Genomic DNA, 461,373 nt, shown 5'->3' with positions numbered 1-461,373 from the left:
TCGTAGGTTCGAATCCTACATGCCCCATCCAAAAAGGATCCGTGCAAATTCGCCGGATTCTTTTTGCATTTAAGAAATACGACTAAATCCAAAATGACTTCATAATTATATAAAAATGTAAACTTCTATTAATCTGTACGTAATAATGTAATTATATAATCAGTTTATAATAGTTTTTTAGAAGGATAGATGATAATGGACATTAAAGAGCCAGCACAAAAACCGAAGCAGATAACAATCCCTCCGGTTATTAAAGACTTTATCGGAAATCAAGCAACATTGGAAGATTTAGAACAACTAAAGCACTTAGTTGCCAAACGATACGCAGAACTCAAAGTACCCCGTCTCAATCATTGAGAGGGGTTTTTTAATATCCATATCTTATACATTACAATGACTGACCTAATCCCCAATCATATATCATTTATCCTCTTCTTCTTGCATAAAAAACAAATACCCCTATATTACCAAACCTGCCAAGCAACCTAGTAATATTAAATAACATCAGAATGATATTTGGATCACATTTATTATTCAAATGCGAGCATATACACCGTACTACTCTTCCCTTTTAATAACCCCTAAGAACTCGATTATCCTTTTGGCTCGGTATATGTCATGGCCAGTTTGCTGTCTGCTATTCCTTTTGTGGTTGGATCCACAACTCCACCGATACCCAAGAAAGTTAAAGCAAAAAAGTTCACAATACCCATAATTCCTTTAACTGCATCATCTGTAATGGTGTAGCCTGTCGGTGTGATAAATTCATTAATGAAAGCTAAAATCATTTGGGCCAAGAAAATCATTCCAGGAATAGCAGTAGTTATAATAAATGTCGGGTTTTTAAAACGAATTTTCCAGTTCAAATTGGTTCATCCTCTGATTACAATAATTTAGTATGTTTAATTTCAAAAATATTCGATAAACTAAAAACAAAGAATAGAAAGAAAATATCAGTTCCCAAATTTAACGGAATGGCTCTCATGGCATAAGTTATAGTTATCATTATATAAATACCAGTGCAAAAAAAGTCTCATTCCCTGATTTTTTAAGAACTCTTAAATCATTGATATCCCTTTCCTACATCGTATGTAAACATAATCTTTATTGTGACATAATGTGTTCAGATATTATTCTATGGTCCTTTAGTGAACTACAGAACGATTAGGACATGGTTCCATGCAAATCACTGAAGTATGTATTCGACGTTTTCATGAAGATAGAAAAAGATATAATGGAGAAATTAGAGGATTTTATCCAGTGGATTAATGCAGCCATGATCTCAAATTAGTCCTAAGCCGCCCAGATAGAAATTACCTTCCCAACTCTACCCTGTTCAATGCTGTAATACGAATTTTAAAGAGAGCCAACATTCCGTATGTGTCTATTCACGCTCTTCTCCACACTCACACTGTTCTATTATTAGAGTCAGGCACTTCCATGAAATATGTACAAGAACGTTTACGACATGGTTCTATGCAGATTACCACCGATGTATATTCGCACGTATCCAAAAAAATTGAAGCAGATAGCATGAATAAATTTGAGGATTACAAGAAGAATATATTAAATTAGTTGAAAATTCGTGGGCAGATTGTGGGCAGTTTTTCAAAACAACTTAGAATTACGTATTTACCCACAAAAAGAAAAAACCCTCAATACCGCAGTATCAAGGGTTTTACACTATTAATACATTTGAATGTATTGTTCTCTTTCCCATGGATGAACTTGGGTTCTAAACATATCCCATTCAATCTCTTTCGCTTCAACAAAGTGTTCAAGGATATGATCACCGAGACCTTGCATGATGATAGGGTTTTTTTGTAATTCGACTAAGGCTTGATACAATGTAGACGGCAAATCTTTAATGCCTTCTTCTTCTCGTTCTTGTGCAGACATTACATAGATATTGCGGTCGATTGGAGCCGGAGCTTTTTTCTGATTCCGAATACCATCGAGACCGGCACTAAGTAATACAGCCATTGCAAGGTATGGATTTGCAGTTGGGTCAACGGAACGAACCTCAACACGTGTGCTTAATCCGCGGGAAGCCGGAATACGGATTAAAGGACTGCGGTTACGAGCAGACCAAGCAACATAACAAGGTGCTTCGTATCCAGGAACTAAACGTTTGTATGAGTTAACGGTTGGATTTGTTACTGCTGTAAACGCAGGTGCATGCTCAATGATACCAGCGATAAATTGACGAGCCGTATCACTCAATTCAATATCTCCCTTTGTATCATAGAATGCATTTTTCCCATCAGAGAATAATGATAAGTTCATATGCATTCCGGATCCATTCACACCGAATAATGGTTTTGCCATGAAGGTTGCGTGCAAGCCATGTTTACGAGCGATAGTTTTTACTACCAATTTGAATGTTTGGATTTGATCACATGCTGTAATGGCATCAGCATATTTAAAATCTATCTCATGTTGTCCAGGAGCTACCTCATGGTGGGACGCTTCAATTTCAAATCCCATTTCTTCTAGCTCAAGAACGATATCGCGACGGCAGTTTTCACCTAAATCTGTAGGAGCAAGGTCAAAGTATCCGCCTTTATCATTTAACTCCAAAGTTGGTTCCCCAGCTTGATCCAATTTGAATAAGAAGAATTCTGGTTCAGGCCCAAGATTGAAATCTGTGAAACCTAGCTCTTTCATTTCCTCTAATACACGTTTTAAATTAGCACGTGGGTCACCCGAGAATGGTGTTCCATCTGGATTGTAAATATCACATATTAGGCGAGCCACTTTTCCTTTTTCAGCAGTCCAAGGGAAAATCACCCATGTATCAAGATCCGGATATAATAGCATATCTGATTCTTCAATACGTACGAATCCTTCAATTGATGAACCGTCAAACATCATTTTATTATCTAATGCTTTATCCAGCTGACTTACAGGAATTTCAACATTTTTAATTGTTCCTAAAATATCAGTGAATTGTAGTCGAATGAACTTAACGTTTCCTTCTTTTGCTAACTTTCTAATGTCATCAGCAGTGTATTTCCCCATCTTCCTCGTCCTCCTTGAATAATAAAGCTTTTTATATTTTAATTTTTAATGAAAAAAACGATGCATATCACCAGATTGGTTGCTGCCTCTTGTCGTAAAACGGCCAGCCTGTAAAATTTCGTCACGCAGTAATTTTCTTAATTGTGCATTAGTCAATTCTGGTTTACTTTGTTCTTTTGAATGTTTCTCTTTATCTAGTGTTTCAGTTGGCTCCAATTCAGATAATCCAAGAATTTTTTTGATCCCTGCCATATTTATGCCTTGATCAAGTAATTCTTTAATTTCCAGCAGACGATCGATATCATTTAATGAAAACATCCTTCGATTGCCATCTGTTCTTGCAGGATGAACCAATTGGTGCTCTTCATAATAGCGAATTTGCCGTGCAGTTAAATCGGTCAGCTGCATGACAATACTCATTGGAAAAAGTGGCATTGTCCTCCTGATGTTACCGCTCACCACTACATCCTCCTTCAATACCAATCTCTTAATGATAATGTAAGTTTATGCTATGTAAACTTCTTTGTCAATCTGATGTGAGGTTTTCTAACATGAAATTTCATGATTATTCGCTTATTCTTACTCCACCTCCTCCCTTTTCCCTCATTTGAATGCAAATAACCTAATAATCTATTTGTAAAATAAATGTAACCTTTGATTAACATTCATAGAGGCTAAATAAAAGTTAGTGGTTGAGTTAGAAAAAATAACACGTCCAATTAGAATGAGCGCCAATGCTTTTTTTCCTCGACTAGTTTTAGCAGTTCTAAGGATGGGCAGGTTAAGTCATATGTTGGATTTATATGGTAAAACAAACACTAGAAAGGGGATTTTCATGTGAAGAGGATCATTTTTTGGGGCGTTCTAATCGTAGCAGTAATAATTTGTGGTGTTTCTTTCTTTTTGAAATTTAAGCCACCATTGGAGATTGGTACACTTGCTTTAAGTACAGACAATAAATCAGTTGTTGTCGAAGTCGGTAATAATGGCTTTTACGAAGTCAAAATAGTAGATGTTTGGGTGAATAACCATGAAAAACCTACAACAACAAGGTTACAAATTAGTAATGCGTTACAAGGTTTCATCATAATGGATGACTATAATAGTATAGAAGCAAAAAAACATGGATTTACCAATATTGATGAGGTTGCTATAAAAACAAGAACTTCACCATCTTTAAGTTACGAAAAATTAGATGATAGCACAGCTTCTAATAAAGATGAAATTTATGGGGTTAGTGTTATTCATAACGAAGAAATATATAAGGTTCAAATAAAATATAAATATCTGGGAATTTCATTTAACGATACTGTGATACTAAATTAACAAGGTTGTTAGTTCGATAGCAAGTACAGTCTCCTTACTAACTATTAATCAAAAGCAACAATCTTTATAAAAACAGCTTTAAAAAAATGGATATTTATATTACGAAAACAGGTAAACTAAGTTTATAACAAACCTCCATATATTGTATTAAAATCCATGAATCATCCATCAAAAAATTTTATTGCTAATAGTAGAAATACTGTTTTTCACAAATTAAAAACTCCCTCATTAAAAAATAAGGGAGTTTTTTCGAAATTCTATATTAAACCTTTTTCAATCATTTGATCGATGGCTTTGCAGATAGCTATTTTGACATGAGAGTACGTTAAGCCGCCCTGTACAAAAGCTGTGTATGGCGGTCTCAGGGGCCCATCAGCCGTTAATTCGATACTTGCACCCTGTATGAAGGTTCCCGCTGCCATGATTACATCGTCCTCATATCCTGGCATATATGCTGGATATGGTGTCACATGGGAGTTGACAGGAGATGCGAATTGAATTTGCTGACAGAACAGAACCATTTTCTCTCTGTCATGGAATTGGACGGATTGAATCAAATCTGTCCTTGGTTCATTCCAGGTTGGTGAAGGATTGAATCCCCACTTCTCCAGCATAGCCGCTGTAAAGATCGCCCCTTTTAAGGATTGTCCCACAACATGAGGTGCCAAAAAGAATCCCTGGTACATCTCCAATAAACTATACAGCGATGCACCTGCTTCAGCACCAATTCCCGGTGTTGTTAAACGATACGCACAACGTTCAACTAAATCAGCTCTGCCGGCGATATATCCACCGGTTTTTGCTAAACCGCCACCAGGATTCTTAATTAGGGAACCTGCCATTAAATCAGCGCCAACTTCTGTAGGCTCCATTTTCTCAACAAACTCTCCATAACAATTATCAACAAAGACAATGACATCAGGTTTGATGGCTTTTACAAATCGAATCATTTCTTGTATTTCAGAAATTGTGAACGAAGGACGGTTATCGTAGCCTTTTGAGCGCTGAATTCCAATCATTTTCGTATTCGGTTTGATTGCTTTTGCTACTTCTTCCATATCAACATACCCATCTTCTTTTAAAGCTACAGATTGATAGGAAATTTGATATTCCTTTAATGAACCTATACCACTGCCGCGTATGCCGACAATTTCCTCAAGAGTATCATAAGGCTTACCCGTAATATATAATAGTTCATCTCCGGGCCGCAACACACCGAATAAGGAGGTTGAAATGGCGTGGGTTCCTGATATGATTTGCGGACGGACAAGCGCTGCTTCCGCACCAAATACATGGGCATACACCTTTTCCAACGTATCCCTTCCCATATCATCATACCCATATCCAGTTGATGGATTAAAATGAGCATCACTTACCTGATTTTCCTGGAAAGCTTTTAAAACCTTCGCTGTATTAAAGTCTACATTTTCATCAATCTCTGAAAATCTTTCAGCAATCATTGTCTCAGTTTCCTGAACAGTTTCTTTTATTCTCTCACCGTTCTTCAGTTGTTCAAACATGCTGTATTCCTACTCCTACTCATAATTTTTAATAATTCCCATGATCGCATGGTCTGCTAAAGCCAATCCTTTTAAATGATAGGTCTCATTGCTTTCGTGGAACTCATTTGATTTAACAATTGTCTCATCCTTTAAGCGGGCTATGAGCTTCCCTTCACTTGCAGGAATCTTAACAGAATATGGTTCCATAAAGCTTTCAATCAACTTTTCCATTTCCTGAAGAAGCTGTTGAATATCTTCATCCTGACGTGCAGATATATGAATGGATTTCTCCTTAGATGTTGGCACAAATTCTGGATGGGCAGCATCTTTTTTGTTATAAACTATTAATTGAGGAATATCCTCTGCTTCCAAATCTTTTATTATTTTTTGTACCGTCTTCTCATGATTATAGGCATCAGGATGAGAAGAATCTACTACATGTAAAATAGCATCAGATTCCGTCACTTCTTCAAGCGTTGACCTGAAAGCCGCAACTAACGATGTTGGTAAATCTTGAATAAATCCAACGGTATCACTGATAAGAATTTTATATCCTGATGGCAGAAGACATTCTCTCGTCATCGGATCAAGGGTTGCAAACAGTTGATTTTCTTCATAAGAGTCTGCTTCAGCCAGACGGTTAAATAACGTCGACTTACCGGCATTCGTATAACCTGCCAGCGCAATCTGGAAACGGTTGTTTCTTTTTCTGCGAGCTCTGTAACGTTCACGGTGTTTAACGACTGAGTCCAATTGCCTTTTTATCTCATCTAGCCTACGGCGAATATGGCGTCGATCAGATTCCAATTTTGTTTCCCCAGGTCCCCTCGTACCGATCCCACCACCGAGTCTTGATAATTCAGTACCTTGTCCAGCTAATCTTGGCAGCATATATTGTAATTGTGCCAACTCTACTTGCATTTGACCTTCACGAGAACGCGCACGTTGAGCAAAGATATCTAATATAAGCTGTGTGCGGTCAACGATTCGTGTTCCCAGTTCTTTGCCCAGATTTCGTATTTGACTCGGAGACAGTTCATCATTAAAGATGACGACATCCGGTTCAAGCTCCTCTACTAATGCAACGAGCTCCTCTACTTTCCCTTTTCCGATATATGTAGCCGGGTGAGGCTTCACTCTCTTTTGAGAGATTCGTACAAGACCCTGTCCTCCTGCAGTTTCCGTTAAAGATTCAAGCTCCTCCATAGAGGATTCAAATCTGTTATCGTCAATATTTTCACGCTGACAACCGACGAGTATAGCTTTTTCATATGTCTCTTCCATTATGTCACTTCCTTCAATTCTTCACTCTTTATCTTATCATACCAAAAAAAATACCCGTTCCAAACATTGTACTCAAATGATATGATAAATCAGCCGGATTTTAAAGGATTATTTGAATTTTTATGTTAGGAGAAAGTAAAAAAGTATGACATGGGATGTTTTAAGTATTATCGGAACAGTAGCATTTGCAATAAGCGGTGCTATAGTAGCAATGGAAGAGGAGTATGACTTATTTGGCCTTTATTTACTTGGGTTTGTAACAGCATTTGGAGGCGGAGCCATTCGCAACCTCCTGCTCGGCATTCCGATTATTAATATTTGGGAACAAAATGGACTTTTTTTAATCGCTTTTATTTCTATAACTGTCGTTTGTCTATTTCATCAATGTCTTTTAAAGCATTGGAACCCATGGGGTGATTTTTTTGATGCTATCGGTCTTAGTGCATTCGCCGTGCAGGGTGCTTTAGTGGCAACAGATATGACTCTTCCACTTATCGCGGTCGTATTTGCCGCTATCCTCACAGGAAGCGGGGGCGGGATTGTTCGTGATGTGCTGGCTGCCAGGAAGCCTATTGTACTCAAATCTGAAATTTATGCAATCTGGGCGGGTATAGCAGGTCTCTTAATCGGCCTCGGCGTGATGACATCCAGCCTTGAATTATACCTTTTATTTGTCATTATTACGTTTTTAAGAATGCTATCTTATCAGTATCAGTGGCAATTACCTATTGTTCAGAAAAAATGCTGAATAGACTGTTAGACGATAGATTTACATACGGTCATTTTCAGCCTTATTAAAGGGGCATATAGATTTCTACTAAAGAAAGGGAACTCTATCATCGCATAGAGTCCCCTTTCTTTAACGATTCCTATCATGCTTAATTTTACTCCATCCAATAACTGTATAATCGGAATAGCTATTCATTTATTCGCTTAATTTCTTCATTTGACTTAACAAATCGTTATAAACAGCTATTTCCTCCAATAAACCCGTTTCCGAAAGTAATTCCGAGTTTAAAGTGCCTGCCTCTATCTTTTCTAAATACAACTCAATTTTACTTGCCAGTTCACTATTATGCTCTACCACTTGATTGTGGATATCCTCTAACATAGCCGGTGCTTCAAGGGTATTGAATTTTTCTATTTCATTTTGCATTTCTGTTAATAATTCTTCTAATTGCTCTTTTGAATTTAAATCAGTAATTGCTGCTTCTGCTACAGCTGGTAATTCGTTTGCAAATTGATTTACATCATCAATGTAGCCCGTAGCTTCAGTAACATAATCTAAAGAATTCGACACTTCCTCTATTGTCGAACAACCCGTAGCAAAAATAGTCATGGCTACAATAATCATGGCTAATAATTTTTTCATCCTTTACCCCTCCATTCATTCCTCAGTATACAAATTATATTTCGTAAACACTCACATGCTGGCCAACTATATTTCGTAACATTATCATTCTCCTGAATCCTTCATTTAAAAATGATAGTATCATCATTCTAATCAATTTAATAATAAATTGATCTTTAACAAAACCTTTTTTATATAAACCATTTCTTTGTTTCATCAGATCAAACTATGAGATAGGTGAAACTCTTACTACCTTCTAGTTTAACACATTTACCAATTACACCATTTGTTCTTAAACTAATCTGACTTGAATGTTGTATAAGTAATTCATTTATAAAAACGAAATTTGGGTATTCTTTTAAATACATTCTTCAAAAAATAAGAGTGCCCATTAAGTTGATTGACAACTTATGAGACACTCTTATCTGTTATTTCCATTATTACTCAAACGTATCAAAGACCAAATCATCACTTCTGATGGTCATTAAATCCTGTCTGTCATATTGATTAGACATCAAAAGACGCATCGCCTGGGCTCTGATTGATTTTTCAATCACATTCCTCACATATCTTCCATTTGAAAATGACTTTAAATTTAAAACGTTTGTTAAATAATATAAGTGATCACGGAGTTTTCTCTCCGCATTTAAACTATAAGCATATTGCCGTGCATTTAGCATCCTTTTACTGATATCCATTAACTGATCAACTGTGTAATCCGGAAAATCGATTACAATGGGAAATCGGGAATGTAACCCGGGATTCAACGTTAAAAAATACTCCATTTCCCGTGAATACCCTGCAAGGATAAGGATGAAATCGTGTTGGCGATCCTCCATATGCTTTACTAATGTATCGATCGCTTCCTTGCCAAAATCCTTTTCTCCCCCTCGCCCAAGCGAATAGGCTTCATCCACAAACAAGATACCTCCAATTGCCTTTTTAATCAAATCACGTGTTTTTTGAGCTGTGTGGCCAATGTATTCTCCAACAAGATCAGCGCGTTCAGCTTCAATCAAGTGACCCTTACTCAAGACATTCATCTTTACAAATAGTTCTCCAATTAAACGTGCAACTGTCGTTTTCCCTGTACCCGGATTGCCTTTAAACATCATATGCAGTGCCTGTTTTTCGGCCTTGAGGCCAGCAACTTCGCGTTGTTTATTTACATATATCCATGCATATATTTCCTTTATAACTCTTTTCATTTCTTCCATACCTACAAGACTATTCAGTTCTGTCTCAATTTCTTTAAGCGCTATATGATGAGAAGGTATTTCCCTGGGTAGTGGAGAAACATTTGAAAGTGGCTTATCTTGAGCATTTGTTTGCTCATTCTTCAACACAATGTTAATTTGCCCATTATTTCTTACCCGCAATGGTTGCCGCTCCACCTGATCACCTCTTTACATGAACCCTTCTTCCCTTTTTTATCAAATACATTCGACAAAGTGAAGGCAAAAGAGACAAGAGCCCTCCTAAAACTACAAAATAAATATAAATTATTTCATTGAAGGCACGCTTGATTGTCATATACTGCGATTGCCCGGAAAATAATTATATTTCCTCTCTTCATTTATATTCCCGACCATCCTTTTACAGAATGAAAAAATATCATTAAATTAAAAAACAGACTCCCTTTTTTGGGAGTCTGCCGTACTTATCCTTAACCTTCAAGGTCAACTTGTACATTTTTTTGAGGAGCAAAAGTCGATATCGCATGTTTATAGACCAATTGATGTTTGCCCTCTGTTTCAATTAAGACCGTAAAATTGTCAAAACCTTTTATCAGTCCGCGTAACTGAAAACCATTAAGTAAAAAAATCGTTACATAAACATTTTCCTTGCGTAATTGATTTAAAATTTGATCTTGAATATTAATTCCTTGTTTCATTATTTTGGCCTCCTCTTTTCTCTCTATGTTTATCTATTCGCTTTTAAATCGAGCATTCCTGCCACTTCGATTGATATTTCTTCAGAAATTTTATCAAAGTTGGCTAAATCGGTTACATCAAACCAATGAACATCCATCTTATTTCGGAACCATGTAAATTGTCTTTTTGCAAAGCGGCGTGAATTTCGCTGAATTTCCGATATGACATTTTCACGTGTCTCACTTCCCTCGAAAAGACCGGAAAATTCTTTATAACCTATTGCCTGCATCGATTGAGCATCTTTTAACCCTTGATCATAAAGATCTCTGACTTCTTTTTCAAGACCCATTTGCATCATGGTTTCAACACGTTCATTTATCCTTTTGTATAAAAGGTCACGGTCCATTGTTAATCCAATCAGGGCAACATCATATAATAACGTTCTTTCTTCAGATAGTTCCTGTTCACTGAAACGCTTGCCGGAATCATAAAATACTTCTAAAGCACGGATTACCCTTTTTGTATTATTGGGATGTATTTTTTCCGCTGCTACAGGGTCTATTTCCACAAGTGTTTGATAAACAGCATCAGGGCCTTCTCTATCAATTCGTTCTTCAAGTTCTTTTCGAATATTAGGGTTTGCTGTGGTTTCAGGGAACTGATAATCATAGAGAACGGATTGAATATACAAACCTGTGCCGCCTACCAATATGGGCAGTTTACCCCTATTCGTTATATCTGTAATCATCCTGTTCACTTCATTTTTAAAATCATAAACATTATAGGATTCAGAAGGTTCCCTGCAATCAATTAAATGATGAGGAATCCCTTCCATTTCGTCTGCGGTTATTTTAGCCGTCCCAATATCCATTCCTTTAAAGACCTGCGCTGAGTCTCCACTAATAATTTCTCCATTGAACTTTTTGGCCAAATCGATTGATAGCTTTGTCTTTCCCACTGCTGTTGGTCCAATAATCACGACCAATTTTTGCATTTCCATTTTCCTTCACACTGCCCTATTCATTTTTTCTTATCTTAACACAAATCGGTATTATCTGAACATGAGCAAGTAACATCTAATAAGTATAGACAGATCAATTACACTCTATTCATCTTTTTCTCATTCTTTTGTTATTTTGGAATAACTATTTCCTTGTTCATCATACAAACACTTATTAAAAACATACAGACTAACGTCGAAATAATGAACTTCACACTAAACTTCTTCTAATAATCACTCACTATTAAATATCACAGCAAACTACAATTTAAAAATGCAGTAATTTCGATGAAAAATTCTACCTTTAAAACAACTATAAATAGAGAGAGAATATTACTATTAGAATATCCTAACAATTGAGGGCGTAAACTTAAATGGGAGAAAGAAAACGGGAAGCATATATGATGGGAAACTATAGAGTAATGAGGAGACTGATTTGTGATACAAATCTTACAATGGTTAACTGGATTACTCGCTTTTTTCTTAATAGGGTATATATTTTTGTTCAGAGTATTTATCTTGATGGAATTGCTTTCTCTCTGTTTATCCCTTTTATTTCTGATAACAGGAATTAGAGAATTTCTTGCCAATAAACTATTTATTGCATGTATGTATATTGTCGTTTCACTCCTTTTATTCTTATTTCTTATGCAGAGATGATACTAAAAAAGATCCCATCATCCTCTTTAAGATGCTGAAATCTCTTTTTATGTTTAACCTGATTTATTTGTTCCTTTTTGGTTTTCGTCATCCTTGTACTCAAATCGATCGGATATAGCCCCCCACGAAGAGTTTCAGGATTTCTCTTTCCTTCCCTTTGTAATTTTAACCGGTGTTTTTTAGCTCGACTTTCACTCATTCTCTTTCCTCCTCTATTTTTCACAGGATAGGATTATTATACACAGTTTTAGGGAAAATGACCTAAAAGCATTGATTTTACATTTGGAGACAGTAATTAACTTAATACTGGAGTACGCAGGAATGTTGTGAGTTAATACTATTTGCCTTAAAATGTATAGAAGTGAGTATGAAGGAGGAATTAGTTATGGACGACCAAAATAAAGGTAAGTTTAAATATAAAAAATACCTGGATACTGCCAAAACGTATCTCAACAATAAAACAAAATCAAACGAGTTATTAGATGAGGCAACAACAAAATCGAACACAAACAAAAATGCATTGGAAGAAGGATGGGATAACCTCCAATCACTCATTGCTATGTTTCGTTCCTGGGTAAAAGGCGAATATAAGGAGATCTCGACAAAAACGATTATATCCATTATCGCAGCCATTATTTACTTTGTGTCACCTCTGGATTTTCTACCTGATTTCATATTAGGTCTTGGCTTTGCTGATGATGCTGCTATCATTGCATTTACTGTTAAACAAATAACGGAAGAGCTGGATAAATTCAAATTATGGCAGGCAAAGCAAGAAAAAACGATTGATATGGAGTAAATACTGGGGTGTCTAATCAGTCTTATAAGATGATAGGCACCTCTTTTTTTCGACAATCCATTTGATTAAAATCAGTAAAATCCATAAATGAAGGTTTCTTAGTAAAGGACTTACGTAAACTTATACTATACTCACTTGTTACATTCATTAGGTGAGTTACGATTAGGAACGTCTCAGAATATACTTCTATAATATTCACCATGTGACAGATCTATATTTTTACAACTACCAAATAATGATTATAGAAACATAAAAGGCGACGAAAAACAACTCGTTTTCCGCCACCTTTCATTCTGTCTTATTCTTCATGACTCATTCGATTACATAACCCGTTTAAACATCTTTTCCAGTTCATAAATTGAATAATGGACAATAATCGGACGGCCATGCGGGCATGTAAATGGATCGTTAGTACGCCGCAATTCATCCAGCAGTGCGCTTATTTCATCATTCCGCAAATGCCTGTTTGCTTTTATAGACCCTTTACAGCTCATCATGATAGCCGCTTCCTCACGCAATTTCTTTATATCTACCTTTTTCATGGTTAATACTTGGTGGACCATCTCATCAATGATTGTTTCTTCCATACCATTTGGGAACCACGTAGGATGCGCACGGACAATATAGCTATTTAATCCAAATGGCTCTAAAAATACGCCAACTGCTTCCAATTCGTCTTTATGCTCTTCCAACTTTACAAATTCATCCGTCGAATACTCCAATGTCATTGGAACCAGCATCTCTTGCAGTTCTTTATTGACTTCACCCACTCTATGCTTGAAGTACTCGTACTTAATCCGTTCCTGGGCAGCATGCTGATCAATCATATAGAGCCCTTGGTCATTTTGAGCCAAAATATACGTACCATGCAATTGTCCAATTGGATATAAAGGTGGAATCCGGCTTTCTTGATTATCGTGATTTGCCTGATCCGGCTGTAATTCCTCTTTCTTTCTATCCACTGTCGGCTCTATATTTTGTGGCACAGATCGAGTACTAGCCATAATTCCTTCCTCATCCAGTACTTGATTGGATTCTAGATCATCCTCATCCTGCACCGGAACAGGATGAGAAGCATTGAACTCCGGCTTTGGTTGTTCAAACTCGGGTGGATCATAAATCACTGAAAACCCTTCATTTGCCTTTAAAATTGGGGGAGCCTGCTTCGGCGGTTCAGGCTGCTTGGTACTTTCCTCCCTAAATGTAAATTGAGTTTGTTCCGCTTTGGTTTTTTCATCACGTTTAACAGGAGCACCCGTTGGAATTAACGTCTCTTTTTTAAATGTGTTCCGGATTGCCTCACTGATTACCTCCATCAGCTCTTGCTCTTTACTGAAACGGACTTCCATTTTCGACGGATGCACATTGACATCCACCAATAATGGGTCCATTTCGATATTGAGCATAGCTATTGGATAACGTCCAATCGGTAATAATGTGTGGTATCCTTCCATAATAGCTTTGGCGATTAAATAATTTTTAATGAAACGTCCATTGACGAGTATTGTCATATAGTTCCGTGATGCTCTCGTCATTTCCGGATGACCTGCATAGCCTTTTATTGAAAAATCAAGTGTAGATGCTTCAAAGGGCAGCATTTTTTGAGCAGTTTGGATTCCATAAATCCCTGCAAGTACTTGAAGCGAATTGCCATTACCTGACGTTTGCAATAAAGTCCTGTCATTGTGAACAAGCTTAAATGATACATCGGGATGAGACAGAGCCAGCCTATTCACAACATCCGTTATATTGCCGAGTTCAGTATGAACGCTCTTAACATATTTCAAACGAGCAGGTGTATTAAAAAACAGTTCACTTACCGTCATATCGGTTCCTTTACGACTCGAAAAGGACTCATGCGTCAGAACTTTGCCGCCTTCCAGTAAAAGGCGGGTTCCAGGTCCTTCACCTGTAGATGTCTTCAATTCAAATCTGGATACAGAGGCAATGGAAGGCAGGGCCTCACCGCGGAAACCTAATGTTCGAATTCTGAATAAATCATTTTCATCTTTGATCTTACTGGTCGCATGCCTATGAAAAGCATTCAGGGCATCGTCATCTTCCATACCATCTCCATTATCAATGATACGAATGGATTCCAAACCGGCTTCCGTCACATAAATCTCAATAACCGTACTGTTAGCATCTATAGAGTTTTCTACTAACTCTTTTACAACAGATGCAGGTCTCTCGACTACTTCTCCAGCAGCGATTTTATTGGATAATAGATCATCTAACAGTACAATTTTCCCCATTCTGATTTCTCCTCCCTATTTTAATTTTTTTTGTAATTCATACAATGTATTTAACGCCTCTAAAGGATTCATTTCTAAAATGGATAAGGATTTGAGTTCTTCTGCTACCTTCCATTCTTTCGAGTGTCGGGATGGTTGCGGTGTTTTTTCCTTTCTTTCTTCTGTAAAGAAAGATAATTGCGCCTGTTCACTGACCTTTTCAGCCCGTGAGTTAATTTCTGCAGAAGGTGTTATTTTAGGATGCTTATCACCTTGCTCCAGCACATTTAATATCTCCTCAGCCCGCCTGATAACGGTATCTGGCATTTCTGCAAGCTTAGCAACATGAATACCGTAACTTCGATCGGCAGGGCCATCAACAACCTTATGAAGGAAAATAACATTTCCATTTTGTTCAATCGCGCGCACATGTACGTTTTTCAGCTTGTCCAATTGTTCAGAGAGAGCTGTCAATTCATGATAATGCGTGGAGAATAAGGTAGCAGCTCCAATATGATGATGAATATATTCAATAATGGACTGTGCCAATGCCATCCCATCATAGGTCGATGTCCCTCTTCCAATCTCATCAAATAACAGCAGACTATTTTCAGTTGCATTCGTAATGGCATGGTTTGCCTCAAGCATTTCTACCATGAACGTACTTTGTCCTGATATCAAATCATCTGCAGCACCGATTCTCGTAAAGACCTGATCAAAAATAGGCAGAATAGCTTCATCTGCAGGTACAAAGCAACCGATTTGAGCCATAATGGCTGTAAGGGCAACCTGGCGCATATACGTACTCTTACCAGACATATTCGGACCGGTGATTAATAATATTTCTTTCTTTTTGTCCAAAAAGCAATCGTTTGGTACATATTCAATAGCTTTCAAGACTTTTTCTACGACTGGATGCCTGCCATTTTTAATACTCATTTGGCGAGTTTTAGAAAATTGGGGCTTCACATAGTGATAACGTTCACTGATGGTAGAGAAGCATTGTAAAACATCCAATTCACTGATTTCCATCGCCAATTTTTGCAAACGAGGGATATAATCTTTAATTTGATCACGCAATTCACAGAATAAATCATATTCGAGGCCCGTACTTTTCTCTTCTGCTTCAAGAATGATGGTTTCTTTTTCCTTCAATTCTGGTGTTATATAGCGCTCTGCATTGGCTAGAGTTTGTTTTCTGTCATATCGATCATCTTTTAAAAGATGAACATTTGCTTTCGTCACTTCTAAATAGTACCCGAATACACGATTATAGCCGATTTTAAGTGAACGTATGCCTGTTTTCTCTCTTTCTATTTGTTCCAACTGGGCAATCCATGTTTTGCCGTTTTTGGATGCATCGCGATAACGATCTAAATCCTCATTATACCCTTCGCGAATAATGCCTCCCTCTTTAATCGAAATCGGCGGATTTTCATGAAGCGCCAGTTCAAGTAAATCAGTCACTTCTTCACACGGATCCATACGAGAAGCTATTTCTTTTGCCGTATCATTCGGAAGTCTTCCTATCACATCTATAATAGCCGGCACTTGCTGCAGGGAACGCTTTAGCTGCAATAGATCCCGGGCATTTACATTGCCATAGGATACACGGCCAGTCAAACGTTCCAGATCATAAACTTCATGCAATAGCTCACGAAGCTCTTCCCGTTCAAAAAATTGGTTCATAAATGTATCGACCATCGATAAACGAGCTTCTATTTCTGCTTCATTGATTAACGGGCGCTCAATCCATTGCTTTAATCTGCGGCCTCCCATGGCTGTCTTTGTTTCATCAAGAAGCCATAAAAGAGATCCTTTTTTTCCTTTCGAACGGATTGTCTCGGTTAGCTCTAGATTTCTTTTTGAATAATAATCGATTTTTAAATACTGTTCTGTTTCATATAATTCAACAGGTTGGATATGTTCAATATTTCTCTTTTGAGTACGTTGTATATAGTTAAGTAAACGGGCTACTGTTTGTTTTAAATTTTTTTTCGGAAGTTCTTTTACCAGATGGCTAAACTCAGCTTTAGGTTCAGAATCCACTTCGTGAGAGACGGTGACAACCCCTCTCTCTTTTAATAACACTTCTTTTTCATCCCCAAAATCGGACGGAACCACAACTTCCTTAGACCCAATCACCGACACCTCGTTTAACACATCTTTAAAATCAGCGAAATGAGTTACACGGTTTTCACCGGTTGTTAAATCGATATAGGCGACTCCAAATGCAGCGTTATCCATCAATGAAATAGAAGTCAGGTAATTATTTTCTTTTTCTGCCAGGCTCTTGCCTTCCATAACAGTCCCCGGAGTAATCAATTGTACAACTTCACGTTTAACGACCCCTTTTGCTGCTTTCGGGTCCTCCGTTTGCTCGCAGATTGCTACTTTATAGCCTCGATCTACTAAAGTTTCTATATAGGATTGCGCGGAATGATAAGGGACCCCGCACATCGGAATTTTTTGATCTCCTCCGCCGTTTTTTGCTGTTAACGTTATCTCTAGTTCTTTTGATGCCTTAATCGCATCCTCAAAGAACATTTCATAAAAATCACCAAGGCGGAAAAACAAGAACGCATCTTGATAATCTGCCTTTATACTCAAGTATTGTTGAATCATAGGGGTATAGGTTGCTACTGCCATTTTCCCAAAACCTTTCTTTCAGTCAGATAATTAATAGAAGTATTATATCATAGGAGCCAGCTGTTCTAACTCAAAAAAACTAGAGAGTTTTCTCTCTAGTTCCTTAAACCCGATTGCCTTTGCCTTGTTTCCTACTCGGTTCATAAGTGCTGGACTCTTCACTATGATCTAGGAAATCAGGGATAATTTCCGCCAATTCTTCATCATCTACATCAAGTTCCCAGCTTTCCTCATCATTGCACCCATTTTCCCTTACTGAAACACATACTTTCGTTTCACCAATGATTTCCACTAAAAATTCACGTTCAACATGAACAGAGATTTTTTCGCCATCTGGAGTGATTAGACATTCTATACAATTTGGCTGCTGAACTACTTTTGCAATGACTTCATTATCATCGTATACCGTTTGATCCCGATATTTTAACTTTATAATATCTTTATACGGAACCTTTTCTGTTCTAACCTCTGTTTTTGTATTATTGCTGAAAGAATACCATACATTGATATCATAGTACCCTGCAATTTCTACCTTTTTACCTTGTTTCCTGGCTTCATACGTATGATTAATAATCCAGCAGCCCAGTATACTGGTAGGATCATGATCCGGACAAACCGTATGATTCGCTTTGGTAAACTTCCGTCCTTTTGCCACTACTGCTTTCGTGATGATTTCTCTATATTGTGACATACAAGGTTACCCTCCTCAACCATTTTCATTTCATCCTATGCGTGATAAATATCTAGTGTGAAAGTTAATTATCAGTTCAACAAGGATTGAATGCTACAGTTTATGCCCATGGGAAAAAAAGGTGACCTTGATTTGAAAATAGGAACAAGTTGTGCGTGATTCTTCTATATAAAAGAAAAAAGAGAATCTTCTTTAATCAAAGATTCTCATCCTATTTTAAACTGTTTTATTTGCTGATTTTTTGTACATATATTGCTGCCACTGAAAACGGATAAAACAACCAATACAGAATCCAAGTATAGCAACAAATGAAGCAATCGCTACTAAAGCAGTAAAGGTATATGCCGCAATATCCCAATCAAGTAAATAACTGATCAGTCCTCCAGCAAGGCAAATCACCGCAATTAGTTGATTGAATTGTTGCTGAGCCCATTCTTCCGGGATATAGTCAGAAGGTTTTTTTCTTAAAAATAATTTACCTGCTTGCATGATTGGATTAAATCCGAATATTAATCCCATTATTCCTGCAATTAAAGGCAGAGCTAAAATCCATTCATTGCCTGTACTCCATACTGCGACTACACTGAGAAAAATCACCCATTGATTCAAACGAACCAATGGCCTCGGGACCGTACGAATAGCCTCTGTCATTATATCATACCTTTCATATATGTTTTATGAGTTATAAATCATCTTACTTGGAATCATCCTCATTTGAAAGGAAAATGATTTCTCAACCTGTAAATTTTATATAATATGGCCTATTTTTGAAGTTACTCAATCTATAAGAGAGGGTCAAAAATAACTTGCATTCTTTATCAGACATAATAAACGTTTCTGACTGCTATATATCTTTAGTAAGCCATAAAAGCTATAAGGACCTCTTCTTAATATAGTTTTGCAGATTTCAAAAATTGTATGAAAAGAAATGCAGTTTCTAATTGAGAATGACTTAAATAACTCCCGAAACTTTAAACAAACTCGTACCAACTACGAATTCGCCCGTTATCTCCAAAAGAGAATTCTGTCATAATATCGACTTTTATTTATAATAATTTTAAATAAATAAAGGTTTTTATTTGATAAAGATAAAAAAAGTCACTATAATAGGTTTATCTTACGAAAAAGGGTGGTATACATATTGTCCAAAAAATTAACGACTAGTTGGGGAGCTCCTGTTGGAGACAACCAGAATTCCATTACAGCTGGAAAACGCGGACCAACTTTAATTCAAGATGTTCATTTATTAGAAAAATTAGCTCACTTTAACAGAGAACGTGTGCCTGAGCGTGTCGTGCATGCAAAAGGTGGCGGAGCGCACGGTTATTTTGAAGTTACAAATGACCTAACTGAATATACTAAAGCGGCTTTCCTATCTGAAGTTGGGAAAAAAACTCCACTGTTCACTCGTTTCTCAACAGTCGCAGGTGAACTTGGTTCTGCTGATACTTTACGTGACCCACGTGGATTCGCAGTTAAAATTTATACGGAAGAAGGCAACTATGACATCGTTGGTAACAACACTCCTGTCTTCTTTATCCGTGATGCGATTAAATTCCCTGATTTTATACATACACAAAAAAGGAACCCGCAAACACATTTGAAAAACCCGGATGCAGTTTGGGATTTCTGGTCTCTTTCACCTGAATCATTACACCAAATTACCATCCTAATGTCTGACCGCGGAATTCCCGCTACTTGGCGTCATATGCACGGATTTGGAAGCCACACATTCAAATGGACGAATGCTGAAGGCAAATCCGTATGGGTTAAATACCACTGGAAAACAGAACAAGGAATTAAAAACCTAGCTACTGATTTAGCTGCTGAACTTGCTGGTACAAACCCAGACTATCATATTGAAGATTTATTCAATGCGATTGATGCTGGAGATTACCCTGCTTGGAAATTATGCGTACAAATCATGCCGCTTGAAGATGCCAATACGTATCGTTTCGATCCATTCGATGTAACGAAAGTTTGGTCTCAAAAAGATTATCCTTTAATCGAAGTTGGCCGTATGGTATTAGATAGAAACCCAGAAAACTATTTTGCTGAAGTAGAACAAGCTACGTTCTCTCCTGGTAATTTCGTTCCTGGTATTGATGTATCACCAGATAAATTATTACAAGGCCGTTTATTCGCCTATGCAGACGCTCACCGTTACCGCGTAGGAGCAAACCATAATCACTTGCCAGTTAACCGTCCTAAAACAGAAGTGAATAACTACCAACGTGACGGACAAATGAACCCAAGTATTAATGGCGGATCATCTGTATATTACGAGCCAAACAGCTTTGGAGGACCGAAAGAATCTCCTGAAGATCAACAAGCTACTTTTGAAGTAGAAGGTTATGCTGCAAGCACCGCTTATGATAGAGATGATTTCTACACACAAGCTGGTGACCTATATAGATTGTTAAGCAGCGAAGAACGCGCTAACTTAGTTAACAACATCGTTGGTGCTATGCAAGGTGTATCTATACCTGAAATTATCGAACGTCAAATTCAGCACTTCTACAAAGCTGATCCTGAATATGGAACACTTGTAGCTGCAGGATTAGGCTTAACAGTAACTGAAGAAGTTTAATAGATATATAATTTTATTTTCCAAAAAATTTAATCCTATTTCTCATTCTCAATTATATTCTTTTATTCTCAATTAATTTAGAGGTACTGCAATATGCAGTACCTCTTTTCTATAAGCTTTTTTCATAAGGATTAGGACTACCGTTTATCATTAATTTGAAATGCGGCGTATTCTCCCGTAAGAAAGCGGCCATACTTGTTATTCAACTAACGATACGAAAAGGAATACTAATTCAAAAAGCACTCCCTTTTCATGAATAAACCCAGCCCCTCTAGTAGCTTGTATGTTTTTTAACAACCTTTACCATCTGCTTGATTGCTCCTAAATGATACGCAGCATGGGCTAACGCCCCTAAGAGGTTAGTAGACATTGAAGAATTAAAATTATGCTCCTCAGTAATGTATTTAGTTATCTTCATGTACTCATGATGAAGCCCTTTCTTTATTTCCTCCCATTCATCTTTTGTCACCACTCCAATTTTCCAACTCTCATCCCAATCAAGATCTTCCGTCTTACCCTTTAATGATTGGTTAATGGCCCATAAGTGGTAACGTGTATGATCCGTATGGGCAGCAATTGTCACACCTTCGACTAGTACGGAAGCTTCCTCCGAGCTTAAAGAATCAATAGTACCGAACAATCCGCTCCCAGGCTTTGATTCAGTGAACCAACTCCCATTTCCTTTGGGTCCTTCAAATGTTTCACTTAATAAGATCTTAATTCCTTCATTATTCATGTCATCACCCTTCCTATTCATCATTTCATTTTAGTCACTATCCCTATCCTTCAGAATTAAATTAAGAAGTAAATCATTCATGTTCTTATATTTGTCCCTTTGATAGCTATGCTATATTTTTTAGCCAGATTAAGACGCGAATGAAATGAAATGGTTCAAACCAGCTAATCAAAAAGAGCGCGATAAAAAATGAACTAAGTGAAACAAATTTTAAAATTCCTTTTTCTTGTTTAAAAAACGCCACAACACTAAAGACAATCCCAATTAAACAAGAAAAAACCCCCAAAAGAAAGGTCATTTCAATATGATTCTCTAATCTCCCCGCTAAACCGATTAATATTAGTCCCACGATCACGAAGACTATTGACCATAAACTGAATTTTCTCACCATCACACCTCCAATATACCTTTAACATTAATTGGAATAATCCAACAATTAGTTCTAGGCCTATCTTGATATATAAATGGACCGATTCCTTAACCAAAAGTAAACACGTAAAGGAATCTTATAATGGATAATAACGCAATTGAATGCTAAATAAATAGTTCTAAATAACTATTTATCTGAAAATTACCTCAATTATCCTAAAAACTAATTATAATCAGATATAAGGCCAATATCTTGGCCACATCAAACAAAAAGGGGAGCGATTTATGAAGTTGCGATTGAAGTTTTGTCGTATGTTTACCGTTATCACAATGGCTGCCACGCTTGCTGGAACATTGGTTGTTCCGATGGTGGATGCAAAGACAGCTAACCGGCAGAGTGAAGCTCGTTTTATTCAGGAACTGGGTGTTTCTCCTCAAACCGCTAAGAAACAGGAATCCTTAACCCGAATTGATGCAGCGGATCTGATAGCGCGTGCATTAAAGCTCGATTACCAAAAAGCACCAAAGACAAGTTTTACAGATGTGCCAAAATCGTCCCAAAAAGCTGTAAGCTCATTAATCCATGCTGGTATCCTTGAAGCGAAAAGCAAGAATAAGTTCGGCAGCAATGAGACTTTAACTCGAGGAGAGCTTACAGTATGGATTGCCAATGCTTTCGATTTGAAAGGAAGCACAGAAACAGCCTTCACTGATGTACCTAAGAAACACCGAGAAAGAATTGGTTCTATCGTTCTTTATGGTATTGCTGAAGGCATTTCCGATACTGAATTTGGCTATAGCCACAAGGTTAGCCTATCTGAATTTATTACCATGCTGCAACTAGCATTAAAAGCCCCTGATTATCAATTACGTGTCCTTCATGTCAACGATACGCACGCCAACATTGAAAATACACCTCGGCAACTAACCGCAATCGATGAACATCGCAATGGAAATACAAATAATCTTCTTCTCCATGCCGGTGATGTGTTCTCTGGCACCCTTTATTTCAATGAATTTAAGGGGCTAGCCGATTTAGAATTGATGAACCTCGCCGAATTCGATGCGTTTACATTCGGCAACCATGAATTTGATCTTGGGACTGAGACATTGCTACCATTTGTACAAAATGCCGAATTCCCATTTGTAAGCGCAAATGTTAATTTCAGCAAGGATACCCTCATGAAGAACCTTCAAAATAACAACACATATTCCGCAAAACCCCATGATGGAAAAATCTATGACGGCATCATCAAGAATATAAATGGTGAGAAAGTCGGCATTTTCGGCTTAACGACAGCTGAGACTACCAGTATCTCAAGTCCTGGAGATGTTAGATTCGAAGAGTATATCGCTTCAGCAAAAGCTTCTGTGAAAGCATTCAAGAAACAAGGCGTTGATAAAATCGTTGCCCTTACCCATATTGGTTACAATGATGGCGGCGGTGACAATGACCTCGAGCTGGCCAATCAAGTCGATGGTATCGACATCATTGTCGGCGGCCATTCTCATTCACAGCTGGATCAGCCAGTCGTTGTGGATAAATTCAAAGAACCAACGATCATCGTCCAAGCTAACGAGTATTCCAAATATCTAGGGGAGCTTGATGTAAGCTTTGATAAAAAAGGAAAAGTCATCGCCTATGAAGGGGAGCTGATAAGCATTGACGCCAAGAATGAGCATGGTTCTTATATCTTTACCGAAAACCCGGCAGCAGCTCAAATTCTAGCGAAGTACAAGCCGGTTGTTGATGCAAAGAAAAAACAAGTTGTCGGCACAACAACAGTTGACTTAATTGGGGGCAATCCTGCTGCAAGGACTGGCGAAACAAATCTTGGCAACTTGATTGCTGATGGGATGCTCGACAAGGCAAAAACCATCAACTCAAATACAGTAATTGCACTCCAAAATGGCGGCGGTGTCCGGACAACCTTAAAGGCTGGACCAATCACATTAGCGGACGTGATGACAGTCCTTCCATTCAGTAACGCACTCGCAATCATAGAAATCAGCGGTACTGAACTAAAAACAGCTCTTGAACATAGCGTTAGTGCAGCTCCAAGTGCTAGCGGCGGTTACCTGCAGGTTGCAGGCATGCACTTTACCTATGACAGCTCTAAACCAGTAGGAGCACGCGTCCAATCAGTAGAAATACTCCAGGATGGGGAATATACCCCACTCTCTGATACAGAGACCTACTTCGCTGCCACGAACATCTTCACCGCTAAAGGCGGAGATGGCTATTCCGTCTTTGCAGATATTTACGCAGATGGCCGTGTAAGCGAACCAGGATTCGTAGATTGGGAGATTTTCTCCGATTACATCCAATCCTTCCCTGATCAAACTGTATCACCGTATGTTGAAGACAGGATTATTGATATTTCCAGATAAACAGACTGAAGGCATCAGTGTTTGACTGATGCCTTTTTCCATAACTATTAAAAAAATCCGTTAACCTGAATCTCAAACTCTAACAAAATGGAAGATATGAATTTTTCGAAAGAACAGGCCTACTTCCTCCCCCTTCTTCTGTTCTGCACCCCCTAATTTAAATCCCAACTCTACCTTTTGGAGGTCACTTTATTCCTACTTCTTAATGAATTTCATTCCCATGTTAGTGTTCAATCGAAATGAAAAACTATAAATTAGGTAATTGCTGGTCGAATGTACTGACATGCCACCATCCCTTGAATTGATATCCAAGATCAAATAGACGGTTTCCCTTATTAAACTTGTTATCTTTCTTCCTCGTAGTTTTCTTACTATATCCTCAAATTTATTCTCTCCTGGTTCTTTTTCCAGCTATTTTACTCACCCCGCAAGAAAACAAGGGTTAATTTACCTTTTATGGTATTATATACAAAAGCATATTCTACTGAGAGTTGATCGCTGTATGAAAGTACTCAAATACCTAAAAATTACGAGGAGGAATTTATGGAATTCAGGGGACCTAGCGTTTATGAAGAGGAAGAGTTTTTTTCAAACTATATGACAAGAAGAGCTAGGAAAGATAGTCCTAATAATGCTATTGAAACTCCGATTATTTTTGATCTAATGGATGACTTTAAAAATAAAGATCTATTAGACTTGGGTTGTGGTGACGCTTCTTTTGGCAAGGATTTATTAGAACGGGGTGCAGCAACTTACACTGGGATTGAGGGTTCTGAACAAATGGTGAAAGCTGCTAGAAGGAATCTATCAGGGGTTAATGGAAGCGTGTATCATCATACAATGGAATCATATCCTTACTTAAAAGAAAAGTTTGATATTGTAACGTCAAGATTTGCTATACATTATGTATCTGATATTCACTCTCTCTTTAAAAACATACATTTGTCATTAAAAGACGAAGGTAAGTTTGTTTTCAGCGTTCAACATCCAATTACTACAGCTTCTTTTCAAAGTAAAGCAACTGGAGATAAACGTGAAAATTGGATTGTAGATGATTATTTCCTTGATGGGGAAAGAAAAGAACCTTGGATTGAACAAATAGTGGTAAAATATCACCGAACAGTCGAACAATACTTTAGAGCTCTTGTCTGTTCTGGATTTTCAGTGACTGATTTACGAGAAGGTCAACCTGTACGTAAAAACTTCAATGATGAAAAGAATATAATAGAAGACTCAGAATTCCAGTTGTATTAGCGTTTTCTTGTACAAAAATATAATGAATCATTAAACGGGATACCAACATATAGACTTCACTCTGGAGTTTTTTTACTCACACTATTATAGCTATTCTACATTTAATGCGAAATGACTTTTTAAAAAGACTTACATAAAAAAGATGCTTCCACTCTATTTTCTAGTGGAAGCTTCTTTTCTAATTCTTGTTCTATTACCTTTTAATTATTCAATTTCAGAAGAATCCCAGTTTAGGAATGTCTTTTGGATAATGGATTGTACCTCTTTGCCTCCGCCATTATTTTGCACATCTTCAATTAATAATGACATAACGGCTTTTGGATTTTTTTGATCATAGGCTACGAATAGTCCATTTTCCACGCCTTCTTCATCCTGTGTTTTTTTCAATTCGGCTGTTCCTGTCTTACCAGCTAACTCTAATTTAGGTGTGTTGGCCGCTTTACCTGTACCACTTGTTACAACTTTTCTCAAATCAGTTTTCAAGGTCTTTGCCTGTTCCTTCGTTAAAAAAGAATCATGCCACACAGCTGATTCAGTATCAAGATAAAGACGAGGCTTCATTAATTTCCCATCATTTACAATTGTTCCGTAAATGCTGGACAAATGCACCGAACTCATCAATACTTCTCCTTGTCCATAACCTGTATCTGCTAATAGCTTACTACTTTCTAACTTATCGCTATTTGAATATTGTGAAGCTCGAATTGGATATTCGAGCGGAAATTGATCTTCACCAATTCCCAATTCCTTAAATCCATTAATTAAATCCTTCTCACCAATTGAAAGGGCTGTTTGGGCAAAGTAAATATTATCTGATATTTGCAATGCGGTCTGCAAATTAACAGGATGTCCTGGATCGCTTACCCTTGTAATGGAGGCATCTCCCCATTCTTTTCCTTTGGACCATTTTAACCCTTTAATATCCATTTGTTTCTCTGGGTCAAGTTTACCGGAACTTAAACCAATCGCTGCAATAATTGGCTTAATGGTTGAGCCTGGCGAATAGGTTGCTGCAAATCGATTCAGCAGCGGTTGTTTCTTATCTTTTTCCAGTTGACTATACTTCTCTGAGCTAATCCCAAGCACAAAATCATTTGGATTAAATGATGGAGAACTTACAAGCGCCAACACATCACCCGTTTTGGGCTGAACAGCTGAAAAGGTACCCGCAGCTCCCTTCATATTTTGAAAGGCCAACTTTTGCAATTCAGCATCTATTACTAATCTAAAGTTTTCCCCATCCTGAGCTTCTGTTTCCGCAATCACCACAGGATCTTCTTCACGATCAATATAAATGGTATACCCATCTTTCGGACGAAGCTTGTCCTCTAATAATTGCTCTAGCCCTCTTTTACCAATGACACTGTCATTCGTATACCCTTTATCTTTATTTTTCTCCAACTCTTCAGCAGTAATGGTTCCAACATAACCTGTTAAATGAGCGGCACTTTCTTTATAAGGATATTCCCGAATTTCTTTTTCTTGGAAACTGACACCATTGATTACTTTTATCTTTTCAATTAGCTCTTTTTGATTATTTTGAATCGTTTTGATCGGTACAAAATAACTCGGTTGCACCCAGCTCTGATTTAGCTGCTTGTCAATATAATCATCGCTGAGATTCAATAATTTGGTTAACTCAGCTTTTTTAGATTCATCAAAATTCTCCGGAACAATTCCTACTGTTTGTGCAACTCCATTTATAGCAAGGCCATTTCCGTTTCGGTCCAGGATTTCTCCCCTTTTACCAGTAGTATGATTAATACCTATCTTATCGTCCGGTTTTAGTTCCGGGAAAATATAAGTTGTATCCCAATCAACATACCAATTCTCTTCCTCATCTTTTGTTTCAAGCTTCATGGTTACTTCTTTTTCGAATTCAATTGGACCTGCAAGCGAATTCATTTTCACTTGAATCGGAAGGGTTATGCTTTTCTGATCCTTCAACTCTTTCTCTTCCTTGAATGCACTTTTTACTGATAAATCCGAAATTTCCAAATCCTCATATACCTTTTCATACCGATCGACATATTGTTCTTTCTTAACCTTATCTTTTGCTGAAATTGCTACATAATCCGAATACATTTTTTCAAATTTTTGTTCGTTCCAAAGGTTTATGTATTCATTTAATCGCTCTTCCGGACTGGCAATATTATTACAACCACCTAAGAGAAGAATCAATAAGAAAATTCCTATACTTCCCCATATCGTTTTTTTACTCTTCAATGAATTGCCCCCTTTCACATACACTCTTATTATACTAAACTAAGGAATTGTTTTCACAATGATTTATCCTAGAATTACCTTATTGGAAATAAAAAAAACCTTTTCATTTAACAAGAGATGTTAAATAAAAAGATTACACTAGTAGATTCGTCATTTTTACAGCTTATTAACAGGGACATGTTTATATTTTTTTATTAATTTAGTAAAATCAGGCAATGTTTTACATATATGTGATGGTTTTGTTTCATATGTTGTGGATTGAACCGTGCTAAACCATTGAGCTGCAATCGTTGTCACTTTTGCCGAGGCTCCTGCAGCCATATCAACTTGACTATCCCCAACGAATAATGCTTCAGAGGGCGCATTATGAAGTAACTTTAATGCTTTCTGGATACCTTCAGGACTTGGTTTGTTTTCCTTCACTTCATCTCCGGAGATGGTCACATCAAAATAATCATATAGATTCAAAGTTTCTAATGATAATGTTAAAGATCTTCTGCTTTTTCTTGTAATAATCCCGAGATTAACATCCATATCCTTCAAAACATCCAACATTTCCTGAATTTCTGTTAAGTATTCAAACTCTCGATTATGCCCTTTTTCGTATTGATCATAAAAATCTTCTATGGCATACTCAACTTTTTCCTTATTTTGCAAATGTTTTCTAATAATAAGATCCTCAATAGGACCAAATAAATGAATGATTTCTTCATTAGTTAAATTTCTTTGATCATATTTATTAAATACATACCTAAATGCCTCGAAACATACAGGTAAAGTATCGGCAATGGTTCCATCGTAATCAAAAAGAACAGTTTGGAGACTCATAGTGCCACTTCCTCTCTGCATTAACCCTCTATAGAATATTACCCATTTATTATAATTGTTAATACAATATTAATTATAGTATTAAAAGTAATATTTGAAAGCGCTTTATTTTAAGTGGTCACAAATAAATCATCTCACTTTATTAATGCGTAAACATTTATTCATTATATTCGTAAGCTGTGTAAATCTCTGTGACTTCATTAACGGAGAGTTGAAAAGAATCGCTTGCCATCTTCATAAATCGGTCTTCAAAAACTGCTGAATTATAATTTGGAGCTGTACTGAGATGTGCTTTTGCTTTCTTAATATACGTATATACTGTTTTCTGGTCAACAGAACTTTCAACCTCCGCCTTTTGATTGTCCTTGATGTAATTTTCAGGAACATGGCAGCCTGTTAATAATAATGCAACACTCACTCCTATTACCATTTTTTTCATTATTTAGAACCCCTTTCCACCTATCTGTTTCTAGTATAAAAGACTTATAGCCGGAAAGGATAGTAAGTTTTTAAATTTGTCACATTTCAATATATCCATATTTTAAATCATATATTTATACCGCTTTAAATAATGTCCCTTTCATCGGTTAACGAAAGGCTCTGCGGTCCGGAAGTTAATCCCCTCCTATATAATTTCCGGTATATTTTAACAATGTCTTCCCCCTAAAACCATTAATCACCAGCTTCCTCTCTCCATACTCTAAATACCGAAACCATAAACTACCATTTTCGTATAAAACAGTTTCTATTAAGGATCCATTATGGATATTATAGATTTCCTATTATTTACAACCCTTTTCTCTTCTATCCTTTTATATAATGAAACTTCTATTAAAAATTCATAAGGAGAGGAAAGATGAAGAGAAAAATTATATCTATTACACTCACAACCACTTTATTGCTACCTACAGCATCAGTTTTTGCAGACTATCAATATAGCGTTGTCTCTGGAGATACTTTATGGAAAATTGCCGTCAAAACTGAGACAGGGATCAGTGAACTAATTGCTGCAAATACACAAATCTCAAATATAAACCTCATTTATCCAGGACAAAAGATTAATATTCCTACCCAGGATGATATAAAAGCATATGAGCAAGAAGTTATCAGACTCGTTAATGCAGAAAGAACCAAACAAGGTCTAAAAGAATTACAATATGATTGGGAGCTTGCCAGAGTTGCAAGATACAAGTCAGAGGACATGAGAGATTACAAATACTTTAGCCATACTAGTCCTGTGTATGGTTCCCCATTTGAGATGATTAAGAACTTCGGCATCACCTATAAAGCTGCTGCTGAAAATATCGCAAAAGGACAAACTACTCCGGAACAAGCCGTAAAATCATGGATGAATAGCTCAGGACACAGAGCGAATATATTGAGTACAAAATATACTCATATTGGCGTTGGTTATGCTAAAGACGGTCATATTTGGACTCAACAATTTATATCTAAGTAAAAAGAAAGCCTTCTCGGCTTTCTTTTTTTGACCAAATAAGTAATTATAGAACTTATTGATTAAATCTAAATCATAAAACATACAAGATTATCATGATGGCTGGTTATAGACTGATTTCTTCATTATAATGATCTCTGTAAATACCCTATCTTATTCTTATAAAGCTGCTATTTCCTCCGCAACCGTGGTACACACAATATCTGCCTCTTCCTTGCTGATGGATAAAGGCGGCGCAATGGTTAGAATATTATTAAACCCGGCGACAGTTGCACCGTTTTTGCCAATCAGCACACCTTTTTCTTTACAACCGGCTATAACTTGATTGACTGCATTTATATCAGTCGGAGCTTTTGTCTCCTTATCCCTAACAAGCTCAATTCCAATTAACAACCCCTTTCCGCGGATATTGCCGACCAAGGAGTGATTGCCAATCGACTTTTCTAGACGCTCCTTCATATATTTTCCAAGTATTTTGGAATTTTCATATAAGCCCTCTTGTTCCATAAGTTCAAGATTTTTCAAAGCAAGTGCACAAGCTGCAGGATTTCCGCCAAAAGTATTAACATGGCGGAAATAATCGTACTCCTCTGTTCCCTGGAAGGATTCATAGATTTCTCTTTTTACCGCTGTCGCTGACAATGGAAGATACCCACTTGTAATTCCTTTTGCCATCGTGACAATATCTGGCTTCACGCCGTAGTTCATAAATCCGAACGGCTCACCTGTCCTTCCAAATCCGCAGATCACCTCATCGGCAATTAATAAGGCTCCGTGTTTGTCACAGAGTTCGCGGACACCGGACATATAGCCTTCTGGCGGCATGAGCACTCCTCCACCCGTAATGATTGGCTCCATAATAACCCCGGCGATTGTCTCACCTAACTCCCACGTCATTACCTGATCCATATCCTTTACCGATTGCAGTTCTAGCGGATTACTGTCATCCGCTTCCGGGCATCGGTACGAGTCTGGCGGAGCTACGTGAATAAATCCCGGTGCGAGCGGTTCATACTTATATTTGCGCTGGGCCTGTCCCGTTGCGGCAAGTGCCCCCATTGAATTGCCGTGGTAAGAGCGATAACGGGAGATAAATTTATAGCGAGAATGCTCCCCCTTTTGTGCATGATATTGCCTTGCTATTTTAAAAGCAGCTTCATTCGCTTCCGATCCACTGTTAGAAAAGAAAACAACATAGTCGCCTCCAAGCATATTATTAAGCTTTTCCGCAAGCTCAATAGCAGGCTGATGGCTTTGGCTCAATGGAAAATAAGCCAATTTCTTTAATTGTTCATAAGCCGCCTCGGCCAGTTCTTCCCGGCCATATCCGATATTGACACACCAGAGGCCTGCCATCGCATCAATCAATCGATTGCCATTTGCGTCTGTGACCCAGCATCCTTGCGCCTGCTCGGCTATCATGGTTGCATTCGGGTTATACGGCTTCATTGAATGCCATACATAGTTCCGATCCTTTGTCAGCCAATCTGTCTCTTCCTTAATCTCACCCATCACCATCTGTCTCCTCCTTTCATTAAAAATCAAATCTGGAAGTAATCATTTTCTTGCGTGTATAGAAATTAACGCCGTCTTTTCCGTTCACATGAAGGTCTCCATAAAAGGAATCCTTCCAACCGGAGAATGGAAAAAAGGCCATCGTAGCCGGTACCCCAACATTAATCCCGAGCATTCCCGCATCCGCTTCTTCCCGGAACTGCCTAATTGCACGGGCATCTTTCGTATAAATCGTTGCCCCATTTCCATATTTAGACTTTTTGATAAACTCTAAAGCTTCATCTAATGAATCAGCTCGGAGCAGGCTAAGGATAGGACCGAACATTTCTTCCTTAGCAAGCATCATTTCAGGCTTCACATGATCAAATATAGTTGCTCCAAGAAAATAGCCTTCCTTTTGCAAATCCGCTTCGCTTCTTCCATCTCGAATTAAATCTGCCCATTCCTTCAAACCGTTTTCAATATAGCCTAAAAGTTTCTCCCGCTGCCCTTCTCTAATAACAGGGGTCAATAATACATCTTCGTCCATTCCATTTCCAATTGTGAGCTGATCCGCCTGCCTTTTCAGCTCCTCAGTAAATGCCTCTCCCTCACCAACAATGACAACCGCGCTGCAAGCCATGCAACGCTGACCAGCACTCCCGAATGAAGAGCTGATGATATTCCTAGCTGCCTTTTTCACATCTGCATCAGGCATTACAATATGATGATTTTTTGCACCGGAGAGAGCCTGTACTCTTTTCCCGTTCGCAGCAGCACGGCTATACACATATTTCGCGACCGGCTGTGAGCCGACAAAGGAAATGGCTTTTACATCTGGATGATCAAGCAGCCCATTCACAACGTCATGGGCGCCATGCACAACATTCAGCACACCTCTTGGGGCTCCCGCTTTCGTAAATAGCTCTGCCAGCTTATTCGCAAGCATCGGTGTCCGCTCAGATGGCTTGAGAATAAATGTGTTGCCACAAGCAATCGCAAGTGGGAACATCCAGAGAGGAACCATCATCGGAAAATTAAAGGGGGCAATGCCGCCGACGACCCCATGCGGATAACGGAACATTTCTGAATCAATATCCTCTGCAATATTAGACAAGGTCTCACCCATCATTAAAGTCGGAGCCCCAGCCGCGAATTCGACACACTCAATCCCTCGCTGAACTTCCCCATACGCCTCCTTGTAAGCCTTGCCATTTTCTTTTACAACAAGCTTTGCTAGCTCTTCATGATGTTCCGTTAAGAGATAGTGATATTTATAGAGAATACGGGCACGTTTTGGAACAGGCACATGCCTCCATTCCTTAAAAGCAGCACTCGCTACTTGCACCGCTTTGTCTACATCTTCAAGAGAAGATAGGGGAACTCGCGCGAGCACCTCTCCCGTTGCTGGGTTCGGAACATCTAATGTTTCCGTGCCGTGAGCATCCACCCACTCACCATTTATGTAATTCTTCAATACTAGAGTTTCCTCTTTGATCATCGACATCTTTGCTTCCTCCTATAGTTCGTATTTAAACAATAGACCTTCACTTGATAAAAGATTATTGGCATGTGTACGTATTCATCAAACAGATTGCATATCAAGAATTGTTTCGAGAAGAACGTTTACCCCTTTCTCACAATCCTCCCAAGAGGTCAGCTCCACTTCAGTATGACTTTTTCCATTCACGCTCGGGACGAACACCATGGCAGTGGGAATATAGGAAGCTATGAATTGAGCGTCATGTCCTGCTCCGCTTACCATTTCCTTATACGAATAGCCTAGTGTCTCTGCTGCTTTTGTAAGCTGTCTGCAAAGATCCTCATTAAAGAGCACCGTTTCCCTTCCCCAAAGTTTCCTAATCTCCACCTGGCAATCTTCTAGTTGATAAGAGTCCTTAATCTTCCGAATCATTTCCTCAACCTGTTTAATTACTTTTGAATCTTGATGTCTCGCCTCTAAGGAAAAGACTGCCTTCTCTGGTATGACAGTATGAATATTTGGCCAGACATTCATGCGGCCAACTGTATAGACTAGCTCAGTGTCCAATTCACTCAATTGGCTGCGTATTTCGCTGATAATATCATTAGCAGTGAATAAGGCATCCTTTCTCATCGACATCGGGGTTGTTCCTGCATGATCTGATTCTCCACTAATCTCCCACTCATAACAAACCATCCCAACTACACACTCGACGATACCAATGGACATAGATTCCTGTTCCAAAATCGGTCCTTGTTCAATATGAAGTTCTAAAAAGGCTGTTCCTTCTTTCAGTCTGTTTTTCTCATCTCCTGCATAGCCAATTGATTTCAAAGCTTCTTTAAAAGTGATTCCATCTTCATCCTTTTTTTGGAACATGGTATCTTTGGCAAATTTTCCCGACAGTATACCAGATGACATCATGGACGGTTCAAAGCGGGCTCCCTCTTCATTCGTATAGTTAACAATTGTAATTGGAATGCGGGGCGTTATTTCATTTTCGATGAGTGTTCTGACCACCTCAAGCCCGGCCGCCACCCCTAAAACCCCGTCAAATCTACCTCCCTTTTTTACAGAATCAAGATGTGAGCCAATCAGGATAGGCGGTCTATCTTCTCTGCCATTTAAGGTAGCGTACATATTGCCTAGGTCATCATGCTTGATTTCAAGCCCTAGCTCATCACAGCAATCCCTTAAATAATTTCTGGCAGCTCGGTCCTCCTCTGTTAAGGCCAGTCTGGTCACTCCGTTATTATCCGTTTTGCCATATTGCGCAAATGCTTCTAGCGACTCCTTTAAGCGTTCACCATTAATTAATAGTTTTTGCCCTTCCATTAAACTAACCACTCTCCTTTTCATAAATGGCTACATTTTATTCTTCAGTGAAGCCTGTTGTTCAATCAGCTTAACGGAGAAATATTTCCTTGCATCCGGCGAAGTGATATGTAGAATATGCTTTTCATATGGATCTTGCATGAGCTCCTTGCTACTGAACTCTACATAGGCTCCATTCAAATTTTCCATGATGGACTTGATAATAAAGCCCTGTTCGAGGAAAGAATCAATTCGCTTCTTCTCATCTAGATACTGCGTGTAATCTGACATAAGAGAAAGCCTCCTTCTTCTAAATTTGCTTAGAGATGGTTTTTGTCTCCGGTACTCGGCCTGTTTCTTTCCCGTCAATCTCCCAGTCTCTCCCGGCTGTAAGACCTAAATATTTTTCATCACTCGGATCAATCAGTTCTGCCTGAGGATACATCACAAACCACCAGTACCTGGCCAGAACATAATAGAGTGCACCTCCAACAATGAAGCCGACAAGAGAAGAATAAGCTGACAGCAGATTTGCCGCTGTTCCTCCTACAACCCAGGCAATAAATCCAGCCATATTAATTCCTTTCCAATAATGAAACTGACCGTTTAATTCATAAAGATCCTTAACATGAACCCTTCGTTTCCGAAGTAAATAATAATCTGCGAATAGGATACCGACAATGGAGCTCAAAATCCCACCAATAATCAATAGAACTGAATTCAAAACATCAAAAAGACTCCAAGGCTGCGCGATGATCCCGATTATACCCGCAATCACGACACCGACCCAAAATGGTACTTTTGGACCTCCTACATTCGAGAAGATGGTCGCTGCCGGAATGACATTCGCGGACGTATTAGTCGACCATTGCGCCAATACGATCATTAACAATAGGATGCCAAGCACAATGCCGCTTGCCGATTCTTGAAGTGCAACAATCGGATCAGATGTGCCGACAGCTATATACGAGACAGCCCCGATGACAATCATGAGGGTATTGAAAATCGGCATCACAATAAGGCTTCCGAATAGTTGGGTCTTATTACGTTTAAACCAACTTCTCTCATTCTTAGGCGCTTTAAAAAATCTGGAGAGAGTCGGCATATCAGCTGCAAGTGTCGCCCAAAATCCCATATTGGCCATCACGACAATCATGAAAGCCGTAAAAGCAGAACCTCCTGCTGCCGGACTCTCCACCCATGACCAAATATCCCGTCCCGCTGATTCTGCCTTGTCAGCAAGGGTAATGTACATCCAGCAAGAGATCAGGATGATAATGGGTGCAGCCAAATCAGCAAACCGTTCAATGGACTTGATGCCCATCGCCGTGTTTACCAGCTGAAAGGCCGTGAATAAAAGAAAACAGAAGATCCAATTATCAAAATCGAACAAGAGATTTAATACTGAATTTATGGCTGTTGAGCCAAAATACGTATTGATTCCAAACCAGCAGGAGGCGGTAATCCCCCGTACAATGGATGGGATATGCGTTCCAATTGTCCCAAAAGGTGCTCTCATATAAACTGGAAAAGATAGACCATGTTCCACGCCGATGTCTCCAATTATTGTCATTAATATCCCAATAGCAACAGAACCGATTACCGTGGCCAGAATAACCAATCCTAAAGGCAGGTTAACGATACCGCCTCCGCCTATGGCAAAGGCAGCAAGTACGATGGCCATCCCTACCCAAATGACGGCAAAACCGAATGGTCCTATCTTTCGATTTTCATATTTAATAGGAAGTAAATCGGGAGACTTCAAATAATTAGTGTTCTTTTCCATTCCGGCACACATCCTTATTTTTATTTAGACAATATAGCTGTCTCCCTTGCCGTCAATGTTTCTTGATACTTAGCCCGCTTAATGTATTGGCCGGCTCCCGGTTTCCCGACAAACTGTTTATCCTTAATGACGAATTCTCCTCTTGATAACACAGAGACAGGCTCACCCTTCACCTTCATTCCTTCAAACGGATTGTAATCTACAGCCATGTGATGAGTTTCAGCGGATATTACCCTCTCTACATTCGGGTCAAAGAGGACCACATCAGCGTCTGCCCCGATGGCGATTGTCCCTTTTTTCGGAAATAATCCAAACAGCTTGGCTGCACGTGTAGAAACTAAATCAACAAATTGATTCAAGGTAATACGTCCTTTATCAACACCTTCTGAGTAAAGAATACTGACCCTATCTTCAATAAGCGGCCCGCCATTTGGTATTTTAGAAAAATCATTCTTGCCAATATTTTTTTGGCCATTAAAATCAAAGGAACACTGGTCTGATCCAATCGTCTGTAATTGTCCTGTTTTCAGGGCATTCCAGAGCACATCCTGATTCCATTTCTCCCTGAGTGGAGGCGACCATACATATTTGGCCCCTTCAAAATCAGCTTTCTCCAAATAGCTTTGGTCAAGCACTAAATATTGCGGGCATGTTTCACCCCATATATTGATTCCATTCGCTCTCGCCTCGGCAATCTTTTTCGCTGCTTCCGCACAGGAGACATGGACGACGTATAATTGTGAATCCGCTAATCCAGTCAGAGTAGCGGCCCTTCCTGTTGCTTCTCCCTCCACTTCCGGCGGCCTTGTGAGCGCATGGAAAATCGGATCTGTATTCCCTTCAGCGAGAGCCTTTTTCACGAGATAATCAATCACATCCCCATTTTCAGCGTGAACCATGACGAGTGCGCCAAGCTCTTTGCCGGCTATCAGCGTTTTAAAAAGCGTTTCATCATCTGCCTGGAATTGATTTTTATATGCCATAAATACCTTAAAGGAGGTAATCCCTTCTTCCTTTGAAATCACCGGCAGCTCAGTCAGAACACTATCTGTCATTTCAACTATTTGAAGATGGAATCCATAATCAATAACTGCTTTATCTTCTGATTTTTCGTGCCATGTTTTTACGGCATCCTTTAATGGTACTCCTTTAGAAGTTAGACAGAAATCGATGATTGTCGTCGTCCCTCCGAAAGCCGCCGCCTTCGTTCCACTCTCAAAATCATCCTTTGTGACCGTGCCTCCAAATGGCATGTCTAAGTGGGTGTGTGGGTCAATACCTCCGGGGAAAATATAAGAACCCTTTGCATCAATAATCTCTGCATCTTTCTCACCCAAATTCTTGCCAATTTGGGTGATGATACCTTCATTGATTTCTATATCAGCTTCATACGTATCCGTCGCCGTTACAATAACACCATTTTTAATAATCTTTTTCATCCTTATTTCCCCCTTAAATGTATGATCTTACCTACTTATTATTTCCCCATTACGCTTCCCTGGAGAGCCGCCTGCCGTTCATTCCAGGTCATCGGTGGCAAAGTGTTTGGCAACTCCAACATATCAATTGCCCCTTCAGCAGGGCATACGATGGAGCAAAGATTGCACCCTACACAGTCTTCCTCCCTTACCTGGACATAGCTTGCACCACTCGCATCCTTTAATAGATCAATGCACTGGTGAGAAGTGTCTTCACAGGCAATATGGCATTTATTGCAATGTATACAATTTTCCTGATTAATACGGGCAACAACCTTATAATTAAGGTCAAGATTTCCCCAATCGGAATACTTGTTAACAGACTTCCCGACTAACTCCATAACTGATCCAATCCCTTTGTCATCGAGATAGTTAGATAAGCCTTCAATCATGTCCTCAACAATACTGAAACCGTGATGCATCGCAGCTGTACATACTTGTACCCCAGTCGCTCCCATCAACATGAATTCAACAGCATCCTGCCATGTCGAGATTCCGCCAATCCCGGAGATAGGGACCAATATACGTGGGTTACGGGCGCATTCACCTACCATATTCAGAGCGATCGGTTTAACAGCCGGCCCGCAATAACCACCATGAGCACCCTTTCCAGCCACATGAGGAATCGTATCCCACGTATCAATGTCGACCCCCGCCAGACTATTAATGGTATTAATCATACTGATGGAATCTGCTCCTCCATTGACAGCCGCTTCTGCTGTCGCGGTGATATCCGTAATATTAGGAGTCAATTTTACAATGACAGGTGTCTTTGCTACTTCCTTTGCCCAATAAGTTTGACGCTCGACTAGCTCCGGCACCTGTCCTGAGGCAGCTCCCATCCCCCTTTCAGCCATGCCGTGAGGACATCCGAAATTCAATTCGAGGCCATCTACGCCAACATCTTCGACACGCTTAACGATTTCATGCCACTTCTCCTGCTTTGGTTCCACCATGAGTGATGCAATAATGGCATGATTCGGAAAACGCTTCTTCGTTTCGTAAATTTCCTTTAAGTTCACTTCAAGCGGACGGTCTGTAATGAGCTCAATATTATTAAATCCTGCTACACGCTGTCCGTTAAAATGAACAGCGGCAAACCGTGATGATACATTTAGAATCGGGTCACCAAGCGTTTTCCAAACAGCTCCTCCCCATCCAGCTTCAAATGCCCTTTGCACCTGGTAGCCGGAATTTGTCGGCGGCGCAGATGCCAGCCAAAATGGATTTGGTGATTTAATGCCCCCAAGATTTATCTTTAAATCTGCCATATCAAAAACCTCCCCTGTCTTTGCATGCTTTTCATACTTACAAAATCTGTGCTTCTCCCTCCATTGATGGCGACAATAAATGATGAATCTGATAGGCCGCTTCCTTTCCCTGCTGGGTAGCCGATACAACCATCGCTTCCCCTTGACCTTGACCAAAAATACAATCCCCACAAGCAGAAACTTTTTCATTTGAGGTTTGATAAGTCTCAGGATCAACGATGGCCACACCACCTATGTGCTTAATGCCGAACTGCTCAATTAAGCTCGTATGTCTTGTTTGGCCAATGGCTTTAATGACAGCATCAGTTTCAAGAATAAATTCAGTCCCTGGGACTGGAACTGGTCGTGAACGCCCATCCCCTTCCGATTTTTCGAGCTTCATCTTGATGCATTTTATACCGATCACTTTTCCCTCTTCATTGCCAATAATCTCAATTGGGGCAGTCAACCATCTGAATTCAACACCATCCTGTTTGGCAAACTCATACTCAAACTCATAGGCTGTCATTTCTTCCTCTGTGCGTCTGTATAAAATTTTGACATTTTCTGCTCCAAGTCGAACAGAGCAAGTAGCAGCATCAATCGCTGTGTTCCCAGCCCCAATCACAACGGCTTTTTTTCCCGCTAGATGAGTTTCGCCCGGATGAACTTTCGTTTCTTTTACAAACTCGATTGCGTCAAATACCCCTTCTAGTCCTTCACCGTTAATACCAAGATTCGGAACATGCGACATTCCAGCAGCCAAAAGCGTATAATCATAGGTTGCAAGAATCTCTTCAGCTTGAATATCAATGCCTACTCGCTGCCCTGTACGAATTTCAACTCCTAGGCCGCTTACCTGTTCGACTTCCCAAAACGATACTGCTTGCGGGAGCCTGAACGATACGATCCCATACGTATTTAAACCACCTGCTTTATCTTCAGCTTCAAATACAACTACTTTATATCCAAGCAAGGCCAGCTCCCTTGCAGCCGATAATCCGGCCGGCCCTCCCCCAATGATTGCTACCGATTTTCCATTGGATTTGCCTGCCTTGAACAATAACTGTTCATTTTTTATCGCCCAATCTGTCGCATATCGCTGGAGGTTGCCAATCATAATTGGTTTTGTCGAGTGATTAAGAACGCATGCCCCCTCACATAATTCTTCTGTTGGGCAAACCCGCGCACAGCTTGCACCCATTGGATTGGCTTTCATAATGGCCTTAGCCGAACCTTTCAAATTATTTGTAGCGATTTTCTTGATGAATGATGGAATATTAATTCCTGTCGGGCATGCCTGAATACAAGGCGCGTCATAACAGTACAGACAGCGGTTTGACTCCTCTACCGCTTCCTGTTTAGTCAGACCCTTGAAAACTTCTTGAAAATTTTTCCGAATATCAACTTCTGTCAAGCTCATGAAAAAACCTCCTTCTTAAAATGGCTTCGTTAGCATATTTTGCGGCAGCTCACTTATATCGCCTCTAGATTGTGGCTAGACTTAATCAACGATACTGCGGATGCACCTCATCCACCTGACTACAAGATAAATATTGCATACTACTAAAAATGAGAATGTGAAATAAACCTTTCATATTGCCAAATGCACAAAAAAGGTTCTTACGTATGTCCTACGATTAAACGAAAGTACAAGGATTGATTCTGAATTAACAGGTAGCTGAAATGCGTCATGATTCAGCTATCATTTGCGAGTGGTTGCCATAATGCGAGAGTGATTTGAATCAGTCTGCTTTGCAGAGATGATTTCGTGAAGTATCTTCGAAGGAAAAAGAGAGAATATTCAATCATTTTTGAGTAAACGTCGTTTAAATCGTAAAAGATTTGACGCATACTCTTGTATATAATTCATAATTATAGCGCAAAAAAAAGAAAACAGGAAACTTCTTCCTGCAAATTAAGTCTAATTGCCTATAACTTTTACAAAGTTCTGACTTTTTAGACAAAAAAGCCAGGAAAGTTTACATATATAATAAGAAGGAGTACAAAAAATGAAAGTATACTTAAAAATAATAGTAGCAAGCAAGGCCAAACAACCTTTCTAAAATAATGAAAGGCTGGTTGACCTGATGACTTACTTATTTAGTAACTCGCTTCTCTTAGTATCCCCCTTTCTTTCCTCCTTTAAGTACAAATGTACTCAATGGAGGAACAATTACCTTATCCCCTTTTAGTTTATATAAGGGTTTTGAGGAAGCCTGATTCTCGTTTACAAGAACATTCCAAACAGTATTTTCAGGTAGTGTAAGTTGAATATCATAGGTATTTGCATTATGCACGACAAAATACTTTTCTCCTTGCTTACCTTTCGCTGAGCTATCCATTTTATAGGCAATCGCATTAGCAGGCGCATGCAAAAAAGTTATCCTTTCTTTAATAGTATGAGCATCCGTCATCCTGAATACAGGATGATTCTTTCGAAGCTCAATCAAACCTGACATGTACTTTACTTCATTCGCAAATTCCGCATTCCGTTTCCAATCTAATTGATTAATTTCATCTGGGGATTTATAGCTATTATGGTCTCCATACTTCGTTCGCATAAATTCTTGTCCGGCGTGAATAAATGGAATCCCCTGTGAGGTTAAAATCATAGACGAGGCTAGTTTATGCCTTTGTTTTTTCTCTTCGTAACTTGCATTGGGATTCGTCAATTCCAACTTATCCCAAAGAGTAAGATTATCATGTGCTTCGACATAAGTGATCACCTGTTCCGGATCACGGTATGTTGCCAAGGTTTCATCATAATCAAGACCGGCCATAATGCCTTTTTTGATACGATCTTCCATATTTAATTTTCCATTTACGAAACCATTATCCTGCTCTTCAAATACGCTGCCCTTCAGTCCGTCCCGAATATCATCATTGAAATGAGCAATGCCGGGCATTTTTTCAGCATTTTTCTGATTTGCTTTTACATCTGCCGGAAGCGGGGTATTTAAATCCCAGCCTTCCCCATGTATGATAAATGATGAGTCAATACGCTTCAAAGCCTTCCTTACTTCATTCATTGTTTCAACATCATGGATTCCCATTAAATCAAATCGAAATCCATCCAGTTTATATTCCTTCACCCAATAGGTTGAGGAATCGATTATGAATTTACGCATCATTCTTCGCTCGGAGGCAGTATCATTGCCGACACCGGTACCATTGGCCGATGTACCGTCCTCATTGTAGCGGTAGTAATAGCCGGGAACCAACTTTTGAAAGTTTGACTCCGCAGCATCAAACATATGGTTATAGACGACATCCATCACTACACGCAGCTCTTCCTCATGGAGCGTTTGGATCATTTGCTTCAATTCTTTTATTCTTACATTAGGCTCATAGGGATTGGTTGAATAAGAGCCTTCGGGTACATTGTAGTTTTGCGGGTCATACCCCCAGTTATATTGCGGCTCTTCAAGCTTTGTTTCATCTACTGTTTTATAATCATAGATTGGCAAAAATTGAACATGAGTCACTCCTAATGATTTTATATGGTCAAGACCAGTCGACAGCTCTTTCGGCCCCTTTGTACCACTCTCGGTAACTCCTAGATATTTCCCCTTTTGCTTAATTCCACTTTCTGGCTGAATGGAAAGGTCGCGCACATGCAATTCATAAATAACTGAATCCTCTGGGTTCGCCAACTTGGGTTTCTTTTGTTTATACCAGCCCTTAGGATTCGTTTTCGCCAAGTCAATCACGGCTCCTTTTTGCCCATTGACTGACGCTGCTCTTGTATATGGGTCAACAGCCTCTGTCCATTTTCCACCTATATTTACTTTATACGTATAAAATAGACCGTCTTTATTTCCTATTAAATTCGCCGTCCATGTTCCCTTCTTACTCGGTCTCATCTTTATTTCCTTACCCTTTGAATCATTCCAATTGTTATAGAGAACGAGCTTTGCCTCTTGAGCAGTTGGAGCCCACAAACGAAATTTTGTTGAGAAACGAGAGTAGGTGTTCCCTAGATCGTTACCGCTATAATAATACTGGCGGTCAAACTCTTCAGTCCGTACCACTCGGCCTATCTCTACACCCTGCTTCCCATAGCCCTCAATTTTCACGGCATAGCTGCCGCGTACATCGAGCTTCTTTTTTGTTTTAATCCTCAACTTATTTGTTACTGAGTTATTCCCATCAACAGGGACAATTGCTTGAATTTGTGCACCTTCAAGCTCAATTCCTGTCCCCTTTACATCAAGTGGCTTATTTGTCGTGACAGTGATTTCTGTAAAGCTGTCCATCTCTGCCTTTTTGATGTTTGGCTCACTGCTAGGTTCTGAATAGTACACTTCATCATCTCCTGAAATGACCCACACCTCCGCCTTTCCATCCTTTATTCCATCAATCCAATGGTCTCCGCCATCTTTTTCCCATGAATCTGTACGAATTATAAAACCAACCCGTTCATGAAGCCCTTCCAGTGTAAATCTTGCAACTTTTCCAAAAGCATCCTCTTCGTTAAACTGCTCAACATGACCTTCTTCATTTTCAGCCCATACCCATAGGTTCCAATCCTTCGTATACTCACCTCCCTGATAATGGATGACAATCTCCGTGTTTCCAGGTTCTGCATTTGCACTTGCCTGAGGGAGCATTGCCAATAACATGAAAATTACACCTAGCAGTGCAAAAATCCGCTTCTTCGGCAAAGTCATTTTTCAATCCTCCTTGATTTTTCTTTTAATAGGCAAACAATTGCTTAACCACTTAATTGAAATCGCTTTCGTAATTTCGCACTTCCATTCTAGTAAATTAGCTGCCATTAAAACAGTTTAGGTTTTCCTATTAATTAAAAGAATTTTACTCTTGAATTCAAACTTTATTCCTATGCAGGGCAAATAGAATGAGGAGTACTGAATTATCTGTTGAATCAGCTTTGACTCCTGTTCATTTTTATCATAAAGATAGGAAACTTAGAACTCATTTTTATGTCCCCCTTTTATGAGAAGGCGGTTTAACCATCAATAAATTGTAATGTGATTAACTATATGTATCCGCTACCATTTTGCTGAATTCCCTCAAATAATGACGGTAATCTACTCCACTATAGTTGTATCGCTTATTATACATTTTTACCCGCAACGAGATTCTGTTTAGGAATAACTAACAAGGTTGGCCCGGTTATTCCTAAGATTTGATAGGAGCCTTTAGATACTCTCTCTTCAATCTCGCTGTTAAAAGAAGGTCAATCTTGCACATACCAAAACAAACCATTTAGTGGTGTGATTTTATCATTATAATATCGGCTTTGGACATTTGCAGTTTACTAGAAGTGATTTTGAAAAAGATCGATGGGATTTTTATATTTTAGATCGCAAAAAAAGATTTCCGCACTAGTACGGAAATCCTGACTTACAATTATAAAGATAATGATAACTTTATTGTACCCTCTTCCATCTCATATGATTTAATTCTTCCAACAGGGATTTTTTTTACGATATCCCAGGAATTGAAATCCATGTTAACCGTTTGATTTGAGTATCCAGAAAAAGGTGGACTGTTAAAAATCTTAATGTCAACCATTTTCATGTTAACTGGGTTCACACTCTCGACTTCAAAAATAATCACTCTTTTTTCCATATGGACAGGTTTTAGTGTTACCATATATGAAATATTTGTATCTGTTGTACCACGAATGATCAGAAGGCCTGTTGTTATTTCTACTTTTATATTTTTTTGACCAGACTGCCTTTTTATAAGCTGTTCTAACATCATCGGCTTAATAGGTACAGTCACTCCTTTTTTACTCATTTCGTTAAATTTCGTTTTTAATTTATCCAGCATAGTTGCAACGCTCCTAATATGTATAGTTTCCAGTCAGACTGATACTTTATGTTTCTTCGTATTTAACTAGATAGTAACATGGATAGAAGGCTTATCCTACTAATGCTCCTCCTTATAAACAAATAAATGCTATTCTTTCACCTATTTCAGTCAAAGAATAGCACTTATTTCCCCATACTTCTTCTAAAATTTGTTCTCTCGTTTGTACCATACGTGCATTCCGGATGAAGTGGACAAGTAAATCAAATTCACGCGGGGTTAGCTCTATGTCGTCTTTGACTGACCACCATTCAACCAATGAGCCAAGCCATATTCCATGAGTTTACTCAAACTAGTTTAAATTTATCCTAAATAAGGATTTCCCTTTTGGCCAACCCAAATATCCGATTGCTCCATTAATGCTCCAATCTGAAGCAACCAATCCTCTCTTCCCTTTGGTGCCATTATTTGTACCCCTAGCGGCAACCCTTGAGCTGTTATATGAACAGGCAAGCTGATGGCTGGCTGGCCAATAATGTTCGCAAGCTGTGTGAATGGAGTATAGGTTAAACTTGGCTTAAACATCTCATAGACCAATGCTAACTGCTCAGAAGTATTTAATTCATTCACTTTTAATAACTCTGCGCTCTGTTCAGGAGTATGAGTCAATTCTCCAACCTTTGGTGCCGGGAAAGCCGTTGCCGGCGTGAGATATAAATCGTATACTTCATTAAACTTTGCCATTTGCGCAGCAGCTGTATCCCATTCTGCTATACTGCGAGTAAATTGAACGGCTGATACATTTTGTCCAGCAGTTTTGAGAACCCAAGTGACGATTTCTATATCATTAACTGTAATTGGACGTCCAATCGCTTCTTCAATCGAAAGAAGATCAGCTGCCATCTCCCCGCTGTTCATAATATAGTAATTTTCCATCAGACGGATTCCATCTACGCCGTTTTCACGTTCTTCTACACTAAATCCTGACTGCTCGAGCCATTCTACTGTCTTATGTACTGCTATTACTGCCTCTTCACTGACCGGTGTACCTACAGGAGATTTAGTAGAGAAAGCTATTTTAAGAGTTTTTTTCAGCGGTTTCGAGAGATACTCTAAATAACTTCCATTGAATAATGGCACCTGAAAAGCTGTATCCGGCTGAATGATTTGCAATGCATCCAACATAGCTGCACTGTCACGAATGGTTTTTGTTAAGGCAAAATCACCCGCCGCTCCATGCCATTGACGCCCTATCCCCGGACCAACCGGAGTCCTGCCCCTTGTTGGCTTTAATCCAACTAAACCAGTAAAGGATGCTGGAATGCGAATGGAGCCCCCTCCATCACTGGCTCCGCTGATCGGCACCATGCCTGAGGCGGTACTGGCTGAAGCCCCGCCGCTTGACCCTCCGGATGAATAATCCAAATTCCACGGATTACGGGTTGGACCATAAACAACGGGCTCCGTAATATTTTTCAGTCCGAATTCCGGTGTACTCGTTTGTCCAATAATCACAAACCCAGCCTCGCGAATTTTTCTCACATAATTAGAATCACGGTTCGCAATTCGATTTAACAGCAGTTTTGTACCAGCCGTAATCGGTTCATCTTTAATAGCTTGAGACAAATCCTTTAATAAAATAGGGACCCCTGCATATGGGCCTTGAATGGATTCTGATTTTTCTGCTTCTATCAATGCTTTTCCCATTCTTGTTCTGACAACCGCATTTAATTTAGGGTTAAGTTCATTAACTTGCTCGAATGCATCCTCAATTATTTCTTTTGAGGTAAGTTGCTTTTCTTTTATGAGCTTTGCCAATCCAAGACCATCATAGTTAGCGTAGTTTCTTAAATTCATGATTGCGACACTCCCATTTTTTGAACTACTAGTTAATTTTCTACTCTTTTCCGTTTAGACCAATAAATGAATTTGTATTTTTATTTAGCTTATTCCAATTGTTTATTCTACGGATGAAGAACTATTAGTGCCAGTCCCCCCTACTCTGCATCTGAGTCGGTAAATGAAATCATATAATATAGGAAGATATTGGTCCTTTATCTATTCTTTAATACCACACAGAACATTTTATTCGTTCCTTCATCAGCCCACCCGTAAATACAATTTTGTATTTCATTTTTTAATCTCCTATAGATCTGTATCCATGGAATTTTTTACAGTACCCGACACATGAAGGAAACCAACCCTTTACCTATCATCTTATACTTCCTCTAGTGTGAAATTATTGGTTAACTTTCCATACTCTCTGTATATCGATGTACTTTTCATCTATAATTAAATGGTAAACATCTGGATTTGTAAGTTTCATCCAAGCATGATATCCATATGAATTATCCATATTGTTCAAAATCAAAGTCAATAAATTCCCGTGAGTGACGATTAATGTGTTGGCACATTGGCTGGCCAATATTTCTTTTATCACGGCCATTCCTCTTTTTCCAGCCTCATTACTTGATTCTCCGCCTGCTAATTTTACATCAGGTTCCATAAAAGATTGATACAATTTTTCTCTCCAATCAGGCAAATCATGCTCACATAATACTCGTTCCTTTAAACGGTCATCATATTCAATATGTATACTCTTTGTTTCTGCAATTGCTTTACATGATTCAACAGTTCTTTTGTATGGACTGGATATAATCCGTTCTAAGGGAATCTCGTTAAAAAAATCTGTCAGCTCTAAAGCTTGCATGATTCCTTTATCTGTTAATGAACAATCGGATGCCTGACCGGTAGCCTCACAATGCCTGACTAAATAAATACTCTTCATGTTATCCCCCCACAAAATTTCCATTATTTGGTTTATATTATTCTATCATACCAGGTATTCTAGCGTTTACTTCCATGATATATTTCATCCTATTTGTTGATTGTCACAATAAAAATACGTACCATTTAATTAAGAAGTTATTCTTTTTAAGCAGTTCACTTGGTTACAGATAAAAACTGTCCAGATTAAAAAGAAATCATGTCATTTTACATTCAATAAAATTAAACAGTTACTGAAATATGTAAATAACAGATTAGGAGGATCAATGATGAAGCAATTTCACATAGTGGTCACGGGGCTGGTCCAGGGTGTAGGGTTTCGCTATTTTACTCTTTATACAGCAAGAAATCATGATATAAAGGGATGGGTTCGAAATCGATCAAATGGTGATGTAGAGATTATGGCGCAGGGTACTGAAGAGGCATTGGGTCACTTCATTGGTAAAATTAGAATCGGGCCGAAATACAGTGAAGTAAACCATGTCGAGATCAGTACACAGATAGCGGATGATTATAAAGCATTTACAATTAAATAAATCTTACCAATAAACAGAAAACTCACTTTTATTACATTAAACTTTCTTTTTTGTTACATTTAGGGAACAACTATAGTATTATCTTGTCGAATCTACTACACTAAGCTAGTACTTAAGAAATATACTAAGTTTAGTGGGGGTCAACATGAAAAATAAAGTTCTATCAATTACTGCTACCGCTGTCCTGGCTTCTTCTATTTTTGCCGGTGCTGCATCTGCCGCTACTGTTAAAGTTGCTAAAGGTGATACTTTATCGGAATTAGCAGTTAAATATAATACTACTGTGTCTGCAATTAAAAATGAAAACAATCTAAAGTCCGATACAATTTACATAGGACAATCTCTTAATATAGGTGAAAAAGCATCTACAAGTTCTTCTACTTCGACAAGTAAATATACGGTAAAATCCGGAGATTCCTTGTGGAAAATTGCAAATAAATATAACACTACAATTGCGAATTTAAAATCATGGAATAATTTAAAAAGCGATACGATTTATGTAGGACAAGTATTGGTTGTTAGCAAATCATCTACTTCAGCTGGTACTACATCAGGTTCTACAGTTACTAAATCAGAAGCTGAACGTATGGTTGCTACTGCAAAAAGCTTAATCGGTACTCCTTATGTATGGGGTGGAACGACTCCAGCAGGATTCGATTGCAGCGGATTCATTTACTATATTGTTAAAAAAGAACGCTCAAGCTTTACACGCACAAACACAGCTGGCTACTATTCTTCTATGAAGAAAGTAAGCACACCATCTGTAGGGGACTTTGTCTTCTTTGAAACCTATACTTCCGGAGCTTCTCATATGGGTATCTATGTTGGAAACAATAAATTTATCCATGCAGGCTCAAGCGGTGTTGTACAAGCTGATATGACATCCTCTTATTGGAAACCAAAATACTTAGGTGCAAGAAGCCTCTAAGTTTATATTGTAAAAACGGTAAGCGAACCTTAGCTTACCGTTTTTTATGTTTGACTTTATTTTTAATATGACTTCCTTTAACTAAATTTATGCAATTCGTGAACTATCGTATAGTGACCTTTCATTCGGACATCATATTCTTAAATCTGTTATGTAAGGAGATTGTCGGATGGCTAATGGATTTCGAAATAACCCATTACATATACTTTTTGCTACAATTCCCGGCCACACTGAGCAAGAGTACTGGGAACATCAAAATAATGGCTTATCCTGTCAGAAGGGAATAACCTGCTTGGAGGATGGCAGCTTTCTAATTATTGAACAAAGACAGTGGATTGAACAAGAAAGCATCGGCTATGCCATCTCAAAAGAAGAAGCCTTAAAAGAAATTCTCTTGTCAGATAACCTTGATTTGTTAAACCATCCAAAATTTTTCGAATTAAAGATTCTTTATGAAAAAACAAGGAATACTCAATAAGCTATGAGTATTCCAATATAAGTATTATTTTTCTACCCATTTACCATCGTCATTTTTTTCATACTTGTTCTTCACTGCACTCCAAGCTACTTTAAAAGCAGTTTCCTCTTCATTATATTCATCTTTTGCGGAATTAAACGCTTCTTTAAATATTTCCTGTGCATGATTTGGTAATGAATCCTTCACTGAATCAGGCAAATCTTTAACAGATTTATAGGGCATAAGATAACCTCCAATACTTAAGTTTATCTCTTACTTTTACCTCCATTCTCCTTCTTTAAACTAAAAACGTCTCCCCATGGGACATTCCCCCCGGAGAGACGTTAACATGGATAATGATTTATTCACCAAGGTCCACATTATGATAAACTTGCTGAACATCTTCCAAATCTTCAATTGCGTCAATCATTTTCTCAAATTGTACTTGAGCATCTGCGTCCAATGTTACATCATTTTGCGCAAGCATTGTCAGTTCAGCAACTGTGAATTCTGTTATACCTACATTTTTAAAGGCTTCCTGAACAGCATGGAATTGATGTGGTTCTGCATAGATAATAACTGCCTCATCTTCTTCCAGGATATCACGGACATCAATGTCTGCTTCCATTAGCAATTCAAGCACTTCATCAGATGTCTTTCCTTCAATACCAAAAACGGCTGTAGCATCGAACATGTACGCAACCGATCCGCTGACACCCATATTCCCGCCATTCTTACCAAACGCTGCACGGACTTCTGATGCTGTACGGTTCACATTATTTGTTAACGCATCAACAATCACCATAGATCCGTTTGGTCCAAAACCTTCATAACGAAGTTCGTCATAGTTTTCTTCAGATCCGCCTTTAGCTTTCTCAATTGCACGATCAATGATAGCCTTTGGCACACTGTATGTTTTTGCACGTTCGAGTACCATTTTTAATGCTTGGTTGGATTCGGGATTTGGCTCACCCTGTTTAGCTGCTACGTATATTTCACGTCCAAATTTGGCATAAATACGACTGGTATTGGCATCTTTAGAAGCTTTTTTTTCTTTAATGTTATTCCATTTACGTCCCATTATGAACACTCTCTTTCCACTATATCTACTTAAAAATAGTAATATGAATAAGCTGTCACTTCAATACTTTTTGATACATTTCATATTTTAACTAAAAGATTCTATGTATAAAAGAACAACTTAACTACTTTACCTCATTTATTATACATTTAATGGGCATTATAAAGAAAGAAGTAAGATTTTAAACCAGTTTTCAAATTAAAATTTATTTATTCCCCCCATATTATGAAGCCAACTTGCACCTTTCTTACTTTGCATAGTAATAAACCGCCCTATGATTGAATGGGCGGCTCTTACACAATTATCAAAGGATTTAAATCACCAAATCAATGTACGTAACACTTAAGAGAAAAGAGCAGAAGAATGAATTTTAATTACGGAAGCTACTTATCCAGTACTAGCTTAAGATGTTAAACATGTTCCTTCCTAACCTATTCAAAAGCTACTATCCCTAATAATTAATTCAGTGGGGAGCACTACCTTTTTTGGTACAATCCTGTTTGTCATTTGCTCCATTAATAAACTTACTGCTGTTTCTCCCATTAATTCTGTATGTATCTTAATTGTACTTAAAGATGGATAAACAAACTTGACTAAACTTGAATCATTTAACCCCACAATATTAACCCGATCAGGAACAGAGATTTTTTCTTCGTGCAATGCCTTCAAACAACCAATCGCAATGGAATCATTACCGGCAAAAAAAGCCGTTGGCAAGTTATCTCCCTCTTCTCTTATGGCTTTCTTCATTAACTTATAGCCATCATTGATTGTAAAAGAACCCGTGTAAATGGATGCTTTATCTAAAAGACCCTTCCCCCTTAAATAACTACAAAAGGCATCTATTCGTACATCTTCAATATCCATACCTTCATCCATATAGGATTCATGTCCCCCTATATAGCCAATATGCTGATGACCTAATTTTATAAAATATTTTAGTATTTTCTCAGTAGCCTTTCTTAAATCAATTATGACTGAATCAAAACGGTCTTCATCAGGGTTAAAGTCCACAAAGACTATATTGGGAGAAATTCGACTAATGCGCTCAACTTGTTTTTCCCTGAATTTACCTATAGCGATAACACCGGCAATCTCATCAGGATTGATTTCTTCCAGATTCTTATACGTGTATTTCATAGCCTGAACTTGACAGGCTTGGCAACCATTTTCTGCACCTATCCTAATGGACATATAGTAAAGATCGTCAAGCTCTTCTTTGTCTGTATACCAATTAATAATGGCCACTTTTGGTAAAGTAATCTTTCGTGTAGGTGTTTTGTTATAGGAGAGTTCTTCGGCTGCTTCAAATATTTTTCTTTTGGTCTCATCACTGACAGACAGGGTATTATCATAGTTTAGAACCCTCGAAACGGTCGCATTGGAGACACCAGCCTTTTGTGCTATATCTTTTATGGTCGCCATAAGTCCTCTTCCCTCCCATGTTATGTACTTTCAATTCCCTTATACTCATGAATAGAACCATTTTGATCCACTTTGCAAATTACACACCCAAATGGTTGCACATCAATTTCAGCAAAGCACCCTTTTGTTTCTGAATGATTGATAACCATTAAATATTTTTCCCCATTAACAATACGTTCCATCACTTCAATTCCTTCATCAGAGTGATAAACGGTTAACTCTGCTTCTAATGCAATCCTCTTACAAAGTGGTTCCATTACAGAATGATCTACATCTGCTCCAATATAATAAGCGTTGCCTTTCCCAAAGTGATTCATTGTAATGCAGGCATAATTAGAATAGTAAGAATCATGATAATGGCTGAGCGGCTTTGCTGTCGTTGGATGTACCATATCTCTCCAAATCGAGCATATTGAAAAACCTCCGTTTAAGTCGACTATTTCAGCAGTTCTTCCTCCAAGTAAGGATTCAGATTCATCTATCTCTATTCCCAATAAATTGGACAAAGGTCCTGGAACCATTTCACCAAAACGGATATTATTATCCTTGTTCTTCACACCTGCCCGATATGACATAACGACTGTTCCTCCGGCAGCTGTAAAGGCCTCCAGCCTTTTTGCCAATTCTTCATCAACCATTTTCATAATCGGGATGAGTAAGATCTTATAATCCGAAAATTCATGATCGTACCGTATCACATCTATCGCTACATTCTGCTTATAAAACGGCTCATATAAACGAATAACCTCCTGTGAAAAATTAATTCCGGGGTTCTCCCTTTGTGTGCGCCAAGACCAAATATTATCAAAGTCATATAATACCGCTATTTCAGCCTTAATTGGGCTATCCACTATATGTTGGTACTTTTTAATATCTCTAAAAAAGTTCTGTACCTCAAGATATTTTCTGGAAGGTCGATTATTGGCATCAAGTATTCCTAAGCAATATTGTTCAGCTCCGCGGTTCATACCGCGCCAACGGAAATAGAGCATATTGTTACAGCCGTGGGCAAAAGCATGATAAGACCAGGCTATCGCTTGCTTTGGACGAGGAAGATAACCAATAATATCATGACCTTGAGCCCCCATTAACTGTTCGGCAATCCAGAAATTCTGTCTTTTCAACCCTCTAATAAAATCAAGGGACATGGACAACTCAGCCGGTGTAACAGGTTCGGCCAGACCGCCCCAAACCGGGTAATTATCATATGATACAAAATCTAATTCTCTGGAAAACTCATTATGATCAAACCACTTATCAAAGAAACCTCCCGGCAGATTTGTGGTAACCGTTTGATGATCTCCTTTTAAGCTCTTCACTAAGTTCACGTGCTTCAATGCAAATCGGCTAAGTGAATAAGAACGAAATCTAGCCCAATCCTGGAGTAGTGAAGGGTTATGGACGGTAATAGTTTTAACTGGTAACGGAATCTCACTGAAATCGTTATACGTTTGTCCCCAAAAAACGGTACCCCAACGATCATTCAATTGACTTACTGTTCCATACTTTTCTTTCAAATATAGATGGAATTCCTTATGGCAGTGATCACAATAACACATGTCACTTCCTTCGTGGCCCAGTTCATTATCGATTTGCCATGAAATGATTTGCTCCTCCTGACGATAATGCTGAACAAGACGTCCGGCTATACGTAAAGATAACTCCGTATATTTCTCTGAATTATAGCAGTATTGCCGTCTGCCGCCGTAACCCATCTGCTGCCCATTTTCATCCTTTAGAAAAACTGAAGCATAGTTCTTTCCCAGCCATGCCGGAAAAGTAGCAGTAGGCGTTCCAAACATAATCTTAATTCCATATTCTTTTGCTTTAGCTACAACTCCGTCAAAAAATGAAAAATCAAACTGACCTTCTTCTTTCTCCATCAAGTGCCAAGCAAATTCACCAATACGAATAAGATTTACGTCCATTCCTTTCATTCTCTCTAAATCTGAATCTATTGAAACAAAATCCCAATGTTCCGGATAGTAATCGACTCCTAAATACATCGTAAAGCCTCCCTATTATTCGCTCTGTCTAATATAAAACACGTGAGATTGGTAATCTCCACCACGTTGGGCAACTTGTCTATTTACCCCATTGAATTCTATTGGCAAAGGAATCCCGATAGCCATTAATTCATCTCCATAATGGGCTTGGCTATCCAATTTGTAGGTTGCGTCTTCAATCAACCCAACAAGGCGAAGATATTGCTGACGTTTTGGATTTGGTATAGCCAGTACTTGATAATACCCGATTAACGCTTCGTTTTTATCCTTACTTACAATCATCCAAGCTGTCTCATTGCCTGCAAACGGATTCTTCAAACGATAGAAATCACCATCACGGATTAATTTTCGGTGTTCTTTATAAAACTGAACTTGCTGTACAATCTCCTTTTGCTCACTATCCGTTAATTGATTTGGATTAAGTTCATATCCAAATGTACCAAAATACGCAACATCAGCCCGAACAGAAATCGGCGTATTTCGAAGAGTCTGATGATTCGGAACAGCCGATACATGCGAACCCATACTATATATTGGATAAACTAAAGAGGTTCCATACTGTATTTTTAAGCGTTCTACTGCATCTGTATTATCACTAATCCAAATTTGAGGGGCATAATACAATAATCCAGGATCTACTCTTCCCCCTCCTCCAGCACAAGATTCAAATAGGACTTCTGGAAAATCCGATGTTAAGCGGTCATATAGCTTATAGACACCTAATATATAGCGGTGGAAAAACTCTCCCTGACAATGTGCTTCTAATCCTTCCGAATAGGCCTCTGTGATATAACGGTTCATATCCCACTTAATATAAGTTAGGTTGGTTTCTTTGATAATTTTTGCCATCATCGTATAAATAGTGTCCACCACTTCGTCCCTTGTGAAATCCAAAACCAGTTGGTTGCGGCTTAGGGTCTGCGTATCTTTCGGGCTGCTAATCGCCCATTCCGGATGGTTTTTAGATAGGTTACTGTTCGGGCTGATCATCTCAGGTTCAAACCAAAGTCCAAACTTTAGTCCACGCTTCTTTATTTCATCGGACAAGAATTTTAATCCGTTCGGCAATTTCTCATTGTCCACAATCCAATCACCAAGAGAGCTTTTGTCATTGTCTCGTTTGCCAAACCATCCATCATCTAGAACAAATAATTCAATACCGAGTTTCTTTGCCTTTTCTGCAATGGTCAGAAGCTTTTCTTCATTAAAATCAAAATACGTTGCTTCCCAATTATTAATCAGGATTGGCCTTAATTCATTTTTCCATCTGCTTGGGAGCAGGTGATTACGGTAAAGATTATGGAATGCTTGGCTCATTCCGTTCATGCCCATTTCTGAATATACCATGACAGCTTCGGGTGAATGAAACTGTGTACCTGGTTCAAGACACCATTCGAAACGATATGGATGGATACCAATCATGATTCTAGTATTTTCATAGTGATCAACCTCTGCCTGTGCAAGAAAATTACTGCTATACACCAGATTAAAGCCATACACTTCCCCTGTATGCTCAGTTGCATCAAGGCTGGTTAATGCTAAGAATGGATTATGATGATGTGAGCTAGCTCCTCTAATACTGCCAATCGATTGAATACCCGATTCAATTCGTCGTGTTTTTATGTGCCGCTCTCTTGACCAAGCTCCTGCCAAGTGAACCATCCTATAATCCATATTTGGATAATCAATGGATAAACTCATGAATTTTTCAATGGATATCCGCTCATGGCTATTATTTTTTAATGATGCCGAGCGGGTAATGACTGGCAAATGGTGATAAATAGTGTAATGTAAAGTTAATTCCGCATTAAGCCGCTTATCAATCAGTATTATTTGCAAAGATGTAGCATCTTGACTATCTGCATATGTGGCCGGCAGTCCAGGGATTTCTTTTTTCCCTTTTAGTATCTTGTGAGTTTTATATATAAAATTCACGACATGGCTGCCATCATTCTTACGCAGGCTTATTGCTGGGTCACGAAAATCACCTTTTCCATATACAGGGTATTCTTGCCTGAAAGATTCAATTGAAAAGGCAGGATCATCTTCAAGATGTGTACTATTACCTGTTGGATTTCCATATGCCTGAAGGCGCGAAAAGTCTTCGCGCCCCTGAATGGCTTTGCCATAATATAAATGACCTAGTTGCCCATTTTTCATAATATGGAATATATAGCTGATTTGCCCGTTTGTCAGATGAAATTGAGTATTATTATTTGAAATATGAATGTACATCCATAAAAACCCCCTATCCCAAGTCTGCCTTTTCCAAAAAAGTTATAATATGATCTGTATTTCCTTCGAGCTCTACTATCAAAATCTCATTCTCGCCGTTTTTTAGCAATGGGCCAGGGATATAAAGAGTTGTTTGTGGACCTTCTTCCCAATAGCGACCCAAGTTGAATCCGTTAACAAAAACATACCCTTTTTTCCAGCCTTTCATGGAGACAAAGGTGTCACATGATTCGTCAATATAGAGTGATCCATCGAAGAATTTTGGATACCTTTCATCTTTTGGTACGATGCCATTTAAACAAACATCTCCTAATTCAATTGGATAAATATCCCAACCAAACTGAAATTGATTATTTACCCACAATGGCTCAATAATCCCCTTGGAATCTTTAAGATTCTTTCCATAGTTCACTCGACCCATATTTTCTACTAGTATTTCAATGATATTTTCCTCATTTGTTCCAGTTAATTGAATATTCTTCACCTTATCATTTCGATAGATAATCCTCTCTAGTACACCATTGATATATACAAACGCCCTATCTCGAATAGGTGTAATATCCATTTCGAAATTACCGCAGTAAGGTACAATTGTCCGATATAACGTCAATCCATAATTTTGCCCTAACTGCTCCATTGATAATGGATGAGAACATGTCTTTTTTTCACTGATTACTGGAAGGGCATCAAACAAGCTGCATACTTCCTTAACTTCCAGTTTTCCATAATGTTTGGATTTTGGCTGCTCTTTCCTAACCTCAGATGGGAGCTGTTTAAACTCACTTATAATTTTTTGAACAAGTAAGTATTTCTCGGTAATTTCTCCAGATTCCGATAACAACGCATCGTAATCATAGCTTGTTACGGTTGGAGTATATTCATCATAACAATTAGCCCCATTCATATATCCAAAATTAGTACCGCCATGGAACATATAGAAATTAATCGAGGCACCACTTTCCAACATAACTCTCAGTGTTTCGGCTACATCAGCACCCGACCTGATATGATGCTCCCCGCCCCAATGATCAAACCAACCAATCCAAAATTCCATACACATTTTAGGATGGTTTGCCTTAAGCTCTTCCACTTTTGCAAAACCCTCTAATGGACGAGAACCAAAGTTTACAGTTGTTAATACATCAGTGAGTGAACCTGCTTCTACCATTTCAGGACCATCAGATGTGAACAGTAAACTAGTGATACCCCTATTCACTAAAGCATTTTTGAGAAACGTCAAGTATTGTTTGTCATTTCCATATGCCCCATATTCATTCTCGATTTGAAAGGCCAATACAGGACCGCCTTTTTCATATTGGTATTTCTCAATCCTTGGAATTAACTCGTCATAGTAATCACTTACATGTTGTAAAAACTGCTCATTTGAACAGCGTAGCTCGATATTTTTATCCGCTAATAGCCATGCCGGCAACCCACCAAACTCCCATTCTGCACAAATATAGGGGGATGGCCTTAAAATAACGTAAAGATCTAACTCTTGAGCCAACTCGATAAAAGCTTCCACATCTGCCAGGTAGCTAAAATTAAATTCACCTTTCTTCGGTTCATGAAGATTCCAGGGTAAGTATGTTTCAACCGTATTAAGCCCGCATTCTTTCAATTTTAACAGGCGATCCCGCCAATGCTCAGGCACAACCCTGAAGTAATGAATAGCCCCGGATAGAATTTGAAATGGTCTTCCGTCTAATAGAAATTGTTCCCTATCAACTGTCAGCATAATAACCGCTCCTTTTTTACTTAACCGCACTGCCTAACATGCCAGAAATGAAGTGTTTTTGTAATGCCAAAAAGAATATAATAATAGGTACAGTAGCCAACGAAACTCCAGTCATAATCTGACCATAATCTATAATCGATAAACCTATTAAACTTGATAATGCTACAGGGAATGTATACATATCACTCGATGTTGTTGCCACAAGCGGCCACATGAAGTTATTCCATTGAGCCATAAAAAGAAAGATTGCAGTAGCAGCTAATGCAGGCTTCATTGATGGCAGTACGATTTTAAAGAATATTCTCGATTCTCCTGCTCCATCGATCCTTGCAGCCTCTATTAATTCTGTAGGGAATGACAAGAAATTCTGCCTCATTAAGAAAATGGCGAATGGGTAACATACTGTAGGTAAAATTAGTGCCGCGTATGTATTTAATAAATTCAGATTTGTCATCATTTGAAATAATGGAATTAAGGTAGCCTGATATGGGATCATCATAGACAGTAAGAATAAGGTGAAAAGTAAGTTACGTCCTTTAAATTGATATTTTGCAATCACATAGGCGGCTGTTGAACAAACAAACAGTGCAGCTACCACATAAATACCTGAAACAATCAATGAGTTCATCAGTACCCGTACAATATCAATTGATTCATTTAAGTTAGTAAAATTTGTAACAAATTCTTTACCAGGTAAAAGTGTCGGTGTTTTAGCAAACATCTTACTGGAATGGTTAGTTGCACCAATTATCATCCAATAAAAAGGGAAAATAGAGACAATAGTAAATATCCCTAATACCACATACATGCCTATCTTCGAAGCTAACGCTGAACGGTTTTTTTTAGTTTTCACAGGCTCTACTCTACTAGATTTTTGACTTTGTAATTTTTCCATATTAATCATCTCCTGTAACCTTAAACTGGATAAAGGTTAGTACTCCTACAAGTATTACAACGGTATAAGCAATGGCAGATGCATAACCAAAATCGAAATAGTTAAAGCCGTTTTGATAAATATATAGACCTAAGGACATTGTTGCGTCTGCTGGTCCACCTTTAGTCAAGTTATACGGTTCGTCGAATAATTGTAATGTACCGATGGTTGATAAAATGGCAGCGAATAAAATGACAGGTTTAAGAGAAGGAATCGTGATAGAAAAGAATTTACGAATCTTTCCTGCACCATCAATCGAAGCTGCTTCATAGATTTCACCGGGTACATTTTGAAGTGCGGCCAAAAAAATAACCATATTATAACCGGTCCAACGCCATGTCATCGCTAATATAATCGATACTTTTGCCCAAAAAGGTGTAGAGAGCCAACCAACATCTCCAATTCCTAAGTAACCTAGTAAAGTATTAAAAATTCCGTCTTCCTGCAGCATAATTGAAAACAAAATAGAATAGGCAACCAAGGAAGTAACTGCTGGAAGGAAAAACGAAACTCTAAAAAATCCTTTTAATTTCAATAATTGATTATTTAGTAATGTTGCAAGAATCAAAGCTAAAATGAGCATAATGGGAACCTGAACTATAAAAATGATAAAGGTATTACCTAACGCCTTCCAGAAAATCGCATCATCCAATAGACGTCTATAGTTATCAAGACCCACAAATAAATATTGTCCTCTTTCCGAAGTTTGGAAGCTTAAAATAAAGGAAGATATGATCGGATATATTGTAAATATGGAAAATAGGATAACTGCTGGAGCTATAAATAAATATGGAAAAAGCTTTTGTCTATTCATCGAAATCATCCCCTTTTTTAAAAAGAGGAGCTGAATGATATCCATTCACCCCCCTAAATGTATTTCTATTTATTGATTCTGTTCTCTAAACGGCTCATTGCATCTTTAAGTGCTTTTTCGACGCTGGTGCCATTAGATATTTCTGATTGGGCTTTTTCAGCCTCATCTTGCGCAAGGGTATAATTGTTTGTATAGTTTACAGATGGAATATCTTTCATTTCATCAGCGAACAATTTCCAGATTGATTGATTAGCGAAGAATTTATCTTCAGCAGTAAACACTTCATTATCGTAAACTGTGTTCAAGGAAGGGAATAATCCTCCTGCCATTGCATCTAACTGAGCATCTTCAGAAGTAGAGAAGTATTCCATGAAGTCATATGCTTCATCTTTTTTCTCACTGCTGTCAAGTATGACATAGTTACTTCCTCCCAGATTAGCCGCACGGTTTCCACCTTCTTCAAAAGCTGGCAATTGGAATACTCCCCATTTACCAGAAGTATCAATAGCCTGCTGAGTCAATGAACCAGAAAGCCATGCACCTGATGGAGCTATTGCTACATCGCCATTAGCCATAGCGCTAATCCATGCATCCCATCCTACTGTGTTTTTGATCAAATCAGCATCATTCATTTTCTTTATTACACTCATCGCATTCTTAGAAGCCTCAGAAAGGAAATCAATTTCACCCTTTTCATTAAAATACAAGGTTCCTTGCTGGTTCATAATCATACGATAAAGACCGTCATCACCATTTAAATCTAGTCCAAGCAGGTTAACACCAACTTTTTCTTTTATCACTGTACCCGCTTTAATTAAATCATCCCAAGTCTTAATCTCATCCGGGTTTACACCTGCTTTTTCAAAATAATCCGTTCTATAGAACACACCTGTCGGACCTGCATCAAATGGAAAACCATAAACATTGCCATCTTCCTGCGTTAGTAAATCAATTTTATATGTAGCGAATTGCCTTGCATGGTCGTCAAATCCTTTTTCAGAAACATTCATAAATGCTTCGGGGAATGACTCAAAATATCCTTGAACCCGGTCATCTTCCATGAGAACAATATCCGGAAGACCTTTCCCGCCAGCCTGAAGACCTGTAGTTAATTTCGAATAAACATCTTCACGTCCAAGTTCTACTACCTTCAGTTTGAAACCAGGATGATCCTTTTCAAACTCCTTTGCCGCTTTCTCTAAAACTGGTATATTAATATTCCAAGCCCAAGCAGTAACCTCTTTATTACCTTCCTTGGAATTAGAAGAACTACTACTGCTGCATCCACTTAATACCAAGCTTAAAATCAAAATAAAAATCAAAAACTTAAATTTTTTCATTATTATCTCCCTCCCCTAATATTGGTAGCGTTTACATTATTATTCTATTATTACCAAAATATCTTGTCAACAAAATTTAGTAAATTTTTAGTAAATTTAATTTTATTTGTAAATGAATGAACAAATTGTCTCTTTCAATACCAAAAAAAGGGAAACCTGATTAATAAGGTTTCCCAATACTTTTATAAATAATTTTTGTGACTAGTGAATTTTTATGACTAATTAACTCATTTTTGCTATGAATTCATCGATATATCAATATTTGAAGGAACGATTAGTTGATTATTGTCTTGTTCGGATTCTGTGTGATCATTCCTATTATATTTCCTGGCGTTTTAGCATCCTATTTCCAAGTACGAACAGGATTATGATAATCAATGTAGTTCCTGTGATAGAGGCTGTCAGGTTCTCTTGCTTTCCAACCATCATATCATTTGCATCTTCAATCAGTTTAGAAGGTGTATAATTCTCCAGACTAGATGGCAAAAAGGCGCCTACTTTTGTAATGGCTAAGTAAGTGGCATAAGAAAGAAGTCCTGCTAGCAATGTACTTTTACAGAAAGCTGAATAGAATAACGTGATCGTTACACATAAAAGCAAGATGAGCAGGAGAATACTATTTCCTTTCATTATAGATGACCAGTCCATTGTACCTTCAAATAAAATACGGGTGTAATATAACGATAATACCAATCCAATAATATAGGAAACGACACTCAATAGATTAAAAATCGTCCATTTTGCCGAAAAATAAGTAAAACGAGTAATTGGTTTGGACAATACCATGGCAGCAACGCCTTTTTCTCTTTCAGAAGAAATTGCACCCATTACAAAGAGAATCAGAGCTATAATTCCCATTTGCTCAAAATTACTGAACATCCCATTTAGGATATCTGTGGAGGTACTTTCAGGAATTTCTATAATCGTCCCTTCAGGTAAATCCTGCTCGATTAAATCAGGTAGCAATTTCATCACAATTGGTAAACTTAACATGATAATGGCATAAGCAATAGGCATAATAAACAATTTATAAGATCGCATAAGTTCTAACCATTCTTTTTTTAACATCGTCAGGAACGTGTGCATCTTTAGTTCACCACCTTCATAAAGATATCCTCTAAGGATGGCGATTCAACCTTATACTCTGTGATGATTCCACCAGCCGTATGTATGATCTGAGGAATCTGTTCTTTTGCCCGCTTAAAATCGTTCACATACACTTTATAGGATAATAATGTTTCATCAACATTCGTAACCCATGTTTGGTTGTTTAGTTTTTCTTTTAAGTCTGGCACCTGATTCATAATCGTAAATCGTATAATTAAATCAGCGTATCGATTCATTAGTTCTTCTTTAGATGAGGAATGAACAACTTGTCCCTGATTCAATATGATGATATGATCTGCAATCTTTTCAACATCATCAAGAATATGACTGGACATAAAAATGGTATGATTCTTTTTTAATTCCTCTAGGATGTGCAGAACCTGATAACGTCCAACAGGGTCAAGTGCAGATACGGGCTCATCTAAAAGTAAAATTCTTGGGTTGTTCAGCAATGCCTGGGCCAACCCCAACCTTTGTTTCATCCCACCACTGTACCCGCTGATTTTCCTTTTCCTAGCTTCCCATAAACCACATGTCTGCAACAATTCATCTGTACGAGACTTCCGTTCTTTAGCAGTAAATCCAAAGAGGTCTGCTGTGAAATGTAACCATTCCTCCCCCGTCATATAATCATAAAAAGCAGGTTGCTGAGGTAAATAACCCGTGATTTTAAGAATTTCTCTGGTTTCAGTTTTCACATTATATCCGGCAATATGGACATCTCCGGAAGTTGCCTTGGCCAAGCCTGCAAGGATCCGAATCGTTGTCGTTTTGCCGGATCCGTTTCTTCCGATAAAACCATAACAACCAGGACCTTCCACATCAAAACTTACTCCCTTTAACGCATCCGTTGTCTTATACTTTTTGGTCACATTTTTGCATGAAATCAATCCATCTACCTTCCTTCCTCTATATGAGCTTTCTTTCCAAAAACTAAATATAGGACTGGACCAATGGTTGAGAACAACAGAATAACGAATACCCAGATAATTCGTTTCTCACCCTTTACCTCTTCCGCATTCTTTTTACTTAAATCATATAAAGCAATAATTTTTAACAATAATTCTAAGACGATGATTGGCAAGACTAACTTCAGTTCCACTTCTCATACTCCTCCTTGTCAGAAATATTTAAATAATTAAGTAAACACTTAAATAATCTACATTTATAGTATATGATAAATACCAAAAAATTTTAAGTATTTTTTGTTCACAAAACGTACACAATCTGTTACGATAATTGTAACAATTTAAACGGTTTTACAATTCCTACAAAGGATGGGGTTATTATGAAATTTAAAACATACGGTTTATTTATTCTTTCAATTATTTTTGCAGTTATAGGACATTTTAAAGTATCTGGCAGTGTTAAGCCTAATGGAGTTGAAGTGTATTCCAACACTCCTGTTATGGAGAGCATCTCAAATGGGGTTTTATTAGGTGGCTTTGTATTCTTTATCGGAATCGGTATGTTAGCTTATTCTGTCTATAATTTTGTAAAAGAACAATCATAATGTTAAACCCTCTGGGAAACCACGAGGGTTTTTATATGCTTTCGTTCCGAAAACTCCTCCCCCCCCATTTTCTAATGATTTAATTTAACTACAGACTTCGCCCTATTCCTTCATTCAACCACCTTAGACCTCATACAGTTCACCCTTTTATCGTGCATTTAATTGTCATGACCTTTATTCCTTCCCAGCATTCACTGTTTTTAGATAGGTAAAACTCACGAAAGTAACAGAAAAACAAGGACTCTGAAGAAATTCAACTTGTTTTGATAGCTTTTGTCATGTAGCAGGAAAAGTATATTACCAGTGAAGAATACATGTAATACAGAGATACAAACATACCCAAATGATAAAGGGAAGGGATTGTTAAATATGAAAGAAAATCAAATTTTACGAGCATATTCCATTAAAGAGGTTTCACGGAGAATTAATGTACCAGCCGGAACAATCCGCCAATGGGAGAAGGATTTAAATGGTGTATTAATCATTCCGCGATCTAAACAGGGTGCCCGTTTTTATACTGAAGTCGAAATTGCTATTTTAAAAAGAATTAAAGAAATGCGCGATAAGAATCTCAGTAAGGAGATTATTAAAGACATGCTTGAAAAACATTTAAATCAGGAAAAACAATCTATTTCAGACCCCCCCTCCGAAACAATCGAAACATCTCCGGCGGTCGCAGAAAAACCTGCTGAACCAAGGATGGAAGATTTCCTTGTAGCCATGGATGAATATAAAGATCGATTAATGAAAGAGATGTTTTCTGAAATGCGTAATAATCGGCATCTCATGATTGAAGAGGTAAAAAAAGAGATTTCACAAGGATCAATTGATACCATTAAAGGTCTTTCCAAAACCATTCAGCGGTCTAACTTGAAAACAAATGGGGAGTTACGGAAGCTATCTCTGAATGTTTCAAAAGCATCGGAACGTACTTCAGAAACTTTCGGAGCACTGACTACCAGTATTGCGAGATCTTCGGAAGGAGCCTTTGAATCGTTCTCCAAGAGGATATCTGAAGCCGCTGCAGACGGCTATCGAGATTTACTCGCAGACCTCTCTGACTCCGTAACCGAAGCACAGCAAGAAATCAAAAGTGTGACCGAGGCAATTTATCAGGATCGCGAGCAATACTTCGAAACGATGAATAATGAATTGGAAAAATATCGAAATGACATTCGCCAACGAGAAGAAGCTTTTCAACAATTGGTTACGAGCTTCCGTGATGCTGCTCCAACGAAAGAACTAGAAAAACCTAAAACCGTAAAATTCAAAGCTCCTAAAAAGAAAACAACTAAGGACCAAACAAAAGTAAAAGCCACAAAAAATAAACAAGATAAACCGACATTGAAGGAAAAAGAAGTAGTTCCAACAGAAAAAAAATGGTGGAGTTTCCGACGCAAGAAATAAAACTAAATGGGGTGGCAAGATGAACACGAACGAAGTAGCTAAATCCTTAGGCGTATCATCCAGTACCATTAAAAGATGGGTTAAACAGCTTTCTATTGATCCAGCCAGAAATTCTAAAGGACATTTTATATTTACGAAAGAAGAATTCGGCCAATTGGAACACTATCATAACCAAGACCAATTGTATTCTCTTGATACAATCCCGCATCCTAATAATGAAGAATTTGAACAGCTGAAATTAAAAGTGATTGAGCTCGAATTGAACTTGTATAAAAAAGCGGATGGTGTTGCATCTGTTCAGTTGCTGCAACATCGAAATGAACTTGAAGATTTACTGACGCTTGTTAATGAACTGACAACACGAATCGATCATCTTGAAACTCAATTGAGCAAAACAAAAAAACCGCCTGCAGTGACCAAACCGCTCGCGTTGGAAACCCTTCAAACAACGCGTAAAAGAAAGCGAAAAATAACTAAGATGATGTTTGGATTTTAACGTAAATCCTTTCATTTAAAAAATAACGGGACTAGGTTCATGAAGTTCCGTTATTTTCATTTATTCTTCTCTTTGCATAGTCAGATTAGCTTCTTCTAATGAAGAATGTGCATAGCTCCTTGCACTTTACAACTTTATCATTTTGAACAAAAACACATAAATTGATATCATTGCGTTTGTCTATTCCACTTGGATCTTTAAAATCAATACCTACCTGTTAATCATTCATTCTCAGTGTTGTTTAAGGAGTGAACATAAAAAAAATCAATATCCCCTGCAAAGTCAGTAGGAGAGCTAAATGAAATAGTATCAGTTATCTCATCTTTCAAACAATTATACTGAGTCTTCCAACTCTTTATTCAGTAAGGGAGAAATTGAATGAAAACCAGCCATATACACTAACATTACCGTCATTTTTTCTCCTTCTCTTTTGATTAAGTTTGCAGAAAAGAACCTATAAGGAATGGACATATGTTAGATAAGTCCTTCAAGGAGATGGAAACTTTAAGCTTCCCATTCCGGGCGAGTCACTGAAAATATATAGGCATCATGAGATTGATTTCTCTGGTATAAATATCCTCGCAACGTTCCTTCTAACGTAAAACCTATTTTTAACAACAGTTGATTGGAAGCTGTATTTGCGGGAAAAGTAATCGCTCCTAAACGGTATAGCCCAAGTTGACGAAAGGAAAAATCCAATACTGTTGAAACAGCTTCTCTTGCATACCCTGCCCTCCAATAATCTGGATGAAGCTCATAGCCGACCTCAGCACGTTTGCTTTTTAAACTTAGATTGTTCAAACCAACCGTACCGATTAATCGACCGGAATCTTTTAAAGTAATGCCCCACCTTATGGATTGTCCCAGCGACCATCCTTTTTCCAAAGAGTCCATAATCAGGGCAGCATCTTTCTTTTTGGTTAAAGGCTCCATGCCATAATACTCCATAACTTCTTGTTTAGACATAATCGAATAATACTCATTTAAATGTGATTTATTTAATTTTACCAATTCCAACCGATTAGTCTCTAATTCTACAAAATCCACTTTACTCCCCCCATTTCCTAATCCCTTCAAATCTCCAATTGAAGGACCATTTGTTCCCCTTTTTTCCCCATTCTCCTATTACCCAGATCCTTAAAACCACTGGCTTTATATAAAGATTGAGCGGAGATATTTCTCATATTCACAGCCAGAATTACTTCATCCATTTCATTAAATTGATCTTTTATAAAGTCGGCTAAATTAGCTAATGCTTGTTTGGCATATCCCTTTTTTTGAAACTTATAATTGATTGAAAAACTGGTTAATAACAGTGATTTATTATTAGTTGTTATTTCAGCTACTCTTTTGCCCTTATTTAAACAGAAAAATCCGACTGCCTGACCCTCATACAGAATTAAAACTGGAAACTGATCTTGGTCATGAGGATATCGATTTAATATTTCCATAGGAAAAGATGTAAATTGATATTGTTCAGGTGGAAGCTTATAGTCCATCAAGCTATCTATATATTTATCTGAGTACATTGACAGTTCGATTTCAGATGTTCCCATACCTCATCCCCCATATTTTTAATATATGATAAATAATCGGAATAATATTTAATAATAACCATATTATGATAGAAAACACAATTATTAACTTACCTAATATTCTTTTGACGAATATATTTATTAGAGTATATGATTATGAAATAGATAGTTATAATTTTGATTTTTCTTTATATAAAGGTACACTATGGTTAAGTTATTACGAATTAGAGAGGTTTTCACATATGGATCAAAGTGTTTTATTTGCCTTTTCATTAACACTCCTGGCTGGATTAGCAACAGGAATCGGGAGTTTAATTGCTCTATTAACATCCCGTACCAATAAGATGTTTTTATCCGTCTCACTGGGCTTTTCTGCTGGAGTCATGATTTATGTTTCAATGGTTGAAATTTTTGTAAAAGCAAAAGATTCTCTTGTAAGTGCTATGGGTTATGAAAAAGGCTATACAATGACTGTGGTTGGTTTTTTTGGCGGTATCTTACTTATCGCATTAATTGACCGTTTCATCCCAAAGCAGGGAAATCCCCACGAACCCAAAAAAGTGGAAGATATGAATAAGCCACTTAATGAAATACACAGTGATGAGCTTATGAAGATGGGTACATTTACAGCTTTGGCGATTGGTATTCACAACTTTCCAGAGGGTATTGCTACGTTCACATCAGCGATACAGGACCCTGGCTTGGGTATTGCCATTGCAGTAGCTATTGCCATTCATAATATTCCGGAAGGCATCGCTGTAGCCGTACCTGTATATTTTGCGACAGGAAATAAACGAAAAGCCTTTAAACTATCCTTTTTATCCGGCTTGGCAGAACCAGTTGGTGCTTTGGTAGCATATTTACTATTGATGCCATTTTTAAATGATCTGGTTTTTGGAATTATCTTTTCAGCAGTAGCTGGGATTATGGTGTTCATTTCATTGGATGAATTATTGCCTGCTGCTAAAAAGTATGATGAAGGTCATCATGCCATATATGGCTTAATTGCCGGAATGGCATTAATGGCAATCAGTTTATTATTATTTATTTAACCTAGTATAATATAATAAGGGCTCTTCTATTTAAAGAGAGCCTGTCAGACTGTAGACAAAGTCCTTATTTTAGAAGGCCTTGTCTACAGTTTTTTGATTTCGCTGTTCTCTCCTATCCGGTTACGCTATTTTCTGCCGAATGGGCTTGCTTTCCGCGGACAAGTATCAAGCCTCCTCGTACTTTGCGCTGCGGGGTTTCGGGTACGCTTGTTCTTCCCGCAGGAGACTCTTCCATTCTGCAGTAAATTGAATCCGGCGTTTTAGGGGCGTTTCCTCAGTTTAAGGAAGAAATTCTCCGTGTTTTTTCGTATACATAGGTAGCTGTTATTTACCAAGGTGATGAGGATGTTAACCAAACATATGCAAATGAATCGTGAACAGCTAGAGATGATTACATTAGATGTGTGGGAAGAATATATGGAAGAAGCTGAACATCTTCGTCAAACCGATTAGAATAAGAGCCAATTGGACTTGGGAAAGTTCAAAAATGGACTAAATAAAGATAAGGATAAGTCGATTCTCCTGAAAAGGCAAAATACAAAGAAGGAATTCAGTAACAGGACCACTACTGGGCCAATCTGAATTCCTTTTGTCTACAGTCTGTCAATCTCTTCTATTTTTTTATCTATTAAAAATATTTTTTGATAGCCTGTTGGAGACTGCCAATTGTAGTAGCTTTATTCTCAAAATTAATACCCAAATGGATTATTTGCTGTACAATTTCAGGTCGAAGTCCTGTGATTACTGATTCACACCCCATCATAGCTGTCCCTTCGATTAATTTCATTAATTGTTCTATAACATAAGGGTCCATTTCGGCTATAGCTGATAAATCAATGATTAATGTTTGGATATGATTTTCCCCAACTGCCTGTAAAGCTTTCTTTTCTATAATTTCTGACCTATTATCATCCCATACACCAATCATAGGTAAGATACAAATTGTCGGTGTAATCGGAATAATCGGAACCGATAAATTTTCAACAATTTTAGTCTGTTTCTCAATCAATAAATCTTTAAAATTGGAATAGCTGATGAAAAAGGTATTTAAAAAGCTATCAATTTGATTATTGATCCGTTTTTCCAAAATAAAAAAATCTTCCAGACCAAAAGATTCATTAGATTCGTGAACAAACTGATAGATAATTTTCCATAATGTTCTTCTTATTGCCTGTACCCATTCTAATTTAAAATTTAACGTAATAGCATGAGTAGCCCACGCAATACCTTCTTGTTTAGCAAAATCAATGACTTCTTTCTTCTGATCGTCAATGACATATATAACTAGTTTCTGGGCATTATTCAACAAATCAATATTGCCAACCAGTAAAATTTCCTCAATTTTGCTCCTGACGTTTACCGCTTCAGATAATAGCATATCGCTGAAGGATTGACGATTTTCCTCAATGTAACCCCTAATCAAAGCAGCTTTGTCTATGGTTTTATCCATTCTATTCCTCCTATATATCATAAGTCCTGCTAAATAAATTTTAACAAACACTTTAACAACCGTAAAATTTAAAACCCCTCTTTTAGCCTAATGTGTTCAATATTTCGTATAAAGGCAATTACCGATCAATTATCATTAGATGTGAATATTCTATAAGAATAAATATATGGCATATAATCCCATCTTGACAAAAATATAAAAAACCAGAATGAACCCCTATATTACTCCCAGGGTTCATTCCAGTCTCAGAATGTTTGTGTAATGATTTTTGTATGCCATAAAAGTGTCCTGATGATTCGAATAAAATACAACTACTTTTTTTAAAAATACCTAATATACTATTAAGGATTAGAACAAATTAACGGAGGTTCCTAATGGTAAGTATGAAGACCTTATATGGAATCACCGCCCTTAATTTATTTATCCTGTTGCCCCTCTTAACAGAGTCGACACTTCAGGATTGGTCATTTTCTTTTTCAAACTCGCATGCTTCCTCTGCCCTCTTATAACGATGATGCTTCTTGTAAAAATCATTCAATTAGATTTATTGAAAACCTATCATGGTCTTGTTAACTTTATTAGCCAACTGCTTATTGGAGGTATTTCAATTATTATTTCATTCGATCAATTTTGGTAATGAGCCACTTTTATGCCATTAGAATGACGATTCCATTTTTGCTGTAATGATTAAATGTATATTATTCATCTACACTGTACTTTTCGCTGCAGAATGACTTCTTTTTTTGATAGCATTTACACCCATTACGACAGCGATCATTTCAACTATTTTAATATCTTCGGATACTTGGGATAATTCATAAGCAGGATGGGATAAGATGGCACTCACTTTTTGAAATCTGCCTACTTGCTTTCTGTTTTCATTGAGGATTTCATATCTTTGGGAGAAGGTTTCAGAATCTATGCGGAATATCCCTCTATTATGAGCTGTATATTCGTATTTTTTAGCAAAAAAACTAAATCTGGCACGTACAAAACCAAGTTCATCTCCTTCTTGGTTTGTAATAATCCACCTATTACTAAAAAGAGGAAATTTACCACTTATCAAAATATTGCCCTTCAAATCTAATACATCAATTGTTGAAGTGAAAGCACTTTTCAAATCTAATTTACCAACAATGTGTTCATCTTCTGTATAAATATTTTTTTGACCCGATGAAAAAAAACCGTCTGAAAAATAAAGATTCTTATAATCCATTTTGCCACTCCCTTGACATTCATAATTCCCCTCTTCATAACATTTCTACATTCAGATGCGTATTCCTGCCTATAAATATTTATTGCCTTTGCAGTTCGTCTGCCATTATAATAAATATATCATTATCCATTTATTGGATAATGATATATTTTAAATCTTACGGACATTCATTAAAGGAAGACTTATCTTTTTTTCTCCTTAAACATTATTCAGTAGAGAAGAACCTACATAAAAGGAGTGGATATAATGGATTGGAATTTATTTGGCGGATTAGCAATTGCTATTTTTCTTATTCGCTGGGACCAGGATCAAATTAAGCTAATTCATTTAATGAAAGAGATATTAATAATTGGTTTCTTTGTGTTAATCCTGTCCTTTATCCTGGATGTGGAAAACTTTACATTTTCAGTTTTTAACTTTCTTCCTGATAAATTTGAAATCTGGACTGGTGCTCTGCTTTTTATTTCCTTTATTGGGGCGTTGACTCACCGAGGTTGGCGTACAATACATACAGACCATGTAAATCGCCATTATTGAACCGTGACCATAATTAAATATACAATTACAAGGACTGTCACACTGGCTAACCCCAACAGTGTAACAGTCCTTTTCAACTAATTGTATTCTTATATATATATCAAGATACTACTTACCCTTGATTCAACCAGGAATACCTTTCCCAATCTATCGCTATACTTTCAATAATATCTTTTTGATAAATTATCTTATAAAAACATGGTAATCGTCTAACTACATATCAATTGCATCACGTAGTGACAGTTTATTAATTAACTCTGTTAAGTAATCGGGGGCAGTCAAATATAATAAACCATTCCCCTCTAATTTCGGAGAGTTTCCTAGCGGAATTGTCCTTTTTATTAATTGTGCATATAACTCCGGCTCACTTAACTTCCGTTCGAAGCTGGTATTAGCCATAATCTTAATAAGGGCTAACGCTCCTGCAACATGGGGCGTGGCCATGGATGTACCACTCAAGCTTGCATATTTTCCATCCAAATAAGTAGAAAGAATTTTTTCACCCGGCGCTACTAAATCGATTTCTTTATTGGAATTAGAGAACTGGGATGAACGATGATTAAGATCAATCGCTCCAACACTGATGACTTCATTATATGCAGCTGGATAGCCATACTCATCTGTTTGATCATTTCCATCCCCCTCATTGCCGGCGGCACAAACAACTAAAATATCATTCTTTACTGCGTTCTTAATGGCTTCATGCAACTCTGGTACATCTTCAGGTCCTCCAAGAGACATAGATATGACATCTACCTTTTGCTCTATGGCATAAAGAATTCCATTAACAATCCATTCATATTGCCCGGAACCTTCCTTATCCAGCACTTTCAAAATAAGCAGCTTGGCAGCTGGTGCAACTCCTACTACGCCAATATTATTTTGCGTTGCTGCAATTGTTCCTGCGACATGTGTACCGTGACCGTTATAATCCTGAAACTGGTTTTGATCACTGGCATCATCTGTCGTAAAATTCCGACCGCCAATAATTTGGTCCTTCAGATCAGGGTGGTTTAAGTCACAACCCGTATCCAATATCGCAACAGTCACTCCTTCACCCTTCGTTATACTCCAAATTTCCGGAGCATCAATTATTTCAATCCCCTTTGGCACCTCATTTACCGCATCAATTTTTTCATCAATATGATATGGTATAACTTGCACTTCTCTCTTCATCTTATCTCCTCCATTGGGATTAATTTGAAGCCGGTACCAGGTGTTACCCATATATTAACAATATATAAAGGATTAATATAGGTACATTTGCACTGATTTTTTTTGTTTGCTGTAATGATTCAATTGAGTACATGTTTTAATCATTATTCGTCTGCTTAAAAAACACGTAATAAGCCTCCTGATCTAATAAATAGGTTGTGTTACGATGCAGCGCTTTCTTTTGTGTATGTATGTGTATATTCTCTTTTAATGTTTTCCGAATCAACTGGGCTTTGTGTAAACCATTTGCTAACACAATAACTTCTTTGGCCCCTAATATATGTTTATGCCCTACTAAATAAGCAGCAGGAAACTCCTTAAAAGCAGGCTGTCGATAATAGTCCTTACTGCCTATACGACGAACATGCGAATAACAAGAATAAGAACTCCTAGGTACATTAAACTCTATTTTAGAATCTGCACCTATTCCCAGTAGGACTAAATCCAATCCACCATAACTAATGATATCATTATCGATTCTCTTGCATTCCTTATAAGGCTTCTTAGATTTCCCATCAAAAAAAACCAACTGAGTCTGTTTGACATTGACTTTGGAAAAAAACTTATTATTTAGAAACTGGCTGCAACTGCCTTCTTCATAAGAACTTCTTCCCAACCATTCATACATAACGGCAAACCGGCACTTTGAGAAATCAACCATGCCTAGCTGGTATTGATCTGTCAATATTTCCAATACTCGTTTAAGACTGTTTTCGGCTGGGAGACCTATAAAAAGACGTGGATTATCATTGACTTCCTGTATGATGATTTCTGCAGCTGACGTTGACATTTCCTCATAGTCTTTAAAAATCGCGTAGTTCATGTTATCACAATACTCCTTCCAATATATACATTCATAAATACGTAAAGAAATCTTTCTATTCGGTCATTCAACGACGAATCTTATATGTGAAATTCAAGAGAAAATTCAGATGCGGAGTAAACGATAATATATGTGTTAAACCGAGGAGAGGATATAGTATAGTTGTCAGATGAGTAGGTATAAAGATATATGTGTAATCAAACTATCTTTCCCATAATACAATGCATCCTAAGTGCGAAGCAAGAGATTTATCAGAATTTTTTGTTAAAACACCAAGAAGAAAGTCTTACTAAGCTGATAAAGAAGAAAAAATGTCATTTCAAGCGGAATCAACATTTTAAGAATGAATAATAATCAGTCTTGTAAAGCTATATTATTCTTTTTCAAAAATAACTTTATTTTTCTTCTTAACAGGGTTAAAGCTATGTAAAGTCATTTCAATCATGATAATTATTAAACCATTTCAGGCTGGGTTGGAAGCAGAAGCTATGGATAAGAGCATCATTAATCCTGCCCATGCAAACAGAATACCTCTGGATTGCGTCGCCTCCACAGCTTCCAGCTTTTTCATATCACCATTCTTAAAATCGATGGTTTAAAAAATAGACTTAATTAGTAAAAATTGTATTAAAGACAGTGTTTCGCTGTCATCGTTATTGAACTAAACCAGCTAATAGGATGTCAATATCTCTCTGTAAAATTTATTTTTTTATATGCTATACTGTTTTTAGGCATACCAAATAACCCTCCAGATAACTTGTGGAAGGTTTTTCTTTATGTGGTTAAAATGTCTTTCTAAGCTATATCTAGGAAATGTTCTTTCCTTTTTAATAAAGCATAAATCCAGTGAAGAAGTTTATTGATACAAGCGATCATTGCCACTTTCGACGGCTTTCCTTCTAAGCGTTTCTTGTCATAGAACTCCTTGAGCTTTTTATTTCTGGATCTTCTTATTCCACATAAAACTGCTAGATACAAGCTGTGCCTTAGCCTGCTGGAACCTCGTTTGGTAATCCGATTCGTCGTCGCTATAAACTTGCCAGATGAATGGACACTTGGATCGATGCCAGCGAAGGCAACCAATTTCTTAGGGTGATTAAACCGATCAATCTCACCAATTTCGGAGATAATCGTGGCAGCGATTTTTTCTCCGATTCCAGGGATAGATTGGATAATCTTATATTCTTCTATTTCATTGGCCAGGGATACCATTTGACTCTCCAATTCCGAAAGGTGTCCTTGGTAATGAAATAGGATGTCTATATACATATTAAGATTGATGAGATGGCTTTGATACATCACCTTTTGAAAAGGATTTTGAGAAGCTGAATAGATTAATTTCCTTGCTTTTTCTCTTGCCCACTGAAGAGAACGAGTTGGACAATACCCTTTTATTCGTTCTGTTAATTCCTCTTCATCCGTCTTTAAAATCTTCTCCGACGTTGGATATTCTCTTAATATCGATAAAGATACTTTCGAAAATAGATCTCCAAATACCTTTCGGTAATCAGGAAAAACCTGATCCAAAATCGTATGAAACTGCAATTTTGCTTCTACATACATATTCGTCACGATTTCCTGTTGTCTAGATAGGTTACGAAGGTTCAACAGCTGAATTCCCCTCATTTTATAAGGTTCAAAGTCCTCCTTGTAATAAAGGACACATAACTGATACGCATCAAAGGCATCTGTTTTTACTTTTCTTAAACTTGATTTCTTTGCTTGATGAGAAATGAGTGGATTTAACAGAATATAAGGCAACGCGTTTTCTTCTAAGCATTGAATAATAGGAGTATGATAATGTCCCGTTGATTCTAATATGACTACTGGCATCTTACCTGTCATTGTTTTAATTTCGCTCAAGAAACTTACAAGCCGATCCAATTCATCACGATTATGCTTAATTGAAAAGTTCTTTCCATATGGCTTTCCTTTATCTAAAAAAGCCTGAATTTCACTCTCTCCTTTAGCTACATCTATACCCACAACTGGGTTCATTCTTTTTCCTCCTCTTACGTATTCACCAGTAACCCCTATTACCTCCAAGTAGTATTATAGCTTCGCTTGTTATACGAGATCTCAGTCCCAACCAGCCGCAAACATATTTCTACTAGTAGGGGGTGAACAGTTTAGCCGACGGGATCAAGGTCCCACGCCCCCGTACGTTCTACCCTGGCTACTGATAGAATAAATCCATATAAAAAAAGTTCAACCAGAAAGTTCTGGCTGAACTCTATAATACGAATGCCCCCGTTAGTTTAAGTGTAAAGGCACTTAAACTTGGATACTCATCACAGGAATACTGTCCCTATATTAAGCTAAGGGGTTCTTATTGTTGGCAATAGAATTTACTTGATATAATATTCTTTAATGTTCTTCATTTCGCTTCAATTTAAAGGTAGTTAAAATGAATTTATCGGAATTTCTGGAAGTATAAACTATAATTTATATTACAATATAAATATTTTAAAATGGAGATGATTAAATGCAATCAATAATTTTAAAAATAATAATTGGATCTATTCTTGGTCTAAGTAGCTCGGCATATGTGATGTTGGTTCCTTACCCTAACTATATAACAGTTGTCTTCCCTTGCTTGATTGGTGCTATTTTAGTTGGATGGGCAGTTGCTGATATTATCCAGAATAAAACTGTTTTGACAAAGAGTTAAATGGAACAATCTAAAATAAACGATTAAATAGTGAATTTCTATTCAATATCAGAAAATATAGAAGGTTAATTAGTCATCTATTCGCATACATACTTACACATTTATCTTCGCTGTGCTTTGTTTGTTCTGTATTTATTGTTGTTACTCCATCCACTAAATCATCCTTTTCACAAAATTGCTTTATCAATTTACCTTTTTTCTTAATATCATAATAATATGTCAAATTAGGCTCATCTTTAAAAGTCACCATATAACGGGCGTGATAAAAATCCTTGTTAATAATGTCCTTCGGTTCAACCGCAAGTTGCTCAATAATATCTTCATCACTGTGCCCTCTTTGTTCCAGATAAGGTGGCAAACTTTTATTCAGAATATAGTGTGTATAAGGATTGCCATTATTCATAATATAAATGACCCCGAAAGGAATAAGAAATACAGACACTACAAATAATGTAAAAAGAATTTTGGTTACCACTATCAAGCGATCTACATTCTTTTTCATATGTAAACTTCCTTAGAATAAGATTACGATTCATTTAATTCTACTTATCTTTAGTTCAATGCCCCGTAGAATTGGCTCAGTTACTTTCTGGTTAATTTTACAAAAATTATAAAAGTTCGAGGGAGAATTTTAATCCATAATCACAACCAATGTTGAATAATCTCTAAAGACTAGGAGAGATAATATGTGATAATAACCTTTCTTTGCTTCTTCCGCTAAACTGCCCCGTTACTTCAATAAGAAATTCAACATAAATAGGCTTTAATCCTCCTCAGATCAAAGCCTTCATTGATACATAAAGTTATTTAACACTTTATTTAGGATATACTTTTTTAAACCGTTCACATACTACTAACATATTTGGCGTAAATTCTATATTAAATTCTTTTAATGCTTGGGTAAAAAATCTTTCGTGGGCGTCCCACCAAAAACAATAATCTCCTTCACCTTCAGCTAAAGCGAATTCCTCTGTAACCTCATTCAACGGTACTACTTCAACAGATTGAGTTTGAATGACTGCGACTGGCTTATCCTGCCCATCTAAAACAATAGAGTATTCACTAGCCTGCGGTATATGTTCCTTTTCTAACTCATAAAATATAAAACCCGATGTTGTCGCTGTCTTCTTTCCTTCAACAACTAAGTCAGCTAGCCAATCAGCGGAAACACCAAATTGAAAAGCATCTTTATATTCGATCCCTTCCATATGATTTGCTACACAAAAGTCATTCCATAATTGCTGTATCTTGTTCATAAGTTATCGTCCTTAAATTTTGTATTTTTTCTTTATAACTATGAACCTTACTATAAGAAGTTCGATAGAAAGGGACAAATTCCTTTTTGATATAAAACCCAATTCTTCAACTAAACTGCCCCTTTAGTTAAAAAGCGACTACTCTTATTTTGCAATCGCACCCGTAGCTTTTATAATAACAAGCTAAATATTGAGCTTGTTATTAGTTAGCAGTTTATGTAATAGCAATGCCACATATCAACTACACAATTAATTTAGTAAACCAAGCAATATATTCTGCTCCAGGAATAAAGAATAATTGTGCTAAGATAGTTCCTAATAATCGAGAAGTAATCATCATAAGTGATACACTTTTTAATTTAAGATAACTCCCTTTTTGATTTATTACATCATCTGCGAGAATAGAAACCTTTGGATCAATAAAAATAATTAGTAAGATTGTAGCTATCCCATTAACTAGACCCGAAGCCATTACAGCTGTTGTTGCTCTTTCAGGTACAATTAAAGCAGCATATAAAGCAGATAATACGCCAATTGTATAGATTGCTGTTATTATCGTATTGATTAAGAATAACTTTATTGGAATGTCTCGCCAGTTAATTTCCTGCAAATAAGACCATCTTGGTAAATGAATGTGTTTTACTCCACGCTTTATATATTCGAAAGTTAATCCTTTTTTAATTAAAGAAGGTATAGAACCTCTTTCTTCAGATAACTGAATGATTGCCCTTGAAAATAAAGCAATAAAAGTTGGAAGTAAAACCATTCCTACTATTGTTCCAATAGTAGCAGAACCAATGATTACCCTGTATTGACTTTCTACAAACTCCAAAGTATTTTCATTAGGTGCATTGTCAATTAGACTCCCAGTAAAGGGTTGTTGCATCATATTCGCTAATCTGGAAACCATAACCATTATATTAAATAAAGATAAGGCTGAAGCTAATAACCTTACTCTGGCACCAGATAGCCTGACTGCATATGCAAGTGTTTCTATAGAATGAATGATAAGTATAAATAATGATATTAGTAGTAATTGTTCTGTGAAAAGATCCATAACTAACCTGCCCCTTTACTTCCATAAGAAGTCCAACATAAAAGTAGATTTCTTCAATAACTTGATTAATCTTCAAATTACTATTCTTTGTGGGACTACTGTTGTCTATCAGTATCAAATAATGAGGATTACTTAGAATATGACTCTTATCTATTCATTTCAATCGGCAATACTAAAGCCCATTATATGGTCCGTATAAAGTGCATAGGATTCTAGTTCAATGACTTTATCTGGTGATGCAAATGGTATAATTTTAACATTTCTGAGTAAGATCATTCCATATAGATTAGTTGTATTGCCTTCATTAATGATGGTGAATAAACTATCTTCTGATTCTAGTATCGCTTGTTCCAATAAAGTCAACTCATCCTTAATAGGTTCTTTAGTATTGATCTTATCAGCAATAATTAAGCAATGAGAAGTGGTTATCTGGATTTTTTTATCCCCTTCTTTATGCAGCTCATCTAGGGTAGCCTGGGTTAATACTAAGGTTAATTTTTTTGCATCATAACCAGTATTCAACTCGTGACCTGAAACAGTATGCATTATATTTCCCCCTTAATTCGACTTAACGTTTTTCATTAATAATATCTTTCAATCAGATATTCTATACTAATTTCAAGAATTCCTTCTTCCGCTACCCTGCCCCTTTAGCCGCATAAGTAATGACCCTCAATTTGACAGCCGTGAACTTCCGCTTATGTCTTCGTTTGTTAAAAATCAAGATAATTTATTGCTGGCTCTACGTTATACATACCACTTTCTTCGAGAAATTGGGAAACTAAATGTATGTGGGCTGCTCCTATTATTAAAATGATTCTGTCTGAAGAAGAATGTGTTATCTTTGTCAAGTTAGAGTAAATTATTAAATTTCTTTGGTACCACCATCTTAGCCAGTCAATTCCTACATAGTCATCTCCTTTCCCGATACGTGCTACTGCCATATACATTTCGTGCTCTTTTTTTACTCCAACTTCTTCATTTAGTTCTCTCATCAACTCAACTAGGCTTTTATCGCCAATATTATAGTCTTTTTCTGAATGATACTTTTCGTGTATGTGCTTATATAGGTCTGGCTGTTCACTTTTTGCCCAATCATATACCTGACCAATTCCTCGGTTCCCGACGGTTTTCATCCAATCAACTGCATATACCTTTTTATGACCTGATTCAGAAGCAATTCTAAAACCATATTGATGAACTTCATCAATGGTTAACTCAAACTCATTTTTTAAATATAGACTATAATCTTGATTTAATTCTTCTTCCTTTTCTTTAACTACTTCAAATGCTAATTTGGTTGGATTAAACCTTTTTATTTTATCTACAACTTCTCTTATTTCCTTTTGCCTTCTATCATTTAGCAAATGATCAACTTCATATTTATATAAATCTGGTGTATACCGCATATGAAATGTGCCTACTACCATTATTTTAGGCTTTTGCTTTTCCAAAGTTGCTCCCCCCCAAAAATCATCTAACTTACTTTATTCGTCATAGTTTTCATATTATCCTTCTTCCGCTAACCTCTTAGCTGCATAAAAAAAGAGCTGATCGCAGCCCTTGATATTGGAGTAATGACCCGTTTGTTTAAGTGAAAAACGTCACAACCAGAGTATTATTTCGTTTAACCATACTCTCATTTTATTATTTGAAGCAAAGTCAATGAGTTTAAATCTATCCAATTTACCACAATTAATCCAATAACAATTATATTTTTAAGAATATTCACCAACAACCTGTTAAATTTGATATTTACATCTTTATCTTCACTTAAAAATATAGGTAAATTAATGTTTTCATCAAACTTTTCTATGAATGTAAATCCACCCCAAACTATAACTCCTATTAGAGGTAACGCCATAAATTTCTTTACGTCATCGCCTCCTAAAACACTCCATTTATAGAACACTTGTATGAAACCCAGAGCAAGAATTAATAGTGATAAATTATTCATAATAATTTCTAAAGGCATTTTCTTTGAAGGTGACATTTTTATCCCCCTTACAATTCCCAGCATTTGCTGTTCTTTAATCCTTCTTAAAACTACAACAGATGATTAAAAGATATTAATGAATTCTTGAATTCGAAACTCATTTATTCCATTTTATGAAGTTGTCGGATAGATTAATCACATTAAGAATGGCAATGGGATAACCAAAAATCCAGCCACTAGTATGATAGTACCAAAAATCCGAGATAGTAATTTTTCGTCTCCTGAAACCCCATTCCACAAAACAATATTCACTAAGAAGAGAGCTTTTTCTTGAGTACCAAAAACCCTATAAATATTAAAAAAAGCCCATTTAAGATATGATTATGGTTTCTATTATCCATCACCTCCAAGATTGTGATCATCCTAAAAACCTTACTATAAACTTTAACATAATTATCCAATTAATACCGGAATTCACATAGAGTATATTGCTTAACCTTTCATTTTTCACCTGCTGTTCTTATGCCGTTAACCTGCCCCTTTTCTTCAATAAGGAATTCAACACAAAAAGGCATTAAACCTTCTAAGGGTCAATGCCTCTGTTTGTTGAAGTGTAATCTTTTTCAATCTCTTCTACCTTAATATAGCTCCAATCCCTAGCTGTAATGACGATTGTGTTATCTTTGTAAAGTCATATCGACGTGAGGAATGTTATCTTCTAAATATGTTTCGGATATAGGTTGAAAACCAAAGGATGTATAGAAATTTCTTAAATAATCTTGGGCTTGAATTTTAACCTTTGTTTCTTTTAATTCATTTTGGATAAAATCTAGACCTTTCTTTAAAAGTTCCCCTGCTATTCCTTGTCCTCTGTATTCTTTCTTTACAAAGACTCTACCTATAGAAGTTTCTTGATAAGTAACACCTGCGGGTACAATTCTTAAATATGCAACGATTTCTCCATTGTCTTCTTTAAAAAGATGATATGAAAAAGGATCTTTACCATCAACTTCAAGATAAGGACAATTTTGTTCCACTACAAAAACTAAAGTTCTTTCTTTTAAAAGATTATAAAGTTCAATATTTGTTAACTCATCAAATTTTTTGAGTTTCCAACTCATAAAATTTCACCTCTTATTTTTTGTTTCAAATGCATTGAAATACATATATTAAACTTAATGTAACTTTGCCGTAGTTGCAACAAAACACCTATCTCTCTATAAAATCATCTCAATCCATTTTAGATCCTTACTCCGGTAAATGTTCCCATTATAGAACACAAGTTAAATACCACTCTTCCGCCAACCTACCGCTTTACTTCATCTAAGAAGTTAAAAAAAGGCTTTAATCATTCATGGATCAAAGTCCCTGCTAGATTTTTTTATTGTGGGACTGCTTCCTCATTAGCCTCCAATATTGTGGACTACTCGGACTAATACCTCACCTATACATTTTAATTATCGATACTAAAGCCCATTATATGGTCAGTATAAAGTCCATAGGATTCTAGTAAATGACTTTATCTCGTGATGCAAAGGGTATTATCTTTACATATCTCTTAACCGCCCATGGGAAAGAAGATTGGTCCACCAGACAAAAAACAAGAATCTATTCATATTCTTAAAAGACTAAAAGCCTCTAACCCTAATGGATAAAGAGGCTTTTATGATTAATAAATCGGAGTACTCCTTATTGAATACGATCCCAGTGGCGATGCTTGCCAACTGCTTCAATAAATTGTTCTACCCCCGTCTTGATTGGCTCATCTGATGCAGATGTGATGATGCCTGCAGCTCCATTGGATGTTCGAATAAATGGAGCAACTAAATCGGCCGCTTCTTTAGGAGCACCAATAGCTTTAAAATGGTTGAACGTATCCATGATAAATTCATTCACTTTGGTTACTTTTTTAAGTGCATCAACACTTTGTTGGCCTGATGCAAGATAAATAGCATCATATAGAACTGAATCTGTTGTTAAAAATGTCTGGTCTACCTTTAGCTCAGCTCCATTTGCACTTTTAATCTTCCCTTGGTGCTCAGAAACAATTTCTACTGTTAAGCCAGCTTCGTCCAAGGCTAATAATGCCTGTTTAAGATCTTGCCCATCAAATCCATTATGAACAAGTACAGCAATTTTTCTTGTCGCGACTCCCATTGTTGTGTTCAATTGACTGATTGCCGGTGATGAATCGGTTACTCTCGATTCTTCAACTTCACTTGAGGCCGGAACTTGAAGACCTAAGCCAATGGCAATTTGTTCAGCCAGATCATGATCCACATTGGCGAACATATTCACGACCTGTTGTTGAATATTCTCATTTAGGCATTTACCAAGCTCAAATCGGAATGCATCAATGATATGTTGTTTTTCTACAGTAGACATACTGTTCCAAAACAATTTAGCCTGGCTGTAGTGATCTTTGAAACTATCACTTCTCTTTCGGACCTTGTATCCATCTACTTTTTCCTGATAATGTTCAAATCCGCCTTCTTCAGGTGAGGCAGGTGATGGAGAATTATTGGCTAACCCATTTTTATGGTAGCTTACTTGTCCCTGATCAATTCGCATTTGATGGAATCCATCACGCTGGTGATTATTTACGGGTGAAATTGGACGATTAATCGGAATTTGCTGGAAGTTCGGGCCACCCAATCTAAGTAGTTGTGTATCTGTATAAGAGAATAAACGTCCCTGTAATAACGGATCATTGGTAAAATCAATTCCGGGAACAACATGGCCAATATGAAATGCTGCCTGTTCTGTCTCAGCAAATACATTATCCACATTTTTATTCAGCGTCATTTTACCTATTTTTTGGACTGGTATCAGTTCTTCTGGCCATAACTTAGTAGGATCCAGAATATCGAAATCAAACTCAAATTCATCTTCTTCCTTAATTACCTGAATACCGAATTCATATTCAGGATAATTCCCCATCTCAATTGCTTCATATAAATCACGGCGATGAAAATCAGGGTCTTTACCCGCAATTTTTTGAGCTTCATCCCAGACAAGAGAATGAACTCCAAGCACTGGTTTCCAGTGGAATTTAACAAAGTGCGACTCTCCTTGTTCATTTACAAGTCTAAAAGTATGCACACCAAATCCTTCCATCATTCGGTAACTTCGAGGTATTCCTCTATCAGAATTTGTCCACATCACCATATGTGCTGATTCGGGATTATTTACGACAAAATCATAAAACGTATCATGAGCTGTTGCTGCCTGTGGCATCTCATTATGCGGCTCAGGTTTAAATGAATGTACTAAATCCGGAAACTTAATCGCATCCTGGATGAAAAATACCGGTATATTATTCCCTACAAGATCAAAGTTCCCTTCATCTGTATAAAATTTTGTTGCAAACCCACGCGCATCCCTAACTGTATCAGCAGAACCCTTTGAGCCTGCTACAGTAGAAAAACGGACAAAAACAGGTGTCTTTTTAGTTGGATCCTGTAGAAAGCCTGCTTTAGTCAGCTTTGTCATTGGTTCATACACCTGGAAATAACCATGTACGCCAAATCCACGCGCATGAACAATTCTTTCTGGAATTCTCTCATGGTCAAAGTGGGTCATTTTTTCCCTAAAATGAAAATCTTCCATTAAAGTCGGACCGCGGTCACCCGCTTTTAAAGAATGCTCATCTTCTGATATACGCACCCCATGATTAGTCGTTAATTTTTTATTGCTATTATCCACTCTAAAATCTTCTAATTGTTTATCTTTCTCATTTTGATTATTGGTATTAGCCACCTATTCTACCTCATCTCTTAATCATTTGATTTGATTATTAAATATTTATCAAAATCTACCTATCTATACTCTTATAAAAATTACCACTTACGTACTCTTTTCAAACCACAACTAATAGGCAATATTCTTTAAATGTTGATTTCACGTCAAACCATAGATAATCACTTTTATAAAAAAGCATTTGGGTTGAAAAGATTTTCGTCTATTTTTAAACAAATACTGCGAAGATTGTTAATGTATATAGTGGAAATCGATTTGATGAGAAAAAGGTAATTGATTCATTTGCATGGGCCGAAGCGGAGATAAAGCGTTATTATGAAAATTCGATGAGGATAGGAGAGCTATTATACCAATTAATAAGGCTTGTCATCTTATACAACGACAAGCCTTTAAAATTATTTTTTTATTAGTTCACTAAGCATAAATGGTAATGATTGGATAGAATTGTTCAGCATTTCGAGCTTGCCTTCAATTCGATATAAAAGATATACGGTAACCACAACTGGAAAACCTACATCTTTAATTAACAAAATTAAATCCTCCACGAAATAACCCCCTCACTCTATTCTTTTTAAAAAGGCTAATCCAACTTATTTGGATTAGCCCCCTGCTTATTATACAAATGTGTAGTCTGTTTTAGCTGTTTCCACTAACTGTGCTTCTTTTTTGCTATTGTAGAAACCAGTTTTAGTTAAAAATACTTTCGATTCAATGATACGATCCATAGCCTGACTAACCGCTTCTTGATCAACTGGCATAATTGGATTACTGATTGATAGTTTGGCTGTCTTACCTTCTTCTGTCAGAAAATAAAGTTCAAGTACGTTTTCCATCTGTAAATCCTCCCTTCTATTAAATTTTCCCTGTTATTGATACTAGATTTCCCACGTGTCCAAACGCTTAACTCCAGCTACATTATGTTTTTGAAGGGATATAATCGCATCTGCACATTTTTTTAGTGCTGCACCATCCACACCATTATTAATATTGGACAGTGTTCTTTTTTGGATAATGTCTTCTCCTTTTGCATCCGTTCCAACGATAAATTCTATTTGTAGCTTTGTTAACTCTAAAAATTGATTTTCCATGTTCTCACCTCCTTTTCACCTCTTATATATAAATCCAGAGGGCAAAAAGGAGCATCTAAAAATAACTTTTTCAATAATAGTTTTGATGATGTTAACACTCATGTTTACTAACTATCTTTTTCCATGGCTCCTTATCAATAATCCCGTAGCTGATACTACGTGACCAATTCTCTGTCATAATCTACTTTCCAAAGCGTTGTGTATGCATAACCTTCTTAATAATGAGAACAGGTGTTTTTACATGATTCTCTCACTATCGTAACTTCAAACTTTTTATTTATTCCATTAAATCGACATAAAAACATATATTACCAACCCTTTTTACCCGCGATAATTCTGAATAATGATAAAATTAAGGTATAAACATGTAATTTCCATACTAATTTGCAAGATAACAAAGAGTGTTATTTCGGAGGTTACATTGCACTATTCCCATCGATTTGTTTCCCATAACTGCAGGAGTTGCAGACGAATCGTACAGTCACGTCATCCGAAGAAACCTGAATAAGAATTCAATGAAGGAGGACAGAGAAGAGATGAACAATGTAATTGAAATAAATCAATTGTGTAAATACTTCGGTAAGGTTAAAGCAGTACAGAATTTGAGCTTTCGTGTAAGAGAAGGGGAATTGTTCGCCTTTTTAGGACTCAATGGCGCTGGCAAAAGTACAACCATTTCTATTATATGCGGACAGCTTGAAAAAGACGCAGGCAAAGTGATAATCGATGGGGCTGATTTGGATCGAAATGTTGACAAAATTAAAAAAGATATAGGTGTAGTCTTCCAAAATTCCGTATTAGATAAGGACTTGTCGGTTAAAGATAACCTAGAAAGCCGTGCGGCACTATACGGTATTACCGGCAATACATTTAAAACTCGACTTTCTGAGCTGTCCAACCTTCTTGACTTTAGCGAACTTCTAAAACGTCCCGTCGGCAAACTCTCCGGCGGACAGCGGCGACGAATTGACATTGCTCGTGCACTGCTCCATAAACCTAAGATTCTCATTCTTGACGAACCAACCACTGGCCTTGATCCCCAGACGAGAAAGATCCTTTGGAATGTCATGACCAAACTGCGACAAGAACAGAATATGACGATTTTTCTTACTACACATTATATGGAAGAAGCAGCAGATGCCGATTATGTTATTATTCTCGACAATGGGGTGATTACCGCTGAAGGGACACCACATCAACTTAAAAATACATATACTCGAGATTATATTACCCTCTATGGGTTGAACGAGCAGCAGATAAAAATTTTAAATAAACCCTATGAGTCTATAAAAGATGCTTTTCGCATCGACATACCTAATACAACTGTCGCAACTGAACTTATCCTTAAACACCCTGAAATATTCACTGATTATGAGATTACCAAAGGCAAGATGGATGATGTTTTCCTTGCCGTAACAGGCAAAACATTACTTGGAGGTGGAGAAAAATGACTGCCTTGAACGCTCTTGTAAAACGTAATAGCAAAATATTTTTCAAGGATAAAGGGATGTTCTTTACGTCACTCATCACACCAATAATCCTGTTAGTGCTTTATATGACCTTCCTTGCAAATGTCTATCATGACAGTTTCCTATCGGCAATCCCTAAAGGTTTTAAAGTGTCTGATGATTTACTAAACGGATTGGTGGGCGGTCAGCTTTTTTCTTCCCTCTTAGCAGTATCCTGCGTAACCGTAGCTTTCTGTTCGAATATGTTGATGGTGCAGGATAAAGTGACAGGGGCAAGAAATGATTTAACCATTACACCGGTAAAACCGTCCAAATTAGCAATAGGGTACTATATTTCCACCGCACTAACTACACTTTTAATATCTCTTGTTGCTATGTGTGCCTGCTTTCTCTATCTATCCTGGGTAGGATGGTATTTATCGGTATCAGATGTCCTATTTATTTTTCTGGATATCTTTCTGCTTGTGATATTTGGTACTGCCCTTTCTTCCATTATCAATTTCTTTTTGTCCTCTCAAGGACAAATGTCTGCGGTTGGAACCATCATTAGTGCAGGTTACGGCTTCATCTGTGGAGCATATATGCCTATTTCTCAGTTCAGCGACGGTCTGCAAAAGGTCATTTCCTTTTTGCCAGGCACATATGGCACCTCACTTCTACGTAACCATTCCCTCGATGGTGTGTTTCGGGAGATGGAATCTCAAGGCTTCCCTGCGGAAGTCGTGGAGGCATTCAAAGATACGGTTGACTGTAATTTATACTTCTTCGGAGATAAAGTGGAGCTTTTAACTATGTACTTCATTCTTATCGGAAGTACTGCTGTGCTGATTGTCATTTATATCCTGATGAATATGCGAATAAGACGAAAAAGAAAATAGCTGACAAAAAAGGAGAGCAACAGCAATGAAATCCGTTGCTCTCCTTTTAAATTGTATTTAAGTCGTGAATTGGCTCTCATATAGCCCGTAATAAAAACCTTTATTACGAATAAGCTCTTGATGATTCCCGTGTTCAACTATTAATCCATCATTTATCACATATATACAATCAGCATTCTCTATTGTTTTCAATCGGTGGGCAATCACAAATGTAGTCCGGCCTTTAGTTAAGTTTTTCAACCCATTTTGGATGGCTATTTCTGTCCGTGTATCTATACTTGAAGTAGCTTCATCCAATATTAAAATATCTGAATCTGCTAAAACTACCCTCGCAATTGAGATTAGCTGTCTTTGTCCCTGACTTAAATTGATTCCACCCGAAGTAATAACTGTCTGGTATTGATTTGGTAAATGTTTAATAAACTGATGGGCAGCTGCGATCTTTGCAGCTCGAATAACTTCTTCATCCGTAGCATCCAGCTTCCCATAACGGATATTCTCCATGATTGTCCCAGAAAACAAATACGTCTCCTGAAGGACAATTCCTATCCTTTTTCTTAAATCTTCTATTAAATAATCTTCTATTAGTCTCCCGTCAATTCGAATTTCACCGCTTAATCGATCATAGAACCTGGATAATAGATTAATAATAGTCGTTTTTCCTGAACCGGTTGGACCTACCAAAGCAATTGTTTGCCCTCTTTTTGCTTCCATCGATATGCCCTTAATGATTTCCTTCTCTTTTTCATATCCAAATCGAACATCTTTAAATTGGATGTATCCTTTAATAGAAGTGGCAGGCAAAGCCCCGTGATTATTCTGTAAATCAGGTATTTCATCCATAATTTCAAATACACGTTCTGCCCCAGCAATAGCAGATTGTATCGTATTCATTAAATTGGATAATTGATTAATCGGCCTGAAAAACAATCTTGAATATGTGACAAAAGCAGCGATTACACCGATTGTTGTTAGTTCATGAACTGATAATATGGCCCCGGTTCCAATAATCAAACTGAGACCCAGATTATTGATAAAATTATTGACCGGACCCAGGAATCCACCATATGTATCAGCAAGTATGGCTGATTCACGCAACTCTTCATTGATCTTTTTAAACTCTTTGATGGTCTCCTGTTCCTGTCCGAAGAGAGTAACGACTTCTTTACCACCAATTACTTCTTCCACATAACCATTCAGATTACCTAAGTTTCTCTGCCTCTTGGCGTAATTACTACTGCTTACCTGGATGATTTTTTTAGATGTCAGGATCATAATCGGAATCACAAGAAATGAGACAATTGCCAGCATCCAGTTTAAGGTAAACATAGCAATAGAAACCCCAATTATAGTCAGTAACGAAGATAAAATCTGGACTACACTTTGGCTTAATGCACTATTTAAATTGTCAATATCATTTGTTACCCTGCTCATTAAATCACCTGACGACCGTTTATCAAAGAATCGCAGGCTAAGTGTATGTAATGTAGAGAATAACTCCTCGCGAATGGTACGAATTGTTTTTAAGGAAATATGAATCATCAAGTTTTGCTGCAGCCAAGTGATGACAGCACCTGCTATATAGATACCCGCTAACAGCACAGCCATTCGAATGGAACCATCAACATCTTTAACAAGTACATATTCATCAATTGTGATACCGATATAATAGGGACCCAGTAAACTGAGTACTGTCGAAAAGAGTACGCAAACGATGGTTGCAAGCAGGCTGAATTTTCTCCTTTTTAGGTAGGACCATATTCTAAGGATCGTTTCGTTTTGATGTGTTGCTTTGCTTTTAGGTCCAAAAGAATGTATGTGACCTGGTCTCATATTCAGTTGTTTCTGATTTTTAGTATGCTGGCTCATCAATAGCTCACCTCCTGCTCACCCTGTATGCCACATAATTCACGATAAAGTTCGTTGGTATGGTACAGCTCATTATGGCTGCCAAGCCCCGTCACTTTTCCATCTTCCAAAACCAAAATTTGATCTGCGTATTTTATAGACGAAAGCTTAGAAGAAATAATGATTTTTGTTGAATCAGGATACTCATTCAGTAGTACTTTTCGTATACGGCTTTCCGATATCGCATCCACCGCTGAAGTAGAATCATCCAATATCATGATTGATGGCTTTCGAATGAATGCACGTGCCAGTGAAAGTCTCTGCCTTTGACCTCCCGATAAATTAGTTGCTCCTTGCATGAGCTCATATGCAAATTCTGGATCCAACTGATTTACAAACTGAAGAGCCTCAGCATTTCTTAAAGCTTCTATCATGTCTTCCATCGTTGCATCCGGTTTACCATGGCTTAAATTACGTTTAATCGTACCGGAAAATAACAATGCTTTTTGAGGAACAAATCCGATCGATTGACGTAACTTCTCTATATCCATCTGTTTTATATTTATTCCATTCATTAGGATTTCGCCTTCATCTACGTCATAAAGTCTTGGCAATAATTTAACTAACGTAGTCTTTCCGCTTCCCGTGCCTCCAATTATTCCAAGAGTTTGCCCGCTTGACACATGAAAGGATACATTAGAAAGTACCCTCTCCCCATTTTTACTGTAACTAAAGCTCACATTTTTAAACTCCAGAGTTCCTTTTTCCAGTATGGGAACAAGCGGATGTTCAGATTGTTTAATGTCTTGTTCTGTATTTAATACATCTACAATTCGCCCAGCCGATGGAAATGCTCGTGTAATTTGCATGAGAACATTACTGCTGGTCATTAGGGAGTTCATAATGATCGTTAAATAATTAATAAACGCTACGATTACTCCCACATTCAAGCTCCCATTATCGACCTTAATGGCACCCATCCAGATGGCAGCTACAATTCCCATATTAACGATAAACAACAAAATCGGCATTAAACCCATAATGAGTTGGTCAGCGCGGATATTCACTGCCGTTAACTCTTTATTTACTTTTTGAAATTGCTTCATTTCATGATCCTGTGTTCCGAATGCTTTGATCACGCGAATTCCTGCTAGGTTTTCCTGCAATTTAGTATTGACTCGGTCTATTGCTTTCTGTACGAAATGGAAGAGTTTCCCTGCCTTTACTGTAAATAAAACGATCAAAATGGTCAGTAGAGGCACAACCAACAATAGAATGGGAAATAACTCTCTTGCTGTGAAAAATACAATAATAATACTGCCAAAAAACATGATAGGGCCACGTACAAAGATTCGTAATGTCATCATAACCGCTTGTTGTACAGCGGTAATATCGTTTGTCATAATCGTGATCAGTTTACCAGTACCGAATTTATCCGTGTTTTCACCGGAAAAGTAATTAATTTGTTCAAAGACATCCCTGCGGAGATCAGTTGAAAAATGAATAGCTGACCGTGTACTGAAAATCGTACTGCCCATTCCCCCAAACAGGCCTATAATCGCAGAAAGCAGCATAAGTATGCTCATGCTTACTACATATCGGCTATCACTGGTAGCTATTCCTTTATCAATAATGGTTTGCATGATGGTCGGCTGAAGCAAATCCATGGTTACTTCCACAACCATACATAGGGGGCCAAGCCATACAATTAATTTGTATGGTTTCAAGTAATTCACTAATGCTAAAAATGAATTCATTCAAATACCTACCTTCACTTTTGCTGTCAAACATTCGGTATCTTTCTATATCGTGCAATAGATAGAATGTTTAATAGGATATCTTTGGTTTATGCTTTCTTAATTCTTTCTAATTTTGCAAGATTCAATCTATTGATTTTGAAGTTTAACCTTATTTAAAAATCACCCTTCTTACCTCACGCTATTTAGCCATAAATAAACACCCCAAAAGTCAGAATTTAAATCCGACATTTGGAGTGCATAAACCGCAGATGGTGGCAGTCCTTTTAAAACATTAGTCTGAAAGCTGGCCACTTTTTACTTTAATACGAAACAGATGTCCATTTTATCATCTAACCAGCTAAAAACACTTGGGATCCTGCAAATGAAAATCCAAATGTACAAACGATAGCAGTTTTGAATTGCGATCCTTATTTTTTCAATTTCTTAATTTTCTTTTTTCTAACTCGAATCGTTCTTGTTTTTTTGATGCGAAATTTAGGTGTTTTCCCTTTAATATATCTCGCAACGATAAAGAAAATATAAATAGCAATAGCTACATAGAAAAATTCAGGAACACTCTTAAATCCTGATTTCGCAATAAGGTAAAACATATACAATAGGAATAAAGTTATAATGACCGTATAATAGTTAAGTTTCACTTTTTTGAAGCTCGGAATTTTAATCGTACTGACCATCAAGATCGCCAAACCAAAGAAAATAATAATAAAAATGCTGACATGAATCCAGTTCTCCAATAACACTAAAAATGCAACAAGTCCCCCGGCAAATGTAATAGGGATTCCTTTAAAATGCTTTAATGATTCCTCAGCAGGCGTAATATTAAATCTCGCAAGTCGATAGCATCCAAAAAGAGGGAATAATCCAGCAATCAATAGTCCATATGGATCAAAATCGATTAAATATGTATAAGAAGCCAAAAAGGCTGGAGCCACCCCAAAGGATACAATATCAGCCAATGAATCGAGCTGCTTGCCCATATCATCAGCTACCCCTAAAATTCTTGCCATTCTCCCATCCAGCGCATCAAGCATCAACGCAATAAAAATGAGTATCGTCGCATTTCGTACATCGCCGCTGATTATATAAGAAATGGAAAGATAACCACAATATAAGTTTCCTAAAGTCATGAGATTTGGTATTTGTTTCTTCATTCTTCACATCCTCAATTTGTATATGTACTTTATTTAAATCTTTTCCTTTTAGAACAATGGTTACTTTATCTTAAACTATTATTTAAATTTTATCAAAAGCATCCAGTAAATGTGAACTCTTCTTCTAAAATCCACAAAATTATTCTACCTATTCTTGTTCTTCATCTTATTTATGTGTAGGTGTAGTCTCACTTTAAAGAGTAAGGCAGGATTCACCCAACTTTTTCAGTATGCAGAATTACTTACACATATGGCGCAAAATCGGATTTTTCAACTATTTGTTTAATTATTAGGACTGGGTTACCACCTACCGCTGCATGATCAGGGAAATCTTTCGTAACTACAGCCCCAGAAGCAAAATGTTATTACTAATTGTCACACCTGGATTAATAAAACCGCTCGTCCACCAATACATACAATGTCACCTATTGTAACCGGTTGCCCATATTCTATGCCAGGTATCCATTCACTGTGCATTGAGTGGATGCGTGGCAGTATAAATATACACACCTGGCCAAGCATACAATTTTGACACCAGACTTTACAAATATTTGAAATAATACAATCAAAATGAGCATAATATTTTCACCCACATGAATATTGTAACCATAATCACATCGAATAGTCGGTTCTATCTACCATTTTCACCTGTGGAACCAAGCTTTTTTTTAATAAAGCGTTTCGCTCAGCATAATCCATTTCTATTGTCTGGCTATATAATCTTGTAAGCTTTCTTGCTCGAAGACGGTCATTTAGAAGCTCCTCGTCTTCCTAGTCTATATAATTCTCCATTAATCATTTTTTCTTTTCAGTTGCCATTATTCATTCCACTCATATGGAAATATTTGTTTTATATTTTCCTCAACTTTACCGAGGAAATAGAGTGATCAGAATCCTTCTCCAGAATAATATTCGCTCTATTTTTTGTCGGAGCTATATTTAAATCTAGATTGATTTTATTTATTGTATTCCAAATATTTGTTGCAATATGGTCTGCTTCTTCATCCGTTAAATCAGTATAGCGGTGAAAATATGATTCTGGTTTGGCAAATGCTGTTTTACGCAACGTTTTAAAACGTTCAACATACCAATTAAAAATATCATTTTCCTTGGCATCGACATAAATCGAAATGTCAAAAAAATCAGATACGTAAACACTCGGATTGTGATCGTCTTGTTTAGGCGTCTGCAGGACGTTAATTCCTTCTACAATCACAATATCGGGCTGCTTAATAACTGTGTATTGGTTTGGCAAGATATCATAGTACAAATGAGAATAAATTGGTGCTTTCACTTTTGGATGGCCCGCTTTAATTCTGGATAAAACCTTAATGAGCTCCTTCGTATTATAACTTTCAGGAAATCCTTTTTTATCCATTATCCCTTTTTCCTCGAGCACAGCATTGGGATAAAGAAAGCCATCTGTTGTAATGAGCTCCACCTGTGGAGTATTAGGCCAACGGGACAGTAGAGCCTGAATAATTCGGGCAGTTGTACTTTTCCCTACAGCTACACTGCCTGCCACTCCGATTACATAAGGCACTTTTCTTGTCGTATTTCCAAAGAAAGTGTCTGTGACAGTGTGCAGCATTTGTGATGAATTAACATATAAATTCAATAAACGGGTTAACGGTAAATAAATCGTTGTAATTTCCTCGACAGAAAGTTTTTCATTAACACCCTGTAGTTCTTCTATTTCTGACTGAGTTAATGTCATTGGTGTATTAAATCGCAAGTTAGACCAGTCTTTTTTTGAAAAATATCTGTATGGCGAAAAATTTGGCATGTTATCTCCCTTTTAAATTCTTTCTCACTCAACAGTATAAACTTTGCCAAAACGTTTTTCCACTGCAACAATTATTTTTCTGAATTTCAAGAATTGACCATTTTCCAAGCGGAATGGTATGATTTACATAAAATAACGAAAATCAGAAGGTGATTCTATAATGGCGCACATACATATAATTCACGAAAATGATGATTGGACAAATCATTTAATCAACAGATTGGAAGAGTTAAATCTCCCATATAAAAATTGGCATTTAGCAGAAGGCATTGTCAATTTGACAGAAACACCTCCTGAAGGAATTTTTTACAATCGTATGAGCGCTTCTTCTCATACAAGAGGTCACCGTTACGCTCCAGAACTGGCAAGTGGCGTAATCAACTGGCTGGAACGTCATCCTCGAAAAGTATTTAATGGCTCAAAAGCGTTAGGAATGGAAGTCAGCAAAATTAATCAATATACGTCCCTTCAAGCGGCCGGTATTAAAACACCTGCCACGATTGCAGCTGTCGGTCGGGAACATATCATTGAGGCCGCTAAAAAATTAGGAAAAACACCTTTTATTACTAAACATAACCGAGCTGGCAAAGGTCTTGGTGTACAGTTATTCCAATCTGTAGAGGCTCTCGAGGAATATGTAAACAGCCCTATTTTTGAAGAGCCTGTCGACGGGATTACCCTCATACAGGAATATATCCTATCCCCGGATTCTTCTATAACAAGATGCGAGTTTATCGGAGGGAAATTTCTATACGCTGTCCGTGTAGATACATCAAAAGGTTTCGAATTGTGTCCGGCCGATGCATGTCAAATAGAGGACTTATTTTGCCCAGTCGGAGAACAAGCAGAGACTAGGCCACAATTTGAAATTATCAAAGAATTTAATGAACCGATCATTTCAGAATACGAAAAATTTCTGGCATCAGTAAGTATTGACATCGCCGGAATTGAATTTATCCGTGATCAAGATGGAACAATTTATACGTATGATATCAATACAAATACCAATTACAATTCCGATGCGGAAATAGAAGCTAACCAATATGGGATGCTGGAGCTGGCCAAATTTTTGGGGGCGGAATTAAGAAAAGAGTTCGGTTCTTAAACAACTATTAATATAGGATAAATATAGGGATTCCCTAATGGTCTCCTGACAAAAAAGAGCTGCACCTGCAATTATTCACTATTTCAAGGTGCAGTCTCAGTTTATGGAATCTTCACATTTTCTTCCTCAATACGCATTAGGCTTTTATCATATTCCGCACAACCTGTTAAAATAAATTCTATGTATCCTACCTCATCTTCCTTCTCAATTATTTCCGTGCATACATCTTTCTCTATCCCTTTATTGTTATCTCCTGCGTAATCATCATGCGTATTATCATGCGTATATTGAATAACCTTTCCATCATATTTTAAATCTACGAATATAGGGTCACCTTCGTGAGTATAGCCAGTTATTCTTATTGTGTCCCCTTTATTTTTGGATAGATTCTGTAAAAAATCATCGAATCTTTCGAAATTCTCCACCTCTGATTGGATAACAATATCCCCTCTAGTCATTGCTTCATCAGATGAATAGCTTTCATTTGAACAACCAATAATCACCATAATAAATGAAACACTCATGACTGCCAAAAGATAGTTATTCACTCTTTTCCCTCCCAGCAAAATTAAAATATTTATGGTGAAATTTCATCATTACACTAGCCAAAACAGGAGAACCATTCCTCAGGGATCACAACTACCCGTAGAATTTGTTTATTCTTCGAACACCCCTTATAATAATTTGATAATCTAAGAAGGAGTCTGAATCATGATTGAATTTTACAGCTGGCCCTTATTAAGTAATCACTTAATACAGGAATACAATTTCCAGGAACACGGACTTGAAGAAGCATTCAGCACGTTTGAACGTAAAGTAATCCTAAAACACGGGCTGACAAATAGGGCCAATCCTACTATCCATCCCTTTAATTGGTTAACAGAAGATGGAATCGATATGACACTTAACTTTGCTTTTATATTTGATGAAGAAGAAGAGGAAAAAAAGTATGCCATTGTTATGTCTTAATAAAAAGAAAGATAGCAAGCTCATTAGTTAATGTTATTGAAATTATATCCTCCTGATTTCAATACCGGCATTCGTCACCGGTTATGAATAAGAATTCGACTCACTTGTTACCTGTTCAACAGAATTTAGAGGAGATCTTGGTGATTTAGAAGACAATATAACGGTAGATAAAATATAAAAAGAACAAAAAGATAGGAGGTGTCAATAAAAAGAGCAGCATATCTGTTTTATGGTCTGATAGGAATGCTACTCTATTAAGATTCTCCTATTGTATGTGTATACATGAATATCTAATCCACTACCTCTTCAAACGAGGGTCTCTCCTCTTTTTCTGCTAATTGAATCATAAATACTTTGACCTTCATCATCCCCCGCTATCAAATCTTTTCTATCACAGAAAACTGTTGCAATGATGAATGACGTCCTTTTGTGTATCATTTAGAAATAGAATACCTTACTCTTTATTTTTATCAATAGTCTCAAGCCTCTTTAACCAATTTACAATAAAACCATCCTCAAAGAAGCGTAGCAATGTGCCTTCATAGAAACGATCTGCTCGTATGGTACCCATAATTAGTGCAAGGATACATTGGGAATCTAGAGAAGCCAGGTCAGCATTACGCATAGAATCACCATCCCATGCGAGACCATTTTTCTCCAAAATAGACCTGTACTCAGTTAATTCGTATTCAGGATGGCTTTCGGAGAACTGATAGAACTCCTGAATAAATGAATGTACGAGCTCATTGAACAGAACATATGGCATATAAAATGTGTTTTCCTGTGTGCCATCGTTCTCCTTATTAATAAACCATTCACCAAACGAATCAGCATCACATAATTTCCCGATGTATTTCGTCAGCACTTTAAACTTACCAGGAGCGTATGCACTTTTTATAAAAGTGGACCATTCATCATAAATGGCCAGCAGTTCACTATCTAAATAAGATAACGCCTTTTCTCTAAGAGCTTCAGGAACTCCATAATACGCTTCTGCAATAGAACCAGTAATGGCTGCAATTGTATCACTATCACCCCCGATTGAGATGGCGGTACGAATAGCATCTTCAAAAGAAGAAGATTCTAAAAAGGCTGCTATAGCTTGCGGTACAGTACCTTGGCATGTCTCATTAAAGTGGTATGTACCTTTAATTTCATCGATTGTGAAATCTATTGGATAGTAATATTCGTTAATCTTGTTTTGTATATCATTTTTGGTAAATCCACGTCTCGCCATAAATATAGCAACAGCGGTAGCCTCTGCCCCTTTTATTCCCTCTACATGATTATGTGTTGTCCCGGTAATAATTTCAGATAGCTCCCTTGCTTCGCTCTCCGTCCTTGCTAAAAAACCTACAGGACTTATTCGCATCGCTGCCCCGTTTCCAAAACTGTTATAAGGTTCGGGATTCTCCTTGAATATCCATTTAAAAAACATCCCGCCAAATCCACAATTTGGATATTTACGTCCCATGTCTTGCATATAGGTAGTGGACAATCTCTCCAGCAAATCTTTACAATCATACATACTTCCATGAACAGAAGGTTGAATGACCTTCTCTGTCTCCATAAGGGCCTTAGCAATCGCAAGGGTCATAATACTGTCGTCCGTAACTCGGCAATCTTCAGTAAAGAACTCAAATTCCTTACTATGATGATTATTAAATTCAAAACGAGATCCAACAATGTCACCTATAACGGCACCAATCATTAGTCATCCCTCTTTCTGCATTATTCGATACATCCACTATTTCAAGGTAAAATAGGAAAGGAAATTAGGTCAAATAAACAGATTAGCTACTCTATTATAAAACTACTTTTATCCATCCAAATAAGGCTTTATTAGGTTCATGAGTATAGTAAATAAGCTGATCCAATTTCTTTGAAAGTATCGATACAGCAGTACTTACTCTCCCTATAGAATTGATTATACTTACGTCTTTATCACCATTTTAATATAATGCTTAATTAATTATATAAACCAAAAAAATTAGTTTATTCTTTTACTTTGTTTGTCACCTGAATTTTTTATCGGTATACAAAAATGCCCAAATCTCTGTTCTAGATTAGGGCACTTTTATTCAAACTATACCTTTTTAAAACTGTACCACGCACTACACATGTGTGGAGTGGATATAATAACGCACGTAATGCTGGCGGGTTTAATTATCTTAGATTGTTTTATCTTAATGAAACAGATTCCGTTTTTTTAGTCTTTAACTAAACTTGGACTACTATCTAAGTACGCATTATTGCGCCATTAGGCTTTGGTAACTCTTGTTCTGTTATCTTATTCATTTTACAAAAATATTCAAAAAATTGTTGTGCCAGCTCTCGTTCATTTGGGTCTGTTTTTAAAGAAATGATATCAAGCAAAATTTGAGCCATCCATGCATTGTCAAAATAACGGTATTTACCTGTATTCCATGTCACTTTTTCCGGGGATTTTTCATTCACATAATATTCCCAGAAAAGCAATTGATCTGATTCCTGTTCTGTTAGTTGAAGTCGGTATTTTGAATGAGCAGGAATATATCCATCTTCACAAAGCTTACCGATAAATTTTTCATGTACCATATAGACACCTATGATACGTCTGTCTTTTTCAGACATGCTGGAATCTCTTGCTGTTAAAAGGACAGCACTATTTCGTTGCAAGCGAATCGGCTTGTTTGGCTTCCCCTTGTTTGTACCACTTTTTATAACGCCTGAAAACACCTTCCACTCTGATAAGGCACTGCTCTGTTCTTCTGTATCACACCAAAATACCATTTGTGATTCAGGATGTAGTTTATGATGTTTCATAAGTTTTTCATGTTCTAAGTTAAGTTCCTGTTTTTTACGTTGCAGTTTTTTTTCTTCTTCTTTTGTCGATTCTTCCTCTAATCGTTCATTTTCCTTAATTTGCAATATTTCTTCAAGTGAATTAGCATCACTCTCATCATGTAGTTTTAAGTGCTTTCCAAAACCATCAGGGAAAACAAACATTTTGTTTTCTGATTCGAAATGTATTTCAACAGTAGATTCATTATGCTTAACTATCGTACCTTCACCAAAACGTTCGTGTGTAACTTTCTTATTGATTAAATCCATTATTCAAGTCCTCCTTGTAATAAAAACTCGGTTACTAATAAATAGGATACTGATCATTTTATTCAACTAACTTACTTTAAAGCTTACAAAACTGTTTGAGTCAAAAAAGGATAAAAAATGTATCTAACTTCCATTTCCCATAAAGTCCGGTATAAATTTAAATACGAATTAAAAAAGCAATTAATAATATAATTATAACATTTTTCTCATAAATTCACAAATTTATTATTGACAAAATATTTTACACTGATGTAGAATGAAGTTTTATTCTTCCACCCTACTCATCATAACTATGAAATAAAGACATCCCAGAAGTAACGAAACTTTTGGAATGCTTCTAAAAATAATCACTTGACTCCCGGTTACAGACATAGGATTGCTTCCAATATCACTTATAAATCAAACATGAAAATTGATAAATTCATAGAACAGATTAAATGATAGTATCTTAAATATAATAACCTTCTGATCAGCTTCTTTTGAGTAAAGAAAGCTGTTTTGTTTATCCTTTTCTAAAACGAATAGTTTTTGCTACACATTCAACTATTTCCGGGAATATAGGACGATTTAAATTTTATTAATCGTGTCCCTAAATCAGAATATTCCCACTATAATTAAGCTTAAACCCCTCAATCTCCACTTAATCTGTCCTTTCATTAAAAAAACAGGACTTAATTCATGTACAGTGATTGTCTCGCTTTCTATTATATTAGGGATCCTACCAAGACTAGTGAGTTGATTATATGAAATAATATGTAGACCAAGCTCCTCTTTAAATTCCCTGACTCCATCAGGAACCGACTCATAAGAAATAAATATGCCCTGCGGCTGTGACGCCGTACAAATAAACAATGTGATTTTCAAATGACTTCTGAGCTGGATATAGATATATTTATGGTTCTCTACCCACCTTCATAACATTGAAATAGTAATGAGTACCCCTTTTTATGAACTGCCTCGAGCGTAGCTACCTCAACCGATTAACCTGACTCATCTTAAAATAGTTAGTATTTATGTCTCCATGTCCACACTCACTGTTCCCCATATAATCCACACTTATTTTTATTTCTATAATAGAGATAATAGGGAATGCCTATATATTTTTTAATCATGTTTTCTTTCACCGCTGTTTAATAAAACAGAAACAGGGAAAAGTGCTATATATCATTTAATAAGGAGTGGATAGGATGGAACCATTATATACAGCAGCAGTCACAGCTACCGGCGGCCGCGAAGGACATGTAAAATCCGAAGAAGGAATTATTAATTTAGATGTGAGACAACCAAAAGCAATGGGAGGAAGCGGAGAACAGGCTGCAAACCCGGAATTACTATTTGCAGCAGGCTATGCAGCTTGCTTTGACGGTGCATTAAACCTTGTATTGCGTAAAGATCGAAAAAAAGTGGACACAACCGTGACATCAAATGTAACGATTGGCAAGGATGAAGAAGACGGCGGATTTAAACTGGCTGTTCGTTTAGATGTCTCTATCCCTGAATTAGATAAGGAAGAGGCTAAACAATATGCAGAAAAGGCGCACCAAGTTTGCCCTTACTCAAAGGCAACACGTGGGAATATAGATGTAACGATTATTATCGTCTGATCTGACTGTACCTGATTACTTTTAAAGCATATTGCTACTGAGTACAGTTTTAAAAATAATAACGCTCTAAATGAGGAGCAAAATAATATAGACAAAAAAAGAAACTCGTCCATGCTGACGAGTTTCTTTTTTGGTTACAAACATAATTATTCAGGTACTGCTGACAAAGTTAATTGGATTTAGAGAGAAATGATTTAGTCCTGATCAGCAGGATTATTGCACCTATACCAAATTATGCAAGGACAGGTTAATTTAAATGACCTATCAGAAATTCAAACTGATCATTCTCTAAAGAAAAGCTAACCGTTAGTTAAATGACTCCATAAAAATCAGATACTACTCTGACTTTCACGGGGCTTTTTGACCAGAAAAAGTCAAAGAAACAGTGTGGTTACCATCCTAACCACACTGCCCAAACTCAAAGTCTATTACACTCACTCATCCTTAGTCCATATTAATCCAGACACTCTTCACTTCTGTGTAATTTTCTAAAGCATAGCTCCCCATTTCACGACCGATACCGGATTGTTTATATCCTCCGAATGGGGAAGCCGCATCGAATGTGTTATACGTATTCACCCATACAGTCCCTGCTTGTAATTTATGAGCAATCTCGTGGGCTTTTTTCAAATCCTGCGTCCAAACTCCGGCAGCCAATCCATAGTGGCTGTCATTTGCTTTTTGGACGAGATCATCGATATCATCAAATGGCATGGCCGCTACAACAGGCCCAAATATTTCTTCCTTCGCGATGGTCATACTATGATTTACATCAGCAAATATAGTCGGCGATATAAAATATCCTTTATCGAAAGGAATATCGCCCCCAAATAATACTTCTGCCCCCTCTTCAACACCTTTGTCGATATATCCTTTAACTCGGGATTGCTGTTGAGAGGAAATAAGCGGTCCCATCGTTGTATCTTCTTCTAAGCCATTCCCCTGTTTAATATCCTTGGCACAGGATATTAAATCAGCGACGACATTATCATACATTTTCTTTTGAACATATAAACGGCTTCCTGCACAACAAACTTGTCCTTGATTGAACATGATTCCCATTAGCGCACCTGGAACTGCCTTCGATAAATCTGCATCTGGAAGGATGATATTCGGTGATTTGCCACCAAGTTCCAATGTTACGCGTTTTAGTGTGTCAGCAGCTGATTTCATAATTTGCTTCCCTACTTTTGTAGATCCTGTAAAAGCGATTTTATCGACCATTGGATGATCAACCAATGGTTGTCCGGCCGTTTGACCATAGCCTGGTACAATATTGACAACTCCATCCGGAAATCCGGCTTCACTAATGAGTTCTGCCAAATATAAGGCAGAAAGTGGCGTATTTTCTGCTGGTTTTAATACAACTGTACATCCGGTAGCCAGTGCTGCTCCAAGTTTCCAGGCAGCCATTAATAATGGGAAATTCCATGGGATAATCTGCCCTACCACTCCCACTGGTTCATGTTTAGTATAGTTAAAAAAGTTACCGGCAACAGGAATGGTTTGTCCTGTAATTTTAGTCGACCAACCTGCAAAATAACGGAAATGTTCAATAGCTAACGGAATATCTGCATTGGATGTTTCACGGAATGGCTTCCCGTTATCCAATGTTTCCAGCTGAGCCAATTCCAGCTTGTTTTCCTCCATTAAGTCTGCCAATTTATATATTAAACGACTGCGTTCTGCAGCATTCATCGTTCTCCATGGGCCAAGATCAAATGCTTTTCGTGCCCCTTTGACTGCTAAATCAATGTCTTCAGTCTGAGCTTCTGAAATCACAGCCAAAACTTCGCCTGTAGCTGGATTCATCGTTTCAAACGTTTTGCCGGAAACTGAATCTACAAATTGACCATTTACATATAACTGTTTTGTGCCTTTTAAAAAATTTGCTAGTTTCGGACTAACATTGGGACTTAAGGTAGTAGTCATTAAATTTCCTCCATTTATATTTTCATTTTGTGAACGCTTTCAGTATATTCCATTTATTTACCATTTTCAATTAATTGTCAGTGATAGTACGAATGAATCGTTCGTTCCTTTTTGACATTAATTAAATCTACACACCACTATTTGTTGAATAATAGCAAAGCTTGTCCTATATTATTTTTAAACTACTTTGCCTTCTAAATGGTCTTATTTCTATCCATCGTTTTCCGGTTTCCTTTTATTTGGATATTTGTTACTATTTTTATGAAAAAGTACTGTTATGCCTATTAATTAAAAAGCAATATTTGTTTTTCAGTAGACTAGCTCAGAGAATATTTTTATATTTTTTTCAAATATTTATATACTCGTATATTTTTTGACATGTTTACTCCTTTTTAGGGGAATACAACTTTAGAGGAATGAGGAGTGTGGCGATGTTATTCTATAGAGAGTATAAAAATGAATCCTCCACTAAGTGGGTAGTATGTATTCACGGCATAGGAGGAAGTTCTACTATATTTGCGAACCAGATTAAAGTATTAAAAAAGCACTTTAATCTGCTGTTAATTGATTTAAGAGGACATGGGAAGACAAGAATAAGTAAAACAGATAAGAAATATAACTTTGAATTACTTTGCGATGATATTATCAAGGTTCTTGACTATAATAATATAAAAAAGGCAACGTTTATAGGCGTATCAATGGGTACTTTATTGATTAAAAAAATGTATAAAATAGCACCGGAGAGGATAGAAAAAGCAATCCTGGCCGGAGCTATAACCACATACAACAAACGAATAAAGTTCTGGTTAAAAATTGGTTTACTCATTAAAAATTTCGTTCCATATATGTGGTTATATTCTTTTTTCGCTTGGGTGCTAATGCCGAATAAAAATCATAAGTATTCCAGAAGCATGTTTATCAGGGAAGCAAAGAAAATGAATCAAAAGGAATTCCTCAGATGGTTTGACTTAGTCGATCAGATAGAAGAAATACATGTTGATATAGTAAAAGAACCTGTAAATATACCAACTCTATATGTAATGGGTAAAGAAGATTATATGTTTCTAGATACAGTCAAAAATGACATTAAAAATGAAAATCATTCGAAATTAAAGGTAATCGAAAATTGCGGCCATGTATGTAATGTGGATCAGCACGCAAAATTCAATCAAATAGCATTAGATTTTCTAAGATGAATGAAAAGAACTATTCGACATAAAGAATAGTTCTTTTTTATTCACTAGGTTAGTTATGAGGTTAGCAACAAATACTTTATCTGGTACCATATTTGGTTTAATACCAATTAAGACAACGGCCGTAACTGAAACGAATGATTAATGCATAATCATATTACAAAATAGTTTCTTCATCAATAAAAAGGGAAATATATCCAATGTATAGAATAACTTTATCAAGGAATATATACTTACCTTAATCAAAGGAGGAAGCAAATTGAATCAATTATTAATGGAAGATTTTAACTCATTCTTTCGTGAATTTCAGTCAATATGGAATAGCTGTAACACTGAATTGATGATTTCAAAGCTTTCACCTGACCTAGCTGTTCGATGGGCAAATGCAGATGGTATCGTTTCAGATTGGGGATATAAAGAAGCTTGCATAGGGTGGGGAGAGGCTTTCGATCAATATTGCGGACATAATCCTCAATGGAATTTCACTACCATGCACATTACACCCGCTTCCAAAGATGAAATGATTATTATATTTTCGGTTACGTTTGAAATGGATGGAGAAAAGAAAGATGTTGCTAAGCTATTTGTGCAACGCTTTAAAAAATATGAGGATGGGTGGAAATTGCTGCATGAGTATTGTGAAAGTTTACGACCGGAGGCGCTAGTGTCTATAAACTGACCCCAATAAAAATGGACTGTTCATGTAAAAACAGCCCGTTATCTTTGTTATTGATCTTTCACTATCGTTCAATTTCGATAAATTGCTCAATTTTATTAATCAAAATTAATAATGCTGCACGCGTTTCAAACTCTTCCCTTGTTTTCGGTAAGTCCATTTGTTCGAACTCACCTCTTAGTTCCTGTAATTTTAATAACAGACGATTTCGATCTTCCATATTTGTTCCTAAATCATCGACAAATTCAGCAACCATTTCATTTTGTTCAAATGTTGTCGGCAATTGAATGATTAAGGGGACCATTCGCTCTACGATTTGAAATTGCTGATGGACTTTTGTGAAATATTGTAAATAATAGGAGTCTCTTTTGAAAAAATTATTCTCCTCACTTCTCTTGGCTAAACCCATTCCTTCATCGATTAACTTCTTTGTTTTAATGATATACTCATCATTCCATACACGTTCTTTTTTTCGAATGAACCGACCGAACTGGAGAAAAATCACTTTAAAATTCCCCTCAAGTTCTTTTGAAATTTTCTTAATTTCGCCTTCTACACTTGGCATATATAAATTGAATAAAAGAGCTACCAGAATACCAATCGCAACGATACAGATTTGGTTTAAAATAAGCTCATACGTAATATTCTGTGATATGTACAATTGCATAATGATGACAAAACCAGGTACAATACCGTCCTGGAGACCGAGCTTGGCCATAACCGGTATGTAAATAAACAACAGCACTCCAACCCCTACAGCTGTATAAGCACACCCTTCAAATATTAAGACAGCCAATAAAATCCCAAGGATACAAGCAGCAAATCGCTGCCAAGCAATTTGTATACTTCTGCGCTGTGTACTTTGAACACTTAATAAGGTGATAACTGCAGCAGTGGCCGTGTTTTCCAATGATAGAACTTGAGCAATAACCAAGGCTATCATAGCACCTATCGCTGTTTTAACTGTGCGGCTTCCTATCGTAAACATGGTTAATATCTTCCCTTCTTTCTTACCATCCCATTATATAAGAATGCGCAAAATAAATAAATCCACTCCAAAATGAAATTAGTAACCGAGAGAAAATTTGAATAACTTTTTGTTGATTAATCGAACTTTCGCTATAATAAGAAGACAGAAGGAGATGAATTTGATGAAAAAAGAATTAGTTGAACGATTTCTTACATATGTTAAAATTGATACCCAATCTGATGAAAACAGTCCAACATGCCCCTCTACTGAAAAGCAATTTGACCTCTTAAATCTTTTAAAAGATGAATTGCAGGAAATTGGGATGGAAGATATAACCCTTGACGAAAATGGTTATTTATTCGCCACCCTTCCTGCAAATACAGATAAAGAGGTCCCAACTATTGGTTTCCTTGCCCATGTGGATACGGCTACTGATTTTACCGGGAAAAATGTAAAGCCTCAAATCGTCGAGAATTATGATGGCGGTGATATCACACTTAATAAAAATCAAAATATTGTTCTATCACCGAAAGACTTCCCTGAGCTAAAAGAGTATATAGGTAAAACGCTTATCACTACGGATGGGACAACGCTCCTTGGTGCTGATGATAAAGCTGGGATTGCGGAAATCGTTACCGCGATGAATTACCTAATCAAGCATCCGGAAATTAAGCACGGCAAACTTCGTGTCGCTTTTACACCGGATGAAGAAATTGGCAGAGGCCCTCATAAATTTGATGTGGAGCGCTTTAATGCGGATTTCGCTTATACATTGGATGGCGGCCCCCTCGGTGAACTTGAATTCGAAAGCTTTAACGCGGCCAGTGCCAAATTAACATTTAAAGGCAGCAATGTCCACCCTGGTTCCGCCAAAAATAAAATGGTTAACTCCTTAAAGATTGCCATGAATTTCAATGCGGAGCTTCCAAAAGAAGAAGCACCCGAATTTACAGAGGGTTACGAGGGCTTCTATCATCTCTTATCATTAACCGGTGATGTAGAACGTACTCATGCAGCTTATATTATCCGTGATCATGACCGTGAAAAATTTGAAGCAAAAAAAGCAACTATGAAAGAACTTGTTGCAAAATACAAAGCCAAATATGGCGAAGAAAATATAATATTGGATATGAATGATCAATATTATAATATGGGAGAAAAGATTGAGCCTGTAAAGGAAATTGTAGATGTAGCACATCAAGCCATGGAAAACTTGGGTGTGCAACCAATCGTGAAACCAATTCGCGGCGGTACAGATGGTTCCCAGCTTTCTTATATGGGTTTACCGACTCCGAACATCTTTGCCGGAGGAGAAAACTTCCACGGCAAATTCGAGTATATAGCTGTAGAAAGCATGGAAAAAGCTACCGAAGTCATCGTAGAACTGGTGCAATTATTTGAAAAAAAAGCATAACCCCCAAAAAGGTGCCAATCAAAATCGGCACCTTTTTATCCTTATTCTACTTGGAGTTTAATTTTTTCCCTATAGTCATTATCCATTCCCTTGGCAGTTAACCATGCTTCTAAAGTATATTCACCTGGATTAAGATTTTTCAAATGGATATCATGAGTTAATTGAGCACCTTTAACTAATTCTTTTTCAATAATTGCCTGTGTAAAGGATTTTCCTTTAGAATAATGGATGACTGTTTTTCCAGAATGATCCTTTAAAATGTAATCGAATGTTTGTCCGCTGTTAAAGGTTAACTGAATGGGTTGGTCTGCTTCGTTTTCAACCGTATAGACAAACAAAAAATCATGGCCATCATTATTCTTTTGAACTAAGCTCGAAGTTAATATTCCATCATTGATTCGATTTGAGTTTTTATCTGTATTCACTGGTTTGTCATCACTTCCTTTATTTTCATTAGCTTCTTGCCCACATGCTGCTAAGAGGAGGATACATATAATAAAGCATAACCATCTTTTCAACCTCCTACCTCCTTTACTATTTTGTTTATTTGTTAGTTTCTACAATAACCTGCTATTCCCCTGCTCAATCACCTCTTGATTTTATCTTTTCCTTTAACCATTTATACACGGTTACAAACCCCAGTACTCCTCCAAACGTAATGCCCGTTAATGCCACAAATAAAGCAATATATTCAAAGATGGAATAGGAACTGGCCGCTGACCAATTAATACTGCCTTTCCAATCCTGTTCTATAACCAGATTCATTCCATAGATTCCCGATATGACTGTATATATCGTTAAAAATGTAAGCAAATATTCATGTCGTTTTCTCGTTAACTTTTCATGATTCTTATAAAGATTTCCAAGCGTTTGATTAACGTGGTTGTATAGCTCATCCATATGAAAAATTTCTTTCATTTTTAAATAAATTTCTTTTCCAAATATCCTGCTATGTACTTCCGGTTGATAAAATTGTGCAGAAAAGTTCGTTATTCGAATGATGAGTTTTTCTATTGATCCTTTCTTATCATCCACTCTTAGCCGGGAATTTTCATAGGATAATTGCAATAACAGGAGCCTGTTAAAGAAGAATAAAATATTCGTATAAAAATTTTCACCATACATACGCTCAGCAATCATTCTGCTTCTTTCTCCAGATTCATTAGATAGACAAACGAATGCATAATTGCTAATGATATAATAGGATTCATCACCCCATCGATCGTATACATGTTGTTTGCAGAAACGATTGATATATGCCTCTGATATGGCGCCGGCATAAGCCTTTCCTTCCATATCATATCCTTTGATTGAAGCCGCTCGGAATAAGGAAATTTCATCAAGACTTGTATTCTCTTCAAAAGCTAAATAATAATAAACTTGCATACGTTCTTCTATGAAAAATGGTAAACTCCCAAAATAAGTTGTATGTTCTTTTTTCGAAAGATGGTCCTCAAGCCACGGACAATATTCATGAAAAATAATACCTTTTGTTTCGGAATATTCCTTTTCGTTTATCGTGATTGCTATGTCATCAGGTTTATCCAATTTTCTGAACAGGTCGATAAAGTGAAGAACATGATTATAGTCCATATAATCAGGTAAGTTTACTCGCATATTCATAATACCAATATTATATGGACACACAAAGATATCAAAAGATGTGAGAAAGAAATCTGTATCCAAATATTTTGAATACAAGTGACCCTTTTGATTAATAATCTTGCTAAAGCGACGAAAGGCATTTTTATCAGTTGTTTTAGCGGGAAATAAAATTGGCTCCATATTAGGCAGAAAAAATTGCTCCATACGCTCGTGAGATATACGTATATCTCCATAAAATTTATATTCTTGTTGTGTATCTTTTAAGTTAAAAAACTCCCATTGTTCTTTCTCTAATTTTTTGATTAATTCTTCGCTTCGTGATTCCTTTATTTGAAACGGAAAAATAAATTGAAGGTACGATCTCTCTACTTGAAGTTCTGGTATTTTGAGTTTTGACATTTTTCATGACCCCCACATCTCTATCTACTCTTTAATTCCCTCATTTAAGGTAAAAAAACTTACCCATATACCCAAAAATAGTAAAAGTCTCATAGAGGAATCTATGAGACTAAGAATTAGTATTTATTGTTATTTTTAAATATCCAACGTTCCATTTTTAGGGCTTCGCCATTTTTCCAATGCAGTCTGTAATACAGAAGCTAAAAACAGCGTTTCTCCGATACTGATTAAGATTCGATTCATTGGATTATGCATATTAATAGAATCTCGATCCAGCTGTCCATTCTGTTCCCTTTTTAGTTGAATAATGGCTTCCTCAGCTTGCCCTTTCGAGAATATCAAAAGCTTATTTCCCCACTCTTGATCATCCTTCGTAAATAATACAGAGTCTTCTTCAATGATTGCAGCAAACCTTACACCGTTGTTATTTTTGTACAGATATGGAGCTTTTTCAAAGAAATCCACAGGCGTATCCTCTAACATTTCATGTTCAGCTTGTATAGCCTTAATCTCTTCTTCCACTTCTATTCTAGTGCTTGTAACCATCGATACCAACTCCTTTGCTAAGTAATTAAAAGTATAAACTGTTTACCAAATGTTGTCTCCAAATATATAGAAGAAGACAAAAAGTAAATCAATTTAGAATTTTCTTATAAAATAAACAAAAATATCGAGATAATTATTACATTTCGTAAATTATAAGCCTAACTCATACAGAATATCATTAAACAAACAATTTAATCATCATTTAATACCGAATCCTATTATGTTATTACCTAAACTGTTGGCTTCTCAATTCAAATAAGCAAGCTTTTATCACAAGGTTATCATTGTACTAGAATAATATGTATCCAATATCTAAAGAATAGCCATTTATCATTTATTTACATTTGTTTCCACCCTTGATATCATCTAAATATGATAATAAGAAGAGGTGATTTTATTGAAATACCGAACAAATCCACCTTTCTCACCTGCCTACGAATCACTCTTGCAAGATACTGTCCAATTACTGTTAGGTTTATTTTATAAGAATCCTTCTGCATCACTAATAAAAGAAACTCTTAATTTATGCTATGAATCTTTTATTCTTGAATCTCCCTTAACTGATAACCGTCATTTTCAGGATCACTCATCGCAAAGTATAGAGTTTCAGAAAAAAACAGCCATGATGGAAGAAGTTTATTATGATGAAAAAGAGGATCAAAGCCTAATCGATTTGTATTATAAAAATTTACCATTTAATCAATTTCCTGCTAATGAATTGTTTCCATGGCTAAATGAGTTGCTGACACGCACTCATACGAATCAGCTCTCTTATTCATATAGCCGAAAAGCGCTCCATTCCTGGGTCGATTTACGTGAAAACGGCCAAATACAAAGCATTTATTCAGGTCAAATCCTAAATTCAAATGATTTATTAGAAGAGGATACCCTGTTAGTAAACGAGGCAATTCAAAAAATGACACAAATATTAAATCTAAATCAGGATTCTGGAATACTTAATGAACACAAACATTTCTTGATTGAATCCGTGCTGCGCTCTCTTCAATTTAATATCGAGCATGTGATCCCACAATCCTGGTTCGAGAAAAGGCATCCAATGGTTGGGGATCTTCATCATTTATTTACATGTGAGGCAAACTGTAATTCATTCAGAAGTAACATCCCCTATTATGATTTTGAAGACTACAAGCCTGAAGCTTATAAAGAGGTCATTAAAAACTCTTGTGGAAAAAAAGATGGCAATGAGAGATTTGAACCTGAAAACGGTAAGGGCAAAATAGCTCGAGCTTCTTTGTATTTCTTAATGAGATACCCGAATGAAATGATTCAAGAAAAAAAGATATTGCTTGATATCAACCTATTAAAAAAATGGCATCATGACCACCCTGTCACACTGCATGAGAAACATCGGAACTGGACGATTTACAAACTTCAGGGTAATCGGAATCCCTATATCGATTTTCCTGATTTGGAATTTACGTAAGATTCCGCATACTCTATAGGTTTATACGTTGACCTGTAGCTGTATCTTTCTGCATTCTCCACAAAAGAATTCTCAGTCTATATCTATACAGGTTCCCCTAAAGTTTCGAGGGTTGGGGTACTAATAAAAAGAAGGGTTACTAGGGAAGTTAGAACCAGTGTTCACCTTTCTGTTTCATTGTTATTCTTATTTATGTCAACGTTGGCCGATGTGATACGTACTTATTATTTTTCAAGCTTATCCTGTGTGACGGCTGCCGAATGTTTGATGATCTATCTGATCATGTTGAGGGTGTCAGCTAATTCTTCTAATGTAAAAAGACATCCTCTGCAGTAGCAGCAGGTATATAGCTACTTATGGTAGCGTCAGACTGGAGAAGACAAATAGAATCCAATAATGATTGCTAACCTGGCATTCTAACCATCCCGTACTTCCATTTGATCCATAAACATCGAAACAAAAATTGCCACTAGATGAATGACTGCCAACAATGTGTAATGATAACCATCTACAAATTTAATAAAATGAAAAAACAGAGGGAACATGATGGTTTCAATACCAAATAATATGACAATCCAACTTATCCTCTCAGCTAATTTTTCTTCATTCTTGGGGATAAAAATTTCATTATTCCCAGCTAAAAAAGAAGTATTTCCATCCTTTCGAATGGAATGCCCCACCATTATGATTAAAATACCAATCACTGCTAGTACAATAGAAGCGATTAACATAACTGCCCTCCTTTAAACTTATGAAGCTGTTAATTAATCTTTTCAATTAGTTCCTTTAGAAAGACGATCACATAAATTTAATGAAATGTATGTATTACTGTGTGATTAGGTTTCGATATTGGCAAAAAATCCAGTTCATATTGCTATGATAAATATAATTTAAGGTAATTTAGGTATACCTTCGCCCTCCACCCTATAGTATAAGTTAGTCTAGAAATCCCTTCTTTATGTAAAAAGCATCTTCATCCATGAGTTTCTTAACCTCTATATCCAAACCCTATTATTTCAATGGAGTATTTAAATAACAGATTAATGCATCAGGACATTCTATAATAATATCTTGCAGGAAGTGTTCCCATTCCTAATGTTTGAATAGACTATAAGGGAAAGGAGCGGGTTTTATTGAACAGAGATAAATATGACGGATTCCATTTCTTAGCGATTATATGCCTTGCTTTATTGCAATTAAACTTTGGTTTTACTGATTGGATTTTTGGCATACTCATTATCTTATATGCATTATTTGCCATTTTAGTTATAGAAGGATTTTCAAAATACTCTGTCATCAAATTTATTATATTATTGCCGATGGTTTTCTTATTAAGAGTATTTATCACTTTATATTCCTAATTTATTGATATTCGAGTAAATGAACCAAACAAATACTTAATATTCGGCTTAACTTTTTAAATGGTGTGCAGGTGAATTTCATTTCTTCCTAATTGCTTGCCAGGATTACAGCCAAGTGATCTTCAATATCCTTTAGCTTACTCTCACTCTTTGAATTATTTATAATAATGGAGAATATGTATTTATTCCCTTTTTCACCTTGTACATAACCTGTTAAACTACTGCACGTTGAAATAGTTCCTGTTTTAGCTATCACTTTCCCTTGCGCTTTTGTACCTTTCATTCTATTTTGCAGTGTACCCCCTATCATTCGATCACTCATTCCGGCTACGGGCAATGCATTCTTATACGTTTCATACCATGATTTTGATTGAGCTTTATAAAGTAAATTTGTTAAAGCATTAGTTGAAATCATACTAACATGTGATATACCTGAACCATCTCTCATAAGAATGGCATTATGTCCAATCCCCAAATCGGCAAACTGCCCCTCTATAACAGATAAACCCTTATCCCAACTTCCCACTTCTCCTTTTACCTTGCCTATTTCTTTAACTAAAACTTCAGATATTGTATTATTGCTTAGTTTCATATAAGGTACCAGAATTGTACGCAATTTAGGTGAATAGTCAGTGAAAAGTTTGGTTTGATTGGCAGAAATTTTTCCATATGTAGCTTTTCCAGAGATTTTTATTCTTTGCTTTTCCAGAGATTTTTTAAATAAATCAAGAGTATAAAAAGTTGGTTCCCATACAGAAATACAAGTGTTTGTTATGTCAGATTTTAAAGGGATATTTCCGGCGAGATTTATGACATTACTGCCATGACGTTTAGTTATTTTTAACGTATTTTCACTATTAACCTTTCCAACTTTGGTTTTGTTGGCTATTTTCACATAACCAGTAGGTGGGGTAAGAATAACAGAGGCTGCTTTACCTATTTTATTGCCGGGGCTTACTTGAACAATTACAGTACCTGCATCATAATCCGAATTCGGAGAAACTGTTAATCCGGAAATTTGAGCACCATAATACTCTTGCTCATCACTCCAAGGCAGGTCCAATGATAAACGGACATGATCATACCAAGTATCATCCGCAATAAGGTTTCCTTTAATCTTTTTAATCCCTCTCTTTTTTAATGCAGAAGCAATAGTTATAAGATCTATCTCTCCCAGAGTGGGATCACCTTTCCCCCTAATATACAGATTTCCCTTTAATGTGCTTCCTTTTTGTTTACCATCCGTATAGACTTCTGTGGAAAATCGGTAGTTCTCACCAAGTATCTGAAGAGCAGCTGCACTGGTAACTAATTTCATACTCGAGGCAGGCCGTAATCTGGTATCCCCGTTATGCATGTAAATCACTTTACCGGTTGATGCATTTCTCACGCTGACCCCAATACTGGCACCTTTTAAGTCAGGATGGCTTAAAACTTTTGAAATCTGGGAACCTAATTCGCTGCCTCCAATCGCATAAGCCGGTTGTTCTTTTTTAAAGGTACTAAAAGAACTGACACTGAGAGCTATAATGATTATGGAAAGAATTGAGCTTATTACCGATCCTTTCATTCCTCTCCCCCTTATTATTTTCACGATAATGACTGTATGATCAAAGCCATTAAACAATGTAATAATTGCTTATGGATAAACATTATAATTATTCAGTAATATGACATACTAATTTGTACTTAACGTACTCTTTGAAAGGAGAACATTTTTATGAAAAAATACATCTTCCTGCTCTGTTGTATTATCTTATCCTTAAGTTTCAATATTAGTAATTCATTAGCTATAATAAAACCAAGGGAAGAGTATGAAAAAACCGGTCATGTTATTTGGGAAGTTAATACAGATAAACGCTTAGTTGCGATCACGTTCGACGATGGGCCACACCCGATTTTCACGTCACAGATTCTTGATTTATTAAAGAAATATAATGCGAAAGCGACATTTTTTGTTAGTGGAAATAAAGCCGAAGTGTATCCTGAATTAATTAGGAGGCAATTACAAGAAGGTCATGAAGTAGGCAATCATACGTACCATCATTTTCCTAATAGAATAAACTCTGCTCAGCTAACCTTAGAACTGGAGAAAACCAATAAAGTATTTGAAGAAATCACGGGGCGTAAAATGAGTTTATACCGACCTGTACAGGGTGTTTACAATGATGAAATTATTAATACCGCAATAAAAAATGGTTATGATGTCATTATGTGGTCCTGGCATCAAGATCCACAGGATTGGAGAAATCCAGGTACTGCCCGGATTGTAACTCATGTTACAAAAAGAGTTACTCCAGGTGATATTATCTTATTACATGATTGGGGAAACCTTAGTAAATCTCAAACCGTACAAGCATTAGAACCTGTATTAAAATATTTAAAGGAAAATAATTACCGGAGTGTGACGATTTCGGAGTTAATGTATCAATCTGTACATCCATTGCCAGAACCAATTAATCCCGTGCCATAATTAAACGGACTATTAAAATTAAGACCTGGAGTCAAATTTAGAGCTCCATTATCGTTTTTTGCACTTTACGGAGGAGAAATGATATGACACTATATTAGGCCCTTTACCATTTCATTTACTTAAGACCCATTTAACTTTATTCTCCCCCCTGCTAATAGATACTTAAAATTAACAGATTATCCTATTTAAAGCAGGGTATTATAGAATCCACTGATTTAGTATAGAGTCAATCTATATGTATACATTCATGCATACTAGTAAAAAATCAGAAAATCCAAGCAATCAATTCTTCCAATAACATAAATACATAAATCACTAACGCTACGCCCGCTGTAGCAATGAACCCAACAAATAATACAGAACATAGCGTCTTTACAAATGAAATCATAGTATTTATTAAATTTTTATTAAATAAAATAATGTTAACCATCTATTCTCAGCCTTTCCAAAAGTATACTATTTCAAATATACCGCATTCTGTTTCCAAATGTTAACCCGCAATATCTGATATTTTATAAAGATATTTTATTAGTCAATATAATGGTTACTACCACTAAGTTGGAATGATATATATTTTATAGTCCATTTTAGTATCATGTGAAAATAACCATTCAAACTGAACTGATTTAATTATGGTTCAGCTTCATATATTTCATGACGTTTGATGAAATCAAAATATTTTGTTTTTCTCTCAAATTGCTCTATCATAAATTATTAAAAAGGGAAAGTTAGGGCGCATATGAAAAAAACAACATACCATGCAATTATATTCGAACTTAATCAAACAGGCCAAGTTTCTCAGAAATTATTGCATTCTCTATCCACACCTATTGTTATCAAAATGTTTTATAATTTATTCGGCCCCTCTGGAACTCATAAGCTAAGCGAAAAGACTTATTATAAATTTTTAACTGAATTAAAAGATTACGAAGAATGGCTGCCAGACACACCGGTACCATATGCAAGTTCGACTCTGATACATTTATTTTATGAAAAGATTGGCCGGCATTTAACTTCGGAAACCGTTTTTGAGGATGATACCGAAAATATTGAAGAGGAAACGAATTATTTAACAGTAGATGACTTACTTGATTTGCTGAATTTTGCAAAGGAAGATCATGATGAAGGGTATGCCGAGCACATAAAAAAGCGCCTTTCAGAAATCTGTTCAGTATCGCGATAAAAATGAACGGGATACCCATGATAAAGTTCCCTTTTATTACTCTTAAGAACGAAAATACTTGAAATTATTTGTTTATATTTTGTTTCATATAGTGTTTTTATTTAAATATATCGATGATTTTTGAAGAATATCAAGCATAATATGCTGCTAATTATAAGATATTCCTTCTATTTAAGGATACTTTCTTCCTATATTGTGACAATTGCAATTTTTCAGTCCTTTACAGTGTAATTCTTATTATAGTCATGTTATCATTAGTTTGAAAAGAGAGAGCAGTGTGATTATTCTATCCTAGGAGGGTTTTAATGAAATCAAAAACAAAAAAAGCCATGATCTCTGAAATCAGACAGACCAAAACTGTATACGATAAGTTATTGGTATCATTAACAACACCGACCTTACTTACTATTTTCAACCAATTATTTGGTAATGACGGTGAATTCTCCTTATCCGATAAAGGTTTCGATATGGTTGTTGAAGAGCTTGAGTTTCATGATCAATTACCTGAATCGACAGACAAAAAGATTACAGATGCTTCTCTTGTTGAAATGTTTACAGATTTTTATGCCACCCAGGTAACTGAAGACACTGACGTAAGAATAATACCTGCTGAGGATGAACAATCAACATCCCATTTAATACTTGATGATTTATTAGATTTATTGAATATAGCAATGAAACACAATGACATACAGTACGCTAACGAATTAAAAAGACGCTTATTGATCCTTAACAGGGATAGCAAAAATAGCATAGAAGCCTCTTAAGTTCCCTACTGACCAAGCGGATGAAGCAATCTTTTCATTCGCTTTTTATTTTCTTCTAAATACATGATTCACCTTATCATCTCTATGATGAAAGTTTCTCTGGCTAGATCCACTTATTTTTCACCCTCAACTAGATCTCCATTGACGAAAGACATGGCTTTTGGGATACTGAAGTGGCTGACTCTATAGAAAAAAGGTGTATAACATGGAATTTGAAATCAAGTTTTTATCTTTCTTTGTTGTGGAAACTGAAGATAAGGAACTACCTACAGCCAAGCATTATCAAACACTTGATACAGCTGAATATGAAGAAAGTGCTCTAATGGATTTTCTGGATGGAGAGTTCAAAAAGATCGTTAAACGTAAAGTGGAACGCCATCCAAATTCAGAACAAGTCCCTACAAAGCTGGGGCATTTTATTATCGAACCAGGTCATGAATTAGATTCAAATCCAAACTATAATGCATTTAACCGTACTCGCTTTGCTGATAATAAAGAAGATTTTAAAGCCTTCAGTGAGGAATTTGTTCATGCATATCTTGATACAAGCGCAGTGCGGGGCGGTGTATTTTTATTAGCTTCGGCCGTTCCTCGTAAATTTTTCGAGCATCGATTTTTATTTTTAATGAAATGTGATTTTGAACCAAAAGTTGCTTCCATTTCTGATGAAAATACATTGATCCGCAATGTCGAAATGGCGATCACCACCAAAAATATGAAATCCATCCAATATCCTCATATGCCTGAAGAAGGCATGATTGAAGAGAGTGAATTAAAAATCCATCAATCCTCCCATGCCCGCTATTTTGAAGACTTTCTAAAATTTATTGAGTATGGCGAGTCTAAACAGGAACTGATGAAAAATCATGTCATAGACATGGTACAGGAGCATATTGGTGAAGTGTATGAGCCTGAAAGTGAGGAACGACGCCAGTTTGAAGAAGCTATTGAAATATGGGCTGACAGTCCTAAGCGAGAGCTTCAGGAACGCCTGACAACTGAACAAGTCGTAGAAGCTGCCGCTCAACTTGTTGAACAAGAACCGGATGTGGAATTAAAAATGAAGCTGGATAACACCAGTATTAAAGGGTTGCTTGCTGATTTTGGTGAAACCCTTCATTTAGCCAAAATTAATAATCGATATGTTTTAGTGATAGAGGCAGACCAAATTTTATTTGAAAAGGGCTTCTCCCCTATTGAATTTCACAAGCCGGATGACCTGCATCAGGTAATCGATAAAATTAATAAGAAGACCTATGAAAATAACACTTATTAAATAAGATTTATCGATTCTATCTTTAATGTAGAGATTTATAATAAAGGTCACTGATACCTGACAAAAATCACCATTATTTGGTGGTTTTTGTTGTTTTAAAAGGTCGTTCTTAATTCTGTGTATCCTGCGAAGCTACCTGAGTTATTGCCTTTTTCTCTTCCTCATATATATTTGTTTACAAATGGATAGGGAACTTCTCCTTTGTTTTTTACTTCTTCAAGGGACTTCTCTGCCCAAGGTGGAACTTTGCAATCAATAGGTATTTAAGTATCTTATTGTTCAGTTCTAACTCTGAAATACGCGTTTCCAATTGATTAATTTTCTTATTAATAAATTAAACCAAGTAACAGATAAATGTGTTAGCTGTAATCCATTAACTAGACAATCAAAGATAAATTAAAAACATAACATGCGAGTATAGCTTTATTTTCCTTTAGATGAATTTCAGCTACACTTAGAGGATATTGTATATCAGTTTATAACGCCGGATTCTATTTTCTGCAGATTGGGAGAGACTTCTGCGGGAAGAACAAGCGTATCCGAGATCCAGCAGCACAGAGCGTGAGGAGGCTTGATGCTTGCCCGCGGAAAGAGAGCCCACTCTGTAGAAAATAGCGCGTGAACCGATAGGTGAGAACACCGAAAACGGAAAAGACTGCAGACAAGCTCCCCTAAGATCAGGACTTTGTCTACAGTCAGCTTTTGTTTTTATCAGACCATTTCTTTATTCACATACCCACGAGATCCCAATAGTTCCCACTCCTGTATGAACTCCGGCAACAGGAACCAATATCATTCGTTCTGTAGGTATAGATTTAATTTCTTCATTTATTCTATTTTCTAGTTTACGGGCATTATCTTCATCGTCAGCATGGATAACTACTATTTTACTAACTTTGGATGTTTCCATATCTTCTCTTAATATATCAAGAATATATTGAATAGCTCTTTTTTCCGTTCTTACCTTATCTCTAATTTTAGCACCTTCTGTTTCTATGGAAAGGATCGGCTTTATATTCAATAAGTTAGCAATAAGCCGCTGGCTCCCTGAAACTCGGCCACTTTTATGGAGTTGGTTAAGATTGGACGGGATAAGGAACAGTCTTGAATTCGATTTCATTTCTTCGATTCGCTTAACAATTTCTTCAGCATCATAGCCCTGATTGAATAACTCCAGCCCTTTATTTAACAAGTAAGAAAGTGGATAAGATCCGGTACGTGAATCAATTGCATACAATTTAAAACCAACTTGTTCTGCAGCCATTACTGAAGTAGAATATGTACCCGATAGTTTACCGGAGCAATGTAATGCTATACCGCAATCATACTTTTCTTTCAATTTTTCATATAATTCGATGAACTCACCTATTGAAGGTTGTGAGGATTGGAAAGCGGCATTTTCATTTGCCATTCTTTCATAAAATTGTTTATCTGTAATATCGATGGCTTCTTTGTATGATACTCCGTCAATAACAACTTGTAACGGGATAATATTCAATTCATTTTTTTCGATAAAATCCTTACTTAATGTACATGTTGTGTCTGTAATCCAGGCTATTCTTGGTGGTTCTTGATTCATTTCTTACTCCCCTTTTTAATGTAAAAATTATTCTGTATCCCAGTAAACTGGTATGACCAATTTCATATTAAAAATAGTATGTAGTAATCATTACTACATACTTAAATATAATTTAACTAATTTATATAGTCAAACTTTTTCCTCGTAAATTCCTCTTTAATCTGTAAGATTCGACAAATTATATAAGATTAAAGCTTAAATGACTTTAGCTGTTTCTCCCTCTTTCATAAGATATGTTATTGTTTCCCTGTCGGAATTAGTCGGTAAAAGATACGTATCTTTATACACTTCATCGCCTTTTCCCGTAATAAAGATCCAGTCACCTTCTTTTGCAATTTTCCAGGCATATTCGATAGCAGATGTACGATCCGGTATGACCTTCCCTTTGGCTGACGGTTTTAAATCATGTAGTGTGTCTATCATTCCTTCAAAAGATTCTGTCCCTAAATCATCCAGCGTTAAAATACATAGGTCACTATGCTGTTCCGATATTTCGACCATACCGCGTCGCTTTGTCACATCGCGATTTCCCCTAAACCCAAATATATGAATGATGCGCTTTGCCCCCATTTCTCTTCCTGATTTGAGACATTGTGCAAAAGCGTCACTTGTATGTGCATAATCTAGAATTAATTGTGCACCGGTCGGATGATTCAATACTTCAAATCTCCCTGGCACGCCGGGGAATGTATGTAGTGCGTCAATTATGACTTCACCCGGTATATCCATATTTCTTGCTGTCAAAAAGGCAAGAGCCGCATTTTGGATATTATGTTTTCCCTTAATAGAAAGCCTTATAGGATAGATTTCTTTATTTTTATATACAAAGTGTATATCCCCCGTTTTATTTTGTTGGATATATAAATCAGATTCTTTATTCCCTACACAAGAAATTTGGTCATTAGTACCGCATAACCGCTTTTCAAGTTTATTGCCCCATTTATTATTTGAATTAATAACGGCTGTTCCATCGGGTTTTATTTGATAAAAAAGTTGTGCTTTTACGGAGAAATAATCATCCATATCTTTATGATAATCTAAATGATCATGGTCTAAATTCGTAAATAGAGCATAATCATAGCTAATCCCTTTCACCCTGTATTGTGACAGGGCGTGTGAAGACACTTCCATAATGACAACTTCATCTTGACTTCTTGATAATTCTTTTTGTAATTGCAATGCATCCATGGTTGTATTTACAGATGGTGTGGATTTTTCACCATTTATATAGTTATAGACTGATCCAAACAAAGAACATGATTTACCATAGACCTCCATAATATGTTTCAACATAAAGGAAGTTGTGGTTTTTCCGTTTGTTCCTGTCACCCCAATCAAGGTTTTATTTCCTTGTACAGGGTAAAAATGTTTAGCCACATCAGCCAATATAGCCCTGCTATTATCCACCCTGAAATATGGGACTGAAATATCATGGATTTCTTGTTCACCGATTATTGCTCTTGCACCCGCCTTAATGGCTTGGTCAATATATGCATGTCCATCCGCTTGATATCCTTTTATAGCTACAAATAGGTATCCATCTTTAACTTCCATTGAATTATTGGCAATCCCAGTTATATTTATTTCTCTATCCTGAATGGATACATTAGTAATAATATCGCGCAGTAAATATTCTAGCTTCAAATCCTAGCAACCCCTTTTGTTCTTCTGTCTCTTTTCAATTACTATTCCATTGTGCCATCCAGTTTACATATACCTTTTCATGACATAAAAGGTACTTAATTATATGATTTGTATAGGCTTAAAAAATATACAAGCGGTCTCTCAACTATATCTATTTTCCTCTTTTTATATGCTCATAAACCAATTTACACTATTTGAGTATTTTTTCATAATTATATACAAGACTCACATATCTATAAAGAAAACTCCTGCTATATAGAAGGAGTTTTCTTTAAACTTTAACCCTTTTCAAAAATAATGAAGCGATTAAACCAATAACTGAAGCTGCCATTATGAGAATATATCCTTTTTTTACACCATAAACAAGAGCAGCAGTAAGGATTTCAGAATCAGGGTTTTTTCCCGCACCACTTAAAAAAGAAGTTTGTCCCATAGTCATCAAGCTAACTGCCAAGGCTGTTCCAATTGCTCCGGAAATTTGCTGAAGCGTGCTCATTATCGCTGTTCCGTCTGGATATAACTTCCGAGGTAATTGATTCAATCCATTGGTTTGTGTTGGCATCATGATAAATGAGATGCCAACAGATAAGCAAATATGCATCATGATAATAGTCGCTAACGGGGTGTCTAATGTAATTCTTAAAAAAAGAAAACCGGCAATGGTTGTCAATATAAATCCAATCAAAACCAACCACCTCGGCCCATATTTATCCATTAGTTTTCCGTTAATCGGGGACATAATTCCATTCATCACTCCCCCAGGCAAAAGAGTTAAGCCCGCTGTAAAGGCTGAGAATAACAATCCTCTCTTTAAATACATGGGCAATAAGATGGCATTTGATAAAATCATTAACATAGCTAAAAAAACCACAAATACGCCGAGGGAAAACATAGGGTAGGTAAAAACACGTAAATTAATCATCGGATTTTCTGTGTAAATTTGACGGAACGAGAACAATGTTAAGAAAAAGATTCCAATCCCTAATGGCAGCAATACTTGGGCTTCACCCCAGCCGCCGCCACCTTCCCCTGCCGCACTAAACCCATATACAATGCCACCGAATCCTATAGTAGATAGGATTATTGATCTAACATCTATCTTTGGCTTCGTTATCTTTGTTACATTTTTAATAAAAAATATACCTATAATCATTGAGAGTAACAATATTGGCAGACAAATCCAAAAAATCCAATGCCAACTTAATTTATCTACAATTATTCCTGAAAAAGTTGGACCAAATGCAGGTGCTGACATAATAACGAGACCCATTAAACCCATTACCAGCCCACGTTTATGTGGAGGGAAAATGACGAGAAGACAATTATTCATCAAAGGTAATAAAATGGCCGTTCCAATTGCCTGAATGACTCGGGCTATCACTAAAATGGCAAATGAAGGCGCAAGACCGCCAATCAAGGTACCGAGAATACTAAAGGACAAAGATACGAAAAACAGCCGCCTGGTTGAAAATGACTGAATCAAGATTGCCGATACAGGCACCAAAATACCAAGTGTTAATAAATATCCGGTTGTCAGCCATTGTGCTGTTGAAGCTTCTATATGAAAGTCATTCATTATATTGCTTAGTGCTAAATTTAATGCCGTTTCACTGAATAAACCGATGAATGCTGCTACTGCCAGGACGGCCATCATCGGCACAGCTTTTAACTCATTGTTCTCTTTTAACCTTATTTTGCTATCTTCCAATGATATCTCTCCTGTCAGCTATAAGCCCTCTGTAAAAATTCTTCGAAAACAATTAGTAAATTTATATAGATAGCTAATTGTTTAATTTAATCCCTTAATTTCTATACTTATATAATTTGTACTTCTTATCACAGCTTATGAATGGTATATTTTTCTTTTACACGTCAGGATTAAAAAATGGACTATTTCACAAAAAAAAGATAACCAGACACACCGGTTATCTAAAATGGATATCGAATTTATTTTCTAATTTTCACTGAGATATACCTATACAGCCAGATTTTCCCCGTCATTCCAAATGCTCTTACAATAATTGTACCTACTTCAGGTTCCACTTAAGTACCCATTCAATCACCTATCGCCAGTCCTCTTCATAGGTATGAATACTATAGACCATCCATAAAATTACTTCATTTATAATCCTATTGATAAAAGGAGACAGGGACATGAATAATCCATATGATATGAATAGTAATAATATCCCCCCCGGCTATCCGAATACCTTCCAAAATTATGAGCGTCAGCTACCACCAGTGCAACCATTAATATTTATTAATTCAGCTGGCGTTGCCAAAGAGTTGATCAATGATGCCTACACGATAACCAACCATATCCAGAACAATCCTCAGTTTTCAAGACAATTAATGACATATGCTCAGCTTGGTCAAAAGAATGAAGTCTTGAGGATGGTGAACAGTTTACCATTGAAACATCGTCCCGAGGTTGTTTTCACACCAGGGGCTTTATTAATCAGATTATTTCCAGGTAACCCGAATGACAGCAGCAGCGCCTTAACGATAACCATGCTTTGGAAAGAAGCATTTTAAGTTTAAGAATAAAAAACATCCCAAACGAACCACATAAAAATAAACATAGGAGAAATGATGAGTTCAACACATTTCCCTATGTTTTTCGCATTTTTCAAAGTAGACAGCCCCTTTAAATTACCACCATTTAACATATATGATAAAATCAGTTAATACGACTGGTAAAGGAGAGGACTGATTATGTTTGCATTCTTTAATAAGTGTGCATTTTGCAAAAAGAAAGAACGAGATTTGCGAAAATACCGAGATGATAAAGGCAAAAAAATTCATATATGTATAGCCTGTACTATTTACGCTGAAAGAAGAGCGTTTCACAAGTTATCTTGATTTTTTCATTTACAATTTTTTACGGAATGAGTAACACCATTTATCATAATCTAACTTTTCTTCATAAAATCGATGAGCATCCGTCCGCTTAACAGCAGATTCCAACGCAACATATTGTGCGCCGTTTTGCTTTGCCCATTCATGAATAAACACTAGCAGCTTTTCTCCATAACCCATCGAACGTTTATTTTCAGTCGTTACCAAATCATGAACGATTATGTGACGTTTATTATAGAAGTTTACACGAGAGCTAACTCCGATTACAGCTACTATTTCTTCACCTGAAAACATCGCAAAAAGTCTGTATCCTTCTTTTCGCATTTGATCCATTAACTCTAAATACGTATGCTTATCCAAATCAGTACGTAATTGTTTCATAATGGAATAGGCATCATCCCACTGGTCCACCGTAATCAATTCCATAATATTTTCTGTGATTATCGTCATGTTTATCCTCCTGAGGTTATGAAAGAAACCCATCATAACCATTAAAAATTTTTAGAAGTCAGCTCCGCTTCCATTATACACCAATCATTCTATTTCGCTATATTTTTTACGACATTTTTACCGATTTCCTTATGGTTAATTAGTTCTTGTTTGCGTTTTTAAAAATAGGTCAAAATCACGATAACCTATGTCGGTTACTCTTCATTAATAATTTTAAAATAAGCAATACAAACAATCCAACAAGTATATACTAGTTTAACTTTTGAGATATACCAGAATCATTTGTTAATACATATCCCCCTAAAAAAATACCCATATATCAGTTTGTTTGCCTGATATATGGGTGACCGATACAACAACACTCTTCTACCATCCACGGGTTAGATAGTTAACGGTATATTAAATTATTGCCTTAGAGCGATGACCTCTTCGATAGCAAATGCAACACCATGCTCGAGATTCGTTTTCGTATGATAGTGACAAAGTGCCTTTACCTCATTTGATGCATTGCCCATAGCTACTCCACGCCCCGCCATCTGCAGCATGGATAAATCATTTAAATGATCACCAAGTGCCATTACATCCTTCATCTCTACACTGAATTGATCAGCCATCTTTTTTAGTGACTTTCCTTTCTGCGCATCAGGATGATTAAATTCTATATTTCCGCGTTCAGATGAGGTGATGGTAAATTCTGATTGGCTACCTAATTGGCTTTCTATTCGTGTCAACTTATCTATATCTGCTGATAATACTAAAATTTTATAGATAATTAATTGTTCATCCAGATATACTTCTTCAAAATCATCTACAAAATGGCAGTGTTCGAATTTAAATCGTTCCTCTGCTCTTTTCCGAACATCCTCCAACATAAGAGCCTTATCTACATTCGGGAATTGTTCCATCTTTAATTGCATTCTAATATCAATATAGTGTTCCATGCTTTTTGAAAATACACCGATATTCGTAAAGAACTCAATATATACATTTTCCTTTTCCAATACTTTTTGAATAGAACGACACCATTCTTTTTGTAGCGGAAGTTTATTTAGAATCCTTCCCTGCTCGTCTCTTATTTCAGCTCCATTAAGCGCAATAATAGGACAGCATAATCCTGCTTCTTCTAACGGCATTAAAGCATAACTATACGGTCTGCCTGTAACGACAACTACCTGAATCCCATCCGCTTGCGCCTCTTTAATAGCATTTTTGTTTTCCATACTGATTCGGCCTTTTTCATTCAATAAAGTACCGTCCATATCTGTAGCAATCAATTTCAATATCTATCATTCCTTTTACGATAACTTACATCATTACTGCATATACTAGTATACTATCAAATCTATTGATTTAAATAGGTGATATACGATTTAAAAATATAGAAAAAGTAATTAAGTTTCTTATAAATATTTTATCAACCTTGAAATTATCATCGATTAGCGCTCTGGTTCAATTTAATTCCTTATTAGCGGGATAAAATGCTGCTAGGCTCGAATAAAATTAATCCATAGTTATCTATACTTGGTGATAATGACGTAAATATCATTTCATGTACGAATGATTTTCTTATATTTATAAAATCTATATTCTATCTTGTTTACTGATTGTGAAGTCTCTGCACAGCGGATCTATCATCCTAAATATACCGTGATACAAAAAACAAAGTAACCTTTTGATATGTAGTTTTAGATACTATATATCAAAAGGTTAACACCGCAACACAGAGCTATTGTATTTACAACTTGATAATAGTACAGTACAATAAAGTTAATGATTCATATTGTACTAGATAAAATGGGGTTTTAGAAAGAAGGAGAAATAATGAAAGACCATGTTCATGTTTATAGTAAAGGTGAAGAAATCGCAAACGCAATAACTCATGGTTTAGGCGTTTTATTAAGTATAGCTGCCCTGGTTCTGCTAATTGTCTACTCTTCTGCATATGGTACGGAGTGGCACATCATTAGTTTTACTATTTTTGGTGTAACCATGCTTCTTATGTATCTCTGTTCTACACTTTTACACAGCTTACCTCAGGGCAAAGCTAAAGATTTATTTGAAATATTCGATCATTCAGCAATCTATTTTTTCATAGCAGGTACATATACACCATTTTGTTTTATTGTATTAGACGGTTCGATGCGCTGGGCTCTATTCGGTATTGTCTGGGGTCTGGCAATCGGAGGGACGGTCTTCAAATCTTTCTTTGTCAAAAAATACATGCTTGTATCCACCCTTCTTTATATTGTAATGGGATGGATGATTGTATTCGCTTGGAATCCCCTAAAGAACTTTTTGGAACCGAATGGAATGATCCTTCTTGTTGTTGGAGGTGTTCTATATACGATCGGATCTATTTTTTATGTTTGGAGAGGATTTAAATTTCACCATGCGATATGGCATCTGTTCGTTATGGCCGGAAGCATTATGCTCTTCTTTTGTATCCTTTTCTACTTATTACCACAGGGATGAGCAAGGATATATTTCAATTAAAGGTTTTATACGCATTAGAATGATGGATATAAATTGAGGCTTGCAAACATAAAAAACCCTACATACTCCAGAGTAATCTAAGCTATAAGCCATCCAAGACAGTTCCATATATGGAGCTGTCTTTTTTTGTACATTTTTCTCACTTATTATAAATCCAAATATGGAAAGAAGGCACACATTCCCTGCCACTCACTAGCACTTCCATTACCCCAATTTTCCTCGAAGCCTCCTTAGGAACCTGATTGCTTTTTGATTCCTTTTACTAACCCTCGATTCTTGATTGCCTAAAATCGTGAACTTTGATTTTACTCCTGATTGTTGTGTTTCCTTCTTAGATGTCATTTCTTATACTCCCATCATGCAATTTGTTATAGGTTATGTTACAAACTGCAAAACCAATACAAAAAAAATAACAAAGTTCTATTGACTTTGTTATTTTACTGAATGGATATAAGCTAATGCTTTTTTATTCATTTCTTTTACTTTTTTAGTCTGCTTGCTGACTGATTTATCAGAGAGATGGGTGATTTTTGGACCTGTTTGAGAGCTTTTTGCCATAGTATCACAGGTTTCATCGGGATGAATTCTGTTTCTCCTTCGCCATATAGCCATCTTAATCCCCTCTTTCTTATTCTTTATATCCTTATTATACCAAACATTCACATAAACGAATCATAAATATGAACTAAATTGGCAATATGAACCCCATCCACTTCTATCGGAATGCCTTTGTCTTTCTTGACAACAATGATAAAGTTATACATTCGTAAATGGACAGGTATGAACAAAGCATCGTAATTTTCAAGTGTGATTACCTCTGAATTAAAAATGGATTCTGTAAACGCGAGTAAATTACTCTGATTAAAACCGAAATTATGTATATGATCAATTCTTATAAGCTTTTGTTTTATTGTTTCTTTTATGGATATCTCCAAATCACTTAAATCGTCTGCTTCGTATTCATTGATATCCACCGACAAACCAAATTCATCGGAATACAGAGCAAGATATATCTTTAATTCCCTCACATATTCCTCCCTGCTCTCAGGAACAGCCTTTTGTTCAAAATAATATATGGCATCCTGAACTAAGATGGACATATGCTCCACCTTCGTTACCATCGCTCTTTGAATTTTTTCATTTTCCTTGATGGTAGCTTCCAAAAATTCCGAGCCTGTCAAAAACTCTGCTTGCCATATTTTTAAAATGCTGGGTGTTAAAAGGATGGATAAATCAATAAATACCACAATTGCGGTTAAACTCAATATATATGTCCAGTTTGATATATTTATACCGTCTGCAATAACCCCGATACCAAGAGCCATCACAAATAGCATGTAGAGACTTCGGCGGAAATTTTTTAAATGCAAATCAAAAATCGCTGGTTTGGCGATAGCCATGATACAAGAAAAAAGAGAAAAACAAACTAAAATGGCAATATAAATTTTTCCGAACATATCATCCTCCATCAATCTTACTGGCGTTTTAATCCATTATACCATTTAATCCCATATTTTATATTCCCTAATTAAAGCGACTGACGAATAATTGTTCAGTAAATTATTTCACCTTCAGTTTATATCGAAAAGCTACTTCTTTCCCCTGATAAAATAGAACCTTATGATTATGTGTATTTAGGGTAACCATCACATCATATATGCCTGGTTCCAGTGTACCCAAATCATGATAATGACCATAGATTCTGTTCTTTTTATCTCCATTTATATACAAATGAGCGTGCCCTTCATTGATTTGTTGTTCCTCTAAACCCAGCTTCTCCGGTTTGAAGGCGAAATTTTTTGTTATAATCTTCAACATCCAACTCCCTGTTTGATCCTGTTTAATCCACCCATCAATCTCTGGAATTTTGGCATCTTTCATCTTACTAATTTCCAATCCCTCGTGATGCTCCATATGACCTGCTTGAGTTTTATTCTCAAAATGACTGTTTTGTTGATGAAAATAAAGCATGATGGATACAAAACTTGCGATGACAATAAAGCTAAGGATTCTATACATATACACTCTCTCCATCTGTATCTTTATCCGCTCTTTTTTTTAAATATAACCCAATCATAAATAATATAGCTCCCAGTACTAAAAAGGCGATATCATAAAATAAAGCATTGGGATCGCCTGGTTTTACCCGGTGAATCTGTAGGATATGGTGGTTAATAATTCCTTCAATTATGTTAAATAATCCAGCACCCATTAAGAACCAACCAATTACCTGTTTAATACCTTGTTTTTGATTTAATGGGTTACCAGCTAGCCATAAAATAAATCCCCCTGTCACCAGAGCAATGGTCACCGCAAAATGGAAGAGGCCATCACTTATAATTTGACCTGAGCGAGTAGTGTCCATCACGACACTATGCCATTGCAAAAGTTGATGAAAAATAATCCCATCCATTGAACCCATAAATCCAAATCCCAATAAGAAGCTCCCTGATATTAACAATTTCTTCTTGGTATAATCTCTCAATTAAACCCTCTCCTTTTATCCCATTTTTTTACTTAATATCCAATTGGTCTTTGCAATAAACAATAAGATTATCATGCTAGCCTGATTTTTTTTACAAAACATGGGTATCTATATACTATATTGGTAAAACGGAGGAGTTAAAATGAGTCAATTACCTAATCAATCGAGTTCTTATTGGACACAATTCAGAAAGAATCAAGATGCACTTAAATTTGATGAATTGCAAAATGATTTGAATACAGATGTTGTTATTGTTGGAGCCGGTATAGTCGGTATCTTAACAGCTTATGAATTGGTCAATAAAGGAGTTAAAGTTGCATTAGTAGAGGCAAGCGAAGTTATAAATGGGACAACTGGACATACAACAGCTAAAATAACCGCTCAACACGGACTTATCTACGACAAACTGATTAAAACGGTTGGAGAAGAAAAAGCAAAATTATATTATCAGGCAAATACAGAGGGGCTCGAATATATACAATCTCTGTATAAAGAAAAAGGAATTAATTGTGATTTTGAAGAGCAGGATGCCATTCTTTACGCCGAAACCGATGCATTTGAAAAGAAAATCATGTCCGAGTTTGAGGCTTATCAAAAACTTGGTATACCAGGCAAACTTGTTGCAGAACTTCCCTTGCCTTTCCCAATCAAAAAGGCAATTATCATGCCTAACCAAGCACAATTCCATCCAGTTAAATTTTTAGGCCATATTTTAAACCTGATTGTAAAAAAAGGCGGACAAGTATTTGAACAAACGCCAGTAGAAACTATTGAAGATAACGATAAAGGACCTGTTCAGGTTAAAGTGAAGAATGGACATACCATTTATTGCAATAAAGTTGTTATTGCTTCCCACTATCCATTCTATGATATGCAGGGGCTGTACTTCTCTCGCCTGAGCCCAAAACGTTCTTACATTGTTGCAGCTGAAATCAAGGAAGACTTACCCGATGGAATGTACATTAGCGCGGACCAGCCTACCCGTTCCATCCGCCATACAAAAGATGGGGATAAAACCCTCGTGTTATTTGGCGGTGAAAGCCATAAAACTGGCCAAAGCGAAAATCCACTCGACCATTATGAAGCATTAAAAGATTTTGCCGAACGATATTACACAGTTGATGATCTGCCTTATAGATGGTCGGCCCAGGATTTAGAAACATTGGATCATGTTCCTTATATAGGTCCTTATTCCTCGATGAAGAATCAAATCTATGTGGCAACCGGTTTTGCTAAATGGGGGATGTCAAATGGTGCAATCGCTGCTTTAATCTTAAGTGAATTAGTACGCGGTAAAGAAAATCCGTATTTCGATTTATTTACCCCTACTCGCTCAGAGACTCATATTCAAACAGCAGGTAAGTTCATTAAGGAAAATGTAAATGTTGCGAAAGAGTTAATTAAAGGAAAAATCACCGATACAGACATCAGTCTTGATGAACTTAAACCAGATGAAGGCAGTATGGTTACCTTTAACGGAAAACGAGCAGGTGCCTATCGAGATCCCAATGGGAATATTTGTGTAGTTGATACTACCTGTACTCATATGGGATGTGAAGTAAAATGGAATAATGGTGAACGCTCCTGGGATTGTCCATGTCACGGATCCCGCTTTGCAGCTGACGGAGAAGTCATAGAAGGCCCAGCCGTGAAACCTTTGGAACGATTGAACTAATAAGCTTTCATCAACCCATTAATTGGTCTGTACTCCCCTGGACCTGTTAAAATGAAATGACACTTTTTATGCCATGTAAGTTAATCTAAATGACATAAGGAGTGTCTTTTTTATATTTTGGTAAGTCCACACTTTCAGAGCAGACAGGAATTTAGAATGTTTGTTTATGAATGAACCCGGGATTTTATTTCAGACCTCTTTTCTTTATGAGAGACCATTTTCAGCTTTCAACCAATTCAGTAAATTTCTCTTGCAGCTTATGATTGAATAAGCATAACTTTTAAAAGAAGATTGAGGTATATTTATATATGAAACCATCGGGTACATATATAAGTTAAAGACATGAATAAGCGAGGATTAAGATGAGTATACTGTTAGCTTTATTTTCTGCCTTATTTGCGGCATTAACATCCATACTAGCGAAAATCGGTATTAATAATGTGAATTCCAATTTAGCCACTGCGGTGCGAACATTCGTTGTCCTTATTATGGCCTATGCCGTTGTCAGAATGACTGGTCAATGGGATGAATTATATATGATTCCAATAAAGGCATGGATTTTTATTGTTTTATCAGGACTAACAACTGGTCTATCCTGGCTATGCTTTTTTAAAGCAATCCAAATTGGGGATGTTTCCAAAGTAGTGCCTATTGATAAAACAAGCGTGGTGATTACAATTCTATTGTCATTTATCATTCTTCAGGAGCCGATGACTCCTTTAGTGATCACTGGCGGAACGATTATTACGATTGGTACCTTTATCCTTATAGGGAAAAGGGAGAAAAAGAGCCAAGAAAATTATTTTCAATCTTATATTTTTCTGGCTATCCTATCAGCCATTTTTGCAGCACTAACCAGTATCTTGGCCAAAATTGGGATTGAGGATGTTGATTCAAACGTCGCCACCTTCATTCGAACTGTAGTCATCTTAATTTTTGCCTGGAGTATCGTATTCTTCCAAAAGACACAAAAAGAACTTAAAACGATTACTAATAAGTCGTATCTCTTCTTAATCTTATCCGGTATTGCAACAGGTCTATCCTGGTTATGTTACTTTGCCGCCATTCAAATCGGACAGGTTTCCATCGTCGCTCCTATTGATAAATTCAGCGTAGTCATCACCATGATATTAAGCTTTATCATTTTAAAAGAAAGACCTGATAAAAATACAATTTTGGGTGGGATTGCGATTACGATTGGTACCATTCTGCTGATTTTATAAAAGGAGATAAAAACGTCGCTTGAGTTTAATGGATAAGTTCGATATATAGTCCGCCACTTTACTATTTATGTGAGTGTGCTAAGCAACTAGTAGTTACTAAATCCGAATAACCGTAAACATCCCATTCATTCACAAAGGTCTTATTCCATAGGATACAAAAAATCCTTAAAGAACCCTAGTCCTAAATGACGACCGCTTCATACCATTTTAGTTACAAATAATTTCACATAAATTCCTATATATACAAATAAAAAACTCCAAACCTTTTGGTATTGGAGTTTTTACTGTATTAGAAACGACTCGCAAGTTTCGCTGTTTCTTCAAGACCATTTGCAACAATTTCAATTGTACGGTCTGGGTATTGATTATGACCTTCAATAACCTCAACTTCTGGATTTGTAATTCCCCATAGGCTGATAGCCGCTTTAACTAAATTGACTGCCATTTCAGCGCCTGGAATAGCTGAGTAATCAGATCCTCTTGCAGAAAGAAGTGCCACTTTTTTGTCAGCTGCATATCCCACTGGACCTTCAGCTGTATATTTAAACATTTTTCCTGCTTGAGCCAAATACGAAATATACGTAATCAATGGTGCAGGCACAGTTGAATTCCAAAGAGGGAATGCAATTACGATTTTATCCATGGATAGGAATTGATCAATATATTGATTCGCTAAGTTAACATATTTAACTTCTTCCTCTGTTAATTCCATTCCTTGATTGTTTTTGTAGATGGCTGTAATGGCCGCATTTCCATAGTAAGGAAGTTCTGCTTGGAATAGATCCAATTCTGTAATTTCATCCGTAGGATTTGCTTCCTTATACGTATTTAAAAACGTATTATACATTTGTACTGAAACAGCTTGGTCAGCTGGACGGTCATTTACTTTAATAAATAAAATTCTAGACATATGTAAACCTCCCTGTTTGTATTATTGTCATCTTTATCTTAATATAGTTTGAATTCAAAGGAAAATAATATGCTTAATCACATTACAACTTTTCAATTAATAGAAGAAAAAATACTGGACATATTCGATTGCTCTCTGGCATACTAGAATAATTGAAAATAGTTACCTAAAGTAACTATTAGAGTTGGGAGGTCGCAATGGAAAGACATCAACAGCTATTTCACCAGTTGTCTATGTTACATAAGCCTTATATTGATCGGTTAAACAAGATACTTGGAAGATACAATCTGAACAGCCCTCAATGGACTATTTTATATATCCTTTTTAATTACGGGCCTCATACCCTTGTTGAGATTTCTAAATATCAAAGTATAGAAAAACCGTCCATTACTCGAACCGTCAGTAGTCTGGAGAAGCAGGGATATTTAATAGCTTTCCCAAGTTTGGATAAACGAAAGAAAAATATTCAACTGACTGATAAGGGTTCAAGTCTATACAAAGTAGTCCGTAAAGAAATAGACGATTTTCAGCTTGGAAAATTGACAGGTATAACGGCAGATGAACAAGAACAATGCTTAAACATCTTAGAAAGGATTAAACAAAATTTTCATGAGTAAGGAGTCTAGTATGCAAATAGAGCAAACAAAACTGTGGACAAAGAATTTTGTTATAGTATCCACAATAAATTTTTTATTAACGCTAGTTTTTTATTTATTAATGGTGAGCATTTCAGTATATGCCGTGGAACAATTCAATGCTTCGCCCAGTGAAGCAGGGCTGGTTACTGGAATATTTATTATTGGAGCATTAATTGGAAGGCTGCTTACAGGCAGAATTATCGATAAGTATGGTAGAAAGAAAATACTATTTATTGGTCTTATCTTATTTACGTTAACAACTATTTTATATTTCGAGATTAATAGTTTACCCTTTTTACTGGTTAACCGCTTATTACATGGGATTGGATTAGGGATTGCTAGTACGGCTACCGGTACCATTGTAGCGCAAATCATACCGCCTGAACGCCGTGGCGAGGGGGTTGGTTATTTCAGCTTAAGCGCTACATTGGCTACAGCAATTGGGCCTTTTTTCGGTATTTATTTGAAACAACATACATCCTTTGAAGTGATATTCAGTTTTTGTTTGGCACTTAGTTTCGTGAGCTTTTTAACTGCTTTTCTATTAAAAATACAATCAGACCAACAACCTGCAGCAGTCGAATCAGAAAGTAAAGGTTTTAAAATCTCTAGCTTCATTGAACCAAAAGCATTACCTATTGCCATTGTTACGATGCTAGCAGCATTATGCTACTCGAGCGTTTTATCTTTTATTACCTTCTATTCTGAAGAGATTCATTTAGTCGAAGCAGCAAGCTTCTTTTTTGTCGTTTACGCAGCAGCCATCTTAATCTCAAGACCTTTTACCGGCCGCTTGCTTGACTTAAAAGGTTCCAATATCATTATGTACCCTTGCTTACTTCTCTTTGCCCTTGGTATGCTTTTATTAAGCATTGCAGAGAATGGATTTACTTTACTTTTAGCTGGCGCTATTATCGGATTCGGTTTTGGAAATATCCAATCGACAACACAGGCCATTGCTGTAAAAGTGACTCCTCCCCACCGAATTGGTTTAGCTACGGCAACCTTTTTTATCTTTTTAGATGCAGGTTTTGGTATTGGACCTTATGTCCTCGGGATAATCATTCCATTAACAGGCTATCGATTCCTATACTTAATGATATCAATCCTGGTATTTGCATTAATCATTCTTTATTATTTTATGCACGGGAAGAATGAATCCTTAAGTAAAAAGCAAGGATTATTGAAGCTAAAAGAAACAAAATTAAATTAAAAACCATAAAAAGACAAAGTGGAATATCCAAAAGGACATTCCGCTTTGTCTTTTTATTCGATTTCTTATCCAGGATAATCATCTCCTTTAAATCTTTTTATCCTATATCAAGCCACAAAAAACAATATGATAATTGATCCCATTGCCATTAAATCAACAAGACATATACATCATTCAGTAAAATAAAAAAAGAGTGAGGCATGCAACTGTTACCCCACTCTTTATTCTTCTGTATCTTCCTGTTTAATATGCTTGAACTTCAGCGAAAAGGTTGCTGATTGGTCTGTACTACTTACATCAATACTCATATCATAAATTTCAGCGACCCTTTTAACAATCCATAATCCAATACCTGAACCCGACGTGATCTGCTTCGCTTTGCTTAGACGCACATACTTATCAAAAATCTTATTAATATTAGAATAATGTATATTTGATCCGGTGTTGGTTACATCAATATTTAGGGTATTATCAAGCTTATTCTCTCTAATCCCCACAAAAATGGTTGAACCTTTTGTAGAATATTTAACTGCATTACTTAATAAATTCTGCATGACTAATTCAAATGAATACTCATCAATCCAGATTTTAGTGGTTTGGCTCACATTATCATTTAAGATAAATGTATAGGAGGGGTAGTTCCTCATATAGGCAGCCATTAATGGTTCAATGAAATCTTTTGGTTCTATCCAGCTATCAGGAGGATTTCCCCCCAAATAATAAAGTTCATGAGATAGTTTAATACCCTCTAATAAGGAATCTATATTACTGGATTCATTTTTAATATGAAATAATCCCTCTTTTATTTCCGGGTGAACATCCGTTTCAATCAGATCTTCCAAATATTCAATGGTATTCTTAATGTTATGCGCGGGATTACGAACTTCGTGGACAATTTCCTCCAGGAAAGCATGTGTTTCATTTGTTACCGCCAGCATTTTTTCTACACTTTTATTGGTAACATCGTTTAACTCTTCCATCTCTCTTAACATAAATTCATTTATAAGATGAGGTGTCATATTAAACTTATTTTTCAACTTATAATGATTGGTCATTCTCGATAAAGGTTTAAATATAAATTCATATAACACCACTTGAAATAGTAGAAAGAAGATGAACATAATTGCATATAAATAACTATTTTTTACAAGAATCTCTTTAAAATCTTCAATAAGTACTGCCGAGAGATTGATTTTTGAATATAAATGCCCATTGAATGCTTCCGTATGTATGGCATGGCCAAATTCAGCCATTACGCAACTATTATTCTGGTAAATATCTACTTTTATTTTATCATTACTCAATCCATCTTTTACAAAAATATCTTCACGATTTTGATTCAAAAACCAAGAAATAACCGGAATATAGTGTTTATCCTCTCCATCATAATGGATATTCTTAGTTGATTTGTTATAAGCAATATTTTGATAACTTGAGTCCTTATCCATGATAACTATATACTCATAAGGCTCAGGCAGCTTACCAAATTTATCGTTTAGAAATTCTTCTTGTATACCATTTTCAGCTAAATAAGTCTCTGTAAGATAGAAATCCGGCAATAATTCATTAATCCGCAGCCTTGCACTCTCCGTAACCCGATTAATATTTTGCAGTACTACGATGCTAGTAAATATTGAGAATAATAGAATATTTGATACTATGGTAAAACGTTTTATGGTCAGCCAATTATTAGTCATTGATTTCATATCCAACATTTTTAATCGTATTAATACTATTCTTACCTATCTTTCGTCTAATACGATTTATCGTCGTATTAATAATGTCGTCACTCATCTCGCCATGCTCAGTCCATATTTTTTCCCACAATTCCTGTTTGCTGACAACCTGATTTTTATGCTCCAGTAAATATGTATATACCTGCATGGGAATTTTCGACAATGTTTCTACACTTCCATCTTCCTTCGTAATGGTTCCGCGAAGTGGTTCGACTTTTAATCCCCTGTGGATATAGAACGAATTATTTTTTACAGCGGCATTTTCCATTATATTTTTAATGTTAAGCACTAGCTCTTTATAGCTAAAAGGCTTTGTAAAATACAATAGGGCCCCTTCCTGGAGCCCACGTAATCTTGCATCGGATGAATCTGCCCCGGTCACTAAAACAAACGGAATATTATGTTTTTTTCGTATAATGGAAGCAGCTTCTAATCCATCAATAATCGCTCCATGAATCGTTATATCAAATATTAATAAATCGTACTTCGTCTTGTTACAAGCCTGAATTGCCTCTTCAGGGTCATCAAAATCATCAACCATATATCCCTGTAATTCCAGTCTTTTCTTTAATACATTTCTTGCCACAGGCTCATCTTCTAAAATTAACATTCTAATAGGAATCACCCTCTAAAAAAACAATATATGAAATTATATCACCATTATAATTACAGGTAAATACCCTCTTGTTTCTTATGCATTTCTAAATCTATCCATACATAAAACAAAGAGTGATTTCAGTGTATATGAAATCACTCTTTCATTATTTCCATATAAAAGTATTTAACAAGAAACGGATTTTTTTACCACCCGCATTTGTTTTCTGCCACAGTTTATTCATCATCCGTTTTCTACTACTTTAATAAATGATAAGGAACAGTTGTAATCACTACATTTCGTTTATAAAGTAAAAAGGAACGGATCAATAAACTAGACTGGTTATGGAGGATATTATGCCATCCTTTTTTCGGTATAAATTGCGGAATCATCACAGTAACCTGATAATTTGATTCACTCGCTTTATGCTCTACGATATCCACAAATTTGGTAAGCGGCTGGATAAGGCTTCGATATTGTGAATGTAAACTAACCAATCGAATATCTGGCTGCCACTCTTTCCACTTTTGTACAAATTTCTTTTCTTCATCTCGATCAAATGATACATAGACAGCAATGACTTGTTGTGCTGATAGGGTTTTTGCATAATTAATTGTATTTTCAACTACTCTCGTAACTCCCGCTACGGGAACAATAATCACATTTCCTTCTATTGGAATACTCTTAACATCCGAAGTAATACGCAATTGCTCTCCTACGCCTTCATAATGTTTATGAATTTTATGAAATACGATAATAATGACAGGTAAAAATATTAATATGGACCATATTTGTGTAAATTTTGTGAAAAAGAATATCATGGTCACAGTGAAGCTTATGATAGCCCCACTAGCATTAATAGCAAGTTTTTGCATCCATCCTACCGGTCTTTCACGAAACCACTTAAGCGTCATTCCTGTTTGTGAGAGCGTAAACGGGATAAAGACACCTACTGCATACAAGGGGATGAGTTGCTCCGTTTGCCCTTTAAATACAAGAATCAATATAACTGATAATAATCCTAAAATCATAATGCCATTTGAATAACCCAAACGGTCCCCACGAACCGTAAACATTCTCGGAATATATTTATCTTTAGCCAGATTAACTGCCAGTAAAGGAAAAGCTGTATAGCCTGTATTAGCAGCCAAAACCAAAATAAGCGCCGTGGCTCCCTGTAAGAAATAATAGAAAATGTTCCTTCCAAACACAGCTTCGCCAATTTGAGAAACGACAGTCACTTCACTCATTGGTGATATTCCATAATAGAAGGCAAGGAATACAATGCCAGAAAATAATATACCCAGCAAGCAGCCCATTATAACCAATGTTTTTGAAGCATTCAGTGGTGCCGGTTCTTTAAAATTCGGAATAGCATTTGATATAGCTTCCACACCAGTCAGCGCCGAACTACCGGATGTGAATGCTTTTAATAATAGAAACAAACTTATCCCAGCAACTGGTGTCCCAATTGATGTATGTAAATCAGCAGGTACTTGTCCTGTCATGATTTTAAAGATTCCAGTTCCGATTAAAAGAAATAAGGCAAATACAAAAAAATAAACTGGATAAGCTAAGATACTGGCAGATTCAGTAATTCCCCTTAAATTTAAAATCGTTATTAATACAACAAATATCACGGCAATTTCAACTTTATAAGAATGTAAAACAGGTATAGCAGATGTAATCGCATCTGAACCAGCAGAGACACTTACTGCTACTGTTAAAATATAGTCCACAAGCAGGGACCCTCCGGCTACTAAACCAAAATTAATCCCTAGATTATTCTTAGAGACAAGATAAGCTCCTCCTCCATTGGGATAAGCAAAAATAATTTGCTTATAGGAAGAGATCAAGATGGTTAAAAGAATCAATACTCCAATTGCGATCGGTACAGAATACCAAAATGCTGCTGCTCCAACAGAAAGTAATACAATCAAGATTTGTTCTGGACCGTACGCTACTGAAGATAAAGCGTCCGATGACAAGATAGCCAATGCTTTTCTTTTAAGCAGTTTCTGCTCTCCAGCTTCTGTTGACTTTAATGGACGACCAATTAATAAACGTTTTAATGACGAAACCACTCTTGCTCACCTGCTCTGATAAGATTTGGATAGATTATTTATAGCTTAATAGTCTTAATCAACAAAAAAACGCCTGCATGTCGTCAGTAAATAGACCTGCAGACGTTATAGTAGTTTCGTCTCACAAGTTTCACCTTCCTTCTCAAATAAAACGCTGACGAGGTTAGCTGTCGGATTCGGGCCTTCTGAGTAGCCCTACCATAAATGGATTCACCCCATACGATGGGTCCCCCGCGCTTTGATAGCTTAAGCGATTTAGAAATATGAAACTGTGATAATCGTACTCCTGAAATCAGGAAAAGTAAATCTATTTATTTCCAATTCTAAAGATACTTCAAGTTTTGTTATCTTTCGATGAAGAATTGATTGTTCTCTTAAAGTCCGGATAGTTTTTTTATAAATCGATGCTCTATTGGACGAATGCTAAAAACTAATCCCCTTCATTTCCCCATCTATCCAAACAACTTCAATCTAATAATCCTCATATTATGGAGGTTAATGGCAAATAATTAATATAAATATTATTTTATGGTTGAAAAATACTCGGAAAACGAATATTATAATAAATGTTGTTAAAAACGTTCGTCTTTTTCAGACGAATAGATGGAGGTATTATTTTGTTAGACAAATTTTTTTCAATAAACCAAAGTGGCTCTACTGTTAAAACTGAAGTTTTAGCTGGTATAACTACTTTCTTTACGATGGTTTACATTGTAATTGTTAACCCGGCTATCCTTTCCGCTTCAGGAATCCCCTTTAATCAAGTATTTATTGCAACTATTATCTCGGCAGTCGTTGGTACGTTAATAATGGGTTTATATGCCAAATATCCAATCGCTGTCGCACCAGGCATGGGAATTAATGCTTATTTTACAACTGTTGTCACTACACAGGGGCTTAGCTATCAAGTAGTACTAGGCGCAGTTTTTGTCGCTGGACTCTTATTCATGTTATTAAGTTTTAGTAATTTACGGGAAAAGATTATTAACTCAATCCCTCTTTCTATTAAGTATGGAATTACTTCAGGTATTGGTCTATTCATTGCTTTTCTTGGATTTAAGCAAGCACAAATCTTTGTAGCTAACGAAAGCAATCTAGTTGGTTTGGGAGATTTAACAGCCCCTATTCCACTATTAACTATTGCAGGACTGTTCATCACTCTTATTCTTATGGTTAGAAAAGTTCCAGGTGCTTTATTTATTGGAATGATTATTACAGCGATTATTGGCTATTTTACCGGTATGCTGGACCTTACAGCCAAGCAATTACTCCCTTCACTTCCAGAGGGAATAGCATTTTTTGATTTAGATCTCAGTGGTGTATTCACTAATGGATTATACGCCGTTGTATTTTCTTTCCTACTTGTAACTATTTTTGATACAACAGGTACTATGGTGGCTGTATCAGAACAGGCCGGATTATTAAAAGACGGTAAGTTCCCTAGAGCAAAGCAAGCTTTTCTTGGTGATTCCATCGCCACTACTGTTGGTGCTGCTTTTGGTACAAGTCCTTCAACTGCTTATGTAGAATCAAGCACAGGTGTTGCCGCTGGTGGCCGTACAGGTTTAACAGCAGTTGTTGTCGCAATATTGTTCAGTTTAGCGTTGTTCTTCTCACCGTTTATTGCAGCTATCTCAAACTTAGCTTCTATTACAGCCCCGGTTTTAATCATTGTTGGGTGCTTTATGATGGAAGGTATATCAAAGATTAGATGGGCTGAATTTGATGAAGCATTTACTGCATTTGCTATTATTCTTGCGATGCCTTTAACTTCAAGTATCTCTACTGGAATTGCATTTGGATTTATTATCTATCCAATCTTGAAATTAGTTGGTGGCAAAGCGAAAGAAGTTCCACCACTCGTTTACATCTTTGGAATACTATTCCTTATTCAATTAGTCTTCCTGGGAGGACATTAATGTAGAGAACATATAGAGCTGGATTGCTTGTAAATCCAGCTCTATATTTATACCCTTTTTAATATTTAGTATTTTCTGATATTCACATGATATACTTTTATAGTATTTATCATTTATGGGGAGGGTCTATTCATGAATACCTTTGAAGAAAAATTAGATCGTTATGCTGAATTGACTGTTAAGAAAGCGGCCAATGTGCAAAAAGATCAAATTGTGTTCATCATATCAACTATTGAAACTGCACCGTTTACACGTAAACTTGTCAGAAAAGCCTATGAAGCAGGGGCAAAGCATGTTTATGTGGAATGGAGTGACGAAGAAGTAAACCGTACTAAATATTTGCTGGCACCTGAAGAAGCATTTACGGAATTCCCATCCTGGATATCTGCCTGCAGAGATGAAATGGTTGAGAAAGGTGCAACCTTTATAACAATCGTTTCCCAAAATCCGGATTTACTGCATGGAATCGATTCAAAACGGATCGCCAATTTTCAAAAGGTAGCCGGTAAGGCTCTGAATAATTTACGTGAGGCTATGCAATCCAATAAAATCAGCTGGACAGTTGTCGCTGCTGCAGGTACAGGATGGGCAGACAAAATATTTCCAGGACAAGAAAACAGTATAGACTTATTATGGGATGCCATCTTCTCTTCTGTCCGTGTTGATCAAGCAAATGTCCTTCAAGCATGGGAAGAGCACCTTGAAACATTAATAAGTAAAGCTGATTATTTAAATAACAAAAAATATAAATACATACACTATCAAGCACCTGGTACAGATTTAAAAATTGAACTTTCCACAAAACATAAATGGTGTGCGGCAGGAGCGAAAGACTCTACCGGCAAGGAATTCATTGCGAACATGCCTACAGAAGAAGTATTTACGATTCCTTTAAAAACGGGTGTGAATGGCACTGTATCGAGCACAAAGCCATTAGCTTATGGCGGCAATGTTATTGATGAATTCACCTTGACATTTGAAAATGGAAAAATCGTGCATGCGGAGGCGAAAAAAGGTGGGGAATTTTTAAATCATCTTATTAATGTTGACGAAGGCGCCAGATACCTGGGTGAAATCGCACTGGTCCCTCATCATTCACCAATATCTGAATCAAATATCTTATTCTATAATACGTTATATGATGAAAATGCATCAAACCACCTCGCTATTGGCGCTGGATATCCATTTTGCCTTGAAGGTGGAGAGGCAATGAATGCTGAACAATTGCATGAATATGGTGTTAATATCAGCCAAGTACATGAAGACTTCATGATTGGTTCTGCTGAAATGGATATTGACGGAGAATTGCCGGACGGAACCCGTGAACCAATATTCCGTAATGGGAATTGGGCGTTCTGATTATTGTAAAGTACTTCTAAATCACCCCCACTTCTTTACATAAACAAAATAAAACGCTTAGAGAACCATCCTCTAAGCGTTTTTTTGCTCTTCTGTTACTATTATATTGTATTCATTAAGATTTAAACAAAATCAATATAACCACACTCTTATTACGCCTTCTCTTTTAAATCCTCATTTATTTTTAATTGCTGTGTCGCAAATTTTTGATAGAGCTTGTGAGTTTGCATTAATTCTTCATGTGTACCCCTACCTGTAATTGCACCTTTTTCTATAAATAGCAATTGATCAGCATCGACAACGGTTGATAAACGATGGGCAATAACGATTGTCGTCCTTCCCACCATTAGTTTATTTAAGGCAGCCTGCACAGTTTGTTCGGACTCGCTGTCTAAACTTGATGTAGCTTCATCCAGCATTAAAATACTCGGATTCCTCAATAACGCTCTTGCAATCGCAATTCGTTGACGCTGTCCTCCTGACAGCTTTAACCCGCGCTCACCTACTTCTGTTTGAAATCCTTCTGGCAATTGGTGTATAAATTCAAGTGCATGAGCCATTTTCGCTGCATTTTCCAGTTCAAGATCGGTCACTTCCCGTTCCAATCCGTAGCATATATTATCCCGTATAGTACCGGCCAATAGCGGACTCTCCTGAGAGACATACCCGATATGGTTTCTCCAAGATTGCAAAGTGTATTGATTGATTGGTATTCCACCAATCAGGATGATCCCCTCGCTTGGTTCATAGAAGCGTTCCAATAATTTGAATAAAGTGGTTTTGCCTCCGCCGCTTGGCCCAACAATTGCTGTTACCTTTCCCGCTTCGATTGTTGCATTTAAATGATGAAGGATTAAAGAATCTCCCGAATATCCAAATGATAAATCTTTCAAAATAATGTCATCATTTGCTTTTACTAATTCTTTTCCACTAAATAATTCTTCTTCTTTTTCACTTAAAATTTCAATTATCCTCATGGTTGCTCCCATCGAACGCTGCAGCTGAGTAAAAAAAGTAGTAATTTGCCCCATTGGCATAATTATTTGAAAAATATACAGAATAAAAGCCACAAGTGAACCAGCGGTTATTATCCCGCTCGCCACCTGCATTCCTCCATATCCAATAATCCCGACTAGAGCAGCCATTAGAACCAATGTAATAACCGGAGAAACAAGAGATTGAGTTTTTGCTTCTTTTAACCCCAATTGGAATAGCCTATTCACACCTGCCAATCCTCTATTGTATTCAATTTCTTCTGCATTAGAAGCCTTTACCAGACGAATTTCAGGTAATACCTGATTTAATATGCCGGTAAATTTCCCAGTCTCCGCTTGTGTCTCCCTCGATATATTGAGCATAATTCGGCCAATTGGAATCAAGATCATAGCCGCAATAGGGAATACAATAAAAATTAACAGGGTTAATTTCCAGTTCATGATAAACAATATGGTTATGGATCCAATGACTGAAATCATTCCAGTAATTGCCCCTACTAAATGAGTGGTGATTAATTCCTTCACAACCATTGTGTCATTCGTCAATCTGCTGATCATTTCCCCTGAACCATACCTATCTGAATAAGATACAGGGAGCTTAATCAGCTTTTTCCATAATAAATCACGAAGACCTGCAATGATTTTCTGGCCATTATAACCAAGGGCATAAGTAGCGTAAGCACTTAATGCTGCCTGAGTGATAAAAACGAATACAATGATAAATATTTGATTTTTGGATAGTGAGGACATGCTGAAACCATCTACTAATTCCTTTGTTAACAAAGGAATTAACAATCCTATCAGGGTAGTCACTATACTAAGACCTAGCGCAAAACCCAGTCTTCCATACGAAGGGTTAGTAGCATGCAATAACCGAAAAAAACGTTTATAACTCCCCTTCTGTTTTCTTTCTTTCATAAGCTTGCTTCCTCCTAAGCTTGACTTTCATATTTAACGTTACCGAAGAATCTCTATAAAGACAAATTATTCTTAGGTGGAAATTTCAAATTTATAATAAGTCCAAAATCGCTTCTGATTCATTATACATTTACAGATACATAAATTTCCATTATTGTTCCGATTTTCTTCCTAGTCAAGCTAATATAGGCAGTACCCTTCTATCGTTGTCATATTTTACACATTTTGAATCTGAATAGGTATATTGACTTGCATATATTATATAAATATAATTTATTTGCTTTTATTGGGTTTCTTAACTAGTAGGCACACTTTCGTTTTAGAGGTAAGGGTAAGACATCAAACAAAGATCACCCGCAGAATCGATGTGCATGGTCATCGCGATAAAAAAAGGCAGGCGAATCTATAGCGAGTTCAACACTTGTTCCTCTATATCAAACTTTTACTCAGCTCGAGGGATACATAGGATTGGTTGATAGCCAGAAACTTACTTTCATGAAAATCAGAATTAAGGAGATGTAAAATCTTTGAGGAAATTACTTCGCTATTTAGCACCGTATAAAATACTGATTATTTTTATATTCGCATTAGTATTTATACAGGCATTATCAGAATTATTTTTACCAACATTGATGTCTGACATCATCGATAAAGGTGTTATTAATCAGAACATACCATACATATGGAAAATTGGCGGATTTATGCTTTTGGTTGCCGCTATAGGTACTCTTTGCTCTGTGACAGCAAGTTACTTCAGTGCAAAAGTATCCATGTCTTTCGGCAAAAATCTCCGTTCCAAAGTATTCTCCCATGTAGAGAATTTTTCATTACATGAATTTGGACAAGTCGGTACTGCTTCGTTAATTACAAGAACAACCAATGATATAACACAGGTTCAGGTAGTACTGAATATGATTCTGAGAATGATGATTATGGCCCCCTTAATGGCTATCGGTGGCATTATAATGGCCTTTTCGAAGGATCCCGAACTATCCTGGGTTATCATTCTTGCGATTCCCATTCTTGTCGGAGTTATTCTATTTGTCATCTGGAAAGGGGTTCCTCTTTTTAAGCAGGTTCAGATCCGATTGGATGGAGTAAATCGTGTTCTTCGTGAGAATCTAACAGGTGTCCGAGTTATTCGTTCATTTAATCGCATAAATTTTGAAAAGAACCGATTTAAAAAGGCTAATTCCTCATTAAGAGATACTACTATAAAGGTTAATAAATTAATGGCTACTCTTATGCCGTTTATGATGCTGATTATGAACTATACGACTATTGCGATTGTTTGGTTCGGTGCAATCCGTATCGATCATGGAGATATGCAAGTTGGAGACTTAATGGCTTTTATGCAATATGCCATGCAGATTATGTTTTCAATGGTTATGCTTTCTATGATGTTTGTCATGATTCCTCGTGCTTCCGCTTCTGCCGCACGTATTAATGAAGTTTTGTCTATAAAGCCAACAATTAAGGATCGACCAACTAAAGATACAGTAAACCTAAACAAAACAGGTTACCTTGAATTTAAAGATGTTACATTCAGCTATCCCGGTGCAGAAGAACCTGCTCTTAAAGATCTTTCATTCAGCGCAGGTCCAGGAGAAGTCACAGCTATTATTGGTGGAACAGGTTCCGGTAAATCCTCATTACTAAAACTAATTCCGCGTTTTTATGAGCCGACTGAAGGAAGTATATCCCTGAATGGAGTCAATGTTAAAGAGTACAAATTAGATGAGCTTCGTAACCGAATTGGACTTGTGCCTCAAAAAGCCGTTTTATTCACCGGTACTGTAAAAGAAAACATTCTTTATGGGAATGAAAATGCCAATGATGAAGAAATTATCCATGCTGCAAAAATCGCCCAGGCCTATGATTTTGTATCCAATATGAAGGAAGGATTTGACTCTCCTATCGCCCAGGGCGGTACCAATATTTCAGGAGGACAAAAACAACGCCTATCGATTGCAAGAGCTTTGGTTCGAAAACCAGAAATCTATATGTTTGATGACAGTTTTTCTGCACTTGATTTCAAAACGGACGCTAAGCTGCGTAAAGCGCTGAAAAGCGAAACTGCAGAAGGGACAGTTTTATTGGTTGCCCAGCGCGTATCAACGGTTATGGATGCCGATCGCATTATTGTTTTAGATGAAGGGCAAGTTATGGGAATTGGAACACATGAAGATTTATTAAAAACGTGTGAAACCTATCAAGAAATAGTTAAGTCACAGCTTTCTGAGGAGGAGATTGCATGAGCAAAATGACAAGAAGACAATCGAATCCAGGATTTGGTCCTCCTGGCGGCCCTGGAGCACCAATCCAAAAAGCAAAAGACTTTAAGGGAACGTTAAAACGTTTAATTCGTTATGTAGCACCTTATAAATATCGACTTTTAACTGTCTTACTGGCCGCTATACTCAGTACAGTTTTCACTATTTTCGGTCCAAAAGTACTAGGAAAAGCAACTACCAAAATATTCGAAGGTATTATGGCAAAGATGTCAGGTATTCCAGGTGCCGGGATAGACTTTGAATATATTGTACGAATTCTTTTTATACTTGGAGGCCTATATTTATTCAGCTCACTCTTTGCCTTTATTCAGCAATTCATTATGGCAAGCGTTGCTCAGAATACAGTATTTACATTAAGGGAAGAAGCGGAAACAAAGGTATCCAGGCTCCCTTTAAAGTATTTTGATGGTACAACAACAGGAGAAACATTAAGTCGAATTGTAAATGATATTGACAATATAAGTACTACCTTACAGCAAAGCTTAACACAGATTATTACAAGTGTAGTGACAATTATTGGTGTCATCATTATGATGCTTTCAATCAGTCCAATTATGACGGGTATTCTCTTATTAACATTACCTTTAAGTGGATTCATCGCTGTATTTGTAGCCAAAAAATCTCAAACCTATTTTGCAGGGCAACAAAAATCACTTGGACATTTAAGCGGGCATGTAGAAGAAATTTATACTGGTCATGAAGTGGTAAAAGCCTTTGGTCAAGAGGAAAAGGCTAAAGAGGAATTTGAAGCAATTAATGAAACGCTGTACGAATCTTCCTGGAAAGCACAGTTCATATCAGGTGTTATCATGCCACTTATGCAGTTTGTCGGCAATATTGGCTATGTGCTCATATGCGTAGTTGGCGGTATTTTCGTTGCAAATGGCAGAATAACAGTTGGTGATATACAAGCATTTATACAATATGCACGCCAATTTACACAACCGATTACACAAACAGCGAATATAGCAAACATCATTCAATCCACCATTGCTTCGGCAGAACGTGTTTTTGAATTGCTCGATGAAGAAGAAGAAGTAGCAGAAATTGAGAATCCAAAAGTGATTTCCTCCCCAGAAGGTCATGTCGTTTTCGATCATGTTGCATTTGGGTATAAGCAGGATCAGCTATTGATCAAAGACATGAATCTTGATGTCAAACCAGGTCAAAAAGTAGCCATTGTTGGGCCAACCGGTGCTGGGAAAACGACATTAATAAACCTATTGATGCGTTTTTATGAATTGAATGGCGGGAGCATCTTAATTGATGGCATCGATATTAAAGAAATGAAACGAGGAGATTTGCACAGTTTATTCGGTATGGTTCTTCAGGATACATGGCTCTTTAATGGTACGATAGCCGATAATATTGGCTATGGACGAGAAAATGCCTCCCGTGAAGAAATAATTGAAGCAGCCATAGCAGCTCATGCCGATCATTTTATCCGAACATTACCTGAAGGATATGAAACTGAGTTAAACGAAGAGGCTTCCAATATTTCACAAGGTCAAAAGCAATTACTAACGATTGCCCGTGCCATTTTAGCAAACCCATCTATTTTAATATTGGATGAAGCAACAAGCAGTGTCGATACACGTACCGAAATCTATATTCAGAAAGCGATGAATCGTTTAATGGAAAACCGTACGAGCTTCGTAATTGCACATCGCCTTTCCACTATTAAAGATGCAGATTTAATTTTGGTTATGAATAAAGGTACCGTTATTGAACAAGGTACCCATGACGAGTTACTGAAACAAAATGGTTTCTACGCGGACCTTTATAACAGCCAATTTTCAGATCAAGAAGCTATATAAACAGAAGCTGCCGAGAAGATTAGATATTTCCTCGGCAGCTTTGTTAAAAAATTCCCAATAACTAGGAGTTTTCGTATCTGTGGAATCTATTGTATAAGTCAAATATGTCTGCATAGCTTTTAACAGCATAAAGGCGATGAAGAAATATGTGAACTCTAGTAGCCTGACCATTTAAGACTCCCTTCTCTGATAAATAGATCCAGATATTCTCTTATAGTTACTATACTAATTCCGTATAAAATCCTCGTCTATGTATGACCTCTAGAAATGTTATAATGTATAATTTGGTTCAAAATAATCAGTCCGTAGTTCATTTTTGTTTAAGTAATAAAGTGATAAACAAAAAATTCCTTTATACCCATAATCCATCCCTATTGCTTCCATCTCTATCTCAAGTATACTAAATCTTTGTAATAAAGGTGTTCTTAGTTACATAAGCATATTTACACATGAGTTTAGTCTATATCTGATGTTTTAAAAGGACAACTTAAGGATAAATGATAAGAAAGTCGTAAATTCCGAGGTGTATGATTTGGAGAAAACAATTACCGAGAAAGATATTAGCAGTTATATAGGACGTGTACTAAGAGAAACCTTCGGACGAGGTCCCAGCCACGTCATTTGTACGATTTCCTCGCCTTATCTGGCCGTGCATCTTGCCAATTTCCTTTCCCCAATGGAGAAATCCTTATTAGCCAATCAGGATGGTGCAGTTTACGTTCAGAAGAACCGAGATCTTCTAATGGAAACCATAATCAAAGACATTACCTCTTACATCGAAGCAACATTAGGAACTGAAGTAGATGAATTCTTTTATGATTGGAATTTGCCTTCTTCGACAGGCATGTTTATTATTACCCTGTCAAGAACAGCAACCAGTTTCAGTGACTATGGAAATAGAGAGATAGTCGAGCAGGAATTAGCCAAAGTAAGCAAGCTCGCTCAAAAGGTACCAGAAGATACCTATTCAACAATGTTGAATAAGCGGCAGCTGATGCTTGTTCGAGAAGGTATATTGGTACCAATTGAAAAGGAACTCATTAAGTTTGGCTTTAAAGAGCAGTTGATGATTGCTAAGCGAGACTTGGAGAAAAGCCTAATAAAAGAGCATAAAAGCACATTCGAGAAATATTTAAACTGTAAAATATATGAAGAATTCACCTTTTGGAATTTCGAAAAAGATAAGAGCTATATTATTTTTATCTTGCTAAATTAATTTTTTGATTGACAATACATACTATATATGATAAAATATTATTCAAATTTAAAATTAATTTTAACCTGATAGCAATGAGTGGGCATGGTACCATACATAAGTCAGAAAAGGAATGATACACTTGTCCTTTTCTGACTTTTTTTATGGGAAAATCATCAAAGGGAGATGGATACTTATAGATATGGAAGATTACATACAAATAAAAAATAAACTGCTAGACAAGATTGATTCATTTAAGAAACAAAACTTAGCGAGCAACAAGGTCCTAATTAAACGGATGGAAATTGAGCCTTATATCGAAAATGTTGCAAACTCTTTGTCAATTGATTATAAAAAAGATTTTTATCCAACAAATACGATTTATCATTTTAGTTTTAATGAGCAACAATTACAAATGAAAATTTTGTTTCGCTACGGGACATATTATACACGGCACCAAATTATAGACCGATATGAATAGCTGATTGGCTGCTATTTGTATTGAGACAAATTCTTTTGATTTATAGATTGTCTATCTAACCATATAAGCAGCCGCCTCTTGAAATTCTTTAGCTATACCTTTCCTCTCTTTGTAAAACCCTACCCTACACCCCTCTCATATTCCTTTGCAACAATCATTCCAGGCTAAATAGGTCCGCTGTCGTCTTTAAACATTAAAAATGACTTGTCTGGAAAAAGTTAAGTCGACTCTTACAGGAATTGAAACACAGTCAATTTAAGGAGTATATGCCGGGAAACACCATCCAGCATATACTCCCTCCCTATTCAATTGATCCTTAACTCTGTCTGTCCTATAAATAAATACGGGAATGCCACAATCAAACAGAAGATTAAAGGGCAGCGCGTGACTTCATGCCGCCCCTCTTCATAATTATTAGGCAACTATTCTTAATGTCCATACCGCTATTATCTATATATTATGCTTATATCCCCAAGTTCAATGATAACTCTTATCAAATTCCGTTTATAGTCGCTCTTTTTAAATTAACAAACTATTTTGAATATGGAAAAATTTAAGGAATGAATTTACTGAATCTTTTTGCTATTATAGGAATATAACATCACGAGTGAAGAAGGTGCTATAGTGTGTGCTCAGGAAAAATATAATGACTTATTGAATGAGTTAAGAAAAAATTACCAAATGTACTATGATAATAAGACCATATCACACAAAGATTTTTATAGACGCCGCGTAAATTTAATTATGAAACTTCGGACATTGGATATCAATCAAGAAAAACCCTCAATAAAAAACCTATCGACTTATTCATATCCTTATGATAATTAAAATTAATTTCAATCAAACCTGACCTAATAAGAGATTGGACAGTTAGTTACTTTATCAATCTCTTATTTTTTATTCCTTATTTATACCTAAAAACCTCATTTTTGAATTTTTAAGTCTTCAACTTTTACTACCAAACTACAGCTCGGTATTTTTTTAAATACTTAATATTGAGATGATGATTTCATTTCTGATTTCCTGGTTATGAGGAACCTGCAATTAGTAAAAAGATACTAAAGCGAAAACAATCAATAAGCATAATTATCAATGAATTTTTTTCAAATCAATGACTTCCTGTGCTAAAGCTAGAATTCTATTGCTCTCCTCTTTATTTACAATTTTATTGCCGGGGCCAAAGCAACTCGTATGTAGAAATACATTATTAAATGGGATAATCGCTTTGAAGTAGGATAAGATGGGCTTTAATTGATATTCTGTTACCAAAAAGTGTTTATCTGAGCCTCCATTTGTCACGACTCCAACCACTTTTCCTTTAAAACAATCAGGAGCTAAATGATCAAATAGATTTTTTAATACACCTGGTATCGAAGCCTGATATATAGGTGTACCAATGATAATAATATCCGCATATTTCAGTTTATTCACTACAGTTTGCGTATCTTGATTATAGGATGTTAAAGGAATCCCTCTTACGAACTCTACATTATATTTTCTTAAATCTATTAATTCTATATTTAATTGTTTATCGATATTCTTAATGGCAGCCAAAACCTCTTCCACAGATTTCGGTGTTTTTTCACCAATTATGGAACCAGAAAGTCCAATTATTTTCATTATCTATTCACCCCCCACTATTTGTATAACCATTTTCTGCTCACCATACTTTTAAAATTCTTTTTCTTAAATTGACTATCGATTGTTTCTTTTTTCTTAGGAGGATTTCTACATGAAGATAGTTGCTAACAATAAAATGATGGAAAAAGGTAAAATAGCTTTATCTGGGAAAATTTCATCCAATACTATTATTAAGTCCATTTATTAACGCTATGGCAAATGGAATATATTCTAGGAAATGATGATTGGTGACATAGATACTTTTGTTTTTATTATTCTATATCAAAACTAACTCGTTTTATCCGTTAGAATGGCCAGTTCATCAATTTTCCAGTAAACAAAAAAAGACCTTACTATTTCAAATAAGGCGAAAAAAAGATTCTCGAAAGTGTATGAAACTATTTTAAAACATCCTGGTATTCCTCCCCATTTTCAAGAATCTTTTTAGCAAAGGGGCATATAGGCCTTATATATTTATTTTCTTTTCTCGCATGCCCAACAACCCGGTTTACTAACGCCTTTCCATATCCTTTGCCCCGACAGCAATCTGCAACTAATGTATGGTTAATGATAATGACATCTTGTGCAGTTTCCTCTTTTTCCTTGGCAACAAATTCAATTTGAGCAACAATATTTCCGCCAACTGCAATATAAAAATCATCTATAAAGTTGGACATGCTACAATCGCCCTCCCATCTATCATTATTTCGAATCCGGAAAAAACAATAAATATAGCTGTTTGACTGTTGATAAATAACCATATTCAGGAAGGAACCAAAATAGTGTTAACAGAAGTTCAGTAAAAGATTACATAAGAGATTTTTAATCACCAATCATAACCAATCAATTATCGCCTTGTATTCATTCATCGACAATCACCCTGATTTCTGATTAAGTTTTCTGACTCACTATTAGTATATGAACATTACTAATCTTTTATTTCTAAAGAAATTATTATTTTAATATATTTACTTTTTATAAGTGACAATGGATAGTCGGTATAACCAGGTCTTTGACATACTAATTAGTACAATAATAAATAGTATAATCAGTCATTTGAATAGTGGGTCCTATCTCTTTTAATCACTTCCCCTATTCTGCTAACCTGCTAGATTATGTGCATTAATCTACCCAATAAGAAACAGTCCAATTCTAAGCGAATTGGACTGACACGTACTGTACGATTTCAATTTCTGGACCTTTGATGGTTGAATTCAAAAAATTCGATCTAAAATCAAGAATAAAAAACCTTCTTCAATTCATCACTTATTAATTGCCACGCCTCTTCAGCTTGTTCCAAATCACCTGAATGTGTAAAGGCATGAGCTGCTTCTAAAAATTTCTTTTTTACAACCGGAACCCCTGCTTCTTCTAGCTGACTTGCATAATAATCTGCTTCATCTGCAAGTGAATCGAATTCAGCCGTAATAATCAAGGCGGGTGGCAAATCTTCCATATCCTCCGCATAGATAGGAGAGACTAATGGATTCTCGGCGTCCTTCATTGATTTTAAATAGGATTCATTAAATAACTTAGCCAGTCTTGGTGGTATAGCCTTTTGGTGCTTTAATTTCAAATCTGGGTCAGTGGCAAGGTCAAGCGGGGGATAATCCAGAATTTGTTTTACCAGAGGAATTTGCTCCCGCTCTTTATTCAACAAACATAGAGCAGCAGCCAAATTACCACCTGCACTATGACCACCAACTGCAATTCGCTTATTATCTATCTGAAGCACATTAGGATTTTCATAAAGCCATTTCACAATATCATAGCATTCATATAAAGCAGTCGGAAATTTGTGTTCTGGTGCCAGACGATAATCGATATTTACGACGATACATCTAGCTCGCTCTGCAAGCACAGGACACCAAGCATCATCCAATTCAGCACTTCCCATAACAAAACCACCGCCGTGCATATTCACAAAGACTGGTAATGGCTCCCACCCCTGATTTTTTGGCCGATACGTAAGGACGCGAGTATTGCCAAAACTCGTTTCAATTAACCGCTCCTCCCTTTCAACTTCAGGTTTGATCCTAGGTTTCAAAGAGGAGGCCTGTATCATTTTACGTTCCATCATACGGATGGTTTTTACGAGGATTTTTTGATTAAAAACAAGCAATGTACACACCCCTTTATTCAAAAGACTGCAAACCAATTATAAAATAATTAAACTGTTCCTGATTGTACATAAAGTTTTTGTACAATAAAGTATATATATATTAAAATAATTATGACAATAACATATTAGGACAGGAGAATAGTTATGGAAAAGACGGCGATTCTTTTAGTTAACTTAGGTACACCAGATCAACCAACAACGACTTCTGTACGCTCCTATTTAAAAGAATTCTTGAGCGACAAAAGGGTAATTGATATACCTAAATGGAAATGGATGCCCGTCCTGCATGGAATCATCCTTAGAACTCGTCCACCAAAAACTGCAACACTCTATCAATCCATATGGACAGAAGAGGGTTCACCTTTATTAACGATTTCAATTAAACAAAAAAAAGAATTGGAAAAATATTTTTCTCATTCTAATATTAGAGTGTCACTCGCTATGAATTATGGGCAACCATCTTTAGACGATGAATTAGAAAAGCTGCATAATTGGGGTATGCGACGATTAATAGTATTACCTTTATTTCCGCAATACTCATCCACTACTACAGCTTCTATTTGGGATCATTTGAACCATATATTATCCACTTGGAGAGATATCCCGGAAGTTATTTTCGTACGTGACTTTCCAGATCATCCATTATGGATCCAATTATTAAAAAGACGAATTGAGCAATGCACAAATGAGCATGGACATCCTGATGCAGTCGTTCTTTCCTACCACGGAATACCTAAAAGGTATGTATCAGAAGGTGACGATTATCCGTATCAGTGTTTAAAAACAACTCATGCATTAAAAACCGCACTACCAAATTATAACTTTATCACGAGCTATCAGTCCAAATTTGGCAAGGAACCTTGGTTAGAACCATCAACCAGTGATACATTGCGCCATCTTGCAGAAAGTGGTTACAGAAATATACAGATCCTAGCTCCAAGTTTCATAGCTGATTGTCTAGAAACATTGGAAGAACTTCAAGTTGAGAACCGTACCATTTTTATGGAAAATGGCGGTGAAAAATATCATTACATAGAAGCAGCAAATGACGACCCCTTGTTTATTAAATGCCTACTCGATATCATTAAGCCTTATCTTGATGATTATATAGATGATCAACAATCTCTAATTCTTTGAAATAAGTACCATTTATATCATATTATAAACCAATACAAATAGAATAAAACAGATTATTGCTAAAAATAACGAACCATCCTTTAACACGGTTGGTTCGTATATTTGTAAAATTGCTTAAATCAGAGAATTTTCACTCCACTTCCATATCCAGGCATAGACCATTTCCAATCTTCGCCACGGTCCGATGCCGTTTCATCTAATAAACTCTATTACCAACAACATCTTCACTTCTGCAAAAGATTGAATCATAACCGCTTCAAGTCATTTCCACTGAATCCATCTCTATTTAAATCGCATGACATCTTATTTCAATAAAATAAATAAGTTACCCTATAAAAAACAGCGCGATCATAATCGCGCTGCCACACTGTAGTTATTTAGATACTACTTTTATACTTTTTATAACATACAAACTGCTCTTAAACAGAATATCAGATATGACAAGTCCAATCGCAATGCCGACAGCACTATAGCCAACATTCAAAAATCCGATTAATGCACCATCATAGTCCTGTAAAATTAACAGGCGAAACGACTGGAAAGCTGTAATACCCGGAACAATGGGTACCAAGCCAGGAACATAAAAGACTGTTAACGGCATTTTAAAGATTCGTGCTGAAATCTGCCCTGCAAAGGCCAGTAACAATGAGCAAACCACACTGGATAGAAAAATCCCATAACCTTCCGTACTTAAAACCCAATATCCCATCCAACCGCACATTCCTACAAGCCCACCAACAGGAATAGATTTACGTGGGACATTGCAAATGACAGCGAAGGATATCGATGATAAAAAACTAAAAACCATATGAAAAAGGATTTGATTCAATTTACCCTACTCCTAATTGATAAATAAATAATAGACAGTAGCAACTCCCGTGCCAATCGCCCCGGCAATGAATACTGCCTCCACTAAACGGATCGTACCGGAAAGATAGTGTTTTGCCATCATATCACGAATGGCATTAGTCATAGCAATCCCGGGTACTAACGGCGCAACGGTACCAATCATTACTGAATTTAAATGGCTCCCCACTATACTATTAATATAATAGGCAACGATACCTCCTAATAATGCTGCAAGATATTCTACTATGAATGGTGTTTTCATTAATTTAAAGCAAAATAAATACGTAATATAGCATAAAAGACCACCAATCATACTTGCAGGTAAATCAATAAATTCCCCGTTCATAATCAACATAACGCTTCCGCTCAGTACAGCTGTGCAAATAAGCTTAATCCATAAAGGGTAATCAAGTGGATCTTGATCAATAGCTTTTAGTTCCGAAAGTACTTCTTCGGTTGTCAAACGTCCCTCAGAATACATCCTGGAAATTTGATTGACCATCGTTACTTTTTTAAGATTATGATCCCGGTTATCAACTCTTACAAAGTTTGTATTATCTAATCCAATATTCACAAAAATTCCATTAACCGTTACATATGTAAATGGTGTTGTACCATGCTTTATTCCCAGTGAAGTACTAATCATTCTTTCCATCGTTTCCTCTACCCGACCGGTTTCCGCTCCATTTTCAAGCATAATACGGCCCGCCAGAAGACTGGCATCAATAATAATTTTATTCTTGTCTACTGCCACTTTACTTTATTCACTCCACCCATAATATCAATCAATGCTTATATATTGTACAATAATTATTTCAAAATAGAAAATAAGATGTTTTTTATACACATGGGTAGCACAAAGTTATTTTTATAGTACTGAAAAAGCCTAACTAAAGAGGATGGGACATAACTTATAAACGATCCTGAAAAAATAAACGATATCTAATTTATCGGCTTTGTTACTTATTAAAGAGTTAAGATGGAAGAAAAGTTTGTTCCATTGCGCGCTTACTCCTTTCGCTTTCCGCGGGGAGGAAGGCTTTAGCCTCCTCGGCTACGCCTCGCTCAGTTCTCAGCCATTCCTCTAGTTCCCGCAGGAGTCGGTGGCTTCCGTTCCATTCCACTAAGTTTAATAATGGTATACAGTAGTAACCAATCTATTGAAAATAAATAAAAATCCAAACTATTAGGCGAAATATTTATTAAAATATCACCTAATAGTTCGAATTTATCATCGACTGAAATACTTATGTCCCAGCCTCGTTATAGAAATGTCGGTTAAAGAGTGTTTAAAAACTCCCTGACTTGATCCGGTGTTTTAGCATTGGCACTATGTAAATGAGCTATTTTTTCTCCTTTTTTATAAACCAACAAAGAAGGAATCCCCATAACATTTTCTTTTTCAGCCAATTCCGGAAATTCATCTTTATCAATTTTAAACCATTGTTTATCTTGATTTTCCGAGATTATTTCATCAATAAATAGATCTAGGCGCTTACAATCTGGACACCAAGTTGTTGTAAATATTTCTATTGTTAACGTATCACTCTTTATGTGTTCATTAAATTCCTTCACGGATGTAACGTGTTGCATATATTAAATCTCCTTCCATATCTCTATTAACATAATAAACAATTTTAACATTTTATACATTTTAAATGCTTATTTATATGTTGTTAAGAACAATATTTTTATCAACCTATACCTTTTTTCACATAAATTGGTACAATAGACTTATGGCTTTTTAAAAAGGAGGGATTTTATGCGGTTGCTACATTTAATGTCAAAAGAAGAAACCGAAGAGGCTATTGAGCTATTAAGATACAAGCTGAAAGTATCATTGGAGAATCATGGATTATACGATAACCGTACGACTGAACTAAATAATCAACTTACCTTGTATATCGCTCATTATCTAAAACTAACATCTACGAAAACTTAGGTTTAATTAGAATCGGCGGCTTAACTTACTGTTTCAAAAAAACAGATAAACCCTGTTTACCACCAAAGCTCATCCCCAAATCTTCATTCAACTGTGCCAACCTCTGCCAACGACGAACCTGTTGTTCTTTCCATTTCATTTAGGACTGTTATCATCTCATCTGACAATCCATTGGACCTTTTTCTTATTTCAACTCTGCCCTTTTCAGCTGGGTTGCCAAAATAAACTTTAAGTGGTGTTCCCTTGTACTCCACCGTACGGTCATGTAATTCACTGACTTGTTCCTCACTTCAGCTCCAAAGATACTAAATTAGCATAAACCCAACATCAAAATAGAAAGCAAGCCAATTTCCAGCTTCCTAATTTTACCCACTCACACATTATTATTATTAATTATTCTTTATCTTTCTTTAGATTCCTATTTTCACCATATAAAATACCTTGAACGCATAAAATATAGAGTAAATGTTCATTGTCTTTACTAATTTTCTTTTGTAGAAAACAAAAAGATATACCTGTAATAATCATCAGACCTGATTTTTTGACTGTTTCAACTACACAAACTGACGTTCTCTGTGACATTTACACTATGGCAGCATGAACTGTTATCACTCTTAACGATGAGAATGTTGACATACTATGGAAGTGATGACCATAATATGGGATATGAATTTTTATGAGGAGAAATAGGATGATCACGAAAAACACAAAAACACACCCACCAATAAGCCCGGAATATGACCCATGGGAAACCTATATGGATGTAGAGCAATATGGAAAGCTAACCCTTTCTAATATTGAGTTCACTACTACAACCCTTTGTAATATGCGTTGCGAGCATTGTGCCGTCGGCTACACCCTTCAACCGAAGGATCCGCAGGCTCTGCCTTTGGAACTATTAATTCAACGTCTGGATGAAATCCCTCATTTACGTTCCATCAGCATAACCGGTGGTGAACCTATGCTCTCCAAAAAGAGTGTCGAATATTATGTTGAACCATTATTAAAATATGCACACTCACGCGGTGTACGTACTCAAATCAATTCTAATTTAACTCTTCCTCTTGAAAGGTATGAATTAATTATTCCCTATTTGGACGTATTGCATATTTCGCATAATTGGGGAACCATCGATGATTTTATTGATGGCGGATTTGCCATGATGGAAAGAAAACCAACTCGACCACAACGCCAAGCTCTATTTGATAGAATCATTACGAATTCTCAAGCATTGACAAAAGCCGGTGTACTTGTCTCTGCTGAAACCATGTTAAATAAACGAACACTGCCCCATTTAGGAAGCATACACAAACAAATAGCGGAAGAAATGGGATGTCAAAGACACGAGATTCACCCTATGTATCCAAGTTCATTTGCATCCGCTTTAGAAACACTTTCATTAGATGAAATGAGGCAAGCAATCCACCATTTACTTGATATCCGTAATCAAGATATATGGATGCTCTTCGGAACACTGCCATTTTACCCATGCAGTCAAAATAAGGATGATCTAGAACTGTTACAAAGATTGTATTCAAGTAAGAGCGTCACTGTACGTAACGACCCTGATGGCCGATCTCGTCTAAATGTAAACATATTCAGCGGTGATGTTATCGTAACAGATTTTGACAATATCCCACCACTCGGAAATATTAAGGAACAACCATTACAAGAAGCCTATAATGCTTGGATGGAAACAAGTCTGGCTGATTCATTAAACTGTCATTGCCCATCTGTAAAATGTTTAGGTCCAAATGTATTGGTTAAAAACGCTTATTATCCAATAATGAATTTTAAATTGAATAAAACCAATTTATAAGATACATTGATTGAGGCTGTCTGGTGAGAGATGAATAGACTTACCAACCGCCTCTATTGTGTACTATTAATCTCGATTTAATTCTTCTTCCCCCTTGCAAGGTAGGATTGTTTCGTAACTCATCCAATGATACCTAGTCTTCTATAAAGTTTATGTTACTCAATCCGAAAGTTTGCCGTAGCAACATCAGCTTCCGCGTCACTACGGACCCCCTGGAATCAAGCTAACCAAACTTTCATCTTCGGGGATTGGAACTTTTACCTTAGATATTACACCCATGTCGGGCCCATAAAAAAACAGCATTCGCTAGGCGAACGCTGTTAATAATTAAAACCATTTATTTACTTTAGAAAGACATTGATTATGCTTTTTAATATAAGCTTTGGCTTTGCCGTATTTCTTAAAACCACCTTCGCCTTTATTATAGGCACTCAAGGTAGCTTCTTTCAATGCCGTACCTTTATAACCTTTTTTCTTATATTTCTTTTGTAAATCGGATAGCATATATGTACCCCAATTAATATTTACATATGGATCATAAGGTAGGTTCTTTGTTTTTGTAATTTTAGCTAAATTTTTATGGTTAACTTTATTAATTTGGAAATATCCATAATTACTTCCGCCTTTTGCTTTTACTTTCATATTGCTTTCATGCAGCATTACTGCCAGAGTTTCTCTATAATTCAAACCTCTTTGTTTAGTCATTTTATACAGATATTGTTGTTGAGCTTTTGGTAAAGGAACTTTTTTTGAATACTTAAATCCAGCTAAACTGCTACTTGCTGCTTCAGCTTTTTGACCCGGTATTGTCGTACTAGCGATTAAAGCAAAAATGAATATAAAACTGATAGCAATTTTCCCAAATAGTTTAGGTTGTAATTTAATCATATAAACTCCTTTTCATTAGCAACTTTTTGTATTAATTTTTGGTACTCTTGTACTATATCAAAACTATTAAACATAAATATATGAATTCATCAGATTATAATGCTAATGTAAACCTCTTGTATCTAAAGTAATGTTTTTGTAACAAAAGTATGCCATTCTAAATGAAAAACCCTATTAGATTGAAATTGCATGTAAAATATTCGAATAAAATTAATCATTACGCTCTTATTTACCTAGTTTAAAAGTCTTGCCTTTCAAGTGTTTGAATAACCTTCAGATATCTTAATTGAAAGAAGAGGCTATCAAATAAAAGGACATTTTATCGTAATTTTTATAGGCTGTTTAAACACGTAAAATAACTCATCATACCGTTCGGGCTATAATTGTTTACAGCAAAGCACAACAATAAAATGTATAACGAGAATAAAAATAAAAAAAAGTTGAGTGGATTCATTTCCATTCAACTTTTTTTCTATTTTTCCATTATCAAATTATTCACATTACAGGTATTATTCTGATAGACAAAAAAACAGCAAAGGGAAAGAAGTAGAGGTGATATTTTAATGAGGAAAACAAAGAATTACAGAAGAATGACTTTATTCATATCTTTTTATGTAATTAAAATGGGGTATCATTCAGCTTTCTTTTACTTGTCTTCCTTAAGGATTAAATAATTTAACTTAATACCTCTTGAATTGTAACAAGCTTTTTTAATGTAATGATATTCCCAAGATGGATACCTTCATGAAAAATAGTTCGTACAAGGACTTGTTCTACCGTATACATTCCTGCTTCCGTAACAGCAAATTCTTCTTCCAGTCTTTCACCATATAAATCTCGGATCATAAAAGGCTGTACAGCGAGCAGACGTTTTACATAATCTAAAGATGGGATTGGGATTCCTTCTGCCCAATCTTCAGGACTAGTACCATATCCAAACCATTCTTTGAAATGTTCGGGTATCATAATGGGCTCTTTCGTTAATTGTTGGATCCATTGATATTGTTCCAAATATATATGACCTAGATTCCACCGTATATTATTCCTAAATCCCTCAGGTATAATATCCGCTTCCTCTTCGTTAATGGTTTCTACTTCTACCAACAATTCATGTCTAAAATCAGTCAATTGATTGAGTAGTACTTCATGCCTTTTTAACATCCTTATCCCTCCTTAATATGGTCTAATCATTTAATTCGGGTATTTCAAGTAATTTTCCTTCCTACTTTGTGACCATTTGTGAGGCTTACTTTTACTTGATCCTTTTAATTTATAGTCATCGACTATATATGTACTTCTTTTTCTGTTAAAAAAGGAAACTCATTAAATTAAAAAAACATCCAATTAGGGAATGGATGTCTCAAATCAGGATGATTTTAGGGCCTTGAGTATAGTAAGCTGCAGGGATTCTTCATTTGTTACTTTCTTACGTTCTTCTATCTTATACTTCATTCCATCAATTAAAAAAAGACCATTGCCAGAATATAAAACCTCTTTCCCCTGTTTCTCCAGCTCATATTTAATAGCCATTACATATTCATTTGCATTTGAATATCTTTCATTCATTCTAAGGATAATTGTAGAGTTCTGACCCTGCTTAAATTTTACAAAAAATAAAAAACCAAAACTCACAAAAAATAGAGCTAATATAAACACCACACAAATCACCACTATTTCCATATATTAACTATATTTTATATCAAAAAAACCAAATATTCTACAGGTTTTAATGATTTTCTTCTATCATATCTCTTCTCTTTATTTGATCTGGCAACTACTATTCATTCTTGATTGTGAATAGTAGGTTCTATTGATATCCCTTCCTTCTATACGGTAAAAATAAGAATGTCTAACTAATATGTGTTTAAAAACGGGTTTTCTCCACTCATGAATTCCATTTTTTCAAATTTTGATCAAGTATCACTAATTCATCAACACCTTTTAAATACAGGGGAATTTTTAATATTCAAGTACATCTTTATCATTCTTCCATATTTAGAGCCAGCTACTTTAATACTCATTGAATAAAACATAGCGAGTCTTATCTTCATATAAGGACTACAAATTCTCTCCTTTTTTATACAAATACCTATTCACAAAATCGTGTTTCTTCTATATAAATGTATTTATTCAAAATTATAAGCAAAGTTTTTGCCGAATTAAGTCTAATCCTATAACTTTTTAAAAAAACCTTAGAACTATGTCATAATTTAGGTTATAATAAAATAAGTAAAACCAGTACAAAGTAAATAGTCTTGAACTTTAACTACTTTAATATTTAAAATACGATCATATAATACTGGAAACCTATAAAAATTGAATATATGGATTATACCTTTTAAATCTTTTATTCATCCTGACTTTAAAATGCATGTTTATTTCTTTCTTATAGTAATTCCACCTACTTTTTTACCTATGTTTTCCAAATATAAGTTCTTTTACTATTAATACTTAGTTTTTTTAAAAGATTTATATTTTCATTATATTCCATTTTTTCAAATATATGGATTTTTTTATGACAATTATGACAAAATCCATATTTTATAATTTACTAGGAAAGTATATGAATACCACGCTTTGTTTAGTTTTTTTGCCTTTAATTATCTGAATTTTCAATTAATTAGACATGTTTTTGAAATAATTACGTTATATCAGTAATGAATTTATCATCTCCCCGTTATTACTTCTTTCATGTAAACCTGATAAGATTGTCACTGTTAGCTCAAAACAAACAATTTTAGGAGGAATAAACTACATGAAGAAAACTTTGTTATCATTCGTAGCGGTAGCTTCCATCACCGTTGCTATAGGCGGAGCCAAAACTTCTGCTCAAGAAATCACTGTCCAAAAAGGTGATACACTATGGGGACTCTCAAATAAATACGACACTACTGTTGATCATATTAAAGAACTTAATAAATTAAAATCAGATGTCATTATTGAGAATACAAGATTGACCGTGAAGGAAGAAGCTATTACAAAATCTTATACGGTTAAACAAGGTGATAGTCTATGGAAGATATCTTTTAAAAATAAAATTTCTATTAATCAACTGAAAAGTTGGAATAACTTAACATCTTCTATTATCCAACCAGGGCAAGTACTTAAATTGTCTGGCGAAGGACAACCAGCTCAAAATCATAATAAAGTTGTTAATCAAAGCACAAAGACATCAACCGAGTCAACTACCACTACTAAAACAACAACTAAAACTGAAACAACTACTAACACTGCAGAGTCCACTGGACAACAAGCAGGAAAAACAATTTCAGTTTCAGCTACAGCTTATACAGCTGATTGTAATGGTTGTTCCGGCGTAACAGCCACTGGAGTCGATTTAAATGCGAATCCAAATGCTAAAGTTATCGCTGTTGACCCAAATGTTATTCCATTAGGTACAAAAGTTTATGTTGAAGGTTATGGATATGCTACTGCTTCTGATACAGGTGGTGCAATTAAAGGGAACAAAATTGATGTTTTCATCCCTTCTCAAGATGCTGCTCTTAATTGGGGACGTAAACAAGTTAACGTTCAAATATTAAACTAACAAAATCTTAAACTAACAACATTTAGCTTAAACGACACCTTCCGAGTTTACATCCAGTTCTCGAAGGTGTTTTTTATATATTCTGTTTTATAACCTGATATTTCTCCTGCTTTTTCAATACCATCCAGTTAAACATTCATTTCTAATTCACCCAGATACCTGATGAACATATAAAAATTAAATACCTTGAGTTTATATATACCACCTGATCCTCATATTGCTTTAAGTGTTATATGTTTGGGGATTTTTATATAGATGATTCTCCCAAATCAGCATCATTTTCAGCTTTCATATTACTTTTATGATTAAAATTATTTTGTTATCCTCATTTTGACTAATCATTTTATGATCTGAAGGTTGCTTTAGTAATAGTTAATTCTTTATAATTCGCATGTCTAATGGCTTGTAATCTTTGAACTTGGATAGCTCAATATGTTTATTTGTGAAGGGATATTACACAACAATCTTCTGTTTTTACTATTCGATCATCTTCAAATTTCCATAAAGTGAATCACGGGCGATAGCATATCCAGTTCAGCGTGTCTTCTGAGTAGGTAAATGTATGTTGAGGATGAATAAATCATTAAGGTATTTATTCCTACACACCTGCCTTCTGTTCTGTAAATAAATTTCCTTCCACATGCTGGTTTTTGCTATGGTGAGGAAAGCATTGCATAGTAAATCATAGCCAAAGCTAATAGAGAAAAATTACCCCAATAAAATTCAACAAGTGAAATTACCTTAAAAAAGTTAGTCTAATAAAATAGGAATAAACAATTATATTGAGGACAAACACCCGATATTTATGTAATTACCCTTAAGACTCCGTTAAATAACCAAGGCCACTGACTAAAAACCTTCCATACAGATACTGGTTATATAGTCCAGTAAACTAATAGATTAGGCAGACAGCTATATTTATCATAAGTATTCACTTGGGATGTAAATTCTGCCGTAATGGTGGTGATTCCTCCTATCAGAGACTAAATTATTGGATAGCTGATTTGGAACGCGATTCTTTACAGAAATAAGGACTATGCACCAGTTTAGCAAGCAAACACGTGTAACCATGTAAGGTTATGATAGTTGATTATTTAAGCATACCATGGGCATTCTCCTCGTAAATTAAGTGAATATCTTTAGCAGCATTATCAAGGTTTATACTAAATAGTTATGCTAATTGATCCTGATCCTGTGGGAACACTTATTAATTCTCTGTAAAATGACTATTTAATACCTCCTTCTCGTGCCATTGAGCAATTTGCTGATATATAGGTTTAAGACCAATATTCATTTTCATCCACTTCACACACCAACTACCTATAAAATTTTTACACTATTATTATTAAAGAATACTTCACTGTAGTGAACTGATTGCTATATATTTTTTGATAATGACTATAAATTCATCATTTCTCTTCCATTTTGGTCGCAGGGTAGCATAGTCCCGATAGGTGAAGATACATTCACTGAAATTACTTTTGTTGATTTTCAAGACAAAACAAAAAAGCATGCTTAAATTTTGAGCATGCCAACCATTTTATGATTCCGTAAACATTAACCTTTATTCACTTTTTTCTACCTTATGACCGCCAAATTCATTTCTTAAAGCTGCTACAACCTTACCATTAAAAGTGTCATTATCTTGGGAACGATAACGCATTATTAGAGAAAGTGCCATAACTGGTGTCACAGCTTGCAGATCCAACGCCGTTTCCAAGGCCCATTTCCCTTCTCCCGATGAATGCATAATTCCCTTAATATCATCTAATCTTGCATCTTTAGCAAAAGCTTGCTCCGATAATTCCATTAACCAAGAGCGTATAACCGATCCATTATTCCAAACTCTCGCTACCTGTTCATAATTGAAGTTAAATTCACTCTTTTCAAGGATTTCAAAACCTTCTCCAATCGCTGCCATCATACCATACTCAATTCCGTTATGAACCATTTTCAAAAAATGCCCGCTTCCCGAATTACCTGCATATAAATACCCATTCGGTACTGAAGTTGCAGCAATTAATGGCTCAATTATTTTCCAGGCTTTCTCTTCACCACCAACCATATAACAGGCTCCATTTCTTGCTCCATCCATACCTCCAGACGTGCCTACATCCATAAAGCAAATTCCAGATTCTTTTAAATCATAGTTTCGCCGTACTGACTCCTTATAATTTGAATTCCCACCATCAACCAAAATATCCCCAGCACTTAAATGAGGATAGAGATTTTCAATGATAGGATCCACCATATTATGTGGAACCATGAGCCATATCACTCTCGGCTGTTCTAAACTATTCACTAATTCCACCATATCTTTGCTGCCAATCGCACCATATTTTTGTATACTCTCTACTGCAGTTGAATTCACATCATATGCATGAACAGTAATTTGATGATCTATTAAATTTTTTGCTATATTCATCCCCATCTTACCAAGACCGATTAACCCTACCTTCATCAAATCATCCCCTTACCAAATTTCTTTCTTATTTACATCCCTTTCTTAGAAAGAAATAAACATGAAATCTCGAACTTCTTTCCAAATAGATGGAGACATGATCTTACAAAAGGTTAATGGAGGCTAAACAAATTAATTGAATCTTTGCCTTATAGACAGAAATTAGTTAAAATTTTTAATATACAGATCATATTGAGGGAGAGATTTAAGTGAAAATTTGTACAGAGTGCTTTGATGGAAAAATAATAGATGAACAACATGAACAATATGAACATTTGGATCGAGAATTGATTCGCCTTATTGAAGTTAGCCATTTTTCCTATGACGAGGCTTTTAAACGTGCAATCAGATTATATCCCGCTATAAAAAGCTGTCCGGATTGCAATGGTTCCGGAAAAGTTTAAAAAGAGTACATCAATTGCTATTCTAATTGGATATAGATGTATCATCCGATTCTTATAATAAAAAACGAGGTAACTTATGCGTAATTCAATTAATTCTCACCATAACAATCAGGATTTAAAAATATATATTGGTGAGAATTATCAATCCTTTTTAACTAAAAATCATAGAATCAGAACATGGAATATTTCAGGATTAGTCTTTGGGATGTTTTGGCTGGCATACCGAAAAAGATATGTGTCTGTCAGTATTTTTATTCTTATCGATATTTTGGTTTCTGTTCTGTTTCGAAATCATTTGTTTTATTGGCTTGTATTTGCACTATTAATGCACCTGTTTATAGGTAAAAGCGGCAATCTTTTGTATATGGCTGGGACAAAAAAACATATTAAACAACTAAGGCTGAAATATTCGCATCTGGATGATAAGGAAATGGAACCCTTACTAATCAGAAAAGGCAGGACCAGTTGGAAGCTTATTATCCCTTTACTCATTTATTTTGTACTTATTCATACTTACATTTTTATCGATGATATAAACTCTATTTTAGAATATCTCTTAAACAAAAATAAAGATAACAACTAAGGCACAAAATCCTTAGTTGTTATCCACAAAAAAATGATAGATGAAGCAATGAAAAAAGAATATATATTTCTCTTACTGAAAAAGGATGAATCTTGAGCTCGCTATGAGGAAAAAGATAATCGACATTACGGCATTTAATATAGCCAATCCCTTATTTTTTAACAGGATATGATTTATACACGTGACCAAAAACATAGCTCCAATGGAGATATGTAAGTAAGGATATAGCCAAACACTATCTTTTATAATAATAAAATAGGCAAATACAATGACAAATGAAGAACTGATAAATTTAAAAAGTTTCATACAATCTCCTTCTATGCTTCTTTCTATTATTAAATTAAAAATGTTACCATAAATTCTTGCAACGGCATGGGTTTATAATTTAAAATCTCAGTATGAATATACATTCCACTTTTCGACTAATACGAATATAGCATAATATACAATAAAAACGATTATCTGAAAGCCGCTAACTACTGCTCAGACAACCCTTTATTATTACACATTAGCATTCTGCAATTTTCTATGGTCGGTAATAGGAGAATTCCCATTTAGATAGCGAGCTAGCATAGATATACTAGGGTTATATCCATATAAAAGGGAGCTTAATGCAGTAATTTTATCGTATTCACCATTCAGTTGTACTTGACTATTTATAAATATTATAAAATTACACTTTCATATTCTTACCTAAATTACGCAAAATTAGGTGAACGTTTTGAAGCTATCTACTGAGAAAAAAGTAATTATCCATATATTACGCAAACCTGCCTATGGTGAAAATTCAGATAAAATTATATAATTGAATCTTATAGAACATCCAACGCAGATGTTTCTTATAAAAAAGCTCATGCTAAGAGTAGAAAGAATAAATTAGGAGGGAACTAGTTTGAAGGTCATTGTGTATAAAAAAGATATCGATCAATTCCTGGCTGATTTTAAATCTATCTCTTCTTATGATGAAGTTGGTAATAAGTTTTACTTTATCTTTGAAGATCATAAAAGGGGTGGCCACTGGACCTTAATGTTTTATGATAAAGAGAATAGATGGACTGCTCATGGGAAAGGCGAGTTATATAGCGATATAGATGAGTTGCCGCTACTAGGGGATCAATTGAAGCTATTTATCTATAAAAATAGAAAATACATTAATAACGTGATTAGACAATTGAGAGTATCTGTACCGTCTTAATCGTTTTTTTGAGGATTAACAGACATATAACAATCCATTACATAAAAAATAAAGAAGCCAGTGTTTTCATTTTAAACACTGGCTTCTTTATTTAGTTCTCAAGGACCTTAATAAATTCACGCATATAAGGCGGTAAATCAGGCGGGCGTCGACTTGAAATAATATGTCCATCAACGATGACTGGTTCATCATACCAAGTAGCCCCTGCATTTACCATATCATCTCGTATTCCAGGCGTGCTTGTTACCTTGCGTCCCTTTAAAATATTCGCGGATATTAATACCCAGCCTGCATGGCATATTTGTCCAATCGGTTTTTGCTGTTCATCCATCTTTTGAATAAACGCTAAAACCTCCGGAAAACGACGAAGTTTATCTGGAGCCCAGCCACCAGGTACTAAAACAGCATCATAATCCTCCGCGCTAACTTCATCAAAACTATAATCACTTTCTGCGGGTACTCCATATTTTCCTTTATAGCTGACTCCTGCCTGTTCACCTGCCAGATGAACAACTGCACCTTCTTCACGCAGCCGATGAATTGGGTACCACAATTCGAGGTCCTCAAATTCATGATGTACAAAACTAAGAATCTTCTTATCTTTTAATCTCATTATGTCACTTCCTCTCTCGCTTTTATATTATTCCCTATCTTTATAAAACTATGCTTTAAGCTTAAAAGCTTTTAGAATAATACTGTTTATTTTCAATATTTTATAGCTAGATTTTATAAATAATAGTATCAGTATAGCAGAATATTCTAAATTATCCCTATACGTACTGCTTATTTATTTGTAAAATTATATTAAAATATCATTAAAAGGAGTTTGTTATGAGGAGATTAAATAAAAAGAAAATAGTGTATGTATTTATTTTAGTTTGTATGTTTGGCTCATGGATTTCTTTTCAATATATTTCTGAGAATTCTAAAGCTGCTACAGAACTCGAACAATTAAATAATGAAATTAAATTGGCTAAAGAAAACAATAAACAATTAGAAAGAGAAATTATAACTTTGCATAAAGAAATTGAACAATATAACATGAAGGAATCTTCCTCAATTGATGGGGTTGCGGATATAAATACCACAGATAAAACAAACAACCCCTCTGATGCAACGAATATGGCCGAGGGGAATACAACCCAGCTTACGTCCGATGAAGTATACGAAGAGCATCAGGAACCTTCTGATATCTCATCTCCTCAAGATACGGCTATTAATCTGGTAAAAAATTATATTGGCTATTCCAATGAAGTAAATGTTCATTTTGAAGTAATAGGAAACGTGTCTGATCATGAAAACTTGACTATACAGGTTTATGAAGTAGTGGTTGATGAGGAAGAAAGCCAGCATTCTGCTACCTGGGGATGGTATAGAGTTAATTTAAAAACAGGTAAAGTTTATGAAGTAAATAACTAAACTATGTTGTTGTAATTCTTCACTTTGTATTCTTAAATAAAAAATACTATCATTATAAAATAGAATCTAATTGATTTTGTACATATTATAGCTGAATTTCTTTTCAAAAAATTCAAATTATAAGCGTTTAATATAAAATGTGTTATAATGAGTTATTTTACACCTTTTTACTCGCTCATTCGAAACTTTTGTCCTATAATATATATATACAATACGTTTCGTAAAAGGTGGGAGCAACCATGAAATCTTCTTTTGGAGGCAGGTTAAAAGAGTTGCGTAAAGAGAAGCGTTTATCACAGGAAGAACTAGGAGCTATTATAGGGGTTGCACAATCAACATTGGGATCATATGAACGCGAAACACGTGAACCCAGTATTGACGGAATATTGGAACTTGCCCATTACTTTGATGTTTCTGTCGATTATTTATTGGGTAATTCTGATGAGCGAAAATTTCATGAATTAACACAGTTACAAGGGTCCTATGACTTACATCAATTCATGCATGAAAATGAGATCATCTTATATGGCAGAACCTTAACTGAGGATGAAAAACAACGTCTTCTGGATATCTCGTTAGGTCTTTTTTATCGATAGTCACTTATACAGGCAGCTAAAAAGCTGCCTGTATTTTTATATATTAATATAAAGAAAAGATAACTTTCCCCTTCAATACTTCATGACCATATTGATTAATGGCAGAAACGCTAAAATCCAGTTCACTCTCTACCTTTGTATCAAGTTTCGCAGTTAACCTTATTATATCTCCTAAAAATACCATATCTCGAAAACGAATCGTAAAGTCTCTTATAAATCCTTCTTCATAAAAGGGTGTAAATAGTTTGGACAGATTTCCCATTGTCCACATTCCGTGCGCTATAATACCAGGAAGACCTAGTCTTTTTGCCTGCTCTTCATCTTGATGAATGGGATTCTGATCACCTGAGGCATTTGCATAAGCAACCAGCATCTCCTTGGAAACTGGATCTAATACAACTTCCTTCAAGTCATCACCCGTCTGTAAATCAAGCAAACAAGTCATCTTTTCAACTCCTTTTGTACTGCTTCGTTAATAATGATGACGATTGTCGAAGTGAATATCGTATGACCCTCTTTATCCTCACCATTATTTTCTATACGCATGATACCCATTTTACCGTTACTTCCTGTTCGCTCCTTGTAGTCTTTTACTTTTGTATAACAATAAACTTCCTCACCAATTAATAAGGGTCTCTCATAATGATAGATTTGTTCTCCATGAATCAATCCTTTTGTTGGTAATTCCAGATCATCTACTTTTCCATAATCGAAAACTCTTGGATATGTCGGTGGCGCTATATTCTCTCCATATCGGGATTTTTTGCCTGTCTCACTATCAATATATATGGGATGCTCATCGTCAATCGCATTGGCAAATTGTTTGACGCGTTCTCGGTCAACGATATTTAATACTCGATTAGAGCTTTTTCCAATCGCTTGGATAAACAAATCTTTCACCTCACTTAATTTTTTGGACCTCCTGCCACATATAAAACCTGCCCGTTTATAAACGAGGATTGTTCATCTGCAAAAAATGCTACAGCATTCGCGATATCTTCCGGCTTTCCACTTCTGCCCGCAGGGATCATTGAGACACTTGCCTCAATTAATTGTTCAAAGGATATACCAATCCGTGCGGCCGTTTCCCTTGTCATATCCGTTTCTATAAAACCGGGAGCAACTGAATTAGCTGTTATTCCATAACGGCCCAGCTCAATGGCCAATGTTTTAGTGAACCCCTGCAATCCAGCTTTTGCTGCTGCGTAATTAACTTGCCCTCTGTTGCCTAGAGCTGATGTAGATGAGATATTTACAATACGTCCATACTTTTGCTGAACCATATACTTCTGAACAGCTCTTGTCATATTAAAGGAGCCTTTTAGGTGAACATCTATAACCATTTGCCAGTCCGAATCAGTCATTTTGAAAATCAGGTTATCTCTGATGACTCCTGCATTATTGACTAAAATATCAATTGCACCATAATGTACGAACACTTCATTGACCGCATGTTCTACTTCTTCCGACGAAGTCACATCTGTAACCCCAGTCAACACATTATAGTCTTTCTTTTTAAATTCATCCTCAGTTACTCTTAAAGCCTCTTTATTCACATCCAAAATAGCCACTTTTGCACCCTGAGATGCCAAATACTCAGCTATTCCTTTCCCAATTCCCCTGCTTCCTCCCGTAATAATGGCAACCCTATTCTCAAATCTTCCATTCATCTTATCCCCTCCAGCTTTTACGTTTCAATATGGTTAAATTAAACATTTACTTATTCTGCAAAAATACTCTTATAGGGATCATTTCAGCTATAATCTCCTATTTTCACATGCCCTTTTATCAGATTGCGTGCGATAATCATTCGCTGAATTTCGTCGGTACCATCATATATTCTCCATAGCCTTGCTTCGCGGTACCAGCGTTCAATCGGCAATTCTTTCGTATAGCCCATCCCTCCAAAGATTTGTAAAACACGATCGACTACTCTGTTTCCCATATTAGATCCATACAATTTAGCAATCGACGCAACATGCCGGTTATCTTCCCCTTGATCCAAGGTAAATGCTGCGTTTAATGTAAGCCATCTTGCCGCTTCAATCTCTACTGCTGAATCCGCTATCTGCCACTGAATGGCTTGCCTCTCAGCAATCGGTTTACCAAATGTAATACGCTCCTTCGCATAATCAATTGCCATTTGCAATAATCTCTCAGCCGCTCCAACAGCACGTGCTCCAACAATCCATCTGGCAAAACCAATCCATTCAAGTCCAAGATTATATCCTTTGTGCAATTCACCTAAAATATTTTCTTCAGGGACCCGAACATTTTCAAATACGAGGCCGGCTGGCCCCCCTTCTCCCATCGTAGCGATAAACTCAGAACGCCATCCCATAGTACGATCCACGATAAAACAGGTTACCCCTTCCCGCCCTCTCGATTCAATGTGCCTATTTTTATCTGTGATGGCCATCGCCATTACAAAATCAGCTTCATTTCCACCTGTAATAAATGTTTTTTCACCATTAAGAACCCATTCCGATCCATCCTTAACAGCTGTCATTTTTATGTTTTGAGTATCTGATCCAGCACCTGGTTCCGTCATTGCGAAACATGACTTTTTTTGTCCATTAATCGTAGGAATCAAGTATTTTTCCTTTTGATTTTCATTGGCATAGTACAAAATATTATCTGCAGAACCGCCAAAGGTAAAGGGGACGAACGTCTTGGCTACTTCCATGGCGACAATAGCCATCATCATTTGCCCTAAATCAGCACCTCCGTACTCTTCCGGTGTGTTAATCCCCCAAAATCCTGCTTCTTTAGCTTTTACTTGCAGTTCCTTTAGCTTACCCGGAGGAAGACTTGGTTTACCCTCTCTTTCGTTTCGCAACACTTCCTGTTCCAATGGCATTAATTCTTTTTCGACAAATCTTCGGATTGTTTTTTGAACCATTTTTTGTTCATCCGTTAAACGTAAATACACAGTACCCCTCCTCAATGAGTAAATACTAACCAGTCGGTATGTTCACTTTGCAGGTGCGGCTCATTGCACCTGCTTCATACTAATAGAACGACAGATTCTAGATTCTTGTCTGGCAACCATGAGTCAAGGCGTTCATTAAACCATGCCAACTTCGCTTTCTGATGTTTTATAGATGTCTTCCAATTTCTTTCCTCTCGCTCGGGATAAAATATCCATTCTGATTTGAAGCTGCTTCATAGCAAAATTAACTACCTCTTCAGGGTTTGTACCAAATGCCTCTATATCTGCATCTGTCAACCCCTCCTCGACAATAGTTATTGCCAAGGGTGTTAATTCTTCCATCCGTTTCATGACCACATCCTCATAGATATGCGGATGTTCACAAATCAATCGCTGAAGCAAGTATGTTCCGTAACCGATATGGCGTGATTCATCCCTCTTTAGATTCCCAATACCTTCTAGTAATCCTGGCATTAAATTTGATTTCTCCAAAGATTGATAAAAAGAAAAATACCCCGTTTCAGCAAGTACTCCTTCTACAAACATGTTATACACTGTAGAAGCGTCTGCTATCGCCTCCGGTGATTGATCTGTAAGCAATCGATCCATAGCATTTGGCAAAATAACATGGAAAACCTGCCTGTACGTATCTGTTAATAATGGATTTAACTCTCCTTTTTCACCAATGGCATCTAACACAGTTCTAAAAAATTCTGTATGTTTTGCTTCTTCAAACAGAAAGGTAGTCAAGAACATTTCTTCTTCTATCCTTCCATCCTTCGCAATCGCCATCATAAGGGGCAATAAATCGAGTGTGACGGCCTCTTCTCCAGCTTGGAATTGTGATAGAAGACGAAGAATGCTATGTCTCTGTTCTGGTGTAGTCTGTTTCCAATCTACTGCATCTTTAGTAAAATCTATATCTGCAGGGTTCCATGTGCCAACCTTTTTTGCTTTTTGATATAAGCGATATGGAAACGAATCTACCAAGAGTCCCCTCGAAGTTGCCGTAATGGTTTCTCTCATAATTTATAATCTCCTTTCTTCATATATAATGAGTTTAAATCCTGCACTAACATATTACTGTTACCTCTGGAGTCTTTAATATTCACTCCTCATCAATCCATGAGGATGGCCTTAACACCTATCCATCCATTTTGTATCTGCTATAGAAACGCCAACATATATCATAAAGTTTTACAGTAAACTACAGACGCTGAACAAAAACCAAAAAATTACCTATTCTTGCTGTTTCAATAAAGAGAGATAACCTTCTAATTCAACTTGATTCTTCACATAAAACTTGGTTGAGATTTTGAAATCCAGCAAACTGTTTGCAAATCCTTGATTATCTTTATTTGAAAACGTTTTCATAATTCGGTATATAAAATCATACCTGTTGGATAGACGAAACTTACGATATTTTTAGACTTTATACCTTTATTTATATTGCTTTCTTACGGCCTCTTTAAGTATGTTCTTTACATAACCTTTAAATTCCTACCTAAAATCCGAAAAATATTTATAATAGGTCTTTAGTTACAGCCTTTTAAACGGAAATTTCAGTATGTGAGTGCCGGCAGTTCTACAGAGTATGGTTAGCAAGGGAATAAACAAATAAAAGCACCCATTCTTGAGTGCCGTCGTGTATTCTACAGTAAATTCATGTTATTTATTGAAAAATTCTAATATATTAAATTATACTAATTGGATACTGCCGCCGGCTTTATGGACGATCGTATCACTTTATAATTTTCATGGCGGACAACCGTTCTAGGTGTTTCATAACAAAAATGATTGGCAACTTCCTCGTCTATATCCACAATGCATGATAACTCTCGCACAATTGTCACTTTACCTAAAACAGACAGGCCTCGTCGCTCAAATTCAACGATATCCCCTACTTTTCCCTTTTCTTCTATAGTAACTTCATTGGGTAATATATTATTCATTTCTTTTCCTCCTTAAGAGAATGATAGATACATAATGTAAGACTTCAAAAAGTTTATTCCGTATGTATTTTGACATATCAGTGTAATTTGTGACCATTTACATAGAATTTAACACAAAAAGTATTAGGAATCAATTAAGTTTTCAAAAAAAAGAGACAAATGAGTTAATTATTTCTTTAAAAAACTAAATATTCATTCTTATATAACTAAATCATGACGACCAGAAAAATATTTAATAGATAGTAGTGGAATTTTGCTCGTAAAGTAGCGACATCAAAATGAGTTCAGGGTTACTGAACTCATTTAATTGTTCTCAATGATATAACTTACCTGCAATTTTAAATTATTATAATAGATTAACGATGTATCAAGAATAGTTCATTGGTACTGAATAACATGATTCTCTATTGATTATTAAAAGTGAATTTTTCTATTTTATCTTTTAATTTTAATGCATTATTATAACGTTTCATTAATAAGGAAGCTTTGCAATCGATAATAATAGTTATTTGATTGGAAAGATGCAGATAGCATTGTTTATGATCAATTGGATCACATCCCTTATAATGGTTAAGTGCGATCCAGGCACATTCCGGATCACTGCAAGAACGGGTAGGAAACATATAAATACTATGCTGACCACTAATTTGCAAAGGTAAAGTATAACTGCCGCCCAAATAGGATTTAGAGCTTTTCTTTGCTCCCTGATAATCTGCGCCATAGCCGATGATACTGTCTTTTAAAATATTCAGCGGTGATTTCTCCACTACGTAATACGTATTTTGGTAATATAATTTGGTATACAGATAACCCTCCTTGTAAAATGGGATTAACATTTTTGTACCCTTCCCAATAAATGGTTTGTTTCTCACTTTCATATAGCCCACCCTTTTTAAATATATTTGCTTTATATTTAATAATGGGTATACTACTAATATGTTGGTATACCCAGCAAAAGACTATTGGGCCCGGTCCCCCCAGACTGTCGGCCCAATTTCTGATATCCTAGTAATCTCCTTTCCGGAATCTAGATAGGATTTTTATCCTATCCTTAAATAATTATATGATAATGAACATTCATCTCCAAATCTTTCCTTTAGCAATTTCCTCAACTATCTTACCACGGAAATTTCCGTTTATTTACATCCTTTTGAATTTATATTATAATAATATATTCCGAAACGATAATTAGATAAAAACTCTTAATATTCATTGCTTTTTTTCAATTTCTCCTTAGTAAAACAGTTAAATTCAACTTAATCCTGCCTGTAAAATTAAATTTTAAATCTTTCACAATAAATTCAAACAATTGTTTTGCATAGCCTATTATAATATCAAAAGGAGGATGACAGTTCTGTCATCCTCCTACTCAAGTTCTATCAACCTGTATTGCGTAAACCGGCTGATATACCGTTTATGGTATGCAATATTTGAATAATTAATTGGCTATCTGGCTCCTTCAAAGTCCTCAACTCTTTAATTAAATGGACTTGAATAAAGTTCAGTGGGTCAACATAGGGATTTCTTAGACGTACTGAATCTTTAATATTTGGAGTATGGTCAAGTAATTCTTCATCACCAGTTATCTCTAGTAAGATTCCTTTTGTTTTGTTGTATTCTTCAACGATATTCTCAAATATTCTCTCGCCAATCAATGGATTATCTACCAAATCTGCATATTCTTTCGCTGTTTTAAGATCTGCTTTCATTAGTGCCATTTGCAAATTATCGACTGTAGATCTAAAGAATGGCCAGTCCTGATACATGTCTTTTAATAACTCCAAATCACCTTTTTCTTTAGTTGAAAATGCTTGAAGGCCTGTGCCGGTAGCATACCATGCAGGAAATAATAGCCTGCTTTGTGTCCAGGCAAATACCCACGGAATAGCCCTTAAATTTTCGAATTTATCACTATTTTTTCGAGCCATTGGTCTCGATCCTATATTTAGTTTACCAATTTCTTTTAAAGGAGTAGCTTGATTAAAATACGTTAAAAAACTATCATCCTTAAATACCAGGGACTGATACTTATCATAAGAGATATCCGATATTTCTTCCATGGCTTTAACCCATCTTTCATCTCTTAAATGTCCCTGTTCTGATGATTTAGATACATTTGCAGCTGTCTCAAGCAGTGTAGAAGTTGCTTGTTCCAATGAGCGGTAAGCGATATCCTCAATTAAATAACGGGATGATAACACTTCACCTTGCTCTGTTATTTTCACACCATCGCCAAGTGTTTCAAGCGGTTGAGAGAGAAGACTTCTGCTTAAAGGTCCACCACCACGGCCAAGTGAACCACCACGTCCATGAAAGAATTTTGTTGAAATATTATATTCTTTTGCAAGTTCATGCAGTTCAATTTGCGCTTTATACAGCTTCCAATTTGCAGTCAGCGTTCCCCCGTCCTTACTTCCATCTGAATATCCAAGCATAATTTCCTGCTGGTTATTCAGCTTTCTGAGGTGTTGTCGATAAACTGGCAAATCAAATAAGGATTTTAAAATATCTGGACCATTTGATAAATCCTCAATAGTTTCAAGGAGTGGAGCTACATTCAAATCACTTTCGACTGTTCCATCTGCATGAAGTTTATATAGTCCCGCTTCTTTGGCCAGTAATAGGACTTCCAGTAAATCACTTGGAGACTGTGTCATACTGACAATATAGACACGAATTGATCCTTTACCAAATTCCTTATGAGCTTTTTTAATTAATCGAAATACTTTAATGATTTCCTGTGTTTCCTTTGTATACTCGTCATTCTCTAGCAACAAAGGTCTGGGATCCATTAGTAACTTCTCCAGAAGCCTTTCTTTTTCTGACTCAGGCAAATCTTTATAACACTCCGTAATTTTTATTTTCTGTAGTATCTCGTTAATGGCTCCTGCATGTTCATCACTATGATTTCGGATATCCAATGTTCCAAGATGGAATCCAAACAGTTGTACTTGCCTAATTAATTTTTTTAGAAGCTTAAACTGGTGCCCTCCTGGATGATGCGTATCTATACTTTTCTTAATCATCAGTAAATCCTCCAGCAATTCTTCTGATGTTTGGTATCCTCTCCGGTCATTGGCCACCATGCGTACACGTTCAACCATAATGGCCAATACTCGGCGATACGCTTCATTTTTAACCTGCCATTTTTTATCATCTGTAATGTATGCTGATTCTCCAAATTCTATTGTTTCCATTATTTCATCACTGACTTTAATCCGTGCTGTTGAATGAGATAACTGTTTCATTAAATCTACTAAAGCTTTTTCATATTTTCTAAGAACTAACGCTCTGTGACGGGTTAGTGTTTCCCATGTGACATCAGGCGTCACAAAAGGATTCCCATCCCGATCGCCTCCGATCCAGGAACCGAATCGCAGAAAGTTAGGTATTTCCCAAGTTTCATTGTTATAATGTTCAGTTAATTTATCTTCAACTTCCTGATGTATATCTGGTAGAACATCAAAGAAAATTTTATCAAAATAATACAGACCATTTCTAACCTCATCAATAACTGTCGGCTTTCTGTCTCTTAATTCATCGGAATGCCATAAGGTGGTGATTTCATTATAAAGATCTTCTTCTATATTCTTATATTCATTTTTTGTTAACGTTGGATTATTCAGTTTTTTCAGAAGAACTAATAGTCTCTTTTGAATCTCCAAAATGGATCGTTTAGCTGCCTCAGTTGGATGGGCTGTAATGATCAATTCAAGAGATATGCGTTCAAGGACATCTTGAATAATTTCTCCACTAATATTATTTTCTTTCATTGATTGGATGGCATTCTCAATAGAACCGGGTTGTTCATCAGAATTGTTTAATTGATAATCTCGTTTTCTTCGAATTCGATGATTTTGTTCGGCTGCATTTATTAAATGGAAATAAACAGAAAATGCCTTGATTACTTGCATCCTCATTTCTGGATCAAGCATCTCTATTTCCTTTTTTAATGTATAATATGTCTCATCTTCCACATGTAATCGAAGAGATTTACACATGGTACGAATTCTTTCGACCGTATTAAAAAGCTCTGGACCGCCTTGATAAATAAGAATCTCACCCAGTATATTGCCCAATAGTTTTACTTCCTTGCGCAATGGCTGATTCATATCCTGTTTTGTCTCCATTTAAATCCCCTCACTCCCTTACCAATAAATACTAAAAATATTTTGAGTATTTCTATTAATTATATATAACTATCTAAATAAATGACATAATTTCACTTAATTTTATTAAAATATGGTAATAGAGGGGATAAAGGTTTGTTTTCTTATCTGTTTTCAACAAGATTCTCATCCAAATCGGCTAAATCTAGGTATTTGAGTGTAATGAAAAGGCAGATAAAAGAGACAAACAAAAAAGTATTGTTGCAGCCCTACTAGTTTAATTATTTACGGTATTCCATTAACCAACAATCCTGATATTCACCTTCATGTAACTCATGCTTAGGAAGTATTTTAACTTTCTTAAATCCACATTTTTCATAGCATCTGATAGCCCTTGTATTACTTAAACGAGGATCCATCACTACTCTTTTTGCTTTCTTTTCTTCAATTAAATAATCAACTATCGATGATACAAGCAATTTTCCAATCCCTTTATTCCAATACTCTACTTCGCCAATAAATTGGTCTGTACCATAAACATTCTCTTCCGAATATCCATAGTCTTTTTTGCTTTCTTCATCTAATGGATAAAATTGAATATACCCAATATCCTTATCCTCGAACTTCACAATACATCTAACCTCATTATCATTAGGGGTATAAAAAGATTTTTCGACCTTTTCTAAATTATGTGGATTGTCCCTACCCTCATAAAATTCTAGAATCAATGGGTTTGATAGCCATTTTACTAACAGAAACTTGTCCTTTTTCTCTAATTTTCGAACCTTTAAATTCCTATATTCAAGCAGCATAAATATTCCTCACTTTTTGGTAATAATAGGTAGATAATTCACTTCTGATAGGTAATTTCCTTCAATTAGTCTGTATTTAACCCGCTCCCATTCATAATATAAGGAATATTATATTTTTAAATAACTTTATCGTCATTACACAATATGTACTTTAGTATAAATACAGAGCAATCCTATGGATGAACATAATATAGCTAAATTTGCTGACAAGCAGGTAAATTGTCAACAAGTAGATGGAAATGTATACTTTGAGCATACAACAAGAATGACCAGGGAGGCTGGATTATGGAAATTGATATATGGTTTGATTATGCTTGTCCTTTCTGTTATTTAGGAAAACGACGATTAGAAGCGGCTATAGCTAATTTTACACATAAAGACCAGATTGGAGTGCATTTTCACAGCTATCAACTTGAACCTAATGCACCCAGGAATCAAAATTCAAATATTCATGATCTTATTGCTGCTAAATACGGCACTACAGTTGATCACGCAAAAAAAATGAATGAACATATAACAGAACAGGCTCGTGAAGTTGGGCTTATGTTCCGCTTTGACACGATGATTCTCACCAATACAAAAGATGCACACCGTCTCACCCATTATGCTGAAGAACATGGCAAAGGTCCTGAGATGGCAGAACGTTTATTTAGAGCCTATTTTTCAGAATCGCTGAATATAGGAGACCACATAGTCCTACTGAAATTAGCTACGGAAATAGGACTCCCCGAAAATGAGATTCTGGATGTGCTAAAAACAGAAAACTATACGGAGCAAATGAATCAGGATATCCAAACAGGAGTAGAAATTGGAATTCAAGGAGTACCTTTCTTCGTCTTTAATAATAAATATGCAATCTCGGGAGCCCAAAGCATAGCTACGTTTAAAGAAGCCTTGCAAGAAGTATGGGACGAGGAACAGAATATAACCAGACTGCCTGATAAAAAATTTCGGAGCAAAAGCGAATTTTGTACAGATGATGAATGCTACGGTTCATAGTATTTTTATAAAGACGCGGGAAGGCATATTTAATCAGCCTCCTCGCGTTTTATTATAAGGAAGATGATTTTAAACTCTATTTAAAAAACAATACTATTATAATAATTAGTCAAAAAGGATCATCTACTAAATCATGTATTATTAATCATCATGAGGGATCATGGCATTTTCCCCCTACGTGGTTATATTTTCAGTTGTTACGGTGTAGACTTCATCATGCTGACTGGATGTTTTTCTACTATGAAGATTTTGCACATTGTTCAAATAGATAATCACTAGGCAACCTCCGTCATATTCTTTAAGTGAAAACAGGTTAGTCGTTTTGGTATAACTTTAGCCGAACAACCCATTAATTCTCCGATTTCCATTTGAGCCAATCCTTGTGAATGACCCTTCCGATTTCCTATTTCTTTCAAACTTCAAGCATAAACATACCAGTCTACCTTTTATTAAGATTGCATTTATAAATTTACGGGTATGATAATTAATGAAACTTTTTTCGCTGACTAACGTTATACAGTAAAAAGGAGTGTTGCAATTTTGAAAAAAGGAACCATCATATTAATCGCAGGAGTTGTCGTCGTAGGCATCATTATTGCTATGTTTGCTTCAAGCTATAATGGTTTTGTCAACGCAGAAGAAAATGTCGATCAAGCTTATTCCCAAATCGATAATCAATTACAAAGAAGAATGGACTTAATACCTAATTTAGTTAATACCGTTAAAGGGTATGCTGAGCATGAAGAATCGGTTATCAATGATGTTTCAACTGCCCGCTCAAAACTTGCTGGTGCCAATACACCACAGGAACAAGCAACAGCCAATGATGAACTGACAGGTGCATTAAATCGGCTATTGGTTGTAGTTGAAAACTACCCAGATCTAAAGGCTAACCAAAATTTCCAACAATTAATGGATGAGCTTGCCGGTACAGAGAATCGGATTTCCGTAGCAAGACAGGATTATAATACAGAGGTATCAGCTTACAATAAAAAGGTAAAGCAATTCCCTGGAGCCTTGATTGCCGGCATGTTTAATTTTGACAGCAAGGAATATTTTAAAGCTGCTGATGGCGCAGAACAGGCACCAACAGTAGATTTTAATGGTACAGAATGATGTTTAAAAAGATTCTCCTCTCACTGGCGATATTCATATGCTTTGTGGTCAGCCTGATTGGAGGCCCGGTTTCTGCAGCTGTTCCCACTCCTCAAGGAGATATTTACGTTCAGGATTTTGCCAATCTATTGAATGAACAAGAGAAACAAGAATTAATCCGCTTAGGTCGTACGCTAGAGGATCAAACAAAAGCTCAGATTGCTGTATTGACTGTACAGTCTTTGGGAAATCAAACACCTGAAGAATACGCACTGGAAGCCTTCCGTACCTATGAACTTGGTGATAAAGAGCTTAATAACGGAGTCCTTTTACTACTATCTACAGAAGATCGTAAGGCTCGTATTGAAGTGGGATATGGTCTTGAAGGTGCCCTGCCTGATGGGAAGGTTGGAAGAATACTCGATACCTATACAATTCCTTATATGAAATCTAACCAACCGGGCGATGCTGTTATGAATACGTATAAAGAATTATTTAACGTCGTCTCGGAGGAATATCAGTTGAATGAATCAACTGATTCAAAAGCTTTTGTATCTGAAGAAAATAACGAAGGCGGTATGGCAACCTGGAAAAAGATATTAATAGGTGCTGTAATTTTAATTTTTATCATTATTGACATGACTTTCTTCGGCGGCACGTTTACTTATATGCTACTGCACATCCTGTCTGCATTTACCAGGAACGGTGGAGGCCGTGGAGGTGGAAACCGCGGCGGCGGTGGCGGTTCAGCCGGCGGCGGAGGGGCATCTAGAGGCTGGTAGTCAATAAGAGGCTTTAGACAAATAATTTCCAGCAATGAAAACAACCGAACTATTTTTCAAAACTCTCATGAACTGCACCACCCCAATTGTTAAACACATCATATCTAACAATTGAGGTGCAGTTCATTCATAAGTTTCGGAATAGTTCGGTTTTTATTATTCTCCATCTATTGATTGTCTGCTAAACATTAAACTTTAGAAGGGGATATTTCAGTTCTGTCACAGCCCCTATGATTACAATTTAATCATACTCTGTGTTTTCATCGATTCGTAACAGGCTTCAATCACCTTCATATTTTGTACCGTGTCCCAGGGGGTATAAGATGGTTCTTGATTGTTAAGTATACATTCTGCAAAATGATCCACTTGCATCATATATTGATCACATATAATCACTTCTTTTCGCGTCTCTCCCCCGCTTTTAACCAGCAATGTACCTTGATGTCCAACAAGATCCGGACGGTAAGCATTTCTACATATAATTTCTCCTAAAGTGCCAACCACACGATATTCATTACGATTGGTCATTTCAAAACTGCAATCAAACATCGCGCGCACACCATTATCCATATTCAAATGTGCTGTTGTCGTTAAGTCGACACCATAAGGGTTATTCATCTCAGCAAAACTCATGATATCTACAGGTTCAGCTCCCAAAATATGTCTGATGGCATGGATGTTATAGCAGCCAACATCATATAGAGCTCCTCCCCCTTTTTCGAAAGATAACCGGATATTATCCTCATCATCACTCAATAAAAATGAATGACTGGCATACATATACTTTACTTCACCAATCTCCCCAGTTTTAATGATATCTTTTACACGTTTATGCTGGGCGTGAAATTGATACATAAAGGCTTCCATGAATTTCACACCATAACGCTCACAGGCATTTACCATTTCGATCGTCTCCGCAGCTGTCAAAGCAGCCGGCTTTTCCACCAATACATGCTTACCTGCTTTTGCTGCTTCAATTGCCCATTTAGCATGCAAATGGTTCGGTAGTGGAATATATACGGCGTTAATTTCAGGATCTGCTATTAATTCTTCGTATGAATCATATGCTTTTTGAATCTCCAAGTTTGCAGCCACATCCTTTGCCTTTTGGCTTTGGCTGGCAATGGCTGTAACCTCTCCATGGAAAGAACGTTTAATGGCGGGAATTACTTGAGTTTGTCCAATATCTGCCGTACTTAAAATACCCCATTTTATTTTTGGCATTCTTCTATCTCCTCTCCAAAGTCCTAAAAAAAACGAATCATGATCATGATCCGTTTCTTAGAAGTTATTCCTATTATAGATAATAATGTACATATTTGGCAATTTTCATCAATATTTTATCTTTCATTTTCAGATTATCAAAATAATCCAATTTAATTTCTTTTGAATCCTTCAGATCAACCTCTAATTGTTTTTGAACTGTTTGACTGAATGGTGAGGATTTCATAAACAGATTCATTTCATCATTCAATCTAAAAGAACGCGAATCAATATTAACGGTTCCAATCATTAATCTTGTTTGATCAATCAACACAACCTTCCCGTGGAAAATTCCTTTTTCATATTGGTATACTCTCATACCGTTTTCAAGTGCTTCCCTCACAAATGGATAAGCAGCTTGGGTTAACATTAAACCGTCCGAATGTTTAGGCCACATAATGGTAACCTCTACACCCCTTTTTCTCGCCTGTTTTAAGGCATCCATAAAATGACGATTATCCGGAATAAAGTAAGGTGTTGCAATAATGATTTGCTTTTTGGCACTATCGAATTCTTTAATAAAATCTTCAACCAATCCGAACCCGCTTGAATAAACTTTTAAATAATGATTGGTGTCTCCTTTTTCCAAGGAAATCTTATGTATGGGTGGAGAGTTACCTGTATTTACCTTCCAATCCTCGCAAAATTGTTTTTCGAAATCCTGAACTCCCTCACCAGTCATGCGAATTTGATAATCATGCCACGTATCTTTTGTATATTTTTGTGCTACATTTAGTCCGCCTGTGTAGCCAATTTTCCCATCTATCACAGCTATTCGGCGATGGTTCCGATGCTGGATGGAGTACCAAATATGAGGAAAATGGGGATCATTGCTATAGGTTATATGAACCCCTGCTTTCTTAAGTTCATCAAACCACTCATTCTTACCCTTTAGAGATCCGGCTCGGTCAACCGAATAATAAACATCGACTCCTTCATCCGCTTTTTTCTTCAATAAATCGAAGAATTTTTTGCTTGCTTCACCATTTCCGATTGAAAAATAATGAATATATACATATTTCTTAGCCTCTACAATATCTTTTGAAAACTGAGGATAAAAGGTTTTCCAATCCGTATACAATCCAAAATTGCTATTGCGAATCGGATAGGTATGAGGTTGGCTATCTGCTTCCGCCGCTTCTCTTCCTGCTTTAATATCAAAATGAACATAGACTAAAAGCGACCCTATAAAGGCGATCATAAGCAAGAGAGCATTAATGATGTATACAATTATCTTTTTTAACATACTGACTGTCCTTTGATTGAAGATAAGGGTTCCATCTCCATTTTTGCTTAGTATATGTTATAAGCATCCGTTTTATTTTATGTTTTAGCAGTGATAGAGCTGCCCTTATTGACTATCAGATCCCCTATAAATTTTTCCTTGATATAAGATTATTCCATCATCATTCAACATAAAAAAAACCCCACATTGCACCTTCCAAATAAGGAGGCAATGTGAGGCTGTATTCAATTAGCAGCTATGGCTGTGGGAATTATTTTTTACCTTTGAGCCGGTTTCTCCACGTAACAAATCACCTTCAGTTGCTTTTATAATTTCATCCGTTACTGTATTGGAGATCACCGTAGCCACCATTTGCAGAAGATCATTCACTTCTAATTGTGACTGTTTAAATTCCTGAACGATTGGAAGTTCATCCAGTTCACGTTCTACCTTAGCTAATTTTTCTTCTGTTTTTTTCAATGCTTCTATTTTTCCATAATGTTGGAAGTTGACCGCCTGTTTTTGTAACCCCTTGATTACTGACATTAACTCAGCTATATTTTTATTTTCGTTAATTTGCGCTTCCGCTCGTTTAAAGAAATCAACTTCATTTGTAGTTGAAATCATTTTAGCCAAGTCTTTTGCTCTGTCAATAATTTGTTCTTTCGTGTAATTCCCCATTCTTAAACCCCCACCTCTATCTCATTAGTTTCTTCTACATACTCACCATCGAGTGACCATGTTTTAGCATTTGTAATTTTTACTTTTACAATTTTCCCGATAACAGATTTAGGAGCTCTAAAGTTAACCAATTTATTTTTAGTCGTATAACCTGCCAGTACATCCGGATTGTTTTTGCTTTCCCCTTCAACTAAAACATCGAGAATCTGATTCATGTAAATTTGATTCTTTTTATTGGCAGTTTCGTTTACCAAAGCATTCAGGCGTTGGAGACGTTCCTTTTTCACTTCCATTGGAACATTATCTTTCATTTTTGCTGCCGGCGTACCTTCACGCGGAGAATAGATAAATGTATAAGCTAAGTCATATCCCACTTCTTTATAAAGGGACATCGTTTCTTCAAACTGTTCGTCCGTTTCATTCGGATAGCCAACTATAATATCAGTCGTCAGTGTGACATTAGGAATCGCTTCCTTGATTTTACGTACCAGTTCCAAGTATTGTTCACGTGTATATTTACGAGCCATGATTTTTAAGACATCATTATTACCAGATTGAACAGGCAAATGGATATGATCCATCATGTTGCCGCCCTTAGCCAGAACTTCGATCAAATGATCATCAAAATCACGGGGATGGCTTGTCGTGAAGCGCACACGCGGAATATTTATTTTACGGATCTCATCCATTAAGTCACCCAAGCGATAGTTTATATCCTCGAAGTCCTTACCATATGCATTTACGTTTTGCCCAAGCAAGGTAATCTCCTGATACCCTTGTGCTGCAAGCTGGCGAACTTCCTGAATAATATCTTCCGGTCTGCGGCTCCGTTCTTTTCCGCGTGTAAATGGAACAATACAGTACGTACAGAACTTATCACAACCATACATAATATTAACCCAAGCCTTGATGTTTCCTTTTCTAACTTTTGGAAGGTTCTCAATAATGTCCCCTTCCTTGGACCATACTTCAATAACCATTTCTTTGGACATATAAGCTTCCATCAAAATTTCAGGCAAACGATGGATATTATGTGTTCCAAAAATCATATCAACAAATGCATGCTTTTGCAAAATTTTATTCACGACAGATTCTTCTTGAGACATACAACCGCAGACACCCAACAATAAATCAGGTCTATTTTTTCTCAACGCTTTTAAATGACCAAGCTCTCCAAATACTTTATTTTCCGCATTTTCACGAATAGCACATGTATTCAATAATATGACATTGGCATCGTCTACACTGTCAGTTGGCTCATAGCCAAGAGCTAAAAAGATGCCAGACATAACTTCAGTATCATGCTCATTCATTTGGCAGCCGTATGTACGGATATAAAACTTGCGTCCTTCACCCATACCACGGAATTGTTCATTAATATTGAAATCCTTATGATAATTAATCGCTTCTTTACCGCGTTTCTTAGCATCTTTTAAGGATGGTGGCATATAAACCGTTTCAAAATACTTACTATAATCCTTCTCTTGCTTTTTGTCAGTTTTAACAGCGGTCGTTGTATCCAATCGTTGCTGTTCGTTCATATAAATCCCCTTCCATATATCTGCACTTAAATTATAAAATCTAAATATTGTATTTCAATAAAACAAACCCACACATAACACAATCTTAATAACATTAAAATCAAAAATTACAACTACAAAAAGTAGTGGAATTGTATTTTAAATAACGTTGTCACATTCATTTAGTATAATGGACTTGGGCAAATTTCTCAATATGAAGTAGAAAATAGCCTGTTTTGGCCTAAACAAGACATTTAAAACGGATACCTTTTATTGTTAACCATATATAGGTCATTTTTTGGAAATCGTCCATTTACCCAGTCTATATATTCATCAATCTAATAAATCTTGAAAATTATAAATAAATCCTTTTTTCAGGTAACCTACCCGTTTCTTAACCTCTACACATTACATAAAAAAAATGTTTGTCTGTCTTATACCAATTGCATTCCTTGATATAAAACAGACAAACATCATCTCACAACATAATCTATTCATTTTACTTTGCAAATCCAATATCATTGATAGGCCAAATACGCAGTTTCACTTCTCCGATTATTCTTTCCATCGGCACAAACCCAAAAATTCTGCTGTCCTTACTGTTTAAACGATTATCCCCAAGAACAAACATCTGTCCTTTTGGCACTTTATGTTCACCAGTCAAATTGTTTAATGTAAAATCTTCTGTCAATCGTTCCATTGCTTGCAAATCCATCTTAAATTCTTCTAAATAAGGTTCATCATAGGCTTGGCCATTGATATAAAGGATATCCTTTTTCATTTCAATCGTATCTCCAGGAAGGCCAATGACACGCTTTACATAATTATCAGATGAATCAGTTGCATGAAATACGACCTCATCAAAACGATCAATCGCTGTCATTTTAGTTAATATAACCCGATTGCCATCCCGAAGAGAAGGAAGCATAGATTCTCCCCTCACTGTAGTAGGTGTAAAAACAAACTGACGCATTAAAGTAACAAGAATAATCGCTAATATGACAGATTTAAAAACCGATATAACTTCTTTTCCAAAACTCGCTTTTTCATTCATACACATACTCCTTTAAACTCAATCATGTACTCCCGCTCAATATTCTTCTTCATTCATTCCCTTACGAAGAATAATACAAACGCGGGAGTGAAGATAAAAGAGATGATAGTCCTTGATAGGTTTTTATAAGCTAGCATTTCTTATTAATTGAATCCCTTGGCGTTATAGATAGGTTATTATAAAAAAACAGTTGGATAGAAAAGAGTACAGATCAAATAAAGTATTAAGCAAACAGGTGAAAAATAAGATACTAAGCTCTATGTAAATTAAATAAATAATCCTTAAATATGAAATGTTAATTTTCAAATAATTGGTATTAAGATATAGTTAAAGTATCAATTAAAAGGAGTTGTGAATATGTTAGCGAAAATTGCAGTAGAGGTTTTGTTTACCCAACAAAAAATCTAAGGGAGTGTATCTCCAACTGCACCCCTTATTAAAGGGAGAAAAAAATGAAACAATTTTTTGATGATTATTTAGCTGGTCAAACTATCTTATTGAAACAAATGGAACAAGATCACTTTGAACGCTTTGCTAAAATCGAGAATGAAACTAGTACACTATTACTTGCAAATGATGATATTCCATTTCCATTAACCTTTGAAGATCACACAAATTTTTTCAAAACGATTAGTGGGAAAAAAGAAGAGTTTATGTTTGGGATTTTTGAGAAGGAATCGAATGAACTCATTGGTTCATGCGGTGTATTCGTAATTAATTGGAAAAACAGCACATGTTTTGTTGGGATCTCCATTGGGGACAAGTGGCAAAATAAAGGCTTTGGCACAGATGCTATGAATACATTAACTTCATTTGTTTTTAATTATATCCACATCCAAAAAATTAAATTGCATGTGTTTAGTTTTAATGCTAATGCCATTCGTTCATACGAAAAATGTCATTTTAGTAGAGAAGGTACATTGCGCAATGAAATTTTCAGATTTGGCTCCTTCCATGATGTACATGTATATGGTTTACTCAGAGATGACTGGAATAAACAGAAAGCCAACTAGACAAATAAGCATTCATTCAAGTTGATCTTGAATGAATGCTTATTCTCTTAATTCTTATATTCTTTTAAACAACGTTTATTTTATCTACTATCTTCTCTACTTAATAATCCCAAGCTCTTTACCCGCCTTCTCAAATGCGTTCAATGCCTTGGCCAGCTCTTCTTTAGAGTGCGCTGCTGTCACGATGGTCCTGACCCGTGCAAGCCCCTTTGCAACAGTCGGGAAGGCAATCCCTTGAGCAAATACCCCGTATTCCAGTAATTTATCAGACAGTTGATGTGTCAGAGCCTCATCTCCCACAATAACCGGAGTGATTGGCGTTTCGCTTTTGCCCGTGTTAAACCCCATATATTCGAGCCCTTTTTTAAAGAATTTCGTATTCTCCCATAACCGATCTATTAATTCTGGTTCTTCCAATAGTACATCGATAGCTTCTATATTAGCCATTGTCACTGCCGGCGGATGTGAAGTACTGAATAAGAATGGTCTGCCTTTATGAATTAAATAGTCAATCATGGTACGGCTGCTTGCCACATATCCTCCAAGAACACCAATGGCCTTACTTAACGTACCTACTTGAATATGAACACGTCCATCGAGACCGAAGTGATTGACAGTACCACGCCCATTCTTGCCTAAGACTCCTGAGGCATGCGCATCATCAACCATAACAAGTGCATCATATTTCTCTGCTAATTCTACAATCGCAGGTAAAGGAGCAATATTTCCATCCATTGAAAATACCCCATCTGTAACAACTAAGCGTTTACGGTAGGATTGTGTTTCTTTTAGAGCATCTTCAAGGCTTTCCATATCGACATGCTTATATACTCGTCGAGCAGCTTTTGTTAATCTGATTCCATCGATTATGGAAGCATGGTTTAATTCATCTGAAATGACCACATCTTCCTGCGTAAGGATGGCGGATAAAACTCCCTGGTTTGTAGTAAATCCAGATTGAAATACCAACGCCGCTTCCGTATGTTTAAATTTCGCCAATTTTTCTTCTAATTCCATATGCATGTCAAAGGTACCCGCTATTGTGCGGACTGAACCAGTCCCTACACCATATTCTTCAGTCGCATCAAGCGCGGCATCCTTCAAGCGTGGATGTGAAGTTAAACCAAGATAATTATTAGATGACAATTGAATTACTTTTTTTCCATTAATCACGACCTTAGAACCTTGCTCTGATTCCAAAGGTATCAATGTACGGAACATTCCTGCTCCTTTCATTTCATCTAACTCTGTTTGCAAATATTCAAACCCCTTCAAATTGCTTCCTCCTTATCATACTATTTTTATACCTCTTCTATTCCCTATATTCTTTCATTATATCAATAGTACTGAATTTAATTATCAATCTTCTTCTATAAATACTCTACTATGGGAGTAATACTACTTTTCCACACTCACCTTTAATCATAAGGTCAAAGCCCTTCTCAAATTCCTCTAAAGAGAAGTGGTGGGTGATCAATGGCTTAACATCAACCTGCCCTGATTCCAGCAACCTGGAAACCTGCTGCCATGTTTTAAACATTTGTCTTCCTGTGATCCCTTGCACAGTTACACCTTTAAAAACGATATCCTCGGTGATATTAAGTGATACAGGCTTAGGGGGTAAACTTAATATAGAAAACCTGCCTCCATTTGTAATCATTTTAAACCCTTGATCAATGGCAATAGGATGACCGCTCATTTCACAAACAACATCAACCCCATTTCCATTCGTTAAATCATAAACTGCCTGAACAGGATTTGTCTTGGCTGAATTTATCATTACAGTAGCTCCGAGCTTCCCAGCCAATCCTAAACGGTATTCATTAATATCAAGTGCAATAACCTTTGAGGCACCTGCTGCTTTTGCCACTCCAACTGCCATTATTCCAATTGGACCACAACCGATAATCGCAACTGTTTTTCCAACCACATCACCTGATAATACAGTGTGAACCGCATTCCCCATCGGTTCCTGAATGGATGCTACATCAATCGGCATATCATTCGGGTTTTTCCATAGATTGGATGTCGGTAAAGCTATATATTCAGCAAAACACCCTTGGGTATCAACTCCAATTATTTTGGTGTTTTTACATATATGATATTGCCCATTCATACATTGGGGACAACTTCCGCACACTAGATGTGTCTCTGCAGAAACATAATCACCTACATAATAATCCTGTACTTTACCTCCTACTTCCACAATCTCGCCTGAAAATTCATGTCCGAATGCGTAAGGCGGGTTAACACGGTTTTGTGACCATTCATCCCATGTATATATATGGACATCTGTGCCGCATATAGATGTCGCCTTCACCTTGATCAACACTTCATTCTCTTTAATAGAAGGAATATCGATGAATTGAAGTTCCGCTCCATAACCCCTTTTGTGTTTTACAATCGCTCTCATTTTTCCATCCACCGTATACACTCTCCTTATCAAATACATCTTAATACCAAAATTGTAAATTTTTATCACAATCATGTAAATAGATCATTCCATGTATGACGGACAGTTGAATTTTACGGGAATATTTTTTTGAAAACGTTTTACTATTATTATAAAAGTTATACAGAAATGAACATTGGCCATTGATTACATGTATAACTTATTGTCCTAAAGCACAAAAAAAACCTCTGGGATTCCAGAGACTTTACGAACGTTTAAATACGTTTAGCATATATAACAAATAATTTCTCACCATCTCTTGTTGTAGTGACAAGTATGATTTCCTCTTCCTCATCATTTTTCGTAAACGTACATTCATTATAGGGTATTGTTTCTGTTTGATAAATTTCATAATCATATGTATTTCTATAATCCGTTATTTGAATCATTTCTCCCTTATCCACTGAATAAAGTTCGTATAAAGGTTTATTATCCTGGAATGCGACAAGGCCAACTGTCCCCAATTCATTTGGGTATTCGGTTTGCTCCAAATGACCGATTCCATGATTTAAATATTTTTGGTTTCTCCCCTCTATTAGCGGCAATTCGATTTTTATAGAATGAATTTTTATGTAACCAATAGTATCCCCCTCACAATAGGGAGGTTGAACAATCGTTAATTTATCATCCTTTGTATTGCTCTCTGTTTCCTTACTGCTTTTCTCTATACCAGGTTGTTCTACAATTTGCTCTGCTACAGAGATTTCCTTAACCAAATCAAAGATTGGCGAGATTAATAAATACAGACCTACTAAGGTTAATACTTTACTAAAATTTTTCCGTAACATTTTGATTCAGTCCTTATTCGAATCATTTAGATACCAGGCAAAGAGTAAACATATAGCCCCGGTGATCTGTTTAATATATGGCAGCTTGCTACCTTTAGCAGCCATTACACTTAGATAGCTGATACCATTTCCAAGAGAATCATCCTGATAATTTTTGGTTGTGTACTCTAGTTTATGACAAACCCCACCATTGCAGCCTGCATATCCGGCATCATTTGATTTTGCTTCTGTTTCATTGAAACAGAATGATAGTAGGATCAAACAAGCAAGTACAGCTGTTAATTTTTTCATCAGGCATTCTCCCTTACCTTGTTTATGTACTATTTATCCATATTTATTCCCTGCAAACTATAAAATACTTTCCTTGCGTGGAATAAAAAGTAAACACCGACCAATAATAAGGCCGGTGTTTATAAACTCATATAAATTCTGCTGTTAATTTATCAAAATGCTCCTGGGTCAGTTCCAAATTAGCAGCCGATAAAGGTTTTTCAGCATATCCCTGAATTAATTCCTGATAGGAAGGTTGTTCTGTATTTTGATAGATTAAGCCAGTCACTAAACCTTGATGCTTCATTAACGTCTGCATCGCATTCTCTTTATTCGAGGGATCGTACCCTTCAATCGTAGCAAGCTTTGTCAAATTTTCCTTGAACCAGTCATACGTATTCACTTTATTATAAGTAACACAAGGACTAAAAACATTAATTAAGGAGAACCCTTTATGGCGAATTCCTGCCTCAATCAGTGCTGTCAAATCTTTCAAATCGGTAGAGAAGCTCTGCGCTACAAATGTAGCTCCAACAGACAACGCCATTTCCATTGGTGATATCGCCTGTTCAATCGAACCTCCAGGTGTTGATTTAGTCTTAAAACCGACAGAAGAACGTGGAGATGTCTGCCCTTTTGTTAAACCATAAATTTGATTGTCCATTACAATATAGGTGATATCTATATTTCTCCTAATTGCATGCACAGTGTGACCCATTCCTATTGCGAATCCATCACCATCTCCACCTGAGGCAAGAACCGTCAAATCACGATTGGCCATTTTCACACCCTGTGCTATAGGTAAAGATCGACCGTGTATGCTGTGAAATCCATAGGATTGGATATAACCTGATATACGGCCGGAACAGCCAATCCCCGAAATAACAGCGAGTTGATCTGGCTCCAGCCCCACATTAGCTGCTGCCCTCTGAATTGCCGCCTGGACAGAGAAATCTCCACAACCCGGACACCAGTTTGGTTTTACATTATTCCTGAAATCTTTAAATGTAGCCATTTAAACCAACTCCCTGCAATTTGAATACACTTCATGCGGCAAAAATGGATTGCCATCATATTTTAAAAGCTTCATAATCTTATCAGCATGACCAATATTCATTTTTAGGATGTTGGCCAGTTGTCCTGTTGCGTTATTCTCTATGACAACTACCCTGTTTGCCATCTGAACATATGGAAGGATCTCCTTGGCTGGAAATGGGTGCAAAAGTCTGACATGGACATGGTTTACCTTAATTCCATCACTCTCTAGCCTAGTCATTGTCTCTTCGATGACACCTCTTGTAGAATTAAACCCAATTAATAACAAATCTGGATTATCATGGACTGCATTTATATGAATAGGGTCTTTAAAGTTCACAGAATGTATTTTCCGCATCCGTTTGTCCATTTGAGCTACACGATTGGAAGCCACTTCTGATGGTTTACCTGTCTCATCATGTTCTACGCCCGTAACATGATGAATTCCATTTTTCATACCAGGGAGGGGCCTTGGAGAAATCCCATCCTCCGTTACCAGATAACGTTTAAAATATCTTTTATCTGTGCTTTCAGGTAATTCATCCGTTATTAATTTGCCTCTGCGAATCTCAACCTTACTAAAATCCAATGGCTCGACAGTTTGTTTACCCAGAGATAATTGTAAATCTGATAGGATAATAACAGGAACCTGGTATTCTTCGGCTAAATTAAATGCTTCGACCGTATCGTAGAACGCTTCTTCAACAGTACTTGGAGCCATAACGATTTTAGGTATTTCACCATGTGTTCCATAAATCATTGCCATTAAATCTGATTGTTCTTGTTTTGTAGGCATACCTGTTGATGGCCCTCCACGTTGTGTATCCACAATTACAAGAGGCGTTTCGGTAATGCCCGATAATCCGATGGCCTCCATCATTAAAGATAGACCAGGGCCCGCTGAGGCTGTTAGGCTGCGTACACCGGCATAATTTGCGCCAATGGCCATCGTACAAGCGGCTATTTCATCTTCTGTTTGAATCACCGTACCACCAAACTTAGGCAGATGCTTAATTAAATACTCCATAATTTCAGAAGCGGGGGTGATTGGATAAGCTGCCATAAAGCGTGAACCACCAGCCAGAGCCCCCATTGCGATAGCATCATTTCCAATCATAAATAAACGCTTTTTCCCATCCGCTTCAGCAAGCTGCAATGCTCCTGGCTTACTCCCTAACTTTTCTTTCATGAAATTATAGCCTGCCTGAATAGCCTCCAAATTCCTTTCAACAACCGAGGCGCCTTTTCTTCCAAAAATTTCGTCCACCACTTCTGAAAACACCTGAATATTTAAGCCAAACACAGCACTTGAAGCTCCAATGGCCACCATATTTTTCATGAGTGATGTCCCCAGCTGAGTAGCTATTTCTGTAAACGGAACGGAATAAAGTATGGATTCGGAATCTAAAGGAGCTTGCGGGTCAAACTTGGTGTCAGCCATAATGATTCCTTCATTATGTAATTCTTTATAATTTACATCAATGGTTTCTTGGTCAAATGCCACTAATACATCCAGATCGTCAGCGATAGACCGAACCTGTGTCGTACTAACCCGAATTTTATTATTTGTATGCCCTCCTTTAATTCTTGAAGAAAAATGGCGATAACCATACAAATAATATCCCAGACGATTTAACGCGATAGAAAAGATTTCCCCTGTACTTTCTATGCCTTCGCCTTGCTGCCCTCCAACTTTCCATGAAAGTTGTTTAATCATTTCCTTTACACCCCTTTGATTCCTACTAAAATGGAATATTGGCTTTCCACGCTTGCCATTAACCTATTACCATTAAATTTATAATTTTCTAAATTATACCTAAATATCTACCATATTAAGCTTTAGAATAAAAAAAAGCAACCGCTTCCAGAATAATTTATTAAAAATTCAAAATATTTATTAAAGCAACTTCATAGGTCATGTCTGATACACAATGATCAAATAAGAAGCTACTTATACCCACTTCCAGGTAATACTGTTACAATTCGTCATCAAGGATTGAATACTGTCCACTCTCCCCAAAGAATAAACATTGGATGGAGTAACGTCAAAATCTATCCACATCCAACAGGTATTGGATTTCCCTGCAACTCCAAGCTCTCACTGATAAATATGACACATCACACCAGCTATTATTCTGAATTTCCCTCTCTTTAAGGTAAGATATATCCTCATACAGACGATTGTATGTTAGTTTTCTTTTGTGAATAATCAGGTCATAAAAAATATCCACCTCGGCAAGTGATGCATCAAAGCGGATAGATAGAAGTATATTTATGTTCAAAATCCAAATACGGATTACTAAACAAATTTATTAAATTTATTAATACAGCACATTGCCAATCAAATATCATCCATTACCCTGTTCGCCCGAATTAAACTCTCTTTAAAATTTAACAAAAAGGAGCATCCTCCTAATCGGACACTATCATCCGATCTTTCTTTAGAGTCAGCTCCAATTTCATACTACCGTGGTTCTATGATTAGTTTTATGGCAGTGCGTTCCTCACCATCAATTAAGATATCTGTAAAAGCCGGAATGCAAATAAGATCTACCCCACTTGGTGCAACGAACCCTCTGGCAATTGCCACAGCTTTTACCGCCTGGTTTAATGCTCCTGCACCAATTGCCTGGATTTCTGCTGCTCCTCTTTCTCTCAATACACCAGCCAGCGCTCCAGCCACAGAGTTGGGATTAGATTTTGCTGAAACCTTTAATATATCCATTTATGGTCCTCCTCATCTTATTCCAGGACATGTCCCCTAGTGTGTATGTTTTTTCTGTTAACTATATTCATTATGGAGAAAAGATATACCATACAAAAAAGCCAACCCCTGGAGGTTGGCTCTTTCCTATCTTCCTAATTAAAAAATGGATGGTCTTCATTGATTAATATTCTTTCGGTTTTTAACGCTTTTCCTGTTTTAGGATCCAAATCTATTATTAAACCACTCAAAACCGCTCTTCCTTCTTTCGGTACTTCAAAACGTACAGGTAAGCTCGTTAAGAATTTTTTGATAACCGCATCTCTTTCCATTCCGAGAATACCATCATATGGACCTGTCATTCCCACATCCGACATGTAAGCTGTCCCTTTAGGAAGAATCCGATTATCAGCTGTTTGAACATGTGTATGTGTTCCAACTACCGCAGATACTCTTCCATCTAAATACCATCCCATCGCTTGTTTTTCACTCGTAGCTTCAGCATGCATATCAACAAATATGAATGGAGTTCGCTTGCTTGCCTGTTCTACCAGTTTATCCGCACATAAAAATGGATCGTCAAGCGCAGGCATAAAGGTTCTGCCTTGTAGGTTAATAACAGCCAGTTCAAATTGATTCATCTTAACAAATGAAAGGCCGTTACCTGGCGTGCCTTCCGGAAAATTACCAGGACGCACCAAATACTTCGCATCCTCAATAAATTCAAAAATATCACGATTATCCCAGGAATGATTGCCAAGTGTAATAATATTTGCCCCGTACTCAAGTAATTCTTTATATATTTTTTGAGTAATTCCTCTTCCAGCTGCTGCATTTTCTCCATTAATGATAACAAATTGCGGTCTATATTTTTCTTTTAGCTTACCTAAATATTCTTTCACCATTGCTCTTCCCGGCGATCCAACAATATCCCCGATAAATAATAACCTCATTTATGTTTTCCTTTCTAACAATCCAAGATTTTTATGTCCAATTAATCTTCTATAATCGGAATAATGGCAGGCTCCAAAAAAATAAAGCGGTGAAGAAAACACCGCTTTATTTTGCATATTCAACTGCTCTGGTCTCACGAATAACCGTCACTTTAATATGTCCTGGATAGTCCAGTTCATCTTCAATACGCTTTCTGATATCTCTGGCCAGTCGGTGCGCCTCTAAATCATCAATACTTTCAGGCTTAACAATAATACGGACTTCACGTCCAGCCTGGATAGCAAATGATTTTTCAACACCCTCATAGGATTCAGATATATCTTCAAGTTTTTCAAGGCGACGTATATAGTTTTCAAGCGTTTCACTTCTGGCACCAGGTCGCGCTGCCGAAAGAGCATCTGCCGCAGCTACCAATATGGCAATTATCGATTTCGCCTCAGTGTCACCATGATGGGAAGCAATACTATTAATAACAACTGGATGTTCCTTGTACTTAGTAGCAAGTTCCACTCCTATTTCAACATGGCTTCCTTCTACTTCATGATCGATTGCTTTACCGATATCATGTAATAGTCCGGCCCGCTTCGCCAGCGTAATATCTTGACCAAGCTCGGCTGCCATCAGACCAGATAAATAGGCTACCTCCATGGAATGCTTAAGCACATTTTGTCCATAGCTTGTTCTGTATTTTAAGCGACCAAGGATTTTTATCAAATCTGGGTGTAAGCCATGAACCCCAACTTCAAATGTTGTCTGTTCTCCGATTTCCCGGATATGCTCATCGACTTCCCTTCTTGCCTTGTCAACCATTTCTTCAATACGTGCCGGATGAATACGGCCATCTTGTACAAGTTTTTCAAGGGCAAGTCTTGCAGTTTCACGTCTTATTGGATCAAATCCTGATAAAATTACCGCTTCCGGAGTATCGTCGATGATTAAATCGATTCCTGTCAACGTCTCAAGTGTTCGAATATTACGTCCTTCACGACCGATAATTCGACCTTTCATTTCATCATTAGGAAGATTGACGACAGAAACGGTCGTTTCGGCTACATGATCTGCTGCACAACGTTGAATCGCAAGTGACAAGATTTCACGTGCCTTTTTGTCCGCTTCTTCCTTTGCTCGGTTATCGCTCTCTTTTATCATGATGGCAATATCATGTGACAGTTCATTCTCAACACGGTCAAGGATAATAGCTTTTGCCTCTTCTCTGGTTAGGCTGGAAATACGTTCAAGTTCAGAACTTTGAGCTTGAATTATCTCATCCACTTTGCTTTCCATCTGTTCAATATGCTGTTGTCTTTGGTTTAGAGAATCTTCTTTCTTTTCCAGTAAAGCCTCACGTTTATCCTGTGAATCTGCTTTACGGTCCAAATTCTCTTCTTTTTGTAAAATTCGATTTTCCTGTCTCTGCAATTCAGTTCGTCGATCACGAACTTCCTTTTCAGCATCAGTACGAAGCTTATGAATCTCATCCTTTGCTTCTAAAAGGGATTCCTTTTTCAAGGCGTCCGCTTCCCGCTTTGCGTCTTCAATGATCTTTTCAGCCGCATTCGTTGCGCCGGATATTTTAGATTCCGCTATAGATCTTCTTAACAAATAGCCAACAACTGCACCAACAATTAGGCCAAGCAAAATGGAGATGATAGTGATTGGATCCATCATTACACCTCCTCTTGCTATTAAATTTTTTAATCTCTTTTACTACATTGTTTTCAATTCTGGCATGTACATCATCTAAAAATATACAGCACAATCGCTTTTAGGCATGTCATAAAAAAAGATATTAATACATATCTATTGTAAAGTTATGAAAATTTGTTGTCAAGAGCTAGTCCTGACGCTCTTTTATCGGTTTTTCGAAAATACAGACAGATAAGCGAATATCCTCAATTGTAAAAATGGTTCTTTGTCATTATCCGCTGTCATACCTGAAGAAAAAAAGCAAACCCTTAAATGCAGGTTTGCCCAGTACAATTATACTTATTCTGGTAAATCGAAGCCGTCTGTTTCTTCTACTGGAGCAATATCTTGAGCTTCTCCATTTAATCCATATGCGGAGCGAATTTTCAAAGATATCTCATCACGAACATTTGGATTTTCTCTTAAGAAAAGTTTAGCATTCTCTCGACCTTGACCTAAACGTTCCCCATTATAAGAATACCAGGAACCACTCTTTTCGATGACATCCAATTCAGAACCAATGTCGATGATTTCACCTTCTTTAGAAATACCTTCACCGTACATAATATCCACTTCTGCCACTTTAAATGGCGGAGCCACTTTATTTTTAACAACTTTAATTTTAGTTCTATTTCCTACAATATCATTTCCTTGCTTCAGTTGTTCTGCACGTCTTACTTCAAGTCGAATCGTAGAATAGAACTTAAGCGCACGGCCCCCTGGAGTTGTTTCTGGATTACCAAACATAACTCCAATCTTTTCACGGATCTGGTTGATGAAAATTGCTATGGTGTTAGATTTATTAATGGATCCTGAAAGTTTACGAAGAGCCTGAGACATTAAACGGGCTTGTAAACCCATATGAGAATCTCCCATTTCACCTTCAATCTCAGCCTTTGGTACTAATGCAGCCACTGAGTCGACAACAATAATATCAATCGCGCCGCTACGCACAAGTGCTTCAGCAATCTCTAATGCCTGTTCACCTGTATCTGGTTGGGAAAGCAATAATTCATCTATATTTACGCCAAGCTTTTGTGCATATGCTGGATCTAAAGAATGCTCTGCATCAATAAAAGCTGCTTGTCCACCCTTTGCCTGGACTTCAGCAACTGCATGTAAAGCTACTGTTGTTTTACCGGAACTCTCCGGTCCATAAATCTCAATTATTCTTCCTCTTGGATATCCACCCACACCTAGTGCTGAATCTAGCATAAGAGAACCACTTGGAATTGTGGAAACCCTTCTGTCCGCTCTTTCACCGAGCTTCATTACTGAACCTTTACCAAATTGCTTTTCAATTTGTTTTAGCGCCATATCCAGCGCAGCCTGACGTTCACTCACAGTTTATTTCCTCCCCACATCTATATAAAAACATACTTTGTATAATTTAGATCTTATCTATACTATACCTTATTCTTTTGAATTTGCCAAGCAAAAAGGCGAACATTTATTCGTATTATTTTTTGCCATTTTTGCATCCAATTCAATTGAATTCCTCTAGCAAATTGATTATTTCAACCAATATACAGTGCAAAACTTAAATTTTTGCAGTTTAATAAAATATAACCCCCAACTATAAATAGTTGGGGGGGAATTCATTTTGCATATAATTCTCTCAGCTTGTGTATAAGAAAATGGCACCCATACTTCATACTTCGAATCCGGTTCACCTCACGCATACCGCCTAAATCTAATTTCTTTGCGTAAGTTTGTTCACCGGCTATTGCTATACCAATATAGACCGTTCCTACCGGATGACCTTCTAATTCATCCGGTCCTGCTACACCGGTAAAGCTAATCCCAATATCAGATTGCAGCATAGCTTTAATATTGTCAGCCATTTCCATCGCACATTGCTCACTGACAACTCCATATTTATCTATGGTCGATTGTTCAACTTTCAGAAGCTTTTTCTTGGCTTCATTGGTATAAACAACAATGCCGCCTTTGAGAATCAAACCTGCTCCCTGTATATCTGTCATTTTTTCCTGAAACATTCCGCCCGTTAAACTCTCAGCAGCAGAGATGGTAAGTTCATTTTCTTTTAAAAGATTAATGAGTTCATTCATGATTGTTGTATCATCATATCCATAAAAATATTGACCCACACGTGAAAGGATTTTCTCTTCCGTCTGTTTTAATAGTTTATCAGCTTCAGCTGTTGATTCATGTTTAGCCGTAATCCGGAGAGTCACTTCTCCGTCTAAGGCAAGAGGGGCTATTGTTGGATTGCTCTGCTGATCTAGTAAATCCTCTATATCTGTTTCAAGCTGCGATTCTCCTATACCATAAAAACGCAATACTCTTGAATCAATCCGTTCAACCCGATCCATTGATCTTAATAGATAGGGAACCGTATAATCCTGATGCATTGGCCTCATTTCACTTGGTGGTCCGGGCATAAGAATATGAAGAATATCTCCATGAGTCACAGCCATTCCGGGAGCCATCCCATTATGGTTATGGAATACTTCTGATCCCGCAATAACCAATGCCTGCTTCCGATTATTTTCTGTCATGACCCGTTTTATTTTTTTGAAATAATCCTCAATGTTTCCCATTGCTTTTTGATCTGTTATTAATGTTTTACCAATATATGACGCTACAACATCTTTTGTTATATCATCCTTCGTAGGTCCCAAACCACCGGTATAAATAATAAGATTTGCCCGGGATTCGGCAATTTCAATCGCCTTTTTCAATCGTTTGGGATTATCCCCTACTACCGTATGGTAATATACATTAACACCTATCTCTGCCAAGCTTTTGGAAATAAACTGAGCATTTGTATTGGCAATCTGTCCAAGCAACAACTCTGAACCGACTGCTATTATTTCTGCATTCATTCAATCACCCGCCAATTTAACAAGTTATATACGAATGATACCCTTATTTAGAATTTAAAAACGCTTGTTTATTCTTAGCAAAGTAATCCCATCCAGACCATAAAGTAAAGAAAAGGGCTACATATAAAGCTAGTTCAGCAAATGGGAAATTGATCCATTCAAATGGGAGATTATGCAATAACAGTGCAGATATAGCAATAATTTGCGTCCAGGTCTTAATTTTTCCCAATTGATTTGCGGCTACAACTTCACCCCCGCCGGCTAAAACAAGACGAAGACCTGTTACAGCAAATTCACGGCTGATTATTAAAATAACAATCCAGGCCGAAGCAAGATTCAGTTCCACCAGAATAATTAATGCTGCTGAAACAAGCAGTTTATCCGCCAGCGGATCAAGAAATTTCCCTAGAGTTGTGACCAGATTATACTTTCTTGCGTAATAACCATCAACCCAATCTGTTGTGGAGGCAATGATAAAAAGTACGGCTCCAACAAAATGAGAAATTGGCAGTTCCTCGCCATTTATTATCCATGTTCCCCAATCAATAGACGGAAGCATGATAATCACAAACAAAGGGATCATACATATTCTGGAAATCGTTATCTTATTCGGTAAATTCACAAGATGTTCCTCACTTTACTATAAATTTTATTTTTATTATGTAGAAGAAATACGAGGGAAGGTCACCCTTTGATGACCTTCCACCCTTATTCCTTCGTGTAATTAATCGTTATGTTTTGGACAATGGAATCACTTTCGTACTCCAGCTTTTCATCATTAACAAACAATTCTGTGTCTGTTGTTCTTCCGATATTAAGTACAATTTGATTATCGTCAGTTAGGTCAAAGTCTTGGCTTTCTCCTTCTTTAAGCATTCCATTAAAGAGATTTTCTCCTTTGGAATTTTTAATGGATACCCAAGTCTCGCCCTTAGATTTTACAGAAACTTTGAATTCATCTGCATTATTTAATTCGTATATTGTATTTTTTCCATTAGCAGAGGTAACTTTCAGATCGGCAGGAGCTTTTTCTTCTGTTTCTTCCTCAGCATTGTCAGTAGTATTTTCTTTTTCTGTCTCTTCTTTTTCTTGTGCGGTTTCATCTTCTTTTGGGGTTGTTGGCTCGCCCTGTTCTAATTGTACAGGGTTGTTTCCTTGATCAGCCGTCCCGGAATCATCATTATTACCAACCGCTTTTGCTACAAAATAATAGATAATAGCGACAACCGCGACTAGAAATACAATAATTAAAATTTTCGGGAGCAATTCCAACCACTTGGAATTCTGCACAGGCATTGTTTTTTTGGTTTGTACCCTGGATAATTTTCGAGGGATCTCTTCCTGCTGTACAGCAGCCGCAGGGATATCCGTTTGATGCAGTGCAAATAGCTCTTCTGCATCCAAGCCAACCGCCTCAGCATATTGTTTAATAAATGCTCTGACATAGAATTTACCGGGCATCATTTCATAATTACCCTCTTCTATGCCTACAAGGTAACGTTTTTGTATCTTTGTTAATTGTTGAAGATCATCTAAAGTTAATCCTTTAGATTCTCTGGCTTCCTTTAATACTTTTCCTAATTCCGTCATTTAAACACCTTCTAATCACTAAAAATCAAACGATCCAAATTCGGAACCCCCAAATAAAGAGGATTGCTGGTCTACTGCTTCATATGTGATTTCTTCGTTCGGGTCATTACGTAGTTCAATAATATAATCAAAGTCGTCCATTGTATACTCTGAATTTTGTACAAATATATCAGGATGTTCTACCACTTTTATTGAATCAAGTCTCATAATTTCCCGGACCAGCTGCCAATGTTTTTCACTGGCTCTGCGCGTTGATACAATCCCATCAAGAATAAACAAGTTATTTTCATTGTATTCATCTTCAATTAATTGATTTCGAACAGTTTGTTTTAAAAGGGTCGAGGAAACAAATAACCAACGCTTATTCGCACATACACTTGCTGCAACGATTGATTCCGTTTTACCTACCCTTGGCATGCCTCTGATTCCTATTAATTTATGACCTTCCTGCTTAAAAAGCTCAGCCATAAAATCAACAAGAAGCCCAAGATCTTCCCGTACAAATCGAAAGGTTTTTCGTTCATCTGCATCTCGTTGTATGTAACGCCCATGTCTAACTGCTAACCGATCTCTTAATTTTGGTTCTCTGAGTTTCGTTACTTTTATCGTATCCATTGTTTGCAGAATTGATTCGAGGCGTTCAATCTGGCGACTATCCTTAGCTAATAGTAGCATGCCACGTCTTCCTTCATCTACACCATTTATGGTTACGATATTGATGGAGAGCATTCCTAACAAAGAAGAAATATCCCCCAATAAACCGGGACGGTTACTTTTAATTTCATATTCAAAATAATATTCCTTCTTGTCCATTACATACCCTCCTAAGAAAAATATTTGACAATTTCCTTCAATATTTTCCCTATGTCCTATCATATATGATTTCCAGACAGGTGAAAAGTAAAATACATAACGTATTACCAAATACTTATGTGTTCCAACCACCATTCACGCTAATAATCTGACCAGTTATATAACTGGAGTCTTCTGAAAGGATAAATGAGACAACTCCCGAGATTTCTTTTGGTAATCCTAAACGTCCCATTGGTATTTCTTCTTCCAATTCTTTTAGCTCTTCAGATTCAAATCTTTCAAGCATGGCGGTAGCAATTGCCCCTGGCGATATCGCATTCACTCTGATTCCCGAAGGTGCAAGTTCTTTTGCGAGTGCTTTGACAAAAGAATTTTGTCCACCCTTTACCATTGAATACAGAACTTCGCATGAAGCCCCTACTTCTCCCCAAATAGACGTTATGGCAATGATATTTCCTTCTTTTTTATTTATTAGCTTCTGAACAAGCCCCTTTGTTATTAGAAAGGGGGATGTACTATGCAAAGTAACCATCTGTTTGGCACGTTCATCGCTTATATCTGTAATTAAGCCAAAGTGACTGTCTCCACTGTTTAAAATAATGGCATCAATTTCATCAATTTCGTTAATAATATCTTGATGGCCGCCGTCTTTACTTAAATCAGCTTGAATCACTTTTGTATGGATTGGAAATAGCTTTAATTCTTCCAGCAGTGAAGTGATACCCTTATCATTACGGTAATAATGGAGATATAAGTTCCAACCCTCTGATGCCAAACGCAATGCAATTGCCCGGCCGATTCCACCACTCGCTCCTGTAATCAGTGCATATTTTCCATTCATGATTAAAAACCCCTTGCTCAAAATAACACTTACAATACTTTTCATTATAAAGGTTGTTCTTCAAAAGGAAAACCATCAAATAAAAATAGTTATTTGTTTCATAGAGATGTTATCATCTTAAAAATCAATTCATATAAAAGTCAACTCTAGTAAAAATACAATTCCACCTCCTCTGTCCGTTTGTGTTTTTTCAGGAGATTTGACTAAACAGAAAGAAGAAAAGAGCCAACACCATTAAGGTTCGGCTCTCGTCAATCAAGATGGAAGAATTTGAAACACTGACATCCTGTCTTCATTTATTAATTCTTGTACCGTTTTATTTACTTCCTCAAATGTCAAAGATTCTAAAACGGTAACGACATCAAATAACTTCATATCATTAAACGCATAGCGAGTAAATTGATTAGCAATTGATTCTGGTGAATTTAAAGATCTCAGAAATGCACCAATCTTTTTTTTGCGAACAGAATTCAGCTTATCCTCAGTTACAAACTCTCCATCACGGGCGGCAAAAAGAATATTTTTTAATTCCTCCTCTAATAGATCCGGCTCATCCGTATCACTGCCAACCATTCCAAATCCAAATCCATATTCCTGCGTATAATCATAGAAGAATGAATGGTCAATTAACCCTTTCGTATAAAGCTTCTCGTAGTAATCGGAGCTTTTTCCAAAGGTCATATCAAGAAAAAGATTGATGGACAACTCTTGTTTTAGTAAATCAAGGCCTTGCAGAGTTGGATTACAAGCTTTTAATCCAACCACACACTTAGGCGTCTGGACATGCATATTAATTGTACGTTTTTTTATTGCTACTCCAATAGGTTCCTCTTCAAATTTACGGCTTATATCTCCACGGTTATCGAAATCTTTCATAGCTTGATTATCACGTACCTGCTTCATAATTAATTCTGGATCCTCAGGTCCTGTAATAAATAAGAGCATGTTGCTTGGATGATAAAATGCATTGTAGCATTGGTAAAGCAGTTCTTTTGTTATCCCTGCGATAGACTCCACCGTACCTGCAATATCAATTTTCACAGGATGATTATGATATAAATTTTCGATGATACCAAAATATAATCTCCAATCAGCATTATCATCATACATGGTGATTTCCTGCCCAATGATTCCCTTTTCCTTCTCGACACTCTTATCCGAGAAATAGGGTTCCTGTACAAAATCAATCAGTGTTTCTAAATTTTTCTGTACATCAGTTGTACTGGAAAAAAGGTACGCTGTACGTGTAAAAGAAGTAAAAGCATTAGCCGCTGCTCCTTGCTTACTGAATTGTTGAAATACATCGCCATCTTCTTTTTCGAACAATTTATGTTCGAGGAAATGGGCAATCCCATCCGGAACTCTTGAATATACTTCCGCCCCAGGTTCTTTAAAATAATTATCAATTGATCCATACTTTGTTGTAAATGTAGCATACGTCTTATTGAATCCTTTTTTTGGAAGGATATAAACAGACAGCCCATTATCCATTTTTTCAAAATATAATTCTTCCTGAAGTTGATCAAATAGTAGTTTCTCCATTATTCTGTCACCTCATTTCCGCTTAAAAAGTAAATGGTATCCATTTGAACTTTGCCTCCGCAAGCTATGATTTCTTCCTTTGTCACCTTATCTATCTCTGACAACCATTCATCCAAAGTCGTCTGAATATCGGCAACCACATTATGATAAAGAACTTCTGTTAAACCGCGGGAGGTATCAATGGTTTCTAGCAATTGATTTTTAATAATCGCTTTTGTTTGGTCTATTTCCTGATCCGTAAATTCTCCCTTTTTCATAGCTTCCATTTGTTCTTTTATGATTGTTATCGCCTGGTCATAATTTTTATTATCTATACCGGACATAACCATTAAAAGACCCTTATGGCTTTCAAGTCGTGAAGCTGCATAATAAGCCAGGCTTGCTTTTTCACGAACATTTATGAAAAGCTTGGAGTGTGAGAATCCACCAAAAATCCCATTAAACATTTGCAGAGCAAAATAATCGGGGTCACCGTACGTAATATTTGTTCGAAAGCCAATATTTAACTTCCCCTGTTTGATATCCTGTATTTCTTTTAATTCTTTCACTTCATGGATATTATGCTTACTATGCACAACACGTTCCGGCCTTCTCTCTGCAAACTGAAAATATTGGGCAGATAGTTGAGCAACTCTTTCTTCATCCAAATCGCCAATCACATAGAGATCAAGTTCATCTTCTTCAAATACGTTAATATAATATTGGTATAAACTTTCAGGAGTAATTTCATCTACTGCATCTAATATCCCGTTCGCTTCTAAACGATAATTTTCTTCGAGACACATTTCCTGAGTTAAGCGTAAAGAAGAATAACGCATCTTATCATCATATACAGCTTGAAGTCTTTGTTTCAATGCACGCTTTTCCTTTGTAACTGTGTCCGAATCAAAAGCATTCCCCAGTACGTTGGGGTTAATCAAAACATCATGTAAGAGCTTAAATGATTGCTCCAATAGGGGCTCGGGTTTAGATAAAAAACGTTCATTTACCATTTCCATTTGGAAACTCATGATATGATATTCACCTTTTTTACTAACATCCGTAAAAAGACTCGCTCCATACAATTGATCAAGATGGGACCTGAAAGCTGTCGATGTGGGATAAGCGGCCGTGTTACTTTGGAGCACATTAGGTAATAAAGCTCTATATGTAACAGTTTCTTCTTTTAAAGGTGCTTTCATCTTCCAAACAAGCGTGGTGGTTTTAAATTTCTTCGTTGGTATAAAATGAATGGTTACACCTGCTTGTTTAATTTTAATCTCATCAATAACTGCCATAAATGTTGACCTCCCTTTACTCAATGTTATGCAGATTCATATCCATATTGTTCGTCTCAAGGATTTATTTTAAACCTTTAGTTTGAATATACAGGTTAAATGGAAGATAAATCAAGGAACTGCCCCTGACCCTAATCCCATCTTTTTTTAATTTATATGAGAAACATATACACAGTACAGAGACCATTTTTCTTTTCCGATAAAAAAGACAAGAGCCGCTCAAACCAGCCCTTGTCTTTTATTAATAACTCGATAAATTTGTCTTTTAGCGTTTTCCTTTGATATATGGTGTTCCGGATGCTTTTGGTGCATCGGCACGTCCAATAAATCCTGTTAAGGCCAATATTGTCAATACATATGGCAAAATCAACATATAGACATTTGGTATGTCACTAAAGAATGGAAGCATTGAGCTTACAATACTTAAACACTGTGCAAATCCAAAGAATAATGCCGCGCCCATTGCGCCGATTGGATGCCATTTTCCAAAAATCATAGCAGCTAGTGCCATGAATCCTTGTCCTGATATTGTCGCATGAGTAAAATCTAAAGCAATGGTCGAAGCATAAATAGCTCCACCTAAGGCTCCCAATATACCACTTAAAATAACCCCAATATAGCGCATTCTATTTACATTAATACCCATTGTGTCAGCGGCCATTGGATGTTCACCAACTGATCGCAGACGCAGACCAAATGGTGTTTTAAAGATTACATACCAGCATATCACCGCAATGATGATAGCCAGGATAGATGTATAATGTAAATCTGAGAATAGAATCTTACCAAGCACAGGTATATCACTTAATACTGGAATTTCTACACTGTAAAATGGTTCAGAAATTTTTTCTGTTTGTCCCTTACCATAAACTAATTTTACAATAAACATACAAGCCCCAAGCGCCAGCATGTTAATGGCTACACCACTGACTGTTTGGTCAGCCCGGAAGGTTATTGATGCTACTGCGTGCAATAGTGAAAAGATTCCGCCAACTACCATAGCCACAACTAATGAAATCCAAGGAGTCCATCCACCAAACGTATCCGCAAATGATAAGTTGAACACGATGCTTGTAAAGGCACCAACTACCATTAAACCTTCCAATCCAATATTTACTACACCAGAACGCTCAGAAAACACACCACCGAGGGCAGTCAAAATAAGTGGAGAGGCGTATACAAGTGTAGATGGAACAAGTATAGCTAGTATCTCTAAGAAACTCACTTATTCCACCCCCTTTTTCTTGCTAAACTTTCTCAGCATGAGTCGAATAACATAACTGGACGCTACAAAAAATATAATTAGTGCGATAACTACATCAATAATTTCAGTCGGTATTCCAGTTTCCATTGGCATATTCAATGAACCATATTTCAATCCACCGAATAAGAAAGCAGCAAGCACAACACCGATTGCTGTATTGGCACCGAGTAATGCAACCGCAATTCCGTCAAAACCTACCCCAGTATGTGCACCTTTTACACCAATATACTCGAAGGTTCCAAGCCCCTCCATGGCTCCGGCAAGTCCAGCAAAAGCCCCGGAAATCAACATGGCATATACAATATTTCGATCAACACTGATACCTGCATATTTAGAGGCATGCTGGTTGAAACCAACAGCTTTTAATTCGTAACCTCTTGTTGTTCTCTCCAATAAAAACCACATGATGATTGCTCCTGCTATCGCAACCGCAAAGCCCCAGTGCAATCTGGAGTTAAACGTCAATTCTGCTAAAATGTCAGAACGGAAAGATGCAGATGGCGCAATCTTTTCTGTTTTGTCCATATTATCTGTTAAAACGTAAGAGATGATATAATTGACAACATGTAAGGAAATATAGTTCATCATAATCGTTGTAATAACTTCATGGACTCTGAATTTAGCTTTTAATAGACCAGGAATGAATGCCCACAAAGCTCCTGCTATCGCAGCAACAAGTACAGCAAGCGGCAAATGGATCATTTTAGGTAAATCAGTGAAAAGTGTACCAATCCAAACAGCACCTAACCATCCCATTAGAAACTGGCCTTCAACACCTATATTAAAAAGTCCTGTCCTAAACGCAAAGGCAACCGCTAAACCTGCCAATATATAAGGAGTAACCTGCCGGATCGTCTCACCTATTGCATAGGAATCCATAAAAATACCATTCCATAAAGCTCCATAACCGGCTATCGGATCATAACCACTGGCCCACATCACGATAGCACCCGCGATTAAACCAAGCAAGACAGCTATAACAGGGATTAATAAATTCGATAATTTTTTATACATTAGCCTCATTCCCCGCTTCCTTAACCTTACTTCCTGCCATTAATAATCCCAGTTCCTGTTCTGTCGTTTTCTTAGGATCAACAATTGCAACAATAGAACCCTCATATATAACGGCAATACGGTCACTTACATTTAAAATTTCATCCAGCTCAAATGATATGAGCAATACAGCTTTCCCCTGATCTCGTTGCTCAATCAAACGCCTGTGAATGAACTCAATAGCCCCTACATCAAGGCCCCTAGTTGGCTGGGCAGCAATTAGTAAATCAGGATTACGATCTATTTCACGGGCAATAATGGCTTTCTGCTGGTTCCCTCCAGATAAAGCTCTGGCAGGAGTATACTCACTTGGAGTTCGTACATCGAACTCTTCAATTAGTTTACGAGCTTTATTAAAGATATTCTTATAATTTAAGACTCCCCATTTTGAAAACGGTTGCTGATAATAGGTTTGCAAAACCATATTTTCACCAATTGAATAATCCAGTACAAGGCCATATTTATGGCGATCCTGAGGGATATGGCCAATTCCGGTTTCCGTGATTTTCCTAGGGCTTTTTCTTTGTATTTCAGCACCATTTATGGATATTATTCCGGATTCTGGTTTTTTTAGGCCGGTAATTGCTTCAATTAACTCGGTTTGTCCATTTCCATCTACACCGGCAATTCCTAAAATTTCACCCGCACGAACTGATAGGTTAAGATTACGGATTGCTTCAACACCACGTGAGTCTTTAACAACCAAATCATGTATATTTAATACATCTTTACCTGGCTCTGCATCCTGTTTCACAGTTGTAAAAATGACTTCACGGCCTACCATCAGACTGGCCAATTCATTTGGATTTGTTTCACTGACATTTACGGTACCAATTCCTTTTCCTTTACGTATAACTGTACAACGGTCACAAACTTCCATAATTTCTTTCAATTTGTGTGTAATCAGAATGATGGATTTACCTTCCGTAATCAGGTTCTGCATGATTTGTATTAACTCCTTAATTTCCTGTGGTGTTAATACGGCAGTTGGTTCATCAAAAATAAGAATATCAGCTCCACGGTAGAGAGTTTTAAGTATTTCAACCCTCTGTTGCATACCAACTGAAATATCTGAAATCTTAGCGTCAGGATCAATACTCAGACCATACCTCTCTGATAACTGTCTAACTTCCTGCTCAGCCTCTTTTAAATCAATTGTTCCACCTTTGGTAGGCTCTTTACCAAGGATAATGTTTTCGGTTACTGTGAACGTATCAACAAGCATGAAATGCTGGTGCACCATTCCTATACCCAAGTCATTTGCAATATTTGGGCTTGTAATTTTTACTTCCTTACCATTTACACGGATTTCTCCTTGTTCTGGCTGGTAAAGACCGAACAAAACATTCATTAACGTGGATTTCCCTGCACCATTTTCCCCCAACAACGCATGAATCTCACCTTTTTTTAATTGTAAGGTGATATCATCATTCGCTACGATGCCCGGGAACTCTTTACGGATGTGCAACATCTCAATAACGTAGTCCACAGTTTTCACTCCTTTTCCAGAGAAAATTCATATCATAAGTAAGATGACAAAAGAAAAGTTGCCAATCTTATTGTGCAACCTTTCCTTTACCATATTGCTTAGAGGTCTGATGTCAGACTGACATAGGCCTAGGTAAATTGTAAGGGATAAGAAATGTTATTCTCATCCCTTACATAAGAGTTGCTTATTTTTTTAAGAATATTTTTAGATCTTCACGAGTAGATGGTACTGCAATCTCTCCACTCTTGATTTTTTCTTTGTATTCTGCAACTTTTGTTAGAATTTCTTCTGACAAGTTTTCTTTTGAAGGTGCAATATCTACCGCATCATTTTCTAAACCAAATTCAACATTTTCGCCACCAGGGAATTTTCCGTCTTTTGCAAGAGTGGATACTTCCTGAACAGCCAAATCAACTCGTTTAATCATGGAAGTTAACGTAATGTTTTTATCTGTACCCGGTACATCACCTAAGGCAGCTTGGTCAGAGTCAACCCCAATAACCCAAATTTCTTTGCTTGGATCATTTTTCGTAATGTTAACTGCTTCAGTAAATACACCTTTACCTGTACCGCCGGCAGCATGATAAATAATATCTATGCCTGATTTATACATTGCTTGTGCAGTTGCTTTACCAATATCAGCTTTATTAAAATCACCAGCATATTTAACCTGAACATCTGCATCAGGTTTTACTGATTTAACACCGGCAATAAATCCGGTCTCAAACTTTTTAATAAGTTCACTTTCGACTCCGCCAATAAATCCTATTTTATTGGATTTAGTTTGCATCGCGGCCACTACACCTACCAAGAATGATCCTTCATGCTCTTTAAATGTGATACTTGCGACATTATCACCTTCTACAACAGCGTCAATTAACGCGAATTTACTCTTAGGATTTTGCTCGGCAACTTCTGTAATAGAATCAGATAGTAAGAAACCTACCCCATAAATAAGGTCAAATTTTTGTCGTGCCAGTTGATTTAAGTTAGTCGTGTAATCAGCATCAGATTTGGACTGAAGGTAATCGTAACCATTTTTACCTTTTTCAAGGTTGTTATCTTTGCCAAATTGTTGTATACCTACCCAAGCGGATTGGTTAAAGGATTTGTCATCAACCCCGCCTGTATCCGTTACCATAGCAATTGTGAAATTGTCCTTGTTACCTTCACCGCCGCTTTTCGTCTCTTCTTTGTTTCCGCAAGCCCCCATGATTGTGCCCGCAGCCATAACAAGTGACAATGCCAAACCTAATTTGCGTTTCTTCAAGGCCTTAACCCCCTATAGTTTTTTGGCAGTAGGTTTCTTTTTTGCGCATGAATTATATTCTTTTACGCAAAATATGAAAGCGGAATGTATCCGCTTTAAAGAAGTTGGCCGAGTAAAGATATGGTTTGTCTTTACTATCATAGTGAGTTTGTTTAAGTAAAAGCAGAGCAGTGTCTGATTTGCAATTTAAAATAGGAGAAATCTTCTCGTGATATCCATGTGGTTCAATATCTGCCACAGCGTATGTAATTTGTATACCCGCATTTTTTTCCAAGACATGAAGTAATGATTCTTCTTGGTAAAGAGACGGATCCGGTAACACACGAACGGGTATCTTGTCCAGACAATATACGACAGGTTCTCCATTAGCAGTTCTGACTCGCTCGATTACTGAAAACTGATCCTCAACTTGACAGTCAAACCTTCGCATATCTTCTTCCGTTGCATGCTCTATGAATGAGTTTAAAAAAATTGTTCCCGGTTTCATGTTAGCCTCGCGGATCATGTCTGTTACACTCTTTAATTGTTCAATTCCTGAAGAGAATACAGGAGTGGAATTCACAAAAGTACCTACCCCATGCCTGCGTGTAATCAAATTATCTTCTTCCAGAATTCTGAGTGCTTCTCTTAATGTCGCTCTGCTCACACCGAGTAATTTGGCCCATACAGACTCAGAGGGCAATTTTTCATGCTCTTTATAGACACCGTTTCTTATGTCCTGTCTAATCTTGTCGATTACTTGCAGATATAATTGCCGGTTGTCTTGTCTGATAGACATACTCTTTTCCCCCAAAGAACTTCTAATTCTCATTCTATTGTTGTTATCTACTAACCACTCATAATTTATCATGTATTCACAAAGAAATAAATAGCTATTCACAAAATTATCATTTTTTGTAAGCGGTCTTTTATCCGATTTTTTCCATAACGATATGCTAAATCCCGCGTCAAATCTGGTTTTTTCAACAAATAAGTCTTTTTTCCTACAATTAATGTTTATATATTATAAATATTCTGTTAAAGTGTAAATTTAAGGTGATTTGCATTTAGCGTGTTTTGGAAAATAAAATAATGATATACACATATAGTCATTCTCTATTTGCTCATCCCGGTACTTTCCAAAGAATATTCCAGACTAGAATCGCCATATGTTATTACATACTGAGGTACATAATCTTTTGACATTTTGGATCTTACCATAAAAAGATTTTCTTCTTCAAAAGATAAAGGGATAAGGATCTAGGTCCTTATCCCTTTATCTTATTTAAAGAATACATCTAGTTCTTTTTGAGTAGACGGTACTTTTATTTCACCATTCTTAATTTTCACTTTGTAGTCATTGACAGTCTTGATGATATCGTCAGATAAGTTATCGGTAGTCGGTGCGATATCTACTCCGTTAGCTTCAAGTCCAAATTCAACGGTTTCACCTTTAGGGAAGTCACCATCCATTGCACGTTTTGAAATTTCCTGAACAGCCAAGTCAACACGCTTAATCATTGAAGTTAGTGTGACATTCATGTCTGTTCCGCTAATTTCACCTTCAGCTGCTTGATCTTTATCTACACCAATCACCCATATCTCTTTATCTGGATTGTTTTTCTTGATGTTTTTCGCTTCGGTAAAGACTCCTTTACCACCATTTCCTGCTGCATGGTAAATGACATCAATGCCCGATTTATACATTGCTGCTGCAGTTGCTTTGCCAAGTGACGCATCACTGAAACTTCCTGTGTATTTTACTTGTACTTCAGCATCTGGATTTACTGTTTTAACACCGGCAATAAAACCTTTTTCAAATTTTTGAATTAGCGGGTTCTCCACTCCACCTACAAAACCAATTTTGTTGGACTTTGTTTGCATCCCGGCAATAACACCTACCAAGAATGAACCTTCATGCTCTTTAAATGTAATACTTGCGACGTTATCAGCATCAACTACTGCGTCAACGATAGCAAATTGTGAATCAGGATTTTGCTCTGCTGCCTCTTTGATTGCTTCCTCCATCGTAAAACCAATACCATATATTAAGTTAAAGTTTTGGCGTACTAATTGGTTCAAGTTTGTTGTATAATCTGCATCAGATTCAGATTGCAAGTAGTTATAACCGTCTTTTCCTTTTTCCAAACCGTTCTTTTTACCGAAAGCTTGCAATCCTTCCCATGCAGATTGATTGAATGATTTGTCATCTATCCCACCTGTATCACTAACCATCGCCACGGTGAAATTATCCTTGTTCGAACCACCATCATTGCTTTCCTCTTTGTTTCCACAGGCACCAAGAATTGTTCCTGCAGCTAATAAAAGAGACAAAGCTAATCCAAATTTACTTTTTTTCAACATAATGCCTCCTAAAAAATATTTAGTCAGTGCTCCATATAGTATGAGCTTCTTTACTTCCTTTTACGCAGAATAATCTGCTTGAATAAGATCTCATTAGTTATATCAACCCTTGTTATCATAAAATTTACACATTGCCAATTCGCAGGGTAACGAGTATAAATCATGACCTCATATCAACATGAAATCCGTTGCTGCATATGTATTTCAATATTTCAGTAATATAAGTACCTTGGCAACTGTAATTGTATGATCTGACCTTGTACAAGTATTTGCTCTGATATCTAAGCGAACTATTCAAAAGCAATTCTACATACGATTCCCTGACCAATCATAATTTAACATGGATTTGTGTAAAAATAAATAGATATTCCAATATAATTAATCGCATCATTTCCCATAAGAATTAAACTTTAAAAAAATATATAAACCATCATATATCAGAAATAACAGACTTTTTTTCAGGTAAATATTATTATTATTTTAATATATATTATATTAAAATAATATATACCTTTATTACCTATAATTATTTAGTTCTTCCTTATCCTTGGTTGAGATAACCGCCTACTTATTATTTTACAATTCAGCTTAAATACCAATTACATCCGTATGCTTACCAAATACACGAAAAATTGATTACAGTGCTAATAGTTTGGATCCTTTACAACTAAATTAAGTAAAAAAATGGAGCAGCATTAAGCTGCTCCATTTACGAATTCATAGCCTGATCATAATCTTTAGGGACTAATACATTCCTTGGTTTACTTCCTTCGTACGGCCCGACAACGCCCTGAGCTTCCATCTCATCAATCAAACGGGCAGCCCTTGTATATCCAATTCTGAACCGTCTTTGCAGCATCGAAACAGAAGCTGTTTGCATTTCCGCAATTAATCTGACGGCTTCATCATATAATTCATCCGTTGATACACTCACAGTTTCTAATACTTCATCCGGTATCATATTTTCTTGATATTGGGCTTTTTGTTGAGTTATCACAAAGTTTACTACATCTTCAACCTCCTGATCTGATAAAAAGGCACCTTGGACCCGTACAGGTTTTGATGCACCTACAGGAAGGAACAACATATCTCCGCGACCAAGAAGCTTTTCTGCCCCACCCATATCCAATATGGTTCTTGAATCAATTTGGGAGGAGACACTAAAAGCAATCCGGGAAGGAATATTAGCTTTTATAACTCCTGTAATAACGTCTACAGATGGCCGCTGAGTTGCAATAATTAAATGTATACCTGCAGCCCTTGCCATTTGCGCAAGTCTTGTAATGGCATCTTCCACTTCACTGGAAGCTACCATCATTAAGTCAGCCAGTTCATCCACAATCACTATAATGTATGGCAATAATGGATTTTTCTCGCCTTCTTCTAAATTTTGTCTCGTTACTAAGTCATTGTAACCCTCAATATTCCTGGTTCCAGAATGAGAAAATAACTCATAACGTCTTTCCATTTCCATAACGACTTTCTTTAATGCCTGAGCAGCTTTTTTCGGATCGGTAACGACAGGTGCCAATAAATGAGGGATTCCATTATAAACATTTAACTCCACCATTTTTGGATCAATCATCATCATTTTCACTTCATGCGGCTTTGCTCTCATCAATACACTTGTTATAATTCCGTTAATGCAAACACTTTTCCCACTTCCTGTTGCTCCTGCTACGAGTAAATGAGGCATTTTGTTTAGTTCAGCTGAAACAGCTTCACCAGATATATCTCGTCCTAAAGCAATTAATAATTTTGAACCGCTTTTTTCGGATGGCTGTACTTCAAGCACTTCTCTTAAAGAAACTATGGCCACCTCTGAATTTGGAACTTCTATCCCAATCGCTGATTTACCTGGAATTGGGGCCTCAATCCGTATATCTTTGGCAGCTAATGCAAGTGCCAAATCATCTGATAACGAAACAATTTTACTAACCTTTACACCTACATCAGGGTGTACCTCATACTTAGTTACAGCAGGTCCCAAATGAACTTGAGTCACCCTAGCTTTAACTCCGAAACTTTTAAAAGTACTCTCTAATTTCTCTGCATTAGTATGTATTAGTTCATATTCTCCACTTTGATCTGTCTTTTTAGGTGAACGCAGCAATGAGATTTTAGGAAGTTTATAGTCCACATTTTCAACTTCTGTAAAATTCATATACGGTACAGGATCAGGGATTACTTCCGTACGATTGCCTGGTTTCAATACCTGGTCATCACTTTTCTTTTCATCGGTTTCCTGGTCAGAATATGCCCGATCTGCAAAATTCGAAATAATTCGTTCTTCAAGTGTATCTTCATTTTCAATAATTTTTCCCGATACATCTAGATTAGCGGAGGTTTGTACAGATTCTCCATCGCTCTTTTCCTTTTGCTTTTTATTCTTCACTGACTTAGGCTCGCGGATATCTTTCAAAAATCCTTTCCACTGACCCGCCATAAACTTTCCGCTTGAACCCATTATCTTACCGATTGGTTCGCTAAATCCTTTACCAGTAATTAGAATTAAACCTGCAACGATCGATAAAAATGAAATAAATTTACTACCTGCATCTGCAAATAAAAAATGAAAGACTGCATAAAGGATTGCACCTATCATCCCACCACCAAGGTCTGTTGTACTGGCTGTTCCCTCTAGTTCCATCCAAAAGATTTCCCAGGTATTTAGTATTACACTTGGTTGCATAAATCCATTATTAGAGGACAAATGTTCAAATAAGATAGTATGTGAAGAGAGTAATATCGCTAAAATAATAAGATATAATCCGACGAGCTGTCTTTTAAAAAAGAAAGGAATCTCTCTTTTCCACATTAAGAACACACCGAAGGCCATTAAGCCAAGAAGAAGCAAAATGTACCATTCACCCATAAAAAACCTTGAAAGAAACACGAATGAAGTGCCTACAGCACCAAGCTTTGCCATCGCAATCGCAGAAAATCCGAATATCGCCAATCCTGTTATTTCATATTTCAATGTCGACTTTATTTGGTCACCTTTTCTGGAACGAGATTTCTTTTTTTTCTTACTCATTCGATCACCCGTATTTCATATAGAATTAAAAACGAAAAGAAAGCAGCCGACTTGGCTGCCTTTACACCGTTCACCCTATTATAGCATATATAAGGACTACTGACTGCTATTCAAGGTTGATAATTACCGCACCAGGCGCAAGGTTCTCAGATAAGTAATCATTGGGATCTGTGCTGATAATCCGATTAACCTTTACTGCCCCATTAGGTAATCTTTCCCCAATAAATGGAACACCGTCTTTCTTAAACATCTCCAGACTATTTTGATTTAAATCTTCATTAACAAGAGTTTCAAGAGGCATGATTGTATAATAAGTCATCTTAGTTTTCCTTTCATTGCTCTTTGATCATCTCATTTAGCTTAGCAATAGCGGCACCAATTCCGCCCACCTCATTAATCAACCCTGTTTTAACAGCATCATCTCCCACTACATTTGTCCCTATATCCCTTGCCAGGTTCCCTCTCGCAAACATTAAATCCTTAAAAGTTTCTTCACTAATATCTGAGTGCTTTACCACAAAATTTACAACTCGATCCTGCATTTTATCTAAGTATTCAAATGATTGCGGAACTCCTATAACCAAACCCGTTAAACGGATAGGATGGATTGTCATTGTAGCTGTTTCCGCAATAAAAGAATAATCACAGCTTGTGGCAATAGGTACCCCAATACTATGACCTCCCCCTAAAACTATGGATACAGTTGGTTTAGATAATGATGCTATCATCTCAGACATTGCAAGACCAGCCTCAACATCACCACCAACCGTGTTTAAGATAACTAATAAACCTTTAATATCAGGGTTTTGTTCAATCGCGACTAGTTGCGGGATAATATGTTCATACTTTGTTGTCTTATTTTGAGGCGGCAATTGCACATGTCCCTCAATTTGCCCAATAATCGTTAAACAATGGATCGTAGAATCCTTTGGCATCTGCGGTACAATTGTTTGTCCTAAAGATTGTATTTTATCAACAAGCGCACTGGCGGCCCCTGTTTTGTCACCAACAGACTTTTCCTCAGACGGCATCTCTACCTTTTTATCCAATTTGTAATCCCCCTCTTAAAAACACTCATCCTTTTAATAGTATGTACAGAGGGAGAATTTCCATTCAGGAGTATAATCATAGATAAATCTTATTTGAACAAATAAAAGAATCCCCCTTTATGAAGGATTCTTAGGAAACCGTTTAGTTTAACACCTTAGGAGACTCAACCATGCATCAGCTGATTTAACATTTATTTTTTCCGGTACTATTCGTGCTTACTATATCAGCTGAAATGTGTTTGTTCCGTCTTTATAAAGGTTTCTTTACACCTTTACTATTACACTTTGAAAACACACTGCCTATATTCGGTTATGGGTTACTCAAACCTGTTTATCGATTTCTAAAGATTATGTGGAGTGAACTAGCCAATTCCTCTCTCATCTAAATGTGATCATCACCTTGCCTTTTTGATTATCATTAGCTAAAAACGAACAATTAACTCCACCCTTCTTATAAATATCCGACGAAAGGATTTTGGTTAAGCATATTCAGACTTTTATCCTGACAACATTCACAATACAGTATAATCAGTCTTTCAATTCATTCCCGTTTGAGTTACTTTCAATTCATTCCTAATGCATAAACACACTATCACATTTTGTTGAAGATTCCCATAATCTTTGTAGAAATAGCTTTCCAGGAATAAATCATACATCGTTCTTGCTTAATACGTAAACCAAATTCTTATTTCTTAAGCTTTCCTTTTTACGGAACGAACACTATATGATTGAGTCACCTGAAGTGTTAAACTTTATTGTTTCCTCCTTTCTTATTTATATAATACCCATTTCCAAAAGAATAAACCGCTTTCAATTATTTTTTTTGATATTTTTTTAACCTGCATTTCCGTCCATTAATACCCAATTATTTAACTGATTGAAATAGATAAAAGCGGCCCTGTTTAAAGCCGCCTTATCACTATACCAATTGCTTTTCATAATACGTTATTTCTTTTCCCTTACTCATTCTTTCCTTAAAGGATGAAAATCCGCTTCTCTCCCAAAAATGTCTGATTCTCTCATCTGTGCTCCAGACATTCAAGCAGATTTTCTTGAATCCGCTATTTTTAAATGCCTCTTCCAACTCATAATAAGCTGCGGTTCCATAACCAAATCCTTGATAATCAGCATGGATTATGAACAAATTGATTGATACGAGCATCTCCTCTGGTTCTTCCTGATAGCAGGTTAGTCCAATATAGGTATCCTCAACTTTGATTAAAAAAGAACGATTATTTGAAGACAAGTATTCTAATACATACTCTTCTATAGGCATTTTGCCATTTTCTAAACAAGATGAATTGGAATGTATCATTTCTCTCGCAATATATAGATTCTCTTCAACTACTTCTTCAAATGTAATCATTCTATACCACTCTCCTATTCTTGGTTTAGCTTATGTTCACTTCTAACTGGCTACTGAGTATTACGAATGAACAGATTATCAGAAATCCAATTTTCTTTTACCATTTCAAGTATTTATTATTTGTACGCATTGAGTATCTGAATATGAAAAATGACTATCCAGCGGATAGCCATTTTCATTCTACTTTATACTTCCATAATAATTGGTAAAATCATTGGACGACGTTTTGTTTTTTCAAACAAATAATGATTCAAATTATCACGGACCTCCTGTTTCACTCCAGCCCAGTCAAAATGATCTTTTGCCGTGTTTTTCACAACAATTTCACGTACTATATTTGTTGATTGTTCCATCAATGATTCTGACTCACGGACATAAACAAATCCGCGAGAAATGATTTCAGGACCGGCAACGATACTTTTATCCGAGCGGCTCAATGTCACAACGACAATGAGGATCCCATCCTGGGATAATAAACGTCGGTCACGCAATACAATATTCCCTACATCACCTACGCCGCTTCCATCAATTAATACATTGCCTGCTATCACTTTTCCTGCACTTTCCATTGCCTCATCTGTAATTTCAATGACTTCCCCATTTTCAGGTATATGGATACGGTTTTGTTCAAAGCCAATCGATTTAGCTATGCGCATGTGCGCAATAAGCATCTTATAATCTCCCTGAATTGGTATAAAGTATTTAGGCTTCATAAGGTTCAACATCATTTTCAGCTCTTCCTGGCTCCCATGGCCAGAAACATGAATTTGATTTTTACCAGCTACTACTTTTGCGCCCGCTCTATATAACAAATCAATGGTCCGGGACATAAGTAGTTCACCGCCGTGAACAGGGTTAGCGGCCAATAATACGGTATCACCTTGTTTAATATTCACTTGTTTATGAGCGTGCTTAGCCATTTTTTGTAGTGCATCAAATGGTTCACCCTGCGACCCGGTTGCAAGGATGATAATTTCCTTATCCTCATGCTGATCTATTTGAGTTATTGGGATTAAGACATCCTCATGTACATCTAAATAGTTAAATTCTAAGGCAATCTCCAATACTTTTTCCATAGATTTACCAACTATTGCAACTTTTTTGCGATTATCGTAGGCAGCATTTAACACTTGCTGAAGACCATTAATATTAGACGCATAACAAGCTACAATGATTCTGCCCTTGGCATTGTAAAATTCATCTGACATATGTCTTGCAACCAATGATTCAGATGGAGTAAAACCAATGCGTTCAGCTCCTGAACTATCTGATAAAAGACATAGCACTCCCGATTCACCGATTGCTGCCATTTTGCCAATTTCCGCCTTATAGAGTCCTTGTGCAGCCTGATCGAATTTAAAATCACCCGTATAAACAATAGCACCATCTTTTGTTTCAATACAGATTCCAACAGAATCAGGAATGCTGTGGTTTGTTTTAAAAAATGTGATGCGTGCAGAGGAAAAACGCAGAGAAGTGTTTGAATCTATTACTTCAAAATCAACATTTAATTGATCGTTTATCTCCGCAATTTTCGATTTCGTTAATTCTATACTTAATCTTGTACCGTATACAGGCGCATCCAATTCTTCAATAATATAAGGCAATGCACCAATATGATCCTCATGGCCATGTGAAAGGAAGATTCCCTGTATTCTTTCTTTATTTTCGATAAGGTAAGAAATGTCCGGAATAACAACATCTATACCCAGCATTTCAGTCTCTGGGAACATCAAACCGGCATCAAGAACAAATATATCTTCGTCCACTTCAACGAGATACATATTCTTGCCGATTTCTCCTGCTCCTCCCAATGCAATTACTTTGATTTTCTGTCTAATTTGTTTTACCAATTTATTGTTCCTCCTGTTATTAACTGCTCGTCCATTTTCCAGTTGAATCCATTATAACTGATAGTGTAGTGGCATGCCACTGCCACACCCTTTTCGAATATATCTATTTATTCTAACTTGTAACATTATTTACAATAAAACCATTTTAATGTCCAGTATGTGCCTAAACTTCATGCTTTATATTTCACTGCTTTATATCACAAAAGTTCCAATGTCCTTCTGGTTAGATAATATGAAATAAATAAACCCAAATATGTATAATATAATCCAATAGATAGATAAGCCAATTGCAAAGAATTGGCTTACCCCATCAGACTTGAAAAATAGATAAACTTAATTAAGCATGTTTAATAGATTTATTAATGTACTACGTTCAGCTTCATTAAGAGGCACAAGCGGCAATCGGACAGATCCCACGCTCATCCCCTTGATTTGTAAAGCTGTCTTGACAGGAGCAGGACTTGGCGCCATGAATAATCCCTCAATGACAGGAAGCAACTTCTGATGCATTTTGGCCGCTTCAGCAATTTCACCATCAAAGAAATACCCAATCATTTGTTGTATGTCACGTCCAACGATATGAGAAGCCACCGAAACAACACCTGCCCCTCCGATAGAAAGTACCGGAAGTGTTAATACGTCATCGCCACAATATAATTCAAAATCAGCCGGTGTATTGGCAATGATTTTAGTCATTGCATTTAAATCACCGCTTGCCTCTTTCACTGCGACAATATTTGGAATCTTTGCCAGGCGAATAACCGTTTCCGGTTGAATATTTGTTACCGATCTTCCTGGTATATTATATACCATTACAGGCAGTGATGTAGCTTCAGCTACAGTCTTGAAGTGCTGATACAGCCCTTCCTGGTTTGGTTTATTATAATAAGGAGCTACAAGCATAATCGCATCCACACCGGCAGCTTCTGCCTTTTTCGTCAAATGTATGGATGCATACGTGTTATTTGAGCCTGTTCCGGCTATAACAGGGATCCGTTTATTAACAATTTTCACAACATATTCAAATAGAGCTATTTTTTCTTCTGTTGATAATGTAGGAGATTCTCCGGTAGTTCCTGATATCACCAATGAATCTGTTCCTGTCTCAATTAAATAATCAATTAATTTTGCTGTCTTAACAAAATCTATATTCCCTTTATTATCAAAAGGGGTTACCATTGCGGTGGACACACGTCCAAAAAGACCCATTCTACCACTTCCAATCCCTAAATTTTATTATTCAGCCATTTCTCGCCATTCAGTTAGATGTTCATCCAGTAAATGGAGATTAAACGCATCATGTAAAGCATTTACTGCTTCAACTAAATCTTTTTCTTTAACCAATACCCAAATTGTAGTGTGACTATCTGCCGATTGCAGAATCTGTATTCCACGTTCGGACAGCGGAGTGACAATTTTTGCCGTGACTCCAGGCACTCCAGTTATTCCGGCCCCAACGACAGATACTTTGGCACAGTTTGGTTGCACGCGAGGCTCATAGCCTAATTCATGTAATACTGCTATCGCTTTATCTGCGTCCTTATTAGAGACTGTATATACAGTACCATTCGGGTAAATATTGATAAAGTCTACGCTTATTGCCGAATTTGCCATAGCTGTAAAGACTTCAGTCTGCAAATTATACTGGTTTTCTTTGGCTTTTACTTTAATCTGAGTAATATTATTCACATGTGCAATACCTGTAACAAGACGTTCCTGAATATCGCTGCCGCGCCGGTGTTTCGGGTGACCTGTCACCAACGTCCCTTCACCTTCAGAATAGGTTGAACGGATTCGCAAAGGAACTTTAGCCTGCATCGCTATTTCAACCGCTCGCGGATGAATAACTTTAGCGCCTTGATATGCCATATTACATACCTCTGTATAGGTTACTACAGACAAAGGTCTGGCTTGCTCGGCGATACGGGGATCTGCTGTCATGATGCCTTCCACATCAGTGAATATATCAACATAGTCAGCCTTTAATGCGGCGCCAAGGGCTGCAGCAGATGTATCACTGCCTCCACGGCCTATTGTTGTTATATCCCCATTTTCAGCTATCCCCTGAAAACCGGTTACAACGACAACGTCTGATTTAGCTAATTCATCAATCAGTCTATCGGTCTTCATTTCCATGATTTTCGCATTTGTATAATCAGTATTCGTTCTGAAACCGGCCTGTCCTCCAGTTAAAGCAGTTGCCTGTATACCTTCTTCAAGGAGCATATTGGTAAATACAACCGCTGAAATAATTTCCCCGCATGATAATAGCAAGTCCTGCTCGCGCTCTCCCAGGTGCATTCCGTTTTCATTCACAAGTGAGAGCAATGAATCTGTTGCATATGGATCGCCTTTTCTTCCCATTGCCGATACAACTACTACTATTTTATATCCTTTATCTAAACCTCTTCTAATATGTTGAAACGCATACTTTCTGCTTTCTGCATCCTTAACAGATGTACCGCCAAACTTTTGAACGATGATTTTCACTATTCCACCCCAAAATTGGCCTTCATATTTAAAGAATAATAGGAAGGCCAGAATATCTTATATATATCCTTGATTATACAAGACCTAATCGGACTAGGCTCTCGGCGATCTGGACAGAATTCCATGCAGCCCCTTTTAAAAGGTTATCTGATACCACCCACATATGGAACCCGCTCTCTTCGTCCAAATCTTTCCTAACTCTTCCAACAAACACTTCATTTTTTCCAACGCAATCTGCTGGCATGGGATAAACCTGATTGGCAGGATCATCCTGCAGGACAACTCCTGGAGCATCCATTAACAATCCTTTTATTTCCTCAGCACTGACACCGTTACTTTCAATTTCAAAGTACACAGATTCAGAATGACCCACTGCAATAGGAAGGCGAACACAAGTAGCAGCAACCTGCAGGGAAGGCATATGCATAATTTTTTTCGTCTCATTTATCATTTTCATTTCTTCATACGTATACCCATTATCCTCAAAGATATCTATCTGAGGAATAGCATTAAAAGCGATCTGATGATGTTTGTCTGCACCTTTAACAGGTAATATAGATGGGTTAACGGCCCTGCCGGCTAAAATGTCGCCTGTTTGCCTATTTAATTCCTCAACAGCTGCTGCACCTGCACCGGAAACAGCCTGGTAGGTGGAAACAATAACTTTTTTAAGTCCGTAAGATTTTCTAATTGGTTCAAGTGCTGCAACCATTTGGATAGTCGAACAGTTCGGATTCGCAATAATTCCCTGATGCTTATGAAGATCTTCCTCATTTACTTCAGGAACTACAAGCGGGACATTCTCTTCCATACGAAATGCACTTGTATTATCCACAACGATGGCACCTCTTTTAACCGCCTCTGGAGCTAGTGCTTTTGATATACTTCCACCCGCACTGAACAGAGCTATATCGACCCCTTCGAAGCTCTCTGGCTTAGCTTCCTGTATCGTTACGGTCTCACTGTTAAATTCAACTTGTTTACCAGCAGATCGAGAAGAGGATAACAGACTTATTTTTCCGATAGGGAATTTTCTTTTTTGTAGTGTTTCAATCATTTGCTGTCCGACGGCCCCAGTGGCCCCCACTACAGCTACATGCAATTTTTTTTCATTCATGGATGTTTCCCCTTCCTATAATTTCTGTATTTGTCTAACTGTAAACTGCAACAGTAAAAGTAGAAATGTTGTCAAGATTATTTTTATATTTATTTATAAAAGGGCAACATTCTTTTCAGAACAATGAATATATTCTTCTTTAAAATATATCATAACATGTCATTTTTTTAAATCATCCACATTAATCTCTGTATCTTTCAATTATAATAGGCTGGACTTGTTTAGCTTCTAGAGCATATTCCACCGTCTCTAATAGACTCTCCATTCTGGCCACCATTGAATTTGGTTTTTTTAAGGGGTCATCCTGGCCAAATGGAATAAAGTATATATCTTTAGTACTTAGCAATCTCATTAAATTCACACCATTTAAACCAAGTGCATCATTTGTTGAGATCCCGAGTACAACCGGACGATGATTCCTAATAGTTGCTTTGGCAGCCATTAGTACTGGTGAATCATTTTGTGCATTTGCAAATTTACTCATCGAAACACCAGTCATTGGCGCGATTACCATACAATCCAATGGAAATTTGGGACCTAAGGGCTCTGCATCGACAATGGTATCGATCACTTTTTTGTTTGTCAGTTTTTCAATTTTCGCTATCCAATCTTCACCTTTGCCAAATCTCGTATCCGTATTTTTAACCGTATAACTAACAACCGGAACAACCTCTGCCCCAGCGTGAACCAGTTTTTCAATTTGTGGATAGACTTCATCATACGTACAGTGGGATCCTGTTAATCCGAATCCTATTCTCAATCCCTTGACATCCATTATTATATCTCCCTTCCATTTCCTAAATCATCCAGAAGTAATTGGCCCAGTACATTAGCCATAATTTGGCCAGCCGTTTTAGGTGCCACTATTCCAGGCAATCCAGGTGCTAAAATAGCCTTTATTCCACGTTTTTCTGCATATCTGAAGTCTGTCCCGCCCGGTTTCGATGCTAAATCAATAATCAATGTTCTTGTTGGCATTTTTGAGATGATTACGGCTGTAATAATCTTATGAGGCACAGTATTTATACAAATATCAACATTTTCAACAATAGATTCCAATTCTGTTAATAGAAAAGGAGTCAAACCCATTTCCGTTATTCTGGCTATATGTTCTGATTTACGGGCACCCACACGAACTTTGGCTCCAAGTCCATGAAAAGCTCGGGCCACACTCATCCCGACTCTCCCCAATCCAAGGACTAGCACATTAGACCCATGAATCGTAAAATCTGTATGCTGAATAGCCATCATTATTGTCCCTTCAACGGTGGGAATGGAATTGTATATAGCTATATCATCCCGTTCAAATAATTGGACTAATTTACGATTTGTCTGTTTCGTTATATTGTTTAAGTAATCATTGCTAATACCCGAATAGATTGTACAATGTTCCGGTGTTTCTTTTAAAAAAGCTTCCGTGAGGATGATTTGTCTGTTTGAAAAAATAGTATCCAGCTTCCCATCCATATTTGTACCTGGAACAGGCAAAATAATGGCATCCAGCTCTTTAACAGGCAAATCTTCCAGACTTTCCTTAACTGCTCCCGTGTAAGCATGTGCTAATTGTTCAAAACCTGTTAAATACACCTTTGCATCCAACTCGGTTAATTTGCGAATCACTTCAAGCTGCCTGGCATCTCCACCGAGGACGGCAATATTCATTCCTGTGAGCATGGAAGATTTTCACCTTCTTTATTTTATAAAGATCAATTCATTCAATCTCATAATATGAAAAGTAGAAGGCATCGGTGATAAAAACCGGGACCAACAAAAAAAAACGCACCTTGGCGTTTTTTAAGAATCCGTTATTGTATTTTCATTAGGAATATCTATGATGATCATATCCGTACCTATTGTTTGTATATGACTCCAGCGGACGCGTACTTCATTTCCATTTTTTCTGAATCCAAACCATTTACCCGATGGGATTAAAAGAGCAGTAATTTGACCGGATAATTCATCTATCTCAAGGTCTGTTTGGCCAAGTACCCCTAATCGTTCTGCTTTTTTAACATCCACAATCTCTTTGCCGCTTAATTCACTCAGCTTCATTTAGGCCACTCCTCTTTCATTTGCTTACTCTAAACTATATGAAGGGGTGGCATACTTTTAGAAGAGAAAGTTAATCCGGGTACTGCCTAATAATAAATAAAAAAGCAAGCCTGCTAATAATCCAATGGATTAAAAGAAGGCTTGCTTTTTTATTATTTATAAGTTCCACTTATCTTGCGGCCCAACTAAAGCCGCTGCATAGGAGTCAGTAAATATATCTTTGATGCAATCATTTACACTGTTAACAGAAACAGCATCAATCAATTCTACAATATCATCGAGGGAACGGTGTTTTCCCAGTAAGAGCTCATTTTTACCATTACGGCTCATTCGGCTGTTTGTGCTTTCTAAACTTAACATCAGACTGCCTTTCAGTTGCTCTTTGCAATTATCAAGTTCTTTGCCGGTAATCCCTTCATTGCGCAATTCATTAAGAGTGTCCTGAATCGTATTGAATAGCTCCTGGACCTGATTGGCACCAGTTCCGCCATAAATAACAACCACACCATTATCCTGATAGGAAGTATGGTAGGAATAGACACTGTAAGCAAGCCCCTTTTCTTCACGCACATTCTGGAATAAACGGCTGCTCATCGATCCGCCTAATACATTGTTAAGCGTTATTAAGCTGTAAATTTTTTCATTTCCTATATCATAACCGTTAAAACCAAGACATAGATGGGCTTGTTCGGTATCCTTTTTTCTAACAATCTTATTCGTATGGAAGGTTGGAATTTCCAATTCAGGCCGCGCTGTCCCGCCCTCATAACTTCCAAATAACTTTTCAACCTGTTTGATAAAACTCTCATCAACATTGCCTGCAACGGAGATAACGACCTTATCTGGAGTATAGTGATTATAAACATACTGTTTCAATGTCTCCGGGTTGATTGTATCCAGAATTTTTTCTGTGCCTAAGATTGGGTAACCAAGTGGATGTTTTTCAAAAACAGCCTGGCTCAGAATATCATGAACAATATCATCAGGTGTATCTTCATACATTTTGATTTCTTCACCAACAACATTTTTTTCTTTTTTTAGTTCCTCTTCGGCAAATGTGGAATTGAAGAACATATCCCCCAGAACATCCAAAGCATATGGCGCATGATCATCCAACACTTTGGCATAGTAGCACGTATATTCTTTAGATGTAAAAGCATTCACCTGACCGCCAATCCGATCAAATGATTCCGCTATTTCTTTCGCAGTTCGGGTAGTTGTCCCTTTAAAAAACATGTGCTCCAGAAAATGAGAAATGCCATTGTTTACTTGATCTTCATTTCTTGAACCAGTTTTGATCCAAACCCCGATTGCCACTGAACGAACAGTAGGGATGGTTTCCAAAACTATACGGACACCGTTTTGACATGTATATTTTTTTATCAACAAACGTTCCTCCTATTCATGATGTCCCCTTTTTCAAATATACCTAATATGTATACACTTTTAACAGCATAGAGAAATCTTTCCGGCCCTTATGGGTACAGGAAAGTCTTCAGGGGCTTACACGTTCTTCTTTGAATGCCTCACTTACAGGCACGATTTTATATTCCTTCTCAATCTTCTTAATTAATATATCCAAAGATTTTGATGTTGATTCTGTTGGGTGCATAAGAATAAGAGCACCTTTATGTATATGGTCTAGAACCCGTTTTGTCAGTACTTCTGGTGTTGGTTTTTTCCAATCCACTGTATCAACTGTCCAGAGAATAGTTTCCATACCAAGGCCGGCTGCCACTTGAACTGTCCGATCGTTATAACTCCCGCTCGGAGGTCCAAATAATGTCGGCGTATGACCCGTCACTTTTTGAATCACTCGGTTCGTTTCCTGGATTTCCTTTTCGGCAGCTGCAGCTGATAAATGTTGCATATTTGGATGAGTATATGAATGATTCCCCAACTCATGCCCGGATGCTGCTATTTTTTTGGCAAGTTCAGGGTTGTTTTTTACCCATCGTCCTTCCATTACAAATGTAGCATGGATTTTAGACTTTTTCAAAGTGTCCAGCATTCCTGCAATATATTCATTGCCCCAAGCAACATTAATGATAAACGATACGACAGGTTTATTTGGGTTTGCACGATAGATGGGTGAGGGTGACAAGTCTTTCAAATGGACTATCGGGCTGACTTCTTTGTAGACGAGTTGATTTTCCTGGAATTTCCCTTTAGGTTTCATCTTCTTATACGACTTCTCTATGTCTACCTGAATTCCATTGTACCCCGGAGTTTTCTTCCAGACCCGATCAATCACTGCATCAACAGGCTCCTGTTTGTATCTTTCAGCGGCCTGTTCAATTTGTTGGTAAAGTTCATCATTTGCATTTGTGACATAAGCAACCATTCCATTCGGAATGCTTGTCACATATTGGTTCATAAAAGGACTTTGCACCAACATCCATGATATAACGCAAATGGCACATAATGCAAGGAATTGGAACATTTTTTTATCCATAGCTTCTCCTCCTCACACAAAATGTATGAGTGGATAGGACAGGTTAGAACTATAGGGATTTATTAACAAAAATGAACATTGTTAAAAGACTAGGAAACCAATGTCTCCTAGCCGACTCGTCATGCTTATTTTTGTTCTGCTTTTTCTTTTTCTTCTTTTATAACTGCTTTACGTGATAGGTTAACTCTTCCTTGTCGGTCAATTTCAGTAACCTTAACAAGAATTTCATCACCAATTTTCACGACGTCCTCTACTTTGCCAACACGTTCTTCTGCCAGTTCAGAAATATGGACAAGACCGTCTTTTCCTTTAAAGATCTCAACAAAGCATCCAAATTTCTCAATACGTTTCACCGTACCAAGGTAGATTTGGCCAACTTCAACTTCGCGAACTAAATCCTCAATAATCGCTTTTGCTTTTTCATTCATTGACTGATCAGTGGATGCGATATAGACCGTACCGTCTTGTTCGATATCGATTTTCACGCCGGTTTCTTCAATAATTTTATTGATTTGTTTTCCGCTTGGTCCAATAACATCTCTGATTTTATCAGGTTTAATAGCCATTGTTAAAATCTTAGGCGCATATTGAGAAAGTTCTTCACGAGGTTGGTTCAATGTGCTCGTTAGGTGATTCAAAATATGGTTTCTTCCTTTTTGAGCTTGCATTAATGCTTCCTCTAGGATTTCACGAGTCAGACCAGCAATTTTTATATCCATTTGTAGTGCAGTTACACCTTTTGCGGTACCTGCCACTTTAAAGTCCATATCACCCAGATGATCTTCCATTCCTTGGATGTCTGAAAGAACGGTATAATGTTCTCCTTGCTTAATGAGACCCATTGCAATACCTGCTACCGGGGCTTTGATTGGAACTCCGGCATCCATCAATGCTAACGTACTGGCACAAATACTTGCCTGAGAGGTAGATCCATTTGATTCCAGCACTTCGGATACAAGGCGGATTGTATATGGAAAATCATTTTCATTAGGAATAACCGGTTCAAGTGCTCTTTCACCAAGTGCTCCGTGTCCGATTTCACGTCTGCCTGGTCCTCTGATTGGTCCTGTTTCTCCAACACTGAAATGCGGGAAATTATAATGGTGCATGAAGCGCTTAGACTCTTCAAGGCCAAGCCCGTCCAATATCTGAACATCTCCTAATGCACCCAGTGTAGCAATAGAAAGGGCTTGAGTTTGTCCACGAGTAAATAATCCGGAACCATGAGTACGAGGTAATAAGCCAACTTCAGAGGACAAAGGACGAATTTCTTCAGGATTTCTTCCATCAGGACGTACTTTTTCTTCTGTAATTAAACGGCGGACCTCATCTTTTACCAATTTACTCAAGATTTCATTTACTTGTTTGAGCGTCTCTTCATCCGCTTCTTTTTCTTCGTAAACAGCCTTGACTTTTTCTTTTACTACTTTAATCGCATCTTCACGAGCGTGTTTTTCTTGTACTTGCACAGCCGTGTGCAATTCTTCTAAACACATTGCTTTAATTTCTTCCATCAACTCAGCATTTAATTCATATAGAGTGATTTCACGTTTTTCTTTACCGACAGCTGCTACAATTTCATTTTGGAATGCAATCAATTTTTTGATTTCATCATGTCCAAACATAATTGCTTCCAGCATTGTTTCTTCAGGCACTTCCTGCGCTCCTGCTTCAACCATGTTAATGGCATCCATTGTCCCGGCAACTGTCAAATGAATGTCACTATTTTCAAGCTGTTCAATCGTTGGGTTAATAACAAATTTGCCATCAACTCGGCCAACAATTACACCGGCAATTGGTCCTTCAAATGGAATATCAGAAACACAAAGGGCCAGTGAAGATCCAAACATAGCTGCCATTTCCGTAGGACAGTTTTGGTCTACACTAAGAACCATGCTCACTACCTGTACATCATTACGGAATCCATCAGCAAATAATGGACGGATTGGACGGTCAATTAGACGGCTTGTCAGAACTGCCTTCTCACTTGGTCTTCCCTCACGTTTAATAAATCCACCAGGGATTTTTCCTACTGCGTATAATTTTTCCTCATAGCTTACTGTTAATGGGAAAAAATCTAAATTCTTTGGTTCCTTTGAAGCTACTGCTGTACTTAGAACGGCTGAATCGCCATAACGAATTAACGCAGCACCATTAGCCTGTTTCGCTAATTGGCCGATTTCTACCGTTAATGGACGTCCTGCCCAATCAAAAGAAAATGTGCGTTTTGTTTGCTCCATTTCTTCATTGCTCCTCTCTGCTTACAATAATCTTACAAAATTTATCCTGTTTCTCATCATTTTGACAAGATCTGTTGGATTTCAATCAAATTAATATTAGTATACTCCATAGTTGTCGAGTTAAAAAGCGACAATACCTTCTAACTTTTATGATCTCCTCTATGTATAACAAAAAAGCGGGAAAAATCCCGCTTTTTCTGAGTAGTTTATCGACGTAAACCAAGCTTGTTGATTAGTTCGCGATAACGTGTAACGTCTTTATTACGCAAATAAGTAAGTAAGTTACGACGTTTACCTACCATTTTTAAAAGACCGCGACGTGAGTGGTGGTCTTTCTTATGAGTGCGTAAGTGTTCGTTAAGTGTGTTGATTTGTTCAGTAAGGACAGCGATCTGAACTTCTGGAGAACCAGTATCGCTCTCATGAGTTTTGTACTCATTAATGATCTCATTTTTACGCTCTTGCGTTAATGCCATCCTAATTCACCTCCTAATTTTCAAATCCCCTCGTCCTGAGCGAGCGTTGGTGATGCGCTTAGCCAAGGAAAGGTTCTATTCATACGATAATTAGAATACTACGTTCCTGTAAAAAAAGCAAGTGCTTAGTTTTAACCAAAATATTCTATTGCGAATTTTTTATCATTTTTAAGCTGAGCAACCAGGCCGTCCACGGAACTAAATTTTTGTTCACTCCGAATACGTTTATGCCACTCGACAATGACTCTTTCTTTATAGATATCAGCTTCAAAATCTAACAAATGTACTTCTATAGTCGGTATTTCTTCTTTTTCCAAATGGAAAGTAGGTTTATAGCCTACATTACATATACCATTATACCAATTACCACGCACCTTCATACGTACGCAATAGACACCGGTCCCTGGAAGATAATAATCCGGATCAATCTTTATATTAGCAGTGGGAAAACCTAATAATCTTCCGCGTTTTTCCCCATCCACAACACTTCCTTTAACCGAGAAATGTCTGTTTAGTAATTGATTGATAGTTTCGGTATGACCGTTAATCAATTCTTCGCGAATTCGGGTTGAGCTAATTTTCTCTTCTCCAAGATCCTGTTTTGATACCGTTGTGACATCAAACTTATCTTTTGAATGAAGCGGCAGTGTTTGCATGGTACCTTTTCCATATTGCCCATAAGAATAATCGAAACCGGCAACCACATGTTTAATATTGAGTGATATTAAGTAATCATCGACAAATTGTTGTGGTGAAAGACGTGAAAAATCAGGCGTGAATTGGACAATAAAGAGATAATCCAATCCCATATTCTCCATTAAATCTATTTTATCCTGCAAAGGTGTTAAGAGCCTTACATGCTTGATATGTTTATTCAAAATGACAGATGGGTGGGGATCAAATGTCATCACTGCTGTCGCCAACCCTTTTTTTTCTCCAATTCGTTTAACCGTTTCAATCACCTTTTGATGGCCGATATGAACGCCATCAAAATAACCAAGAGCTGCTGCTATTGGCGGAAAGTCTCCCCAATGATAGTTATGGGGATGAGTAATATTGATTATTTTCATCTTTATTCCCCTCTGAATTCAATCTCCATAATCATTATCATACTATATAAATGGAATAACTTTAACCGGTTTACACATACCTTTTTTCTCAGGATGGTGCTGATAAACAGCCAATAGTTCATGTCGGTCATTAAATACGGCAAACGGACTTTCCATATTCCCTGCAGATAAATAGTCGGCTGTCATGACAGCACCGTTACAAACCTTTTCCGCAGCCTCTTTTGAGACTTCAATATATGGCAGATTGACAACACCATCTTCAACAGGTTTCAGTACTTCGTTAACGGTTCCCTCCTCCGCATGAACTGCCAGCTCCTCAAGTGTAATAGCATCGGTCAAGGTGAAAGATGCTGAACGCGATCTGACGAGCTTAGACATATGCGCAGGATAGCCTAATTGATCTCCTATCATACAGGAGAGGGTTCGGATATACGTTCCTTTACCACAGGCAACCCGAAAAGAAAAGGTAATGGAATCACCTTCAAATAGCTCTCTGTCGTCTAAGAGCTCAATTTCATAGATATTTACCTTACGTGACGGGATCTCCACTTCCTGTCCCTTTAAAGCATACTCATACAGTCTCTTTCCATTCACTTTGACAGCCGAGTAAATAGGCGGAGTCTGAACAATTGTTCCTGTAAGTGAGTTTAAAATACGGATAATTTCAGCACGTTTAATTATCCGCTCAATTTTTTTCTGATTTACTATATCACCAGAAGCATCTTCAGTGGTTGTTGACCAGCCAATAGTCACTTCACCTATGTATTCTTTACCAGCATCCGTTATGTACTCAGCTACCCTGGTTGCCTTTCCTAGACATATAGGTAATACTCCGGTCACATCCGGATCCAATGTTCCCGTATGTCCAACTTTTTTCATTCTCAGTATTTTCCTTACTTTGATAATACAGTCATGTGACGTATATCCTGCTGGTTTATTGAGAATCAGGATTCCATTTAACTGACTCATCGCTATCACCCTAGTTCTCCTAAAATTTTTAATATAAAAAGGGGATAGACATTACGTCTATCCTTACCTCTATTCTTCGTGTTTATCTTTATTTTCCTCATGAATTTGATGTAACAGATTATCGATTCTATTTCCATATTCAATGGACTCGTCAAATTCAAAAGAGATTTCCGGTGTTTTTCGCAGGCGAATACGTTGGCCCAGCTCAGAACGGATAAATCCTTTTGCTTTAGCAAGGCCTTTAAGGGTATCCTCTCTTTTCTCAGCATCACCGAGAACAGAAATATAAACTTTGGCCTGCTGAAGGTCACCAGTCACTTCAACGTCTGTTACAGTCACAAATCCTACTCGTGGATCTTTAATTTTCCTGCCAAGTATCTCACTTAGCTCTTTTTTCATTTGCTCTCCCACACGTGTAGATCTAAGGCTCATGTTTTTCACCTCTTTTTAAAGCCATTCTAGATTGGTTGAATTCCTTTCCAATTCTGGAAAGGAATCAAGAAATGCCAATGCCTTCTGCAGCTCCTTTTCAGCTGCAATTTTGGAAGAGGAGACAACCACAATGGCAATGACCGTATGTTGCCACCTATCCTGATAATCAACTTCAGCGACAGAGACATTAAATTTTTGTTTTAAACGCGTCATGACACGTTGCAGAACTGCCCTTTTTTCCTTTAGGGAGTGAGTATTTGGAATCAAACATTCACATTCTGCTGCTGCAATCATGCTCGTTTAATTTCCTCCATTACATATGCTTCGACAACATCGCCTTCTTTAATATCATTAAAGTTTTTGATAGTTATTCCGCACTCGTAACCCTGCGCTACTTCTTTCACATCATCCTTGAAGCGTTTAAGTGTATCCAGTTCACCTTCAAAGATTACAATGCCTTCACGAATCAGACGGATTCCACTGTTACGCGTAATCTTACCATCTGTTACATAACTTCCTGCAATGGTTCCTACTTTGGAAATTTTAATTGTTTGACGAACTTCAGCTTGACCGATTACTTTTTCCTCATATTCAGGATCTAGCATACCTTTCATCGCTGCTTCGATTTCTTCAATTGCTTTATAAATAATTCTGTGCAGACGTACATCTACTTTTTCAGCTTCAGCAGCACGTTTAGCATTGACATCCGGACGTACGTTGAATCCAATTACAATTGCATTGGAAGCAGTCGCTAAAATAATATCAGACTCAGTAATTGCACCAACGCCTGCGTGAATGATTTTAACTTTTACGCCTTCAACTTCAATTTTTTGCAATGAAGCTGCTACCGCTTCAACAGAACCTTGAACATCACCTTTTACAATGATATTAATTTCTTTTACTTCACCTTGTTTTAATTGATCAAACAAGTTTTCAAGAGTTACACGTGAACTCTCATTACGTGAAGCTAAAATATGTTTTTGAGCACGCGCTTCCCCAACTTGACGGGCTGTTTTCTCATCTTCAAATACAACGAAGCGATCTCCTGCCTGAGGGACGTCGTTTAATCCAGTAATTTCGATTGGAGTGGAAGGACCCGCTTCTTTTATACGACGGCCTAAATCATTCACCATCGCACGTACTTTACCAAAAGTGTCCCCAACAACAATTGGATCTCCTATGCGCAGTGTTCCATTTTGTACAAGCAAAGTAGCTACAGATCCACGGCCTTTATCTAATTCCGCTTCAATAACTGTACCAATTGCTTTACGGGCAGGATTTGCCTTATATTCATTTACTTCGCTTACAAGTAAAATCATTTCAAGCAATGTTTCGATTCCTTCCCCTTTTTTCGCAGACATTGGTACAAAGATAGTATCCCCGCCCCACTCTTCAGGTACCAGGCCATTTTCAACCAATTCCTGTTTCACACGTTCAGGGTTAGCTCCTTCTTTATCCATCTTGTTAACTGCAACAATGATGGGTACTTCTGCTGCTTTAGCATGGTTAATTGCTTCTATTGTTTGTGGCATTACTCCATCATCAGCAGCTACCACGATAATTGTAATATCCGTTACTTGCGCACCACGTGCACGCATAGTTGTGAAAGCAGCATGTCCCGGGGTATCCAGGAATGTGATTTTCTTACCATCAACATCTACTTGATAAGCACCAATATGCTGCGTAATTCCGCCCGCTTCGCCTTCAGTAACTTTTGTATGTCGGATTGCATCCAGCAAAGTTGTTTTACCATGGTCGACGTGACCCATAATTGTAACTACAGCTGGTCTTTCTACTGTATTTTCATCTGGATTTTCATCATCCGCAATGACAGCTTCAAGATCTGTCACATCTATCTTAATGATTTCTTCTACTTCTACGCCATAATCAGCACAAATCAGTTCGATTGCATCTTTTTCCAATATTTGGTTAATAGTTGCCATGACTCCAAGCATGAATAATTTCTTAATGATTTCACTTGGTTCACGGTGAAGTTTTTTACTTAACTCCTGTACAGACAGAGATTCAGTGAAAGTAATTTTCTCCGGTAATTCTCTTTCTTTTCTAGGTATCGGCTGATATGTTGATTTACTTTGATGACGTTGGTTATTTTTTCTATTTCGGTTATTTTTGAAGTTACCTCTTTTTTGATTATCTTGCACGCTTTTTTTCCCTTCATTTCCCTTAGTTGCCGGTTTATTCTTTGTATTTTGTTTTGTAACCTGATTGTCCTTTGTTCCAGTAACACCAGGTTTTGGTCTATCAGCGTTTTGAGCTGGCCTTGAAGTTTGCTGGCCACCTCTTTGCTGATTATTAGTTGCTTGATTTTTTTGTTGCCCGCTTATATTTCCTCGGTTTTGGTTCTGGTTCTGATTTTGACTAGTTCCAGCTTGATTGGTATTTGCAACTTTAGCGGTATCTGCTTTCTCTGATTTTGGATTAAACAGCTTTTCTAGTTTTTCTACTGCCTGTTCCTCAAGAGCCGTCATATGATTACTGACTTCGATACCCATGTCCTTAAGTTTATTAATTACCACTTTACTAGAAACATTGTTCTTCTTCGCATATTCATATACACGTACTTTACCCATTCCTTCACCCCCGAATTAGTTAATCGAGCAAGGAGATTAATTTCTTTGCAAACCCATCATCTTGTACAGCAACTACCACTCTTGATTCCTTTCCTATTGCTTCTCCAAGCATAGTACGGTTTTCAACCCTGATAATTGGTACATGGTAAAAATGACATTTGTCGGTGATTTTCTTTTCCGTATTTATAGAAGCATCTTTTGATAATAAAACTATTTTCGCTCGACGAGAGCGTATTTCTTTTATAACCAATTCTTCCCCGGAAATAACTTTTCTCGCTCGATATGCGAGTCCCAATAGGGACATCCATTTTTTTTGCATCATGGTTGTGATTTGTTCTCCTTAGTAGCCAGCATTAAAAGTTCTTCATATATGGAAGAATCTATATCTGCCTCCAGATGATTAGATAGGCTATTCTTCTTTTTGGCAGCTTTAATGGCTTCCTCAGAAAGGCTTAAGTAGGCTCCCCGGCCTGCTTTCTTACCGGTTGGATCTATGGAAACCTCGCCTTCCTTGGAGCGAACAATCCGGATCATTTCCTTTTTTGGTTTCATTTCACCGGTGCCGATACATTTTCTCAGCGGTACTTTCTTTCGGTTGTTCACCATCATCACCTCACCAATGGAATCATTCTTCTTTTTCATCATCGAGTCCAAATGTGAATCCTGTAAACTCGAGTTCTTCATCATCTTCATTATCAGCTAGGCGATTAACAGGATAGATCCCTGCTTCACGTGCATCTGTTTCACTCTTAATATCAATCTTCCACCCAGTAAGTTTAGCAGCCAGGCGAGCGTTTTGTCCACGTTTACCAATAGCTAAGGAAAGTTGATAATCAGGTACAATAACAGTGGTTGCTTTTTCTTCTTCTTTCACAATGACTTCAAGTACTTTTGAAGGACTTAAAGCATTGGCTACGAAAACAACCGGATCTTCTGACCATTTCACGATATCAATTTTCTCGCCTTTCAGTTCATTGACAATGGCTTGTACGCGTTGACCTTTAGGACCCACGCACGCACCTACCGGATCCACTTCAGAATTATCGGAGTGGACGGATATTTTAGAGCGGTCACCTGCTTCACGAGCCACAGATTTTATTTCTACTGTACCGTCAAAAATCTCAGGTACTTCCAGTTCAAACAATCTCTTTAGAAGGCCCGGATGAGTACGGGACAAAAAAATTTGAGGTCCTTTTGATGTCTTTTCCACTTTTGTAAGGAACACTTTGTAGCGTTCATGTGGTTGATAAGACTCATTCGGCATTTGTTCATTGGCCGGAAGCAGTGCTTCTGTTTTGCCGAGAGCCACATAAATATATTTTGAATCACGACGTTGGACAATACCTGTCATAATATCTTCTTCGCGATCAATGAACTCATTGTACACAATGCCTCTTTCAGCTTCACGAACACGTTGTGTCACAACTTGTTTAGCTGTTTGTGCTGCGATACGGCCAAAGTTTTTTGGTGTAACTTCAAGTTCAAGGACATCTTCAACTTCATAGTTCGGATTGATACTTTTTGCTTCTTCCAATGAAATTTCAAGGCGGGAATCAAAAACTTCATCAACTATTTCTTTACGCGCAAATACTCGCATGGAACCATTTTCTAAATTAAAATCCACTCGTACATTTTGGGCTTGGTTGAAATTTCTCTTATAGGCTGATACAAGTGCTGCTTCAATAGCCTCTATAAGTACATCCCTGGAGATTCCCTTTTCCTTTTCTAAAATGGTCAGTGCATCGAGTAATTCATTACTCATTTTACTAATCCCCTCCTACAAACTTTAACCCTTATGAAAAACTAATAGCTAGTCTTGCCTTGGCAATCTTGTCATAAGGGATGGTTATTTCCTTTATGCGTGTTTTAATTTTAATTTCAATACTGACGGTGTCGCCATTGAAATCTTTTAAGATACCTTCAAACTCTTTTTCATTATCAATCGGTTCATATGTTTTAATATGTACATTTTTACCGACTGCTTTCGTAAAATCGCTGTCTTTTTTTAGTGGACGTTCTGCACCCGGAGATGAGACCTCCAGGAAGTAGTTGTTGGAGATAGGATCTTTTTCATCAAGCTTCTCGCTCAACCTTTCAGAAACAATGCCACATTCTTCAATATCCACACCGTCTTCCTTATCGATATACACTCTAAGGAACCAGTTTCTGCCCTCTTTTACATACTCTACTTCAACGAGCTCGAGGTTTAATTCTTCAAGGATAGGGGCAGCCATTTCCTCGACAATATCAGTGACTTTCTTGCTCATGCTTTCACTCCTTTACGTCTATGTAAACGACTGAATATCATCCTAATACAAACGAAAGAGTGGGTTTCCCCACTCTTTAGCACATACGTATCAGCAGTAATTCTTACTTGAATATAACATAAAGAGTTGGTTTTTGCAAATTAGCGATTCTGAATCAGAATAAAGAGAGTTGGTTTTGATCAGGCATATCGCCCAATGAACCATGATTATCCAGATATTCTAATATAGTTTTGGAAACTTTGCCTCTTTGCTGCAAATCTTCTTTAGATAAAAATTCGCCGTTCTCTCTAGCTTTTACAATATTGAAAGCCGCATTCGTTCCAAGTCCTGGGATTGAATTGAATGGCGGAATTAAGGTATTGCCATCAATAATAAAATCAGTTGCACTGGATCGGTATAAATCAACTCTCTGGAAGCTATAACCACGCTCACACATTTCCAGGGCTAACTCTAGAACAGTCATTAAGTTTTTCTCTTTTGTAGAAGCATCAAGGCCTTTTTGATTGATTTCATCAATTCTAGAACGAATCATTTCGGATCCTTTCACCATGGCATCAAGATCAAAGTCCTCTGCACGCACCGTAAAATAAGCAGCGTAATACAGAAGTGCATGATGTACTTTAAAATAAGCGATCCTCACGGCCATTAATACATATGCCGCAGCATGGGCTTTCGGGAACATATATTTAATCTTTTTACAAGATTCAATATACCATCCCGGCACATTGTTTTTCAGCATTTCTGCTTCCATATCTTCACTAAGGCCTTTCCCCTTACGTACAGACTCCATTATCTTGAAGGCAAGTGATGGTTCGAGGCCCTGATAAATTAAATACACCATAATATCATCCCGGCAGCCAATAACCTGGCTCAGGTTACAAATATTGTCTTGAATTAATTCCTGCGCATTTCCAAGCCAAACATCCGTACCGTGTGAAAGACCGGATATTTGAACAAGCTCCGCAAATGTTGTCGGTTTCGTATCTTCAAGCATTTGTCTTACAAAACGCGTACCAAATTCAGGGACACCCAGAGTACCTGTTTTACAGTTAATTTGTTCAGAGCTTACGCCAAGTACTTCCGGCGTACTGAAAATCTTCATTACTTCGGGATCGTCTGTAGGAATTGTTTTCGGATCTATTCCACTTAAATCCTGCAGCATCCTGATAACGGTTGGATCATCATGACCAAGAATATCAAGTTTCAAAATATTATCATGGATGGAATGGAAATCGAAGTGTGTTGTTTTCCATTCTGAATCACTCGCATCAGCCGGGAACTGGATAGGAGTAAAATCATAAATATCCATATAATCAGGGACTACAATGATTCCCCCTGGATGCTGCCCTGTTGTACGCTTAACACCCGTACATCCGCTTACTAAACGATCTGTTTCCGCCGAACGGAAATGCAGGTTATTTTCCTGCGCATACCCTCTGACATATCCATAGGCTGTTTTTTCAGCTACCGTACCAATCGTTCCTGCACGGTACACATAATCTTCACCAAAAAGGACCTTTGTATAATTATGGGCTTGCGGTTGGTATTCACCTGAGAAGTTCAAGTCAATATCCGGAACTTTATCTCCCTTGAAGCCAAGGAATGTTTCAAACGGAATATCATGTCCGTCTTTCACATAGCTGACAGCGCAGTCCGGACAATCCTTATCAGGCAGGTCAAAGCCTGACCCGACAGACCCATCATTAAAGAATTCGGATTTCTTGCACTTCGGACATACATAATGAGGCGGCAATGGATTAACTTCCGTAATCTCGGTCATCGTAGCCACAAAGGAAGAACCGACGGAACCACGGGAACCAACCAAATATCCATCATCGAGCGACTTTTTAACCAATTTATGAGAGATTAGATAAATAACCGCAAATCCATGGCCTATGATACTCTTCAGTTCTTTTTCAAGACGCGCTTCCACTATTTCTGGCAGGTTTTCTCCATAAATCATTCGGGCTCTTGAATAACTCATTTCACGTATATCTTCTTCAGCACCCTCGATTTTTGGTGTATACAAGTCATCCTTAATCGGCTTAATTTCATCAATCATATCTGCAATTTTGTTTGTATTAGTCACAACAATTTCTTTTGCTTTTTCTTGACCAAGAAACGCAAAGCAATTCATCATCTCATCCGTCGTACGGAAGTGTACATCAGGCAAGCTGTGACGGTTCAGAGGGTTTGCTCCCCCTTGTGAGTTAATTAATATTTTCCGATAGATTTTATCATTAGGATTCAGGTAATGAACATTGCCTGTCGCCACAACTGGCTTGTTTAATTTTTCTCCAAGCTTAATAATATTGGCAATGATTGATTCGAGCGCCTTATCACTTTGGACAAGCTCCATCTCGATAAGAGGAGCGTATACTTCTTTTGGATGCACTTCAAGATAATCATAGAATTCAGCTACTCCCTCTGCTTCTTCAAATGATTTTTGCATCATATTCTCAAACACTTCGCCGCGATCACAACCGGAACCAACTAAGATCCCTTCACGATATTGCATAAGGACGGATCTTGGAATTCTTGGGACACGGTAAAAATAATTGATATGGGCGATTGAAACAAGTTTAAATAAATTCTTTAAACCCTCCTGAGTCTGCGCCAGTAATGTGCAGTGATACGGTCGGGCTCGCTGAAATGCCTTGCCTTTGCCCATATTGTCATTTAGTTGATTATGATTGGTAATTCCTTTTTCATTAGCATCCTTTAACATTTTCATTAATAGATGGCCGGTGGTTTCAGCATCATAGATAGCCCTGTGGTGCTGAACAAGTTCCACATCAAATTTTTTCGCCAAATTATTAAGGCGGTGATTTTTCAAATCAGGATAGAGGAAACGGGCCAGTTCAAGTGTATCAATAACCGGATTCGTGGCTTTACCAACTCCGAGTTTTTTATAACCCATATTTAAAAATCCCATATCAAAACTTGCATTATGTGCAACAAAAATTGAATCTCCTGACCAATCCCTGAACTTCGTCAATACTTCACTAACTTCAGGAGCATTTTCTACAAGGTCATCGGTTATTCCTGTTAAATTAATGGTTGTGGAAGATAATTTATGGTGTGGATTTGCAAATGACTCAAACCGATCAATAATCTCGCCATTTTTCATTTTAACTGCCGCAAGCTCTATAATGGTATCATATATGGCAGAAAGCCCCGTTGTTTCAACGTCAAAGACTACATATGTGCTTTCTTCTAAATCTAAATCCGCTGTATTATAGGCAATCGGCACGCCGTCATCTACTAAATTAGCTTCTACTCCATATAATATTTTTATATTATTTTTTTTGCCGGCAGAGTATGCCTCAGGGAATGATTGAGCTACGGCATGATCTGTAATCGCGATGGCTTTATGGCCCCATTTTGCTGCCTGGGTAACCAATGCGGAGACTGATGTAACAGCATCCATTTGACTCATCGGAGAATGCAAATGCAGCTCAACGCGCTTTTCATCTTCATGAGCTGTATCCCTGCGATCTTTACCGGCTATTTCATTGATATCATTTGCAATCATGACTAAATCACGTACAAATGTATCATTTTGAACACTTCCCTGAACACGTACCCACATACCTTTTTTAACACGTGCTAATTGGCTTGAATCCTCTCTGTCACGTGAAAACATTTTGACGAGAATACTGTTGCTATAATCCGTAATTTTAAAGGTTAATAATGTACGACCACTCTTCAGCTCTCTCGTCTCAGCATCAAATACATATCCTTCAACCGCAACTCTGCGTTCTTCTTCAACGATTTCATCCAATGTTTTAAAGTCCGCATCCGGTTTAATTTTATAGCCGATTACTAGTGGACCATCAGAGACTGCACCATCATCCTTAGCTTCAGCAGCTTTCTTCATATCCTGGACTGCCTGCAGAGCCTTTTCTTCATCTTCTTTTTGCTTTTCCTTTTTAAATGACTCCATTGCATCACTGTACGCATCCCTATCAACAATTGCATCCAGCTGCAAGGGCGGGAAACCAAAACGCTGATAAACTTCAGAAATTAAACCTGTATATTTTCGTTTAAGCTGTCCTGCTTCCGCCTCATTGCGGGCAGTTATAATCAGCTTATTTCCTTCAACCTTTGGAACCTGGCCATGTAATAACTCTAATATCGCCGGAGAAATCCCATCAATTTCACTTATACAACTTTTCCAGTAGTCTGTAATCAATTCACTCGAAGAAAGTGAATTCCTTACTTCAATAGAATAGCCGACAGTTGCAATCGGAGAAAAAACCTGCATTAATTGCATCGTGAATCTAGTCCATACACTGCATGGAATTATATGTTCAAAGCTGAAATAGAAGTGCCATTTACGAGCCACTTTTTCTATCACTACTTTATCGATTTCTGCATTGGAAAAATGCATGACTACTGCATCTTCCGTAAGCTGAAGTTGCTGGAGCAACGTTCTGAATTTATCTTGTTTAATACGAGAATTCTCTTCCATTTCTATCTCTCCCAAACGTCATTCTCCTTTTTGTGTCTAGTAATTATAACACAACTCTTTTTTAATCAAATCCCTTCTTGCAAAGATTAATGCTTTTATCAATTCAGATAAATGCTATATGGTAACCCATAATTTTCCACATAAAATGCCTACAGTCTCTTTATTGAAGTATGACAGATCATACATTTGCATTTATAAAATAATTTCTCTTATGATGCACGACCGTATATTTCAGCATAAATAAAAACAAGCTCTCCTGAAAGCGGGAGAGCTTGCTTGTTTCATTTATTTACAGGAGTTCTTTTAGTCGTCCAGCCAAATCAGCAACGGACACTTCAAAGCTTTCACCTGTCTGTCTTACTTTCACTTCAACGATACCTTCAGCTGCTTTTTTACCGACCGTTACTCGAACTGGAAGCCCGATTAAGTCGGAATCAGCAAATTTTACACCTGCACGTTCCTTACGATCATCCATTAAGACATCTAAGCCTGCTTGTTGAAGCTGGTCGTATAATTCTTCACCAAGTCTTCTTTGCTCATCGTCCTTCATATTAACAGGAATTAGGTGCACTTGATATGGTGCAATATTGACAGGCCACATCAACCCTTTTTCATCATTAAATTGCTCAGCAATAGCCGCTACGGTTCTGGATACGCCAATTCCATAACAACCCATGATCATTGGCTGGCTGCGTCCATTTTCATCCAAATAGGTACCATTCATGGCCTCACTGTAACGAGTACCCAATTTGAATACATGACCTACTTCTATTCCTTTAGCAAACTGAATAGTACCTTTTCCATCTGGAGAAACATCTCCAGCCTTGATAAATCGAAGATCTTCATATTTTACATTTTTAAAATCACGCTCAGGATTTACATTTATAAAATGTAAGTCTTCGTCATTGGCTCCGCAGACCGCATTTTCTAGAACTTCAACCGCATAATCCCCAATGATTGTCACGCGATCTCTGTCCACACCAATTGGACCGAGAGAACCAACACCGCAATTCATGATTTCTTTTGTTTCTTCCGGGCTTGCTGGTTCAACAATTGTTGCATTAAAAATATTTTTTAATTTTATATCATTTAATTCATGATCACCCCTGATCAATACAAGGACAAATTGATCGTCCACTTTCCAAAGAAGAGATTTAATGCACTTGTCCGCACCTATATTTAAATAAGCCGATACTTCTTCAATTGTTTTTTGCTCAGGTGTTGATACCTTGGTTAGTTCTTTAAGCTCTTCACCCGCTTTAGCTGTTGCATTAATAACCGGTGCCATTTCAATATTGGCCGCAAAATCAGAGGAATCGGAGTATGCAATTGTGTCTTCCCCTATTTCGGAAAGGACCATAAATTCATGTGTATCTTTTCCACCCATTGCCCCTGAATCCGCTATTACTGCTCTGAAATTAAGTCCGCAACGACTGAAAATATTGGAATAGGCTGAAAAGATTCGATCATATACCTCATCCAGGCTTTCTTGGCTGGAATGGAATGAATAGGCATCTTTCATGATAAATTCACGACCGCGAAGCAATCCAAAACGAGGACGTTTCTCATCACGGAATTTTGTTTGGATTTGATAAAGGGTTAATGGCAAACGCTTGTATGATTTCACTTCATCACGAAGTAAGCTTGTAATGACTTCTTCATGGGTTGGTCCCATAGCGAACTCACGATTATGGCGGTCGCTCATTCTCATCAATTCAGGACCATAAGAATACCATCTGCCGGATTCCTGCCATAACTCTGCCTGTTGCAGCGTTGGCATTAATAATTCTACCGCTCCCGCACGTTCCATTTCTTCTCGAATAATTTTTTCGACATTTTGGATTACTTTTAAACCAAGAGGAAGATAACTGTATATTCCACTCGCATTTTGGCGCATAAATCCGGCACGAAGTAATAATTGGTGACTTTTTACTTCAGCGTCAGATGGCACCTCTCTCAATGTTGGAATTATGGTCATACTTTGTTTCATATCTATTCACCTTTCTATCCCTATTCGCTTTACTTTATGTATAACAGGGGCTTTAAATTTTATAGCCCCCGTTACTTTTGAATCCTATTTTAAAAGAAAAACCTCTGTATATCATTCCAAGTGACAACAATCATTAAGAGCATCAATAAAGCAAATCCGATAAAATGGACCATACCTTCCTTTTGCTTATCGATTGGTTTCCCTCTGACCGCTTCAATCGCAAAGAATAACAGTCTTCCTCCATCCAAAGCAGGCAAAGGCAAGAGATTCATTATACCGAGGTTGATGCTTAAAACTCCTGCCCATTTTAACAAGTAAAAAATACCTGATTTTGCCACTTCTTCAGTAGAAACATAAATACCTACAGGACCAGATAATTGATCAACGGAGAATCCTCCAGTGATTAAATCTCCAAGCACAATGAAAATTTGTTTAGTCCATACATACGTTTCAGTAAAACCATACCCAATCGCTTTTAGAAAAGATTTTTCTGTTGGTGCATAGACACCAATAATGCCTCGCTTACCAGCTGAATCCTCTACTAATTTAGGCGTGACTGTGATTTCCTGTTCCTGTCCGTCACGCTCGACCTTAAAGGCCAGATCATTATTGGCATTTTCCTGTATCGTGGATTGAATATCACTCCATGAATCCACCTTTTCACCATTAATAGATTGGACAGTATCTCCTTCTCTGAGCCCAGAGCTAATGGCAGGTCCGTCTTCTGTCAATTTACCAAGCTTAGGCTCATCGACCACGACTCCTTGGGCAATCCCAATAATCATAAATAAAACTGCTGCTAAAACGAAATTCATCATCGGACCGGCAAAAATGGCCATCGCTCTTTGCGGTAATGTTTTCGATGAAAATTGACGGTCATATGGAGCAATTTGCAATTCAAGACCATCTTCTATCATGACTGCTTTTGGGTGAACCTTATAAGTTTGGATTATTTCATCATTTCCATCCTCATATCCCCTAATGATTAACTGATGATCCAAATCTGCTTCTTCTACTTCAATAATTCTGGCTTCAGGAAATTTATCCTTGTTGGTAACAATAATTTTGTTGATTTCCTGATTTTCATTAAACATAACACCAATACGGAAACCTGGTTTCAATTCTACTGATTCTACATCTTCACCTGCCATTCGAACAAAACCGCCAAGCGGGAGTAAACGAATGGTATAAACTGTTTCATTCTTTTTTACTGTAAAGATTTTTGGCCCAAAACCTATTGCAAACTCGCGGCAGAGTATACCGGCTCTTTTTGCAAAAATTAAGTGGCCTAATTCATGAAAAAACACCAAACCGCCAAAAATTAGTATAAACGCTAATATAGTTTGCACTTAATCGACCATCCTTTTAATATAGTGACTCGATATATTTTCTTGTATCCTGATCGACTTCTTGTATAGTTTCGAGTTCAGGATTTATAATTGGCTGATGACGGTTCATTGCCTTCTCCACCAGTTCCTCAATTGCCAAGAATGAAATCTTGCCCTGTAAGAATAATCCGACCGCCACCTCATTGGCTGCATTTAAAACAGTCGGCATTGATCCGCCTATTCTTCCGGCGTTATAAGCGTATTGTAAACAAGGATAACGGTCAAAGTCCATCTTTTTAAAATGTAATGTTGCCGCATCTGCTAAATTAAGCCTTTTCGAAGAGATAAGCGGTAATCTGTCCGGGTAAGAAAGTGCATATTGGATTGGAACACGCATATCCGGGGTACCAAGCTGTGCGATTACACTTGAATCATGAAATTCAACCATGGAATGTATAATGCTTTCCTGATGCAGGAGAACGTCAATTTGTTCATATGGTAAATTAAATAGCCAATGAGCTTCAATGACTTCAAGTCCTTTATTCATCATTGTGGCAGAATCTATCGTTATTTTTGCACCCATGGACCAGTTTGGATGATTGAGCGCATCTTCAACCGTAACATTTTTTAGTTCATCCCTTGTCCGGTCTCTGAAGCTTCCTCCTGACGCTGTAATAATCAGGCGCTCAATATTTTTAGCCTGCTCTCCCTGTAATGCCTGGAATATAGCTGAATGTTCGCTGTCAACCGGCAAAATAGGCGTGTTATACTTTTCAGCAGCCTCCATAACAAGATGTCCGGCTGTCACCAATGTTTCTTTATTGGCCAGAGCAATTTGCTTGCCCGCTTCCATCGCTTGCATAGTCGGAATTAAACCAATGCTACCCATCACAGCATTTACAACGATGTCTCCATTCACATAAGTAGCTGCCTCTATTAATCCATCATGCCCGTATACAATCTTTCTATTTGGATATTCTGTTTTTAATCGTTCGGCATCATCTTTTAACTGTACACAAATCAATTCCGGCTGGAATTCTTCTGCAATACTACGAATCCCATCCAAATTTCTTCCGCCTGCAACGGCAGTTAACCTAAATTCCTCTGGGTGATTGCGAACAATATCAATTGTTTGCATCCCGATTGAACCTGTAGCCCCTAATAAATTAATCCTTTTCAAATTAAAGCTCCTCCCCAGCAATTGTAGTGTTATTAATTAGAAAATGAAGAAATGCAAAATGGGAAGAATAAAAATCAAACTATCAAACCTATCCAAAATTCCTCCGTGTCCCGGTAAGATATTACCCGAATCTTTAACACCATAATGCCTTTTATATGCGGATTGCACAAGATCTCCCAATTGCCCAAAGATAGATATTAAAAGAGCTATTACAATCAGCTTACTTATATTGTAGTCTAAATTAGAGAGGAAATAGAACAATATTGCAACAATGATTGCACTTCCAATCCCGCCAATAAAACCTTCCACGGTTTTATTTGGGCTGATTTCAGGCCAAAGCTTTCTTTTTCCTAAAGAGCGTCCTACAAAATAGGCGCCCGAATCTGTAACCCATATAGTAATTAATACAAATAGTATCGTTACCAGACCGTTACCGGTATCTCTTGTGGCAAAAAAGTAATAAAACGCAACACCTATGTAAAGAGATGATAACAGGAGAAAGGCTGCATCATCAAAGGTAAAAGCATTTTTCGAAATAACAGTAATCACCAATAATAAGAATGCAACAATAATGACTATATCCATTTTTTCATAATGAATCATATCAAAAACACCGTTATACCTGTCAGGAATCAGTAAAACCCATACTAATATGAACGATAGCAGTGAGGATATCGTCATTAATGGTATCTTCTTCATCTTAATTAATTCATATAATCCAATAGTCGCCATAGCATATATTAAAATAAGAAATGGAATATTTCCATATATCAAAATCGGTAAAAATAACGCCATAGCTATAACTGCTGTAATGATTCTTTGTTTCATCCAAAAATCCTCGCCTTCCTAATTATACGCCGCCATATCTTCTTGAACGTCCCTGGAATTCTTCAATCGCATTCAACAACTCTGCATCATTAAAATCCGGCCATAAAACATCAGTAAAATAAAATTCTGTATAAGCTAATTGCCATAACATAAAATTACTCAAACGAATTTCGCCACTGGTTCTAATTAATAAATCCGGATCCAACAACTGATTGGTCATTAAATAGTCGGAAAAACGCTCTTCTGTCAACTCATTTTCATCTAAACGACCGTCTTTCAAATCTGCCGCGGCTTTTCTTACACCTTCCAGGATTTCTGCGCGACTGCCGTAATTAAGGGCAAAGTTTAAAATCAGGCCATCATTATCTTTTGTTTTTTCCAATGCGGTTGTTACTGCACTTACAGTATGTAGAGGCAGTCTTTTCTGGTCCCCCATAATTTGAACCTTCACATTCTCTTCCATTAACTCCGGCAAAAAAGTACCTAAAAATTCCTCAGGTAATTTTAATAAATAGTCAACTTCATCTTTTGGACGTTTCCAATTTTCAGTCGAAAAGGCATATACAGTCAACACCTTCACTCCTAATTCACTCGCCAATTTAGTCGTTTTACGAACGACCTTCATCCCTTCATGATGCCCAGCGACTCTTGGCAGCGCCCTTTTTCGTGCCCAACGACCATTCCCATCCATTATAATGGCGATGTGATTGGGTATTTTATTTTGTTTTACCTTTTCTATTCTTTCTGATATAGATAGCTGTTTACCTTTTTTCTCGACTTTCTTCCATCCAAACATTTTATTTCCTCCAAAAGGAATTGATCATCCCTGCTTATGTATATATCTCATCCATATTCTTTGGTACAAATTCCATAACCTATCATACCACATTTATATGTCACAAACATTCCTGTATATTAGTTTGTTTCACTTTGGAGCATGAAAACTTTACAGGTTAGTCTTTTCAATCTTGCTGTGAAAAAAGATTCTTTTATAATTTGACCTACGATGTATTCCATACAATATGTAACAAAAAAACCCCTTTTGGCAAAAGGGGTTTTATGATATAAAATCAAACTTCCATGATTTCCTTTTCTTTATCTTTAGCAAGCTGATCAATTTTAGTGATGTGTTCATCTGTCATTTTTTGAACGTCATCAGAATATCCACGAAGTGCGTCTTCTGTAATTTCCCCGTTTTTCTCTAACTTCTTAAGATCATCATTACCATCACGGCGCACATTACGAATGGCTACTTTCGCTTCTTCAGCTTCTTTCTTCACTTGTTTAACAAGGTCACGACGACGTTCTTCCGTAAGTGCAGGAATACTTAAACGAATAATATTTCCATCGTTCACCGGGTTAAGACCAAGATCAGATTTCAGGATGGCTTTCTCAATATCACCAAGAATAGTTTTATCATAAGGTGTAATAACCAACATACGTGGTTCCGGTACACTGATTGAACCAAGTTGATTAACAGGGGTCGGTGCACCGTAATAGATAACAGTCAGTCTGTCCAACAAGGAAGCACTTGCACGTCCTGCACGGATAGAAGCTAATTCTCTTGAGAATGCCTGAATCCCTTTATTCATTTTTTCCTTAGTATTTGCTATAACTTGTTTTGCCATTATTCTTTCCCCCTAACGATAGTACCTATAGTTTCGCCCATAACGGCACGTTTAATATTTCCTTCTTCCATTATTGAGAAGACAATTAGTGGAATATCATTATCCATACATAAGGATGATGCTGTGGAGTCCATTACAGATAAACCATCTTTAATTAGATCTAGATAAGAAAGTTTATCATATTTGACAGCGCTGCTATCCTTAACAGGATCTGCACTATAAACACCATCCACATTATTCTTACCCATCAGAATAACATCTGCTTCTATTTCGGCAGCCCGTAAAGCTGCTGTCGTATCTGTAGAGAAATAAGGATTTCCGGTACCTGCAGCAAAGATAACTACACGTGTTTTTTCTAAATGCCGAATTGCCCTTCTGCGGATATATGGCTCAGCGACTTGCCTCATTTCAATAGAAGTTTGCACACGTGTCTCAACTCCCTGCTGCTCTAAACTATCTTGAAGCGCAAGCGAATTCATGACTGTAGCAAGCATCCCCATATAATCAGCCGTCGCACGGTCCATACCTAGTTCACTGCCTGTTTTACCGCGCCAAATATTGCCTCCTCCAACTACTACTGCGACTTCTACACCAAGCTCAGCAACTTCTTTCACTTGTTTAGCAACCGAAGAAATAATTTTTGGGTCAATTCCAAATCCTTGAGCACCGGCAAGTGCTTCCCCACTTAACTTTAATACAACTCTTTTATACTTTACGCCGCTCATAGTAACCTCCACCATTGTTAGTCATCGATTTATTTAAAGCTTATAATCGATATCTACATCTCAATCTCTGCACATGATTAAAAAGAAAAATATTATCTTGAAAAATAGGGAACACAGCGTGTCCCCTATTTTCATGCTATACACAATTGTCATTAAGATTAGTCTTTTTTAATTTGGTTCATTACTTCTTCAGCGAAGTTATCTTGTTTCTTCTCGATTCCTTCTCCTACTTCGTAACGAATGAATTCAACGATAGAAGCACCATTTGCTTGTACGAATTGACCAACTTTTTGATCTGGATTCTTAACGAAAGTTTGATCCAGTACACATACTTCTTCAAAGTATTTACCAAGACGGCCTTCAACCATTTTAGCAACGATTTTCTCAGGTTTACCTTCATTAAGGGCTTGTTGAGTTAATACTTGACGCTCATGCTCAACTTCTTCTGCAGAAACTTGATCACGAGACACATATTTAGGGTTAAGAGCAGCAATATGCATAGATACATCTTTAGCAACTGCTTCGTCAGTTGAACCTTCAACGATAGTTAGAACACTGATACGTCCGCCTTGGTGGATGTAAGCGCCGAATGCACCATTTTCAGGTTTTGTTTTGATTTCAAAACGACGTAGAGACAAACGCTCACCAATTTTAGCGATAGCGGCATTAATGTGATCTTGAACAGTTGCACCGTTATCCATAGTTTGAGCATGAGCTTCTTCAACAGTTGCTGGAGTGTTTGCCAAAATATGAGCAGCCAATTCTTTAACAAGAGTTTGGAAACCTTCATTTTTAGCAACGAAATCTGTTTCAGCATTCACTTCAAGGATAACCGCTTTATCTCCTTCTACAACGATAGAAGTAAGACCTTCTGCAGCGATACGATCGCCTTTTTTAGCAGCTTTTGCGATTCCTTTTTCACGAAGGTAATCAATTGCTTTATCCATATCTCCGTTTGTTTCTTGAAGTGCTTTTTTGCAGTCCATCATACCTGCACCAGTTTTTTCACGTAATTCTTTAACCATTTGAGCAGTAATAGCCATTTGGTCTTCCTCCTTTATATCATCCGATAAAATCAGTATGTAGCAGTGTTCGTATCCGTATACACCACTCTATTTTATTTCAAAAAAAGGTGATAAAAGGCACTGTCCTCTTATCACCTTTAAAAAATCAATTAAGCATTTTCAACTGTAGTTGCTTCTTCTGCTTCTACAGTTTCTTCAACTACTGCTTCTTCTGCAACTGGAGCTGTTTCTTCACCTTGTTTACCTTCAAGAATAGCATCAGCCATTTTACCAGTAAGCAATTTAACAGCACGGATTGCATCATCGTTTGCAGGGATTACATAATCGATTTCATCCGGATCACAGTTTGTATCAACGATACCTACGATTGGAATGTTCAATTTGTGAGCTTCTGCAACAGCAATACGCTCTTTGCGTGGGTCAATGATGAACAATGCATCAGGGATTTGTTTCATATCCTTGATACCGCCCAAGAATTTTTCAAGACGTTCTTGTTGTTTTTTTAATTGAATAACTTCTTTTTTAGGAAGAACTTCGAATGTTCCGTTCTCTTCCATTTTCTCGATTTCTTTAAGACGTGTGATACGTTTTTGAATAGTTACGAAGTTTGTTAATGTACCACCTAACCAACGTTGGTTAACATAGTACATACCAGCACGGCCAGCTTCTTCTTTAACAGAATCTTGTGCTTGCTTTTTAGTACCAACGAATAACATAGTACCGCCATCAGCAGCTAAGTCTCTTACGAAGTTGTAAGCTTCTTCTACTTTTTTAACCGTTTTTTGAAGGTCGATAATGTAGATGCCATTACGCTCCGTGAAAATATATTTTTTCATTTTTGGGTTCCAACGACGAGTTTGGTGCCCAAAGTGTACACCTGCTTCAAGCAGTTGTTTCATTGAAATTACTGACATGATTGTTCCTCCTATGTTTTGTTTTTGCCTCCGCTTAAATCATTTTCAGACTGAAACTGTAATTTACAGCACGGTCAGCCTAAATCCTTAAGCGTGTGTATTAACACCATGTCATAATATAGCACAATTTAAGGATACAATCAAGTCATTTTCCTTTACTTTTTGTTTAATTTAAATAAAAGGTCAATTTCTGTTTTGCCACGTTCCATTTTTTTGGCTATTTCTTCGATTGTTTTACCTTGGTTTTTCATAGCCAGTGCCTCAGCCAGTATATGATTTTGATCCATTTCTCGGCTCTTTTGGACTGATTCCTTCTTTTCAATTATGCTATTTGTCACACCCGATTGCCCATTTGAATTTATGTAAGCATGCAATGCTGCCTGCTGTCTATACCCTTGCGGTAACCCAAGAAGCTCCTGTTCTACAAAATCAGGCTCCACTTCAGTAGGGTGTTTATCTTCAGCTGGATCTGCGCTTCTGTTCCTAAATAACTGTTTAATCTCATCATTTTCTTCTTTCATCTCAAAAATAAACGTATTGATCAGCTCTTCCATCTCTTCTATAGATGCTTTATAATTCTTCTCAAACTGTATCAGGCGATTCTGCCTTGAGTAAAGGATCATGACTATTAATATAGCTACCATATTAACCATAATGCTTAAAATAAGGATAACTGCCATTTGGTCCCCTCCCTTCCAAACCTATATACTTCGATGGATTGCAGTTTCGCAAAAAGGCAGAACGATTTTTACTAGCTTCGTCATTCTGCTGCCATTTTTGCTCTTACATACTTTTTCTCTATTCTGGTCCCTGTTCAACCAGTTTTTGATTTACGCTCATGCAGAAAATAGCACGCGTTCACCTGCATTCCAGAACATTATAAATTTAGAAGTCTCTTTTTATAGCGGATACATAGATATTTCGTTTCCCCTATTAGTGAATTTGACTGACTGGTACATTTGATTCAGCGGCCTAGAATACTTGCCCATCTTTATATATAGATTGGGATAACAAGAACCATTCACAATGAGTTCCTCATCGACTTGCAAGTAATAATCTAAATTTACTCTTTCCTGCTTTAGCTTTTTCATTTCCTCAACTAAATGGTTTTTTGTTTTACTATGTTTTTCTAACAAGAGGACATCCTTTTTACTCATACTAGAAAGTCTCGATTTTTCTTCCAATTTCAAAGCAATATATGTTAGTTTTGATAGTGTTTTTTCGATTTTCTGACAGTGAAAATCTAAATCCTTCTTTTTACAATCAATTGCTTCTTTATTTCCAATATGTATTTCAGTACGCGCGTAATGCACATTTCCTGCATCCTGAAGTTCCACTCGTTTTCCAGCTTTCAAAACACCGCCTATTAAATGCCCGTTTTCACAGATAATAGATTTCATGGAAGTAACATAGCTATGAAGAATGGCATTTCGAATAACAATATCGCCACTCGAAATAATAGTTACATAGTTCATATACAAAGCATATAAATCCCCGCCTGTACGAATGTGACAATCTTTTTCACCGGTAATTCCGCCCTTTACATAGATTGAACCGCCAACATCAATCTCAGATCCTTCAATCATACCGTATACTTTCAAATCACCGCCGCAACGTATGAAATATCCAGCAGGTACGTTACCCTCAATGCTCACATTGCCAATGAAATCTATATTTCCTATCTCCAGACTAAGGTCGCCTTCTACTCGAAAAACTGGATTAACTTGGATCGTTTGGTCCACCATACTGATTTGCCCGTCAATCGTTGCATATACAATTGATGCATGTTCAATAACATTGGGGCCTAATTTAAAGACAGCCTTTTTGCCAGGTTTCGGCTTCACTGCATCCCCAAATACATCCATTCCAAAATGGCCAATCGTCGGTTGAGATACAGTCGCAATTTTATCCCCTGTGCAAACGGAAGGGATCTCCATTATATTCTTGAAGTTAAATGGCTGTTTCTGTTTATTCAAAACCTTCATGCAATCGAGTATTAATTCTCCATTACACCCATTTTCAGCAGATTGACCTTCAGCAAACAATAATGGAAACAGAACCTGTTCCGTATTCAACAATAGAGATTTGACTTCTTTTTTTATACCAAAGGTTATCGGTAAGGATGCCAGCCATTCTTCTACTTCTCTTTCAGACACTATCTGTGTCAGATTTTCCTCAGATTTAATCCAGGCCTTCATTTTGTCTGGGGAAATCTCTAGTTTATATGGAAAGTTCATCTTACCCCCTCCCAAGTTAAAGATTTAGCGATAAATCGTCTTTGCCAATAATTCTTTTAATTTAAATAAAGCGCGCGAATGTATTTGAGAAATTCTTGAGGTGGAAAGCTTCAAAATATATCCAATCTCTGTAAGAGTTAATTCCTGCCGGTAAAATAAATCCAGAACTAATTGTTCTTTTTCACCAAGCTTATGAATGAGGTCTTCCATCTCTTTAAGCAATTCTTTTTTTACAAGTGCATCTTCAGGAGATAGCATGCGCTCATCTTTCACCGTGTACGATTGCACTTCCTGTTCTGAATGTGCATCATGAGGTTGTTCATCCATTGACAGTACATTGGAAAAGAAGTTCTCATTCGTAATTTTGATCACCTCATCTTCAGGTATCCCCAATTCTTTGGAAATCTCATCCGGTGTAATATTACGCATGTTCTTCTGTTCCAATGCTTCGATAGTAGAATCTATCAATTTTGCTTTTTCTCTCGTGCTTCTTGGCAGCCAATCCTCTTTACGAAGTCCATCTATAATAGCTCCTCTAATTCGAAAGGAGGCATATGTTTCAAATTTTAAATCACGGGAAGGATCAAATTTTTCTAAAGCATCAAATAACCCCATATTTCCCAAACTCCGTATTTCATCCCTATTTACATTTTTAGGCAGGTTTACAGAGATCCGTTGGACATGATAACTGACCAATGGCAAGTATTTTTTTGCCAATATGTCTCCAGCCTGCGCGTCCCGGCCTTCTAGCCATTTATGCCAATATGTTTGTTCTTCACCGGTATTCACTTGAGACATTTTGACCCTCCTTAATTTGGTTTTTAATGGTAATACAATTATAACAAAAAGTCACAGATTCACATCCGACAAATTTCCCTTAATTTCGCTCCATAACCAGTTAGTATCTTAAATATACTGATTCCCCTGATTCACCGTGCGAATATACAATAGACCTGTTATTGGATTAAATTCGATTGTTCTTCCGCTATTCCCGCCAACATCTTCAGCCATAACTTGGATATGGTTATCTTTTAGTTGTGTTTTTAACGCATCGACATTTCGCGGTCCAATCCTCATCAGATTACTTCCAGAATTGTATTGAAACATCTGGGCTCCACCAGCAAGCTTCGCCTTCAGCATCTGTCTTTTTACACCTTTGCTTTCTAACTGAGCGATCAGCTCAGGAATCGCAGTATCAGCATATTTGGCTTTATTAAATGTTCTCCCTCTCGCTAGCGAAGAATCCGGAAGCATCACATGAGCCATACCTGCGACTTTTTGAGTAGTGCTGTATAAAACAACACCAACACAAGAGCCAAGTCCGGCCGTTTTAATAATCGAATCCCTGCAAGCAATTTTCATATCTGCAATCCCAACACGGATAATTTCATAATCATGAGAAGGATTCATTCCATTTTCACTCCCAATGTGGTGAAGAGAGTATCAAACGATTCAGGATCAGGCAGTAAAAAGAAATGTCCATTCACATCCTCCTCATCCTTACTATCAAATTCAGTTAAGTCCGTATCAATGATAATTGCATAATCCCCCAGTTGAGAAAATTCCAGTAATCCATACCCAAGCAGGGCTCCAACCATGTCAATTCCCAATATGGGAACAGAAGGATAGATCTTCATGCCGGTAAAATCTGACAAGGCAGTTAAATAGGAGCCGGACAAAATATTACCCATTTCTGCTAAAGCAGATAAGGCCATTTCATCGTCTGGCGACTGGTCAAAAGAAAATTGATCAGAACCTGTCATTTGATTGATAAACCTAACTGCTTGGGATAGGGATAGGATAAAAAACATATTGCCAGTGATGTCTCCTTCAATCCGCAAGTAAATACTCACGACTACATTATCCGCTCCTCCTGCCAGTTCCATCGTTTCATCAAATGTAGCAATTCTTACGGATGGGACACTCATCATGATCGGTTTGTTCAGTAATTGTGATAAAGCAGTCGCTGCATTGCCTGCTCCGATATTCCCTATTTCCTTTAATGTATCGAGTTGGAGAGTCGTAATGGAATCCAAATATGACATGTGATCCTTCCTCTTCCTATATAGAGTGTGCGGTGCCCAATACTTGTAAAATCCGCTCAAGCTTAATTAAGATGAGTAGCCGTTTGTCTATTTTTGCAACTCCATTTATATAATCGATTTCCTGTAGACCTACAACTTTGGGTTGCGGTTCCATTAAATCAGTCGGAAATTCTACTACGTCCTTTGCTGAGTCCACAATTAAACCCACTTCAAAATGGTTATAAGAAACAATGATAATCCTGGTAGATTCATCCTGTTCTTTGCGTTCAAGTCCGAAGCGTATTCGTAGATCAATGATTGGTGTAATAGTACCTTTAAGATTTATGACCCCCATCACAAAGGGTTCTACCCTTGGGACTCTCGTAATATAAGGTACTTTTTCGATGGACATTACATGCTCAACCGGAATGGCATACTCTTTGTCCATCAACTCAAAGACAATCACTTTTAACATACTCTCATTGGTATTTACAGTCATATAAATTCCTCCTTTCTTTTGCTGCACCGCTTACTTAACAAAAGAATTGCAATCTAGAATTAATGCTACTTGTCCATCCCCGAGAATCGTTGCACCCGACAGCGCAAAAACAGAGTTTAAATAGTTACCCAATGATTTTAAAACGATCTCCTGCTGCCCGATGAAAGAATTAACGACTAACCCAGCCATTTTATCTCCATTGCGAACAATAACTAATGATAAAAATTCTTCTTCCTCCCGGCTAACAGGGACGGATAATATAGAATGCAAATAAATCAGTGGAATAATTTTGCCTCTAAAATCAATGACATCTTGGTTATGAGACTTTAATATATCCGCTTTTTTCACAATATAGGTTTCAATAATGGATGATAACGGAATCGCGTACTTTTCATGTTGAACTTCAACAAGCATGACAGAAATGATGGACAAAGTAAGAGGCAATTCCACAGAAAATTTTGACCCATACCCATACCGTGAGTGAATGGATACATTCCCGCCTAGAGATTCAATTGTATTTTTAACAACATCCAGTCCGACACCCCGACCCGAAATATCAGATATTTCCTTTGCAGTTGAAAAACCGGAAGCAAAAATAAGATCGTTTTTTTGACGTTCTGTCATTGCTTCTGCTTGTTCTTCTGTGATAATTCCTTTATCCAATGCTTTCATCACAACTATATCTGTATTGATTCCAGCACCATCATCCTCTATTTCAATAAAAACGTGGTTTCCACTATGGTAAGCCTTCAGGATTACAACACCTTCTTCAGGCTTGCCCTTTTCACTTCTTGCTTCTGGTGTTTCAATGCCATGGTCCATGGCATTACGAAGCAGGTGCAAGAGTGGGTCACCAATTTCATCAATAACGGTCCGATCCAATTCTGTATCCGCACCAATAATTTCAAGGCGGATTTTTTTATTTAAGTCTCGGGCAAGCTGCCTGACCATACGCGGAAACCGATTAAAGACGTTCTCTACCGGTACCATTCTCATATTTAAGATAATGGTTTGCATATCACCTGAGATCCTTGTCATACGTTCAACCGTTTCAAATAATTCCTGATTATTAAGATCTTTTGAAATTTGTTCAAGTCTGCCCCTATCAATCACTAACTCTTCAAAAAGGTTCATTAATATATCAAGGCGCTCAATATTTACACGAATTGTCTTGTTATGAGCTATAGGCGCCTTAACGGGCGCTGCCTTTTGTTCTTCTTTATCCTCTGTCCGATTCGTTTTATCTTTCTCTGCCAGTTTCTCATTTACCAGTTTTCCTGGTTCTTTATGGCTGATTGTTTTAGGTGATTTAACTGTTAGCTGCAACACTTGTACAGATTCAATTTCGGATACTTTTAATATTCTCTGCTCAATATCCCTCGCTGATTGTTTCGTTAGCAACGTAGCAGTAAATTCTTGCTCAAATTTTTCCTCCTCGAGAGAATCTACGGTAGGAACAGACTTAATAACCTCTCCCAGTTCAGCAAAAATTTCATACACCATAAAAACTCTGACTGCTTTTAAGATACAATCATTCTTTAAGATCACCTTTACAGCGAAGGCATTGTACCCTTGTTCGATTGATTGTTCCAATACCGCCCATTCATATTCATCATAAGTAGCCATATCAGACTCAGAGTTTGGCATGGTATTTGAAGAAGATTTCTCAGTAAGCGTAGTTGTAGTTGTTAACGTCGTTCGTTCACCAGTCGCAATCTTTTCTAATTTTTCGATTGTTAAAGAGACATCTCGTTTACCATCTCCTCCATCTGCAATCGATAAAACCATGGCTTCAAGATCATCAACAGCTAAAAATACAACATCTAAAATGCCTGAATTCACTTTTATACGCTGATTTCTGATTTCATCTAATACATTTTCCATCTGATGAGTTAAACGTGCCAAATCATCAAAACCCATAGTCGCAGACATCCCTTTTAATGTGTGGGCTGCTCGGAAAATTTCATTAACAACCGTTAAATCATTATCATTTTTTTCTAACTCCAATAATTGCTCATTACATATTTGCAAGTGTTCCTTGCTTTCTTCTATGAAAACCTCTAAATATTGATTTAAATCCATGCCAACTCACCTCTCACTCTTACAATGTTTATTTAATGCTCCTGCTATATCATGCAAAGGCATTACTTCATCTACCATTCCAGTTGCGACAGCAGATTTTGGCATCCCGAAGACCACACATGTTTTTTCAGATTCGGCTATCACTATGGACTGAGTGCATTTTTTTAAATCCAAAATCCCCTTCGTCCCGTCAGTTCCCATGCCGGTCATAATAACAGCTATTCGCTCATATAACCGGGGCAATTTAGAAACAGAATTAAAGAGGTTGTCCACTGAAGGACGATGACCATTAATTGATGGGGTATTATCCAATCTGGCAACTAATTCGCCGCGATGTAGCAAAGCTGTCAAATGAAATCCACCCGGAGCAATATAAGCAGTACCATTACGCAAGGTTTCTCCGTCTTCAGCTTCTTTCACCGTTATTTTTGATAACTCATTTAACCTGCTAGCTAGGGATTTTGTAAATCCTTTAGGCATATGTTGAACTATCAGAAGGGGGGCCTTGATCTCTCTGCTCAATAATGGTAAAACGCTATACAACGCTCGCGGCCCTCCAGTAGATGTTCCAATGCAAACAATTTTTTGGCGGGAACCCTTAGTAGCTATCGTTTCAGTCATATCGGTATCTTTTTTCTGTACCCCTTCCTCGGAATTATCAGGAATAGAGGTTACATTCATCAAGCTATCATCTTGCCTTAAAACATCCATATTTACTTTGACAGCTTCTTTCACTTTTTGAATCATTTCCTGCTTAATTCTGTGTAGGTCCTGCGAAAATGAACCGGAAGGCTTTTCGATAAAATTAACTGCACCAAACTTCATACACTCCATAACCATGTCTACCCCTGACCTATTTGTTCCAGAAAGCATAACTACAGGGGTAGGATTTTTTATCATAATTTCCTGTAAGGTCGTAATTCCGTCCATAACCGGCATTTCAATATCAAGCGTGATCACATCTGGTTTAAGCTTTTCTATTTTTAAAAGTCCCTCTGCTCCATTTCGGGCAATAGCCACCACTTCAATATGTTCATCTTCCTGAAGAATTTCTGTAATCAGCTTCCTCATAAAAGGTGAGTCTTCTACTATTAGCACTCTAATTGTATCCAATTCGTAAGACCTACCTTTCAAACAGATAATTCTTCATCTTTTGCATAAACGAAATAGGCTGACTTTCCCCTTTTACAAATGTCCCCATGTAATGACGAATGATTTTTTTTAGGGCTTCACTTGCAGGGGAAGATGGATTTAATAAGATAAATGGAATTTGCCTTATGACTGCTTTTTGTACAGCTTTATCATCAGGCAAAACACCAAGTGCCAAAATCTCTTTATGTAAAAATTGTTGGGCAGCCCTCGTTAAGCGCATAATGACTTCATCGCCTTCCCTTCGGCTTGAAGCGCGGTTACATAATAGATAGAAAGGTACATCTGTCCTGCTGGCGAGATATTTCATCATCGAATAGACATCTGTTATGGCTGTTGGCTCAGGATTTGTGATATAGATCAATTCCTGAGCTGAAACGATAAATTGCAAGGTTTGCTCTGATATTCCTGCACCCATATCCAAAATAATAAAATCATAGTCTTCCAAAATACTTTGAAATTGATAACTAAAGGTATCAAATTGTTTTTGGTCCATCTTAAATAACTCTGACAATCCTGTTCCACCAGGAATATAATGAATCCCTTCAGGTCCAGTAGAAATAGCCATTCTTAAGGGAACACCCTCATTAAAGTGATCGGCTACTGTATATCTGCCCGATTGGCCAATTAAGATATTGATGTTCCCCATTCCTACATCAATATCCATGATTAATACTTTTTTATTTTGCTTAGCCAGTCCAATTGAAAAATTCAACGAGAAATTTGATTTGCCGACTCCGCCTTTCCCGCTGACAACGGCTATCACTTTAGCAGAATGTCCCTCTTTTTCGTTAAGAACCCTTTGCCTTAGCAGTTCAGCTTGGTCGTGCATATAAATGACCTCCACAAACTGTCTTAACTATTTTCTCAGGGGTAGCGGCAACAATATCATCAGGAACGTTCTGTCCATTTGTCATATAACTGACAGAAACTTGATGTTTAAAGATAAAATTCAGAATAGAACCATGAAAAGCTGTTTCATCTATTTTGGTAAAAATGATACCTTGTATCGGAATAATGGAAAACTGGTTATAAATCGTATCCATATCCATCTCTTTAGATGTTGCAGAAAGAACAAGATACGTCTCCATATCCATCTCGAAATCTATCAGACCTTTAAGATCCGCAACAAATTCCTGATTACGAAAATTCCTGCCTGCTGTATCAATGAATACATGATCGTAATGAGCAAAACGTTTAGCTGCCTGTTTAAAATCCTCCATATTATAGGCCACTTCAACCGGAACTCTCAATATCTCTGCATATGTTTTCAATTGTTCAATAGCACCTATTCGGTAAGTATCTGTCGTGATAAACGCAATCTGCTTTTGATGTTTCATCACATATTCGGCCGCAATTTTTGCGATTGTCGTAGTCTTTCCAACTCCGGTAGGACCCAGAATATTTACATATTTTCTTTTAAATAATCGGTCATCATTTACTGCATAATCCATTAATTGATCTACTAAATAGTAATAAACCAAATCTAATAGTTCACTTTCTGATAGTTCATCTGCGTTTCTGCTGTTTCTCCATTTTTCCAATAAATAATCCATTAACTTATCGGTTAAATGTTTATCTAATTCTATTTTGACAAGCCTCTTGTGTATTTCTCTTAATTGATCCGGATATAGACTATACTTAGATTCGAATGAAAGCATTTGTTTCATCTCTTTCAGTTCATTAAGTATGTATTTTGACGGCACTTCACTGTTTCTATTTAGAGATTCGGCAGATTCTATCGGTTTTATAATGGAATCACTTTTGAATGGCGGCTTCGGATTCTTGCTTACCTTTGTATATGTCGTTTTTTTACTGTCCACTGAATCAGTATCAATTGTGGCAATCACTTCAAATGTTTTCTTTCTAAACAGACCCAGTATGCCGTTGCTATTCACCACTTTTGAATTTAAAATCACGGCATCATTACCAAATTCTGTCCGTATTCGGCTCATGACATCTTGCATGGATACACCAGTAAATTTTTTCACCTTCATTCAGCATTCACCACCCCTACGCTTTGTATCTCCACATTGGCTTCCAACTCGTTGTATGATAAAACTGGGAGCTGCGGAAAATATCTCTCTGTCAGTTGGCGTACATACATCCTTACCGCTGGTGAACATAGCAATACAGGTGATTGATCTAAGAGAGCATGCTCCTCCAGCTTCCCGGCTACTGATTCAAGGACTTTCTGTGAATCAATCGGATCAAGCGATAGATAATTTCCTTGTTCAGTTTGTTGAACACTATCCGCTATTATCTTTTCTACTCTTCCAGATAGAGTTAATACTTTCAAATTATCTCCTACGACATATTGGTTGGTGATTTGACGTGCAAGTGCCTGTCTGACATATTCCGCTAAAATATCTGTATCATTTGTCACCCTGCCAAAATCAGCCAGTGTTTCAAAAATAATCGGCAAATTTCTAATTGAAACCTTTTCTCTTAATAATTTAGCCAGCACCTTTTGTATATCACCGACTGACAATGGGTTTGGTGTAACTTCCTCTATTAAAATAGGCGAAGACTCTCTGAGATGTTCAATTAATTGTTTCGTTTCCTGGCGTCCAATTAAATCAGATGCATTTGTTTTAATGACCTCTGTTATATGCGTAGAAACAACCGATGGCGGATCCACGACTGTATAGCCGAGCATTTCAGCATATTCCTTCGTCTCTTCAGTAATCCACTTGGCTGGCAATCCAAAGGAGGGTTCTATCGTATCAATGCCTTCTATAGAATCATCATCCATTCCCGGAGCCATCGCTAAGTAGTGATCTAATAAAAGCTCACCCCTTGCCATTTCCGAACCTTTAATTTTCAATCGATACTCATTGGGCTTGAGCTGAATGTTATCTCTGATTCTCACTACAGGTATAACGAGCCCCAATTCAATTGCAAGCTGTCTGCGGATCATAACCACTCTGTCCAATAGGTCTCCGCCCTGATTGGCGTCTGCTAACGGAATCAGACCATAACCGAATTCAAATTCAATCGGGTCAATACTGAGTAGACTAATGACGCTTTCTGGACTTTTCATTTCTTCCATCTCACCAGCTTCATCGGTTTCCGGTGCAGAAATGGTACTTTCATTCTGTTGAAGGGATGTAGCTTTATACGCACCCCAAGCTAATAAACCAGAAATAATCAGTGTTAATATATTATTAATAGGTGTAAATAACCCCAATAACATAATCGTTGCAGCTGCTATATAAAGCATTTTGGGATAAGCAAACAGTTGGGATGTAATATCAGATGCAAGGTTTCCATCCGACGCTGCTCTCGTTACAATAATCCCTGTTGCAGTTGAGATGAGCAGGGCAGGCACCTGGCTGACAATACCATCCCCTACAGATAAAAGTGAAAATTTCACAGCTGCTTCACCAAATGGTAAATCCATTTGCATAACACCGATGACCATTCCAAATATTAAATTAATCAGGACGATAATAATACTCGCTATGGCGTCACCTTTAACAAACTTACTGGCACCATCCATCGAACCAAAAAAGTCCGCTTCTCTTGATACCTTATCACGCCTGATTCTTGCCTCTTGTTCAGATATCATGCCGGCATTTAAATCGGCATCAATACTCATTTGTTTACCTGGCATTGCGTCAAGCGTAAAACGGGCTGCCACTTCCGCAACACGTTCAGCACCTTTTGTAATAACAATGAATTGGATGATAATCAAAATTAAGAATACAACCAATCCAACAATAACCTGGCCGCCAACTACAAAGTCTCCAAACACATGAACGACTCCTCCCGCATCCCCATGTGTCAGTATGGCTCTTGTCGTAGAAATATTAAGGCCGAGCCTAAACAAAGTAAGGAGCAAAAGTAAGGAAGGGAAAATCGAAAATTGTAATGGTTCCTGCGTATTCATTGAAGTCAATAATACTAATAAAGCAAGAGAAATATTGACCATGATTAAAAAGCTAATTAACCATGTCGGTAAAGGTATAATCAACATGGCTACGATCATTATGACGGCTATAGTAACGGATAAATCTCTTGCTCGCATACTTGTTCTCTCCTAACGGGTATTAAAGTAAAACATAATCTATAAAAATCGAAGTTTATTTTTCTTCTATTATCCAGTGTCTTGATGAACGTTTTGCTTTGGACTATCCTAAGACTTGCTATTCAATTTATAAACGTATGCAAGAATTTCAGCCACCCCTTTATAAAATTCCTCCGGTATAGCCTGTCCAATTTCTGCCTGGTCGTACAACGCCCGTGCCAATGGTCTGTTTTCCATCATTGGAATATCATTTTCTTTGGCAACAAGCTTAATTTTTTGGGCAACGAAATCCAAACCTTTCCCGAGGACATATGGGGCATCCAGATGATCTTCGTCATACTTCAGTGCGATGGCATAATGTGTGGGGTTTGTAATCACAACATCTGCCTTCGGTATTTCCTGCATCATTCTCGACATAGCCATTTCTCTCTGTTTTTGCTTGATTCGAGACTTTATAATAGGATCGCCCTCAATTGTTTTATACTCTTGTTTAATTTCCTGCTTAGACATTCGTATACTTTTTTCAAAATCAAAGCGTTGATAAAGATAATCGAGCATGGCTAGAAATAATAAAGCTCCCGAAGCAAACAAACCGGTTCTCACTGTAATGTCTGCCAGTGTAATTAAGGATGCTCCCAGGTCCTTAGTAGAAAGCATCATAATTTCGTCCAACCGTGACCATATGCTATAGAATGTTACAATTCCAATGATCGCAATTTTTAAAATTGATTTAAGCATTTCTACGATGGCCCTCATCGAGAAAATCCGTTTAAACCCTTTAATTGGATCGATTTTTTCCAACTTAAATTGAATGGTTTCAGTTGAAAACAAAGCCCCCACTTGGGCAAAATTTGCCAGAATACCCGCCAAAAATGCAGCCAGCATGACAGGTCCTAAAATAATAGCCATCTGCTTCAGAATATCGATGAACATTAAATACAAGTCACCTTCTGAAAATGTGATTGTTGATGAAAGACTGATAGGATATTTAAAAAGTGTGAATAACCTTTCTTTCAAGAATCCGCCTGCGATATATAAAAAGAAAAACACTCCCAATAAAACAACTGCTGTATTAATATCCTGACTTTTTGCAACCTGCCCTTTTTTCCTCGCATCCTGTCGTTTTTTAGGAGTAGCTTTCTCAGTCTTTTCTCCTGAGAAAAATTGTAAATCCAGTTTCAACAGAGTCATTCTAACTCCCTCCCAACAGATGCATTAGTGAGCGCATACCTTCCAAAGTTGTATTCAATAGCCCTTTAACTAATAGTAAAGTAGTGCCCATTGTGATGATAATCAAAATGAAGCTAACAAATATTTTAATTGGAAAGCCAATAACGAATATATTCATTTGCGGAACTGTTCTGGCCACTATTCCAAGGGCTACATCCACTAAAAACAAACTTCCGACAATTGGAATCGACATTTGAAAGGCAATAATAAAGGACTGCGTAAAAAAATGTACCATCAGTGGCAACATTTGCTCATTCCCAAAAGGCAGAAAATCTGTAGACAGCGGAATAAATTCATAACTGAAAAAAATACCATCCAGTAATAGGTGATGGCCATCAATTGCTAATAGAAAAAGCAAGGCAAACGTATATAAATATTGACCCATAATCGGGCTTTGAGCACCTGTTTGAGGATCTATAACATTTGCCATTGAAAAGCCCATTTGAAAATCAATGAAACCGCCGGCTGCTTGAACAGCCGAAAACATCATATAAGCAAAGAACCCTATTAATAATCCAACTAAGGATTCTTTTAATACTAATAATAGATATAAACCGTCAATCTCAAAACCAGGTGATGAGACCGTATAATACATAATCCACGCAAGCAACGCGCTAATTCCAATGCGATGCTGAGCAGGTATCAATCTGTGTGAGAAAATAGGCATGGTAATAAAAAACGATGCAATGCGAACAAAAATCAATAAATAAACACTAAACTTTGGTATGATTTCTTCCATACGCTATCCTACAAACTTCGTTAAATTATTAAAGATATCAGCTGTATAAGAAAGCATTTTACTCAGCATCCACGGACCAAAAAATACAACTCCTAACAACACAGCGACTATTTTCGGAATAAATGCCAGTGTTTGCTCCTGGATTTGTGTGGTCGCCTGAAAAATACTAACAATTAAACCAACGCCTAAGGCCAATATTAATAATGGGGCACTTATGATCAATACGGTATATATCCCCTTCTCCGCTAAAGAAATGACCATTTCTGATGTCATCTTTCTCTCACCTGCCTAAAAACTTTGTAATAAAGATTTAACTACCAAATACCAGCCATCAACCATCACAAATAACAATATTTTAAAAGGTAACGAGATCATTACCGGCGGCAGCATCATCATCCCCATAGACATCAGAACACTTGCTACTATCATGTCTATTACCAGAAAAGGAATAAAAATCATAAATCCAATCTGAAAAGCTGTTTTCATTTCACTGATTGCAAAGGCCGGTATAAGGGTTGTCAGCGGAATGTCTTCAATTGTTTTGGGAGCATCTGCTTTTGAATACTCCAAAAACAGTTGCAAATCCTTTTGTCTCGTATGTTTACTCATGAATTCTTTAAAGGGTCCTGCCGCTTTTTCATAGGCCTCTTCCAATTTTATCTCGTCCTTAAAAAGTGGTTGAAGCGCTTCGTCGTTCACCTCAGAAAAAACCGGAGCCATCACAAAAAAAGTAATGAACAATGACAACCCGATTAATACTTGTGTAGGCGGTATCTGCTGGGTCGATAAGGCTGTTCTCACAAAACCCAAAACGATGACGATTCTTGTAAAACAGGTCATCAAAATTAAAATACTGGGTGCAAGAGAAAGTACAGTTAATACCAGGAGCAATTTAACTGATGTTGATACACTTTCAGCATCCCCACTGCTAAATAGATTCATTAAGTCATTCATCCCGGTGTGTTCCTTTCTTGCTTATGTCTTCTTTGACCTTTTGACGATCTTTCTTTAACTCTTCCAGTTGTTCCTGAAAGTGTATGGAAAATGATTGTGGCTTTTGTTTGGGAGACCTTGATTTCCATTTATTCATAAGTATCGTGACAAAATCCTTTGGTACCAGCTGTTGATCTACTTTCTCATTATGTTCTTCCATCAATCGGTTGTACTCTTCCCTATCATCAATAACATTGAGTAACTGAACTGTGTCGCCAACCCCTACGATGTAAATCGCTTCTCCAATTCTAACCATTTGGATGGAGCGATTTCCGCCTAAAGGAGTACCCCCCATGTTTTCGATGATCTGACCATGTTGATACCCGCGGTTTTTCTTATTAATGACACGTAAAAGTACAAACAACAGGCCTGCGACAAATAGTAAGGCAAAAATCATTCTAAAGATATCACCAAAGGAAATTCCTACAACACTTGACTTTGTCTCATCTGTCTCAGCAGTGTCTTTGGTTTTAATAGTACCGGTGTTCCCTGACTCCGTATTACTATCTTTATGATTAAAGTAGCTGTCTACACTTTCATTATTATTATCTGACGCTGCACTTACAATAATTTCCATATCAAGTGGAGCAACTGCCAAACTTAAAATGATGATTAGTATAATTTTTATATAACCTAGCATTCGTAGCACGTTTATTTCCCCTTTTTAGGATAAAGCTTTGCTTATTGCCTCTAATACTCGGTCAGCAGCAAAAGGTTTCACAATAAAATCTTTTGCACCTGCCTGTATGGCATCGATAACCATAGCCTGCTGGCCCATTGCAGAACACATAATAATCTTGGCATTGGGATTTATTTTACGTATTTCTTTTAAGGCGGTAATTCCGTCCATCTCTGGCATCGTAATATCCATGGTTACCAAATCAGGCTTTGTCTCTTTATAAAGCTCGATTGCCTGGCGACCGTCTGCGGCTTCCCCTACCACTTCATAGCCATTTTTAACCAGGATATCCTTAATCATCATTCTCATAAATGCCGCATCATCCACTACTAAAATTTTATGTGCCATTCCCTATTCCCCCAGCTTACTTTAATTTTTTCAGGCGATCAGTTTTGCTGATGATATCAGTTACCCGAACGCCAAAGTTTTCATCAATTACAACTACTTCCCCTTTAGCAATCAATCGGTTATTTACCAATATATCGACCGGCTCTCCTGCTAATTTATCCAATTCAATTATGGAACCTGAAGACAGTTCAAGAATTTCTTTGACAGATCGATTAGTTCTGCCTAGTTCAACGGTTACCTGCAATGGAATATCCAGTAACATATTGAGATTATTAGCTTCTTTCTCATCCAGGCGATGGACCGGTTCGAATTCCGAAAATGTAACAGGCTGTACTTGGACAGGCTGGCTATTAGCTACCGCCGAGTTCATTCCAAGATGCTGATTGCTTTGCATGTATTTCTGAGATTGCCCTTTTATCAGGTCATCCTCATAGATGCGCTCCTCTTGAAAAGATCTATCAGATGTTGTACCTGCCATTACCATATCCCCTGCTATATTGGTAGTTTCCGCTCCATTCATGGTATAGGTAGCCGGATACTTCTCTTTTGTAGGTTCATCCACATGTACAGAAGTTTGATCTAACAACTCATCTACTAAACTTCTGGCAAAATGGGCAGGCAATAATTGCATAATATATGAATCAATTAAATGACCAATTTTCAATCTAAATGATACTTTAACAAGCAGGTCATCCTTAGGAATGACTTCATGTCCTGCTCCTTCCGGTAAATCTATGATTTCTATTGAAGGTGGTGAGATATCTACACGTTTATTAAAAACCGTTGACATAGAGGTTGCAGCAGACCCCATCATTTGATTCATTGCTTCCTGTACAGCACTGAGATGGATCTCTGATAAGTCATTGGCCGGTGACAGTCCATCTCCACCAAGCATCAAATCAGCGATAATAGCAGCATCTAAATGCTTTATGACTAATAAATTGGATCCGATAAAACCTTCCGTATATTCCACCTTAATGGCTACATAAGGCTGTGGAAATTCTTCCACCAGTTTTTCACTGGCTATTAAGGAAACTAAAGGCGTCGTGATAGCCACTTTTTGATTTAAAAGCATGGATAGCGCCGTCGCTGAACTACCGAACGAAATATTACCAATTTCACCAAGAGTATCCTCTTCTATTGTAGAAAAAAAATCTCCTATCACTGGAGAAGTACTGAAGCTATCCTGTCCAGAACTATCTAATAAAGCATCAATCTCTTCCTGAGTAAGTCTTTCATTATTCATCAATCTAAGTCTCCCCCTTTCAAGTTCTCCAATATTTGAATACCAATCTTCTTATTTACCTTACCTGCCTGTCCAAGAAATTTAGGTACATCACCGACAGATATCACAACTGGGCGATTAATTGGCTGACTGAGTTCAATGACATCCCCCGCAGTTAGGTTTAAGAAATCCTGGATTGAAATATCAGCAGTGCCCAATTGAGCAACCAGAGGTAACTCTGCTGTGCGGACACGTTGTTCCAACATGTGCAATTCATTCGGCTCTCTTTCCTTTTTGGTCGTATGCATCCAATAGTGTACGGATAGTTTAGGTATGATCGGCTCCAATACAATGTGCGGTATACATATATTAATCATTCCGCTAACCTCACCAATTGCAATATTTAATGAAATAACAACCACCGTATCATTAGGGGAAACCATTTGTAAAAATTGTGGATTTACTTCAAATTCTGATAATTCCGGATTGATATCTGCAATAGTGGACCATGCTTCTTTTATATTTTCAAAAGCATGTTCAAACAGGTTGGACATGATTTTTGTTTCAATTTCTGTAAGGCTTTCTACTTTATTGAAACTTGACCCTCTACCGCCCAATACTCTGTCCAGCATCGTATAGGCAATATTAGGATTAACTTCCATTAGGATTCGCCCATCTAAAGGAGGAACCTCAAAAACATTCAATATTGTCATTTTAGGCACAGAGCGTATAAATTCCTCATATGGAAGCTGATCAGCTGTCGCTACATTAATATTGACGTATGTACGAAGCTGCGCTGAAAAATAGGTGGTCAGTAAACGCGCAAAATTCTCATGTATTCTCGTTAAATTCCTAATTTGATCTTTGGAAAACCGTAAAGCTCTTTTAAAATCGTAAACTCTTACTTTTCTTTCATTTTCTTCCTTCTTTAATTCATCAGCATCCATTTCACCTGTTGATAAAGCTGATAATAATGCATCAATTTCATTTTGAGATAAAACCTCGCCAGACAATCAAATCACCTCCGTTGTTTCAGATACTTTTATGTTCTTCGCTTTTTTATTGGAGAATGGACGAGGTTGTATAAATCTCGATAACCTTACCTTCTTGCATTAACCCATTTACTTGTGACTTAAGTTTATTTTCGAACTCCTGTTTGCCTTTTTTATCATTCAGTTGATCAGCTTTCATTTCCGTTAATTCCTTGATCACAATATCATTTACTTGAAAGATTCTTTTTTCCAATTCTTCTTTAGCTTTTTTATTGTCTGTTTCCATCATGTACGTTACACGGATTAACGTATTATCGGATAGGTTAGTCGTAATTTCGGGTATTTCAACAGAATACTCAATAACCTCATCAATACTCGGTACTTTATCTGAAGAGTCGTTTGAATCATTCATCAAGATAACTACTCCGACAACCCCCAGCAAAGAAACAGTTGCCAGAAAAACAAGTATGATTGTCATCCATTTATTCTTCATCATTATCCTCCCGATCATGCTGATGCCCTAAAACATTTATGCTGCGATAAAAATGATTAATCGAATGTATAATTTCTCTCTCCGCTGTTGCAACCACCAGTTTTTTTCCATTCGTCATCGTAATGGTCGTATCCGGATTAGCTTCTACAGATTCAATATATAAAGCATTTAAATAATAGTTCTTACCATTTAATTTGGTTACCAATATCATAATTGGGAGGGCTAAAGAATAGCTTTAGCCCCTGCCTCCTTTACTCATTACCTTTTCAGATTTACTAATTCCTGTAATATTTCATCGGAAGTTGTAATGATTCTAGTGTTCGCCTGAAAACCACGCTGTGCCACAATCATTTCAGTAAACTCCTCTGACAAATCTACATTTGACATTTCAAGTCGTCCTGATGAAAGTTTCCCTCTGCCACCTGTGTCTGCGGTTCCTTCCAGAGGGCCGCCAGAGTTAACAGATTCCTGGAAAGTATTATTGCCAGTCTTTGTTAAACCGGCTGGATTATTGAATTTGGTAACAGCAATCGTTCCAAGATCCACATTAGCTCCATTGGCATTAACACCCGTAATTTTGCCGCCCTGTCCGATACTGAAGCTCGCCACATCAGTGATCGTAATATCGCCGGCAGTCCCCTGAACCTTATATCCTTCACTCGTAACCAGCGCGCCATCTTCATCTAAATAAAAATTCCCTGCACGTGTGTAATATTCTGCATTACCGTTTTTAACTTTAAAATATCCGTCACCTTCAATAGAAAGATCCAGTGTCCGATTCGTTGTTTGTGCACTTCCCTGGGTATCGATATTATCAATAGATGCCAGCGAGCTCCCAAGCCCGACTTGAATAGCATTTGTTCCGCCCTTTTCAGCTGTGGCAGCACTTGCCCCTGAAACAGTTTGGCTCATTGTATCTTTGAAAGTTACCCTGCCTTTTTTATAACCATATGTGTTCACATTTGCGATATTATTTCCGATTACATCCAATTTTGTTTGGAAGTTTTTTAATCCGCTAATACCAGAGTACATAGAACGTAGCATAGTATTTTCCCCTTTCAACTTGGCTGTATCAGTCATTCAACAGCCCCGGCTTCCTCGACAAGAGGTCCAGCCATTTCCTACTTTAATTTAAAATAATTGCCCCATTAATATTGGTAAAAATTTGCGCGCCTGCTTCTGCTCTATCCATCGCTGTAATCACTGTATTATTTTTGGCGTTTACAATAAGCGCTGCATTTTCCATCAGAACCAGTGAGTCGCTTAAACCCTTCCGTCTTGCTTCTGCAAGCTTTTCCTCGAGTTGGCCCCACTGTTGTTCATTAATCTGTAAATTCCGCTGTTGAATTCGCTGTTCGGCATGCTTACTAATTGTAATGCCTTTATTACTACGATCTATTGCGGGCCTAAGGAAGCTTTCAAATGATTCATTTCCACTTTTCAGTTGTACTTTTTGCTGTTTTTTTAGTGGATTAGCAACCGGTACAGGCGGCTTGTATATAATTCTCTGGTCCATTGACTTCTCCTCTTATCTTTATCCTACTTTAATCAACTGATTGAGAAGCAGGGCTGTATTTGCTTCATCATTCACCTCAAAGGTAACCTGTCCATCCTTTTGAAAGACTGAGGATACAAGCGCTGTACGCTCTGTTCCTTCTGCATCAAGCCAAGATACTTGTTTCCCTATTAAACGGCTAGCTTCGGCAAGGTTGTTGCCTGCTGAAATCTCGTTTACAGAAGAAATGTTTGCTGGCTCTAAAACAGTTCCGTCTTCAAGGATAAATTTCACACTGTCTTCAACGAATTGAACAGATTTTACTACGCCAGTGCCTTCTTTAACTTCAGTTTGATCACTATCATTGTTTGTATCTTCCATTTTATGAAAAGTTACTTCCTGCCCAACTAACTGAGAATACGTAATCAATAGATTTTGATTTTGAGATTTCATAAAGCTTTCTAATGTCGTATTCATATTTGTCATTTGCTCAAGACTCGAGAAAGTTGCCATTTGCGCGATGAATTCCGTATTTTCCATTGGGCTGGTTGGATCCTGATTCTGTAATTGAGTCAGTAATAACTTCAGGAAATCATCCTTGTCCAAGTTATTCTTCACTTCCCTTGGTTGAGATTGCAGGGAACTATATAAGAGACTTGTATCAATCGTTGTCAATTTAACTCCTCCTATATCTCTTGATTAATCATCGTGTCTTCGAGAACACTTAAAAAGCCTGAGTATGATTCTTCTTCCTTGTCGTCAAGGTCATTCTCAGCCAGACTTTCATTCTGATCTTTTCTCTTTTCAGAAGGTGATTCTTCCTGAAACTGTGTTTCTGCTGTTTGTTCAAACTCTATTTTGTCGAAATTAATGCCTTGTGCAGCAAGGGACACTCTTAATCCGAGAAGTTGGGATTCTAATAGTTCTCTTCCTTTTTGAGTGTTCGCAATAATTTTTACCACCATTTGGCCATCTTTTTGCATGAGTTCAATTTGTAATGTCCCAAGATTTTCAGGTGTTAATCGAACAAACAATCTCTGAACTCCATTTTGGTTCGTATAATTTGCTCTCGAAAAAATAGACTCAAATGATTTTATAAACTCTTCTGCCCCTATTGGCTGTCCATTTTTTTCAAGGACCAAAGCCGGACTCTGCTGTTGCGTTTGCAATTGAAGTTCGCCAATCAGCACAGGTTGATTTAGCGGTATTTCTGCACTTTTACTCGTTATCAAATTGGATGGTATAAGAGTCCCGCTATTTTGGTTGTTTAGTGAAAATTTCCCGGGTTGTTGATTGTACACTTTTAATCCTATATCTCTTATGGAGACAGTATAGTTCTTGGTTTCAGTAGGAGTTTCCTGTACTTTTTCATGAATGCTTGATAATTTTTCATTCCATTTAGATAAAAGGACAGTCAGTTGACCTACATTTTCTGTAACTTTTTGATTGGGTAATACATAATCATTGCTCATTACAATCAATTTTCCTACATTCAACAGAGTAAGGAACGCCTGTTGTTTTTCACTTGTTAAACTTTCATACGAGTTCGAGAGCCCCTTATCCAGAATGCCAGTCAGTGTTTCAATTTCCTCTTTTGAAGGAGGGAATTTAGTGAAATCGATTTGTTTAAATGTGCTTTGAAGTTCTATTAGCTGACTCAACGCCTCTTTAATGGTTTCAGAAGGATTACTGCCTAATAGTTGCTGAATAAATTCCAGGTTATTGATGTCACCCTGATTATTGGTAATCAGTAGAGTTAGTAACTCAAATGCCTCATCAATTTCTTCAAGCCCCTCTTTCTCGAGGAAACTTAAAGTATCATCCAATTCCACACTTTCTTTCTGATTATCTTCCAGCTGAATTTCTGGTTTTTCTTCTTTAGCCAATCCCTTTTCAGTTTGGAGCATTTTTTGAAAAGGCTTATCCTGAGAATTTTTACTGATTAATATAGGGTCATTTTTAGGTACAGCCGTTGTTTTTACCAATGGATTGTTAAGCAATACACCAGTCTGATTCATTCATTCACCTCCTTTCTATTTTTTAGGCTGACTCTATTCCGAATTCTCTGTATCGCTTCCTTTTTCAACTGTGATTTTTTCCATTAACACAGCTGCTTTTTTAGCATCCATTTTTTCCATAATGGCAGCCAGGCTTTCTGTTGTTACTGAAGAAAGGACTTTCACAGCTTCTTTCTCATTCATTTCTGCCACAATTAAAGCAGCTTGCTTAGGTGCCATTTTTTCGTAAGTGTCCACTATATCTTTATAAGACTTAGAGCTCTCTTCCTTTTTATAGTCCAGTTCTGAGATTGTCTGCTCCAATTGCTCTACGGTTAGCTGACTTCGTTTCAGTTCCTGCTCTTTGTTATCCAACATTTTTTCCAGGCTGGCTGCCTCTTCCTCTTTATCTTTTAGCTGGGTCTTTATCTTCGTTATCTCTTTCACATAAAGCTCTTGATTGTTTTCTTTTATTTGATGTTCTGTTTCTGCCGTTTCTTCTTTTTCACCTATAAAGGGTATACTCTTAGTTAGTTTATCGGCTTGTTTAGTTATATTTTTACCTGAAATGGTTGCTGTAATTAACACAGCACCAGCAATAAATATAAAAACAATCAATATAATAAGAAACATTTGCAATTTGCCTAATCCTTTATATTCCTGTTCTTCCTTACGATCCAACTACTACGCCTCCATTATGAACGGCTCATATATTGTTGAATAGATATTTCATCCATCTGCCGATTTTCTTCATATTTCATCCTATTAAAATATCTTTGAAAATCTTTTTCTTTTATTTTCTCGTATTTTTTTACTTCTACATTTTTTTCTATTAGAAGCTGATGATAGAATTGCATTTTTGATCGCGTCTCCATCACACGCTTCTGATAATGCGCTATCATTTTTTCGTGATTCTCTAAAAAACGCTGATTATGCCTCACCTGTTGCACAGATAAGCCATTCTTCAATTGTTCCGATTGTAAATCCAATAACTCTTCTTTCTTTTTCAGCATTTGAAAAAGATGCTCAGCTTCTGATTCAAACTCTTTTACAGCGCTTGTATATTTGGACTCGGAATCAGTTTTTTCTTTTTCTTTTATCGTTAATATCTTTTCAAATTTATATTGGTAGTGCATGAATTCATCCACCCATTCCCATTAATAAACGCAATTGTTCAATACTCTGTTGTTTCGTTACTTTATCATTTACACCCTGTTTTAAATATTCAATGATTTCCGGATATCTTTTAATTGCTTCATCAATGATTTGATTGGAGCCATTTTTATATGCACCAATATTAATTAAATCTTCTGCTTCGAGATAAGCTGCCATGGACTGCCTTACCTTTTCAGCTGCTTTTGCGTGAGCAGGGTCTATAATATGTGCCATAACCCTGCTGATACTTTTTAAAATATTAATTGCCGGGAATTGCCCTTTATTAGCAAGATCTCTGTCTAAAACAAAGTGTCCGTCCAATATTCCCCTAACCGCATCCGCAATAGGTTCATTCATATCATCACCGTCTACTAATACCGTATAAAAGGCGGTTATCGTGCCTTTCTTATTTGTACCGGTTCGCTCCAGTAATCTTGGAAGAATACTAAACACAGACGGAGTATATCCTTTTGTTGTTGGCGGTTCCCCAACAGCCAATCCCAATTCCCTCTGCGCCATAGCTACCCTCGTAACCGAATCCATCATCAACATGACATTTAATCCTCGGTCTCGGAAAAACTCCGCAATTGCCGTAGCCGTGTAGGCCGCCTTTATTCTCATTAATGGCGGCTGGTCTGATGTAGCTACTACCACAATGGATCTTTTCAATCCAACAGGACCCAGGTCTCTCTCAATAAATTCCCGAACCTCTCTCCCCCGCTCACCGACAAGAGCGATCACGTTTAAATCAGCTGTGGTATTTCTGGCAACCATTCCAAGCAGTGTGCTTTTTCCAACTCCGCTTCCAGCAAATATACCAACCCTCTGACCTTTTCCTACCGTCAATAAGCTATCAATCATACGGACACCAGTCTCAATTCCTTCATCAATAGGCGGACGGGACATTGGATTTGGAGGATCTTGTTCTGTAACCACACTGGATAACCCATATGGAAGCGTTCCTCCATCAAGGGGATTCCCAATTGCATCCAGTGTTTTTCCTATTAAACCGGTGCCTACTTTAATCTCAAGCGGCTTCCCGGTCGCTTCCACAAGGGAACCGGGAGCTATCTCACTAACAGCACTATAGGGCATTAAAATAACAATCTCTTCTCGAAAGCCCACCACTTCTGCCTTTATCTTTTGATTTTTTCCGGTATGGATCAAACACATATCGCCAATTGAACTGGCTGGCCCCTGAGACTCGATCATAAGCCCTACCACTCTTTTAATTCTTCCATACCTTTTAAAAGTATCGAGATAATCAATTTGATCTATTAATAGAGAGACATTCATGAGAGACCCTCCTCAAGAATTTCCAGAAGCTTAATCCTGATTTGTTCCAGCTGTTCATCTACACTCGCTACCAATCGGCCATTAGAAGACTCTATCACACACCCATTCTCATCTAATTCATCATTCGGATAGATATAGAATTCTGTTTCTCTCGGAAATAGTGCCATTAATTCTTTTTTATTTGTAAGGACAAACGAATAATGAGCCGGATGGACATGTAATTCAATATTTCTGTATTCTCTTGCTTCCTTAATCGCCTTCTTTACAATAAATAAGTAATCTTCTTTATTTTCATGTAAGTGTTGATTTATGATTTTTTCAGCTATTTTTATCCCAAGATTCAATAATGTGAACTCAGACTTTTCCACTGCAGTCTGATAATCTTTTTTTGCATTTACTACAGTCTCTTTCGCAAGATCCAGCAGTTGTTTATATTCTTTCTGTGCATCCATTAGCCCTTGATTCTTGCCTGTCAGATACCCTTCCTGTCTGGCATCTTCAATGAAAGTTTGCTTTTCTATATTCCAGCGTTCCACTTCTTCATGAATCTTTAATTGGATTTGGTCGGCTTGTTTCTGAGCTTCCAATATAATGGCTTTTGCCTCTTCAGTCGCTTCCATTAAGGTAAGATCTCTATCCTGGGTTATCGGATTTTCATTACGAATGGAATCATTTTGTTCATTCATAATTTTCTTGATTTGGATCAGCTTTTTATTTTGTGCATGTGTATCCGTCATATGGGATTTTATTATTCTAGACAATAATGTCATCTCCCCCACCACGGGCTAAAACAATTTCACCGGCATCCTCGAGGCGTCGTATGATAGCAACAATCCTAGACTGTGCTTCTTCCACATCCCGTAGACGAACCGGTCCCATAAATTCCATCTCTTCCGTAAATGTTTCAACCATTCGTTTGGACATGTTTTTATAAACAATTTCTTTCACTTCTTCACTAGCCACTTTAAGCGACAGCATTAAATCATCATTCTCTACATCTTTAATCACACGTTGGATAGCTCTGTTATCCAAGGTGACGATATCCTCAAATACAAACATCCGTTTCTTAATTTCTTCAGCTAATTCTGGATCCTGAATTTCTAAAGCTTCCAAAATTGTTCTCTCTGTTGAGCGGTCCACTCCATTTAGAACTTCAACGACTGCTTCAATTCCTCCGGTTTGTGTATAATCTTGCGTTACAGTCGCGGAGAGTTTTCTTTCAAGAATCTGTTCTACTTCATTAATTATTTCAGGAGAAGTACTATCCATTAAGGCGATCCGTTTGGCTACGTCAGCCTGCATATCATGTGGAAGCTCGGATAATATTTGCCCTGCCTGTCCCGCTTCCAAATAAGATAAAATTAGGGCAATCGTTTGAGGATGCTCATTTTGTATGAAATTTAATATTTGACCCGGGTCTGCTTTTCTAACAAAATCAAAGGGCCTCACCTGCAGGGAAGAAGTTAATCTATTAATAATCGCTTGCGCTTGGTCATTGCCTAATGCTTTTTCTAAAACGGTCTTGGCGTACCCAATCCCACCCTGAGAAATGTAATCCTGAGCAAGGGCGATTGTATGAAACTCATCGACGATATCCTCTTTTTCTTTCGAGCCCACCTTACGTACGCCTGAAATTTCCAGGGTCAGTTTTTCAATCTCCTCTTCCGACAAATGCTTATAAACATTTGCCGAAACATCAGGTCCCATTGAAATAAGCAAAATCGCAGCTTTCTGTTTACCCGTTAACCCGTTTTTTATATCTCTACTAGACATATTGTTCTGACCCCCTACTCTTCCGCTATCCATGATCTTAAGAGTTTCGCAAATTCATCCGGCTTTTCTTTCGCCAGTTTTTCAAGTTGCTTTCTTTTAACAGTCGCTTCTGACTCTGCTTCATCCTCAATATTGGATACCAAAACAGGAGGTACTGGTTCTTCATATTCATTTATCTCATATTCTTTTTTCTTACGTGATTTTATAATGAAAATAAGAAGCACAATGATTGCTAGAAGTAAAACACCGCCAATTACATAAACCCACCATGGAATACTGCCTTTCGATTGTTCATCAAATGTAACTTTTCCATTAAACGGCTGGACCGATATGGCGATTTTTTCCTCTAATTGTTCATCTGTAAGCGGATCATTATTTTCGGACTTATCTATACTTGTTCGAACAATTGTCCCTAAAATATCTCTAATATCTGTAATCCGTTCTTCAGGAAGAGAATTAGTATCATCTGCTTTAGGAGGTTCCACCATTACCTGAATCCCCAAGTCTCTCACCTTGTATGGTGATTCACTAATCTCTTTACGTATTCTGTTTACCTCTTTATTAACTGTTTCTTCAGTCTTTTCATAGTCCCCGTTCCCGTTTGATCCTTCCAAATATTGCGAACCAAGCGAGTCTGAAGGATCTTCAGTGATAGGTGTACCACCATCTGCTCCTGCATTCCCTGTATAGGTTTCAGATAAGTTTTGAGCGCTGATCGTCAACCCTTCCATATTCTCTTCATCCACAGGTTCCACAAGATTTTCTTCTCTATTCTCTTGGGTAAAATCCACATCTGCTGTTACAGAAACAATAACTTTATCGGTACCCATAATCGTTCCAAGCATTCCTTGGACACGTCGTTGTATATCTTTCTCAATCTCTTTTTTTATTTCATTTTGAGAGGCAAAGCTATCCGAACTGCTGCTCCCATTATTTTTTAGATCAAAATACTCAAAATATTGGTTCATAATGACGATATTATCTGTAGGGAGATTCGGGACACTTTTAGAGACTAAATGGTATAAAGCTTTTATTTGATTTTCTTCAAATTCCTGGCCAGGTTTGGTATTTAATACAATAGAGGCTGAAGCCTCTTCTTTCGTATCACTAACGAACACCCCTTTGTCAGGGAGTGTAAGAATAACCTCCGCCTCTTGAACTCCTTCAATCCCTTTAATAAGACCCGCAATTTCATTTTGCATGGCATCCTGTTTAATAACATTAAATTCATTATCTGTCATACCAAAACTTGCATTTTCGCTAAAATATGAATAATCTATGCTGCCAGATTTCGGAATTCCCTCTGCAGCCAGTTCCACTAACAGTGTATCTGCCATTTCACTTGGAACCAGTATTGTACTTCCACCATCAGCTATTTCCGACTCAATTCCTCTGCCATCCAGATTCTCTTTAATAGATCCTGTTTCTGTTGGTGCAAGATTACTATATAACGGTACGAGCGTAGTTCTTGAAGTAAGAAAAACAGTAGCAACAGATATTAGGATCAGTGCTGCTGCTATGCCAATGTAGGCCGTTTTCTGTTTACCTGTACGGCTCTTCCAATAATCCTTTATTTGGTTTCCCATTTTATAAATCGATTCTTTCATCATGATCCCCCGAACTTAAGCTGGCTTGCATCAATATTATCGTCCACAGAGACTTCCCTGTCGTATGTTGGGAAATATTAATTTCGTTGGGACTATGTGCAAATTCATTATTATGTTTACATATTCATTCTCATAATTTCCTGATAAGCTTCGACAGCTTTATTACGGACTTCCATAGTAGCTTGCAGTGTTACACTCGCTTTCTGTGATGCAATCATTACATTATGTAAATCAACATCTTCTCCAAGTACTAGTTTCTGTGTCATAGCTCCTGATTCTTGCTGAGTTGCATTTATTTCTTCAATTGTTTTTTTTAAGACAGATGCAAAAGAATTTTGAGCCTCGTATGGTGTATTAGTATTTGTTAATTTAGGTTCCTTCTGAGTTAATACTGAAGAAACAGCGTTATTTAATTGAATAGGTTCCAAATTTTAAATCCTCCTAATTATTTGCCTATTTCCAGTGCTTTCATCATCATGCCTTTGGAAGCATTAAATACTGTAACGTTTGCTTCATAGGAGCGGGTTGCGCTTATTAAATCAACTGTTTCACGCAAAGGGTCAACATTGGGCATTTTAACATAACCCGTTTCAGGATCAGCATCTGCGTGGGTGGGATCATAAACTAAATTGTAATCTGGTTCCTCGATATATCCGGCCTCATTGGCTTCTGGATTGCCTGGATCGTAAACCATATTGACGTCTTCTTTAATTGCAGTCACCTTTACCCCATTACCGACAGCAGATTGGTCCGTATTATTCATAGCTGAATGCAGATAATTAGAAAACCCGTTATTTCTGGTTTCCAATACAACTGTTTTCCGTTGATACGGTTGCCATTGTCCATCAACATATTTACCTCTAGTGGTTTCAGCATTGGCCATATTAGATGAAATCACGTCCATACGCAGGCGCTGGGCGTTTAATGCACTCGATGTAATATCCATGCCAGAAAACAATCCCATACTTATTTACCTCCCCGTATAACACTCTGTAATGTTTGAAAATTGCCGTTAAGTCGCTCAACCAATGCGTTGTAATAGATTTGGTTAGTAGCCAGATCACTCATTTCACTGTCCATATCCACACTGTTCCCCGCACTATTGTAATTCGCGTTTTTACTGGTGACTTGTAAATCTATATTTTCTTTCTCTTTAAATTCAAAATGTTTGCTGTCAGTTTTAAATGATTGATCATTGATCTCTGTTGCTTGATTTAATACAGACTTAAAACTTACACTCTTCGCTTTATAATTAGGCGTGTCCACATTCGCAATATTCTGGGAGATTGCTTTCGATTTTAATGAAGAATAATTAAGCCCCTGTTCAAGTAAGCTGACAGTATTGGAAAATAACTTCATTATCTCACCCTTTCCATCATAAAAAGTCTTCTATGTTACTCATTTTAACGGCTGTACATTCTATATAATGGATAATTTTTCTATATACTACTCTATTCACTTATTTTCACCAGTATAATATTACATTTTTTTATTTTTATAGTACAAATATTACATTTTAGTCACATTTTTAAAATATATGTCATATTTTATATTAAAGAAAATATGTTAAAAATGATAAGTACAATAGTCCTATTTTGTTGAATAATTTTGGATTTTACGGTTTTTTGTCGATATTTCTTCTTTATATTTAGAAATTATTAGTATTTCTTATAAATAAAAAAACCAAAGTCTTTAAATTGACTTCGGTTTTACTAAAGAATTTTTTCTATATTTATGTTAGGTTCTTAGTACATTAATCAAATTTCAGCAGGAATAAATTCTTTTCCTCTTACTTAATATTTCGGGAGACAAAATAAGTTAATTCACATTATTACATAAGACTACGAAAGATATGCTCAGCTATACATGACTTCTCTAAAGGAATCCCATTAACAAATGCTTTGGACGTTAAGGGCTCTGGCCTGACAAATAATTGTGCAACCAGGTAAGACGGAACTCAGTCCATCTTATTAGTTCTCATAATAAAAAAACGAAGTCTAAGATTTGACTTCGTTTTTTATATTTTAAGTTTTAGCGTTTTAATGCTTCGAGCTCATTCAAAAATTTAGCATTCAGAACTTTAATATACGTACCTTTCATACCTAAAGATCGGGACTCGATAACACCGGCACTTTCTAATTTTCTTAATGCGTTAACAATAACTGAACGGGTAATTCCTACACGATCAGCAATCTTGGAAGCAACCAACAAACCTTCATTTCCTTTTAATTCCTCAAAAATATGCTCGATTGCTTCTAATTCACTGTAGGATAAAGAACTGATAGCCATTTGTACAACAGCTTTACTTCTTGCTTCTTCTTCAATTTCTTCTGCTTTTTCACGCAAAATTTCCATTCCAACCACTGTAGCGCCATATTCGCCAAGAATCAAATCATCGTCAGCAAATTTTTGTTCTACACGGGAAAGGATTAATGTACCCAGACGCTCGCCTCCGCCTACGATCGGTATAATAGTCGTCCAACCAGCCTTAAACAATTCTTTGTTTTCCACAGGGAACGCTGTATATTCGCTCTCAACATCAATATTGGAAGAGGTTTCTTTAATATTGAAAAGATTATTCGTATACTCTTCTGGAAATTGACGATCTTCAAGCATTTTCTTCATACGCTCATTTTCGATTTGCTGGTTTATTTGGAAACCAAGTAATTTCCCTCTACGGCTGACCACGAAGATATTCGCTTCAATGACTTCACTTAAGCTTTCAGCCATTTCTTTAAAGCTCACTTGCTTTCCACCTGTTTTTTGCAACATCGAGTTTATTTTTCTAGTCTTATTCAGTAAATCCATTTTTTTCTTCCTCCTATAATGTCTTCTTTTATGGGATATTTAATTAGTGTATTTGAGTGAACAGGATAAGGGAAAAGAGTAAAATGTAACTAATTAATTGTACCCTCGAGCAATAATCTGAAACATTTAACTATTTATAATATATACTCACTTAAGTTTTTATTTTTAGATATTGCACCCAGTTTTTCATCCACATACTGAGGAGTAATCGTAATTTTCCCCATCGTAATATCAGGCGCTTCAAATGATAAGTCTTCTAACAGCTTTTCCATAATAGTATGTAATCTTCTCGCTCCAATATTATCCGTGTTTTGGTTCACTTCAAAAGCAACCTCAGCTATCCTACGAATAGCTTCGTCTGAAAATTCAATTTGTATACCTTCTGTTTCTAATAATGCAATATATTGTTTAATTAACGCATTATCAGGTTCTATTAATACTTTATAAAAATCATCCACAGATAATTTTTTTAGCTCTACTCTGATTGGGAAACGGCCTTGCAGTTCAGGTATAAGGTCAGAAGGCTTCGCAATATGAAAAGCTCCTGCAGCAATAAATAATACATGATCGGTTTTAACAGTTCCATATTTCGTTACAACTGTTGAACCTTCTACAACAGGAAGTATGTCTCTTTGAACTCCTTCTCTCGATACATCAGCTGAAGAAGTCCCGCCGCTTTTACTTGCTACTTTATCGATTTCATCAATAAAGATAATACCAGTCTGCTCAGCTCTCTCAATAGCTACCTGAGTTACCTCATCCATATCGATTAATTTTTGCGCTTCTTCATTTGCCAAAACTTTACGCGCATCTTTAATAGCCATTTTTCTTTTTTTCTGTTTTTTAGGCAGCAGATTACTGAAAGCATCTTGCATATTCATACCCATTTGTTCCATACCAGATCCTTGAAGCATGTCGAACATAGAAGGGGGCTGTTCTTCTACCTCAATCGTAATCATATCTTCTTCCAACTCACCATTTAATAAACGTTCTTTTATTAATCTGCGTCTTTCGTAGATATTTCTTTCATCTTCCTGATTATCTTGATCAGTCGCATTGGAAGTATCCCCTGACGTACCAAAAATCATTTCAAGAGGGTTTTTAAAGGAAGAAGACTTTTTACCTGAAGGTACTAGCAATTCGACAATTCGAGTATTGGCATTTTCTAATGCTTTATCTTTCACTTCAAGCATTCTTTCTTCTTTTACAAGCCTTATGGACGTTTCAGCTAAATCACGCACCATGCTTTCCACATCACGCCCCACATAACCGACTTCTGTGAATTTAGTTGCTTCCACTTTAATAAAAGGCGCTTTTACTATCTTGGCTATTCTGCGAGCTATCTCTGTTTTACCAACACCAGTTGGTCCAATCATGAGAATGTTTTTAGGTACAACTTCATCACGCAGGGTTTCTTTTAAGAGACCGCGTCTATATCTGTTTCTCAACGCAATAGCCACCGCTTTTTTAGCATCCGCTTGCCCAATTATGTATTGGTCCAATTTCTCTACGATTTGTCTTGGTGTTAGATTTTTATTGTCCTGTTTCATTAGGATCCTCCTTTGTTTATAGCTCTTCCAAAATAATATTAGAATTCGTATATACACAAATTTCAGATGCAATTGTTAATGAAGCATGAGCAATTTCTCTCGCTGTCATACTTTCACCAGAAAATCGTTTTAAGGCACGGCCGGAGGAAAGCGCATAATTCCCGCCGGAACCAATTGCCAATATACCATCATCAGGCTCAATCACCTCTCCGGTACCGGAAATCAAAAGCATATTATCCCTGTCCATTACGATTAGCATAGCTTCAAGCTTACGTAAAACTTTATCACTTCTCCAGGATTTGGCGAGTTCAACCGCCGCACGTTGTAAGTTACCATTATATTCATGCAATTTGCTTTCGAACATTTCAAATAATGAAAAGGCATCTGCAACCGAACCTGCAAAACCGGCCAAAACTTTTCCATTGAATAATCTTCTTACTTTTTTTGCAGTGTGTTTCATTACAACAGAATTCCCCATTGTTACCTGGCCATCTCCGGCCATAGCGCATTCCCCATTATGTTGTACTGCAAAAATTGTAGTAGCATGAAATTGTTCCATAATACAACTCCCTCATTAAGATTAAGGCTACGAATATTTCTTTAAGCTCTTGGATGGCTGTTTCTATAAACTTCTCTTAGTCTTTCCTTACTGACATGCGTATAAACCTGTGTGGCTTGTATGCTTGAGTGTCCAAGCAATTCCTGCACAGAGCGTATATCCGCACCGCTATTCAAAAGATGTGTCGCAAAACTATGCCGTAACATATGTGGGTAAAGATGCTTGTTAACAGAAGCTTTATCAATGATATTGGACAAAATATACCGAACACCCCTTGGCGTTAAAGGGTTGCCTCTTTGATTAACAAACAGATACCCGTGAGATTGTGCTGCTTTTTTTAACAATTCATTTCTCGGACCATTAATATATTCCCATAATGCTTTTTTAGCATACTCACCAAAAGGAATATAACGGTCCTTCTTCCCCTTACCATGGGCAAGGACAGTCATGAGAGTAAAATCTAAATCACCCAGTTCTACGCTGCAGCATTCACTTACCCTCATGCCTGTTGCATATAAGAGTTCTAATAAAGCCAGATCTCGCTTACCTGAATCGGTAGTATGATCAATAGTTGAAAAAATAGCTTCCATCTCTTCTTCATACATAAACCGAGGCAGCCTCTGTTCTTTTTTTGGTAACGAAAGCATAGCAAATGGATTTTCGTCCACAATATTTTCCCTCATCAGAAACTTATAAAATGATCGTAAGCAAGAAATCTTCCTGCTGATGCTTCTTTTAGATAAATTACGTTCAGTGAGATTCGTAACATATAATCGAGCATCAGGATACGTGACTGCTTTTATATTTGAAATAACTTGCTCATTCATGAACAAAAAAAATTCCTCTATATCCTTTTGATAATATGCAATAGTATATTTTGAATAGTTTTTTTCGATTTGTAAATACTTTATATAAAATTCTAAAGAAGTTTCAATATTCAAAATAGCCACCCCTCACAGGTTACTAAATATTAACACACTATAGTAACCCTTGCAAATACTTTACAAACTATTCAAAAAGTTCCGAATTGTTTGTAATGCTCTTTCAGCATGTGCTTCCGCTCGCTCTTGCTTCGATCTAATCTTTCTGCCCAAGTCAGGGAATAAGCCAAAATTGGCATTCATCGGCTGAAAATTTTTGGCGTTTGTAGACGTGATATAGTGGGCCATGCTTCCCATTGCTGTTTCCTGAGGGAAGATTACTGGTTCCTGTCCTGAAGCGAGCCGTGCTGCATTGACTCCTGCAATCAGACCAGAAGCTGCCGATTCTACATATCCCTCAACACCGGTCATTTGTCCCGCAAAGAATAAATTAGGTTTAGCTTTTAATTGATAGGTAGCTGTCAAAACTTTAGGTGAATTGATAAAGGTATTTCTGTGCATAACACCATATCTCACAATTTCAGCATTTTCGAGTCCAGGGATCAATCTGATTACTTCTTTTTGCGGACCCCATTTCAAATGAGTTTGAAATCCAACAATATTATATAATGTTCCTGCTGCATCATCTTGACGAAGCTGAACAACCGCATATGGACGTTTACCCGTTTTCGGATCTTCCAGTCCAACCGGTTTCATCGGACCGAACAGCATTGTTTTCTTCCCACGTTTTGCCATTACTTCAATCGGCATGCATCCTTCAAAGAAAATTTCCTTTTCAAATTCTTTCAATGGAACAGTCTCCGCTTCAATTAGCGCTTCATAAAAAGTATTGAATTCTTCTTCTGTCATCGGGCAATTTAAATAAGCTGCTTCCCCTTTATCATATCTTGATTTCAAATACACTTTGTTTAAATCAATGCTATCTTTTTCTATAATTGGAGCCGCCGCATCATAAAAATAGAAGTAATCCTCACCGGTTAATTGACTGATTTCTTTTGATAACAGTTCACTAGTTAGGGGACCTGTTGCAATAATGGTTATTTCATCATTGGGTATTTCAGTTAATTCCTCATTGTGAATGGTCACATTCGGATGATTTTTTAATGTATCAGTTACTTTGCCCGCAAATTCATGTCGGTCAACGGCAAGGGCCCCTCCAGCTGGTACAGAACAATAATCAGCGGAATTTATAATGATTGAGTTTAATTGGCGCATCTCTTCTTTTAATACTCCAACCGCATTTGTTAAAGTATTAGCACGCAAAGAGTTACTGCAAACCAATTCAGCAAACTTGTCCGTATGGTGTGCCGGAGTTTGTTTCACGGGTCTCATCTCATATAAATCAACCTTTATACCTCTCTCAGCCAATTGCCAGGCTGCTTCACTTCCTGCTAATCCGGCACCAACTACTATTACTCTTTTCATTTATGTATACCCTCCAGCTATGTTTATTACTTAACTCTTAAATTCATGTAACAGATTTATGGAAATCTGTGATATTTGTTATACGTTTTTGTTACGAAAAAGTTTCAGGAATCCCTTTACCTCTTACTTAAGGATAAGAAGGAAGAGCCTTTATTAGCCCTTCCCTCTTTAACTCTGTGGTTCTTCCTTATATTCGCAATTAATACATTGAACCTGTACGCCTTTTTTTAGTTTTTTCTCAACCAGCGGTCCCTCACAATTAGGACAAGATCTTTGAAGCGGCTTATCCCATGAAACGAAATCACAGGCAGGATATTGATCACAGCCATAAAAGATACGTCGTTTTTTGCTTTTTCGTTCGACAATATTACCTGCATCGCATTTCGGACATTTTACACCGATGTCTTTGACGATTGGCTTCGTATTCCGGCAATCAGGGAAATTACTACACGCCGCAAACTTGCCGTATCTACCCATTTTGTACACCATGGGTGATCCACATTCTTCACATGTTTCGCCAGTTGGTTCATCCTTTATTTCGATTTCTTTCATTTCTTCCTCAGCTTTGGCTAAATCTTTCTCGAATTCTTTATAGAAATGATCGATAATATTGACCCATTCAACTTCCCCATCTTCTACACTATCGAGTTCATTTTCCATTTTAGCCGTGAATTCCACATCCAGGATGTCTGGGAAAAATTCACTCATGACCTCGACTATTATCTCGCCAAGCTCTGTCGGAATAAAACGTTTATTATCTAAAGCTACATAGCCTCTTTTTTGTATAGTGTCAAGGGTTGGTGCATAAGTTGATGGCCTGCCGATTCCTAATTCCTCAAGTGTTTTAACCAGCCTTGCTTCTGTATAACGAGGAGGCGGCTGAGTGAAATGCTGATTTGACTGGATATCTTTCGAGTATACAGTATCCCCTTCTTTCAAATCAGGCAGTAAATTTTCTTTTTCTTCATTATTATCATCATTGCCTTCAATATATACTTTCATAAAACCGGCAAATTTTACTTTTGACCCATTTGCTCTGAATACGACATCACCATTTTTTAAATCTACAGCCATAGTATCCATAATAGCAATCGCCATCTGGCTGGCAACAAACCGTTCCCATATTAGTTTATATAAACGGAATTGATCCTTAGAAAGATATTGCTTCATCACGGAAGGTTCTCTGACCACACCGGTCGGCCGCACTGCCTCATGGGCATCCTGCGCTCCAGTTGTCTGCTTATCCTTCCTCTGGGTACTTGGAAGATAATCTTCACCGAACTTAGACTTAATCCATTCTTTCGCCTCATTTTGTGCAGTCTCAGAAACCCTTGTAGAGTCAGTTCTCATATACGTGATTAAACCGACAGTTCCTTCTTTACCAACCTCAATACCTTCATACAGTTGCTGAGCGATCATCATCGTTTTCTTTGCTCTGAAATTAAGTTTACGAGCTGCTTCCTGTTGCAGGGACGAAGTTGTAAACGGAGGTGCGGGATTACGTTTTCGCTCCTTCTTAGTTACCGATTGCACTAAGTATTCGTTTCCATTAACTTTTGAAAGTACATTCTGAACATCTTCTTTTGACTGCAATGGAACTTTCTTTCCATTGATTGAATGAAAGTTAGCTTCAAAATCCTTTTTTCCTTTCAGAAACGATCCATTGATGGACCAGTATTCTTCCGGTTTAAAGGCCTCAATTTCTTTTTCACGATCCATAATTAGACGTACAGCAACGGATTGCACACGGCCGGCACTTAAGCCTTTCTTTATTTTTTTCCAAAGAATTGGGCTAATGCTGTACCCCACAATACGGTCTAATACTCTTCTCGCTTGCTGAGCATCAACCAAATTCATTTTAATTGGTCTTGGATGTTTAAATGACTCTTTAATTGCGTCTTTCGTTATTTCATTGAATACAACACGACAATCAGAGCTTACATCCACGCCGAGGCTGTGAGCCAAATGCCATGCGATTGCTTCCCCTTCTCTGTCGGGGTCAGCTGCGAGATAGACTTTCTTAGCTTTTTTTGCGGCTGTCTTTAATTCTTTTAGTACATCACCTTTACCGCGGATAGTGATATATTTTAATTGATAATTTTTTTCAAAATCTACACCCATCTGGCTCTTCGGTAAATCACGTACATGACCCATGGATGCTTTAACTTTATATTTTTTTCCTAAATATTTTTCAATGGTTTTCGCTTTAGCAGGCGATTCCACTATAACTAAATAATCCGCCATTTCTTTCCTCCTTAAGAGGGTATCATTCTCTATATTTATGCATGTATGATTATGAAGGTATTGATTTACATCTGTCAATGGTATGTTTATAAGGATTTTAAACTATTGACAACAATCAATATAATCTGAATACTCCTCGTGACTCAAAAAACCTTGTCTGATGCACAATGTATAACAGAAATCATAAATTTGCAACTTAAATAGTTTTTTATGAGATAGCTAAAAATGATTATCTTCATTCATACATGTCATCAGAGACCTCAAGGCCATCACCACTCGTAGAGAATATCATTAGCATGATTGATTAATTTGGCGCCTTCTTTTATCAATTCATGCGGGCCGGCAGACAGTTCAGAAAACACACTTCCAGGAACTGCATAAATATCTTTTCCCTGTTCCAAACCATGTTGAATTGTGATGAATGTCCCGCTTCTTTGTTTCCCCTCTACCACTAATATAGCCCTTGATAATCCGCTGATAATTCGGTTTCTCATTGGAAAATGCCAGGGTTCCGGTTTCATGATGGGTGGATATTCAGATAGTACGATCCCATTTTTCACAATTGAATTGGCAAGTGCTGTATTTTCTTTTGGGTATATATTGAAAAGCCCTCCACCAATAACAGCAATAACCTTTCCGCCACTTTGCAGTGCCTTAAACTGTGCAAGAGAATCGATCCCTCTTGCCAACCCACTTACAATACATACATCAGCCTTAACTAAATCCGGAATCAGATAGTTCACCATCTTTTTTCCATAATCCGTAGGGGCACGGCTACCTATTATGGCTAATATTCTGGAATTATGCAAGAGCTGAGGATTTCCCTTACAGTATAAAACCCACGGCTGCTGATAAATAACGGAAAGTTGACGGGGATATAAATGGTCCAGAAATGTAATACAGTGAATGTGGTTTTTTTCATAAATAGAAGGCATTTTTTGAAGGTCTTTATTTTGGAGGTCTTTTATAAATAAAGATGTTTTCGAAGAGGGTAACTCCAGTGTTTCCTTCCAATATCTGAACGGCTGGTCATACATTTTTCGGAGATTTGGATCATTTTTTAATATACGATATTTGGCCTTCCAACTTACACCCCGACAATGGTCAAGATGTACAAGTCTGTTCTTCCATTCATCCATAACAGTTTCACCTCATATTTTTTTGAAATATATAGACGCTCCCCTTAATTAGGATAAGGGGAGGCTGTCTTGATAAATTAATGAGTTTTACACTGATCGTAAAGCCCTTTTTCTTTTAGTTCACGCAACATAGTTTCGCCCATTACAGCCGGAGTTTCTGCCACTTTTATGCCGCATTCATTCATCACACGGATTTTTTCATCGGCAGTCCCTTTTCCACCCGAAATAATGGCACCCGCATGGCCCATTCGTTTTCCTGGAGGAGCAGTGCGACCCCCGATAAACCCTGTAACAGGTTTTGTCATATTTTCTTTGACCCATTGCGCTGCTTCTTCTTCAGCTGTACCACCTATTTCACCAATCATAATAACCGCATACGTTTCTGGATCTTCATTAAAAGCTTTTAAAACATCAATGAAATCTGTTCCATTGACAGGGTCTCCGCCAATACCGACCGCTGAAGACTGTCCAAAGCCTGCCTGAGTTAATTGGTGCACGGCTTCATAAGTTAATGTACCAGAGCGGGAAACGACGCCTATATGCCCTTTTTTGTGAATATAACCAGGCATGATTCCTACCTTGCATTCCTCCGGAGTAATTACTCCCGGACAGTTTGGCCCAATCAGACGTGTTTTCTTACCTTCCATATACCGTTTTACCTTCACCATATCCAACACAGGAATATGTTCGGTAATACAGATGACAAGATCTAATTCCGCATCAACTGCTTCAAGAATGGAGTCAGCTGCAAAAGGGGCCGGAACATAGATAACGGAAACATTGGCACCTGTTGCTTTTTTTGCTTCAATTACAGTATTAAATACAGGAACACCTTCAGCTTCCGTACCACCTTTACCAGGTGTTACACCGCCTACAATTTTAGTACCATATTCAAGCATTTGCTGTGTATGAAAACGGGCCGTAGAGCCAGTAATACCTTGTACAATTACTTTTGAATCTTTATTAACAAATACACTCATTTCATTTATCCTCCAGTCTTAGCCTATTAACGAAACGATTTTTTGTGCACCATCAGCCATTGATTCTGCCGCTGTGACATTAATACCAGATTCCTCTAATATCTTTTTGCCAAGTTCCACATTCGTTCCTTCCAAACGTACTACCAGCGGAACCTGCAAGCCAATTTGCTTGGCTGCTTCGACAACACCCTCTGCAATAACGTCACATTTCATTATGCCGCCAAATATATTTACAAAAATCCCTTTAACATGGCTGTCTGAAAGGATAATTTTAAATGCTTCTGTAACTTTTTCAGCCGTAGCACTGCCTCCAACATCCAGGAAGTTTGCAGGAGTCCCGCCATAGTGATTTATAATATCCATTGTGGACATAGCAAGCCCTGCACCGTTAACCATACAGCCAATATTCCCATCAAGAGAAATATAGCTTAAATCATATTTCGAAGCTTCAATTTCTTTTGGATCCTCTTCTTCAATATCACGGTATGCGACAATATCCTTATGGCGATAAAGAGCATTCTCGTCGAAATTCAGCTTAGCATCCAAAGCCATTACTTCACCGTCACCTGTGATAACCAAAGGATTGATTTCAGCTATGGAACAATCTTTTTCGATGAACGCAGTATAAAGACCATCCATAAATTTAACTGCTTTATTGATTAATTCTTTTGGTATATTAATATTAAAAGCTATTCTTCTAGCTTGGAATGGAGTCAATCCGATTAAAGGATCAATAACTTCCTTGAAGATTTTTTCCGGTGTCTTTTCAGCAACTTCCTCAATTTCAGTTCCACCTTCTTCAGAAGCCATTAACACGACTCTTGAAGTGGTTCTGTCAAGAACAAGACCAATATAGTATTCTTTCTTAATATCGCACCCTTCTTCAATAAGTAAGCGTTTTACTTCTTTGCCGTCAGGACCTGTTTGATGTGTCACCAATACTTTGCCGAGTATTTCACCAGCATATGTACGAACCTCATCCAGCGATTTGGCAACCTTGACGCCACCAGCTTTCCCTCTTCCTCCCGCATGGATTTGCGCTTTTACAACAGTAACTGCAGTTCCCAGTTCACTTGCCGCATTTACCGCTTCCTCTACTGAAAAAGCAACTTTTCCATTAGGAACCTTTACCCCGTATTGTCTGAGGATCTCTTTACCTTGATACTCATGGATATTCATTTCTTATCCTCCCATCAAAACTTTCAGACTATAAAAACTATATTGCGTTTTCATTGTATTAAAACTAGTATTCAAAGTCCAATAATTTAAAGCGTTTTCTCCAAATATCGGTAATTTTTTTACCTACTATTACATCAATTAAATTAAAAAGCATACTAAATAAAGGCTGCAATTCCTCTTCATCAGCCCTTATTTAGCATGCCTCACTGAAATTTCCATAAATCTCTTCAACCTTCTAACAGATTTATATTTTGATAAAATTCCATTATTTGATATCTACTTTTTGATCTATTTTGTAAACAAAGGCAAAAACCTCAGCTACGGCCTGATATAACTCCTCAGGTATGGATTGATTAATCTCAAGTTGTGACAGTAACTCTGTAAGACTGGGATCCTTCCGAATTGGAATTTGATATTTTTCAGCTTCCTTTACAATCTGATCCGCTATAATCCCTTTTCCCTTAGCTATTAATTTTGGAGATACATCCTGATTTTCCTCATACTTTAAAACAGAGGCAGTTCTTCTGCTTGTCGTCATATTTTATAATCCACTCCGATATATCCTGATGCAGGATACTTTGGTTTGTCCATATCCAAATTTGTGGTCTTTCTTTGTGTGAAATCGTCTATTTTTACCGTCGATAACAAATAGCCCTTCTCCGCCAGATTTTCCTTTAATATGGGCAAAAGGGAATTCAAAGCTCCATTAGCTTCTTCTTGCTTAACAGTCCATATCTTCAAACTAATGACCCTGTTCTGGATGTTCATATCGATAACGGTATCTTTTAAGTGTAGCAGCTCCAAATAAAATACAATTTTGCAATAAGCAGGATCAATCGTCCCATCTTCACGCTTTCGTCCAGTCCATTGTAAAGTTACATCATTTTCAACTGCAGGAAATGGTACAGGAATCTGCATAAATACATTCTGTAATGGCCCAGTTTCCTGTGATACTAATTGAAATGCGGCTAATCTTGTGAGAATATTCTCAGCCTGATTTTTTAGCTGTATGGGTGTATTTTCAGTCATTAATTGCAGTAATATGTCTTTTAACATACCTGTCCCTTGCTGTTCCGATTGATTCTTTACTCCACCTATTCCCAGTGATTGCATGATAGAATTCAACACTTTGTATAATGTATTGTCTTTATCGAGACTGAGATGACTGAACATATCATTGTTTAAAATTTTCCCCTGGACCTTTACCCATTCTTCAGCTGTTAATTCAGGCGGTCGATTGCTAACCCCCTTATTAACTCTTTCAATCCATTCCTGCAATCTATTAGGGCCTTCATTTGATGCAAATGCTTGTCCTTCTTTAAAATATACTCCTGCTTTTTGAATCAGTTCCACATCTTCATCCGAAAAGCTCAAGGCTATTTTTTGAAAGACTTCACTTTTACCTGTTTGAAGAATATCGTCTACCATTTTTGCCATGTGAGTGAATTTGCCAGATTCAGAATTAACCTTAAGTTGTTCATACAATGATTCAAGCATACTAGTTAGCGGTTTTCCTGTTTGCAGGGATAGAAGTGCATCTAATGCGGTTTTATGAACCGGCAGCTGATTCATAAATGCCAATTTAGCTACCGGTAATCCACTGGATGGATTCTCTAATGTATTCAACCAATTTAGTGCAGTCGTAAAACTTTCCTTCGTAACAGCCATCTGATTGGAAGCCACCATTTCAGCCAGTTCTGAACCAAGCTTTGAATTTTTTACTTGGAATAAATTTAATAGTTGATTCGGCAAATCATTTTTGGATCCTCCACTCCCTGATGGCACAACCTTGAGTTGAACCAATCCGTTTTCAAGAAGACTGGCCTGAAACAAATAGCGTACATGGGCTTCAACCGGCACTTCCATTTTTGCCATTAACTTGGTCCCATTCACCACCACTTCCGCCATTTGGTGAGGATAAAATTTTGTTATCTTACCGGCGAATATTTGACCATCGCGAAAACCCGATGATACTTTGCTATACTCGAGTTTGTTCATCCATGACTCTATGTTCATGACAGGCTGCAAAACATCACACCTCTCTCAGTTCTGTTTATCTTTTAAAGGAGCAAATGTCATCCTGTGCCAATCAACCGGTCCATACTTTTCTATTGCTTCCAGATGACTGCTCGTGCCATATCCCATATGCTTTTCAAAACCATACTGCGGGTAAATCTGCGCATATTCTTTCATGAGCCTATCTCTCGTTTCTTTGGCAATTACTGAAGCCGCTGCAATGGAGATGGATTTAGCATCTCCTTTAATTAACGATATTTGCGGGATTGGCAATTCCAATTCCATCGCATCAATCAAGGCATAATCGGGGAATACTCTTAACTGATTTACTGCGGAAAGCATCGCCTTTTTTGCTGCCTGATATATATTTATTTCATCTATTTCTTGACTGTGGATAATACCAACTCCGACTGCAAGCGCCTTTTCCTGTATGTACTCAAAGTACTGCTCCCTTTTTGCTACAGAGAGTTGTTTGGAATCGTTGAGTCCAGGTAAATAGAACTTTTCAGGCAAGATAACAGCTCCTGCTACTACAGGACCCGCAAGCGGCCCACGCCCAGCCTCATCTATACCTACGATATATTTATATCCTTCTTCTCTTAATTGGCTCTCATAGACGGATATAGACTCGAAATGACGTCTTTCTGCTTCCTTTCTTGCTATCGACTTTTCAAAGACTGACAGAGCTGCCTGAACACCTTTACGATTATCCTGGCGGCATTCCTCAATGAAGGGATCCTCCATAGTTTGTATCTCCATCAATCTATTTTTTATTTCTGATATCGTAAGTAAATTCTTCATTACCCCAGTTTCCTTCCTAGTTATTATCGGTTTATCCAAGCAAATGTAAAGACCCCCATTTCAGGGGGTCTACAATTTATTTATTATACATCAGTTTCCAGATCAGATGGAGATTCAAACGTTAATCTTCCAAATTTTTGTGTACGGATGTCTCTTATAATCAATTCAGCTGTTTTGTCATAATCGACCAAACCGCCCCCTGCTAAACATCCACGGAATTTTCCAATATGGTCAAAGGCCTCCACAATTTCTTCCGGGATTGCATCAAGCTTATACCCTTCCTGCAAACGCGCAGGATAATCCCGTTCCAGGAATTTCAATCCATAGATGGCAATATCATGGAGATTCAGGATTGTATCCTTAATAGCACCCGTTATAGCCAGTTTATAACCTACTTGCTGATCCTCAAACTTTGGCCATAAGATTCCCGGCGTGTCCAATAGTTCAAGTTCCTTACCAACTTTGATCCATTGCTGCGCTTTTGTGACACCTGGCATATTTCCTGTTTTAGCAATATTTTTTCCTGCAAGCCTATTGATTAAAGTAGACTTACCTACATTCGGAATTCCGACAATCATCGCTCGGATTGCACGTGGTTTTATACCTCTTGATTTCATTTTTTCTATTTTTTCTCTCAGCACTTCTTGAGTTCCAGCCATAATGCTTTTCAAGCCGGTTCCCTGATGTGCATTTACCGCCACTGCTTTAATTCCTTTAGCTTCAAAATAGGCCAACCATTGATTTGTTTTACTTTGATCTGCCATATCAGCTTTATTTAAAATAACCAGCCGCGGTTTGTGCTGGATGATTTCATCAATCATCGGATTTCTTGATGATTGAGGTAGCCTTGCATCCACCAACTCAAATATAATATCAACAAGCTTTAATTTTTCTGTTACTTGACGTCGGGCTTTCGCCATATGCCCGGGAAACCATTGTATAGTCATACCTTCACCTTTTCAGTCTTTAGTCAGCAATTCTAAATTCATTTAACGGCCAGTACACAAGACTGGTTTTGCCTAGAATTTCACTTTGCTTTATCGTTCCAATATGGCGGCTATCTTTAGAATATCTGCGATTATCCCCCATTACAAACACTTCACCTTCAGGGACGGTCTCACGGCCAATAATTTCTTCCAGTGTAAACGGTTCAGTTAAAGGTCCGTCAATAACTTGTTCCTTTGCCTCATTCAAATAAGGCTCCTCATAAGCCTTTCCATTAATATAAAGCGTATCATCTTTATATTCTATTTTATCACCAGGTAAACCAATTACTCTTTTAATGTAATCTTTTTCTTCTGTGGCATGAAAAACGACTATATCAAATCGCTCAGGTTCACCGATTTTATAGGATAATTTATTGACTACCATTCTATTTTCATTATGCAGCGTTGGCATCATCGATAAACCATCAACCAATATAGGTGCAAATAGGAAGTATCGGATAACTGCTGCCAATACAACAGCTATAACTAAAGCTTTAATCCACTCAAAGATCTCATTTTTCCCTTTAGATTTACCCATTTTCGAAACACCGCCTATATCTTTCCTTTATGTATAAATATATACATTTCACATCAAAAATCAATAATTTTATATATATAATGTGAAAAAGGAGCTTGTGCAAGCACAAGCTCCCTGTATCCACTCACGTTACACACGTAATTATCGGATTTCTTTAATACGCGCTGCTTTACCGCGTAGGTTACGCAAGTAATAAAGCTTAGCACGACGTACTTTACCGCGACGGATAACTTCCAATTTAGCGATACGTGGTGTGTGCATTGGGAATGCACGTTCAACACCTACACCATAGGAAATTTTGCGGACTGTGAAAGTTTCACTGATTCCGCCTCCGCGACGCTTAATTACTACGCCTTCGTATACCTGAATACGTTCACGAGTTCCCTCAACAACCTTAACGTGTACTCTTACAGTATCACCGGCACGGAAAGAAGGAAGATCCGTTCTTAATTGATCCTTCGTGATTTCTTCGATTAATTTATGCATCGTATTCAACTCCTTCCACCCAATGCTCTTATCAGCCCTTTAAGATCATGACAGCGGAACATTGTTATAAAGAGAAAAGGCTTTATACCCTAACTCACAAACAGTATCTTATCACATAAAACACCTGATTTGCAACTATCTATCTTCACTTTTTATTTCTTCCAGCCATTTTTTTTCTACTTCAGATAACTCATAATGCTCCAATAGATCAGGACGTCTTTGCCAAGTTCTGCGCAGAGATTCTTTTTTTCTCCATTCATCAATATATTTATGATTACCCGATACAAGAACATCTGGTACCTTCATTCCGCGAAAATCAGCTGGGCGGGTATAATGGGGATGCTCAAGAAGACCTGAACTAAATGAGTCCAGTACCGGTGAATCCTCATTGCCCAGAACTCCAGGCAAGAGACGAACAACACTATCAATGATCACCATGGCTCCAAGCTCTCCGCCGGTTAATACGAAATCACCGATTGATATTTCATCAGTCACGGCATATTCTCTAATCCGCTCGTCATACCCTTCATAATGTCCGCATACAAAAATAAGCTGATCTTCCTTCGCCAGCTCTTCCGCCTTGGCTTGGGTGTAGCGTTCCCCTTGTGGACATAGAAGGATAACCCGTGGCTTCTTCTCCTGCTCTTCCGGGGTGATTTTTTCTAAGCAATCGAAAATCGGCTGAGGCTTCAAAACCATCCCAGCTCCGCCGCCATATGGATAATCATCTACAGATTGATGCTTGTTATCAGAGTAGTCCCGAAAATTATGTGTATGATATTCCACTGCTTTTTTTTCAGCAGCCTTCTTAAGGATGGAAGATCCAAAGACACCACTGAACATTTCCGGGAATAATGTAAGGATATCAATTCTCATTACTCCAGCAGTCCTTCCATGGGATCAATCGTAATCATTTTAGTATCTACATCAATTTCTTTTACGACATCATCGATATAAGGAATTAAAACTTCTTTACCGCTTTTTCCTTGGATGACCCATACATCATTCGCGCCCGGTGAAAGAATTTCTTTTACCACACCGATTTCGGTACCATCTGCAGTACACACCGTACATCCAATGATTTCATGGTAATAATACTCTCCTTCATCAAGGCTGCTCATTTGTTCCTCGGTAATTTTTAGAACTCCCTCTTTATAAGCTTCTACCGCTTCTATCGTGTCATGACCGGCAAACGTCAACAAATAAAAGTTCTTGTGTTGCCTTGAAGATTGCACAGTAACTTCAATCGGTTGATCAGAATTCTTTTTGAAGATATATAATGTGCTTCCCTTCTTATATCGTTCTTCCGGAAAATCTGTACTTGAAACAATTCTTACCTCACCTTTAATTCCGTGAGTATTGACAATCTTCCCAACTTTAAACCACTTTTGCATTTCTTTCTGTTCACCTCTATTTAAATTCATCAATGATGCCATCTTTTATGATGATTGTTTTAGTTTGTACAACTTCTTCCCAATTTTGCCCTACTTCAATATCAATTATCGACTGAACTTCACGTTCCTTCAATTCACTTCCATAAGGAAGAATATCAAGCTGTTGTATTTGAAAGTCGAGCAACTTCACCTTTTCTTTGCGTATATCAATTTCTTTCTCAAAATGAGTTATTAAACTAGCTGGCTGGAATTTCTTTGTTTTTTCCAATTTTTTTAATTCAAAACGCAACTGATCACATTCTTTATTCAGCACGTTTTTTTTAGATTCAAATTGCTCCAGCAGCTGCTGCTTGCTCTTTTCTGTCAATACCTGTTTCACTATAACATTTTGAAGTATTTTCATTACGGCACCTCTTTCCTACATACCAATCAACCTATTTTAGTACGGCACTAAAGGAATCGTAAAAACTGTCCATTATAAGCATCATTATAGTTACTTTCTTTTGCGGTAATATGTATGGATGTCTCCACTTAAAAATCAAACAAATCCCCATCAGCATTCCTAAGTTAATACTATCCCGAAACCACCTAAAAAGACAACAAAAAGCTGAAAGAGCTCGTTCAGGAGTGAGGAGCATAAGACAGAGGCTCGAAAGGGGGATTTTCCCTGTAGAGGCTATGCTTATGTCCCGAACTCCTAGCTCTTGAAGCTAGATTGAACAAAAAGCTGAAGGGCCTCGCCCAGAAGCGAGGAGCATAAGACAAAGGCTCGGAGGGGACGGTCTCCCCCGTAGAGGTTTTGCTTATGTCCTGAGCTTCTAGGAGGCCCTGAAGCTGGATTGAACAAAAAGCTGAAAGAGCTCGTCTTAAGGAACGAAGACTAAGATCGCCACTTCCTGTGGCAACGTCTTCGTGACCTACATCCTGTTGGCCTCCGAAAAGCATAAGACGAATACTCGAAGGGTGGTCTTCTCCCGTAGAGTATTTGCTTATGACTCGAGGGCCTAGGAGTTGAAGCTAGATTAGACAAAAAGCTGAAGGGCCTCGTTTTAAGGAACGAAGACCAAAGATTCATGAGTATATAAGAAAAAGGAGGGATTGCTCCCTCCTTTTTTTCAATCGCGTATTTCCAGATAGACTTTTTTGTCATTCTTGGATGCAGCGGTATACACTACTGTTCGAATAGCTTTAGCTACGCGCCCCTGCTTGCCAATTATTTTACCCATGTCATTTTGATTGACTGAAAGGGCATAAACAATCTTACTGGCTTGTTCATCCATTGATACGGTCACGTCATCCGGATGATCGACAAGAGGCTTTACGATTGTTTCAATCAGTTCTATCATAACGGACCTTTATATTACTTGCTTTGCTTCGCGTTGTGGAATTTTTCCATGATGCCTTCTTTAGACAACAAGTTACGAACTGTGTCAGATGGTTTAGCACCATTTTGAAGCCATTGTAGAGTAAGTTCCTCGTCAATTTTCACTTCAGCTGGGTTTACAACCGGGTTGTAAGTTCCAACAGTTTCAATGAAACGACCGTCACGAGGAGAACGAGAATCTGCTACTACAATACGATAGAAAGGGGACTTTTTAGCACCCATACGTTTTAAACGAATTTTTACTGCCATTTTATACTTGCACCTCCGAATAGTATCACACAAGATAGTATATTACCAAATCTATATACCCTTGTAAAGTGTTTTTTCTTAACACCTATATTTTTTTACATGAAAGGTAGCTTAAAGCCGCCTTTTTTCTTGCCTTTTTGCTGCATGCCAGTCATTTGCTTCATCATTTTCTTCATGTCTTCGAATTGTTTCAGAAGGCGGTTGACTTCCTGGATCGGTCTTCCGCTTCCTTTGGCAATCCGTTTACGTCTGCTGGCATTAATAATTTCAGGCTGTTCCTTCTCTTTCTTAGTCATTGATTGAATAATAGCTTCAACGTGAGCAATTTGTTTATCATCAATGGAAAGATTGTTCATTCCTTTAATTTTATTTGCACCTGGAAGCATTTTTAATATATCATCCAACGGTCCCATTTTTTTGACCTGTGCAAGTTGTTCCAGGAAATCATCAAATGTGAAGGAAGCTGTACGCATCTTCTTCTCAAGCTCACGCGCTTTATCTTCATCCACATCCGTTTGAGCCTTCTCGATCAGTGTGAGAACATCGCCCATTCCAAGAATCCTGGAAGCCATTCGTTCAGGGTGGAATGGTTCAAGAGCATCCAGCTTCTCACCCATACCGACAAATTTAATCGGTTTTTCAGCTACTGAACGAATAGATAATGCTGCACCACCGCGTGTATCTCCATCCAGTTTGGTTAAAATAACACCGGTGATTTCGAGTTGGTCGTTAAAGCTTTTAGCTACATTGACTGCATCCTGTCCGGTCATTGCATCTACAACTAAGAAAATTTCATCAGGTTTCACAGCTTCTTTAATTTCAGCCAATTCACCCATCAAATTCTCATCAATATGCAAACGCCCTGCCGTATCAACTAACACATAATCACAATGCTCTTCTTTAGCTTTGGCAACCCCCTGCTTGGCAATTTCTACTGGACTAACTTGATCTCCCAGAGAAAATACCGGCATACTAAGTTGACTACCTAATGTTTCAAGCTGCTTAATCGCTGCGGGACGATAAATATCGGCAGCAACAAGCATTGGTTTACGATTATATTTTTTACGGAGCAGATTAGCCAGTTTACCGGTAGTTGTTGTTTTACCGGCCCCCTGTAAACCAACCATAAGGATAACAGTTGGCGGACGGTTTGAAACAGCAATCTTACTTTGTTCCCCACCCATTAATTCCGTCAATTCTTCCTTAACAACCTTGATTACCTGCTGACCAGGTGTCAAGCTCTTTAAAACTTCTTGACCAATAGCCCTTTCATTGACACGTTTGATAAAATCCTTAACTACTTTAAAGTTAACATCCGCTTCAAGAAGTGCAAGTTTTACTTCTCTCATCATTTCTTTTACATCTGCTTCCGTAACTTTACCCTTGCCTCGAATTCTTTGCAATGTGCCCTGCAGTCGGTCGGCTAAACCTTCAAATGCCATTATGCCGCCTCCTAATCTAACTTTTCAAGAGATGCTATAATCTCAATCAGTTGTTCTTTAACATATTTTTCATTAATCTGTTCTGTTAAACTTCCTAACTTATTGAGCAAAAGGCTGCGTTCCTGTGATTTATGAAACAGTAAAAGCTTAGCCTCGTATTCTTCAAGCATCGCTTCTGTTCGCTTAATATTATCATAAACGGCCTGGCGGCTCACCTCATATTCATCGGCAATCTCACCCAGGGAATAATCGTCCAGATAATACAGAGACATATAACTTTTTTGCTTCGGTGTCAGCAATGATTGATAGAAGTCATATAGGTAATTGATCCGCATTGTTTTCTCAAGCATTACTGACCCTCCAACTCTGTTAAGTGAAATACCTTTACAATATACAAGTTTAATCGGTAAATCAAAGAATGTCAAGAACCCATTCCTAAAGAGATAAAGCTAGTTTTACCAAGGTTTTTAAGGCAATTGTCAGATTCAGAATAGAAGGCAGAACCTAACTCATTTGTTTCGTAAAATAACAGATTATTTCAATGATTAGCGCTGTCCCGCTCTCTTAAACATCTCCTACCTATATTGATTGTTACAAGGAACAATCAAGCATCATAAGAATTCGCAAGTCTACTATATATAATATTTCTGTTACACCTTTATTACATAACGAAAGAGCCTGAGATTGATCCCAGACTCTCCCTATCGTACAGGTTTATTCTTCTGCTTTATCTACTAATTCAGCAAACAGGCCATACACAAATTGTTCAGCATCAAATACTTGCAAATCATCTATTTGCTCTCCCAAACCTGCAAATTTAACAGGTATGCCGAGCTCATTGCGAATCGCAATGACGATTCCGCCTTTCGCTGTGCCGTCCAGCTTTGTCAGAACAATCCCGGAAACATCCGTTGCTTCCTTAAACGTTTTTGTTTGGATTAGTGCATTCTGTCCTGTTGTGGCATCGAGAACTAACAGCACTTCATGTGGAGCACCTGGGATTTCCCGCTCAATAACTTTTTTAACCTTTTCAAGCTCTTTCATAAGGTTAACCTTATTTTGCAATCTCCCCGCAGTGTCGCACAGAAGAATATCCGCTTTACGTGATTTGGCAGCCTGTACGGCATCGTACATAACCGCAGCAGGATCGGAACCGGCACCTTGCTTAATGACGTCTACGCCAACCCGGTCTCCCCATACTTCCAATTGTTCGATGGCACCGGCACGGAATGTATCACCTGCTGCCAAAAGCACCTTTTTACCCTCACTCTTATATTTATGAGCAAGCTTCCCAATCGTTGTCGTTTTACCAACACCATTTACTCCAACAAACAGGATGACGGTCAGCTGTCCGTCCTGAATATTAACCGCATTAGTTTGCTCCTCGCCAGCCTGATAAATTTCTACAAGCTTTTCGGAAATAACACTTTGTACGTCTTTTGTATCTTTAATATTGCGGCGTTTAACTTCGAATTTCAATTTATCAATCAGTTCCATAACGGTCTCGACACCGATATCTGCCTGAATCATAACGTCTTCAAGCTCTTCAAAGAAGTCTTCATCCACTTCTCTGTAGCGAGCAACCAAATCATTGACCTTTTCGGAGAATGAGTCCCTTGTTTTGGTCAATCCCTGTTTAAACTTTTCAGATGTAGTACTTGTCTGTTCAGTAAATTTTTCTTTTAGCTTCTTAAAAAAACTCATGTATTTACCACCTTTATGTTGATTCAATCAATTCCCTGGATTCCTCCAGACGGACAGATACCAGCTTTGAAACTCCTGATTCCTGCATCGTAACACCGTACAGAACATCAGCTTCTTCCATTGTTCCCTTACGATGTGTTATCACGATAAATTGGGTCTCTTTACTGTATTGCTTTAAATACTGGCTAAAACGGTATACATTCGCTTCATCAAGCGCTGCTTCCACTTCATCCAGTATACAGAACGGTACCGGTCTTACCCGCAAAATCGCGAATAAAAGTGCGATTGCCGTTAATGCACGTTCTCCGCCTGATAATAAGCTGAGATTCTGCAACTTTTTACCCGGCGGCTGCGCAATAATTTCCACACCGGTATTCAGTATATCATTCGGATCCGTTAATTTAAGTTCTGCTCGTCCTCCACCAAACAACGATGGAAACACCACATTGAATTCCTTTTTTATCGCATTGAAGGTAATCTCAAAACGGCGCTTCATTTCTTCGTCCATTTCCTCAATAACATCAAACAATGTATCTTTTGCTTCCTGCAGATCATCTCTTTGGGCAGATAAAAATTCATATCGCTCAGAAACACGGTCATACTCTTCAATTGCACCGATATTGACTGTTCCCAGCTCTTCAATGGAAAGCTTGATTAATTTGACTTTCCGTTTGGCTTCTTCAGGTTCCACCGTAAGTTGATATTGCTTTTTAGCCGCTTCAAATGTGAGCATGTATTCTTCTCTCAGCGTATCTAGTCGGGCATCCATTTCTACATCTAATCGATTCAGCTTAATTTCTTCATCTTTTAATGTTTCAGTTAAACCTCTATATTGACGTTTCCACTCTTTTAGTTCAACTTCACTTTCTTCAACAAGCTTTAATAATTCTTCTCGCTTTGTACGCAATGCCTTTATATCACGTACCGCTTGTTCTTTCTGTTCAAGCTTCTCTGCCGCAGTTTGTTCCAAATTGGTTTCACCTGTGGAACTCGATGACATTTCGCCATTTAACAGGGAAAGATCTTCTTCACTATCACGTATGTTTTGTTTTACTTCATTCAATTCAGACGTCAAACGCTCCACTTCATTTTGTTGATGCTGGAGCTGTTCTGTTTTTGAGGCTAATTGAATCTTTAGTTCATTCAATTCCTCAACCAGGACATCCTTACTCGATTGATCCATCAGCTTTTGCTCGGTATACCTGCTAATATCAGCATCCATTTGTTTTATGGATAAATCGTAAGCGGAAAGGTTGTTTATCAATTCTTTCTTACGATTTTCTTTCATATGACGCTCTTCATCGAGCGAAGATTTTTCCATATCATAAATGGTCAAGCGTTCATTAACATTGCGTTCTTCAATTTTCAATTCCCGTATTTGTCCTTTAATGGACTCTTCATTCAGACGAAGGGTCTCCCCGGCTTCACGAAGGCGGGTGACTTGTTTTTCAGACTCAGCTAAATCCGCTTTTATTTTCTTAACATGCGCTTCCAGTTTAGCTGTTTGTTCTTCCATTTGAGAGATTTTATCGACCAGCTCTTCTTTTTCACCCTTACGCGAAAGAATTGAAGAACCAGATTGCCTGTTTGCTCCGCCCGTCATCGCTCCTCCAGGACTGACAATATCTCCTTCAAGAGTGACAATTCTATATCTATATCCGGCAAGTTTTGCAATTTCATTGGCCCCAACCAAATCTTTTACAATGAAAACATTACCCAAAAGACTCGCTATGACGTCTTTATATTTCTCATCAAACTGCACAAGATCAGCAGCAAGCCCAATAAAGGCCTGATGGGACGCGGCAGTCTGCAATATCTGTAATGGAACATGCTTGCCTTTGATAGTTGATAAAGGCAAAAACGTAGCTCTCCCCAACCGGTTTCGTTTTAAGAAGGCGATTGCTGAACGGGCATGTTGTTCTTCTTCTACAACGATATTTTGTAAAGCTCCGCCTAATGCAGTCTCAATCGCAATAGCATAATCCTTTGGCACGTGAAGCAATTCAGCAATAGCTCCCTCAATTCCATGTAAATTTTTATTCTTTTCTTTCAGAATCTCCTTTACACCTTGGAAAAATCCGGAGTAGTCCTCTTCCATCTCTTCAAGCATTTCTTTTCTTGATTTTGCTTTTTGTAAGTATTGATAAGCCTGATAAAGAGTTTTTTCTTGTTTTTCATATTGAGTCTTTAAATTTTCATGTGAGCGCTGCAAGTCGCGATAACGGTGAATTTGATTTTCCAAATCATGCTGGATGGCATGAAGGCGAATTTCCGTTTCCTTCAAACGAGCTGTAACCTGTTCCCTGGAAGACAATAATTTTTCATTATCCCGATCCAGCTTTGCATGTTTATTTTGCTGCTGGCTTAATTGCTGTTCCAGATAGGTTAGCTCATGTTTTGCCGCTGCCTGCTGATTTAACTGTTCAATGTACTCACTTTTTAACGCATCAATCTTAGCTTCCAAATCTCCATCAAAGTTACTGAGCAAACTTTGTTTCTCTTGCAATTTCTGTTTCGATTTTTTCGTTTCAGCCTGTAGATGATGTAACCTACCCATTTTTTCATCTCGGATAGTTGTTACCTGAATTAATTTATCTCTCCAAATTTGCAAACTTTTTTCGAGATGCTGCTTATTTTGGCTCGCATTCTTCATTCTTTCAATTAGGACTTGCTTACGCCCCTCTACCTTCTCCAGTTCTTCACTGACAGATAACAAGGTAGACTGCAGTGATTGAACTCGATTATCAAGCTCTGTTAATTGTAAGCGAATCGCCTCTACTTCAGATTCTTTATCCTGAATTAATAAACTGAATTCGGAATCCTTTGTTTGATGCTCTTTTAGCTGTTTTGACAAAGCTGTCCATTTTTCATGAAGGACCTCTATCTCGTATACAAGCAAGGCAGCTTCAAACTCCTCAAGCTCCTCTTTTTGCTGAAGATAATCACGGGCGATAGATGCCTGGATTTGAAGCGGCTCCACCTGCCCCTCCAATTCATGCAGAATATCATGAACACGGTTTAGGTTAGCTCTTGTTTCCTCCAGCTTAACTTCCGCTTTCTTTTTCCTCGTTTTATATTTTAATACACCAGCTGCTTCTTCAAATATCGTGCGTCGTTCTTCAGCTTTACTACTTAAAATTTCTTCTACTTTTCCCTGGCTTATGATTGAAAAAGCTTCCTTCCCAAGGCCTGAATCCATGAATAAGTCAACGATGTCTTTAAGTCGACATGGTTTTTTATTAATGAAAAAGTCACTGTCACCAGAACGGGTTACCCTTCTTGTGACACTAACTTCATGGAAATCAATCGGAAGGAACTGACTCTCATTATTTAATGTTAGCGTAACTTCCGCAAAGTTAAGAGCTTTTCTGGAGTCACTTCCAGCAAAGATAATGTCCTCCATTTTGGTTCCTCTTAACGATTTTGCAGATTGTTCACCCAACACCCAACGAATTGAATCTGTTATATTGCTTTTGCCACTCCCATTCGGACCTACCACAGCAGTTACACCTGAGACAAATTCAACGGAGATACGTTCAGCAAAAGATTTAAATCCTACTATATCCAACTGTTTCAAAAACAATTGTTTATCTTCTGACATGGTACCCAACTGCCTTTTAATTATTTATTTACTGCTTTTCTGCAAGTGAATAAGTGCTTGCTGTGCAGCATGCTGTTCTGCTTCTTTTTTTGACTTGCCTTTACCTGCCCCAAACTCCTGTCCATTCAGGGATACTCTCGCTATAAATTCTCTGTTATGAGCAGGGCCTTTTTCATTCAGTATTTTGTACTCCAGTATACCAATTCCGTCTTTTTGAACCAATTCCTGCAGCTGGCTCTTAAAATCCATCACATGAGAAAAAGCACCGTCATTAATTTTTGGATAGACTGATTTATTTAAAAATTCAATCACAACATCTAATCCCTGATCTAAATATAAGGCGCCGATAAACGCTTCGAAGACATCTGCCAGAAGAGCCGGTCGTTCTCTTCCACCTGTCATTTCCTCCCCTTTACCCAATAAAATTAAAGGTCCAAAAGAAAATTCAAGGGCAAATTTAACAAGGGAAGGTTCACAAACAATTGCCGCCCTAAGTTTTGTTAACTCTCCTTCACTCATCGTATTGAACTTTTTGTATAAGAATTGCGATACAGTTAATTCCAGCACCGCATCCCCTAAAAATTCCAATCTTTCATTATCTTCATATGGTTTTCGACGATGCTCATTCACATAGGATGAATGTGTAAATGCTTGTTTTAATAGGTTGATGTTGTTAAATGATACACCAAGCCTTTCCTGAAATGCTATGAAATCCGCATCAGTATTTGTCTTTCGTTTACTTTTCTGCATATTGACCCCCTGCTAAATCTGACTAAAAAGTTTCTCACATTTTAGTATATATAAATCCATAGAAATGGAAAAGGTACAAAAAGAAACGTCTTCCTTTAATCTAAGTGTTTTTCATATATACAGACATCTTATATAATAGCATGAAAAGCCCCGTATTTATACGGAGCTTTTCAAAGGAAACTAATTAGTTTTGGCTTTTTATGTAGTTCACAGCATCGCCAACTGTTGCAATTTTTTCAGCATCATCATCTGAAATTTCCATACCGAATTCATCTTCAAGTTCCATAACTAATTCAACTACATCAAGTGAATCAGCACCAAGATCATCTTTAAAAGAAGCTTCAAGTGTAACTTCGGATTCGTCTACACCAAGGCGATCCACGATTATTTTAGATACTTTTTCTAGTACGTCTGACACAACTTCACCTCCCTTCAAGCATCATACCCTAGTCTATTGTACAAGGGTTATTAAACATATTCAATCACTTAGTCACTACATGACCATTCCGCCATCGACCTGAATCGTTTGACCTGTTATATATCCAGAATCTTCGGAAGCCAGGAAAACGGCAGTTTTAGCCACGTCCTCAGGTAATCCAAAACGGCCCAGTGGAATTTGCTTCCGCATTTGCTCTCCAACTTCTTCAGTTAATACATTGGTCATATCTGTTTCAATAAACCCGGGGGCAATAGCATTTACCGTTATTCCTCGAGCCGCCAATTCTTTAGCAGTTGTCTTGGTTAATCCTATGACACCTGATTTTGCAGCTACATAATTAGCCTGCCCGGCGTTTCCACTCACACCGACCACAGAAGAAATATTGATAATCCGCCCCTGCCTTTGTTTCATCATTTGCCTGGATACGGCTTTCGTACAAAGGAATACTCCTTTTAAATTGGTATTAATTACAGAATCCCAATCTTCTTCTTTCATACGAACTAACAAATTATCACGTGTGATTCCAGCGTTATTTATTAAAATATCAAGTTTCCCAAATTGTTCAGTAACGCTCTTTACCATGGCAGTAACGGAATCAGCATTCGTTACATCTCCCTGGATAGCTACTGCTTCTCTGCCCATTTCTTTTATTTCACTGACCACCTGGCCTGCTTTTTCACTGTTTCCCGCATAATTAACCGCCACGGAGGCGCCTTCTTTTGCCAAAGCTATGGCAATGGCACGACCGATTCCTCTGGATGCACCCGTTACCAGTGCAACTTTTCCATCCAATTTACCCATTTGCCTTAACCTCCGCATCAAGTGAATTGACCACATTTTTACATGATTCAATATCTTTTACTGAATATGTTTTTACGCTGCGGTTGATTTTTTTAACCAACCCTGAGAGAACAGTCCCTTGGCCAAACTCGATAAAAGTTGTAACACCCATATTGATCATATATTCAACTGATTGCTGCCATTTCACCGGAGAATACAACTGCTTGATCAGACTTTCCTTCATTTCACTCCCAGTTCCAGCTTCAGTGCCTGAATAGTTCGAGATAATTGGGTAATCAGGAATCTGAATTTCTATGTCATTGAGTGTTTCCGCAAGCTTACTTGCTGCAGGTTTCATCAATGAAGAGTGAAAAGGACCGCTGACTTCCAAAGGCAGTATTCTTTTAGCTCCTTTTTCTTTCGCAAGCTCTCCTGCCAACCTTACCCCTTCAGTTGTACCGGAGATAATAATCTGCCCGGGTGAATTTAAATTCGCTAATTGTACCGGTTCTCCTTGATTCGTTATCGTTCTTGTTACATCTTCTAAATGTGACGCATCCATACCAAGAACAGCACTCATCGTTCCCATCCCGGAAGGAACTGCCTGCTCCATATACAAGCCTCGATTGCGCACTAATTTAACCGCATCCTGAAACTGGATTGATCCAGCAGCTGTATAAGCCGTATATTCACCAAGACTGTGACCTGCCATATAATCAGGCTTTAGATCAGACATTTCTCGAAAAACGCTAAGTAGTGCCAAACTAGTAATCAAAAGACTAGGCTGTGCATTATATGTATATGTTAATTTTTCCTGCGGACCTTCGAAAATCACCTTACTAAATTCTTCACCCAAACATTCATCTGCTCTCAAAAAGAGGGTTTTTGCATTCGGATAATTATCGTAAATATCTTTACCCATCCCCACTGTTTGTGATCCTTGACCCGGAAAAATAAAAGCAAATTTAGTCATCTTATCCCCCTTATTGTTCATTCCCCTTACTGTTCGTTTATCGCATCATGAATCGTTTCAGCAACATGATGTTCAACCATAATTTTTGCTTGGCGTATAGCATTATAGAATGCATTCGCATCTGAAGAACCATGCGCTTTAATGACAGGAGCCTTTAATCCAAATAGTCCAGCCCCACCGTATTCAGAGTAATCCAGCTTGTTTTTCAACTCTTTAAATCCAGGCTTTAAAACAGCCGCCGCCAATTTGCTCTTTAAATCAACCATCATAGCTTCTTTTAACATTTTAAATAAAGCAGAAGCAGTTCCTTCTGTTGTTTTGAGAACCATGTTTCCGGTAAACCCATCTGTAACCACAACATCAGCCACACCATTTAACAAGTCCCGGGCTTCTACATTACCAATAAAATTAAAGTCAGCATCCTTTAATAAAGCAAATGCCTGTTTGGTCAGCTCATTCCCCTTTTTTTCTTCTGTTCCAATATTCAACAATCCAACCCGAGGATTTTTAATATTACGAACCTTTTCAGCATATACAGATCCCATCAATCCATACTGGTATAAATGTTCAGGCTTTGCATCGGCATTTGCTCCTACATCTAATAATACAAATCCATTCCCATCGATTGTCGGTAATGTCGGGCTAAGCGCAGGTCGGTCAATCCCATCAATTCTTCCAACCACAAAGAGCCCCGCGGCCATTAGAGCACCCGTATTTCCAGCCGAGATGCATGCATCGGCTTGTCCATCCTTAACATACTGAGCAGCAAGAACCATTGATGCATTTTTCTTTCTTCGTACTGCTCTCACCGGTTCATCTTCACCGGTTATCACTTCATCCGTATGGATGATCGTAATCCGTTCTGTAGAAGTTAGATGATTTTTAATCTCAGTCTCATTGCCCATAAGCACGATTTCCAAATCCGGAAAAGCTTTAATAGCTTTTTCTGCGCCTTTTACAGATTCCTTTGGACCATGATCTCCACCCATAGCATCTAATGCAATTTTCATTTTTGTTCATCCTTTTTCTCAGTAGTTGTTCTGTACATGGAAAACTCCCCTTTAAAGACCAGCTCTTTACCTACAAAGCTGTGTACCGTAATCAGGGATCTACCTTTATCCCTATCCACTTCTATAACCTTAGCTTTCGCAATCACACGATCGCCTTCATACACAGATTTTGTGAAGTGAATGGCAGCTTTTGCTGTTAAGGCCAGTTCCTCATTCGTTACCGCCACAGCCAGTGAATTAGCCTGGGCAAATAAATAATGACCTCTGGCAATTTTATTTCGTTTAAACACATGTTCAGGTTTTATATCTAATAAAGAAATAGCACTATTGTCCAAGTCAAGATCAATAATATCTCCTATAATTTCATCAACAGGCAGAGATTTGATCTCATCTGTCATTCTCTTCTCAGCAACAGACTTTATTCTTTCTCTCAATTCCGGGATGGATAATTCCAAACGATCCAAGCGAATCGTTTGTATGCTAACCAGTAATTGTTCAGCCAATTCCTCATCGGTAATAAAAGGATTATCTTGTATCATATCCTTTAATATAGCTTGTCTATCCTTCTTGTTTCGTTTCAAAAGCCTTCACCTTCCGAAGTGTTATGACTAGGTACTAATAGTAGTATATAATTATAAAAAAAAGATTGCAAGAATTTTTCGGACTCCAACAAGCAATCTGTCAATCAATCTAATTTCTCACCTTCGAGAACTCCTGAATTTGACAGGTAATCTCTAAGGTACTTATACTTTTCATCCGTCCAGAATTCAGATCCCGCAATTAATTCTTCCGCATCTTTCCTGGCCGTTTCAAGCGCACGGTAGTCATGGACCATATCAGCTATTTTAAATTCAGGTACCCCACTTTGCTTTCTTCCAAAGAAATCTCCCGGACCTCTTAATTCCAGATCTTTCTCACTTAACGCAAATCCATCTGTTGTATCACACATCGCATTTAATCGTTCAATTCCCACTTCTGTCTTCGGATCTGCTATTAAGATACAGTAAGATTGGTCAGCACCCCGGCCTACACGGCCTCTTAATTGATGAAGCTGCGACAATCCAAATCGCTCAGCATCATAGATCATCATCACTGTGGCATTTGGTACATTTACACCCACTTCTACAACGGTTGTTGACACAAGTACTTGAATATTATTATTCCCAAAACCGCGCATAATTTCATCTTTTTCATCGGCAGGAAGCTTACCATGCATAAGCCCAACAGAGTACTTTGGACTGAAATACTGCGTCATAGCCGTATGAACATCCAGTACATTTTGCAAATCAAGCTTTTCAGACTCCTCAATTAGAGGACAAATCACATAAGCCTGCCGCCCTTGTTCTAATTCTTTACTCATAAAAGCCAGAATCCTGTCCAGCATATTATGCTTAGCCCAATACGTTTCTATTTTCTTTCTTCCTGACGGCATTTGATCAATGATAGATACATCCATTTCGCCAAAGACCGTTATGGCAAGCGTCCTCGGGATAGGTGTAGCTGTCATGAATAGCACATCGGGACTTTCACCTTTTTCTCGCAAGATCCGGCGCTGCTCTACACCGAATCGATGCTGCTCATCCGTAATCACAAGTCCAAGCTTTTTAAAATTCACATCTTTTTGAATTAAAGCATGTGTCCCTATCAAAATATCAATTTCTCCTCGCTCAAGCATTTCCATCATTTCACGTCGGCGCTTACCCTTCACGCTTGATGTAAGGAGAGCTACATTTACAGCAAATGGCTGCAGTAGTTCAAATAGGGAATTGGCATGTTGTTCTGCCAAAATTTCTGTAGGTACCATTAAAGCTCCCTGATATCCTGCTGTCACAACAGCGTATAGCAGGATAGCCGCCACCACCGTTTTTCCTGAACCAACGTCACCCTGGAGCAATCTGTTCATGCGGTATGGAGACCTGATATCCAGTGCAATTTCATTAATGACCTTTTTTTGCGCATCGGTCAGTTCAAATGGTAAAGACGAAATAAACTTCTTCAATTTTTGATTATCATATGCATGCACTTGGCCATTCGAATTTTCTCGCTTCACTTTTCTGAGAGCTTGCATTTTAATTTGGAACAAGAGAAATTCTTCATAGACAAATCTTCTGTGGGCTTGCTTTACTTCAGCCGCATTTTGGGGGAAATGCAAGTAACGTAAGGCCAGTCCTCTTTCCGGCAACTTATATTGCACAAGATAATCTTCAGGCAATATTTCCACGATTCTCTCATGATAGGTAAGGTAGGCTGATTTAATCCATTTACGAAGTGATTTGACAGAGAGATCACCTTTAACATGATACACTGGCTCAAATTCCTGTTCCCTTGCCTGAGAGCTAAGTTTATATTCAGATGCCGTCAGGGTTAAACGGTTTTTATCCCATTTCCCCGTTACGGTTATCGTTTCATTCAGTGTTAACTTATTTTTAATATATGGCTGATTAAAAAAAGTTACAGTAATGATATGACGGCCTGTTAACAGCTTAACATTCAAACGAGATTTCTTCCGTCCAAAATAGGTTAAATTAGGGGCTGATTGAATGACCCCTTCGACAGTTATCCGTTCATCATGGGCTGCTTCCACGATGTCTTTTATTCTATAATCTTCATAACGATAAGGAAAATACTCAAGCAAGTCCGCAACTGTATAGATGCCAATATTATTTAGCTGCATAGCGGATTCTGGCCCTATCCCTTTTACTGTATCTACTGATAAATCATTTAATCTATCCATTTTTAAGTAAAACCCCAAATATTCTTGATTCCAACTCTCGGTCCGTTGGTGTAACATAAATCGTTCCCATTACAGCGTTCAGCTCTTTTACGGCTTCAGCCTTGTATACTGCATCCCGCAGATTCATAATGTCAGATATCTTCTCAACTTTACTTTCAACAAGTTCAACCAATCCGGCAACATTGCGAAACATATAGCAACCTCCTCATAAAGGATTATCTGCACTTTAATCCGAAACTTTTGTAACTTGTTTTACATGGTCCAATAATGAAATTTCCTCTAAAATATCCTGACCGATATTTTGATCGACCTCTATTGTCATGAGCGCCATCTTTCCTACATCTTGCCGTGAAACTTCCATATGTCCAATATTAATTTCATGCTTGGCAAGAATATTGGATACACTTGCAATCGCACCGAATCGATCATCATGGACAACTAAAATGGCCGGATGATGGCCTGATAAGCGCAGTTCAAACCCATTCAGTTCAAGTATTTCAATTGCACCTCCGCCAATCGAAATACCGACTAATTCCAACTCACCTTCATCATCACCCATTCTGATTCTGACCGTATTCGGATGGTCTGTTATGGCATCTTCTTCCACAAAAGTTATCTGCATGCCTTTCTCTTTGGCAATATCAAGAGAATGGATAAGACGCGGGTCCGATGTATCATAATCCAGTAATCCTGCCACAATAGCCACATCTGTACCATGCCCTTTGTACGTTTTAGCAAAAGATTCGTAAAAAGAAACAATCGCCCATTTAGGCTGTCTGTTAAACAGGCTTCTCGCCACCCGTCCTATCCTTACCGCCCCCGCCGTATGGGAACTGGATGGACCAACCATAATCGGACCGATAATATCAAATACACTTTTATATTTCATTACATACCCTCTCCAGTACAAAAATGTGAAAAAACCTATACATACTGAAATAGAAGGGGTTTCCCCCTTCTATTATTGTAATGATTGATATGTGTTTTTATTCAGCAGCAAATATATAGGAATACAATGGCTGTTTCCCATTATGCACTTCAACTTCTACATCTGGATAAGTATCCGCACAATATTGAACAAGACGATCCACTTCATCCTGGGAACTTTCTTCCCCATACAAAATAGTTAGGATTTCTGCATCATCGAGAATGTTTTCCAGCACTTGTTTAGCAGCTTCCACTCTATCCTTGTTTTTCACTTTAATTTTACCATCAATCAGACCCATATAATCGTTTTTCTCAATTTCAAGTCCTTCTATGCTTGTATCACGTACCGCAAACGTAACTTGTCCCGTAATAACATTCTCTAAGGCATCCTTCATCATTTCCTCATTATCACTTGCTGGAGAAGCAGGATTAAAGGACAACAAGGCAGTCAACCCTTGAGGAATCGTTTTACTAGGGATTACCGTAACGGGCTTTTCTATTACATCAGAAGCCTGTTCAGCTGCCATAATAATATTTTTATTATTTGGCAGGATGTAAACATGATCAGCATTAATGGATTCAATTGCTTTTACGATATCTTCTGTGGATGGGTTCATCGTTTGCCCACCTTCAATGACTACGTCCGCACCAATGCTTCTGAACAAGTCAGCAATCCCTTCGCCCATAGCAATTGCCACTACACCAAAATCTTTCTTTTCAGTTTTGGTAGGTACAGCATTTTCCCGCAGTTCATTCGCTGTTTCATTTAAAATAGCAGAATGTTGTTCACGCATATTATCCACTTTAATTTTAATTAAAGTGCCATATTTTTGCCCGTAGTTTAAACAATTACCCGGATTTTCTGCATGAATATGAACTTTTACGATATCCTCATCAGCAATAACAAGCAGTGAATCTCCATATTGGCTTAAATCATTTCTAAAATTTTCTTCATTAAACGGATTTTCCGCCAATTTTTCAGGTTCAAAACGTACCATGAATTCAGTGCAATAGCCGAATTCAATATCTTCTGTTTTGATATGCCCCGAAACATTTATATGATGTTCCGCTTTCACAAGCTCATCCATTTTAGGTGTGAATTCAGGCGTTTCAGCAAGCTTTTCACCTTTTAGCTCAGCTAGGAATCCTTCATAAACGAACACCAATCCCTGGCCACCACTATCTACTACGCCAACTTCTTTAAGCACTGGCAGTAAATCAGGAGTACGTTTTAGGGAAGCTTTAGCTTCTTTTACAATAGCCTCCATTACTGCGATTACGCTTGTTTCTGATTCAGCTGCTGTTAGCCCTGCCTTAGAAGCTTCCCTTGCAACAGTCAAAATTGTACCTTCAACAGGTTTCATAACTGCTTTATAAGCAGTTTGCACACCAGCTTCAAATGCCAATGCAAATTCCTTACTGTCAATAGTTGCTTTTGGTTCTATATTTTTGGCAAATCCCCTGAATAATTGGGATAAAATAACGCCTGAGTTTCCACGCGCACCCATCAGCAATCCTTTTGCTAAAGATGAACCAACCTTCCCGATATGATCCTGTACATTGTTTTTTACCTCTTTAGCTCCTGATGTCATGGATAAATTCATGTTCGTTCCTGTATCACCATCCGGAACAGGAAATACATTTAACGAATCAACTAATTTAGCGTTGGCAGACAGCCTGTTCGCACCCTGTATGACCATTTCGGCGAATCTTTTGCCGTCAATAGATGTTATAGCCACTCAATTTTCCTCCTTAAATTACGGATTCGTAACCCGAACCCCTTGAACAAAAATATTAACGGATTCTACCGATAATCCAACAGTTTGGTTTAATGTATATTTAACTTTAGATTGTACATTATGAGCGATTTCGGAAATTTTTGTTCCGTAGCTTACAATGATATACATATCAATATGTAACTCATCTTCATTCTGTCTGACTACTACTCCTTTGGAGAAGTTCTCTTTACGTAAGATTTCACTAATTCCATCTTTAATTTGATGTTTGGATGCCATACCGACGATTCCATAACAATCTACGGCTGCACCACCTGCAATGATTGCTAATACATCATTCGAAATATCTATTTGTCCGTATTTCGTACTCATTTCAATGGACATATTTGTTCCCCCTTTATGGTCACCATAGCTAGAATCTATTTTACTATAATCACTTTTGAATGGAAAGCCCTTATCCTATACCAATTAATCAAAGTTAAAATCGTATGTCAAGGTTTTTTTCTTGAAAGACCTTTTCAATTGTATTGCATTATAGTGATAGGTATGTTAAATTATTAAAGTATCTTTTGAAGAGACCGACTAAAAAAGAAATGATTAATATAGGCAGTAAGGAGGGAATTGGGCTATGTCACGCAAATGTTTTATTACCGGCAGAAAAACAACTTCCGGAAACAATCGTTCTCATGCCATGAACGCTAACAAACGTACATGGAAAGCTAACGTTCAAAAAGTTCGTATTCTTGTTAACGGTAAACCGAAAAGAGTATACGTATCTACAAGAGCGTTAAAATCTGGTAAAGTTGAACGCGTATAATAAACGATAACAAGCATCCTTTAAAAGGATGCTTGTTCATTTTTCCCCTATTTATCCCTGTTTAGTCTTATGTTTTTACTATTTTATTTAGTATTGATCCAAAGGATTCGCTCCAAGTTAGAGTATGGGTCGGGATTTTTTGTGCGAATCATATAGTGAAAAAACGCTTAATCCTACAAGAAAAACACCCCATAGCAGGGTGCCATATTATATTAAATTTAACCCTTTTTAAAAGCTCCCAACATAGCCTTAACGATTCCTCCCAAAAATCGGGGCAACTTAATCGTATAAAATTTCATTGTGTCCCTCCTTAGCTCTGCCCAGTTCTCATTAATCACTTTACATTCATATAATAGTAAAAAGTCCAACAGTTCATTCAATCTCTGCTTCTTACCACCAATAATATGCCATTCGAAAACGAAAAAGTACCAGTTTTGAAATTTAATTCATTACTGACTGACAATGTCCTGCCTCGGTATAGGGTACGATTTGCTAAAGGATATTTAAAATTCAAAAGCGTCAATCCCTCTACCTCATCGGTAATCGGTATAAAAGATATGTATTTGAAATCCGTATCTTCGACTACATAAGATCCTGGTTCAAAAAGCGTGATAATATTATTCTGATCCACTATACTTGTTGGAATATTTTTTTTTAGATTGTCTTTATTAAGCAGCATCATGATATTAGCGAGGGTATGGTCCATCCTGCCGCCTGTTGCTCCATAAACCGTGATTCTTTCCGGACTTTGGGTATAAGCCCATTCAAGAGCCAATTCCAGATCTGTAGCATCCTTTTCTGGAGGAAACTCAAAAAAGAGGTCGCAATTATCCTGCACCTGTTTCAATTCCTCTTTAGATATAGAATCAAAATCTCCAAAAACACTATTAAGATGAATACCTGCCTCCAAAATCCGTAATGAGCCTCGATCCACACCAATCCAGATTGTTTCACTTCCTTCACTACGTAACTTTCTTAAATCAGGAATGTACATAGCAGGACCACCGGCAACAATATTAATTTCCATAAGGTATGCTCCTTTACTCATTTGTCATACAAAAAAGGGTTATCCTCTTGTAACTTAATGGACAACCCTTTCCTTATTACTTTTTGCAGAATTCTTTCACTATTCAGGCATAAACGCGATTGACGTTCGAAAAACACTTTTTCCCTACACAACCTGTATATAATGCCCATTCATATGAAGAATCCTCATTGCTTTATAGATCCTTCTTTTATCAGCGCAAAACACTCAATAGATTACTCGCCGCGAATGGCTGCGATCGCTTTCTTCCTGTCTTCTTTATTATAAATAGCAGATCCTGCCACAAGCACAGTAGCACCTTTATCAATGCATAGTCTGGCGGTTTCTTCATTTACACCGCCATCAATCTCGATTTCAATGGATAAGCCTTTTTCCTTAATCATTTTATCCACCTGTTCTATTTTTTCCAGAACACTTGGTATAAAGACTTGCCCGCCAAAGCCTGGGTTTACAGACATTAAAAGAACCATGTCGATATCTTCCAGAATATAATCTAAAACATCAGGAGATGTGGCAGGATTTAATACTACACCTGCTTTAACCCCAAAAGATTTTATCAACTGGATCGTACGATGCAAGTGCGTACAAGCTTCTGCATGGACCGTTATATAATCGGCACCAGCTTTTGCAAAGGCTTCTATATATTGATCCGGATTTTCAATCATGAGATGAACATCAAGCGTTAATTTGGTAATAGGACGCACGGAATCAACAATAAGTGGGCCAATCGTTATATTGGGAACAAAATGACCATCCATCACATCAATATGAATCCAATCTGCTCCGCCTCTTTCAACATCACGGATTTCCTCTCCCAATTTTGAAAAATCGGCTGATAATATGGATGGAGCAATTTTAACCATAGTTAATACCTCGGCTTTCTATCTTTAATTTCCTCAAGGAATTGCAAATAATGATTATATCTGTATTCCTCTATCTCGCCCGTTTCAACACCTTGTTTAACAGCGCATTTGGGCTCCTTAACATGAAGACAGCCCCTAAATTTACATTCCGAGCTTTTTTCTCTTAATTCTGGAAAACAACCAGTTAACTCCTCGGCTTCGATCTCGTTAAATTCAAGAGAACTGAATCCCGGTGTATCTGCCAATAAGCCATCCCCAAGATCAATAAGCTCTACATGCCTTGTTGTATGCTTTCCTCTGCCTAAATGAGAGGAAATTATATTGGTTTTTATATTTAGAGATGGATCCAGTACATTTAGCAGAGATGATTTACCAACTCCGGATTGTCCGGCAAATACTGAGATTTTCCCTTTCAGGTAAGGCTGTAACTCAGATATCCCTGATTCCTCCAAAGAAGACGTTAAAATGACCTCATATCCAATTTCTCTGTACTGTTCTGCATAATCTTGTATCTTCTTCTCACCTTCAGAATCCAGTAAATCCATTTTACTGATACAAATGATTGGTTCAATATTCTTAGATTCAACCAATACTAAAAATCGATCCAATAAGTTCGTACTGAATTCGGGCTCTGCAGCTGAAAACACAAGAATGGCCTGATCTACATTGGCAATGGGCGGACGTACTAATTCATTCCTGCGTTCTTTAATTTCCATGATATATCCATCCGTTGGATTTTCCGCTTGATAAATAACCGTATCTCCGACAAGAGGCGTAACCTTTTGTTTTCTAAAAATACCCCGGCCTCTGCATTGAACGATTTTACCCTCATCAGCTACATAATAAAAGCCACTCAACGCTTTAATGATTTTGCCTTCAGGCATATAGGCCCTCCTTTTTGTTAACTGTCCGAATAACTAATTACACCTTCATCATAAACACTATTATCCTTTATGATCTTATACCCTGCTTTACCATTATGAGGTATGGTAAATTGTAATGTTTTTTTGACAGTTTTTGTTATTTCAAATGTATCTACTGGTTCTGTCATATTATTGTTCAGGTCCTCAATCAGTATTGTCACCATTTGAGGCACACCGGCTAATTCTTCATCATACGTTATGGTCACTTCTTTACTCGTTTCTTTAGGTGGAATTTCTTCTTCCCCTTTGGAAATAGTTACTTTTACTTCTGAACCAACCTCAACAGCCGTTCCTGCTGCAGGCTCCTGAGAAATGACTTGACCCTCTTTAATCGTTGAACTGTATTCCTCTCTTGCTATGGTGATTTGTAGTCCCGTATCAGCCTCGTAATCATCCAGTGCCTTCTGATTATAATCAGTTAAATCTTTGAGAGTAAGTTTGGAAGGTCCACTGCTTAGTGTTAATATTAATATTGTCTCTGAAGGGATGACTTCTTCTCCCTGCCTAGGCTCTTGTTCAAGTACAGTCCCAGCTTCTGAATCATCATTTACCCTATTAATTTCAATATCTCTAAAACCAAATTCTTCTATTAGCGGCTTAATATCCTCATAATGACGATCCTCATAATCGGGGACCTCCACTTGCTCTTTTCCACTGCTGAAATAGACATTAATAACCGCACCCTCTTTAACGGTATCTCCTGCTTCAGGGTCTGTTTTAATCACATTTCCAGCTGCAATTTCTTCATCGGGTTTTTCAATTGTGTCTCCGATTTCGAAGCCTTGCTTAATTAGAGTGGACATGGCTTTCTCCAATTGTGTGTCACTAATATCAGGTACCTCAACATCCTTTGCGGCAAACATTCCCGGCAGAATCAAGAGCGCCAGAATCGCAAGCAGAATGAGTGATGTTAAAATAATTCCTGTTATCTTAAGCCATTCTCTCTTTTTCTTAGACTGCTGTTTTTTCTTTTTTGTTTTATCTTTCTTTTTCTTTTGCTTTTGCTTTTTCACAGAGGCATTTTTTCCTGCTGATCCGTTAACCTGCTCCATTAATACAGTATCTTCATCAATCGGTACGACTTTCGTCTCATCATAATTCTTAAACAAATCATCATTCGTTATAATCGGAATCGCTTTTGTTACATCATCATCATTTGGTATGGAAAACTTACTTTCGTTTAATCTTTCCGGATTTAGAGCCGTTTCTATATCTTCTTTCATTTCATCCACACTTGCATACCGGTGAAATGAATCTTTAGCCGTTGCTTTTAAGATGATATTTTCCACACTTTGAGGAATCGATGGATTCCACCTGCTTGGAGCCGGGGTCTCTGATTGGAGATGTTTCAGTGCTATTGAAACGGCAGACTCACCAGAAAATGGCAATCTCCCGGTGATTAATTCAAACATAACAATTCCAAGAGAATAAATATCCGACTTTTTATTCGCCATTCCGCCTCTTGCTTGTTCAGGAGACAAATAATGAACAGACCCGAGGACAGAGTTCGTCTGCGTTATGGAAGTTGCACTAAGAGCCATCGCGATCCCAAAGTCAGTGATTTTCACATTACCGTCGTGATCAATTAATATATTGTGTGGCTTAATATCTCTATGTACAATATGGTTCTGATGGGCATGCGATACAGCCGATGTGATTTGTTTCATAATATCCAATGCTTTTTCAACTGGAATCGATGAATAGGTCTGAATATATTGTTTTAATGTCATTCCATCGACATATTCCATCACAATATAATAAATATCTCCCTCTTCCCCAACGTCAAAGATACTCACAATATTTGGATGCGTCAAACTTGTGGCGGATTGGGCTTCCCGATGAAATCGCCTAATAAATTCCTCATCATCGGAAAAATCCATACGAAGAATTTTCAATGCAACGTCCCGGTCAAGTATCATATCTCTTGCCAGGTATACATTTGCCATGCCTCCTCCACCAATCATGCGGATAATCTTATATCTGTCACTAATGCGTTTGCCGGCCAACATATAACTCACCCACCTTCACTTTCAAAGCTGTGCAGAAGGATTACTAGAGTTATATTATCTTCTCCTCCGTTTTCATTAGCTTTTTGAATATATGTACCTGCAATATGGTCTAATGATTCACTGCTCGTAATAATGGTTTCTATTTCTGATTCAGAAAGTTTATCAGAGAGACCGTCTGAACATAATAACAGACGATCCCCCTCTTCAATATTAATTGTTTTTATATCGACATCCACACTTTTTTCTGTTCCTAGTGCACGAAGGATGACATTTTTTCTGGGATGGTGTGCGGCATCTTCTTTAGATATTTGACCGGAACGTACAAGCTCATTAACCAGGGAATGATCTTCAGTCACTTGTTTAAAGCCACTTTCATTCAAAAGGTAACATCTGGAGTCTCCAACATTTACAATTGTGGCTGTTTTATCCGTACAAATCACGCCAACAATAGTTGTCCCCATTCCTTCACATTCCTCATGTGTCATAGAATGCTCGTAAATTTCACGGTTAACACGCTTAATTTGCTCTTCTAAAAACAATTCGATAGAACTTGGTGAATCTGTCAGCAACTCTGTCTCCCATGCTTCTTTTAGTTTGGAAACAGCCATTTCACTTGCTACATCACCTGCTTTATGACCGCCCATTCCGTCTGCAATGACAGCAAAGATCATAGAAGGATTACCCTTATAAAATATACCGCCCTGATCTTCATTATGGATTCTCACCTTGCCCCGGTCTGTTCTAAAAACTGCCTTCATCCCTTCACCTCGTCTCTTCTTTCCTTTCTTTTGCTCTCAGTTGCCCGCAAGCTGCATCAATATCATGACCTTGCTCTCTTCTCGTTGTCACATTTATACCTTGATCTTTCAATGTTTTTTCGAACAGATCAATTTGTTCTCTTGGTGTTCTTACATACTCCCGTTCAGGAACATAGTTGACCGGGATTAAGTTCACATGGCATTTAATATCTTTTATTAAAGCCGCCAGTTCAAGGGCATGCTCAACCTGGTCATTTTCACCACCGAAAAGTCCATATTCAAATGTAATCCTTCTGCCTGTTTTATCAACATAATACTTAACGGCCTCCATTAATTGAGGAAGCTTGTATGCTCTGTTAATAGGCATAAGCTTACTGCGCAGCTCAGTATTTGGAGCGTGCAATGAAATAGCAAAATTGATTTGTAATTTTTCATCTGCAAATTTATATATTTTAGGGATGATTCCACTCGTCGAAACCGTTATATGACGTGCTCCGATATTCAGCCCTTTATCATGGTTGATAATTCGCAGGAACGACATCATATTGTCATAGTTATCGAATGGTTCTCCAATACCCATAATAACAACAGAACTTACTCGTTCATTCATTTCATCCAGTGCCTGCTGGACCTTTACAACCTGTGCAACAATTTCCCCGGCTTCTAGATTTCGCTTTAATCCGCCAAGAGTAGAAGCACAGAATGTACAGCCGATACGGCAGCCAACCTGTGTAGTCACACAAACAGAGTTTCCATAGTCATGACGCATTAATACGGTCTCAATGGAATACCCATCCTGTAATTCAAATAAGAATTTAATGGTGCCATCTTTTGATGTTTGCTGAACAAGTGTTTTTAATGTCGTTAGTGTAAATGCTTCATTTAGTTTTGCACGTAAATCTTTGGATAGGTTGGTCATATCTTCATAAGAGGAAACCCTTTTTTCATATAACCATTCAAAAATCTGTGTTGCACGGAATGCTTTTTCTCCGTTTTCTTCGAGCCATTCTTTCAGTTGATCTAATTGCAAGGAATAAATAGATGGGGGGCTATCCTGCTTCTTTACTTCCTTAGTTGTTGTTTGTCTCATTCCTTACGCCTTCTTTCGAATAGAAGCAATAAAAAATCCATCGCTTCCAAAATATTGAGGTAGTACTTGTAAACTATTATCTATAATATAAGGTCTCACCTTTTCAGGCATTCTGTCTTTAAGTGTAAGATCCTTCTCAAACTCAGGATGTGCCTGAAGAAATGCGTCAATAACTGCATTATTTTCATCATTGCCAACAGTACATGTACTATAAACGATTGTACCGCCTTTTTTTACTAATTGGGATACTTGATGTAAAATATCGAATTGAATTTTCGCGAGTGAGTTCAAATCTTGCTCACTTTTAGTATACTTGGCATCCGGTTTTCGTTTTAACACGCCCAAGCCAGAACAAGGAGCATCCACAAGGATTTTATCAAACATTTCCGTATCAAAAAATTCCGGTGTTTTCCTTGCATCCATTTGCTTAGTTTCAATATTCGTTAAACCAAGTCGTTTTGCCTGCGTATCAATTAATTTTGTTTTATGTGCATGAAGATCCAGTGCGTATATTTGCCCGGTCTTATTCATTTTTTCAGCAATATGCATCGTTTTACCGCCTGGTGCTGCACAGCTATCCAAAATGATTTCGTTTTCTTTCGGGGCTAAAGCATAGGCCACGAGCATAGAACTCTCATCCTGTATGCTAAATAGTCCTTCCTTAAAGCTCTCTGACATAGCCATATTTCCTTTAAGGCAGCGGATCCCTTCCTCTATTAAGAGACTCGGTTCAACAATATACCCTTCACTTTTCAGCTTTTCTATCAATTCTTCTCTGCTGATTTTCGTAACATTTACTCTGCCAGTTTGCACAGGAGCATGCAGGTTTTCTTCACACATTTTTTCTGTTTGCTCAATACCGAATTCATTTGCCCACTTTCTTACAAGCCATAATGGATGACTTGTTGAGATCGCGATTTTTTCAAGGGGATCCGTTAAACTATCCACTGACGGAACTCCTTCACGCTGAATAGATCGAAGTACACCATTAACCAAAGAGGCAATTCCACGATGTCCGCGTTTTTTAGCAATTTCCACTGCTTCATGAATCGCAGCCCGATCAGGTACACGGTCCAGAAAATGCATTTGAAAAACGGTCATTTCAATAAGCGATAACACCCAAGATTCTAGCTTCTTAGGATTTTTAACAAAAGGTCTCACATAGTATTCCAGTGTCATTTTCCGCTGGATAGTCCCATATGTCAACTCGGTCAATAACCCTACATCCTGTGGAGAGAGGCTATTTTCTTTGATAGCATGGTTTAATGACAGATTGCTGTATGCCTGGCTTTTTTCGACAGAAACCAGGATATCTAGCGCTATTTCTCTAACATTCTTTTTTTGTGGCATTCTTTAATCTCCCAATTTCATTCCTGTTGATATAATGGCTGTACCTCGGAGCATTTGCTCAGCAGTCATTCTTTTCTTGCCGGCCAATTGCAAATCGGTAATTTTGATTGCTGTATCATTGCCTGTTTTCACAATAAATCCATCTTCCTCAATCTCAAGTACATCACCGGCATTCCCTTTTTTATCGCTCTTCACTTTTTCGCCCCACCATACTTTTAAAACCGTTCCATTTAGTAAAGTATAGGCTACCGGCCACGGATGCAATCCGCGGATATGATTATAAATCTCCTCACCAGTCAGTGTCCAATCGATTAATTCCTGTTCTCTTTTAATATTGTAAGCGAAAGTTGCTTCTTCTTCATTTTGTTTGATTGGAGTGATTTCTCCATTCAACAATTTCGGAATGGTTTGTGAAACTAATTCAGCGCCAGCTTTGCTTAATTTATCATGTAAACTGCCGGTATGATCTGTTTCTTCAATCGGAACTTCCACTTTAGCCAGCATATCGCCGGCATCCAGCTTCTCTACCATGTACATAATGGTGACACCGGTCTTCTCTTTTCCCTGCATTATCGCATAGTGGATAGGTGCTCCGCCACGTAATTCAGGCAGTAAGGATGCGTGTACATTTATACAGCCTAACTCCGGTGCCTCTAATAAACGATTCGGCAAAATTTGCCCAAATGCTGCTGTGACAATTAAATCCGGATTTAAGGCAAGTACCTTGTCCACTTCAGAATCCACTCGGATTTTCTCGGGTTGCAGAACAGGTATGCCGTATTTTTCAGCGGTCACCTTAACAGGAGGCGGTGTCAAAATGCGTTTACGTCCAACCGGACGATCAGGTTGTGTTACTACACCTACGATTTCGTATCCATCTTTTATTAAGCGTTCCAAAACACCGACAGAGAAATCCGGTGTTCCCATAAATACTATTTTAGTCATTCAACTTCATACCCTTCCAACTCTTCTTCACTAATATAACGGACGACTTTAGAAGTAAATAAGATTCCTTCCAAGTGATCCATTTCATGCTGAATTGCTCTCGCCAAATAATCTTCAGCTTCTAAAATATATGTTTGTCCATTACGGTCCTGTGCCTGTATCTTAACATATGTTGGGCGCTCAACCTCCCCATATAGGTTCGGAAAGCTTAAACAACCCTCCACATCCTGGTCCATACCTTTAGCAGAAAGCATAATTGGATTAATCAGTTCAAATGTACCTGATTCATCATCTACATCAACGATTGCCACTCGTATATTTTGGCCAATTTGCGGAGCAGCCAATCCTACACCATCTGCGTTAATCATTGTGTCATACATATCATCCAGTAATTTTGCTAATTTATGATCAAATACTTCAACCTTTTTACAGGGAGTTTCAAGAATTTTATCTGGGTGTTTTACAATCGGTAGTACCGCCACTTATACATTTCCGCCTTTCTATTTACATCATAATGAACGGATTGACATCAATCGATAATTGTAATCCAGATTGGGTGGCATTACGTCCATATGTTTCGTTCAATTTTTTTAAAATAGAGGTTAAATTAGGTTCCCGCTTGTATTTTATCAGACATTGATACCTATATCTATTATTGATTCTGGACATAGGAGAAGCCGATGGACCAAATACGACCGTTTCCGGTCCTACCTGCCGTTTAACAAATGCTGTTATTTTATCTGCCGCCTCAACGGTTTTTAAAACATCCTCATGGGAAATAGTTAAAAGAGCAATATAAAAATAAGGAGGATAGTCACTTTGTTTCCTTAGGAACATCTCTCTCATGAAAAAACCATCATAATCCTGCTCTGATGCCAGCTGAATACTGTAATGTTCGGGAGTATAGGTTTGGATGACAACTTCGCCCGGCAATTCATGTCTTCCGGCACGTCCGCTGACCTGCGTTAATAGTTGAAAGGTTCGTTCCGATGATCTGAAGTCAGGTAAGTGAAGCATCGTATCAGCAGTAAGGACACCAACCAAGGTTACTTTTGGAAAATCAAGTCCTTTAGCAATCATCTGTGTTCCGAGAAGGATATCAGCCTGTCCTTCTTCAAATTTTTTCAGTAACGCTTCATGTGCCCCTTTTCGCCGTGTCGTATCCACATCCATTCTGATAACCCTTGCGTGTGGCAACAATTTACCCAACTCTTCTTCTACTTTTTGAGTACCAGTTCCAAAATAACGAATATGATCGCTGCCGCAATCTGGACATACCTCTGGAACTCTTTCTTCCAGGCCGCAATAATGACACTTCATCAGTGATTGGGCACGATGAAAAGTCATTGAAATATCACAGTTTGAGCATGTCACGACCAAACCGCAATTTCTGCACATGACAAAGGAGGAATGGCCTCTTTTATTTAACAACAGAACGGTCTGTTCGCCTTTATCTACACGGTCCTTCAATTTTTCAAATAATAAATGGGAGAACATGGAGCGGTTTCCCCCTCTCATTTCATCCCTCATATCTATGACGGAAACAGTTGGCATGGCCTGCTGGTTCACTCTGGTTTTTAACGTTAAGAGTGTATAAACACCCTTTTTCGCTCTAGCAAAACTCTCAAGCGAAGGTGTTGCGCTGCCGAGCACAACCGGACAATGATGATAAGCAGCCCGTTTTAGCGCTACATCACGTGCATGATAACGTGGTGTTTCCTCCTGCTTATAGCTGCCTTCATGCTCTTCATCAATAATAATCAAGCCTAAATTCGTAAATGGAGCAAAGACAGCTGAACGGGCACCGACCACTACTTTAACTTCTCCGCGCTGGATTTTGCGCCATTCATCATATTTTTCACCATGTGAAAGGCCGCTATGTAAGACAGCCACCAAATCTCCAAACCGCCTTTTGAATCTGTTTACCATCATCGGTGTTAAAGAGATTTCAGGTACTAGAACAATAGCCTCCTTACCTCTATCTACAATTTGCTTGATTGATTGTAAATAAATTTCTGTTTTGCCGCTCCCCGTTACTCCATACAGCAGGAAATTTTCATTTCGATTTTCCTTTATGGCTATGGTAATTGGATCCATCGCCGCCTGTTGCGTAGCGGTTAACTCCAGGCAATGATCTGGTTTAAATTGCCCTGCGGCAAATGGACTGCGATATTCTTCCTTCTCAATAATCTTTACCATGCCCTTTGAGACAAGAGGTTTAATTGCAGTCGAACTATTTATTCCTGTTTCTTCCAACACTTTTGAAAGTATTTGCTCCCCTGGGTGCTTAATCAAATAAGCTACTAATTTTTTCTGATTGCTGGCATTGGCATTTAACTGCTCTAATTGTTCAAGTAGTTCTTCCTTGGTCAATAAAGAAGTAATATATTTTTGTTTCTTAATGTTTGTTTTATTGGAAACCTGAACAGTAATCTCCAGATTGCCTTTATCAATCTCATCCTTTATAAAGGATAGTAATTCATCATTTTGCATCTTAATCCAGCTAACAGCTTCCGATTTACCGAACAAATACTGAATCTGTTCCGGAAGGTCATTTATCTGTTTTCCGGGAGCAAGCCGAATTTGTTTTTCATACTTGGCTTTTAATGCTGCCGGCAGCATCGCCTGGAATGCCGATATTTTAAAGCACATCGTCTCATCTGCCAGCCAATGCCCCAAATCAAGCAATTCATTATTAATCGCTGGTTCAATATCCAATAAACTGCTGATAGTTTTTAATCCTTTAACTTCTGTATGATCCTTTAGCCTAACGACAAAGCCAAGTAATTTTCTTGGGCCAAATGGAACGGTCACTCGCATGCCCTCACGGATAATTCCTGTCCATTTCGCTGGTACTTTATAATCGAATGGACGATCCGTTTGTTGAGCTGGTACATCCACGATCACTTCTGCAATCATAATAAAGGTGCCTCTTTTATTTGTAAGGATTCTATCTCTTTAAATATTTCTGCAGCCACTTCTGCTTTACTTAATAAAGGGAGTTTTCTAAAGCTGCCATCCTTTTTATACAGGGTAACAATATTAGTGTCAGTTCCGAAGCCTGCACCTTCATGCGTTACATTATTGGCCACTATCATATCCGCATTTTTCTTAACCAGCTTTTTCTTTGCATATTCTTCCAAGTGATTGGTCTCAGCTGCAAAGCCAATTATAAGTTGATTCGTTTTTCTTCTACCGACCTCTCGGAGAATATCCCTTGTGCGACTTAGTTCAAGCGTACTGTCTCCTTCTTGTTTCTTGATTTTCTGATTTTCATAAACAGCCGGTTTATAATCAGCGACAGCCGCTGTACCAATGATAATATCCTGATGGTCCATGACGTCCATAACGGCTTCAAACATCTCAGAAGCACTTTCAACATCAATCACTTTGACACCTACTGGAGGATTTAGTGATACAGGACCTGATACCAACGTAACATCTGCTCCCAATCTGCTCGCTACCTCTGCCAAAGCATATCCCATTTTTCCGCTTGAAAAATTAGAAATATAACGAACAGGGTCAATCCGTTCTCGAGTTGGCCCTGCTGTAATCAGAACTTTTTTTCCGACCAGTGGTTTGTTCTCACCAGAAAAATAAGTCCCCAAATTAGCAACAATTGTTTCCGGTTCTTCCAGCCTGCCCTTTCCAACATACCCGCAAGCTAAATAACCTTCAGATGGTTCCATAAATAAATAGCCATCTTCATGAAGACGCTCCATATTTCGTTGCACAGCTTTATGGTGATACATATGGACATTCATCGCCGGGGCAATAAAAACAGGCGCCGTAGTTGCCAGCAATGTGGTAGAAATAATATCGTCAGCAATCCCATTTGCCAACTTCGCTATGATATTTGCTGTAGCTGGCGCAATCAAAATGGCATCCGCCCAATCTGCGAGCTCGATATGTGCGATTTTACCAGGGATTTTCTCGTCGAACGTATCTATATAAACATCGTTTTTGGATAAAGCCTGAAAGGTTAGCGGCGCCACAAATTTCGTCGCTGATTCACTCATTAAAACTTTAACTTGCGCACCGGCCTGAACAAGTTTACTTGTTAATGCGGCCGATTTGTATACAGCAATTCCTCCTGTTACACAAACAAGTATCTTCTTATTATCAAGCATCTAATCACTCCATCACTGGTATTCTTAAGAATTCCTTTAGATACATCTTTTATATCATATATTATCTATTAAATTTGCACTAATATGTTTTACTATATAATTCGAAAACATATCATCATCAAAAAAAAACAACCTTATTATAATTTCTAAGGTTGTTTTTTGCACCACTGTCTCTATTAATAGTCAAGACGACCTTCAGTTTCCACACGATATGTTAAATCACCAGAATGGATTTCCTCAAGAGCCTTTCCAACATGTTTATGAGATACGGGCTTTGCAATTCTTGTGCCTTCTCCGGACTCTTGCATATAGCGTGCACGTTTAGCTGCAACAGACACCAAAGAATACTTAGAATCAATTTTTGTTAATAATGAGTCAATAGATGGATACAACATATTATTTATCATCCTCCAATAATTTTTTATATCTTTTTTCCACTCGTTCACGACGAAGATGTTCAGCTACCACGATTGAATTAATACGTTCGCATGCATGTTCCACACGATCATTTTCAACTACATAATCATACAGGTTCATCATTTCGATTTCTTCACGTGCCGCTTTCATTCTGTTTCGAATTAACTCATCTGTCTCCGTACCTCTTGTTACGATACGATTTTCGAGTTCCTTTAAGCTCGGTGGTGCAAGGAAAATAAATAGTCCGTCAGGAAACTTTTCACGAACCTGACGCGCTCCCTGTACTTCTATTTCAAGAAATACATCCTTACCTTCATCCAACGTTTTGCGGACGTATTCAATCGGTGTACCATAATAGTTTCCTACATATTCGGCATGCTCCAAAAGTTCATCATTGGCGATCATTTCTTCAAATTGTTTCTTGGATTTAAAGAAATAATCCACACCATCAACTTCTCCCTCACGAGGATTTCTAGAAGTTGCTGATATCGAATACTGAAAATCAACATCCGGCTGAGAAAAAATCGCTTTTCTGACCGTTCCTTTTCCTACGCCAGATGGACCTGATAAAACAATTAATAATCCTTTTTCTTCCAAAACTTTCACCTATCCTTCCAACACGCTCTCATCACGGTCATGTAACCTAGCAGCAACTGTCTCCGGCTGTACCGCAGATAAGACAACATGATCACTATCCGTTATAATGACGGCGCGCGTCCTTCTTCCATATGTAGCATCTATGAGTGAACCTTTGTCGCGGGCATCCTGAATAATCCTTTTAATGGGCGCTGATTCAGGACTTACAATGGTGACAATACGATTAGCAGAAACAATATTCCCAAATCCAATATTTATCAACTTTATGGACATTGAAGCAGCCTCCATCCCTCTCACCTAGTGTGTGCTTGTATGTACGGTCATAAACTGCATTATTCTACATTTTGAACCTGTTCCTTCATTTTCTCAAGAATTGTTTTCATTTCGACCACTTTTCTTGCGATTATTGCATCATTGGCTTTAGATCCAATTGTATTTGTTTCCCGATTCATCTCCTGTATCAGAAAATCCAGTTTCCTGCCAATTGTCCCACTTGCCTCTAATGATTCTAAAAATTGAGCAATATGGCTTTTTAGCCTTAAGATCTCTTCATGGATATCTGCCTTATCTGTAAATAAGACTATTTCTGTTAATATCCTGTTTTGATCAAGATCAATGGTATCGCCAACCGCTTCATCAAGCTTTTGTTTAAGTCGGTTTCTATACAGCTTTACAACTTCTGGTGCCCGTTCCCTGACAGCCTCAACTTCCGCTTCAAGCATTAGAACATGCGTGATTAAATCACTTTTCAAGAAGTTACCTTCTCTTTCCCGCATATGACATAATCGGGAAGCTGCTTCTTCTACCGTATCCATCAGCATATGTTCGATGTCAGCATTTACTTCTTCCTTCTCATCGATATGAATAATGTGTTCGAGATGCAGCAAATCTGTCATCTCCGGTTCTGTATACGCACTGTACTTATCATTGAATTCAGTAGTTATATTCATAAATTGATCAATTAAATCCCAATTAGGTGTCATGGTTCTCTTAACATTACCATCGCCCTGCAGGCTGATAAACACTTCAATTCTGCCTCTATGCAACTTTTGCTGAATAATCTTTTTAATTCTGTCTTCATACATAAGCAGTTGTCGAGGTGATCGGATACTGCATTCAAAAAACCGATGATTTACACTTTTCATTTCTATGGTTATGGATAATGCGTCGTTTTCTGTTCTTGCTCTTCCATACCCTGTCATGCTTAAAATCATCCATACCCAGCTCCAATCAGTAACATTATACACTCTATTATAAAAATAAAAAGGTAATAGAGCTCACTCTACTACCTTAAAAATTATATCACAATTTATTTGGATTTACTTACATAAAATGTACCTGCCAATAAAAAAGTTGGAATGGAAGCCATACCGATAATCAATAACCAGTCACGTGGAGCTATCGGCACTGTATGGAATACGGACTGTAAAGGCGGGTAGTACAGAGCAATGACCATAAGAAGTAAGGAAGATATGACTGCCCCGACCAGGTACTTATTGCCAAATGGGTTCCTTGAAAAGATTGATTTTTCACTTCTGCAATCAAATACATGTATTAACTGTGCAAGCACCAAGGTCACAAAGGCCACGGTCTGTGCATATTGTAAACGATCAGGATTTGACTGATAGACAGTAATAAACGCGAGTAAGGTGGCTATTCCAATCAAAAAGCCCCTCGAGACAATTTTCCAGCCCAACCCCCTTGCAAATACCCCCTCTTTTGGATGGCGAGGTCCACGCTTCATTACATTCTCTTCTGGCTGGTCAAGGCCAAGTGCCATAGCCGGCAATCCATCAGTGACCAGGTTTACCCATAGAATTTGGATTGGTAATAAAGGTAATGGCAGTCCCATAATCATCGCAAACAGCATGACCAAAATTTCCCCAACATTAGAAGCCAATAAATATCGTATGAATTTACGAATGTTTTCATATATATTTCTGCCTTCTTTAATCGCTGACTTTATGGTGGCAAAATTATCATCCATTAAAATTAAAGAGGATGTTTCTTTAGCTACGTCCGTTCCTGATATCCCCATTGCTATTCCAATATCCGCAGCCTTTATTGCCGGTGCATCATTCACACCGTCCCCGGTCATGGCAACGATATGACCTATTCGCTGAAAAGCACTGACAATTTTCAATTTATGCTCTGGCGAAACACGGGCAAAAACGGTTGTTTCATCTACAATATTTTCTAAATCTTCAACGGACATGGCGTCAAGTTCTTTCCCGGTCAGCAACCGATCTCCTTCTCGAAAAATATCTAGCTGCTTCCCAATAGCCTTTGCGGTAACCATATGATCACCCGTTATCATGACCGTTTTAATGCCTGCATCCCTGCATTCTGCAACCGCCTTCTTCACTTCAGAACGAGGCGGGTCCATCATGCCTTCCAACCCCAGGAATATCAATTCATTTTCTGCATCCGACTGATCCAGGATTGCTTGATTGGCCGGTACACTTTTATAAGCAACCGCTATTGTCCTTAAGGCTTGTTCACCCATTTGTTCAGTTGTATTCACTATAGAATTCAGGATTGGCTGGTCCATATATTGCACCCTGCCGTTGCTCATAAATGATGTACATTTCCCAAGTAAAACATCCGGTGCACCCTTTGTCACAACAAACTGCCTTCCGTTTTTATCTTTTACCAGCACACTCATTAATTTACGTTCTGACTCAAAAGGAAATTCCTTTATAATCGTATATTTCTCGAATAAAAGCTGACGGTCGATGCCCTTTTTCATAGCTGCAACCAACATAGCCCCTTCCGTGGGATCTCCATCTATATAGTACTTTTTCTTTTTTAATTTAAGCTCGGCGTTATTACAGAGGATCCCATAGGTGAGCAATTGCTTTAGCTCCGTATCATCGCTATGTCCGCTCAAACTTTCAAAAGTACCTGTTGGATCGAACCCTTTTCCGGATACTGACCAATGTTGCCCGGAACACCAGACCTTAGTAACCATCATCTTATTCTCCGTCATCGTCCCTGTTTTATCTGAACAAATAACGGATGCACATCCCAGCGTTTCCACAGCAGGGAGCTTACGCACAATCGCATTTTGCCGAATCATTCTCTGAACTCCGAGGGATAATGCAACCGTAACAATTGCAGGCAATCCTTCCGGAATAGCAGCTACAGCCAAAGATACTCCTGCAAGAACCATAGTATATAGATTATTACCTTGTAAAACTCCTATACCAACAACCAACACCGTTAGGAATAAGGCAGCAATAATCAGTACTTTCCCCAATTGTTCCAGCCGAAGCTGCAATGGGGTTTGTTGAGTATTGGCTTTTTGCAATAAATCTGCAATTTGACCCATGGCAGTCTTCATTCCTGTTGCAACAATTATTCCCTCACCTGACCCTCGCGTTACCATTGTTCCCATAAACGCCATATTAACCTGATCACCGATGCCTTCAGGTACATAACTCGTTGGTTCATCTGTTTTAGTGACAGGGAGAGATTCGCCCGTTAACGCAGATTCTTCTATTTCAAGATTATATTGTTTGACAATCCTCATATCTGCACCAATTCGATCTCCACTGGAAAACTTCACTATATCTCCCGGCACACAATCATTTGCAGGAATTCTCGACCATAAACCATCCCGCAAAACATTCATTTGCGGTGCGGCCATTTCCTTTAAAGCTTGCATGGATTTTTCTGCTTTCCTTTCCTGAAAAAAACCCAATAAACCATTTATTAATACAATCATGATAATGGCAATCGCATCAATATACTCCCCCAGTAAGCCTGAAACGAGAGTAGCTGCAAGTAAGACGAGTACCATAAAATCTTTAAACTGCTGAAAAAACAAAATTAGAGCAGATTGCTTTTCTCCTTCAGCCAATTCATTCTTACCATATTGATTCTGCCTCTTTTTTGCTTCCTGGTGACTTAAACCTTTGTTTGTATGTACTCCAAAAGCGGATTGCAACTTATCTTTGTCCATTTCTACCAGCTTCATGTGACGTTTACAACCTCCTTGACAATCCGGATAACTTTCTTTAGTACATGTTTATTCAGAGTTGTCCTAAAAAATGCTATACTTGTTAGACTGGAATTTATAACTCAAAAAAACTACTTACTTAATAGAAGAAGGTGTCACGCATATGTCCTTTGATGGATTTTTCACAAGAGCAATGACCGAGGAGCTATCCCAAACGTTAACTGGTGGCCGAATAACTAAAATTCATCAGCCTTATAAAAATGAATTAATCTTAGTCGTTCGCGCAGGCAGGACCAATCAAAAACTTCTGTTATCCGCACATCCAAGTTACGCACGCGTACAACTAACGGAAGAAAATACGGATAACCCTTCAGAAGCCCCTATGTTTTGCATGCTTCTTCGCAAACATCTGGAAGGGTATTTCATAGAGAAGATCGAACAACCTGAACTGGAAAGAATTATCACATTCGAAATTAGAGGACGCAACGAAATTGGAGACATTACTCAAAAATTATTAATCATCGAAATTATGGGTAAGCACAGCAATATCATCCTCGTAGATAAAGAGAGAAATATGATTATCGACTGTATCAAGCATGTACCACCTGCTTTAAACAGCTACAGAACATTGCTGCCGGGTCACCCCTATGTTTTGCCTCCAAATCAGAACAAGGTCAATCCGCTCCATGATATCGAGAAAGGCCTTCAATATATTGACTATATGGCTGGGAAGATTGATAAACAATTAGTCACACAATTTGCCGGCGTATCTCCTTTGCTAGCAAAAGAAGTAACCTATCGGGCCGGCCTAGTAAATAGAGAGACTGTTCCAGCAAGCTTTACTAAAATAATTGAACAGTTAAAGTCCCATCAATACACACCGACATTGGTATCAGGTAATAAAGATGCTTTCTACCTTATACCTCTTGAACACCTGAAAGGAAGTACGAAAGAATTCCCTTCTCTAAGTTCACTGCTGGACCGCTTTTATTATCAAAAAGCGGACCGCGATCGTGTCAAACAACAGGCATATGACTTGGAACGGATTCTCTCAAACGAAAAAGAAAAAAATGAAAAGAAACTGATTAAATTGAAAGAGACACTGCAGGATTCGGAGAAAGCAGATATTTTCAAAAAATACGGGGAACTGATAACCGGCCATATTTATGCTTTAGATAAAGGTATGAACAATGCCGAAGTGATTGATTATTATGATGAAACTCAACCTACAATTACAATAGAGCTTGATGTCAGAAAGACCCCTTCCGAAAATGCGCAATGGTATTTTTCAAAGTATCAAAAAGCCAAGAATGCTAAATCATTTGTAATGGAACAAATCGAAAAAACAAATGAAGAAATTCAATATCTCGATAATCTCATCCATCAAATGAATACAGCATCACCAAGAGATTTGCAGGAAATCCGTGAAGAGCTTGAAGAAGGCGGATATGTGAAAAAAAGATATACCAAAAAACAAGGAAAGAAAAAAGATTTGAAGCCGGTCCTTGATACCTATATGTCCAGCGACGGCATTGAAATTTTGGTTGGGAAAAATAATAAGCAAAACGAATATTTAACCAATCGCTTAGCCGCCAAAAACCAACTTTGGTTTCATACAAAGGATATCCCAGGTTCTCATGTCGTTATCCGTGATGCAAATCCTTCCGAGCAAACGATAACAGAAGCCGCTATGCTGGCAGCCTATTTTAGCAAGGCTCGGCAATCTAGCCGCGTACCGGTTGACTCCACTTTAATCAGACACGTAAAAAAACCGGCGGGGTCTAAACCAGGCTTTGTAACTTATGATAATCAAACAACCTACTATGTTACACCGGATGAAGAATTGGTTCGATCCTTAAAAGCATGAACTAAAACGCATCGGTCCTAATTTAACTGGTTGGGTTTAAGAGTACAAAAATTAAATTAGAGTAATAAAAAGAGGTTCAAATCGCATATTGATTTGGACCTTTTATTTTTGTTGATGTATAAAGGTTTATATTTAAAAAATATGAAAATTAGTAACGTAATTGACATACTAATTAACAGGATGACATTGCACATTGTCACTGATTTAAATTAGATGCTAAAATGGTTGCTCTCGCATATGCGATCTTTAAACTTTTAACACCATTCTTACTGTTTTTAGGATTTGACCATCAAAATCATCATCAAACTCTTTGACAACCTCAAAACCTTTGGCTTCATAAAAGGTCTTTCCGATTTTATTATCCTTTTCGACATTTATATAAATCTCATTTACACCGTCTAAATCTTTAATCCCCTTTTCCAACAATGCTGAACCTATGCCCTTACCTTGTTGTTCTGGATAAAGATAAATAGCCCCTAACTCAACTTTTCCATTTTCTCTTACTGGAGAAAAGTTAGCAAAACCCACGACTTCACCATCTACTTCAACTACAAAAAGAGTAGAACGTTCTAACCGTTGCTTCATCCTTTCATCATTGTAAGCCGTTTTCAAGAAACTTTCTTGTACCTCTGAAGGAATTATTCCTTCGTACGTAACATTCCATGTTGTTTTTGCCACTTTTTGAACTTGTTTTATATCTTCTTGTTGCATTTTACGAATTACATATGCCATTCTAATCAGCCTTCCATTTGTTATTTAATTCCAATAATTTAAAAAATATAACATTTGTTATGATAAAAATGGACATGTTCTATTAACGTTTTTGAAAAAAGATGAAAAAGAGCATTATGGTGAACAATGCTCTTCATCTACTAAATATCATGTTATTTACTCTGTGAGATTTCCTTTAATTTGATTGCTGTATGTAATGCTGTTTGATGTTTTTGTACTTCAAATCCGAACCCGTTAGTCCCAATCCGCTGCGTTTACGTTTTGTTTTATGATTCTTTTGTAAGAGACTTAAATACAAAATAAGAATAGGCCGTCGGTACAATTACGATAATAGCAACTACACCCGTGATTATATAAAACTCCCATTCCATTGGCATAAAGTACGTCAGGAAAATGAGCAGACCCCCACCCATAAATAATTTACCGCCTAACCTATGCGTTTTTCTCCAAACTTCATCATTGCTAAGTGTCCATGGCGTGCGAATTCCAATGAAATAATTGGTCCTTGCTTGCTGAAGATAATTGCCAATAATCATAAATAAAACACCAACAAACGGACCAGCCAAACGTTCCATTGGGATATTAATCCCCAAACAAATAAGCAGTATAATCATATTGATGACAAAAAACAATGTAATCATGGCATAGTTTATTATCAGATAACCCCTTGAAAAATAATTATAATTTTTCTTTTTCGGATCAATTTTGGGTAAAATCATCATTAAAAGATAAGTAAAAACCATAATGGCATGCAGGGTAAAAAAAGCCGTTCCTTTTGATTGGTATCCATCCGCTCCATCCTTCCCCCAGTGAATCGGCACCACTTCAGGTAACGATGAAAAATTAATCAGCCAGCTAATCACCGAAATAGCCATTAAAATAATCGGAAACAAATGTTTTTTCATAATCATTCCCTCTTCCTTTTTTAATCTTTTTGGGGCTTCGTAATCCCGTAGACCCAACCGATCAGGTCCTGCAGTACAGTTGTGTTTAAAGAATAATACACATATTGTCCCTTTTTAATATGATGAACCAAGCCCGCTCCTTTTAAGATTTTTAAATGCTGAGAAATGCTTGGCTTGGACATATCAAAATGCTCATGTATCTCCCCTGCTGTTAAATCACCATCTTTTAATAAATCAAGAATTTTTCTGCGTGTGGGGTCCGATAAAGCTTTAAAAGTCTCATTCATTTCAATTCCCCCATAATATATTGGTATTAAATAAGTATTTAAGTAATTACTTAAATTGTAAATGAACTCAGCAAACTTGTAAATAAGCGGATTTATTGGTTGCTAAAACTAAATATACTGGAAAAGAAGAGGTATTTTATCTCTAGTTTTAAATACCTGTATGGCAGATTATTATAAGCAGCAAAAAGATTAGTTTATGATGGGTTTATCTCCTGTTCATTTATAAAACTATGAATTAAAAAAGGATAAAATCCTGATGATTCAGACTTTATCCATATTAAACCGTTATGCACTTAATAAATCCAGCTTTCATCATAAGGATTCTGCTTCCATTTGCGCAGTTTATTCAGCTCATCCTTCGTCACATACTGATGTTCTTCCGCTACTTCGATAAGTGTTGAATAATCGCTTAAGGAGTAAGATGGAACTTCAATATTAGCAAATGCCATACTTGCTTTATCCATTTCGTATGTAAAGATTGATACAACCCCGAGTACATCGCAGTCTGCTTCACGCAAGACCTGAACACATGCAATTGAACTGCCGCCAGTTGAAATCAAATCCTCTACAATTACTACCTTATCGCCTTTTTCAACTTTCCCCTCAATTTGATTTCCTTTACCATGTCCTTTTGCACTGGAACGAATATAAATCATTGGTAAGTGGAGTTGTTCACTTACCCAGGCAGCGTGCGGTATACCTGCTGTAGCTGTTCCTGCAATAATTTCTGCTTCAGGGAATTTTTCATTTATTAATTGAGCCAGGCCTTTTGCTATATCCTTCCTCACTGCCGGATAAGACATCGTTAAACGATTATCACAATATATCGGGGATTTGAGGCCGGATGACCAGATAAAAGGGTTGCTTGGCTGCAAGGCTACAGCCTGAATAGATAATAATTGTTCTGCTATTTTTCTTTTCATATTTTTCTCTCCCATTCGGTAACTATCTCATGATAAGCCCCTACTGGATCCTCTGCCGTTGTAATACTTCTTCCCACGACGATAAAATCACTGCCCTGTTCACTAGCCATAAATGGTGTAGCTACCCTTGTTTGGTCCCCTGCTGTATCACTGCCAAGACGAATTCCAGGAGTGACTGTACAGAAGTTCGTCCCAACCTGATTTTTAATTTGCTGAACCTCATGTACGGAGCAAACGACTCCATCAAGACCTGAATCTTTAGCTAATTGACTGTAATGAATCACACTTTCAGCCAGGGTCGTCTGAATGAGTTGCTCTCGTCTCATCTGTTCTTCACTTGTACTTGTCAATTGCGTAACAGCTATACAAATCGGTCTTTTTCCTCCAGCCTGAGTACCCTTTTCAAGACCTTCAAGTGCATATTCCATCATCTTTCTTCCGCCTGCTGCATGAACATTAACCATATCGACTCCCAGTCTTGCCACTATCTCCATTGCTTTCCCAACCGTACTCGGGATATCATGCAATTTCAAGTCCAAAAAAATGTCATGTCCCAATTCTTTAATTGCCGTAATGATAGAAGGACCTTCTCCGTAATAAAGCTCCATACCTACTTTAACAGCCAATTTTTCATCCTTAAATTCCCTCAAAAAATGAAGAGTAAGCTCTCTATTCGGAAAATCAAGCGCGATGACCGATGTATTGCGCATTCTTTTTCCAGCTCCTTCCTATACATTCTGATATATGATCAATCCCAAGCGATGTAAGAAGTTCCGGCAGAGCATCAATAATCTCAGGCATGACAAACGGATTGATAAAGTTTGCTGTTCCCACCGCAACTGCATTCGCACCCGCATAAAGAAATTCAATCACATCCTCAGCCGTTTCTATGCCTCCCATGCCAATGATAGGAATGGAAACTTGCGAGCTCACATCGTGAATCATACGAATGGCAACCGGTTTAATGGCAGGTCCTGATAAACCACCTGTCCGATTGGCTAAAACAGGCTTGGCTGTTTTGAGATCAAGTCTCATTCCTATTAGTGTATTAATCATCGTCAGTCCATCGGCGCCACCTTCTTCTACTGCCTTTGCAATGGAAACAATATCGCTGACATTTGGAGATAATTTAACGTAGATGGGTACCGACGACACGTCTTTAACCGCTTTTGTTAATTCTTTAGCGACAGTCGGGTCAGTACCAAATTGAATACCTCCGCATTTAACATTCGGACAAGAAATATTCAGTTCAAGTGCATGTACATTTGGAGCTTTACTGATCTGTCTAGCTGTCTCCACATAATCATCCATGGTGGTCCCAGCCACATTTGCAATAATTGGTACGTCGAAACTTTCAAGCCAGGGAAGCTCCTCACTCATAACCTTATCCAAGCCGGGATTTTGAAGACCAATGGCATTCAGCATCCCTGCATTCGTTTCCGCAACCCTTGGGGTCGGATTTCCGTAACGCGGTTCAAGTGTGGTTGATTTTATGATGACGGCACCCAGTTTACCGAGATCATAGAACTGGCTGTACTCTCTGCCAAAACCGAAACAACCCGAGGCTGGCATAATCGGATTTTTTAACGTTAATCCGGGCATCTGCATGCTTAAAGAATTATTCATATAATTACCTCCTCTGAACGAAACACCGGTCCATCCGTACATATCTTCCGGTACCCTTTTTCCGGTGTACGGCATACACAGGCAAAGCAGGCTCCAATCCCGCACCCCATTCTCTCTTCAAGTGAGATAAACACCTTTTTTTCTTTATACTTCTCCATAACCGCCTTCAGCATGGGCGTTGGTCCGCATGTATACACCCCATCACTATCCTGGAAGGCAGAGACACTCGTTACATATCCTTTATCCCCGCACGAGCCATCTTCCGTAGTGATAATGGTCTCCCCCAGTTCAGCAAATTCTTTTTCATAAAAAATATCTGTTGCCGTACGCAGACCTAGAATGTGCTGTACAGATACACCTTTTGCCGTAAAATCTCTTGAAAGCTGCAATAAAGGCGGTATCCCAATCCCTCCGCCAATCAAAAGTGCCTTGCCTCCCGGTCTCACTTCTTCAACCGGAAAGCCATTCCCAAGCGGTCCCATTACATCGACTTTTTCCCTCGTTTTTTTCTCTGATAGAATACTGGTTCCTTTTCCTTCCACTCTGTAAACGATTGTAAAACGAGATTGCTCGGGATCAATCTGGCATATACTGATTGGCCTGCGCAGCAAAGGATCTATCCTGTTAGATACTCTGATATACACAAATTGCCCCGGCATTTTCATGGAGGAGACAAGTGTCCCCTCCAAAGTCATTTCAAATATTTTCGGCGCAATCATTCGATGGCTGACAACAGTCATCATCTCTTTTTGAATCATAAGCTGATTGCCTCCCTGGCCGTTTCCATATGGTTCATTTTAGTTGTCGAAAAGGTTAAAGACTCCAACACGGTTAAAATGGCATTGGCCGTATCCAATGATGTCAAGCAAGGAATCCCATTTTCAACCGATTCACGGCGAATCCGGAAGCCGTCGCGTTCCGGCTGTTTGCCCTTGGTTAAGGTATTGATTACCAACTGTGCTTTGCCATTATGAATCATATCCAATAAATCCGGATTATCACTGCCGATTTTCCCAACAATTCGGCATGGGATATTTGCTTGATCCAACACCTGCGCTGTCCCCTCGGTAGCTATGATTTGATAGCCAATTTCATTAAAACGTTCCGCAAGTTGTGCAGCTTCTTTTTTATCTTTGTCTGCTATAGTCAAGAGAACAGACCCATGTTGTTTAATATGAATACCTGAAGCAATTAAGCCTTTATACAGCGCCTTTTGTAAAGTTTCATCTTTCCCCATCACTTCCCCAGTTGACTTCATCTCTGGTCCGAGCGTTATTTCAACCTGGCGAAGCTTCGCGAATGAAAATACAGGTACTTTCACGTAAACTCCTGCCTTTTCAGGTACAAGTCCATTTTCGAAACCATAATCTTTAAGCTTTTGTCCCAAAATGACCTTAGTAGCCAATTTCGCCATCGGAACATTGGTGATTTTACTCAAAAAAGGAACAGTTCTGCTTGAACGTGGATTGACTTCAATCACATATACTTCATTGTTGGAAACAACATACTGGATATTAAATAACCCAATGATATTTAAGCCCTTTGCCAGTTTAATCGTATAGTCCACGATTTTCCCTTTAATTTCCCCTGATAGATTTTGTGGAGGGTAGACCGCAATAGAATCACCGGAATGGACTCCAGCCCGTTCAATATGCTCCATGATTCCCGGAATAACGACTGTTTCACCATCAGTTATCGCATCTACTTCAATTTCTGTCCCTGTCAAATAACGATCAATTAATACGGGATGCTTCGGATTTACCTTAACAGCATTTTTCATATAGTGAAGCAAATCCTCCTGATCATCCACAATCTCCATTGCTCTTCCACCAAGAACATAGGAAGGTCTTACCAAAATAGGATAACCTATCTCATCAGCGACTTTTACTGCTTCCTCCACTGATAATGCTGTTTTTCCTTTGGGCTGCGGGATGTTCAATTCTGATAAGGAACGCTCAAACATATCACGATTCTCAGATCGATCCACATCTTCAAGGGAAGTACCCAGTATCTTAACCCCTCTTTCGACAAGGGCTGAGGCAAGATTAATGGCAGTCTGACCGCCAAATTGTACAATGACACCTTCTGGTTTCTCTAAGTCTATTACATTCATGACATCTTCAATCGTTAATGGCTCGAAATAAAGTTTGTCGGAAATACTGAAGTCCGTTGAGACCGTTTCCGGATTACTGTTAATAATAATCGCTTCATAGCCTGCTTCTTTAATCGCCCAGACAGAATGAACCGTTGCATAATCAAATTCAACTCCCTGCCCGATTCGGATCGGCCCTGACCCCAGTACGACCACACTTCTGCGAGATGTTACAATAGACTCATTTTCATCCTCGTAACTGGAATAAAAATAAGGTGTCTCAGATTCAAACTCTGCCGCACAAGTATCCACCATTTTAAAGACAGGTTTAATTTGATTTTCTATCCGCCATTTATACACTTCCAATTCCGAGCTGTTCCAAAGACTAGCTAAGCTATAATCAGAGAATCCTAGTTTTTTGGCAGTTAATGTATATTCTGGATGAAAAGGTGTCTCTATAAGGTTACTTTCCATCTCAATGATTTTTGAGAACTTATGCAGGAAGAATAAATCGATTCCAGACCATTCGTGAATCACCTGAATCGTCAATCCTCGCTTCAGCCCTTCGGCGATATAAAATAGTCGCTCATCCGTTGCCGTTCTAATTTGGTTTTCTATATCTTCATTTGTGAACATCTCAGCATTTGGCAGTTCAAAGTGCAAGATTCCAACCTCAAGGGAGCGAATTGCTTTTAAAAGAGATTCCTCGAACGTTCTGCCAATTGCCATGACCTCTCCGGTTGCTTTCATTTGTGTTCCTAAGATTCTGTTTCCTTCCTCAAATTTATCAAAAGGCCAGCGCGGTATTTTGGTTACGACATAATCCAGGGCTGGTTCAAAGCTGGCATATGTTTTACCGGTAACAGGATTAAGCATCTCATCAAGTGTCAATCCAACGGCAATCTTAGCCGCAAGCTTAGCAATTGGATAACCAGTTGCTTTAGAGGCAAGAGCAGACGAACGGCTTACCCTTGGGTTGACCTCAATAATGTAGTAATGGAAGCTATCCGGATCGAGAGCAAGCTGTACATTACAACCTCCTTCAATCTTTAAAGCACGGATGATTTTCAACGAAACATTTCGCAATAATTGGTATTCCCGATCGCTCAGTGTTTGGCTCGGTGCCACGACAATCGAATCCCCAGTATGTATCCCGACAGGATCAATATTTTCCATATTACAAACTACAATCGCACTATCATTTGAATCTCTCATGACCTCATATTCAATTTCCTTGAACCCTGCAATGCTTTTTTCCAGCAAGCATTGGCTAACAGGACTGCTCATTAGGCCGCCAGCTACGATTTCACGTAATTCCCCTTCGTTTGAACAGATTCCGCCGCCTGTTCCTCCAAGTGTATAAGCCGGTCGTACAATCACAGGGTATCCTACATCCTGAACAAAAGCCTCGGCTTCTTCCAGCGTATATATTATTTCGCTGTCCGGAACCGGTTCGCCTAACTTCATCATTAAGTTTCGGAATAACTCACGGTCCTCAGCCTGCTCAATTGCAGATAACTTTGTTCCCAGAATTTCTACACCGCATTCTTCTAGAACTCCAGACTTGGACAGCTCTATAGCCAGATTCAATCCAGTTTGCCCTCCAAGTGTCGGCAATAAAGCATCGGGACGTTCTTTACGAATGATTTTACTGACAAACTCTAACGTTAAAGGCTCAATGTATACGGCATCTGCAATTTCCGTGTCTGTCATAATCGTAGCAGGATTGGAGTTTACTAAAACAACACGATATCCTTCCTCTTTTAAAGCCAGACAGGCTTGTGTACCTGCATAATCAAATTCTGCCGCCTGACCAATTACAATTGGTCCGGATCCAATAACCAAAATCGATTTAATATCTGTGCGTTTACTCATTTTACCGCCTCTTTCAGCTTGGATTTCTCAATCATTGTGATAAATCGATCGAATAAATAGTTTGTATCTTCTGGTCCCGGGGATGCTTCCGGATGATACTGGACTGTAAACGCATCGTGATATTTATGTTTCAAACCTTCAATTGTGCCATCATTTAAAGCAATATGTGTAACTTCCAGGTCCGTTTTCTCAATAGACTTATATTTTACTGTGTATCCATGGTTTTGTGATGTCAGTGCTACTTTACCTGTTGTTAAATCCTTAACTGGATGATTAGAGCCGCGATGCCCAAATTTTAATTTTTCGGTTTCAGCGTTACACGCTAAAGCAAATAGCTGATGTCCAAGACAAATACCGAAAAGTGGAACTTTTCCGATTATTTTTCTTATCATTTCAATCGCATCCGGAACATTTTCAGGGTCTCCCGGTCCATTGGTCAGCATGATGCCATCCGGACGCAGTGTCATAATTTCTTCAAAGGTTGTGTTATAAGGAACAACAATTACATCACAGTCTCGGTTATTCAATTCCCTTAATATTCCGTGTTTCATTCCGAAATCTACAATGACCACTCGATAACCGCGTCCTGGACTTGGATAAGCTTTTTTGGCAGAAACCTTTTGAACCTGATTACGCGGCAGTACAGTTGCTTTTACTTGATGAAGCATCGTTTCAGTGTCTTTTGTTACTGAACAAATAACGCCTTTTACTGTCCCTTTTTCACGTATCATTCTTGTTAGTTTTCTTGTATCAATCCCTGAGATACCGGGAATGTTCTTGATTTTCAGATACTCATCCAGTGAAAAATCACTTCTCCAATTGGATGGAAAATCAGCCACTTCTTTTACAATTAAGCCACTTAGGCTGGGGGTTATAGATTCAAAGTCATCACGATTAATCCCGTAATTACCGATTAGTGGGTAGGTCATCGTAATAATCTGGCCGCAATAAGAAGGATCCGATAAAATTTCCTGATAGCCAGTCATTCCTGTATTAAAAACAACTTCTCCAATCTTATCGCATTCTCCCCCGAATGCTTCTCCGATAAAAATGGTCCCATCTTCTAATATTAATTTTCTTTTCATTCAGAAAAACTTCCTTTCTGCCAAACTATATTTCCTTCTACTATCGTCAATACAGGCCACCCTTGACAGCTCACGTCGGCAAATGGTGTATTCTTACCCTTGGAAAGAAAGTTCTCCGGATTGATGACTTGCTCCTCTTCTAAATCAAGCAAGACGAGATCTCCATGTCGACCAATCTCTATTTTTCCGTAATCAAGATTGAATGCCTGCGCTGGTTTGATTGTTAAGAAATCAATTAATTGTTTAAGGGTCATCACTCCCTTTTTCACCAAATATGTATACAGCAGCGGAAATGCTGTCTCCAGGCCAACAATACCAAACGGTGCAAGCCTGATATTCTGTGATTTCTCCTCTGCTGAATGAGGCGCATGATCAGTTGCGATAAAATCAATCGTCCCATCTAACAGACCTTCAATCAATGCCATTTTGTCATCCTCACCTCTTAAAGGCGGATTCATTTTAAAATTGGTATTGAGTCCCTTTATATTCTCTTCGGATAATAGCAAATGATGGGGAGTTACTTCTGCTGTTACATGAATGCCCGCCTTCTTTGCCTCACGGACCGTTCTGACCGACTCCTTTGTACTGATATGACAGACGTGATAATGACATGCCGACGCCTCAGCCAGTAAAACATCCCTAGCAATATGGACCGCCTCACAAACTGAAGGGATACCAGGTAATTGATGTTCCCTCGAATAGATTCCTTCATGTACACAGCCATTCTGGATTAACGTATTCTCCTCACAATGGGCAACTATGGTCATATCAAGTGCTGCAGCTTTTTTCATAGCTTCAAGCATCATTCCGGCCGACTGGACACCGACACCATCATCGGTAAAAGCGAATGCTCCCGAATTCTTTAAAGCTGCAAAGTCAGTTAATTCCTTTCCAAGTTCGCGTACAGTGATCGAGGCATAGGGCAGTACCCTTACGCTTGCCGTTTCTCTTATTCTAGTATTCAACCAAAGCATTTGTTCGGCTGAATCCGGAACCGGACGTGTATTCGGCATAGAAGCAACTGTTGTAAAACCACCCTTTGCAGCAGCTTTTGTACCCGTTTCAATTGTTTCCTTGTGCTCTCCGCCGGGCTCTCTTAAGTGGACATGTAAATCAATAAACCCTGGAGCCAACAAATATCCCTCCGCGATGATGATGTTTGCCTGTTGATCAAGCAACTCATCTTGGATATCGATGATGAATCCATCTTCAATTAAAATATCCTTGGTGACTTGTCTTCCTTCTTCAGAAAAAAAACGCGCGCTTTTGATAAGTGTATTCATGATTTACCGCTCCTTCCCTATGCTCGATACTTTTTTTAAAGCAGCCATCCTCACGTATACTCCATTTGCCATTTGTTTGAATATTCGCGAACGCTCACATTCAACTAAAGAATCATCAATTTCAACGCCTCTGTTTACTGGAGCAGGATGCATAATTATACATTCCTTCTTCAAACGATTTTCTCTTTCAATTGTCAAACCATATCTGTACAGATACTCCATTTTTCTACTAATCGGCATTCCCTCTGTATGACGTTCATGCTGGATGCGGAGCAGCATAACTACATCAGAATTTTTGATAGCATCGTCAATTGATTCATAAGAAATTATACTGCCAGGAAGGCTGGCCCAATCCTGCGGTCCTGTGAATACTACCTTCGCACCGAGCCTGGTTAGTGTTTCTGCATTTGAGCGAGCCACACGACTATGTCTTATATCACCTACAATTGCTACTTTTAATCCTTGGAATGTATCGAATTCTTGCTTAATGGTCATTAAATCGAGTAAACATTGCGTAGGATGGTGACCACATCCATCACCAGCATTTATTATGGATAAATATACACCACTTTGTATTAAATTTGCAAAATAATTAACTTCCGAATGACGAATGACTACCGTTTCCACTCCAATTGCCTCTAAAGCTTTCACTGTATCGGTCAGGCTTTCACCTTTTAGTACACTCGATGTTTGCACTTCAAATGGGATCACATCGAGACCCAATTTCCGCTCTGCCATTTCAAAGCTGACTTTTGTCCGTGTACTTGGTTCAAAAAATAGATTGGCTACAAAGTGCCTTCTCACCGGCGTCCAAATCTCCCCACTCGCAAATGCCTCCGCATCCGATAGCAAATTTAAAATTTCCTCATTCGATAAATCCGTCATCGTAAGCAAGTGTTTCATAGTCAACCAGCCTCCTATATTCTAAAAAAAAACCCTAATTCGCTTTAACGAATCAGGGTTTTAGTTTAATTATCGAATGATTCCATAAGATATTGGAATTATTCAACTTAACCTAATCCCTGTCTATTAATTGGATGATCTATTATCAACCTTGACTTTCGTTGGTTTCTTTACCTGGAAGCACAAGATTTAAGATGACACCTACAATGGCGGCCAATGCCATACCAGAAATGGAGGCATGTTCGGTGATTTTGAGCATTGCTCCACCAACACCAATGATTAAAATGACAGAGGATATGACTAAGTTTCTATTTTTAGATAAATCAATTTTATTATCAATTAACATCCGCAAACCACTAGATGCAATGATACCGAAAAGAAGAATGGAGACTCCTCCCATGACAGCCGACGGGATCGATTGAATCAGAGCCGAAATTTTACCAACAAATCCAAATAGGATTGCGAATACTGCTGCTCCACCTATTACATATACACTGAATACTCTCGTTAGTCCCATAACACCAATATTTTCTCCATAGGTTGTATTTGGAGGACCACCCAGACAGGATGCAATCATGATGGAAACTCCATCTCCAAATAATGAGCGATGCAAACCGGGCTTCTCTACAAAATTACGTCCTGCAATTTTACCTAGAACCAATTGATCCCCGATATGTTCTGCAATTGGGACGATGGCAACTGGAATCATGATCAGAACGATCTCCCATGTTAAAGCTGGTGTATAGTCTACAAATGGTATTGTAAAGTTTGGAATTTGGAACCAAGCTGCTTCTTTTACCGGCGTAAAATCTACGATTCCAAAGAAGCAGGCTGTAATATATCCACCAATAATACCGATTAATACTGGAATAAGTGATAAAAAGTTTTTAAAGAGAACAGAGCATGCGATTGTGATTGCAAGAGTAATTAAAGCTACTGTAATATGTTTTGTACTATAAACAAGAACTGCAGCAGATGAATCTTCATACATGGCCATATTTACTGCTGTAGATGCAAGACCAAGACCAATTACCATAATGACAGGACCAACAACTACTGGCGGTAAAAATTTCAATAGTGTTTCAGGACCCAGTTTTTTAACTAATAACGCAACGAGGGCATAGATAAGTCCTATTAAAAATCCGCCTACTAAAGCCGAACCAACTCCGCTGTTTTGATTTAATATAGTAATAGGAGCGATAAAGGCAAAGGAAGAACCAAGATAAGCAGGTATTTGTCCTTTGGTAATCAGGATGTAAACCAGTGTACCAATACCGCTTGTCAATAAGGCGATTCCCGGATCAAGGCCTGTTAAAATCGGTACGAGAATGGTTGAACCAAACATCGCAAATAAATGCTGCAGACTTAATATAAACCATTGCTTCGGAGTTGGTTTTTCATTGACATCGTACCTAATTTGAGGATTGTTTGCTGTTTCTGTAGAAGTCATAATTATTGCCTCCCTGATGAAAATAATTAGTTTCGAAGGGAGATGATATTTTGCATAAGCAAATATCAGTTACTCCCCCTTTTCAGCCTCACAGGACTGAATTTAAAAAGGAATTATTTATTCAAAAATGGAGACTTGTTCACCGTCATCCATTTCTTTTAATTTGACGACAATTTTTTCGTTTTTGGCAGTAGGGATATTTTTGCCTACATAATCAGCACGGATTGGAAGCTCCCTATGTCCTCTGTCGATCAGGACAGCCAATTGTATTTGAGCCGGCCTGCCGATGTCTACAAGAGCATCCAAGGCTGATCTTACTGTTCTGCCCGTGTACAAAACATCATCGACGAGAATGACCTTTTTATCCTTTAAGCTAAAAGGAACATCTGATCCATTTACAAGCGGCTCCCCATTTTTTGTCTTTGTACTTAAATCGTCCCGGTATAGGGTAATATCCAGTTCTCCAACCGGAATATCCGCGCCTTCAATTTCATGAATTCTTTGTTGAAGGCGCTTTGCAAGAAAAATACCGCGGGTGCGTATGCCGATGATTACACAGTCACCAACACCCTTATTTTTCTCGATAATTTCATGCGCAATTCTCGTTAATGCTCGTGAGATTGCCTTTTCATCAAGTAAGATTGCTTTCTCTAACATTTGATCAATCCTTTCTGTGGGAAATAAAAAATCCTTTTGCCGCATGGGCAAAAGGATATAATGAACCATAGAAAAAGACATACTTCTTCCAATTGTTTATCACGTACCTTCTCAGCCTCACGGGACTGTATTAAAGGACCTTATTAAGTTGTTTCTATATTACTTTAGGATGGATGCCCTTGTCAACAGTCAATTCTTAAAGTTTCCAAAAAATCGACAAAATATGTTGGTAAAGGTGCCTCAAATTCCAAATATTCTTCTGTTCGTGGATGAACAAATCCAAGTACGGCTGCATGCAAAGCCTGTCCATTTAAATCCGGTGTTTTTCTTGGTCCGTATTTTGGGTCCCCTGCAAGCGGATATCCAATATATTTCATATGGACACGGATTTGATGTGTACGTCCTGTTTCAAGCTGGCATTCTATAAAGGAGAAATCCTTAAATCTTTCCAGCACATGAAAATGTGTAACAGCATGACGTGAATTTTCATCGGTTACTGTCATGCTTTGGCGATCACGTTTATCACGGCCAATAGGTGCATCAATCGTACCTGCATCATGTGGAATGATGCCATGAACAAGCGCCTTGTATTTACGTGTAACTGTTTTTTCCGTTAATTGTTTGACCAATTTCTCATGAGCCATATCGTTTTTTGCTACCATTAGCAATCCTGAAGTATCCTTATCAATGCGATGGACAATTCCCGGTCGCATAATTCCATTGATTCCAGACAAATCTTTACAATGATACATTAAGGCATTCACCAATGTTCCTGACCCATGTCCCACTGCAGGATGTACAACCATTCCTTTTGGTTTATTCACAACGATGACATCAGCATCTTCATAGTAAATATCAAGAGGAATATTCTCAGCAACAACATCAAGTTCCTCTGGTTCTGATGGTGTGATTTCAATAGAGTCACCTGGCTGGCATTTATAGTTTGCTTTTATTTGATTGCCATTAACCACGATGTTCCCTTCTTTAATCCATTGCTGGACTTGGGAACGCGACCATTCTTCATTTAATATAGAAAGGACTTTATCGAGCCTTTCACCTTTATGTTCTTCTGTTACTGTCAGTTTTTTACTATCCATTATTTAACTCCTTAGCTCTTTTTTCCTCTAAAAACATGGCAATCACCAATAATCCGACTCCTATACAAAGAGCAGAATCGGCCACATTAAAGACAGGAAAACTATATGAGAATATATACGTATGCACAAAATCTACCACTTCATTGCGGAAAATACGATCGATAAAATTACCAATCGCTCCTCCAAGGATAAGTCCAAGGGATATCCCCGTCAATTTATCAGTACTGTATTTCTTTATGTAATAGACAATTCCAATAATAACTATGGTTGTCACAATATAAAAAAACCACATTTGCCCTTGAAGAATCCCCCAAGCTGCACCACGATTTCTGTGAGAGGTGATATATAAAAAGTTTTCAATAACCGGTATACTTTCCCCATAAGTCATATACTTAACGACCAGCCACTTCGTAAATTGGTCAATTAAAATGATGAGGAATGCAATCAGATAATAAATAGATAACATGAATGTGCCCCCTACCTGATTAGAATGTCCATATCGTTTTAAAAAGTTGAGCCTCTCTAACAAATGCTGAAAATATTATCAAAAATATAGGCCCTTTCGATATGTTGAAAGGGCCTATATGTGAAATGAGCTCCCGAGAAGTTTATCAGCTTGTTTTAAGTAAATTCTTACCTAGTTATAGATAAAATCTGACATCTTCATAAGTACTGATATACATACTTATAGGAATCAGGAACACATTCACTGAGTATGACATTCACCTTTTTAATATGATTTTACGCCTGAATGCTTAACCCACTTAACCAAGTTCCGGATATTCAGTATCGACCACTGTGGAGCAGCGTTCACATAAAGTTGGATGTTTCACAACTGTACCAACTTCTTTACTGATATTCCAGCAGCGTTCACATGTTTCACCATTTGCTTTTGTTACTGTAATGGCTGCATGCTCTAATTTAATAGCTTCTTCTGGTGCATCGTAAATAGAGCCGGCCACTTCCACTGCAGAAACAATAAATAATTGTTCGAGTCTTTCCTCAATGCCTCCAAGCAATTCTTTTGTTTCTTCATTTACATACAAGGCTACTTTTGCATTTAATGATTTACCAATCACTTTTGCATTCCTTGCTTCTTCAAGTGCTTTAAGGACATCATCACGTACAGCCATAAAATGATCCCATTTTGCTTTAACAGCTGCACTGTTTGCATAGTTTTCTTCAACTGGCATATCTGTTAACTGTACACTCACAGCATCCTTATCCTCGATAAAGCTCCATACTTCATCAGCTGTATGCGGAAGAATCGGCGCAATCAGTTTAACTAATTTCATTACGCATTCATGCAGTACAGTTTGGATTGCACGTCTTTCTTCACCGTTCTCTGCATCACAGTAAAGAATATCTTTTGCATAGTCAAGATAGAAGGAACTTAAATCCTGTGTACAGAAATTATTGATGCTATTAAAGATATCGGCAAATTGATAGTTATCATACGATTTCTTAACCTGACCAACCAGTTCATTTAACTTAATAAGCATATACTGGTCCACTTCATGAAGATTTTCGTAAGAAACAGCGTCACGCTCTGCATTGAATCCGCTCAGGTTTCCAAGCAAGAATCTGAATGTATTTCGGATTTTACGATACACTTCAGATACTTGTTTCAGGATATTATCGGATACACGTACATCTGCTTGGTAATCAACGCTCGCAACCCATAAACGAAGAATATCAGCGCCCATTTGGTTAATAACTTTTAATGGATCAATCGTGTTACCTAGGGATTTACTCATTTTGCGGCCTTCTCCATCAAGTGTAAATCCATGGCTCAATACTTCCTTGTAAGGAGCTTCACCAGTAACAGCAACTGCTGTTATTAAGGAAGAGTTGAACCAACCTCTGTATTGATCAGAACCTTCAAGGTATAAGTCTGCCGGTCTTCTCAGATCTTGCCTTGCTTCAAGGACAGATTGATGGGAGGATCCGGAGTCAAACCATACATCCATAATATCTGTTTCTTTTGTAAATTGACCATTCGGGCTGCCTTCATGTGTAAATCCTTCCGGAAGAAGATCTTTTGCTTCTCTTTCAAACCAAATTGTGGATCCATAACTCGCGAATAAATCAGATACATGCTTAATGGTTTCATCTGTAATAATGGCTTCCCCATTTTCTGCATAAAACACTGGAATTGGTACGCCCCATGCACGCTGGCGGGAAATACACCAGTCTCCGCGATCGCGAATCATGTTATATAATCTGGTTTCTCCCCAAGCAGGAACCCATTTAGTTTCTTTGATTTGGTTTAATAGTTCTTCACGAATATTATCCACTGATGCAAACCATTGGTCAGTAGCACGGAAAATGGTCGGTTTTTTCGTTCTCCAATCATGCGGATAGGAATGTGTAATGAAATCAAGTTTTAACAAAGCACCAACTTCTTGAAGCTTATCCGTGATTTCTTTATTTGCTTTATCATAGAATAACCCTTCAAATCCAGGCGCTTCTGAAGTCATATGGCCTTTACCATCTACTGGACAGAGTACTCCAAGATTGTATTTTTGTCCTACGACAAAGTCATCTTCACCATGTCCTGGAGCCGTATGAACGCAGCCAGTACCTGCATCAGTTGTGACATGCTCTCCTAAAATGACCAATGACTCGCGATCATATAACGGATGTTTGGCAACTACATATTCCAGTTCAGCACCCTTAACAGTTTTCTCAACCTCAGCATTTTCCCATCCAAGTGTTTCTTTTACGGATGACAATAATGATTCTGCAACAATATATTTTGTCCCTTCCACATTTACAACTACGTAGTCAAGTCGTGGATGAACAGCAATCCCAAGGTTAGCCGGAATTGTCCAAGGGGTTGTTGTCCAAATAATAAACTTACTTCCCTCTTCGATAACACCTTTACCATTTGTTACATCAAATGCAACAAAGATTGATGCCGATTTCTTGTCATGGTATTCGATTTCCGCTTCTGCCAAGGCAGATTCACTTGAAGGAGACCAATAAACCGGTTTTAGCCCTTTATAGATATAGCCTTTTTTCGCCATTTCTCCAAAAACCTTAATTTGTTCAGCCTCATATTCCGGTTTTAGCGTAATATACGGATTTTCCCAATCACCTCTTACACCCAAGCGTTTAAACTGATTGCGCTGTTGATCGATTTGCGTATAAGCATATTCCTCACAAAGTTTACGGAACTCAGCAATTGTCATTTCCTTACGATTCACTTTTTTATTTTTCGTTAAAGCTGTTTCGATTGGTAAACCATGAGTATCCCAGCCCGGTACATACGGAGCATTGTATCCATTCATAGATTTGAAACGGACGATAAAATCCTTTAAAATTTTGTTCATCGCATGTCCAATATGGATGTTGCCATTCGCATATGGCGGTCCGTCATGCAGCACAAATTTGGGAAGGTCCTTTGTGCGCTCCTGTACTAATTTGTAGATATCTTTTTCTTCCCATTCCGCCTGGACTTCCGGTTCTCTTTTAGGAAGATTTCCACGCATAGGAAATTCCGTTTTAGGCATCAATAATGTGTCTTTAAATTCCATTACATTCACTCCTTAAGTTTCCGTTGAACATTAGTTACTCTATAAAATACAAAAAAGCCTCTTCATCCCGGTAAAGGGACGAAAAGGCTATATTTCCGCGGTACCACCCTTTTAGAATATTGACTCATCAATATTCCTCTTGGTATTCGTAACGTGAATGACCCGCCGCTTTTTAATGCCAATTACTTGGGTTCAAAAGCAGACTCAGGGATGATCTTCCATTCAGTTTCTTTTACCAGGCTCACACCTACCCCGGCTCGCTAAAAAAAGATTTTTCTGATGTACTGTTCCCGTCTTCGATTTAACTTTTCATTTTGATTTGATTTTTGATAAGATTTGTTAAAACATTATATTCAATAATTCACGAAAAAGTCAAGACCTTACATTTCTTCTTCATGCAGGTCGATGTCAAGTTCCGTGGCATCAACATCATATTTCAGAAGTTTATCCCAATCTTCACTGTTTAATAAATCAAGCTGGGCTTCAACAAGCATTTTAAAACGCATTCTGAATACTTTGGATTGCTTTTTAAGATCTTCAATCTCTATGGCAATCTTTCTTGCTTTCGATAAAGCTTCATTGACAATTCGGTCAGCATTTTTTTCTGCTTCCTTCATAATCAATTTAGCTTCTTTTTGAGAATTTCGTTTGACATCTTCTCCGGCTTCCTGAGCTATAACGATCGATTTATTTAATGTTTCTTCGATACTGGAGAAATGCTCAAGACGATGTTCCAACTCTTCAACTTTAGATTCCAGATCTTTCTTATCACGAAGGACCAACTCATAATCTTTAATGATTTGGTCAAGAAATTCATTTACTTCGTCTTCATCGTAACCTCGGAATCCTCTGCCGAATTCCTTGTTATGTATGTCTAGCGGTGATAATGGCATAGACTGCACCTCCGAATACTGATTCTTCTCTTAATCTTCTCTTAATTATTATACTATGCTTTCGACAGTAATGGTGATATTCCTTCTAAATTCCTGATTATTTTTGAATACCACACTTTATTTTCCATTTATCTTTCTTCGTTTTTCCATCGATAGAAAAAACTTTCATTCTACCTATTCCACGCGTGGATATTACATCACTTTCCCTAATTTCATAAGAATGATTATCAATCTGTTTCCAGTTTACCTTAACGCGTCCCTGCTGCACGAGTGTTTGGCTCTTTTGCCTGGAAATATTCGCAATTGCTGATAAAATGGTATCTAATCTCATAGAAGAAACCGTAACTTGACTTTCCTTCCATTGCTCAGTTACTCTCATGACTTGGTCTATCGGAATTTCCTTAAACTTCACGCCTGCATTTCCCATTTTAGAAATATTCATCTCCAGATAGGAGGCAACATCTTTTGCCACGACAAATTGAACCCGCTCGCCTTCAATCCAAATATCACCAAACTTTTCTCTTTTCAATCCTACCGACATTAACGTGCCCAGGATTTGCCTATGTTTCAAGATCGTAAATTTGGCAGAATAGAATAATTCATAAATGGTCAATTCATAATCCTCTATTTGCGGTTCATAATAGTCCGGGTAAATGAATGCTCGTCTGCGTTCAGCCACTTCGTTTCCTCCATAAAAAGAAACTCGGACATCTCCATCAGTGCCAATTAGCATTCTTACAATTTCGGATTCTCTGGGGTCAAGAAAATCTGTTAATTTTGGTGCATATTGCACCTGTACCTGTTCAATCCATCCAAGTACCTGGTCGATAAATTCGTGTTCTTCCTGACGAAAATGCTGATAAATATTCATTTACATCCTCCAGCTAAAAATAATCAGCTCCCTGTTTTTAAAAGGGAGCTGATTATTACTTTTAAAAAATTGCTGCCAACGCACTGATTCCTACTCTAGCCATATTTAATACAAGAATCGCTACCAGAGGAGATAGATCAATCATGCCAAGCGGAGGGATGATTCTCCTGAACGGTTCTAAAAATGGCTCACATATGCGTGCCAGAAACATCCCAATTCCTGTATCCTTGGCATTTGGAAACCATGACATTAATATGTATATAATCAAGGCCCAGGAATATATGTCTACTGCTTTATAGAGTATCAAAAAAAATATATCCATTATTTGCTTACCACCTTATATCCTCAAGCTCATCTTCTTGGGCATATCCAGAAATAGAACCTGAAACATCAACATTTTCAGGAGTACATAAGAATATATTGGATCCAATACGCTGGATATCTCCACCGATTGCATAAACTGTTCCACTTAAAAAATCAACGATTCTTCTAGCCTGGTCAGGTGAGATTCTTTGAAGATTCACGACTACACCACGGCGATTTTTCAAATGATCGGCAATCTCCTGAGCATCTGCATAAGCTCTCGGTTCCAGCAACACTAACTTGGAAGATTTCTGTATGCTTTGAAGACTCACTATATTTTGTTGTTTCTGTTGCTGCTGCGTATGTTTATTTACTTTTGCCGGAGTCGTTTCTTCCTCCACATATTGCTCTTCATACTCATATTCATCATCTTCGAGCGCAAAGAAATTTTTCATCTTCGATACGATTGACATCATTTACACCTCTCTTTTATTCATTCCCTACCAAGGCTGTTCCAATTCTAACCATGGTTGCGCCTTCTTCAATGGCAATTTCATAATCATTGGACATTCCCATTGAAAGTTCTGTGCACGGGGCATTTTGCAGCATCATCTTTTGTATCAACACTTGCAAATCTTTTAATTTACGGAAACACATACGTATCTCTTCTTCATCATCTGTTAAAGGAGCCATCGTCATAAGTCCCATTACTTTAATTTTGTTAAACTCAGCAAGTTGTTGTACAAACTCGATTGCATCCTGAGGCTGTATTCCGTGTTTTGTATCTTCTCCGCTTACATTTACCTGAACAAAACAATCAATCTGGCGAGTAGCCCTCTTCTCTATTTCTATTGCCAATGACAAGCGATCCAGAGAATGAAGAACGTCTACACGATCAATGATTGTTTTCACCTTTTTTGTTTGAAGCGAACCGATAAAGTGCCATACTGGTCGTTCTTTTATACCCTCTTGTTTAGCGATTAATCCCTCTGTACGATTTTCGCCAAAGTTTGTAATACCAGCTTCAAAGGCTTCTTTAGTGCGTTCTAATGAAACATATTTTGTAACGGCAATAATCTGAATATCTTTTGGATTACGACCTACACGTTTTGCAGCTTTGTCTATTTTCTCCTGGATTATATGCAGGTTTTTCGAAACTTCCACCTTTTTTACTCCTCCTTCCAGCCGATCAACCCCATCATTCGACCAGTTTTCCCCTCATCACGTCGGTGAGAGAAAAAGTAAGAATCATCACAACTTGTACAAAAATCAGTTGTTATAATATTCTCTGGTAAAACACCGGCTTTCTGAAGAATTAGTGCATTTGCCAGCTTTAAATCAAGCTGATATTGATTCTCCGTAATTTGATTATAAGCGGTTTTTGTCTGTTCTTCTAGTATAACCTCCAATAAGTCAATGACTTTTTTGTCGACCGTATAACAGTTCTGACAAATAGATGGACCAATTGCTGCATAAATCTCTTTAGGTTGTACACCTTCAGCTTGCTCCCAAATACGGATCATGGATGAACTTATTCCAGCAACTGTCCCTTTCCAGCCTGCATGCACAATCCCAATCAAATGATGGCTTGGCGCAATAAGATACACGGGTACACAATCAGCAAAGCAAAGGGTCAGCAACAATCCGCTCTCTTTTGTGTACAAACCATCCGTTGCTTTTAATGCTGTATCGTAATCCATAGACCCAAGCCCAGCATGTCTTTTTTCTAATTTCCTAATTGTTGTTTCATGTGTTTGTTCGGCTCCAATCCAAGTTTCCACAGGAAAATGGATTTGCTCAGCTAATATACGCCTATTTTCTATTACTTTTTTATCCATATCATAGACATGAAAAGCTGTATTCATCGAATGAAACGGAAACTCGCTGACACCGCCACTTTTTGCAGTAAAACCGGCCAATAAATTTGGGTGCCGATTATTCCAATCTTTTATCGACAAAAATGATTCGGAAGTTTGTACAAATGGTTCCAAATTAATACCCCCGATTTTTCTTTCATTTTATCATAAATAGACTCAATTTTCTCCTATTCATTGAAACTTCCATTACCCTTATGTTCCACAAGAACAATATCTTCACCAATCATTTTAATTTTATTCCATGGAATGACAATGTCTTCATCTTTATTCATAAATGAAAGCATCTTACTGTTGGCTACGATTATGCTTTCTATTCTACCCGTTCTAAGATCGATCTCAATATCTTCAACATTTCCTAAACGTTTGCCATCAAAAGTATTTACGATCTCTTTAATTTGCAATTCAGATATTTTTATCATTCGCTTCTACCCCCACCTGGGATTTTTTTGTTACTGGCATTATATGAACGAAAATTTTAATAAAGAACTGCTCCATACCGTTACTCTTTCACTTAAACCCTTAATGTTTGATTGACCTTTATTTTTAGATTTATCCCAGTTTAATTGTCTTACCGGGAATAACCTAAATGGATTACAAATCGTAAAAGATATAACATATACATAAATAAAAGCTATCCTCACACGAGGATAGCTTATAAACATAACATATTTGATTATAAGTCCATTAACATTAACCAGCAGCTAGATATTTTTATTCATTTGGCGAATAGCCGCTTTTTCCAAACGGGATACCTGCGCTTGTGAAATTCCTATTTCCTCAGCAACTTCCATTTGCGTTTTCCCTTGGAAGAAACGTTTCCGGAGAATCATTTTCTCACGTTCATTTAACCTGCGCATGCCGTCTTTTAACGCAATCTCATTAATCCATGTGCTATCTTTGCTCTTTTCATCACTAAGTTGATCCATTACAAAAATCGGATCGCCTCCATCGTTATAGATAGGTTCAAATAATGACACTGGGTCCTGGATTGCATCAAGTGCAAACACTACTTCTTCATAAGTAACATCAAGTGCTTTAGCAATTTCTTCTGATGTCGGTTCTCTTGATGTTTCACTCATCAGCCTTTCTCTGACCTGCAACGCCTTGTATGCAATATCCCTTAACGACCTGGAAACCCTAATTGGATTATTATCCCGTAAATAACGGCGAATTTCCCCTATGATCATCGGTACAGCATACGTAGAAAATTTTACATTTTGGCTTAAGTCAAAGTTGTCAATCGATTTCATTAAACCGATGCATCCAACCTGGAAGAGGTCATCAACATACTCTCCCCTGTTATTAAAGCGCTGAATGACACTCAGGACAAGTCGAAGATTTCCGTTAACTAACTTCTCCCTTGCTGATGATGATTCTCCTGATTGCAACTGTTTGAATAATTCCCGCATTTCATCATTTTTTAATACAGGTAATTTTGATGTATCCACACCACATATCTCTACTTTGTTTCGTGTCAATCCATTCCCTCCTAGCAGGAGCTGCTGTACAAAGTAAAGTATCTCCGCGGGAGGAAATTATATGCATATAAAAATTATTTCTGCATAGTGTTTATACTGAAATACCTGAATCATATAGGTTAATCGGATAAAAAATTTTTCTGCAATTTATCAAACCATTTTATTAAATTCTTTTCTAAGTCTTTTAATAATCCGTTTTTCAAGGCGGGATATATAGGACTGGGAGATCCCCAGTAGATCAGCAACATCTTTTTGCGTCTTTTCTTCTCCTCCAACAAGACCAAATCTCAGTTCCATAATTTGCTTTTCCCGATCATTTAATTGTTCCAATGCCTTAGCCAAAAGCTTTTTATCTATACTTGTCTCTAAATTTTTCGTAATGATATCATCATCAGTCCCAAGTACATCTGATAAAAGTAATTCATTACCGTCCCAGTCAATATTTAACGGTTCATCAAAAGAGACTTCCGAACGTGTTTTACTATTTCTTCGCAAGTACATCAAAATTTCATTTTCTATACATCTTGACGCATATGTAGCCAGCTTTATTTTCTTTTCGGGATTAAATGTATTCACTGCTTTAATCAGCCCAATTGTGCCAATACTAATTAAATCTTCGATATTTATCCCTGTATTCTCAAACTTGCGGGCTATGTATACCACTAATCGAAGATTTCTTTCAATAAGCATGGATCTAGCCGTTTCATCTCCTTTTGGCAGTTTATGAATCAATATTTCTTCCTCTTCCTTACTGAGTGGCGGAGGAAGAGCTTCGCTGCCACCGATATAGTATACTTCATCGGATTTGAGCCTTAATTTAACCAATACTTTTGTCCAATAATACGATAATCTAAAGCGGAAATTTCTCAATTGCTTAACCCCTTTCCTAATCCCCAATGTCTATTTTCTTTCTGGTATGAGTATAGTGGTTAATACCTTATGAATCAGATATTGAATCAACGGCCGCTAGCATTTTCGGGTGAACGATGGAATCGAAAAGCTCTTCACCTGATAATTGTTGCTTTGTAAAAGAAATTAGACATTTTTGAATAATGTGAATATCATTACCGAATTTAATCGATAGAACATCCGGTTTAAACGCAATTAACAATTGACTTTCATTTCCTACAACTTTGCATGGGATAATTCTCATTTTTTCCTGCCACCCATCAGGGAAACCCGTAAAATCGCTGTTCATATTCTGTATCCCATTCTCAATTAATTTGGAAACAGAGGTCGGCAATAACCCATCCCTTCCATGAAGTGAAATAATCGCTACAGGAGAGCCGGATAATGGATCGAGTAATTGGTTTCCAGTATCAACAAGACCTTCAGATTCGAATGAAACTCCATTGATTTCTACCATCATCGTGACTCGCTGCTCCTTATTCCATTTAGCAAGTTCTAAAATGTTAATATGCTTTTTTGAAAAGTGCCATGCCAATGGAAAGCCAATCATGACAAAAATCCAGCTGACCGGATCCCCGAAACTTCCAGAACCACTTGTAAATCCGTTGAAATATTCGGTCACTTTAAAACTAAAAAAATAGTGGCCGCCCAGCAGAACCCCACCGCAAGTAAAAGTTACACCGTATAAAGTTATTATTTTTTTTATGAATGCCCGAATACTTTTAAAACCAAATGCTGTTAAAATCATCAGAATAGAAATCATACTTTTGAGCCAAACTTGGTCAGCTAAATAGGAATAAGGGGTGATATATAGCCAAACTACCAATGATCCAATCAAACCTCCACATACAATTCTGATCCAATTTATTCGATTTTTTAATAAAACAGCAGTCCATACCAATAAACAAGTATCAAAGATCCAATTGAGAAACCAAATGGCATCAATATAAATTGTCATACTGTTTTCCTCATGCTTTTTTTTAATAGAACATATGAAAAATTATAACCTGATAGTCTCCAAAAGGTTGTCGCTTCCTGTAATGGGTGATAACGTTTTTTATTTATATTTTCATCAATATTTGTCGATAGTTAACTGCATTTTAAAACACGCGAGAAGGTTTTCTATGTGCTGTCCAATCCTTTTTTTGATGCACAAAAAACAACGGCACATTGAAGAGTATTTCGACTATTAAGCTATGTAGGAATCGGGAAATGATATAGATATTCACATCCTTCCATTTCCCCTGTACACTTTGTTAGCACTTAAATGTGAAGGCAGAAACACGGATGATGGTTGGATGATATCACGAAGAAACGTACTAATCTTATTTGCAAGAGGGGGGTAGAAAGATAGCTAAGGCAGCTATTATCCAAATAAAAGAGGAAGATAATGAGCCATGTACTGCAACTCATCATCTTCCTCTATGAATATTATTATCTGCGGCGATTCCGATTTCTTAAGAAAGTTGGAATATCAAGAGTGTCATCGGAATTGCTGCTCGTTTGATTATTTCTGCTTGGTTCTGCAGTATAGGATTCTTCGCGTTTTGGTATTTCACGCTTAACCGGATTACTTTGCGGAGCAGTACGCGTCGTTTGGCCAAAGTTCGGTCGGGGTGTTGCTGGACGCTGTTGTTCCACTTCATTGAAGCCAGTCGCAATCACAGTTACTACGATTTCGTCTTTCAAATTCTCGTTAATAACAGAACCAAAGATCATGTTAACTTCTTGGTCAGAAGCTGAAGCAACAATGTCAGCTGCTTCCTGGACTTCAAATAGACTTAAATTCGTTCCTCCGGTAATGTTCATTAATACCCCTTGAGCACCATCGATTGATGTTTCAAGCAGTGGACTTGAAATTGCTTTTTTAGCCGCTTCTGCAGCACGGCTTTCACCGGAAGCAACACCAATTCCCATTAAGGCAGATCCTTTATTGGACATAATTGTTTTAACATCGGCAAAGTCAAGGTTAATTAATCCCGGTACAGCGATTAAATCAGATATACCTTGTACACCTTGTCGCAGTACATTGTCAGCTTCACGGAACGCTTCAAGCATCGGTGTACTCTTGTCTACAATTTCCAATAATCGATCATTTGGAATGACGATTAAAGTATCAACTGATTCTTTCATGGATGCAATTCCACCCTGTGCCTGTGTGGAACGCTTACGGCCTTCAAATGTAAATGGTCTTGTGACAACACCAACAGTCAGTGCGCCCAATTCACGTGCAATTTGAGCAACTACAGGTGCAGCACCTGTTCCGGTACCACCGCCCATACCTGCCGTAACAAACACCATATCTGCGCCTTGAAGAGCTTGCTCTATTTGCTCTTTACTTTCTTCCGCAGCTTTTTTACCAACTTCAGGATTGGCACCAGCTCCAAGTCCGCGCGTCAGTTTACCGCCTATTTGCATTTTTATTTCAGCTTTTGACAGGTTTAAAGCTTGGGCATCAGTATTAACCGCGATAAATTCTACCCCTTGTAATCCATGTTCAATCATTCGGTTTACGGCGTTATTTCCCCCGCCCCCAACTCCGATTACTTTTATCGTTGCTAACGAATCAATATTTGTATCAAATTCTAGCATGGAAAGTCCTCCTATTATTTTCGGTAAAGTGTTTCCCCTATTCGAAAAATACTCCGAAGAATTTTTTCATTTTTGTACTCATTTTATCTTCCGGGTCTTTTGGTGCTTTTTCTTTTGGAGCCGATTTCTGAGCCGGACGCTTTTCTGTTGGTTCTTTAGCAGCAGCAACAGTATGCGATCCTAGTGTCATTCCTTGAGATCTGGCTTTATTACATGCATATGTGATAAGACCAACAGATGTTGTATACTGCGGTTCTCTGACACCTATGTAATTTGGTTCTGCTCCACGAACACGATTTTGCAGGATGTTTTGTGCTAAATCTAGTATACCAGGGGTTTTCACTACTCCACCAGTGAGAACATAGCCTCCAAGTAAATCATTTATACCCATTTTAGCTATTTCTTCTTCTACTAGTTCAAAAATCTCTGTTAATCTATCTTCCATAATATCAGAAACAATAAATTGATTGCAGGTTTGTTGTTTTTCACTGCCAATGACCGGAATTTTAAAAGTTTCTTCTTCCGCATCATCATCTATAAATGCATGACCATGCCTGATTTTAATTTGCTCAGATACATCAGTCGGTGTTTTCAGGACAATACTGAGATCTTTCGTAATGACATTTCCACCAAGCGGGATAACTGTTGCGCCTTTCAGCTCTCCATCTTCAAATACAGCAACAGATGTGGAGCCGCCGCCTATATCTACAAGCGCAATCCCTAGATTCCGCTCATCTTTAGATAATACAAGTGAACCAGCTGCCATTGGCTGCAAAGCAATATCTGTTATTTCAAGTCCTGCGTGTTCAACAGCACGAAGAGTATTATGTAAGATGGTTCTAAGTCCTGTAATCAAGACGCCTCTCATTTCCAGACGGACTCCAGTCATACCCTTTGGATCACTGATTTCATCTATTTCATCAACCTTGTAATGAACCGGAATAACATCAATAATTTCTCGGTCAGAAGGGATTGTGACTAATTCAGCCTGTTCCCTCACGCGGATTTTATCTTCTTCCGTAATCTCACGATTGTCATTTGATACAGCGACTACACCATGACAAGGCTGAAGCATGATATGATTGGCGCTTATCCCCACAATCACTTTACGAATCTCCATACCTACCATTCTTTCAGCTTGTTCAACAGCTTTTCGAATGGATTTAACAGTTTCATCTATATCAACAATCTGTCCTTTTCTCAAGCCTTCAGATGCTGCATTACCCACACCGATTATGTTTAAGGAGTCATTCTCCATTTCTCCTATTATCACTTTCACAGTGGATGTACCGATGTCAAGGCTAACATATATTTCATTGTTGTGCACCCTTTGGCACCTCCTTTAATAGCTATCTATCTTATGATTGACACTTTTAAACCCTACAAAACAACTATTCGCCAAAACACCTATTTATCCTGTCATTTTATCTAAAAACATCAGGGTTATTAAATGAATGTCTGTTTTTTAAGCATTCAGCAATATTCCAGAAAAACATTTTGTTATTCCATATTACCTTGATAATTACAAGTCTACACCAATATGGACGCCTAGAAAAGTCAAATTTATTGCTTGAAGCATATAAAAAATGAATTTTCTCACTTCTACTCTTTCAAATCTGTTTTATTATCAAAAAAATAAGTTTCTAAAATAATATAGTATTCGCTTAATATAGTTTTATTTTAGGAACTTACTAATATTTGAAAGGTTATTTAAAACAGATAGGCTTTCACACTTACAGTGGGTATTTCATTTTTCTGACTCAACATTATTCCTTGTTTTTTAAGTCCGTCTTATAAGAACGGAAATAAGAACCAACTTCAAGATCTATAATCCCTTTGCTTCCTTCCTCCAATTGACTCACAATAGCAGCATAATGCACCAGCTTATCAGCCAAGGTTTCTCCGCTTGCAGTCACTTCATACCCATCATTCATATAAAGAGTCACTTTCGTTTTATCTGTCTTAGAGGGATTATGATGTATCTCTGATATTGAATTCATCACGTCCTCTGGCATTTCCTCAAGTTGCTCAATGATAACTGCCAAAGGTTTTCCTTCTTTGAATGCTACTAGTAACGGACCGGAATCAGGAATATGATTCAGCTTTTTGTTCAAAATGTTCCCGTTTGATAAAACCGGATAATATTCTTTTCCTTTTTGTACATACGCCGTGTATTTGTACTCATTAATTTTTATTTTTATGTGGTTAGGAAACTTTTTTTGCAAGGTGACACTCTTTATCTCGGGATGTCTCTTTATTATTCTTTCAATTTCGTCACCTTTAATCTCCCAAATATTATCATCAATTTTCAAACTGCTCTGTTTAATGATTTCTTTATCTGTCAAATATCTATTGCCCTCCACACGGATTGATTGAATTCGGCTTAAGGGAGATTGCAAATAGATAATGCTGAATATAAGTAAAAAGAAAATAGCTAAAAGCCCAATTAAACGCCTGTTTGCTTTCTTTTTCCTCATTTGTTTCAATTTCGGAATCCGATCTTCAAGAGATACCAAATTCTTATCCAATCCAAACACCTCTTTTTAACACAACTAAGAATCTGCATACCTTCAGGTGGATTAAATACATAAACCTTAATTTACTCCCATACTATAATGGATTTACCGGAATTTATATCGAATGGTTGAAGATTCTATGTTCAAGTATTGATATTAACCTATTCACTCTAAAAATGATAATCGATACAGGTATCAATTATGAGAAAATTATAACATATATTCTCCTGCTTTTTTCTGTTTTTTCAAGAGAGAATGATGTTTGACGCTTCTGATCTATCCAATAAAACAGAGTAAAAATAGTTGAACAGATAGTGGTTATAAAGAAATAAATAAGATTACAATCTAGGTTGTCAAACGAAAGCCATGCCAATCTTTTACGACCTATGACGGCATGGTTTTCCTGAGCATCTTCTATTCTTTCTTACTCATTCCTATCCATTTCGCTCTGTTTCTTTATACTTATTGCAGTTTCTTAATGATTTGCAACAAACGGTTGGCAGAATCAGGTATTCCCATTTTCTTCGCTGCCTTTTTCATAGATTCGATTTTGGTTTGATCTAGCATGATTTCATCCATTGCTTTTATTAAAGAGCTACCATTTAATTCACTTTCTTTTATCATCAACGCCGCTCCATTTGCTACTAAGGCCTGCGCATTCTTTTCCTGATGATTATTTGTTACATATGGACTTGGTATAAGGATGCTGGCTACACCTAATGCAGTTAATTCCGCTAATGTTGTCGCTCCCGCTCTCGATACAACTAAATCAATAGAAGGGAGAATCTCCGGCATATTGTGTATAAACGGTTTAACAATGACATTATCCGGTGTACCTACTAAATCAAGTTCCTCTTTTACAGATTGGTAATGGATTTCACCAGTTATATAAATAATTTGATATGGTTTATCTTTTAATACTTCAATATTTTTTAAGACAGCTTCATTGATGGCTCTTGCTCCCCGGCTTCCTCCGAATATCAGGACAGACTGCATGCCTTTTTTAATCCCAAGTTGCTGGATTGCATTTGATCCAATATGTGAAACAACTTCTGAACCACGCGGATTTCCCGTTAGAATAACTTTTTCTTTTGGAAAATACTGCGATGCCTCTTCAAAGCTGATGGCTACCTTAGTAACATATCGACTCAAAAATTTATTTGTTAAACCTGGGACGCTGTTTTGCTCGTGAATAATCGTTGGTATCTTCATTTTAGATGCCGCATAAACGACCGGTCCACACACATATCCCCCCGTCCCTATTACGACGTTTGGTTTAAACTCTTTTAAAATTTTCTTGCTGTTCGAAACACCTTTTAAGAAACGCCAAATTGTTTTTACATTTTCGAAGCTTAAAGATCGTTTAAAACCTGTAATCTCAATCGCTTTAAAGTCAAGTCCTTCACGACTGACAAGATCTTTTTCTAATCCTTTTTCTGTACCTATATATAAAAAGGATGCCTCTGGATTTAATTTTTTAATTTCTCTTGCCATGGCAAGTGCAGGATAGATATGTCCACCTGTACCACCACCACTTAAAACAATTTTCATGATCGATTCACCTTTCACTTACATTGTCACTAACTATATGGTTTACCCATATTCTACTACACTCTAAACCAGGATTACATAGGTTCTTCGTTATATATATTGCTAAAAATACAATTATACTTAAATAATAATGACCTGTAAAAAAAAGAAGCTTAATGAATTAGCTTCATGTCACTTTAATAATTAGAATACCTGCTAATATTGAGCAATACACCTACCGCCATTAACATCAAAGTTAAGGAAGATCCCCCATAGCTTAAAAAAGGTAAAGTAATGCCTGTAACTGGCATAAGACCTGTTACAACCCCAATATTGATCATCACTTGTACGGCGATCATAACAATAATTCCAACTGACAGAAAAGCTCCGAATAAATCAGGTGCACCAAGCGCAATCCTGATACCTCTCCACAACAGAAGAGCAAAAAGCAGTATGACTAAAGAACCCCCTATAAAACCCAGCTCTTCTGAGAGAATAGCAAAAATAAAATCTGTTTGCGGCTCCGGTAAATAAAAGAACTTCTGCCTGCTTTGGCCAAGCCCCAGGCCAAACAACCCACCGGGTCCAATGGCATAAAGAGACTGAATAATTTGAAATCCACTTCCCAGAGGATCCTGCCATGGGTCAAGAAAAGATGTGATTCTCTTCATACGGTAAGGTGCTGATACAATTAGTCCAACAAAGCCTGCAACTCCGAGCATACCAAGGCCAATGAAATGGCTTATCCGAGCACCAGCGATAAAAATCATTGCTATACTAGTTCCTACCATTACTGTTCCTGTCCCAAGATCAGGCTGCATCATAATTAATCCAAAAGCTAAGAAAACCAGGCCCAAAGAAGGTCCTAAACCCTTTTTAAGTGTTGTTATGTACTTTTGCCTTTCGGATAAAAATTTTGCTAGAAAGACAATCATCGCCAGTTTCATAAATTCAGACGGCTGTATGGAAAAAGCGCCGACGCCAATCCAGCTCCGCGAACCGTTCCTAAGCGTTCCTACCCCCGGAATCAGAACGACAATCAATAAAACAAAACAAATTATAACCAAAGGTTTTGCCCACCTTCTCCAGTTCCAATAATCGATATTCATAATGACAAACATAGCTACAATCCCTACACCCGCAAATAATAATTGTCTTTTCGCAAAGAAGAAGGTGTCTCCAAATTTATATGTAGCCCATATCGCGCTGGCACTGTATACCATAATCAATCCAATTGTAAGTAAAGAAAGCATTGCTATGATTAAAATTAAGTCAGGAGTGGATTTTTTTGCAGGCACTTCCATGCACCTCTTCGTTTTAAATTAGGGAAGTATTTCTTTGTTGAAAGAATCCTAACAAAAAGAGACGACTTCAAAATCGTCTCTATTGCTTTCAAGCAGTACCTTTCATGAGAAATACTGACTCTTGAACAAGCTCCCTATTTTAACTTATGCACGGCATCCATAAACATGTCCCCACGGGCTTCAAAATTTTTATATTGATCCCAACTAGCACATGCCGGCGAAAGTAAAATAGTATCGCCACTTTCTGACAGCTTATACGCTTCATTGGCGGCTATAGCTACATTATCGACATGTTTTATTAGAGATATCCCTGCATTCTGTGCCGTTTTTATTAATTTTTCAGCAGTTTCTCCAAACACAATCATCGCCTTAGCATGACCTAGAAGAGGAATTAATTCATCAAAATCATTCCCACGGTCCAAGCCCCCCGCTAACAGGATTAAAGGACTTTTAAACGAAGATATAGCAGCTGATGCAGCTAAAATATTTGTTGCTTTTGAATCATTATAAAATTTCCGTCCATCTATTTCAGCAACATATTGCATACGATGCGCAACGCCTCTGAACGTTTTTAAGACATATTGAATCGCTTCATTGGATACACCATATAGTTTGACTGCTGCAACAGCAGCCAAAACATTTTCAAGATTATGTTTCCCAGGTAATACAACCTCATCAAGAGCTATTATTTTTTCATCCCTGAACCAAATAAATCCGTCTTTCGTGTAGCAACCTGTTTCATCAGCGATTTCAGTATTGAATGGAATAGAGGCGGCATTTGAATGTTCAGCCGCTTTTTTTGTGGCTTCCTGGCTTGCATTATAAATCAAAAAATCTGTGTCCTTTTGATTTCTCGTTATCTGCGCTTTTGCAAAAGCATATTCGTCTTTTGTGCCATGATAATCCAAATGGGCATCAAAAAGGTTTAAATAGACAGCAATATGCGGCCTGAACGTTTGGATCCCCATCAATTGGAAGGAGGATAATTCAATCACAATTACATTATCTTCTCTTGCTTCCTGGGCAACCCCGCTTGCCACAGTTCCTATGTTTCCAGCGATAAGAGGGTTTTTTCCACCGCGCTCTAGCATTTCATAGATCAACGTGGTCGTCGTCGTTTTACCATTCGTTCCGGTAATACCGATAAATGGCGCTTCAGAAATACGATAGGCAAGCTCAACTTCTGTAATAATTTCAATATTTTTCTTTAAAGCTTCCTGTATCATCGGGTTTGTATAAGGAATTCCAGGGTTCTTTACAATTAATTCGAACCCTTCATCCAATAATTCAATTGGATGGCTTCCGCAAACCACTTTAATGCCTTCTTCAAGTAATCCTTGCGCCTCAGGGTTTTCATTCAATGGCTTAAAATCATTTACCGTCACAAATGCACCTAATTTATGCAAAAGAGAGGCCGCACTCACACCGCTCTTCGCCAACCCTAGGACAAGTACTTTTTTTCTTAGATAATCGTTGATTTGCTTCATATTATAACCACACCTCTAAGTAGATTCCTAATATAGCGAAAAGTAATCCAACCGTCCAAAATGTTACAACTACACGCCATTCTGACCAACCGCTCAATTCATAATGGTGATGCAGTGGACTCATCTTAAATATACGTTTGCCTGTTGTTTTAAAAGAAGCTACCTGAATAATAACGGATAAAGTCTCAATTACAAAGATACCGCCAATAATCACGAGAAGTAATTCTAATTTCAGTAAGATGGCTACTGTAGCTATCGCTCCGCCTAAGGCAAGTGAGCCTGTATCCCCCATAAATACCTTAGCAGGGTGTGCATTAAAAACAAGGAATCCCAATACTGCCCCGACAACAGCTACACAAAATAAGGCAATATCGTATTCTTTTAAATTCCAGGCTAAAACAGCAAATGCCCCAAATGCAATAGCAGATGCCCCTGAAACCAAACCATCCAAGCCATCCGTTAAGTTGACAGCATTCGAAAAACCGACTAACCAGAATATAATAATAAAAATGTAAAACCAGCCAAAATCGATGCTGAAATCAGTCAAAGGGATGCTAATCTCAGTAGATAAATTGCTTTGTCTCATAATGAAATAAAAGATACAGGATATAACAATTTGTCCCAGTAATTTTTGCCTGGATGTTAATCCAAGATTTCTCTTCATGGCAATTTTAATAAAATCATCCAGAAAGCCGAGCAATCCAAACCCAATGGTTACGAATAACAGCAAATAAGTTTCAGTGCTTGGTTCTGCATATTTCCCTGTCATCACAAGGGTTGTAACAAGAATGGATAATAAGAATACAACGCCACCCATAGTAGGGGTACCTGTTTTTTTCTGATGTGATTTTGGTCCTTCTTCTCTAATACTTTGGCCAAATTTCAAGCGTCTCAAAAACGGAATAAAAATAGGAGAGAGAAGAACCGTTATTAAGAATGACACGAGTATTGTAAAAAATAAAACTTGCTCCAGCATGATTCTACTCCCTTTCTTCTTTTTGGTTCAATTGTAATTTTTGTTCAATGGCTTCAAGTGCTACTTCTTTATCATCAAAATGTAGGACTTCCTTACCTATGATTTGATAATTTTCATGTCCTTTGCCGGCAATCAAGACAACATCGCCAGGTTCTGCTTTGGAAACAGCATCAAAGATCGCTTCCTTACGGTCTGCAATTACCTTATAATCATAACCGGCCACTCCATTTTCCATATCAGCAAGAATAGATAAAGCATCCTCACTTCTTGGATTATCGGAAGTAAAGATTGGGTTTGAACTATATTCACATGCAACCCTTGCCATAATAGGACGTTTGGTACGATCTCGGTCACCGCCGCATCCAACAATGGTATACACTTTTTTAGCAGCAAACTCATTTATAGTCTTCAGAACATTTTCCAAACTATCCGGTGTATGGGCATAGTCGACTAACACAGTAAATTCCTGTCCGCCATAAACCGGCTCAAATCGGCCTGTAACTCCCTTGATTTCCTGTAATGATGATAGGATTTGTTGAATTGGAAGCCCTGAAACAAGCCCAACAGCAATAGCAGCCAGACAGTTATATACATTGAATTTGCCAATCATCGGGATTGTTACCGGACAGCTGTAATCTGGCGTTGTCAAAGTAAATTTTGTTCCTTCCGCTGTGATGACAATATCAGTAGCCCTTACATCTGCTTTTTGGATAATGCCATATGTGACTACACTGGCAGGAGTTACTTTTTCAAACATAATGGATGCCGAATCATCTGCATTTAATATGGCATATTTCGGTTGATTATCGAGATAGGTATTTCCTAAACGGGAAAATAATAAACTCTTCGCATAGCGATAGTTTTCCATCGTTCCATGGTAATCAAGATGATCCTGGGTTAAGTTTGAAAAAACAGCAATATCGTAATCACAACCAAATACACGCCCCATATCGAGTGCATGTGATGACACTTCCATAACTGCAGTATGTACATGATTTTTTACCATATCTGCAAATGTTTTTTGTAATGTCAGACTATCAGGTGTTGTATTTTTGGTTTCGTATTTCTCAGATCCAATTTTGGTATACATGGTTCCGATTAAACCTGTTGTATAGTTTGCATCTTGAAATATTTTTTCAACCAGATGACTAATTGTTGTTTTTCCATTAGTACCGGTAACTCCAATCAGATTAAGCTTTTGAGTTGGATGTCCATAAAAGAAATCGGCTAATAAAGCCATTACTTTTTGGGTACTTTTAACAATTACTACGGGGACATTTAGAGATAGCGGCTTCTCCGAAATAATAGCAACCGCTCCATTTCTAACCGCCTCTTCTGCAAGATTATGACCATCGACAGTATATCCCTTAATACAGATAAACAAACTGCCTTCTTTTACTCTGCGGTGGTCATTCTCAACGGATGAAATAAGAGGGTTCCCCTCTCCCTGTTTCTGTTTAAACGGTATTCTTGAGATTAATTCATCGAGTTTCATAAAACTGTTCCTTTCTTTTTTAAAGCAATCTTCATTATTGTATCGTAATTCAAGACGTTTAGAAATAATAAAGTATATAATCTTCCGTCAGGTGAAACGAATAACCGCTTTCATCGTTTTTAAAGAACGAAGAGGCAGCTGAATGAAAGAATATCAGCCACCATTTTTCTCTGCAGACGCTATTATTCATCTGCAGAGTCTTCTTTCAGATAAATTCGTATCGTAGAACCTTCTTTTAACTTAACACCCGCTGCCGGTGATTGCTGAACAATTCGGTTCCCGCTTCCCGACTTTTCTACTTTAAACGTAGAATATTGCTCACCTAAATCCTTTAATGTCATTCCAATCAAATCAGGAACTTCTTCCATTCTCGGATCTAAGTAGTTTTTCTCTTTCTCTACTTGATTTTTACGCGGTTTAACACCAAGGGCCGGTAAACTGTCCTTCATGATTCTTCCTACAATTGGTGCCGCTACAACTCCCCCAAATTGGACTGTATCTTTCGGATTATCGATTGCCAGATAGACAACCAATTGCGGATCATCTGCAGGAGCAAAACCAATAAACGAGACAATAAAATTATTTTCTAAATATCTCCCGTTTTGAGCTTTTTGTGCTGTACCGGTCTTCCCTCCGACTCGATAACCATCGACAAAGGCACCTTTACCTGAGCCCTGTGCCACGACCGTTTCCAGAGCCTCACGTATTTCCTTTGATGTTTCTTTTGATATAACGTTTCTTTTTGCCTTTGGCGTTTTTTTAATGATGGTTTCCCCGGTAGCGGGATTAACAATTTCTTTGGCAATGTAAGGGGTATAAAGCGTCCCTCCATTGATGGCAGCCGACACTGCCATCACTTGTTGAATTGGCGTAACCGATACACCCTGACCAAAAGCAGTTGTTGCCTGTTCAATGGGCCCAACTCGTTTTATATTAAATAAGATTCCCTTTCCCTCTCCCTGCAAGTCAATACCTGTTTTCTCTCCGAATCCAAAATCGTGAATATAATTAAATAATTTTTCTTTGCCCAGTCTTTGACCAAGCTCAACAAATCCAGGGTTACAGGAATTTTGAACAACTTCGAGAAACGTTTCAGACCCATGCCCCCCGCGTTTCCAGCATCTTAAATTGGCACCTCCCACTTTTGTATATCCCGGGTCAAAAAAGTGATCATTTTTCAGATCCACTTTCCCTTCTTCGAGTGCTGCCGCCAACGTAATAATCTTAAACGTAGATCCAGGTTCATAGGTACTCCAAACAGGCAGATTCCGATTATAAATCTCAGGAGCTACATTTCTAAAGTTACTCGGATCAAATGTAGGTCTGCTTGACATCCCCATTATTTCACCTGTATTTGGATTAACAGCTATCGCAATGATCCCATCCGGATTATAGGTTTCCTGAGCAATTTCAAGTTCTCTATCGATAATGGTTTGTATTCGGTTATCAACCGTTAATTTTAAATCATAGCCATTTTCCGGAGCCTTATAGTCATCAGCCATATTCTCCATCCGTTTGCCCTTGGCATCCGCATAAAACTTTACATATCCTTTTTGTCCTTTCAGTTCGTCATCGTAGGCTAACTCAAGACCCATTAATCCCTGATTATCAATACCCGCAAATCCGAGAACATGCGCCAGAGCAGAGCCTTTAGGATAATAACGAATCGAATCCTCCGCAATATACACCCCTTTTAAGTTTAAATCTCTGATTTGTTTTGCTTTCCTATGGCTGATTTTTCTGCCTTCAGGTATTTTGACAATAGATGTATTAGAGGTTATTAGTTTAAATGCTTTGTCCGTTCTCATATTTAATACAGTGGCAATCTGTTTAGCAGTCTCCGCTGCGTTTCCTATTTGGCGAGGGACTACATAGACAGTAGGGGCAGATTTATTTGTTGCATACACCACTCCATTTCTGTCCTTTATTTCTCCACGTTTAGGTTCAAATGGTACATTTCTGCTCCAAGAATCTTTAGCTAAACCAGTCAGAAAATCACCTAAATAAAACTGAACATATCCAAGTCTGATAATAATGACTAAAAATATCAGCAACCCTATCACCAGTGTTGCAATTAATCGTCTTCGGACAGTAATATTTGATGCTCTCATCCTCTCTCCTCCAATGCATGACTCCTTTTTCACTGTATGCTTGTACACTTCACTTTATGTCTATGCAATAAGGAAAGAAAACAGGCCTGACAGCTTTAGTGCAGCTGTCAGGCCTGTTAATAATCATTCTAGTCAGAAACTTCATCCTCTTCTTTTGTTTCGGAAGATTTCTCTTTTGATTTTTCATATATCGTTTTGGGATTTTCAAATTGGACTACCAGAAAAGCATCATTCTCTAATTTTTTGCCTGCTTTTGGTTTTTGCGTAACTGCATAGCCAGATCCTGAAGTATTCAAATCAACATCCATCAAGGAAGCTGCCTTCATAACATCTCTGATTGACCATCCCGAAAAATCAGGGACTGTTAGATCCCCATCTGTAAGAAGAAGAACCTTCTCCCCTTGTATCATTTTGCTTCCAGCACTCGGTGATTGTTTAGATACTCTGGTACCATTACCTATTACGATAGGTGTCAAACCAAGTTCATCAATCTGTGACTTAGATACCTCTACATTTGTATCGGTTAATTTAGGCACTTCACTGATAGATTTTTTCTTCGTATCGTCTGACTTAATATTTAAGTACTTTAATGTATTCTCCATCACTGAGTTAAACACTTGGGATACCGGCGCAGAGCCTGATTCACTTTCTTTGATCTGAGGCTGTTGGATAGCAACATAAACGACAACCTCTGGATTATCTTTAGGTGCCATACCCAAGAAAGAAAACAAATAATTTTCATGACCGGTAGCATAGCCGGCTCCGCTTTGACTTCGAATTTGTGCTGTACCCGTTTTACCGATAACATCATAACCATCTAATTTATACGGCTTTCCCGTTCCGTTTTTGGAGGTTACGACCGTTTCCAATATATCACGAACCTCAGCCGCCGTTTTTTTCGAAACAGGAGTTCCAGCAACGGTAGGTTTTGTTTCTTTTAAAACTTTATTTGTATTGGAATCCATAATCTTCTCTACCACATATGGCTTCATCATTTTACCATCATTAGCGATGGCAGTCGCTGCCTGAATCATTTGGATCGGTGTTACAGTTGATCCCTGCCCAAACGCAGTCGTGATTTTTTCGGATTTATATTTATAAACGAACTTTCCGGTTGTTTCACTTGGCAAATCAATACCGGTCTTTTTACCAAACCCAAATTTCTCAAAGTATGTTAAAAGTTTGTCCGAACCAATCTTTTCATCAGCCAATTTAGCGAAAGCAACATTGGACGATCGTTGTACTCCTTCAAGATAGGTAATCTCACCCCAACCAGCTCCACCATTATGATCTCTGATTGGTTTTGAACCTTCCATCTTATAGATGCCGGATTTAAATTTCTCATTAGGATTAAATACGCCTTCTTCCACTGCAGACGCCAGCGTAAAAATCTTCATCGTAGATCCTGGCTCTAACGACTCTTCAATAGACAGATTTTGCCAAGTATCAGTTAGACCATCACGAGTGTTCAAATCAAATGTAGGCCGTTGTGACATGGCCAGTATCTTTCCAGTCTTTGGATCCGCTACAATCCCAATCATTTTAGTTGGATTGTATTTCTTATTGACCTCTGACATGGCATCCTCTAAGAAGATTTGGATCTTTTTATCCAGTGTTAACTGAATAGATGCTCCATTCGAAGGCTCGTTCACTACCGTCTCTTTATTAGGAAGGATATTCCTCCAGAGATCGCCCTCGAACTTAATTGAACCATCTTTTTCCTGTAAATACTGATCCAATTCTTTTTCAAGCCCCAATGCCCCGGTTGTTTTCCCCGTTTCTTCATCATTTTCAACAAAGCCTATAACATGTGATGAAAAGATACCATTAGGGTAAAACCTTTTGGTATCTTTCACAAAAGTTATACCAGGTAAATTTAATTCTTCAATATCATTTTTCTGCTGGTGGGTTAAATCGCGTCCGGCAGCACCAAATTCAGTTTGATACAGCCCCTTTTTTTTCAGGCGTTTTAATATTTCACTTTCATCCATGTCAATATGCTCAGCTAATACCCTTGCTGTTTCTTCTTTATCTACCACGTGCTTTGGCTTTTCTGGATTTTCGGTTATAGAAGAATTAAGCAGAGCTATCAGTTTATAGGTGGATGTATCCCTAGCAAGGACCTCCCCGTTTTTATCAACGATTGTTCCTCTTTGTGCTGATAATGTGCGGGTAACTTCATATTTATCCTGCGCTTTTGCAGCGAGCTCCTGGCCCCCGGCAACCCCTGTATACTGAATGTACAAAAAGCGGAAAAATACTACACAAAAAAGCAGCCCAAATATTAGAAATAAAAGTGCTGCTCCCTTATTACGGCTTTTTTTATTACTCATTAATCCTGCACTACCTTAACATTTTTATCTTTTAGTGTTAATCCCAATTCTTTGGCTTTTTGCCAGATTCGGTCATATGTACTTAACTCGCTCACTTGGTCAGCATAGTCTTTATTCGTCTTTTCCTGGTTCTCTATTTTGCTTTCGAGGGCGATAATTTCGCTATTGGTTGAGTAAATATTCGCCTGTGCAGAGATTATTTTCACCGCAAAGAAAGCGATAAACAAAGAGAACGTTAAATAAAGAACCTTCTCACCAATCGTTATGCCGCCTTTTACCGTTACCTTCTTTGTCTGTGCTCCTGCATGACGTTGCTGTTCTTCCTGAAGTTTTCTTGCTAAACTACTCAAGTCTATCCCCTCCCACAAATGGTATCTTACTTTTTTATTTTATCTTTTCCGCTACTCTTAACTTAGCTGAGCGTGCTCTTTTATTAGCTTCTAATTCTTCCTCGCTCGGTAATATCGGCTTTCTCGTAATCAGCTTTAATTCAGGTTCAAATTCTTTTGGTATTACCGGTAATCCGTGTGGTAATGGCGGTAATTCTGAGTGCTCTTTAAAAAAGCTCTTGCATATGCGATCTTCCAAAGAATGGAAAGTGATAACAGAAATTCTGCCACCTTTATTAAGCATTGGCATCACTTTTTCTAAAGACACTTCAAAAACTCTAAGTTCATCATTCACTGCTATACGTATAGCCTGGAAAATTCGTTTTGCGGGATGTCCGCCTTTTCGCCTTGCCGGAGCAGGGATCGCATCTTTGATAATATCTACCAAATCAAACGTTGTACAAATAGGCCCAATCTCTCTGGCCTGTTCAATTTTCCGAGCAATTTGTTTGGAAAACTTTTCTTCCCCATATTTGAAGAAAATCTTCACCAACTCTTCATATTTCCAGCTGTTCACTACATCGTAGGCTGTTAAAGGAGATGATTGATCCATTCTCATGTCAAGTTGTGCATCATGATTATAGCTGAATCCTCTTTCCGGGGTATCAAACTGCGGAGACGAAACACCCAGATCGTATAGTACTCCATCTATTTTTGTAACACCAATTTCAGCAAGTTTTTCGTCCAAATAAACAAAATTACTATTTAATAATGTTACCTTGTCCATGTATGGCTCAAGTTTCTTTTCCGCATGCTTTAATGCAGTCTCATCCTGATCAAACGATATTAGTCTTCCTTGATCAGATAAAGACTTAGCGATCAATTCACTGTGTCCTGCGCCCCCAAGGGTACAATCTACATAGATTCCGTCAGGTTTAATATTCAGTCCATCCACAGCTTCTTTTAATAGTACAGTCGTATGATTAAACATTTCTTCACCTTCCTGAAAGGAAGTATGCGCATTAAATATCAAAACCAATCATATTTTCAGCAATCTCTGAGAAAGATTCTTCGGATTCCGAGAAATACTCTTCCCATATTGATTTACTCCATATTTCTATCCGGTTAGATACTCCTAAAACTACGCATTCTTTTTCCAATTTCCCATAGTTTAAAAGTGGTCCCGGGATGTTCACACGTCCCTGTTTATCCAGTTCGCATTCAGTAGCGCCTGAAAAAAAGAAACGGGTAAATGCTCTTGCGTCCTTCTTTGTAAGTGGAAGGCCTTTTAGTTTTTCTTCAAGTTGAGACCATTCATCCAGCGGATATCCAAACAAGCATTGATCAAGGCCGCGAGTAATGACAAACATATCGCCTAAACTATCTCTAAATTTAGATGGTATGATAATGCGTCCTTTCGAATCAATCGAATGATGGTATTCACCCATGAACATGTCCTTCACCCCACTTCTCCAATTTAGCGTACCACATCCCCCCACTTTTCACCACAATTTATATAAAAAAATTTTATATTCGGATAAAACATTTGATGCACATAATAAAGTTTTCCAGAGAGGCAATCAATAATAAAAAAACTGCCTTTTAAAGACAGTTTTTTTGAATACTAATATCTGTGTTTTAAGGTGCTGATTCCTCTACTACTTCCTTTTTTTAGTTCATATTTATTGTCAAACCGAGCGGATTGTTCCCTTCGTTTATACCTATCCTCTATATAAATACGACATAATGCGATCCATCGAATTCGAGCGATTCCGCCAAAAGCTGTTCCACCCATGATGTCCCGTATTGATTGAAAAAGTCGAAAGGATTAAGAATTCTTTCTTGAAGGCCGCCTGCCGGATGAAGCCTATTTTCGACACGATTGTATTTTCCAATCGTCTCTTCGTTTTTTCTCTCTAGATGGCTCTCCACTTTTTTCTGCATAAAAAGAAGCTGTTCTTTAATTATCTGGCGGTTTTTTTCGAATAGAGGTTCCAATCCTTTATCGAAATCAACCGCTTTATGTTGCCAGTCAAGATGGGCTGTTTCTAAATTTTTTATTATACTGCTATATGTATCTGGAGCCTGTTTTCGTAACTCATCCAGATAAACTTCCTTCTCTTCTGAACAACCTCTTTTTAATATTTTTTCTAAAGAAAGATTAAGTTCTTCCAATAACCTTTCCACATTTCTTTCTAATAGAGTAAAGGAAAGTCGTGGCCATATTGGAGGCATTTTTTCTCCAACCATATCAAACGCAGGCTTAATTTCACTCCAATACGCAATCTCGCCTGGTCCGGCTATAAAACCTAATACCGGAAAGAGTTTTTCCTGCAAAAGCGGACGGGAAACAACATTTGTACTGAAATATTCGGGATGCTTTGAAAGCAAATGATCCAGTTCTAGTTGAGATAATTTAATGCCGCTTCCCTTTCCAACTAAGTCACTCGTCGCTTCTTCACGTTCGAGCAGCAATCGATTGCTGGTGGAAGGTTCGTAATAAAACAGATTCGTACACCGTTCATCCAGTTCAATAACAGGACTATATCCGTTTTCTTCCAAAAGATTTTGCTGTTTGATTACAGCTTTGCTAATCTCCGTTTCATAGGCAATCTGCTGATACACAGGACCAGCCAATTTTCTAAAATCTGCATCACCTGAATCTACCAACAATAGGCCTTGATCTTTAAATAAATCGTTTATAAGGCTGGCGAAAAAATCTGTAAGCGTTTCAGATTTCTCAATCGTTTTTTCTGCCCAATCTAACAATTTATTTGTACGATCCGTTTCTCCCCATAAAGAAAAAACATCATTTAGCCATTTTTTTGCTACATCAGTATCCAATACAATATCAGATATCATTTTTTTCGATAAAGGTTTTTCCGGATATACGATTTTTTTTAATTCAGATCCTTCTTCAGCATATACATGATTAACCTCAGGAAAATCATGATCCTCACCCGCAATCCAAAAAATAGGGACGACCGTTTTATTTAATCTTTCACTTTGTTCCTTTGCCAGTTTAATAATCGAAATAATCTTATGGATAGAATACAGCGGACCAGTCAATAAACCTGCTTGCTGACCTCCGATAATAACGAATGCATCCTCACGCAAGGCATTGATGTTTTCCTTAACTCGCTCGGACATTCCATATTTACTCATGAATGATTGGATATAGGATGCCATTTCTATTCGTGGATAAGTCTGTTCCTCCAGCCAATCCGCTCGATCCTGTATATGGCTCTCATTTTTCCAATCATACTCTGTAAAAGCTTTATTTATTTCTCCTTTGAGATAGTCTGATGCAAAACTATTCAAAGCAGGAAGATTCATTTTTATGTATTCCATCAAGGTTGTCTCCTTTTGAACAAATTCATATACAGTATATCATTCCCTTTGATGCCTTAAAAACCTATTGCTTCACCTATATAAAAACCGCAAAAATTCTCTCGGTAATACCAATGACAGCCAATAAAAAATAGCCAATAGAGAAAAGTAGAAACGCGGCTCTCCAAAAGCTTGTGAAAACTCTTTTTAAATCAACCTCTTCCCTTACTTTATAATGCATAAACAAGACAATTGATGCTAATAAAATCAAGGTAATCATGATGATCCATAGATATGAATGTTCAAAAAGAGCAATGACAGCGTAATGAACTGCCATAATCAGAAAAAGAGTCGTAGCATCTGCAGAAAGCCTCACTGCTTTTTTATTATTTTTAAATTTCTTCCGTGATAGTATATACACGATCATATACACAATTACCGGCATGATAACACAAGCAGCAATAAGTCCTGCCAGTAAGCTATCCAATCAAATCTCCCCGCTTTCTTCCATCCCACATACCATCGTATACAGCAATTGACATTGAGGTGACGGGATGTCATGTTTCTTTGCTTCCCGAATGCAATAGCCCAGGATTGCGTCTATTTCTGTTTTTCTGCCTAACTGAAGATCCCTTAACATAGAAGATGTATTTTTTGCTGTACGATCACATATTTTGGATATTTTTTCAAAATAGTCTCGATGCTCTGACGGTGGAATTAAAAGCGAATCACAAACCTCACGGCAAACAGATTCCATCATCTTAACATAATATGTATTTTCTATTAATTCTCCATTACGAACCCTAAGAACACCTGTAAGGGGATTGATTACTGAATTAATAATCAATTTTTCTAGATGAATGGGCCATATATCAGGAATCACCTGTACAGGAAAGCCATTGATATCCAAATTTTTAATGCCTTTGACCTCAATTCCTTTGAATAGTCCAATTTTTATCATTCCACTACCGGTATGGTGAACTGTATGGTCATTTTTACGAATGGCACCATGTTCAATAATACCGGTGTAGATAGTGGAAACCCGCATTCGAGGTAAAAAATTAAAATGATCCATCCCATTTTGCAAAAAGACCAGACACGATGCGTTCTCTTCAAGTAAAGGCATCAGTTCCTTAATAGCTGTCTGCTTTACGGTAAGTAGAATAATATCTTGATTTCGAATAGATTGTGCCGATTTTTCAATACATAATGCATGAATATGATTATAGAGATGCTCGTAATCATCAGCAATCAGGCTAATACCTTTTTCATTGATTTCTTTGGCTTGTCTTTGGGTATGTGAAAAAAGCGTAATTTGATGGTCATTGCTTAATCTTGCAGCAATTAATAATCCAATCGACCCACCGCCAATTATCCCAACCTTCATTTTGCCCTCCAAGACCTTTTGCAATAATTGTAACAAAAGGATTGAATGATGAAAAGATAACGGACCACTGTTTTCTTCTTAATGAATTGAAATGATTAAAAAATATGATTTTTCTTAAAATTTAGCTATAATGGTAATATAAGTTATAGCTTTTTTCACATACATATAAGGGGGATATGAGATGAGTGTAAGGGTTGAAAGATTACTTATTAATTACAGAACACTTGAAGAATTTAAGAAGTTTAAGGAATATGGTTTGCAAGAATTATCCATGCTCGAGGACTTACAAGCAAATCTGATCGAAGATAACAGCGAATCACCTTTTTACGGCATCTACTTTGTAGATAAATTAGTTGCTCGAATGAGCCTTTATAAAATCGATGCTAAGTATGATAAATATTTCGATCCGCCTCAGGAATATTATGAAATTTGGAAACTAGAAGTATTACCCGACTATCAGAATAAAGGCTATGGCTCTCTATTGGTTCAATTCGCAAAAAATCTTGGCCTGCCCATTAAAACAAATCCACGAGTCCACTCGCGCAGCTTTTGGGAAAAACAGGGTTTCCAACCTGTAGAGTATGATATGGAAAGAGACTTGGGAGAAAATCCCCTTAAATGGCAGCCTGCAGAATGATTATTAGATACATTTTGAGCTTTCTATTAGAGAAAGCTTTTTTTATCCAAAAGTAATATAAGAAGCATACCTTATATGGCATGCTTCCAAAGGTATATTTATTTACCCTCCGATAATTGGCGTGCACGATTCAGTAAATCGAGCAAACCACGATAATCCTTTTCCATTTGTTTAAATTGATTTTCTATTGTATCTCTCTCTTGAACCAAATAATCCGTATGCTTTTTTAACTCTGAATATTCCTTTAGCAATTCCTCTGATGATCGGAATGATTGTTCTTCCAACTTACTTTTTAAACTAATCAAATAAGCAATAACCATTTCTAAAGACAGGCTTAGCTCGGCATCGTCATTTTTTTCGACAGTAAGTTTATGCGTTTCCTGGTTTGGCAGTTCTGTTTTTATTTCAAGAGTCCCAAACGTTTTCTTCAAGTTTTTACGTGCTTTTTTGGCTATTTCTATCCCTTCTAAATATTGCTTACGCACATAAGAATTCCATCTGAATCCACACGCAGCAGAAGTTCTCGACAACCCCTTACCAACCTCTTCAAACGCTTTCAACTGTGTGCTGCCCTCACGAATATGTCGTAACACTACCTCCGCCAAATAGACATCCTCATCCTGTGACCACCCATCCTGCCTGGAGCCTGTCATCCTCTATTCCCCCCATCATGCAATCAAATCATAATATTCATTCATATGCATCTGGTAGGAAAGATAGAATAAACAAGATTCTATTAACACGATAATTGAATTTACTTTGTTACTTATTTTGAAATCGTTTCATGGCTTCTATATGTATCGGTAATTCCCATAATTCAGAACATCGTTTAATTTCTTCATTCATTCTTATTTGTAGACCGGATACCTCCCTTTTACGAACCACAACATCTTTAAAAGCAATTAAAGGCTGAATATCATTCTTCATAATAGGCTCAATTATTGAAAAAACAGTATCGTCGTTTATTTCTTCCAAGATACCATTCACAAATCCATGGGCATATGCCTCATTTGCTGAAAATCTCTTCCCTGACATTAACCAGTCCAATCCAATTGCCTCAGTAACCTTTTCAAGCAAAAGAGTTCCGCCTCCCCAGCCGGTTGTAATTCCTTGTTCAACTTGAATAAAGCCCATTAAACTTCCCTTTCTTGCATAACGAAAATCACACGCTGCAGCCAATTCCAATCCGCCGCCAAGAGCATGCCCATTCAAAAATGCAAAAACAGGCTTCGGCAAAATAGCTATTTTATACAAAATATCTCCCATACGAGATAACATTTGATAAGCATCCCTTTTGTTATCAAGTAGGTGGAATTCTTTCAAATCTCCACCAGAACAAAAAACGTCACCAGTTCCAGTTATCACTAGGGCTTTAAGGTTTTGATCTGATTTTACTCGTTCAAGGGCTTTTTCCAATAAATTCATCAACTCAAAATTAATTGCATTTCTAACCTCGGGGCGGTTCAGTGTGATCAGTAAATAATTCTCCTTAATCTCGTATATCACTTCATTCAGCATGAATATCTCCCCTTACAAAAAAAACACAGGTTTCCCTGTGTTTTTTCGAGTTGATTATTTATTTACAACTTCTTTTCCTTTGTATGTTCCACATGCTTTACAGATACGGTGTGATAATTTCATTTCACCGCAGTTTGGGCATTCAACCATACCAGGGACTTGAAGTTTGAAATGCGTACGACGCAATCTCTTTCTAGTTTTCGAAGTTCTTCTGAAAGGTACAGCCATGTTTTACACCTCCTTAAAAAAACAATGGTTCTATGGAAGACTTATGTAGTCTTTCATTTTTTACTGTTATCATCATTGTTGTCAAAAAAATGGGCCAACTTTGCCAGTCTTGGGTCAACCTTTTTAACTTGCTGGTCCTCTAAAACTAATTCCCAGTCATCTCCCGCTTGTGGAGCACCGTTAACAGGCTGATCCGTATCACAGAATACCTGTAATGGAATTTCTGTGATAATGATTTCTTTGACTACCGGCGTTAGATCAACTACATCTCCCTCAGCCAAATGGTATTCTCCATCCTCTGTAACCATACCTTCATACTGATTGAAAAGATAGGTCTCTGTTGTTTGAACATCAATTGGGAATGGGACATCGACCAAGGTTCTTGAACATGGTAATGTTAATGTACCTGATATTTTCAGATGAAAAGTAACTCGATTAGAACTTAAGTCAGCCTTTCCAAATACACGAATCGGTGAAATATCACGAATTTGTGGATCTGTATCTTTTAGTTCAGATAAATCTGCTGTCTCATCTACATTAAACCCATTGTCGCGAATTTTCTGCAGTTGTGGAATTGTCCATTTCATATTATATCACCTCAAGGCAACAAAGGTAATTATAGCTTTGGTAAATTCATTTGTCAATGTTTTTTCTTTACAGCCATATGTGATACCCTTATGCAAATTTTAAGCACTTGTCCACTTATTCTACCCGAAATATGTCGTTTTGAAAACAGAATAAATTCACCGCCTGAGTTTCTACGAAGCTTGCTTCTTGATAACTCCATCATTTACTATTAAAAAAACAACTATTTATCAGGAGGTGGATCATGTGAATGCCCTGGGACTTGTTGTGGAATATAACCCTTTTCATAATGGACATTTATTCCATTTGCAACAATCTAAAGCTATTACAAATGCAGACGTGACAATAGGTGTAATGAGCGGAAATTTTTTACAGCGAGGAGAGCCTGCCCTGGTGGATAAATGGTCTAGAACCGCAATGGCATTAAAGGCTGGCGTTGACCTGATCATCGAGCTTCCATTCGTCCATGCCGTCCAGAAAGCCGAATATTTTTCCGAAGCGGCTATTCTCCTACTAGAAGAAGTTGGCTGTAAGTCAGTTTGTTTCGGCAGCGAGCAAGGTGAGATTGAACCTTTTATACATACATACACGATTATCCAAGAAAATTTAGACATAATTGACCAACGGATTCAGCATTACAGCAAGGAAGGATACAGCTATCCAAAAGCTGCATCTCTGGCCTACACAGAACTACAAGCTCGTTATCCGGCCATGCTTTCACTGGACCAGCCTAATAATATCCTTGGCTATCATTATGTATCCGCAATTTTAAAACATAATTTATTAATTGAACCAGCGACCATTAAACGGACGGGATCTGGATATCACGATCCTATTCTAAAGCCCGGAACGATTGCGAGTGCAACCGGCATCAGAAAAGAAGTTATGAAAAGCGGCAATCTGGAAGCCATCTCATCCTTTGTTCCGGAGGCAACGTTTGCACTTTTGGAGGACTATATGATGGAGAATCGGACCCTGCACAATTGGGATCTTTATTGGCCATTCTTAAAAGTTAAATTGATTACGACACCGCCTGAATCACTGGCTCAAATATATGAAATGAAGGAGGGCTTACAAAATCGATTAATTGAGGCGGCAGAACGCGCCGGTACTTTCATAGAATTTATGTCATTCATTAAAACGAAGCGCTATACCTGGACGAGATTACAAAGGATTCTTACCTATACCCTTTTAAACTTCACAAAAAATGAAATGCCTCAAAGCCTTTTTCCGCCGTACATACGCGTGTTGGGATTTACCGCTGCCGGGCAACAATATTTAAAAAGCATAAAAAAGGATAAAGGAAATCTCTTAATTTCCCGCCTTGCCGCCTGCGAAGACCCACTAATCGAAATAGACAAGCGGGCTGCCATGGTTCACGCTGCCGTCCTCCCTCCAGAGGTTTCTCTGAGGGCTCAGAAACGTGAATTTATGGCGCCTGTTGTCTTGTCGAATTAAAAAAGAATAGCCATTGATTCACATTCTGAATCAATGGCTTTTTCTTTTATTCCGTTTATCTCATTTCATGTTTTTCAAGTAATTCAGCGCATCATCTATTGTATCCACAGGGACAATAATCATATCAGTACCAATTTCTTTTGCTGTTTTTACAGCCAATTGATAATCCGATTTTTCTGCACCCTGTTGATTTGGAGCAAAAAATATTTCGGCATCAGCTGAATCAGCAGCTACAATTTTCTGATCCACACCACCGATTGGACCGACTGCTCCATCATCAGAAATGGTTCCTGTTCCTGCAATTTTCTTGCCTCTTGTGTAATCTTCTTCCGTTAATTGATTAAATATTTCAAGTGTAAACATCAACCCGGCAGATGGCCCTCCAATACTATCAGCGTCTATCTTGATACTCCTGTCTGTTTCGATGCTTCGATCCTGTACCAATGTAATGCCCACACCAACTTTTTCGGTTTCCTCGAGCAGCTCCAATTGAAGAGTTTTATCAATAATTTTTTTATCCCGCTTAATTTCTAACTTTACTTGATCTCCAGCCTTTTTCGAAGATACGTACTCTATGAAAAATTCACTTGACTTAATATTTTTTCCATCCACTTTGATAATTCTATCTCCGGGTTTTAATACACCATCTGCCGGTGTATCTTTAGCAATATGAAGGACATATATTCCCTCAACCTTCACTTTAGCTTGATATCCTGCTTCTTTGTATCCATTTAAAATAGCAGATGTTTGTGAATCATCCATTAGCTTTAATTGTCTGATGGAATATTCTTCATCTGTTTCATCCTGACTTCTGATTTGTTCCTGCTTATAAATTTTATGATAATCTGCTATTTTAGCCCATGCATATGTATAAATATTTGCCCTTCCCATCCGGACCGTTGTCAGCATAAAAGAGCCCTCTGCTTTTGTTCCGTTTTCAACCTCCACAAATTGCTCCAATGTTTCAGCAGAGCCGGGGGTTGAAACATAATAAGGCAATCTATAAAAGGACGCAAGCATCGCCAGGATCAGGAATGCCACCCCAATTTTGCCTTTATTAAACTTACGCTTCATCTATATTTTTCTCCTTCCAATGCTGTATGGCCTCTTTAATCTCCGGCAGCCTTTTTTTTGCTTCTTGTTCTCCCATCATAATGATTTCCTGAATGTTTGTAAATGCTCTCGAATTATAAGTTTCAACCGGGGGTTGAATCATTACATCTGCATTAATCCCTTTCATTTTAACAATCTCCATTTGCAGAATATCTAGGCTTTTAAATATAACGTCATAGATAGATTGGATCTCTGTATCTCCCTTTGTAGCTGACACATCGCTTGCAATTACAATATCCGCTCCCATTTCTTTCACAACCGAAACAGGAACCCGATCTACTACCCCTCCATCTACGAGTAGCTTTCCATTAATTCGTTTTGGTACAAAAACACCCGGTACAGAAATACTGGCTCTTACGGCCTCATAAACCGGACCTTTCGTAAAAATAACTCTCTCTCCTCTTTCTATATCTGTTGCTACAACAGCCAAAGGAATTTCAAGATCCTCAAGATTTTGATTTTTTGTAAACAAACGAATATATTCCTCTATTCTTTTACCCGCCACAAAACCTAATCTCGGTACAGTCAAGTCCATAAAGTATTTTCGTTTAAATTGTAATGAAACTTTTTGTAATAGTTCAAGATCAGAGCCACTTGCATAAAAGCAACCAATTAATGCTCCCATGCTGCTACCGGCTATATAATCGATTTTTATACCCTCACTGTTTAATACTTTCAGTAAACCGATATGTGCAAACCCTCTGGCTCCACCGGAACCCAGTGCTAATCCTATTTTCGGCTTCATTTCAAATAACACTCCTTTATGCGAACTGATTCCAAGTAGGCTCCAATAACGGAGTCTTCGTTCTAAACTGTATTTCACTGCGTATATTTTAATAATGGGGACAACCCCCGTCACATACAATTCTCTCAATATTTTATTAAATATATTTTAACATTAGATTATTTACTACGCTTAAATTTCATAAGGGAAGGGATTTAATTTGGATAAATCAGGTTTAAAATCAGCACTATTGGCATTGATTGCAGTTATAATGGCAGCAGCATTAATATTAATGCCTCAGGAATCCTTTGAAGCATCTGTTCGGGGTTTGAATATTTGGCTTGAAATAGTATTTCCTTCCTTATTGCCTTTTTTAATCATTGCAGAAATGTTGATTGCATTTGGTGTAGTAAAATTACTGGGTGTTTTTCTAGAACCACTCATGCGTCCCTTATTTAAAGTACCTGGAGCAGGAGGGTTTGTCTGGGCAATGGGTCTGGCATCCGGTAATCCCTCTGGAGCAAAGCTAACGGCCAGGCTTCGAGATGAGGGACAGCTGTCAAGGATAGAAGCAGAACGATTAGTGTCATTCACCAGTTCATCGAACCCGCTGTTTATTTTTGGAGCTGTATCTGTTGGTTTTTTTAATAACGCTAAACTAGGAATACTGTTAGGATTAACCCATTATGCAGCGAATATTTGTGTTGGTTTAATTATGAGATTTTACGGAAGAAAAGAAGAAAGGGATAAATTCGAACGTACAAAAAAAGAAACAACCATATTTCCAATCATGGAAGCTTTAAAAAGCATGCACCGCACCCGCCTTAATGACCAACGGCCTATTGGAAAAATATTAGGAGATGCAGTTAACTCCTCCATTCAGACACTTTTAATGATTGGCGGATTCATTATTATCTTTTCTGTTATTAACAAACTTTTATTCCATTTACATATTACCGGCTTTTTCGCTTCCATCGTTAACAGTCTATTCTATACTCTTCATATCCCATCATCATTAAGTGTTCCTTTTATTTCTGGTTTGTTTGAAATCACTTTAGGATCACAATTAACGAGTCAGGCTGATGGAGCTACATTATTGCCACAAGCAATCATTGTCAGTGCTTTACTCGCATTTGGAGGATTCAGCATCCAGGCTCAGGTCGCCAGTATCTTGGCCGAAACCGATATACGGTTTAAACCATTCTTTATTGCACGCCTTCTCCACACTCTTTTTGCAGCAATCCTTACCCTGATTTTATGGAAACCCATATATTTACGGCTATCCACAGCCGAAAATACATCTTTCTCTCAGTTGGTATTCTCTATGGAAACATACGGAGGATTATCCAGTACGATCCTGAATTTCTTTGTCAACTATGGCGCATTAATCACTATTGTATCTCTAGCCGGCTACACCGCTTTATTATTTATACAGTATAGAAAATCACTATAAGTTAAAAGCCAATCCCTTTTTATATAGGATTGGCTTTTTTCCAAATGAGCTTATTCAGCGATCTTTCTACTCAGGCGTTTTTGCACACACTCAGGGACAAGCTCCGATATATCTCCACCATACTTTGCTACTTCTTTTACGATTGAAGAACTTAAAAAGGAAAATTGATTATTTGTCATTATAAAAAATGTTTCAATTTGATCATTTAATAAGCGATTCATTGAGGTGATTTGCATCTCATATTCGAAGTCGGAAACGGCTCTCAACCCCCGAATAACCGCAATTGCATTTTTTTCTTTTGCATAATCCACGAGCAATCCTTGAAAACTGTCCACTTTCACATTTGGTAAATGGGCAGTGGCTTCTTCTATGAGTTGTACTCTCTCCTCTACCGTAAATAACGATTTTTTAGCAGAATTATGGAGGACACCAACATATAATTCATCAAATATCTTTGCTCCTCTTTGAATAATATCCAGATGTCCATATGTTATGGGATCGAAACTTCCAGGGCATACAGCTATTTTCTTCACAATACTCCCCCATTCTTCATAATTAGTAGTTATCTCTCGAAAAAGGATATGACAGTAATTCCATACTTTTCTGTACGAAACCTTGTGAACCCGCCTATTTGTTCAGGAAGAGTCAATTCTTCTCCATGTTCACAAATGATTAAACCATTCTCTTCCAACAACTCAGCATCTTCAATTTCTCCAATGAGAGTCGGGATGATGTTAGCTATTTTATAAGGGGGATCCATAAAAATAAGATCAAATTTCTTATTTCTCTTACCAAGAGCTTTTAATGCCCGCAAGACATCACTTCTGTGAACCTCTGCCTGATTATCCATCTTACATGAAGCAATGTTCGTTTTAATTATTTGAATAGCTTTAGCATCTTTATCAACAAAAACGCCTCTTTCCATCCCACGGCTCAGAGCTTCAAGTCCAAGGGAACCGCTTCCTGAAAATAGATCCAGAACCTGTCCTCCTTCAAAATAAGGTCCTACAATATTAAATAAGGACTCTTTTACTTTGTCTGTAGTTGGCCGGGTTGTCATGCCCGGAACAGCCTTTAATGGTCTTCCTTTACAAGTACCTGAAATGACTCGCATAATCTGTCACCAAATTTCATATGTATTCAACTTTCTAAGATATCCTACCATAAAAATTCTTGATTTCACAAATAGAAATCAATTTTCTCCTACCCTTGAATAGTTCACTTGAATTTGGCCATACTACTAGCAACAACATCTTCAGAGATGTTGTTGCCAACCGCGGAGAAGACTTACGTTTCCCCATAAGTTCTTCCTCCGGTTTCTCCTCTCCCTTTGCCTTCTGCCTTCCTACGCGAAGGTATAGAAGGACCCTGCGATGTTACATCGCAGGGCTTTTTTATTACTTTTTTCCCCCTCTTAAAAACAAATATTATTTAAAAGCAGAATTTTATAATCATTTTCTTTAAATACAGCTATCATCCCAGATTAACCTGGCAGGATAATATGGTACACTAAACCATATTGCAATACAGGAGGACACTCGGAATGAATCAACGTTTTATTGAACTTGGGCCAGGATATTCTGACCTTTATGAGCTATTAGAATTAGCAAAGGCTAATCAATCTCGGATGAATTATTTTTTATGCTTACAGTCAGAAGGCGCAAAAGGTAAGGTCTTGTCATTTGTATTAGTCATGAAAAAATCTAGCTATGGTGACTTCATCCCACTCTATATTTGCAGGGAAGGCATCCCTGTTTTAGATAATAAACCAAGCAAGCGTTATGAATTATTTGAGCAAGCGGCCAGAGACCAGAATAGAGAGATTATCTCATTGGAAGTCAGACATTCATCCACTTTTGCTGACACTGACCTATATTATCAATATTTAATTGGAATAATGCGTATGAATCGCTTCTTACCCCCATTGCAATAAAAAGCCGGATCCTAATGGATCCGGCTTCCCATTTAAATACCTATTTTATATTCATCTTTTTCCTTCTCATGCTTTTTACTCTCAAATTCTGTTTTAATAAACGGTTTATGAGATAATTCCACCTTTTTTACAAAAGCATATGAAGATAATTTTTCCGATACTGCCTCTATTTCGTCCATATTCACATATAATACAGCATATTTTAATTTGCGGGAAACATAATGCAAATTGCCTGTTTTACGCAATGTTTTCACTTGTTTTAGACTATGAAGCCATACAATCAGGCTTTGCCTTTCTACAAACATATACATACCCCTTTAGGATGCAATTTATATTTAGTGTACCATATTATCAAAAGGTGTATCAATATTTAGATAGATAGGGAACAGAGGCCAGACCTTTATATGTAATTGTACCTTTTTAATTATTTTCCAAAACTGATTGGTGGACACCTGTAATTAAAGAATACATACTCACTAAAAGATAAGTATCTCTAATTATATTATCTCCCAGAATTAAACCTTAAAGAGTCTCAGGTGATTCATCTATAGTCCTTATTAGAAAAGGATAGTACCATACAGTTTGATGCCTTACTTTGTTTGTGAAAATTCTTGCGGACGGAATAGAGAGAACAGCAGAAACAAAAAAACTGCAGACTTTGTCTACAGTCTAAAACGAAAGGCAATCCCCGTCTTTTATCGGGGATTGCCTTTTTTTATACCGTCACGAACATCCACAGCTTCCCCCCGTACCGCATCCTCCACTGCAGGATGATTCAAAGAAAGGGTTCCCTGTCGGTACTTTTATATGAGGAGATACTGAATGGCCAATCAGCATGCTGATTTCATCCAATAGTTGCTGCAAGCTTGTTTCAGCTTGTTTATATTCAATCACAGATGGGTGAAGGTCCATTTCTCTTTTAGCCTCACGGATTGCTTTTGAAATAGTTCGGTAATCTGGATGGTATCTCCCAAAACGCTGAGCTTCCTCGTAAGCATCCTTTAAAGAATTAAAGGCATGTATTTTTTTCTGTGCAACCTGGTCCTTCTTCATCTGATCAAGACTTAAATAGTATTGCTGAGCTATATCTGAATTCATTATCTCTTTGGCTAATTGTTCAGCATGGTCAATGATTTCAACCGTTTCAATAGTAGCAAGCATGAAAATACTCACCTCCAACCTTATCATATCATGTAATATTCAAGGATGCTATAAGTTAGGAATAGTTTCCATTCAATCTTAGGTATCTCCTTAAGCTTGTCCGCTCTATACTGATAAGTAGAAGAAGTACTTAGCTAGAATACTCGCCATACTTCATCTACCCTTACAGAATGTCCATTCATTGATTACCGCTATTCATTGATTGAAACATCGAAACCATCATAGAGGCCATTTGAACACTGTTTGAAAGCTGATGAACCCGGTCTGGGATAGATTTTTTTAAAAAGTACTTCGCTTCTGTATTAAATAACGCAAACTCCTGTGGATTTCTGCACAACCGTCTGTACCAGATTGGCTGTTGTCTCAAAAAGCTCAGTAAATCTTCATCAGCTTCGATCAATTCATAGATATCTTGTCTCAAATTCTCACTCCGATCTTTATGAGCTAATCTTGTCTAAATTTGAAAGGATGATTATTAGGAACAGGAGGTGGCTTTTCTTCTGTTTGTGCGGTAGATTGAAATTGAGAGATAACCCCTTGAATCGCCCCTAAAGCCTGACTTATATTCCCTATTTGTTTTTGGATTTGATCAGGATCCATTTTCTTCAGTTGATTAAGAAGCTGCGAAATAAATTCTCCCTTATCTGTTTTCTCAGTCTCTTTCTCATCCTTTTTTTCTCCTTTATATTCGTTCCACGCTTCATCCTCTTCACCAAGCAGGGCCCAATTTTCGTAAATTTCTTGCCATGTTTTCTTGCCCATCCTGACATCTTTTACGATTTTGGGATTATCCTTAAGAAAAAGCTTAAATTCCTGTACAGAAGGATGCAAATTAGATTCATCCATTTAATCTCACCTCACCACATGACATACGCCTAGGATAGTATATGTTTCCGAGAAACAATAAGTGAAGATTCTTATTAAAGAATTTAAACGATACCTTTGCTATTTACCCAGTATAATTTTAAACAACAAGTAAGGATGATAGGCTGTTTTTGTTTAGATAATGTAACTCCATAAATTTGACCACGGAAATATGGAGAGCAAGGTCCTTTCGTTTTGTACTTAAATGGACCAAGCATAAGTGTTAATTCAGTAATCTTATTCCTTCCGAACAATATACGAGATCCCTCTTTTTATAAACTAAAAAGAGCAATTGAAGAGAAAATAGCTTCTTCATTGCTCTTTTTAATGTACATTTTATTCATGCAAAGATACAAAGTTCTGTGTGTAATATTTTTTGTATACGCCTACTCCAAGTCGGGTAAAATCTTCATTCAGCATAATATCTCGGTGTCCTTTACTATTGAGCCATCCTTCAACGGCCGCAATTGCATCTGTGTACTGAGCAGCTATGTTTTCACCAGCCGAATTGTAAGAGATACCGCCTTCCTTCAGACGATCACCAACATCTTTGTCTTCTGGAGATACGTGATCGAAATACTCATTCCTCATCATATCTTCACTGTGCTTAAAAGCTACAGTCGAGATTTTCTCATCATATTCCAGAGAATTCAAACCAAAACGTTTTCTTATGACATTCGTCAGATCCAGGATCTGGAGCTGACTGCCTTCTTCTACCAGTTTCCATTCTTCTTCGGACAATTCTTTAGGCTCATATAATTCGCCCCGATAAGTAAGTTCATATGGCTTATGCATAATTAATGTTTCTGCATCCATAAATCGAACACCCGATACACGCCCCAGTATTTTATCTAAATAAACCTGTGCATACATATCACCGAGCTTTATTAGAGGGCGATAATGAAGATCTTCTTCCGATAACTCAAAATGATATTCAGTGTCTTTCCACTTTAACTTAATATAACTATCCATATTTAATTCTTTATATAGAGACTCCACTGTTTGATCTATAAAAAAGGGATATAGATTAATATCATCTGCAGAACTGAATAGGGTCACAATTTTTTTATTTTTTTCGTTTACTCCAAATTGAATATAGTTGTTTACTGTTTCATTATAGATCCACCAATTATATCCATAAGCTGAAGGATCAATACGACTGGGTTCACCATATTCCTCGAGCAATTGATTGCTGGTTTTACCGATCCATTTAGATACACCCTGTTCAGGTCTAGTCTTGTTATTCGAAACTTCTTTCATCTTTTCTGAGGATTCTATTGTATTTTCATTAACGGAGTCGTGATCGATAATAGCTGTATTGTCTTTTCCATCTTCATGAACCGTTAAATAAATGCCACCTACTGTAATTAAAACTAAACAAAAAATAACCTTCAAACCCAATTTCAGAGGAAGTCCCTCCTATCATTCATACTGTATATAATATAATTATACCATTAGAATTGAAACAAACCTATCACTTAAATCGAAACAATTATAAATAAGTATATTATATGCATATAGAATATTTATAGAATCAGAAAGATCTTTCTGATTCTATGAAAGAACAATTTATTGCAGATAAGGAAAATTAATACTAAAATTAGAAGGGAGAATTCCCATTACTTGTTTCATACCGAAATAGGGCATTTGCTAAAAGGGGATAGGAGGAAATAAGATGAAATTTGAAAATACAGGCCTTGAGAAATACCAAGTGAACTTAAACAGGCTAGATGAAGTCATGAGCGAAAATGGGATGGTACGAGCTGAACAGTGGGATTACGAACGCGTTTCCTACGACAAAAAATACGAATTAAAAGACGGTACATTCTATTTACGCGTCTTTGGATATGCTATTGAAGGTGATGTAGGTGCACACCGGGCAACTATTCAATTAATGACCCCGGTCCTCGGAAAGCATTATTACCCTCATGGTGTCGAATATGGAGAGACAGAGCATTTCCCAACATCACTACAGAAGCAATGTGAGACTGTTCTAGCTTCTGTAAAAGCTGAGTTAGATATATTTGTCGAGGTTGAATAAAAAGTACGCAGAAAGCCTGCAGGAATCATACATCCTGCAGGCTTACCTCATGTATTTTCTCATTAAGCAATAATGTCCATCACCTCTCTCAGCCTCAAATCCATGCATCCTTAAGACCTCTTTATAACAAGACTGTTTAGCCACTACTTCAGTCTTTACTATTTTTGCAGTACCTGTTTTTTTAAAATAATAGAGCAAACCTTCTATAACTTCAGACGCATATTCCTTTTCTGTTCCGTCATCTGTAAAATTTAAAGAGAAATTTATGCATCCTACTCCTTCAGGGTTTTCTTCTACCTCTAATTCACCAATAAATTGTTGACGCTTCAAATCAATAATAAAACAGATCCACCAGCCAGCATCTCCTTCCACTTCAAATAATTCTATTAAAAGAGGGAGCATACCTTTAATTCGATCAGATGGGAAACTGTCAGGGACATATACGGGGGAAACCATTTTAAAATCTCTGGGATATAAAATAAGTGACTTTGCCAACGACAAGGAACACGGGATAATCAGAATTCGACTGGTCCTAATTTGTTTCATTCTCGCACCTCCGAATACTTGCATTAAAAAATACATACATAAAAGATTTAATTTATAAGGCCCCAGATTGACATCACCCTGCCCTGTCAAAAAATATCAATTAAAATTCCATCCAATAAACGCTGTTGTAAAAGAAGATAAAAAAAGCCGTCTCTAATTCTATGAGACGACCTGTTTCACCTATGCAACTTTTATTTTCAAGAACCAAGAATCGCTTTAAAAACGCTCGTGGTTTCTCCACCGTGATAGATAACATATAACAATAAATAGACAGTAACACCTGCTACAGCGTTCACCATCCAAATTATGCTTGTAGGAGGAGCTATTTTTCGATGCTTCTCAATTTTTCCTTTATAGCCGTAATACAGACTAATAATTCCCATAACCGCTCCAATGGTTGCCAGCGTAATATGTGAGATTAGAAAAATTGTATAGTATATTTTTATCGAATCAGGTCCCCCGAAAGCAGTGTTTCCTATAAATAGTGTTCTGCTTGCATAAATTACAAAAAACAAAATGGCAAATACAGCTGCCCAAGACATCAATTTTTGATGAAACTTTATGTTTCCTTTTTTTACTTGCCATACTCCAAAACCTACAAGGATAGCACTGATCACGATGCATGCAGTGCTTATCGTAGGCAATACGGGTAATGAACCGCTCATAATAGCTGAACCTCTCTTTACTAATTCTGTTAACTCTACAATTGTAAAATATTATATTTGAAAACTCAAATTTTACTATTTAGTTCACTAAAGTTTAAATATTCATCCAATTAATTCCCTAAATGCGGGTTTGCTTCCATAAATCGTTTTGTTTCTGCATCTGCTTTCTTAGTATCTTCTTTAAACCAATTGAAGAAGGTATAGGCTAAGATAATTCCATAAACGATTTCCTGGATAATTTTCATAATAACACCGCCTGTTTGCTGATCTTCAACAACTGGCATATTTATAAACATTTGAGGGCCACTCAAATCCAACCCTGATAAGGTACCAACAGGAACACAGAGTTTCATGGCTTCCATCCACACCGCAGGATCTGCATATGTCGCATACATCGGCACTTTTGAAAAAATGATCAGTGCACAGGCCGGTGTAATTAATATGCCATTAGCAAATATATATCCAATTTTCTTAAGTCCTGATAATCGTTGGCTCTCTTCAATTTTATTTACTAAATGCCACCACATAAAGAGTGAGGAAACAAACAGAACTGCTGTGAACAGACTATGAAGCAGCATATTAACTTTTACAATATCAAAAATGGATGGGACATGGTAAAAAGAAAAAAGCCCATTAAAGAAAATTAACGTTATCAATGGTTGTGTAAGGAGTAAAAACCATTTTTTAAATACGAATTTCTTTAACAGCCAATCCGGTAATCCTAATAGAATAAATGGCGGAATGACTAAAAATAAAAACGCCATCTGAACCATATGAATCGTAAAAGATAGATGCCCCAATAAATCGATTGGTGAGCCTTCAATAATATAAAAAAGAACCATTGCTATAGAGAAATAGATAGCTTCTTTCCTTTTAAAATGTTCACCCGCTTTATAATAAGTAACATAAAAATAGACGGCTACTATCAAGATTGTCATGAGGAATAAGTAAGGACTCCATAAGGCCCTAAATCCGAACATGTCTAAATTCAATTAACTCACCTCTTAATTAGTTTTCCTGCCTCTATTATAGTATTTAAGAAAAAATGGTATCTGAATCCATCTTTTAGCTCTATTAAACTTAAATGTTGATATCCGTTCCAGGGCTCCGCTTTATGCAGGTCGTCCGGTAGCCTCCTCGTTGATTTACGCCTATGAGGTTTCCCCAGTCTCGCTCCTCCAGTAGGAGTTTCAGAACACCCACTACTATCACCCAGCTAATAAATCAACAATGAACTTTAACAAAGCCAATCTTTTAAAAAAATCGGCTTAACGAGTTAAGCCGATTCCTTCTTAAATCCACACAATCAGTACAAATGTAAGGATAGTTGTTACACCAAAGAGCAACCCGGTGTACATAAATCCTGCCATTGTTCCATGTCCTTTTTTATTCATATGCATAAAATAATAGAGTTGAAAAATGACCTGTATCACTGCGAGCAATAAGATAAATGGCAATACAAACCATCTGGAAAACCCCTCATAACCCACTGCAAAGAACGCAACTAAAGTTAAGAAGATCATCATTATAAATGTAATAACCTGCATCTTCATATCTTCCGCATTTTTCTTCCGTCTATATTTAAGAGCTTCCTTACTAAGACGTGTCTTAGGTTGATTTTCCATTTATCTTCACCCCACCATTCCCATTAAGTAAACAACTGTAAAAATGAATACCCAAACCACATCAATAAAATGCCAGTAAAGGCTCGCAACATAAAATTTCGGTGCATTATACAAATTTAATCCGCGTTTTGAATTACGGAGCATTAAGGCAATAATCCAAAGCAATCCAAACGTTACGTGTCCCCCGTGGAAACCGACCAATGTATAAAAGGCTGATCCAAATGCAGACCCTGTAAATGTGTGATGGTATTCATGCACATAATGGTTAAATTCATAAATTTCTAATCCCAGGAAGGCAGCTCCCAGTAAAACCGTGATTAAAAGCCAAAACTGCATTTGTTTAAAATCATAATTTCTCATGTGGTACATGGCATACACACTTGTTAAAGAACTTGTTAAAAGCAGCATTGTAGCAATAAAAGCCAGCGGCATATCAAACAAATCTTTAGCCAAAGTCATATCCTTATTAGGCGGTACACTATCTTTTAATGCTAAGTACGTTGCAAATAATGAAGCAAATAGTACTGTCTCTGCAGCAAGAAACAGCCAAAAACCTAAAAACTTATGTTTTCCTTCTGCTGTATGTTTCTCAGGGTGAGATGGCCATGTTTCTGGTGTGAATTTTTGTTGTGTATCCATTACACCTCAACCCCCTTATCATTTTTGGGATTAGAAGAGATCAATTCTTCTTTATGAATATGATATCCGTGGTCATCTTTGATGGAACGGATGAGCATAGCCAAGAAGGTTATCAACAAACCAATAATCATAACCGGAACAGTCCATGCCTTATCTGTTGCATTATAAAGTGCACCAAAAGCGGCAACAAATAATCCAAAAGAAATAAAGACCGGCAGAATGGAGTTATTAGGCATATGGATATCACCAAGAGGTTCAGCCGGTGTCATGCCATTCCTGCCTTCCATTTTTTCTAGCCACCAGGCATCATATCCACGTACCAATGGCAATCTTTCAAAGTTGTACTCAGGAGCTGGCGAAGATATGGACCACTCAAGTGTACGGCCATCTTTCCATGGATCATTTCCAACCTTGACGTTTTTAACGGTTGTAATCACGATATTAACCAATAAGATAATGACAGCGACTGCCATCACAAATGCTCCAACAGTAGAAATTAAATTACCAGTCTCCCATCCCTGTCCGTCTAAGTAGGTGAATACACGTCTAGGCATTCCCATTAATCCGAGGAAATGTTGAACAAAGAATGTTAAATGGAATCCAATTAGGAATAACCAGAAAGTAATTTTACCCAAAAATTCATTCAACACAGTTCCAAATATTTTTGGCCAGTAAAAATGCGTACCTGCCAGTAAGGCCAGCACTACTCCACCTACAATAACATAATGAAAATGGGCAACAACGAAATAACTATCGTGATATTGATAGTCAGCCGGCGCTGCAGCATTCATAATTCCGGTCACTCCACCCATAACAAACGATGGGATAAAAGCGACAGCATACAACATTGGCGTCGTAAACGTAATCTGACCGCCCCACATGGTGAATAGCCAGTTAAAGATTTTAATTCCAGTTGGAACTGCAATTGCCATAGTAGCTACAGCGAATATAGCATTTGCAACTGGACCAAGACCTACTGTAAACATATGGTGAGCCCATACCATGAATCCTAAGAAACCAATTAGAATAGTTGCAAAAACCATGGAAGAATATCCAAATAATCTTTTTCTAGAGAATGTCGGAATTATCTCTGAGAAAATCCCGAATGCTGGAAGAACCAATATATATACTTCCGGATGTCCAAAAATCCAGAATAAATGCTCCCATATAATTGTATTTCCACCTAAAGCTGTTACAAAGAAGCTGGATCCAAACATACGATCAAACATCATCAATGTTAATCCCACTGTAAGCGGCGGGAAAGCAAATAAAATCAAGGCAGACGCCACGAATGTTGTCCATGTAAAAAGAGGCATACGCATGAACGTCATTCCAGGTGCCCTCATATTAATAATCGTGGCCAGGAAGTTAATTCCGCCAATTAACGAACCCATACCAGATATCTGAAGTCCCAGTATGTAAAAATCTATTCCGTGACTTTCAGATGCCAACGAAAGAGTTGCATAAGATGTCCACCCGGCATCAGGCGCTCCACCCATAAACCAAGATAAGTTTAAAAAGATACCGCCAAAGAAAAACAACCAAAAACCTAATGAATTTAAAAATGGGAATGCTACGTCTCTTGCCCCTATTTGCAGCGGCATGATTGCATTCATAAATCCAAGTAATAAAGGCATGGCAGCCAGGAATATCATGGTTGTTCCATGCATGGTAATGATTTGGTTAAACATTCCTCCACTGATAAAATCATTTTCAGGCTTAACAAGCTGTATTCGTATAAACATTGCTTCAAGCCCCCCGAGCAAGAAGAAAATTCCTCCCGCAAAGATATAGAGCTTGGCAATCTTCTTATGGTCAACTGTAGTTAAATAATCCCAGATAACACTAAGAAACCCCTTTTTTTGAGTAATCGTACTCACGTTTTAACCTCCCCTTTGCAAACTAGCAAACTTTTATTTTAGCGTTAAGGTTTCCAGGTACTTAGTAAGCGCTTCAATTTGTGAATCAGAAAGCTTTCCGTATGTACCAGTCATTTTGTTTCCTTCTTTAACTGACTCAGGATCTTCAAGCCACTTCTTCACATTTTCTTCATTATTTTCCAAATAACCCGCTACTATTTCACGATCAGCAAAATTGGATAGGTTGGGTGCTAATCGTGCCTGTTCCGGTCGCTGATCGTTTGAATCGATTGCATGACAACCGATACAGCTTTTATTAAAGATTTCCTGTCCTTCACTAGCAGTTGCATCAGTTAGTTTTTCTTCTGTATGCTTTGTTTCTTTCATGCTGGCTACCCATTTATCAAATTCATCTCTTGGCAAGGCTTTCACTTTAAAATCCATCAAAGCATGAGAAGCTCCGCATAGCTCAGCACATTTCCCATAAAAAATCCTGCCGGCCTCTTCACTCTTTTTATCATCAAACTCTAGCCAGAAGCTATTCTCACCTTCCGTATTTGTGTCAAGCTTACCTCCAGCAGATGGAATCCAGAAGGAATGCTTTACATCAGTAGCCTTTAAATTAAAGTAAACCTTTTCATCGGTTGGCACGACAAGCTCTTGTCCTGTCATAATGCCTTCACCTGGATATTCAAACTCCCACCAGTAGTAATTCGCCCTTACATTCACTGTTAAGGCTGTTGGATTACCATCCTTATCCTTGTCATCTTTAGCAGATACATCCGCAAAATCAAACGTATAATAAATGGTTGGAACTGCAAGAATGATTAATAAAATAATCGGAATAACGGTCCAAAGGATTTCCAACTTGTGATTACCTTCAATTTGTTTAGGGATTGAATTATCTCCCTTTTTACGACGAAATTTTAAAATTGCAAGTACAAATAGTATAACAACGACGATAATAACCAATACCATAATGGAAGTACTGAGTATCATCAAATCATATTGTTTCTCCGCAACCTCTCCTGCTGGATCTAACGCTGATAAATACGGCTTGCCACAGCCCGAAAGAATCAGTGTGAAAATAGCAATTAAAGATGCAATGCGCCATTTTTTCATAGCAAATAATTACCCCTCTTTCGTAAAAAATTTCTTCTTTCCAAAGGAACATCTTATATAATTAATTTCTTAAAGAAAGAACCCCCAATGTTAAAAGCGATTAATTAATGAAACAATGACCATTGCGACAAAAGATATTGTCATATAGTTTAAAGAATAAATAAACATCTTATTGGCCCACTTTAAATCTTCTTCTTTCGAAAATTCCTTTTTTAAAGAGAATCCTCTTAAAGTTAAAATAAGCCATCCTATATTTAGAATTGTTGCCAAGACCACAAAAGATACCCCGATTGGTTTCAGTATAAATGGAATTGGAAGCAATAAAGCCACCCATATTAACATATGAATCTTTGTTTCTTTGAATCCTTTTACAACAGGCAGCATTGGTATTCCAGCTGCTCTGTATTCCTCCGTACGTTTCATAGCCAATGCGTAAAAATGCGGAGGCTGCCAAACAAACATTAATAAAAACAATCCCCAGGCTATGGGATGCAATCCAGGGTCAACAGCCGACCACCCGATCAAAGGCGGAACAGCACCCGAAAAACTGCCGATAACAGTATTTGAGACTAATCGTCTTTTTGACCACATGGTATACAGCATTACATAGGACACTACCCCAATCAGTCCCATTAAAGCAGCCATTGGTGAGGCCATCAATAGAATTAACAACCCGGTTATCACCAGAGCAAGCCCCATATATAACACTTTTATAGGGTGAACTTTACCAGTAACCGTGGGACGGTTCTTTGTGCGAGTCATGAATACATCAATATCTCGGTCTATATAATTGTTTAAGCTGCCAGATCCGGCTATAACCAGTGCTGCCCCCACAACACCATATAAAACGAGATCAAGATTGCTAAGAAAACTTTGGTCCGTAAAATACAGACCGAGCCAAATACCTGTAAAAACAGTTATTAAATTTGAATTTACAATCCCCACCTTCACTAATACCAAAAAGTCCTTAAATGTTGTACTGCTCATTTCTTTATCCATGTCTAGTCCCTTCTGGTTCTCATATGAGGTCTGCGATGCCGGTTTAGGTTTCATGCTGTTACCTCCTGTCTGTCATAGTAGATTTCAATACTTGAGTTCTCCTTCGATATATTCACGTAATAAAATGATTATATTTTTATAGAAAAATTTACCTACTATATATTTAAACATAGAACATACAGTTCATGTGAAGATTATTTGTCTGATTTTTGTCAAAAGTGTGACCTAATTATTATATAGTGGTAATTTTATCCTGTAAATATGTTTTGTAACATTTTAAGAGTGAAAACCTTATTTAACCAATTGAATCCCCACTCTATTTCTAACAAACTCTTCCTTAAGTTTCAACTATAAACAACCGCAGCAGAGTCTTTCATCCCAAAATTTATAATTTCAAAGATCATTTAAAAACTTTCCTTTGAAATTATTGTCTTTATTATTTATGATATATTAGTAATGATTATCAAACTTTGTAATATTTACCTTATTATAATGGTTACAATTATTAGGAAACAAATGTTTAGGCTTACTAATTTATTAAAATAAAGCAGGTGTTAGAAGTACATGCAAAAATCGTTGAAATGGTTTGCCGTTATGACAACCCTTGTTATGCTCGTCATCTTAATTGGAGGCGCGCTCGTTACAAAAACAGATTCCGGCATGGGATGCGGACGTTCCTGGCCATTATGTAATGGGGAATTCATTCCTAAAGAGATTACGCCCGCTTTGATTATCGAGTTGGCACATAGACTTTGTACCGGTATCGGAACATTTATGGTAGTTGGACTATCCATATGGTCCTGGAAAGTCATCGGGCATATCCGAGAAACTAAATTTCTCGCAATCCTATCTGTATCATTTTTAATCATCCAGGCATTGATAGGGGCAGCTGCCGTCGTTTGGAGTCAATCTGATTTCGTGCTTGCCCTGCATTTTGGAATATCGCTCGTCTCATTCGCAGCAGTTCTTCTCTTAACTTTATTGATTTTTGAAGTAGATAAAAAGTTTGATGCCGACAAATTGAAAATATCAAGGAAGATGTCATTTCACATTATCGCCCTGACTGTTTATTCCTATATTGTCATTTATACAGGCGCATTGGTTCGGCACACGGAAGCCAGTCTTGTTTGTCCTGAATGGCCTATGTGTTTCAATGACGGTTCACTAGTGCCTAATAATATGTATCAATGGATTCAAATGGGGCATCGTGCTGCTGCCGGCCTGATTTTTCTCTGGATCTTCTGTATTTTCATTTATACATGGCGTCATTATCGCCATGTTAAAGTATTATATTGGGGCTGGAGTATTTCCCTCATTCTTGTCACTTTGCAGGTTATAGCAGGAGCGTTTATTATCTTTACCCGTTTAAACCTATATGTAGCTCTTATGCATGCACTACTGATTACTTGTTTATTTGGGGTATTTTCCTATTTTATCCTTCTGGTAACCAGATCCAGGAAGAACACAACAACACAAACTTTGAATCAAACGATTAAAAAAACAAGCTAATTAAAACTGTATTCTTAAACTATGCTTTGCACCACTTTTATACAAACTTATTTCATTTCAAAAGAAAAGGAACGGGATATATATTTCCACGCTCCTTCAAACTGTAGACAAATCCCTTAATCTTTTCGGGACCTTGTCTACATTTTTTTTGTTTTCGTTATTCTTTCCTATTGGTTAAGCTATTTTCTACAGTATGGGCTCACTTTCCGCGGGCAAGCATCAAGCCTCCTCGCGCTATGCGCTGCGGGGTCTAGGGTACGCTTGTTTTTCCCGCAGGAGTCTCTCCCATTCTGCAGAAAATAGCATACTGCTTCATATATGAGTTTCCTCGGTATAAGAAAGAAATTCTCTGTGTTTTTTTGTATAATATAGGTAACCAATATTTACCAATGCAATGATGAGTATGTTAACCAAACATACTCAAAGCGCATGGAAACCATTGAACGAGTCTTAGCGGATACGAAAGAAGGGCATGGAATGCGTTGAACAAGTTTAATAGGACTTAAAAAATAATCCATGCAGGCGATGCTTACTTTCGCTGCCATAAACTTGAAGAAAATGACCAATTGGAATTGGGAGGGTTCAAAAATGGCTCAAAAAATAGATGGATCGGTCTATCCCTCGTGAAAAAGCAATAAAAGAGGGAATTCAAAAATTAGTCCCTTAAGAGCCATTCTGAATTCCTTTTTTGTCTACAATCTGAAGGAACGGGATATATATCCACATTCCTTTTTTGTATTGTTTATATCAATCGAGTTCAATCAGTAAATCGCCTGTTTGAATGGCTTCTCCATCTTCCACAAAAATCTCTTTAATCATTCCGGCAAATGGCGCCTGAACAGTGGTTTCCATTTTCATTGCTTCCGTAATGATTAAGTGATCGCCTTTTTCTACTTTTTGTCCCGGAACAACCAAAACTTTCATCACGGTTCCCGGCATGGTTGCACCTATATGGTTTGGATTAGAAGTGTCCTGCTTTCTTTTCGATTGAATAAGCGTTTTAACACTATCATCTTTTACAACTACTTCTCGAGCTTGTCCATTAAGTTCAAAATAAATCATTCTCGTACCATCCAAACGAGGCTCGTTGATGGAAATTAATTTAATCATTAATGTTTTTCCCTTTTCGATTTCCACTTCTATTTCTTCCCCTATAGAAAGACCAAAATGGAATGTTGGTGTATCTAATGCTGATACATTGCCATATTTACTGCATGACTCTGCATAATCCAAAAACACTTTTGGATAAAGGGCATAAGAGATTGCGTCAAACATATTGACAGGACGTTTGATCTTCTCGAACAATTCTTCTTTTAATTTTATAAAATCAACATCCTCGAGCAATTCACCCGGACGAACAGTAATTGGTGATCTATTTTTCAGAATTACCTTTTGCAATTCTTCTGGAAAACCGCCATATGGTTGACCCAAATAACCACTAAACAATTCAATGACTGAATCAGGGAAATCAATTAAATGGCCTCTTTCTAAAACACTCTCTTCCGTCAAATCATTTTGTACCATAAAGAGAGCCATATCCCCTACTACTTTGGACGAAGGTGTTACTTTAATGATATCACCAAACAACATATTTACTCGATGATACATATCTTTCACTTCATCCCAGCGTTCACCTAAACCAACCGCTTTCGCTTGCTGCTGAAGATTGGAGTATTGACCGCCCGGCATCTCATGAACATATATTTCCGTATGAGGTGATTTCATGCCACTTTCGAAATCAGCGTAGTAATTTCTGACGCCTTCCCAATACTCAGATAGCTTTTCAACAGGCTTAATATCAAGTTGAGGTCTCCTCTCGCTACCTTCCAGGGCATAATAAAGTGAATTCAGGCTTGGCTGGGAGGTAAGACCAGCCATTGAGCCAAGTGCAGTATCAACGATATCAACACCTGCATCAATTGCACGCGCATACTGATAGATTCCATTTCCGCTCGTATCATGTGTATGCAGATGAATCGGTATATCGACCGCATCTTTTAACTCTGATATTAACCGATAAGCAGCTTCAGGCTTCAACAGTCCTGCCATATCTTTAATAGCTAATATATGTGCTCCCTGTGCCTCTAATTCTTTAGCTAGATTCCGATAGTACTGTACATCATACTTTTGCCTGCTTGGGTCAAGTATATCACCTGTATAGCAAATTGCGGCCTCTGCTATTTTCCCTGTTTGGCGAACTGATTGAATGGCTTTTTCCATTCCTTTAACCCAGTTCAGGCTGTCAAAAATACGGAATACATCTATTCCGGCATGGGCTGACTTTTCAACAAATTCCTGTATAACATTATCAGGATAATTTTTATAACCCACTGCATTGGAAGATCGTAAAAGCATTTGGAATAGTACATTTGGGATATCCTGTCTCAGCATTAACAATCTTTCCCATGGATCTTCTTTTAAAAATCGGTAAGCAACATCAAAGGTTGCCCCTCCCCACATTTCCATAGAAAACAGATTAGGCATCATCTTTGAGGTTGGTGCCGCGATTTCCAGTAGATCCTTTGTTCTCACCCTGGTTGCCAATAGTGATTGGTGTGCATCTCGGAATGTAGTATCCGTAATTAATACGTTTTTTTGCTCTTTAATCCAATTGGTCAATCCCTCCGGCCCCAATTGGTCCAATAATTGTTTTGTACCGGCCGGAGCTGCTATATGATCATGAGTTTGCGGAACCTTCGGCTTATCGAAATTTGGTTTCTCTTTTACACCTATCCCTGGGAACCCATTAACCGTGACATTTGCAATATAATTCAGTATTTTAGTTCCACGGTCTTTTCGATCAGGAAAAACAAAAAGCTCCGGTGTCGAATCGATGAATGAGGTATCATATTGACCTGACTTAAATTGCTCATGTTGAACAACATTTTCAAGGAAAGGAATATTGGTTTTAATTCCCCTAATTCTGAATTCCCTTAAATTACGCAGCATCTTTGCAGCTGCTTGATCAAATTGGGCAGCATGAGTTGAAACTTTAACAAGCAGGGAATCATAATACGGTGTGATAACCGACCCATGATAGGCGTTACCCGCATCCAAACGTACACCAAATCCACCGCCTGATCGATAAGCCGCAATTCTTCCCGTATCCGGCATAAAATGATTTAATGGATCTTCAGTAGTCACCCTCGCTTGAATGGCATACCCATTCGTATGTATATTTTCTTGTTTTGGGATATTTAATGGATTATCATGCAGACTATGACCTTCTGAGATTTTAATTTGTGATTGAACAATATCAATACCCGTGATCATCTCTGTAATCGTATGTTCGACCTGTACACGAGGGTTTACCTCGATAAAGAAAAATTCCTCTCCAGAAACAAGGAATTCTACTGTGCCCGCATTCACATACTGTACATTATTCATTAATAGGACAGCAGCATGACAGATCCTTTCTCGCAAAGAATCTGTGATTGAAACACACGGCGCTACTTCAACTACTTTTTGATGGCGGCGCTGTACAGAACAGTCTCTTTCATATAAATGAACAATGTTTCCTTCCATATCTCCAAGTATTTGTACTTCTATATGTTTTGGATTCTCAACATACCGTTCTACATAAACTTCATCATTTCCAAAGGCAGCTTTCGCTTCTGATTTTGCCCGATAATAAGCTTCTTCTACTTCTTTTGGATTGCGAACAATCCTCATACCTCTGCCTCCGCCTCCGAGCGAAGCTTTAATAATAATGGGATACCCATTTATTTCTCCAAACTCTATAACCTCTTCCAAATCGCCAACTGGGCCATCACTCCCAGGAATAATTGGGATACCGGCCAATTTTGCCTGCTCTTTTGCCTTTACTTTATCTCCAAACATATCAAGATGTCTTATGTTTGGACCAATAAAAATAAATCCTTCCTCTTTACATCGTTTAGCAAATTCAATATTTTCAGACAGAAAACCATAGCCTGGATGTATAGCATCAACACCACTCATCCTGGCAATCTCTATGATTCCTTCTATATCAAGATACGCATCAATTGGCTTTTTACCTTCACCAACCAAATAAGCTTCATCTGCTTTATAACGATGATAGGATTTATAATCCTCTTTTGAATAAATAGCAACCGTTTTAATATCTAATTCATTGCAAGCTCGAAAAATTCGGATAGCAATTTCGCCGCGATTAGCTGCCAGAACTTTTTTAATTTTCTTCATAGTAAGCACCTCAGCCTTCTTTAAAATTATGTAAATATAATAATTTTTTATAAAAAATAATGAGTAAGAAGGTTATTCTTACTCACCATTTATTTAGATTTGTCCATCCATAGCGTGATGTAATTCTTGTGTATTGGGGTCTTTTTTGTATGTCGCATCATACCTCGTCATCATAGAAACATTGACCAGTATTCCAGCTGAAATGAAAAGGACAAACAATGATGAACCGCCATAACTGATAAATGGCAAAGTAACCCCGGTTATTGGTATTAAACCGATTACTCCTCCCAGGTTAATCATCGCTTGAATTCCAATCATACTGGAAATCCCTGTAGCAAGCATACTTCCAAATGGATCATTTGACTTAATAGCAACACGAATTCCTTTTAATACAATCGTAGCCAGACAGATAAGGACAAACCCTACACCAATAAGTCCCAATTCCTCCGAAATAACGGACATAATAAAATCAGTGTGCGGTTCAGGCAAGTAACCATACTTCTGCGTACTCTGTCCAAATCCCACACCTGTAATACCGCCATTTCCAATAGCTACATATGAATTGACAAGTTGATACCCTTCATATTTCTCACTCGAGAACGGGTCCATAAATCCGACAAAACGCTCGAGCCTTTTTGGAGTAAAAATCTTGTCTTTAAAGAGAAAGATTAATGGTGCAGCTACAACCAATGCCCCTACCAAAATGGAAATCAATTTCGTGAAACTTTTCCAGTTCATACCAGAACAAATAATAACGGTGCATGAACTTGTGAAAATAATGAAAGCTGTACCGATATCAGGTTGCAACACGATCAACACACAGATGATGATTAAAAAGAGCAGGGGGGGAACGACACCTTTATTGAATACATTTATATATTTTTGTTTATTCGAATAGACAGCACTTAGGTAAATAATCATCCCCAATTTAATAAATTCTGATGGCTGCAGACTCCCAAGTGAACCAAGCTTAAACCAACTTTCCGCATTTCCGGCGGTATGGCCAATAAAGTTCAGGGCAACAAGGGCAAAAATCGATCCAAAGACAATCGTAATCAAGATCTTCTTATTCTTATAAATCGGATAAGGTGTTGCTGCTATAAAGAAAAAGATGATAAACGCGACCATTAGATGCTTAAATTGTTTTATGTAGAAAAAATCACTGGGATATCCAAATCTTGTCACAGCTGTTACCATGCTGGCACTGTATACCATAACCAACCCAAATATACTCAAAAGAATAATAACGGCGATGAGGGTAAAATCATACGATTTTAAAATACGTTTTAACATAATGATCTCCTTGCCTGAATTTCGTTTCAAAAATAAAATAAACGGTTGTTAAAATTATATAAAGAAAAACAAAAAAACTCAAACAACTTCGGCATCGTTTGAGTTTCGACTGCTACTTATTTTCTCAAGGAAGCATCATGAAGAGTTGATAGTTCTTTTTCAAGGAATCCCAATAGCTCTTTACCGTCTCTTTCTTCTATTAATCCCAATCGGACAGCAAAGTCAATTTCTCTGGAGAGACCAAACATTTGAGTATCTAAAACTTCTTCATATAATGGACATTGAGGCATAGTCAAATTGTCCATTTGCACCTTTATTAGTTGAAATATTTTATCAGCGTCAGCCTTTAACAATGCGTAGGCCTTTTCTTGATGATTGACAAGGATATCAGATGTCAATGTGCAACCCCCCATTATGGCCCAATGAACCAATCTATTATAAAATTTTACCCTTAAAACCGTAAAATTGCAAGAATAGGTAATGTCAAGAAGTTTAGTTTTTCTAAAAAAGATAGCCTTTGAAGCAGCTAAATACTGTACAAGCTCAACCGGCAGTTATAAGATTAAATTTGGAAGGGAGAGACAAATTATGAAGGATATTCTACAAGTGAAAGGGAATGTGAAATTTCCTATCTACATCGATCCGGGCACATGGATATTTGATGACAGAAAGTTTGATCTGGATGCCTGGCATCCTGAACTTAAGCAAGAAAATTTTAATGAACAGGAAATGTATTTAAAACAAGTGTCATCTCAATGGGATAAAGAAATTATTGAAGGTTCTTCGCCACCTCCGCGTGAGCCTGTCAAAAAAATAAAGAAACAGGAGCTAACAGAAAGAAGCTTTGGCATTGCCTTAAAACCTTTTTTTCTAAACGCTGAACCAGAAAATAATGCCACAACTATTACTATACATACAGAAGAATCAAACTTTGTTTACCCGCTTGAGGAAGCGTTTCAATTAGTAGCTGGTTTCTCCATAAAAGGTAGGCCAGTCAATGCGGACGAAGGGGGCCCTATTCATATTTATCATGGTGATGGCTCTAACAGGCAAACACCGATTAAAAACGTAACAGGTTTTACGATCCAATAAGAAATATTGGGAGCTTTGGCATCAATTGTCCTGCTCCCCTTTAATATAATCGATCCCTTCAATCAATAAATTACGGTTTATTATATGATAAGGAGTTACAAACAAACTGACCAATTCGTCTTATTCAATTAACACGAATTTTTTAATTCCCCGTCCTCAGCCTATTTTCAGACTGTTTTATAATAAATCAGCAGCCAGTTGGGCTAAACCAGACCTCTCTCCTTTCACTAAATTCACATGGCCGGCGATTGCTTCACTTTTAAACTTCTCCAGAACATACGTCAGCCCATTATTCCATTCATCCAAATAAGGATGATCTATTTGGGCAGGGTCCCCGAGTAATATAATTTTACTGCGCTCCCCCACTCGGGTCAGAATTGTTTTCACTTCATGTTTAGTAAGATTCTGGGCTTCGTCCATAATAATAAAACTATCAGGTAAACTGCGCCCTCTAATATATGTTAACGCCTCCACCTCAATGGAATGCAGTCCAGCCAGAATTGAATCTAACTCCCCCGGTTTCTTTGTGTTAAATAAAAATTCGAGATTATCATAGATAGGCTGCATCCATGGACGTAATTTTTCTTCTTTTTCACCAGGCAGGAACCCTAAATCTTTCCCCATTGGTACAATCGGTCTTGCCACAAGTAATTTATTATATTCCCCTAAATCCTCCGTTTGCAGCAACCCGGATGCCAGCGCCAACAATGTTTTCCCAGTCCCGGCCTTTCCAGTCAAGGTGACCAACTGAATGTCACTTCTTAATAACAATTCGATGGCCATATGCTGCTGCACATTTCGCGGCTTAATCCCCCATACATGTTCCTGATTATAGCGAAGCTTTTTAATCTTTTTTTCATGACCGCTTATCATTCCTAAAGCAGAAAGTGAACTCATTTCTGTACATTTTATAATAACAAATTGATTCACATAAACAGAATCCGTTTGCTCTCTTGGAACTGAGATTTCTCCCTTTGAATAAAATTCATTCACAACCGTACGAGAAACGAAGATTTCTAGAAAGCCCGCATACATCTGGTTTTCATGAATAACCCGATCACTCAAAAAATCTTCTGCCAAAAGCCCAAGTACATCAGCTTTTACCCGCATTAGGATATCTTTACTTACTAGAATCACATTCCGTCCGTTTTCTTTCGCCTGTTCTTCCAAAGACAAATTCTTGGCAATGGCCAATATCCGATTATCATTTGTCTTCTCCGCAAAGTATTCCGCAACGTTGTGAGATGAGCGATGATTCATCTCTATTTTTAAATATCCTCCATTTGATAAAGGAATTTTATGATGGAGGTTCCCTTTTGTACGCAATTGATCAATAAGCCTAGAAACATAGCGGGCATTTTTCCCTACTTCATCCAAGTTACGTTTCTTTGAATCAAGTTCCTCCAATACCACTGCGGGGATGACTACCTCATTCTCCTGGAATGAAAAAATCGACATTGGATCCTGTAGTAATACATTCGTATCTAGAACGTAGATTTTGCTCAATATATATCCTCCTGGCCATGACTTCATTTATTCTTCGGAGCTTGGTATACTTGGTTGAATGATTTCCGAATTTCACTCCCGTCATAAGCAGGTACACTCCTGCTAAAATTTTAGACCTGCTTGCAGCTGATTGAAATTCTTGTTTGATAAGCGGGACAAATCTGATGCTCAAATATATGTATTTACATCCATAAATAGAAGAAAACAACGCATTATCTTTAAAATGTTTAAGTATTTTCAGAGCTGTATACAAAACAATCCAACATTACCTCCCAAATACTAGCTAAGCCATTCACCCCTCTTGGAACGTGTGTATGGATGATTCTTATATGGTATAATTACCATACATGCAATAGATTGGGGTGTACTTTAATGCGAGTTAAATGTGTAATCTGTGATAAAATCGAATCAATTGAAGATGAAACGCTAATGGCTAAAAGGCTCAGAAATCGTCCAATTCATACATATATGTGTCAGGAATGCAGTAAACGTATTGAAGAACGAACAAATGCACGAAAGAGCACAGGTAATTTCAGGATTTTCCGGGCAATTAAAGAAGATGATACATGGTAAGGGTAAAAATGGTCTTATTTTAGAACAGGATATCAGCTTTCAAATCCCTACCTATCAATCTTAACCCTTAAATAGAAACATAAAAAAAACAGAGAAGATGCATGCATCTTCTCTGTTTTTTTACTCTGAGGGATAATTACGGTAAAATTCAGGTTTTTGGAGTATTTGATTTAGCATAGCCTCAACCATATCCTCCGGAAACTTGAATTCCATGACAGCTCCTCCAACTTTATAAGAGACTGTATACCATTCACCACTTTTTTTATAGCTATATTCTGTTAATCCAAACTTCTCCTGTAAGGTATGTTCAACCCAGAGGACTGTTTCATTTGCTGCGGTATCTTCAGGTCGGTGATCCATAACAACTTTTATCGTCAACCAATTATAAATCGCATCCTGAACAGAGTTCATTTGATCACCTCTTAGTCCGCTTTGACCTCGTCTTTCATTTCCTTATGGAGCCTATATTTGTATAATCCCAGAAATACAGCAGCAACTACCAATACTTCTGCTAATGGCAGGAAAAGTGATAAAAAGGTTAAAAAGCTGCACCCAAGAGCCATTATGGCATAAACCACAATGCTTTTTCCTAGGCTTAATTTTCTGGCAAACCCCAGTTTATAAACTATCCCGCACAGCACTACAATCGTCAAATAAAGAGCCCACACCCCGATTTGTGAATACTCTGGGTCTCCTATTCGGTACAAATCAGCAAAGAACGGTAGATTATTTGTAATATCCACTATAAAACGCTCCCTCTCCCCAAAGGTTATGGTCTATTCAGCGAATTATTTCTTTTTCTTAGCTGCTTTCTCACGTTCGTTTTTGTCAAGAATTTTTTTACGTAAACGAATCGATTCTGGTGTTACTTCGCAGTATTCATCATCATTTAAATATTCCAACGCTTCTTCAAGTGACATGATTCTAGGTTTTTTCATGGTAACTGTATTATCTTTTGTAGCGGAACGAACGTTTGTTTGTTGTTTAGCACGAACGATATTAACAGTTAGGTCGTTTTCACGGTTATGTTCCCCTACAATCATACCTTCATAAATTTCAGTACCCGGCTCTACAAAAATTACGCCACGGTCTTCAATTTGAATGATACCGTATTGAGTAGATTTACCTGTCTCCATGGATACAAGAACACCTTGTCTTCTTCCGCCAACCTGGCCTGATTGCATAGGCTGATAAGAATCAAATGTATGGTTCAAAATCCCATATCCACGTGTTAATGTTAAGAATTCGGTTGTATATCCGATCAGTCCACGGGAAGGAACATTAAATACGAGACGTACTTGTCCACTTCCGTTATTGACCATATCAAGCATTTCGCCTTTTCTTTCACCTAAAGATTCCATAATCGCACCTGTATATTCCTCAGGAATATCGACTTGTACACGTTCTACAGGTTCACATTTAACCCCATCAACGACACGGATAATTACTTCAGGCTTAGATACTTGAAGCTCATATCCTTCACGACGCATATTCTCGATAAGAATGGATAGGTGTAATTCACCGCGTCCGGAAACAATCCAGGCATCCGGAGAATCAGTAGGATCCACACGTAAACTTACATCTGTTTGGAGTTGGCTCATTAAACGTTCTTCAATTTTACGAGATGTTACCCATTTACCTTCTCTACCTGCAAATGGACTGTTATTCACGACAAATGTCATTTGTAATGTAGGCTCGTCTATACGTAGAACTGGAAGTGGATCCTGAGCATCTATTGGGCAAACTGTTTCCCCAACATTAATGTCTTCCATACCGCTGACAGCAACCAAATCACCCGGTAATGCTTCATCTACTTCCACACGTTTCAGTCCTTGGAAACCGAATATTTTAGTAACACGGAAATTCTTCGCTGTTCCATCAAGCTTCATTAATGATACTTGTTGTCCGACTTTCATTGTTCCGCGGAAAACACGACCAATTCCAATTCTTCCTAAATAATCACTATAATCAAGCAAAGCAACTTGGAATTGAAGTGGCTCTTCACGGTTGTCCACAGGTGATGGAATATTATCTACGATTGATTCAAATAAACATTTCATGTTTTCCTCTTGATCAGCTGCATCCGGGCTTAAAGATGCTGTACCATTAATTGCTGATGCGTATACTACCGGGAAATCCAATTGTTCTTCAGTTGCACCTAATTCGATAAACAAATCAATAACTTCATCAACTACTTCTTCAGGACGAGCAAAATCACGGTCGATTTTGTTAACAACTACTATTGGTGTAAGTTTTTGCTCCAATGCTTTTTTCAGTACAAAACGGGTTTGCGGCATACATCCTTCATATGCATCGACGATTAACAGTACACCGTCTACCATTTTCATAATACGTTCAACTTCCCCGCCGAAGTCAGCATGTCCCGGTGTATCTAATATATTAATACGTGTATCTTTATAGTTAACGGCAGTAGTTTTCGCTAAAATGGTAATACCGCGCTCTCTTTCAAGATCATTGGAATCCATTGCTCTCTCGGCAACTTGTTCATTTGAACGGAATGTTCCTGCTTGTTTTAACAATTCATCAACCAATGTCGTTTTACCATGGTCAACGTGAGCGATAATCGCTATATTTTTGACGTCGTTTCTTAATTGCAAACTATTTCAACTCCCAGATTTTAAGCATATTGTAATCAACCTTGTCATTATAACATGAAACTAGAATCCTGCTATCATTTTGTGTACAATGAGTATGAAGATTGGGGTGAGTTACATATGAATATTAGTATGATATTTATGTTGCTAGCAATTCTAGCAGTGTTAAGCTTAATCGGTATTGCTATTTCCATCGCTGAAGGCAGTGTTTTAGCCATCCTCCTCTGCCTTATTGCTTTTATTGCTATTATGGGAAGCGGCTTTACACTAAAAAAGCGTTGGAAAGAAAAACTCTAACTGTTTTAATTAAGTAATTTTATCTTAATATTTCATTTTTCGCAACAAAAAAGCATCAATACCTGATGCTTTTTCACTTTTAGGATGATAAATACTCTTTAATAATTACTTTATGCAAAGCTGGCGTTGCAACCAGGAATGAGCTCTTCTTAAGAAAATGGATTGGATTTCCTTTTAAATCTGTCACTGTGCCACCCAATTCTTCTATGAGTACGGCTCCACCTGCAAAATCCCACGGCGCTAATCTCATGGAAATATAAGCGTTCATTCTGCCGGTTGCAACATATGCAATCTCAAGAGCAGCTGATCCATATGATCTTGTTCCCCTTGCATCTTTAACCAGCCTTCCCATTAATTCTTTATCAATTTTTTTATTATCCGTTAACCAGATTGGATTTAATCCAATGATGGATTCGTGGAGTGGTACTTCTTTTATCTTTGGAATTTTATTATCATTGAGAAAAGCTCCTTCTCCTTTGATACAATGGTACAGCTCATCATGAACAACATCATATATAAGTCCAATTTGGCCAATGCCATCTTCTATTATACCTATTGAGATGGCAAAGTTTCTTTGTTGATGGACAAAATTCATTGTTCCATCAATAGGATCAATAATCCATACTACGCCTTCCAATGATTCCAAATCATGACCTGAACCTTCTTCACCAAGAATACGATGGGATGGAAAGTGTTCTGAAATTTTTTCTTTTAAAAATTGTTCTATCTCCATATCCATATTTGTTACTAAATCATTTACATTTGATTTCGTATTAATATCTAAAATTGATTCAAATGAGTTAATTATTTTTACCCCTGCTTCTTTAACCCATTGAACTGCCATATCATGAATGTTATGAAGATTTGTCATTTCTCCCACCTCAATTAAAAATCTTTCCCTTTAGTATGTATATAAATTCCAGTTTAATGCTAAAGACGTCATTTAACAAGAAAAGACGAACATCATGAACGAAAACATGCAGTTCGCCTAAATCAATGTTAAATACACCCAAATCATAAATGCTATCAAAGTGCCTTTAAGCGTAAAAGTTCTTTTCTTATCCTTTCAAGCTTTTGTTTTGAGCGGCTTTTCTGTTTTTCATCCTCATGCTCCATTGCCTCAAATAATGTAGCCAATTCATAATCAAGTTCCATTCTCAGAACGGCTTTTCGATGTTTCTCGACTTCTTGTGCTTTTAATTTGTGATTAACTACCTGTTTCATATAATCCTCTCCTTGTATATATTATAAGAAAATTCAGAAATCTATATTTTTTACTATATTATGTTCTTCCTGCATTATTGCAACCAAATTAGACAAGCGCCCACTTCTTTATGCATTATATTATTTATCCCTCTCATCCTTATGTTAAAATAAGATTGAAGAGGAGGTAAGAACATGGAAATAAAAGGTTTTACTGATGAAGACTTTAATGTATTTACAATAGATGGCCTCGACCAACGAATGGATGCAATTAAAACATTAATACGCCCCAAATTTGAAACATTGAGTCAAATCTTCACAGACGAATTATCTGTTCTAACAAAAGGTCCAATATATCCGCATATTGCAAAACATGCTCGCCGTACGATTAATCCACCTAATGATACTTGGGTATCATTTTCATCCAATCCACGAGGCTACAAAATGCAGCCACATTTTCAGATTGGTTTGTGGGAAACCCATTTATTTATCTGGTATGCTGTAATCTATGAAGCTAAAGATAAAGAACAAATAGGTCAACGACTGGCCAGCCAAACGGAATCGATAAAAGATCTTATCCCTTCTGACTATGTTTGGTCTCTTGATCACATGAAACCGGATGTGATTCCCCACAATACACTAACACTGGATAGCTTGAACGATATGTTTAATCGTTTACAATCCGTAAAAAAAGCCGAACTATTATGTGGTTATCAAATTTCTCGTGAAGAAGCCGTAAAGCTCTCCGGTGATCAATTAGTTGAGATCATTCGTGATGTATTTGTACAATTAATACCCCTGTATAATGTCTAATAAACTCGAAAAAAACATTAACCCACTTTTGCACTATGCAAAGCGGGTTAATGTTTTCTACTTCATTTTTATAAAAGCTTCAGCTGAATTATTTTTAGCTCTTTTAATGGCTTGGTAAGTAGAATATCCACTCACTTCTTCAAACTCATTGCATACTTTCTTTTCCTCGGATTTAGATGGAACAATCTTCTTAAATTCATTGTAATGTTCCAACAATTGCTCCCTGTCCATTCCTTGTTCATAGACTTTTTCGATTGCTTGAAAAAATGCAATAACTTTTACGATTTCCTCAGTTGACCATTCAAAATCAATTGGATATTGATAATCCATATGTATCACCTCTTATGTTGTAATTGCTTGCAAGCGTTCCCTTACAACCGTAGCTTCTGCTAGCATTCTACTGAATAATTGTTCTACCGTAGGCTCATCCTTTATTATACCAATAACTTGCCCCGCCCATCCAAAACCAGCTTCTGAATCTCCATTATATACAAATGCTTTATTTCTTTCACCACTAATATAATCCATTAATTCCTCATATGTACTATTAATATTCTCCATTCGAATAATCATATCCGTTAGAGGGCTATGAAGGGCACGCCCAGGAGCACCCAGGCTCTTTTTAATCACTACCGTATCTTTCCCAGAGCCATCCAGGATCGATTGTTTATAAGCAGCATGAGCCAGCCTGCATTCCTTTGTGGCAATGAATCTTGTTCCCATCTCAATACCTTCAGCTCCGAGTGCCATCGCGGCCATCCAACCTCTGCCGTCCCCAATTCCTCCGGCTGCGATAACCGGAATAGAAACATGGTCAACAGTTTGCGGCACTAAAACCATCGTACTCAGTTCATCCCTTCCAATATGCCCTCCTCCTTCATAGCCTACAACCATAACTGCGTCTGCTCCAAGTTCTTCAGCTTTTACCGCATGCCTTACTCCTGCTGTTAAGACGAGCTTCTTGACTCCTGTACCTTTAAACATATCTAAAAATTCAGCTGGGTTGCCTCCTGTTACTGAGACAACTTCTACTCCTTTAGTTAATACAACCTGAACATATTCTTCATATGATCTTCCATGGTTGCCGATCGCAAAATTGACCCCGAATGGTGAAGATGTCATTGTACGAACCTTATCAATTTCCTCAGCCAACTCTTCAGGACTACTCAATGACATGGCTGTAATCTGTCCAAGCCCTCCTGCATTTGAAACAGCTGCTGCCAAATCAGCATAAGCAAGATAAGCCAAACCACCCTGGATAATCGGAATTTTTATGCCCAGCAGTTCAGTTACACGTGTTTTCCACATAAGAGTTCCTCCTTAGTTAAATTTAATCCTCAACAAATACAGACGCATGATAAAAATCTCCAGGACATAAAATTAAAAACAACAATATTTAACTATTTAATTTACCCTATACCCTAAATAATTGAAGAGCGAGAAGAAATCCACCAAAAAACAAAAAAGACACCCGTTTTCATTTAAGGGGGTGTCATTGCTAAAGTTACTTTTTATTAGTATTCGAGTTTAAGGTATCTAATATGAAATGAACTGGTTATTGGACCGCAGCCTACTCTTGCTCACAACTATTGCAATCCGTGCATGTTGCATACAATACTGTTACTTTTTCATCTTCAAAATGATCGATTGTATTGTTGCATCCTGTACATACGATTGTACCCATTCATTTCATCTCCTTCTCTAATTGTAAACACCTTCCAAGAAAGCGTTTTTATTCCATAAATCAATAATAGTATAACTCAATTGATATTTCAAGCCTAAATTGTATAACACATTAAAATATTTTAGGTATAATTATGTTCACTATATGTCGAGAGATTATCATATTTATAAAATTTGCATATAGAAATAGATTATTCTAGAGATTCAATCAATTTGAAAATAAAGAAGACTAAAAGAACCCTTGATCCTGCATCTTTTGCATTCATCCTATACAACCTGCTAGCACCTCTCTTTTAAATGAAAACTGATTAATATGCATACATTAAAAAGACGATCCTCATGGCCGCTCTTGTTATCCATTTTCAGGAAATGATAAGCTAAGTAAAAATAAATCTATCGAAGGAGGTTCCTATGTCTTTATCAACATTTATAAAAATGAAGGATGGATCGCTAAAAAACGATATTACAATTGGGGATATAAAAGAATTAATCAACCAATATAAACATTCAATCTCACATACTTCCAGTCAATTGGCTTGGGATTATAGCAAAAATGCTTTTCCTTATATCTTGAAAGAAACGGATGAAGGAAAACAACAATGGTTTTACTTGTACTCCGAGGAGAAAGATTATCATATTATCGGGATTGGAGTGGACTGTGAGCACTCGGAAGCACCTGATGGCACAAAACAAAAAATTCCCTATATCCAAATCTCTTTATCTAAGCATTCAACAAATGGAGATAAATCAAAAGCTAATGAGTTTGCCAAATTCTTATCAAAAAAATTAAAAGGGGAGCTTCATTTATTTAACGGAAGGATCATTTATTATAATCTAAAAAAATAGGTACTTAGCAACTAACTTTACCTACTCTATTTCATAATGAGATTCCTGAATGAACGTTACATTATAACAGGTGAATGGTTTATTCAATCTACACAGAAAAAAATACACCCCAAGGATCCGGCAATACTATGCTTAGCTCTTCACTGCTTAACTATCCACACACCAACGGCGGATGTTAAATCAGGTTTAACCGGGGTCTGACCGCCTGTTACGAGTAAATATGCACTATGTGTTTTAGGGTCTTCTAAAGGCATATATGAATTCTTTTAAATAAAAAACAAAGCAGCCCAAAAGTTTAAGGGCTGCCAGTATATATATTTAAATATTATAGTGATTTAATATCACGAGAATTAATCAACTTATACCCCTTTGCCCGTAAACCTTCAACTAATTCAGGCAAAGCATCTTTAGTCCATTGTCGGTCGTGCAGAAGTAAGTTTGCCCCCGGGTATAATTCTTCACTGGTGAGCATGATTTTTACTAAGGCATCTTTATTTTGATATTGTTTTTCCCAATCATACCCCATAGTCCAATTCATTAACTGCATTTTTTCATCTTTGGCAATTTGTTTGGAGAAATCTGTGTTCTGTCCAAATGGTGCTCTGAAAAATCGGGGTCGTTCACCAGTGATCTCTTCGACCATATCATTTACTTTAATGATTTCTTCTCTTTGCTTTTCCTCATCTAAATTTGGCAAGGAAGCATGACTGTATGTATGGTTTCCAATTTCAAATCCCATATCATATATCTGTTTTAACACCTTTTTCTTATCTTCCGATTCCAAAAAATGGCCATTAACAAAGAATATAGCAGAGGCGTCCATTTCTTTTAATTTTTCGGCCATTACTAAACTATATTGATCCGGTGCATCATCAATGGTAAAGAGTACAACTTTCTTGCTGCTGCCGTCAGTGGGTTCAATCTTCCAATTCGTTTGATTGACTTGATAGATTGGAGTAACGTTCTCTGGCGGTTGCACTGCCTCTTTTGCGACTTCTTCCTTCATTTCCCCTTTATCATTTACATTCTTTGCAACTTGTTCTGAGGGCGCAGATTCGGTGTTTTGCTTTGGAGTATCTTCTTTTCCTTCACCCCCATAGCCACAACCGGAAATTAAAAGGAGAACCATCAAAATTCCTATACCACGTTTCATCAAATTCCACCTTTCGATTATATACATCCTATATTTTACCACTATTTCGACATAATAAAACACCCCTCTCCATACGGAAAAGGGGTGTGAGTTCATTAAAGTTATTTAATGACGTGGATAGGGCTTCCCATTGCAACTTCTGCTGCTTCCATTGTGATTTCTCCCAATGTTGGGTGAGCATGAATAGTCATAGCAATGTCTTCTGCAGTCATACCTGCTTCAATTGCAAGGCCAAGCTCTGCAATCATATCAGAAGCTCCAGGTCCTGCAATTTGAGAACCGATTACTAATCCATCTTCTTTACGTGTGATTAACTTCATAAATCCTTCTGCAGAATTTAAAGCTAAAGCACGTCCATTTGCTGCAAATGGGAATTTGGAAGCAACGATCTCTAAGCCTTCTTCTTTTGCTTGTTGTTCAGTATAACCAACCGTTGCAAGTTCAGGTTCAGAGAATACAACTGCTGGAATACCAAGGTAATCAATTTCTGCAGCATGTCCAGAAATAACTTCAGCAGCAATTTTACCTTCATAAGAAGCTTTATGAGCTAATTGCGGGCCAGAGATGATATCACCAATTGCAAAAATGTTATTTACAGATGTACGGCATTGTTTATCTGTTTTAATGAAGCCTCTTTCATCTAATTCAATACCAACTTGTTCTAAGCCAAGTTCATCTGTATTAGGCTTTCTTCCAACTGTTACTAATAGATATTCAGCTTCGACTTTTTTCTCTTCGCCTTTTTCTTCATAAGTAACGATTACGCCATTTTCAGTTTCTTCAACGCCTTTAGCTTTAACTTTAGTGAAGATATCAACATCTTTCTTCTTCAAGTTACGCTTAACGATAGAAGACATCGGTTTTTCGAAAGCAGCTAGTATTTCATCCATACCTTCTAAAATTGTCACTTTAGTTCCAAAGTTAGCATATACAGAACCTAATTCAATACCGATTACGCCGCCGCCGATAATAGCCATGCTTTCAGGAATATGATCAAGGTTTAAAGCTCCTGTTGAATGAATAACACGATCAGAATATTTAAAAGTCGGTAATTCAATCGGTCTTGATCCAGTTGCAATAATAGCATTTTTGAATGTATACGTTTGAGCACTGTTTTCAGTCATAACACGTATGTTATTAGCATCTACAAAGTAAGCCTCGCCTTTAACGATATCTACTTTGTTACCTTTAAGTAATCCGCCAACACCGCTTGTTAATTTTTCTACTACAGTACCTTTCCAAGCTTGTACTTTAGAGAAATCTACTTTTACGTTTTCAGCAGTAATACCTAGATCTTCAGAATGTTTGGCATCATGATAACGATGTCCTGCCGTGATTAGCGCTTTGGATGGAATACATCCAACGTTCAAACATACACCGCCAAGGTTTCCTTTTTCAACGATTGTTACTTTTTGTCCAAGCTGAGCAGCACGGATTGCCGCTACGTATCCTCCCGGACCTGCACCAATTACTATAGTATCTGTTTCAATTGGGAAATCTCCAACTACCATGTCTTATCCCTCCATTAATAATAATTCTGGGTCATTTAATAGGCGTTTAATGTGATTTAAAGCATTTTGGCCAGTAGCTCCGTCAATCATACGGTGGTCAAAGCTTAATGATAATGACAATACTGGTGCAGCTACGATTTCACCATCACGAACGATTGGCTTTTCAGCAATACGGCCAATTCCAAGAATCGCAACTTCCGGATGGTTGATAACAGGTGTGAACCATTGTCCGCCAGCAGAACCGATATTGGAAATTGTACAAGAAGCACCTTTCATTTCGTTAGCAGCTAATTTGCCATCACGAGCTTTTCCAGCAAGTGTGTTGATTTCGTTAGAGATAGCAAACATAGATTTACGATCTGCATCTTTAACTACAGGTACAAGAAGTCCTCTTTCAGTATCAGCCGCAATACCGATATTGTAATAATGTTTATGAACGATTTCTTGTGTTGCATCGTCAAGAGATGTATTTAATGCTGGGAACTCTCTCAATGCACTTGTCAAAGCTTTTACAACATAAGGAAGGAACGTTAATTTAACGCCTTTTTCAGCTGCAACTTCTTTGAATTTCTTTCTGTGAGCAACCAATTTAGTTACATCTACTTCGTCCATTAATGTAACGTGTGGCGCAGTGTGTTTAGAGTTAACCATTGCTTTAGAAATAGCTTTACGGATTCCACTCATTTTTTCACGAGTTTCAGGATATTCTCCTTCAGGAATAGCAGTTGCAGTTGCAGCAGGTTTAGCAGTCTCTTCTGCAGCAGTTTCTTTAACAGGCGCACTTTCTTGTCCACCGTTCATAAATGCTTGGATATCTTCTTTCAATACACGGCCATTTTTACCTGTACCTGTAACTTTGTGAATATCCACGCCGTTTTCTCTTGCAAATTTTCTAACAGATGGCATAGCGATTACACGATCATTAGAAGTTTCTTCTGTTTGAGGCTGTGCACCTGCACCTGTTTGAGCTTTTGGTTGATCAGAAGTCGCAGCATCTTTTTTAATATCTTGTCCGCCTTCTAATGTAGACTGAACTTGAGCTTCAGTTTTTTCTTCACCATGCTCATCACCTTTAAATTGAACATCTTCATAGCCTGGCGCATCAAATGTTACAAGAACATCACCCACAACAGCTACAGTACCTTCTTCAACTAATACTTCTTGAACAGTACCTTCTACTGGAGAAGGAATTTCAACAACGGATTTGTCATTTTGTACTTCACAAAGTACGTCATCTTCCTGTACTTTATCACCTGGTTTAATGAACCATTTTACGATTTCACCTTCGTGTATACCTTCGCCGATATCCGGGAGTTTAAATTTAAAAGCCATAGCTTTACATCCTCCTCTTTCTTTTCAGTTTTTAAAGTTATGTTGTGTTAGTCAGGAAATGCCACAAAAGCATTTCCTATTATGTTAAAATTCTAAAACTTTTTTTGCAGTTTCAAGTATATCTTGATGATTTGGCAACCATACAGGTTCAGCTTGAGAAAATGCAAATACTGTATCAGGCGCAGTTACACGCAATACCGGTGCTTCCAGGCTAAGAATGGCACGGTCATTAATTTCAGCAACAACCTGTGCAGCAATACCTGCTTGTTTTTGAGCTTCCTGAACGACAATTGCGCGTCCAGTTTTTTCAACAGATGCAATAATAGTTTCAATATCAAGCGGGCTGATTGTTCTTAAATCAACTACTTCAGCAGACAAGCCTTCCTTTTCAAGTTCCTCTGCAGCTTTAATGGATTCTTGAACCATAGCACCATACGTAATAATAGAAAGATCTGTACCTTCTCTTTTCACATCAGCTTTACCAAGAGGAATTGTATATTCACCTTCAGGTACTTCTTGACGGAATGAACGGTACAATTTCATGTGTTCCAAGAAAATAACCGGATCGTTATCACGGATTGATGAAATTAATAAACCTTTCGCATCGTAAGGTGTTGATGGGATGACCACTTTTACACCCGGAGTTTGAGCCATTAAACCTTCAAGGCTGTCAGCATGCATCTCAGGTGTATGAACACCGCCACCAAAAGGTGAGCGAATAGTAATCGGTGAATTATATGAACCACCGGAACGGTATCTCATACGAGCCATTTGTCCCGCAATGGAGTCCATAACTTCAAATACAAAGCCGAAAAATTGGATTTCTGGAACAGGACGGAATCCTTGTAGACCAAGTCCAATTGCCAATCCACCGATACCAGATTCAGCTAAAGGAGTATCAAAGATTCGGTCTTCTCCAAATTCCTCTTGTAATCCTTCAGTTGCACGGAAGACACCACCGTTTACTCCTACGTCCTCACCAAAAACGAGAACTTTAGGATCATTACGCATTTCAGTACGCAATGCATCATTGATGGCTTGAATCATCGTCATTTGGGCCATGGCTTATTTCGACTCCTTTTCTGTATAAATTTCATATTGTTCTTCAAGGGTGTAAGGCATTTCTTCATACATGTTCATAATTAAATCAGTTACTTTTTGTTTTGGAGTATTATCCGCTTCTTTAATAGCAACTTTAATATCTTCTTTTGCTTGTTCAATAACTTCGTTTTCTTTCTCTTCACTCCATAATCCCTTTCCTTCAAGGAATTTACGGAAACGAACAAGTGGATCTTTCTTTTCCCACTCATTATCAAGATCAGCTGTACGGTAACGTGTTGGATCATCGCCAGCCATTGTATGCGGGCCATAACGGTAAGTTAGTGTCTCAATTAATGTAGGACCTTCGCCTCTAATTGCTCTTTCACGTGCTTCCTTAACAGCTGTATATACGGCTAATGGATCCATACCGTCTACTTGGATACCCGGGATACCAGCAGCTAGTGCTTTTTGTGCAATTGTATTCGCAGCCGATTGTTTTTCAACCGGTGTTGAAATCGCAAAGCGGTTGTTTTGAACAATAAAGATTGCAGGAGCTTTAAATGCACCAGCAAAGTTAATTCCTTCGTAGAAATCACCTTGAGAAGCACCGCCGTCACCCGTGTATGTAATGGCAACTGATTGTGCACCTTTTTTCTTCATACCAAGAGCCACACCGGCACATTGTACGTATTGTGCACCAATGATGATTTGTGGAGAGATTACATTGACATCTTCAGGAATTTGGTTACCTGCAAAATGACCGCGAGAGAATAAGAAAGCTTGAGTCAATGGCAGTCCGTGCCAAATCATTTGTGGTACGTCACGATAACCTGGTAAAATGAAATCTTCTTTTTCCAAAGCAAATTGAGATGCCAATTGTGAAGCTTCTTGTCCAGCTGTTGGAGCATAGAAACCAAGACGACCTTGTCTATTCAAAGAGATAGAGCGTTGATCAAGAATACGAGTGTAAACCATTCTTCTCATTAATTCCTGAAGCTGTTCGTCACTTAAATCAGGCATTGCTGATTTATTTACGACTTCTCCCTCTTCATTTAAAATTTGTAAAGTTTTGAACTGGTCGCTTACGCTTTCCAACTGCTTCTCTGCCTCGAAAAGGACTTTTTGTTGTTTAGAAGCCATAGGATTCACATCTTCCTTTCTATAAATGGTAAATATTCCATCTTTAAATTATCATAATACCAGTTTTCACATCAAACCATTAGATAACTGTATTAGTTTTCTTTTGATCAAAAGTAGTACAACTGTATCAACAGTTACAGTTTACACGATTTAAATATTAAGCGTCAAATTAAAAGCTTATAAGTATGTAAACATTTTCACAATCTTTACACAGTATAAAACTGTTATATATTAACTTCTTTTTATATTAATACAGAATGTGTAAGAAATCGTTTATCATTATGCGTACTCCCCACCATAATCCCCTAAAGTATTACGGACAAAACAATTGATTGTATCAACCACGCCATAGAATAAATCTTTAAACCTAATAACTATTTTTAGATGATAATAATTTTAATCATATTTGATTCTTGAGAAAGCTTAATGGAGTTATTCTACTTAACTATACCCACCAAAACTTAATGAATCACTTTATCAAACACTCAATTATCTAAGAAAAAAACCATCACTCCGGATGGCTTTTTTCTTGGTCTGAATCAACATCTAAATTCGCACTTTTATAAAAAGCGATCTTTTTTTCGTTATATTCATTCGTTAAGTCATTAAATTTTTTATTAGAATCTATTAGCTGTGTGTACGTTTCATTAATGGACTCAATCTTTTCTTCCAATTCGTCTTTGGTTACATCCTCTTTCTTAAAGAGAGTGTACAGATCGTTTTCCTGTGTAAGACTCTTTGTATAATATTTATACAATTGGTCATACTCATCAAACCTGCTTGTCATAATTTTCTTTAATTCCTTTGCCTCTGATTGTAAAGAAGCATCTTCTAGTTCCTCTATTTGTCCATCAAAGTCCTTGAAGCGCTCTTTCGCTTTATCAATCGAAGTCTTTTCTACCTCCATTAATTCCCGCCTTTTTTCTATACCCTTAATTGCATCGTTAGATAAAACTTTAATTTCGTCAATTTCTTTCATTCCTAATTTTATAATTTTGCCGTATAACTCATTATCTTCTTCTTCAAGCTTTTGAATCGGCTTTTGTTGCTCTTCAAAATCTTTTTCCAAGGATGCAACATCTTCCAACGTCTCATACATATTCTCTTCCGGAGTACTTTTATTTAGGCACCCTGTTAAAGCAATCATTAACGCCAATACCCCTGCAAGAATATAGTACTTTTTAATATTATTCATGATAAACACTCCTATCCGTTCCATCTTCACTATAACTAAATGGGAAAATTATGACAACAAATAACCTAATCAAAAGAAATAATACCCAATAAAGGCCATTTTGTAATCCATCAGCAAATAAAATATCGTTTTTTAAAGAAAATCATAAGATCAGGAACTTTTCGGCTATCATCACGCATTTGGAAACTCGGAAAATGATGTTATCAAAAGTTTTACTTATATGATAAGATTGTTGATGTCTTTATTAACTTTTTATTCAGGGTTTGATAGACTATATTGTATAAATGGACAGTTTTATGAGGTGAAATCATGATTAAGATGGAAGATATTATTAGAGAAGGCCATCCTACTCTTCGAAAAAGAGCTGAAGAAGTACAAATTCCGCCTACTAAAGAGGACCAGGAAATTCTCAAAAGCTTAATGGAGTATGTTCAAAACAGCCAGAATCCAGAAATAGCCGATAAATATGGTTTGCGTGCCGGAGTTGGGTTAGCAGCTCCTCAAATTAATATTTCAAAAAGAATGATTGCTATTCATGCTACAGATGATAAAAACAAACTTCATAGCTATTGTCTCTTCAATCCAAAAATCATAAGCCATTCTGTTCAGAAAGCTTATTTGGCATCTGGAGAAGGATGTTTATCAGTGGATAGAGCCATCCCAGGTTATGTGCCTCGTCACAATAAAGTGAAAGTACATGCTTATACACTCGAAGGGGAAGAAATTACATTAAGATTAAGCGGTATGATGGCCATCATTATCCAGCATGAAATAGATCATTTAAATGGCGTTATGTTCTATGATCATATAAACCCTAAAGATCCATATGCGCATTTAGAAAATGCGGTTGTGATTGATAAATAAAAACCGGTGAATACTCACCGGTTTTTATATTAGCTTCAATTCCTTTAATCCATAATATATTCCGTCTGAATCGACGTCTCTTGTAATAAAGTCTGCCTCTTTTTTTAATATAGCAGCTCCATTTCCCATAACTACACCTGTTCCGGCCGCCTTAATCATTTCTAAATCATTCAACCCATCTCCGAATGCATAAACTTCATCCATCGAAAAACCTTTACGCTTGATCACATGTTCAATCCCTTTGGCCTTTGAGCCGCCATTTGGCACAACATCCATTGCATACGGATGCCAGCGTATAAACTGAAGCTCTGGATAATTTCCTTCATAAAGCGCAGTATGGTGTTCTTCACAAAACAATAGCGCTTGATATATTTCATGATTTTTATAAAAGTCCACTTTCTCTTCAGGATGTGGAAAATGAAGAGTTCCTAGGCTCTCTTCAATAAATGGATCGTGAACTGCATTGGCTTTCATGGTTTTCTCATTCATATAAATCATGGAATGCCCATTCGAATGGCTGTTTATTGTTAGTTGCTCCAATTGAGATTCAGATAGAGGATTTTTATAAATCATCTCTTGCTCAAAAACAACATATTGACCATTAAAGCTTACAAAAGAATCAATATCGAGTTTTTGAAGAAGGTGGCTGAACATAAAAGGCGCTCTACCCGTTGCAATCGCAACATAAGTCCCATTTTCCTTCAGTAAACGAATCGCTTCTTTTGTAGACTCCGGTAATTTCTTTTCAGAATCCAACAGTGTACCATCAATATCAAAAAATACAATTTTACCCATAAAAAAATTCCTCCCAGATGCACCATACTATCTATATTAACGAATAATTCTCAACAACCATATTATCATAATAGGTAGCAAACCACTGCATGACGAATCTTATCAGAAAAAAGTACTAATTAATCAATGTATTAACTTAGGGTCGCACGAGAATTCTGCTACTTCTTAAGCAAGTACTCCCATTATTGTTAACAAATTACAATATAAGCTTATGCATCCAAGCATATACTACTTATGAGTACACCGATTAATTAATTTTTAAAAAAGCTGCTTACATTATGCCAAGTATATTTACCAAACGCATAATAACCATTAAAATAATAGATAAAGGAGATGGTCAGCCATGTTAAAAAAGCTCAAAAAAAGGCTTCTTAAACAATGGAAAGACCTCATCGGCAGAAAATCAATTGCATAATTTTTTGAAAAGCCCTTCAAATATCCTTGCGGAGGGCTTATTCTATACGGTAAAGTAGATAACAGTCCTTCTATTGAAGATGTTTAAACATGCAATTGTTAGGATATTTTCTTATAATAGAGTTAATGAATGTTTTATTGCAGATGGAAATAATGAATATCAATAGATAAGGTGGCCTGGTTGTTGCTCCTTGCCACCTCTTTATTTATAAATTTTAGAAGAGTAAGTTAGGAGAGATTTACATGATTTATAAAGTTTTTTTTCAGGAAAATTTAGCAGAGACACCCGTTCGCGAAAATACTAAATCAGTTTACGTTGAGGGGAAATCTGAAAGAGATGTTCGTCAAAAGTTGAAAAGCCTTCCATACAATATTGAATATGTTCAAGTTCTTACAGATGAATATCTGGAATTTGAAAAACGAAATCCGGATTTCCGTATTATGGAGACCAAATAATTTATGAAATTTGTTAAAAACGACCAAACAGCCGTTTTCGCCCTTGGAGGGCTAGGCGAAATCGGCAAAAACACATACGGGGTTCAGTTCCAGGATGAAATCATTTTAATTGATGCTGGAATTAAGTTCCCAGAGGACGAATTACTCGGAATCGACTATGTCATTCCCGATTATTCCTATCTCGTGAAAAACGCGGACAAGATTAAAGGTTTATTTATCACACATGGCCATGAGGATCATATTGGCGGGATTCCTTATTTGCTAAAGCAAGTGAATATTCCTCTCTATGGAGGTAAGCTTGCACTCGGGTTATTGAAGAAAAAGTTAGAAGAGCACGGTTTACTCAGACAAGCCATTATCCATGAAATTAAAGAGGACGATTTGATTAAGTTCCGGAAAACTTCCGTTACTTTCTATCGGACCACTCACAGTATCCCGGATGCATATGGTATTGTGGTTAAAACTCCACAGGGAAATATCGTACATACCGGTGATTTTAAGTTCGATTTCACTCCGGTTGGAGAACCTGCCAATTTAACCAAAATGGCTGAAATCGGTAAAGAAGGTGTACTTTGTCTTCTCTCAGACAGTACGAATAGTGAAATTCCTAATTTTACCATGTCTGAGCGCCGAGTAGGCGACAATATACAAGATATATTCCGAAAAGTAGAAGGACGCATTATTTTCGCAACCTTTGCTTCAAATATTCATCGACTGCAGCAAGTTACAGAAGCAGCTGTCCAAAACAACCGTAAAGTAGCCGTTTTTGGCCGCAGTATGGAAAATGCGATTGAGATTGGCCTTCAACTCGGCTATATTACAGCACCAAAAGAGACGTTTATTGATACACATCAATTAAACAGATTACCAGCGAACGAAGTAACGATTTTGTGTACGGGTTCACAGGGCGAGCCAATGGCTGCTTTATCCAGAATAGCAAATGGGACCCACAGACAAATTCAAATAAATCCAGGGGATACTGTTGTATTCTCATCATCACCTATTCCAGGTAATACTGTCAGTGTTTCACGGACGATTAATATGTTATTCCGTGCAGGAGCAGATGTCATTCATGGCCCTTTAAGCAATATTCATACATCAGGCCATGGCGGACAGGAAGAACAGAAATTAATGCTTCGATTAATGAAACCTAAATTCTTTATGCCAATCCATGGAGAGTATCGCATGCAGCGAACACATGTACAAACCGCTGTGGATTGCGGAGTAAAAGAAGAAAATTGCTTTATTATGGATAACGGCGAAGTACTGGCACTTACTCAGGATAGCGCCACAGTTGCTGGCAAAGTACCTTCAGGAAATGTTTATATTGACGGCAGCGGAATTGGGGACATTGGAAACATTGTCTTACGTGACCGTCGTATACTATCTGAAGAGGGCCTTGTGATTGTTGTAGTCAGCATGAATATGAAGGAATTCAAAATTGCTGCCGGCCCAGATATCATTTCTCGCGGTTTTGTCTATATGAGAGAATCAGGAGATTTGATTAATGAAGCTCAACACCTTATCACACAGCACTTGAACAAAATCCTGGTACGCAAAACGACACAGTGGTCTGAAATTAAAAACCAAGTGACAGATACACTGGGACCTTTCTTATACGAAAGGACAAAACGTCGTCCAATGATTCTGCCAATTATCATGGAAGTATAAATACCAAAAGAGCGGATCCCTTAAAATGGGACCCGCTCTTTTTATTCACCTTTTGTCCGAAACAGCATTTTATTGATTAACAAAGTAAACGGAATAAGCAGTAATAATCCAAATAATAATAAAAAGCTCAGGGTTATCCATACATAACGGCCATTAAATGAATCCAGCGTAATAAATGGATCCAGTATGTAAGGAAGGTGTGATATGCCATACCCAAAGAAAGCAAATAAAAATTGAAGCAACACATAAATAAAAGCTAAACCATGCCTCTTATTTTTAATAATTAAATATAATGCCGCCATAAAACAACATAATGATAAAGCAAATATCCACCAAATATCCAAGCCATTATTAAAGTGCCGCAGATTATGGCCTCGGAGTGATATCGTAGCTAAAACAACTGCAATCATCGTGAGAACACTCCAAAAAAGAGCATACCCCCTTGCAGTCAAGCTTTCTTCCTTATCATTTGTCTTTCCCTTATAGTAAAGCAAGAATACTGCACTTATAAACAATACACTCACTATAGCCAGAAATACGACACTCCATGAGTAAGGACTCAAGAATAATTTTTTAGCCAGAAGATATACTTGCTCACCTTCCCTTTTAATAAAGCCTCCCTCCGATATTGTAAGGCCTATTGATAAAGAGGCTGGAATGAGAATACCTGTCGTAACATATATAAATAAAAAAGACCAACTCGTTTTATTTCCTTTTTTGTACATAAAATGCGCCAAAAATCTGACAACAACGAGCATTAAAACAACCAGTCCCGGTATAACGAGTGCTCTGGCAAAGTAATAAAATGTTGATGGGTAAAAACCAATTAACCCTGCTACAAAAAAAATAAAGAAAATCATGGTGATATGCCATAGCCTTGGATCATAATTACCTCTCCATTTGGAAATCCCCACATGCTTCCCTTTAAAACGTCCATAATATGTAAAAAAACCTACCCCAAACTCAATCGAAGCGATAATAACATATACATAAAGGAAGGACCATAATACCGTTATTGTCAGCAATTCAAAACTCAAGATATGACGACTCCTTCTTTTTTATTGATTGATTAATCCTTATTGAAGTATTTAACACAAAAGGCATTAACCATTACATATTTCCGGCAGTGCCCTGATTCTTTTACAGCCTGTTATCATTTGCAATCCGTGGGCCTCACTCTGGATTCCAAGGAAAATCGAATCAGAAAATTCTCGGGATATGCTAAACAATACATAGTACCGTTCAAGTTTCACCCTGTTTTTTAATCATTTCCTAATAACGGCTTGGTTTAAGTTCCGCCAACATTCCTGTCAATCCTTCTAGATCTTTATCATTCTATTAATTTATGTGTATAGACTATTATGTTTTTTTCAACATTTTACCTATCACTTGGCAAACCATTCTTCTTGCTTTATGGTATACCTATATTATTCTATTATGATAGGGATAGAATGTATACACTTTCCTATCATATCAGGATTATAGTATACCAAAAAAAATAGTTTCTACCATTATTCAACACTTCTGTTTATAATCAAAAGTAAGGTGTTAGGAAAGGATTGGTTTAATGAATCATACGATCGTAATGGGTTTTAAATTTTCTGATTTAGAATGGGAAAGCTGGCTTTTTGATATTGGAATTTTGGCTCTAAAAATCTTTCTATTTTATGTAATCTATAAATTAGTGCGAGCTTTTACCTATAAAGTCATTGAAACTATTTTCTCTCGCATGCAGGCGAAAGAAAACCTTTCAGAGAACCGCACTAAAACATTGGAATGCTTAACTAAAAATGCCGTTGGCTATGTCTTTATATTTATCTTAATTGTTACCATCTTGGAAATGTTCAGTATTAATGTTAGTGCGATTCTTGCTGGTGCCGGAATCGTTGGCTTAGCAGTTGGTTTTGGCGCACAAGGCTTAGTGAGTGATGTAGTAACGGGCTTTTTTATCCTCTTGGAAAAACAAATTGATGTTGGGGATGAAGTGACAATAGGTGTTATCAACGGCGCTGTTGAGGTAGTTGGACTTAAAACAATCCAAATAAGAGGGTATGATGGAAGTCTTCACTATATCCCAAATCGGCAGATTGCTATACTGAGCAATCACTCCCGGGGTGCTATGCGCGCTATGGTAGAAATAAAACTTAAAACAGAGGACAATTTGGAGGAAATCACAAAAGCCATAAAAGAAATATGCCATACCATGGCAGAAAAGGATGATGATATCCTGATGGGACCTGAAATCCTCGGCATCCAAGATATGGGGACATCTGATTATACAATTAGAATAGTTGCCAGAACAAGAAACGGACAGCAATATCATGTTGAACGTCAATTACGTTCCAAGATTAAAATAGCCATGGATCAAATCAGACTTCAATATGCTGCTGCTGAAGGAAATGGATAATAAGTATAGAACCCGGCTGGTTTTTTCTCAGTCGGGTTCTACTTTTTATATTGATTTCATGCGGATATAGTCTGATATAACGGATACAGCAAAAGGAAGTGCCCGCTCATCAGGATTTAATTTTGCATGATGCAATCCATATGATGACTGAACACCGAGCCAGAACATAAAGCCTGGTGTATCTTTAATCATGTATCCGAAATCCTCTCCCGTCATCGCCTCCTTACATTTGACTAATGACGTATCCTGACGTTGATACAGAAAATCCATAAACTCTTCAGTCAACTCTTCTTCATTGTATACTTGGTAATACGATGCGCCAAAATCAACATTTATTTTACAACCAAGAGCAATTTCCATTCCTTTGGACAGTTCCAGTATTCTTCTACGAATCAACAGCATAGTATCGTCAGAAAGTGTCCGAATCGTACCTTCTATACGTGCATCTTCCGCAATACTATTTTGCACAGTTCCTCCTGTTATTTTCCCAATCGTAACAACAGCTGAATCGAGCGGATTAATATTTCTGGCTACAATGGTCTGAAGCTGATTAACAAACTGGCAGGATGCAATCACCATATCATTCGTTAAATGCGGATAGGCCGCATGCCCGCCCTTTCCTTTAAAATCAATAAAAATCTCCGAAGTATTAGCAAATAACAACCCTGTTTTGGTCGCAATCGTTCCTACAGGATATTCAGGAGCTATGTGCAATCCAAAAATCATATCCGGTTTCCATTTTAAAAACTGCTCAGTAGCAATCATTTCTTCCGCTCCGCCAGGTCCTTCTTCTGCAGGCTGGAACATAAATAGAACATGATCATTGATTGGATTATTAACAAGATTGGTCAAAGCGCCAAGGGCAATAGTCATATGAAAATCGTGGCCACATGCATGCATATAGTCTGCATGTTCAGATTTAAAGGACAGCTCCGTTTCTTCCCTAATCGGTAAACCATCTATGTCTGCACGATAACCAATCGTTTTAACAGGTGCTAACCCTCTCACTCTTACAAAGATGCCTGTTCTCCATTTTACCCATTCTATTCGCTCCCCAGGTAAATTTTTTATGTAATCAATCAAATATTGTTGAGTCTTAAATTCCTTATAACCCGGTTCAGGGATTCGATGCAAGTCTCTCCTAACCGCGATTAGCTTCTCCATATCCAAACTCACCTCTCCTCCAATTTAAAAACAGGCATGGAAATCAAGATCTCCACGCCTTTACTTTCTTTCTTATAATTGACGAAGTTCGTCCTTCATTTCAATTTTAGATTTTGTCTTCTCATCAATGGTCTTAATCACTTTGGCTGGAATACCCGCCACTACTGTATGAGCCGGAACATCTTCAACTACAATTGCGCCTGCAGCAACTACAGCACCTTCACCTACTCGTACACCTTCTAAAATAACCGCATTGGCACCAACCAGCACATTATCCTCAATCACAACCGGATTAGCGGAAGGCGGCTCAATCACTCCAGCCAACACTGCTCCAGCTCCAATATGACAATTTTCGCCGACGGTGGCACGTCCGCCAAGCACAACGTTCATGTCAATCATCGTTTTATCACCTATGCTTGCACCAATATTAATAGATGCTCCCATCATAATGACTGCGTTATTGCCAATATGAACTTGATCACGAATAACCGCACCCGGCTCAATTCTTGCATTAATTCCTTTTAAATCCAATAGTGGAATTGCAGAATTTCGACGGTCATTTTCAATAACATAATCTTCTATTTTCGCCTTATTTTCTTCTAATGTCGGTTGAATATCAGACCACTCCCCAAAGATTACCCCTGTATTGCCATTAATGAAGGCTTTTACTTCAGAGTTAAAGACCAGTTCACTGATATCTCCCTTTATGTATACTTTAACCGGTGTTTTTTTTTCGCTATTCCCGATAAAAGAGATAATTTCATTTGCATCCATCATTTTCATGTAATACTTCTCTCCCCTAAATAATTTTCTATTACATTAACAGACAGGATTAAGAAACACAAGAATTGAGATTTCATTTTTGATCCATCTCCTCTATTAATTTAACAAATGCCTTAACCTGTCTAAGTTCAAGTGAAGCGTCATAGCTTACAAGCCATGTCTTTCTTTCTACAGACCGTCCTTCAAGGTCATATAAAGGATGCTTAAAATAAGAAGCTTCTCCTTCTCTTAAAGAAATCCCGGGCAATATGGCATAACCAATTCCATTCATTACCATTTGTTTGCAAGTTTCAATTTGATCGACTAAGATGGTGCGTGTCGGAGGAATGCCATAATGGCGAATCCACCAGTTTTGAATCTCGCGATAATAGTTTGAATCACTTTTAAACAGGATGAACGGTCTTTCTGTAGATAAAGCATCTGATAATTGGCTTAGTTCGGTATCCACAAGGTATAAGTGATCACTGAACAATAGCTTTTTATAGCTATGCCAATCAGGTGCTCCTCTAAGTATACCAATATGTGACTCTCCATTATATATATTTTCAATCATTTCACTGCTCCAGCCTGTAACCAATGAAATTTTCACATTAGGATATTTACTGACATATTTTTTCAATACTTTTGGGAGCCAATACTGACCTACGATAGAAGCACTGGCAATCTTTAATGTACCCTGCACATTATGATTAAGAGCATCCACTTTTTCCCGTGTTTTTTCTTTTAATTTTAAGGATTCCCTGGCATATTGGACAACAATTTCTCCCGCTTCTGTTAATGTCATCCCTTTTGCGGACCTTATAAAAAGCGGTGTTCCCCATTCTCTTTCTATCGATTGAAGACGCTGTGAAAGTGCTGGCTGGGAGACAAACATTCTTTCGGCAGTCTTACGCAAATTTAATTCCACAGCAAGTGTATCTAATAATTCAAAATCAGTTATAACCATTTGCTCTCCTCACAAACCAATCTTATCTTAATCAGACAACTCACTTTATTTTACCTTTATAGTCTGCTGAACTGCAAATAATATCCTATAGCAAAATCAGCTAGACACCCTCGCTCTCTTTTGGCATTTTCAAGATTAATATCGCACTCACAATCGCTAAAATAAAGACAATGGCATAAACGATACTTAATGAGTGTGTCAATCCTTTCTGGAGAAGTAGCAACTTTCCTGGCTCTAATGAAGAACGAATGTCTGAGTTCAACAATTCATTTATCGAGTTTAGATGTAAAGTTTCATTTCCTACCGCATTTTGTATAAAGTAGGCATTTAAACGATTATTCAAAATGCCTCCTAACAATGCTGCACCTATTGTATTTCCCAGATTTCTCATGAACATATTTGCAGCTGTTGCAGCACCTCTTAGATTCCAATCCACTGTGGATTGGATGGAAACAATGAATGCCGTGCTGGTCAGCCCCATTCCTACTCCAATAAAAAAAGATCCCGATGCTGCCAAAAGGACATGGACGTAGTAAGGCAAAAGTATGAAGATCAAGCCTCCTAATACTAAAAAAAAGCCGCCAGCCATACAAGTACTGCGGTATCCAATTTTCAGCATCAAATTGCCTGATAGAGAAGAAGCTATTGGCCATCCAATAGACATAGCAGTAAGTGTAAATCCTGCTATAGTTGGCGATTTCCCCATGACCCCTTGTACAAAAGTTGGTAAATAGCTTGATATCCCAATCAACATGATACCTGTTGTCAGAGATGTCAGATTTGCAAATAAAATTGATTTGTTCTTCCAGATTGAAAAGGGCATTACCGGCTCTGCCACCCTAATTTCATACTTAACAAATACTATGACCAAAAGCAGTATAAAGGAGATGAACAACAAATTGGTTAAAGAAAACCAGGAAAATGCTATGCCACCTTCTACAGAAATATACATTAAAAGTGACAAGGTCATTGTAAGCAATACAGATCCAACATAATCAACCTTTTGCTTTTTAACTTTTTTATGCTCATGAAAGAAAAACAACAAACCTGCTATAGAGAGCACTCCAAGCGGGATATTCATCCAAAAGATCCAGCTCCATGATAGATACTCAATCAATAAACCACCTAATACTGGTCCTAAAATAGCAGATATACCCCAAACACTGGATAAATACCCTTGTATTTTTGCCCTTTCTTCTTTCTTGTAAATATCCCCGATAATTGTCATCGCAACCGGAGTAATGGCTCCAGATCCAAAGCCTTGGATTAATCGAAAGGTAATTAAGCTTTGCATGGACCATGCATACCCAGAACCAAGAGACCCCACCAAGAAGATGGTCATACCAAATAACAACACCGGTTTTCTTCCAAATAAATCAGATAGCTTGCCATATATTAATACAGTTACCGTGTTCATTAGCAAATAGGCAGAGAAAACCCAGCTATATAAAGAGAAACCTCCCAGCTCGCCAACGATTTCAGGCAGGGCCGTTGAAACGATAGTCCCTTCTATAGCACCCATAAATAAGGCCAATATAATTGAAATTAGTACAAGCAGCCTCTTTGTTTCCCTACTATTCCTTTTAGGTTTATGCAATGAATTGTATACCTCCATCCTTCCACACTCCCCCCTCCTCCCTTTCATTTTAACTAATTTCGATCCTTAATAAAGAAAACACCAGTTATTTAACTTCGCAGGAGGACTAAGTCACTGTAATCCATACTACCGCTTTTTCTTTCCTCATTACTTTTTATGTACTTTCTTAAAGGTTTATACAAATTAAAAAACGCCCGGAAAATTTATTCCAGACGTTTTATTAAAATTTACCCTATTTCGTAATCATTGATAGAGATGACTGATTTTAATTATATTTAATGATTTTTAATATACGGTTGGTTTGCTTCATAACTTGCCTTCTGGTCAATATTCCTTCGAACGTTCCTGCCGTACCCACAACACATATAAACGGATGGTCAATAAGTAAGTCCATCGCCTTCTCAATCGAATCATTTTCTTTGAGACTTGGAAGACTTGAATCCATCACTTCGGCAACCTTCATCTCTTCCAGTTTTTCAAATTCAATTCGCTCAAGACCCAATATAGCATCCATAATCTTGGGTGTACTGATCAAGCCATGCAATTTATAATCATGGCCCAGTACCGGTATGGCAGTATATCCACTTCGTGTTAGTACCAGTAAAGCATGTTCCAGATTATTTTCCTGTTGCACATGAGCAACACGTTCAGATGGAATCATTAAATCCTTCACAGTCAGGTCAAATCCATCTAACTTTTGTATATCTAACATGGTTAAGAACCCCTTATATAGTTAATTCCTGTTCATCCACTTTTGATTTGGCTTGGAAGACTCAATTGTTCAAACCGACAGTAAGAAATCCTGCTTCTCGAACATCTGGCTTAATTCAATTAGAGCTTTTCAGAGGTCATTCCTTCTACAATTAGGACAAATGCCATCAGGAAAATGATAACGGATTATAACCAAATCACTTTTAAATTTTCAAATTAGCTATAGATTAACTCGAAAATTTCAATTGCAATCATATCAACATTATCAAATTGATACTTCATAGTCTTTCCTTTGTCCTGGAAAATCTCTAATTCGAATGTTTCAGTTTTATCGAAATAAGATACCTGGCATTTAACCTGGCCTTCAACTTCAAACACACGTTGTGCTGTATCAGATACTTTTCCTTGCTCCTGTAGGTTTTTTAAGCGTGATAGAATTCCTTGTAATCGTGACATATCTAATATATGCTCCTTTCATGACTTACCAACAAATAAATATTGTTGCTTATGGACTGGCCATTAGTAACAGAATAGAGGAATAGGCATTATTTGTATACCCAAATTCATTATAACGTATTTGATGGTTATACCCTTTATTTCATCTCTTTTTTTAGAGACTTCCTCATTTTATCATAAAAACGTTCTAAGAAAAATTCCGGGGTTGTTTTTTTCATTAATAAAAACAATTTTATCCTCTTTACAGCTTTAATTAGTCCTCACCCAATCTATTGGATGGGGGACTTAGCACACTTTTTAATGTACCATACTTTATTATGATAACTTCACTATTGTTTCAAATTACCCTGACTCAGCCAAATGGATAAAATAAAGAAAAAATAAATGAAAATATCCCTCTCAGAAAAGATTGATGTATACTATTAGAAACAAAGATTTTGAAAGAAGGAAAGAGGACTTTGAAATCCGTTATCTTTTTTACACAACCAGGCTGCCCGCCATGTGCTTACGCCAAAAATTATTTTGATGAACACAATATTCCGTATACCTTAAAAGATATACAGAAGGATCCAAAAGCAAAAAAAATATTAATGACAAAATATGATTCCTATTCTACTCCCACTTTTGTGATTGGTGAAGAAGTAATCATTGGATTTGATCAGCAACGAATTATGGAACAGCTAAACCTCTCAAAATAACTCATAGAAAAAGCTAATCCTCTTATATAAAAGGATTAGCTTTTTCTATGCAAATTTATTTCAAACCATCTATTCCAAACCAATGAGACATTTGATTAATAAATCCATAGCTAATATAATCGGTCATTCCTTCTATGAAGGTCTGGCTGTATGGTTCTTCCTCTTCACTCACTTTTTGCACGGTTTCTTTACTGCCGTCAAGTACTTCGGGGTCGAAAGCTATCTGATAATCATTAATTACCCATTTATTATGGTCATATATTAGCCCGATTGCTTCATAATGTCCTTCAGAACTGAGTGGTCCGTCAGTATTTTCCGGAAACCATTCATAAACATACCAGTGATTATTCGTTGAACTATAACCGATTTTAGTATCATCGCTGTATGTAAAAAACGGAATATAATAAAGTGCAATATCCGTACCGTAAGTCTGATAGCCATTGCCATCTCTACTTTCTTGTACATTCGTGTTTATAAAATCCTCAGTGTATTCCTCTGAGAAGGACTCTTTTAATAAATCGCGAATTTCGTCCATCGTTCTTGGTTGGTCAGAAAGAGATACTTGCATTTTAAATGCTTCATTCAATAGATTAAATGTATCCTGTTTATCCAATTTACTGTTAGCATCTACTTTAGCAAGAGGAGAAGCTGCTAGTACAAGTATGACAGTAAACAATGCTGTTAAAAGCTTTCTCATTATGATCCTCCTTTTTATGAATCCACTATCTCAAGGCCTTAATTAGCTTATTCCCCTTTTTACCAGAATAAACACTTTATCCCGAGAAATAAGACAAATAGGAGTTTGTAACGACCTTTCTTATTTCTTGCCAGCACCTAACCCATGGCAAAGATGCCAAAAAGATGTTCTCGTTCACCCTTCCTCCAACTCCCCTTCACCTTTACCTAGCCTTAGGTATGGTATACATGCTTCCTACGGCTTTCTTAAGCCCTTGCCACACCTTTCCCTTGGGACTGGTAACAGCATGGGCTTACGGAACTTAAAAACGTAACATCCATAGTATAATATTGATCAGAAAAAACTACCCGAGTGTCTCTATTAAAAAGAATCCTGGATGCAAAAAAAAGAATCCAATTCGCTATTTGAATTAGATTCTTTTTATCTGTAATATGCTACGTTCATCAACTTGAGCTTAGCATGGTATTTTATAGGTATTTTCTACCTTTAAAAAGGATACTGATTAAGATGAGCACCGCCATCCATAGTTATACAATCACCATTTATGAAATAAGCCCGATCAGATAATAGATACAATGCTAAATCAGCGATTTCCTCCGGTGTTCCCAATCTTCCAAGAGGAACACTATCGATGGTTCTCTGTGCCGCTTCTTCAGATTGGAATAACTTATCAGCCCCACCAGTTCTTTCGATCGGTCCAGGAGCTATCGCATTTACTCTTATACCGTATTTTTTTCCCCATTCCACTGCTAAAGTTCTAGTCATTGTCAGTACACCTGCCTTTGCAGATGCTGAGTGAATGACATATGGACCGGCATCCCACGCATAGGTAGCGACCATATTAATGATAGATCCTTTAATACCATTTTCAATCCAATACTTTCCAACTAAACTACTGCAGTAAAAAGTACCGTTTAAGACGATGTCAATGACAGATTTCCATCCGTTCGGTGATAAATCCTCAGCAGGACAAATAAAATTCCCTGCTGCGTTATTAATCAGATAATCAATGGTACCAAATTTACTAACCGTCTCATCAATTGTTCTCTTAACATCCTCGACATTACGAACATCCATCTGAACGGCCAACGTATTCTCTCGATCAACCGAAAATTCCTTTAATGTGGTTTCCAGTTTCTCTTTATTCCTTCCAGTTATGACTACTTTTGCTCCCTCTTGTGCAAAGCGTTGTGCCATAGCCTTCCCCATCCCACTTGAACCGCCAGTAATAATCACTACTTTCCCCTTCATAACAACCCTCCGCTATAAAAATGAATGAACATTCATTTTTATTATATCATAAAATTCTGTCAATTATAGTTAAAATAAAAACCAAATAATTTAAATGAATACAAATGAGATAAGTTTTAAATGAAGGGATGAGGGGGACAGCACTAAAACCTTCTCATACATGCTATAAAACTACTTGTATGATTAGGTTTTTACTGAAAATATTCATGTTAAGAGATTAACACTGTGTGGTGAGTGCAGAAAATGGTACTAGAGCAACATTACAGCTCACAGTAAATTTTAAAAGCATAGCTAAATTATTGAAAACGTCTTTCATCCTTTATCAAAAGGTCATGTATAGAACCTAAATAAAAACATAAAAAAGAAAAAGGATAGCCAAATAACTATCCTTTTTAACCATATCTTTATCTTATGCTAATACTTTTATGATTGATTAATGAGTTCATTTAGTTTAGAAAGGGTACATATTAAGGTTTCTTTCTTATTGGTTCCCTTGCTGTTTACCTTTAAATCATTAAGCATAACAAATACTCTGCCTGGATCTCCATTTTTATGAAATCCATACATATACACTTTGATCATTCCTATCTTTGAAGGAAGATACATCATTTCGTATGATTTGGCTCTATTCATCTGCAACACCCTCGTCCTCAGAATAAAACTGTCCATTCAGTTAACTCTTATAAATTAAAAATCTAGTCAATCTAAATACCCATCATTCTTTGATTTTACCTTAATTAAAACCGTTATTCTATAGACCAAATAGCACATATATTTGTAATCAAAAATTAATACTCCTACATCTTAACAATCCAGATATTGAATGATAGGATAAAATATAACATTATAAGATAGGAACATTACAATGAAAAAAATAACCAGACGATTCTTCTTTAAGAAATTATTCATCTATGTAGCAGCTATTTTTTGCTCTCTTGTCGCAGGGCGGTTTTATATGAAAGCTATTGAACCATCTAGGATTGATCTAACAAATTTCACCTATTCACATCCACTCATTCCTGAACCATTTCATAATATAAGAATTGTCCAGTTCAGTGATACTCATTTAGGTTTTCAATATAGTCTATCAGATTTAGAGAAAACGGTTGAAACCATTCAATCACTTCAGCCTGATATTATTTGCTTTACAGGCGACTTAATAGATAATCCGAATGATTATCAGGTAACCCCCGAACTCACTACATTATTAAGTAAGCTAGAGGCACCGCTTGGTAAATACAGCGTGTATGGCAATCATGACCATGGTGGTTATGGTACAGAGATGTACAAAGAGATTATGATTAATAGTGGATTTACCCTGCTTGTAAATGAATCAAACATCATTACCCTGAAGGATGGCAGTCAAATCGTAATAAGCGGCGTTGATGATGCAATGCTTGGCAAGCCCAATCTGGATGTAAGTATACCAGAACAATCAGATGAATTATTTACTATACTTATGTCTCACGCTCCTGATTATGCCGATTATACAACCAGTTACCCTGTTCAATTACAATTAAGCGGACATAGTCATGGCGGACAAATTCAATTTCCATTGATAGGCGCTATCGTAACTCCGCCTTTTGCAGAAAAATATAGAGAAGGATCCTATTCAATTGGTCATTTATCCTTGTATGTAAACCGCGGACTCGGGACCACTCGAATTCCCTATCGATTATTTTCACGTCCAGAAATCACGGTTATAGATTTGCAGAATGGTCAAGGAGGCCTGAAGAAGCTATAAAGGCAAACAATAGACTTCTTATATGCACTAAAGTTCGGAGACCTTTTGTTGTCTGTCCTATAGGCATATGGAGGGACTATTGTTTGCCTTTTCTACTTTTTCTTATTCAAAAATTTCTCCTCAGCTTCATTTGCGGGAATTGGTCTTGAAAAATAAAAACCTTGTGCTTTTTCACATTGTATATCTAACAAGAAATCCACCTGTTCCTTTGTCTCAACGCCTTCCGCGATGACTTCGAGGCCTAAACTGTGCCCCAAATGGATAATCGTCCGCGTGATCGCCGCGTCCTTACTGTCAGTCATTAATTCACTTATAAAAGAACGATCTATCTTTAAGGTATTTAGGGGAAACTGTTTCAAATAACTTAAAGATGAATAGCCTGTTCCAAAATCATCCACCGATATACTCAGTCCTAATTTCTTCATTTCTTTTAATGTTTCCTTCGTTTCTTTCGTATCCTGAATCGTTCCTTCGGTAATTTCTATTTCCAATGATGAAGCCTCAATTTCATACTTATCCATATACTGTTGGATTACTTCTACAATATTCGGCTGCTGAAATTGTTTGGGCGATAAATTTATTGCCACTTTCGTAAAATACCCACTTAGGTTCCACTTATTGATTTGCCTGCAGACTTCTTCTAGCACCCACTCGCCAATCGGGATGATTAATCCTGTATCTTCTGCCACAGGGATAAATTCTGCTGGAGAAACATATCCCAACTTGGAATGGTTCCACCTTAATAATGCTTCAAAACTGGTTGTTTCATTTGTAACCAAGTTGATTTGAGGCTGATAATATACGGCCAATTCATTTTTTTCAATGGCTCTTCGTAAACTTGTATCCATTAAAAAAGGATTCGAAAATTGATCGTTGCTCATACGCGCACTGTAAAATAAATAGTGAGCTCTTCCCCTCTTTTTCACTTGGTAAAGGGCATTATCTGCTTTTTGCATTAAAGCTACCGTATCCACCCCATCATAAGGATACATACTGATTCCCAGACTCGCTGTTACATAATATTGCTGCTTATCAATATGAAAAGGCTCTTCGAGAATAGTTATCAATCTATCAATAAATTGGATTGTTCCCTCTCTGGATGTATTCTCCAGCAATATGACAAACTCATCTCCACCCTGCCTGTAAATAGAATGGCAATCCCCCTGAAGAGATAGAAGACGCTGACTGATGACCTTTAAAAGCTGATCTCCAGACTGGTGTCCAAAAGAATCATTCATAAATTTAAAACGATCCAAATCCATATAGATTAAAGAAAATTCACTTTTCAATTTTTTTGCAATATGTATAGCTTCATGTAAATCCTTCATCAAGGCAGAACGATTTAAAAGTCCTGTCAATTGATCGTGCAAGACCATGTATTTAATCTTTTCTGTGTTTCTCCGCTGTTCAGAAAGATCCCGCATAATAAAATAAACACCTTTTATCTCATTATTCACAACGATTGGTACAGATTTCAGCTGTATTTGTATGTAATGGCCTCTTCTATGCAGGAAAAACACATCTGAAGTTTCCATTGAATACCCTTTTAAGGCCCTCTCCAGTAAATTCATAATCCTTCCACAGTCATCCGAATGAATATAGTGAAAGAAAGAGTGATCTTTAAGATGCTTCTCCTGATACCCTGTAATCGACATAGTCGAAGGATTGCAGGTTAGAATATCACCATTACGGTTAAGAGAAACAATCGCATCCATATTATGATCCAGTAACGAACGATAGATTTGTTCACTTTCAATAACCAATCCATTCTCTACTCCATAATGGGCTGACAAGTGTGTAATACCCACTAGATAAGATATGTTCCCTTCAGCATCATAAACAGGGCTTATGGTTGTTTCTCCAAAACATTCATGACCCTCACGATTAAGTAAAACATCCATAAATGACACAGGCTCTTTATCATTCCTGACTTGTTCATAATATCGCTGCAGTAATCCGGCTTTTTCTCCAGGTAAATAATCATACCATGTATTTCCTATGCAATCTTCCGGTATATTCGTCAATTTATAAGCGGATTCATTAATAAAGGCATAGCGAAATGTATTCTCTGCATCAAATTCCATGACAAACACCAACTCTTCAATATGATGAAACAAAATATTGAAGAGTATATTTTGACTTTTTATATCATTTATCTGTTTATATCCATTATATTTTTTTATGTTATTCTTTAACGTTGTCATAGACATGGCACCTTACAGTTCATTTATTTAGAAATAAATTACATTTCTTTCAATTATTTTATAATATATTGTCGAATATTCATAGTTACTATCGATTAATAAACGAAATTATTAATCAGATGATACCAAACCATACAACAAATAATGGAACCTACCAACGTAAAACATGTATAAATCCATAACAAACGATAATCCTTACTAACCATTAATTCCAAAGCTTCAACTGCAAAGGTAGAGAATGTAGTGAACGCACCCATAGCTCCGATAACAGTAAACATATGGAATCCAGTTCCCTTTTCAATACCAATCCCAGCTAAAATACCAATTAAACTCGAACCGATTAAATTAATCATGAGGGTAGCCACAGGAAATGTACGATTATACTTACTGAACCAGTCTGACATTAAATATCTCAAACAAGTTCCCAAAAAACCACCTATTAATACAAGTAGAATCAAGCCACTCTCCTCCCAAAACTCGAAACAGTTATAAATCCTAACCAAGCCATTCCAAGTCCCACCGCCATACTTACTACTAGATAAATAAAACCAAAAAAAGGATTAAGGGTAATCAAATTAGTTACTTCTAAAGCAAAAGTACTCATTGTCGTAAAACCACCACAAAGTCCAGTTCCAAAAAATAGTTTTAACCTCTCATTTTTTTTATTTTTAAACAAAGTATAAGTTAAGCAGGCCAAAACAAAACTTCCAATACCGTTGACCAATAAGGTGGAAAGCGGGATAGCGTTGTCTGGAGAAGGGAGCCACCGTCCTACCTCATATCGCACTAAAGCACCTAGTGCGCCTCCAGAGCCCGTAATGAATAGCCTATGCACAAAAGATTCCTCCCTTCCTTCAATCTTTACTTACCAAATATTAACCATACTCTTAGATCATGTAATCATTCATATATAGGTACAAGAAATGTTTTCTCTTTTATCCCATAGCCGAACACGTTATAATCAAATATAGGCTTATACATTATATGAAGAAATATTCTTAGAAGAAAGGGAAACTTATGAACCAAAATAATGGGAAACATCCCAATCCCGCCTGCTTTACTGCTGATGATTTGGGGGAAGCCATCTATTCTGTGAACAGGCATGCGAAAACTGCACCAGACCCTAAATTCTTATACAAACTAAAGAAAAAAACCATTATTAAAATGCTTGAAGAAGGAAAAGCAAAAAAAATAGGTCTGCAGTATTCGGACCACCCTCACTTAAGCTTCCAACAATCAGATGTACTTATACAATGTGGAAGATACACATTCCATATCCCACCCTCAAAAGATGATTTTCAAACATTAACACATCTTGGCCATTTATCAAAAGAAGTGAGAAATCCATCTTCACGATTATCCTTATCTAAAGCAAAAAAATTATTGATGTCTTATACCGGCTGCAAGGAACATCCCAATGAAGATCAACATAAAGAGAAAAGCAAGAAATATTACAAACCTACTTTTACTCGCCTTGGCGAATCCTATCCATATCAAAGTTGGAAAAAATAAAGCTGCTGAACCTTTCGTTCAACAGCTTTATTTTTGTAAAAAGCGGTCTATTTGTTTAACCAGTTCAGCTATTTCAGGTTTACTGATTTGTGCATCGGCTCCTACCAGCTCTCCCTTATGCTTTAAATCATTTGTTATCAATGATGAAAAGATAATGACAGGCAAGTAAGATAAGGCTGAATTTTCTTTTATTCTTTTTGTAAAATGATGCCCGTCCATTTGTGGCATTTCAATATCTGTTATGACCAACTGTATATCCTCTTGTAAGGTACCTGCTTGTGCCTTACTTTCCAAAAAGGCTAGCGCATCCTGACCATTTTCAAAGAAATCTAGTTGTTCATAACCTGCTTCTTTTAGTGTCTCCTGTAATAGCTTCCGCAATAACGGGGAATCTTCAGCAATTAACAAGCGTTTTTCTGATCTTTCTCTAATCCCTAATTTTTGAATCTGAGCAACCGTTATCCCTGAGTCCGGGTTAATTTCCAGAATGATTTTTTCATAGTCAAGCAATAATAACATATCATTATTCATTTTTATTACACCAGTGATTTGACTATCCACCCCTTGATACATTTCCGATGGTTTTTCAATTTGATTCCATGAAATCCTATGGATTTGCGTAACAGTATGTACATGAAAAATCACTTTTATTTTATTAAACTCAGTTACAATAAATTTATCTTTTTCAGGTTGCATAGATACCGGAAGATTCAGTGACTTCGCAATATCCACTACTGGTAGAATCTCTCCACGCAGTTCAATGATCCCTTCCACATAATTATGGGTCTGTGGAACCCCGGTTATAGGTACAGGATTAATAATCTCCTTAACCTTTATAACATTAATACCAAATTTATGATCCCCGATACCGAATTCAACAATTTCTAACTCATTCGTACCACTCTCGAGCAGGATCCCCTTCTGTTCATTCACTTTAATCAGCGCCCTTCCATTTTCCTTATGCTTTACTTCCCTTATAATAAAAACAATTTTTGATATTGCCCTTTCTATTTATTATCGGATTAAATTAAACTCTTTACATTCAAAAATAAAATTTATTCCATAATCATGTATATTATGTGGAGCTTTACTCAAAGGTATAGACGGTTGTCCAGGAACGGATTATCATACGGTTAAAGCATAAAGATCAATCTTATATGCTAAGAAAGAAGGTCTCCGATTATGAAAGGTACTGCCATTTTATATGAAGAAAGCCATGTAGTTGCTTGTGTAGAGGATATTAGATTCACTGATGCAGAGAAATATATGAATATACACATTGAAGAATCTCATGATGTTAAACCCCAACTTACGATTTGGCATCCCGAAGAAATAGATTGGGAATACGGTTATTAATAAAAAAGGCCCACTGTTGAATATATTCCCCTCTAAGCTTATTCTTTAATCCGCCTACCCTTAGAGGAGCATATCATTCTGCGGAGGCCTTCCTTTTTTATAATTTTTTTTGATAGGTTCGTCGGAATAACCATCCTTTTAACATAAATAAAATCATCATGATTACCGATATAATCACCATGAACGAAATGACATACCAATAACCATTTTTTAAAGCTAAACCTGGCATTTTAGAAAAATTCATTCCATATAGTCCTGCTATAAATGTTAAAGGCATGAAAATAGTCGTAATAATTGTTAAAGTCATCATCGTTTCATTCATTTTGTTTGAACTGACGGCCATATAACTATCTCTCAAATCCGTAGAGAATTCTTTATATCCATCAACTAGTTCTTTTAATTTCAACAGATGGTCATAGACATCGTTCAGGTAATGATGATGTTCAGAAAGAGCACTTATTCTTTCAGAATGAATAATGCTGTACATTAAATCATTCATTGGCAATATAATTCTTCTTAATTTTGATATCATCGTTCGAATCTCATACAGTTGATTCATTGGATCATTTTTGAAAGAATATTGCAGATGATCCTCCAAAAAATTCAACTGTTCCTCTATTTGATATGCTCTCGGGAAATAAGCATCTACCACTGCATCCAGGATTTTATGAAGGATATGGATAGGCGTATCCATTTTGTCGGCTGATCCCCATACTTCCTCCATTTCTTGAATTGGATTTGAATGGACCGTCACTATAACTTTTTCATCCACATAAATATCTATTTCATTTCTTTCCAGTTTTCCATCTAACGAATAGATAACAAAAAACATATACGATTGGTAAAAATCAACTTTAGGTCTCTGATTGATTTGGTCAAGGCAATCCTCAACCGTCAGAGGGTGAAATTTAAACAGTTTTCGAAGAAGTTTATCTGCCTCTGATTCTGTTGGTGCAACCATATCGATCCACACCAGGTTAAAGTCCTTCTTTTGATATTCTTCTAATGTTATTGGCTTCATACACCCGTTTTGTTCCTTAGCAAGTAGCTGGTACATATTTTCCCCCCAATAAAACTAAACATAGTACCCATAGTATTCCCAAATACATATAAGCATCATTCAGAATCTTCTTTGAATCGTTAAACTCAGGATAGTGTACACATTCTTAAAGCAACATTATAATAAGAAAAGAAATGTTTTTAGGAGGTATGATTTGGAATGGAACACTTAATAAATCCTCATGTAAAAGGAATTGAAATCTCCGGTATTAGAAAGTTTTATAATATGGTATCCGAGATTGATGATGTACTGTCATTCACACTGGGTTTACCCGATTTTCCAACACCCTTACATATAAAAGACAAAGCAATGGACGCCATTCAAAGTGATTGTACCACCTACACCCATAATGCCGGTCTACTGGAACTCCGGCAAGAAGTAGCAAAATTTATGCACACCCATTATTCACTTGACTATGATCCTGTTGAAGAAATTCTCATCACCGTAGGGGCAAGCCAGGCGATTGACATTGCCTTTCGAACTATTTTATCACCTGGAGACGAAGTCATTTTACCCGGACCTGTATATCCCGGTTACGAACCCTTAATTCAGTTAGCAGGGGGGAGTGCAGTCCATGTGGACACAAGAAATACCGCTTTTAAAATAACCCCGAAATTAATCGAGGCCAACCTAACTGAAAAAACAAAATGTATTGTTCTCCCTTATCCATCCAATCCTACCGGTGTTTCATTGATGAGAGAAGAACTGGAAGAAATCGCAGACCTTGTTAGAGGGAAAGAAGTGTTCATCCTTGCTGATGAAATCTACAGTGAATTAACCTTGGACAGAAATCATACGTCGATAGGATCTATTATAAAAGACCAAACGATTACCATAAATGGGGTCTCAAAATCACATTCAATGACCGGATGGCGAATCGGTTTCCTGATGGCACCAAAATCCATTGTTAAACATATGATAAAGGTTCATCAATATAACGTATCCTGTGCCACGTCAATCTCACAAATGGCTGCTCTGGAGGCCTTGAAAAATGGTGAACATGATTCAGCCACAATGAGAGAGGAATATACAAAACGGCGCGATTATGTTTATAGAAGACTTACTGCGATGAAACTGCAGACTGTGCTTCCTGATGGAGCTTTTTACTTTTTCATTAAAATACCGAATGGCTTTAAAAATTCTTTGGATTTTGCCTTAAAGCTTGTTCAGACTGAAAAAATAGCTGTTGTGCCTGGTTCTGCTTTTTCGGAGTTTGGTGAAGGATATTTTCGTTTATCCTATGCCGTTTCCATGGAACAACTTGTAGAAGGATTAAACAGACTTGAACATTTTCTGAATCAACAGACAAAATAAAAGGAAGCATTTCGTTCAGGCATAGTGCCTATTCACGAAATGCTTTCTTTTATTTAAAAATTGGTTGGTCCAGCATAATATTTATATAAAGCCTGGGTACCGCAATCCTCTTTTCCCATATCCGATAATTTTTCATACATGGATTTGGCAAGAGACAATCCGGGAAAGTCCAGCCCCAATCGCTCTGTCTCTTCTAACGCAATCTTTAGGTCTTTAATAAAATGCTTGATATAAAACCCTGGTTCAAAATCACCTTTTAGTATTCTCGGTGCTAAATTAGTTAAGGAAAAACTTCCTGCCGCACCGGTTGAAATGCTTTTTAACACGGTTTCAGGATTTAAACCTGATTTTTCCGCATACACAATGGCTTCACATACACCAATCATATTAGTAGCGATGGCTATTTGATTACATAGTTTCGTATGTTGCCCCGATCCTGCATCTCCCTGATAAATAATATTTGTCCCCATTGCTTCAAATACTGGCAGCATAGTATCAAAATCCGCTTGATCGCCGCCAACCATAATAGCAAGATTAGCATTTTTAGCACCAATATCACCACCAGACACTGGCGCATCAAGTACATGTAATCCTACTTCTTTACCGGCAGCATATATTTTTTTTGCCAGTGTCGGAGCAGATGTTGTCATATCAATCAAATAAGAGCCTGCTTTAGCATAGTTCAATAAACCTTCCGACCCCAAATAAATTTCTTCAACATCTGATGGATAACCTACCATCGTTATCAGGACGTTCGTATTCTCAGCAATTGCTCGGGGAGTTCCCTGCCATTCTGCCCCTTCGGAAAGTATATCTTCACATTTGGATTTTGTTCTGGAATAAATACTGACAGGATAACCCGCCTTCATAAGGTTTCTTGCCATACTTTTACCCATGACACCAATTCCGATGAAACCAATATGTAAATTTTGCATACTATTCCCTCCTATACCTCTATAATAACAAAAAAAATCAACTGGTAAACCAGTTGATTAAGAAAGGGGGGTCACTAAAAGCATGTTGCTGTTTTGTGTCCATCTTTAATTTACCCCTGCATACAATTAAATAAACACGTCTCTTTATAAATTACTAAATTATTTCTTAGCAGTTGCTTCTTTAACCATTTCAACAACATCTGCTGCTGTTTGCATTTGAATAGCCTTTTCAGCCAACTCCTGCATTTCAGTTCGAGAAAGTGTTTTAATTTGGGAACGTGCACGCAATACAGATGTTGCGCTCATTGAAAACTCATCCAACCCTAAACCAACAAGCAACGGAATAGCCAGTTCATCCCCAGCCATTTCTCCACACATTCCAGCCCATTTGCCTTCTTTGTGAGCTGCGTCGATAACCATTTTCACCAAACGTAAAATGGCAGGATTATATGGTTGATACAAGTAAGATACACGTTCGTTCATTCGATCTGCAGCCATTGTATATTGAATCAAGTCATTCGTTCCAATACTGAAGAAATCTACTTCTTTAGCAAATAAATCTGCGATAACTGCAGTAGAAGGAATCTCAACCATAATTCCTAATTGAATGGAATCTGATACTTCAATGCCTTCCTGTATCAATTTAGCTTTCTCTTCTTCAAGTACTTTTTTAGCAGAACGGAATTCATCCAATGTAGCAATCATCGGGAACATAATTCGTAAATTTCCATATACACTTGCACGTAGAAGTGCTCTTAGCTGAGTTCTGAAAATGGATAACTCCTCAAGGCATAAACGAATGGCACGGAACCCAAGGAATGGATTCATTTCCTTTGGCAGGTCAAGATATGGAAGCTCTTTGTCTCCACCGATGTCCAATGTACGAACGACGACCGGCTTACCGTCCATGCCTTCTAGTACGGCTTTATAAGATTCATACTGTTCTTCTTCACTAGGAAGATTATCTCTGCCCATATACAGGAATTCAGTTCTGTATAATCCAACAGCCTCAGCACCATTTGCTTTTACTCCTTCAAGGTCTTTAGGAGTACCAATATTAGCTGCCAATTCAACATGATGGCCATCTTCAGTTACTGTTTTTTCATTAACAAGCTTTGCCCATTCAAGCTTTTGCTTAGCATACTCATCAGCCGCTTTTTTATATTCTTCGATTAATTCAGGTGTCGGATTAATGTGCACTTCACCTTTAAGCCCATCAAGTATGATCATATCGCCATTTTGAATCGTTTCAGTTGCTTGTTTAGTTCCTACAACGGCCGGTATTTCAAGTGAGCGAGCCATAATTGCGGAGTGTGAAGTACGTCCACCAATATCTGTTGTGAAACCTTTAACGAATTCTCTGTTTAATTGAGCGGTATCTGAAGGCGTTAAATCTTCAGAAACGACAATCACTTCTTCAGCAATCATGCTTGGATTTGGAATTTGCACACCCAGCAAATGACTGATTACCCGTTTTGTCACATCGCGAATATCTGCTGCTCTTTCTTTCATATATTCGTTGTCCATTTGTTCAAACATGGTAATGAACATATCAGCAATTTCACGCATGGCAAATTCAGAATTGATACTTTCAGACTTAACTTTATCCTGTACAGCACCAAGCAGCTCAGGGTCATTCAAAACAAGGATATGAGCATCAAAAATGGCTGCTTTATCTTCACCTTGTTCTGTTTTAACCTTCTCACGGATTGTTTCCAATTCGGTCTGGGCTTTCTTTACAGACTCCTCGAGGCGTGTTAATTCTGTGTCAATGTCAGAAATAGTGCTCTTTGTTACAGTTAAATCTGGCTCCATTAAACGATAAGCTTTTGCTATGACGATTCCATTAGATGCCGCTATCCCGTTTAACATAGTTGTCATTAGTTAGCCAATCCTTCTTTTGTAAGTGTTTCTTCGATCGCATTTAATGCGTCTTGTTCGTCACTTCCTTCAGCAATAATCGTGATATCAGATCCACTGCCGATTCCAAGAGA

437 protein-coding genes, 1 tRNA gene, 4 pseudogenes, 1 riboswitch and 1 other annotated feature (2 of these 444 cut by a window edge) are annotated in these 461,373 nt (G+C 37.4%); of the genes and pseudogenes, 80 read left to right on the top strand and 362 right to left on the bottom strand.

The window, feature by feature from the left end; all coding sequences use genetic code 11:
- Together AC4G3L_RS11750 and AC4G3L_RS11745 are read left to right on the top strand one after the other, a co-directional pair.
- A tRNA-Lys gene (locus AC4G3L_RS11750) sits at positions 1-27 on the top strand; it begins 46 nt to the left of the window's first position.
- A 162-nt stretch (positions 28-189) separates the two neighbouring features.
- On the top strand, positions 190-357 hold the full coding sequence (locus AC4G3L_RS11745; RefSeq protein WP_491077135.1) for a hypothetical protein: 168 nt from the start codon (positions 190-192) through the stop codon (positions 355-357).
- A gap of 236 nt (positions 358-593) precedes the next feature.
- Here the strand turns inward: AC4G3L_RS11745 and AC4G3L_RS11740 are convergent, their stop codons facing one another.
- Entirely contained in the window at positions 594-866 is a 273-nt protein-coding gene (locus AC4G3L_RS11740) for a phage holin (protein WP_491077134.1), read from the bottom strand.
- A gap of 409 nt (positions 867-1,275) precedes the next feature.
- On the opposite strand from AC4G3L_RS11740, the pseudogene AC4G3L_RS11735 reads away from it, so the two are divergent.
- A pseudogene (locus AC4G3L_RS11735) lies at positions 1,276-1,575 on the top strand (tyrosine-type recombinase/integrase); the annotation flags it as partial.
- A gap of 111 nt (positions 1,576-1,686) precedes the next feature.
- On the opposite strand, the gene glnA reads toward AC4G3L_RS11735, so the two are convergent.
- Positions 1,687-3,021, bottom strand: a complete 1,335-nt coding sequence (glnA, locus tag AC4G3L_RS11730) for a type I glutamate--ammonia ligase (RefSeq protein ID WP_491077133.1) — start codon at positions 3,019-3,021, stop codon at positions 1,687-1,689.
- A 45-nt stretch (positions 3,022-3,066) separates the two neighbouring features.
- Complete coding sequence (locus AC4G3L_RS11725) at positions 3,067-3,480, bottom strand: MerR family transcriptional regulator (protein WP_491077132.1); 414 nt, start codon at positions 3,478-3,480, stop codon at positions 3,067-3,069.
- A 378-nt stretch (positions 3,481-3,858) separates the two neighbouring features.
- Between AC4G3L_RS11725 and AC4G3L_RS11720 the strand changes: the two genes are divergently transcribed.
- Positions 3,859-4,347, top strand: coding sequence for a hypothetical protein (locus AC4G3L_RS11720; RefSeq protein WP_491077131.1), 489 nt, complete (start codon positions 3,859-3,861; stop codon positions 4,345-4,347).
- A gap of 257 nt (positions 4,348-4,604) precedes the next feature.
- Here the strand turns inward: AC4G3L_RS11720 and AC4G3L_RS11715 are convergent, their stop codons facing one another.
- The gene (locus AC4G3L_RS11715; RefSeq protein ID WP_491077130.1) at positions 4,605-5,867 is read right to left on the bottom strand and encodes a methionine gamma-lyase family protein; all 1,263 of its coding nucleotides are present in this window, start codon (positions 5,865-5,867) and stop codon (positions 4,605-4,607) included.
- A 15-nt stretch (positions 5,868-5,882) separates the two neighbouring features.
- A complete protein-coding gene (gene hflX / locus AC4G3L_RS11710) occupies positions 5,883-7,133 on the bottom strand; it encodes a GTPase HflX (RefSeq protein ID WP_491077129.1) in 1,251 nt (416 codons plus the stop codon).
- Between the two features lie 145 nt (positions 7,134-7,278).
- On the opposite strand from hflX, the gene AC4G3L_RS11705 reads away from it, so the two are divergent.
- Positions 7,279-7,881, top strand: coding sequence for a trimeric intracellular cation channel family protein (locus tag AC4G3L_RS11705; RefSeq protein WP_491077128.1), 603 nt, complete (start codon positions 7,279-7,281; stop codon positions 7,879-7,881).
- 177 nt (positions 7,882-8,058) lie between these two features.
- Here AC4G3L_RS11705 and AC4G3L_RS11700 read toward each other — a convergent pair whose 3' ends face one another.
- The 5 genes from AC4G3L_RS11700 to brfA all read right to left on the bottom strand — a co-directional run bounded on the left by AC4G3L_RS11700 (position 8,059) and on the right by brfA (position 12,217).
- Positions 8,059-8,505 carry a DUF6376 family protein gene (locus tag AC4G3L_RS11700; RefSeq protein ID WP_491077127.1) on the bottom strand — a complete coding sequence of 149 codons (447 nt, stop codon included), beginning with the start codon at positions 8,503-8,505 and terminating at the stop codon, positions 8,059-8,061.
- 419 nt (positions 8,506-8,924) lie between these two features.
- On the bottom strand, positions 8,925-9,878 hold the full coding sequence (gene spoVK / locus AC4G3L_RS11695; RefSeq protein ID WP_491077126.1) for a stage V sporulation protein K: 954 nt from the start codon (positions 9,876-9,878) through the stop codon (positions 8,925-8,927).
- Positions 9,879-10,150: 272 nt separating this feature from the next.
- Positions 10,151-10,378 (bottom strand): RNA chaperone Hfq, encoded by a 228-nt coding sequence (hfq, locus tag AC4G3L_RS11690; RefSeq protein ID WP_066104248.1) that lies wholly within the window; start codon positions 10,376-10,378, stop codon positions 10,151-10,153.
- Positions 10,379-10,407: 29 nt separating this feature from the next.
- Positions 10,408-11,358: a tRNA (adenosine(37)-N6)-dimethylallyltransferase MiaA gene (gene miaA / locus AC4G3L_RS11685; RefSeq protein WP_491077125.1), complete on the bottom strand. Its 951-nt coding sequence runs from the start codon at positions 11,356-11,358 to the stop codon at positions 10,408-10,410.
- A gap of 646 nt (positions 11,359-12,004) precedes the next feature.
- Positions 12,005-12,217: a ribosome rescue factor BrfA gene (gene brfA, locus AC4G3L_RS11680; protein WP_491077124.1), complete on the bottom strand. Its 213-nt coding sequence runs from the start codon at positions 12,215-12,217 to the stop codon at positions 12,005-12,007.
- A gap of 186 nt (positions 12,218-12,403) precedes the next feature.
- Here brfA and AC4G3L_RS11675 point away from each other — a divergent pair, with 186 nt between their 5' ends.
- Positions 12,404-12,817 (top strand): YkvA family protein, encoded by a 414-nt coding sequence (locus AC4G3L_RS11675; RefSeq protein ID WP_491077123.1) that lies wholly within the window; start codon positions 12,404-12,406, stop codon positions 12,815-12,817.
- Positions 12,818-13,137: 320 nt separating this feature from the next.
- Here the strand turns inward: AC4G3L_RS11675 and mutL are convergent, their stop codons facing one another.
- From mutL to AC4G3L_RS11655, 4 genes are all read right to left on the bottom strand, one after another.
- A complete protein-coding gene (mutL, locus tag AC4G3L_RS11670; protein ID WP_491077122.1) occupies positions 13,138-15,072 on the bottom strand; it encodes a DNA mismatch repair endonuclease MutL in 1,935 nt (644 codons plus the stop codon).
- 15 nt (positions 15,073-15,087) lie between these two features.
- A complete protein-coding gene (gene mutS / locus AC4G3L_RS11665) occupies positions 15,088-17,700 on the bottom strand; it encodes a DNA mismatch repair protein MutS (protein WP_491077121.1) in 2,613 nt (870 codons plus the stop codon).
- A gap of 103 nt (positions 17,701-17,803) precedes the next feature.
- Entirely contained in the window at positions 17,804-18,391 is a 588-nt protein-coding gene (locus AC4G3L_RS11660; protein WP_491077120.1) for an outer spore coat protein CotE, read from the bottom strand.
- Between the two features lie 216 nt (positions 18,392-18,607).
- On the bottom strand, positions 18,608-19,042 hold the full coding sequence (locus tag AC4G3L_RS11655; RefSeq protein WP_491077119.1) for a DUF4395 domain-containing protein: 435 nt from the start codon (positions 19,040-19,042) through the stop codon (positions 18,608-18,610).
- Between the two features lie 487 nt (positions 19,043-19,529).
- Between AC4G3L_RS11655 and katA the strand changes: the two genes are divergently transcribed.
- Positions 19,530-20,981 (top strand): catalase KatA, encoded by a 1,452-nt coding sequence (katA, locus tag AC4G3L_RS11650; RefSeq protein WP_491077198.1) that lies wholly within the window; start codon positions 19,530-19,532, stop codon positions 20,979-20,981.
- Between the two features lie 271 nt (positions 20,982-21,252).
- Here katA and AC4G3L_RS11645 read toward each other — a convergent pair whose 3' ends face one another.
- Together AC4G3L_RS11645 and AC4G3L_RS11640 are read right to left on the bottom strand one after the other, a co-directional pair.
- Positions 21,253-21,717, bottom strand: coding sequence for a hypothetical protein (locus AC4G3L_RS11645; protein ID WP_491077118.1), 465 nt, complete (start codon positions 21,715-21,717; stop codon positions 21,253-21,255).
- A 106-nt stretch (positions 21,718-21,823) separates the two neighbouring features.
- Positions 21,824-22,105: a hypothetical protein gene (locus AC4G3L_RS11640; RefSeq protein ID WP_491077117.1), complete on the bottom strand. Its 282-nt coding sequence runs from the start codon at positions 22,103-22,105 to the stop codon at positions 21,824-21,826.
- 266 nt (positions 22,106-22,371) lie between these two features.
- Here AC4G3L_RS11640 and AC4G3L_RS11635 point away from each other — a divergent pair, with 266 nt between their 5' ends.
- Complete coding sequence (locus tag AC4G3L_RS11635) at positions 22,372-24,477, top strand: 5'-nucleotidase C-terminal domain-containing protein (RefSeq protein ID WP_491077116.1); 2,106 nt, start codon at positions 22,372-22,374, stop codon at positions 24,475-24,477.
- Positions 24,478-25,020: 543 nt separating this feature from the next.
- Positions 25,021-25,731: a class I SAM-dependent methyltransferase gene (locus tag AC4G3L_RS11630; RefSeq protein WP_491077115.1), complete on the top strand. Its 711-nt coding sequence runs from the start codon at positions 25,021-25,023 to the stop codon at positions 25,729-25,731.
- 204 nt (positions 25,732-25,935) lie between these two features.
- On the opposite strand, the gene AC4G3L_RS11625 is transcribed toward AC4G3L_RS11630, so the two are convergent.
- From AC4G3L_RS11625 to AC4G3L_RS11615, 3 genes are all read right to left on the bottom strand, one after another.
- Positions 25,936-27,957, bottom strand: coding sequence for a penicillin-binding transpeptidase domain-containing protein (locus AC4G3L_RS11625; protein ID WP_491077114.1), 2,022 nt, complete (start codon positions 27,955-27,957; stop codon positions 25,936-25,938).
- A 156-nt stretch (positions 27,958-28,113) separates the two neighbouring features.
- Entirely contained in the window at positions 28,114-28,785 is a 672-nt protein-coding gene (locus tag AC4G3L_RS11620) for an HAD family hydrolase (protein WP_491077113.1), read from the bottom strand.
- A 157-nt stretch (positions 28,786-28,942) separates the two neighbouring features.
- Entirely contained in the window at positions 28,943-29,224 is a 282-nt protein-coding gene (locus AC4G3L_RS11615; RefSeq protein ID WP_491077112.1) for a hypothetical protein, read from the bottom strand.
- Between the two features lie 417 nt (positions 29,225-29,641).
- Here AC4G3L_RS11615 and safA point away from each other — a divergent pair, with 417 nt between their 5' ends.
- Positions 29,642-30,244, top strand: a complete 603-nt coding sequence (safA, locus tag AC4G3L_RS11610; protein ID WP_491077111.1) for a SafA/ExsA family spore coat assembly protein — start codon at positions 29,642-29,644, stop codon at positions 30,242-30,244.
- 156 nt (positions 30,245-30,400) lie between these two features.
- Here the strand turns inward: safA and AC4G3L_RS11605 are convergent, their stop codons facing one another.
- From AC4G3L_RS11605 to AC4G3L_RS11540, 14 genes and pseudogenes are all read right to left on the bottom strand, one after another.
- Complete coding sequence (locus tag AC4G3L_RS11605) at positions 30,401-31,753, bottom strand: aspartate aminotransferase family protein (protein ID WP_491077197.1); 1,353 nt, start codon at positions 31,751-31,753, stop codon at positions 30,401-30,403.
- Between the two features lie 22 nt (positions 31,754-31,775).
- Positions 31,776-33,242, bottom strand: coding sequence for a CoA-acylating methylmalonate-semialdehyde dehydrogenase (locus AC4G3L_RS11600; RefSeq protein WP_491077110.1), 1,467 nt, complete (start codon positions 33,240-33,242; stop codon positions 31,776-31,778).
- A gap of 78 nt (positions 33,243-33,320) precedes the next feature.
- Positions 33,321-34,553 carry a Zn-dependent hydrolase gene (locus AC4G3L_RS11595; protein WP_491077196.1) on the bottom strand — a complete coding sequence of 411 codons (1,233 nt, stop codon included), beginning with the start codon at positions 34,551-34,553 and terminating at the stop codon, positions 33,321-33,323.
- A 30-nt stretch (positions 34,554-34,583) separates the two neighbouring features.
- Positions 34,584-34,823: a hypothetical protein gene (locus AC4G3L_RS11590; protein WP_491077109.1), complete on the bottom strand. Its 240-nt coding sequence runs from the start codon at positions 34,821-34,823 to the stop codon at positions 34,584-34,586.
- Positions 34,824-34,842: 19 nt separating this feature from the next.
- Entirely contained in the window at positions 34,843-36,318 is a 1,476-nt protein-coding gene (locus AC4G3L_RS11585; RefSeq protein ID WP_491077108.1) for an NCS1 family transporter, read from the bottom strand.
- A gap of 20 nt (positions 36,319-36,338) precedes the next feature.
- Positions 36,339-37,757: a dihydropyrimidinase gene (hydA, locus tag AC4G3L_RS11580; RefSeq protein ID WP_491077107.1), complete on the bottom strand. Its 1,419-nt coding sequence runs from the start codon at positions 37,755-37,757 to the stop codon at positions 36,339-36,341.
- A 38-nt stretch (positions 37,758-37,795) separates the two neighbouring features.
- Positions 37,796-39,067, bottom strand: a complete 1,272-nt coding sequence (preA, locus tag AC4G3L_RS11575; RefSeq protein ID WP_491077106.1) for an NAD-dependent dihydropyrimidine dehydrogenase subunit PreA — start codon at positions 39,065-39,067, stop codon at positions 37,796-37,798.
- Positions 39,068-39,104: 37 nt separating this feature from the next.
- A complete protein-coding gene (locus tag AC4G3L_RS11570) occupies positions 39,105-40,469 on the bottom strand; it encodes an NAD(P)-dependent oxidoreductase (protein ID WP_491077105.1) in 1,365 nt (454 codons plus the stop codon).
- 697 nt (positions 40,470-41,166) lie between these two features.
- Positions 41,167-43,719 (bottom strand): type I pullulanase, encoded by a 2,553-nt coding sequence (pulA, locus tag AC4G3L_RS11565; RefSeq protein WP_491077104.1) that lies wholly within the window; start codon positions 43,717-43,719, stop codon positions 41,167-41,169.
- A gap of 325 nt (positions 43,720-44,044) precedes the next feature.
- Positions 44,045-44,321, bottom strand: a pseudogene (locus AC4G3L_RS11560) (penicillin-binding protein); the annotation flags it as partial.
- A gap of 101 nt (positions 44,322-44,422) precedes the next feature.
- Positions 44,423-44,848 (bottom strand): hypothetical protein, encoded by a 426-nt coding sequence (locus AC4G3L_RS11555; protein ID WP_491077103.1) that lies wholly within the window; start codon positions 44,846-44,848, stop codon positions 44,423-44,425.
- Between the two features lie 112 nt (positions 44,849-44,960).
- Complete coding sequence (locus AC4G3L_RS11550) at positions 44,961-45,146, bottom strand: winged helix-turn-helix domain-containing protein (RefSeq protein WP_491077102.1); 186 nt, start codon at positions 45,144-45,146, stop codon at positions 44,961-44,963.
- Positions 45,147-45,190: 44 nt separating this feature from the next.
- Positions 45,191-46,684: an amidase gene (locus tag AC4G3L_RS11545; protein ID WP_491077101.1), complete on the bottom strand. Its 1,494-nt coding sequence runs from the start codon at positions 46,682-46,684 to the stop codon at positions 45,191-45,193.
- Positions 46,685-47,066: 382 nt separating this feature from the next.
- Entirely contained in the window at positions 47,067-47,615 is a 549-nt protein-coding gene (locus tag AC4G3L_RS11540) for a histidine phosphatase family protein (protein ID WP_491077100.1), read from the bottom strand.
- A 268-nt stretch (positions 47,616-47,883) separates the two neighbouring features.
- On the opposite strand from AC4G3L_RS11540, the gene AC4G3L_RS11535 reads away from it, so the two are divergent.
- The 3 genes from AC4G3L_RS11535 to AC4G3L_RS11525 all read left to right on the top strand — a co-directional run bounded on the left by AC4G3L_RS11535 (position 47,884) and on the right by AC4G3L_RS11525 (position 49,556).
- Entirely contained in the window at positions 47,884-48,150 is a 267-nt protein-coding gene (locus AC4G3L_RS11535) for an acylphosphatase (RefSeq protein ID WP_491077099.1), read from the top strand.
- A gap of 145 nt (positions 48,151-48,295) precedes the next feature.
- On the top strand, positions 48,296-49,078 hold the full coding sequence (locus AC4G3L_RS11530; RefSeq protein WP_491077098.1) for a C40 family peptidase: 783 nt from the start codon (positions 48,296-48,298) through the stop codon (positions 49,076-49,078).
- A 169-nt stretch (positions 49,079-49,247) separates the two neighbouring features.
- Positions 49,248-49,556: a hypothetical protein gene (locus tag AC4G3L_RS11525; RefSeq protein WP_491077097.1), complete on the top strand. Its 309-nt coding sequence runs from the start codon at positions 49,248-49,250 to the stop codon at positions 49,554-49,556.
- Positions 49,557-49,580: 24 nt separating this feature from the next.
- Here the strand turns inward: AC4G3L_RS11525 and AC4G3L_RS11520 are convergent, their stop codons facing one another.
- The 12 genes from AC4G3L_RS11520 to AC4G3L_RS11465 all read right to left on the bottom strand — a co-directional run bounded on the left by AC4G3L_RS11520 (position 49,581) and on the right by AC4G3L_RS11465 (position 63,317).
- Complete coding sequence (locus AC4G3L_RS11520; protein WP_491077096.1) at positions 49,581-49,778, bottom strand: ChaB family protein; 198 nt, start codon at positions 49,776-49,778, stop codon at positions 49,581-49,583.
- Positions 49,779-49,896: 118 nt separating this feature from the next.
- Positions 49,897-50,616, bottom strand: coding sequence for a YebC/PmpR family DNA-binding transcriptional regulator (locus AC4G3L_RS11515; protein WP_491077095.1), 720 nt, complete (start codon positions 50,614-50,616; stop codon positions 49,897-49,899).
- 435 nt (positions 50,617-51,051) lie between these two features.
- On the bottom strand, positions 51,052-52,041 hold the full coding sequence (locus AC4G3L_RS11510; RefSeq protein WP_491077094.1) for a LacI family DNA-binding transcriptional regulator: 990 nt from the start codon (positions 52,039-52,041) through the stop codon (positions 51,052-51,054).
- Between the two features lie 20 nt (positions 52,042-52,061).
- Entirely contained in the window at positions 52,062-54,047 is a 1,986-nt protein-coding gene (locus AC4G3L_RS11505) for a beta-galactosidase (protein ID WP_491077093.1), read from the bottom strand.
- Positions 54,048-54,062: 15 nt separating this feature from the next.
- Complete coding sequence (locus AC4G3L_RS11500; protein ID WP_491077092.1) at positions 54,063-56,282, bottom strand: alpha-galactosidase; 2,220 nt, start codon at positions 56,280-56,282, stop codon at positions 54,063-54,065.
- A gap of 13 nt (positions 56,283-56,295) precedes the next feature.
- The gene (locus AC4G3L_RS11495; RefSeq protein WP_491077091.1) at positions 56,296-58,020 is read right to left on the bottom strand and encodes a glycoside hydrolase family 35 protein; all 1,725 of its coding nucleotides are present in this window, start codon (positions 58,018-58,020) and stop codon (positions 56,296-56,298) included.
- A 16-nt stretch (positions 58,021-58,036) separates the two neighbouring features.
- A complete protein-coding gene (locus AC4G3L_RS11490) occupies positions 58,037-58,915 on the bottom strand; it encodes a carbohydrate ABC transporter permease (RefSeq protein ID WP_491077090.1) in 879 nt (292 codons plus the stop codon).
- A 1-nt stretch (position 58,916) separates the two neighbouring features.
- Complete coding sequence (locus AC4G3L_RS11485) at positions 58,917-59,768, bottom strand: carbohydrate ABC transporter permease (RefSeq protein ID WP_491077089.1); 852 nt, start codon at positions 59,766-59,768, stop codon at positions 58,917-58,919.
- A 65-nt stretch (positions 59,769-59,833) separates the two neighbouring features.
- On the bottom strand, positions 59,834-61,108 hold the full coding sequence (locus tag AC4G3L_RS11480; RefSeq protein WP_491077088.1) for an ABC transporter substrate-binding protein: 1,275 nt from the start codon (positions 61,106-61,108) through the stop codon (positions 59,834-59,836).
- Positions 61,109-61,426: 318 nt separating this feature from the next.
- A complete protein-coding gene (locus AC4G3L_RS11475) occupies positions 61,427-62,194 on the bottom strand; it encodes an ABC transporter permease (protein ID WP_491077087.1) in 768 nt (255 codons plus the stop codon).
- Positions 62,195-62,196: 2 nt separating this feature from the next.
- Positions 62,197-63,105 (bottom strand): ABC transporter ATP-binding protein, encoded by a 909-nt coding sequence (locus AC4G3L_RS11470; RefSeq protein WP_491077086.1) that lies wholly within the window; start codon positions 63,103-63,105, stop codon positions 62,197-62,199.
- A gap of 5 nt (positions 63,106-63,110) precedes the next feature.
- Entirely contained in the window at positions 63,111-63,317 is a 207-nt protein-coding gene (locus tag AC4G3L_RS11465) for a PLD nuclease N-terminal domain-containing protein (protein ID WP_491077085.1), read from the bottom strand.
- A 186-nt stretch (positions 63,318-63,503) separates the two neighbouring features.
- Between AC4G3L_RS11465 and AC4G3L_RS11460 the strand changes: the two genes are divergently transcribed.
- The 3 genes from AC4G3L_RS11460 (at position 63,504) to AC4G3L_RS11450 (ending at position 65,631) form a co-directional block, all read left to right on the top strand.
- The gene (locus tag AC4G3L_RS11460; RefSeq protein ID WP_491077084.1) at positions 63,504-63,728 is read left to right on the top strand and encodes a hypothetical protein; all 225 of its coding nucleotides are present in this window, start codon (positions 63,504-63,506) and stop codon (positions 63,726-63,728) included.
- A gap of 369 nt (positions 63,729-64,097) precedes the next feature.
- Positions 64,098-65,135 (top strand): MerR family transcriptional regulator, encoded by a 1,038-nt coding sequence (locus AC4G3L_RS11455; protein ID WP_491077083.1) that lies wholly within the window; start codon positions 64,098-64,100, stop codon positions 65,133-65,135.
- A gap of 19 nt (positions 65,136-65,154) precedes the next feature.
- The gene (locus AC4G3L_RS11450; RefSeq protein ID WP_491077082.1) at positions 65,155-65,631 is read left to right on the top strand and encodes a MerR family transcriptional regulator; all 477 of its coding nucleotides are present in this window, start codon (positions 65,155-65,157) and stop codon (positions 65,629-65,631) included.
- Between the two features lie 504 nt (positions 65,632-66,135).
- Here the strand turns inward: AC4G3L_RS11450 and AC4G3L_RS11445 are convergent.
- Together AC4G3L_RS11445 and AC4G3L_RS11440 are read right to left on the bottom strand one after the other, a co-directional pair.
- A complete protein-coding gene (locus tag AC4G3L_RS11445; protein WP_491077081.1) occupies positions 66,136-66,678 on the bottom strand; it encodes a GNAT family N-acetyltransferase in 543 nt (180 codons plus the stop codon).
- Positions 66,679-66,704: 26 nt separating this feature from the next.
- Positions 66,705-67,187 (bottom strand): GNAT family N-acetyltransferase, encoded by a 483-nt coding sequence (locus AC4G3L_RS11440; protein ID WP_491077080.1) that lies wholly within the window; start codon positions 67,185-67,187, stop codon positions 66,705-66,707.
- 221 nt (positions 67,188-67,408) lie between these two features.
- Between AC4G3L_RS11440 and zupT the strand changes: the two genes are divergently transcribed.
- Complete coding sequence (zupT, locus tag AC4G3L_RS11435; protein WP_491077079.1) at positions 67,409-68,218, top strand: zinc transporter ZupT; 810 nt, start codon at positions 67,409-67,411, stop codon at positions 68,216-68,218.
- 628 nt (positions 68,219-68,846) lie between these two features.
- On the opposite strand, the gene AC4G3L_RS11430 is transcribed toward zupT, so the two are convergent.
- Both AC4G3L_RS11430 and AC4G3L_RS11425 read right to left on the bottom strand, forming a co-directional pair.
- Positions 68,847-69,668, bottom strand: a complete 822-nt coding sequence (locus AC4G3L_RS11430) for an STAS domain-containing protein (protein WP_491077078.1) — start codon at positions 69,666-69,668, stop codon at positions 68,847-68,849.
- 706 nt (positions 69,669-70,374) lie between these two features.
- The gene (locus AC4G3L_RS11425) at positions 70,375-70,884 is read right to left on the bottom strand and encodes an LURP-one-related family protein (protein ID WP_491077077.1); all 510 of its coding nucleotides are present in this window, start codon (positions 70,882-70,884) and stop codon (positions 70,375-70,377) included.
- A 246-nt stretch (positions 70,885-71,130) separates the two neighbouring features.
- On the opposite strand from AC4G3L_RS11425, the gene AC4G3L_RS11420 reads away from it, so the two are divergent.
- Positions 71,131-71,421, top strand: a complete 291-nt coding sequence (locus AC4G3L_RS11420) for a hypothetical protein (protein WP_491077076.1) — start codon at positions 71,131-71,133, stop codon at positions 71,419-71,421.
- A 213-nt stretch (positions 71,422-71,634) separates the two neighbouring features.
- On the opposite strand, the gene AC4G3L_RS11415 is transcribed toward AC4G3L_RS11420, so the two are convergent.
- From AC4G3L_RS11415 to AC4G3L_RS11405, 3 genes are all read right to left on the bottom strand, one after another.
- Entirely contained in the window at positions 71,635-72,597 is a 963-nt protein-coding gene (locus AC4G3L_RS11415) for a S8 family peptidase (protein WP_491077075.1), read from the bottom strand.
- 136 nt (positions 72,598-72,733) lie between these two features.
- Entirely contained in the window at positions 72,734-73,459 is a 726-nt protein-coding gene (locus AC4G3L_RS11410) for a sugar phosphate isomerase family (RefSeq protein ID WP_491077074.1), read from the bottom strand.
- Between the two features lie 795 nt (positions 73,460-74,254).
- Positions 74,255-75,457, bottom strand: coding sequence for an IS110 family RNA-guided transposase (locus AC4G3L_RS11405; protein ID WP_491077073.1), 1,203 nt, complete (start codon positions 75,455-75,457; stop codon positions 74,255-74,257).
- Between the two features lie 487 nt (positions 75,458-75,944).
- Between AC4G3L_RS11405 and AC4G3L_RS11400 the strand changes: the two genes are divergently transcribed.
- The gene (locus AC4G3L_RS11400; protein WP_491077072.1) at positions 75,945-76,130 is read left to right on the top strand and encodes a hypothetical protein; all 186 of its coding nucleotides are present in this window, start codon (positions 75,945-75,947) and stop codon (positions 76,128-76,130) included.
- A 73-nt stretch (positions 76,131-76,203) separates the two neighbouring features.
- Here the strand turns inward: AC4G3L_RS11400 and AC4G3L_RS11395 are convergent, their stop codons facing one another.
- From AC4G3L_RS11395 to AC4G3L_RS11345, 11 genes are all read right to left on the bottom strand, one after another.
- A complete protein-coding gene (locus AC4G3L_RS11395) occupies positions 76,204-76,632 on the bottom strand; it encodes a DUF3139 domain-containing protein (RefSeq protein WP_491077071.1) in 429 nt (142 codons plus the stop codon).
- A 313-nt stretch (positions 76,633-76,945) separates the two neighbouring features.
- Positions 76,946-77,386, bottom strand: coding sequence for an ASCH domain-containing protein (locus tag AC4G3L_RS11390; protein WP_491077070.1), 441 nt, complete (start codon positions 77,384-77,386; stop codon positions 76,946-76,948).
- A gap of 241 nt (positions 77,387-77,627) precedes the next feature.
- Positions 77,628-78,443, bottom strand: coding sequence for a lipid II flippase Amj family protein (locus AC4G3L_RS11385; RefSeq protein WP_491077069.1), 816 nt, complete (start codon positions 78,441-78,443; stop codon positions 77,628-77,630).
- A 159-nt stretch (positions 78,444-78,602) separates the two neighbouring features.
- The gene (locus AC4G3L_RS11380; RefSeq protein WP_491077068.1) at positions 78,603-78,989 is read right to left on the bottom strand and encodes a hypothetical protein; all 387 of its coding nucleotides are present in this window, start codon (positions 78,987-78,989) and stop codon (positions 78,603-78,605) included.
- Between the two features lie 167 nt (positions 78,990-79,156).
- The gene (locus AC4G3L_RS11375) at positions 79,157-79,897 is read right to left on the bottom strand and encodes a DUF5694 domain-containing protein (protein ID WP_491077067.1); all 741 of its coding nucleotides are present in this window, start codon (positions 79,895-79,897) and stop codon (positions 79,157-79,159) included.
- A 185-nt stretch (positions 79,898-80,082) separates the two neighbouring features.
- Complete coding sequence (locus AC4G3L_RS11370) at positions 80,083-80,436, bottom strand: hypothetical protein (protein WP_491077066.1); 354 nt, start codon at positions 80,434-80,436, stop codon at positions 80,083-80,085.
- Positions 80,437-81,056: 620 nt separating this feature from the next.
- The gene (locus AC4G3L_RS11365; protein WP_491077065.1) at positions 81,057-81,500 is read right to left on the bottom strand and encodes a GNAT family N-acetyltransferase; all 444 of its coding nucleotides are present in this window, start codon (positions 81,498-81,500) and stop codon (positions 81,057-81,059) included.
- Positions 81,501-82,068: 568 nt separating this feature from the next.
- The gene (locus AC4G3L_RS11360; RefSeq protein WP_491077064.1) at positions 82,069-84,138 is read right to left on the bottom strand and encodes a catalase; all 2,070 of its coding nucleotides are present in this window, start codon (positions 84,136-84,138) and stop codon (positions 82,069-82,071) included.
- A 395-nt stretch (positions 84,139-84,533) separates the two neighbouring features.
- Positions 84,534-84,683, bottom strand: coding sequence for a YvrJ family protein (locus AC4G3L_RS11355; RefSeq protein ID WP_491077063.1), 150 nt, complete (start codon positions 84,681-84,683; stop codon positions 84,534-84,536).
- A 69-nt stretch (positions 84,684-84,752) separates the two neighbouring features.
- The gene (locus tag AC4G3L_RS11350) at positions 84,753-84,971 is read right to left on the bottom strand and encodes a DUF2922 domain-containing protein (protein WP_491077062.1); all 219 of its coding nucleotides are present in this window, start codon (positions 84,969-84,971) and stop codon (positions 84,753-84,755) included.
- 42 nt (positions 84,972-85,013) lie between these two features.
- A complete protein-coding gene (locus tag AC4G3L_RS11345; protein WP_491077061.1) occupies positions 85,014-85,226 on the bottom strand; it encodes a DUF1659 domain-containing protein in 213 nt (70 codons plus the stop codon).
- Positions 85,227-85,762: 536 nt separating this feature from the next.
- Between AC4G3L_RS11345 and AC4G3L_RS11340 the strand changes: the two genes are divergently transcribed.
- Together AC4G3L_RS11340 and AC4G3L_RS11335 are read left to right on the top strand one after the other, a co-directional pair.
- Positions 85,763-86,677 (top strand): ABC transporter ATP-binding protein, encoded by a 915-nt coding sequence (locus AC4G3L_RS11340; protein ID WP_491077060.1) that lies wholly within the window; start codon positions 85,763-85,765, stop codon positions 86,675-86,677.
- Positions 86,674-87,573: an ABC transporter permease gene (locus AC4G3L_RS11335; RefSeq protein WP_491077059.1), complete on the top strand. Its 900-nt coding sequence runs from the start codon at positions 86,674-86,676 to the stop codon at positions 87,571-87,573. Before AC4G3L_RS11340 ends, AC4G3L_RS11335 begins: the two co-directional genes overlap by 4 nt.
- Positions 87,574-87,630: 57 nt before the next feature.
- Here AC4G3L_RS11335 and AC4G3L_RS11330 read toward each other — a convergent pair whose 3' ends face one another.
- The 5 genes and pseudogenes from AC4G3L_RS11330 to coaA form a co-directional block, all read right to left on the bottom strand.
- Entirely contained in the window at positions 87,631-89,406 is a 1,776-nt protein-coding gene (locus tag AC4G3L_RS11330; RefSeq protein ID WP_491077195.1) for an ABC transporter ATP-binding protein, read from the bottom strand.
- Positions 89,407-89,441: 35 nt separating this feature from the next.
- Positions 89,442-91,178: an ABC transporter ATP-binding protein gene (locus AC4G3L_RS11325; protein ID WP_491077058.1), complete on the bottom strand. Its 1,737-nt coding sequence runs from the start codon at positions 91,176-91,178 to the stop codon at positions 89,442-89,444.
- A gap of 410 nt (positions 91,179-91,588) precedes the next feature.
- Positions 91,589-92,332: a CDP-diacylglycerol--serine O-phosphatidyltransferase gene (gene pssA, locus AC4G3L_RS11320; protein WP_491077057.1), complete on the bottom strand. Its 744-nt coding sequence runs from the start codon at positions 92,330-92,332 to the stop codon at positions 91,589-91,591.
- 242 nt (positions 92,333-92,574) lie between these two features.
- Positions 92,575-93,131 (bottom strand): annotated as a pseudogene (locus tag AC4G3L_RS11315) (maltose acetyltransferase domain-containing protein).
- Positions 93,132-93,182: 51 nt separating this feature from the next.
- Positions 93,183-94,118, bottom strand: a complete 936-nt coding sequence (gene coaA / locus AC4G3L_RS11310) for a type I pantothenate kinase (RefSeq protein WP_491077056.1) — start codon at positions 94,116-94,118, stop codon at positions 93,183-93,185.
- 160 nt (positions 94,119-94,278) lie between these two features.
- On the opposite strand from coaA, the gene AC4G3L_RS11305 reads away from it, so the two are divergent.
- A complete protein-coding gene (locus AC4G3L_RS11305) occupies positions 94,279-95,223 on the top strand; it encodes an ATP-grasp domain-containing protein (protein WP_491077055.1) in 945 nt (314 codons plus the stop codon).
- A gap of 101 nt (positions 95,224-95,324) precedes the next feature.
- Here AC4G3L_RS11305 and AC4G3L_RS11300 read toward each other — a convergent pair whose 3' ends face one another.
- A complete protein-coding gene (locus AC4G3L_RS11300) occupies positions 95,325-95,771 on the bottom strand; it encodes a DUF4362 domain-containing protein (RefSeq protein WP_491077054.1) in 447 nt (148 codons plus the stop codon).
- Positions 95,772-95,934: 163 nt separating this feature from the next.
- On the opposite strand from AC4G3L_RS11300, the gene AC4G3L_RS11295 reads away from it, so the two are divergent.
- A complete protein-coding gene (locus AC4G3L_RS11295; protein ID WP_491077053.1) occupies positions 95,935-96,192 on the top strand; it encodes a hypothetical protein in 258 nt (85 codons plus the stop codon).
- A 454-nt stretch (positions 96,193-96,646) separates the two neighbouring features.
- On the opposite strand, the gene AC4G3L_RS11290 is transcribed toward AC4G3L_RS11295, so the two are convergent.
- Both AC4G3L_RS11290 and AC4G3L_RS11285 read right to left on the bottom strand, forming a co-directional pair.
- Positions 96,647-97,903: an ADP-ribosylglycohydrolase family protein gene (locus AC4G3L_RS11290; protein WP_491077052.1), complete on the bottom strand. Its 1,257-nt coding sequence runs from the start codon at positions 97,901-97,903 to the stop codon at positions 96,647-96,649.
- A 527-nt stretch (positions 97,904-98,430) separates the two neighbouring features.
- Entirely contained in the window at positions 98,431-99,285 is an 855-nt protein-coding gene (locus AC4G3L_RS11285) for a malate synthase (RefSeq protein WP_491077051.1), read from the bottom strand.
- A gap of 1,187 nt (positions 99,286-100,472) precedes the next feature.
- Here AC4G3L_RS11285 and AC4G3L_RS11280 point away from each other — a divergent pair.
- The gene (locus AC4G3L_RS11280; RefSeq protein WP_491077050.1) at positions 100,473-100,889 is read left to right on the top strand and encodes an organic hydroperoxide resistance protein; all 417 of its coding nucleotides are present in this window, start codon (positions 100,473-100,475) and stop codon (positions 100,887-100,889) included.
- A gap of 444 nt (positions 100,890-101,333) precedes the next feature.
- Here the strand turns inward: AC4G3L_RS11280 and AC4G3L_RS11275 are convergent, their stop codons facing one another.
- Positions 101,334-102,821 carry an aldehyde dehydrogenase family protein gene (locus AC4G3L_RS11275; RefSeq protein WP_491077049.1) on the bottom strand — a complete coding sequence of 496 codons (1,488 nt, stop codon included), beginning with the start codon at positions 102,819-102,821 and terminating at the stop codon, positions 101,334-101,336.
- Positions 102,822-103,252: 431 nt separating this feature from the next.
- Here AC4G3L_RS11275 and AC4G3L_RS11270 point away from each other — a divergent pair, with 431 nt between their 5' ends.
- Positions 103,253-104,017, top strand: a complete 765-nt coding sequence (locus AC4G3L_RS11270) for an alpha/beta fold hydrolase (RefSeq protein WP_491077048.1) — start codon at positions 103,253-103,255, stop codon at positions 104,015-104,017.
- Positions 104,018-104,273: 256 nt separating this feature from the next.
- A complete protein-coding gene (locus AC4G3L_RS11265) occupies positions 104,274-104,693 on the top strand; it encodes a hypothetical protein (RefSeq protein ID WP_491077047.1) in 420 nt (139 codons plus the stop codon).
- A 61-nt stretch (positions 104,694-104,754) separates the two neighbouring features.
- Here the strand turns inward: AC4G3L_RS11265 and AC4G3L_RS11260 are convergent, their stop codons facing one another.
- Positions 104,755-105,678 (bottom strand): aromatic acid exporter family protein, encoded by a 924-nt coding sequence (locus tag AC4G3L_RS11260; RefSeq protein ID WP_491077046.1) that lies wholly within the window; start codon positions 105,676-105,678, stop codon positions 104,755-104,757.
- A 163-nt stretch (positions 105,679-105,841) separates the two neighbouring features.
- Between AC4G3L_RS11260 and pepT the strand changes: the two genes are divergently transcribed.
- Positions 105,842-107,074 (top strand): peptidase T, encoded by a 1,233-nt coding sequence (gene pepT, locus AC4G3L_RS11255; protein ID WP_491077045.1) that lies wholly within the window; start codon positions 105,842-105,844, stop codon positions 107,072-107,074.
- Positions 107,075-107,115: 41 nt separating this feature from the next.
- On the opposite strand, the gene AC4G3L_RS11250 is transcribed toward pepT, so the two are convergent.
- The 3 genes from AC4G3L_RS11250 to AC4G3L_RS11240 form a co-directional block, all read right to left on the bottom strand.
- Positions 107,116-107,592, bottom strand: coding sequence for a BsuPI-related putative proteinase inhibitor (locus tag AC4G3L_RS11250; RefSeq protein ID WP_491077044.1), 477 nt, complete (start codon positions 107,590-107,592; stop codon positions 107,116-107,118).
- Between the two features lie 64 nt (positions 107,593-107,656).
- Positions 107,657-109,078, bottom strand: a complete 1,422-nt coding sequence (locus AC4G3L_RS11245; RefSeq protein WP_491077043.1) for a hypothetical protein — start codon at positions 109,076-109,078, stop codon at positions 107,657-107,659.
- A gap of 135 nt (positions 109,079-109,213) precedes the next feature.
- Positions 109,214-109,624 carry a hypothetical protein gene (locus AC4G3L_RS11240; RefSeq protein WP_491077042.1) on the bottom strand — a complete coding sequence of 137 codons (411 nt, stop codon included), beginning with the start codon at positions 109,622-109,624 and terminating at the stop codon, positions 109,214-109,216.
- Between the two features lie 397 nt (positions 109,625-110,021).
- On the opposite strand from AC4G3L_RS11240, the gene AC4G3L_RS11235 reads away from it, so the two are divergent.
- Positions 110,022-111,068: an endonuclease I family protein gene (locus AC4G3L_RS11235; RefSeq protein ID WP_491077041.1), complete on the top strand. Its 1,047-nt coding sequence runs from the start codon at positions 110,022-110,024 to the stop codon at positions 111,066-111,068.
- Between the two features lie 416 nt (positions 111,069-111,484).
- Here the strand turns inward: AC4G3L_RS11235 and AC4G3L_RS11230 are convergent, their stop codons facing one another.
- Positions 111,485-111,799 (bottom strand): hypothetical protein, encoded by a 315-nt coding sequence (locus tag AC4G3L_RS11230; RefSeq protein ID WP_491077040.1) that lies wholly within the window; start codon positions 111,797-111,799, stop codon positions 111,485-111,487.
- A 402-nt stretch (positions 111,800-112,201) separates the two neighbouring features.
- Here AC4G3L_RS11230 and AC4G3L_RS11225 point away from each other — a divergent pair, with 402 nt between their 5' ends.
- Positions 112,202-112,429 (top strand): hypothetical protein, encoded by a 228-nt coding sequence (locus AC4G3L_RS11225; RefSeq protein WP_491077039.1) that lies wholly within the window; start codon positions 112,202-112,204, stop codon positions 112,427-112,429.
- An 88-nt stretch (positions 112,430-112,517) separates the two neighbouring features.
- Here the strand turns inward: AC4G3L_RS11225 and dacB are convergent, their stop codons facing one another.
- Positions 112,518-113,999 (bottom strand): D-alanyl-D-alanine carboxypeptidase/D-alanyl-D-alanine endopeptidase, encoded by a 1,482-nt coding sequence (gene dacB, locus AC4G3L_RS11220; protein ID WP_491077038.1) that lies wholly within the window; start codon positions 113,997-113,999, stop codon positions 112,518-112,520.
- A gap of 150 nt (positions 114,000-114,149) precedes the next feature.
- Here dacB and AC4G3L_RS11215 point away from each other — a divergent pair, with 150 nt between their 5' ends.
- From AC4G3L_RS11215 to AC4G3L_RS11200, 4 genes are all read left to right on the top strand, one after another.
- Positions 114,150-114,902, top strand: coding sequence for a polysaccharide deacetylase family protein (locus tag AC4G3L_RS11215; protein WP_491077037.1), 753 nt, complete (start codon positions 114,150-114,152; stop codon positions 114,900-114,902).
- A gap of 739 nt (positions 114,903-115,641) precedes the next feature.
- Complete coding sequence (locus AC4G3L_RS11210) at positions 115,642-116,085, top strand: hypothetical protein (protein ID WP_491077036.1); 444 nt, start codon at positions 115,642-115,644, stop codon at positions 116,083-116,085.
- Between the two features lie 305 nt (positions 116,086-116,390).
- Positions 116,391-116,852, top strand: a complete 462-nt coding sequence (locus AC4G3L_RS11205) for a hypothetical protein (protein ID WP_491077035.1) — start codon at positions 116,391-116,393, stop codon at positions 116,850-116,852.
- Positions 116,853-117,057: 205 nt separating this feature from the next.
- The gene (locus AC4G3L_RS11200; protein ID WP_491077034.1) at positions 117,058-118,128 is read left to right on the top strand and encodes a DUF3900 domain-containing protein; all 1,071 of its coding nucleotides are present in this window, start codon (positions 117,058-117,060) and stop codon (positions 118,126-118,128) included.
- Positions 118,129-118,852: 724 nt separating this feature from the next.
- Here the strand turns inward: AC4G3L_RS11200 and AC4G3L_RS11195 are convergent.
- The 3 genes from AC4G3L_RS11195 to AC4G3L_RS11185 all read right to left on the bottom strand — a co-directional run bounded on the left by AC4G3L_RS11195 (position 118,853) and on the right by AC4G3L_RS11185 (position 123,005).
- Complete coding sequence (locus AC4G3L_RS11195; RefSeq protein WP_491077033.1) at positions 118,853-119,707, bottom strand: DegV family protein; 855 nt, start codon at positions 119,705-119,707, stop codon at positions 118,853-118,855.
- 195 nt (positions 119,708-119,902) lie between these two features.
- Positions 119,903-121,351, bottom strand: coding sequence for a UDP-N-acetylmuramoyl-L-alanyl-D-glutamate--2,6-diaminopimelate ligase (locus AC4G3L_RS11190; protein WP_491077032.1), 1,449 nt, complete (start codon positions 121,349-121,351; stop codon positions 119,903-119,905).
- Between the two features lie 271 nt (positions 121,352-121,622).
- The gene (locus AC4G3L_RS11185) at positions 121,623-123,005 is read right to left on the bottom strand and encodes a DHA2 family efflux MFS transporter permease subunit (protein WP_491077194.1); all 1,383 of its coding nucleotides are present in this window, start codon (positions 123,003-123,005) and stop codon (positions 121,623-121,625) included.
- 500 nt (positions 123,006-123,505) lie between these two features.
- Here AC4G3L_RS11185 and AC4G3L_RS11180 point away from each other — a divergent pair, with 500 nt between their 5' ends.
- Entirely contained in the window at positions 123,506-123,886 is a 381-nt protein-coding gene (locus tag AC4G3L_RS11180) for a YuzC family spore coat inner layer protein (protein ID WP_491077031.1), read from the top strand.
- 336 nt (positions 123,887-124,222) lie between these two features.
- On the opposite strand, the gene AC4G3L_RS11175 is transcribed toward AC4G3L_RS11180, so the two are convergent.
- Together AC4G3L_RS11175 and AC4G3L_RS11170 are read right to left on the bottom strand one after the other, a co-directional pair.
- Positions 124,223-124,660, bottom strand: a complete 438-nt coding sequence (locus AC4G3L_RS11175; protein WP_491077030.1) for a GNAT family N-acetyltransferase — start codon at positions 124,658-124,660, stop codon at positions 124,223-124,225.
- 404 nt (positions 124,661-125,064) lie between these two features.
- Positions 125,065-125,940: a Cof-type HAD-IIB family hydrolase gene (locus tag AC4G3L_RS11170; RefSeq protein WP_491077029.1), complete on the bottom strand. Its 876-nt coding sequence runs from the start codon at positions 125,938-125,940 to the stop codon at positions 125,065-125,067.
- Positions 125,941-126,481: 541 nt separating this feature from the next.
- Between AC4G3L_RS11170 and trhA the strand changes: the two genes are divergently transcribed.
- Entirely contained in the window at positions 126,482-127,132 is a 651-nt protein-coding gene (trhA, locus tag AC4G3L_RS11165; protein WP_491077028.1) for a PAQR family membrane homeostasis protein TrhA, read from the top strand.
- Between the two features lie 453 nt (positions 127,133-127,585).
- On the opposite strand, the gene AC4G3L_RS11160 is transcribed toward trhA, so the two are convergent.
- The 4 genes from AC4G3L_RS11160 to AC4G3L_RS11145 form a co-directional block, all read right to left on the bottom strand.
- The gene (locus tag AC4G3L_RS11160) at positions 127,586-127,765 is read right to left on the bottom strand and encodes a hypothetical protein (RefSeq protein WP_491077027.1); all 180 of its coding nucleotides are present in this window, start codon (positions 127,763-127,765) and stop codon (positions 127,586-127,588) included.
- A 47-nt stretch (positions 127,766-127,812) separates the two neighbouring features.
- Positions 127,813-128,610 carry a type II toxin-antitoxin system SpoIISA family toxin gene (locus AC4G3L_RS11155; RefSeq protein ID WP_491077026.1) on the bottom strand — a complete coding sequence of 266 codons (798 nt, stop codon included), beginning with the start codon at positions 128,608-128,610 and terminating at the stop codon, positions 127,813-127,815.
- A 103-nt stretch (positions 128,611-128,713) separates the two neighbouring features.
- On the bottom strand, positions 128,714-129,172 hold the full coding sequence (locus AC4G3L_RS11150) for a hypothetical protein (protein WP_491077025.1): 459 nt from the start codon (positions 129,170-129,172) through the stop codon (positions 128,714-128,716).
- Positions 129,165-129,638 (bottom strand): DUF2243 domain-containing protein, encoded by a 474-nt coding sequence (locus AC4G3L_RS11145; protein ID WP_491077024.1) that lies wholly within the window; start codon positions 129,636-129,638, stop codon positions 129,165-129,167. Before AC4G3L_RS11145 ends, AC4G3L_RS11150 begins: the two co-directional genes overlap by 8 nt.
- Before the next feature lie 142 nt (positions 129,639-129,780).
- Here AC4G3L_RS11145 and AC4G3L_RS11140 point away from each other — a divergent pair, with 142 nt between their 5' ends.
- Both AC4G3L_RS11140 and AC4G3L_RS11135 read left to right on the top strand, forming a co-directional pair.
- The gene (locus AC4G3L_RS11140) at positions 129,781-131,313 is read left to right on the top strand and encodes an FAD-dependent oxidoreductase (RefSeq protein ID WP_491077023.1); all 1,533 of its coding nucleotides are present in this window, start codon (positions 129,781-129,783) and stop codon (positions 131,311-131,313) included.
- 362 nt (positions 131,314-131,675) lie between these two features.
- The gene (locus AC4G3L_RS11135) at positions 131,676-132,536 is read left to right on the top strand and encodes an EamA family transporter (protein WP_491077022.1); all 861 of its coding nucleotides are present in this window, start codon (positions 131,676-131,678) and stop codon (positions 132,534-132,536) included.
- Positions 132,537-132,825: 289 nt separating this feature from the next.
- Here AC4G3L_RS11135 and AC4G3L_RS11130 read toward each other — a convergent pair whose 3' ends face one another.
- The gene (locus tag AC4G3L_RS11130; RefSeq protein ID WP_491077021.1) at positions 132,826-133,446 is read right to left on the bottom strand and encodes an FMN-dependent NADH-azoreductase; all 621 of its coding nucleotides are present in this window, start codon (positions 133,444-133,446) and stop codon (positions 132,826-132,828) included.
- Between the two features lie 197 nt (positions 133,447-133,643).
- On the opposite strand from AC4G3L_RS11130, the gene AC4G3L_RS11125 reads away from it, so the two are divergent.
- Positions 133,644-134,063, top strand: a complete 420-nt coding sequence (locus AC4G3L_RS11125) for a MarR family winged helix-turn-helix transcriptional regulator (RefSeq protein WP_491077020.1) — start codon at positions 133,644-133,646, stop codon at positions 134,061-134,063.
- A 10-nt stretch (positions 134,064-134,073) separates the two neighbouring features.
- The gene (locus tag AC4G3L_RS11120) at positions 134,074-135,297 is read left to right on the top strand and encodes an MFS transporter (RefSeq protein ID WP_491077019.1); all 1,224 of its coding nucleotides are present in this window, start codon (positions 134,074-134,076) and stop codon (positions 135,295-135,297) included.
- Positions 135,298-135,518: 221 nt separating this feature from the next.
- Here AC4G3L_RS11120 and AC4G3L_RS11115 read toward each other — a convergent pair whose 3' ends face one another.
- The 3 genes from AC4G3L_RS11115 to AC4G3L_RS11105 form a co-directional block, all read right to left on the bottom strand.
- The gene (locus AC4G3L_RS11115; protein ID WP_491077018.1) at positions 135,519-136,994 is read right to left on the bottom strand and encodes a sensor histidine kinase; all 1,476 of its coding nucleotides are present in this window, start codon (positions 136,992-136,994) and stop codon (positions 135,519-135,521) included.
- Positions 136,987-137,643, bottom strand: coding sequence for a response regulator transcription factor (locus tag AC4G3L_RS11110; RefSeq protein ID WP_491077017.1), 657 nt, complete (start codon positions 137,641-137,643; stop codon positions 136,987-136,989). The genes AC4G3L_RS11115 and AC4G3L_RS11110 overlap by 8 nt, the downstream gene beginning before the upstream one ends.
- A 242-nt stretch (positions 137,644-137,885) precedes the next feature.
- A complete protein-coding gene (locus tag AC4G3L_RS11105) occupies positions 137,886-139,712 on the bottom strand; it encodes an APC family permease (protein WP_491077016.1) in 1,827 nt (608 codons plus the stop codon).
- A gap of 136 nt (positions 139,713-139,848) precedes the next feature.
- Positions 139,849-139,975: riboswitch (cyclic di-AMP (ydaO/yuaA leader) on the bottom strand.
- 354 nt (positions 139,976-140,329) lie between these two features.
- Between AC4G3L_RS11105 and AC4G3L_RS11100 the strand changes: the two genes are divergently transcribed.
- Together AC4G3L_RS11100 and AC4G3L_RS11095 are read left to right on the top strand one after the other, a co-directional pair.
- Positions 140,330-141,631, top strand: coding sequence for an NCS2 family permease (locus AC4G3L_RS11100; RefSeq protein ID WP_491077015.1), 1,302 nt, complete (start codon positions 140,330-140,332; stop codon positions 141,629-141,631).
- A 132-nt stretch (positions 141,632-141,763) separates the two neighbouring features.
- On the top strand, positions 141,764-142,990 hold the full coding sequence (locus AC4G3L_RS11095) for an aminopeptidase (RefSeq protein ID WP_491077014.1): 1,227 nt from the start codon (positions 141,764-141,766) through the stop codon (positions 142,988-142,990).
- 152 nt (positions 142,991-143,142) lie between these two features.
- Here the strand turns inward: AC4G3L_RS11095 and AC4G3L_RS11090 are convergent, their stop codons facing one another.
- The gene (locus tag AC4G3L_RS11090; RefSeq protein ID WP_491077013.1) at positions 143,143-144,903 is read right to left on the bottom strand and encodes an ABC transporter ATP-binding protein; all 1,761 of its coding nucleotides are present in this window, start codon (positions 144,901-144,903) and stop codon (positions 143,143-143,145) included.
- A gap of 527 nt (positions 144,904-145,430) precedes the next feature.
- Here AC4G3L_RS11090 and AC4G3L_RS11085 point away from each other — a divergent pair.
- The 3 genes from AC4G3L_RS11085 to AC4G3L_RS11075 all read left to right on the top strand — a co-directional run bounded on the left by AC4G3L_RS11085 (position 145,431) and on the right by AC4G3L_RS11075 (position 150,230).
- Positions 145,431-147,161, top strand: coding sequence for an ABC transporter ATP-binding protein (locus tag AC4G3L_RS11085; protein ID WP_491077012.1), 1,731 nt, complete (start codon positions 145,431-145,433; stop codon positions 147,159-147,161).
- The gene (locus AC4G3L_RS11080) at positions 147,158-149,014 is read left to right on the top strand and encodes an ABC transporter ATP-binding protein (RefSeq protein WP_491077011.1); all 1,857 of its coding nucleotides are present in this window, start codon (positions 147,158-147,160) and stop codon (positions 149,012-149,014) included. Before AC4G3L_RS11085 ends, AC4G3L_RS11080 begins: the two co-directional genes overlap by 4 nt.
- Before the next feature lie 532 nt (positions 149,015-149,546).
- Positions 149,547-150,230 (top strand): Na-translocating system protein MpsC family protein, encoded by a 684-nt coding sequence (locus tag AC4G3L_RS11075; protein ID WP_491077010.1) that lies wholly within the window; start codon positions 149,547-149,549, stop codon positions 150,228-150,230.
- Between the two features lie 1,549 nt (positions 150,231-151,779).
- On the opposite strand, the gene AC4G3L_RS11070 is transcribed toward AC4G3L_RS11075, so the two are convergent.
- The 3 genes from AC4G3L_RS11070 to AC4G3L_RS11060 form a co-directional block, all read right to left on the bottom strand.
- Positions 151,780-152,310, bottom strand: a complete 531-nt coding sequence (locus tag AC4G3L_RS11070) for an NADPH-dependent FMN reductase (protein WP_491077009.1) — start codon at positions 152,308-152,310, stop codon at positions 151,780-151,782.
- 398 nt (positions 152,311-152,708) lie between these two features.
- The gene (locus AC4G3L_RS11065; protein ID WP_491077008.1) at positions 152,709-153,071 is read right to left on the bottom strand and encodes a GNAT family N-acetyltransferase; all 363 of its coding nucleotides are present in this window, start codon (positions 153,069-153,071) and stop codon (positions 152,709-152,711) included.
- Positions 153,072-153,544: 473 nt separating this feature from the next.
- Positions 153,545-154,432: an alpha/beta hydrolase gene (locus AC4G3L_RS11060; protein WP_491077007.1), complete on the bottom strand. Its 888-nt coding sequence runs from the start codon at positions 154,430-154,432 to the stop codon at positions 153,545-153,547.
- Between the two features lie 144 nt (positions 154,433-154,576).
- On the opposite strand from AC4G3L_RS11060, the gene hemH reads away from it, so the two are divergent.
- Positions 154,577-155,569: a ferrochelatase gene (hemH, locus tag AC4G3L_RS11055; RefSeq protein ID WP_491077006.1), complete on the top strand. Its 993-nt coding sequence runs from the start codon at positions 154,577-154,579 to the stop codon at positions 155,567-155,569.
- 373 nt (positions 155,570-155,942) lie between these two features.
- Here hemH and AC4G3L_RS11050 read toward each other — a convergent pair whose 3' ends face one another.
- The 3 genes from AC4G3L_RS11050 to AC4G3L_RS11040 form a co-directional block, all read right to left on the bottom strand.
- Entirely contained in the window at positions 155,943-156,398 is a 456-nt protein-coding gene (locus AC4G3L_RS11050) for a threonine/serine exporter family protein (RefSeq protein WP_491077005.1), read from the bottom strand.
- A gap of 12 nt (positions 156,399-156,410) precedes the next feature.
- Positions 156,411-157,172, bottom strand: coding sequence for a threonine/serine exporter family protein (locus tag AC4G3L_RS11045; protein ID WP_491077004.1), 762 nt, complete (start codon positions 157,170-157,172; stop codon positions 156,411-156,413).
- A 524-nt stretch (positions 157,173-157,696) separates the two neighbouring features.
- Positions 157,697-158,011, bottom strand: coding sequence for a thioredoxin family protein (locus tag AC4G3L_RS11040; protein ID WP_491077003.1), 315 nt, complete (start codon positions 158,009-158,011; stop codon positions 157,697-157,699).
- Between the two features lie 169 nt (positions 158,012-158,180).
- Between AC4G3L_RS11040 and AC4G3L_RS11035 the strand changes: the two genes are divergently transcribed.
- Positions 158,181-158,360 carry a hypothetical protein gene (locus AC4G3L_RS11035; RefSeq protein WP_491077002.1) on the top strand — a complete coding sequence of 60 codons (180 nt, stop codon included), beginning with the start codon at positions 158,181-158,183 and terminating at the stop codon, positions 158,358-158,360.
- 83 nt (positions 158,361-158,443) lie between these two features.
- On the opposite strand, the gene AC4G3L_RS11030 is transcribed toward AC4G3L_RS11035, so the two are convergent.
- Positions 158,444-158,614 carry a hypothetical protein gene (locus tag AC4G3L_RS11030; RefSeq protein WP_491077001.1) on the bottom strand — a complete coding sequence of 57 codons (171 nt, stop codon included), beginning with the start codon at positions 158,612-158,614 and terminating at the stop codon, positions 158,444-158,446.
- 437 nt (positions 158,615-159,051) lie between these two features.
- Here AC4G3L_RS11030 and yfkAB point away from each other — a divergent pair, with 437 nt between their 5' ends.
- Positions 159,052-160,179, top strand: coding sequence for a radical SAM/CxCxxxxC motif protein YfkAB (gene yfkAB / locus AC4G3L_RS11025; RefSeq protein ID WP_491077000.1), 1,128 nt, complete (start codon positions 159,052-159,054; stop codon positions 160,177-160,179).
- A gap of 327 nt (positions 160,180-160,506) precedes the next feature.
- Here the strand turns inward: yfkAB and AC4G3L_RS11020 are convergent, their stop codons facing one another.
- The 3 genes from AC4G3L_RS11020 to AC4G3L_RS11010 form a co-directional block, all read right to left on the bottom strand.
- On the bottom strand, positions 160,507-161,067 hold the full coding sequence (locus AC4G3L_RS11020; RefSeq protein ID WP_491076999.1) for a transglycosylase SLT domain-containing protein: 561 nt from the start codon (positions 161,065-161,067) through the stop codon (positions 160,507-160,509).
- Between the two features lie 675 nt (positions 161,068-161,742).
- A complete protein-coding gene (locus tag AC4G3L_RS11015; RefSeq protein WP_491076998.1) occupies positions 161,743-162,228 on the bottom strand; it encodes a DinB family protein in 486 nt (161 codons plus the stop codon).
- Between the two features lie 204 nt (positions 162,229-162,432).
- Entirely contained in the window at positions 162,433-162,723 is a 291-nt protein-coding gene (locus AC4G3L_RS11010) for a hypothetical protein (protein ID WP_491076997.1), read from the bottom strand.
- Positions 162,724-163,822: 1,099 nt separating this feature from the next.
- Between AC4G3L_RS11010 and AC4G3L_RS11005 the strand changes: the two genes are divergently transcribed.
- A complete protein-coding gene (locus AC4G3L_RS11005) occupies positions 163,823-164,614 on the top strand; it encodes a 3D domain-containing protein (RefSeq protein ID WP_491076996.1) in 792 nt (263 codons plus the stop codon).
- 1,564 nt (positions 164,615-166,178) lie between these two features.
- Here AC4G3L_RS11005 and gnd read toward each other — a convergent pair.
- A complete protein-coding gene (gene gnd / locus AC4G3L_RS11000; RefSeq protein ID WP_491076995.1) occupies positions 166,179-167,075 on the bottom strand; it encodes a phosphogluconate dehydrogenase (NAD(+)-dependent, decarboxylating) in 897 nt (298 codons plus the stop codon).
- 209 nt (positions 167,076-167,284) lie between these two features.
- Here gnd and AC4G3L_RS10995 point away from each other — a divergent pair, with 209 nt between their 5' ends.
- Complete coding sequence (locus AC4G3L_RS10995; RefSeq protein WP_491076994.1) at positions 167,285-167,479, top strand: hypothetical protein; 195 nt, start codon at positions 167,285-167,287, stop codon at positions 167,477-167,479.
- A 76-nt stretch (positions 167,480-167,555) separates the two neighbouring features.
- Positions 167,556-168,062 carry a DUF2628 domain-containing protein gene (locus AC4G3L_RS10990; protein ID WP_491076993.1) on the top strand — a complete coding sequence of 169 codons (507 nt, stop codon included), beginning with the start codon at positions 167,556-167,558 and terminating at the stop codon, positions 168,060-168,062.
- Positions 168,063-168,134: 72 nt separating this feature from the next.
- On the opposite strand, the gene AC4G3L_RS10985 is transcribed toward AC4G3L_RS10990, so the two are convergent.
- Positions 168,135-168,368 carry a hypothetical protein gene (locus AC4G3L_RS10985; RefSeq protein ID WP_491076992.1) on the bottom strand — a complete coding sequence of 78 codons (234 nt, stop codon included), beginning with the start codon at positions 168,366-168,368 and terminating at the stop codon, positions 168,135-168,137.
- A gap of 586 nt (positions 168,369-168,954) precedes the next feature.
- Between AC4G3L_RS10985 and AC4G3L_RS10980 the strand changes: the two genes are divergently transcribed.
- Positions 168,955-169,257, top strand: coding sequence for a hypothetical protein (locus AC4G3L_RS10980; protein ID WP_491076991.1), 303 nt, complete (start codon positions 168,955-168,957; stop codon positions 169,255-169,257).
- 91 nt (positions 169,258-169,348) lie between these two features.
- Here AC4G3L_RS10980 and AC4G3L_RS10975 read toward each other — a convergent pair whose 3' ends face one another.
- Positions 169,349-169,870 carry a type 1 glutamine amidotransferase domain-containing protein gene (locus tag AC4G3L_RS10975; protein ID WP_491076990.1) on the bottom strand — a complete coding sequence of 174 codons (522 nt, stop codon included), beginning with the start codon at positions 169,868-169,870 and terminating at the stop codon, positions 169,349-169,351.
- A gap of 218 nt (positions 169,871-170,088) precedes the next feature.
- Here AC4G3L_RS10975 and AC4G3L_RS10970 point away from each other — a divergent pair, with 218 nt between their 5' ends.
- Both AC4G3L_RS10970 and AC4G3L_RS10965 read left to right on the top strand, forming a co-directional pair.
- Complete coding sequence (locus AC4G3L_RS10970; RefSeq protein WP_491076989.1) at positions 170,089-170,676, top strand: hypothetical protein; 588 nt, start codon at positions 170,089-170,091, stop codon at positions 170,674-170,676.
- Between the two features lie 239 nt (positions 170,677-170,915).
- Positions 170,916-171,272 (top strand): helix-turn-helix domain-containing protein, encoded by a 357-nt coding sequence (locus tag AC4G3L_RS10965; RefSeq protein ID WP_491076988.1) that lies wholly within the window; start codon positions 170,916-170,918, stop codon positions 171,270-171,272.
- A 43-nt stretch (positions 171,273-171,315) separates the two neighbouring features.
- Here the strand turns inward: AC4G3L_RS10965 and AC4G3L_RS10960 are convergent, their stop codons facing one another.
- The 9 genes from AC4G3L_RS10960 to AC4G3L_RS10920 form a co-directional block, all read right to left on the bottom strand.
- Positions 171,316-171,717 (bottom strand): MaoC/PaaZ C-terminal domain-containing protein, encoded by a 402-nt coding sequence (locus tag AC4G3L_RS10960; protein ID WP_491076987.1) that lies wholly within the window; start codon positions 171,715-171,717, stop codon positions 171,316-171,318.
- On the bottom strand, positions 171,714-172,163 hold the full coding sequence (locus AC4G3L_RS10955; protein WP_491076986.1) for a MaoC family dehydratase N-terminal domain-containing protein: 450 nt from the start codon (positions 172,161-172,163) through the stop codon (positions 171,714-171,716). The genes AC4G3L_RS10960 and AC4G3L_RS10955 overlap by 4 nt, the downstream gene beginning before the upstream one ends.
- Before the next feature lie 14 nt (positions 172,164-172,177).
- Positions 172,178-172,942, bottom strand: coding sequence for a 3-oxoacyl-ACP reductase FabG (gene fabG / locus AC4G3L_RS10950; protein WP_491076985.1), 765 nt, complete (start codon positions 172,940-172,942; stop codon positions 172,178-172,180).
- Positions 172,943-173,025: 83 nt separating this feature from the next.
- The gene (locus AC4G3L_RS10945; protein WP_491076984.1) at positions 173,026-174,204 is read right to left on the bottom strand and encodes an acyl-CoA dehydrogenase family protein; all 1,179 of its coding nucleotides are present in this window, start codon (positions 174,202-174,204) and stop codon (positions 173,026-173,028) included.
- Between the two features lie 135 nt (positions 174,205-174,339).
- Positions 174,340-175,230, bottom strand: coding sequence for a R2-like ligand-binding oxidase (locus AC4G3L_RS10940; RefSeq protein WP_491076983.1), 891 nt, complete (start codon positions 175,228-175,230; stop codon positions 174,340-174,342).
- Positions 175,231-175,907: 677 nt separating this feature from the next.
- Positions 175,908-176,156 (bottom strand): DUF2187 family protein, encoded by a 249-nt coding sequence (locus AC4G3L_RS10935; protein WP_491076982.1) that lies wholly within the window; start codon positions 176,154-176,156, stop codon positions 175,908-175,910.
- 404 nt (positions 176,157-176,560) lie between these two features.
- Positions 176,561-177,034 (bottom strand): competence protein ComK, encoded by a 474-nt coding sequence (locus AC4G3L_RS10930; protein ID WP_491076981.1) that lies wholly within the window; start codon positions 177,032-177,034, stop codon positions 176,561-176,563.
- Between the two features lie 501 nt (positions 177,035-177,535).
- On the bottom strand, positions 177,536-180,286 hold the full coding sequence (ppc, locus tag AC4G3L_RS10925) for a phosphoenolpyruvate carboxylase (RefSeq protein WP_491076980.1): 2,751 nt from the start codon (positions 180,284-180,286) through the stop codon (positions 177,536-177,538).
- Positions 180,287-180,546: 260 nt separating this feature from the next.
- Positions 180,547-181,077, bottom strand: a complete 531-nt coding sequence (locus AC4G3L_RS10920) for a GNAT family N-acetyltransferase (protein ID WP_491076979.1) — start codon at positions 181,075-181,077, stop codon at positions 180,547-180,549.
- Positions 181,078-181,362: 285 nt separating this feature from the next.
- Here AC4G3L_RS10920 and AC4G3L_RS10915 point away from each other — a divergent pair, with 285 nt between their 5' ends.
- The 3 genes from AC4G3L_RS10915 to AC4G3L_RS10905 all read left to right on the top strand — a co-directional run bounded on the left by AC4G3L_RS10915 (position 181,363) and on the right by AC4G3L_RS10905 (position 183,953).
- Entirely contained in the window at positions 181,363-182,076 is a 714-nt protein-coding gene (locus AC4G3L_RS10915) for a DsbA family oxidoreductase (protein WP_491076978.1), read from the top strand.
- A gap of 540 nt (positions 182,077-182,616) precedes the next feature.
- A complete protein-coding gene (locus AC4G3L_RS10910; RefSeq protein WP_491076977.1) occupies positions 182,617-183,192 on the top strand; it encodes a LemA family protein in 576 nt (191 codons plus the stop codon).
- Complete coding sequence (locus AC4G3L_RS10905; protein WP_491076976.1) at positions 183,189-183,953, top strand: TPM domain-containing protein; 765 nt, start codon at positions 183,189-183,191, stop codon at positions 183,951-183,953. The genes AC4G3L_RS10910 and AC4G3L_RS10905 overlap by 4 nt, the downstream gene beginning before the upstream one ends.
- Positions 183,954-184,187: 234 nt before the next feature.
- Here AC4G3L_RS10905 and AC4G3L_RS10900 read toward each other — a convergent pair whose 3' ends face one another.
- The 5 genes from AC4G3L_RS10900 to lepB (AC4G3L_RS10880) form a co-directional block, all read right to left on the bottom strand.
- On the bottom strand, positions 184,188-185,177 hold the full coding sequence (locus AC4G3L_RS10900) for a Gfo/Idh/MocA family protein (RefSeq protein WP_491076975.1): 990 nt from the start codon (positions 185,175-185,177) through the stop codon (positions 184,188-184,190).
- Positions 185,178-185,250: 73 nt separating this feature from the next.
- A complete protein-coding gene (locus AC4G3L_RS10895) occupies positions 185,251-186,462 on the bottom strand; it encodes a phospholipase D-like domain-containing protein (RefSeq protein WP_491076974.1) in 1,212 nt (403 codons plus the stop codon).
- A gap of 228 nt (positions 186,463-186,690) precedes the next feature.
- Positions 186,691-187,122, bottom strand: coding sequence for a YlbF/YmcA family competence regulator (locus AC4G3L_RS10890; RefSeq protein ID WP_491076973.1), 432 nt, complete (start codon positions 187,120-187,122; stop codon positions 186,691-186,693).
- Positions 187,123-187,124: 2 nt separating this feature from the next.
- Positions 187,125-188,663 carry a tRNA (N6-isopentenyl adenosine(37)-C2)-methylthiotransferase MiaB gene (gene miaB, locus AC4G3L_RS10885; RefSeq protein ID WP_491076972.1) on the bottom strand — a complete coding sequence of 513 codons (1,539 nt, stop codon included), beginning with the start codon at positions 188,661-188,663 and terminating at the stop codon, positions 187,125-187,127.
- 478 nt (positions 188,664-189,141) lie between these two features.
- Positions 189,142-189,696 (bottom strand): signal peptidase I, encoded by a 555-nt coding sequence (gene lepB / locus AC4G3L_RS10880; protein ID WP_491076971.1) that lies wholly within the window; start codon positions 189,694-189,696, stop codon positions 189,142-189,144.
- 452 nt (positions 189,697-190,148) lie between these two features.
- Between lepB (AC4G3L_RS10880) and AC4G3L_RS10875 the strand changes: the two genes are divergently transcribed.
- A complete protein-coding gene (locus AC4G3L_RS10875) occupies positions 190,149-190,709 on the top strand; it encodes a GNAT family N-acetyltransferase (RefSeq protein WP_491076970.1) in 561 nt (186 codons plus the stop codon).
- 96 nt (positions 190,710-190,805) lie between these two features.
- Here AC4G3L_RS10875 and AC4G3L_RS10870 read toward each other — a convergent pair whose 3' ends face one another.
- From AC4G3L_RS10870 to AC4G3L_RS10245, 126 genes are all read right to left on the bottom strand, one after another.
- Complete coding sequence (locus AC4G3L_RS10870; protein WP_491076969.1) at positions 190,806-191,984, bottom strand: glycine C-acetyltransferase; 1,179 nt, start codon at positions 191,982-191,984, stop codon at positions 190,806-190,808.
- Positions 191,985-192,093: 109 nt separating this feature from the next.
- Entirely contained in the window at positions 192,094-193,134 is a 1,041-nt protein-coding gene (gene tdh, locus AC4G3L_RS10865; RefSeq protein WP_491076968.1) for an L-threonine 3-dehydrogenase, read from the bottom strand.
- 242 nt (positions 193,135-193,376) lie between these two features.
- On the bottom strand, positions 193,377-193,949 hold the full coding sequence (locus AC4G3L_RS10860) for a sortase (protein ID WP_491076967.1): 573 nt from the start codon (positions 193,947-193,949) through the stop codon (positions 193,377-193,379).
- Between the two features lie 6 nt (positions 193,950-193,955).
- A complete protein-coding gene (locus AC4G3L_RS10855; protein WP_491076966.1) occupies positions 193,956-194,240 on the bottom strand; it encodes a hypothetical protein in 285 nt (94 codons plus the stop codon).
- 127 nt (positions 194,241-194,367) lie between these two features.
- Positions 194,368-195,234 (bottom strand): 2-oxoacid:ferredoxin oxidoreductase subunit beta, encoded by an 867-nt coding sequence (locus tag AC4G3L_RS10850; RefSeq protein ID WP_491076965.1) that lies wholly within the window; start codon positions 195,232-195,234, stop codon positions 194,368-194,370.
- Positions 195,235-196,971, bottom strand: a complete 1,737-nt coding sequence (locus AC4G3L_RS10845) for a 2-oxoacid:acceptor oxidoreductase subunit alpha (protein WP_491076964.1) — start codon at positions 196,969-196,971, stop codon at positions 195,235-195,237.
- 747 nt (positions 196,972-197,718) lie between these two features.
- Entirely contained in the window at positions 197,719-197,979 is a 261-nt protein-coding gene (spoVS, locus tag AC4G3L_RS10840) for a stage V sporulation protein SpoVS (protein WP_491076963.1), read from the bottom strand.
- A gap of 134 nt (positions 197,980-198,113) precedes the next feature.
- Entirely contained in the window at positions 198,114-198,911 is a 798-nt protein-coding gene (locus AC4G3L_RS10835; protein ID WP_491076962.1) for a TIGR00282 family metallophosphoesterase, read from the bottom strand.
- 106 nt (positions 198,912-199,017) lie between these two features.
- The gene (gene rny / locus AC4G3L_RS10830) at positions 199,018-200,577 is read right to left on the bottom strand and encodes a ribonuclease Y (RefSeq protein WP_491076961.1); all 1,560 of its coding nucleotides are present in this window, start codon (positions 200,575-200,577) and stop codon (positions 199,018-199,020) included.
- 321 nt (positions 200,578-200,898) lie between these two features.
- Positions 200,899-201,942: a recombinase RecA gene (gene recA, locus AC4G3L_RS10825; RefSeq protein ID WP_491076960.1), complete on the bottom strand. Its 1,044-nt coding sequence runs from the start codon at positions 201,940-201,942 to the stop codon at positions 200,899-200,901.
- Positions 201,943-202,196: 254 nt separating this feature from the next.
- The gene (locus AC4G3L_RS10820) at positions 202,197-203,447 is read right to left on the bottom strand and encodes a competence/damage-inducible protein A (protein ID WP_491076959.1); all 1,251 of its coding nucleotides are present in this window, start codon (positions 203,445-203,447) and stop codon (positions 202,197-202,199) included.
- Positions 203,448-203,490: 43 nt separating this feature from the next.
- Positions 203,491-204,069, bottom strand: a complete 579-nt coding sequence (gene pgsA, locus AC4G3L_RS10815) for a CDP-diacylglycerol--glycerol-3-phosphate 3-phosphatidyltransferase (RefSeq protein ID WP_491076958.1) — start codon at positions 204,067-204,069, stop codon at positions 203,491-203,493.
- 86 nt (positions 204,070-204,155) lie between these two features.
- A complete protein-coding gene (locus tag AC4G3L_RS10810; RefSeq protein ID WP_491076957.1) occupies positions 204,156-205,037 on the bottom strand; it encodes a helix-turn-helix domain-containing protein in 882 nt (293 codons plus the stop codon).
- Positions 205,038-205,055: 18 nt separating this feature from the next.
- Positions 205,056-205,850, bottom strand: coding sequence for a DUF3388 domain-containing protein (locus tag AC4G3L_RS10805; protein ID WP_491076956.1), 795 nt, complete (start codon positions 205,848-205,850; stop codon positions 205,056-205,058).
- A 115-nt stretch (positions 205,851-205,965) separates the two neighbouring features.
- Positions 205,966-206,691 carry an elongation factor P 5-aminopentanone reductase gene (ymfI, locus tag AC4G3L_RS10800; protein ID WP_491076955.1) on the bottom strand — a complete coding sequence of 242 codons (726 nt, stop codon included), beginning with the start codon at positions 206,689-206,691 and terminating at the stop codon, positions 205,966-205,968.
- A 255-nt stretch (positions 206,692-206,946) separates the two neighbouring features.
- Complete coding sequence (yfmH, locus tag AC4G3L_RS10795; RefSeq protein WP_491076954.1) at positions 206,947-208,233, bottom strand: EF-P 5-aminopentanol modification-associated protein YfmH; 1,287 nt, start codon at positions 208,231-208,233, stop codon at positions 206,947-206,949.
- Positions 208,233-209,510 carry an EF-P 5-aminopentanol modification-associated protein YfmF gene (gene yfmF, locus AC4G3L_RS10790; RefSeq protein WP_491076953.1) on the bottom strand — a complete coding sequence of 426 codons (1,278 nt, stop codon included), beginning with the start codon at positions 209,508-209,510 and terminating at the stop codon, positions 208,233-208,235. The genes yfmH and yfmF overlap by 1 nt, the downstream gene beginning before the upstream one ends.
- Before the next feature lie 265 nt (positions 209,511-209,775).
- Complete coding sequence (locus AC4G3L_RS10785; RefSeq protein WP_491076952.1) at positions 209,776-210,735, bottom strand: ABC transporter permease; 960 nt, start codon at positions 210,733-210,735, stop codon at positions 209,776-209,778.
- Positions 210,736-211,788 (bottom strand): ABC transporter permease, encoded by a 1,053-nt coding sequence (locus AC4G3L_RS10780; protein WP_491076951.1) that lies wholly within the window; start codon positions 211,786-211,788, stop codon positions 210,736-210,738.
- A complete protein-coding gene (locus AC4G3L_RS10775) occupies positions 211,781-213,316 on the bottom strand; it encodes an ABC transporter ATP-binding protein (RefSeq protein WP_491076950.1) in 1,536 nt (511 codons plus the stop codon). The genes AC4G3L_RS10780 and AC4G3L_RS10775 overlap by 8 nt, the downstream gene beginning before the upstream one ends.
- Positions 213,317-213,500: 184 nt before the next feature.
- Complete coding sequence (locus AC4G3L_RS10770) at positions 213,501-214,586, bottom strand: BMP family lipoprotein (RefSeq protein ID WP_491076949.1); 1,086 nt, start codon at positions 214,584-214,586, stop codon at positions 213,501-213,503.
- Positions 214,587-214,638: 52 nt separating this feature from the next.
- Positions 214,639-215,364 (bottom strand): GntR family transcriptional regulator, encoded by a 726-nt coding sequence (locus AC4G3L_RS10765; protein ID WP_491076948.1) that lies wholly within the window; start codon positions 215,362-215,364, stop codon positions 214,639-214,641.
- Between the two features lie 482 nt (positions 215,365-215,846).
- The gene (locus tag AC4G3L_RS10760) at positions 215,847-216,926 is read right to left on the bottom strand and encodes a BMP family lipoprotein (RefSeq protein WP_491076947.1); all 1,080 of its coding nucleotides are present in this window, start codon (positions 216,924-216,926) and stop codon (positions 215,847-215,849) included.
- A gap of 712 nt (positions 216,927-217,638) precedes the next feature.
- On the bottom strand, positions 217,639-219,966 hold the full coding sequence (locus tag AC4G3L_RS10755) for a DNA translocase FtsK (RefSeq protein WP_491076946.1): 2,328 nt from the start codon (positions 219,964-219,966) through the stop codon (positions 217,639-217,641).
- Between the two features lie 106 nt (positions 219,967-220,072).
- Positions 220,073-220,285, bottom strand: a complete 213-nt coding sequence (locus AC4G3L_RS10750; RefSeq protein WP_491076945.1) for a YlzJ-like family protein — start codon at positions 220,283-220,285, stop codon at positions 220,073-220,075.
- Positions 220,286-220,298: 13 nt separating this feature from the next.
- Entirely contained in the window at positions 220,299-220,997 is a 699-nt protein-coding gene (locus AC4G3L_RS10745; protein WP_491077193.1) for a ClpP family protease, read from the bottom strand.
- A gap of 937 nt (positions 220,998-221,934) precedes the next feature.
- Entirely contained in the window at positions 221,935-222,381 is a 447-nt protein-coding gene (locus tag AC4G3L_RS10740) for a GNAT family N-acetyltransferase (protein WP_491076944.1), read from the bottom strand.
- Positions 222,382-222,566: 185 nt separating this feature from the next.
- Positions 222,567-224,234 carry a ribonuclease J gene (locus AC4G3L_RS10735; RefSeq protein ID WP_491076943.1) on the bottom strand — a complete coding sequence of 556 codons (1,668 nt, stop codon included), beginning with the start codon at positions 224,232-224,234 and terminating at the stop codon, positions 222,567-222,569.
- A 333-nt stretch (positions 224,235-224,567) separates the two neighbouring features.
- A complete protein-coding gene (dapA, locus tag AC4G3L_RS10730; RefSeq protein WP_491076942.1) occupies positions 224,568-225,443 on the bottom strand; it encodes a 4-hydroxy-tetrahydrodipicolinate synthase in 876 nt (291 codons plus the stop codon).
- 27 nt (positions 225,444-225,470) lie between these two features.
- The gene (gene dapG, locus AC4G3L_RS10725) at positions 225,471-226,724 is read right to left on the bottom strand and encodes an aspartate kinase (RefSeq protein WP_491076941.1); all 1,254 of its coding nucleotides are present in this window, start codon (positions 226,722-226,724) and stop codon (positions 225,471-225,473) included.
- Between the two features lie 73 nt (positions 226,725-226,797).
- Positions 226,798-227,841 carry an aspartate-semialdehyde dehydrogenase gene (gene asd / locus AC4G3L_RS10720; RefSeq protein WP_491076940.1) on the bottom strand — a complete coding sequence of 348 codons (1,044 nt, stop codon included), beginning with the start codon at positions 227,839-227,841 and terminating at the stop codon, positions 226,798-226,800.
- 181 nt (positions 227,842-228,022) lie between these two features.
- Entirely contained in the window at positions 228,023-228,616 is a 594-nt protein-coding gene (dpaB, locus tag AC4G3L_RS10715; protein ID WP_491076939.1) for a dipicolinate synthase subunit B, read from the bottom strand.
- 2 nt (positions 228,617-228,618) lie between these two features.
- Complete coding sequence (gene dpaA / locus AC4G3L_RS10710) at positions 228,619-229,515, bottom strand: dipicolinic acid synthetase subunit A (protein WP_491076938.1); 897 nt, start codon at positions 229,513-229,515, stop codon at positions 228,619-228,621.
- Positions 229,516-229,635: 120 nt separating this feature from the next.
- Positions 229,636-229,893: a YlmC/YmxH family sporulation protein gene (locus AC4G3L_RS10705; protein WP_491076937.1), complete on the bottom strand. Its 258-nt coding sequence runs from the start codon at positions 229,891-229,893 to the stop codon at positions 229,636-229,638.
- Positions 229,894-230,049: 156 nt separating this feature from the next.
- Positions 230,050-231,279, bottom strand: coding sequence for a M16 family metallopeptidase (locus AC4G3L_RS10700; protein WP_491076936.1), 1,230 nt, complete (start codon positions 231,277-231,279; stop codon positions 230,050-230,052).
- A 109-nt stretch (positions 231,280-231,388) separates the two neighbouring features.
- Entirely contained in the window at positions 231,389-232,348 is a 960-nt protein-coding gene (locus AC4G3L_RS10695; protein ID WP_491076935.1) for a polysaccharide deacetylase family protein, read from the bottom strand.
- 125 nt (positions 232,349-232,473) lie between these two features.
- A complete protein-coding gene (gene pnp / locus AC4G3L_RS10690; RefSeq protein WP_491076934.1) occupies positions 232,474-234,588 on the bottom strand; it encodes a polyribonucleotide nucleotidyltransferase in 2,115 nt (704 codons plus the stop codon).
- A gap of 206 nt (positions 234,589-234,794) precedes the next feature.
- Positions 234,795-235,064: a 30S ribosomal protein S15 gene (gene rpsO / locus AC4G3L_RS10685; RefSeq protein WP_066100335.1), complete on the bottom strand. Its 270-nt coding sequence runs from the start codon at positions 235,062-235,064 to the stop codon at positions 234,795-234,797.
- 131 nt (positions 235,065-235,195) lie between these two features.
- Positions 235,196-236,134, bottom strand: coding sequence for a bifunctional riboflavin kinase/FAD synthetase (ribF, locus tag AC4G3L_RS10680; RefSeq protein ID WP_491076933.1), 939 nt, complete (start codon positions 236,132-236,134; stop codon positions 235,196-235,198).
- A 42-nt stretch (positions 236,135-236,176) separates the two neighbouring features.
- Complete coding sequence (truB, locus tag AC4G3L_RS10675; RefSeq protein WP_491076932.1) at positions 236,177-237,103, bottom strand: tRNA pseudouridine(55) synthase TruB; 927 nt, start codon at positions 237,101-237,103, stop codon at positions 236,177-236,179.
- 69 nt (positions 237,104-237,172) lie between these two features.
- Positions 237,173-237,535 carry a 30S ribosome-binding factor RbfA gene (rbfA, locus tag AC4G3L_RS10670; protein WP_491076931.1) on the bottom strand — a complete coding sequence of 121 codons (363 nt, stop codon included), beginning with the start codon at positions 237,533-237,535 and terminating at the stop codon, positions 237,173-237,175.
- Positions 237,536-237,550: 15 nt separating this feature from the next.
- A complete protein-coding gene (locus AC4G3L_RS10665; RefSeq protein ID WP_491076930.1) occupies positions 237,551-237,829 on the bottom strand; it encodes a DUF503 domain-containing protein in 279 nt (92 codons plus the stop codon).
- Positions 237,826-240,126, bottom strand: a complete 2,301-nt coding sequence (gene infB, locus AC4G3L_RS10660; protein ID WP_491076929.1) for a translation initiation factor IF-2 — start codon at positions 240,124-240,126, stop codon at positions 237,826-237,828. Before infB ends, AC4G3L_RS10665 begins: the two co-directional genes overlap by 4 nt.
- 19 nt (positions 240,127-240,145) lie before the next feature.
- Positions 240,146-240,448, bottom strand: coding sequence for a YlxQ family RNA-binding protein (locus AC4G3L_RS10655; RefSeq protein ID WP_491076928.1), 303 nt, complete (start codon positions 240,446-240,448; stop codon positions 240,146-240,148).
- Entirely contained in the window at positions 240,445-240,735 is a 291-nt protein-coding gene (gene rnpM / locus AC4G3L_RS10650) for an RNase P modulator RnpM (RefSeq protein WP_491077192.1), read from the bottom strand. Before rnpM ends, AC4G3L_RS10655 begins: the two co-directional genes overlap by 4 nt.
- A 16-nt stretch (positions 240,736-240,751) precedes the next feature.
- Positions 240,752-241,888 (bottom strand): transcription termination factor NusA, encoded by a 1,137-nt coding sequence (gene nusA / locus AC4G3L_RS10645; protein WP_491076927.1) that lies wholly within the window; start codon positions 241,886-241,888, stop codon positions 240,752-240,754.
- 31 nt (positions 241,889-241,919) lie between these two features.
- Positions 241,920-242,393 (bottom strand): ribosome maturation factor RimP, encoded by a 474-nt coding sequence (gene rimP / locus AC4G3L_RS10640; protein ID WP_491076926.1) that lies wholly within the window; start codon positions 242,391-242,393, stop codon positions 241,920-241,922.
- A 154-nt stretch (positions 242,394-242,547) separates the two neighbouring features.
- A complete protein-coding gene (locus AC4G3L_RS10635) occupies positions 242,548-246,867 on the bottom strand; it encodes a PolC-type DNA polymerase III (protein WP_491077191.1) in 4,320 nt (1,439 codons plus the stop codon).
- Between the two features lie 289 nt (positions 246,868-247,156).
- Complete coding sequence (locus AC4G3L_RS10630; protein ID WP_491076925.1) at positions 247,157-248,857, bottom strand: proline--tRNA ligase; 1,701 nt, start codon at positions 248,855-248,857, stop codon at positions 247,157-247,159.
- A gap of 89 nt (positions 248,858-248,946) precedes the next feature.
- Positions 248,947-250,206: an RIP metalloprotease RseP gene (gene rseP, locus AC4G3L_RS10625; RefSeq protein WP_491076924.1), complete on the bottom strand. Its 1,260-nt coding sequence runs from the start codon at positions 250,204-250,206 to the stop codon at positions 248,947-248,949.
- A 16-nt stretch (positions 250,207-250,222) separates the two neighbouring features.
- The gene (gene dxr, locus AC4G3L_RS10620; protein ID WP_491076923.1) at positions 250,223-251,365 is read right to left on the bottom strand and encodes a 1-deoxy-D-xylulose-5-phosphate reductoisomerase; all 1,143 of its coding nucleotides are present in this window, start codon (positions 251,363-251,365) and stop codon (positions 250,223-250,225) included.
- A gap of 36 nt (positions 251,366-251,401) precedes the next feature.
- A complete protein-coding gene (locus AC4G3L_RS10615) occupies positions 251,402-252,193 on the bottom strand; it encodes a phosphatidate cytidylyltransferase (protein WP_491076922.1) in 792 nt (263 codons plus the stop codon).
- 22 nt (positions 252,194-252,215) lie between these two features.
- Positions 252,216-252,989: an undecaprenyl pyrophosphate synthase gene (gene uppS / locus AC4G3L_RS10610; RefSeq protein ID WP_491076921.1), complete on the bottom strand. Its 774-nt coding sequence runs from the start codon at positions 252,987-252,989 to the stop codon at positions 252,216-252,218.
- Positions 252,990-253,263: 274 nt separating this feature from the next.
- Positions 253,264-253,821, bottom strand: coding sequence for a ribosome recycling factor (gene frr / locus AC4G3L_RS10605; protein WP_491076920.1), 558 nt, complete (start codon positions 253,819-253,821; stop codon positions 253,264-253,266).
- The gene (gene pyrH / locus AC4G3L_RS10600) at positions 253,821-254,546 is read right to left on the bottom strand and encodes a UMP kinase (RefSeq protein WP_491076919.1); all 726 of its coding nucleotides are present in this window, start codon (positions 254,544-254,546) and stop codon (positions 253,821-253,823) included. The genes frr and pyrH overlap by 1 nt, the downstream gene beginning before the upstream one ends.
- Positions 254,547-254,704: 158 nt before the next feature.
- A complete protein-coding gene (tsf, locus tag AC4G3L_RS10595) occupies positions 254,705-255,589 on the bottom strand; it encodes a translation elongation factor Ts (protein WP_491076918.1) in 885 nt (294 codons plus the stop codon).
- Between the two features lie 131 nt (positions 255,590-255,720).
- Positions 255,721-256,485 carry a 30S ribosomal protein S2 gene (gene rpsB / locus AC4G3L_RS10590; RefSeq protein WP_491076917.1) on the bottom strand — a complete coding sequence of 255 codons (765 nt, stop codon included), beginning with the start codon at positions 256,483-256,485 and terminating at the stop codon, positions 255,721-255,723.
- Between the two features lie 155 nt (positions 256,486-256,640).
- Positions 256,641-257,165 (bottom strand): hypothetical protein, encoded by a 525-nt coding sequence (locus AC4G3L_RS10585; protein ID WP_491076916.1) that lies wholly within the window; start codon positions 257,163-257,165, stop codon positions 256,641-256,643.
- Between the two features lie 219 nt (positions 257,166-257,384).
- Positions 257,385-258,722: a flagellar assembly protein A gene (locus tag AC4G3L_RS10580; protein ID WP_491076915.1), complete on the bottom strand. Its 1,338-nt coding sequence runs from the start codon at positions 258,720-258,722 to the stop codon at positions 257,385-257,387.
- A gap of 24 nt (positions 258,723-258,746) precedes the next feature.
- A complete protein-coding gene (locus AC4G3L_RS10575) occupies positions 258,747-259,520 on the bottom strand; it encodes a FliA/WhiG family RNA polymerase sigma factor (RefSeq protein WP_491076914.1) in 774 nt (257 codons plus the stop codon).
- Between the two features lie 108 nt (positions 259,521-259,628).
- Complete coding sequence (locus AC4G3L_RS10570) at positions 259,629-260,132, bottom strand: chemotaxis protein CheD (protein WP_491076913.1); 504 nt, start codon at positions 260,130-260,132, stop codon at positions 259,629-259,631.
- Positions 260,129-260,767, bottom strand: a complete 639-nt coding sequence (locus tag AC4G3L_RS10565) for a chemotaxis protein CheC (protein ID WP_491076912.1) — start codon at positions 260,765-260,767, stop codon at positions 260,129-260,131. Before AC4G3L_RS10565 ends, AC4G3L_RS10570 begins: the two co-directional genes overlap by 4 nt.
- A gap of 16 nt (positions 260,768-260,783) precedes the next feature.
- Positions 260,784-261,245 (bottom strand): chemotaxis protein CheW, encoded by a 462-nt coding sequence (locus AC4G3L_RS10560; protein WP_491076911.1) that lies wholly within the window; start codon positions 261,243-261,245, stop codon positions 260,784-260,786.
- Positions 261,246-261,275: 30 nt separating this feature from the next.
- Positions 261,276-263,327 carry a chemotaxis protein CheW gene (locus AC4G3L_RS10555; RefSeq protein ID WP_491076910.1) on the bottom strand — a complete coding sequence of 684 codons (2,052 nt, stop codon included), beginning with the start codon at positions 263,325-263,327 and terminating at the stop codon, positions 261,276-261,278.
- Positions 263,328-263,333: 6 nt separating this feature from the next.
- Positions 263,334-264,440: a protein-glutamate methylesterase/protein-glutamine glutaminase gene (locus AC4G3L_RS10550; RefSeq protein ID WP_491076909.1), complete on the bottom strand. Its 1,107-nt coding sequence runs from the start codon at positions 264,438-264,440 to the stop codon at positions 263,334-263,336.
- A gap of 10 nt (positions 264,441-264,450) precedes the next feature.
- Positions 264,451-265,308, bottom strand: coding sequence for a MinD/ParA family protein (locus AC4G3L_RS10545; RefSeq protein WP_491076908.1), 858 nt, complete (start codon positions 265,306-265,308; stop codon positions 264,451-264,453).
- Complete coding sequence (gene flhF / locus AC4G3L_RS10540; protein WP_491076907.1) at positions 265,292-266,473, bottom strand: flagellar biosynthesis GTPase FlhF; 1,182 nt, start codon at positions 266,471-266,473, stop codon at positions 265,292-265,294. The genes AC4G3L_RS10545 and flhF overlap by 17 nt, the downstream gene beginning before the upstream one ends.
- Positions 266,470-268,506, bottom strand: coding sequence for a flagellar biosynthesis protein FlhA (gene flhA / locus AC4G3L_RS10535; RefSeq protein WP_491076906.1), 2,037 nt, complete (start codon positions 268,504-268,506; stop codon positions 266,470-266,472). The genes flhF and flhA overlap by 4 nt, the downstream gene beginning before the upstream one ends.
- Positions 268,507-268,614: 108 nt before the next feature.
- Positions 268,615-269,697 carry a flagellar biosynthesis protein FlhB gene (gene flhB / locus AC4G3L_RS10530; RefSeq protein WP_491076905.1) on the bottom strand — a complete coding sequence of 361 codons (1,083 nt, stop codon included), beginning with the start codon at positions 269,695-269,697 and terminating at the stop codon, positions 268,615-268,617.
- Between the two features lies 1 nt (position 269,698).
- Complete coding sequence (gene fliR / locus AC4G3L_RS10525; protein ID WP_491076904.1) at positions 269,699-270,475, bottom strand: flagellar biosynthetic protein FliR; 777 nt, start codon at positions 270,473-270,475, stop codon at positions 269,699-269,701.
- 3 nt (positions 270,476-270,478) lie between these two features.
- Positions 270,479-270,748 (bottom strand): flagellar biosynthesis protein FliQ, encoded by a 270-nt coding sequence (gene fliQ, locus AC4G3L_RS10520; protein WP_491076903.1) that lies wholly within the window; start codon positions 270,746-270,748, stop codon positions 270,479-270,481.
- A 15-nt stretch (positions 270,749-270,763) separates the two neighbouring features.
- The gene (gene fliP / locus AC4G3L_RS10515; RefSeq protein WP_491076902.1) at positions 270,764-271,429 is read right to left on the bottom strand and encodes a flagellar type III secretion system pore protein FliP; all 666 of its coding nucleotides are present in this window, start codon (positions 271,427-271,429) and stop codon (positions 270,764-270,766) included.
- The gene (locus AC4G3L_RS10510) at positions 271,422-272,108 is read right to left on the bottom strand and encodes a flagellar biosynthetic protein FliO (RefSeq protein ID WP_491077190.1); all 687 of its coding nucleotides are present in this window, start codon (positions 272,106-272,108) and stop codon (positions 271,422-271,424) included. The genes fliP and AC4G3L_RS10510 overlap by 8 nt, the downstream gene beginning before the upstream one ends.
- Positions 272,109-272,132: 24 nt before the next feature.
- On the bottom strand, positions 272,133-272,495 hold the full coding sequence (locus AC4G3L_RS10505) for a response regulator (RefSeq protein WP_491076901.1): 363 nt from the start codon (positions 272,493-272,495) through the stop codon (positions 272,133-272,135).
- A 16-nt stretch (positions 272,496-272,511) separates the two neighbouring features.
- A complete protein-coding gene (fliY, locus tag AC4G3L_RS10500; protein WP_491076900.1) occupies positions 272,512-273,744 on the bottom strand; it encodes a flagellar motor switch phosphatase FliY in 1,233 nt (410 codons plus the stop codon).
- Positions 273,741-274,733, bottom strand: a complete 993-nt coding sequence (gene fliM, locus AC4G3L_RS10495; RefSeq protein WP_491076899.1) for a flagellar motor switch protein FliM — start codon at positions 274,731-274,733, stop codon at positions 273,741-273,743. Before fliM ends, fliY begins: the two co-directional genes overlap by 4 nt.
- A 46-nt stretch (positions 274,734-274,779) precedes the next feature.
- On the bottom strand, positions 274,780-275,205 hold the full coding sequence (fliL, locus tag AC4G3L_RS10490) for a flagellar basal body-associated protein FliL (RefSeq protein WP_491076898.1): 426 nt from the start codon (positions 275,203-275,205) through the stop codon (positions 274,780-274,782).
- Entirely contained in the window at positions 275,195-275,416 is a 222-nt protein-coding gene (locus tag AC4G3L_RS10485; RefSeq protein ID WP_491076897.1) for a flagellar FlbD family protein, read from the bottom strand. Before AC4G3L_RS10485 ends, fliL begins: the two co-directional genes overlap by 11 nt.
- A 47-nt stretch (positions 275,417-275,463) precedes the next feature.
- Positions 275,464-276,249 carry a flagellar basal body rod protein FlgG gene (gene flgG, locus AC4G3L_RS10480; RefSeq protein WP_491076896.1) on the bottom strand — a complete coding sequence of 262 codons (786 nt, stop codon included), beginning with the start codon at positions 276,247-276,249 and terminating at the stop codon, positions 275,464-275,466.
- A gap of 82 nt (positions 276,250-276,331) precedes the next feature.
- Complete coding sequence (locus AC4G3L_RS10475) at positions 276,332-276,721, bottom strand: TIGR02530 family flagellar biosynthesis protein (RefSeq protein ID WP_491076895.1); 390 nt, start codon at positions 276,719-276,721, stop codon at positions 276,332-276,334.
- A gap of 18 nt (positions 276,722-276,739) precedes the next feature.
- Positions 276,740-277,375, bottom strand: coding sequence for a flagellar hook assembly protein FlgD (gene flgD, locus AC4G3L_RS10470; protein ID WP_491076894.1), 636 nt, complete (start codon positions 277,373-277,375; stop codon positions 276,740-276,742).
- An 11-nt stretch (positions 277,376-277,386) separates the two neighbouring features.
- Positions 277,387-278,718, bottom strand: coding sequence for a flagellar hook-length control protein FliK (locus AC4G3L_RS10465; RefSeq protein WP_491076893.1), 1,332 nt, complete (start codon positions 278,716-278,718; stop codon positions 277,387-277,389).
- 33 nt (positions 278,719-278,751) lie between these two features.
- Positions 278,752-279,378, bottom strand: a complete 627-nt coding sequence (locus AC4G3L_RS10460; RefSeq protein ID WP_491076892.1) for a MotE family protein — start codon at positions 279,376-279,378, stop codon at positions 278,752-278,754.
- A gap of 14 nt (positions 279,379-279,392) precedes the next feature.
- Positions 279,393-279,833, bottom strand: coding sequence for a flagellar export protein FliJ (gene fliJ / locus AC4G3L_RS10455; protein WP_491076891.1), 441 nt, complete (start codon positions 279,831-279,833; stop codon positions 279,393-279,395).
- A 4-nt stretch (positions 279,834-279,837) separates the two neighbouring features.
- Positions 279,838-281,148, bottom strand: a complete 1,311-nt coding sequence (gene fliI, locus AC4G3L_RS10450; RefSeq protein WP_491076890.1) for a flagellar protein export ATPase FliI — start codon at positions 281,146-281,148, stop codon at positions 279,838-279,840.
- On the bottom strand, positions 281,145-281,909 hold the full coding sequence (gene fliH / locus AC4G3L_RS10445) for a flagellar assembly protein FliH (RefSeq protein ID WP_491076889.1): 765 nt from the start codon (positions 281,907-281,909) through the stop codon (positions 281,145-281,147). The genes fliI and fliH overlap by 4 nt, the downstream gene beginning before the upstream one ends.
- Positions 281,902-282,921 (bottom strand): flagellar motor switch protein FliG, encoded by a 1,020-nt coding sequence (fliG, locus tag AC4G3L_RS10440; protein WP_491076888.1) that lies wholly within the window; start codon positions 282,919-282,921, stop codon positions 281,902-281,904. Before fliG ends, fliH begins: the two co-directional genes overlap by 8 nt.
- A gap of 14 nt (positions 282,922-282,935) precedes the next feature.
- Entirely contained in the window at positions 282,936-284,528 is a 1,593-nt protein-coding gene (fliF, locus tag AC4G3L_RS10435) for a flagellar basal-body MS-ring/collar protein FliF (protein WP_491076887.1), read from the bottom strand.
- 116 nt (positions 284,529-284,644) lie between these two features.
- A complete protein-coding gene (gene fliE, locus AC4G3L_RS10430) occupies positions 284,645-284,947 on the bottom strand; it encodes a flagellar hook-basal body complex protein FliE (protein WP_491077189.1) in 303 nt (100 codons plus the stop codon).
- A 26-nt stretch (positions 284,948-284,973) separates the two neighbouring features.
- On the bottom strand, positions 284,974-285,492 hold the full coding sequence (locus AC4G3L_RS10425; protein WP_491076886.1) for a flagellar basal body rod protein FlgC: 519 nt from the start codon (positions 285,490-285,492) through the stop codon (positions 284,974-284,976).
- A 2-nt stretch (positions 285,493-285,494) separates the two neighbouring features.
- On the bottom strand, positions 285,495-285,887 hold the full coding sequence (gene flgB, locus AC4G3L_RS10420) for a flagellar basal body rod protein FlgB (RefSeq protein WP_491076885.1): 393 nt from the start codon (positions 285,885-285,887) through the stop codon (positions 285,495-285,497).
- 672 nt (positions 285,888-286,559) lie between these two features.
- Positions 286,560-287,336, bottom strand: coding sequence for a GTP-sensing pleiotropic transcriptional regulator CodY (gene codY / locus AC4G3L_RS10415; protein ID WP_491076884.1), 777 nt, complete (start codon positions 287,334-287,336; stop codon positions 286,560-286,562).
- 134 nt (positions 287,337-287,470) lie between these two features.
- Positions 287,471-288,886: an ATP-dependent protease ATPase subunit HslU gene (hslU, locus tag AC4G3L_RS10410; RefSeq protein WP_491076883.1), complete on the bottom strand. Its 1,416-nt coding sequence runs from the start codon at positions 288,884-288,886 to the stop codon at positions 287,471-287,473.
- A gap of 16 nt (positions 288,887-288,902) precedes the next feature.
- Positions 288,903-289,445, bottom strand: coding sequence for an ATP-dependent protease subunit HslV (gene hslV / locus AC4G3L_RS10405; protein ID WP_491076882.1), 543 nt, complete (start codon positions 289,443-289,445; stop codon positions 288,903-288,905).
- Between the two features lie 41 nt (positions 289,446-289,486).
- Positions 289,487-290,389 carry a tyrosine recombinase XerC gene (gene xerC, locus AC4G3L_RS10400; protein ID WP_491077188.1) on the bottom strand — a complete coding sequence of 301 codons (903 nt, stop codon included), beginning with the start codon at positions 290,387-290,389 and terminating at the stop codon, positions 289,487-289,489.
- Between the two features lie 57 nt (positions 290,390-290,446).
- Entirely contained in the window at positions 290,447-291,751 is a 1,305-nt protein-coding gene (gene trmFO, locus AC4G3L_RS10395; RefSeq protein ID WP_491076881.1) for an FADH(2)-oxidizing methylenetetrahydrofolate--tRNA-(uracil(54)-C(5))-methyltransferase TrmFO, read from the bottom strand.
- A 168-nt stretch (positions 291,752-291,919) separates the two neighbouring features.
- Positions 291,920-293,995, bottom strand: coding sequence for a type I DNA topoisomerase (topA, locus tag AC4G3L_RS10390; protein ID WP_491076880.1), 2,076 nt, complete (start codon positions 293,993-293,995; stop codon positions 291,920-291,922).
- 269 nt (positions 293,996-294,264) lie between these two features.
- Positions 294,265-295,134 carry a DNA-processing protein DprA gene (gene dprA / locus AC4G3L_RS10385; protein WP_491076879.1) on the bottom strand — a complete coding sequence of 290 codons (870 nt, stop codon included), beginning with the start codon at positions 295,132-295,134 and terminating at the stop codon, positions 294,265-294,267.
- Between the two features lie 77 nt (positions 295,135-295,211).
- Entirely contained in the window at positions 295,212-296,114 is a 903-nt protein-coding gene (gene sucD, locus AC4G3L_RS10380; RefSeq protein WP_491076878.1) for a succinate--CoA ligase subunit alpha, read from the bottom strand.
- An 18-nt stretch (positions 296,115-296,132) separates the two neighbouring features.
- Complete coding sequence (gene sucC / locus AC4G3L_RS10375) at positions 296,133-297,293, bottom strand: ADP-forming succinate--CoA ligase subunit beta (protein WP_491076877.1); 1,161 nt, start codon at positions 297,291-297,293, stop codon at positions 296,133-296,135.
- A gap of 265 nt (positions 297,294-297,558) precedes the next feature.
- Complete coding sequence (locus tag AC4G3L_RS10370; protein ID WP_491076876.1) at positions 297,559-297,831, bottom strand: EscU/YscU/HrcU family type III secretion system export apparatus switch protein; 273 nt, start codon at positions 297,829-297,831, stop codon at positions 297,559-297,561.
- Positions 297,828-299,291: a hypothetical protein gene (locus tag AC4G3L_RS10365; protein ID WP_491076875.1), complete on the bottom strand. Its 1,464-nt coding sequence runs from the start codon at positions 299,289-299,291 to the stop codon at positions 297,828-297,830. Before AC4G3L_RS10365 ends, AC4G3L_RS10370 begins: the two co-directional genes overlap by 4 nt.
- 45 nt (positions 299,292-299,336) lie before the next feature.
- The gene (gene rnhB, locus AC4G3L_RS10360) at positions 299,337-300,110 is read right to left on the bottom strand and encodes a ribonuclease HII (RefSeq protein ID WP_491076874.1); all 774 of its coding nucleotides are present in this window, start codon (positions 300,108-300,110) and stop codon (positions 299,337-299,339) included.
- 83 nt (positions 300,111-300,193) lie between these two features.
- On the bottom strand, positions 300,194-301,057 hold the full coding sequence (ylqF, locus tag AC4G3L_RS10355; protein WP_491076873.1) for a ribosome biogenesis GTPase YlqF: 864 nt from the start codon (positions 301,055-301,057) through the stop codon (positions 300,194-300,196).
- A gap of 19 nt (positions 301,058-301,076) precedes the next feature.
- Positions 301,077-301,634 (bottom strand): signal peptidase I, encoded by a 558-nt coding sequence (gene lepB / locus AC4G3L_RS10350; protein WP_491076872.1) that lies wholly within the window; start codon positions 301,632-301,634, stop codon positions 301,077-301,079.
- Positions 301,635-301,775: 141 nt separating this feature from the next.
- Positions 301,776-302,120: a 50S ribosomal protein L19 gene (rplS, locus tag AC4G3L_RS10345; RefSeq protein WP_491076871.1), complete on the bottom strand. Its 345-nt coding sequence runs from the start codon at positions 302,118-302,120 to the stop codon at positions 301,776-301,778.
- A gap of 135 nt (positions 302,121-302,255) precedes the next feature.
- Positions 302,256-302,996, bottom strand: a complete 741-nt coding sequence (gene trmD / locus AC4G3L_RS10340; protein ID WP_491076870.1) for a tRNA (guanosine(37)-N1)-methyltransferase TrmD — start codon at positions 302,994-302,996, stop codon at positions 302,256-302,258.
- A complete protein-coding gene (gene rimM, locus AC4G3L_RS10335; protein ID WP_491077187.1) occupies positions 302,996-303,514 on the bottom strand; it encodes a ribosome maturation factor RimM in 519 nt (172 codons plus the stop codon). Before rimM ends, trmD begins: the two co-directional genes overlap by 1 nt.
- A 16-nt stretch (positions 303,515-303,530) precedes the next feature.
- Entirely contained in the window at positions 303,531-303,917 is a 387-nt protein-coding gene (locus AC4G3L_RS10330) for a YlqD family protein (protein WP_491076869.1), read from the bottom strand.
- Positions 303,918-304,629: 712 nt separating this feature from the next.
- The gene (locus AC4G3L_RS10325) at positions 304,630-304,860 is read right to left on the bottom strand and encodes a KH domain-containing protein (RefSeq protein WP_491076868.1); all 231 of its coding nucleotides are present in this window, start codon (positions 304,858-304,860) and stop codon (positions 304,630-304,632) included.
- 14 nt (positions 304,861-304,874) lie between these two features.
- On the bottom strand, positions 304,875-305,147 hold the full coding sequence (gene rpsP, locus AC4G3L_RS10320) for a 30S ribosomal protein S16 (RefSeq protein ID WP_491076867.1): 273 nt from the start codon (positions 305,145-305,147) through the stop codon (positions 304,875-304,877).
- Positions 305,148-305,242: 95 nt separating this feature from the next.
- A complete protein-coding gene (gene ffh / locus AC4G3L_RS10315) occupies positions 305,243-306,589 on the bottom strand; it encodes a signal recognition particle protein (RefSeq protein ID WP_491076866.1) in 1,347 nt (448 codons plus the stop codon).
- Positions 306,590-306,600: 11 nt separating this feature from the next.
- Positions 306,601-306,939, bottom strand: coding sequence for a putative DNA-binding protein (locus tag AC4G3L_RS10310; RefSeq protein ID WP_491076865.1), 339 nt, complete (start codon positions 306,937-306,939; stop codon positions 306,601-306,603).
- Positions 306,940-307,303: 364 nt separating this feature from the next.
- Positions 307,304-308,293, bottom strand: coding sequence for a signal recognition particle-docking protein FtsY (ftsY, locus tag AC4G3L_RS10305; RefSeq protein ID WP_491076864.1), 990 nt, complete (start codon positions 308,291-308,293; stop codon positions 307,304-307,306).
- 13 nt (positions 308,294-308,306) lie between these two features.
- Complete coding sequence (gene smc / locus AC4G3L_RS10300) at positions 308,307-311,876, bottom strand: chromosome segregation protein SMC (RefSeq protein WP_491077186.1); 3,570 nt, start codon at positions 311,874-311,876, stop codon at positions 308,307-308,309.
- Between the two features lie 42 nt (positions 311,877-311,918).
- Entirely contained in the window at positions 311,919-312,644 is a 726-nt protein-coding gene (gene rnc, locus AC4G3L_RS10295; RefSeq protein ID WP_491076863.1) for a ribonuclease III, read from the bottom strand.
- 184 nt (positions 312,645-312,828) lie between these two features.
- The gene (locus AC4G3L_RS10290) at positions 312,829-313,062 is read right to left on the bottom strand and encodes an acyl carrier protein (RefSeq protein WP_491076862.1); all 234 of its coding nucleotides are present in this window, start codon (positions 313,060-313,062) and stop codon (positions 312,829-312,831) included.
- Positions 313,063-313,137: 75 nt separating this feature from the next.
- Positions 313,138-313,884: a 3-oxoacyl-[acyl-carrier-protein] reductase gene (gene fabG, locus AC4G3L_RS10285; protein WP_491076861.1), complete on the bottom strand. Its 747-nt coding sequence runs from the start codon at positions 313,882-313,884 to the stop codon at positions 313,138-313,140.
- A complete protein-coding gene (fabD, locus tag AC4G3L_RS10280; protein ID WP_491076860.1) occupies positions 313,877-314,836 on the bottom strand; it encodes an ACP S-malonyltransferase in 960 nt (319 codons plus the stop codon). The genes fabG (AC4G3L_RS10285) and fabD overlap by 8 nt, the downstream gene beginning before the upstream one ends.
- A 26-nt stretch (positions 314,837-314,862) precedes the next feature.
- Positions 314,863-315,846, bottom strand: a complete 984-nt coding sequence (gene plsX / locus AC4G3L_RS10275; protein WP_491076859.1) for a phosphate acyltransferase PlsX — start codon at positions 315,844-315,846, stop codon at positions 314,863-314,865.
- Positions 315,843-316,427, bottom strand: coding sequence for a transcription factor FapR (gene fapR / locus AC4G3L_RS10270; RefSeq protein WP_491076858.1), 585 nt, complete (start codon positions 316,425-316,427; stop codon positions 315,843-315,845). Before fapR ends, plsX begins: the two co-directional genes overlap by 4 nt.
- Positions 316,428-316,531: 104 nt before the next feature.
- Positions 316,532-318,580: an ATP-dependent DNA helicase RecG gene (recG, locus tag AC4G3L_RS10265; protein ID WP_491076857.1), complete on the bottom strand. Its 2,049-nt coding sequence runs from the start codon at positions 318,578-318,580 to the stop codon at positions 316,532-316,534.
- Positions 318,573-318,773 (bottom strand): hypothetical protein, encoded by a 201-nt coding sequence (locus tag AC4G3L_RS10260; RefSeq protein ID WP_491076856.1) that lies wholly within the window; start codon positions 318,771-318,773, stop codon positions 318,573-318,575. The genes recG and AC4G3L_RS10260 overlap by 8 nt, the downstream gene beginning before the upstream one ends.
- Before the next feature lie 33 nt (positions 318,774-318,806).
- On the bottom strand, positions 318,807-319,469 hold the full coding sequence (gene sdaAB, locus AC4G3L_RS10255) for an L-serine ammonia-lyase, iron-sulfur-dependent subunit beta (RefSeq protein ID WP_491076855.1): 663 nt from the start codon (positions 319,467-319,469) through the stop codon (positions 318,807-318,809).
- Between the two features lie 97 nt (positions 319,470-319,566).
- Positions 319,567-321,246 (bottom strand): DAK2 domain-containing protein, encoded by a 1,680-nt coding sequence (locus AC4G3L_RS10250; protein ID WP_491076854.1) that lies wholly within the window; start codon positions 321,244-321,246, stop codon positions 319,567-319,569.
- A gap of 18 nt (positions 321,247-321,264) precedes the next feature.
- Positions 321,265-321,627 (bottom strand): Asp23/Gls24 family envelope stress response protein, encoded by a 363-nt coding sequence (locus tag AC4G3L_RS10245; RefSeq protein WP_491076853.1) that lies wholly within the window; start codon positions 321,625-321,627, stop codon positions 321,265-321,267.
- 244 nt (positions 321,628-321,871) lie between these two features.
- Here AC4G3L_RS10245 and rpmB point away from each other — a divergent pair, with 244 nt between their 5' ends.
- Positions 321,872-322,060 (top strand): 50S ribosomal protein L28, encoded by a 189-nt coding sequence (gene rpmB / locus AC4G3L_RS10240; RefSeq protein ID WP_491076852.1) that lies wholly within the window; start codon positions 321,872-321,874, stop codon positions 322,058-322,060.
- Positions 322,061-322,278: 218 nt separating this feature from the next.
- On the opposite strand, the gene spoVM is transcribed toward rpmB, so the two are convergent.
- The 17 genes from spoVM to AC4G3L_RS10155 form a co-directional block, all read right to left on the bottom strand.
- Positions 322,279-322,359: a stage V sporulation protein SpoVM gene (spoVM, locus tag AC4G3L_RS10235; protein WP_049671465.1), complete on the bottom strand. Its 81-nt coding sequence runs from the start codon at positions 322,357-322,359 to the stop codon at positions 322,279-322,281.
- Positions 322,360-322,436: 77 nt separating this feature from the next.
- The gene (locus AC4G3L_RS10230; RefSeq protein ID WP_491076851.1) at positions 322,437-323,087 is read right to left on the bottom strand and encodes a thiamine diphosphokinase; all 651 of its coding nucleotides are present in this window, start codon (positions 323,085-323,087) and stop codon (positions 322,437-322,439) included.
- 233 nt (positions 323,088-323,320) lie between these two features.
- Positions 323,321-323,968 carry a ribulose-phosphate 3-epimerase gene (gene rpe / locus AC4G3L_RS10225; protein WP_491076850.1) on the bottom strand — a complete coding sequence of 216 codons (648 nt, stop codon included), beginning with the start codon at positions 323,966-323,968 and terminating at the stop codon, positions 323,321-323,323.
- A 2-nt stretch (positions 323,969-323,970) separates the two neighbouring features.
- Positions 323,971-324,852, bottom strand: coding sequence for a ribosome small subunit-dependent GTPase A (gene rsgA / locus AC4G3L_RS10220; protein ID WP_491076849.1), 882 nt, complete (start codon positions 324,850-324,852; stop codon positions 323,971-323,973).
- 17 nt (positions 324,853-324,869) lie between these two features.
- Positions 324,870-326,900 carry a Stk1 family PASTA domain-containing Ser/Thr kinase gene (gene pknB, locus AC4G3L_RS10215; RefSeq protein ID WP_491076848.1) on the bottom strand — a complete coding sequence of 677 codons (2,031 nt, stop codon included), beginning with the start codon at positions 326,898-326,900 and terminating at the stop codon, positions 324,870-324,872.
- 5 nt (positions 326,901-326,905) lie between these two features.
- Positions 326,906-327,658: a Stp1/IreP family PP2C-type Ser/Thr phosphatase gene (locus AC4G3L_RS10210; protein ID WP_491076847.1), complete on the bottom strand. Its 753-nt coding sequence runs from the start codon at positions 327,656-327,658 to the stop codon at positions 326,906-326,908.
- Between the two features lie 4 nt (positions 327,659-327,662).
- Positions 327,663-328,748: a dual-specificity RNA methyltransferase RlmN gene (gene rlmN, locus AC4G3L_RS10205; protein WP_491076846.1), complete on the bottom strand. Its 1,086-nt coding sequence runs from the start codon at positions 328,746-328,748 to the stop codon at positions 327,663-327,665.
- Positions 328,749-328,751: 3 nt separating this feature from the next.
- Complete coding sequence (rsmB, locus tag AC4G3L_RS10200) at positions 328,752-330,098, bottom strand: 16S rRNA (cytosine(967)-C(5))-methyltransferase RsmB (RefSeq protein WP_491076845.1); 1,347 nt, start codon at positions 330,096-330,098, stop codon at positions 328,752-328,754.
- A gap of 3 nt (positions 330,099-330,101) precedes the next feature.
- The gene (gene fmt / locus AC4G3L_RS10195; RefSeq protein WP_491076844.1) at positions 330,102-331,043 is read right to left on the bottom strand and encodes a methionyl-tRNA formyltransferase; all 942 of its coding nucleotides are present in this window, start codon (positions 331,041-331,043) and stop codon (positions 330,102-330,104) included.
- A complete protein-coding gene (gene def / locus AC4G3L_RS10190) occupies positions 331,040-331,525 on the bottom strand; it encodes a peptide deformylase (protein ID WP_491076843.1) in 486 nt (161 codons plus the stop codon). The genes fmt and def (AC4G3L_RS10190) overlap by 4 nt, the downstream gene beginning before the upstream one ends.
- Positions 331,526-331,547: 22 nt before the next feature.
- A complete protein-coding gene (priA, locus tag AC4G3L_RS10185) occupies positions 331,548-333,965 on the bottom strand; it encodes a primosomal protein N' (RefSeq protein ID WP_491077185.1) in 2,418 nt (805 codons plus the stop codon).
- Positions 333,959-335,173, bottom strand: a complete 1,215-nt coding sequence (gene coaBC / locus AC4G3L_RS10180; RefSeq protein ID WP_491076842.1) for a bifunctional phosphopantothenoylcysteine decarboxylase/phosphopantothenate--cysteine ligase CoaBC — start codon at positions 335,171-335,173, stop codon at positions 333,959-333,961. The genes priA and coaBC overlap by 7 nt, the downstream gene beginning before the upstream one ends.
- Positions 335,174-335,349: 176 nt before the next feature.
- The gene (rpoZ, locus tag AC4G3L_RS10175; protein ID WP_491076841.1) at positions 335,350-335,568 is read right to left on the bottom strand and encodes a DNA-directed RNA polymerase subunit omega; all 219 of its coding nucleotides are present in this window, start codon (positions 335,566-335,568) and stop codon (positions 335,350-335,352) included.
- 1 nt (position 335,569) lies between these two features.
- On the bottom strand, positions 335,570-336,187 hold the full coding sequence (gmk, locus tag AC4G3L_RS10170) for a guanylate kinase (RefSeq protein ID WP_491077184.1): 618 nt from the start codon (positions 336,185-336,187) through the stop codon (positions 335,570-335,572).
- A gap of 9 nt (positions 336,188-336,196) precedes the next feature.
- A complete protein-coding gene (gene remA / locus AC4G3L_RS10165; RefSeq protein WP_066100607.1) occupies positions 336,197-336,460 on the bottom strand; it encodes an extracellular matrix/biofilm regulator RemA in 264 nt (87 codons plus the stop codon).
- A gap of 59 nt (positions 336,461-336,519) precedes the next feature.
- Complete coding sequence (locus AC4G3L_RS10160; RefSeq protein ID WP_491076840.1) at positions 336,520-337,401, bottom strand: YicC/YloC family endoribonuclease; 882 nt, start codon at positions 337,399-337,401, stop codon at positions 336,520-336,522.
- 95 nt (positions 337,402-337,496) lie between these two features.
- Positions 337,497-340,166, bottom strand: a complete 2,670-nt coding sequence (locus AC4G3L_RS10155) for a calcium-translocating P-type ATPase, SERCA-type (protein WP_491076839.1) — start codon at positions 340,164-340,166, stop codon at positions 337,497-337,499.
- A gap of 145 nt (positions 340,167-340,311) precedes the next feature.
- On the opposite strand from AC4G3L_RS10155, the gene AC4G3L_RS10150 reads away from it, so the two are divergent.
- Positions 340,312-342,015 carry an Rqc2 family fibronectin-binding protein gene (locus AC4G3L_RS10150; protein ID WP_491076838.1) on the top strand — a complete coding sequence of 568 codons (1,704 nt, stop codon included), beginning with the start codon at positions 340,312-340,314 and terminating at the stop codon, positions 342,013-342,015.
- Between the two features lie 246 nt (positions 342,016-342,261).
- Here AC4G3L_RS10150 and AC4G3L_RS10145 read toward each other — a convergent pair whose 3' ends face one another.
- From AC4G3L_RS10145 to AC4G3L_RS09940, 42 genes are all read right to left on the bottom strand, one after another.
- Positions 342,262-342,747, bottom strand: a complete 486-nt coding sequence (locus tag AC4G3L_RS10145; protein WP_491076837.1) for a GNAT family N-acetyltransferase — start codon at positions 342,745-342,747, stop codon at positions 342,262-342,264.
- Positions 342,748-343,013: 266 nt separating this feature from the next.
- Positions 343,014-343,652 carry an SdpI family protein gene (locus tag AC4G3L_RS10140; RefSeq protein WP_491076836.1) on the bottom strand — a complete coding sequence of 213 codons (639 nt, stop codon included), beginning with the start codon at positions 343,650-343,652 and terminating at the stop codon, positions 343,014-343,016.
- Positions 343,653-343,672: 20 nt separating this feature from the next.
- The gene (locus tag AC4G3L_RS10135) at positions 343,673-343,939 is read right to left on the bottom strand and encodes an autorepressor SdpR family transcription factor (protein WP_491076835.1); all 267 of its coding nucleotides are present in this window, start codon (positions 343,937-343,939) and stop codon (positions 343,673-343,675) included.
- Positions 343,940-344,232: 293 nt separating this feature from the next.
- Complete coding sequence (gene pyrE / locus AC4G3L_RS10130; protein WP_491076834.1) at positions 344,233-344,862, bottom strand: orotate phosphoribosyltransferase; 630 nt, start codon at positions 344,860-344,862, stop codon at positions 344,233-344,235.
- Complete coding sequence (gene pyrF, locus AC4G3L_RS10125; protein ID WP_491076833.1) at positions 344,859-345,572, bottom strand: orotidine-5'-phosphate decarboxylase; 714 nt, start codon at positions 345,570-345,572, stop codon at positions 344,859-344,861. The genes pyrE and pyrF overlap by 4 nt, the downstream gene beginning before the upstream one ends.
- Positions 345,544-346,470 carry a dihydroorotate dehydrogenase gene (locus AC4G3L_RS10120; RefSeq protein ID WP_491077183.1) on the bottom strand — a complete coding sequence of 309 codons (927 nt, stop codon included), beginning with the start codon at positions 346,468-346,470 and terminating at the stop codon, positions 345,544-345,546. The genes pyrF and AC4G3L_RS10120 overlap by 29 nt, the downstream gene beginning before the upstream one ends.
- Positions 346,471-346,484: 14 nt before the next feature.
- Positions 346,485-347,246 carry a dihydroorotate dehydrogenase electron transfer subunit gene (locus AC4G3L_RS10115; RefSeq protein ID WP_491076832.1) on the bottom strand — a complete coding sequence of 254 codons (762 nt, stop codon included), beginning with the start codon at positions 347,244-347,246 and terminating at the stop codon, positions 346,485-346,487.
- Entirely contained in the window at positions 347,243-350,455 is a 3,213-nt protein-coding gene (gene carB, locus AC4G3L_RS10110; RefSeq protein WP_491076831.1) for a carbamoyl-phosphate synthase large subunit, read from the bottom strand. The genes AC4G3L_RS10115 and carB overlap by 4 nt, the downstream gene beginning before the upstream one ends.
- Positions 350,452-351,540: a carbamoyl phosphate synthase small subunit gene (locus tag AC4G3L_RS10105; protein WP_491076830.1), complete on the bottom strand. Its 1,089-nt coding sequence runs from the start codon at positions 351,538-351,540 to the stop codon at positions 350,452-350,454. The genes carB and AC4G3L_RS10105 overlap by 4 nt, the downstream gene beginning before the upstream one ends.
- Complete coding sequence (gene pyrC, locus AC4G3L_RS10100; protein WP_491076829.1) at positions 351,537-352,823, bottom strand: dihydroorotase; 1,287 nt, start codon at positions 352,821-352,823, stop codon at positions 351,537-351,539. Before pyrC ends, AC4G3L_RS10105 begins: the two co-directional genes overlap by 4 nt.
- A 3-nt stretch (positions 352,824-352,826) precedes the next feature.
- Positions 352,827-353,726, bottom strand: a complete 900-nt coding sequence (locus AC4G3L_RS10095) for an aspartate carbamoyltransferase catalytic subunit (protein WP_491076828.1) — start codon at positions 353,724-353,726, stop codon at positions 352,827-352,829.
- Positions 353,727-353,871: 145 nt separating this feature from the next.
- Positions 353,872-355,176, bottom strand: a complete 1,305-nt coding sequence (gene uraA, locus AC4G3L_RS10090) for a uracil permease (protein ID WP_491076827.1) — start codon at positions 355,174-355,176, stop codon at positions 353,872-353,874.
- Between the two features lie 117 nt (positions 355,177-355,293).
- Positions 355,294-355,833: a bifunctional pyr operon transcriptional regulator/uracil phosphoribosyltransferase PyrR gene (pyrR, locus tag AC4G3L_RS10085; RefSeq protein ID WP_491076826.1), complete on the bottom strand. Its 540-nt coding sequence runs from the start codon at positions 355,831-355,833 to the stop codon at positions 355,294-355,296.
- Between the two features lie 182 nt (positions 355,834-356,015).
- Positions 356,016-356,930, bottom strand: a complete 915-nt coding sequence (locus AC4G3L_RS10080) for an RluA family pseudouridine synthase (protein ID WP_491076825.1) — start codon at positions 356,928-356,930, stop codon at positions 356,016-356,018.
- Complete coding sequence (lspA, locus tag AC4G3L_RS10075) at positions 356,923-357,396, bottom strand: signal peptidase II (RefSeq protein WP_491076824.1); 474 nt, start codon at positions 357,394-357,396, stop codon at positions 356,923-356,925. The genes AC4G3L_RS10080 and lspA overlap by 8 nt, the downstream gene beginning before the upstream one ends.
- A gap of 298 nt (positions 357,397-357,694) precedes the next feature.
- Positions 357,695-360,469 carry an isoleucine--tRNA ligase gene (ileS, locus tag AC4G3L_RS10070; protein ID WP_491076823.1) on the bottom strand — a complete coding sequence of 925 codons (2,775 nt, stop codon included), beginning with the start codon at positions 360,467-360,469 and terminating at the stop codon, positions 357,695-357,697.
- Between the two features lie 71 nt (positions 360,470-360,540).
- Positions 360,541-360,775: a binding site (T-box leader), on the bottom strand.
- A 74-nt stretch (positions 360,776-360,849) separates the two neighbouring features.
- On the bottom strand, positions 360,850-361,362 hold the full coding sequence (locus tag AC4G3L_RS10065) for a DivIVA domain-containing protein (RefSeq protein ID WP_491076822.1): 513 nt from the start codon (positions 361,360-361,362) through the stop codon (positions 360,850-360,852).
- Between the two features lie 97 nt (positions 361,363-361,459).
- Positions 361,460-362,233 (bottom strand): YlmH family RNA-binding protein, encoded by a 774-nt coding sequence (locus AC4G3L_RS10060; protein WP_491076821.1) that lies wholly within the window; start codon positions 362,231-362,233, stop codon positions 361,460-361,462.
- Positions 362,234-362,294: 61 nt separating this feature from the next.
- On the bottom strand, positions 362,295-362,555 hold the full coding sequence (locus AC4G3L_RS10055) for a YggT family protein (protein WP_491076820.1): 261 nt from the start codon (positions 362,553-362,555) through the stop codon (positions 362,295-362,297).
- 7 nt (positions 362,556-362,562) lie between these two features.
- A complete protein-coding gene (locus tag AC4G3L_RS10050) occupies positions 362,563-363,009 on the bottom strand; it encodes a cell division protein SepF (RefSeq protein ID WP_491076819.1) in 447 nt (148 codons plus the stop codon).
- Between the two features lie 16 nt (positions 363,010-363,025).
- Positions 363,026-363,700 (bottom strand): YggS family pyridoxal phosphate-dependent enzyme, encoded by a 675-nt coding sequence (locus tag AC4G3L_RS10045; RefSeq protein ID WP_491076818.1) that lies wholly within the window; start codon positions 363,698-363,700, stop codon positions 363,026-363,028.
- 5 nt (positions 363,701-363,705) lie between these two features.
- The gene (gene pgeF, locus AC4G3L_RS10040) at positions 363,706-364,527 is read right to left on the bottom strand and encodes a peptidoglycan editing factor PgeF (protein WP_491076817.1); all 822 of its coding nucleotides are present in this window, start codon (positions 364,525-364,527) and stop codon (positions 363,706-363,708) included.
- A gap of 53 nt (positions 364,528-364,580) precedes the next feature.
- Positions 364,581-364,832, bottom strand: a complete 252-nt coding sequence (locus AC4G3L_RS10035; protein ID WP_491076816.1) for a YlmC/YmxH family sporulation protein — start codon at positions 364,830-364,832, stop codon at positions 364,581-364,583.
- 282 nt (positions 364,833-365,114) lie between these two features.
- Entirely contained in the window at positions 365,115-365,891 is a 777-nt protein-coding gene (gene sigG, locus AC4G3L_RS10030; protein ID WP_491076815.1) for an RNA polymerase sporulation sigma factor SigG, read from the bottom strand.
- A gap of 150 nt (positions 365,892-366,041) precedes the next feature.
- On the bottom strand, positions 366,042-366,761 hold the full coding sequence (gene sigE, locus AC4G3L_RS10025) for an RNA polymerase sporulation sigma factor SigE (RefSeq protein ID WP_491076814.1): 720 nt from the start codon (positions 366,759-366,761) through the stop codon (positions 366,042-366,044).
- Positions 366,762-366,828: 67 nt separating this feature from the next.
- Positions 366,829-367,758, bottom strand: a complete 930-nt coding sequence (gene spoIIGA, locus AC4G3L_RS10020; RefSeq protein ID WP_491076813.1) for a sigma-E processing peptidase SpoIIGA — start codon at positions 367,756-367,758, stop codon at positions 366,829-366,831.
- 476 nt (positions 367,759-368,234) lie between these two features.
- Entirely contained in the window at positions 368,235-369,392 is a 1,158-nt protein-coding gene (gene ftsZ / locus AC4G3L_RS10015; protein WP_491076812.1) for a cell division protein FtsZ, read from the bottom strand.
- Positions 369,393-369,429: 37 nt separating this feature from the next.
- Positions 369,430-370,719, bottom strand: coding sequence for a cell division protein FtsA (gene ftsA / locus AC4G3L_RS10010; protein ID WP_491076811.1), 1,290 nt, complete (start codon positions 370,717-370,719; stop codon positions 369,430-369,432).
- A 439-nt stretch (positions 370,720-371,158) separates the two neighbouring features.
- Positions 371,159-371,920 (bottom strand): cell division protein FtsQ/DivIB, encoded by a 762-nt coding sequence (locus tag AC4G3L_RS10005; protein WP_491076810.1) that lies wholly within the window; start codon positions 371,918-371,920, stop codon positions 371,159-371,161.
- Positions 371,921-372,370: 450 nt separating this feature from the next.
- The gene (gene murG / locus AC4G3L_RS10000) at positions 372,371-373,459 is read right to left on the bottom strand and encodes an undecaprenyldiphospho-muramoylpentapeptide beta-N-acetylglucosaminyltransferase (RefSeq protein WP_491076809.1); all 1,089 of its coding nucleotides are present in this window, start codon (positions 373,457-373,459) and stop codon (positions 372,371-372,373) included.
- Positions 373,460-373,635: 176 nt separating this feature from the next.
- Positions 373,636-374,742, bottom strand: a complete 1,107-nt coding sequence (spoVE, locus tag AC4G3L_RS09995; RefSeq protein WP_491076808.1) for a stage V sporulation protein E — start codon at positions 374,740-374,742, stop codon at positions 373,636-373,638.
- A 134-nt stretch (positions 374,743-374,876) separates the two neighbouring features.
- Positions 374,877-376,229 (bottom strand): UDP-N-acetylmuramoyl-L-alanine--D-glutamate ligase, encoded by a 1,353-nt coding sequence (gene murD, locus AC4G3L_RS09990; protein WP_491076807.1) that lies wholly within the window; start codon positions 376,227-376,229, stop codon positions 374,877-374,879.
- A 1-nt stretch (position 376,230) separates the two neighbouring features.
- Positions 376,231-377,205: a phospho-N-acetylmuramoyl-pentapeptide-transferase gene (gene mraY, locus AC4G3L_RS09985; RefSeq protein ID WP_491076806.1), complete on the bottom strand. Its 975-nt coding sequence runs from the start codon at positions 377,203-377,205 to the stop codon at positions 376,231-376,233.
- A gap of 4 nt (positions 377,206-377,209) precedes the next feature.
- Positions 377,210-378,700 (bottom strand): UDP-N-acetylmuramoyl-L-alanyl-D-glutamate--2,6-diaminopimelate ligase, encoded by a 1,491-nt coding sequence (locus AC4G3L_RS09980; protein ID WP_491076805.1) that lies wholly within the window; start codon positions 378,698-378,700, stop codon positions 377,210-377,212.
- Positions 378,701-378,882: 182 nt separating this feature from the next.
- Positions 378,883-380,811, bottom strand: coding sequence for a stage V sporulation protein D (locus AC4G3L_RS09975; protein WP_491076804.1), 1,929 nt, complete (start codon positions 380,809-380,811; stop codon positions 378,883-378,885).
- 128 nt (positions 380,812-380,939) lie between these two features.
- Positions 380,940-383,144, bottom strand: a complete 2,205-nt coding sequence (locus AC4G3L_RS09970) for a penicillin-binding protein (protein WP_491076803.1) — start codon at positions 383,142-383,144, stop codon at positions 380,940-380,942.
- Positions 383,144-383,494 carry a cell division protein FtsL gene (gene ftsL / locus AC4G3L_RS09965; RefSeq protein ID WP_491076802.1) on the bottom strand — a complete coding sequence of 117 codons (351 nt, stop codon included), beginning with the start codon at positions 383,492-383,494 and terminating at the stop codon, positions 383,144-383,146. Before ftsL ends, AC4G3L_RS09970 begins: the two co-directional genes overlap by 1 nt.
- Before the next feature lie 34 nt (positions 383,495-383,528).
- Complete coding sequence (gene rsmH, locus AC4G3L_RS09960) at positions 383,529-384,464, bottom strand: 16S rRNA (cytosine(1402)-N(4))-methyltransferase RsmH (RefSeq protein ID WP_491076801.1); 936 nt, start codon at positions 384,462-384,464, stop codon at positions 383,529-383,531.
- Between the two features lie 31 nt (positions 384,465-384,495).
- On the bottom strand, positions 384,496-384,927 hold the full coding sequence (gene mraZ, locus AC4G3L_RS09955; RefSeq protein ID WP_491076800.1) for a division/cell wall cluster transcriptional repressor MraZ: 432 nt from the start codon (positions 384,925-384,927) through the stop codon (positions 384,496-384,498).
- Between the two features lie 274 nt (positions 384,928-385,201).
- Complete coding sequence (bshC, locus tag AC4G3L_RS09950; RefSeq protein ID WP_491076799.1) at positions 385,202-386,824, bottom strand: bacillithiol biosynthesis cysteine-adding enzyme BshC; 1,623 nt, start codon at positions 386,822-386,824, stop codon at positions 385,202-385,204.
- 76 nt (positions 386,825-386,900) lie between these two features.
- The gene (locus AC4G3L_RS09945) at positions 386,901-387,290 is read right to left on the bottom strand and encodes a DUF3397 domain-containing protein (RefSeq protein WP_491076798.1); all 390 of its coding nucleotides are present in this window, start codon (positions 387,288-387,290) and stop codon (positions 386,901-386,903) included.
- Entirely contained in the window at positions 387,291-388,190 is a 900-nt protein-coding gene (locus AC4G3L_RS09940) for a 2-dehydropantoate 2-reductase (protein ID WP_491076797.1), read from the bottom strand.
- 181 nt (positions 388,191-388,371) lie between these two features.
- Here AC4G3L_RS09940 and AC4G3L_RS09935 point away from each other — a divergent pair, with 181 nt between their 5' ends.
- Entirely contained in the window at positions 388,372-388,827 is a 456-nt protein-coding gene (locus AC4G3L_RS09935) for an N-acetyltransferase (RefSeq protein ID WP_491076796.1), read from the top strand.
- 98 nt (positions 388,828-388,925) lie between these two features.
- On the opposite strand, the gene AC4G3L_RS09930 is transcribed toward AC4G3L_RS09935, so the two are convergent.
- The 4 genes from AC4G3L_RS09930 to AC4G3L_RS09915 form a co-directional block, all read right to left on the bottom strand.
- Positions 388,926-389,480 carry an RsfA family transcriptional regulator gene (locus tag AC4G3L_RS09930; RefSeq protein WP_491076795.1) on the bottom strand — a complete coding sequence of 185 codons (555 nt, stop codon included), beginning with the start codon at positions 389,478-389,480 and terminating at the stop codon, positions 388,926-388,928.
- Positions 389,481-389,589: 109 nt separating this feature from the next.
- Positions 389,590-390,345, bottom strand: coding sequence for an enoyl-CoA hydratase/isomerase family protein (locus tag AC4G3L_RS09925; protein ID WP_491076794.1), 756 nt, complete (start codon positions 390,343-390,345; stop codon positions 389,590-389,592).
- 54 nt (positions 390,346-390,399) lie between these two features.
- Positions 390,400-390,573: a 50S ribosomal protein L32 gene (gene rpmF / locus AC4G3L_RS09920; RefSeq protein WP_066100735.1), complete on the bottom strand. Its 174-nt coding sequence runs from the start codon at positions 390,571-390,573 to the stop codon at positions 390,400-390,402.
- 53 nt (positions 390,574-390,626) lie between these two features.
- Complete coding sequence (locus AC4G3L_RS09915) at positions 390,627-391,160, bottom strand: YceD family protein (protein ID WP_491076793.1); 534 nt, start codon at positions 391,158-391,160, stop codon at positions 390,627-390,629.
- Between the two features lie 244 nt (positions 391,161-391,404).
- On the opposite strand from AC4G3L_RS09915, the gene AC4G3L_RS09910 reads away from it, so the two are divergent.
- On the top strand, positions 391,405-392,616 hold the full coding sequence (locus AC4G3L_RS09910) for a nucleotidyltransferase (protein WP_491076792.1): 1,212 nt from the start codon (positions 391,405-391,407) through the stop codon (positions 392,614-392,616).
- Between the two features lie 60 nt (positions 392,617-392,676).
- Here the strand turns inward: AC4G3L_RS09910 and AC4G3L_RS09905 are convergent, their stop codons facing one another.
- Together AC4G3L_RS09905 and AC4G3L_RS09900 are read right to left on the bottom strand one after the other, a co-directional pair.
- Positions 392,677-393,690: a SepM family pheromone-processing serine protease gene (locus tag AC4G3L_RS09905; protein WP_491076791.1), complete on the bottom strand. Its 1,014-nt coding sequence runs from the start codon at positions 393,688-393,690 to the stop codon at positions 392,677-392,679.
- The gene (locus AC4G3L_RS09900) at positions 393,680-394,474 is read right to left on the bottom strand and encodes a patatin-like phospholipase family protein (protein ID WP_491076790.1); all 795 of its coding nucleotides are present in this window, start codon (positions 394,472-394,474) and stop codon (positions 393,680-393,682) included. Before AC4G3L_RS09900 ends, AC4G3L_RS09905 begins: the two co-directional genes overlap by 11 nt.
- A gap of 199 nt (positions 394,475-394,673) precedes the next feature.
- Between AC4G3L_RS09900 and ylbJ the strand changes: the two genes are divergently transcribed.
- Positions 394,674-395,906 (top strand): sporulation integral membrane protein YlbJ, encoded by a 1,233-nt coding sequence (gene ylbJ, locus AC4G3L_RS09895; RefSeq protein WP_491076789.1) that lies wholly within the window; start codon positions 394,674-394,676, stop codon positions 395,904-395,906.
- Between the two features lie 50 nt (positions 395,907-395,956).
- Here the strand turns inward: ylbJ and coaD are convergent, their stop codons facing one another.
- Together coaD and rsmD are read right to left on the bottom strand one after the other, a co-directional pair.
- A complete protein-coding gene (gene coaD / locus AC4G3L_RS09890; RefSeq protein ID WP_491076788.1) occupies positions 395,957-396,439 on the bottom strand; it encodes a pantetheine-phosphate adenylyltransferase in 483 nt (160 codons plus the stop codon).
- 29 nt (positions 396,440-396,468) lie between these two features.
- Complete coding sequence (gene rsmD, locus AC4G3L_RS09885) at positions 396,469-397,020, bottom strand: 16S rRNA (guanine(966)-N(2))-methyltransferase RsmD (protein ID WP_491076787.1); 552 nt, start codon at positions 397,018-397,020, stop codon at positions 396,469-396,471.
- Between the two features lie 429 nt (positions 397,021-397,449).
- On the opposite strand from rsmD, the gene AC4G3L_RS09880 reads away from it, so the two are divergent.
- On the top strand, positions 397,450-397,839 hold the full coding sequence (locus AC4G3L_RS09880) for a DUF7147 family protein (protein ID WP_491076786.1): 390 nt from the start codon (positions 397,450-397,452) through the stop codon (positions 397,837-397,839).
- 32 nt (positions 397,840-397,871) lie between these two features.
- Here the strand turns inward: AC4G3L_RS09880 and AC4G3L_RS09875 are convergent, their stop codons facing one another.
- The 5 genes from AC4G3L_RS09875 to AC4G3L_RS09855 form a co-directional block, all read right to left on the bottom strand.
- Positions 397,872-398,144 (bottom strand): YlbG family protein, encoded by a 273-nt coding sequence (locus AC4G3L_RS09875; protein WP_491076785.1) that lies wholly within the window; start codon positions 398,142-398,144, stop codon positions 397,872-397,874.
- A gap of 418 nt (positions 398,145-398,562) precedes the next feature.
- Positions 398,563-399,000 carry a YlbF/YmcA family competence regulator gene (locus AC4G3L_RS09870; protein ID WP_491076784.1) on the bottom strand — a complete coding sequence of 146 codons (438 nt, stop codon included), beginning with the start codon at positions 398,998-399,000 and terminating at the stop codon, positions 398,563-398,565.
- A 178-nt stretch (positions 399,001-399,178) separates the two neighbouring features.
- Positions 399,179-399,421: a YlbE-like family protein gene (locus AC4G3L_RS09865; protein ID WP_491076783.1), complete on the bottom strand. Its 243-nt coding sequence runs from the start codon at positions 399,419-399,421 to the stop codon at positions 399,179-399,181.
- A gap of 23 nt (positions 399,422-399,444) precedes the next feature.
- Positions 399,445-399,846 carry a spore coat protein YlbD gene (ylbD, locus tag AC4G3L_RS09860; RefSeq protein WP_491076782.1) on the bottom strand — a complete coding sequence of 134 codons (402 nt, stop codon included), beginning with the start codon at positions 399,844-399,846 and terminating at the stop codon, positions 399,445-399,447.
- A 354-nt stretch (positions 399,847-400,200) separates the two neighbouring features.
- Entirely contained in the window at positions 400,201-401,265 is a 1,065-nt protein-coding gene (locus AC4G3L_RS09855; protein ID WP_491076781.1) for a CAP domain-containing protein, read from the bottom strand.
- Between the two features lie 274 nt (positions 401,266-401,539).
- Between AC4G3L_RS09855 and AC4G3L_RS09850 the strand changes: the two genes are divergently transcribed.
- Positions 401,540-401,905, top strand: coding sequence for a YugN family protein (locus AC4G3L_RS09850; RefSeq protein WP_491076780.1), 366 nt, complete (start codon positions 401,540-401,542; stop codon positions 401,903-401,905).
- Positions 401,906-401,947: 42 nt separating this feature from the next.
- Here the strand turns inward: AC4G3L_RS09850 and AC4G3L_RS09845 are convergent, their stop codons facing one another.
- From AC4G3L_RS09845 to cyoE, 8 genes are all read right to left on the bottom strand, one after another.
- Positions 401,948-402,451: a hypothetical protein gene (locus tag AC4G3L_RS09845; protein ID WP_491076779.1), complete on the bottom strand. Its 504-nt coding sequence runs from the start codon at positions 402,449-402,451 to the stop codon at positions 401,948-401,950.
- Positions 402,452-402,648: 197 nt separating this feature from the next.
- Positions 402,649-403,116 (bottom strand): DUF420 domain-containing protein, encoded by a 468-nt coding sequence (locus AC4G3L_RS09840; protein ID WP_491076778.1) that lies wholly within the window; start codon positions 403,114-403,116, stop codon positions 402,649-402,651.
- 110 nt (positions 403,117-403,226) lie between these two features.
- The gene (ctaG, locus tag AC4G3L_RS09835; RefSeq protein ID WP_491076777.1) at positions 403,227-404,108 is read right to left on the bottom strand and encodes a cytochrome c oxidase assembly factor CtaG; all 882 of its coding nucleotides are present in this window, start codon (positions 404,106-404,108) and stop codon (positions 403,227-403,229) included.
- 300 nt (positions 404,109-404,408) lie between these two features.
- Positions 404,409-404,741, bottom strand: coding sequence for a cytochrome c oxidase subunit IVB (gene ctaF, locus AC4G3L_RS09830; protein WP_491076776.1), 333 nt, complete (start codon positions 404,739-404,741; stop codon positions 404,409-404,411).
- Positions 404,742-404,747: 6 nt separating this feature from the next.
- Entirely contained in the window at positions 404,748-405,380 is a 633-nt protein-coding gene (locus tag AC4G3L_RS09825; RefSeq protein ID WP_491076775.1) for a cytochrome (ubi)quinol oxidase subunit III, read from the bottom strand.
- Positions 405,380-407,260 (bottom strand): cytochrome c oxidase subunit I, encoded by a 1,881-nt coding sequence (ctaD, locus tag AC4G3L_RS09820; protein WP_491076774.1) that lies wholly within the window; start codon positions 407,258-407,260, stop codon positions 405,380-405,382. Before ctaD ends, AC4G3L_RS09825 begins: the two co-directional genes overlap by 1 nt.
- A 33-nt stretch (positions 407,261-407,293) precedes the next feature.
- Positions 407,294-408,361 (bottom strand): cytochrome c oxidase subunit II, encoded by a 1,068-nt coding sequence (gene coxB / locus AC4G3L_RS09815; protein ID WP_491076773.1) that lies wholly within the window; start codon positions 408,359-408,361, stop codon positions 407,294-407,296.
- A 90-nt stretch (positions 408,362-408,451) separates the two neighbouring features.
- Complete coding sequence (cyoE, locus tag AC4G3L_RS09810; RefSeq protein WP_491077182.1) at positions 408,452-409,360, bottom strand: heme o synthase; 909 nt, start codon at positions 409,358-409,360, stop codon at positions 408,452-408,454.
- Positions 409,361-409,924: 564 nt separating this feature from the next.
- Between cyoE and AC4G3L_RS09805 the strand changes: the two genes are divergently transcribed.
- The gene (locus AC4G3L_RS09805; protein ID WP_491076772.1) at positions 409,925-410,869 is read left to right on the top strand and encodes a COX15/CtaA family protein; all 945 of its coding nucleotides are present in this window, start codon (positions 409,925-409,927) and stop codon (positions 410,867-410,869) included.
- 417 nt (positions 410,870-411,286) lie between these two features.
- A pseudogene (locus AC4G3L_RS09800) lies at positions 411,287-411,496 on the top strand (transposase); the annotation flags it as partial.
- 120 nt (positions 411,497-411,616) lie between these two features.
- On the opposite strand, the gene pyc reads toward AC4G3L_RS09800, so the two are convergent.
- From pyc to AC4G3L_RS09785, 3 genes are all read right to left on the bottom strand, one after another.
- Positions 411,617-415,051, bottom strand: a complete 3,435-nt coding sequence (gene pyc / locus AC4G3L_RS09795) for a pyruvate carboxylase (RefSeq protein ID WP_491076771.1) — start codon at positions 415,049-415,051, stop codon at positions 411,617-411,619.
- A gap of 93 nt (positions 415,052-415,144) precedes the next feature.
- On the bottom strand, positions 415,145-416,344 hold the full coding sequence (locus AC4G3L_RS09790; protein WP_491076770.1) for an FtsW/RodA/SpoVE family cell cycle protein: 1,200 nt from the start codon (positions 416,342-416,344) through the stop codon (positions 415,145-415,147).
- A 116-nt stretch (positions 416,345-416,460) separates the two neighbouring features.
- The gene (locus AC4G3L_RS09785; RefSeq protein ID WP_491076769.1) at positions 416,461-416,757 is read right to left on the bottom strand and encodes an Fpa/YlaN family protein; all 297 of its coding nucleotides are present in this window, start codon (positions 416,755-416,757) and stop codon (positions 416,461-416,463) included.
- Positions 416,758-416,932: 175 nt separating this feature from the next.
- On the opposite strand from AC4G3L_RS09785, the gene AC4G3L_RS09780 reads away from it, so the two are divergent.
- Positions 416,933-417,436: a peptidyl-prolyl cis-trans isomerase gene (locus AC4G3L_RS09780; RefSeq protein WP_491076768.1), complete on the top strand. Its 504-nt coding sequence runs from the start codon at positions 416,933-416,935 to the stop codon at positions 417,434-417,436.
- Positions 417,437-417,613: 177 nt separating this feature from the next.
- On the opposite strand, the gene AC4G3L_RS09775 is transcribed toward AC4G3L_RS09780, so the two are convergent.
- On the bottom strand, positions 417,614-418,945 hold the full coding sequence (locus AC4G3L_RS09775; protein WP_491077181.1) for a PhoH family protein: 1,332 nt from the start codon (positions 418,943-418,945) through the stop codon (positions 417,614-417,616).
- A gap of 369 nt (positions 418,946-419,314) precedes the next feature.
- Between AC4G3L_RS09775 and AC4G3L_RS09770 the strand changes: the two genes are divergently transcribed.
- Positions 419,315-419,515 (top strand): YlaI family protein, encoded by a 201-nt coding sequence (locus AC4G3L_RS09770; RefSeq protein ID WP_491076767.1) that lies wholly within the window; start codon positions 419,315-419,317, stop codon positions 419,513-419,515.
- Between the two features lie 120 nt (positions 419,516-419,635).
- On the opposite strand, the gene AC4G3L_RS09765 is transcribed toward AC4G3L_RS09770, so the two are convergent.
- The 3 genes from AC4G3L_RS09765 to typA are packed head-to-tail and all read right to left on the bottom strand — an operon-like array spanning position 419,636 to position 422,133.
- The gene (locus AC4G3L_RS09765; protein WP_491076766.1) at positions 419,636-419,926 is read right to left on the bottom strand and encodes a hypothetical protein; all 291 of its coding nucleotides are present in this window, start codon (positions 419,924-419,926) and stop codon (positions 419,636-419,638) included.
- An 11-nt stretch (positions 419,927-419,937) separates the two neighbouring features.
- The gene (locus tag AC4G3L_RS09760; RefSeq protein WP_491076765.1) at positions 419,938-420,258 is read right to left on the bottom strand and encodes a YlaH-like family protein; all 321 of its coding nucleotides are present in this window, start codon (positions 420,256-420,258) and stop codon (positions 419,938-419,940) included.
- A gap of 45 nt (positions 420,259-420,303) precedes the next feature.
- The gene (typA, locus tag AC4G3L_RS09755) at positions 420,304-422,133 is read right to left on the bottom strand and encodes a translational GTPase TypA (protein WP_491076764.1); all 1,830 of its coding nucleotides are present in this window, start codon (positions 422,131-422,133) and stop codon (positions 420,304-420,306) included.
- Between the two features lie 117 nt (positions 422,134-422,250).
- On the opposite strand from typA, the gene AC4G3L_RS09750 reads away from it, so the two are divergent.
- Entirely contained in the window at positions 422,251-422,427 is a 177-nt protein-coding gene (locus AC4G3L_RS09750; protein WP_491076763.1) for a DUF5325 family protein, read from the top strand.
- Positions 422,428-422,506: 79 nt separating this feature from the next.
- On the opposite strand, the gene AC4G3L_RS09745 is transcribed toward AC4G3L_RS09750, so the two are convergent.
- Both AC4G3L_RS09745 and AC4G3L_RS09740 read right to left on the bottom strand, forming a co-directional pair.
- Positions 422,507-423,298 carry an inositol monophosphatase family protein gene (locus AC4G3L_RS09745; protein ID WP_491076762.1) on the bottom strand — a complete coding sequence of 264 codons (792 nt, stop codon included), beginning with the start codon at positions 423,296-423,298 and terminating at the stop codon, positions 422,507-422,509.
- A gap of 155 nt (positions 423,299-423,453) precedes the next feature.
- Entirely contained in the window at positions 423,454-423,651 is a 198-nt protein-coding gene (locus AC4G3L_RS09740) for a YkzI domain-containing protein (RefSeq protein WP_491076761.1), read from the bottom strand.
- A 174-nt stretch (positions 423,652-423,825) separates the two neighbouring features.
- On the opposite strand from AC4G3L_RS09740, the gene AC4G3L_RS09735 reads away from it, so the two are divergent.
- Complete coding sequence (locus AC4G3L_RS09735) at positions 423,826-424,443, top strand: YktB family protein (protein ID WP_491076760.1); 618 nt, start codon at positions 423,826-423,828, stop codon at positions 424,441-424,443.
- Positions 424,444-424,500: 57 nt separating this feature from the next.
- Here the strand turns inward: AC4G3L_RS09735 and AC4G3L_RS09730 are convergent, their stop codons facing one another.
- The 3 genes from AC4G3L_RS09730 to AC4G3L_RS09720 all read right to left on the bottom strand — a co-directional run bounded on the left by AC4G3L_RS09730 (position 424,501) and on the right by AC4G3L_RS09720 (position 426,127).
- Entirely contained in the window at positions 424,501-424,773 is a 273-nt protein-coding gene (locus AC4G3L_RS09730; RefSeq protein WP_491076759.1) for a UPF0223 family protein, read from the bottom strand.
- A 12-nt stretch (positions 424,774-424,785) separates the two neighbouring features.
- Complete coding sequence (locus AC4G3L_RS09725) at positions 424,786-425,751, bottom strand: NAD(P)H-dependent flavin oxidoreductase (RefSeq protein ID WP_491076758.1); 966 nt, start codon at positions 425,749-425,751, stop codon at positions 424,786-424,788.
- A 262-nt stretch (positions 425,752-426,013) separates the two neighbouring features.
- Positions 426,014-426,127 (bottom strand): GapA-binding peptide SR1P, encoded by a 114-nt coding sequence (locus AC4G3L_RS09720; RefSeq protein WP_491076757.1) that lies wholly within the window; start codon positions 426,125-426,127, stop codon positions 426,014-426,016.
- Positions 426,128-426,537: 410 nt separating this feature from the next.
- Here AC4G3L_RS09720 and AC4G3L_RS09715 point away from each other — a divergent pair, with 410 nt between their 5' ends.
- Positions 426,538-426,972, top strand: a complete 435-nt coding sequence (locus tag AC4G3L_RS09715) for a DUF1885 family protein (RefSeq protein ID WP_491076756.1) — start codon at positions 426,538-426,540, stop codon at positions 426,970-426,972.
- A 325-nt stretch (positions 426,973-427,297) separates the two neighbouring features.
- Here the strand turns inward: AC4G3L_RS09715 and AC4G3L_RS09710 are convergent, their stop codons facing one another.
- The 6 genes from AC4G3L_RS09710 to AC4G3L_RS09685 all read right to left on the bottom strand — a co-directional run bounded on the left by AC4G3L_RS09710 (position 427,298) and on the right by AC4G3L_RS09685 (position 434,344).
- The gene (locus AC4G3L_RS09710) at positions 427,298-428,125 is read right to left on the bottom strand and encodes a polysaccharide deacetylase family protein (protein ID WP_491076755.1); all 828 of its coding nucleotides are present in this window, start codon (positions 428,123-428,125) and stop codon (positions 427,298-427,300) included.
- Between the two features lie 101 nt (positions 428,126-428,226).
- Positions 428,227-429,636, bottom strand: a complete 1,410-nt coding sequence (gene lpdA, locus AC4G3L_RS09705; protein WP_491076754.1) for a dihydrolipoyl dehydrogenase — start codon at positions 429,634-429,636, stop codon at positions 428,227-428,229.
- Positions 429,637-429,639: 3 nt separating this feature from the next.
- On the bottom strand, positions 429,640-430,968 hold the full coding sequence (locus tag AC4G3L_RS09700; RefSeq protein ID WP_491076753.1) for a dihydrolipoamide acetyltransferase family protein: 1,329 nt from the start codon (positions 430,966-430,968) through the stop codon (positions 429,640-429,642).
- Between the two features lie 84 nt (positions 430,969-431,052).
- The gene (locus AC4G3L_RS09695) at positions 431,053-432,030 is read right to left on the bottom strand and encodes an alpha-ketoacid dehydrogenase subunit beta (protein ID WP_491076752.1); all 978 of its coding nucleotides are present in this window, start codon (positions 432,028-432,030) and stop codon (positions 431,053-431,055) included.
- 3 nt (positions 432,031-432,033) lie between these two features.
- Positions 432,034-433,149 (bottom strand): pyruvate dehydrogenase (acetyl-transferring) E1 component subunit alpha, encoded by a 1,116-nt coding sequence (gene pdhA / locus AC4G3L_RS09690; RefSeq protein WP_491076751.1) that lies wholly within the window; start codon positions 433,147-433,149, stop codon positions 432,034-432,036.
- Positions 433,150-433,657: 508 nt separating this feature from the next.
- Positions 433,658-434,344: a YkyA family protein gene (locus AC4G3L_RS09685; protein WP_491076750.1), complete on the bottom strand. Its 687-nt coding sequence runs from the start codon at positions 434,342-434,344 to the stop codon at positions 433,658-433,660.
- 309 nt (positions 434,345-434,653) lie between these two features.
- Between AC4G3L_RS09685 and def (AC4G3L_RS09680) the strand changes: the two genes are divergently transcribed.
- Positions 434,654-435,208 carry a peptide deformylase gene (gene def / locus AC4G3L_RS09680; RefSeq protein ID WP_491076749.1) on the top strand — a complete coding sequence of 185 codons (555 nt, stop codon included), beginning with the start codon at positions 434,654-434,656 and terminating at the stop codon, positions 435,206-435,208.
- A gap of 24 nt (positions 435,209-435,232) precedes the next feature.
- On the opposite strand, the gene AC4G3L_RS09675 is transcribed toward def (AC4G3L_RS09680), so the two are convergent.
- Complete coding sequence (locus AC4G3L_RS09675) at positions 435,233-436,003, bottom strand: Cof-type HAD-IIB family hydrolase (protein WP_491076748.1); 771 nt, start codon at positions 436,001-436,003, stop codon at positions 435,233-435,235.
- Positions 436,004-436,660: 657 nt separating this feature from the next.
- On the opposite strand from AC4G3L_RS09675, the gene AC4G3L_RS09670 reads away from it, so the two are divergent.
- Entirely contained in the window at positions 436,661-436,873 is a 213-nt protein-coding gene (locus AC4G3L_RS09670; RefSeq protein WP_491076747.1) for a DNA-dependent RNA polymerase subunit epsilon, read from the top strand.
- Positions 436,874-436,876: 3 nt separating this feature from the next.
- Positions 436,877-438,544: a ribonuclease J1 gene (rnjA, locus tag AC4G3L_RS09665; protein ID WP_491076746.1), complete on the top strand. Its 1,668-nt coding sequence runs from the start codon at positions 436,877-436,879 to the stop codon at positions 438,542-438,544.
- A 41-nt stretch (positions 438,545-438,585) separates the two neighbouring features.
- On the opposite strand, the gene AC4G3L_RS09660 is transcribed toward rnjA, so the two are convergent.
- Positions 438,586-439,581 (bottom strand): cytochrome d ubiquinol oxidase subunit II, encoded by a 996-nt coding sequence (locus AC4G3L_RS09660; protein ID WP_491076745.1) that lies wholly within the window; start codon positions 439,579-439,581, stop codon positions 438,586-438,588.
- A gap of 530 nt (positions 439,582-440,111) precedes the next feature.
- Here AC4G3L_RS09660 and AC4G3L_RS09655 point away from each other — a divergent pair.
- Positions 440,112-440,951, top strand: coding sequence for a mechanosensitive ion channel family protein (locus AC4G3L_RS09655; protein WP_491076744.1), 840 nt, complete (start codon positions 440,112-440,114; stop codon positions 440,949-440,951).
- Positions 440,952-440,996: 45 nt separating this feature from the next.
- Here AC4G3L_RS09655 and AC4G3L_RS09650 read toward each other — a convergent pair whose 3' ends face one another.
- The 6 genes from AC4G3L_RS09650 to AC4G3L_RS09625 form a co-directional block, all read right to left on the bottom strand.
- Entirely contained in the window at positions 440,997-442,115 is a 1,119-nt protein-coding gene (locus AC4G3L_RS09650) for an N-acetyldiaminopimelate deacetylase (protein WP_491076743.1), read from the bottom strand.
- Positions 442,116-442,187: 72 nt separating this feature from the next.
- Entirely contained in the window at positions 442,188-442,898 is a 711-nt protein-coding gene (dapD, locus tag AC4G3L_RS09645) for a 2,3,4,5-tetrahydropyridine-2,6-dicarboxylate N-acetyltransferase (protein ID WP_491076742.1), read from the bottom strand.
- A gap of 73 nt (positions 442,899-442,971) precedes the next feature.
- The gene (gene ccpC / locus AC4G3L_RS09640) at positions 442,972-443,844 is read right to left on the bottom strand and encodes a transcriptional regulator CcpC (protein WP_491076741.1); all 873 of its coding nucleotides are present in this window, start codon (positions 443,842-443,844) and stop codon (positions 442,972-442,974) included.
- Positions 443,845-443,944: 100 nt separating this feature from the next.
- The gene (locus AC4G3L_RS09635) at positions 443,945-445,459 is read right to left on the bottom strand and encodes an MDR family MFS transporter (protein WP_491076740.1); all 1,515 of its coding nucleotides are present in this window, start codon (positions 445,457-445,459) and stop codon (positions 443,945-443,947) included.
- A 247-nt stretch (positions 445,460-445,706) separates the two neighbouring features.
- Complete coding sequence (gene cbpB, locus AC4G3L_RS09630) at positions 445,707-446,153, bottom strand: cyclic-di-AMP-binding protein CbpB (RefSeq protein WP_491076739.1); 447 nt, start codon at positions 446,151-446,153, stop codon at positions 445,707-445,709.
- Between the two features lie 215 nt (positions 446,154-446,368).
- Entirely contained in the window at positions 446,369-446,608 is a 240-nt protein-coding gene (locus AC4G3L_RS09625) for a DUF1797 family protein (RefSeq protein WP_491076738.1), read from the bottom strand.
- A gap of 458 nt (positions 446,609-447,066) precedes the next feature.
- Between AC4G3L_RS09625 and AC4G3L_RS09620 the strand changes: the two genes are divergently transcribed.
- Complete coding sequence (locus AC4G3L_RS09620) at positions 447,067-447,306, top strand: glutaredoxin family protein (RefSeq protein ID WP_491076737.1); 240 nt, start codon at positions 447,067-447,069, stop codon at positions 447,304-447,306.
- A 55-nt stretch (positions 447,307-447,361) separates the two neighbouring features.
- Here the strand turns inward: AC4G3L_RS09620 and AC4G3L_RS09615 are convergent, their stop codons facing one another.
- The 3 genes from AC4G3L_RS09615 to AC4G3L_RS09605 form a co-directional block, all read right to left on the bottom strand.
- A complete protein-coding gene (locus tag AC4G3L_RS09615; protein WP_491076736.1) occupies positions 447,362-448,003 on the bottom strand; it encodes a DUF3993 domain-containing protein in 642 nt (213 codons plus the stop codon).
- A 486-nt stretch (positions 448,004-448,489) separates the two neighbouring features.
- Complete coding sequence (gene fadH / locus AC4G3L_RS09610) at positions 448,490-449,254, bottom strand: 2,4-dienoyl-CoA reductase (RefSeq protein WP_491076735.1); 765 nt, start codon at positions 449,252-449,254, stop codon at positions 448,490-448,492.
- A gap of 423 nt (positions 449,255-449,677) precedes the next feature.
- Entirely contained in the window at positions 449,678-449,887 is a 210-nt protein-coding gene (locus AC4G3L_RS09605; RefSeq protein ID WP_491076734.1) for a hypothetical protein, read from the bottom strand.
- Between the two features lie 232 nt (positions 449,888-450,119).
- On the opposite strand from AC4G3L_RS09605, the gene AC4G3L_RS09600 reads away from it, so the two are divergent.
- Complete coding sequence (locus AC4G3L_RS09600) at positions 450,120-450,998, top strand: metallophosphoesterase (RefSeq protein ID WP_491076733.1); 879 nt, start codon at positions 450,120-450,122, stop codon at positions 450,996-450,998.
- A gap of 92 nt (positions 450,999-451,090) precedes the next feature.
- Here AC4G3L_RS09600 and AC4G3L_RS09595 read toward each other — a convergent pair whose 3' ends face one another.
- The 3 genes from AC4G3L_RS09595 to AC4G3L_RS09585 form a co-directional block, all read right to left on the bottom strand.
- Positions 451,091-453,202: a sensor domain-containing protein gene (locus tag AC4G3L_RS09595; RefSeq protein WP_491076732.1), complete on the bottom strand. Its 2,112-nt coding sequence runs from the start codon at positions 453,200-453,202 to the stop codon at positions 451,091-451,093.
- Positions 453,203-453,297: 95 nt separating this feature from the next.
- On the bottom strand, positions 453,298-453,660 hold the full coding sequence (locus AC4G3L_RS09590) for a fluoride efflux transporter FluC (RefSeq protein ID WP_491076731.1): 363 nt from the start codon (positions 453,658-453,660) through the stop codon (positions 453,298-453,300).
- Entirely contained in the window at positions 453,657-454,037 is a 381-nt protein-coding gene (locus AC4G3L_RS09585) for a fluoride efflux transporter FluC (RefSeq protein WP_491076730.1), read from the bottom strand. The genes AC4G3L_RS09590 and AC4G3L_RS09585 overlap by 4 nt, the downstream gene beginning before the upstream one ends.
- A gap of 182 nt (positions 454,038-454,219) precedes the next feature.
- Between AC4G3L_RS09585 and AC4G3L_RS09580 the strand changes: the two genes are divergently transcribed.
- Entirely contained in the window at positions 454,220-454,714 is a 495-nt protein-coding gene (locus tag AC4G3L_RS09580) for a YkyB family protein (protein ID WP_491076729.1), read from the top strand.
- A gap of 27 nt (positions 454,715-454,741) precedes the next feature.
- On the opposite strand, the gene AC4G3L_RS09575 is transcribed toward AC4G3L_RS09580, so the two are convergent.
- On the bottom strand, positions 454,742-455,647 hold the full coding sequence (locus tag AC4G3L_RS09575) for a chemotaxis protein (protein ID WP_491076728.1): 906 nt from the start codon (positions 455,645-455,647) through the stop codon (positions 454,742-454,744).
- Between the two features lie 249 nt (positions 455,648-455,896).
- Between AC4G3L_RS09575 and AC4G3L_RS09570 the strand changes: the two genes are divergently transcribed.
- Positions 455,897-456,070 (top strand): hypothetical protein, encoded by a 174-nt coding sequence (locus tag AC4G3L_RS09570; protein WP_491076727.1) that lies wholly within the window; start codon positions 455,897-455,899, stop codon positions 456,068-456,070.
- 97 nt (positions 456,071-456,167) lie between these two features.
- On the opposite strand, the gene corA is transcribed toward AC4G3L_RS09570, so the two are convergent.
- Positions 456,168-457,127, bottom strand: coding sequence for a magnesium/cobalt transporter CorA (gene corA, locus AC4G3L_RS09565; RefSeq protein WP_491076726.1), 960 nt, complete (start codon positions 457,125-457,127; stop codon positions 456,168-456,170).
- 162 nt (positions 457,128-457,289) lie between these two features.
- Here corA and AC4G3L_RS09560 point away from each other — a divergent pair, with 162 nt between their 5' ends.
- Positions 457,290-458,444, top strand: coding sequence for an aminotransferase A (locus AC4G3L_RS09560; RefSeq protein ID WP_491076725.1), 1,155 nt, complete (start codon positions 457,290-457,292; stop codon positions 458,442-458,444).
- A gap of 53 nt (positions 458,445-458,497) precedes the next feature.
- Here AC4G3L_RS09560 and AC4G3L_RS09555 read toward each other — a convergent pair whose 3' ends face one another.
- From AC4G3L_RS09555 to AC4G3L_RS09545, 3 genes are all read right to left on the bottom strand, one after another.
- Complete coding sequence (locus AC4G3L_RS09555; RefSeq protein WP_491076724.1) at positions 458,498-459,379, bottom strand: NAD(P)-dependent oxidoreductase; 882 nt, start codon at positions 459,377-459,379, stop codon at positions 458,498-458,500.
- Between the two features lie 159 nt (positions 459,380-459,538).
- Positions 459,539-461,260 carry a phosphoenolpyruvate--protein phosphotransferase gene (ptsP, locus tag AC4G3L_RS09550; RefSeq protein WP_491076723.1) on the bottom strand — a complete coding sequence of 574 codons (1,722 nt, stop codon included), beginning with the start codon at positions 461,258-461,260 and terminating at the stop codon, positions 459,539-459,541.
- Positions 461,260-461,373 carry the final stretch of a phosphocarrier protein HPr gene (locus AC4G3L_RS09545; RefSeq protein WP_491076722.1) on the bottom strand. 153 nt of this gene lie beyond the right edge of the window, so the window shows 114 of its 267 coding nt (coding positions 154-267); its start codon lies off the right edge, out of view; the stop codon is at positions 461,260-461,262. The genes ptsP and AC4G3L_RS09545 overlap by 1 nt, the downstream gene beginning before the upstream one ends.

The sequence above is a fragment of the Bacillus sp. z33 genome (assembly GCF_058313615.1).
This window is presented reverse-complemented; position numbering and strand designations above follow the sequence as displayed.

What these genes read in the sequence shown, in the direction of transcription:
- AC4G3L_RS11745 (WP_491077135.1), top strand. Translation starts at nt 190, where the DNA reads ATGATAATGGACATTAAAGAGCCAGCACAAAAACCGAAGCAGATAACA.
- glnA (WP_491077133.1), bottom strand. Translation starts at nt 3,021, where the DNA reads ATGGGGAAATACACTGCTGATGACATTAGAAAGTTAGCAAAAGAAGGA.
- AC4G3L_RS11715 (WP_491077130.1), bottom strand. Translation starts at nt 5,867, where the DNA reads ATGTTTGAACAACTGAAGAACGGTGAGAGAATAAAAGAAACTGTTCAG.
- hflX (WP_491077129.1), bottom strand. Translation starts at nt 7,133, where the DNA reads ATGGAAGAGACATATGAAAAAGCTATACTCGTCGGTTGTCAGCGTGAA.
- AC4G3L_RS11705 (WP_491077128.1), top strand. Translation starts at nt 7,279, where the DNA reads ATGACATGGGATGTTTTAAGTATTATCGGAACAGTAGCATTTGCAATA.
- AC4G3L_RS11700 (WP_491077127.1), bottom strand. Translation starts at nt 8,505, where the DNA reads ATGAAAAAATTATTAGCCATGATTATTGTAGCCATGACTATTTTTGCT.
- hfq (WP_066104248.1), bottom strand. Translation starts at nt 10,378, where the DNA reads ATGAAACAAGGAATTAATATTCAAGATCAAATTTTAAATCAATTACGC.
- miaA (WP_491077125.1), bottom strand. Translation starts at nt 11,358, where the DNA reads ATGGAAATGCAAAAATTGGTCGTGATTATTGGACCAACAGCAGTGGGA.
- brfA (WP_491077124.1), bottom strand. Translation starts at nt 12,217, where the DNA reads ATGAGTGAAAGTCGAGCTAAAAAACACCGGTTAAAATTACAAAGGGAA.
- AC4G3L_RS11675 (WP_491077123.1), top strand. Translation starts at nt 12,404, where the DNA reads ATGGACGACCAAAATAAAGGTAAGTTTAAATATAAAAAATACCTGGAT.
- mutL (WP_491077122.1), bottom strand. Translation starts at nt 15,072, where the DNA reads ATGGGGAAAATTGTACTGTTAGATGATCTATTATCCAATAAAATCGCT.
- mutS (WP_491077121.1), bottom strand. Translation starts at nt 17,700, where the DNA reads ATGGCAGTAGCAACCTATACCCCTATGATTCAACAATACTTGAGTATA.
- AC4G3L_RS11660 (WP_491077120.1), bottom strand. Translation starts at nt 18,391, where the DNA reads ATGTCACAATATAGAGAAATCATCACGAAAGCAGTAGTGGCAAAAGGA.
- AC4G3L_RS11655 (WP_491077119.1), bottom strand. Translation starts at nt 19,042, where the DNA reads ATGACAGAGGCTATTCGTACGGTCCCGAGGCCATTGGTTCGTTTGAAT.
- AC4G3L_RS11645 (WP_491077118.1), bottom strand. Translation starts at nt 21,717, where the DNA reads ATGAATAATGAAGGAATTAAGATCTTATTAAGTGAAACATTTGAAGGA.
- AC4G3L_RS11635 (WP_491077116.1), top strand. Translation starts at nt 22,372, where the DNA reads ATGAAGTTGCGATTGAAGTTTTGTCGTATGTTTACCGTTATCACAATG.
- AC4G3L_RS11630 (WP_491077115.1), top strand. Translation starts at nt 25,021, where the DNA reads ATGGAATTCAGGGGACCTAGCGTTTATGAAGAGGAAGAGTTTTTTTCA.
- AC4G3L_RS11620 (WP_491077113.1), bottom strand. Translation starts at nt 28,785, where the DNA reads ATGAGTCTCCAAACTGTTCTTTTTGATTACGATGGAACCATTGCCGAT.
- AC4G3L_RS11615 (WP_491077112.1), bottom strand. Translation starts at nt 29,224, where the DNA reads ATGAAAAAAATGGTAATAGGAGTGAGTGTTGCATTATTATTAACAGGC.
- safA (WP_491077111.1), top strand. Translation starts at nt 29,642, where the DNA reads ATGAAGAGAAAAATTATATCTATTACACTCACAACCACTTTATTGCTA.
- AC4G3L_RS11605 (WP_491077197.1), bottom strand. Translation starts at nt 31,753, where the DNA reads ATGGGTGAGATTAAGGAAGAGACAGATTGGCTGACAAAGGATCGGAAC.
- AC4G3L_RS11600 (WP_491077110.1), bottom strand. Translation starts at nt 33,242, where the DNA reads ATGTCGATGATCAAAGAGGAAACTCTAGTATTGAAGAATTACATAAAT.
- AC4G3L_RS11595 (WP_491077196.1), bottom strand. Translation starts at nt 34,553, where the DNA reads ATGGAAGGGCAAAAACTATTAATTAATGGTGAACGCTTAAAGGAGTCG.
- AC4G3L_RS11590 (WP_491077109.1), bottom strand. Translation starts at nt 34,823, where the DNA reads ATGTCAGATTACACGCAGTATCTAGATGAGAAGAAGCGAATTGATTCT.
- AC4G3L_RS11585 (WP_491077108.1), bottom strand. Translation starts at nt 36,318, where the DNA reads ATGGAAAAGAACACTAATTATTTGAAGTCTCCCGATTTACTTCCTATT.
- hydA (WP_491077107.1), bottom strand. Translation starts at nt 37,757, where the DNA reads ATGAAAAAGATTATTAAAAATGGTGTTATTGTAACGGCGACGGATACG.
- preA (WP_491077106.1), bottom strand. Translation starts at nt 39,067, where the DNA reads ATGGCAGATTTAAAGATAAATCTTGGGGGCATTAAATCACCAAATCCA.
- AC4G3L_RS11570 (WP_491077105.1), bottom strand. Translation starts at nt 40,469, where the DNA reads ATGAGCTTGACAGAAGTTGATATTCGGAAAAATTTTCAAGAAGTTTTC.
- pulA (WP_491077104.1), bottom strand. Translation starts at nt 43,719, where the DNA reads ATGACTTTGCCGAAGAAGCGGATTTTTGCACTGCTAGGTGTAATTTTC.
- AC4G3L_RS11555 (WP_491077103.1), bottom strand. Translation starts at nt 44,848, where the DNA reads ATGCTGGATAAATTAAAAACGAAATTTAACGAAATGAGTAAAAAAGGA.
- AC4G3L_RS11545 (WP_491077101.1), bottom strand. Translation starts at nt 46,684, where the DNA reads ATGAATTTAAGAAACTACGCTAACTATGATGGTCTTGGATTGGCAAAG.
- AC4G3L_RS11540 (WP_491077100.1), bottom strand. Translation starts at nt 47,615, where the DNA reads ATGAAGAGTATTTATTTAGTCAGGCATTGTGAGGCTACCGGTCAGGCA.
- AC4G3L_RS11535 (WP_491077099.1), top strand. Translation starts at nt 47,884, where the DNA reads ATGAAGCAATTTCACATAGTGGTCACGGGGCTGGTCCAGGGTGTAGGG.
- AC4G3L_RS11530 (WP_491077098.1), top strand. Translation starts at nt 48,296, where the DNA reads ATGAAAAATAAAGTTCTATCAATTACTGCTACCGCTGTCCTGGCTTCT.
- AC4G3L_RS11525 (WP_491077097.1), top strand. Translation starts at nt 49,248, where the DNA reads ATGGCTAATGGATTTCGAAATAACCCATTACATATACTTTTTGCTACA.
- AC4G3L_RS11520 (WP_491077096.1), bottom strand. Translation starts at nt 49,778, where the DNA reads ATGCCCTATAAATCTGTTAAAGATTTGCCTGATTCAGTGAAGGATTCA.
- AC4G3L_RS11515 (WP_491077095.1), bottom strand. Translation starts at nt 50,616, where the DNA reads ATGGGACGTAAATGGAATAACATTAAAGAAAAAAAAGCTTCTAAAGAT.
- AC4G3L_RS11510 (WP_491077094.1), bottom strand. Translation starts at nt 52,041, where the DNA reads ATGGCGACCATAAAAGATATAGCACAAAAGGCTGGTGTCTCCAATGCG.
- AC4G3L_RS11505 (WP_491077093.1), bottom strand. Translation starts at nt 54,047, where the DNA reads ATGTATTTAGGAGTCGATTACTATCCGGAACATTGGGATTTTGTTTCA.
- AC4G3L_RS11500 (WP_491077092.1), bottom strand. Translation starts at nt 56,282, where the DNA reads ATGTACATTCATATTTCAAATAATAATACTCAATTTCATCTGACAAAC.
- AC4G3L_RS11495 (WP_491077091.1), bottom strand. Translation starts at nt 58,020, where the DNA reads ATGCTGACAGTTGATAGGGAACAATTTCTATTAGACGGAAGACCATTT.
- AC4G3L_RS11490 (WP_491077090.1), bottom strand. Translation starts at nt 58,915, where the DNA reads ATGGAAAAATTACAAAGTCAAAAATCTAGTAGAGTAGAGCCTGTGAAA.
- AC4G3L_RS11485 (WP_491077089.1), bottom strand. Translation starts at nt 59,768, where the DNA reads ATGAATAGACAAAAGCTTTTTCCATATTTATTTATAGCTCCAGCAGTT.
- AC4G3L_RS11480 (WP_491077088.1), bottom strand. Translation starts at nt 61,108, where the DNA reads ATGAAAAAATTTAAGTTTTTGATTTTTATTTTGATTTTAAGCTTGGTA.
- AC4G3L_RS11475 (WP_491077087.1), bottom strand. Translation starts at nt 62,194, where the DNA reads ATGCACACGTTCCTGACGATGTTAAAAAAAGAATGGTTAGAACTTATG.
- AC4G3L_RS11460 (WP_491077084.1), top strand. Translation starts at nt 63,504, where the DNA reads ATGAAATTTAAAACATACGGTTTATTTATTCTTTCAATTATTTTTGCA.
- AC4G3L_RS11455 (WP_491077083.1), top strand. Translation starts at nt 64,098, where the DNA reads ATGAAAGAAAATCAAATTTTACGAGCATATTCCATTAAAGAGGTTTCA.
- AC4G3L_RS11450 (WP_491077082.1), top strand. Translation starts at nt 65,155, where the DNA reads ATGAACACGAACGAAGTAGCTAAATCCTTAGGCGTATCATCCAGTACC.
- AC4G3L_RS11440 (WP_491077080.1), bottom strand. Translation starts at nt 67,187, where the DNA reads ATGGGAACATCTGAAATCGAACTGTCAATGTACTCAGATAAATATATA.
- zupT (WP_491077079.1), top strand. Translation starts at nt 67,409, where the DNA reads ATGGATCAAAGTGTTTTATTTGCCTTTTCATTAACACTCCTGGCTGGA.
- AC4G3L_RS11430 (WP_491077078.1), bottom strand. Translation starts at nt 69,668, where the DNA reads ATGGATAAAACCATAGACAAAGCTGCTTTGATTAGGGGTTACATTGAG.
- AC4G3L_RS11425 (WP_491077077.1), bottom strand. Translation starts at nt 70,884, where the DNA reads ATGGATTATAAGAATCTTTATTTTTCAGACGGTTTTTTTTCATCGGGT.
- AC4G3L_RS11420 (WP_491077076.1), top strand. Translation starts at nt 71,131, where the DNA reads ATGGATTGGAATTTATTTGGCGGATTAGCAATTGCTATTTTTCTTATT.
- AC4G3L_RS11415 (WP_491077075.1), bottom strand. Translation starts at nt 72,597, where the DNA reads ATGAAGAGAGAAGTGCAAGTTATACCATATCATATTGATGAAAAAATT.
- AC4G3L_RS11410 (WP_491077074.1), bottom strand. Translation starts at nt 73,459, where the DNA reads ATGAACTACGCGATTTTTAAAGACTATGAGGAAATGTCAACGTCAGCT.
- AC4G3L_RS11405 (WP_491077073.1), bottom strand. Translation starts at nt 75,457, where the DNA reads ATGAACCCAGTTGTGGGTATAGATGTAGCTAAAGGAGAGAGTGAAATT.
- AC4G3L_RS11400 (WP_491077072.1), top strand. Translation starts at nt 75,945, where the DNA reads ATGCAATCAATAATTTTAAAAATAATAATTGGATCTATTCTTGGTCTA.
- AC4G3L_RS11395 (WP_491077071.1), bottom strand. Translation starts at nt 76,632, where the DNA reads ATGAAAAAGAATGTAGATCGCTTGATAGTGGTAACCAAAATTCTTTTT.
- AC4G3L_RS11390 (WP_491077070.1), bottom strand. Translation starts at nt 77,386, where the DNA reads ATGAACAAGATACAGCAATTATGGAATGACTTTTGTGTAGCAAATCAT.
- AC4G3L_RS11385 (WP_491077069.1), bottom strand. Translation starts at nt 78,443, where the DNA reads ATGGATCTTTTCACAGAACAATTACTACTAATATCATTATTTATACTT.
- AC4G3L_RS11380 (WP_491077068.1), bottom strand. Translation starts at nt 78,989, where the DNA reads ATGCATACTGTTTCAGGTCACGAGTTGAATACTGGTTATGATGCAAAA.
- AC4G3L_RS11370 (WP_491077066.1), bottom strand. Translation starts at nt 80,436, where the DNA reads ATGTCACCTTCAAAGAAAATGCCTTTAGAAATTATTATGAATAATTTA.
- AC4G3L_RS11365 (WP_491077065.1), bottom strand. Translation starts at nt 81,500, where the DNA reads ATGAGTTGGAAACTCAAAAAATTTGATGAGTTAACAAATATTGAACTT.
- AC4G3L_RS11350 (WP_491077062.1), bottom strand. Translation starts at nt 84,971, where the DNA reads ATGGAAAACGTACTTGAACTTTATTTTCTGACAGAAGAAGGTAAGACA.
- AC4G3L_RS11345 (WP_491077061.1), bottom strand. Translation starts at nt 85,226, where the DNA reads ATGGAAAATCAATTTTTAGAGTTAACAAAGCTACAAATAGAATTTATC.
- AC4G3L_RS11340 (WP_491077060.1), top strand. Translation starts at nt 85,763, where the DNA reads ATGAACAATGTAATTGAAATAAATCAATTGTGTAAATACTTCGGTAAG.
- AC4G3L_RS11335 (WP_491077059.1), top strand. Translation starts at nt 86,674, where the DNA reads ATGACTGCCTTGAACGCTCTTGTAAAACGTAATAGCAAAATATTTTTC.
- AC4G3L_RS11330 (WP_491077195.1), bottom strand. Translation starts at nt 89,406, where the DNA reads ATGAGACCAGGTCACATACATTCTTTTGGACCTAAAAGCAAAGCAACA.
- AC4G3L_RS11325 (WP_491077058.1), bottom strand. Translation starts at nt 91,178, where the DNA reads ATGAATTCATTTTTAGCATTAGTGAATTACTTGAAACCATACAAATTA.
- pssA (WP_491077057.1), bottom strand. Translation starts at nt 92,332, where the DNA reads ATGAAGAAACAAATACCAAATCTCATGACTTTAGGAAACTTATATTGT.
- coaA (WP_491077056.1), bottom strand. Translation starts at nt 94,118, where the DNA reads ATGCCAAATTTTTCGCCATACAGATATTTTTCAAAAAAAGACTGGTCT.
- AC4G3L_RS11305 (WP_491077055.1), top strand. Translation starts at nt 94,279, where the DNA reads ATGGCGCACATACATATAATTCACGAAAATGATGATTGGACAAATCAT.
- AC4G3L_RS11295 (WP_491077053.1), top strand. Translation starts at nt 95,935, where the DNA reads ATGATTGAATTTTACAGCTGGCCCTTATTAAGTAATCACTTAATACAG.
- AC4G3L_RS11290 (WP_491077052.1), bottom strand. Translation starts at nt 97,903, where the DNA reads ATGATTGGTGCCGTTATAGGTGACATTGTTGGATCTCGTTTTGAATTT.
- AC4G3L_RS11285 (WP_491077051.1), bottom strand. Translation starts at nt 99,285, where the DNA reads ATGGATTTAATCAATAAGAAAGTTACACACGAACGTTTTGGTGAAGGT.
- AC4G3L_RS11280 (WP_491077050.1), top strand. Translation starts at nt 100,473, where the DNA reads ATGGAACCATTATATACAGCAGCAGTCACAGCTACCGGCGGCCGCGAA.
- AC4G3L_RS11275 (WP_491077049.1), bottom strand. Translation starts at nt 102,821, where the DNA reads ATGACTACTACCTTAAGTCCCAATGTTAGTCCGAAACTAGCAAATTTT.
- AC4G3L_RS11270 (WP_491077048.1), top strand. Translation starts at nt 103,253, where the DNA reads ATGTTATTCTATAGAGAGTATAAAAATGAATCCTCCACTAAGTGGGTA.
- AC4G3L_RS11260 (WP_491077046.1), bottom strand. Translation starts at nt 105,678, where the DNA reads ATGTTTACGATAGGAAGCCGCACAGTTAAAACAGCGATAGGTGCTATG.
- pepT (WP_491077045.1), top strand. Translation starts at nt 105,842, where the DNA reads ATGAAAAAAGAATTAGTTGAACGATTTCTTACATATGTTAAAATTGAT.
- AC4G3L_RS11245 (WP_491077043.1), bottom strand. Translation starts at nt 109,078, where the DNA reads ATGTCAAAACTCAAAATACCAGAACTTCAAGTAGAGAGATCGTACCTT.
- AC4G3L_RS11240 (WP_491077042.1), bottom strand. Translation starts at nt 109,624, where the DNA reads ATGGTTACAAGCACTAGAATAGAAGTGGAAGAAGAGATTAAGGCTATA.
- AC4G3L_RS11230 (WP_491077040.1), bottom strand. Translation starts at nt 111,799, where the DNA reads ATGTTAATCGCTTCTATTGTACTAGCAGTGATTGGTATTTTAATCATA.
- dacB (WP_491077038.1), bottom strand. Translation starts at nt 113,999, where the DNA reads ATGAAAGGATCGGTAATAAGCTCAATTCTTTCCATAATCATTATAGCT.
- AC4G3L_RS11215 (WP_491077037.1), top strand. Translation starts at nt 114,150, where the DNA reads ATGAAAAAATACATCTTCCTGCTCTGTTGTATTATCTTATCCTTAAGT.
- AC4G3L_RS11210 (WP_491077036.1), top strand. Translation starts at nt 115,642, where the DNA reads ATGAAAAAAACAACATACCATGCAATTATATTCGAACTTAATCAAACA.
- AC4G3L_RS11205 (WP_491077035.1), top strand. Translation starts at nt 116,391, where the DNA reads ATGAAATCAAAAACAAAAAAAGCCATGATCTCTGAAATCAGACAGACC.
- AC4G3L_RS11200 (WP_491077034.1), top strand. Translation starts at nt 117,058, where the DNA reads ATGGAATTTGAAATCAAGTTTTTATCTTTCTTTGTTGTGGAAACTGAA.
- AC4G3L_RS11195 (WP_491077033.1), bottom strand. Translation starts at nt 119,707, where the DNA reads ATGAATCAAGAACCACCAAGAATAGCCTGGATTACAGACACAACATGT.
- AC4G3L_RS11185 (WP_491077194.1), bottom strand. Translation starts at nt 123,005, where the DNA reads ATGATGGCCGTCCTGGCAGTAGCAGCATTCATCGGTTTATTCAGTGAA.
- AC4G3L_RS11180 (WP_491077031.1), top strand. Translation starts at nt 123,506, where the DNA reads ATGAATAATCCATATGATATGAATAGTAATAATATCCCCCCCGGCTAT.
- AC4G3L_RS11175 (WP_491077030.1), bottom strand. Translation starts at nt 124,660, where the DNA reads ATGACGATAATCACAGAAAATATTATGGAATTGATTACGGTGGACCAG.
- trhA (WP_491077028.1), top strand. Translation starts at nt 126,482, where the DNA reads ATGAAAGACCATGTTCATGTTTATAGTAAAGGTGAAGAAATCGCAAAC.
- AC4G3L_RS11160 (WP_491077027.1), bottom strand. Translation starts at nt 127,765, where the DNA reads ATGGCTATATGGCGAAGGAGAAACAGAATTCATCCCGATGAAACCTGT.
- AC4G3L_RS11155 (WP_491077026.1), bottom strand. Translation starts at nt 128,610, where the DNA reads ATGTTCGGAAAAATTTATATTGCCATTTTAGTTTGTTTTTCTCTTTTT.
- AC4G3L_RS11150 (WP_491077025.1), bottom strand. Translation starts at nt 129,172, where the DNA reads ATGTATAGAATCCTTAGCTTTATTGTCATCGCAAGTTTTGTATCCATC.
- AC4G3L_RS11140 (WP_491077023.1), top strand. Translation starts at nt 129,781, where the DNA reads ATGAGTCAATTACCTAATCAATCGAGTTCTTATTGGACACAATTCAGA.
- AC4G3L_RS11135 (WP_491077022.1), top strand. Translation starts at nt 131,676, where the DNA reads ATGAGTATACTGTTAGCTTTATTTTCTGCCTTATTTGCGGCATTAACA.
- AC4G3L_RS11130 (WP_491077021.1), bottom strand. Translation starts at nt 133,446, where the DNA reads ATGTCTAGAATTTTATTTATTAAAGTAAATGACCGTCCAGCTGACCAA.
- AC4G3L_RS11125 (WP_491077020.1), top strand. Translation starts at nt 133,644, where the DNA reads ATGGAAAGACATCAACAGCTATTTCACCAGTTGTCTATGTTACATAAG.
- AC4G3L_RS11120 (WP_491077019.1), top strand. Translation starts at nt 134,074, where the DNA reads ATGCAAATAGAGCAAACAAAACTGTGGACAAAGAATTTTGTTATAGTA.
- AC4G3L_RS11115 (WP_491077018.1), bottom strand. Translation starts at nt 136,994, where the DNA reads ATGACTAATAATTGGCTGACCATAAAACGTTTTACCATAGTATCAAAT.
- AC4G3L_RS11110 (WP_491077017.1), bottom strand. Translation starts at nt 137,643, where the DNA reads ATGTTAATTTTAGAAGATGAGCCTGTGGCAAGAAATGTATTAAAGAAA.
- AC4G3L_RS11095 (WP_491077014.1), top strand. Translation starts at nt 141,764, where the DNA reads ATGAATACCTTTGAAGAAAAATTAGATCGTTATGCTGAATTGACTGTT.
- AC4G3L_RS11090 (WP_491077013.1), bottom strand. Translation starts at nt 144,903, where the DNA reads ATGAAAGAAAGAAAACAGAAGGGGAGTTATAAACGTTTTTTTCGGTTA.
- AC4G3L_RS11080 (WP_491077011.1), top strand. Translation starts at nt 147,158, where the DNA reads ATGAGCAAAATGACAAGAAGACAATCGAATCCAGGATTTGGTCCTCCT.
- AC4G3L_RS11070 (WP_491077009.1), bottom strand. Translation starts at nt 152,310, where the DNA reads ATGAAAATAATTGGACTTTCTGGTTCCATAATTGGTGAAAAAACACCG.
- AC4G3L_RS11065 (WP_491077008.1), bottom strand. Translation starts at nt 153,071, where the DNA reads ATGGTTATTTATCAACAGTCAAACAGCTATATTTATTGTTTTTTCCGG.
- hemH (WP_491077006.1), top strand. Translation starts at nt 154,577, where the DNA reads ATGGAAAAGACGGCGATTCTTTTAGTTAACTTAGGTACACCAGATCAA.
- AC4G3L_RS11040 (WP_491077003.1), bottom strand. Translation starts at nt 158,011, where the DNA reads ATGCAACACGTTACATCCGTGAAGGAATTTAATGAACACATAAAGAGT.
- AC4G3L_RS11035 (WP_491077002.1), top strand. Translation starts at nt 158,181, where the DNA reads ATGCGGTTGCTACATTTAATGTCAAAAGAAGAAACCGAAGAGGCTATT.
- yfkAB (WP_491077000.1), top strand. Translation starts at nt 159,052, where the DNA reads ATGATCACGAAAAACACAAAAACACACCCACCAATAAGCCCGGAATAT.
- AC4G3L_RS11020 (WP_491076999.1), bottom strand. Translation starts at nt 161,067, where the DNA reads ATGATTAAATTACAACCTAAACTATTTGGGAAAATTGCTATCAGTTTT.
- AC4G3L_RS11015 (WP_491076998.1), bottom strand. Translation starts at nt 162,228, where the DNA reads ATGTTAAAAAGGCATGAAGTACTACTCAATCAATTGACTGATTTTAGA.
- AC4G3L_RS11005 (WP_491076996.1), top strand. Translation starts at nt 163,823, where the DNA reads ATGAAGAAAACTTTGTTATCATTCGTAGCGGTAGCTTCCATCACCGTT.
- gnd (WP_491076995.1), bottom strand. Translation starts at nt 167,075, where the DNA reads ATGAAGGTAGGGTTAATCGGTCTTGGTAAGATGGGGATGAATATAGCA.
- AC4G3L_RS10990 (WP_491076993.1), top strand. Translation starts at nt 167,556, where the DNA reads ATGCGTAATTCAATTAATTCTCACCATAACAATCAGGATTTAAAAATA.
- AC4G3L_RS10985 (WP_491076992.1), bottom strand. Translation starts at nt 168,368, where the DNA reads ATGAAACTTTTTAAATTTATCAGTTCTTCATTTGTCATTGTATTTGCC.
- AC4G3L_RS10975 (WP_491076990.1), bottom strand. Translation starts at nt 169,870, where the DNA reads ATGAGATTAAAAGATAAGAAGATTCTTAGTTTTGTACATCATGAATTT.
- AC4G3L_RS10970 (WP_491076989.1), top strand. Translation starts at nt 170,089, where the DNA reads ATGAGGAGATTAAATAAAAAGAAAATAGTGTATGTATTTATTTTAGTT.
- AC4G3L_RS10965 (WP_491076988.1), top strand. Translation starts at nt 170,916, where the DNA reads ATGAAATCTTCTTTTGGAGGCAGGTTAAAAGAGTTGCGTAAAGAGAAG.
- AC4G3L_RS10960 (WP_491076987.1), bottom strand. Translation starts at nt 171,717, where the DNA reads ATGACTTGTTTGCTTGATTTACAGACGGGTGATGACTTGAAGGAAGTT.
- fabG (WP_491076985.1), bottom strand. Translation starts at nt 172,942, where the DNA reads ATGAATGGAAGATTTGAGAATAGGGTTGCCATTATTACGGGAGGAAGC.
- AC4G3L_RS10940 (WP_491076983.1), bottom strand. Translation starts at nt 175,230, where the DNA reads ATGAGAGAAACCATTACGGCAACTTCGAGGGGACTCTTGGTAGATTCG.
- AC4G3L_RS10935 (WP_491076982.1), bottom strand. Translation starts at nt 176,156, where the DNA reads ATGAATAATATATTACCCAATGAAGTTACTATAGAAGAAAAGGGAAAA.
- AC4G3L_RS10930 (WP_491076981.1), bottom strand. Translation starts at nt 177,034, where the DNA reads ATGAAAGTGAGAAACAAACCATTTATTGGGAAGGGTACAAAAATGTTA.
- ppc (WP_491076980.1), bottom strand. Translation starts at nt 180,286, where the DNA reads ATGGAGACAAAACAGGATATGAATCAGCCATTGCGCAAGGAAGTAAAA.
- AC4G3L_RS10920 (WP_491076979.1), bottom strand. Translation starts at nt 181,077, where the DNA reads ATGCTGCTTGAATATAGGAATTTAAAGGTTCGAAAATTAGAGAAAAAG.
- AC4G3L_RS10915 (WP_491076978.1), top strand. Translation starts at nt 181,363, where the DNA reads ATGGAAATTGATATATGGTTTGATTATGCTTGTCCTTTCTGTTATTTA.
- AC4G3L_RS10905 (WP_491076976.1), top strand. Translation starts at nt 183,189, where the DNA reads ATGATGTTTAAAAAGATTCTCCTCTCACTGGCGATATTCATATGCTTT.
- AC4G3L_RS10900 (WP_491076975.1), bottom strand. Translation starts at nt 185,177, where the DNA reads ATGCCAAAAATAAAATGGGGTATTTTAAGTACGGCAGATATTGGACAA.
- AC4G3L_RS10895 (WP_491076974.1), bottom strand. Translation starts at nt 186,462, where the DNA reads ATGTTAAAAAAGATAATTGTATACATCATTAATGCTCTCTTGCTTATG.
- AC4G3L_RS10890 (WP_491076973.1), bottom strand. Translation starts at nt 187,122, where the DNA reads ATGGGGAATTACACGAAAGAACAAATTATTGACAGAGCAAAAGACTTG.
- miaB (WP_491076972.1), bottom strand. Translation starts at nt 188,663, where the DNA reads ATGAACGAACAGCAACGATTGGATACAACGACCGCTGTTAAAACTGAC.
- lepB (WP_491076971.1), bottom strand. Translation starts at nt 189,696, where the DNA reads ATGAATGAAAAAGCGAGTTTTGGAAAAGAAGTTATATCGGTTTTTAAA.
- AC4G3L_RS10875 (WP_491076970.1), top strand. Translation starts at nt 190,149, where the DNA reads ATGAAACAATTTTTTGATGATTATTTAGCTGGTCAAACTATCTTATTG.
- AC4G3L_RS10860 (WP_491076967.1), bottom strand. Translation starts at nt 193,949, where the DNA reads ATGTTACGGAAAAATTTTAGTAAAGTATTAACCTTAGTAGGTCTGTAT.
- AC4G3L_RS10855 (WP_491076966.1), bottom strand. Translation starts at nt 194,240, where the DNA reads ATGAAAAAATTAACAGCTGTACTTGCTTGTTTGATCCTACTATCATTC.
- AC4G3L_RS10850 (WP_491076965.1), bottom strand. Translation starts at nt 195,234, where the DNA reads ATGGCTACATTTAAAGATTTCAGGAATAATGTAAAACCAAACTGGTGT.
- AC4G3L_RS10845 (WP_491076964.1), bottom strand. Translation starts at nt 196,971, where the DNA reads ATGATTAAACAACTTTCATGGAAAGTTGGAGGGCAGCAAGGCGAAGGC.
- spoVS (WP_491076963.1), bottom strand. Translation starts at nt 197,979, where the DNA reads ATGGATATATTAAAGGTTTCAGCAAAATCTAATCCCAACTCTGTGGCT.
- AC4G3L_RS10835 (WP_491076962.1), bottom strand. Translation starts at nt 198,911, where the DNA reads ATGAGGTTATTATTTATCGGGGATATTGTTGGATCGCCGGGAAGAGCA.
- rny (WP_491076961.1), bottom strand. Translation starts at nt 200,577, where the DNA reads ATGGATCCAATCACTATCATCTCCATTTTGCTTGGCCTAATTGTTGGT.
- AC4G3L_RS10820 (WP_491076959.1), bottom strand. Translation starts at nt 203,447, where the DNA reads ATGAATGCAGAAATAATAGCAGTCGGTTCAGAGTTGTTGCTTGGACAG.
- AC4G3L_RS10810 (WP_491076957.1), bottom strand. Translation starts at nt 205,037, where the DNA reads ATGACGGAATTAGGAAAAGTATTAAAGGAAGCCAGAGAATCTAAAGGA.
- AC4G3L_RS10805 (WP_491076956.1), bottom strand. Translation starts at nt 205,850, where the DNA reads ATGGACAAGAAGGAATATTATTTTGAATATGAAATTAAAAGTAACCGT.
- ymfI (WP_491076955.1), bottom strand. Translation starts at nt 206,691, where the DNA reads ATGAATGGAAAATATGCACTGATTACAGGAGCGAGTGGTGGAATCGGC.
- yfmH (WP_491076954.1), bottom strand. Translation starts at nt 208,233, where the DNA reads ATGGAGAAACTACTATTTGATCAACTTCAGGAAGAATTATATTTTGAA.
- yfmF (WP_491076953.1), bottom strand. Translation starts at nt 209,510, where the DNA reads ATGGCAGTTATTGATGAGATTAAAATTAAACAAGCAGGTGTAACCATT.
- AC4G3L_RS10780 (WP_491076951.1), bottom strand. Translation starts at nt 211,788, where the DNA reads ATGTATAAAAAATTATCGAATTTATTAATCCCTGTTATAGCTGTCTTG.
- AC4G3L_RS10765 (WP_491076948.1), bottom strand. Translation starts at nt 215,364, where the DNA reads ATGTCTATCAGACAAGACAACCGGCAATTATATCTGCAAGTAATCGAC.
- AC4G3L_RS10755 (WP_491076946.1), bottom strand. Translation starts at nt 219,966, where the DNA reads ATGAGTAAGAAAAAAAAGAAATCTCGTTCCAGAAAAGGTGACCAAATA.
- AC4G3L_RS10750 (WP_491076945.1), bottom strand. Translation starts at nt 220,285, where the DNA reads ATGACTTATTATACAATCATGCCTCTTGAAACTCTTGTTAATGAAGAT.
- AC4G3L_RS10745 (WP_491077193.1), bottom strand. Translation starts at nt 220,997, where the DNA reads ATGCCGTCTGAGGAAAAGTCTGTTGGTGACAAAACAGGGGCCGCCAGT.
- AC4G3L_RS10740 (WP_491076944.1), bottom strand. Translation starts at nt 222,381, where the DNA reads ATGATTACATTTGAAGAAGTAGTTGAAGAGAATCTATATATTGCGAGA.
- dapA (WP_491076942.1), bottom strand. Translation starts at nt 225,443, where the DNA reads ATGGGTCTTTTTGGACGTGTGTCCACCGCAATGGTAACCCCTTTTGAT.
- asd (WP_491076940.1), bottom strand. Translation starts at nt 227,841, where the DNA reads ATGAATGAAAAAAAATTGCATGTAGCTGTAGTGGGGGCCACTGGGGCC.
- dpaB (WP_491076939.1), bottom strand. Translation starts at nt 228,616, where the DNA reads ATGGATGTCAAGGGATTGAGAATAGGATTCGGATTAACAGGATCCCAC.
- dpaA (WP_491076938.1), bottom strand. Translation starts at nt 229,515, where the DNA reads ATGCTCACAGGAATGAATATTGCCGTCCTCGGTGGAGATGCCAGGCAG.
- AC4G3L_RS10705 (WP_491076937.1), bottom strand. Translation starts at nt 229,893, where the DNA reads ATGAAGCTGAGTGAATTAAGCGGCAAAGAGATTGTGGATGTTAAAAAA.
- AC4G3L_RS10695 (WP_491076935.1), bottom strand. Translation starts at nt 232,348, where the DNA reads ATGGATAAAAAAATGTTCCAATTCCTTGCATTATGTGCCATTTGCGTT.
- pnp (WP_491076934.1), bottom strand. Translation starts at nt 234,588, where the DNA reads ATGGAGCAAACAAAACGCACATTTTCTTTTGATTGGGCAGGACGTCCA.
- rpsO (WP_066100335.1), bottom strand. Translation starts at nt 235,064, where the DNA reads ATGGCATTAACGCAAGAGCGTAAAAATGAGATCATTAATGAGTACAAA.
- ribF (WP_491076933.1), bottom strand. Translation starts at nt 236,134, where the DNA reads ATGAAAATAATCAATATTACTCATCCCCATAACTATCATTGGGGAGAC.
- truB (WP_491076932.1), bottom strand. Translation starts at nt 237,103, where the DNA reads ATGAGTCAGTTAAATGGAATCCTGATTCTCAATAAACCAGCAGGATAT.
- rbfA (WP_491076931.1), bottom strand. Translation starts at nt 237,535, where the DNA reads ATGAGCCTTAGATCTACACGTGTGGGAGAGCAAATGAAAAAAGAGCTA.
- AC4G3L_RS10665 (WP_491076930.1), bottom strand. Translation starts at nt 237,829, where the DNA reads ATGATTGCAGCAGCAGAATGTGAATGTTTGATTCCAAATACTCACTCC.
- infB (WP_491076929.1), bottom strand. Translation starts at nt 240,126, where the DNA reads ATGGGTAAAGTACGTGTATATGAATATGCGAAGAAGAACAATGTTTCT.
- AC4G3L_RS10655 (WP_491076928.1), bottom strand. Translation starts at nt 240,448, where the DNA reads ATGATGCAAAAAAAATGGATGTCCCTATTGGGACTCGCATATCGAGCG.
- rnpM (WP_491077192.1), bottom strand. Translation starts at nt 240,735, where the DNA reads ATGATGGTGAACAACCGAAAGAAAGTACCGCTGAGAAAATGTATCGGC.
- nusA (WP_491076927.1), bottom strand. Translation starts at nt 241,888, where the DNA reads ATGAGTAATGAATTACTCGATGCACTGACCATTTTAGAAAAGGAAAAG.
- rimP (WP_491076926.1), bottom strand. Translation starts at nt 242,393, where the DNA reads ATGAGCAAGAAAGTCACTGATATTGTCGAGGAAATGGCTGCCCCTATC.
- AC4G3L_RS10635 (WP_491077191.1), bottom strand. Translation starts at nt 246,867, where the DNA reads ATGGAAGAGAATTCTCGTATTAAACAAGATAAATTCAGAACGTTGCTC.
- AC4G3L_RS10630 (WP_491076925.1), bottom strand. Translation starts at nt 248,857, where the DNA reads ATGAAACAAAGTATGACCATAATTCCAACATTGAGAGAGGTGCCATCT.
- AC4G3L_RS10615 (WP_491076922.1), bottom strand. Translation starts at nt 252,193, where the DNA reads ATGAAACAAAGAATCATTACAGCAGTTATAGCTATGGCGTTATTTTTA.
- uppS (WP_491076921.1), bottom strand. Translation starts at nt 252,989, where the DNA reads ATGTTTGGATGGAAGAAAGTCGAGAAAAAAGGTAAACAGCTATCTATA.
- frr (WP_491076920.1), bottom strand. Translation starts at nt 253,821, where the DNA reads ATGGCAAAACAAGTTATAGCAAATACTAAGGAAAAAATGAATAAAGGG.
- pyrH (WP_491076919.1), bottom strand. Translation starts at nt 254,546, where the DNA reads ATGAGCGGCGTAAAGTATAAAAGAGTTGTATTAAAGTTAAGTGGGGAA.
- tsf (WP_491076918.1), bottom strand. Translation starts at nt 255,589, where the DNA reads ATGGCTATTACTGCTCAAATGGTTAAAGAATTACGTGAAAAAACTGGT.
- rpsB (WP_491076917.1), bottom strand. Translation starts at nt 256,485, where the DNA reads ATGTCAGTAATTTCAATGAAACAACTGCTTGAAGCAGGTGTACACTTT.
- AC4G3L_RS10585 (WP_491076916.1), bottom strand. Translation starts at nt 257,165, where the DNA reads ATGGCAGTTATCCTTATTTTAAGCATTATGGTTAATATGGTAGCTATA.
- AC4G3L_RS10580 (WP_491076915.1), bottom strand. Translation starts at nt 258,722, where the DNA reads ATGAACTTTCCATATAAACTAGAGATTTCCCCAGACAAAATGAAGGCC.
- AC4G3L_RS10575 (WP_491076914.1), bottom strand. Translation starts at nt 259,520, where the DNA reads ATGTCTCAAGTGAATACCGGTGAAGAACAAACATATTGGCATAAATGG.
- AC4G3L_RS10570 (WP_491076913.1), bottom strand. Translation starts at nt 260,132, where the DNA reads ATGAATCCTTCTCATGATTATGAAATTATCCGTGTTGGGATTGCAGAT.
- AC4G3L_RS10565 (WP_491076912.1), bottom strand. Translation starts at nt 260,767, where the DNA reads ATGTCATATTTGGATTCCATTACGACTCTCCAACTCGATACATTAAAG.
- AC4G3L_RS10560 (WP_491076911.1), bottom strand. Translation starts at nt 261,245, where the DNA reads ATGACTGTAAATACCAATGAGAGTATGTTAAAAGTGATTGTCTTTGAG.
- AC4G3L_RS10555 (WP_491076910.1), bottom strand. Translation starts at nt 263,327, where the DNA reads ATGGATTTAAATCAATATTTAGAGGTTTTCATAGAAGAAAGCAAGGAA.
- AC4G3L_RS10545 (WP_491076908.1), bottom strand. Translation starts at nt 265,308, where the DNA reads ATGCACGACCAAGCTGAACTGCTAAGGCAAAGGGTTCTTAACGAAAAA.
- flhF (WP_491076907.1), bottom strand. Translation starts at nt 266,473, where the DNA reads ATGAAGGTGAAAAAATTTACTGGTGTATCCATGCAAGATGTCATGAGC.
- flhA (WP_491076906.1), bottom strand. Translation starts at nt 268,506, where the DNA reads ATGCGAGCAAGAGATTTATCCGTTACTATAGCCGTCATAATGATCGTA.
- flhB (WP_491076905.1), bottom strand. Translation starts at nt 269,697, where the DNA reads ATGACTCTGTTGAAACTGGATTTACAATTTTTCTCAGGAGAAAAGACT.
- fliR (WP_491076904.1), bottom strand. Translation starts at nt 270,475, where the DNA reads ATGGAAGAAATCATACCAAAGTTTAGTGTTTATTTATTGATTTTTGTT.
- fliQ (WP_491076903.1), bottom strand. Translation starts at nt 270,748, where the DNA reads ATGACATCAGAAATGGTCATTTCTTTAGCGGAGAAGGGGATATATACC.
- fliP (WP_491076902.1), bottom strand. Translation starts at nt 271,429, where the DNA reads ATGAATGACTTAATGAATCTATTTAGCAGTGGGGATGCTGAAAGTGTA.
- AC4G3L_RS10510 (WP_491077190.1), bottom strand. Translation starts at nt 272,108, where the DNA reads ATGCTAGGTTATATAAAAATTATACTAATCATCATTTTAAGTTTGGCA.
- AC4G3L_RS10505 (WP_491076901.1), bottom strand. Translation starts at nt 272,495, where the DNA reads ATGGCACATAAAATTTTAGTAGTGGATGATGCGGCATTTATGAGAATG.
- fliL (WP_491076898.1), bottom strand. Translation starts at nt 275,205, where the DNA reads ATGAAGAATAAATGGATGACAATCATACTTGTTTTTCTGGCAACTGTT.
- AC4G3L_RS10485 (WP_491076897.1), bottom strand. Translation starts at nt 275,416, where the DNA reads ATGATATTGGTAACCAAATTAAATGGTAAGAACTATTATTTAAATGCT.
- flgG (WP_491076896.1), bottom strand. Translation starts at nt 276,249, where the DNA reads ATGCTACGTTCTATGTACTCTGGTATTAGCGGATTAAAAAACTTCCAA.
- AC4G3L_RS10475 (WP_491076895.1), bottom strand. Translation starts at nt 276,721, where the DNA reads ATGGACCAGAGAATTATATACAAGCCGCCTGTACCGGTTGCTAATCCA.
- AC4G3L_RS10465 (WP_491076893.1), bottom strand. Translation starts at nt 278,718, where the DNA reads ATGAATCAGACTGGTGTATTGCTTAACAATCCATTGGTAAAAACAACG.
- fliJ (WP_491076891.1), bottom strand. Translation starts at nt 279,833, where the DNA reads ATGCACTACCAATATAAATTTGAAAAGATATTAACGATAAAAGAAAAA.
- fliI (WP_491076890.1), bottom strand. Translation starts at nt 281,148, where the DNA reads ATGAATGTCTCTCTATTAATAGATCAAATTGATTATCTCGATACTTTT.
- fliG (WP_491076888.1), bottom strand. Translation starts at nt 282,921, where the DNA reads ATGTCTAGTAGAGATATAAAAAACGGGTTAACGGGTAAACAGAAAGCT.
- fliF (WP_491076887.1), bottom strand. Translation starts at nt 284,528, where the DNA reads ATGAAAGAATCGATTTATAAAATGGGAAACCAAATAAAGGATTATTGG.
- AC4G3L_RS10425 (WP_491076886.1), bottom strand. Translation starts at nt 285,492, where the DNA reads ATGGGATTGTTTTCTGGCATGGATATTACATCGAGTGCATTAAACGCC.
- flgB (WP_491076885.1), bottom strand. Translation starts at nt 285,887, where the DNA reads ATGAAGTTATTTTCCAATACTGTCAGCTTACTTGAACAGGGGCTTAAT.
- codY (WP_491076884.1), bottom strand. Translation starts at nt 287,336, where the DNA reads ATGGATTTACTGAATAAGACTAGAAAAATAAACTCGATGTTGCAAAAA.
- hslU (WP_491076883.1), bottom strand. Translation starts at nt 288,886, where the DNA reads ATGAAACAGGACAATAAAAATCTAACACCAAGACAAATCGTAGAGAAA.
- hslV (WP_491076882.1), bottom strand. Translation starts at nt 289,445, where the DNA reads ATGGAACAATTTCATGCTACTACAATTTTTGCAGTACAACATAATGGG.
- trmFO (WP_491076881.1), bottom strand. Translation starts at nt 291,751, where the DNA reads ATGAAAAGAGTAATAGTAGTTGGTGCCGGATTAGCAGGAAGTGAAGCA.
- topA (WP_491076880.1), bottom strand. Translation starts at nt 293,995, where the DNA reads ATGGCGGATTATTTAGTTATAGTGGAATCGCCTGCTAAAGCGAAAACC.
- dprA (WP_491076879.1), bottom strand. Translation starts at nt 295,134, where the DNA reads ATGGATGAATGGAAGAACAGACTTGTACATCTTGACCATTGTCGGGGT.
- sucD (WP_491076878.1), bottom strand. Translation starts at nt 296,114, where the DNA reads ATGAGTGTATTTGTTAATAAAGATTCAAAAGTAATTGTACAAGGTATT.
- sucC (WP_491076877.1), bottom strand. Translation starts at nt 297,293, where the DNA reads ATGAATATCCATGAGTATCAAGGTAAAGAGATCCTCAGACAATACGGG.
- AC4G3L_RS10370 (WP_491076876.1), bottom strand. Translation starts at nt 297,831, where the DNA reads ATGACGACAAGCAGAAGAACTGCCTCTGTTTTAAAGTATGAGGAAAAT.
- AC4G3L_RS10365 (WP_491076875.1), bottom strand. Translation starts at nt 299,291, where the DNA reads ATGAACAAACTCGAGTATAGCAAAGTATCATCGGGTTTTCGCGATGGT.
- rnhB (WP_491076874.1), bottom strand. Translation starts at nt 300,110, where the DNA reads ATGAAGAATTTACTTACGATATCAGAAATAAAAAATAGATTGATGGAG.
- ylqF (WP_491076873.1), bottom strand. Translation starts at nt 301,057, where the DNA reads ATGACTATACAATGGTTTCCCGGGCATATGGCGAAAGCCCGACGTCAA.
- lepB (WP_491076872.1), bottom strand. Translation starts at nt 301,634, where the DNA reads ATGGGTAAATCTAAAGGGAAAAATGAGATCTTTGAGTGGATTAAAGCT.
- rplS (WP_491076871.1), bottom strand. Translation starts at nt 302,120, where the DNA reads ATGCATAAATTAATCGAAGAAATCACGAAGGATCAATTAAGAACGGAT.
- trmD (WP_491076870.1), bottom strand. Translation starts at nt 302,996, where the DNA reads ATGAGAATTGATATCCTTACATTATTCCCGGAAATGTTCAGTGGTGTC.
- rimM (WP_491077187.1), bottom strand. Translation starts at nt 303,514, where the DNA reads ATGCAAAAGTGGTTTAAAGTTGGGAAGATTGTCAATACTCACGGAATT.
- AC4G3L_RS10330 (WP_491076869.1), bottom strand. Translation starts at nt 303,917, where the DNA reads ATGAAAATACTTCAAAATGTTATAGTGAAACAGGTATTGACAGAAAAG.
- AC4G3L_RS10325 (WP_491076868.1), bottom strand. Translation starts at nt 304,860, where the DNA reads ATGATAGAACTGATTGAAACAATCGTAAAGCCTCTTGTCGATCATCCG.
- rpsP (WP_491076867.1), bottom strand. Translation starts at nt 305,147, where the DNA reads ATGGCAGTAAAAATTCGTTTAAAACGTATGGGTGCTAAAAAGTCCCCT.
- ffh (WP_491076866.1), bottom strand. Translation starts at nt 306,589, where the DNA reads ATGGCATTTGAAGGTTTAGCCGACCGACTGCAGGGCACATTGCAAAGA.
- AC4G3L_RS10310 (WP_491076865.1), bottom strand. Translation starts at nt 306,939, where the DNA reads ATGCTTGAGAAAACAATGCGGATCAATTACCTATATGACTTCTATCAA.
- ftsY (WP_491076864.1), bottom strand. Translation starts at nt 308,293, where the DNA reads ATGAGTTTTTTTAAGAAGCTAAAAGAAAAATTTACTGAACAGACAAGT.
- rnc (WP_491076863.1), bottom strand. Translation starts at nt 312,644, where the DNA reads ATGCAGAAAAGTAAACGAAAGACAAATACTGATGCGGATTTCATAGCA.
- fabG (WP_491076861.1), bottom strand. Translation starts at nt 313,884, where the DNA reads ATGGGTAAATTGGATGGAAAAGTTGCACTGGTAACGGGTGCATCCAGA.
- fabD (WP_491076860.1), bottom strand. Translation starts at nt 314,836, where the DNA reads ATGACTAAATTTGCTTTTATTTTTCCGGGTCAAGGATCACAAACAGTG.
- plsX (WP_491076859.1), bottom strand. Translation starts at nt 315,846, where the DNA reads ATGAAAATTGCATTAGATGCTATGGGTGGAGATCATGGTCCAAAGGAA.
- recG (WP_491076857.1), bottom strand. Translation starts at nt 318,580, where the DNA reads ATGGATAGATTAAATGATTTATCAGTAGATACAGTAAAAGGGATAGGG.
- AC4G3L_RS10260 (WP_491076856.1), bottom strand. Translation starts at nt 318,773, where the DNA reads ATGTTTCGCAATGTTGCCGGATTGGTTGAACTTGTTGAAAGTAAAGTT.
- sdaAB (WP_491076855.1), bottom strand. Translation starts at nt 319,469, where the DNA reads ATGAAATATAAAAGTGTATTTGATATTATCGGTCCGATTATGGTTGGT.
- AC4G3L_RS10245 (WP_491076853.1), bottom strand. Translation starts at nt 321,627, where the DNA reads ATGTCCATTGAAATGAGTACGAAATACGGACAAATAGATATTTCGAAT.
- rpmB (WP_491076852.1), top strand. Translation starts at nt 321,872, where the DNA reads ATGTCACGCAAATGTTTTATTACCGGCAGAAAAACAACTTCCGGAAAC.
- spoVM (WP_049671465.1), bottom strand. Translation starts at nt 322,359, where the DNA reads ATGAAATTTTATACGATTAAGTTGCCCCGATTTTTGGGAGGAATCGTT.
- AC4G3L_RS10230 (WP_491076851.1), bottom strand. Translation starts at nt 323,087, where the DNA reads ATGGAAATTAATATTGTTGCCGGTGGTCCTGCTATGTACATTCCTGAT.
- rpe (WP_491076850.1), bottom strand. Translation starts at nt 323,968, where the DNA reads ATGGTTAAAATTGCTCCATCCATATTATCAGCCGATTTTTCAAAATTG.
- rsgA (WP_491076849.1), bottom strand. Translation starts at nt 324,852, where the DNA reads ATGCCTGAAGGCAAAATCATTAAAGCGTTGAGTGGCTTTTATTATGTA.
- pknB (WP_491076848.1), bottom strand. Translation starts at nt 326,900, where the DNA reads ATGTTGGCCGGCAAACGCATTAGTGACAGATATAAGATTATCCGCATG.
- AC4G3L_RS10210 (WP_491076847.1), bottom strand. Translation starts at nt 327,658, where the DNA reads ATGAAGGCAGTTTTTAGAACAGACCGGGGCAAGGTGAGAATCCATAAT.
- rlmN (WP_491076846.1), bottom strand. Translation starts at nt 328,748, where the DNA reads ATGAGACAAACAACAACTAAGGAAGTAAAGAAGCAGGATAGCCCCCCA.
- rsmB (WP_491076845.1), bottom strand. Translation starts at nt 330,098, where the DNA reads ATGCCACAAAAAAAGAATGTTAGAGAAATAGCGCTAGATATCCTGGTT.
- fmt (WP_491076844.1), bottom strand. Translation starts at nt 331,043, where the DNA reads ATGACTAAAATAGTATTTATGGGAACACCGGATTTCTCTGTCGGTGTT.
- coaBC (WP_491076842.1), bottom strand. Translation starts at nt 335,173, where the DNA reads ATGCTTGATAATAAGAAGATACTTGTTTGTGTAACAGGAGGAATTGCT.
- rpoZ (WP_491076841.1), bottom strand. Translation starts at nt 335,568, where the DNA reads ATGTTGTATCCATCTATTGACTCATTATTAACAAAAATTGATTCTAAG.
- remA (WP_066100607.1), bottom strand. Translation starts at nt 336,460, where the DNA reads ATGTCCATAAAGTTGATAAATATTGGATTTGGGAATATTGTTTCTGCT.
- AC4G3L_RS10160 (WP_491076840.1), bottom strand. Translation starts at nt 337,401, where the DNA reads ATGATTTTAAGCATGACAGGGTATGGAAGAGCAAGAACAGAAAACGAC.
- AC4G3L_RS10155 (WP_491076839.1), bottom strand. Translation starts at nt 340,166, where the DNA reads ATGAAGCTGGTAGAAATGGACAAAGATAAGTTGCAATCCGCTTTTGGA.
- AC4G3L_RS10150 (WP_491076838.1), top strand. Translation starts at nt 340,312, where the DNA reads ATGTCCTTTGATGGATTTTTCACAAGAGCAATGACCGAGGAGCTATCC.
- AC4G3L_RS10145 (WP_491076837.1), bottom strand. Translation starts at nt 342,747, where the DNA reads ATGGCATATGTAATTCGTAAAATGCAACAAGAAGATATAAAACAAGTT.
- AC4G3L_RS10140 (WP_491076836.1), bottom strand. Translation starts at nt 343,652, where the DNA reads ATGAAAAAACATTTGTTTCCGATTATTTTAATGGCTATTTCGGTGATT.
- AC4G3L_RS10135 (WP_491076835.1), bottom strand. Translation starts at nt 343,939, where the DNA reads ATGAATGAGACTTTTAAAGCTTTATCGGACCCCACACGCAGAAAAATT.
- pyrE (WP_491076834.1), bottom strand. Translation starts at nt 344,862, where the DNA reads ATGAAAAGAAAAATAGCAGAACAATTATTATCTATTCAGGCTGTAGCC.
- pyrF (WP_491076833.1), bottom strand. Translation starts at nt 345,572, where the DNA reads ATGCGCAATACATCGGTCATCGCGCTTGATTTTCCGAATAGAGAGCTT.
- AC4G3L_RS10120 (WP_491077183.1), bottom strand. Translation starts at nt 346,470, where the DNA reads ATGCAGATGCCCGGATTAACGTTAAAAAATCCGATTATGCCAGCCTCG.
- AC4G3L_RS10115 (WP_491076832.1), bottom strand. Translation starts at nt 347,246, where the DNA reads ATGATTCAAAAAGAGATGATGACTGTTGTCAGCCATCGAATGATTGCG.
- carB (WP_491076831.1), bottom strand. Translation starts at nt 350,455, where the DNA reads ATGAGTAAACGCACAGATATTAAATCGATTTTGGTTATTGGATCCGGA.
- AC4G3L_RS10105 (WP_491076830.1), bottom strand. Translation starts at nt 351,540, where the DNA reads ATGAAAAGAAAATTAATATTAGAAGATGGGACCATTTTTATCGGAGAA.
- pyrC (WP_491076829.1), bottom strand. Translation starts at nt 352,823, where the DNA reads ATGAATACACTTATCAAAAGCGCGCGTTTTTTTTCTGAAGAAGGAAGA.
- AC4G3L_RS10095 (WP_491076828.1), bottom strand. Translation starts at nt 353,726, where the DNA reads ATGAAACACTTGCTTACGATGACGGATTTATCGAATGAGGAAATTTTA.
- uraA (WP_491076827.1), bottom strand. Translation starts at nt 355,176, where the DNA reads ATGACTTCTACAGAAACAGCAAACAATCCTCAAATTAGGTACGATGTC.
- pyrR (WP_491076826.1), bottom strand. Translation starts at nt 355,833, where the DNA reads ATGTTAGAGAAAGCAATCTTACTTGATGAAAAGGCAATCTCACGAGCA.
- AC4G3L_RS10080 (WP_491076825.1), bottom strand. Translation starts at nt 356,930, where the DNA reads ATGGATAGTAAAAAACTGACAGTAACAGAAGAACATAAAGGTGAAAGG.
- lspA (WP_491076824.1), bottom strand. Translation starts at nt 357,396, where the DNA reads ATGTTATCTATTTATTATCTGATTGCATTCCTCATCATTTTAATTGAC.
- ileS (WP_491076823.1), bottom strand. Translation starts at nt 360,469, where the DNA reads ATGGAATTTAAAGACACATTATTGATGCCTAAAACGGAATTTCCTATG.
- AC4G3L_RS10065 (WP_491076822.1), bottom strand. Translation starts at nt 361,362, where the DNA reads ATGCCATTATCACCGCTAGACATACATAACAAGGAATTCGGCAGAGGA.
- AC4G3L_RS10060 (WP_491076821.1), bottom strand. Translation starts at nt 362,233, where the DNA reads ATGAATATTTATCAGCATTTTCGTCAGGAAGAACACGAATTTATCGAC.
- AC4G3L_RS10055 (WP_491076820.1), bottom strand. Translation starts at nt 362,555, where the DNA reads ATGGATATATTTTTTTTGATACTCTATAAAGCAGTAGACATATATTCC.
- AC4G3L_RS10050 (WP_491076819.1), bottom strand. Translation starts at nt 363,009, where the DNA reads ATGTCAATCGTATCGAAGATGAAAAATTTCTTTGCGCTCGAAGATGAT.
- AC4G3L_RS10035 (WP_491076816.1), bottom strand. Translation starts at nt 364,832, where the DNA reads ATGATAAAAATATCTGAATTGCAAATTAAAGAGATCGTAAATACTTTT.
- spoIIGA (WP_491076813.1), bottom strand. Translation starts at nt 367,758, where the DNA reads ATGACAATTTATATTGATGCCATTTGGTTTCTCAATTGGATCTTTGAT.
- ftsZ (WP_491076812.1), bottom strand. Translation starts at nt 369,392, where the DNA reads ATGCTAGAATTTGATACAAATATTGATTCGTTAGCAACGATAAAAGTA.
- murG (WP_491076809.1), bottom strand. Translation starts at nt 373,459, where the DNA reads ATGAAAATTGTTTTAAGTGGTGGTGGTACAGGTGGACATATCTATCCT.
- spoVE (WP_491076808.1), bottom strand. Translation starts at nt 374,742, where the DNA reads ATGGAAGTGCCTGCAAAAAAATCCACTCCTGACTTAATTTTAATCATA.
- murD (WP_491076807.1), bottom strand. Translation starts at nt 376,229, where the DNA reads ATGAAGCAAATCAACGATTATCTAAGAAAAAAAGTACTTGTCCTAGGG.
- mraY (WP_491076806.1), bottom strand. Translation starts at nt 377,205, where the DNA reads ATGCTGGAGCAAGTTTTATTTTTTACAATACTCGTGTCATTCTTAATA.
- AC4G3L_RS09980 (WP_491076805.1), bottom strand. Translation starts at nt 378,700, where the DNA reads ATGAAACTCGATGAATTAATCTCAAGAATACCGTTTAAACAGAAACAG.
- AC4G3L_RS09975 (WP_491076804.1), bottom strand. Translation starts at nt 380,811, where the DNA reads ATGAGAGCATCAAATATTACTGTCCGAAGACGATTAATTGCAACACTG.
- AC4G3L_RS09970 (WP_491076803.1), bottom strand. Translation starts at nt 383,144, where the DNA reads ATGAGTAATAAAAAAAGCCGTAATAAGGGAGCAGCACTTTTATTTCTA.
- rsmH (WP_491076801.1), bottom strand. Translation starts at nt 384,464, where the DNA reads ATGTTTAATCATACGACTGTACTATTAAAAGAAGCTGTGGATGGACTG.
- mraZ (WP_491076800.1), bottom strand. Translation starts at nt 384,927, where the DNA reads ATGTTCATGGGTGAATACCATCATTCGATTGATTCGAAAGGACGCATT.
- bshC (WP_491076799.1), bottom strand. Translation starts at nt 386,824, where the DNA reads ATGGAATACATAAAAATGAATCTTCCTGCTTTGAATAGTTTTGCATCA.
- AC4G3L_RS09940 (WP_491076797.1), bottom strand. Translation starts at nt 388,190, where the DNA reads ATGAAGGTTGGGATAATTGGCGGTGGGTCGATTGGATTATTAATTGCT.
- AC4G3L_RS09935 (WP_491076796.1), top strand. Translation starts at nt 388,372, where the DNA reads ATGAGTGTAAGGGTTGAAAGATTACTTATTAATTACAGAACACTTGAA.
- AC4G3L_RS09930 (WP_491076795.1), bottom strand. Translation starts at nt 389,480, where the DNA reads ATGACAGGCTCCAGGCAGGATGGGTGGTCACAGGATGAGGATGTCTAT.
- AC4G3L_RS09925 (WP_491076794.1), bottom strand. Translation starts at nt 390,345, where the DNA reads ATGCTGAATGAAGTGATATACGAGATTAAGGAGAATTATTTACTGATC.
- rpmF (WP_066100735.1), bottom strand. Translation starts at nt 390,573, where the DNA reads ATGGCTGTACCTTTCAGAAGAACTTCGAAAACTAGAAAGAGATTGCGT.
- AC4G3L_RS09915 (WP_491076793.1), bottom strand. Translation starts at nt 391,160, where the DNA reads ATGAAATGGACAATTCCACAACTGCAGAAAATTCGCGACAATGGGTTT.
- AC4G3L_RS09905 (WP_491076791.1), bottom strand. Translation starts at nt 393,690, where the DNA reads ATGAAGCGTAAGTTTAATAAAGGCAAAATTGGGGTGGCATTCCTGATC.
- AC4G3L_RS09900 (WP_491076790.1), bottom strand. Translation starts at nt 394,474, where the DNA reads ATGAAGCCGAAAATAGGATTAGCACTGGGTTCCGGTGGAGCCAGAGGG.
- rsmD (WP_491076787.1), bottom strand. Translation starts at nt 397,020, where the DNA reads ATGCGAGTCATTTCAGGTACTTGTAAAGGAAGACCATTAAAGGCTGTT.
- AC4G3L_RS09880 (WP_491076786.1), top strand. Translation starts at nt 397,450, where the DNA reads ATGAATCAACGTTTTATTGAACTTGGGCCAGGATATTCTGACCTTTAT.
- AC4G3L_RS09875 (WP_491076785.1), bottom strand. Translation starts at nt 398,144, where the DNA reads ATGTTTGTAGAAAGGCAAAGCCTGATTGTATGGCTTCATAGTCTAAAA.
- AC4G3L_RS09870 (WP_491076784.1), bottom strand. Translation starts at nt 399,000, where the DNA reads ATGCTTGCTACTATTGAAACGGTTGAAATCATTGACCATGCTGAACAA.
- ylbD (WP_491076782.1), bottom strand. Translation starts at nt 399,846, where the DNA reads ATGGATGAATCTAATTTGCATCCTTCTGTACAGGAATTTAAGCTTTTT.
- AC4G3L_RS09850 (WP_491076780.1), top strand. Translation starts at nt 401,540, where the DNA reads ATGAAATTTGAAAATACAGGCCTTGAGAAATACCAAGTGAACTTAAAC.
- AC4G3L_RS09845 (WP_491076779.1), bottom strand. Translation starts at nt 402,451, where the DNA reads ATGAAACAAATTAGGACCAGTCGAATTCTGATTATCCCGTGTTCCTTG.
- AC4G3L_RS09840 (WP_491076778.1), bottom strand. Translation starts at nt 403,116, where the DNA reads ATGAGCGGTTCATTACCCGTATTGCCTACGATAAGCACTGCATGCATC.
- ctaF (WP_491076776.1), bottom strand. Translation starts at nt 404,741, where the DNA reads ATGGAAAATCAACCTAAGACACGTCTTAGTAAGGAAGCTCTTAAATAT.
- AC4G3L_RS09825 (WP_491076775.1), bottom strand. Translation starts at nt 405,380, where the DNA reads ATGGATACACAACAAAAATTCACACCAGAAACATGGCCATCTCACCCT.
- coxB (WP_491076773.1), bottom strand. Translation starts at nt 408,361, where the DNA reads ATGAAAAAATGGCGCATTGCATCTTTAATTGCTATTTTCACACTGATT.
- cyoE (WP_491077182.1), bottom strand. Translation starts at nt 409,360, where the DNA reads ATGGATAAAGAAATGAGCAGTACAACATTTAAGGACTTTTTGGTATTA.
- AC4G3L_RS09805 (WP_491076772.1), top strand. Translation starts at nt 409,925, where the DNA reads ATGCAAAAATCGTTGAAATGGTTTGCCGTTATGACAACCCTTGTTATG.
- pyc (WP_491076771.1), bottom strand. Translation starts at nt 415,051, where the DNA reads ATGAAGAAAATTAAAAAAGTTCTGGCAGCTAATCGCGGCGAAATTGCT.
- AC4G3L_RS09790 (WP_491076770.1), bottom strand. Translation starts at nt 416,344, where the DNA reads ATGTTAAAACGTATTTTAAAATCGTATGATTTTACCCTCATCGCCGTT.
- AC4G3L_RS09785 (WP_491076769.1), bottom strand. Translation starts at nt 416,757, where the DNA reads ATGGGGGGTTGCACATTGACATCTGATATCCTTGTCAATCATCAAGAA.
- AC4G3L_RS09780 (WP_491076768.1), top strand. Translation starts at nt 416,933, where the DNA reads ATGAAGGATATTCTACAAGTGAAAGGGAATGTGAAATTTCCTATCTAC.
- AC4G3L_RS09770 (WP_491076767.1), top strand. Translation starts at nt 419,315, where the DNA reads ATGCGAGTTAAATGTGTAATCTGTGATAAAATCGAATCAATTGAAGAT.
- AC4G3L_RS09765 (WP_491076766.1), bottom strand. Translation starts at nt 419,926, where the DNA reads ATGAACTCTGTTCAGGATGCGATTTATAATTGGTTGACGATAAAAGTT.
- AC4G3L_RS09750 (WP_491076763.1), top strand. Translation starts at nt 422,251, where the DNA reads ATGAATATTAGTATGATATTTATGTTGCTAGCAATTCTAGCAGTGTTA.
- AC4G3L_RS09745 (WP_491076762.1), bottom strand. Translation starts at nt 423,298, where the DNA reads ATGACAAATCTTCATAACATTCATGATATGGCAGTTCAATGGGTTAAA.
- AC4G3L_RS09740 (WP_491076761.1), bottom strand. Translation starts at nt 423,651, where the DNA reads ATGAAACAGGTAGTTAATCACAAATTAAAAGCACAAGAAGTCGAGAAA.
- AC4G3L_RS09735 (WP_491076760.1), top strand. Translation starts at nt 423,826, where the DNA reads ATGGAAATAAAAGGTTTTACTGATGAAGACTTTAATGTATTTACAATA.
- AC4G3L_RS09730 (WP_491076759.1), bottom strand. Translation starts at nt 424,773, where the DNA reads ATGGATTATCAATATCCAATTGATTTTGAATGGTCAACTGAGGAAATC.
- AC4G3L_RS09725 (WP_491076758.1), bottom strand. Translation starts at nt 425,751, where the DNA reads ATGTGGAAAACACGTGTAACTGAACTGCTGGGCATAAAAATTCCGATT.
- AC4G3L_RS09720 (WP_491076757.1), bottom strand. Translation starts at nt 426,127, where the DNA reads ATGGGTACAATCGTATGTACAGGATGCAACAATACAATCGATCATTTT.
- AC4G3L_RS09715 (WP_491076756.1), top strand. Translation starts at nt 426,538, where the DNA reads ATGTCTTTATCAACATTTATAAAAATGAAGGATGGATCGCTAAAAAAC.
- AC4G3L_RS09710 (WP_491076755.1), bottom strand. Translation starts at nt 428,125, where the DNA reads ATGAAACGTGGTATAGGAATTTTGATGGTTCTCCTTTTAATTTCCGGT.
- lpdA (WP_491076754.1), bottom strand. Translation starts at nt 429,636, where the DNA reads ATGGTAGTTGGAGATTTCCCAATTGAAACAGATACTATAGTAATTGGT.
- AC4G3L_RS09700 (WP_491076753.1), bottom strand. Translation starts at nt 430,968, where the DNA reads ATGGCTTTTAAATTTAAACTCCCGGATATCGGCGAAGGTATACACGAA.
- AC4G3L_RS09695 (WP_491076752.1), bottom strand. Translation starts at nt 432,030, where the DNA reads ATGGCCCAAATGACGATGATTCAAGCCATCAATGATGCATTGCGTACT.
- pdhA (WP_491076751.1), bottom strand. Translation starts at nt 433,149, where the DNA reads ATGGCTTCTAAACAACAAAAAGTCCTTTTCGAGGCAGAGAAGCAGTTG.
- AC4G3L_RS09685 (WP_491076750.1), bottom strand. Translation starts at nt 434,344, where the DNA reads ATGAATAATATTAAAAAGTACTATATTCTTGCAGGGGTATTGGCGTTA.
- def (WP_491076749.1), top strand. Translation starts at nt 434,654, where the DNA reads ATGATTAAGATGGAAGATATTATTAGAGAAGGCCATCCTACTCTTCGA.
- AC4G3L_RS09675 (WP_491076748.1), bottom strand. Translation starts at nt 436,003, where the DNA reads ATGGGTAAAATTGTATTTTTTGATATTGATGGTACACTGTTGGATTCT.
- AC4G3L_RS09670 (WP_491076747.1), top strand. Translation starts at nt 436,661, where the DNA reads ATGATTTATAAAGTTTTTTTTCAGGAAAATTTAGCAGAGACACCCGTT.
- rnjA (WP_491076746.1), top strand. Translation starts at nt 436,877, where the DNA reads ATGAAATTTGTTAAAAACGACCAAACAGCCGTTTTCGCCCTTGGAGGG.
- AC4G3L_RS09655 (WP_491076744.1), top strand. Translation starts at nt 440,112, where the DNA reads ATGAATCATACGATCGTAATGGGTTTTAAATTTTCTGATTTAGAATGG.
- AC4G3L_RS09650 (WP_491076743.1), bottom strand. Translation starts at nt 442,115, where the DNA reads ATGGAGAAGCTAATCGCGGTTAGGAGAGACTTGCATCGAATCCCTGAA.
- dapD (WP_491076742.1), bottom strand. Translation starts at nt 442,898, where the DNA reads ATGAAAATGATGGATGCAAATGAAATTATCTCTTTTATCGGGAATAGC.
- ccpC (WP_491076741.1), bottom strand. Translation starts at nt 443,844, where the DNA reads ATGGTTATAACTGATTTTGAATTATTAGATACACTTGCTGTGGAATTA.
- AC4G3L_RS09635 (WP_491076740.1), bottom strand. Translation starts at nt 445,459, where the DNA reads ATGGAGGTATACAATTCATTGCATAAACCTAAAAGGAATAGTAGGGAA.
- cbpB (WP_491076739.1), bottom strand. Translation starts at nt 446,153, where the DNA reads ATGTTAGATATACAAAAGTTAGATGGATTTGACCTGACTGTGAAGGAT.
- AC4G3L_RS09625 (WP_491076738.1), bottom strand. Translation starts at nt 446,608, where the DNA reads ATGTCACGATTACAAGGAATTCTATCACGCTTAAAAAACCTACAGGAG.
- AC4G3L_RS09615 (WP_491076736.1), bottom strand. Translation starts at nt 448,003, where the DNA reads ATGAGAAAGCTTTTAACAGCATTGTTTACTGTCATACTTGTACTAGCA.
- fadH (WP_491076735.1), bottom strand. Translation starts at nt 449,254, where the DNA reads ATGAAGGGGAAAGTAGTGATTATTACTGGCGGTTCAAGTGGGATGGGG.
- AC4G3L_RS09605 (WP_491076734.1), bottom strand. Translation starts at nt 449,887, where the DNA reads ATGAATAGAGCCAAATCATACGAAATGATGTATCTTCCTTCAAAGATA.
- AC4G3L_RS09600 (WP_491076733.1), top strand. Translation starts at nt 450,120, where the DNA reads ATGAAAAAAATAACCAGACGATTCTTCTTTAAGAAATTATTCATCTAT.
- AC4G3L_RS09595 (WP_491076732.1), bottom strand. Translation starts at nt 453,202, where the DNA reads ATGACAACGTTAAAGAATAACATAAAAAAATATAATGGATATAAACAG.
- AC4G3L_RS09580 (WP_491076729.1), top strand. Translation starts at nt 454,220, where the DNA reads ATGAACCAAAATAATGGGAAACATCCCAATCCCGCCTGCTTTACTGCT.
- AC4G3L_RS09570 (WP_491076727.1), top strand. Translation starts at nt 455,897, where the DNA reads ATGAAAGGTACTGCCATTTTATATGAAGAAAGCCATGTAGTTGCTTGT.
- corA (WP_491076726.1), bottom strand. Translation starts at nt 457,127, where the DNA reads ATGTACCAGCTACTTGCTAAGGAACAAAACGGGTGTATGAAGCCAATA.
- AC4G3L_RS09560 (WP_491076725.1), top strand. Translation starts at nt 457,290, where the DNA reads ATGGAACACTTAATAAATCCTCATGTAAAAGGAATTGAAATCTCCGGT.
- AC4G3L_RS09555 (WP_491076724.1), bottom strand. Translation starts at nt 459,379, where the DNA reads ATGCAAAATTTACATATTGGTTTCATCGGAATTGGTGTCATGGGTAAA.
- ptsP (WP_491076723.1), bottom strand. Translation starts at nt 461,260, where the DNA reads ATGACAACTATGTTAAACGGGATAGCGGCATCTAATGGAATCGTCATA.